The 452,135-nt window shown below is 56.2% G+C and carries 434 protein-coding genes, 2 tRNA genes, 1 other RNA gene, 5 pseudogenes and 1 other annotated feature (2 of these 443 only partly in view); of the genes and pseudogenes, 210 read left to right on the top strand and 232 right to left on the bottom strand.

Annotated features, from left to right (window positions below):
* A protein-coding gene (locus AC27FC_RS06780) for a CTP synthase C-terminal region-related (seleno)protein (RefSeq protein WP_048975694.1) crosses the window boundary here: on the top strand, positions 1–403 show its 3' portion. Its footprint begins 305 nt before the window's first position; only the last 403 of its 708 coding nucleotides appear in the window; its start codon lies beyond the left edge, outside the window; its stop codon occupies positions 401–403.
* A 32-nt stretch (positions 404–435) separates the two neighbouring features.
* On the opposite strand, the gene AC27FC_RS06775 is transcribed toward AC27FC_RS06780, so the two are convergent.
* Positions 436–1,623, bottom strand: coding sequence for a CynX/NimT family MFS transporter (locus AC27FC_RS06775; RefSeq protein ID WP_196354577.1), 1,188 nt, complete (start codon positions 1,621–1,623; stop codon positions 436–438).
* A gap of 99 nt (positions 1,624–1,722) precedes the next feature.
* Here AC27FC_RS06775 and AC27FC_RS06770 point away from each other — a divergent pair, with 99 nt between their 5' ends.
* A complete protein-coding gene (locus tag AC27FC_RS06770) occupies positions 1,723–2,514 on the top strand; it encodes an AraC family transcriptional regulator (RefSeq protein ID WP_143347215.1) in 792 nt (263 codons plus the stop codon).
* Here AC27FC_RS06770 and AC27FC_RS06765 read toward each other — a convergent pair.
* Positions 2,498–2,944, bottom strand: a complete 447-nt coding sequence (locus AC27FC_RS06765; protein WP_024908579.1) for a DUF441 domain-containing protein — start codon at positions 2,942–2,944, stop codon at positions 2,498–2,500. The two genes, AC27FC_RS06770 and AC27FC_RS06765, sit on opposite strands and share 17 nt — an antisense overlap.
* A 145-nt stretch (positions 2,945–3,089) precedes the next feature.
* Between AC27FC_RS06765 and yoaI the strand changes: the two genes are divergently transcribed.
* Positions 3,090–3,194 carry a small membrane protein YoaI gene (gene yoaI, locus AC27FC_RS06760; protein ID WP_087822389.1) on the top strand — a complete coding sequence of 35 codons (105 nt, stop codon included), beginning with the start codon at positions 3,090–3,092 and terminating at the stop codon, positions 3,192–3,194.
* Between the two features lie 21 nt (positions 3,195–3,215).
* On the opposite strand, the gene AC27FC_RS06755 is transcribed toward yoaI, so the two are convergent.
* The 3 genes from AC27FC_RS06755 to yeaG all read right to left on the bottom strand — a co-directional run bounded on the left by AC27FC_RS06755 (position 3,216) and on the right by yeaG (position 7,109).
* Complete coding sequence (locus AC27FC_RS06755; protein WP_023335328.1) at positions 3,216–3,716, bottom strand: YbaK/prolyl-tRNA synthetase associated domain-containing protein; 501 nt, start codon at positions 3,714–3,716, stop codon at positions 3,216–3,218.
* Positions 3,717–3,815: 99 nt separating this feature from the next.
* Positions 3,816–5,099, bottom strand: coding sequence for a YeaH/YhbH family protein (locus tag AC27FC_RS06750; RefSeq protein WP_032651499.1), 1,284 nt, complete (start codon positions 5,097–5,099; stop codon positions 3,816–3,818).
* A gap of 75 nt (positions 5,100–5,174) precedes the next feature.
* Positions 5,175–7,109: a protein kinase YeaG gene (yeaG, locus tag AC27FC_RS06745; RefSeq protein ID WP_008500713.1), complete on the bottom strand. Its 1,935-nt coding sequence runs from the start codon at positions 7,107–7,109 to the stop codon at positions 5,175–5,177.
* 431 nt (positions 7,110–7,540) lie between these two features.
* Between yeaG and AC27FC_RS06740 the strand changes: the two genes are divergently transcribed.
* Positions 7,541–8,287, top strand: coding sequence for a MipA/OmpV family protein (locus tag AC27FC_RS06740; RefSeq protein ID WP_032657936.1), 747 nt, complete (start codon positions 7,541–7,543; stop codon positions 8,285–8,287).
* A gap of 78 nt (positions 8,288–8,365) precedes the next feature.
* Here the strand turns inward: AC27FC_RS06740 and AC27FC_RS06735 are convergent, their stop codons facing one another.
* Both AC27FC_RS06735 and gapA read right to left on the bottom strand, forming a co-directional pair.
* The gene (locus AC27FC_RS06735) at positions 8,366–9,250 is read right to left on the bottom strand and encodes a D-hexose-6-phosphate mutarotase (RefSeq protein WP_196354575.1); all 885 of its coding nucleotides are present in this window, start codon (positions 9,248–9,250) and stop codon (positions 8,366–8,368) included.
* A 74-nt stretch (positions 9,251–9,324) separates the two neighbouring features.
* Positions 9,325–10,320: a glyceraldehyde-3-phosphate dehydrogenase gene (gene gapA, locus AC27FC_RS06730; RefSeq protein ID WP_023311257.1), complete on the bottom strand. Its 996-nt coding sequence runs from the start codon at positions 10,318–10,320 to the stop codon at positions 9,325–9,327.
* Between the two features lie 340 nt (positions 10,321–10,660).
* Between gapA and msrB the strand changes: the two genes are divergently transcribed.
* Positions 10,661–11,074 carry a peptide-methionine (R)-S-oxide reductase MsrB gene (gene msrB, locus AC27FC_RS06725; protein WP_008500710.1) on the top strand — a complete coding sequence of 138 codons (414 nt, stop codon included), beginning with the start codon at positions 10,661–10,663 and terminating at the stop codon, positions 11,072–11,074.
* 56 nt (positions 11,075–11,130) lie between these two features.
* Positions 11,131–11,394, top strand: a complete 264-nt coding sequence (locus AC27FC_RS06720; RefSeq protein ID WP_196238666.1) for a YeaC family protein — start codon at positions 11,131–11,133, stop codon at positions 11,392–11,394.
* Between the two features lie 45 nt (positions 11,395–11,439).
* On the opposite strand, the gene pncA is transcribed toward AC27FC_RS06720, so the two are convergent.
* From pncA to sppA, 3 genes are all read right to left on the bottom strand, one after another.
* Positions 11,440–12,081: a bifunctional nicotinamidase/pyrazinamidase gene (pncA, locus tag AC27FC_RS06715; protein ID WP_058840806.1), complete on the bottom strand. Its 642-nt coding sequence runs from the start codon at positions 12,079–12,081 to the stop codon at positions 11,440–11,442.
* Between the two features lie 9 nt (positions 12,082–12,090).
* Complete coding sequence (ansA, locus tag AC27FC_RS06710; protein WP_008500705.1) at positions 12,091–13,107, bottom strand: asparaginase; 1,017 nt, start codon at positions 13,105–13,107, stop codon at positions 12,091–12,093.
* 63 nt (positions 13,108–13,170) lie between these two features.
* Positions 13,171–15,027, bottom strand: a complete 1,857-nt coding sequence (sppA, locus tag AC27FC_RS06705) for a signal peptide peptidase SppA (RefSeq protein ID WP_048977354.1) — start codon at positions 15,025–15,027, stop codon at positions 13,171–13,173.
* 167 nt (positions 15,028–15,194) lie between these two features.
* Here sppA and AC27FC_RS06700 point away from each other — a divergent pair, with 167 nt between their 5' ends.
* The 3 genes from AC27FC_RS06700 (at position 15,195) to AC27FC_RS06690 (ending at position 18,817) form a co-directional block, all read left to right on the top strand.
* Positions 15,195–15,746, top strand: a complete 552-nt coding sequence (locus tag AC27FC_RS06700) for an NAD(P)H nitroreductase (RefSeq protein ID WP_033145247.1) — start codon at positions 15,195–15,197, stop codon at positions 15,744–15,746.
* Positions 15,747–15,861: 115 nt separating this feature from the next.
* Positions 15,862–16,905, top strand: a complete 1,044-nt coding sequence (gene selD / locus AC27FC_RS06695; protein WP_039262032.1) for a selenide, water dikinase SelD — start codon at positions 15,862–15,864, stop codon at positions 16,903–16,905.
* A 4-nt stretch (positions 16,906–16,909) separates the two neighbouring features.
* On the top strand, positions 16,910–18,817 hold the full coding sequence (locus AC27FC_RS06690) for a DNA topoisomerase III (protein WP_048977359.1): 1,908 nt from the start codon (positions 16,910–16,912) through the stop codon (positions 18,815–18,817).
* A 71-nt stretch (positions 18,818–18,888) separates the two neighbouring features.
* Here the strand turns inward: AC27FC_RS06690 and gdhA are convergent, their stop codons facing one another.
* A complete protein-coding gene (gene gdhA, locus AC27FC_RS06685) occupies positions 18,889–20,232 on the bottom strand; it encodes an NADP-specific glutamate dehydrogenase (protein ID WP_196354571.1) in 1,344 nt (447 codons plus the stop codon).
* A gap of 228 nt (positions 20,233–20,460) precedes the next feature.
* On the opposite strand from gdhA, the gene AC27FC_RS06680 reads away from it, so the two are divergent.
* Positions 20,461–20,739 carry a DUF1496 domain-containing protein gene (locus tag AC27FC_RS06680; RefSeq protein WP_029742006.1) on the top strand — a complete coding sequence of 93 codons (279 nt, stop codon included), beginning with the start codon at positions 20,461–20,463 and terminating at the stop codon, positions 20,737–20,739.
* On the opposite strand, the gene AC27FC_RS06675 is transcribed toward AC27FC_RS06680, so the two are convergent.
* Positions 20,699–21,115 (bottom strand): pyrimidine (deoxy)nucleoside triphosphate diphosphatase, encoded by a 417-nt coding sequence (locus tag AC27FC_RS06675; RefSeq protein WP_269819814.1) that lies wholly within the window; start codon positions 21,113–21,115, stop codon positions 20,699–20,701. The two genes, AC27FC_RS06680 and AC27FC_RS06675, sit on opposite strands and share 41 nt — an antisense overlap.
* Positions 21,116–21,190: 75 nt before the next feature.
* On the opposite strand from AC27FC_RS06675, the gene AC27FC_RS06670 reads away from it, so the two are divergent.
* Both AC27FC_RS06670 and AC27FC_RS06665 read left to right on the top strand, forming a co-directional pair.
* The gene (locus AC27FC_RS06670; RefSeq protein ID WP_196354569.1) at positions 21,191–21,760 is read left to right on the top strand and encodes a carboxymuconolactone decarboxylase family protein; all 570 of its coding nucleotides are present in this window, start codon (positions 21,191–21,193) and stop codon (positions 21,758–21,760) included.
* Positions 21,753–22,370 (top strand): CDP-alcohol phosphatidyltransferase family protein, encoded by a 618-nt coding sequence (locus AC27FC_RS06665; RefSeq protein WP_087822395.1) that lies wholly within the window; start codon positions 21,753–21,755, stop codon positions 22,368–22,370. The genes AC27FC_RS06670 and AC27FC_RS06665 overlap by 8 nt, the downstream gene beginning before the upstream one ends.
* On the opposite strand, the gene AC27FC_RS06660 is transcribed toward AC27FC_RS06665, so the two are convergent.
* The 6 genes from AC27FC_RS06660 to xthA all read right to left on the bottom strand — a co-directional run bounded on the left by AC27FC_RS06660 (position 22,367) and on the right by xthA (position 28,542).
* Positions 22,367–23,674, bottom strand: a complete 1,308-nt coding sequence (locus AC27FC_RS06660) for a sulfurtransferase (RefSeq protein WP_087822396.1) — start codon at positions 23,672–23,674, stop codon at positions 22,367–22,369. The genes AC27FC_RS06665 and AC27FC_RS06660 overlap by 4 nt on opposite strands.
* A 73-nt stretch (positions 23,675–23,747) precedes the next feature.
* Positions 23,748–24,368, bottom strand: a complete 621-nt coding sequence (locus tag AC27FC_RS06655) for an ATP-binding cassette domain-containing protein (RefSeq protein WP_196354567.1) — start codon at positions 24,366–24,368, stop codon at positions 23,748–23,750.
* Positions 24,368–25,897 carry an ABC transporter permease family protein gene (locus AC27FC_RS06650; protein ID WP_087822398.1) on the bottom strand — a complete coding sequence of 510 codons (1,530 nt, stop codon included), beginning with the start codon at positions 25,895–25,897 and terminating at the stop codon, positions 24,368–24,370. Before AC27FC_RS06650 ends, AC27FC_RS06655 begins: the two co-directional genes overlap by 1 nt.
* Positions 25,870–27,030 carry an ABC transporter substrate-binding protein gene (locus AC27FC_RS06645; RefSeq protein WP_049015970.1) on the bottom strand — a complete coding sequence of 387 codons (1,161 nt, stop codon included), beginning with the start codon at positions 27,028–27,030 and terminating at the stop codon, positions 25,870–25,872. Before AC27FC_RS06645 ends, AC27FC_RS06650 begins: the two co-directional genes overlap by 28 nt.
* A 15-nt stretch (positions 27,031–27,045) precedes the next feature.
* Positions 27,046–27,729, bottom strand: a complete 684-nt coding sequence (locus tag AC27FC_RS06640; RefSeq protein WP_232960244.1) for a TVP38/TMEM64 family protein — start codon at positions 27,727–27,729, stop codon at positions 27,046–27,048.
* A gap of 6 nt (positions 27,730–27,735) precedes the next feature.
* Positions 27,736–28,542, bottom strand: coding sequence for an exodeoxyribonuclease III (gene xthA / locus AC27FC_RS06635; RefSeq protein WP_023311273.1), 807 nt, complete (start codon positions 28,540–28,542; stop codon positions 27,736–27,738).
* A 433-nt stretch (positions 28,543–28,975) separates the two neighbouring features.
* Between xthA and astC the strand changes: the two genes are divergently transcribed.
* The 7 genes from astC (at position 28,976) to ves (ending at position 36,687) form a co-directional block, all read left to right on the top strand.
* Positions 28,976–30,196, top strand: coding sequence for a succinylornithine/acetylornithine transaminase (gene astC, locus AC27FC_RS06630; RefSeq protein WP_039262052.1), 1,221 nt, complete (start codon positions 28,976–28,978; stop codon positions 30,194–30,196).
* On the top strand, positions 30,193–31,227 hold the full coding sequence (gene astA / locus AC27FC_RS06625; protein ID WP_196354563.1) for an arginine N-succinyltransferase: 1,035 nt from the start codon (positions 30,193–30,195) through the stop codon (positions 31,225–31,227). Before astC ends, astA begins: the two co-directional genes overlap by 4 nt.
* Entirely contained in the window at positions 31,224–32,711 is a 1,488-nt protein-coding gene (gene astD, locus AC27FC_RS06620; protein WP_232960242.1) for a succinylglutamate-semialdehyde dehydrogenase, read from the top strand. The genes astA and astD overlap by 4 nt, the downstream gene beginning before the upstream one ends.
* Entirely contained in the window at positions 32,698–34,023 is a 1,326-nt protein-coding gene (gene astB, locus AC27FC_RS06615; protein WP_196354559.1) for an N-succinylarginine dihydrolase, read from the top strand. Before astD ends, astB begins: the two co-directional genes overlap by 14 nt.
* A 10-nt stretch (positions 34,024–34,033) precedes the next feature.
* Complete coding sequence (gene astE, locus AC27FC_RS06610; protein WP_094935580.1) at positions 34,034–34,999, top strand: succinylglutamate desuccinylase; 966 nt, start codon at positions 34,034–34,036, stop codon at positions 34,997–34,999.
* 338 nt (positions 35,000–35,337) lie between these two features.
* Positions 35,338–35,832, top strand: coding sequence for an ATP-independent periplasmic protein-refolding chaperone Spy (spy, locus tag AC27FC_RS06605; RefSeq protein WP_023311279.1), 495 nt, complete (start codon positions 35,338–35,340; stop codon positions 35,830–35,832).
* Positions 35,833–36,129: 297 nt separating this feature from the next.
* Positions 36,130–36,687, top strand: a complete 558-nt coding sequence (gene ves, locus AC27FC_RS06600; protein WP_023311280.1) for an environmental stress-induced protein Ves — start codon at positions 36,130–36,132, stop codon at positions 36,685–36,687.
* Here ves and cho read toward each other — a convergent pair.
* Positions 36,665–37,555 (bottom strand): excinuclease Cho, encoded by an 891-nt coding sequence (cho, locus tag AC27FC_RS06595; protein ID WP_182383381.1) that lies wholly within the window; start codon positions 37,553–37,555, stop codon positions 36,665–36,667. The genes ves and cho overlap by 23 nt on opposite strands.
* A 166-nt stretch (positions 37,556–37,721) precedes the next feature.
* On the bottom strand, positions 37,722–38,549 hold the full coding sequence (gene nadE / locus AC27FC_RS06590) for an ammonia-dependent NAD(+) synthetase (RefSeq protein WP_033145265.1): 828 nt from the start codon (positions 38,547–38,549) through the stop codon (positions 37,722–37,724).
* Between the two features lie 232 nt (positions 38,550–38,781).
* On the opposite strand from nadE, the gene osmE reads away from it, so the two are divergent.
* The 7 genes from osmE (at position 38,782) to chbG (ending at position 44,632) form a co-directional block, all read left to right on the top strand.
* Positions 38,782–39,126, top strand: coding sequence for an osmotically-inducible lipoprotein OsmE (gene osmE / locus AC27FC_RS06585; RefSeq protein WP_010430142.1), 345 nt, complete (start codon positions 38,782–38,784; stop codon positions 39,124–39,126).
* Between the two features lie 281 nt (positions 39,127–39,407).
* Positions 39,408–39,725, top strand: a complete 318-nt coding sequence (chbB, locus tag AC27FC_RS06580) for a PTS N,N'-diacetylchitobiose transporter subunit IIB (protein WP_008500676.1) — start codon at positions 39,408–39,410, stop codon at positions 39,723–39,725.
* A gap of 79 nt (positions 39,726–39,804) precedes the next feature.
* A complete protein-coding gene (gene chbC, locus AC27FC_RS06575; protein WP_023311283.1) occupies positions 39,805–41,163 on the top strand; it encodes a PTS N,N'-diacetylchitobiose transporter subunit IIC in 1,359 nt (452 codons plus the stop codon).
* A gap of 47 nt (positions 41,164–41,210) precedes the next feature.
* Positions 41,211–41,558, top strand: a complete 348-nt coding sequence (gene chbA / locus AC27FC_RS06570; RefSeq protein ID WP_023311284.1) for a PTS N,N'-diacetylchitobiose transporter subunit IIA — start codon at positions 41,211–41,213, stop codon at positions 41,556–41,558.
* 5 nt (positions 41,559–41,563) lie between these two features.
* Positions 41,564–42,406 (top strand): transcriptional regulator ChbR, encoded by an 843-nt coding sequence (chbR, locus tag AC27FC_RS06565; RefSeq protein ID WP_071789366.1) that lies wholly within the window; start codon positions 41,564–41,566, stop codon positions 42,404–42,406.
* Between the two features lie 109 nt (positions 42,407–42,515).
* The gene (locus AC27FC_RS06560; RefSeq protein ID WP_112778373.1) at positions 42,516–43,871 is read left to right on the top strand and encodes a 6-phospho-beta-glucosidase; all 1,356 of its coding nucleotides are present in this window, start codon (positions 42,516–42,518) and stop codon (positions 43,869–43,871) included.
* Between the two features lie 11 nt (positions 43,872–43,882).
* On the top strand, positions 43,883–44,632 hold the full coding sequence (gene chbG, locus AC27FC_RS06555) for a chitin disaccharide deacetylase (RefSeq protein ID WP_094935158.1): 750 nt from the start codon (positions 43,883–43,885) through the stop codon (positions 44,630–44,632).
* A 102-nt stretch (positions 44,633–44,734) separates the two neighbouring features.
* Here chbG and katE read toward each other — a convergent pair whose 3' ends face one another.
* On the bottom strand, positions 44,735–46,984 hold the full coding sequence (gene katE, locus AC27FC_RS06550; RefSeq protein ID WP_487159855.1) for a catalase HPII: 2,250 nt from the start codon (positions 46,982–46,984) through the stop codon (positions 44,735–44,737).
* Positions 46,985–47,034: 50 nt separating this feature from the next.
* Here katE and cedA point away from each other — a divergent pair, with 50 nt between their 5' ends.
* Positions 47,035–47,427 carry a cell division activator CedA gene (gene cedA / locus AC27FC_RS06545; protein ID WP_315987703.1) on the top strand — a complete coding sequence of 131 codons (393 nt, stop codon included), beginning with the start codon at positions 47,035–47,037 and terminating at the stop codon, positions 47,425–47,427.
* 48 nt (positions 47,428–47,475) lie between these two features.
* On the opposite strand, the gene tcyP is transcribed toward cedA, so the two are convergent.
* From tcyP to hxpB, 3 genes are all read right to left on the bottom strand, one after another.
* Positions 47,476–48,867 carry a cystine/sulfocysteine:cation symporter gene (tcyP, locus tag AC27FC_RS06540; protein ID WP_008500667.1) on the bottom strand — a complete coding sequence of 464 codons (1,392 nt, stop codon included), beginning with the start codon at positions 48,865–48,867 and terminating at the stop codon, positions 47,476–47,478.
* A 127-nt stretch (positions 48,868–48,994) separates the two neighbouring features.
* The gene (locus AC27FC_RS06535) at positions 48,995–49,585 is read right to left on the bottom strand and encodes a metal-dependent hydrolase (protein WP_014883483.1); all 591 of its coding nucleotides are present in this window, start codon (positions 49,583–49,585) and stop codon (positions 48,995–48,997) included.
* Between the two features lie 101 nt (positions 49,586–49,686).
* The gene (gene hxpB / locus AC27FC_RS06530; protein WP_032657872.1) at positions 49,687–50,358 is read right to left on the bottom strand and encodes a hexitol phosphatase HxpB; all 672 of its coding nucleotides are present in this window, start codon (positions 50,356–50,358) and stop codon (positions 49,687–49,689) included.
* Between the two features lie 148 nt (positions 50,359–50,506).
* Here hxpB and AC27FC_RS06525 point away from each other — a divergent pair, with 148 nt between their 5' ends.
* Positions 50,507–51,043 (top strand): YniB family protein, encoded by a 537-nt coding sequence (locus tag AC27FC_RS06525; protein ID WP_196354556.1) that lies wholly within the window; start codon positions 50,507–50,509, stop codon positions 51,041–51,043.
* 35 nt (positions 51,044–51,078) lie between these two features.
* Here AC27FC_RS06525 and AC27FC_RS06520 read toward each other — a convergent pair whose 3' ends face one another.
* The 3 genes from AC27FC_RS06520 to pfkB form a co-directional block, all read right to left on the bottom strand.
* Positions 51,079–51,939 carry a fructosamine kinase family protein gene (locus AC27FC_RS06520; protein WP_029740438.1) on the bottom strand — a complete coding sequence of 287 codons (861 nt, stop codon included), beginning with the start codon at positions 51,937–51,939 and terminating at the stop codon, positions 51,079–51,081.
* A 105-nt stretch (positions 51,940–52,044) separates the two neighbouring features.
* Positions 52,045–52,335 carry a type V toxin-antitoxin system endoribonuclease antitoxin GhoS gene (ghoS, locus tag AC27FC_RS06515; protein WP_143347198.1) on the bottom strand — a complete coding sequence of 97 codons (291 nt, stop codon included), beginning with the start codon at positions 52,333–52,335 and terminating at the stop codon, positions 52,045–52,047.
* Between the two features lie 106 nt (positions 52,336–52,441).
* A complete protein-coding gene (pfkB, locus tag AC27FC_RS06510) occupies positions 52,442–53,374 on the bottom strand; it encodes a 6-phosphofructokinase II (protein WP_196354803.1) in 933 nt (310 codons plus the stop codon).
* A 295-nt stretch (positions 53,375–53,669) separates the two neighbouring features.
* Between pfkB and AC27FC_RS06505 the strand changes: the two genes are divergently transcribed.
* The gene (locus AC27FC_RS06505; RefSeq protein ID WP_033145273.1) at positions 53,670–54,428 is read left to right on the top strand and encodes a DUF481 domain-containing protein; all 759 of its coding nucleotides are present in this window, start codon (positions 53,670–53,672) and stop codon (positions 54,426–54,428) included.
* A gap of 80 nt (positions 54,429–54,508) precedes the next feature.
* Here AC27FC_RS06505 and yniD read toward each other — a convergent pair whose 3' ends face one another.
* A complete protein-coding gene (yniD, locus tag AC27FC_RS06500; RefSeq protein ID WP_008500658.1) occupies positions 54,509–54,616 on the bottom strand; it encodes a small membrane protein YniD in 108 nt (35 codons plus the stop codon).
* Between the two features lie 98 nt (positions 54,617–54,714).
* Positions 54,715–54,807, bottom strand: a complete 93-nt coding sequence (gene yncL / locus AC27FC_RS06495) for a stress response membrane protein YncL (RefSeq protein ID WP_021241082.1) — start codon at positions 54,805–54,807, stop codon at positions 54,715–54,717.
* Between the two features lie 322 nt (positions 54,808–55,129).
* Between yncL and thrS the strand changes: the two genes are divergently transcribed.
* From thrS to selO, 14 genes are all read left to right on the top strand, one after another.
* Positions 55,130–57,058 (top strand): threonine--tRNA ligase, encoded by a 1,929-nt coding sequence (thrS, locus tag AC27FC_RS06490; protein ID WP_008500657.1) that lies wholly within the window; start codon positions 55,130–55,132, stop codon positions 57,056–57,058.
* Positions 57,059–57,061: 3 nt separating this feature from the next.
* Positions 57,062–57,604, top strand: coding sequence for a translation initiation factor IF-3 (gene infC, locus AC27FC_RS06485; protein WP_014069901.1), 543 nt, complete (start codon positions 57,062–57,064; stop codon positions 57,602–57,604).
* A gap of 97 nt (positions 57,605–57,701) precedes the next feature.
* The gene (rpmI, locus tag AC27FC_RS06480; protein ID WP_003030583.1) at positions 57,702–57,899 is read left to right on the top strand and encodes a 50S ribosomal protein L35; all 198 of its coding nucleotides are present in this window, start codon (positions 57,702–57,704) and stop codon (positions 57,897–57,899) included.
* A 50-nt stretch (positions 57,900–57,949) separates the two neighbouring features.
* Positions 57,950–58,306, top strand: a complete 357-nt coding sequence (rplT, locus tag AC27FC_RS06475) for a 50S ribosomal protein L20 (RefSeq protein ID WP_000124850.1) — start codon at positions 57,950–57,952, stop codon at positions 58,304–58,306.
* A 117-nt stretch (positions 58,307–58,423) separates the two neighbouring features.
* Positions 58,424–58,548, top strand: a sequence feature (Phe leader region).
* Positions 58,429–58,473: a pheST operon leader peptide PheM gene (gene pheM, locus AC27FC_RS06470; protein ID WP_001386830.1), complete on the top strand. Its 45-nt coding sequence runs from the start codon at positions 58,429–58,431 to the stop codon at positions 58,471–58,473. It overlaps the preceding feature by 45 nt.
* 62 nt (positions 58,549–58,610) lie before the next feature.
* A complete protein-coding gene (pheS, locus tag AC27FC_RS06465) occupies positions 58,611–59,594 on the top strand; it encodes a phenylalanine--tRNA ligase subunit alpha (RefSeq protein ID WP_033145275.1) in 984 nt (327 codons plus the stop codon).
* Positions 59,595–59,609: 15 nt separating this feature from the next.
* Entirely contained in the window at positions 59,610–61,997 is a 2,388-nt protein-coding gene (gene pheT / locus AC27FC_RS06460; protein ID WP_094935161.1) for a phenylalanine--tRNA ligase subunit beta, read from the top strand.
* A gap of 4 nt (positions 61,998–62,001) precedes the next feature.
* Positions 62,002–62,301, top strand: a complete 300-nt coding sequence (ihfA, locus tag AC27FC_RS06455) for an integration host factor subunit alpha (RefSeq protein ID WP_003857805.1) — start codon at positions 62,002–62,004, stop codon at positions 62,299–62,301.
* Positions 62,302–62,404: 103 nt separating this feature from the next.
* Positions 62,405–63,385, top strand: a complete 981-nt coding sequence (btuC, locus tag AC27FC_RS06450; RefSeq protein WP_094935162.1) for a vitamin B12 ABC transporter permease BtuC — start codon at positions 62,405–62,407, stop codon at positions 63,383–63,385.
* A gap of 34 nt (positions 63,386–63,419) precedes the next feature.
* Positions 63,420–63,971, top strand: a complete 552-nt coding sequence (locus AC27FC_RS06445) for a glutathione peroxidase (RefSeq protein ID WP_094935163.1) — start codon at positions 63,420–63,422, stop codon at positions 63,969–63,971.
* On the top strand, positions 63,971–64,726 hold the full coding sequence (gene btuD / locus AC27FC_RS06440; RefSeq protein ID WP_087822412.1) for a vitamin B12 ABC transporter ATP-binding protein BtuD: 756 nt from the start codon (positions 63,971–63,973) through the stop codon (positions 64,724–64,726). Before AC27FC_RS06445 ends, btuD begins: the two co-directional genes overlap by 1 nt.
* Before the next feature lie 74 nt (positions 64,727–64,800).
* Positions 64,801–65,265, top strand: a complete 465-nt coding sequence (locus AC27FC_RS06435) for an NlpC/P60 family protein (protein ID WP_047061629.1) — start codon at positions 64,801–64,803, stop codon at positions 65,263–65,265.
* Positions 65,266–65,559: 294 nt separating this feature from the next.
* Positions 65,560–66,276 carry an EAL domain-containing protein gene (locus tag AC27FC_RS06430; RefSeq protein ID WP_032657851.1) on the top strand — a complete coding sequence of 239 codons (717 nt, stop codon included), beginning with the start codon at positions 65,560–65,562 and terminating at the stop codon, positions 66,274–66,276.
* A gap of 61 nt (positions 66,277–66,337) precedes the next feature.
* Positions 66,338–67,780, top strand: a complete 1,443-nt coding sequence (gene selO, locus AC27FC_RS06425; protein WP_196354554.1) for a protein adenylyltransferase SelO — start codon at positions 66,338–66,340, stop codon at positions 67,778–67,780.
* A gap of 40 nt (positions 67,781–67,820) precedes the next feature.
* Here the strand turns inward: selO and AC27FC_RS06420 are convergent, their stop codons facing one another.
* Genes AC27FC_RS06420 through AC27FC_RS06400 form a run of 5 tightly spaced genes read right to left on the bottom strand, consistent with a single transcriptional unit; the run spans position 67,821 to position 72,595 of the window.
* On the bottom strand, positions 67,821–68,591 hold the full coding sequence (locus AC27FC_RS06420; RefSeq protein WP_232960240.1) for a 3-hydroxybutyrate dehydrogenase: 771 nt from the start codon (positions 68,589–68,591) through the stop codon (positions 67,821–67,823).
* 10 nt (positions 68,592–68,601) lie between these two features.
* Complete coding sequence (locus tag AC27FC_RS06415; RefSeq protein WP_094935165.1) at positions 68,602–69,993, bottom strand: GntP family permease; 1,392 nt, start codon at positions 69,991–69,993, stop codon at positions 68,602–68,604.
* A gap of 44 nt (positions 69,994–70,037) precedes the next feature.
* Complete coding sequence (locus AC27FC_RS06410) at positions 70,038–71,219, bottom strand: acetyl-CoA C-acetyltransferase (protein WP_196354551.1); 1,182 nt, start codon at positions 71,217–71,219, stop codon at positions 70,038–70,040.
* Between the two features lie 9 nt (positions 71,220–71,228).
* Positions 71,229–71,885 carry a CoA transferase subunit B gene (locus tag AC27FC_RS06405; RefSeq protein WP_029740425.1) on the bottom strand — a complete coding sequence of 219 codons (657 nt, stop codon included), beginning with the start codon at positions 71,883–71,885 and terminating at the stop codon, positions 71,229–71,231.
* A gap of 2 nt (positions 71,886–71,887) precedes the next feature.
* The gene (locus AC27FC_RS06400; protein ID WP_033145285.1) at positions 71,888–72,595 is read right to left on the bottom strand and encodes a CoA transferase subunit A; all 708 of its coding nucleotides are present in this window, start codon (positions 72,593–72,595) and stop codon (positions 71,888–71,890) included.
* 140 nt (positions 72,596–72,735) lie between these two features.
* Here AC27FC_RS06400 and AC27FC_RS06395 point away from each other — a divergent pair, with 140 nt between their 5' ends.
* The gene (locus tag AC27FC_RS06395; protein WP_033145286.1) at positions 72,736–73,659 is read left to right on the top strand and encodes a LysR family transcriptional regulator; all 924 of its coding nucleotides are present in this window, start codon (positions 72,736–72,738) and stop codon (positions 73,657–73,659) included.
* Here AC27FC_RS06395 and AC27FC_RS06390 read toward each other — a convergent pair.
* The 8 genes from AC27FC_RS06390 to ppsR form a co-directional block, all read right to left on the bottom strand.
* Positions 73,626–74,405, bottom strand: a complete 780-nt coding sequence (locus AC27FC_RS06390) for a heme ABC transporter ATP-binding protein (RefSeq protein WP_196354549.1) — start codon at positions 74,403–74,405, stop codon at positions 73,626–73,628. The two genes, AC27FC_RS06395 and AC27FC_RS06390, sit on opposite strands and share 34 nt — an antisense overlap.
* Positions 74,398–75,390: a FecCD family ABC transporter permease gene (locus tag AC27FC_RS06385; RefSeq protein ID WP_193139072.1), complete on the bottom strand. Its 993-nt coding sequence runs from the start codon at positions 75,388–75,390 to the stop codon at positions 74,398–74,400. The genes AC27FC_RS06390 and AC27FC_RS06385 overlap by 8 nt, the downstream gene beginning before the upstream one ends.
* Positions 75,390–76,211 carry a heme/hemin ABC transporter substrate-binding protein gene (locus tag AC27FC_RS06380; RefSeq protein WP_196354547.1) on the bottom strand — a complete coding sequence of 274 codons (822 nt, stop codon included), beginning with the start codon at positions 76,209–76,211 and terminating at the stop codon, positions 75,390–75,392. The genes AC27FC_RS06385 and AC27FC_RS06380 overlap by 1 nt, the downstream gene beginning before the upstream one ends.
* Positions 76,208–77,236, bottom strand: coding sequence for a hematinate-forming heme oxygenase ChuS (gene chuS, locus AC27FC_RS06375; RefSeq protein WP_048977414.1), 1,029 nt, complete (start codon positions 77,234–77,236; stop codon positions 76,208–76,210). The genes AC27FC_RS06380 and chuS overlap by 4 nt, the downstream gene beginning before the upstream one ends.
* Before the next feature lie 35 nt (positions 77,237–77,271).
* The gene (locus AC27FC_RS06370) at positions 77,272–79,254 is read right to left on the bottom strand and encodes a TonB-dependent hemoglobin/transferrin/lactoferrin family receptor (RefSeq protein WP_126327614.1); all 1,983 of its coding nucleotides are present in this window, start codon (positions 79,252–79,254) and stop codon (positions 77,272–77,274) included.
* 77 nt (positions 79,255–79,331) lie between these two features.
* On the bottom strand, positions 79,332–79,514 hold the full coding sequence (gene hemP, locus AC27FC_RS06365; RefSeq protein WP_094935171.1) for a hemin uptake protein HemP: 183 nt from the start codon (positions 79,512–79,514) through the stop codon (positions 79,332–79,334).
* A 210-nt stretch (positions 79,515–79,724) separates the two neighbouring features.
* Positions 79,725–80,771: a 3-deoxy-7-phosphoheptulonate synthase AroH gene (aroH, locus tag AC27FC_RS06360; RefSeq protein WP_487159854.1), complete on the bottom strand. Its 1,047-nt coding sequence runs from the start codon at positions 80,769–80,771 to the stop codon at positions 79,725–79,727.
* A gap of 152 nt (positions 80,772–80,923) precedes the next feature.
* The gene (ppsR, locus tag AC27FC_RS06355; protein WP_023311315.1) at positions 80,924–81,757 is read right to left on the bottom strand and encodes a posphoenolpyruvate synthetase regulatory kinase/phosphorylase PpsR; all 834 of its coding nucleotides are present in this window, start codon (positions 81,755–81,757) and stop codon (positions 80,924–80,926) included.
* Between the two features lie 335 nt (positions 81,758–82,092).
* Here ppsR and ppsA point away from each other — a divergent pair, with 335 nt between their 5' ends.
* The 3 genes from ppsA (at position 82,093) to AC27FC_RS06340 (ending at position 88,484) form a co-directional block, all read left to right on the top strand.
* Positions 82,093–84,471 (top strand): phosphoenolpyruvate synthase, encoded by a 2,379-nt coding sequence (gene ppsA / locus AC27FC_RS06350; RefSeq protein WP_023311316.1) that lies wholly within the window; start codon positions 82,093–82,095, stop codon positions 84,469–84,471.
* Between the two features lie 233 nt (positions 84,472–84,704).
* A complete protein-coding gene (locus AC27FC_RS06345; protein WP_058840771.1) occupies positions 84,705–86,105 on the top strand; it encodes an MFS transporter in 1,401 nt (466 codons plus the stop codon).
* Positions 86,106–86,108: 3 nt separating this feature from the next.
* Positions 86,109–88,484 (top strand): glycoside hydrolase family 3 N-terminal domain-containing protein, encoded by a 2,376-nt coding sequence (locus AC27FC_RS06340; RefSeq protein ID WP_196354546.1) that lies wholly within the window; start codon positions 86,109–86,111, stop codon positions 88,482–88,484.
* A 5-nt stretch (positions 88,485–88,489) separates the two neighbouring features.
* Here AC27FC_RS06340 and rprA read toward each other — a convergent pair.
* An RNA gene (gene rprA / locus AC27FC_RS06335) (antisense sRNA RprA) lies at positions 88,490–88,597 on the bottom strand.
* 209 nt (positions 88,598–88,806) lie between these two features.
* Positions 88,807–89,922 carry an AI-2E family transporter YdiK gene (ydiK, locus tag AC27FC_RS06330; RefSeq protein WP_033145295.1) on the bottom strand — a complete coding sequence of 372 codons (1,116 nt, stop codon included), beginning with the start codon at positions 89,920–89,922 and terminating at the stop codon, positions 88,807–88,809.
* Between the two features lie 199 nt (positions 89,923–90,121).
* On the opposite strand from ydiK, the gene ydiJ reads away from it, so the two are divergent.
* From ydiJ to AC27FC_RS06315, 3 genes are all read left to right on the top strand, one after another.
* A complete protein-coding gene (gene ydiJ, locus AC27FC_RS06325) occupies positions 90,122–93,178 on the top strand; it encodes a D-2-hydroxyglutarate dehydrogenase YdiJ (protein WP_167819317.1) in 3,057 nt (1,018 codons plus the stop codon).
* Complete coding sequence (gene menI / locus AC27FC_RS06320) at positions 93,175–93,585, top strand: 1,4-dihydroxy-2-naphthoyl-CoA hydrolase (protein ID WP_023311321.1); 411 nt, start codon at positions 93,175–93,177, stop codon at positions 93,583–93,585. Before ydiJ ends, menI begins: the two co-directional genes overlap by 4 nt.
* Before the next feature lie 85 nt (positions 93,586–93,670).
* Positions 93,671–93,865 carry a YdiH family protein gene (locus AC27FC_RS06315; RefSeq protein ID WP_003857766.1) on the top strand — a complete coding sequence of 65 codons (195 nt, stop codon included), beginning with the start codon at positions 93,671–93,673 and terminating at the stop codon, positions 93,863–93,865.
* An 88-nt stretch (positions 93,866–93,953) separates the two neighbouring features.
* On the opposite strand, the gene fdhF is transcribed toward AC27FC_RS06315, so the two are convergent.
* The 4 genes from fdhF to ycgZ form a co-directional block, all read right to left on the bottom strand.
* Positions 93,954–96,104: a formate dehydrogenase subunit alpha gene (gene fdhF, locus AC27FC_RS06310; RefSeq protein WP_196354540.1), complete on the bottom strand. Its 2,151-nt coding sequence runs from the start codon at positions 96,102–96,104 to the stop codon at positions 93,954–93,956.
* A 191-nt stretch (positions 96,105–96,295) separates the two neighbouring features.
* On the bottom strand, positions 96,296–96,574 hold the full coding sequence (locus AC27FC_RS06305; protein WP_048977426.1) for a biofilm/acid-resistance regulator YmgB/AriR: 279 nt from the start codon (positions 96,572–96,574) through the stop codon (positions 96,296–96,298).
* A gap of 29 nt (positions 96,575–96,603) precedes the next feature.
* On the bottom strand, positions 96,604–96,924 hold the full coding sequence (locus tag AC27FC_RS06300; protein ID WP_196354538.1) for a hypothetical protein: 321 nt from the start codon (positions 96,922–96,924) through the stop codon (positions 96,604–96,606).
* A 4-nt stretch (positions 96,925–96,928) separates the two neighbouring features.
* On the bottom strand, positions 96,929–97,168 hold the full coding sequence (ycgZ, locus tag AC27FC_RS06295) for a regulatory protein YcgZ (RefSeq protein WP_023311324.1): 240 nt from the start codon (positions 97,166–97,168) through the stop codon (positions 96,929–96,931).
* A gap of 338 nt (positions 97,169–97,506) precedes the next feature.
* Between ycgZ and AC27FC_RS06290 the strand changes: the two genes are divergently transcribed.
* The 9 genes from AC27FC_RS06290 (at position 97,507) to ldtE (ending at position 106,586) form a co-directional block, all read left to right on the top strand.
* On the top strand, positions 97,507–98,727 hold the full coding sequence (locus AC27FC_RS06290) for a diguanylate phosphodiesterase (RefSeq protein ID WP_094935179.1): 1,221 nt from the start codon (positions 97,507–97,509) through the stop codon (positions 98,725–98,727).
* A 188-nt stretch (positions 98,728–98,915) separates the two neighbouring features.
* Positions 98,916–99,644, top strand: a complete 729-nt coding sequence (locus tag AC27FC_RS06285) for a MerR family transcriptional regulator (RefSeq protein WP_033145300.1) — start codon at positions 98,916–98,918, stop codon at positions 99,642–99,644.
* A gap of 313 nt (positions 99,645–99,957) precedes the next feature.
* Complete coding sequence (gene sufA / locus AC27FC_RS06280; RefSeq protein WP_033145301.1) at positions 99,958–100,326, top strand: Fe-S cluster assembly scaffold SufA; 369 nt, start codon at positions 99,958–99,960, stop codon at positions 100,324–100,326.
* Between the two features lie 8 nt (positions 100,327–100,334).
* Entirely contained in the window at positions 100,335–101,825 is a 1,491-nt protein-coding gene (sufB, locus tag AC27FC_RS06275; RefSeq protein ID WP_039262105.1) for a Fe-S cluster assembly protein SufB, read from the top strand.
* 9 nt (positions 101,826–101,834) lie between these two features.
* A complete protein-coding gene (gene sufC / locus AC27FC_RS06270; RefSeq protein WP_014831592.1) occupies positions 101,835–102,581 on the top strand; it encodes a Fe-S cluster assembly ATPase SufC in 747 nt (248 codons plus the stop codon).
* On the top strand, positions 102,556–103,827 hold the full coding sequence (gene sufD / locus AC27FC_RS06265; RefSeq protein ID WP_033145304.1) for a Fe-S cluster assembly protein SufD: 1,272 nt from the start codon (positions 102,556–102,558) through the stop codon (positions 103,825–103,827). The genes sufC and sufD overlap by 26 nt, the downstream gene beginning before the upstream one ends.
* Positions 103,824–105,044, top strand: a complete 1,221-nt coding sequence (sufS, locus tag AC27FC_RS06260; protein WP_196354535.1) for a cysteine desulfurase SufS — start codon at positions 103,824–103,826, stop codon at positions 105,042–105,044. Before sufD ends, sufS begins: the two co-directional genes overlap by 4 nt.
* Before the next feature lie 14 nt (positions 105,045–105,058).
* Positions 105,059–105,475 (top strand): cysteine desulfuration protein SufE, encoded by a 417-nt coding sequence (gene sufE / locus AC27FC_RS06255; protein ID WP_028012869.1) that lies wholly within the window; start codon positions 105,059–105,061, stop codon positions 105,473–105,475.
* A gap of 97 nt (positions 105,476–105,572) precedes the next feature.
* Positions 105,573–106,586, top strand: a complete 1,014-nt coding sequence (ldtE, locus tag AC27FC_RS06250) for a L,D-transpeptidase LdtE (RefSeq protein ID WP_039262109.1) — start codon at positions 105,573–105,575, stop codon at positions 106,584–106,586.
* 60 nt (positions 106,587–106,646) lie between these two features.
* Here ldtE and lpp read toward each other — a convergent pair whose 3' ends face one another.
* From lpp to AC27FC_RS06225, 5 genes are all read right to left on the bottom strand, one after another.
* Positions 106,647–106,883 carry a murein lipoprotein Lpp gene (gene lpp, locus AC27FC_RS06245; protein WP_010430241.1) on the bottom strand — a complete coding sequence of 79 codons (237 nt, stop codon included), beginning with the start codon at positions 106,881–106,883 and terminating at the stop codon, positions 106,647–106,649.
* Between the two features lie 309 nt (positions 106,884–107,192).
* Positions 107,193–108,614 carry a pyruvate kinase PykF gene (gene pykF, locus AC27FC_RS06240; protein WP_029739779.1) on the bottom strand — a complete coding sequence of 474 codons (1,422 nt, stop codon included), beginning with the start codon at positions 108,612–108,614 and terminating at the stop codon, positions 107,193–107,195.
* Between the two features lie 7 nt (positions 108,615–108,621).
* A complete protein-coding gene (gene ynhH, locus AC27FC_RS06235; RefSeq protein ID WP_418921897.1) occupies positions 108,622–108,918 on the bottom strand; it encodes a protein YnhH in 297 nt (98 codons plus the stop codon).
* Between the two features lie 73 nt (positions 108,919–108,991).
* On the bottom strand, positions 108,992–110,137 hold the full coding sequence (locus tag AC27FC_RS06230) for a trans-sulfuration enzyme family protein (RefSeq protein WP_196354802.1): 1,146 nt from the start codon (positions 110,135–110,137) through the stop codon (positions 108,992–108,994).
* An 11-nt stretch (positions 110,138–110,148) separates the two neighbouring features.
* On the bottom strand, positions 110,149–111,519 hold the full coding sequence (locus tag AC27FC_RS06225) for a pyridoxal-phosphate dependent enzyme (RefSeq protein WP_094935184.1): 1,371 nt from the start codon (positions 111,517–111,519) through the stop codon (positions 110,149–110,151).
* Positions 111,520–111,919: 400 nt separating this feature from the next.
* On the opposite strand from AC27FC_RS06225, the gene AC27FC_RS06220 reads away from it, so the two are divergent.
* From AC27FC_RS06220 to fumD, 4 genes are all read left to right on the top strand, one after another.
* Entirely contained in the window at positions 111,920–112,942 is a 1,023-nt protein-coding gene (locus tag AC27FC_RS06220) for a methionine ABC transporter ATP-binding protein (RefSeq protein WP_048977436.1), read from the top strand.
* The gene (locus tag AC27FC_RS06215) at positions 112,935–113,603 is read left to right on the top strand and encodes a methionine ABC transporter permease (protein ID WP_008500617.1); all 669 of its coding nucleotides are present in this window, start codon (positions 112,935–112,937) and stop codon (positions 113,601–113,603) included. The genes AC27FC_RS06220 and AC27FC_RS06215 overlap by 8 nt, the downstream gene beginning before the upstream one ends.
* A 23-nt stretch (positions 113,604–113,626) precedes the next feature.
* On the top strand, positions 113,627–114,439 hold the full coding sequence (locus AC27FC_RS06210; RefSeq protein ID WP_008500616.1) for a MetQ/NlpA family ABC transporter substrate-binding protein: 813 nt from the start codon (positions 113,627–113,629) through the stop codon (positions 114,437–114,439).
* 110 nt (positions 114,440–114,549) lie between these two features.
* Positions 114,550–114,759, top strand: coding sequence for a fumarate hydratase FumD (gene fumD, locus AC27FC_RS06205; RefSeq protein ID WP_008500615.1), 210 nt, complete (start codon positions 114,550–114,552; stop codon positions 114,757–114,759).
* On the opposite strand, the gene AC27FC_RS06200 is transcribed toward fumD, so the two are convergent.
* From AC27FC_RS06200 to AC27FC_RS06185, 4 genes are read right to left on the bottom strand one after another with little or no spacing between them, the layout of a single operon-like run.
* Complete coding sequence (locus AC27FC_RS06200; RefSeq protein ID WP_032657777.1) at positions 114,740–115,426, bottom strand: amino acid ABC transporter permease; 687 nt, start codon at positions 115,424–115,426, stop codon at positions 114,740–114,742. The genes fumD and AC27FC_RS06200 overlap by 20 nt on opposite strands.
* On the bottom strand, positions 115,410–116,186 hold the full coding sequence (locus AC27FC_RS06195; RefSeq protein ID WP_039262345.1) for an amino acid ABC transporter permease: 777 nt from the start codon (positions 116,184–116,186) through the stop codon (positions 115,410–115,412). The genes AC27FC_RS06200 and AC27FC_RS06195 overlap by 17 nt, the downstream gene beginning before the upstream one ends.
* On the bottom strand, positions 116,186–117,001 hold the full coding sequence (locus tag AC27FC_RS06190) for an amino acid ABC transporter ATP-binding protein (RefSeq protein WP_094935185.1): 816 nt from the start codon (positions 116,999–117,001) through the stop codon (positions 116,186–116,188). Before AC27FC_RS06190 ends, AC27FC_RS06195 begins: the two co-directional genes overlap by 1 nt.
* Before the next feature lie 2 nt (positions 117,002–117,003).
* Positions 117,004–117,834, bottom strand: coding sequence for an ABC transporter substrate-binding protein (locus AC27FC_RS06185; RefSeq protein ID WP_094935186.1), 831 nt, complete (start codon positions 117,832–117,834; stop codon positions 117,004–117,006).
* A gap of 245 nt (positions 117,835–118,079) precedes the next feature.
* Between AC27FC_RS06185 and AC27FC_RS06180 the strand changes: the two genes are divergently transcribed.
* Complete coding sequence (locus AC27FC_RS06180; protein ID WP_014831607.1) at positions 118,080–118,247, top strand: hypothetical protein; 168 nt, start codon at positions 118,080–118,082, stop codon at positions 118,245–118,247.
* 92 nt (positions 118,248–118,339) lie between these two features.
* Here AC27FC_RS06180 and AC27FC_RS06175 read toward each other — a convergent pair whose 3' ends face one another.
* Positions 118,340–118,480: a hypothetical protein gene (locus AC27FC_RS06175; RefSeq protein ID WP_094935187.1), complete on the bottom strand. Its 141-nt coding sequence runs from the start codon at positions 118,478–118,480 to the stop codon at positions 118,340–118,342.
* Positions 118,481–118,605: 125 nt separating this feature from the next.
* Here AC27FC_RS06175 and AC27FC_RS06170 point away from each other — a divergent pair, with 125 nt between their 5' ends.
* Entirely contained in the window at positions 118,606–119,388 is a 783-nt protein-coding gene (locus AC27FC_RS06170) for an MBL fold metallo-hydrolase (protein ID WP_487159853.1), read from the top strand.
* A 72-nt stretch (positions 119,389–119,460) separates the two neighbouring features.
* Positions 119,461–120,096 carry a carbonic anhydrase gene (locus AC27FC_RS06165; protein ID WP_023311344.1) on the top strand — a complete coding sequence of 212 codons (636 nt, stop codon included), beginning with the start codon at positions 119,461–119,463 and terminating at the stop codon, positions 120,094–120,096.
* A 28-nt stretch (positions 120,097–120,124) separates the two neighbouring features.
* Here AC27FC_RS06165 and AC27FC_RS06160 read toward each other — a convergent pair whose 3' ends face one another.
* From AC27FC_RS06160 to mdtK, 4 genes are all read right to left on the bottom strand, one after another.
* Positions 120,125–121,720, bottom strand: coding sequence for an FAD-NAD(P)-binding protein (locus AC27FC_RS06160; RefSeq protein ID WP_487159852.1), 1,596 nt, complete (start codon positions 121,718–121,720; stop codon positions 120,125–120,127).
* Between the two features lie 118 nt (positions 121,721–121,838).
* Positions 121,839–121,915, bottom strand: a tRNA-Val gene (locus AC27FC_RS06155).
* Positions 121,916–121,919: 4 nt separating this feature from the next.
* Positions 121,920–121,996: transfer RNA gene (locus AC27FC_RS06150), tRNA-Val, on the bottom strand.
* Positions 121,997–122,149: 153 nt separating this feature from the next.
* Positions 122,150–123,523, bottom strand: coding sequence for an MdtK family multidrug efflux MATE transporter (gene mdtK / locus AC27FC_RS06145; RefSeq protein ID WP_094935190.1), 1,374 nt, complete (start codon positions 123,521–123,523; stop codon positions 122,150–122,152).
* Between the two features lie 225 nt (positions 123,524–123,748).
* Here mdtK and AC27FC_RS06140 point away from each other — a divergent pair, with 225 nt between their 5' ends.
* Positions 123,749–124,393: a riboflavin synthase gene (locus AC27FC_RS06140; RefSeq protein ID WP_023311347.1), complete on the top strand. Its 645-nt coding sequence runs from the start codon at positions 123,749–123,751 to the stop codon at positions 124,391–124,393.
* A gap of 31 nt (positions 124,394–124,424) precedes the next feature.
* Here AC27FC_RS06140 and cfa read toward each other — a convergent pair whose 3' ends face one another.
* Together cfa and punC are read right to left on the bottom strand one after the other, a co-directional pair.
* A complete protein-coding gene (gene cfa / locus AC27FC_RS06135; RefSeq protein ID WP_023335428.1) occupies positions 124,425–125,573 on the bottom strand; it encodes a cyclopropane fatty acyl phospholipid synthase in 1,149 nt (382 codons plus the stop codon).
* A gap of 298 nt (positions 125,574–125,871) precedes the next feature.
* A complete protein-coding gene (punC, locus tag AC27FC_RS06130) occupies positions 125,872–127,071 on the bottom strand; it encodes a purine nucleoside transporter PunC (RefSeq protein WP_094935192.1) in 1,200 nt (399 codons plus the stop codon).
* A 114-nt stretch (positions 127,072–127,185) separates the two neighbouring features.
* Between punC and punR the strand changes: the two genes are divergently transcribed.
* A complete protein-coding gene (gene punR / locus AC27FC_RS06125; RefSeq protein ID WP_023311350.1) occupies positions 127,186–128,097 on the top strand; it encodes a DNA-binding transcriptional activator PunR in 912 nt (303 codons plus the stop codon).
* Between the two features lie 17 nt (positions 128,098–128,114).
* Here punR and purR read toward each other — a convergent pair whose 3' ends face one another.
* Positions 128,115–129,140, bottom strand: coding sequence for an HTH-type transcriptional repressor PurR (gene purR, locus AC27FC_RS06120; RefSeq protein ID WP_023335431.1), 1,026 nt, complete (start codon positions 129,138–129,140; stop codon positions 128,115–128,117).
* A gap of 297 nt (positions 129,141–129,437) precedes the next feature.
* Here purR and cydH point away from each other — a divergent pair, with 297 nt between their 5' ends.
* Both cydH and AC27FC_RS06110 read left to right on the top strand, forming a co-directional pair.
* Positions 129,438–129,527, top strand: coding sequence for a cytochrome bd-I oxidase subunit CydH (gene cydH / locus AC27FC_RS06115; RefSeq protein ID WP_008500596.1), 90 nt, complete (start codon positions 129,438–129,440; stop codon positions 129,525–129,527).
* 163 nt (positions 129,528–129,690) lie between these two features.
* On the top strand, positions 129,691–130,857 hold the full coding sequence (locus AC27FC_RS06110) for an MFS transporter (protein ID WP_094935193.1): 1,167 nt from the start codon (positions 129,691–129,693) through the stop codon (positions 130,855–130,857).
* Between the two features lie 38 nt (positions 130,858–130,895).
* Here the strand turns inward: AC27FC_RS06110 and sodB are convergent, their stop codons facing one another.
* Positions 130,896–131,477 (bottom strand): superoxide dismutase [Fe], encoded by a 582-nt coding sequence (sodB, locus tag AC27FC_RS06105; protein ID WP_029739795.1) that lies wholly within the window; start codon positions 131,475–131,477, stop codon positions 130,896–130,898.
* A gap of 122 nt (positions 131,478–131,599) precedes the next feature.
* On the bottom strand, positions 131,600–132,373 hold the full coding sequence (locus tag AC27FC_RS06100; RefSeq protein WP_094935194.1) for a C40 family peptidase: 774 nt from the start codon (positions 132,371–132,373) through the stop codon (positions 131,600–131,602).
* 338 nt (positions 132,374–132,711) lie between these two features.
* Between AC27FC_RS06100 and grxD the strand changes: the two genes are divergently transcribed.
* Positions 132,712–133,059 carry a monothiol glutaredoxin 4 gene (gene grxD / locus AC27FC_RS06095; RefSeq protein ID WP_003832760.1) on the top strand — a complete coding sequence of 116 codons (348 nt, stop codon included), beginning with the start codon at positions 132,712–132,714 and terminating at the stop codon, positions 133,057–133,059.
* A gap of 43 nt (positions 133,060–133,102) precedes the next feature.
* On the opposite strand, the gene rnt is transcribed toward grxD, so the two are convergent.
* The 5 genes from rnt to eptA all read right to left on the bottom strand — a co-directional run bounded on the left by rnt (position 133,103) and on the right by eptA (position 137,774).
* A complete protein-coding gene (gene rnt, locus AC27FC_RS06090) occupies positions 133,103–133,753 on the bottom strand; it encodes a ribonuclease T (protein WP_023311355.1) in 651 nt (216 codons plus the stop codon).
* A 95-nt stretch (positions 133,754–133,848) separates the two neighbouring features.
* A complete protein-coding gene (gloA, locus tag AC27FC_RS06085) occupies positions 133,849–134,256 on the bottom strand; it encodes a lactoylglutathione lyase (RefSeq protein ID WP_013096923.1) in 408 nt (135 codons plus the stop codon).
* 100 nt (positions 134,257–134,356) lie between these two features.
* Complete coding sequence (nemA, locus tag AC27FC_RS06080; RefSeq protein ID WP_094935195.1) at positions 134,357–135,454, bottom strand: alkene reductase; 1,098 nt, start codon at positions 135,452–135,454, stop codon at positions 134,357–134,359.
* Positions 135,455–135,507: 53 nt separating this feature from the next.
* Complete coding sequence (locus tag AC27FC_RS06075; RefSeq protein WP_029739798.1) at positions 135,508–136,107, bottom strand: TetR/AcrR family transcriptional regulator; 600 nt, start codon at positions 136,105–136,107, stop codon at positions 135,508–135,510.
* 41 nt (positions 136,108–136,148) lie between these two features.
* Positions 136,149–137,774: a phosphoethanolamine transferase EptA gene (gene eptA, locus AC27FC_RS06070; protein ID WP_094935196.1), complete on the bottom strand. Its 1,626-nt coding sequence runs from the start codon at positions 137,772–137,774 to the stop codon at positions 136,149–136,151.
* Between the two features lie 148 nt (positions 137,775–137,922).
* Here eptA and AC27FC_RS06065 point away from each other — a divergent pair, with 148 nt between their 5' ends.
* The 3 genes from AC27FC_RS06065 (at position 137,923) to sodC (ending at position 139,707) form a co-directional block, all read left to right on the top strand.
* Entirely contained in the window at positions 137,923–138,162 is a 240-nt protein-coding gene (locus AC27FC_RS06065; RefSeq protein ID WP_008500587.1) for a DUF1289 domain-containing protein, read from the top strand.
* A gap of 48 nt (positions 138,163–138,210) precedes the next feature.
* Positions 138,211–139,107 (top strand): aldo/keto reductase, encoded by an 897-nt coding sequence (locus AC27FC_RS06060; protein ID WP_032657749.1) that lies wholly within the window; start codon positions 138,211–138,213, stop codon positions 139,105–139,107.
* An 81-nt stretch (positions 139,108–139,188) separates the two neighbouring features.
* Complete coding sequence (gene sodC / locus AC27FC_RS06055; RefSeq protein WP_045887807.1) at positions 139,189–139,707, top strand: superoxide dismutase [Cu-Zn] SodC; 519 nt, start codon at positions 139,189–139,191, stop codon at positions 139,705–139,707.
* On the opposite strand, the gene AC27FC_RS06050 is transcribed toward sodC, so the two are convergent.
* The 3 genes from AC27FC_RS06050 to AC27FC_RS06040 are packed head-to-tail and all read right to left on the bottom strand — an operon-like array spanning position 139,686 to position 142,818.
* Positions 139,686–141,719, bottom strand: coding sequence for an FUSC family protein (locus tag AC27FC_RS06050; protein WP_094935198.1), 2,034 nt, complete (start codon positions 141,717–141,719; stop codon positions 139,686–139,688). The genes sodC and AC27FC_RS06050 overlap by 22 nt on opposite strands.
* Positions 141,719–142,579 (bottom strand): efflux RND transporter periplasmic adaptor subunit, encoded by an 861-nt coding sequence (locus AC27FC_RS06045; protein WP_058840751.1) that lies wholly within the window; start codon positions 142,577–142,579, stop codon positions 141,719–141,721. The genes AC27FC_RS06050 and AC27FC_RS06045 overlap by 1 nt, the downstream gene beginning before the upstream one ends.
* Positions 142,580–142,581: 2 nt before the next feature.
* Complete coding sequence (locus AC27FC_RS06040; RefSeq protein ID WP_032657739.1) at positions 142,582–142,818, bottom strand: DUF1656 domain-containing protein; 237 nt, start codon at positions 142,816–142,818, stop codon at positions 142,582–142,584.
* 186 nt (positions 142,819–143,004) lie between these two features.
* On the opposite strand from AC27FC_RS06040, the gene slyA reads away from it, so the two are divergent.
* Positions 143,005–143,445: a transcriptional regulator SlyA gene (slyA, locus tag AC27FC_RS06035; RefSeq protein ID WP_033145325.1), complete on the top strand. Its 441-nt coding sequence runs from the start codon at positions 143,005–143,007 to the stop codon at positions 143,443–143,445.
* A 35-nt stretch (positions 143,446–143,480) separates the two neighbouring features.
* Here slyA and AC27FC_RS06030 read toward each other — a convergent pair whose 3' ends face one another.
* On the bottom strand, positions 143,481–144,842 hold the full coding sequence (locus tag AC27FC_RS06030; RefSeq protein ID WP_094935200.1) for a sensor domain-containing diguanylate cyclase: 1,362 nt from the start codon (positions 144,840–144,842) through the stop codon (positions 143,481–143,483).
* Between the two features lie 199 nt (positions 144,843–145,041).
* Positions 145,042–145,509, bottom strand: coding sequence for an outer membrane lipoprotein SlyB (gene slyB, locus AC27FC_RS06025; protein ID WP_023311367.1), 468 nt, complete (start codon positions 145,507–145,509; stop codon positions 145,042–145,044).
* Positions 145,510–145,764: 255 nt separating this feature from the next.
* Here slyB and anmK point away from each other — a divergent pair, with 255 nt between their 5' ends.
* The 5 genes from anmK to pdxY all read left to right on the top strand — a co-directional run bounded on the left by anmK (position 145,765) and on the right by pdxY (position 150,347).
* Positions 145,765–146,889, top strand: coding sequence for an anhydro-N-acetylmuramic acid kinase (anmK, locus tag AC27FC_RS06020; protein ID WP_087822440.1), 1,125 nt, complete (start codon positions 145,765–145,767; stop codon positions 146,887–146,889).
* 93 nt (positions 146,890–146,982) lie between these two features.
* Positions 146,983–147,306: a C-type lysozyme inhibitor gene (mliC, locus tag AC27FC_RS06015; protein ID WP_023335447.1), complete on the top strand. Its 324-nt coding sequence runs from the start codon at positions 146,983–146,985 to the stop codon at positions 147,304–147,306.
* 57 nt (positions 147,307–147,363) lie between these two features.
* On the top strand, positions 147,364–148,020 hold the full coding sequence (pdxH, locus tag AC27FC_RS06010) for a pyridoxamine 5'-phosphate oxidase (RefSeq protein ID WP_024909355.1): 657 nt from the start codon (positions 147,364–147,366) through the stop codon (positions 148,018–148,020).
* A 125-nt stretch (positions 148,021–148,145) separates the two neighbouring features.
* The gene (gene tyrS, locus AC27FC_RS06005) at positions 148,146–149,420 is read left to right on the top strand and encodes a tyrosine--tRNA ligase (protein ID WP_094935201.1); all 1,275 of its coding nucleotides are present in this window, start codon (positions 148,146–148,148) and stop codon (positions 149,418–149,420) included.
* Between the two features lie 66 nt (positions 149,421–149,486).
* Positions 149,487–150,347 carry a pyridoxal kinase PdxY gene (gene pdxY, locus AC27FC_RS06000; RefSeq protein ID WP_094935207.1) on the top strand — a complete coding sequence of 287 codons (861 nt, stop codon included), beginning with the start codon at positions 149,487–149,489 and terminating at the stop codon, positions 150,345–150,347.
* 60 nt (positions 150,348–150,407) lie between these two features.
* On the opposite strand, the gene gstA is transcribed toward pdxY, so the two are convergent.
* The 12 genes from gstA to blr form a co-directional block, all read right to left on the bottom strand.
* Complete coding sequence (gene gstA / locus AC27FC_RS05995; protein ID WP_048977464.1) at positions 150,408–151,013, bottom strand: glutathione transferase GstA; 606 nt, start codon at positions 151,011–151,013, stop codon at positions 150,408–150,410.
* A 105-nt stretch (positions 151,014–151,118) separates the two neighbouring features.
* The gene (dtpA, locus tag AC27FC_RS05990; protein ID WP_033145330.1) at positions 151,119–152,627 is read right to left on the bottom strand and encodes a dipeptide/tripeptide permease DtpA; all 1,509 of its coding nucleotides are present in this window, start codon (positions 152,625–152,627) and stop codon (positions 151,119–151,121) included.
* Positions 152,628–153,218: 591 nt separating this feature from the next.
* Entirely contained in the window at positions 153,219–153,854 is a 636-nt protein-coding gene (nth, locus tag AC27FC_RS05985; RefSeq protein ID WP_008500570.1) for an endonuclease III, read from the bottom strand.
* On the bottom strand, positions 153,851–154,537 hold the full coding sequence (locus AC27FC_RS05980) for an electron transport complex subunit E (RefSeq protein WP_023617347.1): 687 nt from the start codon (positions 154,535–154,537) through the stop codon (positions 153,851–153,853). The genes nth and AC27FC_RS05980 overlap by 4 nt, the downstream gene beginning before the upstream one ends.
* Positions 154,538–154,539: 2 nt before the next feature.
* Entirely contained in the window at positions 154,540–155,160 is a 621-nt protein-coding gene (gene rsxG / locus AC27FC_RS05975; RefSeq protein ID WP_048977465.1) for an electron transport complex subunit RsxG, read from the bottom strand.
* Positions 155,161–155,170: 10 nt separating this feature from the next.
* Positions 155,171–156,223 (bottom strand): electron transport complex subunit RsxD, encoded by a 1,053-nt coding sequence (gene rsxD / locus AC27FC_RS05970; RefSeq protein ID WP_196354530.1) that lies wholly within the window; start codon positions 156,221–156,223, stop codon positions 155,171–155,173.
* Positions 156,224–158,359 (bottom strand): electron transport complex subunit RsxC, encoded by a 2,136-nt coding sequence (gene rsxC, locus AC27FC_RS05965; protein WP_196354528.1) that lies wholly within the window; start codon positions 158,357–158,359, stop codon positions 156,224–156,226.
* The gene (rsxB, locus tag AC27FC_RS05960) at positions 158,352–158,930 is read right to left on the bottom strand and encodes an electron transport complex subunit RsxB (RefSeq protein WP_094935204.1); all 579 of its coding nucleotides are present in this window, start codon (positions 158,928–158,930) and stop codon (positions 158,352–158,354) included. Before rsxB ends, rsxC begins: the two co-directional genes overlap by 8 nt.
* The gene (gene rsxA / locus AC27FC_RS05955) at positions 158,930–159,511 is read right to left on the bottom strand and encodes an electron transport complex subunit RsxA (protein ID WP_014883581.1); all 582 of its coding nucleotides are present in this window, start codon (positions 159,509–159,511) and stop codon (positions 158,930–158,932) included. The genes rsxB and rsxA overlap by 1 nt, the downstream gene beginning before the upstream one ends.
* Positions 159,512–159,587: 76 nt before the next feature.
* Entirely contained in the window at positions 159,588–160,028 is a 441-nt protein-coding gene (locus AC27FC_RS05950; RefSeq protein WP_048977467.1) for a DUF2569 domain-containing protein, read from the bottom strand.
* Positions 160,029–160,114: 86 nt separating this feature from the next.
* A complete protein-coding gene (gene ydgT / locus AC27FC_RS05945) occupies positions 160,115–160,330 on the bottom strand; it encodes a transcription modulator YdgT (RefSeq protein ID WP_013096896.1) in 216 nt (71 codons plus the stop codon).
* A gap of 231 nt (positions 160,331–160,561) precedes the next feature.
* On the bottom strand, positions 160,562–160,687 hold the full coding sequence (blr, locus tag AC27FC_RS05940; RefSeq protein WP_168112406.1) for a division septum protein Blr: 126 nt from the start codon (positions 160,685–160,687) through the stop codon (positions 160,562–160,564).
* A 243-nt stretch (positions 160,688–160,930) separates the two neighbouring features.
* Here blr and AC27FC_RS05935 point away from each other — a divergent pair, with 243 nt between their 5' ends.
* Entirely contained in the window at positions 160,931–161,971 is a 1,041-nt protein-coding gene (locus tag AC27FC_RS05935) for an oxidoreductase (protein ID WP_094935205.1), read from the top strand.
* A 53-nt stretch (positions 161,972–162,024) separates the two neighbouring features.
* On the opposite strand, the gene add is transcribed toward AC27FC_RS05935, so the two are convergent.
* From add to malX, 3 genes are all read right to left on the bottom strand, one after another.
* Complete coding sequence (add, locus tag AC27FC_RS05930) at positions 162,025–163,026, bottom strand: adenosine deaminase (RefSeq protein WP_033145337.1); 1,002 nt, start codon at positions 163,024–163,026, stop codon at positions 162,025–162,027.
* Positions 163,027–163,122: 96 nt separating this feature from the next.
* Positions 163,123–164,295: a MalY/PatB family protein gene (locus AC27FC_RS05925; protein WP_094935206.1), complete on the bottom strand. Its 1,173-nt coding sequence runs from the start codon at positions 164,293–164,295 to the stop codon at positions 163,123–163,125.
* A gap of 48 nt (positions 164,296–164,343) precedes the next feature.
* A complete protein-coding gene (malX, locus tag AC27FC_RS05920; RefSeq protein ID WP_029740306.1) occupies positions 164,344–165,936 on the bottom strand; it encodes a maltose/glucose-specific PTS transporter subunit IIBC in 1,593 nt (530 codons plus the stop codon).
* Between the two features lie 177 nt (positions 165,937–166,113).
* Between malX and AC27FC_RS05915 the strand changes: the two genes are divergently transcribed.
* Complete coding sequence (locus AC27FC_RS05915; RefSeq protein WP_094935370.1) at positions 166,114–167,142, top strand: Mal regulon transcriptional regulator MalI; 1,029 nt, start codon at positions 166,114–166,116, stop codon at positions 167,140–167,142.
* Positions 167,143–167,144: 2 nt separating this feature from the next.
* On the opposite strand, the gene AC27FC_RS05910 is transcribed toward AC27FC_RS05915, so the two are convergent.
* Positions 167,145–168,041: a LysR family transcriptional regulator gene (locus tag AC27FC_RS05910; protein WP_069302711.1), complete on the bottom strand. Its 897-nt coding sequence runs from the start codon at positions 168,039–168,041 to the stop codon at positions 167,145–167,147.
* Between the two features lie 107 nt (positions 168,042–168,148).
* Here AC27FC_RS05910 and AC27FC_RS05905 point away from each other — a divergent pair, with 107 nt between their 5' ends.
* Both AC27FC_RS05905 and AC27FC_RS05900 read left to right on the top strand, forming a co-directional pair.
* Entirely contained in the window at positions 168,149–169,129 is a 981-nt protein-coding gene (locus AC27FC_RS05905) for an MBL fold metallo-hydrolase (RefSeq protein ID WP_094935369.1), read from the top strand.
* Positions 169,130–169,144: 15 nt separating this feature from the next.
* The gene (locus tag AC27FC_RS05900) at positions 169,145–169,999 is read left to right on the top strand and encodes an alpha/beta fold hydrolase (protein WP_196354522.1); all 855 of its coding nucleotides are present in this window, start codon (positions 169,145–169,147) and stop codon (positions 169,997–169,999) included.
* 39 nt (positions 170,000–170,038) lie between these two features.
* Here AC27FC_RS05900 and AC27FC_RS05895 read toward each other — a convergent pair whose 3' ends face one another.
* Positions 170,039–171,571, bottom strand: a complete 1,533-nt coding sequence (locus AC27FC_RS05895) for a YdgA family protein (RefSeq protein ID WP_094935367.1) — start codon at positions 171,569–171,571, stop codon at positions 170,039–170,041.
* 99 nt (positions 171,572–171,670) lie between these two features.
* Positions 171,671–172,846: a mannose-6-phosphate isomerase gene (gene manA / locus AC27FC_RS05890; RefSeq protein ID WP_094935366.1), complete on the bottom strand. Its 1,176-nt coding sequence runs from the start codon at positions 172,844–172,846 to the stop codon at positions 171,671–171,673.
* A 199-nt stretch (positions 172,847–173,045) separates the two neighbouring features.
* Between manA and fumA the strand changes: the two genes are divergently transcribed.
* Positions 173,046–174,692 carry a class I fumarate hydratase FumA gene (fumA, locus tag AC27FC_RS05885; protein ID WP_094935365.1) on the top strand — a complete coding sequence of 549 codons (1,647 nt, stop codon included), beginning with the start codon at positions 173,046–173,048 and terminating at the stop codon, positions 174,690–174,692.
* Positions 174,693–174,874: 182 nt separating this feature from the next.
* Positions 174,875–176,269 (top strand): class II fumarate hydratase, encoded by a 1,395-nt coding sequence (gene fumC / locus AC27FC_RS05880; protein ID WP_094935364.1) that lies wholly within the window; start codon positions 174,875–174,877, stop codon positions 176,267–176,269.
* Here the strand turns inward: fumC and tus are convergent, their stop codons facing one another.
* From tus to AC27FC_RS05855, 5 genes are all read right to left on the bottom strand, one after another.
* On the bottom strand, positions 176,270–177,199 hold the full coding sequence (gene tus, locus AC27FC_RS05875; RefSeq protein WP_094935363.1) for a DNA replication terminus site-binding protein: 930 nt from the start codon (positions 177,197–177,199) through the stop codon (positions 176,270–176,272). It abuts the gene before it with no gap.
* A gap of 73 nt (positions 177,200–177,272) precedes the next feature.
* Positions 177,273–178,571: a two-component system sensor histidine kinase RstB gene (gene rstB / locus AC27FC_RS05870; RefSeq protein WP_033145344.1), complete on the bottom strand. Its 1,299-nt coding sequence runs from the start codon at positions 178,569–178,571 to the stop codon at positions 177,273–177,275.
* A gap of 29 nt (positions 178,572–178,600) precedes the next feature.
* The gene (locus AC27FC_RS05865; protein WP_196354520.1) at positions 178,601–179,881 is read right to left on the bottom strand and encodes a site-specific integrase; all 1,281 of its coding nucleotides are present in this window, start codon (positions 179,879–179,881) and stop codon (positions 178,601–178,603) included.
* Complete coding sequence (gene xisR, locus AC27FC_RS05860; RefSeq protein WP_045143008.1) at positions 179,881–180,096, bottom strand: excisionase family protein; 216 nt, start codon at positions 180,094–180,096, stop codon at positions 179,881–179,883. Before xisR ends, AC27FC_RS05865 begins: the two co-directional genes overlap by 1 nt.
* Positions 180,097–180,160: 64 nt before the next feature.
* Positions 180,161–180,403 (bottom strand): DUF4060 family protein, encoded by a 243-nt coding sequence (locus tag AC27FC_RS05855; protein WP_020882485.1) that lies wholly within the window; start codon positions 180,401–180,403, stop codon positions 180,161–180,163.
* Positions 180,404–180,428: 25 nt separating this feature from the next.
* Between AC27FC_RS05855 and AC27FC_RS05850 the strand changes: the two are divergent.
* The 3 genes and pseudogenes from AC27FC_RS05850 to AC27FC_RS05840 all read left to right on the top strand — a co-directional run.
* Positions 180,429–180,962: pseudogene (locus AC27FC_RS05850) on the top strand (replication protein P); the annotation flags it as partial.
* Between the two features lie 131 nt (positions 180,963–181,093).
* Positions 181,094–181,504, top strand: coding sequence for an ASCH domain-containing protein (locus AC27FC_RS05845; protein WP_048991878.1), 411 nt, complete (start codon positions 181,094–181,096; stop codon positions 181,502–181,504).
* Positions 181,505–181,707: 203 nt separating this feature from the next.
* Positions 181,708–182,607: a hypothetical protein gene (locus AC27FC_RS05840; RefSeq protein ID WP_487159851.1), complete on the top strand. Its 900-nt coding sequence runs from the start codon at positions 181,708–181,710 to the stop codon at positions 182,605–182,607.
* Positions 182,608–182,677: 70 nt separating this feature from the next.
* On the opposite strand, the gene AC27FC_RS05835 is transcribed toward AC27FC_RS05840, so the two are convergent.
* The 3 genes and pseudogenes from AC27FC_RS05835 to AC27FC_RS05825 all read right to left on the bottom strand — a co-directional run.
* A complete protein-coding gene (locus tag AC27FC_RS05835) occupies positions 182,678–183,280 on the bottom strand; it encodes a site-specific integrase (RefSeq protein WP_023320086.1) in 603 nt (200 codons plus the stop codon).
* 86 nt (positions 183,281–183,366) lie between these two features.
* On the bottom strand, positions 183,367–184,899 hold the full coding sequence (locus tag AC27FC_RS05830) for an EAL domain-containing protein (RefSeq protein ID WP_048991857.1): 1,533 nt from the start codon (positions 184,897–184,899) through the stop codon (positions 183,367–183,369).
* Positions 184,900–185,096: 197 nt separating this feature from the next.
* A pseudogene (locus AC27FC_RS05825) lies at positions 185,097–185,401 on the bottom strand (site-specific integrase); the annotation flags it as partial.
* Between the two features lie 1,282 nt (positions 185,402–186,683).
* Between AC27FC_RS05825 and AC27FC_RS05820 the strand changes: the two are divergent.
* The 7 genes and pseudogenes from AC27FC_RS05820 (at position 186,684) to AC27FC_RS05790 (ending at position 191,753) form a co-directional block, all read left to right on the top strand.
* Positions 186,684–186,902, top strand: coding sequence for a hypothetical protein (locus AC27FC_RS05820; protein WP_040022244.1), 219 nt, complete (start codon positions 186,684–186,686; stop codon positions 186,900–186,902).
* A gap of 393 nt (positions 186,903–187,295) precedes the next feature.
* Entirely contained in the window at positions 187,296–187,745 is a 450-nt protein-coding gene (locus AC27FC_RS05815) for a VOC family protein (RefSeq protein ID WP_038985459.1), read from the top strand.
* Positions 187,746–188,111: 366 nt separating this feature from the next.
* Entirely contained in the window at positions 188,112–188,336 is a 225-nt protein-coding gene (locus AC27FC_RS05810; protein WP_059311994.1) for a DinI family protein, read from the top strand.
* Between the two features lie 388 nt (positions 188,337–188,724).
* Positions 188,725–189,069 (top strand): annotated as a pseudogene (locus AC27FC_RS05805) (DUF1367 family protein); the annotation flags it as partial.
* A 59-nt stretch (positions 189,070–189,128) separates the two neighbouring features.
* Positions 189,129–189,863, top strand: a complete 735-nt coding sequence (locus AC27FC_RS05800) for a YnfC family lipoprotein (protein WP_233095340.1) — start codon at positions 189,129–189,131, stop codon at positions 189,861–189,863.
* A gap of 53 nt (positions 189,864–189,916) precedes the next feature.
* Positions 189,917–190,561 (top strand): annotated as a pseudogene (gpJ, locus tag AC27FC_RS05795) (TipJ family phage tail tip protein); the annotation flags it as partial.
* A gap of 100 nt (positions 190,562–190,661) precedes the next feature.
* Complete coding sequence (locus AC27FC_RS05790; RefSeq protein ID WP_487159850.1) at positions 190,662–191,753, top strand: phage tail fiber protein; 1,092 nt, start codon at positions 190,662–190,664, stop codon at positions 191,751–191,753.
* 169 nt (positions 191,754–191,922) lie between these two features.
* Here the strand turns inward: AC27FC_RS05790 and AC27FC_RS05785 are convergent, their stop codons facing one another.
* On the bottom strand, positions 191,923–192,948 hold the full coding sequence (locus AC27FC_RS05785) for an acyltransferase family protein (RefSeq protein WP_126327724.1): 1,026 nt from the start codon (positions 192,946–192,948) through the stop codon (positions 191,923–191,925).
* A 204-nt stretch (positions 192,949–193,152) separates the two neighbouring features.
* On the opposite strand from AC27FC_RS05785, the gene AC27FC_RS05780 reads away from it, so the two are divergent.
* Entirely contained in the window at positions 193,153–193,572 is a 420-nt protein-coding gene (locus AC27FC_RS05780) for a translesion error-prone DNA polymerase V autoproteolytic subunit (RefSeq protein WP_196354516.1), read from the top strand.
* A gap of 2 nt (positions 193,573–193,574) precedes the next feature.
* Positions 193,575–194,843, top strand: coding sequence for a Y-family DNA polymerase (locus tag AC27FC_RS05775; protein WP_048980398.1), 1,269 nt, complete (start codon positions 193,575–193,577; stop codon positions 194,841–194,843).
* A 376-nt stretch (positions 194,844–195,219) separates the two neighbouring features.
* Here AC27FC_RS05775 and AC27FC_RS05770 read toward each other — a convergent pair whose 3' ends face one another.
* Both AC27FC_RS05770 and AC27FC_RS05765 read right to left on the bottom strand, forming a co-directional pair.
* Positions 195,220–195,558 (bottom strand): hypothetical protein, encoded by a 339-nt coding sequence (locus tag AC27FC_RS05770; protein WP_196354515.1) that lies wholly within the window; start codon positions 195,556–195,558, stop codon positions 195,220–195,222.
* A gap of 170 nt (positions 195,559–195,728) precedes the next feature.
* Positions 195,729–195,956 (bottom strand): phage protein, encoded by a 228-nt coding sequence (locus AC27FC_RS05765; protein WP_047652164.1) that lies wholly within the window; start codon positions 195,954–195,956, stop codon positions 195,729–195,731.
* Here AC27FC_RS05765 and AC27FC_RS05760 point away from each other — a divergent pair.
* Entirely contained in the window at positions 195,940–196,269 is a 330-nt protein-coding gene (locus AC27FC_RS05760; RefSeq protein ID WP_306305002.1) for a YnfU family zinc-binding protein, read from the top strand. The two genes, AC27FC_RS05765 and AC27FC_RS05760, sit on opposite strands and share 17 nt — an antisense overlap.
* A gap of 242 nt (positions 196,270–196,511) precedes the next feature.
* Here the strand turns inward: AC27FC_RS05760 and AC27FC_RS05755 are convergent, their stop codons facing one another.
* Positions 196,512–196,730 carry a cold shock domain-containing protein gene (locus tag AC27FC_RS05755; RefSeq protein WP_042719078.1) on the bottom strand — a complete coding sequence of 73 codons (219 nt, stop codon included), beginning with the start codon at positions 196,728–196,730 and terminating at the stop codon, positions 196,512–196,514.
* 287 nt (positions 196,731–197,017) lie between these two features.
* Here AC27FC_RS05755 and cspF point away from each other — a divergent pair, with 287 nt between their 5' ends.
* Positions 197,018–197,230 carry a cold shock-like protein CspF gene (cspF, locus tag AC27FC_RS05750; protein WP_072058474.1) on the top strand — a complete coding sequence of 71 codons (213 nt, stop codon included), beginning with the start codon at positions 197,018–197,020 and terminating at the stop codon, positions 197,228–197,230.
* Between the two features lie 51 nt (positions 197,231–197,281).
* On the opposite strand, the gene AC27FC_RS05745 is transcribed toward cspF, so the two are convergent.
* From AC27FC_RS05745 to rstA, 3 genes are all read right to left on the bottom strand, one after another.
* On the bottom strand, positions 197,282–197,944 hold the full coding sequence (locus AC27FC_RS05745) for an SOS response-associated peptidase (protein ID WP_196354513.1): 663 nt from the start codon (positions 197,942–197,944) through the stop codon (positions 197,282–197,284).
* 408 nt (positions 197,945–198,352) lie between these two features.
* The gene (locus tag AC27FC_RS05740; protein ID WP_033145345.1) at positions 198,353–198,613 is read right to left on the bottom strand and encodes a hypothetical protein; all 261 of its coding nucleotides are present in this window, start codon (positions 198,611–198,613) and stop codon (positions 198,353–198,355) included.
* 252 nt (positions 198,614–198,865) lie between these two features.
* On the bottom strand, positions 198,866–199,582 hold the full coding sequence (gene rstA / locus AC27FC_RS05735; protein WP_021241154.1) for a two-component system response regulator RstA: 717 nt from the start codon (positions 199,580–199,582) through the stop codon (positions 198,866–198,868).
* 128 nt (positions 199,583–199,710) lie between these two features.
* On the opposite strand from rstA, the gene AC27FC_RS05730 reads away from it, so the two are divergent.
* A complete protein-coding gene (locus AC27FC_RS05730) occupies positions 199,711–200,046 on the top strand; it encodes a GlpM family protein (RefSeq protein WP_028017326.1) in 336 nt (111 codons plus the stop codon).
* Here AC27FC_RS05730 and folM read toward each other — a convergent pair.
* From folM to ydgH, 3 genes are all read right to left on the bottom strand, one after another.
* Positions 200,043–200,765, bottom strand: coding sequence for a dihydromonapterin reductase (gene folM, locus AC27FC_RS05725; RefSeq protein ID WP_033145346.1), 723 nt, complete (start codon positions 200,763–200,765; stop codon positions 200,043–200,045). The two genes, AC27FC_RS05730 and folM, sit on opposite strands and share 4 nt — an antisense overlap.
* Positions 200,766–200,804: 39 nt before the next feature.
* Positions 200,805–202,187 carry an amino acid permease gene (locus AC27FC_RS05720; protein WP_094935362.1) on the bottom strand — a complete coding sequence of 461 codons (1,383 nt, stop codon included), beginning with the start codon at positions 202,185–202,187 and terminating at the stop codon, positions 200,805–200,807.
* A gap of 185 nt (positions 202,188–202,372) precedes the next feature.
* The gene (gene ydgH, locus AC27FC_RS05715; protein ID WP_033145347.1) at positions 202,373–203,317 is read right to left on the bottom strand and encodes a DUF1471 family protein YdgH; all 945 of its coding nucleotides are present in this window, start codon (positions 203,315–203,317) and stop codon (positions 202,373–202,375) included.
* Between the two features lie 535 nt (positions 203,318–203,852).
* Between ydgH and pntA the strand changes: the two genes are divergently transcribed.
* Together pntA and pntB are read left to right on the top strand one after the other, a co-directional pair.
* Positions 203,853–205,382 carry a Re/Si-specific NAD(P)(+) transhydrogenase subunit alpha gene (gene pntA, locus AC27FC_RS05710; RefSeq protein WP_023311474.1) on the top strand — a complete coding sequence of 510 codons (1,530 nt, stop codon included), beginning with the start codon at positions 203,853–203,855 and terminating at the stop codon, positions 205,380–205,382.
* 10 nt (positions 205,383–205,392) lie between these two features.
* Positions 205,393–206,781 (top strand): Re/Si-specific NAD(P)(+) transhydrogenase subunit beta, encoded by a 1,389-nt coding sequence (pntB, locus tag AC27FC_RS05705; RefSeq protein ID WP_032668239.1) that lies wholly within the window; start codon positions 205,393–205,395, stop codon positions 206,779–206,781.
* A 120-nt stretch (positions 206,782–206,901) separates the two neighbouring features.
* Here the strand turns inward: pntB and uspE are convergent, their stop codons facing one another.
* From uspE to AC27FC_RS05670, 7 genes are all read right to left on the bottom strand, one after another.
* Positions 206,902–207,852, bottom strand: coding sequence for a universal stress protein UspE (uspE, locus tag AC27FC_RS05700; RefSeq protein WP_023335478.1), 951 nt, complete (start codon positions 207,850–207,852; stop codon positions 206,902–206,904).
* 109 nt (positions 207,853–207,961) lie between these two features.
* Positions 207,962–208,144: a hypothetical protein gene (locus tag AC27FC_RS05695; RefSeq protein ID WP_014883604.1), complete on the bottom strand. Its 183-nt coding sequence runs from the start codon at positions 208,142–208,144 to the stop codon at positions 207,962–207,964.
* Positions 208,145–208,289: 145 nt separating this feature from the next.
* Positions 208,290–209,042: a fumarate/nitrate reduction transcriptional regulator Fnr gene (gene fnr, locus AC27FC_RS05690; protein ID WP_006174991.1), complete on the bottom strand. Its 753-nt coding sequence runs from the start codon at positions 209,040–209,042 to the stop codon at positions 208,290–208,292.
* A gap of 183 nt (positions 209,043–209,225) precedes the next feature.
* A complete protein-coding gene (gene ogt / locus AC27FC_RS05685; protein ID WP_039262722.1) occupies positions 209,226–209,741 on the bottom strand; it encodes a methylated-DNA--[protein]-cysteine S-methyltransferase in 516 nt (171 codons plus the stop codon).
* 10 nt (positions 209,742–209,751) lie between these two features.
* Positions 209,752–211,278 carry a p-aminobenzoyl-glutamate transporter gene (abgT, locus tag AC27FC_RS05680; RefSeq protein ID WP_094935361.1) on the bottom strand — a complete coding sequence of 509 codons (1,527 nt, stop codon included), beginning with the start codon at positions 211,276–211,278 and terminating at the stop codon, positions 209,752–209,754.
* Positions 211,279–211,319: 41 nt separating this feature from the next.
* Positions 211,320–212,765 (bottom strand): M20 family metallopeptidase, encoded by a 1,446-nt coding sequence (locus tag AC27FC_RS05675; protein ID WP_045888968.1) that lies wholly within the window; start codon positions 212,763–212,765, stop codon positions 211,320–211,322.
* Positions 212,765–214,075: a M20 family metallo-hydrolase gene (locus AC27FC_RS05670; protein ID WP_094935360.1), complete on the bottom strand. Its 1,311-nt coding sequence runs from the start codon at positions 214,073–214,075 to the stop codon at positions 212,765–212,767. Before AC27FC_RS05670 ends, AC27FC_RS05675 begins: the two co-directional genes overlap by 1 nt.
* A gap of 175 nt (positions 214,076–214,250) precedes the next feature.
* On the opposite strand from AC27FC_RS05670, the gene AC27FC_RS05665 reads away from it, so the two are divergent.
* Positions 214,251–215,162, top strand: a complete 912-nt coding sequence (locus tag AC27FC_RS05665; RefSeq protein ID WP_069302720.1) for a LysR family transcriptional regulator — start codon at positions 214,251–214,253, stop codon at positions 215,160–215,162.
* Between the two features lie 355 nt (positions 215,163–215,517).
* Positions 215,518–216,081: a DNA endonuclease SmrA gene (gene smrA, locus AC27FC_RS05660; RefSeq protein ID WP_094935359.1), complete on the top strand. Its 564-nt coding sequence runs from the start codon at positions 215,518–215,520 to the stop codon at positions 216,079–216,081.
* Between the two features lie 27 nt (positions 216,082–216,108).
* Here smrA and tcp read toward each other — a convergent pair whose 3' ends face one another.
* The gene (tcp, locus tag AC27FC_RS05655) at positions 216,109–217,770 is read right to left on the bottom strand and encodes a methyl-accepting chemotaxis citrate transducer (RefSeq protein ID WP_069302722.1); all 1,662 of its coding nucleotides are present in this window, start codon (positions 217,768–217,770) and stop codon (positions 216,109–216,111) included.
* Positions 217,771–217,914: 144 nt separating this feature from the next.
* Between tcp and AC27FC_RS05650 the strand changes: the two genes are divergently transcribed.
* Entirely contained in the window at positions 217,915–218,781 is an 867-nt protein-coding gene (locus AC27FC_RS05650) for an aldo/keto reductase family oxidoreductase (RefSeq protein ID WP_094935358.1), read from the top strand.
* A gap of 45 nt (positions 218,782–218,826) precedes the next feature.
* On the opposite strand, the gene AC27FC_RS05645 is transcribed toward AC27FC_RS05650, so the two are convergent.
* On the bottom strand, positions 218,827–219,027 hold the full coding sequence (locus AC27FC_RS05645; RefSeq protein WP_023311485.1) for a hypothetical protein: 201 nt from the start codon (positions 219,025–219,027) through the stop codon (positions 218,827–218,829).
* A 287-nt stretch (positions 219,028–219,314) separates the two neighbouring features.
* Here AC27FC_RS05645 and umuD point away from each other — a divergent pair, with 287 nt between their 5' ends.
* Positions 219,315–219,749 (top strand): translesion error-prone DNA polymerase V autoproteolytic subunit, encoded by a 435-nt coding sequence (umuD, locus tag AC27FC_RS05640; protein ID WP_029740280.1) that lies wholly within the window; start codon positions 219,315–219,317, stop codon positions 219,747–219,749.
* Positions 219,733–220,995: a translesion error-prone DNA polymerase V subunit UmuC gene (umuC, locus tag AC27FC_RS05635; RefSeq protein WP_143347117.1), complete on the top strand. Its 1,263-nt coding sequence runs from the start codon at positions 219,733–219,735 to the stop codon at positions 220,993–220,995. Before umuD ends, umuC begins: the two co-directional genes overlap by 17 nt.
* Positions 220,996–221,007: 12 nt before the next feature.
* On the opposite strand, the gene AC27FC_RS05630 is transcribed toward umuC, so the two are convergent.
* Positions 221,008–221,277, bottom strand: coding sequence for a hypothetical protein (locus tag AC27FC_RS05630; protein WP_033145359.1), 270 nt, complete (start codon positions 221,275–221,277; stop codon positions 221,008–221,010).
* 83 nt (positions 221,278–221,360) lie between these two features.
* Positions 221,361–222,248, bottom strand: a complete 888-nt coding sequence (locus AC27FC_RS05625; protein WP_196354511.1) for a LysR family transcriptional regulator — start codon at positions 222,246–222,248, stop codon at positions 221,361–221,363.
* A 97-nt stretch (positions 222,249–222,345) separates the two neighbouring features.
* Here AC27FC_RS05625 and AC27FC_RS05620 point away from each other — a divergent pair, with 97 nt between their 5' ends.
* Positions 222,346–223,401 (top strand): SDR family oxidoreductase, encoded by a 1,056-nt coding sequence (locus AC27FC_RS05620; protein ID WP_196354510.1) that lies wholly within the window; start codon positions 222,346–222,348, stop codon positions 223,399–223,401.
* Positions 223,402–223,441: 40 nt separating this feature from the next.
* Here the strand turns inward: AC27FC_RS05620 and AC27FC_RS05615 are convergent, their stop codons facing one another.
* A complete protein-coding gene (locus AC27FC_RS05615) occupies positions 223,442–224,422 on the bottom strand; it encodes an NAD(P)H-dependent flavin oxidoreductase (RefSeq protein WP_196354508.1) in 981 nt (326 codons plus the stop codon).
* Positions 224,423–224,557: 135 nt separating this feature from the next.
* Between AC27FC_RS05615 and AC27FC_RS05610 the strand changes: the two genes are divergently transcribed.
* Positions 224,558–225,442: a LysR family transcriptional regulator gene (locus AC27FC_RS05610; protein WP_196354506.1), complete on the top strand. Its 885-nt coding sequence runs from the start codon at positions 224,558–224,560 to the stop codon at positions 225,440–225,442.
* Here the strand turns inward: AC27FC_RS05610 and AC27FC_RS05605 are convergent.
* Positions 225,414–226,868, bottom strand: coding sequence for an aminotransferase-like domain-containing protein (locus AC27FC_RS05605; RefSeq protein ID WP_232960372.1), 1,455 nt, complete (start codon positions 226,866–226,868; stop codon positions 225,414–225,416). The two genes, AC27FC_RS05610 and AC27FC_RS05605, sit on opposite strands and share 29 nt — an antisense overlap.
* 96 nt (positions 226,869–226,964) lie before the next feature.
* On the opposite strand from AC27FC_RS05605, the gene AC27FC_RS05600 reads away from it, so the two are divergent.
* Positions 226,965–227,732: an arylamine N-acetyltransferase family protein gene (locus AC27FC_RS05600; protein WP_196354502.1), complete on the top strand. Its 768-nt coding sequence runs from the start codon at positions 226,965–226,967 to the stop codon at positions 227,730–227,732.
* A 22-nt stretch (positions 227,733–227,754) separates the two neighbouring features.
* Here AC27FC_RS05600 and AC27FC_RS05595 read toward each other — a convergent pair whose 3' ends face one another.
* The 4 genes from AC27FC_RS05595 to AC27FC_RS05580 all read right to left on the bottom strand — a co-directional run bounded on the left by AC27FC_RS05595 (position 227,755) and on the right by AC27FC_RS05580 (position 233,944).
* Positions 227,755–230,832 carry an efflux RND transporter permease subunit gene (locus AC27FC_RS05595; protein WP_196354500.1) on the bottom strand — a complete coding sequence of 1,026 codons (3,078 nt, stop codon included), beginning with the start codon at positions 230,830–230,832 and terminating at the stop codon, positions 227,755–227,757.
* Positions 230,829–231,977, bottom strand: coding sequence for an efflux RND transporter periplasmic adaptor subunit (locus tag AC27FC_RS05590; RefSeq protein WP_094935350.1), 1,149 nt, complete (start codon positions 231,975–231,977; stop codon positions 230,829–230,831). The genes AC27FC_RS05595 and AC27FC_RS05590 overlap by 4 nt, the downstream gene beginning before the upstream one ends.
* Before the next feature lie 78 nt (positions 231,978–232,055).
* Positions 232,056–233,252, bottom strand: a complete 1,197-nt coding sequence (locus AC27FC_RS05585) for a sensor histidine kinase (RefSeq protein WP_196354498.1) — start codon at positions 233,250–233,252, stop codon at positions 232,056–232,058.
* Positions 233,249–233,944 (bottom strand): response regulator, encoded by a 696-nt coding sequence (locus tag AC27FC_RS05580; protein ID WP_029739347.1) that lies wholly within the window; start codon positions 233,942–233,944, stop codon positions 233,249–233,251. Before AC27FC_RS05580 ends, AC27FC_RS05585 begins: the two co-directional genes overlap by 4 nt.
* A gap of 124 nt (positions 233,945–234,068) precedes the next feature.
* On the opposite strand from AC27FC_RS05580, the gene AC27FC_RS05575 reads away from it, so the two are divergent.
* Positions 234,069–234,854, top strand: a complete 786-nt coding sequence (locus AC27FC_RS05575; protein WP_196354496.1) for a MipA/OmpV family protein — start codon at positions 234,069–234,071, stop codon at positions 234,852–234,854.
* 28 nt (positions 234,855–234,882) lie between these two features.
* On the opposite strand, the gene yajD is transcribed toward AC27FC_RS05575, so the two are convergent.
* Together yajD and AC27FC_RS05565 are read right to left on the bottom strand one after the other, a co-directional pair.
* On the bottom strand, positions 234,883–235,230 hold the full coding sequence (yajD, locus tag AC27FC_RS05570) for an HNH nuclease YajD (RefSeq protein WP_003857471.1): 348 nt from the start codon (positions 235,228–235,230) through the stop codon (positions 234,883–234,885).
* 77 nt (positions 235,231–235,307) lie between these two features.
* Entirely contained in the window at positions 235,308–236,201 is an 894-nt protein-coding gene (locus AC27FC_RS05565; protein WP_064672387.1) for a PhzF family phenazine biosynthesis protein, read from the bottom strand.
* Positions 236,202–236,396: 195 nt separating this feature from the next.
* On the opposite strand from AC27FC_RS05565, the gene AC27FC_RS05560 reads away from it, so the two are divergent.
* The gene (locus AC27FC_RS05560) at positions 236,397–237,422 is read left to right on the top strand and encodes an LLM class flavin-dependent oxidoreductase (RefSeq protein ID WP_048980463.1); all 1,026 of its coding nucleotides are present in this window, start codon (positions 236,397–236,399) and stop codon (positions 237,420–237,422) included.
* Between the two features lie 98 nt (positions 237,423–237,520).
* On the opposite strand, the gene AC27FC_RS05555 is transcribed toward AC27FC_RS05560, so the two are convergent.
* The gene (locus tag AC27FC_RS05555) at positions 237,521–238,555 is read right to left on the bottom strand and encodes an AI-2E family transporter (protein WP_039262698.1); all 1,035 of its coding nucleotides are present in this window, start codon (positions 238,553–238,555) and stop codon (positions 237,521–237,523) included.
* Between the two features lie 133 nt (positions 238,556–238,688).
* Between AC27FC_RS05555 and AC27FC_RS05550 the strand changes: the two genes are divergently transcribed.
* From AC27FC_RS05550 to AC27FC_RS05535, 4 genes are all read left to right on the top strand, one after another.
* Positions 238,689–238,859 carry a protein YdgV gene (locus AC27FC_RS05550; protein WP_085930315.1) on the top strand — a complete coding sequence of 57 codons (171 nt, stop codon included), beginning with the start codon at positions 238,689–238,691 and terminating at the stop codon, positions 238,857–238,859.
* Between the two features lie 118 nt (positions 238,860–238,977).
* Positions 238,978–239,340, top strand: a complete 363-nt coding sequence (gene mdtJ / locus AC27FC_RS05545; protein ID WP_029739354.1) for a multidrug/spermidine efflux SMR transporter subunit MdtJ — start codon at positions 238,978–238,980, stop codon at positions 239,338–239,340.
* The gene (gene mdtI / locus AC27FC_RS05540) at positions 239,327–239,656 is read left to right on the top strand and encodes a multidrug/spermidine efflux SMR transporter subunit MdtI (RefSeq protein ID WP_024909144.1); all 330 of its coding nucleotides are present in this window, start codon (positions 239,327–239,329) and stop codon (positions 239,654–239,656) included. Before mdtJ ends, mdtI begins: the two co-directional genes overlap by 14 nt.
* Positions 239,657–239,739: 83 nt before the next feature.
* A complete protein-coding gene (locus tag AC27FC_RS05535; RefSeq protein WP_196354495.1) occupies positions 239,740–241,902 on the top strand; it encodes a bifunctional diguanylate cyclase/phosphodiesterase in 2,163 nt (720 codons plus the stop codon).
* Between the two features lies 1 nt (position 241,903).
* Here the strand turns inward: AC27FC_RS05535 and AC27FC_RS05530 are convergent, their stop codons facing one another.
* From AC27FC_RS05530 to AC27FC_RS05485, 10 genes are all read right to left on the bottom strand, one after another.
* Complete coding sequence (locus AC27FC_RS05530) at positions 241,904–242,725, bottom strand: trypsin-like serine peptidase (protein ID WP_196354493.1); 822 nt, start codon at positions 242,723–242,725, stop codon at positions 241,904–241,906.
* A gap of 102 nt (positions 242,726–242,827) precedes the next feature.
* Positions 242,828–242,911 (bottom strand): small membrane protein YdgU, encoded by an 84-nt coding sequence (ydgU, locus tag AC27FC_RS05525; protein WP_021241182.1) that lies wholly within the window; start codon positions 242,909–242,911, stop codon positions 242,828–242,830.
* Positions 242,912–243,005: 94 nt separating this feature from the next.
* Positions 243,006–243,470, bottom strand: a complete 465-nt coding sequence (gene asr, locus AC27FC_RS05520) for an acid resistance repetitive basic protein Asr (RefSeq protein WP_032657610.1) — start codon at positions 243,468–243,470, stop codon at positions 243,006–243,008.
* A 174-nt stretch (positions 243,471–243,644) separates the two neighbouring features.
* Positions 243,645–244,169: a thioredoxin fold domain-containing protein gene (locus AC27FC_RS05515; RefSeq protein WP_232960369.1), complete on the bottom strand. Its 525-nt coding sequence runs from the start codon at positions 244,167–244,169 to the stop codon at positions 243,645–243,647.
* Between the two features lie 170 nt (positions 244,170–244,339).
* Complete coding sequence (locus tag AC27FC_RS05510) at positions 244,340–245,827, bottom strand: carboxypeptidase M32 (RefSeq protein WP_196354489.1); 1,488 nt, start codon at positions 245,825–245,827, stop codon at positions 244,340–244,342.
* Positions 245,828–246,148: 321 nt separating this feature from the next.
* Positions 246,149–247,072 (bottom strand): hypothetical protein, encoded by a 924-nt coding sequence (locus AC27FC_RS05505; RefSeq protein WP_185857641.1) that lies wholly within the window; start codon positions 247,070–247,072, stop codon positions 246,149–246,151.
* A 181-nt stretch (positions 247,073–247,253) separates the two neighbouring features.
* On the bottom strand, positions 247,254–247,598 hold the full coding sequence (locus AC27FC_RS05500; protein WP_094935340.1) for a DUF1493 family protein: 345 nt from the start codon (positions 247,596–247,598) through the stop codon (positions 247,254–247,256).
* The gene (locus AC27FC_RS05495; protein WP_094935339.1) at positions 247,583–248,032 is read right to left on the bottom strand and encodes an STM2901 family protein; all 450 of its coding nucleotides are present in this window, start codon (positions 248,030–248,032) and stop codon (positions 247,583–247,585) included. The genes AC27FC_RS05500 and AC27FC_RS05495 overlap by 16 nt, the downstream gene beginning before the upstream one ends.
* Positions 248,033–248,045: 13 nt before the next feature.
* Complete coding sequence (locus tag AC27FC_RS05490; protein WP_094935338.1) at positions 248,046–248,528, bottom strand: Hcp family type VI secretion system effector; 483 nt, start codon at positions 248,526–248,528, stop codon at positions 248,046–248,048.
* 173 nt (positions 248,529–248,701) lie between these two features.
* A complete protein-coding gene (locus tag AC27FC_RS05485) occupies positions 248,702–249,955 on the bottom strand; it encodes an MFS transporter (protein WP_094935337.1) in 1,254 nt (417 codons plus the stop codon).
* A gap of 121 nt (positions 249,956–250,076) precedes the next feature.
* On the opposite strand from AC27FC_RS05485, the gene AC27FC_RS05480 reads away from it, so the two are divergent.
* The 3 genes from AC27FC_RS05480 (at position 250,077) to bioD (ending at position 253,150) form a co-directional block, all read left to right on the top strand.
* Positions 250,077–251,009: a LysR family transcriptional regulator gene (locus AC27FC_RS05480; RefSeq protein ID WP_048980481.1), complete on the top strand. Its 933-nt coding sequence runs from the start codon at positions 250,077–250,079 to the stop codon at positions 251,007–251,009.
* 94 nt (positions 251,010–251,103) lie between these two features.
* Positions 251,104–252,324 (top strand): sugar metabolism global transcriptional regulator Mlc, encoded by a 1,221-nt coding sequence (gene mlc, locus AC27FC_RS05475; protein WP_023311510.1) that lies wholly within the window; start codon positions 251,104–251,106, stop codon positions 252,322–252,324.
* A gap of 130 nt (positions 252,325–252,454) precedes the next feature.
* Positions 252,455–253,150, top strand: coding sequence for a dethiobiotin synthase (gene bioD, locus AC27FC_RS05470; protein ID WP_023311511.1), 696 nt, complete (start codon positions 252,455–252,457; stop codon positions 253,148–253,150).
* On the opposite strand, the gene clcB is transcribed toward bioD, so the two are convergent.
* The 7 genes from clcB to AC27FC_RS05435 all read right to left on the bottom strand — a co-directional run bounded on the left by clcB (position 253,085) and on the right by AC27FC_RS05435 (position 259,723).
* Positions 253,085–254,395, bottom strand: a complete 1,311-nt coding sequence (gene clcB / locus AC27FC_RS05465) for a voltage-gated ClC-type chloride channel ClcB (RefSeq protein ID WP_033145380.1) — start codon at positions 254,393–254,395, stop codon at positions 253,085–253,087. The two genes, bioD and clcB, sit on opposite strands and share 66 nt — an antisense overlap.
* Positions 254,396–254,497: 102 nt before the next feature.
* Positions 254,498–255,646 (bottom strand): osmoprotectant ABC transporter ATP-binding protein OsmV, encoded by a 1,149-nt coding sequence (gene osmV / locus AC27FC_RS05460; RefSeq protein ID WP_196354487.1) that lies wholly within the window; start codon positions 255,644–255,646, stop codon positions 254,498–254,500.
* Positions 255,646–256,293, bottom strand: a complete 648-nt coding sequence (gene osmW, locus AC27FC_RS05455) for an osmoprotectant ABC transporter permease OsmW (protein ID WP_006808875.1) — start codon at positions 256,291–256,293, stop codon at positions 255,646–255,648. Before osmW ends, osmV begins: the two co-directional genes overlap by 1 nt.
* 8 nt (positions 256,294–256,301) lie before the next feature.
* Positions 256,302–257,201, bottom strand: a complete 900-nt coding sequence (gene osmX / locus AC27FC_RS05450) for an osmoprotectant ABC transporter substrate-binding protein OsmX (RefSeq protein WP_196354485.1) — start codon at positions 257,199–257,201, stop codon at positions 256,302–256,304.
* 18 nt (positions 257,202–257,219) lie between these two features.
* On the bottom strand, positions 257,220–257,930 hold the full coding sequence (osmY, locus tag AC27FC_RS05445) for an osmoprotectant ABC transporter permease OsmY (protein ID WP_196354484.1): 711 nt from the start codon (positions 257,928–257,930) through the stop codon (positions 257,220–257,222).
* Positions 257,931–258,206: 276 nt separating this feature from the next.
* Positions 258,207–258,944: a YoaK family protein gene (locus tag AC27FC_RS05440; RefSeq protein WP_094935374.1), complete on the bottom strand. Its 738-nt coding sequence runs from the start codon at positions 258,942–258,944 to the stop codon at positions 258,207–258,209.
* Positions 258,945–259,099: 155 nt separating this feature from the next.
* Entirely contained in the window at positions 259,100–259,723 is a 624-nt protein-coding gene (locus AC27FC_RS05435) for a glutathione S-transferase family protein (protein WP_196354481.1), read from the bottom strand.
* Between the two features lie 352 nt (positions 259,724–260,075).
* On the opposite strand from AC27FC_RS05435, the gene AC27FC_RS05430 reads away from it, so the two are divergent.
* Together AC27FC_RS05430 and AC27FC_RS05425 are read left to right on the top strand one after the other, a co-directional pair.
* Positions 260,076–260,705, top strand: a complete 630-nt coding sequence (locus AC27FC_RS05430; RefSeq protein WP_196354479.1) for a helix-turn-helix transcriptional regulator — start codon at positions 260,076–260,078, stop codon at positions 260,703–260,705.
* Between the two features lie 14 nt (positions 260,706–260,719).
* The gene (locus AC27FC_RS05425; protein ID WP_487159849.1) at positions 260,720–261,331 is read left to right on the top strand and encodes a helix-turn-helix domain-containing protein; all 612 of its coding nucleotides are present in this window, start codon (positions 260,720–260,722) and stop codon (positions 261,329–261,331) included.
* 89 nt (positions 261,332–261,420) lie between these two features.
* On the opposite strand, the gene AC27FC_RS05420 is transcribed toward AC27FC_RS05425, so the two are convergent.
* From AC27FC_RS05420 to AC27FC_RS05395, 6 genes are all read right to left on the bottom strand, one after another.
* Complete coding sequence (locus AC27FC_RS05420) at positions 261,421–262,029, bottom strand: helix-turn-helix domain-containing protein (protein ID WP_196354476.1); 609 nt, start codon at positions 262,027–262,029, stop codon at positions 261,421–261,423.
* Positions 262,030–262,255: 226 nt separating this feature from the next.
* The gene (locus AC27FC_RS05415) at positions 262,256–262,900 is read right to left on the bottom strand and encodes a fimbrial biogenesis chaperone (RefSeq protein ID WP_196354474.1); all 645 of its coding nucleotides are present in this window, start codon (positions 262,898–262,900) and stop codon (positions 262,256–262,258) included.
* A gap of 415 nt (positions 262,901–263,315) precedes the next feature.
* Positions 263,316–264,809, bottom strand: a complete 1,494-nt coding sequence (locus AC27FC_RS05410) for an autotransporter outer membrane beta-barrel domain-containing protein (protein ID WP_196354472.1) — start codon at positions 264,807–264,809, stop codon at positions 263,316–263,318.
* A gap of 15 nt (positions 264,810–264,824) precedes the next feature.
* The gene (locus tag AC27FC_RS05405) at positions 264,825–265,997 is read right to left on the bottom strand and encodes a hypothetical protein (protein WP_196354469.1); all 1,173 of its coding nucleotides are present in this window, start codon (positions 265,995–265,997) and stop codon (positions 264,825–264,827) included.
* Positions 265,998–266,856: 859 nt separating this feature from the next.
* Positions 266,857–267,174 (bottom strand): YebG family protein, encoded by a 318-nt coding sequence (locus tag AC27FC_RS05400; protein ID WP_196354467.1) that lies wholly within the window; start codon positions 267,172–267,174, stop codon positions 266,857–266,859.
* Positions 267,175–267,244: 70 nt separating this feature from the next.
* Positions 267,245–267,598, bottom strand: coding sequence for a helix-turn-helix domain-containing protein (locus AC27FC_RS05395; protein WP_196354465.1), 354 nt, complete (start codon positions 267,596–267,598; stop codon positions 267,245–267,247).
* Positions 267,599–267,934: 336 nt separating this feature from the next.
* On the opposite strand from AC27FC_RS05395, the gene oqxA reads away from it, so the two are divergent.
* Both oqxA and oqxB read left to right on the top strand, forming a co-directional pair.
* On the top strand, positions 267,935–269,110 hold the full coding sequence (oqxA, locus tag AC27FC_RS05390) for a multidrug efflux RND transporter periplasmic adaptor subunit OqxA (RefSeq protein WP_094935331.1): 1,176 nt from the start codon (positions 267,935–267,937) through the stop codon (positions 269,108–269,110).
* Between the two features lie 23 nt (positions 269,111–269,133).
* Positions 269,134–272,289 (top strand): multidrug efflux RND transporter permease subunit OqxB, encoded by a 3,156-nt coding sequence (oqxB, locus tag AC27FC_RS05385; protein WP_047061712.1) that lies wholly within the window; start codon positions 269,134–269,136, stop codon positions 272,287–272,289.
* Positions 272,290–272,386: 97 nt separating this feature from the next.
* On the opposite strand, the gene oqxR is transcribed toward oqxB, so the two are convergent.
* The 3 genes from oqxR to AC27FC_RS05370 form a co-directional block, all read right to left on the bottom strand.
* Positions 272,387–272,866: an efflux pump transcriptional repressor OqxR gene (oqxR, locus tag AC27FC_RS05380; protein WP_029739386.1), complete on the bottom strand. Its 480-nt coding sequence runs from the start codon at positions 272,864–272,866 to the stop codon at positions 272,387–272,389.
* A 137-nt stretch (positions 272,867–273,003) separates the two neighbouring features.
* Positions 273,004–274,392, bottom strand: coding sequence for a sensor histidine kinase (locus tag AC27FC_RS05375; RefSeq protein ID WP_232960289.1), 1,389 nt, complete (start codon positions 274,390–274,392; stop codon positions 273,004–273,006).
* Positions 274,392–275,069 carry a response regulator gene (locus AC27FC_RS05370; RefSeq protein ID WP_048980503.1) on the bottom strand — a complete coding sequence of 226 codons (678 nt, stop codon included), beginning with the start codon at positions 275,067–275,069 and terminating at the stop codon, positions 274,392–274,394. The genes AC27FC_RS05375 and AC27FC_RS05370 overlap by 1 nt, the downstream gene beginning before the upstream one ends.
* 203 nt (positions 275,070–275,272) lie before the next feature.
* Here AC27FC_RS05370 and AC27FC_RS05365 point away from each other — a divergent pair, with 203 nt between their 5' ends.
* Entirely contained in the window at positions 275,273–276,109 is an 837-nt protein-coding gene (locus AC27FC_RS05365) for a MipA/OmpV family protein (protein ID WP_094935329.1), read from the top strand.
* Positions 276,110–276,232: 123 nt separating this feature from the next.
* Here AC27FC_RS05365 and AC27FC_RS05360 read toward each other — a convergent pair whose 3' ends face one another.
* Positions 276,233–276,781: a hypothetical protein gene (locus AC27FC_RS05360; protein WP_224435094.1), complete on the bottom strand. Its 549-nt coding sequence runs from the start codon at positions 276,779–276,781 to the stop codon at positions 276,233–276,235.
* 253 nt (positions 276,782–277,034) lie between these two features.
* Here AC27FC_RS05360 and AC27FC_RS05355 point away from each other — a divergent pair.
* Positions 277,035–277,461, top strand: a pseudogene (locus AC27FC_RS05355) (VOC family protein).
* A 169-nt stretch (positions 277,462–277,630) separates the two neighbouring features.
* Entirely contained in the window at positions 277,631–279,346 is a 1,716-nt protein-coding gene (locus tag AC27FC_RS05350; RefSeq protein ID WP_094935887.1) for a SulP family inorganic anion transporter, read from the top strand.
* Between the two features lie 39 nt (positions 279,347–279,385).
* On the opposite strand, the gene dmsD is transcribed toward AC27FC_RS05350, so the two are convergent.
* From dmsD to AC27FC_RS05335, 3 genes are all read right to left on the bottom strand, one after another.
* Positions 279,386–280,000 carry a Tat proofreading chaperone DmsD gene (gene dmsD, locus AC27FC_RS05345; protein ID WP_094935886.1) on the bottom strand — a complete coding sequence of 205 codons (615 nt, stop codon included), beginning with the start codon at positions 279,998–280,000 and terminating at the stop codon, positions 279,386–279,388.
* A gap of 93 nt (positions 280,001–280,093) precedes the next feature.
* A complete protein-coding gene (gene ynfE, locus AC27FC_RS05340) occupies positions 280,094–282,532 on the bottom strand; it encodes a selenate/tellurate reductase subunit YnfE (protein ID WP_126327642.1) in 2,439 nt (812 codons plus the stop codon).
* A gap of 131 nt (positions 282,533–282,663) precedes the next feature.
* The gene (locus AC27FC_RS05335) at positions 282,664–282,930 is read right to left on the bottom strand and encodes a DUF1161 domain-containing protein (protein ID WP_029739394.1); all 267 of its coding nucleotides are present in this window, start codon (positions 282,928–282,930) and stop codon (positions 282,664–282,666) included.
* 104 nt (positions 282,931–283,034) lie between these two features.
* Between AC27FC_RS05335 and AC27FC_RS05330 the strand changes: the two genes are divergently transcribed.
* Complete coding sequence (locus tag AC27FC_RS05330) at positions 283,035–283,745, top strand: YnfC family lipoprotein (RefSeq protein ID WP_033145401.1); 711 nt, start codon at positions 283,035–283,037, stop codon at positions 283,743–283,745.
* A 17-nt stretch (positions 283,746–283,762) separates the two neighbouring features.
* Here the strand turns inward: AC27FC_RS05330 and speG are convergent, their stop codons facing one another.
* Together speG and AC27FC_RS05320 are read right to left on the bottom strand one after the other, a co-directional pair.
* Complete coding sequence (gene speG / locus AC27FC_RS05325) at positions 283,763–284,323, bottom strand: spermidine N1-acetyltransferase (RefSeq protein ID WP_023311549.1); 561 nt, start codon at positions 284,321–284,323, stop codon at positions 283,763–283,765.
* Complete coding sequence (locus tag AC27FC_RS05320; RefSeq protein ID WP_023311550.1) at positions 284,323–284,661, bottom strand: DUF1283 family protein; 339 nt, start codon at positions 284,659–284,661, stop codon at positions 284,323–284,325. The genes speG and AC27FC_RS05320 overlap by 1 nt, the downstream gene beginning before the upstream one ends.
* Before the next feature lie 152 nt (positions 284,662–284,813).
* Here AC27FC_RS05320 and AC27FC_RS05315 point away from each other — a divergent pair, with 152 nt between their 5' ends.
* The 5 genes from AC27FC_RS05315 (at position 284,814) to AC27FC_RS05295 (ending at position 290,623) form a co-directional block, all read left to right on the top strand.
* The gene (locus AC27FC_RS05315) at positions 284,814–285,140 is read left to right on the top strand and encodes a YnfA family protein (RefSeq protein ID WP_021241222.1); all 327 of its coding nucleotides are present in this window, start codon (positions 284,814–284,816) and stop codon (positions 285,138–285,140) included.
* A 110-nt stretch (positions 285,141–285,250) separates the two neighbouring features.
* Positions 285,251–286,465: a D-mannonate dehydratase ManD gene (gene manD, locus AC27FC_RS05310; RefSeq protein ID WP_032657497.1), complete on the top strand. Its 1,215-nt coding sequence runs from the start codon at positions 285,251–285,253 to the stop codon at positions 286,463–286,465.
* 14 nt (positions 286,466–286,479) lie between these two features.
* Positions 286,480–287,499, top strand: a complete 1,020-nt coding sequence (locus AC27FC_RS05305) for a Zn-dependent oxidoreductase (RefSeq protein WP_112778390.1) — start codon at positions 286,480–286,482, stop codon at positions 287,497–287,499.
* Positions 287,500–287,572: 73 nt separating this feature from the next.
* Positions 287,573–288,940: an MFS transporter gene (locus AC27FC_RS05300; RefSeq protein WP_112778391.1), complete on the top strand. Its 1,368-nt coding sequence runs from the start codon at positions 287,573–287,575 to the stop codon at positions 288,938–288,940.
* Positions 288,941–289,159: 219 nt separating this feature from the next.
* On the top strand, positions 289,160–290,623 hold the full coding sequence (locus AC27FC_RS05295) for a mannitol dehydrogenase family protein (RefSeq protein WP_143347082.1): 1,464 nt from the start codon (positions 289,160–289,162) through the stop codon (positions 290,621–290,623).
* 43 nt (positions 290,624–290,666) lie between these two features.
* Here the strand turns inward: AC27FC_RS05295 and ydfZ are convergent, their stop codons facing one another.
* A complete protein-coding gene (ydfZ, locus tag AC27FC_RS05290; RefSeq protein ID WP_014883679.1) occupies positions 290,667–290,870 on the bottom strand; it encodes a putative selenium delivery protein YdfZ in 204 nt (67 codons plus the stop codon).
* Positions 290,871–291,158: 288 nt separating this feature from the next.
* Here ydfZ and AC27FC_RS05285 point away from each other — a divergent pair, with 288 nt between their 5' ends.
* The gene (locus AC27FC_RS05285; protein ID WP_033145406.1) at positions 291,159–291,590 is read left to right on the top strand and encodes a universal stress protein; all 432 of its coding nucleotides are present in this window, start codon (positions 291,159–291,161) and stop codon (positions 291,588–291,590) included.
* 33 nt (positions 291,591–291,623) lie between these two features.
* Here the strand turns inward: AC27FC_RS05285 and AC27FC_RS05280 are convergent, their stop codons facing one another.
* Both AC27FC_RS05280 and ydfG read right to left on the bottom strand, forming a co-directional pair.
* Complete coding sequence (locus AC27FC_RS05280) at positions 291,624–292,310, bottom strand: GntR family transcriptional regulator (protein WP_023311557.1); 687 nt, start codon at positions 292,308–292,310, stop codon at positions 291,624–291,626.
* Between the two features lie 91 nt (positions 292,311–292,401).
* A complete protein-coding gene (gene ydfG / locus AC27FC_RS05275; RefSeq protein WP_094935858.1) occupies positions 292,402–293,148 on the bottom strand; it encodes a bifunctional NADP-dependent 3-hydroxy acid dehydrogenase/3-hydroxypropionate dehydrogenase YdfG in 747 nt (248 codons plus the stop codon).
* Positions 293,149–293,290: 142 nt separating this feature from the next.
* Between ydfG and dcp the strand changes: the two genes are divergently transcribed.
* Both dcp and AC27FC_RS05265 read left to right on the top strand, forming a co-directional pair.
* Positions 293,291–295,324, top strand: coding sequence for a peptidyl-dipeptidase Dcp (dcp, locus tag AC27FC_RS05270; RefSeq protein WP_196354461.1), 2,034 nt, complete (start codon positions 293,291–293,293; stop codon positions 295,322–295,324).
* A gap of 319 nt (positions 295,325–295,643) precedes the next feature.
* The gene (locus AC27FC_RS05265; protein ID WP_196354459.1) at positions 295,644–298,226 is read left to right on the top strand and encodes a bifunctional diguanylate cyclase/phosphodiesterase; all 2,583 of its coding nucleotides are present in this window, start codon (positions 295,644–295,646) and stop codon (positions 298,224–298,226) included.
* A 101-nt stretch (positions 298,227–298,327) separates the two neighbouring features.
* On the opposite strand, the gene uspF is transcribed toward AC27FC_RS05265, so the two are convergent.
* Both uspF and AC27FC_RS05255 read right to left on the bottom strand, forming a co-directional pair.
* The gene (gene uspF, locus AC27FC_RS05260; protein ID WP_023292544.1) at positions 298,328–298,762 is read right to left on the bottom strand and encodes a universal stress protein UspF; all 435 of its coding nucleotides are present in this window, start codon (positions 298,760–298,762) and stop codon (positions 298,328–298,330) included.
* A gap of 244 nt (positions 298,763–299,006) precedes the next feature.
* Positions 299,007–299,678, bottom strand: a complete 672-nt coding sequence (locus AC27FC_RS05255; RefSeq protein ID WP_039262658.1) for an MgtC family protein — start codon at positions 299,676–299,678, stop codon at positions 299,007–299,009.
* 456 nt (positions 299,679–300,134) lie between these two features.
* On the opposite strand from AC27FC_RS05255, the gene AC27FC_RS05250 reads away from it, so the two are divergent.
* On the top strand, positions 300,135–301,343 hold the full coding sequence (locus tag AC27FC_RS05250; protein WP_487159848.1) for an MFS transporter: 1,209 nt from the start codon (positions 300,135–300,137) through the stop codon (positions 301,341–301,343).
* A gap of 19 nt (positions 301,344–301,362) precedes the next feature.
* Here AC27FC_RS05250 and AC27FC_RS05245 read toward each other — a convergent pair whose 3' ends face one another.
* Complete coding sequence (locus AC27FC_RS05245) at positions 301,363–302,352, bottom strand: 2-hydroxyacid dehydrogenase (protein WP_033145411.1); 990 nt, start codon at positions 302,350–302,352, stop codon at positions 301,363–301,365.
* Between the two features lie 326 nt (positions 302,353–302,678).
* Between AC27FC_RS05245 and AC27FC_RS05240 the strand changes: the two genes are divergently transcribed.
* The 4 genes from AC27FC_RS05240 to AC27FC_RS05225 all read left to right on the top strand — a co-directional run bounded on the left by AC27FC_RS05240 (position 302,679) and on the right by AC27FC_RS05225 (position 306,282).
* On the top strand, positions 302,679–303,002 hold the full coding sequence (locus tag AC27FC_RS05240; RefSeq protein ID WP_094935210.1) for a hypothetical protein: 324 nt from the start codon (positions 302,679–302,681) through the stop codon (positions 303,000–303,002).
* Positions 303,003–303,129: 127 nt separating this feature from the next.
* Positions 303,130–305,769 carry a YdbH family protein gene (locus tag AC27FC_RS05235; RefSeq protein ID WP_112778267.1) on the top strand — a complete coding sequence of 880 codons (2,640 nt, stop codon included), beginning with the start codon at positions 303,130–303,132 and terminating at the stop codon, positions 305,767–305,769.
* Complete coding sequence (locus AC27FC_RS05230) at positions 305,766–305,957, top strand: YnbE family lipoprotein (RefSeq protein ID WP_014169918.1); 192 nt, start codon at positions 305,766–305,768, stop codon at positions 305,955–305,957. Before AC27FC_RS05235 ends, AC27FC_RS05230 begins: the two co-directional genes overlap by 4 nt.
* A gap of 7 nt (positions 305,958–305,964) precedes the next feature.
* Positions 305,965–306,282: a YdbL family probable chaperone protein gene (locus tag AC27FC_RS05225; RefSeq protein WP_023311566.1), complete on the top strand. Its 318-nt coding sequence runs from the start codon at positions 305,965–305,967 to the stop codon at positions 306,280–306,282.
* Here the strand turns inward: AC27FC_RS05225 and feaR are convergent, their stop codons facing one another.
* Positions 306,283–307,191 (bottom strand): transcriptional regulator FeaR, encoded by a 909-nt coding sequence (feaR, locus tag AC27FC_RS05220; protein WP_033145415.1) that lies wholly within the window; start codon positions 307,189–307,191, stop codon positions 306,283–306,285.
* 241 nt (positions 307,192–307,432) lie between these two features.
* Between feaR and AC27FC_RS05215 the strand changes: the two genes are divergently transcribed.
* A complete protein-coding gene (locus tag AC27FC_RS05215; protein WP_039262650.1) occupies positions 307,433–308,932 on the top strand; it encodes an aldehyde dehydrogenase family protein in 1,500 nt (499 codons plus the stop codon).
* Between the two features lie 137 nt (positions 308,933–309,069).
* On the opposite strand, the gene AC27FC_RS05210 is transcribed toward AC27FC_RS05215, so the two are convergent.
* From AC27FC_RS05210 to paaZ, 4 genes are all read right to left on the bottom strand, one after another.
* Positions 309,070–310,176, bottom strand: coding sequence for a GGDEF domain-containing protein (locus AC27FC_RS05210; RefSeq protein ID WP_058840684.1), 1,107 nt, complete (start codon positions 310,174–310,176; stop codon positions 309,070–309,072).
* Between the two features lie 73 nt (positions 310,177–310,249).
* A complete protein-coding gene (locus tag AC27FC_RS05205) occupies positions 310,250–312,223 on the bottom strand; it encodes an alkyl/aryl-sulfatase (RefSeq protein WP_196354452.1) in 1,974 nt (657 codons plus the stop codon).
* A 168-nt stretch (positions 312,224–312,391) separates the two neighbouring features.
* Entirely contained in the window at positions 312,392–314,668 is a 2,277-nt protein-coding gene (gene tynA / locus AC27FC_RS05200; protein WP_196354450.1) for a primary-amine oxidase, read from the bottom strand.
* A gap of 471 nt (positions 314,669–315,139) precedes the next feature.
* A complete protein-coding gene (gene paaZ, locus AC27FC_RS05195; RefSeq protein ID WP_094935215.1) occupies positions 315,140–317,182 on the bottom strand; it encodes a phenylacetic acid degradation bifunctional protein PaaZ in 2,043 nt (680 codons plus the stop codon).
* A gap of 285 nt (positions 317,183–317,467) precedes the next feature.
* On the opposite strand from paaZ, the gene paaA reads away from it, so the two are divergent.
* The 15 genes from paaA to AC27FC_RS05120 all read left to right on the top strand — a co-directional run bounded on the left by paaA (position 317,468) and on the right by AC27FC_RS05120 (position 330,194).
* On the top strand, positions 317,468–318,397 hold the full coding sequence (gene paaA / locus AC27FC_RS05190) for a 1,2-phenylacetyl-CoA epoxidase subunit PaaA (protein ID WP_232926339.1): 930 nt from the start codon (positions 317,468–317,470) through the stop codon (positions 318,395–318,397).
* Between the two features lie 12 nt (positions 318,398–318,409).
* The gene (gene paaB, locus AC27FC_RS05185; RefSeq protein WP_196354447.1) at positions 318,410–318,697 is read left to right on the top strand and encodes a 1,2-phenylacetyl-CoA epoxidase subunit PaaB; all 288 of its coding nucleotides are present in this window, start codon (positions 318,410–318,412) and stop codon (positions 318,695–318,697) included.
* An 8-nt stretch (positions 318,698–318,705) separates the two neighbouring features.
* Complete coding sequence (paaC, locus tag AC27FC_RS05180; protein WP_196354445.1) at positions 318,706–319,452, top strand: 1,2-phenylacetyl-CoA epoxidase subunit PaaC; 747 nt, start codon at positions 318,706–318,708, stop codon at positions 319,450–319,452.
* A gap of 11 nt (positions 319,453–319,463) precedes the next feature.
* On the top strand, positions 319,464–319,961 hold the full coding sequence (gene paaD / locus AC27FC_RS05175; RefSeq protein ID WP_039262618.1) for a 1,2-phenylacetyl-CoA epoxidase subunit PaaD: 498 nt from the start codon (positions 319,464–319,466) through the stop codon (positions 319,959–319,961).
* Positions 319,962–319,968: 7 nt separating this feature from the next.
* Positions 319,969–321,039, top strand: coding sequence for a 1,2-phenylacetyl-CoA epoxidase subunit PaaE (gene paaE, locus AC27FC_RS05170; RefSeq protein ID WP_196354443.1), 1,071 nt, complete (start codon positions 319,969–319,971; stop codon positions 321,037–321,039).
* Positions 321,036–321,803: a 2,3-dehydroadipyl-CoA hydratase PaaF gene (paaF, locus tag AC27FC_RS05165; RefSeq protein ID WP_196354441.1), complete on the top strand. Its 768-nt coding sequence runs from the start codon at positions 321,036–321,038 to the stop codon at positions 321,801–321,803. Before paaE ends, paaF begins: the two co-directional genes overlap by 4 nt.
* Positions 321,803–322,591, top strand: a complete 789-nt coding sequence (gene paaG / locus AC27FC_RS05160) for a 2-(1,2-epoxy-1,2-dihydrophenyl)acetyl-CoA isomerase PaaG (protein ID WP_094935220.1) — start codon at positions 321,803–321,805, stop codon at positions 322,589–322,591. Before paaF ends, paaG begins: the two co-directional genes overlap by 1 nt.
* Position 322,592: 1 nt before the next feature.
* Positions 322,593–324,017 (top strand): 3-hydroxyacyl-CoA dehydrogenase PaaH, encoded by a 1,425-nt coding sequence (gene paaH / locus AC27FC_RS05155; RefSeq protein ID WP_196354439.1) that lies wholly within the window; start codon positions 322,593–322,595, stop codon positions 324,015–324,017.
* Entirely contained in the window at positions 324,007–324,429 is a 423-nt protein-coding gene (paaI, locus tag AC27FC_RS05150) for a hydroxyphenylacetyl-CoA thioesterase PaaI (RefSeq protein ID WP_196354437.1), read from the top strand. The genes paaH and paaI overlap by 11 nt, the downstream gene beginning before the upstream one ends.
* Positions 324,429–325,634, top strand: coding sequence for a 3-oxoadipyl-CoA thiolase (gene pcaF, locus AC27FC_RS05145; protein ID WP_126327645.1), 1,206 nt, complete (start codon positions 324,429–324,431; stop codon positions 325,632–325,634). Before paaI ends, pcaF begins: the two co-directional genes overlap by 1 nt.
* Before the next feature lie 27 nt (positions 325,635–325,661).
* Positions 325,662–326,978 carry a phenylacetate--CoA ligase PaaK gene (gene paaK, locus AC27FC_RS05140; protein ID WP_045888536.1) on the top strand — a complete coding sequence of 439 codons (1,317 nt, stop codon included), beginning with the start codon at positions 325,662–325,664 and terminating at the stop codon, positions 326,976–326,978.
* Between the two features lie 229 nt (positions 326,979–327,207).
* The gene (paaX, locus tag AC27FC_RS05135; protein WP_033145431.1) at positions 327,208–328,143 is read left to right on the top strand and encodes a phenylacetic acid degradation operon negative regulatory protein PaaX; all 936 of its coding nucleotides are present in this window, start codon (positions 327,208–327,210) and stop codon (positions 328,141–328,143) included.
* 9 nt (positions 328,144–328,152) lie between these two features.
* The gene (gene paaY, locus AC27FC_RS05130) at positions 328,153–328,749 is read left to right on the top strand and encodes a phenylacetic acid degradation protein PaaY (RefSeq protein WP_023619119.1); all 597 of its coding nucleotides are present in this window, start codon (positions 328,153–328,155) and stop codon (positions 328,747–328,749) included.
* Between the two features lie 73 nt (positions 328,750–328,822).
* On the top strand, positions 328,823–329,194 hold the full coding sequence (locus tag AC27FC_RS05125) for a nuclear transport factor 2 family protein (protein WP_316992822.1): 372 nt from the start codon (positions 328,823–328,825) through the stop codon (positions 329,192–329,194).
* A gap of 256 nt (positions 329,195–329,450) precedes the next feature.
* Positions 329,451–330,194, top strand: a complete 744-nt coding sequence (locus AC27FC_RS05120) for an SDR family oxidoreductase (protein ID WP_087822507.1) — start codon at positions 329,451–329,453, stop codon at positions 330,192–330,194.
* Positions 330,195–330,216: 22 nt separating this feature from the next.
* On the opposite strand, the gene AC27FC_RS05115 is transcribed toward AC27FC_RS05120, so the two are convergent.
* Complete coding sequence (locus AC27FC_RS05115) at positions 330,217–331,449, bottom strand: serine hydrolase domain-containing protein (RefSeq protein WP_094935223.1); 1,233 nt, start codon at positions 331,447–331,449, stop codon at positions 330,217–330,219.
* A gap of 137 nt (positions 331,450–331,586) precedes the next feature.
* Between AC27FC_RS05115 and AC27FC_RS05110 the strand changes: the two genes are divergently transcribed.
* Positions 331,587–332,069, top strand: a complete 483-nt coding sequence (locus AC27FC_RS05110; protein WP_143347068.1) for a glutathione peroxidase — start codon at positions 331,587–331,589, stop codon at positions 332,067–332,069.
* A gap of 166 nt (positions 332,070–332,235) precedes the next feature.
* On the opposite strand, the gene AC27FC_RS05105 is transcribed toward AC27FC_RS05110, so the two are convergent.
* From AC27FC_RS05105 to AC27FC_RS05095, 3 genes are all read right to left on the bottom strand, one after another.
* Positions 332,236–332,742, bottom strand: coding sequence for a P-loop nucleotide/nucleoside kinase family protein (locus AC27FC_RS05105; protein WP_094935225.1), 507 nt, complete (start codon positions 332,740–332,742; stop codon positions 332,236–332,238).
* Positions 332,743–332,985: 243 nt separating this feature from the next.
* On the bottom strand, positions 332,986–333,423 hold the full coding sequence (locus AC27FC_RS05100; RefSeq protein ID WP_112778035.1) for a VOC family protein: 438 nt from the start codon (positions 333,421–333,423) through the stop codon (positions 332,986–332,988).
* 82 nt (positions 333,424–333,505) lie between these two features.
* Positions 333,506–334,666: an MFS transporter gene (locus AC27FC_RS05095; protein WP_094935227.1), complete on the bottom strand. Its 1,161-nt coding sequence runs from the start codon at positions 334,664–334,666 to the stop codon at positions 333,506–333,508.
* A 130-nt stretch (positions 334,667–334,796) separates the two neighbouring features.
* On the opposite strand from AC27FC_RS05095, the gene AC27FC_RS05090 reads away from it, so the two are divergent.
* The gene (locus tag AC27FC_RS05090; RefSeq protein ID WP_033145438.1) at positions 334,797–335,333 is read left to right on the top strand and encodes a MarR family winged helix-turn-helix transcriptional regulator; all 537 of its coding nucleotides are present in this window, start codon (positions 334,797–334,799) and stop codon (positions 335,331–335,333) included.
* A gap of 24 nt (positions 335,334–335,357) precedes the next feature.
* On the top strand, positions 335,358–336,281 hold the full coding sequence (locus AC27FC_RS05085; RefSeq protein ID WP_196354436.1) for a LysR substrate-binding domain-containing protein: 924 nt from the start codon (positions 335,358–335,360) through the stop codon (positions 336,279–336,281).
* A 47-nt stretch (positions 336,282–336,328) separates the two neighbouring features.
* Here AC27FC_RS05085 and AC27FC_RS05080 read toward each other — a convergent pair whose 3' ends face one another.
* Positions 336,329–336,799 (bottom strand): hypothetical protein, encoded by a 471-nt coding sequence (locus tag AC27FC_RS05080; RefSeq protein ID WP_196354435.1) that lies wholly within the window; start codon positions 336,797–336,799, stop codon positions 336,329–336,331.
* Positions 336,800–337,064: 265 nt separating this feature from the next.
* Here AC27FC_RS05080 and AC27FC_RS05075 point away from each other — a divergent pair, with 265 nt between their 5' ends.
* Positions 337,065–337,541: a WbuC family cupin fold metalloprotein gene (locus AC27FC_RS05075; RefSeq protein WP_196354434.1), complete on the top strand. Its 477-nt coding sequence runs from the start codon at positions 337,065–337,067 to the stop codon at positions 337,539–337,541.
* Positions 337,542–337,585: 44 nt separating this feature from the next.
* On the top strand, positions 337,586–337,888 hold the full coding sequence (locus tag AC27FC_RS05070) for a hypothetical protein (protein WP_033145442.1): 303 nt from the start codon (positions 337,586–337,588) through the stop codon (positions 337,886–337,888).
* Between the two features lie 129 nt (positions 337,889–338,017).
* On the opposite strand, the gene AC27FC_RS05065 is transcribed toward AC27FC_RS05070, so the two are convergent.
* From AC27FC_RS05065 to AC27FC_RS05040, 6 genes are all read right to left on the bottom strand, one after another.
* On the bottom strand, positions 338,018–338,617 hold the full coding sequence (locus AC27FC_RS05065; RefSeq protein WP_064672439.1) for an NAD(P)H-dependent oxidoreductase: 600 nt from the start codon (positions 338,615–338,617) through the stop codon (positions 338,018–338,020).
* A 73-nt stretch (positions 338,618–338,690) separates the two neighbouring features.
* Positions 338,691–339,284 carry a TetR/AcrR family transcriptional regulator gene (locus AC27FC_RS05060; RefSeq protein WP_064672440.1) on the bottom strand — a complete coding sequence of 198 codons (594 nt, stop codon included), beginning with the start codon at positions 339,282–339,284 and terminating at the stop codon, positions 338,691–338,693.
* A 34-nt stretch (positions 339,285–339,318) separates the two neighbouring features.
* Positions 339,319–342,408, bottom strand: a complete 3,090-nt coding sequence (locus AC27FC_RS05055) for an efflux RND transporter permease subunit (protein ID WP_196354433.1) — start codon at positions 342,406–342,408, stop codon at positions 339,319–339,321.
* Positions 342,405–343,514 (bottom strand): efflux RND transporter periplasmic adaptor subunit, encoded by a 1,110-nt coding sequence (locus AC27FC_RS05050; RefSeq protein WP_196354432.1) that lies wholly within the window; start codon positions 343,512–343,514, stop codon positions 342,405–342,407. The genes AC27FC_RS05055 and AC27FC_RS05050 overlap by 4 nt, the downstream gene beginning before the upstream one ends.
* Positions 343,515–343,588: 74 nt before the next feature.
* Entirely contained in the window at positions 343,589–344,203 is a 615-nt protein-coding gene (locus AC27FC_RS05045; protein WP_087822516.1) for a TetR/AcrR family transcriptional regulator, read from the bottom strand.
* A 208-nt stretch (positions 344,204–344,411) separates the two neighbouring features.
* The gene (locus AC27FC_RS05040; protein WP_094935232.1) at positions 344,412–345,206 is read right to left on the bottom strand and encodes an SDR family NAD(P)-dependent oxidoreductase; all 795 of its coding nucleotides are present in this window, start codon (positions 345,204–345,206) and stop codon (positions 344,412–344,414) included.
* A 96-nt stretch (positions 345,207–345,302) separates the two neighbouring features.
* On the opposite strand from AC27FC_RS05040, the gene AC27FC_RS05035 reads away from it, so the two are divergent.
* Positions 345,303–345,671, top strand: a complete 369-nt coding sequence (locus tag AC27FC_RS05035; RefSeq protein ID WP_094935233.1) for a MerR family transcriptional regulator — start codon at positions 345,303–345,305, stop codon at positions 345,669–345,671.
* A gap of 44 nt (positions 345,672–345,715) precedes the next feature.
* Here AC27FC_RS05035 and AC27FC_RS05030 read toward each other — a convergent pair whose 3' ends face one another.
* Entirely contained in the window at positions 345,716–346,030 is a 315-nt protein-coding gene (locus AC27FC_RS05030; RefSeq protein WP_094935234.1) for a PTS sugar transporter subunit IIB, read from the bottom strand.
* Positions 346,031–346,143: 113 nt separating this feature from the next.
* The gene (locus AC27FC_RS05025; RefSeq protein WP_196354431.1) at positions 346,144–347,055 is read right to left on the bottom strand and encodes a LysR family transcriptional regulator; all 912 of its coding nucleotides are present in this window, start codon (positions 347,053–347,055) and stop codon (positions 346,144–346,146) included.
* Positions 347,056–347,154: 99 nt separating this feature from the next.
* Here AC27FC_RS05025 and AC27FC_RS05020 point away from each other — a divergent pair, with 99 nt between their 5' ends.
* The 3 genes from AC27FC_RS05020 (at position 347,155) to AC27FC_RS05010 (ending at position 349,589) form a co-directional block, all read left to right on the top strand.
* Positions 347,155–348,270 carry an alkene reductase gene (locus tag AC27FC_RS05020; RefSeq protein ID WP_196354430.1) on the top strand — a complete coding sequence of 372 codons (1,116 nt, stop codon included), beginning with the start codon at positions 347,155–347,157 and terminating at the stop codon, positions 348,268–348,270.
* Positions 348,267–348,986, top strand: a complete 720-nt coding sequence (locus tag AC27FC_RS05015) for an SDR family oxidoreductase (protein ID WP_196354429.1) — start codon at positions 348,267–348,269, stop codon at positions 348,984–348,986. Before AC27FC_RS05020 ends, AC27FC_RS05015 begins: the two co-directional genes overlap by 4 nt.
* Positions 348,987–349,049: 63 nt before the next feature.
* Positions 349,050–349,589 carry an ester cyclase gene (locus AC27FC_RS05010; protein WP_196354428.1) on the top strand — a complete coding sequence of 180 codons (540 nt, stop codon included), beginning with the start codon at positions 349,050–349,052 and terminating at the stop codon, positions 349,587–349,589.
* A 39-nt stretch (positions 349,590–349,628) separates the two neighbouring features.
* Here AC27FC_RS05010 and AC27FC_RS05005 read toward each other — a convergent pair whose 3' ends face one another.
* Positions 349,629–350,096 carry a nuclear transport factor 2 family protein gene (locus tag AC27FC_RS05005; protein ID WP_023311608.1) on the bottom strand — a complete coding sequence of 156 codons (468 nt, stop codon included), beginning with the start codon at positions 350,094–350,096 and terminating at the stop codon, positions 349,629–349,631.
* Positions 350,097–350,199: 103 nt separating this feature from the next.
* On the opposite strand from AC27FC_RS05005, the gene AC27FC_RS05000 reads away from it, so the two are divergent.
* Positions 350,200–350,778, top strand: coding sequence for a TetR/AcrR family transcriptional regulator (locus tag AC27FC_RS05000; RefSeq protein WP_087822522.1), 579 nt, complete (start codon positions 350,200–350,202; stop codon positions 350,776–350,778).
* Between the two features lie 51 nt (positions 350,779–350,829).
* On the opposite strand, the gene AC27FC_RS04995 is transcribed toward AC27FC_RS05000, so the two are convergent.
* Positions 350,830–351,609: an SDR family oxidoreductase gene (locus AC27FC_RS04995; RefSeq protein ID WP_033145455.1), complete on the bottom strand. Its 780-nt coding sequence runs from the start codon at positions 351,607–351,609 to the stop codon at positions 350,830–350,832.
* Between the two features lie 90 nt (positions 351,610–351,699).
* Between AC27FC_RS04995 and AC27FC_RS04990 the strand changes: the two genes are divergently transcribed.
* From AC27FC_RS04990 to AC27FC_RS04980, 3 genes are all read left to right on the top strand, one after another.
* Complete coding sequence (locus tag AC27FC_RS04990) at positions 351,700–352,038, top strand: winged helix-turn-helix transcriptional regulator (RefSeq protein WP_023311611.1); 339 nt, start codon at positions 351,700–351,702, stop codon at positions 352,036–352,038.
* A gap of 68 nt (positions 352,039–352,106) precedes the next feature.
* Entirely contained in the window at positions 352,107–352,511 is a 405-nt protein-coding gene (locus tag AC27FC_RS04985; RefSeq protein ID WP_069302784.1) for a VOC family protein, read from the top strand.
* An 18-nt stretch (positions 352,512–352,529) separates the two neighbouring features.
* Positions 352,530–353,042: a GNAT family N-acetyltransferase gene (locus AC27FC_RS04980; RefSeq protein ID WP_045888566.1), complete on the top strand. Its 513-nt coding sequence runs from the start codon at positions 352,530–352,532 to the stop codon at positions 353,040–353,042.
* Here the strand turns inward: AC27FC_RS04980 and AC27FC_RS04975 are convergent.
* Positions 353,023–353,811 carry a hypothetical protein gene (locus tag AC27FC_RS04975; protein ID WP_196354427.1) on the bottom strand — a complete coding sequence of 263 codons (789 nt, stop codon included), beginning with the start codon at positions 353,809–353,811 and terminating at the stop codon, positions 353,023–353,025. The two genes, AC27FC_RS04980 and AC27FC_RS04975, sit on opposite strands and share 20 nt — an antisense overlap.
* A gap of 1 nt (position 353,812) precedes the next feature.
* On the bottom strand, positions 353,813–354,010 hold the full coding sequence (locus tag AC27FC_RS04970; RefSeq protein ID WP_023311615.1) for a hypothetical protein: 198 nt from the start codon (positions 354,008–354,010) through the stop codon (positions 353,813–353,815).
* A 255-nt stretch (positions 354,011–354,265) separates the two neighbouring features.
* Here AC27FC_RS04970 and AC27FC_RS04965 point away from each other — a divergent pair, with 255 nt between their 5' ends.
* From AC27FC_RS04965 to AC27FC_RS04930, 8 genes are read left to right on the top strand one after another with little or no spacing between them, the layout of a single operon-like run.
* Complete coding sequence (locus tag AC27FC_RS04965; RefSeq protein ID WP_048977880.1) at positions 354,266–354,700, top strand: nuclear transport factor 2 family protein; 435 nt, start codon at positions 354,266–354,268, stop codon at positions 354,698–354,700.
* The gene (locus tag AC27FC_RS04960; RefSeq protein ID WP_196354426.1) at positions 354,697–355,416 is read left to right on the top strand and encodes an SDR family NAD(P)-dependent oxidoreductase; all 720 of its coding nucleotides are present in this window, start codon (positions 354,697–354,699) and stop codon (positions 355,414–355,416) included. Before AC27FC_RS04965 ends, AC27FC_RS04960 begins: the two co-directional genes overlap by 4 nt.
* On the top strand, positions 355,413–356,672 hold the full coding sequence (locus AC27FC_RS04955) for an NAD(P)/FAD-dependent oxidoreductase (protein WP_182071281.1): 1,260 nt from the start codon (positions 355,413–355,415) through the stop codon (positions 356,670–356,672). The genes AC27FC_RS04960 and AC27FC_RS04955 overlap by 4 nt, the downstream gene beginning before the upstream one ends.
* 1 nt (position 356,673) lies before the next feature.
* Complete coding sequence (locus tag AC27FC_RS04950; protein WP_087822525.1) at positions 356,674–357,396, top strand: DUF1365 domain-containing protein; 723 nt, start codon at positions 356,674–356,676, stop codon at positions 357,394–357,396.
* Positions 357,393–358,613 carry an SAM-dependent methyltransferase gene (locus AC27FC_RS04945; protein WP_167819231.1) on the top strand — a complete coding sequence of 407 codons (1,221 nt, stop codon included), beginning with the start codon at positions 357,393–357,395 and terminating at the stop codon, positions 358,611–358,613. Before AC27FC_RS04950 ends, AC27FC_RS04945 begins: the two co-directional genes overlap by 4 nt.
* Positions 358,610–359,095, top strand: coding sequence for a DUF2878 domain-containing protein (locus AC27FC_RS04940; RefSeq protein ID WP_032657304.1), 486 nt, complete (start codon positions 358,610–358,612; stop codon positions 359,093–359,095). Before AC27FC_RS04945 ends, AC27FC_RS04940 begins: the two co-directional genes overlap by 4 nt.
* A complete protein-coding gene (locus tag AC27FC_RS04935) occupies positions 359,092–359,613 on the top strand; it encodes a hypothetical protein (RefSeq protein WP_047061806.1) in 522 nt (173 codons plus the stop codon). The genes AC27FC_RS04940 and AC27FC_RS04935 overlap by 4 nt, the downstream gene beginning before the upstream one ends.
* Complete coding sequence (locus AC27FC_RS04930) at positions 359,610–360,134, top strand: DUF3833 domain-containing protein (protein WP_045888573.1); 525 nt, start codon at positions 359,610–359,612, stop codon at positions 360,132–360,134. The genes AC27FC_RS04935 and AC27FC_RS04930 overlap by 4 nt, the downstream gene beginning before the upstream one ends.
* Before the next feature lie 423 nt (positions 360,135–360,557).
* Here the strand turns inward: AC27FC_RS04930 and AC27FC_RS04925 are convergent, their stop codons facing one another.
* Both AC27FC_RS04925 and AC27FC_RS04920 read right to left on the bottom strand, forming a co-directional pair.
* Positions 360,558–361,016, bottom strand: a complete 459-nt coding sequence (locus AC27FC_RS04925; protein ID WP_196354425.1) for a DMT family transporter — start codon at positions 361,014–361,016, stop codon at positions 360,558–360,560.
* A 4-nt stretch (positions 361,017–361,020) separates the two neighbouring features.
* Positions 361,021–361,455 (bottom strand): DMT family transporter, encoded by a 435-nt coding sequence (locus AC27FC_RS04920; RefSeq protein WP_032657293.1) that lies wholly within the window; start codon positions 361,453–361,455, stop codon positions 361,021–361,023.
* Positions 361,456–361,550: 95 nt separating this feature from the next.
* Here AC27FC_RS04920 and AC27FC_RS04915 point away from each other — a divergent pair, with 95 nt between their 5' ends.
* The gene (locus AC27FC_RS04915; protein WP_196354424.1) at positions 361,551–362,483 is read left to right on the top strand and encodes a LysR family transcriptional regulator; all 933 of its coding nucleotides are present in this window, start codon (positions 361,551–361,553) and stop codon (positions 362,481–362,483) included.
* Between the two features lie 4 nt (positions 362,484–362,487).
* On the opposite strand, the gene AC27FC_RS04910 is transcribed toward AC27FC_RS04915, so the two are convergent.
* From AC27FC_RS04910 to AC27FC_RS04890, 5 genes are all read right to left on the bottom strand, one after another.
* On the bottom strand, positions 362,488–363,516 hold the full coding sequence (locus AC27FC_RS04910) for a methionine synthase (protein WP_023311627.1): 1,029 nt from the start codon (positions 363,514–363,516) through the stop codon (positions 362,488–362,490).
* 23 nt (positions 363,517–363,539) lie between these two features.
* Positions 363,540–364,514, bottom strand: coding sequence for a DUF1852 domain-containing protein (locus AC27FC_RS04905; protein ID WP_045142958.1), 975 nt, complete (start codon positions 364,512–364,514; stop codon positions 363,540–363,542).
* Between the two features lie 175 nt (positions 364,515–364,689).
* Entirely contained in the window at positions 364,690–365,181 is a 492-nt protein-coding gene (locus AC27FC_RS04900) for an Hcp family type VI secretion system effector (protein WP_023311629.1), read from the bottom strand.
* A 3-nt stretch (positions 365,182–365,184) separates the two neighbouring features.
* Positions 365,185–365,460: a hypothetical protein gene (locus AC27FC_RS04895; protein ID WP_072196664.1), complete on the bottom strand. Its 276-nt coding sequence runs from the start codon at positions 365,458–365,460 to the stop codon at positions 365,185–365,187.
* Positions 365,435–365,956, bottom strand: coding sequence for a DUF2778 domain-containing protein (locus AC27FC_RS04890; protein ID WP_033145468.1), 522 nt, complete (start codon positions 365,954–365,956; stop codon positions 365,435–365,437). Before AC27FC_RS04890 ends, AC27FC_RS04895 begins: the two co-directional genes overlap by 26 nt.
* 268 nt (positions 365,957–366,224) lie before the next feature.
* Between AC27FC_RS04890 and AC27FC_RS04885 the strand changes: the two genes are divergently transcribed.
* Entirely contained in the window at positions 366,225–366,764 is a 540-nt protein-coding gene (locus tag AC27FC_RS04885; RefSeq protein ID WP_023311631.1) for a DUF2058 domain-containing protein, read from the top strand.
* Between the two features lie 7 nt (positions 366,765–366,771).
* Here the strand turns inward: AC27FC_RS04885 and AC27FC_RS04880 are convergent, their stop codons facing one another.
* Together AC27FC_RS04880 and azoR are read right to left on the bottom strand one after the other, a co-directional pair.
* Complete coding sequence (locus tag AC27FC_RS04880; RefSeq protein ID WP_196354423.1) at positions 366,772–367,458, bottom strand: RluA family pseudouridine synthase; 687 nt, start codon at positions 367,456–367,458, stop codon at positions 366,772–366,774.
* 89 nt (positions 367,459–367,547) lie between these two features.
* Positions 367,548–368,153, bottom strand: coding sequence for an FMN-dependent NADH-azoreductase (gene azoR / locus AC27FC_RS04875; RefSeq protein ID WP_008502313.1), 606 nt, complete (start codon positions 368,151–368,153; stop codon positions 367,548–367,550).
* A gap of 205 nt (positions 368,154–368,358) precedes the next feature.
* Between azoR and hrpA the strand changes: the two genes are divergently transcribed.
* Positions 368,359–372,261 carry an ATP-dependent RNA helicase HrpA gene (gene hrpA / locus AC27FC_RS04870; protein WP_196354422.1) on the top strand — a complete coding sequence of 1,301 codons (3,903 nt, stop codon included), beginning with the start codon at positions 368,359–368,361 and terminating at the stop codon, positions 372,259–372,261.
* A gap of 70 nt (positions 372,262–372,331) precedes the next feature.
* Here the strand turns inward: hrpA and AC27FC_RS04865 are convergent, their stop codons facing one another.
* The 4 genes from AC27FC_RS04865 to AC27FC_RS04850 all read right to left on the bottom strand — a co-directional run bounded on the left by AC27FC_RS04865 (position 372,332) and on the right by AC27FC_RS04850 (position 377,200).
* On the bottom strand, positions 372,332–372,991 hold the full coding sequence (locus AC27FC_RS04865) for an O-methyltransferase (protein WP_064672460.1): 660 nt from the start codon (positions 372,989–372,991) through the stop codon (positions 372,332–372,334).
* Between the two features lie 75 nt (positions 372,992–373,066).
* Entirely contained in the window at positions 373,067–374,446 is a 1,380-nt protein-coding gene (locus tag AC27FC_RS04860) for an efflux transporter outer membrane subunit (protein ID WP_196354421.1), read from the bottom strand.
* Positions 374,443–375,525 (bottom strand): HlyD family secretion protein, encoded by a 1,083-nt coding sequence (locus AC27FC_RS04855; protein ID WP_069302792.1) that lies wholly within the window; start codon positions 375,523–375,525, stop codon positions 374,443–374,445. The genes AC27FC_RS04860 and AC27FC_RS04855 overlap by 4 nt, the downstream gene beginning before the upstream one ends.
* 22 nt (positions 375,526–375,547) lie before the next feature.
* Entirely contained in the window at positions 375,548–377,200 is a 1,653-nt protein-coding gene (locus AC27FC_RS04850; protein ID WP_047061824.1) for an MFS transporter, read from the bottom strand.
* A gap of 203 nt (positions 377,201–377,403) precedes the next feature.
* Between AC27FC_RS04850 and AC27FC_RS04845 the strand changes: the two genes are divergently transcribed.
* Positions 377,404–378,204 (top strand): YdcF family protein, encoded by an 801-nt coding sequence (locus tag AC27FC_RS04845; RefSeq protein ID WP_196354420.1) that lies wholly within the window; start codon positions 377,404–377,406, stop codon positions 378,202–378,204.
* A gap of 276 nt (positions 378,205–378,480) precedes the next feature.
* On the opposite strand, the gene gap is transcribed toward AC27FC_RS04845, so the two are convergent.
* The gene (gene gap, locus AC27FC_RS04840) at positions 378,481–379,482 is read right to left on the bottom strand and encodes a type I glyceraldehyde-3-phosphate dehydrogenase (RefSeq protein ID WP_029740556.1); all 1,002 of its coding nucleotides are present in this window, start codon (positions 379,480–379,482) and stop codon (positions 378,481–378,483) included.
* A gap of 189 nt (positions 379,483–379,671) precedes the next feature.
* On the opposite strand from gap, the gene cybB reads away from it, so the two are divergent.
* Positions 379,672–380,202, top strand: coding sequence for a cytochrome b561 (gene cybB, locus AC27FC_RS04835; RefSeq protein WP_196354419.1), 531 nt, complete (start codon positions 379,672–379,674; stop codon positions 380,200–380,202).
* Between the two features lie 110 nt (positions 380,203–380,312).
* Here cybB and AC27FC_RS04830 read toward each other — a convergent pair whose 3' ends face one another.
* Both AC27FC_RS04830 and AC27FC_RS04825 read right to left on the bottom strand, forming a co-directional pair.
* Positions 380,313–381,380 (bottom strand): oxidoreductase, encoded by a 1,068-nt coding sequence (locus tag AC27FC_RS04830; RefSeq protein ID WP_196354418.1) that lies wholly within the window; start codon positions 381,378–381,380, stop codon positions 380,313–380,315.
* Positions 381,381–381,393: 13 nt separating this feature from the next.
* The gene (locus AC27FC_RS04825) at positions 381,394–382,137 is read right to left on the bottom strand and encodes a DeoR/GlpR family DNA-binding transcription regulator (protein WP_033145477.1); all 744 of its coding nucleotides are present in this window, start codon (positions 382,135–382,137) and stop codon (positions 381,394–381,396) included.
* Between the two features lie 738 nt (positions 382,138–382,875).
* Between AC27FC_RS04825 and AC27FC_RS04820 the strand changes: the two genes are divergently transcribed.
* From AC27FC_RS04820 to AC27FC_RS04805, 4 genes are all read left to right on the top strand, one after another.
* Entirely contained in the window at positions 382,876–384,213 is a 1,338-nt protein-coding gene (locus tag AC27FC_RS04820) for a TolC family outer membrane protein (protein WP_039262548.1), read from the top strand.
* Positions 384,214–384,334: 121 nt separating this feature from the next.
* A complete protein-coding gene (locus AC27FC_RS04815; RefSeq protein WP_290100237.1) occupies positions 384,335–402,340 on the top strand; it encodes an Ig-like domain-containing protein in 18,006 nt (6,001 codons plus the stop codon).
* 176 nt (positions 402,341–402,516) lie between these two features.
* Positions 402,517–404,697, top strand: coding sequence for a type I secretion system permease/ATPase (locus AC27FC_RS04810; RefSeq protein ID WP_196354416.1), 2,181 nt, complete (start codon positions 402,517–402,519; stop codon positions 404,695–404,697).
* Positions 404,694–405,869 carry an HlyD family type I secretion periplasmic adaptor subunit gene (locus AC27FC_RS04805; protein ID WP_048978818.1) on the top strand — a complete coding sequence of 392 codons (1,176 nt, stop codon included), beginning with the start codon at positions 404,694–404,696 and terminating at the stop codon, positions 405,867–405,869. Before AC27FC_RS04810 ends, AC27FC_RS04805 begins: the two co-directional genes overlap by 4 nt.
* 35 nt (positions 405,870–405,904) lie before the next feature.
* Here AC27FC_RS04805 and AC27FC_RS04800 read toward each other — a convergent pair whose 3' ends face one another.
* On the bottom strand, positions 405,905–406,789 hold the full coding sequence (locus AC27FC_RS04800) for a helix-turn-helix domain-containing protein (RefSeq protein ID WP_033145482.1): 885 nt from the start codon (positions 406,787–406,789) through the stop codon (positions 405,905–405,907).
* A gap of 276 nt (positions 406,790–407,065) precedes the next feature.
* Between AC27FC_RS04800 and AC27FC_RS04795 the strand changes: the two genes are divergently transcribed.
* Positions 407,066–408,529, top strand: coding sequence for an EAL domain-containing protein (locus AC27FC_RS04795; RefSeq protein ID WP_196354415.1), 1,464 nt, complete (start codon positions 407,066–407,068; stop codon positions 408,527–408,529).
* Positions 408,530–408,557: 28 nt separating this feature from the next.
* On the opposite strand, the gene AC27FC_RS04790 is transcribed toward AC27FC_RS04795, so the two are convergent.
* The 3 genes from AC27FC_RS04790 to AC27FC_RS04780 all read right to left on the bottom strand — a co-directional run bounded on the left by AC27FC_RS04790 (position 408,558) and on the right by AC27FC_RS04780 (position 410,219).
* On the bottom strand, positions 408,558–408,830 hold the full coding sequence (locus tag AC27FC_RS04790; protein ID WP_023311651.1) for an ElaB/YgaM/YqjD family protein: 273 nt from the start codon (positions 408,828–408,830) through the stop codon (positions 408,558–408,560).
* Between the two features lie 119 nt (positions 408,831–408,949).
* Positions 408,950–409,618 (bottom strand): epoxyqueuosine reductase QueH, encoded by a 669-nt coding sequence (locus tag AC27FC_RS04785; protein WP_045142955.1) that lies wholly within the window; start codon positions 409,616–409,618, stop codon positions 408,950–408,952.
* A 124-nt stretch (positions 409,619–409,742) separates the two neighbouring features.
* On the bottom strand, positions 409,743–410,219 hold the full coding sequence (locus AC27FC_RS04780; RefSeq protein WP_033145486.1) for a GNAT family N-acetyltransferase: 477 nt from the start codon (positions 410,217–410,219) through the stop codon (positions 409,743–409,745).
* A gap of 93 nt (positions 410,220–410,312) precedes the next feature.
* Here AC27FC_RS04780 and AC27FC_RS04775 point away from each other — a divergent pair, with 93 nt between their 5' ends.
* Complete coding sequence (locus AC27FC_RS04775) at positions 410,313–411,239, top strand: LysR family transcriptional regulator (protein WP_196354414.1); 927 nt, start codon at positions 410,313–410,315, stop codon at positions 411,237–411,239.
* 51 nt (positions 411,240–411,290) lie between these two features.
* Here AC27FC_RS04775 and AC27FC_RS04770 read toward each other — a convergent pair whose 3' ends face one another.
* Complete coding sequence (locus AC27FC_RS04770; protein WP_033145488.1) at positions 411,291–412,157, bottom strand: AraC family transcriptional regulator; 867 nt, start codon at positions 412,155–412,157, stop codon at positions 411,291–411,293.
* A gap of 224 nt (positions 412,158–412,381) precedes the next feature.
* Here AC27FC_RS04770 and AC27FC_RS04765 point away from each other — a divergent pair, with 224 nt between their 5' ends.
* Entirely contained in the window at positions 412,382–412,687 is a 306-nt protein-coding gene (locus AC27FC_RS04765) for a hypothetical protein (RefSeq protein WP_033145489.1), read from the top strand.
* Between the two features lie 120 nt (positions 412,688–412,807).
* Here the strand turns inward: AC27FC_RS04765 and AC27FC_RS04760 are convergent, their stop codons facing one another.
* Positions 412,808–413,722, bottom strand: a complete 915-nt coding sequence (locus tag AC27FC_RS04760; protein WP_196354413.1) for a LysR family transcriptional regulator — start codon at positions 413,720–413,722, stop codon at positions 412,808–412,810.
* 169 nt (positions 413,723–413,891) lie between these two features.
* Here AC27FC_RS04760 and AC27FC_RS04755 point away from each other — a divergent pair, with 169 nt between their 5' ends.
* The 6 genes from AC27FC_RS04755 (at position 413,892) to AC27FC_RS04730 (ending at position 420,685) form a co-directional block, all read left to right on the top strand.
* A complete protein-coding gene (locus AC27FC_RS04755) occupies positions 413,892–415,214 on the top strand; it encodes an amidohydrolase family protein (RefSeq protein ID WP_196354412.1) in 1,323 nt (440 codons plus the stop codon).
* Between the two features lie 66 nt (positions 415,215–415,280).
* Positions 415,281–416,480 carry an arabinose transporter gene (locus AC27FC_RS04750; RefSeq protein ID WP_196354411.1) on the top strand — a complete coding sequence of 400 codons (1,200 nt, stop codon included), beginning with the start codon at positions 415,281–415,283 and terminating at the stop codon, positions 416,478–416,480.
* 55 nt (positions 416,481–416,535) lie between these two features.
* Positions 416,536–417,306 (top strand): SDR family NAD(P)-dependent oxidoreductase, encoded by a 771-nt coding sequence (locus AC27FC_RS04745; protein WP_232959947.1) that lies wholly within the window; start codon positions 416,536–416,538, stop codon positions 417,304–417,306.
* A gap of 101 nt (positions 417,307–417,407) precedes the next feature.
* Positions 417,408–417,683: a metal/formaldehyde-sensitive transcriptional repressor gene (locus AC27FC_RS04740; protein WP_003857256.1), complete on the top strand. Its 276-nt coding sequence runs from the start codon at positions 417,408–417,410 to the stop codon at positions 417,681–417,683.
* Positions 417,684–417,714: 31 nt separating this feature from the next.
* Positions 417,715–418,833: an S-(hydroxymethyl)glutathione dehydrogenase/class III alcohol dehydrogenase gene (locus tag AC27FC_RS04735; RefSeq protein ID WP_167819251.1), complete on the top strand. Its 1,119-nt coding sequence runs from the start codon at positions 417,715–417,717 to the stop codon at positions 418,831–418,833.
* Between the two features lie 160 nt (positions 418,834–418,993).
* On the top strand, positions 418,994–420,685 hold the full coding sequence (locus AC27FC_RS04730; protein WP_033145493.1) for a methyl-accepting chemotaxis protein: 1,692 nt from the start codon (positions 418,994–418,996) through the stop codon (positions 420,683–420,685).
* Positions 420,686–420,732: 47 nt separating this feature from the next.
* On the opposite strand, the gene AC27FC_RS04725 is transcribed toward AC27FC_RS04730, so the two are convergent.
* From AC27FC_RS04725 to AC27FC_RS04710, 4 genes are all read right to left on the bottom strand, one after another.
* Positions 420,733–423,114 (bottom strand): glucose/quinate/shikimate family membrane-bound PQQ-dependent dehydrogenase, encoded by a 2,382-nt coding sequence (locus tag AC27FC_RS04725; protein ID WP_196354410.1) that lies wholly within the window; start codon positions 423,112–423,114, stop codon positions 420,733–420,735.
* 635 nt (positions 423,115–423,749) lie between these two features.
* The gene (locus AC27FC_RS04720; protein ID WP_033145495.1) at positions 423,750–424,673 is read right to left on the bottom strand and encodes a LysR substrate-binding domain-containing protein; all 924 of its coding nucleotides are present in this window, start codon (positions 424,671–424,673) and stop codon (positions 423,750–423,752) included.
* 181 nt (positions 424,674–424,854) lie between these two features.
* The gene (locus AC27FC_RS04715; protein ID WP_033145496.1) at positions 424,855–425,739 is read right to left on the bottom strand and encodes an SDR family oxidoreductase; all 885 of its coding nucleotides are present in this window, start codon (positions 425,737–425,739) and stop codon (positions 424,855–424,857) included.
* Positions 425,740–425,803: 64 nt separating this feature from the next.
* Complete coding sequence (locus AC27FC_RS04710; protein ID WP_039262530.1) at positions 425,804–426,193, bottom strand: YdeI family stress tolerance OB fold protein; 390 nt, start codon at positions 426,191–426,193, stop codon at positions 425,804–425,806.
* Positions 426,194–426,331: 138 nt separating this feature from the next.
* Between AC27FC_RS04710 and AC27FC_RS04705 the strand changes: the two genes are divergently transcribed.
* Genes AC27FC_RS04705 through AC27FC_RS04690 form a run of 4 tightly spaced genes read left to right on the top strand, consistent with a single transcriptional unit; the run spans position 426,332 to position 428,825 of the window.
* The gene (locus AC27FC_RS04705; RefSeq protein ID WP_047061163.1) at positions 426,332–426,835 is read left to right on the top strand and encodes a hypothetical protein; all 504 of its coding nucleotides are present in this window, start codon (positions 426,332–426,334) and stop codon (positions 426,833–426,835) included.
* Positions 426,836–426,844: 9 nt separating this feature from the next.
* A complete protein-coding gene (locus AC27FC_RS04700; protein WP_487159847.1) occupies positions 426,845–427,291 on the top strand; it encodes a DUF421 domain-containing protein in 447 nt (148 codons plus the stop codon).
* An 11-nt stretch (positions 427,292–427,302) separates the two neighbouring features.
* Positions 427,303–427,821, top strand: coding sequence for a 2-oxo-tetronate isomerase (locus AC27FC_RS04695; RefSeq protein WP_032657136.1), 519 nt, complete (start codon positions 427,303–427,305; stop codon positions 427,819–427,821).
* 17 nt (positions 427,822–427,838) lie between these two features.
* A complete protein-coding gene (locus AC27FC_RS04690; RefSeq protein ID WP_196354409.1) occupies positions 427,839–428,825 on the top strand; it encodes an SDR family oxidoreductase in 987 nt (328 codons plus the stop codon).
* Here the strand turns inward: AC27FC_RS04690 and AC27FC_RS04685 are convergent, their stop codons facing one another.
* From AC27FC_RS04685 to AC27FC_RS04650, 8 genes are all read right to left on the bottom strand, one after another.
* Positions 428,826–430,451 carry an alpha-amylase family protein gene (locus AC27FC_RS04685; RefSeq protein ID WP_196354408.1) on the bottom strand — a complete coding sequence of 542 codons (1,626 nt, stop codon included), beginning with the start codon at positions 430,449–430,451 and terminating at the stop codon, positions 428,826–428,828.
* Positions 430,452–430,459: 8 nt separating this feature from the next.
* Positions 430,460–431,470 (bottom strand): cytochrome d ubiquinol oxidase subunit II, encoded by a 1,011-nt coding sequence (gene cydB, locus AC27FC_RS04680; protein WP_033145499.1) that lies wholly within the window; start codon positions 431,468–431,470, stop codon positions 430,460–430,462.
* Positions 431,470–432,873 carry a cytochrome ubiquinol oxidase subunit I gene (locus tag AC27FC_RS04675; RefSeq protein ID WP_033145500.1) on the bottom strand — a complete coding sequence of 468 codons (1,404 nt, stop codon included), beginning with the start codon at positions 432,871–432,873 and terminating at the stop codon, positions 431,470–431,472. Before AC27FC_RS04675 ends, cydB begins: the two co-directional genes overlap by 1 nt.
* Positions 432,874–432,941: 68 nt before the next feature.
* Positions 432,942–433,814 carry a manganese catalase family protein gene (locus AC27FC_RS04670; protein WP_008502274.1) on the bottom strand — a complete coding sequence of 291 codons (873 nt, stop codon included), beginning with the start codon at positions 433,812–433,814 and terminating at the stop codon, positions 432,942–432,944.
* A 15-nt stretch (positions 433,815–433,829) separates the two neighbouring features.
* Entirely contained in the window at positions 433,830–434,336 is a 507-nt protein-coding gene (locus AC27FC_RS04665; protein ID WP_014831871.1) for a ferritin-like domain-containing protein, read from the bottom strand.
* A gap of 25 nt (positions 434,337–434,361) precedes the next feature.
* Positions 434,362–434,565, bottom strand: coding sequence for a hypothetical protein (locus AC27FC_RS04660; RefSeq protein ID WP_063408411.1), 204 nt, complete (start codon positions 434,563–434,565; stop codon positions 434,362–434,364).
* 23 nt (positions 434,566–434,588) lie between these two features.
* Positions 434,589–435,083, bottom strand: a complete 495-nt coding sequence (locus tag AC27FC_RS04655) for a YciE/YciF ferroxidase family protein (RefSeq protein ID WP_008502272.1) — start codon at positions 435,081–435,083, stop codon at positions 434,589–434,591.
* Between the two features lie 94 nt (positions 435,084–435,177).
* Positions 435,178–435,363 (bottom strand): con-10 family general stress protein, encoded by a 186-nt coding sequence (locus AC27FC_RS04650; RefSeq protein ID WP_004150795.1) that lies wholly within the window; start codon positions 435,361–435,363, stop codon positions 435,178–435,180.
* Positions 435,364–435,892: 529 nt separating this feature from the next.
* Here AC27FC_RS04650 and hglS point away from each other — a divergent pair.
* Both hglS and AC27FC_RS04640 read left to right on the top strand, forming a co-directional pair.
* Positions 435,893–437,236 (top strand): 2-oxoadipate dioxygenase/decarboxylase HglS, encoded by a 1,344-nt coding sequence (gene hglS / locus AC27FC_RS04645; protein ID WP_487159846.1) that lies wholly within the window; start codon positions 435,893–435,895, stop codon positions 437,234–437,236.
* 43 nt (positions 437,237–437,279) lie between these two features.
* Positions 437,280–438,785: a carboxylesterase/lipase family protein gene (locus AC27FC_RS04640; RefSeq protein ID WP_232959951.1), complete on the top strand. Its 1,506-nt coding sequence runs from the start codon at positions 437,280–437,282 to the stop codon at positions 438,783–438,785.
* On the opposite strand, the gene AC27FC_RS04635 is transcribed toward AC27FC_RS04640, so the two are convergent.
* Positions 438,772–439,614 carry a LysR family transcriptional regulator gene (locus AC27FC_RS04635; protein WP_196354405.1) on the bottom strand — a complete coding sequence of 281 codons (843 nt, stop codon included), beginning with the start codon at positions 439,612–439,614 and terminating at the stop codon, positions 438,772–438,774. The genes AC27FC_RS04640 and AC27FC_RS04635 overlap by 14 nt on opposite strands.
* Before the next feature lie 115 nt (positions 439,615–439,729).
* Here AC27FC_RS04635 and AC27FC_RS04630 point away from each other — a divergent pair, with 115 nt between their 5' ends.
* From AC27FC_RS04630 to rimL, 4 genes are all read left to right on the top strand, one after another.
* Entirely contained in the window at positions 439,730–440,899 is a 1,170-nt protein-coding gene (locus AC27FC_RS04630; protein ID WP_045399212.1) for a pyridoxal phosphate-dependent aminotransferase, read from the top strand.
* A 10-nt stretch (positions 440,900–440,909) separates the two neighbouring features.
* Positions 440,910–441,683, top strand: a complete 774-nt coding sequence (locus tag AC27FC_RS04625; protein WP_025756391.1) for a transporter substrate-binding domain-containing protein — start codon at positions 440,910–440,912, stop codon at positions 441,681–441,683.
* Between the two features lie 356 nt (positions 441,684–442,039).
* Positions 442,040–443,695, top strand: a complete 1,656-nt coding sequence (locus AC27FC_RS04620; RefSeq protein ID WP_033145508.1) for a glucan biosynthesis protein D — start codon at positions 442,040–442,042, stop codon at positions 443,693–443,695.
* A 45-nt stretch (positions 443,696–443,740) separates the two neighbouring features.
* Positions 443,741–444,289 carry a 50S ribosomal protein L7/L12-serine acetyltransferase gene (gene rimL, locus AC27FC_RS04615; RefSeq protein ID WP_196354404.1) on the top strand — a complete coding sequence of 183 codons (549 nt, stop codon included), beginning with the start codon at positions 443,741–443,743 and terminating at the stop codon, positions 444,287–444,289.
* Here rimL and ydcK read toward each other — a convergent pair.
* Positions 444,284–445,264, bottom strand: coding sequence for a YdcK family protein (gene ydcK / locus AC27FC_RS04610; protein ID WP_196354403.1), 981 nt, complete (start codon positions 445,262–445,264; stop codon positions 444,284–444,286). The two genes, rimL and ydcK, sit on opposite strands and share 6 nt — an antisense overlap.
* Before the next feature lie 132 nt (positions 445,265–445,396).
* Here ydcK and tehB point away from each other — a divergent pair, with 132 nt between their 5' ends.
* Positions 445,397–445,993: a tellurite resistance methyltransferase TehB gene (tehB, locus tag AC27FC_RS04605; protein WP_196354800.1), complete on the top strand. Its 597-nt coding sequence runs from the start codon at positions 445,397–445,399 to the stop codon at positions 445,991–445,993.
* Here tehB and pepT read toward each other — a convergent pair.
* Entirely contained in the window at positions 445,990–447,219 is a 1,230-nt protein-coding gene (gene pepT / locus AC27FC_RS04600) for a peptidase T (RefSeq protein ID WP_221702357.1), read from the bottom strand. The genes tehB and pepT overlap by 4 nt on opposite strands.
* A 111-nt stretch (positions 447,220–447,330) precedes the next feature.
* Here pepT and AC27FC_RS04595 point away from each other — a divergent pair, with 111 nt between their 5' ends.
* Together AC27FC_RS04595 and AC27FC_RS04590 are read left to right on the top strand one after the other, a co-directional pair.
* The gene (locus tag AC27FC_RS04595) at positions 447,331–448,926 is read left to right on the top strand and encodes an ABC transporter substrate-binding protein (protein ID WP_094935475.1); all 1,596 of its coding nucleotides are present in this window, start codon (positions 447,331–447,333) and stop codon (positions 448,924–448,926) included.
* 135 nt (positions 448,927–449,061) lie between these two features.
* Positions 449,062–449,736 (top strand): DUF3313 domain-containing protein, encoded by a 675-nt coding sequence (locus tag AC27FC_RS04590; protein WP_033145514.1) that lies wholly within the window; start codon positions 449,062–449,064, stop codon positions 449,734–449,736.
* A 34-nt stretch (positions 449,737–449,770) separates the two neighbouring features.
* On the opposite strand, the gene AC27FC_RS04585 is transcribed toward AC27FC_RS04590, so the two are convergent.
* Positions 449,771–450,667 (bottom strand): DMT family transporter, encoded by an 897-nt coding sequence (locus AC27FC_RS04585; RefSeq protein ID WP_045888391.1) that lies wholly within the window; start codon positions 450,665–450,667, stop codon positions 449,771–449,773.
* A gap of 173 nt (positions 450,668–450,840) precedes the next feature.
* Between AC27FC_RS04585 and AC27FC_RS04580 the strand changes: the two genes are divergently transcribed.
* Positions 450,841–451,713 carry a helix-turn-helix transcriptional regulator gene (locus AC27FC_RS04580; protein ID WP_487159845.1) on the top strand — a complete coding sequence of 291 codons (873 nt, stop codon included), beginning with the start codon at positions 450,841–450,843 and terminating at the stop codon, positions 451,711–451,713.
* On the opposite strand, the gene AC27FC_RS04575 is transcribed toward AC27FC_RS04580, so the two are convergent.
* A protein-coding gene (locus AC27FC_RS04575; RefSeq protein WP_094935476.1) for a benzoate/H(+) symporter BenE family transporter crosses the window boundary here: on the bottom strand, positions 451,693–452,135 show its 3' end. It continues 724 nt past the right edge of the window; the window shows 443 of its 1,167 coding nt (coding positions 725–1,167); its start codon lies beyond the right edge, outside the window; its stop codon occupies positions 451,693–451,695. The genes AC27FC_RS04580 and AC27FC_RS04575 overlap by 21 nt on opposite strands.

Genomic DNA, 452,135 nt, shown 5'->3' with positions numbered 1-452,135 from the left:
CGCGCTGATTGAGTATGCCCGCAATGTGTTGGGCTGGGCCGATGCGGCACATGCCGAGACGGATACCGAAGGCACCATGGTGATTGCGCCGCTGACCTGCTCGCTGGTGGAAAAAACCGATGCCATTGAGCTGCGCAAAAATACGCTGATCGCGAAAGCCTACGGCAAGCCGGAAATAGAAGAGGGTTATCACTGTAACTATGGTGTGTCGCCGGCGTTTTCCCAGGCGCTGGAAAGCGGTGATATGCATGTTACGGGCTGGGACGAACAGGGGGAAATTCGCGCCGCAGAACTGGTTACGCACCCGTTCTTCGTGATCACCTTATTCCAGCATGAGCGTGCCGCGCTGGAAGGCCGTCCGGTCGTGCTGGTGCAGGCGATGCTGCGCGCGGCGCGCGGGTAGGAAAAGGCAGACCCGATGGTCTGCCACAACATTTAACGGGGCGCGATCTCGCGGTCTCGCCCGGCAAGCACGCCGCAGAGCGCCATTATCACGGCGGCCAGAGCGCAGCCCAGAAGCGGGATTTGCCAGTCTCCCGCGCTATCGTGAATTTTCCCCATCAGCGGAGGGCCGCAGGCGGCGAGCAGATAGCCAATCGACTGCGCCATGCCGGACAGAGCCGCAGCCTGGTGCGCGGAGCTGGCGCGCAGACCGATGAACGTCAGGCCGAGGATCATCGTTGCTCCGGAGCCAAAGCCAAACACCAGCGTCCACATCACCGCCATGTCAGGCATAAACCATAGCCCTGCCGCGCTTACCGCGCACATCAGCGCCACCGCGCCGGCGATACCCCGCTGGTCTTTCAGACGGTGGAGGATCAGCGGAACGGCAAGCCCCGGCACGGCCGTGGCCAGCTGCAACAGTCCGTGCACCGAGCCGGCCTGCGCTTCGCTGTAGCCGTGGCTGAGCAATATCGCCGGCAGCCAGCCGATGATGACGTAGTAAATCAGCGAGTTAATCCCCAAAAAGAGCGTTACCTGCCAGGCGAGGGCCGAGCGCCAGATGGCGCGGTTATGCAGCGCGCCAGCGCCCGTTACCGTCGCAACGTGTTTCTGACGCCACTGCGGCAGCCAGAGCAGCAGCGCGACCAGCGGAAATGCCATCAGCATCAGCAGCGCGCCATGCCAGCCTGCGCTACCCTGCGCCAGGGGAACAATCATCGCTGAGCCAAGCGCCGCCGAGACGCCCATCGTCAGGGAATAGGCCCCGGTGAGTCGGGCTACCTGGCCCGGGAAGTCACGCTTAATTAATCCGGGTAACAGCACGTTCCCGAGCGCAATCCCGCAGCCGATGACCGCGGTTCCGATGAAAAGCAGTGCGGCGTAAGGCAGCGAGCGAAGTGCAATTCCGGCGCAAATCAGCAGCAGGGCGACAAACAGGCTGCGCTCCATGCCGATACGTCGGGCAACGCCTGCGGCAAGCGGTGAGACAAGGGCGAAAGCCAGCAGGGGCAGGGTGGTCAGCAGACCGGTTTGCGCCGTGCTTAAGCCATAATCAAGACGAATAGTGTCGAGCAGCGGGGCTGCGCCGGTAAAGGTGACGCGAAGCGTAGTGGCAATCATCAGGATGCCTGCAATCAACAGCGCGCCGTGTTTTCCTGAGGTGCGAATAGCAGTAGTCATTATGTTCTCATACGTTCAAGCGAGCGCACACAATACCGATTTTCCTGGCGGTTTAAATCAGGCTAAAATGACAGTTTATCGCTAAAATCGGACAAACTGATGATTGGTCTGGGACTGGACGGCTATGATCCCGATAGCCAGCACGACGCGGCCGTCGCATTTCGCATCCGCGTGGTGGCGGAGGAACAGTATATTCCCCGGCATCATCACCGTAAGGGGCAGCTGATTCTGGCCCTCGGCGGCGCGATCACCTGCGAAGTGGAAAATGCCATGCTGATGGTTCCGCCCCAGTACGCCGTCTGGATCCCCGGCCAGATGCTGCACAGCAACAGGGCCACCCCGGGCGCGCAGCTCTGCTTTTTGTTCATTGAACCGGGGGCGGCAAGCTTGCCCGACCGCTGCTGCACCCTGAAAATCTCCCCTCTGGTGCGGGAGCTGATTTTATCCCTGGCGGAAAAATCGCGTGAACAACTCTCTCTTGCGGCCACGTCGCGCCTGGTGGACGTTCTGTTTGACGAGCTGCCGCTCCAGCGTCAGGAGCATCTGCAGCTGCCCGTCTCGCCCCATCCTAAAATTCGGCTGATGAGCGAGAAAATGGCGGAAGAGCCCGCCGCCTGGCAGACGCTGACGCAGTGGGCGAGCCACTTTGCCATGAGCGAACGCAACCTGGCGCGGCTGGTAGTGAAAGAGACCGGTTTAAGCTTTCGCCGCTGGCGTCACCAGCTGCAGCTGATCGTGGCGTTACAGCATTTGATCGGTGGGAAATCGGTACAGCAGGTGGCACAGACACTCGGCTACGACTCTACCACCGCGTTTATCACCATGTTCAGAAAGGGACTGGGCCAGACGCCGGCGCGTTATATGGCCAGCCTGACTACGACTTCCCAATAAACAGAGAGACAAGGCCTGCCGCAATCAGCGGCCCCACCGGAACGCCGCGAAAGAGCGCCACGCCCAGCACGGTGCCCACCAGCAGGCCCGCCACCAGAGAGGGCTGGCTGCTCATCAGCGTAACGCCGCGCCCGCCCAGCCACGAAACAAAAATCCCCACCGCGATCGCCACCAGCGATTTCCAGTTTACAAACGAGTGCAGCAGGGTTGAAGCGGGAAGCGTGCCGCTGGCGATGGGCGCCATTACCCCGATGGTTAAAATGATGATCCCGATGGTGAGGCCCTGTTTTTCTATCCACGGGAAGAAGGTATTTAACGGGGTCACGCGAACAATAATCAGCACCAGAATCGAGATGGCGACCGTGGTGTTATGGCTGACAAAGCCGAGCGCGGCGAGTGCCAGAAGAATGAGCAGAGTAGGGTCAAACATAGGGAATCCTTGCCAAAATAATCAACTTGCTTACTTTACGCGCAAACGCGGCGGAGGACAGTTTTAAAAAGATTTTATTGCTGTCATAACCTTGTCATTTACGCGGATTAAAACGAAGGCAGATATCGCAAAAGGGGTCGCCATCATGAACGATCACATGTTTGTTGAAACGCTGATTATCTCCTCATCGTTTTTCGCTATTGCCATTATTCTCGTCGCCTCCGTGCTATTTCTGGAAAGAAAAGGCTGACAGGGGCGTCAGCCATCGCGGTTACGCTTTGTGGAAGGTCACCAGCTCAGGACGGGCGATGCGCAGGTAATCCTGGGTATCCATAATCACGGATTTCTCCAGTAAACCGGCGTTAAAGGCGATTTCGTCAAAGCGCTCGAACAGCAGCGGGTCGGCAACCAGTGCCAAATCAGGATGGAAGCTAAAGGGCGGGATAGCGCCGAAAACGCAGGCGGTCAGGGTATCGACCTCAGCCGGGCTGGCGAGGGAGGCCTTCAGCCCGCCAAAATGGCTGGCAAGCTGGCTCAGGTCGGCCTGCAGATCGGCGGCGAGGATCGCCAGAACGTGTTTTTTTACGCCGTTTCCCTTCACCTTGCAGACCAGGGCTTTTGCGCCTTGCCGCAGATCGGTCCCGCGAATTTCACTTACCGCTTCGCATTTCCCAACCGCCTCGTGCTCCATGACGCGAAAACGCGCGCCTTGCTCGGTAAGTAAGGTAATGAGCTGCTGGTGGGTTCCTGTTCCAATAACGTCGTCAGTCATAACGATTTTCCCGGTGATAATCCAGTATGCAGCTTTCTACATTAGCACGGGATGAACGGGGTCGAAAGAAAACAGCCAGCGCGTTAGCTGGCTGTTGGATTATGCGTTGCTGGTAGCAGATTGTTTATGGAACAGCTCCCTGAACACCGGATAAATATCATCCTGGTCACGGATATGCTGCATGGCAAAATTATCGAACATTGCTTGCAGATGTTCATACTCCCGCCACAGGGTCTGGTGCGCGCGACGGGTAATTTCGATATAGCTGTAGTAACGCACCACCGGCAGAATTTTCTTCGCCAGAATCTCGTGACACAGCGGTGAGTCGTCGGCCCAGTTGTCGCCATCGGACGCCTGCGCGGCATAAATGTTCCACTGCGCCGGGTCGTAACGCTCTTTCACCACTTCATCCATCAGCTTCAGGGCGCTTGATACGATGGTCCCGCCGGTCTCCTGCGAGTAGAAGAACTCATGTTCATCCACCTCTTTCGCCTGAGTGTGGTGACGAATATAAACCACCTCCACGTTCTTATAGGTTCTGCTCAGGAACAGATAGAGCAGAATATAAAAACGCTTCGCCATATCCTTCGTGGCCTGGTCCATCGAGCCGGAAACGTCCATCAGACAGAACATCACCGCCTGGCTGGAGGGCTCAGGGCGTTTTTCGTAATTCTTGTAGCGCAGGTCGAAGGTGTCTATAAACGGTACCCGTTCGATCTTCGCTCTTAGTTCCGCAATCTCTTTACGCAGACGCTCCTCTTCCAGCAGTTGCGCCGGTTCCGTGTTTTCCACGACCTTCAGGCTGCTCTCCAGCTCGCGCAGTTCGCGCCGTTTGCCCGCCGTCATGGCCGTTCGTCGCGCCAGCGAATTCTGCAACGAACGCACGACGCTGATATTGGCGGGCACGCCGTTGGCGGTATAGCCCGCGCGATGGGTTTTGTATTCATTAAGCTGACGATGCTGATTCTTTTTCAGATTCGGCAGCGCCAGGTCTTCAAACAGCAGGTCGAGATATTCGTCTTTCGAAATCTGGAAGACAAATTCGTCCTGACCTTCACCGTCCTGGCTGGCCTGTCCCTGACCGCTTCCTGAACCACCGCCGCCGCCCTGAGGACGCTCAATTCTGTCGTTCTGAACGAAGTGGTCATTACCTGGGTGTACGCGATGGCGCAGGCCGCCTCGCCCCTGATGAAACATCGGTTCGCTGATGTCATCGGTGGGGATGGAGACAGACTCGCCGCTGTCGACGTCGGTCACCGAGCGTTTGTTGATGGCCTCGGAGATAGACTGTTTAATTTGCGCTTTATAACGACGCAAGAAGCGCTGGCGGTTCACCGTGCTCTTGTTTTTGCCGTTAAGACGCCGGTCAATAAACCAGGTCATATACCCCCCGTACTGCATTTGCCAACTTGCATTTTGTAGGCCCGGTCAGCGCTAACCGCCACCGGGCACTTGTTTTTAAGACGATTTACGCACGCGCAGATACCATTCGCAGAGCAGGCGGACCTGCTTGCGGGTGTAGCCTTTTTCCATCATACGGTCGACAAAGTCGTCGTGCTTTTTCTGCTCATCGGTTGAGGTTTTGGCGTTAAACGAGATCACCGGCAGCAGCTCTTCGGTATTGGAGAACATTTTCTTCTCAATGACCGTGCGCAGTTTCTCGTAGCTGGTCCAGTTCGGATTGCGCCCGTTGTTATGCGCTCTTGCGCGCAGGACAAAGTTGACAATCTCGTTACGGAAGTCTTTCGGGTTGCTGATCCCGGCAGGCTTCTCGATTTTTTCCAGCTCCGCGTTCAGGGATTCACGGTCAAACAGCTGGCCGGTATCCGGGTCCCGGTACTCCTGATCCTGGATCCAGAAGTCAGCATAGGTGACATAACGGTCGAAAATGTTCTGCCCGTATTCTGAATAGGATTCCAGGTAGGCCGTCTGGATCTCTTTGCCAATGAACTCGGCGTATTTCGGGATCAGGTAACCTTTGAGGAACTCAAGGTAGCGTTCAGCCTGCTCCTGCGGGAACTGCTCGCGTTCGATTTGCTGCTCCAGCACGTAGAACAGATGAACCGGGTTGGCCGCCACTTCCGCATGGTCGAAGTTAAAGACGCGGGAGAGGATCTTAAACGCGAAGCGCGTGGACAGACCGTTCATCCCCTCATCAACCCCGGCATAGTCGCGGTATTCCTGATACGACTTCGCTTTCGGGTCGGTATCTTTCAGGCTTTCACCGTCATAGACGCGCATTTTCGAATAGATGCTGGAGTTTTCCGGCTCTTTCAGACGCGAAAGGATGGAGAAGCGCGACAGCGTTTCCAGCGTTCCCGGTGCGCAAGGAGCGTGCACCAGCTCGCTGTGGTTAAGCAGTTTCTCGTAAATTTTGATCTCTTCGGAGATCCGCAGGCAATAAGGCACCTTGACGATGTACACGCGGTCAAGGAAGGCCTCATTGTTTTTGTTATTACGGAAGGTCACCCATTCAGATTCGTTCGAGTGGGCGAGGATAATCCCGTTGAACGGCAGGGCGGAGATACCTTCCGTCCCGTTGTAGTTGCCTTCCTGGGTAGCCGTCAGCAGCGGATGCAGCACTTTAATCGGTGCTTTAAACATCTCGACGAATTCCATAATCCCCTGGTTCGCACGGCACAGCGCGCCTGAGTAACCGTAGGCATCCGGATCGTTTTGCGCGAAGTTTTCCAGCTTGCGGATATCGACTTTACCTACCAGAGCCGAGATATCCTGGTTGTTCTCATCACCGGGTTCTGTTTTGGCGATGGCGATCTGCTCAAGGATAGACGGCCAGACCTTCACCACGCGGAATTTGGTGATGTCGCCACCAAACTCGTGCAGGCGTTTTGCCGCCCACGGCGACATGATGGTACCGAGGTAGCGACGCGGGATGCCATACTCTTTATCCAGAATCTGCGCGTCTTCCTGCGGATTGAACAGGCACAGCGGATGGTCGTTCACCGGGCTGCGTTCACCGTTGGCGCTCAGCACATAGATAGGAACGCGCTGCATCAGCGACTTCAGGCGTTCAGCCAACGAGGATTTACCGCCCCCCACCGGGCCGAGTAAATAGAGGATCTGTTTCTTCTCTTCCAGACCCTGAGCGGCATGCTTCAGATAGGAGACAATCTGTTCGATGGCATCTTCCATACCATAGAACTCTTCAAACGCCGGGTATCGGGCGACCACCCGATTCGAAAAGAGACGGGAAAGCCGAGGCTCCAGGGCAGTGTCAACCATGTTTGGCTCACCAATGGCCATCAATAGCCGTTCTGCCGCATTGGCATAGGCACTGCGATCTTGCCGACAGATGGTAAGAAACTCCTGCAGTGTGAACTCTTCGTCCTTGGCAGCTTCATAGCGCTGGCGATAGTGATCGAATATATTCATGGCATGCCGTCCTTTCGTTTTTTAGCACAGGATAAGAGCCGTTCGTATGAGTAGTGGAGGCTCCCGGAAGAGAATCTCTCGCACCTCACTGCCAGAGCAGCAACCTGTGTGCCAGGTCAGACGCTAAGAACCGCAGGGTGTTCAGGAAAACTCTTCTTAAATTAAAGCGTAGATGGCATTTGCAAAACTTGCATGCCCAGAAAATCTACTTTCAATGACATATCAATAACTCATCCAAAAATTTCCACTGTCGTTATAAGACAAATGCACGTTTTTCATTCAGTGGTCATATAAATGAAAGCGTGTTGTCATCTGAAAAGTTAAAAATAACGGGTTAATCAGACTGATTAGCAGGCAAAAAATTTTGGGATGTACGGGAATGGCGGTTACACTTCATCCGCTGATTATTTGACTACAGGAAAGAATGGATTGTGACCAAACTCAAACTTCTGGCATTAGGCATCCTTGCCGCAACCGCAGTGAACACCGCGCAGGCGGAAAGTCAGTGGACGGTTGGCGCGGGTGTTGGCGTCATTAACAGCCCGTATAAACAGTATGACCGTGATGTTTATCCTGTTCCCGTTATCACCTATGAAGGCGACAACGTCTGGTTCCGCGGGCTCGGCGGCGGCTACTATCTCTGGAACGATAAGGCCGATAAGCTCTCCATCATGGCCTACTACGACCCAACGCACTTCAAGCCGGGTGACAGCGACAGCCATGCGCTTCGCCAGCTCGACAAGCGTAAAAGCACCATGATGGCCGGGCTCTCGTATGTACATAACACCGAGTATGGCTTCCTGCGTACGGCCCTGGCGGGTGACACGCTGGATAACAGCAACGGCTTTATCTGGGATCTGGCGTGGTTGTACCGCTACACCAACGGCGGGCTCACCCTGACGCCGGGTATCGGTGTGCAGTACAACAGCGAGAACTACAACGATTACTACTACGGCGTCTCTAAAAACGAGTCCCGCCGCAGTGGTCTGAAAAGCTACAGTGCAGATGACGGCTGGGATCCTTACCTGGAGCTGACCGCGAGCTACAACTTCCTCGGTGACTGGAGCGTGTACGGTACCGGCCGCTATGAGCGTCTGAGCGATGAAGTGAAGGATAGCCCGATGGTCGATAAGTCCTGGGCAGGCATCTTCTCTGTGGGTGTGAGCTACAAGTTCTGATTGTGCATTAATTTAGTGCAATTTATGCATCAAAACGGGGCGCTTGCGCCCCGTTTGCTTTAGCGTGGTGCAGGGAGTTTATCGCTTAACAATGCGAATCGTCTGCCCTAAACGGGACGGTTTTTCCTCACTCGCTTTTTGCGGGTTGCTCACGCAAGCGGTTTCCACGCAGACAAACGTTTTGTAGCCTTCATCCGTCATATCGGCCATGCTGACGGACAGCGCAGGGCCCGGGTTCCAGCCCACCACGTCGCTGTGATGATGATGGACCACTTCAATGCCGCGGTTCAGGGCGCCGTCGTGGATCACGCTGCACGCTTCCGGGTGCAGGTAAACGCGGTCGGTACGGTCAGGGAATGCCTGAACGCCGTCGCTCAGTTTGCCTTCTTTCGCGTTATCCACTTTGTCGATATAGGCATCGCCCAGGCCGCTCACCTTCACGGCGCTGATATCACCCACGTTGAAATAGGTGTGCAGGGCAGAGGTGGTTTCGAACTCGCCGTGAGCTTCCAGTTCGATTTCACAGGTTTTACCCAGCTTGAAGCGGGCATACAGGGTGAAATCGTGCGGCCAGAGGGCGCGGGTTTCATCATTAGCCTGCAGCTCAAAGGTCAGCACTGCGCCGTTGTCATCTTCGTTATGCGCTTTCAGCGTCCACTGCTGGTTGCGGGCAAAACCGTGAGACGGCAAACCCGGCTGTGCGGACGGGCCGAACCACGGCCAGCAGATCGGTACGCCACCGCGGATTGCGGCCCCTTTTTTGAAGGAGGTCGCATCGCTCAGCCATAAGCCTTCTGCTTCGCCTTCCGGTTTCCAGGAGAGCAGGTGGGCGCCGTTGAGCGCTACGGAGGCTTTAACGCGTGGGTGGTCAACGACGATGACATCAGCACCGTCAATCTGACGGCGGGAGAGCACAGGGGTAAGTTGTTCGACTACCGGAAGTGCAAAAATTTTATTAGTCATTAAGCAATCCTCTGTCTAAAAACAATAAAAAAGGCGACCGAAGTCGCCTTTTTGGATCAAACACTCATCTCAACTTATTTGGAGATGTGAGCGATCAGGTCCAGTACTTTGTTAGAGTAGCCAGTTTCGTTGTCGTACCAGGAAACCAGTTTCACGAAGTTGTCGTTCAGTGCGATACCTGCTTTAGCATCGAATACTGAAGTGCAGATTTCGCCGTTGAAATCGGTAGATACAACGTCGTCTTCGGTGTAGCCCAGAACGCCTTTCATTGCGCCTTCGGAAGCAGCTTTGATCGCTTTCTTAATTTCTTCATAAGAAGCAGCTTTTTCCAGACGAACGGTCAGGTCAACAACGGATACGTTAGGAGTTGGAACGCGGAACGCCATACCAGTCAGTTTGCCATTCAGTTCTGGCAGTACTTTACCTACAGCTTTAGCAGCACCGGTAGAGGATGGGATGATGTTCTGAGCCGCGCCACGGCCGCCGCGCCAGTCTTTGTGAGACGGGCCATCAACGGTTTTCTGAGTAGCGGTAGTCGCGTGAACGGTAGTCATCAGACCTTCGATGATGCCGAAGTTGTCGTTGATAACTTTAGCCAGCGGTGCCAGGCAGTTGGTGGTGCAGGATGCGTTAGACACGATATCCTGGCCAGCGTAAGTTTCGAAGTTTGCACCACGAACGAACATTGGGGTGTTGTCTTTGGAAGGACCAGTCAGAACAACTTTCTTCGCACCAGCGGTGATGTGTTTACGCGCAGTTTCGTCGGTCAGGAAGATACCGGTTGCTTCAGCAACAACGTCAACACCGATTTCGTTCCATTTCAGGTTAGCTGGGTCTTTTTCAGCAGTAACGCGGATGGTTTTGCCATTAACAACCAGGTGGCCGTCTTTCACTTCAACGGTGCCGTCGAAACGACCGTGAGTTGAGTCGTACTTCAGCATGTACGCCATGTATTCAGCGTCCAGGAGATCGTTGATACCAACGATTTCGATGTCAGAACGTTTCTGAGCAGCACGGAAAACAATACGGCCGATACGGCCAAAACCGTTGATACCTACTTTGATAGTCATATATTCCACCAGCTATTTGTTAGTGAATAAAAGGTTGCCTGTAAAATTACAAAAACCTTACGCAGCGTCAAGCGGAATCGTGTCAATCATTGCGACAAATCAATCCTGTGACTAACGTTTGTGCGACTGACTCGCCTCACTTTCCCTTTGAGCTTGCACCCATATGGGGGCTGAGCCGGGATTTTAAAGTCCTCGCAGGATAAAAATGTGAACGTGATCACAATTGCCTGACCGCTTATTCGCGACACATAAGTTTAGATCAAAAGTGCACGCAAGGGTGTTAATGTTTTGTTAGAATCCGGGTTGAAAGATGTCTGTTTCTACAGCGAGATGTAAGCATATGTCGAACCAACGTAACCCTGACGATTTGAAAAAAAACCTCACAGAAATGCAGTTTTACGTGACGCAGAATCACGGAACGGAACCGCCGTTCACCGGGCGTTTACTGCACAACAAGCGAGACGGCGTCTACCACTGCCTGGTCTGCGATGCGCCTCTGTTCAATTCACAAACGAAATTTGATTCTGGCTGCGGCTGGCCGAGTTTCTACGAGCCGGTGAGCGATGAGGCCATCCGCTACCTGACCGACTCGTCGCACGGTATGGTGCGTACGGAAATTCGCTGCGGCAACTGCGATGCGCACCTTGGGCACGTCTTCCCGGATGGCCCCCAGCCTACGGGCGAGCGTTTCTGCGTAAATTCGGCCTCAATGAGCTTCACCGATGATGAAAACGGTGACCAGATTAAGGGTTGAAAAAACGATTCAGCAAATTATTCCTTTGAAAGGGCGCGAGAGTGAATATTGATGACATGATTAGCGGCATGACGCCGGAGATTTATCAGCGTCTGGTGACCGCCGTAGAACTGGGAAAATGGCCCGACGGCGTTGCGCTGACGCCGGAGCAAAAAGAGAACAGTCTTCAGCTGGTGATGCTGTGGCAGGCGCGCAATAACACCGACGCGCAGCACATGACGATCGACACCAAAGGCCAGATGGTCATGAAGAGCAAGCGCGAGCTGAAAGAAGACTTTGGCATCACGCCGAAGCCGATTGCGACGATGAAAATGCAATAACGGTGCAGGTTGATACCCTCTCCCACAGGGAGAGGGCGTAAAAGACTACGCCTGTGTTTCCAGCCAGTCTTCGAGCGTATACAGCGTTGCGCCTTCCGCAGCCATATCCATAAACGCCTGAGCGCTGTCCTGCGGGTGAATGTTTACCCCGCGGCAGCCGTCGGTGATGACGCTGACGGTATACCCCAACTGGAGCGCGTCCAGCACGGTAAACTTCACGCAGTAATCCGTCGCCAGGCCCAGCACGATCAGCTCCGTGATTTCATGGTGGCGTAACCACGCGTCCAGCGCCGTTTTCTGGCGATGCCCGTTATCAAAAAACGCGCTATAGCTGTCGATAGCCGGGTTTTCACCTTTATGGAACACCGCGTCGATGGCTTTCTGGTTCAGGAGCGGATGCAGCTCCGCGCCTTCCGTCTGCTGTACGCAGTGATCCGGCCAGAAGGTTTGCGCCAGCCCGTCGAGTTCTCCCTGAGTGAAAGGCTCGACGTCGTGCTGGCTGGCAAAGCTGCCGTGGTTCGCCGGGTGCCAGTCCTGGCTTGCGACAACCGCTTCACCGCGGGCTTTGCACCAGTCAATCAGCGTGTTTGCCACGTCAACGGTGCTGTCACCTTCGGCGACGGCCAGCGCACCGCCCGCGCAGAAATCATTTTGCAAATCGACCAGTAGCAGGGCGCGTTGCTTCATGAGCACTCCTTATTCGTCCGGGGTCAGCTCGCCGCGCAGGTTTTGCATCATCGCGCTGCGAATGGACTGAATGTCCAGATCCTGACTCAGTAAATAGTGAAGTTTAGTCAGCGTTGCCTCAACGGTCATATCGAAGCCGCTGATAACCCCCGCATGTGCCAGCGCGTTGCCGGTGGCATAGCCGCCCATGTTGACCTTTCCGGACATACACTGGGTCAGGTTCACGACCACAATTCCGCGCTCGCTGGCTTCCTGAAGCTCTTTCAGGAATTCGCCGTTCTGCGGCGCGTTGCCGACGCCATAGGAGCGCAAAATCAGCGCTTTCACCGGCTGGCGCAGGAAGTTACGCACCACGTCGGCGGAGATACCCGGGTAGATAGTGACCACGCCAATCGGCTGCGGAGTGATCGGATGCACGATCAGCTCGCCGGCGGTGTTCGGCGCAGGCGGCGTGCCCAGACGACGGATATGAATCCCGGCCTCCAGCAGCGGCTGCAGGTTAGGGGAGGCGAAGGCGTCAAAACCGTCAGCATGGGCTTTGGTGGTACGGTTGCCGCGATACAGCCGGTTATTGAAGAACAGCGACACTTCGTTGATCGGGTAATTCGCCGCCACGTACAGGGAGTTCAGCAGGTTGATCTGCCCGTCCGAGCGCAGCTCCGCCAGCGGAATTTGCGACCCGGTGACGATAACCGGCTTGCTCAGGTTCTCCAGCATGAAGGAGAGCGCCGAGGCGGTAAACGCCATGGTGTCGGTGCCGTGCAGGATCACAAAGCCGTCGTACTGGTCGTAGTGGGCTTTAATGTCATCCGCGATGTGCTGCCAGTCTTCCGGCGTCATGTCGGAGGAGTCCATCAGCGGCTCGTATTCGTGGATGGTGAAGTCAGGCATTTCCGGACGGTGGAATTCTGGCATCAGCGCAAGCTGACGCTGAAGGTGACCGGAGACAGGGATATAGCCGTTTTCAGAGCGCTGCATACCGATGGTACCGCCAGTGTAGGCTACATAAATCGATTTCTTCTGCATGGTAGTGAGTTCTTGTTCTTCAAAAGAAAAAAATCCCCTCTTCGCGGGAAGAGGGGACGGTTTTTAACGGACGTTAGCGCAGGTCAGGCAAAACGCGTAACGACTCTGTGGATCGTTAAAGGCCGCAAGCTTGTCGCTTTCCGCCTTCATTGCTTTCGCCGCCGTGGCGACCGGCGCAGGCAGGTAAGCCTGCATCGCCTCCGGCAGCATGGCGCGTACCGAGCCGGACATGCTGTCCATGACCATATCGAAGAACGACGGCTCGTCCTGATAATACTCGATATGCCACTGCTTGAGCTTCGCCAGCTCGGCGGCTTTCTTAACCGCGTCATCGAAGTCGCCCAGGCTGTCCACCAGACCGTTGCTCTTCGCATCCTGGCCGGTCCAGACGTGGCCCTGTGCGATCTGGTCGATCTGCTCAGGCGTCTTTTTACGCGAGTCCGCCACCAGGGTGATAAAGCGCTTATAGCCGTTCTCAATGCTGAGCTGCATCATCTCAGAAACCTCCGGCGGCAGGGATTTGGTCACCGACACATCCGCCAGCGGAGAGGTGGCCACGCCATCGGTATGCACGCCCAGAGAATCCAGGCTATTCTCCACGGTGTTGATCACCCCAAAGATGCCAATCGAACCGGTCAGCGTGCTTGGGTTGGCTACGATGTAGTTGGCTGGGGTTGAGATCCAGTAACCCCCGGAGGCGGCCATTCCGCCCATGGATACGACGACCGGCTTGCCGGCGGCACGCGCCGCGGCCAGTTCAGCGCGGATCACCTCGGAGGCGCTGACGCTGCCGCCAGGGCTGTTCACCCGCAGGACGATCGCTTTCACTTTCGGATCCAGGCGAGCATCGCGGATTTGTGACGCGGTAGTATCTCCGCCCACGTTACCCGGGGTCTCCTGACCGTCCATGATGGCGCCGTTGGCAAACACTACCGCGACGCTGTTACCGCTGTCATCCGGCTTTTTCGTCGAGTAATCATACATGCTGATGGCGCTGTAATTTTTATCCTCTTTGCTCCAGCCAAACTGCTTGCTCAGGGATTTTTCAATCTCGGCGCTGGTGCCCAGGGCATCCACCAGTTTGTTATCCAGAGCATATTTCGCGGTATCACCGTCAACCTTACGCAGGCCATCCAGCACGCCTTTCGCGCCGGGGAACGCCTGCTCAGGCGTAATCTGGCGGTTGGCGGCAACGGTGCCGAGATAGTTCTGCCACAGCTCGCCAATCCAGCGGCTGTCCGCTTCACGGGCGGCAGGAGACATGTCGTCGCGGATAAACGGCTCGACGGCTGATTTATACGTGCCGACGCGGAAGACGTGGGTGGTAACCTTCAGCTTGTCGAGCAGGGATTTATAGTACAGGCCGTTGGTGGCAAAACCGTGCAGATCCACCGTCCCCTGCGGGGAGAGCCAGATTTTATTGGCGAAGCTCGCCAGATAATATTGCCCCTGGCTGTAGCTGTCGCCCACGGCAATCACCGGCTTGCCGCTGTCGCGGAATTCACGCAGCGCTTTACCGATGTACTGCATTGAAGGCTGATCGCCTCCGGCGAAATCTTTCAGATCCAGCACGATCCCGGTGATGTTACGGTCGTCTTTGGCCTGACGGATGGTATCGACGATATCGAACAGGGAGTTTTCCTGCAGACGGTCTGATGTCGCGCCAAACAGCTGGCGGCTGATTGCCCCCAGACGGTTGCTGGCGGACGGTTTATCAACGATAACGCCAGTGATATCGAGTAACAGGGCCCCGCGAGTCGAATGCTGCGCCTGATTCGCGTTGCTGATATGCATCCAGATGCCCGCGCAAACCAGAACCAGCAGGATGAAGAAGATGTTCATCACCAGGTTGCGGACGAAGTTGAGCAGTCGCCACGTCCATTTAAAGAAACCGGCAATGATTCGCCAAAGGGTTCGCATGTATTCTCCCTAACCAGAAAATGACTGTTTCCGTCGCCACTGGACGGTAATGTGGGGTTATCGTAATGACCCAACCGCCACTTGTCAGCAGGAATCGCCTGCCAGTCTGTAACAAAATCTGCCGTCGTGTTAATTTTGTGAGTAAATTTCAAGAAAGGAGTTAACCAATGGACGCACTCGAACTGCTTGTTAACCGCCGTAGCGCTTCCCGTCTGGCCGAACCTGCCCCGGCAGGCGAGCAGCTGGAGAACATTCTGCGTGCCGGCATGCGTGCCCCCGATCACGGCACGCTGCAGCCGTGGCACTTCTTTGTGATTGAAGGCGAAGGCCGCGATCGTTTCAGCCAGCTGCTGGAACAGGGCGCGGTTGCCGCCGGGCAGGATGAGAAAGGTATCGACAAGGCGCGCAATGCCCCGTTCCGCGCCCCGATGATTATCGCCGTCGTGGCGAAATGCCAGGCCGGCCATAAGGTGCCGGTCTGGGAGCAGGAAATGTCCGCAGGCTGCGCGGTGATGGCGATGCAAATGGCCGCCGTCGCGCAGGGCTTTAACGGTATCTGGCGTACCGGTGCGCTGACCGAAAGCCCGGCGGTCCGTGACGGTTTTGGCTGCGGTGAGCATGACAAAATTGTCGGTTTCCTCTATCTCGGCACCCCGCAGCTTAAAGCCTCCAGCACCATCAGCATTCCGGACACCACGCCTTTCGTCAGCCATTTCTGATAACGCACCTAAACTGTCTGGATTCTGAGCATCTGCCGCAGAATTCAGACAGTCATACTTACCTCTTTATGGAATGAGCGCTACCATAGCGCGATTGAGATGACAGGAGACGTCCATGAGCGAGCAAACCATTCGTTTAACGCAGTACAGCCACGGAGCCGGTTGCGGTTGTAAAATTTCCCCGAAAGTGCTGGAGACCATCCTGCACAGTGAACAGGCGAAGTTTGTCGACCCGAACCTGCTTGTCGGCAATGAAACGCGTGACGATGCTGCAGTTTATGACTTAGGTAACGGCACCAGCATTATCAGTACTACCGACTTCTTTATGCCGATTGTCGACAACCCGTTCGACTTCGGGCGCATTGCGGCCACCAACGCCATCAGCGATATCTTCGCGATGGGCGGTAAGCCGATCATGGCGATTGCCATTCTGGGCTGGCCGATCAACACCATCCCGCCGGAAGTGGCCCGCGAGGTGATTGATGGCGGACGTTTTGCCTGCCAGCAGGCGGGGATTGCGCTGGCCGGTGGTCACTCTATTGATGCGCCGGAGCCTATCTTTGGCCTGGCCGTTACCGGCGTAGTGCCGACCGAACGCGTGAAGCGCAACAGCACCGCGCAGGCGGGCTGCAAACTGTTCCTCACCAAGCCGCTGGGCATTGGCGTGCTGACCACAGCCGAGAAAAAATCCCTGCTGAAACCGGAGCACAAAGGCCTGGCAACCGAAGTCATGTGCCAGATGAACCTCGCCGGTGCGGCGTTTGCCAATATCGACGGCGTGAAGGCGATGACCGACGTCACCGGTTTTGGTCTGCTGGGGCACCTCTCTGAAGTGTGTCAGGGCGCGGGCGTGCAGGCGCAGGTCTGGTATCAGGACGTGCCGAAGCTGCCGGGCGTGGAGGAGTATATTGCTCAGGGCGCGGTCCCGGGCGGTACCCAGCGCAACTTCGCCAGCTACGGTCACCTGATGGGCGAAATGCCTGAGGAGTGGCGCAGCCTGCTGTGCGATCCGCAAACCTCCGGCGGCCTGCTGCTGGCGGTCACGCCGGAATCCGAAGCCGAGGTTCAGGCCACTGCCGCCGAGTTCGGCATCACCCTGACGGCGATCGGCGAGCTGGTGACCGCGCGCGGTGGCCGACCGATGATTGAGATCCGTTAATTCGATGCGGTTGTTTATTGCCGAAAAGCCGAGCCTGGCCCGTGCTATTGCCGATGTGCTGCCTAAACCGCATCGCAAAGGCGACGGCTTTATCGAATGCGGTAACGGGCAGGTGGTCACCTGGTGTATTGGTCACCTGCTTGAGCAGGCGCAGCCGGATGTCTACGACAGCCGCTACGCCCGCTGGAATTTAAACGATCTGCCCATCGTGCCGGAAAAATGGCGCCTGCAGCCCCGACCTTCGGTCACCAAACAGCTCAACGTGATTAAGCGCTTCCTGCATGACGCCGCTGAAATTGTGCACGCGGGTGACCCGGACAGGGAAGGGCAGCTGCTGGTGGATGAGGTTCTGGACTATCTTGAGCTGGCGCCGGAAAAGCGCCAGCAGGTGCAGCGCTGCCTGATTAACGACCTCAACCCGCAGGCCGTTGAGCGGGCGATCTCTCGCCTGCGCGCCAACAGCGAGTTTATTCCGCTGTGCGTCTCGGCTTTAGCCCGCGCCCGCGCCGACTGGCTGTACGGCATCAACATGACCCGCGCGTACACCATCCTCGGGCGCAACGCGGGCTATCAGGGCGTGCTCTCCGTGGGGCGCGTGCAGACGCCGGTGCTGGGGCTGGTCGTGCGTCGTGACGAAGAGATTGAGAACTTCGTCGCCAAAGATTTCTTTGAGGTGAAAGCGCATATCGTCACGCCTAAAGACGAACGCTTTACCGCCGTCTGGCAGCCTAGCGATGCCTGTGAATCGTATCAGGATGAAGAGGGGCGACTGCTCCATCGTCCGCTGGCGGATCACGTGGTTAACCGCATTACCGGCCAGCCGGCTATCGTCACCAGCTATAACGATAAACGGGAATCAGAACCCGCGCCGCTGCCGTTCTCGCTTTCTGCACTTCAGATTGAGGCGGCCAAAAAGTTTGGCTTAAGCGCGCAGAACGTGCTGGACATCTGCCAGAAGCTCTACGAAACCCACAAGCTCATCACCTATCCGCGTTCGGACAGCCGCTATCTGCCGGAAGAACACTTTGCCGGTCGCCACTCGGTGATGAACGCCATTAGCGTGCACGCGCCGGATCTGCTCCCGCAGCCGGCGGTGAATCCGGACACCCATAACCGCTGCTGGGACGACAAAAAAGTCGATGCTCACCACGCGATTATCCCGACGGCGCGCGCCAGCAACGTCAACCTGACCGAGAACGAAGCGAAGGTCTATAACCTGATCGCCCGTCAGTACCTGATGCAGTTCTGCCCGGACGCGGTATTCCGTAAGTGCGTGATTGAGCTTGAGATTGCCAAAGGCAAGTTTATCGCCAAAGCGCGTTTCCTCGCGGAAGCGGGCTGGCGCACGCTGCTGGGTAACAAAGAGCGCGACGAAGAGAACGACGGCACGCCGCTGCCGGTGGTCGCCAAAGATGACGAACTGCTGTGCGAGAAGGGCGAAGTGGTTGAACGTCAGACCCAGCCGCCGCGCCATTTCACCGATGCGACACTGCTGTCGGCGATGACCGGGATCGCCCGGTTTGTGCAGGATAAAGATCTGAAGAAGATCCTGCGCGCCACCGACGGTCTGGGGACGGAAGCGACGCGAGCGGGGATCATCGAGCTGCTCTTTAAGCGCGGCTTCCTGGAGAAAAAGGGACGCTACATCCACTCAACGGAACCGGGCCGGGCGCTGATTCATTCTCTGCCGGAGCTGGCCGCGAGGCCGGACATGACCGCGCACTGGGAATCGGTGCTGACGCAGATCAGCGAGAAGCAGTGCCGCTATCAGGACTTTATGCAGCCGCTGGTCGGGACGCTTTACCAGCTGATCGATCAGGCGCGCAGCACGCCGGTGAAAACGTTCAGAGGGATGGTTGCGCCCGGTGGCGGCGCGAAGAAACCGTTCAAGAAGAAAAAGAGCGCGGCCTGATACGCCCGGTTTTCTCCCTCTCCCTGTGGGAGAGGGCCGGGGTGAGGGCTCCCGGCCGCACGCGATAAACCTTAAATCACACCCTGACCAATCATCGCATCCGCCACCTTCACGAACCCGGCGATATTCGCCCCGCGCACGTAGTTGGTTTGCGACGCCTCGCCGCCGTACTCCACGCAGGCATGGTGAATATCCAGCATGATGTGGTGCAGGCGCGCATCCACTTTTTCCGCCTTCCAGCCGAGACGCGCGGCGTTTTGCGCCATCTCGAGGCCGGAGGTCGCCACGCCGCCCGCGTTAGCGGCCTTGCCCGGCGCAAACAGCACGCCCGCTTCCAGGAACAGGTCCGTCGCGTCGATGGTGGTCGGCATATTCGCCCCTTCGGCCACCGCTTTTACGCCGTTGCTAATCAGGGTACGTGCGGCGTCCGCATCCAGCTCGTTCTGCGTTGCGCACGGCAGGGCGATATCCACCGGAACGCCCCACGGCTGTTTCCCTTCCAGGTAGGTCAGGCCAAGCTCCCGGGCATAATCCGCCACGCGACCGTCGCGGCTGGCTTTGATTTCACACAGGCGCGCCAGCTTCTCTGCCGTAAAGCCCGCTTCATCCACTACCGTGCCGCTGGAGTCAGAGGCGGTCACCACGCGAGCGCCAAGCTGCATCGCTTTCTCAATCGCGTACTGCGCCACATTACCTGAGCCGGACACCGCGACGCGCATACCTTCAAAGCCTAAACCGTGACGCTTGAGCATCGCCTCGGTGAAGTAAACCAGGCCGTATCCCGTCGCTTCCGGGCGGATCAGGCTCCCGCCAAACGACAGCCCCTTGCCGGTAAAGACGCATGCGCTGTTGTTGGAGAGCTTTTTCATCATCCCGGCCATAAAGCCCACTTCACGTCCGCCCACGCCGATATCACCGGCAGGAACGTCGGTATCCGGGCCGAGGTGACGGTAGAGTTCGGTCATCAGCGCCTGGCAGAAGCGCATGACTTCGCCTTCGCTTTTGCCTTTCGGGTCGAAATCGCTGCCGCCTTTCCCACCGCCCATCGGTAGCGTGGTGAGGGCGTTTTTAAAGGTCTGCTCGAAGCCGAGGAATTTCAGAATCGACAGGTTCACGGACGGATGAAAACGCATGCCGCCCTTAAACGGGCCAATGGCCGAGTTAAACTGAACGCGCCACGCGCGGTTAACCTGTACCTGGTTGCGATCGTCAACCCACGTCACGCGGAACTGGATCACGCGCTCTGGCTCGACCAGGCGTTCAAGCAGAGACATCTGGCGATAACGCGGGTTTTGTTCAAGGAAGGGCCACAGGGTGGTCATAACTTCACGCACGGCCTGCGCGAACTCGCTTTGGTGCGTGTCGCGCTGCTGAACATGGGCAAGGAAACTTTCCAGAGAGCGTGTCTGATCCATAGATATAAGAACCTCTTATCGTATTTTATGTTTATTACTTATGCGATTTGTGTTGTTTTTTTGACTATACCACCCGTACCGCTTTGTGAGGCAAGCAGAAATTTATGACGAAAGGGAAATTAATGAGAGGGCGGGCGTCATAACGAAAAGCGATGAAGAGATAAATTAAAGGTTCGGCTCTGGTTTACCGTTATAGTCATTATCAAGGAACTACTGGAAGATGTGTCTATGAAACGTTATCTACTCACCGCGTTATGTCTGATCTTTACCGCAGGCGTGCAGGCCAACCCCATTCTCCCGGACGTGGAAGTGAATGTGCCGCCGGAAGTGTTTAGCTCCAGCGGCCAGAATCAAACGGTGCAGCCCTGTAATCAGTGCTGTATCTATCAGAATCAGAACTACTCGGAAGGGGCCGTTGTGAAAGCGGACGGCATTCTGCTGCAGTGCCAGCGCGACGAGCGCGCCATCAGCACGAACCCGCTGGTCTGGCGTCGCGTAAAACAATAAAGGCTTCCAGCAGCGGAATATCCGCGGGGGCTAAGGCGTAGCCAAACGCCTCTTCCGGCGTACACCACGCGAGCGCGCTGTGGTAGTGCGCCGTGAGCTCGCCGCGAAAATCAGGAACGTGCCAGGCATGCAGGTTAATCAACCGCTGCGAGACTTCCCGCTGGTGGCTTGCCACGTATTGCCCCGGCAGGGCGTCAATGCCCAACTCTTCACGCAGCTCGCGGATAAGCGCTTCTGGCTGGGTTTCTCCGGCCTCGACTTTACCGCCTGCAAATTCCCACATTCCCGGCTGGTCGGCGTGGGCAGGGCGCTGCGCCAGTAAAATGTTGCCGTCTTTTTCGATGATGGCGGCAACGACATCGAGTGTTTTCAGCATGGTCGTCAATAATTGATAGCGAAAAAAGACATATTATCGTGCCCTTTCTCAGAGTCCATTAAACAGGAGAATCAGGTGAAAGAGTCCACCGCCTGGGTTGCCCCCCTCGAATCCCTTCCCGCCAGCCTAAAACCGATAGCCGCCATGCAGAAAAAGCACTTTGGCGCGGTGCTGAATCCCACCCGCTGGTGGGGGCGAATGCCGCGTCTGTTCTGGCTGGTGGCGCTGTTTGTCGGCTTTCTGGAGCGTCGTCACGCGCGCCTGACGCCCGCGCTGCGTTCGCTGCTCATGACGCGGGTATCCCAGCTCTGTCACTGCGCTTTCTGTATTGATGCCAACAGCCTGCGTCTGGCCGAGCGCTGGGGCGCGCTGGATAAGGTTCAGGCCGTGAGCGACTGGCAGGATTCCGCCTTGTTTACCGAGCAAGAGCGCGCGGCGCTGGCCTACGCCGAGGCGATGACCGCCACGCCGCCCCGGGCGGATGAGGCAGTCAGAACGGCGCTGAAGCGCCACTTCACGGATGATGCCATCACCGAGATGACGGCGCTGATTGCGTTTCAGAATCTCTCCGCCCGCTTTAATGCCGCGCTGGATATTCCGGCGCAGGGGCTGTGCGCCACGTTTAACGAGACTCCTCATGCTTGACCGTCATCTTCATCCGCGGGTAAAGCCCGTTCTGAATCGTCTGGTTTCCGTGCTGGATAAGCCGGGCATCACGCCCGACGGATTGACCCTGACCGGGTTTGCCATCGGCGTGCTGGCGCTGCCGTTTCTGGCCCTCGGCTGGTATCCGGCGGCGCTGGCCGCCATCGTGCTTAACCGCCTGCTGGATGGTCTGGACGGCGCGCTGGCGCGCCGGAGAGGGCTGACCGATGCGGGGGGGTTTCTCGACATCGCGCTCGATTTTCTGTTCTACGCCCTGGTGCCGTTTGGCTTTGCACTCGCGGCTCCGGCAGAGAATGCGCTCGCGGCCGCCTGGCTGCTGTTTGCGTTTATCGGTACCGGCAGCAGCTTTCTGGCGTTTGCGGCCCTGGCCGCAAAGCACGACATCGACAACCCCGGCTATGCGCACAAGTCGTTTTATTACATCGGTGGGTTAACGGAAGGGACGGAGACCATCGCGCTGTTCGTGCTGTGCTGCCTCTTCCCGGCGCACTTTGCGCTGTTCGCGTGGGTATTCGGCGCGCTGTGCTGGCTGACCACCACAACGCGCGTCTGGAGCGGTTATGTAACGCTGAAGTCACTCACCCGTTAGAGAGTACTCTCGGGCCCGCGCTCTCCGGTGGTGACCGGGTTCTGCGGGTGACTGCTCCATTCGTACCAGCCGCCGTCATAGACGGCGACATTCTTCCAGCCCATCGCCCGGGCGTACATAAAGGTTTCTGACGCGCGCCACCCGGTGCCGCAGTAAAACGCGACGTGCTGTTCCGGCAGAATATTCCAGCGCTTCCACTGGGCGGCGATATCGTCCGCGCTGCGCATGGTGCCATCCGGGTTATGGAAATCTTCCATATGGGTCGCGTCGCTGCCCGCATGACCCCAGCGGGCACCGGCTATTTCACCTTTTGGCTTGATGTAGCTGTAGCCGCTGGTTTCGCCGATGAACTCCGGCCACGAACGAATGCTGACCAGGGAGGCATCCTGACGGTGCAGCATCCCCCGCGCCTGTTCCATATCAACCATCAGCTGCGGCTGGCCGGGGATCGGCGCGCCGAAATCGGGTGCTGGCGTCACTTTGCCGGGCGTGCCGCGTTCAACCGGGAGGCCTGCATCCGACCACGCCTTCCAGCCGCCGTCGAGAATGCGCACATCCTTCACGCCCGCATACAGCATGATCTGCGCCACGCGCGCGGCGGCGTAAACGTCACGGCCATACAAAATAACGGTGGTGTCGTGACGGATACCGTGCTTCGCCAGCATCGCTTTCAGCTTGTCGTCGGAGACTTTATTCCACAGCGGCTCGCTCTCCACCTCGTTGGTGTCGATGTAGCCCGCGCCGGGAATGTGGTTCAGCAGGTAAAACTTCGGTGCGCCCCAGGCGGCTTCAATCACTTTCCAGTCACCCGCCGGCGCGGCGGTCACGGGTTTACCCTGCTGGAGGCGGTGGATCCACTGCGGGTAAACCAGCTGTTCAAAGTGGGGCAGGCGCTGAAGGCGGTCGGGCGTCTGCAGCGCGTCGCTGAGCAGCGAGACCTGGCGGTATCCGGCTTTCTCCAGGCGGGACTTCACCGCCAGGTTATCGTTCTCGTCGCCGTACAGGGCGATGGCGGTTGCAGGCGTAAGCTGATGCTGTTTTGCCCAGCTCGCAATCTGCTCGTCGCTCATTGCGCCCAGCCAGGCGGCAGCCAGGTTGAGTGCGGCGGGTTCATGTCCTGAGGGGCCGCTGAGGGTTTGCGGCCAGCCGTTATAGAACGCGCTGGGGCGGGTGTCGACAGGCGTGCCGTGCTGCGCCTGAAGCTGGGAGAGCGTCATCGCGTTGGGCATATCAGCCGCCAGAGAGGAAAAGGACGCGAGGCCGCAGAGCAGGGCCAGCGCGGTCAGTTGAGAAACACGTTTCATCGAATAACCTGACGTCAGTAAAAGAGGGGGGCATTGTCGTCTCTCCCGAAACGGAAAACATTGCGTTAGCACATTATTGCCAGCGAGAAATCTCAATCAGCTCGCCGCCGGGCGGAATATCATCCTCATCGTGCGTGACCAGCACCACCGGGATATTGCGCGCGCGGACGGCGTCAAAAACCCATTCCCGAAACGCTATGCGCAGCGTTTTATCGAGACGACTGAACGGTTCGTCCAGCAGTAGCGCCTGCGGCTCTGCGAGCAGGGCGCGCAGCAGGCTGACCCGGGCACGCTCCCCGCCGGAAAGGGTGGCCGGATCGCTGGCGTAATGACCGCTCAGCCCGGCGGAATCCAGCGCCTGCTCGACCGCTTCCCGACGCGCTCTCCCTACGATGCGCTCAGGCAAGGCCAGCAGCAAATTTTGCCCGACGCTGAACGGTTCAAACAGCAGCGCGTCCTGAAAGAGAATGCCCAGCCCGCGGGATTCGACGGGAAGGCCGTCGCAGCGACGCGCGTCGAGCCACAGTTCGCCCCGCGCCTGGAAATCGTCTGACAGCGCGCCGACCATCCACGCAAAAAGGGTCGATTTGCCGCTGCCGGACGGCCCCATCAGGGTAACGATCTCCCCGCGAGGAACGCAAAAATTGACCTCGCGGAAAAGCGGTTCGATGGTGAGATCTTTTACCTTCAGCATTAACGTAATCCTTGACGGTAGCGGCCCGCGAGTCGGGATAACAGGGCGGCAAGACCGAACACCGTGCCCGTGACCAGCAGTAATCCCAGCGCCCTGCTGGCGAGAACGGGGATGCTGCCCCCGCTGCTGAGCGCGACGGTTTCGGTAGTCAGCGTGGCGAAACGCCCCGCGCCAAGCCAGAGCGTCGGCATGTATTGCGCCATGCTGACGGAAAAGCCGGTGGCAAAGGCCAGCAGCGCAGGGCGCACCAGAAGGGGGCATTTCAGCAGTAAGAATATTTTCGCCCGTCGCCAGCCGAGCGTTCTGGCGGTAAGGATAAGCCGGGGATCGATTCGCCGCCAGGCGGGCTGCAGAACCAGCAGCATCCAGGGTAATACCCACAGCAGATGGCTCCAGAGCACGGCGGCATAGTGCCCGTCGAGTCCCAGACGCAATGCAATAAAGTATTGCCCGGTGACGAGCGGCAGCGCAGGAAGGGCGAGCGGTGACCACACCCACGCTGCGCCGCGCTGCGGTCCCCATTCCAGCCAGAGAAAAATGACGATGAGGGCGATCAGGCTCGACAGCAGGCCGAAGGAAAGGCTGGTCTCCACGGGGCCAACGTCGCCCCCTTGCGCCAGCATCAGCAGTACCGCAGCGCACAGGACGCTGCACGCTGGCAGTAACCCGCTGAATGCCCGCTCAGGCAGGGCGCGCTGAGACCTTCGGCGCGTTCCCGCGAGTTCCGGAATTGTGCGACGCCATGCCTTCCAGAGGCCGTATCCGAGGGCGGCCAGCGCGGCCAGCAGCACAAGGAGAAGCAGGCACAGCAGCATTCCTTTTGCCTGCTGCTGCGCGTCGCCCTGGCTTAGCCACTGAAAGGCCAGCACGGCCAGGGTGGGCGGGTTGCCGGGCCCGAGAACGATCGCCACGTCCACGACCGAGAGCGACCATGCCAGCACCGCCAGCATCACCGCGCCGAGGACAGGCGCGATCGCCGGGAGGATCAGCCAGCTGAGCGTCTGATAACGCCCGTAGCCAAAGGTTTGCAGGACGATCTTCTGCTGCGCGAGCCGTTTTTCCGGCAGCACGGCGTAAATGGCCCACAGTACGAACGCGCTCTCTTTGACCGCGAGCGTCAGGCCCAGCCCGACGCCGTAGCGGTCAAACGGAGCCGTACAGATGGTACAGAGCTGATAAAACAGACCGCCCTCGGCAAACAGCAGCAACGCGCTGGTGGCGAACGCCACATGGGGGATCGCCAGTAGCCACGGCAGGCGGGTTGTGAGGCGTCGCCAGCGTTGACCGGGCCACAAAAGGCAGACGAAGAAAAGGGCAATCAGCAACGCCCCCAGCGTGGCGATGAGCGTTGAGACCAGCGTGGCGACGGTCGCCTGTGGCAGCTGCGGATCGTTCAGCAGCCGCTGCCAGTTTGTCGCAGAAAGCGCCGGTGCGAACAGCATCACGCCTGCGGGCAGGATCGGCAGATAAATCACCGCCATCGCCAGCCAGACAAGCCCGCTCAGCGGGTGCCGTAACGACGCAGCCATTCCTGCTCCAGCGCGTTCACCCAGGCGGACTGCGGCTCTGCAAGCACCTGCGGCAGCCCCTGAGGCGTATGGGCCAGCAGCTGTTTCGCTTCCTCTTCGGGCAGCGCTTTCGCATCCAGGACGCTCGGGTCTCCCCAGATGGCCGGGTCGGCCTTGCGGATTTGCGCCTGCGGTGACAGCAGGAAATTAGCGACCACCTTTGCACCCGCGCTCGCGCTGGCATTGGCCGGGATAGCCACAAAATGGACGTTGCCGAGCATCCCGCTCTCGAAACCAAAGCTGTAGCTGTCGGCGGGCAGTTCGCCGCTCGCCACTTTCTGCTGCGCATGGGACGGGTTAAAGGTCAGCGACAGGTTCAGACTGCCGCTGGCAAGCAGGGCATCCATTCGGGCAGGTGAGGGAGGGAAATCTTTTCCTTCGCGCCACAGCAGCGGGTGCAGCTTATCGAGGTAGGCCCAGAGCGGTGCCGTAACCTCAGCAAACGTTGCATCGGGCGCTTTTTGTAACGCCTCAGGGCGATCGGTGAACGTCAGCAGCAGCTGCTCCAGAAAGGCCGTGCCGGTAAAATCGGGCGGGCGAGGATAGCTGACTTTGCCCGGATGCTGCTGCGCGTACGCCAGTAGCGCCTGGGGATCCACCGGCGGCGTCGGCATGCTGGCTTTGCGGGCGATAAAGGTCAGCTGCGCGCCGCCCCACGGGGATTCCGCCCCGTCGGTTGGAATCGCAAAATCTTCCGTGACGGGTTTGCGGGTATCGACATAGCGCCAGTCTGGCAACGTCTGCGCCCATCCGGTTTGCAGCAGGTTCGCCTCTTTTAACGTGCGGAAGTTTTCGCCGTTGACCCACAGCAGGTCAACCGAGCCGTTGGCCTTACGTCCTGCGGCGGCTTCCGTCTGGATCCGTTTTACCGCATCGGCGGCGTCCGCCAGCGGGACGATTTTTAGGGTAATGGCGTAGTGCGTTTGCATCTCACCGCTGACCCACTCAAGGTAGCGGTTGACCGCCGGATCGCCGCCCCAGGCGTTAAACCAAACGGTCTGGCCTTTGGCCTGCTGTTGGATGGCGTGCCAGCTTTCGGCGGCACACAGGGGGGCTGCCAGCAGCAGACCGGTCAAGAACGCGCAAAAACGCACACGGCGCATAATGCCTCACTTTTTAACAGACGGGAGATAACGGGAAAACAGCCGGCGCGTCGCCAGCGGCAATAACCCCAGTAGTGTAAAGGCGATTAGCATGCCCGGCGACAAAATATCGCGCAGCGACGCCACTTTCCCCAGCTCGCGCCCGGCGTTCAGAAAGACAACCGTCGCGGGCAGCATGGCGACCTGGCTGACCCACCAGTAGCGATATACGCCAATGCGGGTCAGCCCCATCAGCAAATTCACCAGGAAAAACGGGAACAGCGGCATCAGGCGCAGCGCAAAAAGATAGCCCGCGCCGTCATGCGCCATACCGGCGTTCACCGTTTTCATCTGCTGAGCAAACCGCCGCTGGACCCCGTCGCGCAGCAGATAACGGCTGGCGAGCATCGCAAGCGTGGCCCCGAGCGTGGAGGCAAACGAGACCAGCACGGTGCCTTCCCACAGGGGAAATAACGCCCCGCCCAGCAGGGTGAGGATCGCCGCGCCGGGGATCGACAGGGCGGAGACCACCACATAGAGCGCAAAAAAGATCAGCGCGCTTCGCAGCGGCGCGTGGTCAACATGGGAGAGGAGTGCCTGCTGGTGGGTTTTAATCCCTTCCAGGGAGAGCGTGCCTGGAGGAAGCATGACAAACGTCAGAATAAATGCGCCCAGAAGGGCGCACAGGAAAGCGAGTTTTCGAATGTTCACGCGTCATTACAGCTTGAATTTAGCCCACACCGGCGCGTGGTCAGAGGGTTTTTCCATGCTGCGGATCTCGTAGTCGATCCCGGTTTCGATGCAGCGCTCTGCCAGCGGCGAACTGGCGAGCAGCAGGTCGATACGCAGGCCACGGTTGTCGTCAAAGCCTTTTGAGCGGTAGTCAAACCACGAGAAGCGATCCTGCGTGTCCGGGTTGGCGGTACGGAAGGTATCCACCAGCCCCCAGTCCAGCAGGCGCTGCATCCACTCGCGCTCTTCCGGCAGGAAGGAGCATTTGCCGGTACGCAGCCAGCGTTTGCGGCTGTCTTCACCGATGCCAATATCCAGATCGGTCGGGCTGATATTCACATCACCCATGATCAGCACCGGATTGTCTTTATTGAGTTCGGTTGTCAGGTAGTTCTGCAGATCCTGATAAAACTTGGCCTTAGCAGGGAATTTGGTCGGATGGTCGCGGCTCTCGCCCTGGGGAAAGTAACCATTAATCACGGTGATGTTCCCCAGCGGGGAAGGAAGTTCCGCCATGATGATGCGGCGCTGTGCTTCTTCGTCATCGCCGGGAAACCCACGGCGGACTGAAACTGGCGTCTCTTTGGTCAACAGCGCAACGCCGTAATGGCCTTTCTGCCCATGATAGAAGACGTTGTAGCCGAGCTTCGCCACCTCTTCGAGGGGGAACATGTCGTCGTGAACCTTGGTCTCCTGCAGGCCGATCACATCTGGCTGATGTTGTTCAACGATAGCTTCAAGCTGATGGGGGCGGGCGCGCAGGCCGTTGATATTAAAAGAGACAAATTTCATAGTCGCTGCCAGTGCAAGGTGAATAGTGCATGGATGGTAGCAGAATTTGCGTCAACTGTTACCGGGTTCGGCCAATAACTGCGACAGATAATGCCGGTGGTGCAATATTTGCACCATTCTGACGCGCATCGCCCTCAAACAGGGCGTAAATGACCGATAAATTTCGCGAGCGATCACAATTCCAGAATTATATTTGGCCTGTGCATACTCTTTCTGATTTTCATGCGGCAAAGCGCCGCTTGTCGTAAAAATATTCACTTTTTATGCACTAACAGTGAATAACTCCATATTGTAACTTATTGATATTCTGTTACCTCAACCCGTTTATGCAATTTTATCGCTGGCTGGCACGAAGGCTGCAATCTACATTCACAGTGCAAACACCCAATTATTTAACATTCAAATAACTTTTTATTTACCGGATGAGGTCGCTATGTCTCTGTCAATTACGCGTGAAAATTTCGATGAATGGATGATGCCGGTTTACGCTCCGGCGGCTTTTATTCCGGTTCGTGGGGAAGGCTCGCGCCTGTGGGATCAGCAGGGTAAAGAGTATATCGACTTTGCAGGTGGGATTGCGGTCAACGCGCTGGGTCATGCGCACCCTGCGCTGCGTCAGGCGCTGAATGACCAGGCGGCGAAGTTCTGGCATACCGGCAACGGCTTTACTAACGAGCCCGCGCTGCGCCTGGCCAAAAAACTGATCGACGCGACGTTTGCCGAAAAGGTCTTTTTCTGTAACTCGGGGGCTGAAGCCAACGAAGCGGCGCTGAAGCTGGCGCGCAAATATGCGCACGATAAATTTGGTACCCACAAGAGCGGCATCGTGGCGTTTAAAAACGCCTTCCACGGGCGCACGCTCTTTACCGTCAGCGCGGGCGGCCAGCCTTCCTACTCGCAGGATTTCGCACCGCTGCCGCCGGATATCCGTCACGGTGTTTATAACGATCTGCAGTCCGCCAGCGAGCTGATTAACGACACCACCTGCGCGGTGATCGTCGAGCCGATGCAGGGCGAGGGCGGCGTGCTTCCGGCGCAAAAAGCCTTCCTGCAGGGGCTGCGCGAGCTGTGCGATCGCCACAACGCGGTCCTGATTTTCGACGAAGTGCAGACCGGCGTGGGCCGCACCGGCGAGCTGTATGCCTATATGCACTATGGCGTAACGCCGGACGTGCTTTCGACCGCCAAAGCGCTGGGCGGCGGCTTCCCGATTGGCGCGACGCTGACCACCGATAAATTCGCCAGCGTAATGACCGTAGGTACCCATGGCACCACCTACGGCGGCAACCCGCTGGCAACCGCCGTTGCCGGGCAGGTTCTGGACATCATTAACACGCCTGAGGTGCTGAAAGGCGTTAAGCAGCGTCACGACTGGTTTGTCGAGCGCCTGAATGCCATCAACGGCAAAACGGGGCTGTTTAAAGAAATTCGCGGTCTGGGGCTGTTAATCGGCTGCGAGCTCACCGCCGAGTTTGCCGGAAAAGCTAAACTTATTTCACAGGAAGCGGCAAAAGTGGGCGTGATGGTGCTGATTGCCGGTGCCAACGTGGTGCGTTTTGCGCCGGCGCTGATCGTCAGCGAGGAAGAGGTGCAAACCGGTCTGGACCGTTTTGCGCTGGCGTGTGAAAAAGTGAAATCCGGGGTGTCATCATGATGGTCATCCGTCCCGTTGAGCGCGGCGATCTCGCCGGGCTCATGCAGCTTGCCGGTAAGACGGGAGGCGGGCTGACCTCGCTTCCTGCCGATGAAAAAACGCTGTCGGCGCGCATTGAGCGCGCCCTGCAAACCTGGCAGGGGACGTTGCCAAAAAGCGAACAGGGGTATGTGTTCGTGCTGGAAGACACCGACACGGGGACCGTGGCCGGGATCTGCGCCATCGAAGTGGCCGTCGGGCTTAACGACCCGTGGTACAACTACCGCGTCGGCACCATGGTTCACGCCTCGAAAGAGCTGAACGTCTATAACGCGCTGCCCACGCTGTTCCTCTGTAATGACCACACGGGCGCCAGCGAGCTGTGCACGCTGTTCCTCGACCCGGCGTGGCGCAAAGAGGGCAACGGCTACCTGCTCTCCAAATCGCGCTTTATGTTTATGGCCGCCTTCCGCGATCGCTTTAACGAAAAAGTGGTCGCAGAGATGCGCGGCGTGATCGACGACACCGGCTACTCGCCGTTCTGGGAGAGCCTGGGCGAGCGCTTCTTCTCGATGGAGTTCAGCCGGGCGGACCATCTCTGCGGCACCGGCCAGAAAGCCTTTATTGCCGAACTGATGCCGAAGCATCCTATCTATACCCATTTCCTCAGCCCGGAAGCGCAGGCGGTGATTGGCGAAGTCCATCCGCAGACCGCGCCCGCCCGCGCGGTGCTGGAGAAAGAGGGGTTCCGCTACCGGAACTATGTCGACATCTTTGACGGCGGCCCAACGCTTGAGTGCGATATCGACCGCGTGCGCGCGATCCGTAAAAGCCGTCTGGTTGAGGTCTCTGAAGGTCAGCCCGCGCCGGGTGACTGGCCCGCCTGTCTGGTGTCGAACGAAAATTACGCCAACTTCCGCGCCATGCTGGTGCGTACCAACCCGAAATGTGAACGTCTGGTGCTGACGGCTGCAGAACTGGATGCCCTGAAATGTAACGCCGGCGATACGGTTCGCCTGGTGCGTCTCTGCCCTGAGGAGAAAACAGCATGACATTATGGATTAACGGTGACTGGGTCACGGGCGAAGGCGAAGAGCGCGTAAAGACCAATCCGGTTGGAAAAGAGGTGCTCTGGAAGGGGCATGACGCCAGCGCCGCGCAGGTGGAACAAGCCTGCCGTGCCGCGCGCCGCGCGTTTCCTGCGTGGGCAAAACAGCCTTTCGCCGTGCGTCAGGCGATTGTGGAAAAGTTTGCCGGGCTGCTGGAGGCAAACAAGGCCGAACTGACGCGCATCATCGCGTCAGAAACCAGCAAGCCGCGCTGGGAAGCGACAACCGAAGTGACGGCGATGATCAACAAAATCGCCATTTCGGTGAAGGCGTACCACACCCGCACCGGCGAACAGCACACCGACATGCCGGACGGCGCGGCCACGCTGCGCCACCGTCCCCACGGCGTGCTGGCGGTGTTTGGCCCGTATAACTTCCCGGGGCATCTGCCGAATGGCCATATTGTGCCTGCGCTGCTGGCGGGCAATACCGTCATTTTCAAACCGAGCGAGCTCACGCCATTCACCGGCGAGGCGGTGGTTAAGCTGTGGGAACAGGCCGGCCTGCCGCCGGGCGTGCTGAACCTGGTGCAGGGCGGACGGGAAACCGGTCAGGCGCTGAGCGCGCTGAGCGATATCGACGGCCTGCTGTTTACCGGCAGCGCCGGTACGGGCTATCAGCTGCACCGCCAGCTGGCAGGGCAGCCGGAGAAAATCCTGGCGCTGGAGATGGGCGGCAACAACCCGCTGATTGTGGAAGACCCTGACGATATCGACGCCGCGGTGCACCTGACAATTCAGTCCGCCTTTATTACCGCCGGACAGCGCTGCACCTGTTCCCGCCGTCTGCTGGTGAAGCGGGGCGCGCAGGGGGATGCCTTCCTGAAACGTCTGGTTGAAGTGAGCGCGCGTCTGGTGCCTGCCGCGTGGGATGCCGACCCGCAGCCGTTTATCGGCGGGCTGATTTCCGAACAGGCCGCGCTGAACGTGCTGAAGGCCTGGCAGGACCATGTCGCACGCGGCGCGAAAACCCTGCTGGAGCCGAAGCAGGTTCAGCCGGGTAGCTCGCTGCTGACGCCGGGCATTGTAGAGATGAGCGGCGCGAGCAACGTGCCGGATGAAGAGGTCTTTGGCCCGCTGCTGTGCGTCTGGCGTTACGACGATTTCGATGCGGCCATTGCGATGGCGAACAACACCCGCTACGGCCTGTCGAGCGGTCTGATTTCACCGCATCGCGAGAAGTTTGACCAACTGCTGCTGGAAGCGCGCGCCGGGATTGTGAACTGGAATAAACCGCTGACCGGGGCCGCGAGCACCGCGCCGTTCGGCGGCGTGGGCGCGTCGGGCAACCATCGCGCCAGCGCGTGGTATGCCGCCGATTACTGCGCGTGGCCGATGGCGAGCCTGGAAACCCCGGCGCTGACGCTGCCGGAGACGCTTAATCCGGGGCTGGATTTTACCGGAGGGGATCGTCATGAAAGCGCGTGAGGTTAACTTTGACGGGCTGGTGGGGCTGACGCACCACTATGCCGGTCTCTCTTTTGGTAATGAAGCCTCGACGAAGCACCGTTTTCAGGTTTCCAACCCGAAGCTGGCGGCGAAGCAGGGGCTGCTAAAAATGAAGGCGCTGGCGGATGCCGGTTTCCCACAGGCGGTGATCCCGCCGCAGGAACGCCCGAACGTGGCAGTCCTTCGTCAGCTCGGCTTTAGCGGTACCGATGAACAGGTCGTCGAAAAAGCGGGTACGCAGACGCCGCACCTGCTCTCCGCGGCAAGCTCCGCCTCCTCGATGTGGGTGGCAAACGCCGCGACCGTCGCGCCGTCAGCCGATACGCTGGATGGCAAAGTTCATCTGACGGTGGCGAACCTCAACAATAAATTCCACCGCGCCACCGAAGCGGAAACCACCGAGCGCGTGCTGCGCGCCATTTTCAACCATGACGCCCATTTTGAGGTGCATCAGGCCCTGCCGCAGGTGGCGATGTTTGGTGACGAAGGCGCGGCCAACCATAACCGCCTGGGGGGCGACTATGGCGACCCGGGCCTGCAGCTGTTTATCTACGGGCGAGAAGAGGGGGGCCACGCCGCGCCAACCCGTTATCCTGCTCGTCAGACGCTGGCGGCCAGCCAGGCGGTTGCGCGCCTGAACCAGGTCAATCCTTCCCAGGTGGTTTTTGCCCAGCAAAACCCGCATGTGATTGACCAGGGCGTGTTCCATAACGACGTGATTGCCGTTTCTAACCGCCAGGTGCTGTTCTGCCACGAGCAGGCGTTTGCCCATCAGGAGAAGCTGCTCGCCACGCTGCATGAGCGCGTGCGCGGCTTCACGCCAGTCCAGGTGCCCACGGAGGCGGTGAGCGTGCAGGACGCGGTAGAAACCTATCTGTTCAATAGCCAGCTGCTGAGCCGTGACGATGGCAGCATGATGCTGGTCCTGCCGCAGGAGTCCCGGGATCATAAAGGCGTGTGGCGCTACCTGACGGAGCTGGTCAAGGCCGATAACCCGATTGACGAACTGCGCGTGTTTGACCTGCGCGAAAGCATGGCCAACGGCGGTGGTCCCGCCTGTTTACGTCTGCGCGTGGTCCTGACCCAGGACGAAGTGCAGGCGGTGAACCCGGCGGTCATGATGAACGATACGCTCTTTACGCGGCTGAATGACTGGGTCGATCGCTACTATCGCGATCGGCTAACGCAGGCGGATCTGGTTGACCCGCAGCTTCTGCGTGAAGGACGCGAGGCGCTGGACGCGTTATCGACAATCCTGCAGCTGGGATCGGTTTACCCGTTCCAGCGCTAAAGGAGTGGATATGGAAAATTTACTGGCGCTGACCCTGGCCGACGAGACGCCGGAACTGAAAGAGGGGGACGGCCCCTCATTTCGCTGGCGGTGGCTGGGGCGCGGGGTGCTTGAACTGACGCCGACCGTAAAAAGCGATCTCTCGCTGCTGCTTTCAACGGGTATCCACGGGAATGAAACCGCGCCCGTCGAGATTGTTGATCTGCTGCTGCGTGCGCTGTATCGCAATGAGATCGAACTAAAGTGCCGCGTGCTGGTGGTGCTCGGCAATCCTCCTGCGCTGGCGCAAAACAAACGGTATCTGGTGAGCGACATTAACCGCATGTTTGGCGGCCGCTGGTCGCAGTTTCCGCAGAGCGATGAAACGGCGCGGGCTGAGTGGCTGGAGAACGTCGTGACCGCGTTTTTTGCCGTCGCGGGGCCGGGGCGCTGGCATCTGGATCTGCATACGGCAATCCGCGCGTCCTACCACGTTCGCTTCGGCGTTCTGCCGCAGCGCAGTCAGCCGTGGGATGAAGCGTTCCTGAGCTGGCTGGGTGACGCCGGGCTGGAGGCGCTGGTATTTCATCAGTCGCCGGGCGGAACGTTTACCCATTTCACCTGTGAACGTTTCGCTGCGCTGTCCTGCACGCTGGAACTGGGAAAAGCGCTGCCGTTCGGCCAGAACGATCTGACCCGCTTTGCGCCTACGCATCTCGCCCTTCGGGCGCTGCTGGGAGGAACGGCTCCCGAGCACGCGCATCAGCCCGTTGAGCGGTATCGGGTCGTACAGCAGATCACGCGCCGCAGCGATGCCTTCCAGCTCCATATGGCCGCACACACCCTGAACTTCACCCCGTTCCGCAAAGGGGCGCTGCTGGCTGAGGATGGCGAGGAACGTTACGAGGTGCAGAACACCACCGAGTATGTCTTATTCCCTAACCCCACCGTCGCGTTTGGCCTGCGGGCCGGGCTGATGCTGGAAAAAATATCCTGAACCTTTCCCCTCCCATCATCCGGGTGGGGGAAGTAAAAAACTTTTCTTAACGATTAAAGCGCTTGCGCTTGTTTTGCAGAATATTCCTGGTGAATTGCTTTATTATTGATCTTCACTTCGCTATACTTCTGCTTAATCTCTTTAAAATCATCCTGTTAAATATTTTTTGTTGCAACTCTCCACGCTTTATCCTTATTTCCTCCACATTTGGCGAAAATTTGTTTTTTACACTTTCATTGTTTTACCGTTGCTCTGACTAATTGACGATAAACCCCGTAAAGTTAATCTCGTCAACACGGCATAGCGCCGAAGAATAACTGAAAGAAAGGAAATAAATTATGCGTAAGTTTACTGCACTGTTTGTTGCTTCTACCCTGGCTCTGGGCGCTACCAGCATGGCGTTCGCCGCAGATACTGCGACCACTACAACTGCCGCGCCTGCTGAAGGCAAAATGATGATGCATCATAAAGGTCCGGGTATGCACAACGAGATGATGATGTTTAAGGATCTCAACCTGACGGATGCCCAGAAGCAGCAGATCCGCGACATCAGAAAAGGCGAACGCGACCAGATGAAACGTCCTCCGCTTGAAGAGCGTCGTGCGATGCATGACATCATCGCCAGCGACAGCTTCGATAAGGCGAAAGCCGAAGCGCAGATCGACAAAATGGCCGAGCAGCACAAAGCCCGCATGCTGGCTCACATGGAAACCCAGAACAAGATCTACAACATTCTGACCCCGGAACAGAAAAAGCAATTTAATGCGAATTTTGAGAAGCGTCTGACAGAACGTCCGGCGATGGAAGGTAAAATGCCAGCACCAACCGAATAATCGGTTCACACTCTTAAGACCGCCGGGATCCTGTCCACAAAAGCGCAACCGCTGTGGACAGGACCGGCGGTTTTTCTTTCCTGCCCTCTTGCCTGCCGCCGCCAGCGCGGTATCCTCCTGTAGTCGCGTCAGAGAATGTTTGCAGAGTCATGGCGTTAGAATTTTTATTAACGTTCCGCTAAGGCCTGCCCGCTCTGCTGCCGATACTGTTTCTGTGAATACCCAACGATAACAAACAAGACAGCAACGATAGCGATATCCTTGCCCTGGCACGGGTTGTGCCATTCAGGAGTGGTGATGGAGTTCTTTGATATCCGTAAGATGCCGGTCAGCCTCTGGCGCAATGGTGCTGGCGAAACGCGTGAGATTTGCTGCTTCCCTCCCGCGACGCGCGATTTTCACTGGCGTGCCAGTATCGCGACGATTGCCAGCAACGGCGAATTCTCCTCGTTTCCCGGTGTTGACCGGGTGATTACCTTGCTGGAAGGGGGAGAGGTGACGCTGGACGCGGGTCAGGCGTTCTCCCATACCCTCAAGCATCATCAGCCCTACAGTTTTGCCGGCGATCTGCCGGTAAAAGCGCTGCTTTCAGATGGGCGGATGGCGATGGACTTTAACATCATGACCCGGCGCGACTGCTGCCGGGCGAAGGTGCGCGTTGCTGACCGAACCTTCACCACCTTTGGCTCACGCGGGGGCGTGGTGTTCGTGCTAAGCGGGGCGTGGCAGCTGGGCGATAAATTGCTGACGGCCGATCAGGGTGCCAGCTGGGAGGAGGGTACCCATACGCTGCGTCTGCTGGAGGCTCAGGGCACCTTATTGTTCAGCGAAATCACGTGGCTGCCGGGTCATTGAGCACAATGATCTCAAACTTTCCTGTCAGGACCGGTTTACAGAGAATTTTGTAGCCATCGTGGTCAAATCCGGCGGGCGTGCGCAGCAGGGTTGCCGCGTCGTTGATGTCGTCGACAGCGCCCAGCCAGAGCCAGTTGTTGACGATGTGATACTGGGTCATGGCCTCGCCCACTTCTTTTAGCGCAACGGCGCTTTCCCAGGGCCAGCAGTTCACGCTGATGGCCGCCAGACCGGTGAGAAGCCGGGCGTGATGCGCCTCAACGCTCTCTTTCCCGCAGCACGCACCGGCGCAGCGCTTCAGCGCGGATCGAAAACAGGCGCGTCCGCGGGTGGTTGCCTCCAGACCTAAAAGGCTGTAGCAAAGCTGTAAATCGTCCGCCAGCGTCTGCAGCGCCTGGAGCGCGGCGCGTTTATTGGCGAATAGCCCATAGAGATTCGGGGCATGAGAAAAATCGACGTCGCGCGCGTAGACGACCTGCGGCCTGCCATCGTTTATCTGCAGCGAGCAGAGCTGACGGTTGCGGCGCAGGCGCTTATTGAACAACGGCTGTTGTTCTTTTATCAACCGCGCCTCCAGCAACAGCGCGCCCATTTCTCCCGCCGTCTGGAACCAGGAAATGCGTCGCGACTGGCGCAGCATGGCGGCCTCGTCCGGCGTACGGAGATGGGATAACACCCGACTGCGAATGTTAACGCTCTTGCCGATATAGAGCGGCAGGGTATCGCTTTCACCGTGAAAGATGTACACGCCCGGCTGTTTAGGCAGCGCCTCAAGCCAGGGGCGAAGGTGCTCGGGATATTCGTAGATAGCCGCCGCTTCAAATTCAAGACGCGGGGCGGATTGACGCCTGCTCACATACTGCTCCATATACTGTTCAGGCATACAGTGTAACAGGAGTGTGATGGTTAAAAAAGAGCCGGGTGGCGGCTAAGCCTTACCCGGCCAGGACGTGCGGCCTGATGCCCTCACCTCAACCCTCTCCCATGGGAGAGGGCGCAAACATTAAAAGCGGTAACCTGGTTACCGCTTTGCTTTATTTTTTCCAGAAGTCGTCAAACACCGTAATTGGCGTGTGGCGCTTGTGCTCGGTTTTCAGATACCAGCCTTCGATGATTTTCGCGGTCCGTTCATCCAGCTTTTTGCCTTCCAGATAATCATCGATGTTGTCATAGGTGACGCCAAGGGCCGCTTCATCCGGCAGGGAAGGGCGATCGTCTTCAAGGTCCGCTGTCGGCGCTTTCTTATACAGATGCTCAGGACAGCCCAGCGCGGCCAGCAGCTGCTTACCCTGACGCTTGTTGAGACGGAAGATCGGGTTAATGTCGGTGCCGCCGTCGCCGTATTTGGTGAAGAAACCGGTGATCGCTTCTGCCGCATGATCGGTGCCGACCACAACGCCTTTGGTCATCCCGGCGATGCTGTACTGCGCTTTCATGCGCTCGCGGGCCTTCTCGTTGCCGCGAACAAAATCGCTCAGCTCAATGCCCGCTTCGCGAAGCGCCTGCTCGCTTGCCAGCACCGAGCCCTTAATATTTACGGTCAGCACGCGGTCAGGCTGAATGAAGGCAATGGCATCCTGGCAATCCTGCTCGTCCGCCTGTACGCCATAAGGAAGACGCACCGCGATAAACTGTAGTTTCTCATCACCCGTCTCTTCGCGAAGCTCTGAAATCGCCATCTGGCAGAGTTTACCGGTCAGGGTAGAGTCCTGGCCGCCGCTAATGCCCAGCACCAGGGATTTCAGGAAAGCGTTCTTTTTTAAGTACGATTTTAAAAAATCCACGCTGCGGCGGATCTCTTCATGTGCATCTACCGTAGGCTTCGCGCCCAGTGCCTGAATAATCTCTTGTTGCAGAGCCATCACGCCCTCCATATGCAGTACATAAACAGAATGTGTTAGCTGTTAAAACTAACCCTTTGGGCGAGAAACGACAAGGATCACAGTTTCGAGTGCGCTAATTTGCGCCGATTTAGCAGGTTATCGTTGTTTTATTAGAATTTTCCGAAATTCGTCTGGCGTAACTCACAAAGTTGAACAATAGTACTTTTTATCCCATGCTTAGATAACACGCTGATAAACAAGAGGACGGAATATGAACAAGAACGTAGCAGGAATTCTTAGCGCAGCGGCGGTACTGACTATGCTGGCAGGGTGTACGGCTTACGATCGCACTAAGGATCAGTTTACACAGCCCGTAGTAAAAGACGTTAAAAAAGGCATGACCCGTTCGCAGGTGGCTGCGATTGCCGGTAAACCTTCTTCTGAAGTGACCATGATTCATGCGAAAGGGACCTGCCAGACCTATATCCTGGGTCAACGTGATGGTAAGGCAGAAACCTACTTCGTCGCCCTGGATGATACCGGTCATGTGATCAACTCCGGCTATCAGACCTGTGCTGAATACGACACCGATCCGCAGGCACCTAAGGCGCAGTAACCCTGCTTGCCTGAGGATGTTAACAAACCGGCCCATGGGCCGGTTTTTTTATGCATCAGAAAATCTTATTTCTTTGCGCGAATTATTTGCCCGAAATGTGAAGGGAGTCAACAAGTCAGGTCAATGAGAGACAATTTGAGCCTATCCAGAATTATCCCCTGTCTGTACCATTGCGTATACTCACTCCAACGATAAACAACAGTACGCAAGCTACCTGTCTGCCGGGACAGCGAGTCGAGTGATAGCGCGATGGCAGGTAGTTATATAAGAGGGAAATCACGATGGAAAAGAAACATATCTACCTGTTCTGCTCAGCGGGCATGTCAACGTCGCTTCTGGTGTCAAAGATGCGTGCGCAGGCTGAAAAGTATGAAGTCCCTGTGGTGATTGAAGCGTTTCCAGAGACGCTGGCGGGCGAAAAAGGCCAGACAGCCGATGTTGTTTTACTGGGGCCGCAAATTGCCTATATGTTGCCCGAAATTCAACGACTGTTACCGAATAAACCGGTCGAAGTGATCGACTCGGGGCTGTACGGCAAAATTGATGGTTTAGGTGTTCTTAAAGCTGCTGTGGCAGCCATTAAAAAAGCTGCTAATTAATTTTTATTTTTCCCGTCAAAGAGTTATTTCACACACAATACGCCGTAACATGCGTTACGGCATTTAAGGGTATTTTCCTATGAGTAAAGTCATCGCTTCACTTGAAAAGGTACTCCTTCCTTTTGCTGTTAAAATAGGAAAGCAGCCTCACGTTAATGCCATCAAAAACGGCTTTATTAAATTAATGCCGTTGACGCTGGCCGGGGCCATGTTCGTTTTAATTAACAACGTTTTTCTGAGCTTTGGTGAAGGTTCCTTCTTTTATTCATTAGGAATTCGGTTAGACGCTTCCACTATTGAAACCCTTAATGGTTTTAAAGCCATTGGCGGCAACGTCTATAACGGTACGTTAGGGATTATGTCGCTGATGGCGCCTTTCTTTATTGGGATGGCACTGGCAGAAGAGCGTAAAGTGGATCCGCTGGCTGCCGGGTTATTATCCGTCGCCGCCTTTATGACCGTAACGCCTTATAGCGTGGGTGAAGCCTATGCCGTTGGCGCCAACTGGCTGGGCGGGGCCAACATCATCTCCGGTATTGTTATCGGCCTGGTGGTGGCAGAAATGTTCACCTTTATTATCCGCCGCAACTGGGTTATCCGCCTGCCGGATAGCGTACCGGCTTCCGTTTCTCGTTCATTTTCCGCGTTGATTCCAGGCTTCATTATTCTCTCCATCATGGGGATTATCGCCTGGGCGCTCTCCCACTGGGGCACTAACTTCCACCAGATCATCATGGACTCTATCTCTACGCCGCTGGCGTCGATGGGTGGCGTGGTCGGTTGGGCGTATGTGATTTTCACCTCTCTGCTGTGGTTCTTTGGCGTGCATGGTTCACTGGCACTGGCCGCGCTGGACAGCGGGATTATGACCCCCTGGGCACTGGAAAACGTTGCGCTTTACCAGCAGTACGGCTCCGTTGACGCGGCGCTGGCAGCGGGTAAAACCTTCCATGTGTGGGCGAAGCCGATGCTTGACTCCTATATCTTCCTGGGCGGTACCGGGGCGACCTTGGGTCTGATCATCGCGGTCTTTATTGTCTCTCGTCGTGCTGACTACCGTCAGGTCGCGAAGCTGGCGCTGCCATCAGGCATCTTCCAGATTAACGAACCGATTCTGTTCGGTCTGCCAATCATCATGAACCCGGTAATGTTCATTCCGTTCATCCTGATTCAGCCGCTGCTGGCCGCGATCACCCTGACGGCGTATTACATGGGCATCATTCCACCGGTCACCAACATTGCGCCGTGGACCATGCCGGCGGGCCTGGGCGCCTTCTTTAACACCAACGGTAGCGTCGCGGCCTTCCTGCTGGCGATATTCAACCTCGGGATTGCCACCCTGCTGTACATGCCGTTCGTGGCGATTGCCAACAAAGCCGCCACCATTATTGATGAAGAAGAGAGCGAAGAGGATATTGCCCTCTCACTGAAATTCTAAGATTGACCGGCGCGGGGAAGCCCGCGCCAGCCACAAGGAGCTTAAACATGTTAGATTTGGATAGTATTGTCGCAGACGAAGCCGTCGAGAACGATCTCGAAGAAGTGGTGATGGGGCTTATCATCAACTCCGGACAGGCCCGCAGCCTGGCCTATGCCGCACTGAAGCAGGCCAAGCAGGGAGATTTCGCCGCCGCGAAAACCATGATGGACCAGTCCCGCACGGCGCTGAACGAAGCGCACCTGGTGCAGACAAAGCTGATTGAAGGCGATCAGGGCGAAGGGAAGATGAAGGTCAGCCTGGTGCTGGTCCACGCGCAGGATCACCTGATGACCTCGATGCTGGCGCGTGAGCTGGTGGCGGAGCTTATCGAGCTTCACGAGAAAATGCACTGAGTCGGATTTCGCAGCAGGAGGTCAGCACGATGGAAATTAAAACCGCACTTGAACAGCAGCTGTTTAACGGCAAAAATTTTCACGTGGTTATCTACAACAAGACGGAGAGCGCCAGCGGTCTGCACCAGCATGACTACTACGAGTTCACGATTGTTCTGACCGGCCGCTACTACCAGGAGATCAACGGTAAGCGCGTCCTGCTTGAGCGAGGGGATTTTGTCTTCCTGCCGATGGGTTCTTATCACCAGAGCTTTTACGAATTTGGTGCCACCCGTATTCTGAATGTGGGCGTCAGCAGACGCTTCTTTGAGAAGCACTATCTGCCGCTGGTGCCGTTCTGCTTTGTGGCCTCCCAGGTCTATCGGGTCAAAAACGAGTTTATGACCTGGATTGAAACGGTTATCGCCTCGCTTAACTTCCGCGACAATGAATTTGATGAGTTTATTGAAACGGTGACCTTCTACGTGATGAACCGGCTGCGCCATCATCGTGAGGAGCAGCAGGTGACGGATGATATTCCACAGTGGCTGCGCAGCACCGTTGAGCTGATGCATGATAAAGGCCAGTTCAGCGAAAATGCGCTGGAAAATATGGTGTCACTGTCGGGAAAATCCCAGGAATATCTGACCCGCGCGACGCAGCGCTATTATCGTAAAACACCCGTGCAAATTATTAATGAAATCCGCATTAATTTTGCCAAGAAACAGCTGGAAATTACCAACTACTCTGTCACCGATATTGCGTACGAGTCAGGATACAGCAGTCCCAGCCTGTTTATTAAGACCTTTAAAAAATTGACTTCATTCACACCGAACAGTTACCGGAAGAATTTAACGGTAATTAATTAACTTTCGGCGGATTACCCGCCACAAATATTGCTTTAATGGCTTGCCCAAATAGCGGGAAGAGTACGCTATACCTTGCAGGCGATTAACCTGATACGCTAAGGGAGATATTATGCAGAAGAAATTAAAAGTCGTAACCATTGGTGGCGGCAGCAGCTATACCCCGGAATTACTTGAAGGTTTTCTGAAACGTTACCATGAATTACCGGTCAGCGAATTATGGCTGGTGGACGTGGAGGAAGGTCAGGAAAAGCTGAATATTATTTTCGACCTGTGCCAGCGCATGGTGGAGAAAGCCGGCGTGCCTCTGACCGTGCATAAAACCCTGGACCGCCGTCTGGCGCTGAAAGATGCGGATTTCGTCACCACCCAGCTGCGCGTCGGCCAGCTGAAGGCGCGCGAGCTGGACGAACGTATCCCGCTGAGCCACGGCTATCTCGGGCAGGAGACCAACGGCGCGGGCGGCCTGTTCAAAGGCCTGCGTACCATCCCGGTGATTTTCGACATCGTCAAAGACGTACAGGAGATCTGCCCGAACGCGTGGGTGATTAACTTCACCAACCCGGCCGGGATGGTGACCGAGGCGGTCTATCGTCATACCGGTTTCAAACGCTTTATCGGCGTCTGTAATATTCCGATTGGTATGAAGATGTTTATCCGCGACGTGCTGGCGCTGAACGACAGCGACGATCTCTCCATCGACCTGTTCGGCCTGAACCACATGGTATTCATTAAAGACGTGATCGTGAACGGAAAATCGCGCTTTGCCGAGCTGCTCGACGGCGTGGCTTCCGGTCGCCTGACGGCGGCATCGGTGAAAAACATCTTTGACCTGCCGTTCAGCGAAGGGCTGATCCGCTCGCTGAACCTGCTGCCGTGCTCGTACCTGCTTTACTACTTTAAGCAGAAAGAGATGCTGGCTATCGAAATGGGCGAGTACTATAAGGGCGGCGCGCGCGCGCAGATCGTTCAGAAAGTCGAGAAGCAGCTGTTCGATTTGTATAAAGATCCGAACCTGAACGTCAAACCGAAAGAGCTGGAGCAGCGCGGCGGGGCCTACTACTCCGATGCGGCGTGCGAAGTGATTAACGCCATCTACAACGACAAGCAGGCGGAACACTATGTCAACGTGCCGCACCACGGCCATATCGACAATATCCCGGCGGACTGGGCGGTCGAGATGACCTGCATCCTGGGACGCGAAGGTGCTAAACCGCATCCACGCATCACCCACTTCGATGATAAGGTCATGGGCCTGATCCACACCATCAAAGGCTTTGAAGTGGCGGCAAGCAACGCGGCGCTGAGCGGCGAGCTCAATGACGTGCTGCTGGCGCTGAACCTCAGCCCGCTGGTGCATTCCGACCGCGATGCGGAGCAGCTGGCCGGCGAGATGATCCTGGCGCATGAAAAATGGTTGCCGAACTTTGCCGCCACGATCGAGAAGCTGAAGTTCAAACACCACTGAGAGGACGCACAATGGAAAACCTGCTGATCGTTAATGCTGATGATTTTGGCCTCTCGAAAGGCCAGAACTACGGCATTATTGAAGCCTGTCGCCGGGGTGTTGTGACCTCGACCACGGCACTGGTGAATGGTGAGGCGGTTGAACACGCGGCGCAGCTGAGCCGCGAGGTGCCGGAGCTGGGCGTTGGCATGCATTTTGTGCTGACGCTCGGGATGCCGCTTTCGCCCATGCCGGGCCTGACGCGCGATGGCCAGCTGGGCAAATGGATTTGGGAACTGGCGGAACAGGGCGTTCTGCCTCTCGAAGAGATTGCCCGCGAGCTGGAGTGTCAGTTCAACCGCTTTGTTGACGCCTTTGGTAAGGCACCGACGCACATCGACAGCCATCACCACGTGCATATGATCCCGGCGATTTTCCCGATTGTCGCGGAGTTTGCGCAGCGTAAAGGCGTGGCGATGCGCGTGGATCGGGAGGCTCGCGGCGTGCCCGACTGCGCCGTGACCACCACTGAGGGATTCAGCAGCGCATTTTACGGCGATGAGATCGACGAAGCGCTGTTCCTTAAGGTGCTGGATGATTCCAGCGCGCGGGGGGAACGGTCGCTGGAGATCATGGCGCATCCTGCTTTTGTCGATAACATCGTACGTAAGAGCGCCTACTGCTGGCCGCGCCTGGCGGAGCTGAACGTGCTCACATCGGCGTCGCTGAAGTATGCGATTGCCGAGCGCGGGTATCGGTTGGGGACGTTCAGGGATCTTTGAGATACAGCCCGGTGGCGAGGTAAAAGCAAAACGGTAACCTGGGTTACCGTTTTTATTGTTTTCTCCCTCTCCCGTGGGAGAGGGGTGGGGTGAGGGTATTTTTTACGCCGGGATCTGGTCAATCTTACTGCTGCGCGACCAGACGCGGTGCGCGGCAAGCAAATCAAACAGCTTCGTCATAAAGGCATCGTCAACGTTGTCTCCCTCGACAATGCCGTCCTCACCCTGATCGGCCACCTTCAGCTGTGCCTTAAACCGTCGCGCGTCGCCGGACAGCGCGATCGGTTTCAGGTGCTTGTAGGCTTCCAGCAGATAATACACCGCGTCACCGTTGCTCAGCAGGCTGTCTATATCTCCGCACGGCACAATCACCGCATCGACGGTCAGCGATGGCGCCCCGGCAAAGGTCGCCGCCACCGGCAGCACGGAGCCGTCATCGGCGGTCACTTCCCCCATGCGGGAATAAAGCAGCTTCGCATGCACGCCCTGGGTCTTCAGCGCCTGCATAATCCCCAGCACGTCGCTGGCGCGGGTTTTGTCGTTCAGCAGGATGGCAACCACGCGGCCTTTAATCGAGCCACCCGGCACGGCATACAGGCTCAGCGACGGATCTTTCTTCACGCCGTTAACCTCTTTAGGCGGGGCAAGGTTGCGCTGCTCGTCGGTCAGCGTAATGCCCAGGTTATCCGCAACGCTCTGGGCGAGCTGAATATCAATGCGCGCCAGCTGATCGACCACCCGCTCGCGGATGTAGGTACGCACCACTTTGCTCAGCTCAAAGCTGAAGCCGCCGATAATGTGCTGTCGCTCAATCGGCGTCTGGCTGTTCCAGAACAGGCGAGGGTGGGCGTAATATTCGCCGAACGACGGGCTGCGCTCGCGAATTTTGTTGCCGTCGATACGCTCCTGGTACGATTCGAATCCACCGCGTTTCGGCGCCGGAGGCGTTTCGCGCGGCCAGTTATCGTTGATGGAGTTCGGCTCATAGTTCGCCGGATTGGTATCAATATCCTGACGGTGCATCCCGTCGCGCTGGAAATTGTGGTATGGGCAGGTTGGGCGGTTAATCGGAATTTCGTGGAAGTTCGGCCCGCCCAGACGGCTGATCTGCGTATCGGTATACGAGAACAAACGTCCCTGCAGGAGCGGATCGTTGGTGAAGTCCAGCCCCGGCACGATATGCCCCGGGTGGAATGCGGCCTGTTCGTTTTCGGCAAAGAAGTTATCCGGGTTGCGGTTGAGCACCATTTTACCCACCAGCTGAACCGGCACCAGCTCTTCCGGGATCAGCTTCGTCGGGTCAAGCAGGTCGAAATCGAACTTAAATTCGTCCTCTTCCGGAATGAGCTGCAGGCCCAGTTCATACTCCGGGAAGTCGCCCGCTTCAATGGACTCCCACAGCTCGCGGCGATGGAAATCCGGATCGCGACCGGTCAGCTTCTGCGCCTCGTCCCACACCAGGGAGGCTTTACCCGCCACCGGCTTCCAGTGGAAACGGACGAACGTGGCTTTACCCTCGGCGTTGATCAGACGGAAGGTATGGATGCCAAAGCCTTCCATGGTGCGATAGCTGCGCGGAATGCCGCGGTCTGACATCGCCCACATCACGTTGTGTAAGGTTTCAGGCTGCAGGGAGACATAGTCCCAGAAGGTGTCGTGCGCGCTTTGTCCCTGCGGTATGGCCCAGTGGGGCTCCGGTTTTACCGCATGGACAAAGTCAGGAAATTTATGCGCGTCCTGAATGAAGAACACCGGGATGTTATTGCCCACCAGATCGAAAATACCCTCTTCGGTATAAAACTTGGTGGCAAAGCCGCGGATATCCCGGACGGTATCTGCCGAACCCGCGCCGCCCTGTACGGTGGAGAAGCGCACAAATACCGGAGTGATTTTGTCCGGATCGGAGAGGAAATCCGCTTTGGTGATCGCTTTCAGGCTCTTATAGGGCTGGAAGTAGCCGTGCGCAGCGGAACCGCGCGCGTGGACGATGCGTTCCGGTATCCGCTCGTGGTCGAAATGGGTGATTTTTTCCCGCAGGATAAAATCTTCCAGCAGGGTTGGCCCGCGCGCGCCTGCGCGAAGGGAGTTCTGATCGTCAGCAATGCGCACGCCCTGATTGGTGGTCAGCGCAAAACCTTCGCCGCCTTTGCGGTGCGGCTCAAGCGATTTCAGCTTCTCGTTTCCCGTCTCCGGCGATTTCATGCTTCCCGGTGCGGTAGGCTGTTCGCCCGGTGCAGAGGGGCCAGGGGAGGGGCGATGAGAGCCGTCAGCAGGGGCGAGAGAGTCCATACCCGGTTGAGATTCCTCAGTGCCATGAATCGGTGATTGATGTGTTTTATCTTTGTTCGACATTGCACGCTTCTCCTTTATCCATTGCTAAAAACCCTATTAAGGATAGAACAATGTCGCGAGATGGCTCGCGAACTAAGAGTTTTCACATGCCGTCATTGACGAAAGGAGCCTTCTCACCCACTCGGGGCGCGACGGAAGGCAGCAGGATCGGCTATCATAGAATTTTCCTGCTTCAAGAATTTGCTTTAGTGAACCAGTCGCTTATGAAACCTCTTCGTCAACAAAACCGCCAGGTTATTAGCTATGTGCCCCGCGTTGAGCCCGCGCCGCCTGACCATGCCCTGAAAGTGGAGGGTTTTCGCGATGTCTGGCAGCTTCGGGGGAAATACGTGGCCTTCGTGCTGATCGGCGAACATTTCCGCCGCTCGCCCACGTTTACGGTGCCGGAGTCAGCGCAGCGGTGGGCGATGCAGATCCGCCAGGATGAAGAGGTTGAAGAATAACAGCCATAAAAAAACCGCCATCAGGCGGTTTTTTTATTTCTACCGAGTTTAACGGTGCGCCAGCTCGGCGTCGTCTTCACTTTCCAGAATCGCTTTGTCGGTCTGCTTCAGCCACTGGCTGGTCAGCGTACCGGCGGTCATGGAGCCGCTTACGTTCAGCGCGGTACGGCCCATGTCGATCAGCGGCTCAACGGAGATCAGCAGCGCGACCAGCGTCACGGGCAGGCCCAGCGCGGGCAGCACAATCAGCGCGGCGAAGGTTGCGCCACCGCCAACGCCCGCAACGCCTGCGGAGCTTACGGTAACAATCCCGACCAGCGTGGCGATCCAGACCGGATCCAGCGGGTTAATCCCAACGGTAGGGGCGACCATCACGGCCAGCATCGCCGGATACAGACCCGCACAGCCGTTCTGACCAATGGTGGCACCAAAGGAGGCAGAGAAGCTGGCGATGGATTCAGGCACGCCCAGACGGCGGGTTTGCGCTTCAACGTTCAGCGGAATAGACGCGGCGCTGGAACGGCTGGTGAAGGCAAAGGTCAGTACCGGCCAGACTTTACGGAAGTATTTCAGCGGGCTGACGCCGTTTACGCCCAGCAGGATGCCGTGCACCACGAACATAATGCCCAGGCCCAGATAAGAGGCGACAACGAAGCTGCCCAGCTTAATGATGTCCTGCAGGTTAGAGCCGGCAACCACTTTGGTCATCAGCGCCAGCACGCCGTAAGGCGTCAGCTGCATCACCAGACGCACCAGCTTCATCACCCAGCTTTGCAGGGTATCAATCGCGGTCAGCACGCGTTCGCCTTTAGGCGCGTCGTCTTTCAGCAGCTTCAGCGCCGCTACGCCCAGGAACGCGGCGAAAATAACCACGCTGATGATCGAGGTTGGGCTCGCACCGGTCAGGTCAGCAAACGGGTTCTTCGGAATGAAGGAGAGCACCATCTGCGGCACGGTCAGATCAGCCACTTTACCCACGTAGTTGGTTTGAATCGCGGTAAGACGCGCCGTTTCAGCGGTACCCTGAACCAGACCTTCTGCGGTCAGGCCAAACAGGTTGGTGACCAGCACACCCACCAGCGCGGCAATCAGCGTGGTGAACAGCAGCGTACCAATGGTCAGGAAGCTGATTTTTCCCAGCTGAGTGGCGTTATGCAGGCGGGCAACGGCGCTCAGAATAGAGGCGAACACCAGCGGCATAACGATCATCTGCAGCAGCTGGACATAGCCGTTACCGACGATGTTGAACCACTGAATAGAATCTTTCAGAACTGGATTATCGGAGCCATAAATTGCCTGTAATGCCAGACCAAATACGACACCCATGGCCAGACCAACCAGCACTTTTTTCGCCAGGCTCCACTGTTTGTGGCGCGCCTGCGCGAGAAGCAATAGCAATACAACGAACACAACGACGTTCGCGATGAGTGGAAAATTCATCCCCGTTCTCCTGATTTATTATTGGGTCGGTTTTTACCGATCCTGTTGGCGGAAGGTTAGCAGAAGTGTGATGTAGCGCTTATATCCAAATGGAATGGGTTATGACAAATAGGATAATTTTGTTGGTTTACTGTTCAATCTGGTGATGAATAAAGCGATTGAACTGAAATTGCAGCGAATTAATCATCTGGGATGACCAGCGAACTGCACTGTTTTCGGGCAATGTTTGCGGCATCCAGACGGCGTAAGCAAATAGCGCCATGCACAATACGCGCTCAAGCTGGTTTCCTTTCTGCGGTGCGAGGATGGGAAAACGGAAACGCCAGCGGCAGGGCCAAAGCAGCGGCACGCCCGCAGGCGTCAGCATATCGGCGAGAATATGGCTTAAATAGCCCAGCACCATCCCCTGGATGGCATCGGCGGGGACTATCCAGCTTTCGGGCACCTTCAAATAGAAAAGCGTCAGCAGGCCAAACACGGCCAGCAGGCTGTGCGTAAACCCCCGGTGGCCGAACGCGCGGGCGATGGGTTTCGACACCCACTTCAGGCGTTGTCCGAGGAAGGACTTGGGGTGGTCAATGTCGGGCAGCAGACAGGTCAATACGGCGGAAGGGACAATATGCCACCAGTCCCCCTGTGCCAGCACGGGGGTGAGTTCAGCGTTTTTGGCAAATACTGCGCACGCAATAGAAAAAAGCAGGTGGCCTTCCGCCGTCATGATAAAACCCACAAAACTGTCAATTCATACAGTATAGGGTTTTTATACAGTAGGCGGAAGAGGTGACGGTGTAACTGTTTGTCACAAACCGGAGAAGGGCGTTAACCGCCCTGCAGATGATGCACCGTGAGTTCTGCCAGCGAGTTAAGCTTAACGTCGGCGAGGGCAAACCGGGGGTCGTGACGGCCTTCTTCAGCGGGCACCACAATGGAGCGCATCCGTGCAGCCTTCGACGCCACCATACCGTTAACGGAATCTTCCAGCGCAACGCAATTGAGGGGATCCAGGCCCAGCTTTGCGGCGCAGTCCAGATAGACCTGCGGGTGCGGCTTGCTGTAAGGCAATTTTTCAGCGGACGCCAGCGCGTCGAAACTGTCGCGCAGTTCAAACATCGTGAGCACTTTTTCCAGCATATGCAGCGGTGAAGCCGAGGCCAGTCCGACCTTCAGCCCCTGGGCTTTACACAGCGCGACGGCCTCACGTACGCCGGGTAGCAGCGGCCTGTTCTCTTCCACCAGAGAAATGGCGCGGCTGATAATGCGTGCGGTCACCTCATCGCGATTGGGACCTACCCAAGGCTGTTGGGCAAACCACAGGTCAACCACCATATCGATGCGCAGGCCCAGCGTATCGGGAAGTTCATTACGGCGGCTGATATCCACGCCGAGGCTGGCCATAACGTCCAGTTCGGCGCGATCCCACAGCGGTTCGGAATCGATCAGTAATCCATCCATGTCAAAAATTGCGGCAAGAATTTGGCGCGGTGTCGACATCACAACGTCTCCTTATCCAGGGTGTTCGACAGACGATACGTGCTAAGCACACTCTGCAATTTAGCATATTGCTTTTAAAGAGCGGGCGAAATTGATGACCAGCAGGTAGACTTAGGCACAAATAACGCGTCTTTATGAAGAGGAACTGATGACGTATCAACAAGCTGGACGCATTGCGGTCTTAAAACGTATTGCTGGCTGGGTGATTTTTATTCCTGCCGTCATTTCTACGCTGATTTCTGTACTCAAATTTATGTACGACCACAGCGAAAAACAGCCGGGTATCAATGCGGTAATGCTTGATTTCGCTCATGTCATGATTGAGATGATGCGTTTTAATACGCCATTTTTGAATGTCTTCTGGTTTAACTCACCTACCCCGGATTTTCATCAACAGCTGAATATCGGCTTTTGGGTGATATATGCCCTGATCTTTGTCGCGCTGGCATTACAGGCCTCTGGCGCGAGAATGAGTCGCCAGACGCGCTTTTTACGCGAAGGCGTTGAGGATCAGTTGATTCTGGAGCAGGCCAAAGGCCCGAAAGGAATGAGTCGGGAGCAGATTGAATCCCGCATTGTTGTGCCGCGTCACACCATTTTCCTGCAAATTTTCCCGCTCTACATCTTGCCCGTGATTATCATTGTGGCGGGATACTTCTTCTTCTCACTGCTCGGTTTTCTGTAAGCAATAAGGGTGGCGGCAAGGCCACCCTTATCTTCTCAGGCGGCAAGCATACGCTCGAGTGCCCGCTGCGCGTTAACAAGGTGTTCTCCGCCAAAAAGAATGGCACGGTTCATCAGCGTATAAAGCTGATACACCGGCTGGCGGTCGAGGAAACCGGGCGGGAGGGGGGAAACAGACTGGTATCCGTCGTATATTTGCGGCGGCTGCTCAGGATGAAGCGGCAGCATGGCAAGATCGCACTCTCTGTCACCCCAGTAGCAGGCCGGGTCAAAGATGTACGGGCCGTTGGGACCCAGCGCGCAGTTATTGGACCACAAATCGCCGTGCAGCAGAGACGCCTGAGGCTGGTGGGATGCCAGACGCTGTTGAACGTGCTCGACGATGGCGTCGATATTGCCAAACTCCAGCCCTTTCTCGGCGGCCAGCTCAAGCTGCCAGCCAATGCGCTGCTCGGCAAAAAATGTCGACCAACGACGCTGCCAGGCATTGGGCTGTGGCGTGGTGGAGAGATCGTTGTCAAAGTCGAGACCAAACTGCGGCTGGTCGCTCCATTGATGCAGGCGCGCCAACTGTTGGCCAAGGATGAACGCATTATGGGCATCCAGCGGGCGGGCGGGGAGATATTCCATCACCAGGAAGCTGTAGTCGCGGTCGCTCCCCACGGCCAGAACCTGCGGGACCGTGACCGTTTTACTGCGGGACAACAGTTCCAGCTGGTCGGCTTCGGCGGTAAATATTGGAAGCAGCTCTCGTTCATCGCATTTAACGAAGAGATCGCGCCCTGCGTAGCGTAAATGCCACGCGGCGTGGATCTCACCGCCTGGCAGTTCGTTACGCAGTTCAATTTCACCTTCACCCAGCTGCTCACGTAAAAGATGACTGATAGCCTGCCACATGTTGTCTCTCCCATGTTGTCTGCCAGATCATAAAGTTAGCGCATAACTGCGGTAAAAAAATACGAACTAACGCACACCTGAGCGGTTTAAATTCATACAGCGCACTTATTGTTCTTTTTTTCGCCAGCTTTCCCAGGTATCCACGTCAATTTCGGCAGGCTTGTCGGTCACGCTCTCCACCAGACTGGCGGCCAGCGCATGAACCTCTTCCTGGCTCAGGGCGCCAATCAGACCAAATGTCAGGGTGCCTAAATCATGAATGTTGCCCTCGTCATCCGTCAGCGTGAGGAGAAAATTAGCCCGGGTGAAAGCATTGTTGAGCTCATTCAGCTCGGTTAGCGATGCTTCATGAAGGTTGATGGTCACGACGTGGCGTGTGATGTCACCACTGCTCATAATTCACCTCATTGTTATCATGGAAGTTTTCTTAGCATAGTCGATAGTTTGCGTTTGGCGACTCAGAGACGACATTCCCCTCCGTAACGACGAAGGGGAACAGGCGTTAATTTCGGGACAGGTAATCGACGATTTTTTGCGTATCGGCAAGCGAACAGAGACGCGTGCCCTGGTTGATGGTGGCGGCGCTACCCGCCGCCACGCCGTAGCGTGTCATTTCGAGCAGAGAGGCGCCCTGCGCCAGTTTTAGCGTCATCGCACCCACCATGCTATCGCCAGCGCCAACCGTGCTCTGGCTCTTCATCGGCGGTGGGACAACCTGAACGGACGACGATTCATCGACTGCCAGCGCCCCCTGAGGGCCAAGGGAGACGACTACGCGCCTCGCTTTGCCGCCTCGCACCAGCTCCTGCGCGGCGGTGCGCACATCATCAGGCTGCGTCAGTTCGCGGTTGACCAGCGCGCTTAACTCTTTCTGGTTGGGTTTGACCAGCTCAAGATTGCCCGGCACCAGAGCCGCCTGCAGGGCCTCGCCGCTGCTGTCGACAATGCAGCGGATGCCGCGCTGCTGCGCGGCCTGAATCAGCGCCGTTAATTTTTCCGGGCTTACGCCGGGCGGCAGGCTGCCGCTTACCACCAGCAGCGCGCCGCTTTCTATCGTCAGCACTTTCTCTTCAAGCTGACGAAACTCGTCATCGCTGAGTTTCGCGCCCGGCATGACAAAACGGTACTGCTCGCCGCTTGATTCTACGTGGACATGCAGGTTTTGCCGCGTCCAGTCTTTGGCCTCAACGGTTTCAACGGCCACCTGTTCATCGGCCAGCAGAGAGACCAGGTATTCACCGGTAGCACCGCCTGCGGGAAAAATTGCCGTGGCTTTGCCGCCGAGGTGTGTAATGGCGCGCGCCACGTTGATCCCGCCGCCGCCGGGCTCAAAGACCGGGGCGCTGCAGCGCAATTTACCTTCCGGGTAAATCTGCGGCGTCAGGGTGGCGGAATCCAGGGAAGGGGAGAGCGTCAGAGTATAAATAGAAACCATCATTACCTCCTTTTAGCATGGGTTCTTATTAGCCTGGCACCATTTGTCAGGAAGGCAATGTAAATAACAGTATGATTTTAAATATGAATACTGACGAAAAGTGAGGCGGGGGATATATAAAATAAAACGCTTTTTGAGATCGTTCTTATTCAAAAAATGAAATAAGAAAACATTGCTATGTTATTTGCGGCTTTTTATAATTTGTTACCTTTCTCTGGACGCCTTGTCATTGATCCTCAAGAAAGATTCCGGGACCGTGTGGTCTCTTTTTTTGTTGTACGGACTCCTTAATAAAATGAAGCTTTTAAAGACAGTGCCCGCTGCACTGATGCTGGCGGGTGGCGTGTTTGCGGCTATGAACGCGACCGCTGATGATACCGTTTTTACTGTCATGGACGATCCTTCCACCGCGAAAAAACCGTTTGAAGGTAACCTGAACGCCGGATACCTGGCACAATCCGGTAACACGAAAAGCTCTTCTCTGACGGCGGACAGTACGCTCACCTGGTACGGTAATACCACCGCCTGGTCTCTATGGGGTAATGCCAGCAACACTTCTGCTAACGACGAACGTTCTTCCGAGAAGTATGCGGTAGGCGGACGTAGCCGTTACAACATGACCGACTATGACTACCTGTTTGGTCAGGCAAGCTGGTTAACCGACCGTTACAACGGTTATCGCCAGCGCGATGTATTCACCGCCGGTTATGGTCGCCAGTTCCTGAACGGTCCGGTACACAGCTTCCGTTTTGAATTCGGTCCGGGTGTGCGTTACGACGAGTACACCAATGGCGATACCAAAACCCAACCGCTCGGTTACGCTTCCGGTACCTATGCCTGGCAGATGACTGACAACACCAAATTTACCCAGGGTGTTTCTGTATTTGGTGCCGACGATACGACGCTGAACTCTGAGACGGCGCTGAACGTGGCTATCAACGAACACTTTGGCCTGAAAGTCGCCTACAACGTGACCTGGAACTCTTCACCACCAGAATCTGCACCGGATCATACCGACCGCAGAACCACGGTTTCACTGGGTTATAGAATGTAATAAAAGCGGGCCGATGATGATGTCGGCCCGTTTATTGTCTGCGGTCCTTTGACGTCCCTTCTGATGACTTGTCTTCGCCCCTAGCCCCAAATCATTGCCGCCCAACGGAGTAGCAGCATTGCGCCGCAGATGGCAATCAGCACCAGCACCATTTTCCAGTGTTTTACGGCAAATCGTTTAGTTGGCATAACCTAATCCTTGTTGGTTGATATCCCCAGTCTACCAAACAGGGCCGAAATATGCCCCTTCTCAGGATCGATTGGGTTATGCCAGCGCAGGATTCGGCTCAGAACCAGTGGAATCGTTCGGCGAGAATCAACAATAAACCTGTGGCGGAAAGGATGTTCAATATCACAACCGTTCTACTGGATACGTTCATGGTATGCACCTTTGGGTTTAAAGACCTGTTCAAGAGTAGCCCAGCATCTTTGAAATGCGAGCGCAGGGGAGAAGCAACCTGCAAATTCGTACGAAAGCGCCAGCCCATCAATCTGGCCGCAGAGGGTGCAATCTCCTTGCCGTTAGTGTTAACATTACGTCGCTTGCCGTAAATCCGCATTAATCTGAATTCGGCTGGTGAATGATGACGAACCAATTTGACGATTGTTGGTCAGATGGTGTCGTAATCTATTGTCAAATCACGATTATTTTCTTTGTATATGCTCTTATGTGTGGGGCATCACTGCAAATAAGGATATAAAATGCCTGTAATTACTCTTCCTGATGGCAGCCAACGCCATTTCGACCGTGCTGTTAGCCCAATGGATGTTGCCCTGGACATTGGTCCTGGCCTCGCGAAAGCGACTATCGCTGGCCGCGTTAACGGTGAGCTGGTGGATGCTTCCGATCTGATCGAAAACGATGCGACGCTTGCAATCATCACTGCGAAAGACGAAGAAGGTCTGGAGATCATTCGTCACTCCTGCGCGCACCTGTTAGGCCATGCCATCAAACAGCTGTGGCCAAACACCAAAATGGCGATCGGTCCGGTTATCGACAATGGTTTCTACTACGACGTTGACCTTGACCACACCCTGACTCAGGAAGATATCGACGCGCTCGAAAAACGCATGCACGAGCTCGCCGAAACGAACTATGACGTCATCAAGAAGAAAGTCAGCTGGCACGAAGCGCGTGAAACCTTCGTGAAGCGCGGCGAGAGCTACAAGGTCTCTATTCTTGACGAAAACATTTCGCATGATGACAAGCCTGGCTTGTACCATCACGAAGAATACGTCGACATGTGCCGTGGACCGCACGTGCCGAACATGCGCTTCTGTCATCACTTTAAGCTGATGAAGATCGCAGGCGCCTACTGGCGTGGCGACAGCAACAACAAGATGTTGCAGCGTATCTATGGTACCGCGTGGGCCGATAAAAAAGCCCTGAACGCGTACCTGCTGCGCCTGGAAGAGGCGGCGAAGCGTGACCACCGTAAAATCGGTAAGCAGCTTGACCTGTACCACATGCAGGAAGAAGCGCCGGGCATGGTGTTCTGGCATAACGACGGCTGGACCATCTTCCGTGAACTGGAAACTTTCGTACGCTCCAAGCTGAAAGAGTACCAGTATCAGGAAGTGAAAGGCCCGTTCATGATGGACCGTGTGCTGTGGGAAAAAACCGGCCACTGGGACAACTACAAAGATGCGATGTTCACCACCTCGTCTGAGAACCGTGAATACTGCATCAAGCCAATGAACTGCCCGGGCCACGTTCAGATCTTCAACCAGGGTCTGAAGTCCTACCGCGACCTGCCGCTGCGTATGGCGGAGTTCGGTAGCTGCCACCGTAACGAGCCATCAGGTGCGCTGCACGGTCTGATGCGTGTTCGTGGCTTTACTCAGGATGATGCGCATATCTTCTGTACTGAAGATCAGGTCCGTGACGAAGTTAACGCCTGTATTCGTATGGTCTACGATATGTACAGCACCTTTGGCTTCGAGAAGATCGTGGTCAAACTCTCAACGCGTCCGGAAAAACGTATCGGCAGCGATGAGACATGGGATCGCGCAGAAGCGGATCTCGCCGTGGCGCTGGAAGAGAACGGCATTCCGTTCGAATACCAGCTGGGCGAGGGCGCATTCTACGGTCCGAAAATTGAATTTACCCTGTATGACTGCCTCGATCGCGCATGGCAGTGCGGTACTGTACAGCTGGACTTCTCCCTGCCGCAGCGTTTAAGCGCCTCTTATGTTGGCGAAGACAACGAGCGTCAGGTACCGGTAATGATTCACCGTGCAATTCTCGGTTCTCTGGAGCGCTTCATCGGCATCCTGACCGAAGAGTTCGCTGGCTTCTTCCCAACCTGGCTTGCGCCAGTGCAGGTCGTGGTGATGAACATTACCGATTCTCAGGCGGATTACGTTAAAGAATTGACGCAGAAACTACAAAATGCGGGCATTCGCGTAAAAGCAGACTTGAGAAATGAGAAGATTGGCTTTAAAATCCGCGAGCACACTTTACGTCGTGTCCCGTATATGTTGGTCTGTGGTGATAAAGAGGTGGAAGCAGGCAAAGTTGCCGTTCGCACCCGCCGTGGTAAAGACCTGGGCAGCCTGGACGTAAGTGAAGTGATTGAGAAGCTGCAACAAGAGATTCGCAGCCGCAGTCTTCAACAACTGGAGGAATAAGGTATTAAAGGCGGAAAACGAGTTCAAACGGCACGTCCGAATCGTATCAATGGCGAGATTCGCGCCCAGGAAGTTCGCTTAACAGATCTTGAAGGTGAACCACTGGGGATTGTGAGTCTGAGAGAAGCGATCGAAAAAGCTGAAGAAGCTGGAGTAGATTTAGTTGAAATCAGCCCTAACGCCGAACCGCCAGTTTGTCGTATCATGGACTACGGCAAGTTCCTTTATGAAAAGAGTAAGTCTTCTAAGGAACAGAAGAAGAAGCAAAAAGTTATCCAGGTTAAGGAAATCAAATTCCGTCCTGGTACCGACGATGGCGATTATCAGGTAAAACTCCGCAGCCTGATTCGCTTTCTGGAAGATGGCGATAAGGCCAAGATCACACTGCGTTTCCGCGGTCGTGAGATGGCCCACCAACAGATTGGTATGGAAGTGCTTAACCGCGTCCGTGACGATCTGAGTGAACTGGCAGTAGTCGAATCCTTCCCTACGAAGATCGAAGGCCGCCAGATGATCATGGTGCTCGCTCCTAAGAAGAAACAGTAAGGCCTTCAAGCAGCAAAATCTGTGGAGCCTTCGGGTTTCATAGGTTTTGTTCGCCTATGTTTCGTTTATTTAACAATGCGAAGTGGAAGTTATTAAGATGCCAAAAATTAAGACCGTACGCGGTGCTGCTAAGCGCTTCAAAAAAACCGGTGGTGGTGGATTTAAGCGTAAGCACGCAAACCTGCGTCATATTCTGACCAAAAAATCTACTAAGCGTAAACGTCACCTGCGTCCAAAAGGCCTCGTTTCTAAAGGCGATCTGGGTCTGGTTATCGCGTGCCTGCCGTACGCATAAGCCGTTAACGTTTAATTTTTTACTAAGAATATAGATACAGGAGAGCACATATGGCTCGCGTAAAACGTGGTGTAATTGCACGTGCACGTCACAAGAAAATTTTGAAACAAGCTAAAGGCTACTACGGTGCGCGTTCACGCGTATACCGCGTTGCCTTCCAGGCTGTTATCAAAGCAGGTCAGTACGCTTACCGTGACCGTCGTCAGCGTAAGCGTCAGTTCCGTCAACTGTGGATTGCGCGTATCAACGCAGCAGCACGTCAGAACGGTATTTCTTACAGCAAATTCATCAACGGCCTGAAAAAAGCCTCTGTTGAAATCGACCGTAAGATCCTGGCTGACATCGCAGTATTCGACAAAGTAGCGTTCACCGCTCTGGTCGAAAAAGCGAAAGCAGCACTGGCATAAGCCAGTTGAGAGAGGGGGCTTTGCTCCCTCTTTTCATTTAACACCATCAGAAGATTGACATTTATCCGTCCAGGCTTTTCAATAAGGTCTCAACGGTTTTTACCAGACAAGGTAACGCAAGCATGAATGCTGCTATTTTCCGCTTCTTCTTTTACTTTAGCACCTGATTTCAGGAGGCTAGCGCGTGAAAGATGAAACGAAAAACAGCGCCAGATAAGCCTCCCGATGGAGGCTTTTTTTGTGCCTGAATTTGAGAGAATAACTCCACCAAATCGGTGTCTGCACCGACATAATGAGGAAAATCATGTCACATCTCGCAGAGCTGGTTGCCAGTGCAACAGCCGCCATTAATCAGGCCTCAGATGTTGCCGCGTTAGACAATGTCCGCGTCGAATATCTTGGGAAGAAAGGGCACCTGACCCTTCAGATGACAACCCTGCGTGAGCTGCCGGCAGAAGAACGCCCGGCAGCAGGTGCGGTGATTAACGAAGCCAAAGAGCAGGTACAGCAGGCGCTGAACGCGCGTAAAGCCGAGCTGGAAAGCGCGGTGCTGAATGCGCGTCTGGCCGCAGAGACGATCGACGTTTCTCTGCCGGGTCGCCGTATCGAAAACGGTGGTCTGCATCCGGTTACCCGCACCATCGATCGCATTGAAAGTTTCTTCGGTGAGCTCGGCTTTACCGTGGCGACTGGCCCGGAAATCGAAGATGATTACCACAACTTCGACGCCCTGAACATTCCTGGCCATCATCCGGCACGCGCTGACCACGACACTTTCTGGTTCGACGCTACGCGTCTGCTGCGTACTCAGACCTCCGGCGTTCAGATCCGTACCATGAAGGATCAGGAGCCGCCAATCCGCATTATCGCGCCGGGCCGCGTCTATCGTAACGACTACGATCAGACCCACACGCCAATGTTCCACCAGATGGAAGGTCTGATTGTTGATAAAAACATCAGCTTCACCAACCTGAAGGGCACGCTGCACGATTTCCTGAACAACTTCTTTGAGGAAGATCTGCAGGTTCGTTTCCGCCCGTCCTACTTCCCGTTCACCGAACCGTCTGCGGAAGTTGACGTGATGGGTAAAAACGGCAAATGGCTGGAAGTGCTGGGCTGCGGCATGGTGCATCCAAACGTGCTGCGCAACGTGGGTATCGATCCGGAAGTTTACTCCGGCTTTGCTTTCGGCATGGGCATGGAGCGTCTGACCATGCTGCGTTACGGCGTGACCGACTTACGTGCATTCTTCGAAAACGATCTGCGTTTCCTCAAACAGTTTAAATAAGGGCAGGACAGAACAATGAAATTCAGTGAACTGTGGTTACGCGAGTGGGTGAACACCACGCTGGACAGCGACGCGCTTTCTAACCAGATCACCATGGCAGGTCTGGAAGTCGACGGCGTTGAGCCGGTTTCCGGTGCCTTCAACGGCGTGGTCGTTGGCGAAGTGGTCGAGTGCGGCCAGCACCCGAATGCTGACAAACTGCGCGTAACAAAAGTAAACGTGGGCGGTGACCGTCTGCTGGATATCGTCTGCGGTGCGCCAAACTGCCGTCAGGGCCTGAAGGTGGCCGTGGCGACCGTCGGTGCGGTGCTGCCGGGTGATTTCAAAATTAAAGCGGCTAAGCTGCGCGGCGAGCCGTCTGAAGGCATGCTGTGCTCCTTCTCCGAGCTGGGTATTTCCGACGATCACAACGGCATTATTGAGCTGCCGCTGGATGCGCCAATCGGCACCGATATCCGTGAATACCTGAAGCTTGATGACAACACCATCGAAATCAGCGTCACGCCAAACCGTGCCGACTGCTTAGGTATCATCGGCGTGGCGCGCGACGTGGCCGTGCTGAACCAGACCGAACTGAACGCGCCGGACATCGCGCCGGTTGAAGCGACCATCAGTGACGTGCTGCCTATCCAGGTTGACGCTGCGGATGCTTGCCCGCGCTACCTCGGCCGCGTGGTGAAAGGCATCAACGTGAAAGCGCCAACTCCGCTGTGGATGAAAGAGAAGCTGCGCCGCTGCGGTATCCGCTCTATCGACGCCGTGGTTGACGTGACCAACTACGTTCTGCTGGAGCTGGGCCAGCCAATGCACGCGTTCGATAAAGATCGTATCGACGGCGGCATCGTTGTGCGCATGGCGAAAGAGGGCGAAACCCTGGTTCTGCTCGACGGCAGCGAAGCGAAACTGAACGCCGACACCCTGGTGATTGCTGACCACAGCAAAGCGCTGGCAATGGGCGGTATCTTCGGTGGCGAGCACTCAGGCGTGAACGACGAGACGCAAAACGTCCTGCTGGAATGCGCGTTCTTCAGCCCGCTCTCCATCACCGGTCGCGCACGCCGTCACGGCCTGCATACCGATGCCTCTCACCGCTACGAGCGCGGCGTTGACCCGGCGCTGCAGTACAAAGCGATGGAACGTGCGACCCGCCTGCTGATCGACATCTGCGGCGGTGAAGCGGGGCCGGTTATCGACGTCACCAACGAAGCGGCCCTGCCGAAGCGTGCGACCATCACCCTGCGCCGCAGCAAGCTGGATCGCCTGATTGGTCACCACGTTGCCGATGCGCAGGTAACCGACATCCTGAAACGTCTGGGCTGTGAAGTAACCGAAGGCCAGGACGAATGGAAAGCCGTTGCGCCATCATGGCGTTTCGACATGGAAATTGAAGAAGATCTGGTGGAAGAAGTGGCCCGCGTTTACGGCTACAACAACATCCCTGACGAGCCTGTCCAGGCAGGTCTGGTGATGGGCACCCACCGCGAAGCCGACCTGTCTCTGAAGCGTGTGAAAACCATGCTGAACGACAAAGGCTACCAGGAAGTGATCACCTACAGCTTCGTTGATCCAAAGCTGCAGCAGCTGATCCACCCGGGTCAGGAGGCGCTGATCCTGCCAAGCCCAATTTCCAGCGAAATGTCCGCGATGCGTCTGTCTCTGTGGACGGGCCTGCTGGGCACTGTCGTTTATAACCAGAATCGCCAGCAAAACCGCGTGCGAATTTTCGAAAGCGGTTTGCGCTTTGTACCGGATAATCAGGCAAATTTAGGCATCCGTCAGGATCTCATGCTGGCTGGCGCCATCAGCGGCAACCGCTATGAAGAGCACTGGGACCTGGCAAAAGGCACGGTTGATTTCTACGATATGAAGGGCGATCTGGAAGCGATTCTGGATCTGACCGGTAAATTATCTGAAATTGAATTCCGCGCAGAAGCTATCCCGGCCCTGCATCCTGGCCAGAGCGCAGCGATCTATTTAGACGGCAAACGCGTTGGTTTTATTGGGGTTGTTCACCCTGAGCTGGAGCGTAAGCTGGACCTGAACGGCCGTACCATCGTGTTCGAGCTGGAATGGAACCCGGTGGCTGACCGCGTTATTCCTCAGGCTCAGGACGTCTCCCGCTTCCCGGCAAACCGCCGTGATATCGCGGTTGTGGTCGCGGAAAATGTGCCTGCAGCAGATATTTTGGCCGAATGTAAGAAAGTTGGCGTAAATCAGGTAGTTGGCGTAAACTTATTTGACGTGTACCGCGGCAAGGGCGTAGCAGAAGGTTTCAAGAGCCTCGCTATTAGCCTTATCCTTCAGGATACCAGCCGTACACTCGAAGAAGAGGAGATTGCCGCTACCGTCGCCAAATGTGTAGAGGCATTAAAAGAGCGATTCCAGGCATCATTGAGGGATTGAACCTATGGCGCTTACAAAAGCTGAAATGTCAGAATATCTGTTTGATAAGCTTGGGCTTAGCAAACGGGATGCCAAAGAGCTGGTAGAGCTGTTTTTCGAAGAGATCCGTCGTGCTCTGGAAAATGGTGAGCAGGTAAAACTCTCCGGTTTTGGCAATTTTGATTTGCGAGACAAAAACCAACGTCCGGGCCGCAACCCGAAGACGGGGGAAGATATTCCCATTACAGCCCGCCGCGTGGTGACCTTCAGACCCGGCCAGAAGTTAAAAAGCCGTGTCGAAAACGCAACGCCCAAAGCAGAGTAATATGAACTAACTAAAAAGGCCGCCCACGCGGCCTTTTTTCTTTGCGCTCTCCGGCAAACCCGCCGTAAAATCAATTACATCTCTCGCTACTAAAACCGTACCCATGCTTGATTATGCCCATCACCAGCACCGTTCCGATCGGCGTCACCTGCTTTTGCTGGTGCTGATGCTCATTGTCGCCGCGGGCGTGAGCCTCTGCGCGGGCGACAGATGGATCGGGCCTGAAAGCTGGTGGGGGCCTGACGGGCAGCTCTTCGTCTGGCAAATACGCCTGCCGCGCACCGTCGCGGTGGTTCTGGTCGGCGCCGCGCTGGCGCTGTGCGGCACCATAATGCAGGCGTTGTTTGATAACCCTCTGGCGGAGCCCGGGCTGCTCGGCGTGTCAAACGGCGCAGGCGTAGGCCTGATTGCGGCGGTAATGTTCGGCGGAGGAGAACTCTCCGGATGGAGTATTAGCCTGAGCGCTATCCTCGGCGCGCTGCTAATCACCGCGATCCTTCTTCGTTTCGCCAGACGGCACTTATCGACCAGCCGTCTGCTGCTTGCCGGCGTGGCGCTGGGGATCATCTGCAGCGCGCTGATGACCTGGGCGGTCTACTTCTCAACCTCCTTTGACCTGCGTCAGCTGATGTACTGGATGATGGGCGGCTTTGGAGGCGTTGACTGGCACCAGGGCTGGCTGATGGCGCTGCTGGTACCGGTCATCGTCTGGGCTGCCCTGCAGGCGCAGCCGCTGAATATGCTCGCGCTGGGTGAAACCTCTGCCCGCCAGCTCGGCATGCCGATTGGGTTCTGGCGTAATGTGCTGGTAATAGCCATTGGCTGGCTGGTCGGCGTCAGCGTGGCTCTGGCGGGCGCGATCGGCTTTATCGGGCTGGTGATTCCGCACATGCTGCGCCTGTGTGGCCTCACGGACCATCGGACCCTGCTTCCGGCCTCGGCGGTTGCCGGGGCCGCCACGCTGCTGGTGGCCGATATCATCGCCCGGCTTGCCCTGACGGCCGCCGAGCTGCCGATTGGCGTGGTGACCGCCACGCTGGGCGCGCCGGTATTTATCTGGCTACTATTAAAAGCTGGACGTTAAAACAACTAGCCGTAAGACAACCTGAGGGAATGCTATGCAGACTGATATCCTGAATACTGAAGTGACCACCATTGATGGCGTTAACACCACGCTGGAAGGCTACAAAGGCAACGTGCTGCTTATCGTCAACGTGGCATCCAAATGTGGCCTGACGCCGCAGTACGAACAGCTGGAGAACATTCAGAAGGCCTGGGAGAAAGACGGTTTCACCGTGCTGGGCTTCCCGTGCAACCAGTTCCTGGGCCAGGAGCCGGGCAGCGAAGAGGAGATTAAAACCTTCTGCAGCACCACCTATGGCGTGACGTTCCCGATGTTCAGCAAAATCGATGTCAACGGTGAAGACCGCCATCCTCTGTATGCGAAGCTGATCGCTGCCGCGCCGAAGGCCGTTGCGCCGGAAGGAAGCGGTTTTTATGAACGCATGGCCAGCAAAGGCCGCGCGCCGCTTTACCCGGACGATATCCTGTGGAATTTTGAAAAATTCCTGATTGGCCGCGACGGCCAGGTCGTTCAGCGTTTTTCGCCGGATATGACCCCTGAAGATCCGATCGTCATGGAATCGATCAAGCTGGCGCTGGCGAAATAATGTCGTTGCTGATGCAGCTCACGGACGTTGCCGAGCGGGGACGTCTGGAGCCGATAACCGGTACCATCAATGCGGGAGAAATCCTGCATCTTGTCGGGCCAAACGGTGCAGGGAAGAGCACGCTGCTGGCAAGGATGGCAGGCATGACCGTCGGAGAAGGGCAGATAACGCTGCTGGAGCATACGCTCGCCGACTGGTCACCGGTCTCGCTGGCGCATCGGCGCAGTTACCTCGTGCAGCAGCAGGTGCCGCCCTTTGCGATGCCGGTCTGGCACTATCTGATGCTGCATTTGCACGACAAACAACAGACGGCACTGCTGACGGACGTTGCCGCGGCCCTGGGGCTGGAAGATAAACTGTCCCGGCACGCCAGCCAGCTTTCCGGCGGAGAGTGGCAGCGGGTGCGCCTGGCGGCCGTCATTCTTCAGATCCACCCGGCAGGTAATCCTCACGGGAGAATGCTGCTCCTCGATGAACCCATGAGCGGTCTGGACGTGGCGCAGCAGGCGGCACTGGATACGCTGTTAAGCGCCCTGAGCCGAAAAGGTATCGCCGTGGTGATGAGCAGTCATGACCTCAACCACACCCTGCGTCATGCCCACCGGGTGTGGCTGCTGTCGCAGGGAAAGATGATCGCCAGCGGTGCGCGGGATCGGGTTCTTACGCCTCCCCATCTTGCCCGCGCGTACAACATGTCGTTCCGCAGGCTGGATATTGAGGGACATAAGATGCTGATTTCTACCGGGCAGACGTAACCGTTTCTTGCCTCTTAGCACAATTGCACGCTAAATTACGAAAAGAACAAAAAAAGCAGAGGATTCGTCTGAAAATGCGATTCTGGTTTCTCCTGATGGCCGCACTTTTTCTTGCGGGATGCAGTAGCCATCGTGCGCCGCCGCCTAACCCACGGCTTTCAGATTCGATCACCGTCATTGCCAGCCTCAACGATCAGCTGAGCAACTGGCGCGGCACGCCTTATCGCTACGGCGGAATGAGCCGCGGCGGCGTAGATTGTTCCGGCTTCGTTCTGATGACGTTCCGCGACAAGTTTGATTTACAGCTTCCGCGCGAAACGCGCAAGCAGGCCGAAATTGGCACTGAAATTGATAAAGGCGATCTTCTCCCCGGGGACCTGGTTTTCTTCAAAACCGGATCGGGTGAAAGCGGTCTTCATGTGGGCATATATGATACAGACAATCAGTTCATTCACGCCTCGACAAGCCGCGGGGTGATGCGCTCTTCTCTTGATAATGTTTACTGGCGTAAAAATTTCTGGCAGGCACGACGTATATAGTCTTTGTCAGACACTTCTCTTATGACGGCATGGTCTCTAATAAATCATGCCGTTTTTTCTCAAATAAGATGCTTAAAGTTAAATTTATCTAAAATTAGCGAATCCTGCATGTGTCTGTTTTATCTAAAACTGGCTATTATTCGGCAACCAGGATAAAATTATTTTAGATTCAGGGATAAATCTGAAAATAAATACGGAACTAATGAAATTAATCTTATTAAAATCAAGACAGTGGAATTGTGTCGGCAATTGCTCCAGGATGTCCTCTCTCATCTTTAATGCGGAGCGAGTGCAATGATTATTACGCTAGATAATGCTTACCAGTCTGAACTGCTGCTTCTGCCTGCTCGTAATAGCGCAGGGGAGCTTAAAGGTTTAGAGGTTCTGGTTAACTTTACTGGCGTCGGCAGCGATGTGCGGATCCCCACTGAGCTCGTTATCCCTCGGCTTTCAGCAGCTGAAGAGTTAGTGCTGTTTAACGAAAAATTGCAATTGCTTGATACCTGTAAACTGTTTTTTATTCAGCATCAGTTAATTGCATGGATCAATATTACACCTGCAATAGTTGAATTTTTATTAAGTAATGGAAACGCTGTTTCAATCCTTGAACGTTACCCGTTTCTTGAGTTTACTGTTAATGAGAATTATCCAGGTTTAAATAACGGAAAGGACGATCTGCAGCTGGCGAGAATGGCAATCCATTTCCCGTTGGTCCTGGCAAACTTTGGCGCAGGTGCCGCATCGCTCAAAGCGGTCTATGATGGATTATTTAAACGGGTTATTCTCGACAAAGGCTTCATTCAGCAGCGTGCCCCGGAGCTCTCTTTTGAGCCTTTTATGCGCGCCATCCTCTGGCAAATCACACCGCACTGCCAGTCAGTTATCGTCTCGGGCATTGACGACCACGGCCTGTTGCAACGCGTTTTGTCCTTCAATTTTGGCGCCATGCAGGGCGCACTCTGGCCAGCCGTCTCTGCGGAGCACGTTACATCGCTGGTTCAGCAGCGATAACCCTTGCTTTCGCCCGTGTTTAAGTCCGGGTAAACCCTCTACACTAAAAGCAGGAGGACCTATGACCCTGTCTTTTACTGCTCACTGGTATGACGAGTTGCCTGGCTTTTACACCGCACTCAAACCAACACCCTTACAAAATTCACGCCTTATCTGGCATAACGATTTGCTGGCAGAAGAACTGGCCATTCCGCCTGAGCTGTTTCAGCTTTCAGAGGGCGCTGGCGTCTGGGGCGGTGAAACGCTTCTCGCCGGGATGCAACCTCTGGCTCAGGTCTATAGCGGACATCAGTTTGGCGTCTGGGCGGGGCAGCTGGGCGACGGCAGGGGGATCCTGCTCGGCGAACAACGGCTTCCCAACGGGGAGACGGTTGACTGGCACCTGAAAGGGGCGGGTCTTACTCCCTATTCGCGAATGGGCGACGGGCGCGCGGTGCTGCGTTCAACGATTCGCGAGTGCCTGGCGTCCGAAGCGATGCATGCCCTGGGTATTCCCACTACGCGCGCGCTGTCGATTATCACCAGCGATACGCCGGTAGCGCGCGAAACGGTGGAAAAAGGGGCAATGCTGATGCGTATTGCGCAAAGCCATTTGCGCTTCGGCCATTTTGAGCACTTTTACTATCGCCGCGAGCCGGACAAGGTTCGCCAGCTGGCTGATTTTGCCATTCGTCACCACTGGGCGCATTTGCAGGACGAGGCGGATAAATACGTTCTCTGGTTCAGGGATGTGGTTGCCCGTACCGCAAGCCTGATTGCCCGCTGGCAAACGGTGGGCTTTGCGCATGGCGTCATGAATACGGACAACATGTCGATCCTCGGGCTGACCTTTGATTACGGTCCGTTTGGTTTCCTGGACGATTATCAGCCTGGCTATATCTGCAACCATTCCGACTATCAGGGACGTTACAGCTTTGACAATCAGCCCGCGGTTGGCCTGTGGAACCTGCAGCGGCTTGCGCAAACCCTGTCGCCGTTCATCGACGTAGATGCCCTCAATGATGCGCTCGACAGCTATCAGGACATATTGCTGCGAGAATACGGCTCGCTGATGCGCAACAAGCTGGGGCTGATGACGCAGGAGAGGGGCGATAACGACATCCTCAACGGTCTGTTTGCCCTCATGGCGCGCGAGGGCAGCGATTATACCCGTACCTTCCGGATGCTGGGCCAGACGGAGCAGCACAGTGCGGCCTCGCCGCTGCGCGACGAGTTTATTGACAGACAGGCGTTTGACGACTGGTTTGCCACTTACCGCGCGCGGCTGCAGCAGGAGCAGGTGGACGACGCTACCCGCCAGACGCAGATGAACGCGACAAATCCCGCGATGGTGTTGCGCAACTGGCTGGCGCAGCGGGCGATTGAGCAGGCAGAGCAGGGGGAGTATGACGAGCTACACCGTTTGCATCTGGCGTTGCGCACGCCGTTTGCCGAGCGGGATGATGACTACGTCAGCCGCCCGCCTGACTGGGGCAAGCGGCTGGAGGTCAGCTGCTCAAGCTAGAGATTTTGCCGGGTGGCGGCGTCGCCTTACCCGGCAAAAATTACTGCGCAACCCAGCCGCCATCCATATTCCACGCGGCGCCGCGAACGTTCACGGCGCCATCGCTGCACAAAAACAGCGCCAGTTCACCCAGCTGCTCCGGAGTGACAAACTCGCCCGAAGGCTGTTTCTCTGCCAGAAGCCGATCGCGAGCCTGCTCCGGCGGCACGCCCTCAGCGATACGTTTGTCGATTTGCTGTTGCACCAGCGGCGTCAGTACCCAGCCGGGGCAGATGGTATTGGCGGTAATACCGGTGCGGGCGGTTTCCAGCGCCAGCGATTTCGTAAAGCCCACTACGCCATGCTTGGCGGCAACGTAGGCTGACTTCTCTTTTGAGGCGACCAGCCCGTGAACGGAGGCGATATTAATGATGCGCCCCCAGTTTTTCTCGCGCATGGCGGGCAGCGCCAGCCTGCTGGTGTGAAATACCGAGGAGAGGTTGATGGCGATAATGTCGTTCCATTTCTCCACCGGAAACGCGTCAACCGGGGCGACATGCTGTATCCCGGCGTTGTTGACAAGAATGTCCACGCAGCCAAACTGCGATTCGGCGTAGCGCATCATGGCTTCAATTTGCAGCACGTCACGCAGGTCCGCATCGTGATAGCCCGGCTTTTTGCCCAGCTGCGCAATCTCTTCTCTTGCTGATTCGCTGTCGCCGAAACCGTTGAGGATCAGCTGCGCTCCGGCCTTCGCCAGCACGCGGGCGATCCCAAGTCCAATGCCGCTGGTCGAGCCCGTCACCAGCGCGGTCTTACCGTTCAGATTCATCTTTCTCTCCTTACACAATGCCGGTCAGATAGAACACGGCAATGACAAAAAGCACTGCCAGACTTTTAATGATGGTGATAGCGAAAATGCCGCCGTAGGCCTGGCGATGGCTCAGGCCGGTAATCGCCAGCAGGGTAATCACCGCGCCGTTATGGGGCAGCGTATCCATCCCGCCGCTCGCCATAGAGGCCACGCGGTGCAGCACCTCAAGAGGGATATTGGCGGCGTGGGCGGCGGCGATAAACGAGTCGGACATGGCGGCGAGGGCAATGCTCATCCCGCCGGACGCCGAGCCGGTGATCCCCGCAAGCACCGTCACGCTGATGGCCTCATTCAGCAGCGGATTCGGGATGGCCGCCAGCGCTTTGGATAACACCAGGAACCCGGGCAGGGCGGCGATCACCGCGCCGAAACCGTATTCCGAGGCGGTATTCATCGCCGCCAGAATGGCACCGCTCACCGCGGTCCGGCTGCCTTCTGCCAGACGACCCCGGATATTGCGAAAGCCAAAAATCAGCACCAGCACGATACCGGAGATCAGCGCCGCCTCGACGGCCCAGATGGCGGTGATCTTGCCCACCTCGGTGACAATCGGTTTCGCCAGACCGGGCAGAGTCAGCTCGTGGGTCGTGCCGTACCAGCCGGGGATCCAGCGGGTAAACAGCAGGTTCAGTATGCCCACCACCAGCAGCGGGGAGATAGCAATCAGCGGGTGCGGGAGGTTAATGTTATCCGGCGTTTCGGGTTCATTTTTCAGATCCGTGCCGTAGCCTTCGTTGTTATTGAACGCCTTACGACGCTGGCGCTCCAGCCAGAGCAGGCCAAAGACGATAATAAACAGAGAGCCAATAAGCCCAAGCCACGGCGCGGCCCAGGCGTTCGTGCCAAAGAAGCTGGTGGGGATGATATTCTGGATCTGCGGCGTGCCGGGCAGGGCGTCCATGGTAAACGAAAATGCCCCCAGCGCCACGGTGGCCGGGATCAGCCGCTTGGGGATGCCGCTCTGGCGGAACAGTTCCGCGGCAAACGGATACACCGCAAATGCCACCACGAACAGCGACACGCCGCCGTAGGTTAACAGCGCGCACACCAGGACGATCACCGGAATGGCGTGGCGACGACCGAGGATCTGAATCGCGGCCGCGACGATGGATCGTGAGAAACCTGAAAGCTCAATCAGCTTGCCGAAAACGGCCCCCAGCAGGAACACCGGGAAGTAGAGCTTGACGAAGCCCACCATCTTTTCCATAAACAGGCCGGTAAACGTCGGGCCGACGGCACCCGGATCGGTCAGCAGCACGGCGCCGAGCGCCGCAATCGGCGCAAACAAAATAACGCTGTATCCGCGATAGGCCGCCAGCATCAGCAGCGCCAGCGCCGCCAGGGCAATTAACACACTCATTACGACTCCTCACTTTAGTTATTATTCGGATACCAACGAGATGCTTAACGCTCGACGGTCAGAGCAATGCCTTGCCCGCCGCCCACGCACAGGGTGACGAGCCCTTTTTTGACGTCACGGCGCTCCATTTCGTACAGCAGCGTCACGAGGATGCGGCAGCCGGAGGCGCCAATTGGATGACCCAGGGCGATAGCGCCGCCGTTAACGTTCACCCTGCGCTCATCCCAGCCGAGCTGCTTGCCCACCGCCAGCGCCTGGGCGGCAAAGGCTTCATTGGCTTCAATGAGGTCCACGTCATCGAGCGTCCAGCCCGCCCGCGCCAGCGCCGTCCGGCAGGCGCTGACCGGACCGATGCCCATTACCGACGGGTCAACGCCCGTCACGGCGTAGCTCACGATGCGACCGAGGATCGGCAAACCGCTCTCCCGCGCCTTTTCGCCGCTCATCAGCAGCACCGCAGCGGCACCGTCGTTGAGCGTCGACGCATTTCCGGCCGTCACCGTGCCTTCCGCCTGCAAAAAGGCGGGGCGCAGCTGCGCCAGCTGCTCAGCGGTAGTGCCAGGCCGGGGCTGTTCGTCATGGCTGACGATAAGCGGCGGTTTTTTGCCCTGTTTTACCGTCACCGGCGCTATCTCGGCGTCAAACCGACCCGCTTCGATGGCAAAGGCCGCTTTGTGCTGCGACCGGGCGGCGAAGGCGTCCTGCTGCTCGCGGGAAATGGCATTCTCACGAGCGACGTTTTCAGCGGTGATCCCCATGTGGTAATCGTTGAACGCGTCCCACAGCCCGTCGGTAATCATGCTGTCCTGCAGGCCCGTATGGCCAAAACGCAGCCCTGAACGCGCGCCGTCCAGCAGATAGGGGGCGTTGCTCATGCTCTCCTGACCGCCAGCGATGGCCACGTTCGCGTCGCCGCAGCGGATCGCCTGCGCGGCGAGCTGCACCGCTTTTAGGCCCGCGCCGCACACCAGGTTGACCGTTGTCGCCGGCGTGCTGACGGGTAATCCGGAGGCGATGGCCGTCTGGCGCGCAGGGTTTTGCCCGCATCCCGCCGTCAGCACCTGTCCGAAAATCAGTTCATCTACCTGTTCTTCGAGAAGATTGCTGTTCTCCAGCAGTTGCCGCACCGCGACGGCCCCCAGTTCAACCGCCGAAAGGGACGATAGCGAGCCGCGAAAACTGCCTATGGGGGTCCGCGTTGCCCCGACAATCATGACTTCTTTCATTGTGAGTCCTCAGTTGAAGCGCATCTCGCGAACGTCGTCCGCCACAATCATTTTTCCGGCTGTCTTAGCCGCAATTTCGTCGATACTGACGCCGGGAGCGTATTCCCGCAGGATGAACGCGCCGTCCTCGATCTCCAGCAACGCGAGGTCGGTCAAGACCCGACGGATGCAGCCCGCGCCCGTGAGCGGCAGCGTGCAGCGCGGCAGCAGCTTAGACTCACCGCTTTTCGAGGCGTGGGTCATCACCACAATGATGTTCTGCGCCCCGGCGACGAGATCCATTGCGCCGCCCATGCCCTTGACCATCTTTCCGGGGATCATCCACGAGGCGATATTGCCCTCGACGTCCACTTCAAACGCGCCCAGCACGGTCAGGTCGACATGACCGCCGCGGATCATGGCAAACGACTGGGCCGAGTCGAAAATGGCCGCGCCGGTGCGTGCGGTGACGGTCTGTTTACCGGCGTTGATCATGTCGGCGTCAAGGCTCTGCTCGTCAGGAAAAGCCCCCATCCCCAGCAGCCCGTTTTCCGACTGAAGCATAACGTCCATCCCGTCCGGAATGTAGTTCGCCACCAGGGTAGGAATACCGATCCCCAGGTTGACGTAATACCCGTCGCGCAGCTCGCGGGCGACGCGCATGGCCATCTGTTCACGGGTTAACATCGTCAGACTCCTTCCGCGCGCAGGGTGCGCTGTTCAATGCGTTTTTCAAACTGGCCGACAATCAGCCTGTCGACGTAAATTCCCGGGGTATGAATGGCCGACGGGGGCAGCTCGCCCGGTGCAACAATCTCTTCCACCTCAACGACCGTTATCCGGCCCGCCGTTGCCATCAGCGGATTAAAATTTTGCGCGGTATGCCGATAGACAACGTTGCCGTACCAGTCCGCTTTCCAGCCCTTAATGAGCGCGAAATCGCCGGTAATGGCCTCTTCAAGGATGTAGTGCTTCCCCGAAAACTGGCGCACGTCTTTGCCGGCAGCCACGGGCGTGCCGTAGCCGGTGGCCGTGTAAAATGCCGGAATGCCCGCGCCGCCCGCGCGCACCTTTTCCGCCAGCGTGCCCTGAGGCGTGAGTTCAATCTCCAGTTCGCCGCTCAGCACCTGCCGCTCGAACAGGGCGTTCTCGCCGACGTAAGAGGCCACCACTTTGCGAACCTGCCGCGTTTCGAGCAGTATCCCGAGACCGAAACCGTCCACGCCGCAGTTGTTTGATACCACCGTCAGATCTTTCACCTGACGGCGTCTGACCTCTGCAATCAGGTTCTCCGGAATCCCGCACAGGCCGAAGCCGCCCGCCAGCAAGGTCATTCCGTCCGTCAGCCCTTCCAGCGCCTGCGCATAGCTGCCGACGCGCTTGTCCAGTCCCGCCATAGTTATCCCTCCCGTTATCCGTGCCAGTATCATTAGGGGCGGCGACTCATTTGTTAATTTTGAATTTGTGACCCACTCATTTGGTTTTTTTATTAATTTACTGTTAACTAAAATTTTTCAATTAGTTAACAGGATGAAAAATGAGAATGAGTGTCAAACAGTTACGCGCGTTTTTAGCGGTAGCTCACACTCTCAATTTCGCGCACGCCAGCGAACGGCTGAATCTTTCCCAGCCGGCCCTGAGCCTGACGATTAAAGCGCTGGAGGATGCGCTCGGTGGACCGCTGCTGCAGCGGAGCACGCGCAAGGTCGCGCTGACGCAGGAGGGAGAGACGTTTTTGCCGATGGCGCGCCAGCTGCTTGCCGACTGGGATAACGTCGAAGAGGCGATGCACCAGTGCTTTACCCTGCAGCGCGGTAAAATTTCGGTTGCGGCCATGCCGTCGTTTGCCGCGAATGTCCTGCCCGAGGTGCTAAAAGCGTTTCGCGATCGCCATGCCGGGATCAACGTCACCGTGCATGATGTCATTAACGAGCAGGTGATAGAGATGGTGCGGGAAGGGCGGGTCGAGATGGGCATCGCCTTTGAGCCCGCGCCAACGCACAACCTGCTGTTTACCCCGCTGGGCCTCGACAGGTTTGTGGCCATTGTGCCAAAAGATTCCTCGCTGGCAGGCAAGAAGCGCCTGTCATGGGAAGAGCTGCTGACGCTGGATTTCATCACCCTGCAGCGCCCTTCGGCGGTACGTCTGATGATGGAGGAGGAGCTGGCGCGAAGCGGCAGAAAGCTGGACGTGGCGCTGGAGAGTCATCAGCTGGTGACGGTCGGGCGAATGGTCGCGAGCGGGCTGGGCGGCAGCGCCGTTCCGGCGCTCTGCGAGGCGCAGATGACGGCGCTGGGCGCGGTCTGTATTCCGCTGGATAACCCGCCGATAGAAAAGTGCATTGGAGCGATCCATCCAGGACACACGCAGCTCTCTAAAGCGGCGCATGCCCTGCTGGAAACGCTGAAAGATTTTTACCAGCCCAATCAGGGGGCGAGAAACACCTGCGGCGCGGCGTGAGCCGGATGCCTGCCGACGATAACCTGCGCGCCGTACCAGCGCGCCAGCGCGTCGGCCTGCAAAACGGTTTCCGGTGCTCCCTGGGACACGATTCTGCCGTCATGCAGCAGCAGGATGCGGTCCGCCCACAGCGCCGCCAGATTAAGGTCGTGCAGCACCGCGCAAACGTGCAGATGACCCCGACGGGTCAGGGATTTCAGCAGGCGCAGCAGATGCTGCTGGTGATAGAGATCCATCGCAGACGTGGGTTCATCAAGGAACAGCCAGCCGCGCGGCGCGCCGTCGCACCAAAGCTGAGCCAGCGCGCGGGCGAGCTGGATGCGCTGCTGCTCGCCGCCGGAGAGTGCGGCAAACTGCCTGCCCGCCAGCGGTAAACAGCCGGTGACGGCCATGACCTCCTCAATAACCGTCGCTTCAGGCGTGCGGGTCCAGGGCGCTCGCCCCATACCGACGACCGCCTCAACCAGCCAGTCAAATCCGAGCTGCGTGTTCTGGCGCATTACCGCCCGGTAGCGGGAAAGCCTGTTCGGCTGCCAGGCCGCAAGCGGTGTGCCCGCCAGGCTGCACCGTCCGCCCGCAGGTTTAAGGTAGCCGGTCAGCAGCCGCAACAGCGTTGATTTCCCGGCGCCGTTGGGGCCAATCAGCGCCACCAGCTCGCCCTGAGATAAGGTCAGCGACACGTCGTCAATCAGCGTGCGTTGTCCGGCGCGAAAAACAAGGTTTTCAGCACAATAGCGTTCAGCCATGCGCACCTCCGCGATGAAAGATAAGCCACAGAAACCACGGCGCGCCGAGAAGGCTGGTCAGTAAGCCGACCGGCATTTCCGCCGGTGCGACCAGGCTGCGCGCCAGCGTATCGGCAACCAGCAGAAGCAACGCGCCGGCCAGCACCGAGCCGGGGAGCACGGCCCGGTGGTCGGCTCCCAGCCACATGCGCACCAGGTGCGGCACCACCAGGCCGACAAAGCCGATCACGCCGCTGACCGCAACGGCGGCGGCCACCAGCAGGGCGCTGCACAACAGCAGGATCCGCTGCACGGCGGCAACCTCCACGCCGAGGTAATGTGCCTCTTCGTCGCCCAGCTGCAGCAGGTTGAGGGCGCCTGCCAGACGCCAGATCGCGAGCACGGTGGGAACCATCAGCGACGCGACGACCAGCAGCGTTGACCACTGCGCCTGGCCGAGGCTGCCCATTCCCCAGAGCGAAAGCTGGCGAAGCTGGGCATCATTGCTGAGCCATGACAGCACCCCGACGGCCGCGCCGCACAGGGCGTTGATAGCAATTCCCACCAGCAGCAGGCGCGACAGGGAAGCGTCACGCTGACGGCTGAGCAGGAAAATCACGAAGGTGGCGGCCAGCGCGCCGAGAAACGCCGCCAGCATCGGGGCATACAGCATCACCAGTGCAGGCAGCGAGAGCGGAAGAACCACCCACAGCGCAACGGCGAGCGCTGCGCCGCTGCTGATGCCGAGCAGTCCCGGGTCTGCCAGCGGATTTCGAAACAGCCCCTGCATCACGCAACCCGCCAGCGCCAGTGAACCGCCGATCGCCAGCGCCAGCAGCACGCGAGGCAGGCGGATTGTCAGCCAGATTTGACGCAGCGCCTCGTCGGTCCCGTTCCACATCAGGCTGATCGGCAGGTGTAATGCCCCAACCCCGGTCGCTGCGAGCGTCATGATGGTCAGGATCGCGGTCAGCATCCATAACGATAAGGCGATCCGCCGGGACATCAGGGCAGCAGCTCCGCTTTGGCACGCAGCTGCTGGATGGCTTCCGGCGTTCGCATGCTGAAGCCCAGCAGCGCCATATCGTCAATCGCCAGCACCTGCTTGTTCCGTCCCGCCGGGGTTTGCGCCAGGCCGGGCAGCGTCCACAGATTCGCTTCACCGCCCAGGGCGTTGAGACCGTCCTGAGAAATCACCACCAGATCGGGTTGGCTGGCTATCGTGCCTTCCTGAGACAGCGGCTGATAGCGGGTAAACCCCTGCATCGCGTTCTGCAGCCCCGCCGCACGAATGGCAGCATCCGCGCCGGTCTGTTGTCCGGCGGCCATGGCGGTCATCCCGCCGTGGTTGAGAATAAACAGTACCCGCTTATTGAGCGGCGACGCGGGAAGCGCCGACAGTGCCTGGCGCAGCGTGCTGCGCAGGACCTCCCCCTCGACCTCGCGGTGCGTCGCTTCAGCGACGATCCGCACCTTTTCGTCAATGACGTTCAGGTCGTTACTGGCAGGAACAGCGATCACCCTGACGTGGCTTTGCTCAACCTGCTTTAGCGCCAGAGACGGCTGCGCCTGAGCGCTGGCCAGCACCAGCGTGGGGCGCATGGATAAGATCCCTTCCGCATTGAGCTGGCGCAGATAGCCCACGTCAGGCAGCGAATTCGCCGCCTGCGGCCACTGGCTGGTGCTGTCGCGGGCCACCAGCGAGGGCGCCGCGCCGAGAGCGTAGACAATCTCGGTGACGTCGCCGCCGAGGGTAACGATTTTCTCCTGCGCCGCCGCAGACGCCAGCAGGGGCAGGGCGCTAAGCAGGGCAAGCCACCGTTTCATGCGGCCAGCCCTTTCGCCGTTAAGGCGTCAATCTGGCTGCGCCACTGGCTCTGCTCCGGTTCGCCTTCCGTACGCTGGCCGTACAGCTGGGCGATTTGCGTTCCGTCGGCGGCAAACAGCTCCAGGCTGGTGACATGCCCGTCAGCCGTCGGCTTGCGCGTGACCCACGTTTCCGCAATGGATCCTTCAAGCAGATGCAGGGTAAAGGTTGGGTTAAAGACGTTCAGCCAGCCTTTCATTGGCACCAGCTTTTCCACCGCGCCGGTGAAGATCTGCACGCAGCCGCGGTTGCCGACGAAGACCATGATTTCGTTACCGTCCCGACGCGCCGTCTCCAGGAGCTGCGCCAGCGCGGTGTTTTCTACCCGGCAGGCCAGATCGTCACCCACCAGGCGAAACGCCTGCTGGCGGCTGAGGTTATGGCGCTTGAGCAGGCTGAAGAACTGATGAACGTCGGTCATGGCGCGCCACTCGTTATCCACGAGAGCGGCATTTGCGTTTTCTGCATGAGCCGGAGCATCGGCTATCCTCAACGCCAGCGGCGGGTTGTCGGCAAAGATAAAGCGGGTCAGCACGTCGCCCCAGGCGGAAACGTCGGTGTTGTCCGTGGCGTAGACCTTCAGCAGGGCATCGCCCTGGTGATCGAAGAACTGAATGCTCTGCCGCTCGCCGCGTGCGGTGGCTTCACTGATGTGAAACACGCTCGACCACTGGTTGAGGAACAGGCGCAGATCCAGCGCGCGCGGGTTCAGCACCAGCCCGGCGTGGCCGTTCAGGTGCTGGTTGGTAAATCTCCCGACCTGCTCGTGTACGGCGTATTCGTTGCGGCAGATACATTTGGTTTCGCCCACCGCCTCCAGCGCGCCCAGGATCTCGCGGATTTCACCGCGCAGTCGCCAGGCGTCGTGACCTACGCGGGCAAAGGTCAGCTCTGCTTCACTGATGTTCATTAACCCCGCGACGTCGCGCGCGTACATACCCGGATTGGCTTCTTTTAGCTCAAGCCAGCGCGTGTAGTGATTCATTGTCTCTTCCTTCTGAATAGTTGCCCCGAAGGGAATTACCACTGATAGCTTACGAAAATCTTGCCGTTACGACCGTCCTGCGGAATGCCCTGAGGTGACCAGTACGCTTTGTCAAAGGCGTTGCCCAGCACCAGCGTGGTGGTCACGCCTTTGAGCCGCTCCTGGCCTTTGTAGCTCACGTAGAAATCGTTGACCGCATAGCCCGGCTGCTTGCTGTAGCTGCTGCTGATATGCGTTGAGCGATCGACAAAAGTACCGATCCAGCCGACGGAGAACCCGCTTTGCGCCACCGGGATATCCAGTTTGCTGGTGACGGTGTCCGGGTTAATGCTGGAGATGTACTCGCTCGTATCGGTGTCTTTCCCGCGCGTGCGGTTGTAGGCCAGATCGAGGCTGAAGAGATCGGCCGAGTATTTTGCCATCATATCCCAACCCCAGATTTTGGCGTTCGGAACGTTGTACGACATGGTGGTCGCGGCGGCAAAATCGACGGTGGTGGAGATATAGTCTTTGGCTTTGGTGTCGAAATAGCTGGCTTTAAACTCCAGCGCATCATTGGCAAGCATCAGATCGTCAAAGCGCAGGCCAAAACCAAACTCCTGCGTTTCGTTGGTTTCCGGGCGCAGGTTCGGGTTTGGCACCCAGTAGTTGGTATAGAAGCGGCCAATGGAGAAGTGTTTGGCGTCGTTATACATTTCGCCCATGGTCGGCGCGCGGAAGGCCTGCGCGTAAGAGCCAAACAGCATCAGCCAGTCGGTTGGGCTGATGGTTAACCCGGCGCGGGATGACCACTTGTCTGCATCCACATCTTTGTAGCCGTCGCTGCTGCCGCGGTAGCTGTCATAGCGCGTGCCGCCCAGCAGGGTAACAGGCAGATCGCGCAGGGTGATCTCATCCTGCAGCCAGCCGGAGCTGAAGTCGATTTTCGCGTCCGGGAAGCCGGTGGTTGCCCCGCCCGGATGCTGCTCCTCACGATAGTATTCCCCGCCGTAGGTCAGAAGGTGTGCTGCAAAGGTGTCGCTGAACAGACGGGTGCGGTTTTCCACCTTGCCGCCTTTGGTGGTCTGCTTGCGGAACTCACCGCTACCGTCGACGTTCTGGGCATTAATGCGCGCTTCGGACCAGTAGACCTTCGCGTCGGCGTCCAGCCAGTCGTACCCTTCCGGTGAAATGTGGTAGCCGACCTGCGCATCGCGCTGGATGGTGGAGCGGTCGGTCATCGGGTTACTGCTGTCCGCCCCGGTGGTTTGCGGGTTTTTCGGCTCCTGAGCGGCGTTGTTGTAGTAGCGCAGGGAGCCGCTCAGGGTCTGGGCGGGGTCGATTTTCCAGCTGCCTTTCGCCAGCATGTTGTTGATGGATTCGTCGTTAGGCGCGGTTGCACCATCGCTCTGGCGGACATCACCGCGATCCCGGCTGGACCAGGAGACCAGACCGTCAAGCGTATCGGTGCGGCCGTAGGCGCTGGCCCCCATCCCGAGGCTATGATCGCCCGTTGCGCCCGTTCCAAACACGCGGTAGCCGCTGTTTTTACCCGGTTCGAGCAGATCGTTGGCATCGGCGGTGTCATAAGAGATCACGCCGCCCAGCGCGCCGCTGCCGTACAGCAGGGCCGACGGGCCGCGGACCACCTCGATACGTTTGATTAGCGCGGGATCGAGAAAGGTGCTGTTCAGGTGGCCGGTGTCGGTGCCCTGACGCACGCCGTCAACCAGCACCAGCACGCCGCGACGGTCATAGCCGCGCAGGTTGACGTCCTGCCCGTTAGTGCGCCCAGTGCCGTCCAGCGTCAGACCGGGGACGTTACGCAGCAGGTCGGCCGCCGAGCTTGCGGTTTGTTTCTCCGGCGCGCTGGCGTCAATTACGCTTACCATCATGGGCGCTTCAAAGGTGCTGCGGGCGTTGCCCGTGGCGGTGACGGTAATGTCGTCTGTGGCGGCGAACGCGACGCCCGGTAGGGTACTGGCAATCGCCAGCGCCAGAAGTGACGGACGTAAAGATGCGGAAGGCAGGTGTGGCATAGCAACTCTCCATAAGAAGTGAAAAGCGCTGGCTGCCTGGGGATAACCTGGGTGGCTGGCGTATTTTTAGGTGTTGTTTATTTTGTGAGGATCAGTTTTCCGGCATGGGTCTGGCGCAGAAGATAGCGCTGTCCGTCATGCTCGATAATGACCCGTCCCTCATCGCCGAGGAGGGTTTTGCTGTCAATGCGACGCTCGGCGGGGGCTGGCGCTGTGTGTGTTTTTTCTTGCGTTGCCGCGCTGTTATCCGTACGTGACATAATGTTTATAAATGGCAATCAATGTAACAATGATAATCATTATCAATAAAGTACAAATTGACGGCAAGCGTTTTTGTGAAAAAAGGATGAGGGGATCAAATTTGGGGGGGGAGGTGCGGTCTGATGCCCTCACCCCGACCCTCTCCCACAGGGAGAGGGAGAAGGGCACAATCGTAGGTCGGGTAAGCGCAGCGCCACCCGACAATAACATCAGAAGCGAGAATCAACCGCAGCTGCCAGCTTTTCCAGCAGCAGTTCGCTGTCTTCCCAGCTCAGGCACGGGTCGGTGATCGACTGGCCGTAAACCATCTGCTGTCCGGCAACGATTTTCTGCGTGCCTTCTTTGATAAAGCTCTCAGCCATAATCCCTGCAACGGCGGTCGAGCCGCTGCGGATCTGCTGGCAGATCTCATCGCAGACGTCCAGCTGGCGGCGATGCTGCTTCTGGCAGTTGCCGTGGCTGAAATCCACCACCAGATGTTCCGGCAGGTCGAACTCGGCCAGCGTTTCGCAGGCCGCCGCAATATCCTGGGCATGGTAATTGGGTTTCTTCCCGCCGCGCATAATGATATGCCCGTAAGGGTTACCGCTGGTCTGGTAGATGGTCATATGACCACTCTTGTCCGGCGACAGGAACATGTGGCTGGCACGGGCGGCGCGGATGGCATCAACCGCGATACGGGTGTTGCCATCGGTCCCGTTTTTGAAGCCGACCGGGCAGGAGAGGGCGGAGGCCATCTCACGGTGGATCTGGCTTTCGGTGGTGCGCGCGCCAATCGCGCCCCAGCTGATCAGATCGGCGATAAACTGCCCGGTCACCATATCGAGAAACTCGGTCGCCGTCGGAACGCCCAGCTCGTTGACCTGTAAAAGCAGCTTCCGCGCCAGCTCGATACCGTGGTTAACGCGATAGCTGCCGTTGAGGTCAGGGTCGGAAATCAGGCCTTTCCAGCCCACCACGGTGCGCGGTTTTTCAAAGTAGGTGCGCATCACGATCTCAAGGGGATGCTGGTACTTATCCCGCAGTCCCTGGAGTCGTTTTGCATAATCCATCGCGGCATCCAGATCGTGGATGGAGCAAGGCCCAATCACCACCAGAAGACGTTTGTCTTCACCGTTCAGGATTTTTTCAATGCGGCGGCGGGAGGCCGTCACATGTTCCGCGACGGCGGCGGAAACGGGATGCCGCTGTGCCAGTTCAGCCGGCGTGACCAGGCTGTCAATGCGCGCAGTGCGGAGTTCATCGGTTTTATTCATGGAATGTCTCAGAAAATTTTTGCTTCATCGGCAGACTACCGGGAAGTGATGGGCATCACCTTAAACCAATCCCTGCTGATTTCAAGTTCGGGGCGACACCGCCCCGTGGTTGCAGATGATGATACCTGAATCCGAGCTAATGTACTAGCATATTAGTACATGCGGCGATTAAGCCCCATGATGTCGAGAATTTTGGTGGCAATTTCTTCAACTGAATAGTTGGTGCTGTTCAGCCACGGGATCTGGTTTTTGCGGTACAGCGCTTCCACTTCGGAGACCTCCATCCGGCACTGGCGCATGGAGGCGTATCGGCTGTTCTCGCGACGCTCCTCGCGGATGGCCGCAAGGCGTTCAGGGTTGATCGTCAGGCCGAACAGCTTGTGCTGCAGCGGCTTAAGGGCGGCGGGCAGCACCAGGTTATCCATATCGTCGGCGATAAACGGGTAGTTTGCGGCGCGAATGCCAAACTGCATCGCCAGATAAAGGCTGGTCGGGGTTTTGCCGCAGCGCGACACGCCAAGCAGGATCACCTGCGCCTGGTCGAGATTTCTCAGCGAGATACCGTCGTCGTGGGCCAGGGTGTAGTCGATAGCGGCGATACGCGCGTCGTACTTGGTCAGGTTGCCGGGGTTCAGCCCGTGGGTTCGGTGGGCAATCGGGGTCGGGTCGAGCTTAAGCTCGCTCTGCAGCGGCGCCACCAGCGCCTGCACGATATCCTGGCAGAAGCCTTCACTTTGCAGAATGATGGAGCGAATCTCAGGGATCACGATAGAGTAGAACACCAGCGGGCGGACGCCGGTCTGCTGGTAGATGGCGTCAATCTGGTCCTTCACCGCTTTAGCGCGGCTCTCGTTTTCGACAAACGGCAGCGTGATGCTGTTAATCGAGACGGGAAACTGCGACATCACCGCGTGGCCCAGCACCTCGGCGGTGATCGCCGTACCATCAGAAATATAAAAAACGTGGCGATCGACAGCACTATCCATTTTACTCACCCTGAATATCAGACCTAATTGTCTGAAAGCATAAATTAAAAAAGTAAATTACACAGCAAAGAACTTATCCTAATTATGAATGAAACGCTGTTTTTGATTTTCCTGAAAAGTGGATTTCATTTTTCAAATAGCGACTTTATTTTTGGGGTTTCTGGATGAATATAGAGGAATCATCGGGTTAATCGTTGATGGGAAAGTATCCGAAAAGTTGAAATTTTAAATTGCTTACACGATTCACCGTTTTTTTAGCGGAAATAAATATGCCAGTATAAATACGTAGTCAGGTGTTACTTACTCCGATCAAATATCACAAAAGGATTGTTTCGATGTCCAACAATGGCTCGTCACCGCTGGTGCTTTGGTATAACCAACTCGGCATGAATGATGTAGACAGAGTTGGGGGCAAAAATGCCTCCCTGGGTGAAATGATTACAAATCTGTCGGGTATGGGTGTCTCCGTACCGAACGGGTTTGCCACCACCGCCGATGCCTTTAACCTGTTTTTAGACCAGAGCGGTGTTAACCAGCGCATTTACGACCTGCTGGATAAAACGGATATTGATGACGTTACCGAGCTTGCCAAAGCCGGGGCGCAGATCCGCCAGTGGATCATCGACACACCTTTCCAGCCGGAACTGGAAAAAGCCATTCACGACGCGTACAACCAGCTCTCTGCTGACGATGCGCAGGCCTCCTTTGCCGTACGTTCCTCTGCGACCGCAGAAGATATGCCGGACGCCTCGTTTGCCGGACAGCAGGAAACCTTCCTGAACGTCCAGGGTTACGATGCGGTGCTGGTGGCGGTGAAGCACGTGTTTGCTTCCCTGTTCAACGACCGTGCCATCTCCTATCGCGTGCACCAGGGCTACGACCATCGCGGCGTGGCGCTCTCCGCTGGCGTTCAGCGCATGGTGCGCTCGGACGTGGGCTCATCCGGCGTGATGTTCTCCATTGATACCGAATCCGGCTTCGACCAGGTGGTGTTTATCACCTCCGCGTGGGGTCTGGGTGAGATGGTGGTGCAGGGCGCGGTAAACCCTGACGAATTCTACGTCCACAAGCCTACGCTGGCCGCTGGCCGTCCGGCGGTGGTGCGCCGCACCATGGGCTCGAAAAAAATCCGCATGATCTATGCCCCGACCCAGGAGCATGGCAAGCAGGTTAAAATTGAAGATGTACCGCAGGAGCAGCGCGACCGCTTCTCCCTGACCGACGCCGAAGTGCAGGAACTGGCGAAGCAGGCGGTGCAGATCGAAAAACACTACGGCCGTCCGATGGACATCGAATGGGCAAAAGACGGGAACACCGGCAAGCTGTTTATCGTGCAGGCGCGTCCGGAAACCGTCCGCTCTCGCGGTCAGGTGATGGAGCGTTATACGCTGCACGCGCAGGGTAAAATCGTGGCGGAAGGCCGCGCCATCGGTCACCGCATCGGTGCCGGTCCGGTCAAAGTGATCCACGACATCAGCGAGATGAACCGTATTGAGCCAGGCGACGTGCTGGTGACCGACATGACCGACCCGGACTGGGAACCGATCATGAAGAAAGCGGCGGCTATCGTCACCAACCGCGGCGGTCGTACCTGCCACGCGGCGATCATTGCCCGCGAGCTGGGCATTCCCGCGGTTGTCGGCTGCGGTGACGCCACCGAACGCATGAAGGACGGGCAGAACGTGACCGTCTCCTGTGCCGAAGGCGATACCGGCTACGTCTACGCCGATATCCTCGACTTCAGCGTGAAGAGCTCCAGCGTGGATACCATGCCGGACCTGCCGCTGAAGATCATGATGAACGTCGGCAACCCGGACCGCGCGTTTGACTTCGCCTGCCTGCCGAACGAAGGCGTTGGCCTGGCGCGTCTGGAATTTATCATCAACCGTATGATCGGCGTTCACCCGCGCGCGCTGCTGGAGTTTGACGACCAGGATCCGAAGCTGCAGAACGAAATCCGCGAGATGATGAAAGGCTACGACTCGCCGAAAGAGTTCTACGTCGGCCGTCTGACCGAAGGGATCGCGACGCTGGGCGCCGCCTTCTATCCGAAACGCGTGATCGTGCGTCTGTCTGACTTTAAGTCTAACGAATACGCCAACCTGGTAGGCGGCGAGCGCTACGAGCCGGAAGAAGAGAACCCGATGCTGGGCTTCCGCGGGGCCGGACGCTACGTGTCCGACAGCTTCCGCGACTGCTTCGCGCTGGAGTGTGAGGCGGTGAAACGCGTGCGCAACGACATGGGGCTGACCAACGTCGAAATCATGATCCCGTTCGTGCGTACCGTGGATCAGGCGAAAGCGGTGGTGGACGAGCTGGCGCGTCAGGGTCTGAAGCGCGGCGAGAACGGGCTGAAGATCATCATGATGTGCGAAATCCCGTCCAACGCCCTGCTGGCCGAGCAGTTCCTCGAGCACTTCGACGGCTTCTCTATCGGCTCGAACGACATGACGCAGCTGACGCTGGGTCTGGACCGCGACTCCGGCGTGGTCTCCGAGCTGTTCGACGAGCGCAACGAGGCGGTGAAAGCGCTGCTCTCCATGTCCATCCGCGCGGCGAAGAAGCAGGGTAAATACGTCGGGATCTGCGGTCAGGGTCCATCCGACCATGAAGACTTTGCCGCATGGCTGATGGAAGAGGGGATCGATAGCCTGTCCCTGAACCCGGACACCGTGGTGCAAACCTGGCTGAGCCTGGCGGAACTGAACAAGTAACGCCACGCTGACCCGAAAAGGCGAGGATATTATTCCTCGCCTTTTTTATTTCATTTCTTATTTGCTCCCCATCACAAATAAAGTAAAAAACCAAATATCATAATTTGTCTGTCAATTTAGACAATTGTTAGCGCGCAAACCGTTGCTAATACTTGAGCCTTACTGCGCATTTCCCTTAAGAAGATGCGCAACTGGTTGAAATACGTTTTAACCTGATAAAAAGGCAAATAACAATGACTCTCTCCTCTGTATTGCGTACCAAAGATAAAATAGGTTATGGCTTAGGCGATATGGCCAGCGCGCTGGTCTGGCAAACGGCAACCTTATTTCTCGCTTATTTTTATACAGACGTATTTGGGCTGCCCGCCGCGATTATGGGCACCATGTTTTTAGTGGTGCGCGTGGTCGATGCGTTTGTCGACCCGTGCATTGGCGCACTGGTTGACCGCACCCGGACGCGTCACGGACGTTTCCGTCCCTGGCTGCTGTGGTTTGCCATCCCGTTTGGCGTGAGCTGCCTCATTACCTTCTATGTGCCGGACGTTGGGCCGACGGCAAAAATCGTTTACGCCTGCGTGACCTACGCGATTTTAAGCCTGATTTACTCCGCAATTAACGTGCCTTACTGCGCTATGCCCGGCGCGCTGACGCTGGACCCGCGCGAGCGTCATTCTCTGCAGTCGTGGCGCTTTGGGCTGTCGTTTATCGGCGGGCTGATCGTGACGGTTATCGCCCTGCCGCTGGTCTCACTGTTAGGCCAGGGCAACGTGCAGAAAGGCTATTTCTATGCCATGAGCCTGATGGGTCTGCTGGGAATTGTGCTGTTCTTCTGCTGTTTCCTGATGACCCGCGAGCGTTATTCTCCGCGCAATGATACCTCCGGCTCCATGCTCACCGATTTAAAACTGCTGGCCGGGAACAGCCAGTGGCGTATTGTGTTCCTGTTTAATATTTTGCTGTTAACGGCGGTGGTGACGCGCGGTTCCGCCACCATGTATTACGTGAACTATGTGCTGCTGCGCCCGGATCTGGTTTTTGCCTTTATTGTTTCCGGCATGGTGGCCTCCTTAAGCGGCGCATTATTATCTGAACGGCTGCTGGGGAAATTTGACCGCGTGCGCGCCTACCAGTGGACGATTATCTCCTTCGTTATCTTCGGCGCGCTGATTTTCTTCCTGCCTCCTTCACAGGTGTGGCTAATCTTTGGCCTTAACATCGTCTTTAGCTTTATTCAAAACCTCACCACGCCGCTGCAGTGGACCATGTTCTCCGATGTGGTCGACTACGAAGAGCACCGCAGCGGCCGTCGTCTGGACGGGCTGGTCTTCTCCACCGCGCTGTTTGCCATCAAGTTTGGCCTGGCGCTGGGCGGGGCGGTCGTCGGCTGGGTGCTTGGCATGGTGGATTACGCCCCGGGCCAGGCAACCCAGGCGCCAGGCGTTCTCTCGACCATCAACGCGCTGTTCACCCTTATCCCTTGCGCGCTGTTCCTCTGCATGGTCGCGCTGCTTGCCATCTACAAACTCAACAGCCGGCTGGTGGATTCCATCGCCCGGGAGCTGGCCAGCAAGCGTGAAGTCAGACCCGAAGCGGGGCAGCTCAGCCCGGCAACCCCTTCCGCACTACAGGAGTAAAACATGACGACTATCTATAAGGACGCGGGACGTCCCGTGCACGAGCGCGTCGCCGATTTACTGGCGCGCATGACCCCGGAAGAGAAGTTCGCCCAGATGCACGCGTACTGGCTGATCCTCGATGAAAACGGTAACCACCGCGAGCGCAGCGATCTGAGTGACGAATTTGCCGGCGTGAGCGAGCAGGCTGCGCTCAGCGAACGGCTCAAGCTGGGCGTCGGGCAGATCACGCGGCCGCTGGGCACCCACATCGTTGACGCGAAGACCGGCGTGCGCGCGGCGAACCGCCTGCAGCGCATGATGATGGAAGAGACGCGGCTCGGCATCCCGGCGCTATTCCACGAGGAGTGTCTGGTGGGGCTGCTGTGCAAAGACGCCACCCTGTTCCCGTCGTCATTGAACTACGGTTCGACCTGGGATCCGGAGCTGGTGCAGCGGGCGGCAGAGCAGATTGGCAAAGAGGCGCGCTCCGTCGGCTGCCAGCAGGGGCTGGCGCCGGTGCTGGACGTATCCCGCGACGTGCGCTGGGGGCGAACGGAAGAGACCTTCGGGGAGGATCCTTGGCTGGTGGGCGTAATGGCGACCGCCTACGTGAAGGGCTTACAGGGCGATAAGCGCGATCTGCTGGCGACGCTCAAGCATTACGTGGGGCATTCGTTCAGCGAAGGAGCGCGCAACCATGCGCCGGTCCACCTTGGGTTCAGCGAGCTGAACGACACCTTCCTGCTGCCGTTCGAAATGGCGGTCAAGCTGGCAAACGCCGGTTCGGTGATGCCCGCGTACCACGATATTGATAACCAGCCGGGGCACAGCGACAGCTTCCTGTTGACCACCGTCCTGCGAGAGCAGTGGGGGTTCGACGGGATTATTGTCGCGGACTACGGCGGCGTAAGCCTGCTGCACCAGCACCATGGGATTTCCCACGATGCGGCCGAATCTGCTGCGCTGGCGTTCAACGCCGGGCTGGACGTTGAGCTGCCGAAAGACGACTGCGCGCGGCATCTGGCGGAAGCGGTAGAGCGCGGGCTGATCTCTATGGCGAAGGTCGACGAGATCGTGGCGCGTACGCTGACGGAAAAATTCCGCCTTGGCCTGTTTGAAAAGCCGTACGCGGATGAAAACGGTATCGATCTGCAAAACGATATGACCCGCCAGGCCGCGCGGGAGGTGGCGACGAAATCGATCACGCTGCTGGAAAACAACGGCATTTTACCGCTCGGGGGCAAACCCCGCGTGGCGGTAGTGGGGCCGACGGCAGACGATCCGCTGGCGTTACTCAGCGGCTACAGCTTCCCGGTGCATTTGATCATCAGCGATATGGTGGAAGAGACTTCGCAGGTCACGACCCCGCGCGCGGCGCTGGAGCAGTATCTCGGTGCATCGAACGTCCGCTATGCCAAAGGGTGCCACATCATCGAAAAACGGATGGCGGGCGCGCCGGTCTTCCCTGGCGACAGCGGCGGCAAACCGATGCAGCAGTCACCGGTATCGCAAAGTACCGCCCCGATCCCCGAGGCCGTAAACGCCGCGCAGGAGAGTGACGTGGTGGTGGCCTGCGTGGGCGATCTCGCCGGGCTGTTCCAGAGCGGTACCGTGGGGGAAGGTTCCGATACCGACTCCCTGAACCTGCCGGGCGTGCAGCAACAGCTGCTGGAAGCCCTGGTCGCCACCGGTAAACCGGTGATTGTGGTCATGACCGGGGGGCGTCCATACAACCTGCAGGGTCTGGAAGATAAGGTCGCGGCGCTGATGATGGCCTGGGCGCCGGGGCAGGAAGGGGGCTGGGCGATTGCGGACGTGTTAACCGGACACGCGGAGCCGCAGGGTCGCCTGGTGGTGAGCGTGCCGAAAAGCGCCGGGGCAATGCCTTATTACTACAATCACAAGCTCAAAAGCGGCGGTACACCGTTTGCGTTCCATTTCGGCTCACGTTACCCGTTTGGCTTCGGCCTCGGCTGGACGACGTTTAGCTGGGGCGCTGTCCGCGTCGCCGAAAGCAGCGTACCGGTCGACGGTGAGGTGAGGCTGAGCGTGGATATCACCAATACCGGAGAGCGCAGCGGCAGCGAGGTGGTGCAGGTTTACGTCAGGGATAAGGTCGCCACGCAGGTGCGGCCGCTTCAGGAGCTGAAGGCCTTCCAGCGCGTCACGCTCTCGCCGGGAGAAACCGCCACGCTCACCTTCACGCTGCCGGTTGAGATGTTCAACTTCACCCGTCGCGACGGAAAACGCATCGTCGAGCCGGGCGAGTTTGAGCTGCAGGTTGGCGCATCGTCGGCGGATATCCGCGAGACGGTGATGGTCAATGCGACAGGGGAAACGCGGGTGTTGCCGGCTGAGTGGCGGATGCTCAGTACCTGTGAGGTTCAACGCGCGTAGTCAGAATAAAAAAAAGCCCATCGTGGGAGATGGGCAAAGACTACACACAGCAATTCGTTGTTTCACTCAGGGGATTTCCTTGCTTATAAATCAAGGTGTTGATTTATAACCGTGTGCTAATAGTAGGCATTGTGTTATTTAGCGTCGATCGGATTCGTCTCAATAGTTAAAGAGACGTAAAGAATTCTTGAGGTTATTAGCAGACTTATTGCTGAAAAGGCGGGTCTGACCAGTGAGCAACGAATAAATACTTTAGCAGTGTTTAAGTATCATGCGGGAAAGTGTAGGCCGGGTGAGCGTTAACGCCACCCGGCAGCATACCTTAATGCGTGTTCTTCTCTTCCAGCTCTTCCAGTTCGCTCAAAATCACGTCCGGGTCAGTTCCCGGCGGCGGAATTTCATGCACCCAGGCAGAGAACAGACGCCAGGTGACGGCGAGCAGCACCGGGCCGATGAACAGGCCAATCATGCCAAAGGCAATCAATCCGCCAATGACCCCGGAGAGGATCAGGATCAGCGGCAGGTCTGCACCCATGCGAATGAGGATCGGACGAATCACGTTATCCATGGTGCCGACCACGCAGCTCCAGACCAGCAGCACCGTTCCCCACGTGGTATCGCCCGTCCAGTAGAGCCAGATAATGCTGGGAACCAGCACCAGCAGCGGTCCCAGCTGTGCAAGACAGGTCATCAGCATGACAACGGTGAACACGGTGGCGTACGGTACGCCGGAAATCGCCAGACCGATCCCGCCCAGTACCGCCTGCACCAGCGCGGTGACCACCACGCCCAGCGCAACCGCGCGCACGGCCTGCGCGGCCAGCAGCACCGCCGCGTCACCGCGTTTGCCCGCCAGGCGGGTGGCAAAGTGACGAACGCCTAAAGCCACCTGCTCGCCGCGCCAGTAGAGCAGGGCGCTGAAGAGCAGCATCAGGGTACAGTGCATCATAAAGCGGCCGATATGCGCCGCCTGCCCGACAAACCAGGTGGTGGTGGTGCCAATATACGGGCGGACTTTTGCCATCAGCGCGCTGCCGCCCATCTCCAGCAGGCTATGCCAGCCGCTGTAGAGTTTGGCGCCCACCAGCGGAATGCTGTTCAGCCAGGCGAGATCCGGCAGCGTCAGGTCGCCGCTGCTAATGGCGCGAATAACCGGGCCACTCGAATCCACCAGGCTATTTACCAGCAGGGCAATCGGAATGATAAACAGCAGGAACAGCAGGAGCGTCATGACCAGCACGGCGAGCCCGCGACGGCCGAACAGCAGCTTCTGCAAGCGCAGCAGCAAAGGCCACGTGGCCACGACTACGGTCGCAGCCCACGCAAAGCCGAGAATAAAGGGTTGAACAATCCACAGACACGCAATAATCATGAGGGCCAGAAACAGCACCGACAGCAAAATTTGCGCAACATCCCTGGGCTGGCGAAGATTGACCATAAATGAAACTTTCCTTAAAAGAACGCCAGTAAGACTGGCGGGAACGGAAAACCGCGTCTCTTTAATCATTAATGATCTCAGCGGTTTTTAACAGGCGAATTCTGCCTGTAATTCAGCAGAGATTATAAGAAAAAAATGTGATAAAACTTTTAAGATACACGCAAACGATTTCATACAACTCTAATTAGGGTCGACAGTCATGATCCCACAGATTTCTCAGGCACCTGGCGTCGTTCAGCTGGTGCTTAATTTTTTGCAAGCACTGGAGCAACAGGGTTTTACAGGTGATACCGCCACGAACTATGCCGACAGGCTGACGATGGCGACCGATAACAGTATCTACCAGCTTCTTCCCGATGCCGTTGTTTTCCCTCGTTCAACGGCCGACGTCGCGCTTATCGCCCGGCTGGCCACGCAGGAGCGGTTTGCCTCGCTGGTCTTTACGCCGCGCGGCGGCGGCACCGGGACCAACGGTCAGGCGCTAAACCAGGGCATCATTGTTGATATGTCGCGCTATATGAACCGCATCATTGAGATCAACCCGGAAGAGGGGTGGGTGCGGGTCGAAGCGGGCGTCATCAAAGATCAGCTTAATCAGTATCTCAAGCCTTACGGTTACTTTTTTGCCCCTGAGCTCTCCACCAGCAACCGCGCGACCCTTGGCGGGATGATTAACACGGATGCCTCCGGGCAGGGCTCGCTGGTCTACGGTAAAACCTCCGATCACGTGCTGGGCGTGCGTGCGGTGCTGCTGGGTGGCGATATTCTCGATACCCAGCCGATGCCGGTTGAACTGGCGGAAACGCTGGGCAAAGACAACACCGCCAGCGGGCGTATCTATCGCACCGTGCTGGAACGCTGTCGCGACAACCGCCAGCTTATTCTCGATAAATTCCCCAAGCTGAACCGCTTCCTGACCGGTTACGATCTGCGTCACGTCTTCAACGATGACCTGACCCAGTTTGATTTAACCCGCGTGCTGACCGGCTCCGAAGGAACGCTGGCATTTATTACCGAAGCGCGGCTGGATATCACCCGGTTGCCGAAAGTGCGCCGTCTGGTGAACGTCAAATATGACTCCTTCGACTCCGCGCTGCGCAATGCGCCGTTTATGGTGCAAGCGCAGGCGCTGTCGGTGGAGACCGTCGACTCTAAGGTGCTCAATCTTGCCCGGGAAGATATTGTCTGGCACTCCGTAAGCGACCTCATTACCGACGTGCCGGACAAAGAGATGCTCGGTCTTAATATCGTGGAATTTGCCGGCGATGATGCGGAGCTGATTGAGCGTCAGGTCACCACGCTCTGCCAGCGTCTGGACGAGCTGATTGCGCAGGGTGAAGGCGGCGTGATCGGCTGGCAGCTCTGTAACGATCTGGCCGGGATTGAGCGTATCTATGCGATGCGTAAAAAAGCCGTGGGCCTGCTCGGCAATGCGAAAGGGGCGGCGAAGCCCATTCCCTTTGCCGAAGATACCTGCGTGCCGCCCGAGCATCTGGCGGATTATATCGTGGAGTTTCGCGCCCTGCTGGACAGCCACGGCCTGAGCTATGGCATGTTCGGCCACGTCGACGCCGGAGTACTGCACGTGCGTCCGGCTCTGGACATGTGCGACCCGCAGCAGGAGATCCTGATGAAGCAGATCTCCGACGACGTGGTGGCCTTAACCGCCAAATACGGCGGTCTGCTGTGGGGGGAGCACGGGAAAGGGTTCCGCGCGGAGTACAGCCCGGCATTCTTCGGCGAACAGCTCTACGCGGAATTGCGTAAGGTGAAAGCGGCTTTCGATCCGCATAACCGCCTCAACCCGGGTAAAATCTGTCCGCCTGAGGGTGTTGATGCCCCAATGCTGCAGGTGGATGCCGTCAAGCGCGGCACCTACGACAGGCAGATCCCGATTGCGGTGCGCTCGTCCTGGCGCGGCGCGATGGAGTGCAACGGCAACGGCCTGTGCTTTAACTTTGATGTGAAAAGCCCGATGTGCCCGTCGATGAAAATCACCAGCAACCGTATCCACTCGCCGAAAGGGCGGGCGACGCTGGTGCGCGAGTGGCTGCGTCTGCTGGCCGACCGCGGGGTGGATCCGCTCAAGCTGGAGCAGGAGCTGCCGGAAAAACGGGCCAGCCTGCGCTCGCTGATTGAGCGCACCCGCAACAGCTGGCATGCCAACAAGGGCGAGTATGATTTCTCCCATGAGGTGAAAGAGGCGATGTCCGGCTGTCTGGCCTGTAAAGCCTGCTCCACCCAGTGCCCGATTAAAATCGACGTGCCGGAATTCCGCTCGCGTTTCCTGCAGCTTTACCACACCCGATACCTCCGTCCGGTGCGCGACCATCTGGTGGCGACGGTGGAAAGCTACGCGCCGCTGATGGCGCGGGCGCCAAAGACCTTCAACTTCTTTATCAACCAGCCGCTGGTGCGCAAGCTCTCCGAAAAACACATCGGCATGGTCGATCTCCCGCTGTTGTCGGTCCCGTCTCTGCAGCGCCAGCTCGTCGGTCACCGTTCGGCGAACATGACTCTGGAGCAGCTTGAGGCGCTCACTCCGGAGCAAAAAGGCAATATGGTGCTGGTGGTGCAGGATCCGTTCACCAGCTACTACGATGCGCAGGTCGTGGCCGATTTCGTCCGTCTGGCGGAGAAGGTGGGTTACCAGCCGGTTGTGCTGCCGTTCTCTCCCAACGGCAAGGCGCAGCACATTAAAGGTTTCCTGAACCGATTTGCGAAGACCGCGCAGAAAACGTCTGACTTCTTAAACCGCGTGGCGCAACTCGGGATACCGATGGTTGGCGTCGATCCGGCGCTGGTGCTTTGCTATCGCGATGAATACAAGCAGACGCTGGGCGATAAGCGCGGTGATTTCAACGTCATGCTGGTGCACGAGTGGCTTCCGGTGGCGCTGGCAGATAAAGCCGTTCAGGACGTCAGCGGTGAACCGTGGTATCTCTTCGGCCACTGCACGGAAGTGACCGCGCTGCCGGGTGCCCCCGCGCAGTGGGCGTCCGTTTTTGCCCGCTTCGGTGCGAAGCTGGAGAGCGTCAACGTAGGCTGCTGCGGGATGGCCGGAACCTACGGACACGAAGTGAAAAACCACGCCAACTCGCTCGGCATCTATGAGCTGTCCTGGCATCAGGCGATGCAGCGTTTGCCGCGAAACCGCTGTCTGGCGACGGGCTACTCCTGCCGCAGCCAGGTAAAACGGGTAGAAGGTAACGGTGTGCGTCACCCATTGCAGGCTTTACTGGAGATAATTGGATGATCTGGAAACGTGCCGTGACGCTGCAGGCGCTGAACGCCATGGGCGAGGGGAATATGGTGGGGCTGCTGGATATCCAGTTCATCCGCATTGGCGACGATGAGATTGAGGCCACCATGCCGGTCGATAGTCGCACCCACCAGCCGTTTGGTTTATTGCACGGCGGGGCCTCCGTCGTGCTGGCCGAAACGCTGGGCTCGGTGGCGGGCTATCTCTGTACCGAAGGGGAGCAGAAGGTTGTTGGACTCGAGGTGAATGCTAACCACATACGCTCGGTGCGCAGCGGGCGCGTGCGCGGTGTTTGCCGCGCGCTGCACGCCGGAAGCCGCCATCAGGTGTGGCAGATAGATATTCTCGATGAGCAGGATCGCCTGTGCTGCTCGTCGCGGCTGACCACGGCGGTTGTGTAAAGTTTTCAGATGTTTTGCCTTTGGTCAAAAACTAGCCAGTCCGTTGTGATATACTGGTCAGGTTTTGTACATAAGCGAGGACATCATGGATACTGAAATAACCCCAACACAGCTGGCAATTGAATATTTACGTCGCGATAAGAGCAACCTGTCTCCGGCGCAGTACCTGAAAAAGCTGAAACAGCTTGAGCTGGAATTTACAGATTTGCTGGCGCTCTCTTCGAATGAACTGAAAGAAGAGATCTATTTTGCCTGGCGGTTGGGCGTTCACGTCCATTGAGTACATGAGAATAAAAGGGCCGCGAGTGCGGCCTTTTTTGTGTCTGAAATTCAGTATCGGGCGGCGGTGACGCCACCCGATATTTTCCTCAGACATTGACGGCGTTGATCAGCCGCGACTTCATGGACTGATACGCCGACGCCGCAAAATCCTCCGCCCAGCGCTGGTCCTCAATCGCCTCCAGCTGCACCGCGCAATACTTCGTTTCCGGCGTTTTGGAGATGGGATCGAGATTATCCTGGGTCAGCTCGTTGCAGGCGCCAATCCACCACTGATAGGTCATATAGACCGCCCCGGAGTTGATACGCTCGCTAATGCTGGCGCGGGTAATCACTTTGCCGCGACGTGAGCGCACCCAGACCAGCTGGCCCTCCGCGATGCCCAGCTTTTCCGCATCGGCAGGGTTCATTTGCACCCGGCCCGGCTCATCGGCCAGGCTCTGCAGCGCGGCGCAGTTCCCGGTCATCGAGCGGCAGGAGTAGTGTCCCACTTCACGCACCGTGCACAGCACCAGCGGGAAATCTGCGTCCGGGGTTTCCGCCGGCGCGCGCCACGGGGCGGCAAAGAGCTGCCCTTTACCGGTTGGGGTGTCGAACTGATTGTCTTTGTACAGGTACGGCGTTCCCGGATGATCCAGCGTCGGGCACGGCCACTGCACGTGGCCCATCTCGCCCATTTTTTCATACGTCACGCCGTAGAAGAGAGGGCACAGCTCGCGCATCTCGTCCCAGATCTGCTGGTTGGAGTCATAATGCATCGGGTAGCCCATCTCGGTGGCGAGCAGGCTGATAATCTCCCAGTCGCGCTTCACGTTGCCGCTGGCCTCAATGGCTTTGCCAAAACGCTGGAATCCGCGATCGGCACAGGTAAAGACGCCGCCGTGTTCACCCCAGGAGGTGGCAGGAAGCAGAACGTCCGCCACTTCTGCCGTTTTGGTCATAAAGATGTCCTGAACCACCACAAAGTCGAGCGCCTCAAAACCGCTGCGAACGAGACCGAGATCGGCTTCGGTCTGAAGCGGATCTTCCCCCATGATGTAGTAGGCCTTGACCTTGCCTTCCAGCGCCAGATGGGGCACCTCGGTAATGCGCGTCCCGACCCGATCGTCCATTTTATCGGCGTCAATTCCCCAGGCATCGGCAAACTTCTGCCTGACCGCCGGATCGGTCACATCCTGATAGCCGGGGAACATATTTGGCAGAACGCCCATATCGCAGGCGCCCTGAACGTTGTTTTGCCCGCGCACGGGACCGACGCCGACGGCAGGGCGGCCGAGGTTGCCGGTCAGCAGCGCCAGGCTGGAAAGCCCTTTGACCACATCCACGGCCTGACCAAACTGGGTCACGCCCATCCCCCACATCACGGTGGCGGAAGGGGCCGCCGCGAAGGTGCGCATCGCCTGGCGAACGTCGCGGGCGGGAATGCCGGTAAGATGCTCGACCTTCTCCGGCGCATAGTCTTTCACCGTCTGGCGATAGGCCTCAAGCCCCTCGGTAAAGCGCGCCACGTAGCTTTTGTCGTAGAGCTCCTCTTCCAGCAGCACGAAGCCAAAGGCGTTCACCAGCGCCATATTGCTGCCGTTTTTCAGCTGCAGATGCTGGTCGGCGATGCGCGCCGTTTCAATGCGCCGCGGATCGCAGACGATAATTTTTGCGCCGTTTTCCCGCGCTTTCAGCACGCGTCGGGCGACGATAGGGTGGGAGTCCGCGCAGTTATAGCCAAACACCAGCAGGCATTTTGAGTTTTCAATATCGCTGATTGAGTTGCTCATCGCGCCGTTGCCGAGCGTTTCCTGTAAACCGGCCACGGAAGGGCCGTGACAGACGCGCGCGCAGCAGTCCACGTTGTTGGTGTTCAGCACCGCGCGGGCAAATTTTTGCATCACATAGTTTGTTTCATTGCCTGTTCCGCGAGAGGATCCGGTGGTCATGATCGACCGCGGCCCGTGCTGCGCTTTGATGCTGCTGAGCCTGTGGGCGGTGTAGCGGATAGCCTCTTCCCAGGTGACGGGAGTAAATGCCTCGCCTTTATGGTAGCGGATCATCGGCTGGGTCAGGCGCGGGGTGAGCAGACGGGTATCGTTGAGGAAGTCCCAGCCGTAAAAGCCTTTCAGACACAGGGTGCCCTGGTTTGTGACGCCTTCTGCGGCTTCGGCACGGATGATACGGTTATTTTCAACGACAAGGTTTAATTTACAGCCTGCACCGCAGTAGGGGCAGACGCTGGCGATCTTTTTCATCAATAACAGACCTGTTAAGAAATGAAGCAAAGTTGACTGGAAAATCCAGTCCCGTACACGGAGGTAAGCAGGAACCGTGCCAGATTGGCTTTGCTGGTTTTACAGGGTGTTAAGCGGGGAAGGCGCGTGTCATCGTCAGGCTGTTCGTCAGTTTTGACGATGACACGAGAGCAGGATGAGGAGCCGTGAAATTACAGGTCGTCCATGGTGTAGCCCACGACAATTTCCAGCGTCTTGCGAATCACATCCGCCTGGACAACATCGTGGGTCGCTTCCAGCGTCTGAATGAGCCAGAGGATTATCGCTTTGTTGGACAGATGGCCTTCGGAGGCCAGAACACAGCGTACTGCAGTAGAAAAAATAGCGGACTCTTCAGCAAAACGATCGCCTGCATGACGGAAATATTCCGCCAGCGCACTGTCTAAAAAAGCAGAGTGGTATTCGGGTTGAAGCTGAATATTTTGTCTCATTTGTTCTCACCGTAGCTGTTAAATTGCAGTCAATGTATTTTTTTGGGGTCGGACGGTTTTCCACTTCCAAATAACGGCACTACATTGTCTCTGTTATCGTTGAGAGGTCCCTCTCTGTTCGTTCGTCCTTGCGCGGTTCTGCGACGTGTAAAGGCGGTGCTATTTGAGCCGATCTCGGCAATCACCACCGCAAGTGTCTCCCGCCGCCGGGGATCCTTTTCATGTTCTTCCATGACCCGCAGACGCTGCAGCAATCCTTCGGTTGTCACTGGCCCCCGCTCTTTCAAAAGAGAGAGAACGGCTTCACCGATAAGCGTGTCGATCAGTTTGTCTGCGTTACTGCTCTTCATATCCTTACCGTTCGAAGAGCAGACCAAGCAGCTTGTGGTAATGCTCTTCCTCTTCCGGGCCATCGGCCTTTTCGAGGCGGCTGAGCAGTTTGGTACAGAGCGATTTGCGATTCAGATTTCGCCCGTCGCTGAGAATTTCAACAACGACCTGGCCCAGCGTCTCCTGCTGGGTAGGAAGCACGGCTTTTTCGAAGTACTGTGCGATTGCTGCTGCGGAATCTGCGACGTAACCTTTCTGCTGCATGTTTCGCTCCTGTAAAATTTTGTAATCACTAACGTTACAATTAAGGTATACATAATTTCCAAATCTGTACACTCAAAATGTACAGATTTTTAATATTTTTATGATATTTTTTATAAAGTACTTTATTTTCATTTGGTTATGAGTATGTTGTGGACCGGTAATGTTACAGGATATATTGTACAAAAAGTTCGGGCGCTGATAAGTTGTACAGCCTGGAAAAAAGCATCATCAAATGCCGTAAATGGTTGAGATGTAAATTATTTGTCAGGCAATTAATGTGCTATAAATGATCCTTATCCACCTTTTTTGTGGCCAAAACCCTAACCCCCAGGAATAGCATGCTCACAACCATCATTTACCGCAGTCATATCTGCGAGGACGTTCCAGTTAAAGCGCTGGAAGCAATGGTCGCTGCTGCAAATAGTAAAAACCGGCAATCCAACGTCACGGGGATCCTGCTGTTTAACGGCACACATTTTTTTCAGCTGCTTGAAGGGCCAGTGGAACACGTCTCTGCTATCTATGAGCATATCTGCAACGACCCGCGCCACCATAACGTGGTGGAGCTGATGCGCGATCACGGACCTGTCCGGCGTTTTGGCAACGTGGGCATGGAGCTTTTTGATTTGCGCCACTTCGACAGGGACGAAGTGCTGCAGCAGGTGCTCAACAGGGGGACGACACGCTATCAGCTGACGTATAATGACCGCCCGCTGCAGTTTTTCCGCACCTTTGTCGAGGCCACGGAAAAAGCGAACTATTTTGAACTGCCGCCTGCGGATTCCTGGGAGTTCGTTCGCGAGGAAACGCGCCTGTCCGCGCAGCCCGAAGTGGTCGCGAAAGGGGCGGATTGCAGCTTTGCGTTCCAGCCGATAGTCGATCCGTTTATGCAGCAGGTCGTCTCCTGGGAGGCGCTTCTCCGCACGCCTGACGGCGGCGCACCGGGAGATTACTTTGCCAATCTGCCGCGTGACGAGGTGTATGCCTCTGATTTACACAGCAAGCAGGTGGCGCTCTCCATGGCCAGCGCGCTGGGGCTCCAGGACCAGACGTTATCCCTCAATCTGCGGCCCATGACGCTGGTCAACATTCCCAACGCCGTGGATTTCCTACTCACCGCGATTGAAGCCAATGGGTTTGTACCCGAGCAAATTGTGGTGGAGTTCACCGAGAGCGAAGCCATTTCCCGTTTTGATGAATTCACGGATTCGGTCAGGCAGTTAAAAAGCGCGGGTATCAGCGTGACGATCGATCACTTTGGCGCCGGTTTTGCCGGGCTGCAGCTGCTGGCGCAGTTCCAGCCGGACAGAATTAAGATTAATCGCGATCTGGTCGCGAACGTGCATAAAAGTGGCCCCCGACAGGCCATTATTCAGGCGATTATTAAATGCTGCTCCTCGCTTGAGATCCAGTTCTGCGCGGTAGGAGTAGAGAAGGCTGAAGAGTGGATGTGGCTGGAATCCGCCGGGATTTCCCAGTTCCAGGGACATCTTTTTGCCAGCCCGCGACACGGCGGTATTCCCGCGATTGCGTGGCCGGAGAAAAAGTTCGACTTCTGATAAAGCTGTACACATTACGGCAGAGTTAACTGTACGAATGGTAATTTTTATACAACAATGTATTAACAGGTGAAGGGAGGAGTAGCCCATTCACCTGAGCAAAATGCGGTCTTAGTTATACAAATGGTGTGTACAATCTGATAAGGTTGGTGCAGTTAGGTATGGAAGTTCTGAGCGTGAGGGAGTTAATGGCCTATTACAGTATCGGCGAAGTGGCCGAACGATGCGGTATCAACCCCGTTACGCTGCGTGCCTGGCAGCGCCGTTATGGATTGTTGAAGCCGCAGCGCAGCGAAGGAGGTCATCGTCAGTTTGACGATGAAGATATCCTCCGCATAGAAGAGATCAAGCGCCTGATGAAAAGCGGCGTCTCGGTCGGAAAAGTCAAAGCCTTGCTGGAAAACAAAGAAGTATTGACTCAGGGCAACTGGGTCTCGTTTCAGGAAGAAATGATGACCGTTCTGCGTTACGCCAGCCCGGCAAAGCTGCGCGCCAAAATGGGCGAATTCCGCCGCGATCACGCGATAGATGCGCTGATTGACAATATTATTTCTCCCGTTCGTCAGCGCATGAATCAGGATCAAAACACCGTGCGCCACATGGCTAGCCTGTTTGACGGCGTCCTGATCGAATTCGCGATTGCAAGCCTGGCGGAATCCCGCAAAAAAGCCGGTAAAGATGCCCTCCTGATTGGCTGGGAATGCGATGACCGCACCCACCTGTGGCTGGAAGCCGCGCGCTTATCGCAGAAGGGATGGCACATTGACGTCCTGGCGGAACCTATTGATTCGCCGCGTCCTGAACTGTTCCCTGGGCAAAAAATCTTCGTCTGGACGGGGAAATCCCCAACGCCTCGCCAGCAGGAACAGCTCGACCACTGGCGTGAACAGGGGTTTGCTGTCTCATTTCATCACTGATTAACAGAGGCCTTGAGGGCCTTTTTTTGTTTTTGTCATTTTCTGAGCAAAAGCTATCTCAAAAATAGGCATTTCCGATGCATATTTTACTTTTCTCTTCCCTGTCATAAATGCCGCGACGAAATGCATTATTAATCAATGCATTGAACAAATACATCCATCCTGACTGCATCCTCTCACAGGGTCTATGCTTAATAAAAGTAGGCAAAAAGGGCGGTTTAGCCGAATGCCCCTGCTGACAGAGGGTTGAAGTGATAATCGTTATCACTAACATGGTGTTATGCCCTGATGGCTTATCAGATGAGGTGGACCTATGGAACTGCATTCAGAAACCTTTAATCCTGCCGATTTTGCCTGGCGCGGCTTAACGCTCACGCCAGCGGCGGCGGCACATATTCACGATCTGGTGGCGAAAAAGCCCGAGATCCTTGGCGTGCGTTTAGGCGTCAAACAGACCGGCTGCGCGGGTTTCGGCTACGTGCTCGATACCGTCACCGAACCCGAGAAAGATGACCTGGTGTTCGAGACTGACGGCGCGAAGCTGTACGTCGCGCTGCAGGCCATGCCGTTTATTGACGGCACCGAAGTGGACTACGTCCGCGAAGGCTTAAACCAGTTATTCAAATTTCATAACCCGAAAGCCCAGAACGAATGCGGCTGCGGCGAAAGCTTTGGGGTATAGGCGGTACTATGTCTCGTAATACTGAAGCAACGAGTGATGTAAATACCTGGGGCGGTGGGCACCTCAATTATAAAGAGGGGTTCTTCACCCAGCTGCAGACCGATGAGCTGGCGAAAGGCATCAACGAAGATGTCGTGCGGGCGATCTCGGCGAAACGCAACGAGCCCGAGTGGATGCTGGAGTTCCGCCTGAGCGCCTTCCGCGCCTGGCTGGAGATGGAAGAACCGCACTGGCTGAAAGCGCACTACGACAAGCTGAACTATCAGGACTACAGCTACTATTCTGCGCCCTCCTGCGGCAGCTGTGACGATACCTGCGCCTCGCAGCCCGGCGCGGTGCAGCAAACCGGTGCGGAGAACAGTTTCCTCAGCAAAGAGGTGGAAGAAGCCTTTAACCAGCTTGGCGTGCCCGTGCGTGAGGGGAAAGAGGTGGCGGTGGACGCCATTTTCGACTCCGTCTCGGTGGCAACCACCTACCGCGAGAAGCTGGCAGAGCAGGGGATCATTTTCTGCTCCTTCGGCGAAGCGATTCACGATCATCCGGAACTGGTGAAAAAATACATTGGGACCGTGGTGCCTTCTAACGACAACTTCTTTGCGGCGCTCAACGCGGCGGTAGCCTCTGACGGCACCTTTATCTATGTGCCGAAAGGCGTGCGCTGCCCGATGGAGCTGTCCACCTATTTCCGCATCAATGCCGAAAAAACCGGCCAGTTCGAACGCACGATTCTGGTTGCGGATGAAGGCAGCTACGTCAGCTATATCGAAGGGTGCTCCGCCCCGGTCCGCGACAGCTACCAGCTGCACGCGGCGGTGGTGGAGGTCATCATCCACAAAGACGCCGAGGTGAAATACTCCACGGTGCAAAACTGGTTCCCGGGCGACGGCAATACCGGCGGTATCCTGAACTTCGTCACCAAGCGCGCGCTGTGCGAAGGCGAAAACAGCAAGATGTCGTGGACCCAGTCTGAAACCGGCTCTGCCATCACCTGGAAATACCCGAGCTGCATTCTGCGCGGGGATAACTCCATCGGCGAGTTTTACTCGGTGGCGCTGACCAGCGGCCATCAGCAGGCCGATACCGGCACCAAGATGATCCACATAGGTAAAAACACCAAATCAACCATCATCTCGAAAGGGATTTCCGCCGGGCATAGCCAGAACAGCTATCGCGGGCTGGTGAAAATCATGCCGACGGCCACCAATGCGAGAAACTTTACCCAGTGTGACTCGATGCTGATCGGTGCCGACTGCGGGGCGCATACCTTCCCGTACGTCGAGTGCCGTAACAACACGGCCCAGCTTGAGCACGAGGCGACGACGTCGCGGATTGGGGAAGATCAGCTCTTCTACTGCCTGCAGCGCGGGATCAGTGAAGAAGACGCCATCTCGATGATCGTTAACGGCTTCTGTAAGGACGTGTTCTCTGAACTGCCGCTGGAATTTGCCGTTGAAGCCCAGAAACTCCTCGCCATTAGTCTTGAACACAGCGTCGGTTAAGGAAAGCACATGTTAAGCATTAAAGATTTACAGGTTAGCGTAGAAGACAAAGCCATCCTGCGTGGCCTCAATTTTGACGTTAAGCCGGGTGAAGTCCACGCCATCATGGGGCCGAACGGCTCCGGAAAAAGTACGCTGTCTGCGACGCTGGCGGGGCGCGAAGATTATGAGGTAACCCACGGCTCGGTGGAGTTTAACGGCAAAGATCTGCTTGAGATGTCGCCGGAAGACCGCGCGGGAGAGGGCATCTTCATGGCCTTCCAGTACCCGGTCGAAATTCCGGGCGTCAGCAACCAGTTCTTCCTGCAGACGGCGCTGAATGCGGTGCGCAAGTATCGCGGCCTGGAGGCGCTGGACCGCTTTGACTTCCAGGACCTGATGGAAGAGAAGATCAAGCTGCTGAAGATGCCGGAAGATCTGCTGACCCGTTCGGTGAACGTTGGCTTTTCCGGCGGCGAGAAAAAGCGTAACGACATTCTGCAGATGGCGGTGCTGGAGCCCGAGCTGTGCATTCTGGATGAGACCGACTCCGGTCTGGATATCGACGCCCTGAAGATTGTCGCTGACGGCGTGAATTCCCTGCGTGACGGCAAGCGTTCGTTCATTATCGTCACCCACTACCAGCGCATTCTGGACTACATCAAGCCGGATTACGTTCACGTGCTTTACCAGGGGCGTATTGTGAAATCCGGTGATTTCACGCTGGTTAAACAACTGGAGGAGCAGGGCTATGGCTGGCTTACCGAACAGCAGTAATGCGCTCCAGCAGTGGCACCGGCTGTTTGAAGCCCAGGGCGGCACGCGCTCTGAGCAGGCGCAGCAGCATCTGCAGCAGATGCTGCGTCTCGGCCTGCCGACGCGTAAGCATGAGAACTGGAAATACACCCCGCTTGATGGCCTGCTGAACGCCGAGTTCGTGACCCGTCTGGCGGATCTCACCCCGGCGCAGCGTGACGCGCTGGCCGTAAACGTGGATGCCGTGCGCCTGGTGTTTGTCGACGGTGAGTTCCGTCCGGAGCTGAGCGACGCCCTTCAGGGGAGCGGATTTGAGATTGAGATAAACGACGATCGCCAGCCCCTGAGCGCCCCGGTTCAGCCTGAGGTTTTCCTCCACCTGACCGAGAGCCTGGCCCGCAGCGTGACGCATATCCGCGTGAAGCGTAACCAGCGTCCGGCAAAACCGCTGCTGCTGATGCACATCACCCAGGGTCTGGACGGCGACGAAATCAACACCGCGCACTATCGCCACCATCTTGAGCTGGCGGAGGGGGCGGAAGCCACGGTAATCGAACATTACGTCAGCCTCAACGATATCCGGCACTTTACCGGATCGCGTCTGACGATGAACGTTGCCGCCAATGCCCAGCTTCACCACGTCAAGCTGGCGTTTGAGAATGCGCAGAGCCACCACTTTGCCCATAACGACATTGTGCTGGGTCAGGATGCCGCGGCGTACAGCCACAGCTTCCTGCTCGGTGGGTCGGTATTGCGCCACAATACCAGCACGCAGCTTAACGGTGAAAACACCACGCTGCGCATCAACAGCCTGGCGATGCCGGTTAAATCTGAAGTGTGCGACACGCGCACCTGGCTTGAGCACAACAAGGGCTACTGCAACAGCCGCCAGCTGCATAAAACTATCGTGAGTGATAAAGGGCGCGCGGTATTTAACGGACTGATTAACGTGGCGCAGCACGCCATCAAAACTGACGGGCAGATGACCAACAACAATCTGCTGTTAGGTCGCCTGGCGGAAGTGGACACCAAACCGCAGCTGGAGATCTACGCCGACGACGTGAAGTGCAGCCACGGTGCGACGGTCGGGCGCATCGACGACGAGCAGATGTTCTACCTGCGTTCCCGCGGTATCGACCAGCAGGCGGCGCAGAAAATGATTATCTATGCGTTTGCCGCCGAACTGACGGAAGCGCTGAACGATGGTCAGTTGAAACAGCAGGTGCTGGCGCGTATCGGTCAGCGTCTGCCTGGAGGCGAAGCATGAGTTTTCCCGTCGAGAAAGTACGGGCAGATTTTCCGGTTCTGACCCGTGAAGTAAACGGTCTTCCTCTGGCCTATCTGGACAGCGCGGCCAGCGCGCAGAAGCCTAACCCGGTAGTGGATGCGGAAGCCGAGTTTTATCGCCACGGCTACGCCGCCGTGCATCGCGGTATTCATACCCTGAGCGCCGAGGCGACCCAGCGTATGGAAAACGTGCGCACGCAAATTGCCGCCTTCCTCAATGCGAAATCGCCTGAAGAGCTGGTCTTCGTGCGCGGAACCACTGAAGGGATCAACCTTGTCGCTAACAGCTGGGGCAACGCGCAGGTCCACGCGGGGGATAACATCATCATCACCCAGATGGAGCACCACGCCAATATCGTGCCGTGGCAGATGCTCTGCGAGCGCGTTGGCGCGCAATTGCGGGTCATTCCGCTTAACCTTGACGGGACGCTGCAGCTTGAGCAGCTCGACGCACTGCTGGATGACCGCACGCGGCTGGTGGCGGTCACCCAGGTCTCCAACGTGCTGGGGACGGAAAACCCGGTGGCAGAGATTATCGAAAAAGCCCACCAGGCCGGCGCGAAGGTGCTGATTGACGGCGCTCAGGCGGTGATGCACCACGCGGTTGACGTTCAGGCGCTGGACTGCGATTTCTACGTCTTCTCAGGCCACAAGCTCTATGGGCCGACCGGGATTGGCGTGCTCTACGTGAAGGAAGACATCCTGCAGGCGATGCCGCCGTGGGAAGGGGGCGGGTCGATGATCGCCACCGTCAGCCTGACGGAAGGCACCACCTACGCGCGCGCGCCGTGGCGTTTTGAGGCGGGTACGCCCAACACCGGCGGGATTATCGGGCTGGGGGCGGCGGTTTCCTACGTCTCCGCAATCGGCCTTGATAGCATTCAGGAGTACGAACAGCTGCTGATGCACTATGCGCTTGCCGAGCTTGCCAGCGTGCCGGATCTGACCCTCTACGGGCCTGCCGACCGGCAAGGGGTGATCGCGTTCAATCTCGGGAAACATCACGCCTATGACGTGGGCAGTTTCCTCGATAACTACGGCGTGGCGGTCCGTACCGGGCACCACTGCGCCATGCCGCTGATGGCGTTTTACCAGGTGCCGGCAATGTGCCGCGCGTCGCTGGTGATGTACAACACAACGGAAGAGGTCGACAGGCTGGTGGCGGGGCTTAAGCGTATTCACCAGCTGCTGGGCTAACGGAGAGGCGAAAGATGGCAGAACTGCCGGACAGAGACAAATTGCTGCGCAACTTTGGGCGTTGCGCAAACTGGGAAGAGAAGTACCTGTATATCATCGAGCTGGGGCAGCGTCTGCCGCCGCTCGGTGAAGAGGCGCATAACCCGGAAAATATTATTCAGGGCTGTCAGAGCCAGGTGTGGATTGTGATGGAGCAGTCTGACGACGGCACGATAGCACTGCACGGCGATAGCGATGCGGCCATTGTAAAAGGGCTTATTGCGGTCGTCTTTATTCTTTACCACCGGATGTCGGCGCAGGATATTGTCGCGTTTGATGTCCGCCCGTGGTTTGAAAAAATGGCCCTCACACAACACCTCACCCCGTCTCGTTCCCAGGGACTGGAAGCGATGATTCGCGCGATTCGCGCCAAAGCTGCAATCCTTAGCTAGACTTACAGAACAGCATTCATTCTGTTTCGCGAGGTGGTTCCCGCCTCGCTGGTTTTTCAGCTTTCTGGCGTCCTGCCAGTGAATAAGGAATCTCAGCATGAAGCGCGCGTCTCTCATAACTCTATTACTCCTCAGTTCGCTCGGCGCACTTAATTCGGCCCGCGCGATGGACTATCCGTTGCCGCCCGCAGGCAGTCGCCTGATTGGGCAAAATCAAACCTACACGATACAGGAAGGGGATAATAAGCTGCAGACCATCGCCCGCCGGTTTAATACCGCGGCGCAGGTGATTCTGGAAACGAACAATACCATTGCGCCAGTCAACCCGGCGCCGGGAACCGTCATTACCATCCCGTCGCAGATGCTGCTGCCGGACACGCCGCGCGAGGGGATTGTGGTGAACCTCGCTGAGCTGCGGCTCTACTACTTCCCGCCGGGAGAAAACATCGTTCAGGTCTTCCCGCTCGGCATCGGACAGCTGGGGCTGGAAACACCGGTTACGACCACGCGCGTAAGCCAGAAAATCCCGAATCCCACCTGGACGCCCACGCCGGGCATCAGAGCCCGCTCTCTGGAGCAGGGAATCAAATTACCGCCGGTGGTACCTGCCGGGCCAAATAACCCGCTGGGACGCTTCGCATTGCGTTTAGGCGTGGGCAACGGGGAATATCTCATCCACGGCACCAGCGCGCCGGACAGCGTCGGACTGCGCGTCAGCTCAGGTTGTATGCGGATGAACGCCCCGGACATTAAAGCCCTGTTTGAACAGGTGCGGGTTGGCACGCGGGTACAGATTATCAATGAACCCGTGAAGTTCTCCGTGGAGCCGGATGGCAAACGCTATATTGAAGTCCATCGCCCGCTGGCACAGGCTGAGGGAGAAAACCCGCAGGTCTCGCCCATTACCCACTCCGCCGACTTTGCGACCTTTGTTTCTCAGGCGGGAAGCGATAAGGCGCTGATCGAGAAAGCCCTGTCGCGCCGCGCCGGGATCCCGGTTATCGTGTCGTCAGAGAGCGGCCCGTCGGCCAGCAATAGCGTGTTGTCGGTGCAGAACAGTCGGGTGTCCGCTGCGGTAGCGGAAGATGAAGGGGAGAAGGTGACGCAGTAGCCGTTTGACGCAGGCAAAAAAAATGGCGCACAATGTGCGCCATTTTATTAACAGGTACTATTACTTACGGTATTTAGTAGCCTGGTTGTCCAGACGCTGGTTAGCGCGAGCTGCGTCGTCTTTAGCAGCCTGAACGTCGGAACGGATTGCGTTCACGTCGTTGCTCAGCTGGTCAACTTTAGCGTTCAGAGTCTGAACGTCAGAAGACAGCTGATCGATTTTAGCGTTGCTGGAGCAACCAGCCAGCAGAGTAGAACCCAGGATTACCGCGCCCAGTACCAGTTTAGTACGATTCATTATTAATACCCTCTAGATTGAGTTAATCTCCATGTAGCGTTACAAGTATTACACAAAGTTTTTTGGGTTGAGAATATTTTTTTGATGGGAATACACCTATTTTTGATCGTTCGCTCAAAGAAGCATCGAATCGGCCCTTTTTGAGCAAAAATCTATGTAAAAAAAGGCATTTATCATCGGATTCATCTTAGATAATTCGCAATTAAATAGAAAAACCCGATTTGCAATTTGAATGACTTTAGCTAATGCCAGGAATAAAAAAAGCGCCCGGAGGGCGCTTTTTATCAAAATTAATTCGTTCGGGAATTATTACAGCACGTGAACAGATGCGGTATTGGTGGTTCCGCTTGGCACCAGCGCGCCAGAAACCATGACCACAACGTCACCTTTCTGTGCCAGACCACGATCAACCAGCTCCAGAGCGACTTCTTTACCCAGACGGTAGAAATCATCTGTAGACGCGATCTCTTTCACCAGGTGAGGGATCACGCCTTTGCTCAGCACCAGCTGACGAGCCGTGGTTTCGTTGGTGGTCAGCGCCAGGATAGTCGCATCCGGGAAGTATTTACGCACCGCGCGAGCAGATTTACCGCCCTGGGTGGCAACCACGATCAGCGGTGCTTCCAGCTTCTCAGCCGTTTCTACTGCACCACGGCATACCGCTTCGGTGATGCGCAGCTTGCGGCTGTCGTTGTTGTAGTCCAGACGGCTTTTCATTACGCGGTCGGTACGTTCGCAGATGGTGGCCATGATGGACACCGCTTCCAGCGGATATTTACCTTTTGCGGATTCGCCGGACAGCATAACGGCATCAGTACCGTCGAGGATGGCGTTAGCCACGTCGCCTGCTTCTGCGCGGGTTGGGCGTGGGTTTTTGATCATGGAGTCCAGCATCTGCGTTGCGGTGATAACCACTTTACGCGCGCGAACACATTTCTCGATCATCATCTTCTGCGCGAAGATCACTTCTTCAACCGGGATTTCTACGCCCAGGTCGCCACGTGCAACCATGATGCCGTCAGACGCTTCGAGGATTTCGTCGAAGTTGTTCAGGCCTTCCTGGTTTTCAATTTTGGAGATGATCTGGATCTTCTCGCCGCCGTGGGCTTTCAGGTGCTCACGAATTTCAACCACGTCTGAACGCTTACGGATGAAGGAGGCCGCAACAAAGTCAACGCCTTGTTCGCAACCGAAGATCAGGTCCTGTTTGTCTTTTTCAGCCAGTGCTGGCAGTGCGATAGAGACGCCCGGCAGGTTAACGCCTTTGTTTTCGCCCAGGTCGCCGTTGTTCAGCACTTTACAGATAACCTTGTTGCCTTCGATGGCGGTGACTTCCATACCGATCAGACCATCGTCTACCAGCACGGTGTTACCGACGGACAGGTCGTTGGTGAAGCCTTCATAGGTCACTGCAACGATTTCGCTGTTGCCGACAACGGATTTGTCGGTGGTGAAGGTGAAGGTCTGGCCCGCTTTCAGAGAGACGTCGTTACCGCCTTCCAGTTTGATGGTGCGGATTTCTGGACCTTTGGTATCCAGCAGGATCGCAGCTTTTTTACCGGTCTTGCTCATTACGTTGCGCAAGTTCTGGATACGCTGACCGTGTTCAGCGTAATCACCGTGGGAGAAGTTCAGACGCATCACGTTCATGCCGGCGTCCAGCATTTTGGTCAGCATCTCTTCAGATTCGGTTTTCGGGCCGATAGTACAAACAATTTTCGTCTTTTTCATGACAGTCTTAGTCTTTAAGTTGGGAAGGATATGGAAATCTCGCTCCGGGGGCGCACCGCCGCGGAGTCAAACCTGTGTTGCAAAAGAGTATATGACACGCACTAAGGATAGGAGACATCAAATGAGCGTGCAGAAGAAAGTGTGCCTGAGTGACAGCCCAACGAAGGAGAGGAGAAGTTGTACGTTGTTTTTTGTATTCCAAGCGCTGAAACCATTCACCAGGGATTAGGCGCGCATTATACGCTGATTTTAAGATAAAAGGAAAATGGAAACGGTGTTTCAGAAATAATCTGTGCAGTTTCACATAATATTGTTATCAAGGCGTTAAGCCATGATGACAACTTATGGCGGCAGGTGATTGACCTGCCGCGTTTTGCTTATTTTTGCAGCGCCTGGCTGAGGTCGGCAATCAGGTCTTTCGGATCTTCAATCCCGACTGACAGACGGATCAGCTGCGGCACAATGCCGTTTGCCAGGCGTTGCTCCAGCGGAATCGAAGCGTGCGTCATGCTGTAAGGCTGGCTCACCAGACTTTCCACACCGCCGAGGCTTTCCGCGAGGGTGAACAGCTTCAGGTGGCGAATCACCTCGGTGGCGTGTTGCGCATCGCCTTTTACCACCACGGAAATCATCCCGCCGGGCAGGGCCATCTGCGTGCGGGCAAGCTGATATTGCGGATGCGATTCCAGGCCGGGATAGAACACCTTTTCGACCAGAGGATGCTGCTCCAGCCATTGCGCAATCGCCAGCGCGTTGGTGCTGTGCTTTTCTACCCTCAAAGCAAGCGTGCGAATACCGCGCAGCGTCAGGAAGCTGCTGAACGGATCCAATACGCCGCCTACCGCGTTTTGCAGATAGCCCAGCTTATCCGCCAGTTCCCTGTTGTCCCCGACAATCGCCAGCCCGGCCACCACGTCAGAGTGGCCGTTCAGGTATTTGGTGGCGGAGTGCACCACGATATCGAAACCTGACTCCAGCGGACGGTGGATCACCGGCGACGCGAAGGTGTTATCCGCCACGCTGATGACGTTATGGCGGCGGGCGATCGCCGCAATGGCAGCCAGATCCGCCAGCTTCAGCAGCGGGTTGGTTGGCGTTTCGACCCACACCATGCGGGTATCCGGGCGGATGGCGGCCTCGAGACCGGCTAAGTCGTCCGGTTTAACCCAGCTGACCTGCAGGCCGGTGCTGCGCTTGCGCACGTTTTCAATCAGGCGGTACGTCCCACCGTAAACGTCATCGATGGCGACAATATGGCTGTCTTTATCCAGCAGTTCGAGCACCGTGGAGATGGCCGCCAGACCGGAGGCGAAGGCGTAGCCGCGCGTGCCGCCTTCCAGTTCGGCGATGGCGGTTTCCAGCGCATGGCGGGTAGGGTTGCCGCTGCGGGAATATTCATAGCCGGTATGCTCGCCGGGTGACGGTTGCGCAAACGTCGAGGTGGCGTAAATCGGCGGCATGACTGCGCCGTGCTGGTCGTTAAACTCGCCGCTGTGTACGCTCAGGGTAGCCAGGTTTTTCATCATCGATTCCTTTATTGCTGAAGACGGTTGCGCCAGGCGGTCAGAACGTCGCTGCGCGTAATCAGACCGAGAAAACGGTCGTTGTCATTAATGACGGCCACCAGACCGCGGTCGAAGATGGCGTTCAGGGCGCTTTCCGGGGCGTGTTTATCAAGAAACTCCACCTGACGCGTCATGGCTGCCGTCACCGGAAGCGCGAAGCGGTCGCCGTCGCCGCCGATATGCCGCAGGAGATCCCACTCGTCGATAATGCCCACCACCTTGCCGTTCTCCAGCACCGGCAGCTGGGAGATGTCATACAGGCGCATGCGTGCCAGTACGGTGGAAAGCGTGTCGTCCGGGGCGGCGGTAACGGTGGCGCCTTCATCGTGGCGCAGGGCGATGTAGTCAGAGAGATCGCCGGCCTGAGGGCGCGTGATGAGCCCTTGCTGACGCATCCAGTCATCGTTGAACATCTTCGAGAGATACTTATTGCCGCTGTCGCAGGCGAAGGTCACCACGCGCTTCGATGTGGTCTGCGCCTGGCAATATTTCAGCGCGGCCGCCAGCAGCGTGCCGCTGGAAGAGCCCGCCAGAATGCCTTCCGTTTTCAGCAGGTCGCGCGCGGTGGTGAAGGCCTCGCGGTCGGTGATGCGCCAGGCGCGATTCACCCCTTCAATGTGGGCCAGCGGCGGAATAAAGTCTTCGCCAATACCCTCAACCAGCCAGGAGCCCGCGTCGTGGTAGCGTCCGGTTTCCACCTGGTCGGCCAGAACCGATCCTGCCGGGTCTGCCAGGACAAACTCCGTGTGCGGAGAGTGCTCGGCGAACCACGCCTGCAGGCCGCCCAGCGTACCGCCTGAGCCGACGCCCACCACGATGGCGTCGATCCGCCCGTCAAGCTGCTCGTACAGTTCCGGTGCCGTGGTGGTGCGGTGCGCCAGCGGGTTGGCCTCGTTATTGAACTGGTCGATGTAAAACGCGCCGGGCAGCTCGTTGGCCAGGCGCTGGGCGTAATCCTGGTAGTAGGCAGGGTGTCCCTTGTTAACGTCGGAGCGGGTCAGCACCACCTGGGCACCCAGCGCGCGCAGGTGGAAAATCTTCTCGCGGCTCATTTTGTCCGGCACCACCAGGATCAGCGAGTAGCCTTTCTGGGCGGCAATCAGGGCCAGGCCGAGACCGGTATTCCCCGCCGTCGCCTCAATAATCGTGCCGCCCGGCTGCAGCTGGCCGGTACGCTCCGCTTCGTTAATCATCGACAGCGCAACGCGATCCTTAATAGAGCCGCCCGGATTCTGGTTTTCCAGCTTCAGGAACAGCGAGCAGGGACCGGTATCAAGCTTGTGCAGCTGGATAAGCGGGGTACGGCCAATCAGTTCGGTGACGGAATGGTAAATCGTCATGATGTTTTCCTTTCTGGATGTCATGACGGGATGATAGAGCGGCGAAATTTTCGCAATAAAGAACCATTCACTGCTCTTTAGAACAGAAAAGAATATAAATGCCATTTTTGGATGTCAGGACAGCAAGACGTAAAGTTGTCTGGATGTGAGGATGGCTATATCGGCAGGAAATGCTGAAAAAATGAGCGTTTTTAGCGGGCATCTGCCAGCAGATATGCATCCGGCAGATAATCATTGCTGAAATTGATCTAAATGCTTCCCACCCTGTAAATCCGCTGTTTATTTCCGAAAGTTATAACAAATTCTTTTTTGTTCATTTGAAAGCTGATAACGCCTGTTTACTATCGTTTGGACATCCATACTGCTAAACAGCCATGCGCGAAACGGATAAAGAATAAGAATGATCGTACTCAGGAATATTTCGAAGGTTTTTGACAACGGAAAGGTCGCGCTGACTGCCGTTGATAACGTCAATTTGACGATAGAACAGGGACAGATTTACGGAATTATTGGCTACAGCGGAGCCGGGAAAAGCACGCTGATTCGTCTGCTGAACGGTCTGGAAAAACCCAGCGCCGGAAGCGTGACCATTAACGGACAGGATATCTCTGCGGCAAAGGGTGAAGCGTTGCGCCAGGCGCGCCTGAAAATCAGCATGGTATTCCAGCACTTCAACCTGCTGTGGTCGCGCACGGTGAGCGAGAATATCGCTTTCTCGATGCAAATCGCCGGTGTGCCAAAAGCCAGCATCAAGGCGCGCGTCGCCGAGCTGGTGGATCTGGTCGGCCTGAAGGGGCGCGAGAATGCGTACCCGTCCCAGCTGAGCGGCGGGCAAAAGCAGCGCGTGGGTATTGCGCGCGCTTTGGCTAACAGCCCTGACGTGCTGCTCTGCGATGAAGCCACCTCGGCGCTCGACCCGCAGACCACCGATCAGATCCTCGATCTGCTGCTGGATATTAACCGCCGCTTCAGGCTGACCATCGTGCTGATCACCCACGAGATGCACGTAGTCCGCAAAATCTGCGACCGCGTGGCGGTGATGGAGAACGGTAAAGTGGTGGAAGAGGGCGACGTGCTGAGCGTCTTTACCCATCCGCAGCAGCCGATTACGCAGCAGTTTGTCCGCCAGGTGAGCCAGTACGCTGAGGAAGAAACCTTCAATACCGAACTGGCAAACGATCTGGAAGGCACGGTCATCAGGCTGACCTTTACCGGGCACAGCACCCATAAGCCGATCGTGGGTGAACTGACCCTGCGCTACGGCCTGCCGTTTAACATCCTGCACGGGAAAATGACGCAAACCGCCCACGGGGTGTTTGGTCAGCTCTGGGTACATGTCGTGGCATCCGATGAACAACTGAACAATATCCTCGCCGACCTGCAGCACAGCGATATTGAAGGCGAGGTGATTAAACATGGCTGAGAATCTCTTTCCGCATCTCAAGTGGGATCAGCTCTGGGCGGCGACGCTTGAGACGCTGTACATGACCGCGCTGTCCGGCGTGGCGACCTTTGTGCTGGGCATCGTGCTGGGGCTGGCGCTGTTTTTAACCGCGCGCGGCGGGCTGTTCCACAACCGCACGGTCTACAGCGTGATTTCGATTGTGGTGAACGTGTTCCGCTCTATTCCGTTCATCATTTTGATTGTCCTGCTGATCCCGTTCACCAAGACCGTCGTCGGCACCATTCTTGGCGCCAACGCGGCGCTGCCGGCGCTGATTGTGGGCGCTGCACCGTTCTACGCACGCCTGGTGGAGATCGCCCTGCGTGAAGTGGATAAAGGCGTCATCGAAGCAACGCGCTCGATGGGCGCACGACTGAGCACGTTAGTGTTTCGGGTTTTACTGCCGGAATCATCACCCGCACTGGTATCGGGTATTACGGTGACGCTCATTGCGCTGGTGAGCTACAGCGCAATGGCGGGGGTGATTGGCGCCGGTGGTTTGGGAAATCTGGCTTATCTGGAAGGATTCCAGCGCAACCATGGTGACGTCACGCTGGTGGCAACGGTGACCATTCTGATCATCGTTTTCATTATCCAGTTCTGCGGCGATGTCATTACTTCACTGTTAGATAAACGCTAATAAATACACACAGGAACCACATCATGAAAAAAACACTGACACTGATCGCCGCCGCAACCCTGAGCGCCCTGAGCTTCGCTTCCTGGGCTGACACCCTGACCGTGGGCGCATCCAACACGCCGCACGCCGAAATTCTGGAGCAGGCTAAGCCAATTCTGGCGAAGCAGGGTATCGACCTGGAGATCAAACCGTTCCAGGACTACATTCTGCCGAACACCGCGCTGGCGGGTCATGACATCGACGCGAACTATTTCCAGCACATTCCTTACCTGAACAGCGTGCTTAAGGATCATGCGGGCGATAAAGACTACGATTTCGTCAGTGCGGGCGCGATCCACATTGAGCCAATCGGCATCTACTCCAAAAAATACAAGTCGCTGAAAGACCTGCCGGAAGGCGGCAAGATCATCATGCGTGACGCGGTTTCTGAAGAGGGGCGTATTCTCTCCATCTTCGAGAAAGAGGGCGTGATCAAGCTGAAGCCGGGCATCGATAAAGTGACCGCGCGCATCAGCGACATCGTTGAGAACCCGAAAAAGCTGAAGTTCACGCCGAACGTGGAAGCTTCTCTGCTGCCGCAGATGTACAACAACAACGAAGGCGATGCGGTGGTGATTAACGCCAACTACGCAATTGACGCGGGTCTGGATCCGGTTCACGACCCGATTGCGGTAGAGAGCGGTGAAAATAACCCGTACGCCAACATCATTACCGTGCATCGCGGCGACGAGAAGAAGAAAGATATCGTTGCGCTGGTGAACGTGCTGCACTCGAAAGAGATTCAGGACTGGATCCGCACCAAGTACAAAGGCGCGGTCATCCCAGTAAACAACTAATTTACTGATTTTACAGATGAAGCCCGGCGAGTCTCTCGCCGGGCTTCTTTTTTGTATCCGGCAGGAGAATCATTTAAGCTCAACGTTTAAAAGGCAATGGAGTGATGACGATGGGTAACGTGACCAAAGATGAAGCGCTGTACCAGGAGATGTGCCGGGTGGTCGGGAAGGTGGTGCTTGAGATGCGTGATTTAGGGCAGGAGCCAAAGCATATTGTCATTGCCGGAGTCCTGCGTACCGCGCTGGCGAACCAGCGCGTTAAGCGCAGTGAATTGACAACCGAAGCGATGGAAACGGTGGTTAAAGCGCTGGCCGGGTAATGCGCCAGCGCTTCGCAAGCTGTTCGAGCGAGCAGCAGAGCAGGTAGTAGACCACGCCCGTAAAGATAAAAATGGCCGCCGGGTAGATTTGCACCCGGTTGTTGACCTGTCCCGCCACCGTGGTCAGTTCCGGTACGTTCACGATAAACGCCAGCGACGTATCCTTCAGCAGGCTGATAAAAATCCCCACCAGCGACGGCAGAATATTCCTCAGCGCCTGCGGCAGCAGCACGCGCAGGAGGGTTTGCTGCGTGCTGAATCCCTGTGACAGTGCAGCCTCATATTGTCCTGACGGTAGCGCGTTAAGCCCGGCCAGCACCGAGTGCATCACTGTTGCCGCGGTAAACCAGGCCAGAGCCAGCGTGACGGTCAGCGCTCCCGGCAGATCGCCCCCGGTCATAAGCGGCAGGAGATACCACATCCAGAAAATCACGAAGATGAGCGGGATGCCGCGGATCAGCTCTGCCCATAAAAAGAGGGCCTTTCGCACGAGCCCGGTAAAGCGCCAGGCCAGACACGCGAGCACTATCCCACCGGGCAGGGCGATGACGGCGGCCCCGGCCGCCATCATCAACGACAGCAATACGCCCCCCGGTTCACCCGTCGCCGCGCGTCCCCACAGCAGATAGTCGAGGTTATCGGTGATGACGTTAAGTCCGGCAATCATGTTTTTCACTCCCTGTGGTGGCGACGCCTGGGCGTTTACGTTTCGCGTCAGGCCCGATGCGAACCAGCACCAGCCCCATGACCAGGCCGGTCAGCAGATAGAGCGCGGTACCGAGGGTAAACGCCTCCAGCGCGTGCGCGTTATAGCTCTCGATCTGCCTGACCTGATAGGTCAGCTCGGCAAAGCCAATCCCGCTCGCGAGCGAGGAGAGCTTCATCAGATTTAGGTACTGGCCCACGACCGGCTGCCAGGCGTTGGCCAGGCCCTGCGGCAGAAGGATGTAACGAAACAGACGCCACGCGGAGAATCCCTGCGCGAGCGCCGCCTCCCGCTGTCCGGCAGGCACGGAACGTAACCCCGATTCCACCTCTTCGATTAAAAACGCCGAGGTAAAGACGCCCAACCCCCAGGCAGAACATAAAAATTCGGGCGTAAACCACCAGACGTCGCCGGGCAGAATTGACCAGCTGTGATCCGCGTTCACCGCGTCGCGAAACGCCTGCGGTAGTCCGTTCCAGGCGGCAAAATACCAGAACAGCAGCTGCACCAGCAGCGGCGTATTGCGAAACAGCGATACCCAGCTGCTGACGACCGCGTTCCCGGGGCGTCCGCCGGAAAGGCGCAGGAGCATAAAGAGCAGTGCGAGCAGGCTGGCCAGCAGCATCCCGGCAAGCGTGACCCACAGGGTGGTGAGGAATCCGGAGAGTATCCACTGCAGAGGCTGTCCGGTCAGTACCCCCTGCCAGTCGAGCGCGGGCATTACAGATGCTCCTGATGCAGCGGGTTGAGCACCTTCTGCAGGAACCGCTGCGCGCGCGGATGCGACGGCTGGCTGAAAAATTGTGCCGGCGGCGCCGTTTCCAGAATTTGCCCGCCGTCGATAAAGACAATCCGGTCGGCAATTTCCCGGGCAAACTGCATCTCGTGGGTCACCACGATCATCGTGATCCCGCTGTGGGCGAGGGCTTTCATCACGTACAGCACTTCACCAATCATCTCCGGATCCAGCGCAGAGGTGGGTTCATCAAACAGAATGATTTGCGGTGAAGAGGCCAGGGCGCGGGCAATCGCGACGCGCTGCTGCTGTCCACCGGAAAGCTCCGTCGGGAAATGGTGGGCTTTTTCCAGCATCCCGACCTTCTCCAGCAGGGCCAGCGCGCGCTCACGTGCGGGCTGCGGCTTCCAGCCGTGAACGTGCTCCAGCGCCAGGGTAATGTTCTGGCTGGCAGTGAGGTGGGCGTAAAGATTGAACTGCTGGAACACAAACCCCACGCGGCTGCGCAGCTGGCGCAGTCCGCTACCGGAGAGCTTTGCGGTAGGCTTGTTGTCGACCAGAATCTCTCCGCCGCTCAGGGTTTCAAGCTGGTTGATGAGACGAATCAGGGTGGATTTACCGGAACCCGAAGGGCCGAGGATGGCGACCACTTCACCGGGCGTTATGGTGAGGTTAATGTCGTTTAAAACCTCATGGTCACCGTAGCGTTTGTCCACATGACGAAACTCGACGCTGGCCTGTTCCAGATGTGAAAAATCCGCGGCACCGGCCGCGGAGTGTGAAAATAAACCTGAGAGCATAATTATCTGGCTTCTATTTTAAAGGCGCGAGGCTGTGGGGAAGGCGTGTTTGGGCCAAACCAGACATCGTAGATTTTTGCTGCCTGACCGTTCTTCTCGAGATTAATCAGCTCGTCGTTAACGGCCTTCAGCAGCGCCGTTTCACCTTTCTTCACCCCAACGCCAATCTCTTCTTTGCTGAGCAGATCGGGCAGGATTTTAAAGTTCGCTTTATCCGGCGCCTGCGCCAGCAGACCGGCCAGAATGGTGCTGTCCTGGGTGATGGCCTGTACGTTACCGTTGCGCAGCGCCGTCAGCGCCAGCGGAATATCGTCATAAGAGAGCACGCGTGACTGCGGGAAACGCTGGTGCAGCGCCTGCTCGCCCGTCGTTCCTTTGACCGCGCCAATACGCGCCCGGCTGTAGTCATCAAGCTTGTCCGGTGATTTAGCCGGCACCAGGAACTGCTGGCCGGTGACAAAGTAAGGCGTTGAGAAATCAATCACCTGCGCGCGTTCCGGGGTGATGGTTATATCCGCCACGATCAGATCTGCTTTTCCGGACTGCAGCAGCGGAATACGGTTAGCCGGATTGGTGGCAACCAGTTCAAGCTTCACGCCGAGCGATTTTGCCAGCGCTTTGGCGAAGTCCACGTCATAACCCACGATCTCGTGCGTTTTGGCATCAATAGAGCCAAACGGCGGGTTGGCGTCAAACGTGGCCACTTTCACCACCCCTGCGGCCTTAATATCCGCCAGCTGATCGGCCTGTGCCTGCGCTGAAAGCAGGCTCCCCGCCGCCAGTAATCCCAGAACCAGTGTCCCTTTGGTAAACCCTTTCATATTTGCTGCCATAGTCATTCGCCATCCCGTTGTTTTTGTTTTACCCCGCTACGCTCCCATAAGCGAAAGCTATCGACAAATAAGAAATCGTTCTTTGCTATGAGCAAAAAAGCATTAGTGAACAACGTGTTAATGAAGAGTGAAAAGAACGGGATGCTATTTGCAAATCCTGCACATCGACAGTGGATTTTGGTATTTCCCCCGCGCGGCATTGGAGTGCTTAACTGAGATCAGACACGGCGAGAGAGGGTAAGACGATGAAAAAGTGGATCAGCACGTTACGGCGGTTTTTTGCGACCCGACCAGTGAATGCGGAGAACAGCGCGCAACGTGTTCTTGAGTCAATCCTGCCTGTCGCCAGCCTGTATGGCGTCGACGTTGCCAACATTGACCCGGAGTGGTTCCATGATAAAACGTCACGCTGAACTGCGCCGCACGCGCGAAACGTACTGGAACGAGGTGTGCGTGACGTTTAACGAGTGAAATAAAAAAGCACCGGTTTTCCGGTGCTTTTTTATTAGATTTTGCAGGCGTCGCCGCAGTCGTCGTCGCCGACAATCGCCTGCGCTTTTTTGTCTGCATCGTCCAGACGTTCGGCATTACGCTCTTCGGCTTCATCCAGACCGCTAAAGACTAAGTTATCGAGATCAATTTCCATGTGGCACCTGCTCTGTTCAGTTTTTGATACTGGCACAGTATAGGGCAAAAAAAGCCAGCAATGTACCTCGCAGCACATAAGGATAATCCCTGCCATACTCAGTGCTTTATCGCTGAGGAGAGCACATGATTATACTCTGTAAAACCTGTGGAACCGCCTACGATGCCCGGCCGGACAGATGCCCGATTTGCGAGGATGAACGCCAGTACGTGCCCGCCACGGGCCAGGCATGGACCGATTTCGACACCGTCACCGCCACCCATACCAACAAATGGCAGCAGCTGGAGCCGCGGCTGTTCGGGATCAAAACGGTGCCTGCGTTTGCGATCAACCAGCGGGCGCTGCTCCTGCAAACGGCCCACGGCAATATCCTCTGGGACTGCATCGCCAACCTCGACCCCGCAACCAAAGCGCTCATTACCGCCCTCGGCGGCATCAGCGCGATTGCTATTTCACATCCGCACTATTACACCACGATGCAGGAGTGGGCTGCGGCGTTTAATGCGCCGGTTTACCTGCACGCCAGCGACAGAGAGTGGGTCATGCGCGACAGCCCGGCCATTCATTTCTGGGAGGGGGATACGCTGGAGATTTTCCCGTCGGTCACCTTGCTGCGTCTGGGCGGGCATTTTGCCGGTGGAACGGTGCTGCACTGGCAGGAGGGGGGTGGGGTATTGCTGGTGGGCGATATTCTGCAGGTCACGCCGGGTAAAGACGCCGTCTCGTTTATGTGGAGCTACCCGAATTATCTTCCGCTGCCGGCCCGCGCCGTGGCGTCGGTGGTGAATCATCTCGAAGGCAAAACCTTCGAACGTCTTTACGGCGCGTTTGAAGGGCAGAACATCCCGGCCTTCGCGGACGAGATTGTTCAGCGGTCGGGCCAGAAATATATTGCTTGTCTGAAGTAAACCACGATGGGTAAACTTTACGAGTGTGATCTCGATCATGCCTAAACTAAAACAGATAAAAGAGACATTGCTATGCAACATATCATTGAAGGTTTTCTCAGCTTTCAAAAAGAGATTTTCCCGCAACGTAAAGAACTCTTCCGCAGTTTAGCGTCCAGCCAGAATCCCAAAGCGCTGTTCATCTCATGCTCCGACAGCCGTCTGGTTCCGGAACTGGTCACCCAGCAAGAGCCAGGACAACTCTTTGTCATTCGTAATGCTGGCAACATCGTGCCGCCGTTCGGGCCGGAGCCTGGCGGCGTGTCTGCAACCATCGAATACGCCGTGGTGGCGCTGGGCGTCACGGATATCGTGATTTGCGGTCACTCCAACTGTGGCGCGATGAAGGCGATTGCCGATAACGCGAACCTGGAGCCGATGCCTGCTGTGTCACACTGGCTGCGCTATTCTGACGCGGCGAAAGCCGTGGTAGAGAAGAAAACCTGGGATAAGCCGATCGATAAAGTCAATGCGATGGTGCAGGAGAACGTGTTTGCGCAGCTGAGCAACATTAAGACCCACCCGTCCGTCGCGGTGGGCCTGCGTAATAACTCCATCCGACTGCACGGCTGGGTGTACGACATTGAAAGCGGCAAAATTCTTGCCCTGGATAAAGCGACGAAAACCTTCGTTTCGCTGTCTGAAAACCCGGAAGTCTTCTTCGAGTAATCCGCGACAGCAGGGCATGGAAGCCCTGTCAGTTCTCAATATACGGTAATCTGCGCCGCGATCCCGACGCGGGTTTTTCCGCCGCCTTCGCCATTGCTTGTGCAATCTCTGCACACTCCGCCAGCCCCTGAACGAAGGGACGATCGTGCATCAGCCACGGTATCGCGCCGAAGGCAATGCGCCCGCGAACGGCGTCAGGCGCATTTAAGGTGTAATCCTCACCGACGTCCGGTATCTCTTCACCCGTGGCTTCCAGCTGTTTGCGCAGCGTCGGAAAGGGCAGATCTTTCGTTTTGAGCGGCTTTTGCCCGCGCGCATCAATAAACACGTCGAAACGGTAAACGGTCTCTTGTGTGGTGATTACCGTTCGATCGCTGCCAACGTCCAGCGTGTAATCGTCACCGAGCGTCGCCACGCTGATGATGCCGGCTTCGCGAAGCGCGAGCAGCCTGCGGATAGACTGCGGAGGAATGGCCGCATAGTTGTCGATGAATACGCGGGCGAGGCCTTGCTTAAAGCGCTCTCTGTCCCGTTCGCTGAGGTGGGGAACAATCTCCTGAACCACTTCATGCAGCCGAAGCACGGTATAGCGCCAGGCTACGGTGCGCCGCTCGCGTTTGTTCCGCTCCACCTCGTTGAGATTCTCTTCCGCCCAGGTAAACGGGCCATGCCGTTTACGATCCTCAAACCAGGCCTCACGAATGCTGTCCGCATTCTGCTTATGCAGGGATATTTTCTCACACCACGTCGGGTCAGCGAGCTGAAGCTCTTTCACCATCAGGGTAAATATACGGTCGAGCAGGCCATTCGATCCTTTGGCGATCTCGTTTTCAACCACAAATTCGGTTAAGACCGACAGCGGTTCATAAGGAATAGGGCAGTAAAAATCGGCTTCCGGCAGAATACCCGTTCGGGACATCAGGACAATCTTCAACGCGTCGCTGCCTTTATCCAGCACGAATTTATCATCACGAAATTCACCGTGCTGCATCACTACCGCCATGGCCGCGTCGAGACCGCTTAACGATGTCCCCATGATACCGATGCGGCAGGGAGGAATACTGGCATCCATCAGACCGGACCAGGGGCTTGGGAAGAACGTGCGCGTGGCTTCGTCCTCGTCTGGCCAGACGTGGCCGGTGGCGATAACCGCAAGGTCGAAGCGTTCAGGAAAGGCGCTGTCGTTGACGGAAAGCGTGACCCCTTCTTTCGTGGGCACGATATCGGTGACCCGGGCGGATTCATGGACATCAACCTGAAACCCCAGCTTTCTGGCCTCTTTCACGATTGAACGAAAGCTGTCGCGAAAATACTCGCCCAGCAGAAGCCGGGGCAGGAACTGCCGGTCATGCAGGCGGGTTGTATCGACCTTAAAGCGCGCCAGATGAGCTTCGCTCTGATCCTTCAGCCAGTCGAGGTAGGTCATAAAAATGGGCGGGATTTCAATGCTCGCAATGTTCGCCAGCATCAGCCGGGAGTTATCGTCGTCGTTATAGGGCATACCCACGCCAGCTTCATCGGCCTGTTCGAAAACGGAAACGGAGAGCGGCTTACTGTTTTTAAGGAGATGATAAAAAGTATAAATCCCTGTGGGGCCGGAGCCGATAATCGCGATTTTCTTCATCGACGGTCTTCCTGTTTTTTTTCCATAAGAAAAGCGTAGCAGGAGAACAATGATGAAAATAAGGGATTAGGAAAATTCAGGATATCAGAAGAGGATTTGCACCATTTCAGGACTGAAATGGTGCGTCCGAGTGGACTCGAACCACCGACCCCCACCATGTCAAGGTGGTGCTCTAACCAACTGAGCTACGGACGCAGAATGGTGCGTTCAATTGGACTCGAACCAACGACCCCCACCATGTCAAGGTGGTGCTCTAACCAACTGAGCTATGAACGCAACGTGTTGTCGGCGACAACGGGGACGAATATTAGCGGCACAGCACCGAGGTGGCAAGAGGGAAAATGCATTTTTCTCTCTGATTTCACGCGATTGCTTCATTACCGCGCAAAGTGAAGAGAAAGTAGCCGCCGGGCGGCGGCTACCGCGTCGTTAACGTGCCGCGCGTTGCAAAATGACCGTTGATGGCTGGCGCTGCAGGAAGCGCATTCGCATCATCATCATAATCGCCGCCGACGTCAGGCCGATGATAAAGCCCATCCAGAACCCCGCCGGTCCCATGCGATCCACCACCAGATCGGTAAGCGCCAGGATATAGCCACACGGCAGACCCAGCACCCAGTAGGCGATGAAGGTGATAAAGAAGATGGAACGCGTGTCTTTATATCCGCGCAGCACGCCGCTGCCAATCACCTGGATGGAGTCAGAGATCTGGTAAATCGCGGCCAGCAGCATCAGGTGCGATGCCAGCGTGACCACTTCCGGGTTGTCGTTATAGAGCAGGGCAATCTGCTCGCGTAATGCAACGGTAAAGAGCGCCGTACAGACAGCCATGCAGACGCCGACGCCCAGCCCGGTCCGGGCGGCCGTTTGCGCATCCAGCGTTGAGCCCTGGCCCAGGCGGAAGCCGACGCGGATCGTCACCGCCGCCGCCAGCGACATCGGCAGGACGAACATCAGGGAGCTGAAGTTCAGCGCAATCTGGTGTCCGGCCACGTTCACAATGCCCAGCGGGGAGACCAGCAGGGCGACCACGGCAAACAGGGTCACCTCAAAGAACAGGGCGAGGGCAATCGGCAAACCTAACTGCACCAGACGCGTCATGATGTTCCAGTCGGGCGTGCTAAATCTGTTCTCGTTGCGAATATCGCGCATGGAACGGGCGCGTTTTACATAGGTGATCATCGCGAAAAACATCACCCAGTAAACGGCTGCCGTCGCCACGCCGCAGCCGACGCCGCCCAGCTCCGGCATCCCGAAGTGACCGTAAATAAAGATATAGTTCACCGGAATGTTGACCAGCAGGCCGATAAAGCCCATCACCATCCCGGGCTTGGTTTTCGCCAGGCCCTCACACTGGTTACGCGCCACCTGGAAAAAGAGGTAGCCGGGCGCACCCCAGAGCAGGGCGCGCAGATAGCCCACGGCTTTATCAGCCAGTGCCGGGTCAATGTTATGCATAGCGCGAATGATGTGGCCCGCGTTCCAGAGCACGACCATGATCAGCACGGAAACAAGCCCTGCCAGCCAGAAACCCTGACGAACCTGATGGGCAATGCGCTCGCGACGACCCGAGCCATTGAGCTGAGCGATAACCGGCGTGAGCGCGAGCAGCAGACCGTGGCCGAACAGGATGGCCGGAAGCCAGATTGACGTGCCGATAGCAACGGCCGCCATATCGGTGGCGCTATAGCCACCTGCCATTACCGTATCCACAAATCCCATTGCGGTCTGGGCCACTTGCGCGACGATCACTGGTATAGCCAGTGCCAATAGCTGGCGCGCTTCATTCATGTACTTCTGCACGTGAACACCTTTATTTTGTTGTTATTTGAGAGACTAAAAAAGCCGCCGAAACGGGCAGCAAGAAGAAAATGCAGGGGGGTGCCAGCTATTGTAGCGGGCTTTAGCTATTTATCTAGTGAAAAAATCGCCAGAAAATGCGCTCCGCTGGCAACCTCTTTTTCCAACTGTTATTGTGGTGGGATTAAACGGTGTCACCACCGTCCGGAAAAAACAGGAGTTGTAAGCATGTTTACTGGTATTGTGCAGGGCACCGCCAAAGTGGTGTCCATTGATGAAAAACCTAATTTCCGTACTCATGTTGTTGAGCTGCCGGAATATATGCTTGAGGGTATTGAAACCGGCGCGTCGATTGCCCATAACGGCTGCTGCCTGACCGTTACCGAAATTAACGGCAACCAGATTAGCTTTGATTTAATGAAAGAGACGCTGCGCATCACCAACCTTGGCGAGCTGGCGGTGGGAGATACCGTCAACGTTGAGCGGGCAGCGAAGTTCAGCGATGAGATTGGCGGCCACCTGATGTCCGGTCACATCATGACCACCGCTGAAGTGGCAAAAATCGTGACCTCGGAAAATAACCGTCAAATCTGGTTTAAAATGCAGGATCCTTCATTAATGAAATACATCCTCTATAAAGGATTTATTGGCATTGACGGGATTAGCCTGACGGTGGGTGAAGTAACGCCAACGCGTTTTTGCGTGCATTTAATTCCTGAAACGCTGCAGCGCACCACGCTGGGCGCCAAAAAACTGGGGCATCGCGTGAATATTGAAATCGATCCGCAAACCCAGGCGGTGGTGGATACGGTTGAACGCGTGCTGGCAGCAAAAGAAGCGGCAATAATAAAGACCGCCGCAGAAGAAGAATAAAAAAATAACCCCGGGTATCCGGGGTTATTTTTTAGCGTGCGACACGTAATCCGTGTTCAATCCCACGGCTGAATACCACCTGCCAGAGCTGAATATCCCGTGCGCGAAACGCCCCCGCGCAGGCATTCAGATAATAGCTAAACATCCGCCTGAATCGTTCAGAATAGTTGTCCGCAATTTCTGGCCAGGTCTCCTGAAAACGCGCATGCCAGGCCATCAACGTGGTGTCGTAATCCGCGCCAAAGTTATGCCAGTCTTCCATCACGAAATGGGGTTCACTGGCGTTGGCAATCTGGCGGACGGACGGTAAACAGCCATTCGGAAAGATGTATTTGTTGATCCACGGGTCGACGTTATTGTCGGTCCGCTTAGAGCCGATGGTGTGCAGCAGGAAGATACCGTCCGGTTTCAGATTCCGATCCACCACCTCAAAATAGGTAGCGTAGTTTTTCGGCCCGACGTGCTCGAACATGCCGACGGAAACGATCCGGTCAAACTGTTCGTTAAGATCACGGTAATCCTGCAGCCGGATATCCACATCGAGGCCCTGGCAGCGTTCCCGCGCCATTTTTTGCTGTTCCGCTGAAATCGTGACGCCGACGACGCTGACGCCATAGTGCTTCGCCATAAAATACGCCAGCCCACCCCAGCCGCAGCCGATATCCAGCACGCGCATTCCGGGCTGGAGCTGCAGCTTCTCGCTAATCAGACGCAGCTTGGCCTGCTGGGCCTCTTCAAGCGTCGACGCCTCTTTCCAGTAGGCGCAGGAGTACTGCATGAAAGGGTCCAGCATACGGCTGAACAGGTCGTTGCCAAGATCGTAGTGTTCTTTACCAACGATCCACGCGCGTTTTTTACTTTGCAGATTGAACAGTCGGGCAGAGGCGACGCGCAGGGTGTCTTTCAGATTGCGAGGGAGTTGATTTTCAAGACCGGCACGCAGCACGCTGGCGAAAAAGGTATCCAGACGTTCGCACTCCCACCAGCCGTCCATGTAGCTTTCTCCCAGGCCTAACGATCCCTCTCGCAGCACGCGTTTAAAAAAGTCGGGATGTTTAACCTGAGGATCGGATGGCGATGATCCATTGATAGTGATGCCTGCTCGACCTAACAGTTCACTGACGATCCGGGACCAGTTATCGTCCGGAACGCTGACTTCTTCTATACACGATGAACTCATAGCTTCTCCATCACCCTACTGTGATCAGAACCTTAAAACAGCGTAGACGCTTTTTTTGGTTTGTGAGAAATCTCACGGTAAATACCGCGAGGCTAATATCCGACGTAGAACAGAGGAAGGGAGATAACCCTTGCCGAAATGCCTTCCATGGTAAAACGGGAGCACTCCGGCTCCCGTTAACACTTAATATTTATCGTATTTAATCGAACCAAATTTAGTATAGGCCTCAAAATTTGGTGATTCAATAGAAAATTCTTAGCAACCTAATCACTGAAAATTAACATGATTTCTGGCGCAATCAGGCATGTGACGTTTCAACCTGAGCACTCTTTTCCTGCGCACGCTGCGCGGAGGCCTGCATGCGATAGCCCAACACCGCCAGCGCAACGGTCACCAGCATCACGCTGGTGGTGGTCAGGAGCGGCGTGGCAATCAGCGCCGATACAACCAGGCTTGCCAGGAAGCACAGCCCCAGCTGCAGGGTATTCTGCAGCGCGGCGGCGCGGCCTGTTGCCTGCGGGAAGGGACGCAGCGCCTGGGCTACAACGATAGGGTAAATCGCCCCGTTCGCGACGGCCATCACGCAGAAGGGGATCAAAATTTCGGCCAGACCGGCACCCGGAATAAAGCCAACGGCCCAGGTCCCGATAACGCTCAGCGCATACAGCACCAGCAGCCACGGCAGCATCTGCTGACCTTCCCACTTTTGCAGCGCCGCGCGACAGCCGTACCCGCCTACCAGGAATGCGATGGTCTGCGGAACATAGCTCAGGCCGATGGCTGCCGGGCTGTAACCCATATCGTGCAGAATGAACGGCGAGCCGGTGAGCCACGCGAAGAAGCTTGCCGAGCAGGCTGCATAGATCAGGACATTCCCGCGATAGGCTTTGGCGCTGAGCAGGGAAGTGAAGGTAATCGGCTTCGCGTCTGCATGCGCTTCTTTTTTATGCGCTGGCTTAAGGGCGAACGCCGGCAGCATCAATACCAGGGTAATGGCAAACAGCGTGGCGAAAATGGCCTGCCAGTCGAAATGCGCGAGGATCCAGCTGCCCAGCAGGGGAGCGAGGGCAGGTGAGAGGCCCACCAGCGGCATAATGGTAGCGAAAATACGGTTTGTGCGGTTAGCCGGATAGTAGTCGGTGACCAGCGCCTGCCAGGTCACTGCCGCGGCACAGACGCCCACGGCCTGAATAAAACGCAGCACCAGCAGCCAGGTGGCATCGCGTACCCATAACATCCCCAGGCAGCCCACGGCAAAAATGGCCAGGCCCAGCAACAGCACCGGTTTACGACCAAAGCGATCCGAGAGCGGTCCCCAGAGCAGCTGTGCGAAGGCAAAGCCGGCGAGGAATAAGCTCAGGCTGGCGCTGATGGCGGCAGCCGGGGTTTGCAAATCTTCCTGCATGGCGGCAAACGCCGGCAGGTACATATCGGTGGCCAAAAAGCCCAGCACGCTTAAGCCGCCGAGCCAGGCTAAAAAACCGTTCCTGGGTTGCATTATTTTATTCTCCTGAGGAGGCAGGTATACATTGGCGCTGAGTGTAGGGAGTGCAAAGCCGCTTGTGAAACGCTAATATTTGGCGGGTGCATTCAAAAAATTTGCAGGCAGAAAATGTGGTCAGATTATTCTCTTGAAGTGGTCGATGCTGTTGCACGTAACGGCAGCTTCAGCGGTGCGGCGCAGGAGCTGCACCGCGTCCCTTCGGCAATAAGCTACACGGTGCGCCAACTGGAGGAGTGGCTGGCGGTTCCGCTGTTTGAACGGCGGCATCGTGATGTGGAATTAACGCCCGCAGGCGCGTGGTTTTTGAAGGAAGGGCGTTCTGTTATCAAAAAAATGCAGATCACCCGCGAACAGTGTCAGCAGATCGCTAACGGCTGGCGGGGGCATCTTTCCATCGCGGTGGATAACATCGTTAAGCCGGAACGCACCCGGCAGATGATCGTCGATTTCTACCGTCATTTCTCTGACGTCGAGCTGCGGGTCTCGCAGGAGGTGTTCAACGGCGTCTGGGATGCGCTGGCGGACGGCAGGGCAGAGATGGCGATTGGGGCTACGCAGGCGATCCCGGTCGGGGGACGTTACGCTTTTCGCGATATGGGGATGCTGAGCTGGAAATGCGTGGTGGCAAGCGACCATCCGCTGGCGGCGATGGAAGGGCCGCTCAGCGATGACACGCTGCGCAACTGGCCGTCGCTGGTGCTGGAGGATACGTCCCGTTCATTGCCCAAGCGTATCACCTGGCTTCTGGACAACCAGCGGCGGGTGGTGGCCCCTGACTGGGAATCGTCGGCGACGTGCCTCAGCGCCGGGCTGTGCGTCGCGATGGTGCCCGTTCATTTCGCGCGTCCGCGCATCGATACCGGAGAGTGGGTTGAGCTGACGCTGGAGAATCCGTTCCCGGATGCGGCCTGCTGCCTCACATGGCAGCAAAATGACGTCTCGCCTGCGATGGCCTGGCTGCTGGATTATCTGGGAGACAGCGAAACGCTGAACCGGGAATGGTTACGGGAGCCAGCATAGCTGGCCCCGTAAAGCGATTAACGACGGTAGTCGCGGAACGGACCGTCCGCAACGGAACGGCGTTCGATAAGACGCGGGTGAACTTCAATAGACTGCGACTCTTCGCGTTTGTTGACGATCCTGTCCATCAGCATGTTGAAGGCCGTTTCGCCCAGCGAATCTTTCGGCTGGTGAATGGTGGTCAGCGCCGGGGTGAAGAAACGCGCGTTACGCACGTTGTCATACCCGATCACGGAAATATCCTGCGGTACGCGCAGGCCCAGCTCGTCGGCAGCGCATAGCGCGCCCATGGCCATAATGTCGCCCCCGCAGAACACGGCGGTCGGACGGTGCGGCTGGGAGACGATCTGCTGCATCGCGCGGTAGCCCGATTCCGGCTCAAAGTCACCCTGCACAATCCAGTTTTCCGGCACGTTGATCAACGCTTCTTCCATCGCTTTCATAAAACCGGCCAGACGGCCCGCGCCGGTGTTGCGCTCCAGCGGACCGGGGATCACGCCAATCTCGCGGTGGCCGCGTTCGATCAGATAACGACCGGCCATATAGCCGCCTTCAAAGGCGTTATCGATAACGGAATCGGTAAAGTCTGCGCGCGCTTCGCCCCAGTCCATCACCACCATCGGAATATGGCGATACTCTTCCAGCATCGACAGCACGGATTCCGGGTACTCGGAACACATCACCAGCAGGCCATCAACGCGCTTTTGCGCCATCATCGACAGGTAGGCACGCTGTTTTTCAATGCTGTTCCACGCGTTGCCCAGAATCAGGGTATAGCCTTTCTGGAAGCAGTTCTTTTCGACCGCTTCAATGATCTCGGCAAAATAGGCCGCTTCACTGCTGGTCGCCAGCAATCCAATGGATTTGGTGTGATTAACCTTGAGGCTACGCGCAACCGCACTTGGCGAATAGTGCAGCTCTTTGATCGCTGCCCAGACGGCGTTGCGCGTCTCTTCCGCCACAAAGCGGGTTTTGTTAATTACATGTGATACGGTTGTAGTGGAAACGTTTGCGCGTTTTGCTACGTCTTTAATTGTTGCCATTAAATGTCACTCCAGACCATATCCTAAGCTCCTGAAAAACTTGAAGGTAAACGTTTGCCTTCTCTCACCCTTATCTCGCAATCTTGAATTGCGGCACGCCGGGAAAACGACACGGGACGTCAGGAGGGGGTCAATGGCCGGTACGCTAATAAATTTAGCGTGGAATTTTGTCCTATCTTGATGAAAAGGGGAAGAGGTAAAGTGGTTATCAGTATAAATCCAGGAAGATTTTTAACGTAATCTGTGCAAAAATGAGCAAGCTCACTTTTCGTGTGGGGATTAAAAGGAGAAAAATTGATGAGTTCCGATCTTAAGTTTTCGCTGTTCACCACCGTTGTTGTGCTGGCTCTGATTGTTGCGGCCGGTCTGACGGCTGCGCTGCACTGATTTACGCGGAGGGAGAGCCTTCTCCCTCCCGACTCCCCGGATTGTTACTTCTCTGGCAAAAATCTTTTGCCATTTTGTTAACTTCTCATTTTTTGTGATTGATGTCATGCTTTCTGCTTCTTTGTTCTGTGTCACCACATGACACGGCATCCGGAGTTGACGCATGAAAATCAATTATCCCCTGCTGGCCCTGGCGATTGGCGCTTTTGGGATTGGCACCACTGAATTCTCCCCAATGGGGTTACTGCCTGTTATTGCCCGGGGCGTAGATGTCTCTATCCCTGCGGCAGGGATGTTAATCAGCGCCTACGCTATCGGCGTGATGGTAGGGGCGCCGCTGATGACCCTTCTTCTTTCGCACCGCGCGCGCCGCAATGCGCTGATTTTCCTGATGGCGATTTTCACCCTGGGCAACGTGCTTTCGGCCATTTCGCCGGACTACACCACATTGATGCTGTCGCGCATTCTGACCAGCCTTAACCACGGCGCGTTCTTTGGGCTGGGGTCGGTCGTGGCTGCCAGCGTGGTGCCAAAACACAAGCAGGCGAGCGCCGTGGCAACCATGTTTATGGGGCTGACGATTGCCAATATCGGCGGGGTGCCTGCGGCAACCTGGCTGGGAGAAGCGATCGGCTGGCGTATGTCTTTCCTGGCGACGGCCGGGCTGGGCGTGGTTGCAATGGTGGCGCTGTTCTTCTCCCTGCCGAAAGGCAATGCCGGAGAACGTCCGGAAGTGCGTAAAGAGCTGGCGGTGCTGATGCGCCCGCAGGTGCTCTCCGCGCTGCTCACCACCGTGCTGGGGGCAGGGGCGATGTTTACCCTCTACACCTATATTTCACCGGTACTGCACGATATCACCCACGCAACGCCTCTCTTCGTTACCGCGATGCTGGTGCTGATTGGCGTGGGCTTCTCGATTGGCAACTATCTCGGCGGGAAATTTGCCGACCGTTCCGTGAGCGGGACGCTGAAGGGCTTCTTAACCCTGCTGATTGTCATCATGGTTGCCATTCCGTGGCTGGCGCGCAATGAGTTTGGGGCCGCGATTGCGATGGTCGTCTGGGGAGCCGCCACTTTCGCCGTGGTGCCGCCGCTGCAGATGCGCGTGATGCGTGTCGCGCACGAGGCGCCGGGACTTTCATCTTCCGTGAATATCGGTGCGTTTAACCTGGGTAATGCCCTGGGCGCGGCGGCCGGTGGGGCCGTGATTTCAGGTGGTCTGGGGTACAGCTTTGTGCCGGTGATGGGGGCGATTATTGCCGCGCTCGGCCTGCTGCTGGTGATGATGTCGGGTCGTAAACAGCCTGAAGCAGCCTGCGCTGCGGAATAAACCAAAAACGCAGAAGGGCGAACCCTTCTGCGTGTCTCTTACGCGGCGAAGTTCTTCGCGACAAAGTCCCAGTTAACCAGTGCCCAGAAGTGCTCCAGGTAGTTCGGACGCGCGTTGCGGTAGTCAATGTAGTAAGCGTGTTCCCACACGTCCACGGTCATCAGCGGCTTCGCGCTGGTGGTCAGCGGGGTACCCGCATTAGAGGTGGACACGATAGCCAGTTTGCCATCCGCCTCTTTAACCAGCCACGTCCAGCCAGAGCCGAAGTTCTTGATGGCTGCATCGGTAAATTTCGCTTTGAAATCCGCGAAGCTGCCAAATGCGGCATTGATAGCGGTAGCCAGTTCACCGACAGGTTCACCGCCGGCATTCGGTGCCAGGCAGTGCCAGTAAAAGGTGTGGTTCCACACCTGAGCGGCGTTGTTAAATACGCCACCCTCTGAGCTGCGGACGATCTCTTCCAGCGTTTTGCCTTCAAAATCGGTGCCTTTGATCAGATTGTTCAGGTTGGTGACGTACGTCTGGTGATGCTTGCCGTAGTGATATTCCAGGGTTTCCGCAGAAATGTGCGGTGCCAGGGCGTCTTTTGCATACGGTAGTGCAGGTAATTCGAACGACATTGCTTCTCTCCTTATTGTATTTTGTGTTGCCAATAACCACACAGACAACATGGACAGGATAGCAAATTGAAAGGGTATGCAAAAGAGGAACTTACCCTGCCACGGATGCGGCAGGGCAGGGGTTAGCGAATGGTTTTTGGCGTCATCACGCGACGCGCGCCGACGTAGTGACGTACCCAGTAGTCTTCACTGAGAGAAGTGATCTGAATATCCTGGCCGCTACGGGGAGACTGGATGAATTTCCCGTTGCCGACATACACGCCGACGTGGTCAGCCGTGCCGCGACCCTGGGTGCGGAAGAACACCAGATCGCCGTTTTCCAGCTCACCGCGGTCAACCGGTGAGGCATCGCGCAGGTGGTACATCTCATTGGCGGTACGAGGAATGCGGAATTTGACCAGATCTTTATAGGCGTAATAGACGAGGCCGCTGCAGTCAAAGCCGGTACGCGGCGAGCTGCCACCCCAGTGATAAGGTTTGCCAATCTGCCCCATCAGTTTGTTCATCGCGGTTTTCTGCGCTTTTTGTACGCGCACTTTATGCACTTCCGCTATTTTCGTGACCTTCGTGCATTTCGCCTTGTGGCCTTTACGCGTGATGCATTTTTCAGTAACGAGGTTAGCGGCGGTTTGCGAAGCTTTACTTTTGGCGGAGTGGGCAGTGCGGGAAGGTTTTGTTTTCGTCTTGCTGGAAGCGGTCTGTTTCGTCTGAGCCGGTGTTTTTTTCTTGTCGTTCTTAGCGGTGGTTTTATTCTTACGTTCTGTGGCTTTCACAAGATGGTTTTTTTGTACAGCAGAATGCCGCGCCTGCTGAGAGGCGTTTGCCACTGGCGTGAAAGTGAGTGAAGTAAACAGTAAAGCACAGAGCGTGATCGAGATTTTATTTATCCGCGCCACTGGGCAGTCCCCTGATAAATGCAGGTCATCAATAATACCCGCGTGTGATTTACAAAGCCCGTCGATTCTAATCTATAAAAACCCAGAAAGTTAATAGCATTTTTCAATCTACAATCGTGTTTCGTTAGCAAGTGCAAAAAAATTCATCGTTCTGTCGCACATTTGCCCACTCCCTAAGCAAAACCCTGACCGCCGCAGGGGTAAACACCATTTGCAATGCAACTTTTCGTGACTCGGGGTAGAATGTATAAACGTGACAAAAATGTTATTTTCCGATGCCAGTCTGAACCGCTACAATGTCAGACGAATGCCGTAACAGAAGTTAAAGGAAGCAAGACATGAGCACCACTATTGAAAAAATCCAGCGCCAGATCGCTGAAAACCCAATTCTGCTGTATATGAAAGGTTCTCCGAAGCTGCCAAGCTGCGGCTTCTCCGCACAAGCGGTTCAGGCGCTGTCAGCCTGTGGTGAGCGTTTTGCTTACGTTGATATCCTGCAGAACCCGGACATCCGCGCTGAGCTGCCTAAGTACGCTAACTGGCCGACTTTCCCACAGCTGTGGGTAGACGGTGAGCTGGTTGGCGGCTGCGATATCCTGATTGAAATGTATCAGCGCGGCGAACTGCAGCAGCTGATCAAAGAGACGGCGGCGAAGTACAAAACTGAAGAGCCGGACGCAGAGTAATTTTCTGCGCAAATAAAAAAGCGACCTGATAAGGTCGCTTTTTTTATTCTTCGCTGTCGCCCATCGGCAGCGGCCAGCCGCCAAGACGCTTCCAGCGGTTAACGATCTCACAGAACAGCTCTGCGGTGCGCTCCGTGTCGTATAAAGCGGAGTGCGCCTGCGTGCCGTCGAACGGGATGCCGGCCGTAATACAGGCCTTTGATAACACCGTTTGTCCCAGAGCCAGGCCGCTCAGCGCAGCGGTGTCGAAGGTCACAAAAGGATGGAAGGGGTTGCGTTTGAGCGCGGCGCGCTCCGCGGCAGCCATGGTAAAGCTGTGATCGAAGGTGGCGTTATGGGCCACCATGATGGCGCGGCTGCAGTTACTCTCTTTCATGCCTTTACGCACCATTTTAAAAATGGCGTGCAGCGCATCATATTCACTGACTGCGCCACGCAGCGGGTTGTGCGGGTCGATACCGTTAAACGCCAGCGCTTCCGGCTGTAAGTTTGCCCCTTCGAAAGGTTCAACATGGAAATGCAGCGTGGTGTCCGGTGTAAGCCAGCCCTGTTCATCCATCTTCAGCGTGATGGCGGCAATTTCGAGCAGCGCATCGGTTTTAGCGTTAAATCCGGCTGTTTCTACATCAATGACAACGGGATAAAAACCACGAAAACGGTCGCACAGACCGCTAAATTGAGCGTTATCGGACATCAGGGTCTCTTACAAGGGGAAAAAGCAGAGCGCATTATGGCAAATTTTGCAGGGTGATGCAGTAAAACTACGGGCGCATGTTGCGCCCTGAGGGATCAGTTGCCCAGACCGCGACCCGCGTCTTTGGCTTCAATCAGTTCGATTTTGTAACCGTCGGGATCTTCCACGAACGCAATCACGGTGGTGCCACCTTTTACCGGACCCGCTTCGCGCGTAACGTTACCGCCGTTGCTGCGAATGCGTTCACACGCTTCGGCCGCGTTGTCCACTTCCAGCGCGATGTGGCCGTAGGCGGTGCCCAGCTCATAGCTGTCCACGCCCCAGTTGTAGGTCAGCTCAATCACCGCTTCATCCGTTTCCGGGCCGTAACCCACGAACGCCAGCGAGTATTTGTATTCCGGGTTTTCGCTGGTGCGCAGCAGCTTCATGCCCAGGACGTTAGTGTAGAAATCAATGGAACGTTGCAGGTCGCCAACGCGCAGCATGGTGTGAAGTAGGCGCATAATTTCCTCATTAACCAATGGAATAGACTGTCTTTTTGAACAGAAACGATGTTTTAGTATAGCGGCGAAGTATCGCCGCTATCAATGAACAATGGCGAGATTACAGAGAAGGGTAGTCGGTGTAGCCTTCCGCGCCGCCGCCGTAGAAGCTTTCCGGGCGCTGCGGGTTCAGGGCCGCTTTTTTCTGCAGGCGGGCAACCAGATCCGGGTTGGCGATGTAGTCGCGGCCAAACGCGACGGCATCGATCAGCCCTTTGCCGATCAGGTCTTCGGCTTTCTCCGGGGTATAAGCCCCCGCACCGATGATCACCCCTTGGAAACGCTCGCGCACTTTCTGACGGAAAGCGTCCGTGTAAGGCTTACCGCCTGCCCAGTCCGGTTCGGACATGTGCAGATAGGCGATGCCGCGTTTAGCCAGTTCTTCGATCAGGTACAGGGCATCGGCTTCTTCGTTCGGACCGTTGTCGACGTTCTGGAAAGAACCGATTGGGGAGACGCGGATCCCGATACGATCCGGGCTCCACTCCTGGCATACGGCGTCAACCACTTCCAGCACCAGGCGAGCGCGGTTTTCGACGCTGCCGCCGTACTGGTCGGTGCGATGGTTGGACGACGGTGACAGGAACTGGTGCAGCAGGTAGCCATGGGCGGAGTGCAGCTCAATCAGGTCAAAACCGGCTTCACGGGCGTTAGCCACGGCCTGGCGGAAGTCGTTCACGATACCTGGGATCTCGTCCAGCTCAAGCGCGCGTGGCATAGAGGTATCCACGCGGATCGCATTGCCGTTTTCATCACGCAGGGACGTACGGGTATTTGCGCTCAGGGCCGAAGCGGAGACCGGAGCCTGGCCGCCAGGCTGAATGCTGCTGTGAGAGATACGACCGGTATGCCACAGCTGGACCGCAATGCGACCCTCTTCAGCGTGAACGCCCGCGGTGATTTTCTGCCATGCGGCGATCTGCTCCGGGCTGTGAAGACCCGGCGCACCCGCATACCCTTTAGCCTGAGCGGAAATCTGCGTGGCTTCCGTGATGATCAGGCCAGAGCTTGCGCGCTGACGATAGTATTCACCCATCAGTGGGGTTGGGATGTCGCCCGGCTCAATGCTGCGCAGGCGGGTAAGCGGAGCCATAAACACGCGGTTTGGCGCAGTGACGGCACCCACTTTCAGTGGGGTAAATAATTTTTCAGCGGACATAAAGACTCCTGAGTAGACCAGTCGACTAGTAGTTGGGTAAATAAAAACGCCTGTTAAATGCCAGGCGCAGTAATGCTGTTTTTCACATGTGCCAGCGCGCTTTCCAGCGGCACGGCACTGCGCGAAATTTTTGCCTGCAGGTTAGCGCCTAGCCAGAGCGCATATAACACCTGCGCCTGGGTTAACGGCTCGCCGGAAAAGGCCAGCGTTTTTTCATCGCGGCCTTTCTCCAGCGCCTGGGCCAGCAGGGCGATAACGCCGCGGGCACCTTTATCCATCGCCGTGCGCATATCTTCAGAAAGATCGCACACTTCTGCAGACAGCTTAACGGTCAGGCATCCGCTGATAATGCCCTGCTGACAGAACTGGTTCAGCGTTTCCTGATAGTAGTTCAGAACACGATCCCGGTAGTTACCTTCACCCGACGCAAAGTGGGTCGCCAGACGCTGGTGGTAGCCAGCATAATGACGCTCCAGCATCGCTACGCCAAAAGCCTCTTTGGACCGGAAGTAGTGATAAAACGACCCCTTCGGTACCTCAGCGGTTTTTAATAGCTCGCTCAACCCCATACCGGTAAACCCGCGATGCATGCAAAGTCGCTCGCCGGTTGCCAGTAAATGTTCGCGGGTATCGTGTTCAGTATTTCTGCTCATGGCCGCACTCTAATAGACCGTTCGGTCTAATGCAAGCGAGTTTACTGACGACATGCGCTCAGTATATCCAGCTGCGGTTGATAAACCGTTGATTTCACGTCCATCATACCCAATACGGTTGAGAATAAATTGTCCTGGGAAACCGCATTTTTTGCTGCATTGTCGCGCAAACACTGTTCGTTGATACCAAAGTTTTTCGCGTAATCCGGTGACAGCCAGAACATAAACGGAATATGCGTTTGCTGCTCCGGCGCCAGCATGTACGGCGTGCCGTGCAGATAAATACCGCTTTCACCCAGCGATTCACCGTGATCTGAAAGATAAATCAGCGCGGTGTTCATGCTCGACTGGCGCGCTTTCAGCGCATCAATGGTTTTGCTGACCATGCTGTCGGTATAGAGGATAGTGTTGTCATAGGTATTGATCAGCGCCTGATGGTCGCAATCCTGAATTTCATTAGTGTCGCAGGTTGGGGTGAATTTACGGAAGTTGTCCGGGTAACGGCGATAGTATGCCGGACCGTGGCTCCCCATCAGGTGGATAACCAGCACCGTATCTTGCTTCACGCCATCCAGCACGTTGTCCAGACGGTTGAAGTTCACATCGTCGATACAGGATTTGTCTTTGCAGAACTGATCCAGCTGCCACTGCGTCATGTCGGTATGGGGCACGCGATCGCAGGCACCTTTACAGCCGCCGTCGTTGTCGCGCCACATCAGGTTGATACCCGCATGCTTAAGCACGTCGAGCAGCCCTTCGCGATGGTGAGCCAGGTCGGCATCGTATTTGCTGCGCGTCATGCCGGAGAACATGCACGGAACGGAAACCGCGGTTTCGGTACCACATGAGGAGGCCTGCGGGAAGTTAATCACGTCCTGCTTTTTCAGCTCCGGGTTGGTTTCGCGTTCGTAACCGTTCAGGGAGTAGTTTGCCGCGCGAGAGGCTTCGCCGACGACAAGCACCAGAACGGTTTTCTTTTGTTGACCGGTAATCAGTGACCCTTTGTGGGCATCTTCACCAATGCGCACCAGCGTTTGATCGCCGGCAAACCAGCGCATCTTGCTGTACTTCACCACGGCGCTGACATAGTTCGCCGGGGTGACCATTTTGACGATGCTTTTGTTATTGCGGAACAGCGACGCGTAATCTTTATAAAACAGCGCGGCAATCAGGATAATCACCAGCAGGGCGCCGAGCATCGCGGCAACGCGCGTCAGCAGCGCATACCACCATTTTCCGGTACGAATCCGGGTCAACGCCAGCACCACGGAAGGCACGAGGCCGGCTATGACAATCCACAGAATCATCTGCGGGGTCACCAGGGCGGTCGCTTCCTGAGAGTTGGTTTCGAACACGTTCACAATCATGTTCTGATCGATCACCGCGCCGTAGGTATACATGAAATAGGTCGCCGCGGCGCATCCGATCGTCAATACAATCAGCAGCGGCTTGCGGAGATACGGGATGTTAAGCAGGCTAAAGACAATCACCCAGCCGCAAAACAGCACCAGCGGGACGGAGGCGGCAAAGAGGAAGTCATGCAGATGCACTGGGCCGATAATGGCCCAGCTGCGCTGGATAAACAGCCCGTTCAGCAGAGTAAAAAAGAGTGCACAGCCCAGAGTAAATTTAATGTCGTTACATTGTAACTTTCTGATTAACCACATCGATCGGTAAACCCGTTATTGTCATGATGGGCCGAGTATAGAGAGGGAAGATTAGTGAAACCTTAATGCCACAAATCTGTGATACGGCCTTGCACGCGGCGCGATTAACGTCTTCACTGTAGGTGAGAGTAGCTATCGGGAGGTGAGTGTGGCAGAGCAGCTGGAGTTTTTCCCCATCCAGAGCCCGTGCCGGGGTATTTGTCAGGTCGATGAACGCGGATATTGCCGCGGGTGCATGCGTACCCGCGATGAGCGTTTTAACTGGCAAAACTTTAGCGACACGCAAAAGCAGGAGGTGTTACGCCTCTGCCGACAGCGTCTTCTGCGCAAAATACGCGCAAACAAAGCGGGTGAGACTGAAGAACCCCAGCAACCTTCACTTTTTTAACACGGTAATTGCGTATACTCATGACATTACGTCCTTGAGGAAAATGTTATGGTTCAGCGAATTACCCTTGCCCCCCAGGGGCCAGAATTCTCCCGTTTTGTGATGGGCTACTGGCGCCTGATGGACTGGAATATGTCCCCCCTCCAGCTGGCGAGCTTTATTGAAGAGCACCTCGATTTAGGCATCACCACGGTTGATCATGCGGATATTTACGGTGGCTACCAGTGCGAGGCCGCGTTCGGCGAGGCGCTTAAGCTTGTTCCGGCCCTGCGCGACCGCATGGAGATCGTCACGAAGTGTGGGATTGCCACCACGGCAAAACCTGAACATGCCCTCGGTCATTACATCACCGACAGCGCGCATATCATCAAGAGCGCCGAGCAGTCGCTGGTCAATCTGGCGACCGATCGTATCGATCTGCTGTTAATCCACCGCCCCGACCCGCTGATGGATGCCGATGAGGTGGCGGAAGCCTTCCTGAACCTGCACCAGAGTGGGAAAGTGCGTCACTTCGGCGTGTCAAACTTTACCCCGGCACAGTTTGCGCTGCTTCAGTCTCGTCTGCCGTTCACCCTCGCCACCAACCAGGTTGAGATCTCCCCGGTACACCAGCCGCTGCTGCTGGATGGCACGCTCGATCAGCTGCAGCAGCTGCGCATTCGCCCGATGGCGTGGTCCTGCCTGGGGGGCGGACGTTTGTTTAATGATGAGGAATTCCAGCCGCTGCGCAACGAGCTTGAAACCATCGCCCGCGAACTGAACGCGGAGAGCATCGAGCAGGTGGTTTACGCGTGGATCCTTCGCCTGCCGTCAAAACCGCTGCCCATTATCGGCTCCGGCAAAATAGAACGTGTGCGTTCTGCACTGGCTGCTGAAGAGCTGCAGATGACCCGTCAGCAGTGGTTCCGCATCCGTAAGGCCGCGCTGGGTTACGACGTACCATAAAGCGCCTGAAGGTGACTTTCCGGTGAAATCTTTGCCCCTGGTATACACTTAAGGGGCAAAAAATAACCCGCGGAGGTCACTATGAAGCGTTTTGCTCTGGCACTGGTCACGCTGGTTGTTTGCGCAGGGGCGCAGGCAGCCAGTGACGAAGTGGAAATGAATCTCGTCACCCCACAGGGTGTGGGTCAGTCCATCGGAACGGTGAAAATCACTGAAACCGATAAAGGACTGGAGTTTGCCCCCAACCTCAAAGCCCTCCCTCCCGGTGAACATGGTTTCCATGTTCACGCCAAGGGCAGCTGTCAGCCCGCTTTAAAAGAAGGTAAACCGTCTGCGGCGGAAGCGGCAGGAGGGCACCTCGATCCGCAGCATTCCGGCAAGCATGAAGGCCCGGATGGAATGGGGCATTTAGGCGATCTGCCTGTGCTGGTGGTGAATAACGACGGTAAAGCCACCGATCCTGTTGTCGCGCCGCGACTGAAAAAGCTGGATGAGGTGAAAGGCAAGGCGCTGATGATCCATGTCGGCGGCGACAATATGTCCGATCGGCCTAAACCGCTTGGCGGCGGCGGAGCACGCTATGCGTGCGGCGTGATCTGATCCCCAATCGTTCCCGGTGGCGGTGCCTGTTCCAGCTGCGACAGCGAGCAGTGCAGGCGCCAGATTATTGAGGCCAAATCACGGGCTGCGGGCAGATGATGCTGTGCCAGCGTATCGCAGATCCGCTGCAGTTCATTCAGCGTGGCTTCCAGCGGCCTCTGCTGGACACCGCGCTCGCTCATTACATCGCGCAGCAGGGAGATGCAAACATCACGAACCTGCGACAGCGGATCGGAACGCGTTTCCCACGCGCGCAGCTGCCAGACCACGTGCGAGCAGTTCAACAGCACCACGCCCCAGCGCAGCAGCCAGCGCCGGGACAGCGCGTCCTGGCTGTTATTCAGCTGGCTGACGTGATGATAGACCAGCGACTCATATTCGTTTTCGCTCAGATGCGGTTTACGGCTGAGCTGATCGACAAACCCTCTGCGTAGCTCCCGGATATGCCTGCGGCTCTTGCGTGCATCGGAGCCGGGACGTAACACCGCGAAAGCCAGCCACGCCAGCCCCACGCCCAGGATCTTCGCCAGGTTGTCATTGAGAAAATCGGCGTAATCATAAACAGGTGGATTCGTCACGGAGATAAACGAGCCCATAAAGACAATCAGCTGTCCCCAGAGGCCCGCCAGCTTAGGCATTTGCAGCTTCAGAAGCTGCATGGTGGTCAACAAGGGAAACAGGAACAGCAGGAACTGCCACAGATCGCTTATCTGCACCATCAGGCCAAACTTCACCACGAAGCTGAACAGCGACAGCAGCACCAGCGTGCGCAGCAGGAGCGTAAGCGAGTTGAACGGCGAGGCCGCGACGGAATAAAGCACGCAGCTGATGGCGGCAAGCGTCAGGGCCGCCGTACCGGACTCCCACTGCGTGGTAATACTCCACGCCCCCACCAGCATCAGCGCACAGAAGGTGCGAAAACCGCCCCACAGCGCTTCAAGATAGTCGGTATGGCGCGCAAGTGCCGGGCTGCCGGGGACGTTGAACTCCGTCAATGGTGTCGCGTTTTCGACGGCCGTAATCCAGCGGCTGCTGCGCAGGTACAGCCGACAAAAGTAATTCAGGCGCTGCCAGAAGGCGCGATGGCGGTAGTCGTACTCATCAACCGGGGCGAGCGGGGCGATAATCCGCGCTACGGTGTAAATGTCCGCATCCGGGCGCGCAAGGGCCGCGAGCAGCGTTTCAATCACGGCTCGGGTATTTTCAGGCGGCGTCGGCCAGTTGAGCAGCATCCGGCGCAGGCTGGAGATGGCGCTGGTCATGCGCAGCTGCTGGTGCAGCAGATAGTTAAGAAGTGTGTTCTGGCGGCGAAAGCGGTAGTGGCTCCAGAACGCCTGAATGCGCAGCAGATTCATCGTCAGGATCTGCCCGATCACCTTTTCATGCGCGAGGCGGATATCGTCGCTGGTATCCGGTTGCCACAGCAGACTCGCGTGTTCCAGCAACCGGGTGTGCATGGTTTTGAGCGCAGTGATGAGCGCGGTGCCGTCGGATGTGCTGGGAAGGATCATCATCATAAAGCCGCCGCTGAGGATCCCGACAATCACTTCACAGACGCGCGCCTGCGCAATATCCCACAGCTCGGTGGTGTCGAGCACGTTAACCACCGGAAAGGCGATGATGGCGGCGGTATAGCCCGCCAGCTGAAACGCGTAGGCAACGTTATTGGTAAAATGGGCGCAGGCCCAGGTACAGCACCCCAGCCATGCGGCCATGCTCAGCAGGAACAGCCACGGATCGTTCAGCGTATGGCCAGCGATAATTAGCGCCGCGGTGGCGCCGAGCAGGCTGCCTGCGATGCGGCCAAGACTTTTACTGATCACTCCGCCTACTGTCGGAAAACTGACTACCGCCGCAGACGTCATCGCCCAGTAGGGCTCATCCAGGTTAAGGTAATAAGCCACAGTCAGCGCAAGACACATGGCAATGCCGTTACGCAGCGCGTAGCGCCACTGGGGACGCGTTGCTTTCATCCACGGCGTGTTTTGCCAGGAGAGACCCTGCAGCTTCATCACCGGTTTCCGATGGAGACAGTGCAGGTTGTGCCGGACACCAGGGTAATGTCCTCCGGCAAGCGGTCAAACTCCACGCGAACCGGAACGCGCTGGGCCAGACGCACCCAGGGAACGTTCGGCTTTATGTCCGGCACCAGGCCTGAATCCGTTTCAACACTCTGATCGTAAATGGCGCGGCCAATGCTGGACACGTGACCCTGTAACTTTTGAGAGCCGCTGTAAAGCGTTATTGCGGCTGGCGAACCCTCGCGAATATGCCGAAGCTTGGTCTCTTCGAAATAGCCCACGACGTAGAAGGAGTGGCTGTCGACGAGGGCGAATATCGGTTGTCCCGTGGTGGCATAATTCCCCACGCGGGCCGAGAGGTTGGTCACCCATCCATCAACAGGTGCCGTAATCACGGTTTGGGTCAGTTGCCACTGCGCCTGCTTCAGCGTCGCCTCCGCCACGTTGACGCTAGCCTGCATCGCCTTAACGTTGATATTGGCGGTGTCTAAATCTTCCGCTGAGATGTAGTTTTGCGACAGGTGGCGGCGGCGGTTGGCCTCGTTGTTGGCCTTTGCCAGATCCGACTGGGCTTTTGCCAGCTGCGCCTGGGCGTTCAGGATCGCAATGTGGTACGGGGTGTCGTCGATGCGGAATAAAATGTCTCCCTTTTTGACGAACTGGTTATCCTTAACCAACAGGGTCGTAATACTTCCCGATACCTGAGGGGTAATGCTGACCTGCTCGGCGCGGACTTTGCCATCACGCGTCCAGGGCGACTGCATATAAAAATTCCACATCCACCAGCCCGCAACCAGCGCGAGGGCAAGGACCAACAGGGTGGAAAAGTACTTTAGCGTTTTCAGGGACATATTCACCACACAGTCAAAACGGCAAGGCCCAGGCATACAGAAAGGGCAAACAGGGAAAGATCCATCAGCATGGGATGCCAGATTTCGCCGGAGTACATCCAGTCGCGAAGCAGGCGATGCGCGATGAGCCAGAGGATAAAGCCCACCAGAACGGCCTTAAACAGAGGAGGAAAGTAGACTGACGCACCGAAGATCAGGTCCTGAAGGGGTAAACCCTCTGAGCGATGAAAAAACGTCACGGGCAGAAATCCTTTGCAGTGAACAGAATGCCGCGTTGGCTTGTCTTAGTATGATGAAGCATCACAATTCAGTGTAAGTCATACTTTTAAGTTCGATGAATGCAGTATTGCATTTGTTTTGGCAATACAAATGCTGCACACTATTCTAAAATCAGTATAATAACTTAGCAAGCTAATTATAAGGAGATGAAATTGGAATCGCCATTAGGTTCTGATCTGGCAAGGTTGGTACGCGTCTGGCGTGCTCTGATTGACCATCGCCTGAAACCTCTGGAACTCACACAGACGCATTGGGTCACGCTGCACAACATTCATCAGCTGCCGCCCGAACAGTCGCAAATTCAACTGGCAAAAGCGATAGGGATTGAGCAACCGTCGCTGGTGCGCACGCTTGACCAGCTGGAAGAGAAGGGGTTGATCTCGCGGCAAACCTGCGCCAGCGATCGTCGCGCCAAGCGGATTAAACTCACCGAGAAAGCGGCGCCTATCATCACGGAAATGGAAGCCGTGATCACTAAGACGCGCGGTGAAATCCTGTCAGGCGTTTCACCGGCGGAGCTGGAAATGCTCATTAGCCTCATTGGGCGCCTTGAGCAAAACATCCATGAGCTACAGTCGCGCGACTGACAAACAACAAGGCCTTGCAGCAGCAAGGCCTTTTTTTACTTAAAGGCGACCACGCGGTTACGGCCCGTCTCCTTCGCTTCATACATCGCTTTGTCGGCATTTTCCACGCACGTTTCTGCGGCTAATGCGGGTGACGTTGCCGTAAATACCCCCATGCTGATGGTGATTGGCTCCGGTAGTTGACCGCCGCTGCTGGCGTTATCGAAGCTGCTCAGATTTAACCGTATGCGTTCCGCCACCTGATACGCCGCGTCTGATGAGGTGTTGGCCAGCATCAGAACAAACTCCTCACCACCGATACGGGCCGCGATGTCCTGGGGGCGCACGGAATCCATCAGTAGATTAGCAACAAACTGCAGGACCTTGTCGCCCTGAAGATGCCCGTAGGTGTCGTTGATGCGTTTGAAGCGATCGAGATCGCTGACGATGACGGAAACCGGACGGCTGGGTTTGGCGATATCCAGCGCCTGCTTTAATGTTTCATAAAAATAACTGCGGTTATACAGGCGCGTCAGCGGGTCGCGAATGGAGTTCTGGTAAGACTGCTGATACTTAACGTGCGAGTCGCGATACAGCCTGAAAACATCGTAGAGCAGAACAAAAATGATCATCAGCGTGGCGACGGTTTCAAATAAGCGAGCGCGATACCAGGAGACATCTTCAACATGTCCACCCACTAACAGCATTGAGAGCGTGACGATATAGCAGACGCACAGAAAATTACCGCCCACCCAGAATAAGTTGCGTATGCGCGTAATAAACATCAGCGTGGCTAATGTGACCACCCAGAGTGCAATCAATGCAATATTAATAAAGTGGCTCCAGAGAACCATAAACTCACGGGTTTCATTATCCACAAGATCAATGGATAAAAAGGAAGAATGACTGGAATACATCCAGGCCAACCCTACAGTAAAAGCGGTAAAGAGAAACTCGCCGCTCACAATAGCAATATGCGCCAGCCGCGAAAGGGGACAATTGCGCGTGGTATAAAGTATTGCCGAAACGATTATTAGCACCGCCATTAAGAGATGGCGGAACATATAGAAGATCATCGCATCGTTGTAGTTCACCGCGTTGAACTGATAGAGGTCCAGCCAGGCGGGAAAGCTGCACAGCGTTCCGACCATCAGCGATGCCGACCCGGCAAAGGCAAAAGCAAGCGATACCAGATACAACCGTTTTCGGTCACACCAGTATTTCATTGCCATAAAGCAGGCAATAAACAGGTCAAACACCAGTAAAAAAATGGTGAGCGTAGGGAACAAGTGAGACGAAAAGGTAGGAACCCATTCGGCAATTTTTGAAAACAGGGCGTGTAATATGCCGATAACAGCAATACAACCTAGACAGAACGAGATATAACGGCCCTTTACAGAACGGCGATTCGCAAACATATATGGTTTTAATAACTTTATAATGAATTAAGGTGAGGGTATTGCGAAGAGTGTAATCAATTAGCACGCTAAATACTTTGCGCAGAAACAATATATGGCGTGGTTAATTATGGGTAGGGTGAATGTATTTTGTAAATATATTTGTGGGAGTGATAAATAATGTAAATGGATGTGGCCTGATGACCACATCCATTTTTAATTAACGTGGAGAAACGGTCACCTGACTTCCGTTGCTTGCCAGAACAACGCGCTGGCCTGCAGAGAAGCGAGTGCTGCCTTGTTTCTGCACAACCATGATCGTGCTGCCGTCGTCTTTACGAATTTCCAGCTCTACGCCCTGGGTTTTGTTCATCGCACCCTGAACGCCCTGGCCGGCTACGCCACCCGCAACGGCACCTGCGGCCGTTGCCAGAGAACGGCCAGTGCCGCCGCCGACGGTATTACCGAGGAAACCACCCAGCACGGCACCGCCGATTGCGCCCATCACGTTGCTTTCATCACCACCCTGGATCTGTACAGGGCGTGCGTTAACAACGGTACCGTAAGTCACGTTCTGAACCTGTTTCGCTTCAGAAGCGCTGTAAACGTCGCCAGAAAGTGAACTGTCATTCACACAGCCAGCCAGAGTTAAACCAATCAGCGAAACGCCCAGTACACGTAAAATCATTTGAATCTCCTGTTCACCAAAAACGCCCGATTGGGGGCATCCGTTATGGCTAAATTATATGGCATAAGGAGCCATAGTTCATATCTTTGCACTAACAATAAGAAAATTGTACTTGAATTTGACTTAACGAGACATAAACAGGATCCGCCCGTGTTACCCGTCTGACATTGTTAAAAAATATTATCGCCGGATGGCAAAGCTGCGCCGTTTATGGTTGAGTGGATATCCTTAGCCCACGCAACGTAAGGAAAGCGCATGAAATCGGGTCGCTACATTGGTGTGATGTCAGGCACCAGTCTGGATGGGGTAGATGTCGTTCTGGCCGCCATTGACGAAAACATGGTGGCGCAGCAGGCGAGCCTGACCTGGCCAATCCCCATTTCACTGAAAGAGGATATTCTGAGTATCTGTCAGGGGCAGCAGCTGACCCTCTCCCAGCTTGGACAGCTTGATGTTCGCCTGGGGGCGCTGTTTGCGGATGCGGTGCAGGCTTTGATGCAAAAAGAACATCTTCGCCCGCAGGATGTGGTGGCCATCGGCTGTCACGGACAAACGGTCTGGCATGAGCCCGGCGGAGATGCCCCGCATACCCTGCAAATCGGCGATAACAACCAGATTGTGGCGAAAACGGGCGTGACGGTGGTTGGCGATTTCCGTCGTCGCGATATCGCCCTTGGCGGGCAGGGTGCGCCGCTGGTACCCGCGTTCCATCAGGCGTTACTGGCGCACCCTACAGAACGTCGCATGGTGCTCAATATTGGTGGGATTGCCAACCTGTCGATGCTCATCCCGGGACAGCCCGTCCGCGGCTACGATACCGGCCCGGGCAATATGTTAATGGATGCCTGGATCTGGCGGCAGTGCGGACAACCGTATGATAAAAACGCGGAGTGGGCGAGCGGGGGAAAAGTGATTATTCCGCTGCTGCAGTCGATGCTGAGCGATCCTTATTTTGCCCTGCCGGCCCCTAAGAGCACGGGGCGTGAATACTTCAACCTGGGCTGGCTTGAGCGTCAGCTGGCGCCATTCCCGGCGCTCGCGCCGCAGGATGTCCAGGCGACGCTTGCCGAGCTGACGGCCGTGTCGATCTCCGAACAGGTTCTGCTCAGCGGCGGATGTGAACGCCTACTGGTGTGCGGCGGAGGAAGCCGAAACCCGCTGGTGATGGCGCGTCTTGCGGGGCTACTGTCGGGTACCGAAGTGACCACGACCGACGAGGCAGGCATCAGCGGGGATGATATGGAGGCGCTGGCCTTCGCCTGGCTTGCCTGGCGCACCATTGCCGGACTGCCGGGCAACTTGCCGTCGGTGACCGGCGCGCGTGAGGCGAGCGTCCTCGGGGCGATTTTCCCGGCAAATCCTCGTCATAATCAGAGTTAACTGAAATTCAGCGCGGCGCGTCATCGTTAGAATGGAACGAAACAGGAGGGCAGCCATGCCCTTCAGGACCAGGAAAGTCTTCGGAATACGCCCATGAAAAAACTTCTTCTTATTGCCGCGCCTTTATTGCTGTCAGGATGCAGCGTCTATAACCAGCTTCTTGAGCGCATGCAGACCGATACGCTGGAGTATCGCTGCGATGAAAAACCGCTGACCGTCAAGCTGAATAACCCACGCCAGGAAGCCAGTTTTGTTTATGACAATAAACTGCTGACGCTGAAGCAGGGCATGTCGGCCTCCGGCGCGCGTTATACCGACGGTATCTACGTCTTCTGGTCAAAAGGCGACAGCGCCACGGTCTACAAACGCGACCGCATTGTGCTGAACAATTGCCAGCTCGAAAATCCGAAGCGTTGAGATTTTTACAGGGGCGGCGCACAATAGCGCCACCCACTCTCAATGTCAGCTAACGCCATGTCAGATAACGACGAACTGCAGCAAATTGCGCATCTGCGCCGTGAATACACTAAAGGCGGCCTGCGTCGCCAGGATCTTCCCGCTGAGCCCCTCGTGCTTTTTGAACGCTGGCTGAAACAGGCCTGCGAAGCGAAACTCGCCGACCCAACCGCCATGGTTGTCGCGACTGTGGATGAAAACGGTCAACCTTATCAGCGCATCGTATTGCTCAAGCATTATGACGAGAAAGGGCTGGTGTTCTATACCAACCTCGGTAGCCGTAAGGCGCACCATTTAGAAAACAATCCGCGTATCAGCCTGCTGTTTCCCTGGCACATGCTGGAACGTCAGGTAATGGTCACCGGCAAGGCGGAACGTCTCTCGACGCTGGAAGTGGTGAAGTATTTCCACAGCCGCCCGCGCGACAGCCAGATTGGCGCCTGGGTATCAAAACAGTCCAGCCGAATTTCCGCCCGCGGCGTGCTGGAAAGTAAATTCCTGGAGCTGAAACAGAAGTTCCAGCAGGGTGAAATTCCTTTGCCAAGCTTCTGGGGCGGTTTCCGCATCCCGATTGAGCAGATGGAGTTCTGGCAGGGGGGCGAACATCGCCTGCACGACCGCTTTTTATACCAGCGCGAGAATGGCGGCTGGAAAATCGACAGACTGGCACCGTAATCCCCGAAATTTGTTGATTTAAGCGCTAGCGCACACCGCGCTTGCGCTTTATTCTATTGTCCTTTCGCATCAGGCGAAAAGTCGTGTACCGGCAAAGGTGCAGTCGTTTATACATGGAGAATTTGATGGCAAGCAGTAACTTGATTAAACAATTGCAAGAGCGGGGCCTCGTGGCCCAGGTGACGGACGAGGAAGCGTTAGCAGAGCGACTGGCGCAAGGCCCGATCGCGCTCTATTGCGGCTTCGATCCCACCGCTGACAGCTTGCATTTGGGGCATCTTGTTCCATTGTTATGCCTGAAACGCTTCCAGATGGCGGGCCATAAGCCTGTTGCGCTGGTGGGCGGCGCGACCGGTCTGATTGGTGACCCAAGCTTTAAAGCCGCTGAGCGTAAACTGAATACCGAGGATACCGTGCAGGAGTGGGTGGATAAGATCCGCAAACAGGTTGCACCGTTCCTCGACTTCAACACTGGTGATAACTCTGCCATTGCCGCGAACAACTACGACTGGTTTGGCAGCATGAACGTGCTGACCTTCCTGCGCGACATCGGCAAGCACTTCTCCGTTAACCAGATGATTAACAAAGAAGCCGTGAAGCAGCGTCTGAACCGTGACGACCAGGGGATCTCCTTTACCGAGTTCTCCTACAACCTGCTGCAGGGTTATGACTTTGCCTGCCTGAACAAGCTGCACGGCGTTTCCCTGCAGATTGGTGGTTCCGATCAGTGGGGTAACATCACCTCCGGTATCGACCTGACCCGTCGTCTGCACCAGAACCAGGTCTTCGGTCTGACCGTTCCGCTGATCACCAAAGCAGACGGCACCAAATTTGGGAAGACAGAAGGCGGCGCGGTATGGCTCGATCCGAAGAAAACCAGCCCGTACAAATTCTACCAGTTCTGGATCAACACGGCGGATGCCGATGTTTACCGCTTCCTGAAGTTCTTCACCTTTATGGACATCGAAGACATCAACGCGCTGGAAGAAGAAGACAAAAACAGCGGTAAAGCACCGCGCGCCCAGTATGTGCTGGCGGACGAAGTGACCAAACTGGTTCACGGTGAAGAAGGTCTGGCCGCGGCAAAACGTATTACCGCAAGCCTGTTCAACGGTACCCTGAGCGATCTGAGCGAAGCGGACTTCGAACAGCTGGCGCAGGACGGCGTGCCAATGGTTGAGATGGAAAAAGGGGCTGACCTGATGCAGGCGCTGGTGGACTCTGAGCTCCAGCCTTCGCGCGGTCAGGCGCGTAAAACTATCGCCTCTAACGCTATCACCATCAACGGCGAGAAACAGGCTGACCCGGAATACACCTTCGTTGACGGTGACCGTCTGTATGGTCGCTACACGCTGCTGCGTCGCGGTAAGAAAAACTACTGCCTTGTCTGCTGGAAATAATTAACAGTCTCCAGGGGCGTGGGAAACCACGCCCCTTTTGTTTTTTCAGGGTTTGGTAAGAAAAAAATGAAGAACATCCTCGCCATTCAGTCCCACGTTGTTTTTGGACACGCAGGCAATAGCGCCGCGGAATTCCCGATGCGTCGCCTCGGCGTCAACGTCTGGCCCCTTAATACCGTGCAGTTCTCTAACCACACGCAATACGGCAAATGGACCGGCTGCGTAATGCCACCTTCGCACCTCACCGAGGTTGTGCAGGGGATTGCCGATATCGACCAGCTTAAACGCTGTGACGCCGTGCTGAGCGGCTACCTCGGCTCAGCGGAGCAGGGGGAGCATATCCTCGGCATCGTACGTCAGGTGAAAGCCGCAAACCCGGCGGCAAAATACTTCTGCGACCCCGTCATGGGCCATCCGGAGAAAGGCTGTATCGTGGCGCCAGGCGTCGCAGAGTTTCACGTCCGCCACGCGCTGCCCGCCAGCGATATCATTGCGCCAAACCTGGTCGAGCTCGAAATTCTCTGCGAGCGTCCGGTTAACAGCGTAGAAGAGGCGGTAAGCGCGTCTCGCGAACTGATCGCTCAGGGGCCTGAGGTGGTGCTGGTAAAACATCTCTCCCGCGCAGGGCTGAGTCAGGACCGTTTTGAGATGCTTCTGGTGACGAAAGATGACGCCTGGCATATTAGCCGTCCGCTGGTGGATTTCGGCCTGCGCCAGCCGGTTGGGGTCGGAGATGTTACGAGTGGTCTGCTGCTGGTGAAATTACTGCAGGGGGCGACGATACGTGACTCGCTGGAACACGTTACCGCGGCGGTGTACGAAATCATGATTGCGACGAAAGAGATGCAGGAATATGAACTGCAGGTGGTTGCGGCACAGGATCGTATCGCGAAGCCGGAGCACTATTTCAGCGCAACCCGGTTATAGCCGGCCAAAACGTGTAGACCGGGTAAGCGTTAGCGCCACCCGGCAACACAGGCAGCTCGGTTAATTCAACCCTTCCGCTTTCAGCGCCGCAGCCACTGCAGGACGCTCTGCCACGCGTTTCATATACGATGCGATATGGTCTAACCCTTCCAGGTTCAGCTTAACCGCGCGCGCCCAGCGCAGCACGGTAAACAGATACGCATCGGCAATCGTGAAGCGCGAACCACAAATCCACTGTTCGTCTTTCAGCGATTCGTTAACGTACTGCAGCTTTTTCTCAAGAAGCGCACGCAGGGTTGGTTTGAACTCCTCTGGCGTATCCGGGCGGAACAACGGCGTAAATCCTTTGTGCAGCTCGGTTGCAATGTAGTTCAGCCATTCCAGCGTCTTATAGCGAGAAATGGTACTCACCGGTGCCAGCAGCTGGCGATCGGGTACGCTATCGGCCAGGAACTGCATAATCGCGACGCCTTCGGTCAGCAGAGTACCGTCATCCAGCAAGAGCGCCGGAACTTGTCCCTTGGGGTTAATGGCAAGAAAATCATCGCCATTTTCCAGACGCTTTTTCATCAGATCAACGCCATCCAGCGTGAAATCTTTGCCGCTCTCGCGCAGGGTGATATGGGAAGCAAGAGAGCACGCGCCCGGTTTGTAGAACAGTTTCATCGGTAACTCCTTTTTGCTGAGGTTTCAGCTATGTTAGTGCGCCAACGGACAAAAAAAAAGCCGCTAATACATTAGCGGCTTCTGTTCTGTCGTTTCTCAATAATCTTACGCGGTAGCGGTTTTGGTCGCTTCAGCCGTCTTGTCGTCGTCCTGAGTCATACGATTCAGTTTCGGCGCGGTCAGCAGCATCAGAACTGCAATAACCGCAGTCGCGATACCAATCTGCATGAACACGGTACCGTAGACGTTCAGGGAGACCAGTGGGTCAGTGACGTTTTCCGGCACAGCCATCAGGTTCGCAATTTTACCCGCAATGATTGCCGCACCGGCAGTGGTCAGGAACCAGCTACCCATAATGAAGCCCATCAGACGCTGTGGCACCAGCTGTGCAACCATCGCCAGACCCAGACCGGAGATCATCAGTTCACCGATAGACTGCAGCGCGTAGCTCAGGATCAGCCAGTTAACGGACACGATACCCGCGTCGGTGGCAAATTTGGTACCCAGCGGCAGCACCAGGAACGCGCCGGAGCACAGCACCATACCGATAGCAAACTTGTGCGGCATTGGCAGACGGTCGCCCATCTTGTTATAGATAGCGGCCAGAATCGGGCTACCAATCATGATCCAGAACGGGTTCAGCGCCTGATACTGTTCCGGCTCGAACGCGATGCCCAGAATTGAGTGCTCAACGTTACGAATGGCGAAGAAGTTCAGTGAGGTTGGCATCTGGCTGTACAGCACGAAGAAGATAATCGCTTCCAGCATCAGAATGAACGCCACAATCATCTTGCGACGGGCAGCACCCTGCATGGCGAACGCTTCTTTCGCAAAGATAACCACGATACCCAGCGCAACCACGCCCAGAACGGCACGGGCGATACCCTGGTTGTGCAGCAGCCAGGTGGCGATTGCCGCGAGGACAACAACGCCCACGATGGTGGCCAGCAGTTTGCCCATATGCACAGGCTCGAAGTCAGGTTTTGAACCGTAGTCTTTAACCCAGCTGCGGCAGAACAGGAAGTTGACCACGGTGATCAGCATGCCGACGAAGCTCAGCGCAAACGCCACGCTCCAGCCGAACTTCGCCGCAAGCCATGGGGTTGCCAGCATCGAGAAGAACGAACCGATGTTGATGGACATGTAGTACATGGTAAATGCACCGTCCAGGCGCGGATCGTCTTTGTTGTAGCAGGTAGAAAGCAGGGAGGACGGGTTCGCTTTGAACAGACCGTTACCGACGGCAATCGTCGCCATACCCATATACACGACAGCGGCATCATGCCCTGACCATGCAACCAGACCATAGCCAATCGCCAGGACAATGGCGCCCAGCATGATGACACGTTTAGTCCCGAGGACTTTATCACCCAGCCAGCCGCCAATAGCGACCAGACCGTACACCAGAGCACTAAAGGAAGAGAACAGCGTGATGGAATCGGCTTCGGACATACCCAGCTGTTTTACCAGGTAAACCGCCATGATCCCTTGCAGGCCGTAATAACCAAAACGCTCCCATAACTCGATAGAGAAGATGAGATAGAACGCTTTAGGCTGTTTAAAAGCGTTAAGACTCACGCTTTCATCTGTTGGTTTATTGTTTGCAGTAGACACATATACCTCTTTTTTTACATCCCATATTAACGGGGGTGTTCATAGCGCGATGGCCGTAGTCCATACGCCTTATAGTTATATTGGGAGGAGAAACGGCGGGTAATGTTCACTATCCTGCCCCATCTGGCAATACGTTTGTAATAAACTGTTACATATATCTGAAGTGGTATAATCGTCGGTTCATATAAATGTTATTCAGCGTTAAATTTCATACGATGAGTAAAGGTAGTTTTTTCGACTGGCATTAACCCACCCCGACCGGCTTTTGGCGATATGTTCTGCTATTTGCCGCTTAATGCAGTGATATGGGCCATATTCTGAAAAATAGCTGGTCTTATCTTCGGTGATGGACGGAGAGTATCTTGTCAGACAAAGGGTTTAGGCGGATTTTGACAACAAAAATTCAACATGAAGTTATCAGGGTGATCGCGATCACAGATGTATAGAAATTTTTGGCTATGAAAAAAGTATTAACCTGTTTGAGCGTTAAACAACCGAACAAGTGACAGGTCAGAGGGAATGAAATACGGACAAATAACGGCCAAAAGAAGGGTGTCTGGTAGCCCTTCTTTTGGTAAGGGATTGTGACGATCAGGGATACACTTTTTCTTTGTATTCGCAGAGATCTTCAATAATGCAGGAGCCGCAGCGAGGCTTACGGGCAATACAGGTATAGCGGCCGTGCAGAATCAGCCAGTGATGACAGTCAACCTTAAATTCGGCCGGAACCACCTTTAACAGCTTCTCTTCGACCTGCTCAACATTTTTCCCCGGCGCGAAGTTAGTCCTGTTAGAGACGCGGAAAATATGCGTATCCACGGCGATGGTCGGCCAGCCAAACGCGGTGTTGAGCACCACGTTCGCGGTCTTACGCCCCACGCCCGGTAAGGCTTCCAGCGCGGCGCGATCTTCCGGTACTTCGCCTCCGTGCTGTTCCAGCAGGATCCGGCAGGTCTTAATGACGTTCTCGGCTTTGCTGTTAAACAGGCCGATGGTTTTGATATAGGACTTCACGCCTTCCACGCCCAGCTCCAGCATGGCTTTTGGCGTATTGGCGACCGGATAGAGCAGGGCAGTGGCTTTATTGACGCTCACATCGGTCGCCTGTGCAGAGAGCAACACCGCGATCAGCAGCTCAAACGGGGAGGTAAAGTTCAGCTCCGTCGTCGGGTGCGGATTCTCGTCCCGCAGACGGGTCAGGATCGCAATGCGCTTTTCTTTATTCATGAAGCCTTCTCGGGTGTCCCTTCCAGAACGCTACGCTCAGCCGCGCGGCGCTTACGTTTCTCATCAATCAGGTATTTTATCGCCAGCATCATGCCAAGGCCAATAAACGCGCCAGGGGGCAGCATTGCCAGCAGGAACGGCGTATCGGTGTGGAACACTTCAACGCGCAGCGCTTTGGCCCAGCCGCCCAGCAGCGCATCTGCGCCGTCAAACAGCGTACCGTTACCGAGGATCTCGCGCAGCGAGCCCAGCACGAACATGGCGCAGGTGGCGCCCATTCCAATGGAAAAACCATCCAGCGCCGACATGGCAGGGCTGTTTTTCACCGCGAACGCTTCCGCACGGCCAACGACGATACAGTTGGTGACGATAAGGGGAATAAAGATCCCGAGCGACTGGTACAGACCGAACGCGTAGGCGTTAATCAGCATCTGGACGATACTGACTACCGACGCAATGATCATGACGTAAATCGGAATACGAATTTCCGACGGCGTCCAGCGTCGCAGGGCGGAGATGGAGAGGTTGGTCAGCGTCAGCACCAGCGTGGTTGCCAGACCCAGACCGAGCGCGTTGGTGGCGGTGGACGTTACCGCCAGCAGGGGACACATCCCCAGAAGCTGGACCAGCGCGGAGTTGTTCTTCCACAACCCCTGTACAATAACCTCTTTAACCTGGCTCATGATTACTCCTCACAGGCCGGAAGATTGTTGATTTGCGCGGGCAGCGTTTCAGCATACAGCCCGGCTCGTTTTACGGCGTTCACCACGGCGCGCGGCGTGATGGTCGCGCCGGTGAACTGGTCGAACTCGCCGCCATCTTTCTTCACCGCAAACGCGGTATCACCTTCGCCATGGATAACTTTACCGGCGAAGTGCAAAATCCAGTCGCTCAGACGGGTTTCAATTTTATCGCCCAGGCCCGGCGTTTCATGATGTTCCGTCACGCGAGTACCCAGAATAGTGCCGGAGAAATCGCTGCCGACAAGCAGCTGAATGGCGCCGGAATAGCCGTCGGGCGCCGTCGCTTCCATCACCGCGCCTACCGGTCTATTCCCTTTACGGGCGATAAAGAGGCGGTGCGCGCCTTTCCCAAGCTGGGGCGCGTCTACCACAAAGCAGCTTTTTTGTAGATCATTATCGTAGAAATCTGACGGGATGACCTGATCGAACAGCGCCTTTTGCTGCTTTGAAGCCTGCTCTTCGATGGTCGTTTTGGTTAACGTGTTAACCAGGGCCGTCAGCCCGGTCAGGACCGCGGCGAAGACAGCCAGCGTGACGCCGTGCTTTTGCATCGTTTTTAACATGGCGAAACCCTTAGCGATGGCCGTACACGCGCGGACGCGTGTAATAGTCGATGAGCGGAACGGTAATGTTGGCAAGCAGGACGGCAAACGCTACGCCGTCCGGGTAACCGCCAAAGCTGCGGATCAACCATACCAGCAGGCCCGCCAGCGCGCCGAAGATCAGGCGGCCGCGGTTAGTCGTTGACGCCGTAACCGGGTCCGTCAGGATAAAGAAGGCACCCAGCATGGTCGCCCCGGAGAGCAGGTGCATCTGCGGGTTGGCCAGTGATTCAGGAGAGAAGACCCAACCCAGCGTGGCGCAAACCGCCAGCGTCACGAGGAAGCTGACCGGAATATGCCAGCGAATGGCTTTCTGCTGCAGCAGGAACAGGCCGCCCAGCAGATACGCCAGGTTGACCCACTGCCAGCCTGCACCCGCCAGCATGCCGCTGTAAATCGCGGATTTCATGATCTGATCAACGCTGTGCCCGGCATGCAGGGACGTTTTAAAGGTATCGAGAGGCGTCGCCTGGCTGATACCGTCCACGCCCATGCGCAGGGCGTTCATATCAGCGCCGAGCGCCGTATGGCCGGTAAAGATAACGTGCAGGGCATCCATAAAGCCCGGAACCGTGGCCGCAATCTCGTGCGGCGGCAGCCAGCTGGTCATCTGCACCGGGAAGGAGATTAGCAGCACCACGTAGCCAATCATCGCCGGGTTAAACGGGTTATGGCCGAGCCCGCCGTACAGCTGTTTGGCAATGATCACGGCAAACACGGTACCGAGCACGACCATCCACCACGGGGCAAACGGCGGAATACTGATGGCGAGCAGCAGGCCGGTCAGCAGCGCGGAGTTGTCAGCCAGAATGCGTGACACCGCCATCTTACGCAGCTTCAGGACGAGTGCTTCCGCCGCGACGGCGCTGGCGCAGCCCAGGGCTATCTGGAACAGGGTTCCCCAGCCGAAAAACCAGCACTGAACGGCAATGCCAGGCAGCGCGGCCAGGCAGACCAGCATCATAATGCGCGATGTCTGACGCTGGTTGTGGGTGTAAGGGGAACTTGCGATTCTGAAAACCATTTAATCCTCGTTTACGGCTTGCTGTGCGGCTTTCTTCGCCGGAACGCGCGCAATGGCGGCGGCGACGGCGGCCTTGCGCGGGTCATCGTTGGCGGCCTGCGGCTGTTCTTCCTGCTGCGCAGCCTTACGGGCTTTGGCGCGGGCAATCGCTGCTTCGACGGCGGCTTTACGCGGGTCGACCGGTGGTGCTTCTGCCTCTGATACTGCCGCTGGTGCCTGCTGCGCAGCCTTGCGGGCTTTGGCGCGGGCAATCGCTGCTTCGATGGCGGCTTTACGCGGGTCGACCGGTGGTGCTTCTGCTTCTGATACTGCCTCTGGCGCCTGCTGCGCAGCCTTACGGGCTTTGGCGCGAGCAATCGCCGCTTCAACGGCGGCTTTGCGTGGGTCGACCGCTTCTTGCTCGACGACTACCTGCTGCTCTCCAGCTTTGCGGGCCTTGGCCCGGGCTATCGCCGCTTCAACGGCCGCTTTACGCGGGTCGACCTCAGTATCTGCCTGAACCGTTTGCGCTTTTTCCGCCTGACGCGCGCGAGCCGCAGCCTTTCGCGCTTCGCGGGCGGCAATCGCTTCGCTGTTATCCGGTTTTTCCCCGGCCTGGATCACCACCGTCTGGGCGGCATCGGCTTTTTTCTCGCGAACGCGCGCCAGTGCGGCGTTGATCGCATCCTGATCTTTCCCGGCAGGCTGAACGGCGGCCTGCTTATGGCGTTCCTGACGGGCGATTTTTTCGCGCTCCAGTCGCGCCTGACGCGCTTCGAAACGTGCCTTGGCTTCTGCGGCGCGTTTTTCTTCCATGGAGATGGCATAAATCTCGGCCTTCTCCTGACGGAAGTATTGCACCAGCGGAATGTTGCTTGGGCAGACCCAGGCGCAGGCGCCGCATTCAATGCAGTCGGCCAGGTTATGGGATTTTGCCTTGTCGTGCAGCTGGCCTTTACTGTACCAGTAAAGCTGCTGTGGGAGGAGATCCGCCGGGCAAGCATCGGCACAGGCGCTGCAGCGGATGCAACCTTTCTCTTCCTGCTCTTCACCCATTTCGGTGGGGGAAGGGGCGAGCAGACAGTTAGTGATTTTCACTACCGGAACGTCCAGCCACGGCAGCGTAAAGCCCATCAGCGGGCCACCCATGATCACCATCTGGTCGCTGGCCGGGCAAAATTCAGCCTGTTCCAGCAGATGGCGCACCGGCGTACCCAGACGCGCCCAGACGTTGCCCGGACGGGAAACCGACTCGCCGGTCAGCGTCACCACGCGCTCGGTCAACGGCTCGCCGTCAATCACCGCGCGTTTCACCGCATAGGCGGTGCCGACGTTTTGCATCAGCACGCCGATATCCGAAGAGCGTCCGCCGTGCGGGACCTGCTTGCCGGTGAGAATTTGCGTCAGCTGTTTTGCGCCGCCAGAAGGGTACTTGGTCGGGATAACGCGCAGGCTAATATCATGACTGCCCGCCAGCACGGCGCGCAGCATCGAGATGGCCTGCGGTTTATTGTCTTCGATACCAATCAGCACTTCCCGCGGCTTCAGAATGTGCGCCAGGATGCGGATGCCTTCCACCACCTGAGCGGCGCAATCCTGCATCAGACGATCGTCGGCGGTGATATACGGCTCGCACTCGGCGGCGTTGATAATCAACGTCTGGATGTTATCGCCACCGCCGCGCAGCTTGACGCCGGTAGGGAAGCCCGCGCCACCCAGCCCGGCGACGCCGAACTGATGAATTCGCTCGATAAGGGCTTCGCGGCTGTGGGAGCGGTAGTCGCTCCAGCCGTCACGATCGATCCAGCGGTCTTCGCCGTCGGCTTCAATGATCACGCTCAGCTCCGACAGCGCGGACGGATGAGCCACCGTATGAGGGGCAATCGCCACCACTTTACCGGAGGTAGGGGCGTGTATCGGCAGCATACGTCCACGGCCAAAGGTCAGCGGCTGACCGCGAAGAACCGTATCGCCTTCTTTCACGCACAGCTCGCCCTCAGCGCCAATATGCTGTTTGAGCGGCATGACGTAACGCGTCGCCAGCGGAATTTGACGCAGCGGCGTGCCGTTGGACTGGGTTTTCATCTCTGGCGGATGGATACCGCCGTCAAAGTCCCAAATCTTCTCTTTTCTGAAAGCAGAAAATAACTTAAGCATGTTGTTCCACAGGAATGATGCGAACCGGAATGGTTTGAAGATCCCACTTCCAGCTTTCGGTAGTCGTTTCAACCGGGCGCAGCTCGATACATTGCGTCGGGCAGGGGGCCACGCAGAGGTTACAGCCGGTGCAGAGGTCCGCCACGACGGTGTGCATGGCGCGGGTGGCGCCGACAATGGCGTCAACCGGGCAGGCCTGAATACATTTGGTACAGCCGATACAGTTTGCCTCGTCGATCACGGCGAGGGCGCGAACCGGCTCCTGCACCTCCGCATCGCCATCAACGGGCTGCGGATCGACGTTAAGCAGGGTCGCGATTTTCAGCATCACCGCTTCGCCGCCGGGGGCGCAGCGGTTAATTTTTTCACCCTGAATGCCTACCGCTTCGGCGTAGGGACGGCAGCCCGGGTAACCGCACTGCCCGCACTGGCTTTGCGGCAAAAGCTCATCAATTTTCTCAACAACAGGATCGTCCTCTACCGCGAAACGGCGGGAGGCGTAACCCAGGATAAGGCCAAACACCAACCCCAGGACGCTGATAGAGGCGATGGCAATCCAGATAGCATTCATTACAACTTCACCAGACCACTAAAGCCCATAAAGGCCAGAGACATTAAACCCGCGGTCACCAGCGCAATCGCGTTACCGCGGAAGGGCGCAGGGATATCCGCTGCCGCCAGACGCTCGCGAATCGACGCGAACAGGACCATAACAAATGAGAAACCGACGGCGGCGGAAAAACCGTACAGCGCCGACTGCATAAAGTTATGGCCAAGGTTGATGTTCAGCAGCGCAACGCCGAGAACGGCGCAGTTGGTGGTGATCAGCGGCAGGAAGATACCCAGCAGGCGATAGAGGGCCGGGCTGGTTTTACGCACCACCATTTCAGTAAATTGCACAACAACCGCAATGACCAGAATAAAAGCCAGCGTACGAAGATAGATTAACCCCAGCGGGATGAGGATCCAGGTATCAATCAACCACGCGCAGATGGACGCCATCGTCATGACGAAGGTTGTCGCCAGCCCCATGCCCATCGCCGTTTCCAGCTTTTTGGACACGCCCATAAACGGGCACAGGCCAAGGAACTTCACCAGAACGAAGTTGTTAACCAGCACGGTGCCGACAAAGAGCAGTAAGTAATCGGTCATTATTTAGCCTGAAATAAAAAAGCCGCCTATTATCGGACAAACTCACGCAGGCGACAACAGGTTATCTGTAAGGTTATTACGGGTTCACGAAGGTGTTTTTTACCCGCGTCGAACGTTTGAAATAGGGGACCAGCAGCGCGGCCGCCAGTAACGGGAAAAGCAGCTGACGAACGGCCAGAGCGTCTGATACGGGCGAAAAAGCAAAGGCTTTAACCGCCAGCAGAACCGAAATCAGCAGCCAGATAATGTAGTGTTTAGGTACACTTTTGCGGCGCTTAAAGAAGGCGATGGTCAACCACAGGGTGTAGTACCACATACCAATCGCGAAAACGAACGACACAAACCACATCGCAATACTCAGCACGCTTTGCGACATCAGGGTCTGGATGGCGTGAGGGGTAATCAGTGCGGTGGTATACAGCAGCAGCGCAAGTGATGCGCTTAATAAGGCAACCAGCAGCCATGCCAGTGGGGCGATTAACCAGCCTCCAATGCGTTCTCCAGGCGTTGCGGTCATGAACTCTCCCATAATCTGCGCGAAATGTTGTACAGCCAGTTTGCAGGGCGGAGAGTATATAACATTTCGCGCGGATGGCTACTTTCTTATAAAACGTAACGCCATACGGACTTAGGCACTTCACCCACGTTGAACAAACGACCTCCGGAAACCAGCTCCGCACGGCGATGGTCAGCAGCGCGATACATATTAATGATGTCCTGATTATCCGACAGGGTGTAGTTCAGATGGTCAAACAGTTTTTCCAGGCTCTCAAGCGAATTGATCTTGCGAAATTTTAATAAATAGTCCTGAACTGTCATATTAATAAGTTTCCATATAAAAGTGAGTAATACCAGTTAAGGTAATTCGTTCGAATAATAAACGGATTAATAAAGACGTAAACAGCCCACTCAGGTAACGCGACGAAATTAGGAGTTTTCTTTGCTGAAATTCAGGCATCAGACGATGCCTGGAAGAGAAGGTTAACCGTGTTCACCAGGGCTGGCAATAAGTAACTGACATATTATGTCACTCTTTATTGCAGTAACCGGTTACTTAGGTTGGGCGACTGTGACAGGCTCCGGCGGCTGGTAGTTATCGATATGGCTGGCAACGCCCAGCAAAATGACCGAAACCCCAAGGACAATCCATCCCGCTAATTCAATGATTCGATTAATAATTGACGTCATGATTCGTAGTTGTACTTTATCCATAAATACAGGTCGCAAATGTTACAGCGACGTTTCCCCGACGGCAAGCGCTTTGGGAACGGTTCCCTTAAACAAAATCAGTGGGTTAATACTATGTAACAAAAACAACCCCTACAACCTGCTATTTTAAGTCATATGGCACATTATTAATCTGTGGTAATGCCAGGCTAGCCAGTGTGAAATAAGAACGTCATAAAAGAGGACGGCACTATGAGTGATAATATCCGCGTTGGGCTTATCGGCTACGGGTATGCAAGCAAAACGTTTCATGCGCCTCTGATAGCCGGGACGCCGGGGATGACCCTGGCTGCGGTATCCAGCAGCGATGCCGCTAAAGTCCATGCCGACTGGCCTTCCGTGCCGGTTGTCTCTGAGCCAAAACACCTTTTCAACGATCCAAATATTGATTTAATCGTTATCCCCACCCCGAACGACACCCACTTCCCGCTGGCAAAGGCCGCGCTTGAAGCCGGTAAGCACGTGGTAGTCGATAAGCCCTTTACCGTCACGTTGTCTCAGGCTCGCGAGCTGGATGCGCTGGCAAAAAGTCTGGGCAGGCTGCTGTCGGTATTCCATAACCGCCGCTGGGACAGCGACTTTCTGACGGTAAAAAGGCTTCTCAGTGAAGGCACGCTAGGGGAGATCCTCTTTTTTGAATCGCACTTTGACCGCTTCCGTCCGCAGGTACGAAACCGCTGGCGCGAGCAGGCCGGTCCGGGCAGCGGCATCTGGTACGATTTAGCCCCGCATCTGCTGGATCAGGCCGTCAATCTTTTTGGTCTGCCGGTGAGCATGACGGTCGATCTGGCCCAGCTCCGGCCCGGAGCGCAGACGACCGATTACTTCCACGCGGTGCTCAGCTACCCGCAGCGGCGGATTGTGCTGCACGGCACGATGGTCGCGGCCGCGGAATCGGCCCGCTACATCATTCACGGCACGCGCGGGAGCTACGTGAAGTTTGGCCTCGATCCGCAGGAGGACCGGCTGAAAAGCGGTGAACGTTTGCCGCAGGAAGACTGGGGCTATGATATGCGCGACGGCGTGGTCACGCGGGTGGAAGGTGAGGAACTGGTAGAGGAGACCTTGCTGACGATCCCGGGCAACTATCCGGCCTATTATGCGGGCATTCGCGATGCGCTGAACGGCACGGGCGAAAATCCGGTTCCGGCCGGCCAGGCGATTCAGATTATGGAACTGATTGAGCTGGGTATTGAATCTGCCAAACATCGCGCCACGCTCTGTCTGGCATAAGCTTTAAGGGCTGTTGTAGGCCGGGTAAGGCGTAGCCGCTACCCGGCAAATGCTCAACCGCGAGCCACTTTATCTTTAAGCGCCTGTTTCTCTTCAGGCGTCAGGAAGGCGATCTCCAGCCCGTTGATCTGCGCCTGACGGATCTGCTCACGGCTCAGACCCGCCTGCGGTGCGGCGATGTTGTATTCGTGGATGATATCCACGCCCTGAACCGCCGGGTCGTCAGTGTTCAGCGAGGCCAGCACGCCGTGCTCAAGGAACGTTTTCAGCGGATGATGCGCCAGCGTTGCCACGGTGCTGGTCTGAATGTTAGACGTCAGGCAAGACTCAATCCCGATACGCTGCTCCGCCAGGAAATCCATCAGGGCGCGATCTTCTACCGCCTTCACGCCGTGGCCGATACGCTCGGCGCCCAGCTCGCGGATGGCCTGCCAGATGCTTTCCGGGCCAGCCGCTTCACCCGCATGTACGGTAATGTGCCAGCCGGCATCGCGCGCGCGGTTGAAGTGGGAGAGGAACAGACTGCCCGGGAAGCCCAGCTCGTCACCAGCCAGATCGACGGCGGTGATGGCATCGCGATGGGCCAGCAGCGCTTCCAGCTCCTGCAGGCAGGCGGCTTCGCCGAACGTACGGCTCATAATGCCAATCAGACGGGCCTGAACGTCGAAGGTTTTACACCCTTCGCGCACGCCTTCAATCACGGCTTCCACCACGCCTGCAACGGGCAGGCTGTGGGTCATCGCCATATAGCCCGGCGAGAAGCGCAGCTCGACGTAATGCAGGCCATTACGGGCCGCATCTTCAATGTTCTCAAACGCCACGCGGCGGCAGGCATCCAGCGAGGCCAGCATCTTCACGCCCCAGTCGAGTTTGCTCAGGAAGCTGACCAGGTCCGGTTCATTGGAGGTTACCTGTACGTGAGGGATCAGAGACTCAAGCGTCTGAGCAGGAAGCGTTAAATTGAACTGGCGGCCAAGATCGAGGATGGTTTGGGCACGAATGTTACCGTCAAGGTGACGATGAATATCAGTTAAAGGCAGGCGTGTATCAATCATGGTCGCACTCTTTTCTGGTTAAAGTGCGCCATATTATAAAAACAAAACGGGGTAAAAAGCTATTTGCGCAAGGGAATATTCCGTTGCGCAAATTGATTACAGGAGCGTGTTAATCCCGGCAATGAGGCGTTGCACCCCTTGTTCAAGCTTGCTGCGCGGACAGCCGGCGTTCAGGCGAACAAAGCCGTTTCCCTCTTTGCCGTAGGTATATCCCGGCATGATGGCGACTTTTTGCTGCTCGATCAGCACTTTTTGCAGCGCCTGATCGTCAATGTTCAGGGGGCGCAGGTCAATCCAGGCCAAGTAGGTCGCTTCGGGCGGCTGCCAGTTCAGTTTCGGAAAGGCGCGGTTTACTTCCTGCGCGATATACAACAGATTCTCTTCCAGATAGCCCCGCAGGGCATTCAGCCACGGCGATCCCTGCTGATAGGCGGCGATATGCGCCGTCAGCGCCAGCACGGAAGGGGAAGAGAGTCCGTCCCGGCCTTTTAGCGCGCTAAGATAACCGTTACGGCTCTGTTCATCGCCAATCAGGCCGTAAGCGCCCGTCAGCGCTGGAATATTAAAGCTTTTCGAGCCGGAAGTGAGAAGCGCCCATTTGCCGCGCGCCACCGCGTTCCACGGCGTGTGACGATGCTCTCCCCACACCATATCCATATGAATTTCATCGCTGATAACCGCCACGTCATAGCGTGCGCACAGTTCCGCCATCTGCGTCAGCTCGTCCCGCGTCCAGACCTTGCCGGTTGGGTTTTGCGGGCTGCAAAGCAGTAAAATTTTGTTTTCAGGTTTCGCCAGGGCCGCTTCCAGCGCCGCCATATTTCCCTGCCAGCCTGCTGCGTGCTTTTCCATCTCCACGGGCACCACATGACGCGCATTCCCTTCAATGGCTTTGTAAAACGCGTCGTATGCCGGGGTGTGTACCACCACGCCGTCGCCGGGGTGTGACCAGAGACGAATCAGCTCTGACACCATGTAGATAACGGAAGGACCATAAACGACGGTTTCCGTATCAATCTGGCTGTTAAAGCGCTTCTGGAACCAGTGCGCGACGGCGGCGAGAAACTCATCGTTCTTCCAGCGGCTGTAGCCCAGCACGCCGTGATTGATGCGCTGATGCAGCGCGTCGGTAATGCAGGGCGCGGTGGCGAAATCCATATCCGAGATGGTGAAAGGCAGCAGATCGGCCGCGCCAAAGCGGTCGGCGACGTAGTCCCACTGCGTACACCAGGTGCCGTGTCGATCCACGACGGTAGAAAAATCAAACATGACGTGAGTCCTTAAAGTAAAACCCCCTCATGAGAGGGGGCTGAGGCATCAGGCTTCAACTGTTCGCATCAGGGTTGCCAGCTCATCCTTCACCGACTGGACCTGCGGGCCGATAACCACCTGCAAATTGTGCTGATTTAACTGTACCACGCCGATGGCCCGGTTGGCTTTCAGGGCGTTGGTATCCACTTTTGACATATCCGCCACCGACAGACGCAGGCGGGTGATGCAGTTATCCAGCGAGGTGATGTTATCCGCGCCGCCCAGCGCCGCCAGAATGGCCGGTGTGTTATAGCCGGATTTGCCCACGGTCCCGGCAACCGCCTGTTCAACGCTGCTCGCCGTATCGGTATCGCGGCCAGGCGTTTTCAGGTTAAAGCGGGTGATGGCGAAGCGGAAGATGCCGTAGTAAACCGCAAACCAGATAGCCGCCACGACCGGCACCAGGTACCACTTGGTGGACAGGCCGTGCAGGATCCCGAACACCACGAAGTCGATCACGTTGCCGTCGGTGTTGCCGATGGTCACGCCCAGCACCGCCATCACGGTAAAGCCCAGACCGGTCAGCACCGCGTGGATGAGGTACAGCACCGGTGCGACGAACAGGAACAGGAATTCGATTGGTTCGGTGGTACCGCCCACGACGCAGGCGATCACGCCGGAAATCAGCAGGCCTTTAATTTTATGACGGTTTTCCGGGCGAGCGCAGTGGTACATCGCCAGCGCGGCACCCGGCAGGCCGCCGAGGAAGGCAGGCATTTTACCCTGAGACAGGAAGCGGGTGGCGCTTTCGGAGAAGCCGTGGGTGGTCGGGCAGCTCAGCTGCGCCTGGAAGATGGTCAGCGCGCCGCTCACGTCGTGACCGCACACCTCCATCGTACCGCCCGCTTCGGTGAAGCGAATCAGGGCCACCAGGATATGCTGCAGGCCAAACGGCAGCAGCAGCCGCTCGCCGGTGCCGAAGATCATCGGACCGAAATCTCCCGCGCCGTTGATGATGCGGCCAATACCGTTGATGCCCATCGCAAAGACCGGCCAGATCAGCGGAATGATTAAACCGAACAGACCCATCACCACCAGGGTAACAATCGGCACAAAGCGGGTACCGCCGAAGAAGGCCAGGGCATCCGGCAGCCGGATATTATGGAAGCGCTCGTGCAGCATCCAGATAATCACACCCGCGATCACCGCCCCGAGGATCCCGGTATCAATAGACTGGATACCGATCACGCTCTGAATGTTGTTGGCTTTAAGTACGGCAGCGTCGGTGGTCGGCAAAATGCCTTTCGCGGTCAGCCAGAAGTTAACCGCCAGGTTCATCACGGCGTAGCCCACAAACCCGGCAAACGCCGCGACGCCTTTGTTCTCGCGCGCCAGGCCCAGCGGGATAGCGATACAGAACATCACGGGCAGGAAGCTAAACGCAAAGGAGCCGACTTTACTCATCCAGATGAAGATCGCCTGCAGCACCGGGGTACCGAGGAACGGGATCAGCGTGATGACGTCTTTACTGCTCAGCGAGCTGCCGATCCCGAGCATGATCCCGCAGAACGAGAGGAGTGCCACGGGCAGCATAAAGGTTTTACCCAGTTGCTGGAAAAATTCCCACAGCGATATTTTTTGTGCTGCTTTCGCCGTCATAAAACGACTCCTTTATTGTTAAAATCAGTTTGCCTGCTTCAATGCTGCGAGAAGATAAAACGTTTTATCAAATTTTAGTGCGCGCTAAATCACATTCTCAGGCTTTGACTGGTAGTATAAAGATAACGTATTGATAAAACGTTTTACCGATCTCATTTCAGGGAGTCACGCCAACACATGGCTGTAGCGAAAAAAATCACCATCAACGATGTCGCGCTGGCGGCGGGCGTTTCCGTCAGCACCGTTTCTCTGGTGCTAAGCGGAAAAGGGCGCATCTCTCCTGCGACCGGTCAGCGGGTTAACGAGGCGGTTGAGCAGCTGGGTTTTGTGCGTAACCGTCAGGCGTCGGCGCTGCGCGGCGGGCAAAGCGGGGTGATTGGCCTGATTGTCCGCGACCTGACGTCACCTTTCTATGCGGAGCTGACCGCAGGGTTAACCGAAGCGCTTGAAGCGCAGGGGCGGATGGTCTTTCTTCTGCACGGCGGTCGCGAGGCCGATCAGCTTCTCTCCCGGCTCGATATGCTGCTGAATCAGGGGGTGGACGGGGTGATCGTCGCCGGGGCGTCGGGCGTGGGCAGCGAGCTGTGCGAGCGCGCCGCCGAAAAAGGCGTGCCGCTGGTGTTTGCTTCGCGTGCCAGCTATCTGGACGAGGCCGATACGCTGCGACCGGATAACATGCAGGCCGCGCAAATGCTGACCGAACATCTTATTCGTCGCGGACATCAGCGCATTGCCTGGCTGGGTGGGAAAAGCTCGTCCCTGACCCGCGCCGAGCGGGTCGGCGGCTACTGCGCGACGCTGATTAAATACGGCCTGCCGTTCCACAGCGAATGGGTCGTGGAGTGTGAATCCAGCCAGAAGAAAGCGGCGGAAGCGATAGCCGCGCTGCTGCGCAGCAGTCCGACGATCAGCGCCGTGATTTGCTACAACGAGGTGATTGCTATGGGCGCCTGGTTTGGCCTGATCCGCGCCGGGCGTCAGAGCGGCGAGGGCGGGGTGGAAACCTTCTTCGGCCATCAGGTGGCGCTGGGGGCGTTCGCCGACGTCGGTGAAAACGCGCTCGACGATCTGCCGATCGTCTGGGCCACCACCCCTGCGCGAGAGATGGGCTACACGCTGGCGGACAGGATCATGCAGCGCATCGACAACACGGACGTTCAGGCCGGGCACCAGATTGTGGCGGCGCGGTTAGTGACGGTGAAATAATATCAGGTGGGTTGCGTCAGCGGATTGAGCAACAGTTCGGCTTCCAGCGCTTCCACAAATTTTCTTACTTTTGCCGGGATCAGCCGTGAGGTCGGGTAGACCGCCCAAACGGCCAGCGATTCCGGCTGGGCATCCTCAAGAACGATCCGCTCGAGTTTACCCTCACTGAACGCCGGCTCTACGTACCAGCGGGATAAATTGGCGATCCCCAACCCTCCGAGGCAGGCTTCGAAAATTGCCTCAACGGAGTTCGCGGAGAATCGGCCCGACACCTTTTGTTTGTAGCGCTGTTCACCCTGTTCGAATGACCAGTGGACGGTATCTGACGTGGTCAGACAGCTGTGTGCCGCCAGATCGTTAAACGATTTTGGATAGCCATTCGCGGCAAGATACGCCGCGCTGGCGCAGAGATCGCGAGGGTTGTGACACAGGCGATGGGCAACCAGCCGGTTATCGCGCAGCGGCGCAATGCGTAACGCCACGTCTATGCCTTTTCCGACAATATCAACCTGTTCGTCGGTGGCGAGTAAATCGACCTGCAGGGCGGGATGTTGCTGCATGAACCGGGTCAGCATGGGAGCAACGATCTTACGGCCAAACCCCGCTGAGGCGGTAATACGCAGGCGTCCGGAAAGGTGCGTCCCTTCGGGAAACAGATCGGCAAGCGCGTTATTTTTATCTTCCAGCAACGCCTGCGCATGGGGCAAAAAAACGGCCCCATCGCTGGTGGGTGACAGGGAACGCGTGGTGCGGTGCACCAGCCTGACCCCCAGTTCAGCCTCAAGATTATTAAGAGACCGTGACGCCGCCATGGCGCTCACAGAGAGCCGACGCGCGGCGCCCGCCAGACTACCCGCCTTGACGGCTTCGACAAACACTTCAACATCTTCCAGTTTCATTGCATCGATTTTCGTTATGCTGACTTATCAAAGTACATATCTACATTATTTATCGTTACGCTGCCATAGTCTCTTCACAACCTGAAAAATATCAATCTGGAGTGAAGATGAAAAAGTTGAAAACGGTTCTGGCGCTCAGCGGCCTGCTCCTGGCAAGCACATCGTGGGCAGATGCCCCGGCACAGGTGAAACAGCAGGTTCCGGGCTATTATCGTCTGGCGGTCGGGGAATATGAGGTAACGGCGCTGTTCGACGGCTATAACGATCTTTCGCCTGCCTTACTACATGGGCTCTCAGGCGACAAGGTTCGCGAACTGCTGGCTCAACATAAAGTTGATGCCGAACGCATGCCTACCGCCTTCAACGCCTTTCTGGTGAATACCGGTAAACACCTGGTCATGATTGACAGCGGGGGGGGCCACTGCATGGCGGAAACGGCCGGCCAGCTGGTCAGCAATATGAACGCATCAGGGTACCGTCCCGAGCAGGTCGATACCATTTTTCTGACCCACCTGCATCTTGACCACGTGTGCGGCCTGAGCGATGCAGAGGGTAAAGCATTGTTCCCCAATGCCACCGTCTACGTACCGCAGGGTGAGGCCGACTACTGGCTTGACCCCGCAAAAGAAGCGAGCGCGCCGGCTAATGCGAGGGAGTATTTCGCTATCGCCAGGCAAGCGCTGTCTGCGTATAAAGCCGCCGGGCACCTTAAAACCTTCGTCCCGCCAGCTTCGCCTGTCCCGGAAGTCCAGACGGCATATGCCATCGGGCATACGCCTGGCAGTACCGTTTATCGCTTCGCGTCGCAGGGAACGGCTATCAACTTCATTGGGGATTTGATTCATGCTCCTGCCGTCCAGTTCCCGCACCCTGAAGTGTCTATTCGCTTTGATGTCGATCCGAAAAAAGCCATCTCATCCCGGGCGCAGGAATTTAACGCGCTGGCGAAAGACGGTGAGTGGATGGCCGCGGCGCATCTGCCTTTCCCCGGTATCGGTCATATCACCGCCTGGCAGCAGGGCTATAGCTGGAATCCTGTCGATTACGGTCCTTATCAACGTGCGGCCAACGTGCCTCTGCTGAAATAAAGTGAGGTGACGAGCATGAAAAGTTACACCGTAATGGCAAACGGTATCCGTCAGTTTGTGGTTGAAGAGGGTGAAGGCGCACCGGTTATTCTCCTGCATGGTTTTCCTGAAACAAACTATGCCTGGCGCTACCAGATACCCGTACTGTCCCGGCACTACCGCGTGATTGCACCGGATTTACGCGGGTATGGCGAAACGGATAAACCTGCTTCTGGCTATGATAAGCGCAACATGGCGCGGGACATCCGGGAACTGATGCGTGTGCTGGGTTTACAGAAAGTGGTGCTGGTAGGGCACGATCGCGGCGCGCGCGTCGCGACGCGGTTTGCAAAAGATTACCCTGAGCTGGTGGATCGACTGGTGGTGATGGATAACGTGCCAACGCGTATTGTGGCGCGCGATCTAAATGCGTCGATTGCGCGTGCGTACTGGTTCTTCCTGTTTCATCTTGTGCCAGACCTGCCGGAAGCGCTGATTGCGGGTCGGGAGCATATCTGGCTGCGCCACTTTTTCTCGGACTGGACCTACAATCCGTCGACCATCAGCGGCGAGGCGTTTGACACTTATGTTCGGGCGTATCAGGCACCGGGTGCCGTGCGTGGCGCAATGGCTGACTATCGCGCCAACGCAGAGGATGTGGCGCAGGATATGGCTGACGCTGAGGTGAAAATTACTTGCCCGGTAATGTCGCTGTGGGGTAATGATTTTCATGCGGTCGGCAAGCTTTTCGATATGGAAAGCGTCTGGGCCGAAATGGCGGAGAACCTGCGGGCGCAGGGGATTGATGAGTGCGGCCATCTGCCGCAGGAGGAGCAGCCAGAGAAAGTGAACGCGCTTCTGCTGGATTTCCTTGCTGGATGGAAAAGTTAGCGGGCAATAAAAAACCCCTCATGCGAGGGGTTTTGCCGTTTACTGCTGCGGTGCCGCCGGTTCGGCTGGCGCTGCGGGTTCAACCGGTTCCGGCATCCCCAGCGTCGGCATACCAAACATGCCGACGAAGTCTTCCAGCGGCATCTTGTCGCCGTTCAGCGTTACCTGGCCGTTGGCGTACTGCAGGCTGGTGGAAATCGTGTTGTTTTCCACTTTAGTGATGCGGAACATCTGGCCCATTGCCGCCAGACCTTTCACCTGCTGGTTCGCCAGCTTGCCAGCGTCTTCATCGCCGTAGCCTTCCAGCTTCGCAATCTGGGTCATAAACTCGGTCGCCATATCCATCGGGATGGTCAGCTTGCTGTCGAGCGACTTCACGCTGCGATCCACTTCCTGCGCCAGCGTCTGCGGTTCACCCGTTGCGGTTGCCGGATCTTTCAGGAACAGCGACAGGTTAAAGCTGGTTTCGCCTTTGCTGTTTTTCCAGCTCAGCGGCGCAACGGTGATCACCGGCTCGCCTTTCAGCAGGACAGGCAGGTTGTTGAACAGTACCGCCATCGCCTGCTGCTGATACACCTCAGGGTTCTGCTGGAGTGCGGCATCGGTCAGCAGCGCCTGGCTCTCTTTGCTGTATTTCTGGCTAAACTCGTGCCACGCCTGGCCGTCGATATTGCCGATCTTCAGCGATAGCTTGCCGGTGCCCAGATCCTGATTCTGCACCTTCAGGCTCTTCAGCGTGTAATCCAGCTGCGTGTTGATGCTTTTACCGTCTTTGGAAACGTCGGATTTGCCGTTGACGTCCATGCCTTCCAGCACGGCCATCTCTTTTCCTTCAACCGCAATGGCTACCTTGTCGAGAGAGAGTTTCTGATCGCCGATACGCTCCTGGAAATCGGTCATTCGGCTGTTGCCGTCGGCTTTCAGGTTGTTGAAGGTGAGCTGAACCTTTTGGTTATATTCGTTCACGGCATTGACCAGGCCGCTTTCCGCTTCACCCGTCAGGGAGAACACCTTTCCGTCGCGGTCAGCGTCAAGTTTGAAGTGACCGCCGCTGAAGGCGACTTTCTCATTCTCTTTCTCGTAGTTCAGCGCTTTCAGAGCAATATCGGAGCTCGTGTCACCGGCATAGCTGATGCGGGTATTAATATCGAAAGGCGATTCATTCTTCGCCAGGTCAAACAGCGGTTTGGTGACGTCGTTATTCACCAGCACGGTATGAACGGACGCCATCGACGGGATCAGGTTAAAGGACTTCAGCTGCGCCAGCGGCAGCGGACCGTGGCTCACCACCTCGTCCAGCACCACGCTCTGACCCGGTTTCAGCCAGCCGTTTTCAGCACCGGCCACTGGCTTTACCACCAGCTGCATACGGCTGGTAAACACGCCGCGATGATAATTCTGGTAGCTCAGCTCCAGGCCCGCCTCCGGCGCGCTGCGCTTAATCTCTCCGTTAGCCTGCGCCACCATCTCAGCCAGACGGCCTTCCAGCTGTTTCCCGGTAAACCAGGAGGCACCCGTCCAGACCACGCCTAACGCTACAATCACTCCAACCGCTACGACCGATTTTTTCATTGCGACTATCCCTAAAATGAAACCAGGCGGTAAAAACCGCCTGGAGATATTAAGCCTGCATCTAGCTTAGCAAGAGTTGTTAAAAAATTCAGTAAGTGCTTAAAGCTTATTGAAAACGCGCGCCAGGCGACCGGCGCCGCTTACGCTGACCGGTGATTCACTGGCTGCAACGAATGCTGACTCACCGGGCTTAAGCACCAGACGCTGTTCGCCTTTGCGCAGCGTCGCTTCGCCCTCGGCGCAGAACAGAATCGCCGCGCTTTCCTGCGCGATGACGGCTTCGGCCTGGCTCAGGTCGTGCAGGGAAAAAGCAAAATCCTCAACCGGAATTGGGAAGTCCAGCTCTGCGCCGTTTTTCACCGGCTGAGTCAGCAGCTCCGCGGCAGGTTTCGCCACAAACTTCACGTTGGCAACCAGTTCAAGAATATCGATGTATTTCGGCGTCAGGCCTGCGCGCAGCACGTTATCGGAGTTAGCCATTACCTCCAGCGCCACGCCCTGAAGGTAGGCGTGCGGGGTTTCAGCGAACAAGAACATCGCTTCGCCCGGGTTGAGCTTCACCACGTTCAGCAGCAGAGGGGAGAACAGGCCGCTGTCGTCCGGGTAGAATTCGGAGATCAGGCGGATAGTCTCCCAGGGTTCACCCTGCTGGCTGCCCAGAGCCGCTTTCAGCACCGCCAGCGCGTGAGATTTCTCTTCACCCTGCATATTCAGCAGGCTGGCAAACAGCTGGCTCAGCGCGTCCGCGTTCGGGTTTTCAAGGAAGTGGGCGATAGCCTTGTGGGCACCCGCGACCGGTTGCAGCAGAGAAACGATCTCTGAAAACTCGCGGAACGCGTTCATCGCCAGGAACGGGGTCAGCGCAAAGACCAGCTCCGGCTTGTGGTTAGGATCTTTGTAGTTACGCTCGGCGGCGTCTAACGGAATACCCGCCGCGTTCTCTTTCGCAAAGCCGATTTCAGAGGCTTTCTTGTTCGGGTGAACCTGGATGGAGAGCGGCTGGTCGGCGCACAGTACCTTGAACAGGAACGGCAGTTCGCCGAAGCGCTGAGCCACCTTGTCGCCCAGCAGCGCGGCTTTATCGGCGTCAATCACGTCACGCAGGCTGCGAACCTGGCCGCTGGCGTCTTCAATTTTTGAGCTGCTCTTCGGGTGCGCCCCCATCCACAGTTCTGCCATCGGCAGGTTGTTCGGGTTCGCGATACCGTAGAGATCCGTTAACGCAGTTTTACTTCCCCAGGCGTAGTTTTGCACTGAGTTAATGAGTTTTTGCATTATCAAGCCCTGATTCAATTGTGGAATTAACTCCGGGTATTAAAGCAATAAACCTCATGGAAGTAACCTGTGGATGTAAAAAGTCGTACTAGTCTCAGTTTTTGTTAAAAAATTGTGTAGGATAAGCTGACTCGCTTTTAAGCCGGGCAGCGGAACATCTGCCCTGAATAAACAGACCGAAGCAGTAAGTGAGAGACCAATGTCGAATAAACCCTTCCATTATCAGGATCCTTTCCCCCTCAGTAAGGATCGGACCGAGTATTACCTGTTAACCCGCGATCACGTCTCCGTCTCTGAGTTTGAAGGACAAGAGATCCTCAAGGTGGATCCGCAGGCGCTGACGCTGCTGGCGCAGCACGCTTTCCACGACGCCTCGTTTATGCTCCGCCCAGCGCACCAGCAGCAGGTTGCCGATATTCTCAGCGACCCGCAGGCCAGCGAAAACGATAAATACGTTGCCCTGCAGTTCCTGCGTAACTCAGACATCGCCGCGAAAGGTGTTCTGCCTACCTGTCAGGACACCGGCACGGCGATCATCGTCGGTAAAAAAGGCCAGCGCGTCTGGACCGGCGGCGGTGACGAAGCGGCCCTGGCGAACGGCGTCTACAACACGTACACCGAAGATAACCTGCGCTACTCGCAAAACGCGGCGCTGGATATGTACAAAGAGGTCAACACCGGCACCAACCTGCCGGCACAGATCGATCTCTACAGCGTCGACGGTGACGAGTACAAATTCCTCTGTATCGCCAAAGGCGGCGGTTCAGCCAACAAAACCTATCTCTACCAGGAAACGAAGGCGCTGCTCACCCCGGGCAAGCTCAAGAACTACCTGGTTGAGAAGATGCGCACCCTCGGCACCGCGGCGTGCCCGCCGTACCATATCGCGTTTGTGATTGGCGGTACGTCGGCGGAAAGCACGCTGAAAACCGTCAAGCTGGCCTCAACCAAATATTATGACGGCCTGCCTACCGAAGGTAACGAGCACGGCCAGGCGTTCCGCGACGTGCAGCTTGAGCAGGAACTGCTGGAAGAAGCGCGTAACCTGGGCCTCGGCGCGCAGTTTGGCGGCAAATACTTTGCCCACGACGTGCGCGTGATCCGTCTGCCGCGTCACGGTGCCTCCTGTCCGGTCGGGATGGGCGTGTCCTGCTCCGCGGATCGCAACATCAAGGCGAAGATCAACCGCGAAGGCGTGTGGATCGAAAAACTGGAAAACAATCCGGGCAAATACATCCCGGAAGAGCTGCGCAAAGCGGGTGAGGGTGAAGCGGTTCGCGTCGACCTGAACCGTCCGATGAAAGATATTCTGGCGCAGCTTTCGCAGTATCCGGTCTCGACCCGTCTCTCGCTGAACGGCACGATCATCGTGGGCCGCGACATCGCGCACGCGAAGCTGAAAGAGCGTCTGGACAACGGCGAAGGGCTGCCGCAGTACATTAAAGATCATCCGATCTACTACGCAGGCCCGGCAAAAACGCCTGAAGGCTACGCATCCGGCTCGTTAGGCCCAACCACGGCAGGGCGTATGGACTCGTACGTTGACCAGCTGCAGGCCAACGGCGGCAGCATGATCATGCTGGCGAAAGGCAACCGCAGCCAGCAGGTGACGGACGCCTGCCACAAGCACGGCGGCTTCTACCTCGGCAGCATCGGCGGCCCGGCTGCGGTTCTGGCGCAGGGCAGCATCAAGAGCCTGGAGTGCGTGGAATACCCGGAACTGGGTATGGAAGCGATCTGGAAAATTGAAGTGGAAGATTTCCCGGCGTTTATCCTCGTGGATGACAAAGGCAACGACTTCTTCAAGCAGATCCAGTCGTCCCAGTGTTCGGCGTGCGTGAAGTAATTCTGTAAATTGCCGGGTGGCGCTGACGCTTACCCGGCCTATATTCTCGTAGGTCGGGTAAGGCGCAGCCGCAACCCGACACCAAAAAGAGCGCACAAAGCGCCATATCGTTTCCCAGAAGTCATCAATACTTATCCCTTAAGCATGTGAGCAATCCCTCTTTTGTTATCAAGGAGAAAGTAATGACCACGGTACGCCATGAGAAAGACTCGATGGGCGCCATCGACGTCCCGGCCGACAAGCTTTGGGGCGCACAAACCCAGCGTTCGCTGGAGCACTTCCGTATTTCGACCGAAAAAATGCCCGTCTCGCTGATTCAGGCGCTGGCGCTCACCAAACGCGCCGCCGCGAAAGTGAACCAGGATTTAGGCCTGCTGACGGCAGACAAAGCGACCGCCATCATCAACGCCGCCGACGAAGTGCTGGCGGGCAAGCATCCCGACGAATTCCCCCTCGCCATCTGGCAGACCGGTTCCGGCACCCAGAGCAACATGAACATGAATGAAGTGCTGGCAAATCGGGCCAGCGAACTGCTTGGCGGCGTGCGCGGCATGGAGCGTAAGGTCCATCCGAACGATGACGTCAACAAAAGCCAGAGTTCCAACGACGTCTTCCCGACGGCGATGCACGTGGCGGCGGTGATTGCTCTCCGCGAGCAGCTTATCCCGCAGCTTAACGTCCTGAAAGCCACGCTCAACGAGAAAGCGCAGGCCTTCCGCGACATCGTCAAAATTGGCCGTACGCACCTGCAGGACGCCACGCCGCTGACGCTCGGCCAGGAGATTTCCGGCTGGGTGGCGATGCTGGAACATAACCTGAAGCACATTGAATACAGCCTGCCGCACCTGGCGGAGCTGGCGCTCGGCGGAACGGCGGTCGGGACCGGGTTAAACACCCATCCAGAATACGCGGTGCGCGTGGCGGAGGAATTGGCAAACATCACCGGACAGCCGTTCGTCACGGCGCCCAACAAGTTTGAAGCGCTGGCGACCTGCGATGCGCTGGTCCACACCCACGGCGCGCTGAAAGGGCTGGCGGCCTCGCTGATGAAAATCGCCAACGACGTGCGCTGGCTGGCCTCGGGTCCGCGCTGCGGCATCGGTGAAATCAGGATTCCGGAAAACGAGCCGGGTAGCTCCATCATGCCGGGTAAAGTGAACCCGACCCAGTGCGAAGCCATGACCATGCTCTGCTGTCAGGTGTTGGGCAACGACGTGGCCGTCAACCTGGGCGGTGCGTCCGGCAACTTCGAGCTGAACGTCTATCGCCCGATGGTGATCCACAACGTTCTGCAATCGATTCGTCTGTTGGCGGACGGTATGGAGAGCTTTAACGAGCACTGCGCGGTAGGGATTGAGCCGAATCGCGAACGTATCAGCCAGTTGCTCAACGAATCCCTGATGCTGGTGACGGCGCTGAATACCCATATCGGCTACGACAAGGCCGCCGAGATCGCTAAAAAAGCGCACAAAGAGGGGCTGACGCTGAAAGCCTCCGCCCTGGCGCTGGGCTATCTGACGGAGGCGGAGTTCGACGCCTGGGTTCGCCCGGAAGCGATGGTCGGCAGCCTGAAATAGTCATCCCGCCACGTACAGGTGCAGCCGCGGAATAATCAGCTGCAGCGGCTGCGCCTGAGGTTTGTAACGGTGCTGGACATTGTCCGCATCGTAATTCAAAAGCTCACCAATATCCGGCACGATGGCCCCCCGATCGGCATCATAGAGCGCAATCAGCGGCGTAGGGCAGGCATACTGAACCTGTTTTTGCTGGCCGGAATACCAGACGCGGGCGATAGGCTGTACCTTCACCGGACGCTTTATCTTGAGGCGCGCGTCCGCCGGGAGTGAGGCGATGCTGTGGTACTCCTGCTCCAGGCGCTCAATCCACTGCTCACGCGACCACGGCGCGACGGTGCGCGGCGTCTTCAGGCTTTTTTCCAGCTGCGCCAGAATCTCATCCCGGGTGAAGTTTTTAATGATGTGCTTATTCGCCCAGCCGAAGCGCAGCGTGGCGGGATGACGCAGTACCGTCAGCGTGCGATAGGCGTTCAGGGTAATCAGCCCCGGAAGCTGACGGTGCACCCATTCAAACCGGGCGGCAGGGGCGAGGCCGGACTCTTCGGTAACGATCTTTTCAAAGGCCGCTTTCAGGGTGTTGATGTGGGTAATCTGGCTTTCCAGCGCGTCGCGCGTTGTCGCATCGGTTTGCAGGCAGATCACGCCAGGCAGACGCACGGCGGCCTTACTGCTGCGGTTTTCTGACTGCTGCTGGATAAACAGGCGGCGATAGTGCTTCAGCGTCAGCTCAAGGGCGGCGCTGCCGATGTGCTGTTCAACCGCGATGGTGTCCAGCGGGTCGTGCTCGGCCCCTTTGGCCACCTCGGGCAGGGTAAAGACGCGCGCGGCCAGCAGACGGCAGCTCTGCAAACGTTCGGTCAGGGTCAGGAGCTCGTGTTCTATTTCCCGAAACGTGCTGTTCAGCCGTTCGAGGAGATCGTAGGTCGCCATAAGCACTCTCGTTAGTTACAACATACTTATCATATAGCACAGCACGCCGGGTCAGGCCAGCGTGCGGTTGAAGTCAGGCAGGGACGGGAAGGGCGATGTTATGGTATACCGGCCAGCTAAAGCAGAAGCGCGCGCCGCCGAGCTCGCTCTCTTCGCAATGCACCGTGCCGCCCATCGCCTGCGCGATAGAGTAAACAATCGCCAGCCCCAGGCCGCATCCGCCAGTGGCGCGATCGCGGCTGGGGTCGAGGCGGACAAACGGTTCAAACACGGTTTCTCGCGCTTCCGGGGCAATCCCCGGACCGTCATCCTCCACCGTCAGGCTGGCCTGATTGCCCTGCAAATCCAGCCCAATCTGTAGCGTGCTTTCGCTGTAGCGCATGGCGTTGTTCATCAGATTGTCCAGCACGCGCTCCATCAGGCGCATATCGAGCGCGCCGTAATCACCCGGCGTGACGCGCGTTAACAGCGTGCGCTGCGGGTTCACGCTCTGAACGTCATCGATGTGGGTTTGCAGCCAGGCAGGCAGGTCCGGCGTGCTGAGGTTCAGTTCGTTTTGCGGACGATCGAGTCGTGCGTAGGTCAGCAGCTCCTCAATCAGCGCCTCAAGCTGGCCGATATCGCGGTTAAGCGCCTGAGACTCCGCTTCCGTCAGATTCTCGCTCATCTCCAGACGATAGCGCAGGCGAACCAGCGGCGTGCGCAGCTCGTGCGCAATCCCGTCGATCAGCTGCTTTTTACTGGCGATCAGGGCATTGATGTTATCGGCCATCTGGTTAAAGGCCACGCCCAGACGTTCAAAGCTGGAACCGCTGTCGAAGTGAATGCGTTCGGTAAAATGCCCTTCGCCAAAACGCTGCGCGGCGGATTCCAGCTTCAGCATGTCCTGCCAGTGCGGGCGCATCCAGATAAAGACTGGAAACGCGAGCGAAATGGCGATAAAGGCCATCAGCGCCATGTCCAGCAGACGCATCTGGTGCAGGTAATAGAGATAGGGCACCGGCCCGACGGCCAGCACGTAATGGCTGCGCGGAATACGCTGGATAAAGGTGTATTTCTCGTCCAGCGCGACGATGTCCCCGTCGCGCAGACGCTGCATGGCGGGCGGATCCAGCTCAAAATCTTTTAACGGCTCGATGCGTAAATCGAATGACAGGTTCAGATCCAGCTCTTTGAGGGTTTTCGCCCAGTCGTGCGGCGGGATCTCTCTCAGCTCGCTGCGCATCAGATAGAGCGAGCTTTTCATCAGATCGTCCAGCGACTGCCTGCCCGCACGTTCGGCGGTGAATTTATAGACCAGCCCGACCAGCATGGTCATGACCAGGAAACAGACAAACAGCAAAAGATAAAACTGCACAAACAGCTTTTTCATTAAATTTCACCGGGAAATCAAGTAATTAACTACTTTGTTTTTACCTTCAGGGGCACTATAGGGGCATTTGCATATCCGCCAAAGCGCTGATTCAAAAATGATACCTGATCGCTATCGAGAGCATTTATCCACGCAGAGTATACATGGAAGACCATCTCTGCATTCTCATGACCCATCTGATTCGCTATAAAAGCAGGATTAGCACCTGCCGACAACATCCAGCATGCGTATGTATGACGCAGCTGATAGGGGCGTCTGCGGCGAATTCCCGATCGTCTTACCGTAATATCCCATAATGACACAATTGAACTGACTGAATAGTACGCAGCTTGCTTGCCTTTCTGAGGTCGAGGCATAAACACAAAGTGCAGTTTCTGCGTTTCCGTTTTACCGAACTCCCTGTGGTGAAAAGTGATTGGTACCTTAGGGGCACTTCCCGTTAGCTTCTTTTGAGCTCGCAAAGCCTCCAGAGCCGGCTCCAGTAACTTTATCGTCCGGTATCCAGCTTCGGTTTTGGGTGGTCCAAACAATCCTTCCTGAGTTAGATTGCGCGCAATGTTAGCTTCGCCAGAATTAAGATCGATATCTTCCCAGGCAAGAGCACAAAGCTCCCCGGGCCGAACGCCGGTGTAAGCAAAAAATTGCCACATGTTCTTCTGCTGAGCCGGAGCAGTCTCTTTCAACTGCTCAAACTCATGTCTTAGAAGTGGATCTGGTTTTGTTTGCCCTTTGCGAAGCCTTTTTATCCCGACATATGGTTGATATGAAATAACTTTATTTTTAACCGCATAGTCGAGGATTTGTCGCAGGATAGCCAGATAATAATCTACCGTTCTAACGGCGCGTCCGGTTTTATTTCTCCTCTTTTCGGGAGCATAATTAGTCTCGCCAGTCAGTAATTCCTTTCTCCAGCCCAGAATGTCGCTGTTGGTGATGGATGCAACCAGCGTTTCAGGGCCAATTAGTTTTGTTAACGTTCTTACAGCTATCCCATAGCTTCTTGTGGCATTGGGGGAGAGATCGATTTTATGGTTTTCATACCAGGTTGATGCAAGTTCGGAGAACGTCGTAATGTTTTTAGATGTATAAAACTTTGCTGCCACCCTTGACTCCGGGAACACGTCCCGGTAGTCAAAAGTGCCCAGCTGAATCTCGCTTACAATTTTGGCCCTTAGATTCCCGGCTTTTTTGAGATTCGAAGCATTTACGATCCATCCTTTCAATGTTTCTCGGCATCTAACGCCCTGAAACTTGAAACTTATTCGTATCTTATTGTTGTGGATCTCAACACCCGTTGGCATTGCAGCCATTATGCCTCCTTCACAAACCTGTTAATGTTTGGGATGTTGTACCAGACAAGTCCTCGCTCTTCGGAGCTGCTTCCATCCAATGGGATTCTCTTAAAATGAATACCTTCTACCCATGAGGTTTGGCGATAGCTTTTAATCTGACGATCTGTAAGGCCTGTCTTCTCTTTTAGTTTTGAAGCAACGCCCCATTCTGAATCGTAAATTACCTGCGACATGGTTCACCTCAGGTAACCGGCATGAGTATAGATATGCCGGTCTTTAGTCGTTGATATTTCAGTTTCAGTTTGCCTGGCCGGGCAGGGAACGCAGTCGGCGCATGCCGGTCATTGCTGTGGCCACGTAGCTTGCCTTGCAGTTGACCACTTCAACCCAGACCTTCACGCCTTCCACTCTTACCGTATAGGTCTCTTTCATCTTGCTGCGCCCATAATCACCATATCTTTGCTGGTGGGCTGCGAGTGCGATTTCACATGCCTGGCGAGCTAAAGGGGATTGCTTACTGCCTCGATTAATCAGTCGCATTTCTTCTCCTTGAGGGAGGGTTTCCCCTCCCAATCTCGTTAATCGCAGCCAAGAAGACGTGAACGAGATCCGCCGTCAGTGGGTGCTGGCCTTCAAAGAGAACGGGATCACGACCATGGATCAGGTTGAAGCGGGCATGCGCATGGTGCGCCGTCAGGAGCGACCATTCCTGCCTTCGCCAGGCCAGTTCATCAAGTGGTGCAGGGAAGGGCGCAGCGTGCTGGGGATCACCACCGCTGACGTTATGGCTGAATACTGGAAGTGGCGCAAGCTGGTGTTCCGGTATCCGAGCAGTGAGCAGTATCCGTGGCCTAAGCCGGTCTATTATCACATCTGTCTGGAGCTGCGTCGCCGCGGAACTGATGGTCAGTTGTGTCAGAAAGAGCTTGAGCGTGAGGCTGGAGATATACTGGGTATGTGGGAAAAGCGGGTGCTGGCCGGGAAGCCGATTCCGCCAGTTCGTAGAGCGTTGGCAGCACCAGTATCGTCGAAGGGACCGACACCTGCAGAGCGTCTCAAAGCCAAATACGAGCGGATGAAGGCTGAAGGAAGGGCATAGGAAAGAAATGGTCCGCTATGAGCGAAAAACGGACCACACTATCTAAAGAAAGATATCGCTGATAATGTTGGGTCCGCTCATGTTAAAAAGGTATGCCATTTCTTTTCATTGACGATAACGAAGGGATTTTCATGGTTGAGGTTGAGGAAATAAAAAAGAAGTATCCCGGCGCAGATGCCTGGCAAATGGGTGACAGTCCGGAGCTGGCTAACGAGCTTGCTGACCTGATCAAAAAAGGGATCAAAACGGCCTCTTGCGGATCTTTTGCCTCTTACCAGCAGGAAAAATCTGCCCCGAGGATAGGGAGTTATAACATTATTCTTGATGGCCAGAATGTTCCAGTTTGCGTGATCAGACTGGTTTCGATGCAGCTGGTTCGTTTTTGTGATGTCACTGAAGCATTCGCCCGCAAAGAAGGTGAAGGCGATTTAAGCCTTGAATACTGGAAGAGAGAGCATCAGAGATTTTTCAGCTCCGAAGGTCATTTTTCTGAAGATATGGAGTTGATCGCAGAAGAATTTGAAGTGGTGGAGGTGCTGTGAGACAAGGTCTACGGGCTGACGTTTTATCAATCGCCACTGATAACACTGTTCGCTTCTGGCGCGGAGCGGACAAGCTATCGAGCTAAAGGTCCGCATTGAGCAAGGAGCGGACGTGCCAGCTATAATTGGTAATAAAATGAGAGTAGAGCTATTCTGATTTGTTTATAAAGAACATTTTTACATCCAAGGGCGAAATATTTTTTATGCTATCTTACATGCTATCTCAATATGCCAGGCTACCGGTGTCTGAATTTACCCTACGTTCATGGCTAAAACAATGGTTGTCAGAGCAGGAATCGAGGTGTACAGACAGAAGTTTCTCGGCGCGATTTCCCTGGAGAGAAACTGGATTATGTCAGGAATATTTTTTACAACGAAAACTCAAAATTGATGGAAAGCAATTTCTTACTGGCCCCCGTTATCAGGGCGGAAATATTAACAAACCTTTTATTGATATTGTAGGTATGGATTCTGACCTAAATCATACTGCATTAGAACTCATTAGTAAGGAATGGTCACAACTCAGAGCTCAGTATGTTCGCATTCTTGTACCCGGCCAGTCCTTCCCGCAGGGTATTCCCGACCAGTATATATACGCCACCTCTTTTTCTGAACCCCCGGAATTCAATGATAAATCTCTTACTTTGCAAGTGGCGACATACGAAGATTTTGACTGGTGTTGTCAGGCTCTGGGCGATGCCTATAAGCATACATGGCAGACAGTTCGCGAACTGTCTGCAAACAATTTGGTAGCAGTTGATGACGAAGAGTTGTGTGACCATATTTCTGAGAGAGAAGTATATATTATCTATGAAAACTACGTTCGCGCCGGGTTGCTAATATGCCAGAAAGGAAACATCGCTTTTCTGCGAGGATATCGTATTACTGACAAAGTAATACTTCCTGCTTTTCGTGGTCGATCATTGTCAGCCCGAGCGCAACGCCTGCTGTACCGATTATTAACTCATTCCGATTCTGAACTATCTTTGTATATGGGCACAATTATTCCGGAGAACATCCCCTCGATGAAAACTGCAGAAAGAGCGGGACGAACTTGCATCCTAAGTTATCAATTTCTACCCATCTGCAGAACCCACGACTAACAGCAATGCTAATTTATCTTCAGCCTACTTCCGCTTTTGGCACAGGGCTGCTGTTGCAGCCCTGACAACCTTAGACTTCAATCGATTCAGAGATCTCTAACGCATCATCGACTTCGATGCCTAGATAACGGACAGTGCTTTCCAGTTTCTTATGGCCCAACAGAAGTTGGATCACCCGAAGATTCTTGGTTTTCTTGTATATCAGGTAAGGTTTTGTTCTTCTCATGGAATGTGTGCTGTAAAGCGAAGCTTCGAGACCAAGCTTTTCTACCCACCCATGAAAAATTCGGCTGTATTGTCGGGTTGATATGTGCCGGTTAGTTCCGATCCGAGACCGAAACAAGAAGTCTTTACTGTGCAAATTGCCAAGCTTTATCAATGCAGCAACAGCTTCTCTTGTCCCTTTGGTTATCTCAAATTGCACAGGGCTACCGGTTTTCTGTTGCAGCACCGTTGCTCTGCTTGAAACCGAGCTACCATATGCAACATCAGATACTTTGAGGTTCACCAGATCGCAGCCTCGTAGCTTACTGTCTAAGGCCATATTGAACAGAGCTAAATCACGCGTTTTACCTTCCAGTTCAAGCCGGATTCGGATCCCCCAGATATGAGATATCTGAAGTGGTCTTTTTTGGCCTATGATACGGTCTTTATTCCACGGTGACGTGTTCATACTCAAATCTCCTGCAATGTGGGAGATTTGAGTATGGTTGTCTCTTATGAGCGAGGAGCGGACGTTTCTTTTGAACATCCAACTGTTCATTCAACCTTCACTCTCACTTTAGGTTTAGATAACAAAATCATTATTAATTCAGAAAAAGGAACTGGCTTAAAGAAATAATATCCCTGCATAAATAAGATATTGTTCCTGATTAGATAGTCAAGCTGCTCTTGCGTTTCTACACCTTCTGCAACAATGCTTATTGAAAGTTTTCGCGCAAGGTCAAGGACAGAATCCAGTATGAGAGTCGAGTCCTCATGCTCATTAACCCGACTTACAAAAGTTTGATCAATTTTGATGTAATCAATATTGAGATCCTGTAGGTAGGAGAGCCCTGAGTAGCCGGTTCCAAAATCATCAAGTGCAATGGAAAAACCATTTGCATGCAGTTCATTCAGGGTTTGAGCAAGTTTTTCATCGATATTCAGGGGCTCACGCTCGGTTACCTCAATGACAAGTTTCAAATCGTGCCGACTGAAACAATTCTTATATTTCAAACACTCTTCCACAAATGTGGGCGCTGCGATATGAGAAGGGTTGTAGTTAATCCCAACATGGAATCCTTCTGGTATTTTACTGGCAACGGCGTTCAAATTAGACACTACTTGGGCCATAAGGCTTTGCGTTAACGGTACTATCAACCCTGATTTTTCCGCCAGAGGAATAAATGAAGCAGGAGAAATATACCCTCCGTTCGGATTCTTCCATCTGGCCAACACTTCAACACCACGAAGTGTGCCATCTTTGCCATTTACGATAGGCTGATAAAAAGGGACGATATCCCCCTTGGAAATGGCCCGACCAAGCGCTTCTTCAGGGAGAGTAGTTTTAGTAAGATATTTATTAAGGATGTAGGCGGCGAGACAGGACATCAGCAGTAAAAACAGCAGTATCCCCCCAGCCTGACTGATCATATTCTGCAGGTTCTGCATGCTGAAAAACGCAACGTAGTTGTAATCAATACTGAAGGGATATTCTGAGTCCCTAACGTGTGCAGAAAGATGTTGCGTTTCGTTTACCTTAGTGACATCACCGGACATACCTATTACGTTATTCCCTACCCTTAGGGCGTATCCTAGGCCTTTTAATGGGATATCCAGCGCATCCCTGATATGACTATCGCTTACTGTGACTATGATACGGCTGTCAGCGTATTTGGTCTGAACGAGAAGAACAGGAAGACCGTCAACTGTACTGCTGGAAGGCACAAGTAACAGTTGGGAATTCGGCAATGCGTTAATGTTAACCAGTAGTACGCGATTTCCCGGTAGGGATGAACACCAGACTGCTCCCCTCCTGACTATAATGATAGTTCTGAGATGGGGGAGGAGTGCTGCTAAAGTACCAAGCTGATATTGCTCTTCCGGGCCACAGCCTTTTTCGGCAATACCCATCGCCGTCCGGTTAGCAAGGCGGGCTTCATTCAGAATCACTGTCATATTGTTTGATACATACCTTGCCCCAGCAAGACCGTCTGCGCGAGTGGTGTACCAGACCTGTGTATTAAGAATGAATACCCCCAGGATAAACATTGCCACGGCTACGGCGATGGGAAGAATTGCATTGCGCATTTACGTATCCTGGGATGTCTGATTAGACTACTATGGAGCATCGAAGTGCCCAATTCTGTAATTACAAAAAGCATGGTTGATAAGATAAAAATTAACCATGAAAAACATAGAAATATTTTGCACAAAGCGAGCACTTTTCCTGAGACTTCGTTTTCAGATACAGGGATGTGATGCTACCCTGATCGCCTTAGAAATCTTTACTTCCGCTTATGGCGCAAGGTTGCTGTTATAGCCCTGACAATCTTATACTCCATCGACTCAGATATCTCTAACGCATCATCGACTTCAATGCCCAGATAGCGGACTGTGCGTTCCAGTTTGTTATGGCCAAACAGAAGATGGATCCCCTTGAGATTCTTGCTTTTCTTGTATCTCAGTTAAGATTTTGTTCTCCTCACGGAATCAGTGCCTTACAGCGTGTCATCAAGACCAAGCGTTGCTGCCCATCCATGATAATGCGATTGTATTGTCGGGATGAGATATGTTGGTAAGAACTGGCCCGCTATTGGAACATAAAGTCTTAGCTGTGCAGAAAATAGCCTCCCCTTTAATTGATTTTAAAAATTAATAGTTTTCTTGTTATTGTTTTATATATAACACAAAAGAATTACTAGATTGTTAATCATGGCTCGTCGTGTATATTGTATAAAGAAGATAAAGAATATTATCGATGTGAAATTCTTGACGGGATATTCGATGTCGATTATCCCGTTTTTTTTTGAAAAAAATCCTCTAGATTTTTGTATAAAAAAATCGAACAACTGCTTAAGGAAAAATGTTCTTTTATAAAGATACGTTAAGATGTGGTGCCGGGTGCCTCCCGATGTATCTTTACCAGTCCTGAGATACGCGAGCATATTGCATTTTGACTGGTTCGCCCCGCCGCTGAGGGGGATTCACCACTTGATAAAGTTAGAATAAGATCATGTTTTCGTCAATATGCAATTCTTCGAGAGTTAATGGACGCATTTAATATTTTTGTCATCTAACGGTCGTTTGATTTAAAGAAATAACCATCTGCAGATGAGTGTAGAGGTTGCATGAATTTCCGATTTTATTGCAAAAAAAGAATTCTAATATTTCTTTTAAAATTCACACACTAACTTTTTGAGTGCGTGCAAAAAAAACCGTGTGCTTAACACGGTTTCTGAAAATCAGAAAAGGTTGCTTTACCATTCATGTGCTTCATAAGAAGCTTATTCATTATAAGCTACAATCAAAAAGTATGCTGAATTTTTATAATAAATGTAAGTACCGATATCTTTTCTTTTCCCCTCTTAGTAGGCAGCAAGATTGCAGTTAGCCTCAACGAAAGATTATTTGTATTATAGAACAATCGCTTGCTATCTTTTTTGGTGACATCAACGATGTAAGCACAACTCGATAAGGGTTTCGTTCAACTTTAGCGGGCAACAAAAACCATTCACTGCTTTTGAGTTTTTCCCGTATCGATTTTGAATTGTTTGATATTAATCCTCCGCTGCGACCTGCTCTCCTTTAACTAGCAAGGACTTACATTAGGAACGTCTGCTCATGGCACAAAGCTGACATTCCAGCCTTTGTATGACTGTAAAAACTACCTTCACGTGATAAGCCGCTTCGGGTAATGACGAGGCGCTTGTGTGACTTACTGGAAAACCAATTTAGACGTTTACTGAAAGCCTGATTGTCCTCAAGTGAAACGACCCTTAGAAATTTCTATAGCGAAATAATCACATAAGTCTTCTCCACGTGTGTTATAAGCGAGTTTGAAATCGCCACCACTGGCGGTTAAGAGGCATCTCATGAAACTACGCATCACAAGAGCAATCGGCCTCAGCAAGTTCTCGCCACGTTGGGTTAAGGTTATCTGTTTACGGTTGACTAAAAACGACATTGAGCGCTCCCTCAACGCGCTTCTGGCCACAATTGATGAATCTGAACTCACCCCTGAGCAAGTCAAAGCATTAAGGGAATGCATTGACAGAATTAACCTGGCAAGGGGGAAGGGGATACAGGCGTGAGCACGTTTGATAAAAGGTAAGCCAGCACTGTATATGCGCGGCACGTTTGCTGCGCAAGTATCGCTGACTGGTCGATACCAGCTGAGCTTTAAAAGCCAAATATGATTGGATGAAAGCTGGTAGGAGGGTATGGGGATGAACTGTTTCTTTGTGAGCGAAAATGAGACCAACTATTTAAGCCTGCTCCGTTTACCGCATCTCAACTGAGTTCTTTTTTCTTTGAGTAGCAGGCTTAATCTTCATTTTGCTGGAGTTAGCATACGCCGCAACCCTGAACGGCATTGAACAATACGTGCAAGAAATCCAGCAAATCATTGATTGAAAGGCTCTTGACCTCAAGTTAACTTTAGCTTTTAAGATGGGGACACTGGAGATAGTCAAAGGATTAGTCTTATGAAAGAGATTGATGTCGGTTTTACGCACGTTGCGTTTGTTGTTAGAGATTTGGAAAAAAGCATTGATTTCTACAGCCGTTATGCTGGCATGGAAGTCGTACACAGGCGAGAGCCTGACCTTCCGGAGGCACGTAAAGTCGCGTGGTTAAGTGACCGAACTCGCCCTTTTGCACTTGTCCTTGTTCAGGTTGATGCTGTTACTGACACCCCTCTAGGTAATTTCGGTCACTTGGGAGTAGCTTGTTCAAGCATTGAAGAAATCGACAATAAGGTAGCGATGGCCAGAATGGAAGGCATCTTGCGAAAAGAACCGGTTCAGGCAGGCGAACCGGTGGGTTATTATGTCTTCTTCGCTGATCCTGATGGTAACACACTTGAACTTTCTTATGGTCAGAAAGTCGGGATCGAGGCTTTCCGTCAGGATGATAAAGTGCCTGCATCTCAGTAAATTTCGATAACCGGTTGGATTACATTACTCACTGGTAATGTTTCATGTCGTTTTAGAGCTTGCTGACAAATTTGTTGCTTAGTAACAGCAAGCTCCATAATAGCCTTTACGAATTTTCATTTTATAAATCTCATATCGAAACCACAATTTAGTAGCAAAACTGCACAAAACTCCGCTGAAATATATTCAACATAACTATTGTGTAGACCACCAAATCTGAGATCTGTCCCAAATCGCTCTTAAAACAGATACCTGCAAGCCTGGAAGCGCTCCATCCTTCTAACACTCTTTAATCGTTGCAAAAACCGTAAGATACGTTTATAAATATACTGTATATGCATACAGGTGTTCATTGCGGAGGGAAAAATGAAAATCGAGTTAGCCATTGATCGCATGAAGAAACTTCCTGATGGAGCTATACCTGCACTCGAGTCAGAACTGCTCAAAAGGCTCAGTAAACAGTTTGATGAATGCCAGCTTACGATTAAGCGTGCCGGCAATGATGGGTTGACTGTTTTCGGGGGCGACAAGAAAGAGGTCGAACATATCGTACAGGAGACCTGGGAGAGCGCGGACGAGTGGTTTTATTAATCGTGTGAATTTCACTGGAGCAGTTTCAAAGAGTATCGCTGTTCGCGTTCCCCTGGCTGTTCCCGATTACTGTTTACCGCGTCAATAAGTCGCTCTGGGGGAAATAGTGTGTAGTGCAGATGCCTTTAATGCAGATGATCAATGGTACGACGTGGTCAGAAGGGCCGATAAAGCAGTTATCTATAGCTTCTCGGCTGAGGGCAGATATCTGGTTTATCGAGTAAATGGAATAGTTTCATTACGACCGTTACTTGAAGAGGAAGAAATCTTCACTCTCAACGGGTTTATGCAATTTGCAAAACGACTGGGGTACCGAATTACACCACCGTCTGATATTATTCTTTCATAGGCCTGAACAACCTATACCTGATGCGCCACGGAGAGAACCATGGCGCTAGAATTACAACTTATCAAACACCACTCAGGAATACTGATCCCGGCTACGCCCGAGACCAGCGATATCCTGCAATCCAAAACCCGACTCGGCGATGTTCTTGTTGCCGAGTTCAGGCGGGTACGTAACCCTGCATTTCACCGACGCTTTTTCGCACTTCTCAATCTCGGCTTTGAATACTGGGAACCAACCGGCGGGGCTATCTCTAGCAACGAGCGGAAGCTGATCACCGGCTACGCCAAATTCCTGGCTTCTTATGGCGGGAATGAGGGCGCGCTAATCGATGCTGCTGAGCAGTATCTTGAGCAGGTTGCTTATCGGCGCGTCACAAATGGCATTATCTATGTTGAAGATCAGCAGTAAGCATGCTGTAATGGGCTTACTTAATATGGGGTAACTTGAGCTTAGATTCAAAAATGAAAAAAATATCTACTCTTTTCCTTTGTACTTCCTTATTTTCAGGCATGGCTTTAGCTGATAACCATTACATACCTCTCCTCTATAATTTATCTACTATGTTTGATTTCAATCCAGTTAAAGGAGCTGTCAAATCATTAGATACTGATGTTGAAGAAAATGGTAAGGTCACTTATAAAATCGCCATCAGACTAGCTAAGAATGGTTGTGTCGAAAGCTTAGATCTTGATAACGTTTCGTCTGGTCATGAAACAAATCTAAAAAATAGCAATGGAAGTCTTGTTGGCCAGAGAGATGGTAAGCCTTTCTCTATACAGCTCGATGAAAAATGTAATATTTTGAGTAAAAATGAAAATGGTGACGAGTTGCGATATAGTCTTTACTCGAATGGCTTAATTAAAAATACCTATTATTTAGGTAAGAAAATATCTGAGCATTTTTATGATGATAATTCTAATTTGATACGTTCTGAGTTTTATGGTTCTGGAAAGGTCCTCTCTAAAAACGAAATATCTTATGTTGATAAAGACGGGAAGCCTCTTGATTATAAAATTATAAACACATCAGTTTACTCGGAAGGTTATACAGCAACGAATACTTGTCATTATAGCGAAAAGCTTGTTCCTGAAATATGTAAAGTAACAATGCAGAGCGCAGGGAATCCTGTGCCGAAGCCAGTACTAATGACAGCGAATACGAAAGTTGAATTCTACTAGATTAAACACATTTCAATAAGCCACCTCCGGGTGGCTTTTTTTATGGGCGAAATATGGCTATAGCAACCGCTATTAAAGGCCGCAAGGGCGGCAGTTCAAGCTCAAGAACTCCTACAGAACAGCCAGACGATCTGCAGTCAGTAGCCAAGGCAAAAATCCTTCTCGCGCTGGGAGAGGGGGAGTTTGCTGGTGGCCTTACTGCGCGCGATATTTATCTTGATGGCACCGCACTTGAGAACCCAGATGGTTCACAGAACTTCAGCGGTGTAGCGTGGGAGTTTCGTTCTGGAACTCAGGCGCAAAAATACATTCAAGGGATCCCGGGTACCGAAAATGAAATCAATGTAGGTTCCGAAGTTTCCAGCTCAACAGCATGGACGCGCACGTTCACCAATACGCAGCTATCAGCTGTTCGCCTGCGTCTAAAATGGCCTTCTCTCTTCAAACAGGAGGATGATGGCGATCTGGTTGGCTATTCGGTCAACTACGCAATTGACCTGCAGACAGATGGCGGCACCTGGCAGACGGTGCTAAATACCAGCGTGACCGGGAAAACCACCTCTGGTTATGAACGCAGCCACCGTATTGATTTACCTCAGGCGGGCAGCACCTGGACCATCAGGTTGCGCAAAATTACAGCCGATGCCAATAGCGCGAAGATAGGCGACACGATGACGCTGCAAAGCTTCACAGAAGTAAACAGTCGACAGTGGCACGCAGCTCACGCTTGTCAGCAACTTCACCGGGCCAACGCAATCCGGCGCTGCTTGGTCAGCCGTCCCCAGTGTGGCGCTGAATATGGTAACTGCTGCGCTGGTGGCGCAAAGTGCTGAAGCGTTGCGTGGACTAAATTACGACAAACATAACTGGCAAAGCATTTTTTCCGAAACTGGCAATGTAACGGTAACTCTGCCGGATGGAACGACATGGACGGGCCCAGCTTGGAATAGCATTACCACATCTCTTTCAGGCAAGGCGGCAAAAGGGCAAAACAGTGACATTACGTCCCTTACAGGACTTACTACTGCTTTGTCTGTTGAACAGGGTGGGACAGGATCAAAAACCGCTTCAGGTGCACGTACTAACCTTGGACTGGTGATCGGTTCTGAGGCAGACAATATTTATCCACTTAAACAAAAGCTGATTTACCCTGACTTTTCATCTCCGTTTCCGGTAGCTGGAAGTGCAGTTTCAGGATTTAATTTTTTAACTACCATATGGAATGGCTGGTGTACGGCAGCGAGTGACTATACGTTAAATACCGGGGGACCAAATCCTTCACAAAACGGAACAGGGTATGCATATGCTCAAAGTCTGAGTCTTGGTAATCAACAAAATCGCACTCTGTTTTTTGTACCATTCACAATAACTGGTAATTCAGGCAGTTTATGCTGGCAGGGGGTATTTAACGGAACATTAACCCCCATGGTAACAACTCGTGACACCAGAAACACTATAGTTGATAGTAATGGATTTATAAAACAAGCATCACCTGTTATTAAAATTTTTTCCGACGGGGCCTATGAGACAAACGCAGAGTCTGAAGGTTGTTCAGTTACACGATTGGCGATAGGGGAATATATCATCGATGGTTGTATGGGACTTAACTCTGACGGAGTCTGGGGGGGAATCGATGGAGGTTTTGAGATTCCTTCGGACCGAAATAAACAGCCATTAATATGGTTGGATTATGATGTTAACTCCGACGGCTCTGTGCTGGTAAAAACGTATCACCGAACCCATCCATCAGCTCCTGCTTTTGCCAGAAATGATCGTGTAGGATTAGCTGATGGCGACCCCGTTGATATTCCAGCGGATCAGTTTGTGAGTGTTCGTGTAGAAATGGCAAAGAACAGTAGCAAAAATGTATGGGGAACTCGCTCAAATTAATTGTTTAACAAAATTCTTAAAATGAAAATATTTTTTATTGAATCCCTTTGAGCGTATGAATGGATGTGGGCTGGATACAGACAGTACCAGAATCTAATTTATCGAGGCACTCAACAAAACTAATTTATCAAGTGCCTCGTACTACAATCAGTTCAGCAGGATATTTTAGCTATGCCCTTACTGTTCTTTTCAAAAAGAGAGATTTCAAAGCTTTATTACGCTCAATGAAATGCCAGCATGTCGCGGCCATAAAAAGATTTAAGGAAAAAGCTAAAATCCAGCTGATAAAACCGTGAGTTCTTAAAATGGAATCTGGATTTCGATCCAAATACATCAATAGTGGAAGTTGCATCAGGTAAAATGAATAACTTATATCTCCAAGATACACCAAGGTTGATGTAAATATGTTCTTTGTTACTTTTAATTCACCTAGGTAGGATATTATAACAGCAAGTGTGGGGATGATTAGAAAGTTCGTATCCATGTTTACATTAGATAAGCTAGTGGCATAAAAAAATACAATTATCGAAATAAAAAACACACTGTGTTTAATTCTCATGCCGTGGAGGAAATAAAAGGCAGCACAGATACCAATAATAAACTCTGGAAACCTGAATATTGGCGTGGCATAGTAAACAGAACTTACAGTTGGCCCGCCTATTATCAAGGATACGGGGACGAGTGCTGCTGAAAATATGTATGCAAATAGAATTAGAAGATGTACGTTGTTTTTTGTTATTAGTTTCAGAATGGAAGGGAATAAAGAATAAAAGAACATCTCAACTGAAACAGACCATGTCCCACCGAAGTTCCAGAGACTGAATGATTGATATATCCACGCTTGCATACAAACTAAATATAAAGTTATGCACGCGATAATTTGCCCTGTGGTAAGGTTATCTGTAAAAAGAAATGGAAAAGACAGAACCCCACAGCATAGATAAGCAGGATAAATTCGCGCCAGTCTTTTTTTAAAATAATCAACCAATTGGGAATTATAATAATTATAAGTGAGTACAAATCCGGAGAGCATAAAAAACACACTCATTCCGATCGCACCATTTGATATGCTTTTATTTATATGCGAACCAAAATCCAGAGGGCTTCGCATGTTTATATGGAAAATAAACACATAAAACGCAGCAAAGAATCTTAATATAGTGATTCCATCCATTTTATTTTTTGATAAATTCATTTTATGCTCTCAATTTCGCCACAAATCATCATTTTAAACTCTTATTCACAATGAGAGTAGTCTCATCACTAAAATGTGCTTACCCTGGGAGTATATCCAAAACATTATAACACTCAATCACTTATAGAGTCCTCTACAAGAATTACTTGATCTTAGCGATTATCTAATAATGCTGTATATAAATACAGCTGTTGGGTGAGTATCATGGAATTCATTAGGCCTACAGAAATTAGCGAAACTTTCACGCTTCCACTTTTCAGTGACTTAGTTCAATGCGGATTCCCCAGCCCCGCGGCGGATTACGTTGAACAGCGCATTGATCTCAATGAGTTACTTGTCGCTCACCCTAGCTCGACCTATTTCGTCAAAGCAGCGGGTGATTCAATGATCGAAGCCGGGATCAGCGACGGTGATTTGCTGGTGGTGGACAGCTCACGCACTGCTGAGCACGGTGATATTGTCATTGCCGCGGTGGAAGGGGAGTTCACTGTTAAGCGATTGCAGCTGCGCCCGACCGTCCAGCTCATGCCGATGAACAGCGCTTACTCTCCGATCATAGTCGGAAGCGAAGACACGCTCGATGTATTCGGCGTCGTGACTTTCATCGTTAAAGCTGCGAGCTGAATATGTTTGCTCTCTGTGATGTGAATTCGTTCTACGCATCATGCGAGACGGTGTTTCGACCTGATTTGAGGGGGCGGCCGGTGGTCGTGCTCTCGAATAATGATGGCTGCGTAATCGCGCGCAGTGCCGAGGCTAAGGTCGCTGGAATTACCATGGGTGAGCCATTCTTCAAGCAAAAAGAGCTATTCCGGCGCGCTGGTGTTGTTTGTTTCAGCAGTAACTACGAGCTCTACGCTGACATGTCGAACCGGGTAATGACGACGCTGGAGGAGATGAGTCCCAGAGTCGAAATTTACAGCATCGACGAAGCTTTTTGCGACCTGACTGGCGTTCGCAACTGCCGGGACCTGACTGACTTCGGGAAAGAGATCCGCGCAACAGTTCTTAAGCGTACGCACCTGACTGTCGGGGTTGGCATTGCCCAGACAAAGACACTGGCCAAGCTCGCAAACCACGCTGCCAAGAAATGGCAACGCCAGACGGGCGGGGTAGTGGACCTGTCCAATATCGATCGCCAGCGCCGACTGCTTGCTCTGGTTCCGGTGGAGGACGTCTGGGGCGTCGGCAGGCGCATCAGTAAGAAGCTGAACGTCATGGGCATCAAAACGGCTCTCGACCTCTCAGAGCAGAGTACGTGGATTATTCGAAAGCACTTCAATGTCGTCCTGGAGCGAACTGTCCGGGAGCTGCGCGGCGAACCATGTCTGGATCTGGAGGAGTTTGCACCAGCTAAGCAGGAAATCGTCTGCAGCTGGTCATTCGGCGAACGCGTTACTGAGTATGAACAGATGCGCCAGGCTATCTGCAGCTATGCTGCCCGTGGTGCTGAAAAACTGCGGGGTGAACATCAGTACTGCCGCTTTATCTCTGCGTTCGTGAAAACCTCTCCCTTTGCGTTTAACGAGCCGTATTACGGTAACAGTGCGTCCATGAAGCTTCTTACCCCCACTCAGGATTCACGCGACATCATCAACGCCGCTGTAAAGTGCCTGGACAAAATCTGGAAGGATGGCCACCGGTACCAGAAGGCAGGGATCATGCTTGGGGATTTTTTCAGCCAAGGCGTGGCCCAGCTCAACCTGTTCGATGAGAACGCGCCGCGTGCTGGTAGCGAGAGGCTGATGGAAGTTCTGGATTATCTGAACGGGAAAGATGGAAAGGGAACGCTTTATTTTGCCGGGCAGGGCATACAGCAGCAGTGGCAGATGAAACGGGATATGTTATCTCCACGATATACTACGAGGTATTCAGACCTAATAAAAGTTAGATGATCCTTTAAACGGTATATTCATTCGAACCTAATTATCGGCTATGAGTATTAAGATTAATATGCCTACTACTATGCTTTTGTAATGTAAATAAGCCCCTGCAATTATACAGGGGCTTATGGGTATGATGCCGGGTGCCTCCCGGTGAGTCATTGAACTAACCACTCGTGACTCGCTGCTTCAGAAATTCACGATGAGCCGCTGGATATACAAATCATCAGGTTAATTAGCCCTGCCGCTGAGGAGGATTCATCATTAAACCGAATGTAACAGCAATGCTTAGCAAATGATACAATATTTACTGATGTGCCTCATGATTTTCTTTCGCGGTTTTCACGGTCACGGAATTTTCAGATGGTGAAGGTTAAAATATCGATGTTCATTTTTTTACTTTAAGTCTTGACACAAAGGTTAAGGTTTTATCTTCTGGGCAAATCATTAGAAAAATTGCTGTGGGAGATTTTTCTAAACGTGTAATTCCATGCAGCATCTGGTAGAGTCTTTTTTTTAGTTTTTCTGCTCCATCTTTTTCAGACTCCCACTCTAAAACTGCCTGACCCTCTGAACCAATGAATGAATGGGATGGAAGTTTGACACCTCGGTTTGACTTACTTGAATAGTTCCGGTCATGTAAGAGACCCAAGATAAGAGGGTTGATATTATTATCTGAGAATGGGGCTTCAAGAACTATTAATACTGTGTAATGCAGGATTTTCATGGAAGCCTTATGGTTGCCTCAGCAATAAAGTCATATTGCCATGGTGTTGGATGTACATGTCTTAATTATAAATTTTTGTGTGGGGGTAAAAAACCTGCGTTAAGCAGGCTATAATAATTAAACGTAGTTATAATAATGATTTCATGAATGTCGGCGTTGAATCCCTAGCGTCAAAGATACTTCTGCGCCGCATCTAATATTTCCTGAGAGGTAAGTTCTCGATCTGATGCCACATGGACCACTTCATGGTCACCTGTTAAAGAGGGAAAACCTGCTGACATTATCTGAAGGTTTATCACTTCTCCATTAGGATATTCTTCGCGTATTGATGTCACACCTTTAAGCACAGTGATAACTTTACTTGGCTTACCATTAAAAAAAATGATTACTTTTTTCATATATCACCATGTATTTTGCGGGTTTCTAGCCCCTGCAGGTGGTCGAAAGGGTTCTGTTTGTTCATTTTTTTTGCCTCTTTCGAAATTAAAACAAGCATTATACTTTCTTAACGTGTACTGTAACGGTCCATTTGAACTGGAGAAGTCTATGTCTGCACGTAAAAACACTCAATTCCGCCGAAATTATTTAGTAAAATGTCCTTGTCCAAACTGCTCAAAAGATTCCGAACATAGTTACAATCGTGTACAAAAGGGGGCTCAGTTGGTGTGCCCATACTGCTGTGCTTTGTTCAAATCTTCCCAGCGCTTCTAAAAAAATTATTAAAAAAATAAGAAGTGATGCTTTTGGAGGCTGCCTAACCTCTTACGCACTTTAGTATTTTATAAGCAGTTAGCTTCTGCTTTGAGACTGTTCATGCAGCAGTCCTGCATTTCATCACATCGGTCAGCAAACTTGATGGTAAGTAAATATGCTGGCCTGTTGTAATGATGTGAGTAACCGAACATCACCTTTCACTGATAAAGTCATGCTGGCTTAAGCAAACCATCTAAAAATTATCTATCGCAAAGTGTTACATTGGCAGCGATTGGACCTTTAGTTCCAGCTATGATAGCGAATTTGACTTTTTGTCCTTCAAAAAGAGTATTAAATGTTTCTCCCAGCAGGGAAGAAGTGTGAACAAGAACATCTTTACTTCCATCGAGTGGGGAGATAAAGCCAAACCCCTTATCTTCGTTAAACCACTTAACAAGACCTATGATTTTAGATGACATACAAACTCCGTTTGAACATTTCAAACTGACAAGCAAGCTCATGATAAGAAACGTATGCTGGTATATGTATGGACTCAAGAGGAGGGATATCAGAGATAACACCTAGTTATGAGAACGGCTTTTGGAAAAGTTAGATTCATCATCGCACCGAATCAGCCAAACCATTAAGGCACGTGTTGAATGATTAAGCAAATTTTATCTTAGCCTTCTAGAAGGCCGTTAAAATAGTGTTAGCTATTATTAACTGATCCTGTATAGTGAAATCTGGATTACCATTAGGAAAATATTTGTCTCGTAAAATGACAGGAATTGTCAAAAGTTTTGACTTCAAGAGCGGAAAGGGATTGATTATCCCATCAGATGGCAGAAAAGATGTTTTTTTGCATGTTTCTGCATTAAGTAATAGTGAAAGCCAAACGTTAAAGCCAGGTGTTCGTGTTGAATTTTATCGTATAAATGGACTTAGTGGTCCGATGGCTGCAAATATATTTCTTTCTTAAAGTAAGATAATATTGAACCAAATATAAAGTGCGCATCAAAAGCACTGCAGATTATATATCTGTTTGTTCTATCAATTTTCTCCCCTGATTTTTTCCATTTCCAACATCACGGGCCACAGCATGCCAGATAAACTTGTCGGTTGGTACAGCGCCGTCGGCCGCTATCTCTTGAGTTTCTTTCCCTCCAGCGTCCTGACGCATCCATTCCCTTGCTGCTACTGCTGACAAAACCAGTGGCCGGCGGTCATGAATATCCACCAGGTCTTTGTCAGCTGCAGATGTCACTATCAGGAAACCTTCCGATTCATCGCCGCGCTCGAACGGCGTGCTGCCGATTGCAGCCATGAAAATAGGCTGACCGTCTGCCCGGTGAATGAAGTAGGGCTGTTTCTTGTCGCCTTCTTTCTTCCATTCAAACCACCCATCGGCAAAGCAGATCGCTCGGCCATGTTCCCACAAAAGTTTAAGCATTCGACTTGTGGCCGCAGTTTCGACGCGCGCGGGCTTATCCCACCACCCGGGCGCATAGCCCCAGAATACCGGATCGAGGTGTAATTGCTCGTCGCGTTCGCTCAGCAGCAGGACTTTAGTACCTGGCGCCACGTTGTACCGGCCAATAGGTTCCGGGTCATAGGCAATGTCACGATCGGCTTCGTCGGCCAGGTAAGCCAGATATTCTTCACGTGTTTGTGCTTGTGCAAAACGTCCACACATAGAAACCTCCAGTTAGTCAATAGGGCAGGGAGAAAAAGTAGCGCGCTGGTTAAGTCTTACAAACGTATTCGGGGCGATTCTCCTGAAGAGAATGGAGTTCGTACAGCGGTGTGTTACGAAACTGGAAGGAGCTATGCAAAATAGGGGGATTTTGGGGGCAAATTTGGGGGCATTTTGAAGGAGGGACACCAAAAGGGGCACAAAAAAGACCGTGAATGTCCGTATATGTCCGTTAAACGTTTCGGGCTAACTTATTGAAAACATAATAAGTATATCCATTTCAATGAGTTGGGTTTTTTCTGCACACTAAAACTGCACAAACAGCTTTTTCATTGGATCTCACCGAAGAAACGCTTTGTGCAGAATATACATGAAAACCCGTCGATATTTTCATGTCTGTGGAGCGCGTTACATGGCAATTGCGCTGTTTTTTACCTTGGCGATGAGTGTTTCCGTTACGGCCAGTCCTTCCGCAATGTGCATATCAATCACATCGGTACCGAATTCGTTAATTAAATCCAGAAGTATTTCGTAAGTCTGGATGAGCTCAAGGAGATCAAAGAGCGCTTTTTGATCGGCGCGTGAGGGGGAGGAATGGCTAAGCGCAGCCTGATTAACAATCCATTCAAGATTGGTTTTGATGGCCTCTACCTGACTGTAGCTATACATATTTCATGGGCTTAAATCCTCATTTCAAGATTTTATGGGAGAGGTATCGTGAGAGCTTCACGGTGAAAAAGAGTCTGCATGTCGCCGGGGCAGTGCTGGCTGTAGAAAGGATGGCTGAAGATTTAATTATGGGATAGTTCGCGTGCTTAGCAAGTTAATTGTTGCGCAAACGTAAAAATAAACGCGCGAAAGGGAGGACATCGCGGTGTAATGCCTTCATTTCGCGCACGTTATGCTAGCCAGATAACGGAATCAGGTTTCCCAGGCGTGCGGGGCAAACAGATAACCCTTGTTACGCACGGTTTTAATGCGGTAGGGCTCGGTAGCGTTATCCTGCAGCTTTTTGCGCAGACGCGAAATCGCCACGTCAACGCTGCGGTCCATTCCGTCATAGCTCACGCCACGCAGGTTTTTCAGCAGCGCGTCGCGGTCCATGATTTGCCCGGCGTGCGTTGCCAGCTCCCACAGCAGGTCAAAGTCTGCGGTGGAGAGGGCGATAAGCTCGCCGGAGAGCAGCACCTGGCGGTTAATGGGGTCAATAGACAGCGTACCGAAGCGCATCGCTTTGTGCGGCGTCAGAGACGGCGCGGGCGCTTCGCGTTCGATGCTGGCGTGCTGGCGCAAATGCAGGCGCAGGCGGGCAAGCAGGACGGCAGGCGGTGTGGTTTTCAGAATGTAGTCATTGGCGCCCATCTCCAGCGACAAAATGTGGTTCATATCGCTGTCCAGTGAGGTGAGCAGGACGATAGGACCCTCCCACCGGGCGCGCAGGTCACGGCAGAGCGTCATGCCGTCTTTGCCTGGCAACATAATATCCAGCAGTACCAGATCCGGGTTTTCACGGACGACCACCTCTTCGGCACGATCGCCGCGAGGTTCAACAATGACGTCCATATCATGTTTACCCAGATAGGCGGCGATCAGTTGCCCGACCTCGGGTTCGTCTTCAACATAAACAATCTTATTCATACAGCGTCTGTTTTCGTGAAAAAAGCCAACATACACCGCGGAACCTTAACCTTCCATTAATCTTTCAAAATTAACGCCGGTTCCGTTATTCTGGCTCTTATTGTGAGTTGATTATTCCAGGGAAAAGTATGGGGCTGGTGATCAAAGCCGCACTGGGCGCGCTGGTGGTGTTACTGATTGGCATTCTGGCAAAAACGAAAAACTACTACATTGCCGGGCTAATCCCGCTGTTTCCGACCTTTGCGCTAATTGCTCACTATATTGTGGCTTCTGAGCGGGGTACGGAAGCGTTACGCACGACCATCGTGTTTGGCATGTGGTCTATCATTCCGTATTTTCTCTACCTGCTTTCGCTGTGGTATTTCACCGGTTTTCTGCGTCTTCCCCTGGCGCTGAGCGGGGCGGTGGTCTGCTGGGGACTCAGCGCCTGGGTGCTAATTTTCTTCTGGAGCCGCTTTCACTAGCGCAGCGGGCGCCCGCCGTCCACGGCAAAGGTTCTGCCCGTGACGTAGCAGCTGGTGAGCAGGTAATCCACGAGGTCGATCACCTCTTTCTCGCCCGGCGCGATTTTCATGAGCGACTTATTCAGCGCCTGCTGGCGATACTCCGCATCATCGTTTTCGTTAAACAAAATCATCGCCGGGGCGATGGCGTTTACCTTCACCTCGGGCGCGAGCTTGCGGGCGAACGAGCGCGTCATATTATCCAGTGCGGCTTTACTGGCCGCGTAGGCGATGTGCTTGTCGCTGCCGCGCTCCACCACATAATCGGTGAAGTGAATAATATCGCCGGCCGCGTGCCCATGGCCGCGCAGCAGATCCTGCAGAGCGTGGTTAAGCAGGTAAGGCGCATTGACGTGGATCTGCAGCATGGCGGAGAGCGTTTCGCTGAGTGACGTACCGGGTTTTTCGGCTCGCCATGCGCTGGCGTTATGGATCACGGCGCGCAGTCCCGTCGTGGTGGCTTTTACCTTTTCCGCGAAAGCCAGAATGCCTTCATCGGTCGAAAAATCAGCCTGAATGCAGACCGCCCCGGCTTTGCGTAACCCTTCAATCGACGGGTATTCCGTACGGTAGCTGACAATGACCGGATGGCGAAGGTTGAGAAAGTGATGGGCGAGGGCGAGGCCGATACGGCGGCCTCCACCGGTAATCAGTATTGGGCGAAGCGGTGCATTTCCCATCGTATTCTCCTTTACAGTTCAACAATGGGAAAGGCGATGCTATCCCATTAACATCCAGGTTGCCGGTAGGGCAGCAACCAGTAACAATCCAATTAAGGCCATCTCACGGCGCTTCAGCGCGTTCTCCAGCTGATGCGTGCGGCGGGCGTAGATAAACACCAGCAGACCCGGTGCGTACAGCACTACCGACAGCAGCAGATGCATAGGCCCGGAAGCATACAACAACCACAGGCCGTAAATACAGGCTCCGACACCCACGACATAATGCGCCGGGCGTGTGGCAATTTTTAACAGATACGCACCTACTAGGAAATAGGGTACCAGAATCATCTCCGAGGCGATGGTCAGCAGGGTGTTATAGTCTGAACCTGTGAGCCAGATCAGCACCAGACAGACCTGAACGCTGATGTTGGTTAGCCAGAGTGAGGCCGACGGCGCGCTGTTTTGGTTTTGACGGGCGAACAGGCGTGGAAACGCCTTGTGCGTCGCGGCCAGGAACGGCACTTCAGCCGCCATGATGGTCCAGCTCAGGTAAGCGCCGCAGACGGAGACAATCAGCCCTGCGGCAATCACCACGTCGCCCCAGGGGCCGAGCATTTTCACCATCAGGCCCGCCATTGACGGGTTACGCATTTCAGCCAGCTCAGGACGTGCCACCACGCCCAGCGACAGCAGCGTGACCAGCAGATAGACCCCCAGCGCGGCCAGAACTGCCAGCAGCGTGGCGCGGCCCACATCGCGTTTATTCCTGGCCCGGGCAGAAACCACGACCGCGCCTTCAACGCCGATGAACACCCACAGGGTAATCAGCATCGTGTTTTTCACCTGCTCCCAGACGGGCACGCCCAGCGCAACGCCGCTGAAATCAAGCTTGAAAACGTCCATACGGAACGCAATAAAGGCCAGAACGATAAACAGGCCGAGCGGAACCAGTTTCGCCAGCGTCGCCACCAGGTTGATGCTGGCGGCCGTTTGTACGCCACGCAACACCAGCCAGTGGACGAACCACAGCAACACCGAGGCGCCCACAATAGACTGCCAGGTATTTCCATCGCCAAAGAGGCCCAGCTCAGGCGTATCGGTAAAGAAACTGAGCGCCGAGAAGACGATCACCAGGTAGGAGACGTTGGCGATAACGGCACATAGCCAGTATCCCCACGCGGAACAGAAGCCAATCAGCTCGCCGAAACCTTCACGCGCATAGGTGAAAATGCCGCCGTCAAGATCCGGACGAATGCGGGTGAGCAGCAGCATGGCGAAGGCCAGCAGCAGTATGCCGACACCCGTAATGCCCCAGCCAATGATGAGCGCGGATGGGCTGGCAACGGCCGCCATATTTTGCGGCAAACTGAATACGCCTGCACCCAGCATTGAGCTTAAAACGAGTGCAGTCAGAGCACTCAGGCCAAGTTTCTTTTCCATTGGCTTCCTGTTATGAAAGGTCAAAATCCAGAATAATTATTTCGCTCAGGCGCATAAAAATGGTGGATCACACTAAGGCGCGGAATTTTACGGAGTGTAACGAATGCATGCAATGACGTGAGGCAGAAATTCAAAAAAAGTAACAAAAAAAGGCGGCATTGCGCCGCCTTTCGTCAACGATGTTGTTACTTGTACAGATCGGCGCTGATGGTCACGTTGTTACCACGTTCCTGCCACTGGCGGGTGATGTGGTAGTACTTCGCCCCTTTCTTCGCCGCACGCTTCGCGACCTGGTAAGAGACTTCCGTCATGTTGCCGTAGTTGCCGGTAAACTTGATGCTGTCGAACGGCACCATCTGCGCTGCAGTGGCGTTGTTCAGCTCTTCAATTTTGGTACCGTCAGGCAGCGTAACGGAGTAACGGCCACCTTTCGTGGACTGCGTTTCGAAGAAACGTCCCACTTCAGCGCTTGGGGCAGCCGTCGTTGCTACGCCTGGAATTTCAACTTTCTTCGCTGCTTCGCCGCCTTTCGCTATCGCCGCGCGACCTGCTTCTGAATTCGCCGGGATGGCATCCGGGCTCTGCAGAACACGTTTTTTCGCATCTTTTTTATAGATGAACGCGGTAATACGCTGGTTGCCACCCTGGTTAGCATCGACCTGACGCACGATGAAGAAAGAGTAGGCCCCTTTCTCTTTCGCGGCTTTGGTGATGGCATCGTTCACTTCAGGCTGGCTGCGATAGAAGCCCTGAACGGTGACGGTGTCGTATGGTTCCAGCTCAATCGCCTGATCTTTCGGCAGTTCAACAACACCGTTGATCACGCGGTTTTTCGGTGCGTCAGCTTTTGGCGCATTGTCTTTGAACAGCGCGATGGTCACGCGCAGGTTACCGCTGTTGCCGTAATCGGACTGGTCAACGACATAAAACGAGGCCGCCCCGTTTTTATCAGCGGCTTTTGATGCAGCGGCGACAGCGTCGCCAATAGAATTATAACGACCCACAATGACCGTATGGTCAAAAGGTTTTAACGCTGCCGCTTGCTCCGGCGTTAACTCTGTTGCGGCATTCGCAGACAGGGCGGTCGCGGAAAGAAGTGCGGACGCCAGGAGTGTGTTCTTAAGCTTCATAAAAATGATCCTTCGCCTTGCGCAAACCATGTACTGGTATTGTTGTTAATTTGAGACGGTCCCGATTATTGCATTTAAAACCCGTCGCTGTCTGCGCCATTTTTCACTGCCTGTGCTTACTGAATCACCGAATTCGATAACATTTAGTGATATGTTGAAAAAACACGCGTTTGACAAGTAAAACTGATAAAGCATATGACTTTTACAAGTTAATTTAATGTTAATAAGTTGTTCTGTCATGGCGCTATATCATGTTTTTACCGCTTCGCTTGCGCGATTTATCGGTTCTGGCAGTGAATTTAAGGTAAATATCACTGTCAGTGACGCCGATCGCTTATTTTTCACAGATAAAGTAAGAAATAGTGTTTTCTGGCGGTAGATCACGGGCGCTATTTTCAGTAGGTTATAGACAGTTTGTTACTGTTTTATTTTCCGGGGTTAATCATCTCTCGTCGCTCGCGCGATGGCGAAAATTGATACAAACCGCGGGCATTTATCGATAAACCATCATCAAAAACCGATGGAAGGGAAAACTATGCGTATTGGGGTACCAAAAGAACGGTTAGCCAATGAAACCCGCGTAGCGGCAACACCGAAAACGGTGGAGCAACTGCTTAAACTGGGTTTTACGGTCGCGGTTGAAAGCGGCGCGGGCAAACTGGCGAGTTTCGATGACGAGGCCTTTATCCAGGCTGGCGCGGAAGTGGTCGACGGTGCTGACGTCTGGCAGTCGCCGGTGATTCTGAAGGTCAACGCACCGGAAGAGAGTGAGATTGCGTTGCTGAATCCGGGAACAACCCTGGTGAGCTTCATCTGGCCTGCGCAAAACCCGGAGCTGATGGAGAAGCTGGCGGCCCGCGGCGTGACCGTGATGGCAATGGACTCCGTGCCGCGCATTTCGCGCGCGCAGTCGCTGGATGCCTTAAGCTCCATGGCAAACATTGCCGGCTACCGCGCCATTGTTGAAGCGGCCCACGAGTTTGGTCGCTTCTTTACCGGTCAAATCACCGCCGCGGGTAAAGTCCCTCCGGCGAAAGTGATGGTGATTGGCGCAGGCGTGGCGGGCCTTGCCGCAATCGGTGCGGCAAACAGCCTGGGCGCTATCGTACGCGCTTTTGACACCCGTCCTGAAGTAAAGGAACAGGTCCAGAGTATGGGCGCCGAATTCCTTGAGCTGGACTTCAAGGAAGAAGCAGGCAGCGGCGATGGTTACGCGAAGGTAATGTCCGAAGCCTTCATCAAAGCCGAAATGGAACTCTTCGCCGCTCAGGCGAAAGATGTCGACATTATTGTCACCACCGCGCTTATCCCGGGTAAACCGGCGCCGAAGCTGATCACCCGTGAGATGGTTGACTCCATGAAGCCGGGCAGCGTGATTGTCGACCTGGCCGCCCAAAACGGCGGTAACTGTGAATATACCGTTCCAAATCAGGTAACCACGACCGCTAACGGCGTGAAGGTGATCGGCTATACCGATCTGCCGGGCCGTCTGCCAACGCAGTCTTCTCAGCTCTACGGCACTAACCTCGTTAACCTGCTGAAGCTGCTTTGCAAAGAGAAAGACGGCAACGTCACGGTTGATTTCGACGATGTGGTGGTGCGCGGCGTCACGGTGGTCCGTGAAGGTGAAATTACCTGGCCTGCGCCGCCTATTCAGGTTTCTGCTCAGCCTCAGGCGGCAACGAAAGCGGCACCTGAGCCAAAAGAACCCGCCAAACCCGCTTCTCCATGGCGCAAATACGCGATCATGGCGCTGGTGATTATTCTGTTCGGCTGGCTGGCTGACGTCGCACCAAAAGAGTTCCTCGGCCACTTTACCGTCTTCGCGCTCTCCTGCGTCGTGGGCTACTACGTGGTGTGGAACGTCTCCCATGCGCTGCATACGCCGCTGATGTCGGTAACTAACGCCATCTCCGGGATCATCGTGGTGGGGGCGTTACTGCAGATTGGTCACGGCGGCTGGATCAGCTTCCTGAGCTTTATCGCGGTGCTGATCGCCAGTATCAATATTTTCGGTGGTTTCACCGTGACTCAGCGCATGCTGAAAATGTTTCGTAAAGGCTAAGGGGTAGCATATGTCTGGAGGATTAGTGACAGCTGCATATATTGTTGCTGCAATCCTGTTTATTTTCAGTCTGGCGGGGCTTTCCAAACACGAAACGTCTCAGCAGGGGAATAACTTTGGTATCGCCGGGATGGCGATTGCGCTGATTGCCACCATCTTCGGGCCGGATACCGGCAACGTGGCGTGGATCCTGGTAGCGATGATCATCGGCGGCGCGATTGGTATTCGCCTGGCAAAACGCGTTGAAATGACCGAGATGCCGGAGCTGGTTGCCATTCTGCACAGCTTCGTGGGTCTGGCTGCAGTGCTGGTGGGCTTCAACAGCTACCTGTATCACGAACCGGGTCTGGAACCGATTCTGGTGAACATCCACCTGACGGAAGTGTTCCTCGGTATCTTCATCGGTGCGGTGACCTTCACCGGCTCCATTGTGGCGTTCGGCAAGCTGCGCGGGAAGATCTCCTCTAAACCGCTGATGCTGCCAAACCGTCATAAGCTGAATCTGGCGGCGCTGGTGGTGTCGTTTGTATTGCTGGTGGTCTTCGTGCGTACCGAAAGCGTCGGCCTGCAGGTACTGGCGTTGCTGGTAATGACCATCATCGCGCTGGCGTTTGGCTGGCACCTGGTGGCGTCCATCGGCGGTGCGGATATGCCGGTGGTTGTCTCGATGCTGAACTCCTACTCCGGTTGGGCGGCAGCGGCGGCAGGCTTTATGCTGAGCAACGACCTGCTGATCGTCACCGGTGCGCTGGTGGGTTCTTCCGGTGCGATCCTGTCTTACATCATGTGTAAGGCGATGAACCGCTCGTTCATCAGCGTCATCGCCGGTGGTTTCGGGACCGATGGATCTTCTTCCAGTGCGGATGAAGAAGTGGGTGAGCACCGTGAAATTTCTGCGGAAGATACCGCAGACATGCTGAAAAACTCGCATTCCGTGATCATCACTCCGGGCTACGGCATGGCGGTGGCGCAGGCGCAGTATCCGGTTGCGGAAATCACCGAGAAGCTGCGCGCGCGTGGCATCAAGGTTCGCTTTGGTATTCACCCGGTGGCAGGGCGCCTGCCTGGCCACATGAACGTGCTGCTGGCGGAAGCGAAAGTGCCTTACGACATCGTGCTGGAAATGGATGAGATCAACGATGATTTCGCCGACACCGACACCGTGCTGGTTATTGGTGCTAACGATACCGTTAACCCTGCGGCGCAGGACGATCCGGGTAGCCCAATCGCAGGTATGCCTGTTCTCGAAGTGTGGAAGGCGCAGAACGTGATCGTCTTCAAACGCTCCATGAATACCGGCTATGCCGGGGTTCAGAACCCGCTGTTCTTCAAAGAGAACACCCACATGCTGTTTGGCGATGCCAAAGCCAGCGTGGATGCGATTCTGAAAGCGCTGTAAGTTGCGTTGAAACGAAAAAACCGCCGAATTCGGCGGTTTTTTTATTGCCGGGTGGCGCTGACGCTTACCCGGCCTACGGTTTTGTTGGCCCGGCAAGCCTGCGCCGCCTGGCGTCAGGCGTTAATCGTCTTCAGGATCGTCCAGCTCAACCGGCGTCTGATACTCATCCGGCTTAATGACCAGCAGGTCGCAGCGCAGATGGTCGATCACCTGTTCGGCGGTATTGCCGAGGAAGGCGGCAGAAATACCGGTTCGGCCAATGGTGCCCAGCACCACAATCCCCGCCTGCAGGTGTTCCGCCAGGTCCGGGATCACCTCTTCAGGCAGCCCTTTTTCCACGTGAGTCATTTTCTCATCGATGCTGAATTTCTGGCGCAGCGCTTTCATGGCCAGCAGATGCTGACCGCGGATCGCGTCGTTGTACACGCTCGGGTCAAATTCAGGGAGCTCAATAGCAATGTTAATCGGGGTGACCGGATAGGCGCCAACCAGATGCACTTCGGTATGATTCACCTGATCGGCAAGCTGGATGGTCTCCTTCACCAGCTTCTCGTTCAGCGAATTGTGGTAATCCTCTTCGCTCGCGAGGTTTACCGCCACAACGGCTTTCCCGCCTTCAGGCCACGGCTGGTCTTTCACCATCCAGACCGGGCAAGGGCATTTGCGCAGCAAGTGCCAGTCGGTCGGAGTGAAGATCACGGATTCCAGCTTGTCGTGCTGGTGCGCCATCTTCAGCAGCAGGTCGTGCCCACCGGCGACAATTTCCTGGATGATGGCTTCGAAAGGTCGGTTATGCCAGACCACTTTAATATCAATGGGCACGCCCGCTTCCAGGTAATACTTCGCCTGTTCACGGATCCACGCGGTACGCTGGCTGATGACGCCCTGACGCATAGCGGTGCGCTCGTCAGGCGACAGAAGGGTGGTCATCTCATACGAGAAGTCATAGATCGGCAAAAACGCTTTGATTTTGCCACCAATCCGTTGATGTAAATACACAGCACGTCGTAATGCCGGCTGATCGTCCTGATTCGGATCGATAGCTACCAGCATGTTTTGATACTTGGCCATACAGGTCTCCTTACTACTGTCACCACAGTCTGTAATTAAAAGAGTAACCTATATATCCTGAATGAAACAGAGGGGAGGTTTTGCCAGATCAATAATTCATGAAAATTTATCAGAGGAAAAGTACCGTCGTCGTCACCGCGATAAACGCAATAAACAGCAGCACCATCACCGCTATCGCAAAGGTCGTGGAATCCTGGACGTAGGTTTTTTCTTCCCCCTTCATCGGGCCGACAAGCATGATCCAGATGAAGATAAAGGTCACAGAGGCAATCACGACTGAAACGAAAAACAAACTTTCTCTCAATTCATAACCTCAACGAGAACCTTTCGGGCGCTGTGTGGGGACGTGCTACGGTGAAAATTTCTTGAAACGGAAGTGATTACACCAGACCAATAAATCACAAGAATTTATGGTCTGGTCATCAACATGCGGAGAGTTACGCCACGTTGCGGGCGTGCCCGGCAAGAACGGCAAGCGCTTCACCGTTTTCGATAGTGATGTATTTACCTTTAACGGCCAGCATCCCGCTTTTCTGGAAACGGCCCAGCAGACGGCTGATGGTTTCCACGGTCAGACCCAGGTAGTTGCCGATATCGCCACGCGTCATCGTCAGACGGAATTCACGCGGCGAGAAGCCACGCTCGGCGAAGCGGCGGGAGAGGTTGTAGATAAACGCGGCCAGGCGCTCTTCTGCGTTCTTTTTAGAAAGCAGCAGAATCATGTCCTGATCGCCTTTGATCTCACCGCTCATCAGACGCATCATCTGCTGACGCAGGTTAGGCATCTTACCGGACAGATCGTCCAGGGTTTCAAACGGGATTTCGCAAACCATTGAGGTTTCGAGTGCCTGAGCAAAGCTCGGGTGATGGCCCGTGCCGATGGCATCAAAGCCCACCAGGTCACCCGCCAGATGGAAGCCGGTGATCTGCTCATCACCCTGTTCGGTGATGGTGTAGCTTTTGATGGTGCCAGAACGGATAGCATAGAGCGATTTCAGTTCGTCTCCCGCTTTAAACAGCGTCTGCCCTTTCTGAATAGGCTTTTTGCGCTCGATGATATTATCAAGCTGATCGAGTTCATGCTCATTCAGGGTAAACGGGATACAGAGCTGGCTGATGCTGCAATCCTGGCAATGGATAGCACAACCGCCAGACTGAATGCGTCGTATAATTCGCTTTTCCGGGATCATAGGTTTGCTCAAGCCTTAATTGATATTGGTCAATTTTAACATCTTTTTGGTAAGTACGTAAGCCTGACAAACCCTCAATAAGGACAAGAGACGGCAACGTGTCGCCATCTTCTTGAAATTCCACAGCTTGATTATGGATTTTTAGCCTAACCGGTAGAAAATTAAGCACAAAAAGCCTGGGAGCTAGAGCAGGAGATACCCTTCGTGACGCAGTAACCACTCTTTGCGCTGCACGCCGCCGGCATAGCCTGTCATGGTACCGTTGCGGCCAATGACGCGATGGCAGGGCACCACGATGCTGACCGGGTTAGAGCCGTTGGCGGCACCCACCGCGCGTGCGGCCCCCGCGCGGCCTAGCTGTTCCGCGAGCTGGCCGTAATGCATCACCTGCCCGCACGGAATCGACCGCAGCGCCTGCCACACCTCGCGCTGAAAAGGCGTGCCTGCCGTGGCGGTCGGCAGAGTATCAATGATGCTGAGATCGCCTTCGAAATAGGCCGCAAGCTTGTCGCTCAGCCCGCCCGGGTTGGTGGCGCGGATACGTTCATACCCCTGCGAGCGGTAGTGAACATTGAGCAGTTCTTCCATCCGGTCGCTGTGCTCTTCCCATTCGACGGCGCGCAGGCAGAACTGCTCGTCCGCGATCACCCACAGCGGCCCGAGCGGCGTCGCAATCTTATCTTCGAGTAATCTCAGCATCCTCATTCCTTTAGTTCAGCCTCGGGTAAATCCCCGGCCCAATCGGCAGGCCGACAAGATACCATGCCACCAGCATCACCAGCCATACCCCTAAAAAGATAAGCGGGTAGGGTAAAACCAGCGAATAGTAGGTACCCAGTTTGGCCTCGGGTTTATAGCGCTGCAGGAAGCCTAAAAACAGCGGAACAAACGGCGAAACCGGCGCCAGCGGAATCACCGAGGAGTCCGCGATGCGGAACAGGATCTGGGCAAACGCAGGATGAAAACCCAGCATCATAAACATCGGTACGAAGATCGGGGCCAGAATCGACCAGATGGCGGAGCCGCTGGCGATAAACATGCACAGCAGGGATGACAGCAGCGCCAGGCCGACAAACGCCGGTACGCCGCTTAGCCCGGCCGCCTCCAGCGCGTCGGTCAGGCCCACGGCCATAAACTTGCCCATATTGCTCCAGTTAAACATCGCCACAAACTGCGCCAGCGGGAACACCATCACGATAAAGCCCGCCATCTCCTTCATCGGCTCGATCATCAGCTGCGGCAGATCGCCCTGACGGCGGATCTTACCGGTCGCGATACCGTAGGCGAGCGAAACGACAAAGAAGAAGAGGATAATCAGCGGCACGATGCCCTGAATAAACGGCGACGGCAGGATGGTATGTTTAACCGGATCGCGCAATATACCGTTTTCCGGCACCACCATCAGCGCCACCAGCGCGATAAAGGCCAGCGAGACAACGCCCGCCACGCGCAGGCCGAAGCGCTGCTCTTTGCTCAGGGTTTCCAGCTTTTCATCGCTACGGCCTTCCCATTTACCCAGCCGCGGCTCGATGATTTTATCGGTAATCAGCCCGCCGACAATCGTCAGGACAATCACTGAGCTCGCCATAAAGTACCAGTTGTCGATCACGCTGACGTGCATGGCCGTATCAATGGTCTTCGCCGCCTCCGTGCTGATGCCAGAGAGCAGCACGTCGGTGGTGACGATCAGCAGGTTAGCGGTAAATCCGCAGCCCACGCCCGCAATCGCCGACAGCAGGCCTGCCACGGGATGACGCCCGACGGCGAGGAAAATCAGCGCCCCCATCGGCGGCATGATCACCAGCGCGGCGTCGGAGGAGATATGGCTGAAGAAGGCGATAAACAGCACCATATAGCTCGCGTAACGCGCGCTGACGTGAGAAGCCATCTTCACCATTAATGCGGGCAGCAAGCCCACGCGTTCAGCCAGCCCGGCGCCCAAAACCAGCGCCAGAATGGCGCCCAGCGGGGCGAAGCCGCTGAAGTTTTTGATGACGTTGGGTAAAAACCAGTGCAGCCCGTCAACGCTGAGCAGGTTTTTCACCGCCACCAGGCTGCCGTCAGCCGGGCTGCGCACGCTCACGTCAAAGGCGGAGAGCACGGCGGTGGCGACCATTAAAATCACAATCAGATAGATAAACAGCAGGAAAGGGTGCGGCACTTTATTGCCGATCCTTTCAACCCAGCCATAGAGCTTACCGGATGGGGAATGCGAAGGTATGGATGACATACTCATGGGCGTTCCTCGGGAGTGTTGTGTTGTTGTGTTGTGTTTTTTTATTTTAAAGGTGACGGTGTCACGCCCTGTGGGATCGGACACACGTACGGTTTTTCTTGTATTTGTTGTTCGAACTCTTCACGGCATTTTTTCAGCAGCGCCGCGTCCTGCAGCAGATTGAGCGCGGTTGCGCCCATCACTTTTCCGGCCAGCAGCATGCCTTTGTGGGCAATGGAGGTACGGCCCTGCGCCACCAGCTGCCAGGTGTGCAGCGGCGTGCCGACGGTAAAGCAAGGGCTGAAGCACTGGGCGACCGGCATTTTCCAGCTGACGTCGCCCACGTCGGTTGAACCCGCCAGCACGTTGTCGGTGATGGCATAGGGCGCGACTTCATCCACCAGCAGCGTCTCCTGATGGCGCCGGGCAAAGGCTTTACCCGCGTCACCGCCCGTCGCGGCAATATTTTTCAGGCTGTTTTGCAGATCGTTGGGCGTCAGGGTGGCGCGGATCTCGCGGGCGAAGGCGCGTTCCTCCTCCGTCCAGAGCGGCGTGCCGTAGTGCTGCAACGCGCGATACATCGCCGCTTCAAGCGTGCGGTTCGGCAGGTAGCTGGAGCAGGCTTTATCAAAGCGGCACTCGACGGTGGTTTCGGTCATCATCGCCGCGCCCTGGGCGATTTTTTCGATGCGTTCGTAGATCTGCTGCGCATCGGCCATCTCCGGGGCGCGGATCAGGTACAGCACCTCCGCCTGCGCCTGCACCACGTTGGGCGAAATCCCGCCGGTGTCGGTGATGGCGTAATGGACGCGCGCTTTCTCAATGATGTGTTCGTTGAGGAAGTTTGTGCCGGTGGTCATCAGCGTCACGGCGTCAAGCGCGCTGCGTCCCAGATGGGGGGAGTTGGCCGCGTGTGCCGCCACGCCGTGAAAACGCCAGGCGGCCTGAATATTCGCCAGCGTGCTGACGTTAAACATCCCGGCGAAGGCTTCCGGATGCCAGGTGACGGCGGCATCGACGTCATCAAACAGGCCTTCGCGCACCATAAAGGTTTTCCCGGAGCCACCTTCCTCGCCGGGACAGCCATAAAAACGCACCGTTCCGCTGCCGCCGTGCTGCTCCAGCCAGCTTTTCACCGCCACCGCGCCCGCAAGCGCCGCGGTGCCTAAGAGGTTATGCCCGCAGCCGTGGCCGTTGGCTCCCGGCGTGGCGGATTGCGCCGTCGCGCAGTGCGCCTGCTGGCTTAGCCCGGCCAGCGCGTCGTATTCGCCCAGCAGGGCGATGACCGGTTTCCCGCTGCCGAAGCTGGCGATAAAGGCATTTGGAATACCGCCGGCCTCGCGCGTCAGCGTGAAGCCCTCGGCCTCAAGCTCGCTGGCGAGCCGCTCGGCGGACCAGAACTCTTCAAAGCGGGTTTCAGGACGATCCCAGATCGCGTCGGCAATATCGGTTAACGTCCGACATCGCGTGTCGATCGCATCGGCAATAAAAGCGTAGTTCTCCTGCATTACACACCTCGCGTCCACGGGAAATTGAGCGCAGTTCGCGCCAGCGTTTCAATGGCAATCGCCATGACCTGCTCATCGAAGTCGAATTTTTCGTTGTGATGTCCGGCGCTCAAATCCGTGCCGAACACCATATAGGACGCCATGCCGCCGTTCTCCTGCACGCGGGCCATCATCAGCGTGGCGTCTTCGGAACCCGCTGGCGCTTTCACCTTGTCGATGGCGTGAATAACCCCGGAAACCTGGCTCGCCTGTTCGCGCAGATAATCCACCCACGCCGGTGTCGGCGCGCTGGACGTCGCGGCCCCCATCAGGCGCATCTCAGCGCGCACGCCGTAGAGCGCCGCTGCGCCGGTAATGACCGCCTGCGCGCGTTCAAAGACGTACTGATTAATCGCTTCGCTTTCACCGCGGGTTTCAACCTTTATCAGAGCATTCGCGGGCACCACGTTGCGTCCGCTGCCCGCCTGCATCACCCCGACGTTCACCCGGGAGGCGCCGTCGCTGTGCGGGGCGATGCTGTGCAGGGCGAGGGCGGCCTGCGCGGCGGCGAGCAGGGCGTTACGTCCGTCCTCCGGCTTACCGCCCGCGTGTGCGGCAACGCCGGTAAAGTTCACGTCGAACTTGGTGGTGGCCATAAAGTTATCGCTGCCGCAAATCACCGTTCCGGCAGGGACGCCGGTACCAATATGGATGGCCGTAAAATAGTCCACGTCGTCCAGCGCCCCGGCGGCAACCATGGCGCGCGCCCCGCGGGTGCCTTCTTCGGCTGGCTGGAAGATCAGCTTGATGGTGCCGTTGAGCTGTGCGTCATTCTGCTTAAGCACCTGCGCCAGCCCCAGACCAATAGCGGTGTGGCCGTCGTGCGCGCAGGCGTGCATCATGCCCGCGTTGCAGGAGGCAAACCCGTCGCGGAACGGGCGATGGCTTTCATCCAGCGCTTCGCTTAAGTCAAGGGCATCCATGTCGACGCGAAACGCCAGGGTCGGTCCAGGGCGGCCGGTATTGAGGGTCGCCACAATGCCGGTAAACCCGCCTTCAAACGGCGCCAGCCATTTCTCAGGCGCGCCCTGCGCCCGCGCGCGGGCAAACTCTTGCGCCAGGGTAGCGGCATCGGGCAGCCCCATCCGGCTTTCGGCATCGACGACGTCGCGGCCCATCGCCAGTTCGTAGCCCAGCGAGTCGAGGATTTCCGCGACTTTCGCGGCCGTTCGAAACTCTACCCAGCCGGATTCCGCAAAATGGTGAAAATCGCGACGCCATGCGCTCAGCTGCGGGGATAGTGTCTGGATGTACTGCGCCAGTGTGTCCATATCTGTTCCTGTCATCATTAAAATATGTGAACTGCTTCACGCTGTGATAGATTTTACTTATCACTAACCGATTTTTCACAGTTTTAACCGTTCAGGAATTACCCTCGCACATCCCTTTCCATTAAAGTAGATGACAGTTTCTTTACTCTGATAAACAACGGTTATCGGTCGGGCTATGACATTCCAGATTAAATTTCATCAAATCCGGGCGTTTGTTGAGGTAGCGCGTCAGGGCAGCATTCGCGGTGCCAGCAGGACGCTGAATCTTTCCCAGCCGGCGCTGACCAAATCCATCAAAGAGCTGGAGGAGGGCATGGCGGCGCAGCTTTTCGTGCGCAGGAGTAAGGGCGTCGCGTTGACCGAATGCGGTGAGGGTTTTTACCAGCGTGCCAGGTTGATTCTGGAAGAGCTGCGCGCGGCGCAGGATGACATCCGTCAGCGGCAGGGTGAGCTGGCCGGGCAGATCAACATCGGGATGGGGGCCAGCGTTTCACGCACGCTGATGCCCGCCGTTATCACCCGCTTTCATGCGCAGCATCCGCAGGTCAAGGTGCGGATTATGGAAGGGCAGCTGGTATCGATGATCAATGAATTACGCCAGGGCGAGCTGGACTTCACCATCAACACCTATTATCAGGGACCTTACGACCAGGAATTTACGTTTGAAAAGCTCTTCGAAAAACCGTTTGCGGTATTTTGTCGGGAGGGGCATCCGGCAATGGGGGCAACGTCAATTAATGAGCTCCTGCATTATAACTGGACAATGCCGACGCCGCGGGGAAGTTATTATAAGCAATTAGAGGAGGTATTTAGTCATCGTTCGCAAATACCGCGAATTGGTGTGGTTTGCGAAACATTTTCTTCCTGTATTAGCCTGGTCGCGCAAAGTGATTTTTTAAGCATATTGCCGCAGGAGCTAGGCTGTGACCCGCTGCTGGCACACCGTCTGGTCATGCTGCCGGTTGTCGAATCGCTTCCTAAAGCAACCTATTATTTAATTCAGCGCCGTGATTCACGTCAGACGCCCCTTGCTGAGTCATTAATTACGCAGTTCAGAAGGGAAGCGAGAAAAATAATCGTCGCGTGAAATGCAGATTAAAAAAAACAGGATCTGCCCGACATCAGACAGACCCTATAGTACACACAGCAGTGCGTCCTTTCGCCAATCCTGGGTATTATTTCCATGAGGCAGGTATATTTAGGTATAACACCTTTTCTGAAAAATGAAAGGCGGGCGAGTGATTGATTTCACGAAATTTTAACATAAATCACGTATTTTACCTTTGCTGAAATTTTAGTTAAGTCTGATTTAAATCTATTTAATAATTACTATATATATTCATCAGGTTAATATTATTACCGCGCATTGCCCCGTAACGGTGATTGAGGCCGGTCTCTGGCGCAGGTATAGTACAGCCCTCGGATGTAGCCGGAGGATGTCCATGAACCCTGACGACAAATCATTTTTTCTTGACGCCATGGAAGATGTCCAGCCCCTGAAGCGCTGCGCGGATATTCACTGGCAGCCCAGCCGCAATACGCGGACGCGCGAGGAGGTGGATAGCGAACAGCTGGATAACTTCCTGACGCTGGATTTTCTTGACATGCTTCCCCTGGAAGAACCGCTGGCGTTCCAGCGCGAAGGGGTACAGCAGGGCGTTATCGATAAGCTGCGCTCGGGGAAATATGCCCGCCAGGCCAGCTTAAACCTCCTGCGCCAGCCCGCCGAACGCTGCCGTCAGATGCTCTATTCTTTTATTCGCCAGGCCGGACGCGACGGGTTACGCAATCTGATTATCATTCACGGGAAAGGGCGCGAGCAGAACTCGCATCCCAATGTGGTGCGCAGCTATCTGGCGCGCTGGTTAACCGAGTTCGAGGAAGTGCAGGCCTTCTGCGCGGCGCTGCCGCATCACGGCGGCAGCGGGGCATGTTATGTTTCACTGCGAAAATCGGATGAGGCAAAACGGGAAAACTGGGAGCGGCACGCCAAGCGCAGCCGCTAGCGGGCGATCTCCTCGCCCGCCGGTGACTCAGAACGTTTCCCAGTTGCTGTCGGTGGAGGCGGTTGTCGTTGCCGGGCGCAGCAGCTGTGGCGTTTTCAGACTGGCCGGGCGCGGGGCGACCGCTTTTTCTTTGCCGTTCAGGCGAAACGCGGCTACCGCCTGGCGCAGCTGCTCGGACTGATCTTCCAGTGCCGCAGCCGCCGTGGCGGACTCCTGCACCAGCGCGGCGTTTTGCTGCGTCACGCTGTCCATCTGCGAAACGGCCAGGCTCACCTGCTCAATACCGCGGCTCTGCTCGTCAGAGGCTGATGAAATCTCACCCATAATATCGGTCACGCGGGTGACGGCGGCGACAATTTCCTTCATGGTGGTGCCAGCCTCGCTAACCTGCTCAGAACCGGTATTCACCCGGCTGACGGAGTTCTCGATAAGCCCTTTGATCTCTTTCGCCGCCTGCGCGCTGCGGCTCGCCAGCGTACGGACTTCACCTGCAACAACCGCAAAACCACGGCCCTGTTCCCCGGCGCGTGCTGCTTCCACCGCGGCGTTAAGCGCCAGAATGTTGGTCTGGAACGCGATGCTGTCGATCACGCCGGTAATATGCGCAATTTGCTGCGAACTGTCGGCGATTTCGTTCATGGTGCGAACCACGTTATCCACGACGTGACCGCCGCGCGCGGCCGTTTCAGAGGCGTTTTTCGCCAGCAGCGTGGCCTGACGGGCGTTATCGGAGTTCTGCTTAACCGTCGCGGTCAGCTCTTCCATGCTGGCGGCGGTCTCTTCGAGCGAGGCGGCCTGCTGCTCGGTGCGGGCGGAAAGATCGTTGCTTCCTGCGGCAATTTCGCCTGCGCCGGTGTAGATGGAATCCGTACTTCCCCGTACGGCGCTGACGGTGGTCACCAGCGACTGCTGCATCTCATGCAGGCCCGCGGCCAGCTGGCCCATCTCATTGCGACCGGAGATAGCGATCTCCTGCGTCAGGTCACCCCCTGCAATGGCGCGAATATGGTTCATAATGGAGTGGAGGGGTTTTAACAGCAGGTGTTGTAAACCCTGCCAGATGACCACCAGAACCGCGATAACGGCCAGCAGAATCGCCGCCAGCGTCCACTGCATCTGCGTGAAGCTGCTCTGGTTCTCTTCGGTTGCGGCCTTCAGCAGGGTGTTGTTTTCGGCGCGCCAGCGGTTATAAACCGCCTCCATCTCGTCCTGCGCCTGCTGGGCGTCCAGATCGCCATAGGCCTGATAGTTGTCGGCACGCAGATACTCAATCGATAGGCGCATCACTTCGTGCATCTGGTTCCAGGACTTCTGCATCTCGTCGGTTAATGCCGCCTCCTGGCCGTTAACCTGCGGCAGCTTCTGCCACTCTTTGTTATAGGTTTCGGCTTTTGCCAGCGAGTCGGCTGCGGTGCCAAGCAGTTTATTGATCGCCGCAAGGGAAGCCGGATCGCGCTGGTTTTTCAGGTAGCGGATCGCCACCCGGGTGACGGTGACGCGCGTTTTCACCAGCGTGTTCACGCTGTCGCTCAGGCTTTCCTGCTGGGCATTGAGCACGCCGGAATTCTGGAAGTTATGGCGATCGTTGCTGACGGCAGAGTAGAACAACCCTCCCGTGACAACTTGCAACAGACAGAATATGGTGAGGGCAAAGATAATACCGGTAATCACGTGCAAATTTTTCAGCATAGCGGTCGTCCGTTAGAAAGGATGCAGAGGTACACCAATACTATCGTCGTATAGAATTTAAACTTTAATTTAACTCGCGCTTAACTAAGGGCTCCGGTGAGGAACCTGTTGTAAATCCGGATCATTTTTATGAGGAAGGTTAACATGAGCAGCATTGATAAAAGCGGGACGTACGCGCTCGGGACGCGGACGGTAAAACGACTGGGCTACGGTGCGATGCAGCTCGCCGGGCCGGGCGTCTTTGGTCCACCGAAGGATAAGCAGGCCGCGCTGGACGTGCTGCGCGAAGCGGCGGCGGCGGGGGTGAACCACATTGATACCAGTGATTTTTATGGTCCTCATGTCACTAACCAGCTGATCCGTGAGGCGCTTCACCCTTATCGGGACGATCTAACGCTCGTCACCAAGATTGGCGCCCGTCGCAACGACAAAGGTGCCTGGCTACCGGCCTTTTCCGCGCAGGAACTGACCCAGGCGGTGCATGACAACCTGCGTAATCTGCAGCTGGACGTGCTGGACGTGGTGAATCTCAGAATCATGTTTAGCGCGCACGGGCCGGCGGAAGGGTCAATTGCTGAACCGCTCTCCACCCTGGCCGAATTACAGCAGCAGGGGCTGGTGCGTCATATTGGCCTGAGCAACGTCACGGCCACCCAGGTTGCGGAAGCCCAGAAAATGGTTCCGGTGGTGTGCGTGCAGAACATGTACAACATTGTGAACCGGGGTGACGACGCGCTGGTGGATCTGCTGGCGCAGCAGGGGATCGCGTATGTGCCGTTCTTCCCATTGGGAGGCTTTACGCCACTGCAATCTTCCGGGCTGAAGGCCGTCGCGGATTCACTGGGCGCCACGCCAATGCAGGTTGCGCTGGCATGGCTGCTGCAGCGTTCCCCGAATATTCTGCTGATCCCAGGCACCTCTTCCGTAGCGCATCTGCGGCAAAACCTCGCGGCGGGGGAGCTGCGTTTGCCGCCTGAAGCACTGGAAACGCTGAATTCGCTGAGGGATTAAAAGTGACACGCGCAAAGCCTGGAGGGTGCTTCCGGCTTTGCGCGCTTAGGCTCCTGTCTGACTTTTCTGCCTGTGAAGCGCTAACGCTTCCGCCACAATCTCCTGCTTGCTCTTACGCGTCTCAAAGGCGGTGGTTCTGATGTACTCCATCAGATCGGGATCGATGCGGGCGCTCAGCATCCTGAGATCGGCCTCCTTTGCCAGACCGCGTGCAACACGCTTGTCTGGATAGTCACGGGCTGGCATTGAAAATATTCTCCAGTAAGTCTTGTTAATTCGTGCCGTAAAATATGCTTTTATCTGACTTAAAAGTCAACATGTAGTTATTGCATAGTGATGTTATTTTTTATAAGTCATAAACTAGATGACTTTTATATGACTTGTGCTGTCAGGCCTGTTAACGGCGGGCAACGTTGCTAAATTAAAACCGCTCAAACTTCAACGCGTTTGGGTTCGCCTTTGGAAATGACCTTGATCCTTGTCCATAATCCGTAATACTGTATTTATATACAGTACCTGGCGAGAAAGGCATTATGGACACTCTCTTTTCTTATCACCCAAAACAAGACATTGAATTACCTTTGTTTTTAGAACGCGTTGCCTGTGGTTTCCCCAGCCCGGCGCAGGATTATGTGGAGGATCGTCTCGATCTTAACCGGCTGGCAGTCAGACACCCCAGTGCGACCTATTTTATCAAGGTGAGTGGAGACTCCATGATTGGGGCGGGGATCGGCGACGGCGATCTGCTGGTGGTCGATCGTTCGTTAAATGCCGAACACGGGGATATCGTCGTGGCGTCGGTCGCCGGTGAGTTTACGGTGAAAGAGCTACAGACCCGTCCGGTTCTGAGACTTCTGCCGCATAATGCCCGCTATCAGCCGATTACCTTTCAGTCTGAAGAGGAGCTGCAGATCTTCGGCGTCGTCACCCACACGCTCAAAACGCATAAACATGTTCGCGCTGGTTGATGTGAATAGCTTTTACGCCTCCTGCGAGCGGGTCTTCCGCCCCGATCTGCAGGGGAAACCCATCGTGGTGGTGTCCAATAACGACGGCTGCATCATTTCGCTGTCGCGGGAGGCAAAGCAGTTCGGCATAAAAATGGGTGAGCCGTATTTTAAATTCAAAGAAAAGCTATATCCGTCAAAAGTTTACGTCTTTAGCTCGAACTATGCGCTGTATGCCGATCTCAGCAGTCGGGTCATGCAGACGCTGACCGATCTCGCCCCGGCAATAGAGATTTACTCCATCGATGAAGCGTTCGTGAACGTTTCAGGGGTCAGCCACTGCCTGTCGCTGGAAGCGTTCGGTCACCAGATGCGCACAGAGGTCTTTAAAAATACGGGCCTAACCGTTGGCGTCGGTATTGCCCCGACCAAAACCCTTGCAAAGCTGGCCAACTATGCGGCGAAACGCTGGGCCAGCACGGGCGGCGTGGTCGATCTCTCAGGCCGCGAGCGGCAGCGTAAGCTGCTGGAAAAGGTTCCGGTAGAGGAGGTGTGGGGCGTAGGGCGGCGCATCACGAAAAAGCTCAACGCTATGGGCATTACCACGGCGCTGGAGCTGGCGGAAGCGTCGTCCTGGGTCATCCGCAAACATTTCAACGTGGTACTGGAGCGGACGGCCCGCGAGCTGCGCGGTGAGCCCTGTCTTGATCTGGAGGAGTTCACCCCCACCAAGCAGCAAATCATCTGTAGCCGTTCGTTTGGACACCGTATTACCCAATATGAAGAGATGCACCAGGCCATTTGCGCCTACGCGGAACGCGCTGCGGAAAAACTGCGCGGCGAGCATCAATACTGTTGTTTTATCAGCGTGTTTGTGCGCACCAGCCCGCACGCGGATAACGAAATTTATTACGGCAATCAGGCTTCCGTCACCCTGATGACGCCTACCAATGACTCACGGGATATCATCCGCGCCGCCACGGAGGCGCTGGGGCGTATATGGCTCGACGGCTATCGCTATATGAAAGCCGGGGTCATGCTTGCGGACTTTTTCAGCAGCGGCGTCGCCCAGCTTAACTTGTTTGACGATAATCGCCTGCGCGCCAACAGCGCGGCGCTGATGGAAACGATCGACAGCCTGAATCATTCCGGCAAAGGGAAGATATGGTTTGCCGGGCAGGGTATTGAGAAATCCTGGGCGATGAAGCGTGAGATGCTGTCACCGGCCTATACGACGCGGTACGCCGATTTGCCGGTGGCGAAGTAGAAGATGGTTGCGTTATTTCTTTTGCGTCAACCAGGTTGCCGCAGCCGTCAGCACGCCAATCCACGGCATTTGGCCCGCTCCGGCCAGGAAGTTATGGCGATCGATCTCGTTATTTTTACGGATATCGGCAAGGCGGGTAAGCGCCTCTTTTTCATCCGCGGCGCCAATCTCCTCAAACTGTTTTTCAAACCCCTGAGCGATGAGCTGAGCGGCCGCATCGGTGTTTGCGCTCTCGATCGCAATGAGGTTCGGGCCTTTTTGGAAAAAACGGTAATCCGGCATAAGTGCTCCAGAAAGAGGAGGATACGGTAAAAACACTCTATTCCTGGCGGTTAAAAAATGCACGTGATTTACGGCGGAAATAATCAATTTTTCTTTATTATTTCAGGCAGTAACTGCTCGATTACGCTGACGACCTTTCTGACGCGCTGCGGAATAAAGCGGGCGTCAGGGTAGACGGCATAGAGGAAGCGATCGGGTAACCGCCAGTCGGGCAGCACCGGTACCAGCGTGCCCGCCTGCAGCGCCCTGTCCACGAGCGGTCGCTGCATGCCGCCGATACCCATGCCGGATTCCAGCGCCTGCAGCAGCGCGTCGCTGGTGTTGGCTCGGAAAACAGTATTCACGTTGATCTCGACCGTTTCCTCGTCGGACATCAGGCGCAGGGGGGCATCCAGCGGAATACCGCTGAACCGTACGTGTGGCAGCGTCGCCAGCTCGCTGACGGCGTGTACCACCTGAAAACCGGGAGCGGCAAACAGCGCGGCTTCAATACGCGCCAGCACGCGAGCCGCGTGCGCCTGCGGAGGCTCACTGCCCAGCCGTATCGCGACATCCACGCCCTCCGTCACCAGATCGGCAAGGCGGTCATCCAGGGAAAGCATCAGCTGCAGTTCGGGATGCAGGTGCTGCAGCGCCTGCAGATGCGGCAAAAAAATCTGCCCCAGGCCGCTCGGCAACTGGACATGGACGCGTCCCTGAACGCGATGGTCGGCAGGATGTAAACGCCTCTCCGCTTCCCCCATGGCGTCCAGCACAAGCTGCATATCACGCCGGTAACGTTCACCCTGTTCGGTCAGCTTCATCGTACGCGTCGTACGGTGCAGCAGCACCACGCCAAGCTCATCCTCAAGCGCCGCGATCTGTTGACTGACGGCGGACTGCTTAATGCCGGTCTGACGGGCGGCCGCTGAAAACGAGCCCGCTTCAGCGACGCGTAGAAAGGTAGAAATGGCGGTGAGCTTATTATTCATTTAATGATTCTGCTTATAAGTGCCATCGGTTTCAGGGGATATCTCCAGAAAAAATAATAGATCACACTGCGTCTGTCACCCTTTGCGGAGAAACACCATGAATAAGATGCAGCAACACAACGTCGCCCTGGTCGCGGGGGCCAGCGGCATTGTCGGCAGACAGCTGGTCAACACGCTCCTGCACCATCAGTGGGAAGTGATCGGCCTCAGTCGCCGCGAGGTAACCCATCCGGACGGCATTCCCATGGTGAACGTTGATTTACTGGATGCGCAGGACACCGCAAGGGCGCTGCACGCCCTGAACGGTATTACCCACATCTTTTACAGCGCCTGGGCGAACGCGGCGAACTGGACGGACATGGTTGAGCCGAACGTCACCATGCTGCGCAATCTGGTCAGCACCCTCGAAAAAACGGCACCTTTGCAGACGGTCAGCCTGATGCAGGGGTACAAAGTCTATGGTGCGCATCTGGGGCCGTTTAAAACCCCGGCGCGGGAAAGCGATCCCGGCGTGCCGGGTGCCGAATTTAACGCCGCGCAGCTCGCGTGGCTCAGCCAGTTTCAGCGGGGGAAAGACTGGCACTGGAATGCCATCAGGCCGGGCGTGGTGGGGAGCCCGGTACCGGGCAATGCCATGAACCTTGCGCTGAGCATCGCCCTGTACGCCTCCCTGTGCAGGGCGCAGGGTTTACCGCTGCGTTTTCCCGGTTCGGAACAGGCCTGGCACAGCATCGTTGACCATACCGACGCCGGGCTGCTGGCCGAGGCCACGCTGTGGGCCGCCGCGTCACCTGCGGCACAGAATCAGGCGTTCAACGTAAACAATGGCGATATCTGGCGCTGGAGCGAGCTGTGGCCGCGTATTGCGCGCTGGTTTGAACTGGACTCTGCGCCGCCGGTGAGGCTGTCATTTCATCAGCTGTTTAACGACTATCGCGGCGTATGGCGCGAGCTTGCCGAAGAGGGGCTGGCGGAAGCGGATATTTTGCAGCTGAGCGACGGCCATTTTGCCGATTTTGTCTTTGGCTGGAATTACGACATGTTTGGTGACGGGAGCAAGCTGCGCAGGGCGGGCTTTACGCAAATGCAGGCGACCGATGAGATGTTTTTCAGCCTGTTCGCGCAGATGAGAGCCGCGCGGATTATTCCCTGATGAGCCTGGGCGTCCTGGGGCAGCCCAGGACGCCGGGTGCTTACTCAACCGTTAACGCATTCACAACTTCGGCCACGCTTTTCACGCTGCGGATGTTCCCAATCCCCGTGCCGAGCGCGATATAGCCTTCATCGGTATTATCTTCCAGCATGCCCAGGCGCAGGCCCCGTAATCCTCCCATCGCCTTGCCCAGCGCGTCGTTGCTTGCGCCAGCTTTATCCATCGCCGCCAGTTTTTCCGCCAGCTTGCCGGGAAGAGCGCGGTAGTAATGGGGCACGGTGCGGAAAAGCAGCAAATCGAGACCGTTGGCGGCAACGATTTTCTCTTTGACCCCCTGCGGCACGCGGCTTTCTTCCGTGCTGATAAAGACCGACCCGGCAAACACGCCTTCCGCGCCCAATGCATGCGCCGCTCTGGCGGTGCGGTTATCGGTAATGCCGCCCGCGGCCATCACCGGAATGTGCTTCACGGCATCGGCAATCAGCGGCACGATGGAAAAGGTGCCAAGCGCCGTTGCGGGTAACGTTCCACCCTCATCAAAACCGGTGGCGACGATAATGTCAGCCCCCATTTCTTCTGCGAGGCGGGTGTTCTCCGGCGTTGGGTTGATGTCGCGGTAGATAATGGCGATACCCGCCTCTTTTAACTCGCGGAACAGGGCGGGAATAATGCTGCCTTCCCCGTAGCCCGTATACACCACGACCCTGACGCCTTCGTCTTTCACCACCTGAAGAATAGGCCCAGTCCAGACGTCATTAACGGCCGTGGGGATCAGGTTCACGCCAAACGGTTTCTCGGTCAGCCGTTTGGTTTTACGAATTTCTTCGCGCATTTTTTCGGCGGTCTCTTCCGGCGTGGAGACCGCGGTGTCGGCGGTTAAACCGGCATTGGGCCCCAGCACGCCGAGCCCTCCGGCATTGCTGACCGCAGCAACTAAACGGGCATCCGTGAGCCAGGATAACGGCCCCTGAATAACAGGTTTTTCGATGCCCAGGATCTGACAAATACGGTTATTTTTCATAGCAGACTCTCCCTCACGTTTGAATGGGGAAGAGTGTAGGGCGGAGGATTGTTAGGAAAAATAGCCAAAAAGATTCATCACTGTTATAAAATTAATAACAATCACATTATTCTGCTCGCGGCAAAAGCATTCCTTATGCAAATAAACCTCTTTGAAGCTCTTCGAATTTTTATTGAAATTGTCGAGTCAGGCAGTCTTAGCCAGGCGGCGGAGAATCTGCAGATCCATCGTCCGGCAGTCACCAAAGCGTTACAGCTTCTGGAGCAGCACAGCGGCACGCGGCTACTGCAGCGCACAACGCGTCGGATTAGCCTGACCCCGGATGGGGAAGCGTTTTATCGCCGGAGCAAACCCCTGCTGGCGCAGGCGGACGAATTGCTGGAGTCGTTTGGTACGGACCGGGCAATACACGGCCAGCTGCGTGTGGATATGCCGGTCTCTTTTGCCACGCTGCGGGTGATACCCAATCTGCCTGATTTTTATCGTCAGCATCCTGAGATCGACATCATTCTGAGCAGCTCTGACCGCCGTCGGGATATGCTGCGGGATGGCCTGGACTGCGTGCTGCGGGTGGGAGAGCTGGAGGACGGCGAGTATATCGCGCGTAAAATCGGGAACATCAAAATCACGACCTGCGCCAGCCCGGCCTGGCTGGCAAAGCACGGTACGCCAGAAACGCCGGATGATTTATACAAACATCAGGCCATCAACTGGATTAATAACCGCAGCCGACAAATTCATCCGTGGACGTTTACCACGCCAGAAGGCATCGCGGAGATTACCCTGCCCGGTAAGCTTGTCGTGGATAACTCCGAGGCCTACATCGCGGCAGGTCTGGCCGGACTGGGGTTAATGCAGGGGATGAATCTCTTTCTCCAGCCTTACATTGACCGCGGTCTTCTGGTTGAAGTCCTGCCGGACTATCGCTCGCCGGACCGCAAGCTGTCACTGCTCTATCCACACCGCCACCTCTCCCGCAAGGTGCGGGTCTTTACCGAGTGGCTGGAGAGTCTGGTGTGAAAGCGGCCAGCTCGTGACACAGCGCGCCAATCTGTTCTACGGCGTTCAGCAGGCGGGGCGTGGGTTCGTTTGCGCAGTTCAGCCGCAGAAAGTGCGTTAACTCTGCGGCAGGTGAAAACAGAGGGCCAGGGCTGACGCCAATGCCCAGCGCCAGCGCGCGACGATGCACCTCCAGCGCGTTGACCCGCTGAGGCAGTTCAACCCACAGCAGGAAACCGGCAGCGGGCACGTTAACGCGCGTACCGGGCGGAAAGCTCGCCTTGACCTGCGCCACGACGGCGCGAACGCCCTCTGCGATCCGGCGCTTCAGCCGCCGCAGATGGCGATCGTAGTCGCCGCTCGCCAGAACCTCGCTCGTCGCCGCTTCCAGCAGCGGGGCGCCAGCCCATTCTCCGGCCATGCGGGCCTGTAAGACCTGCGGGGTGTAGCGTCCGGCGGCGATCCAGCCGATTCGCCATCCGGGCGCAAGCGTTTTAGACAGGGAACTGCAGTAGATCACATTCCCGCTCTGGTCGAACGCCTTGCAGGCCGGAGGGCGTTGCCCCTCGCCGACCAGGTCACCGTAAACATCGTCCTCAATCAAAGGAATTTCAGCCTCTTCAAGCAGGGCAACCAGTTCCTGCTTGCGCGCGACGGGCATGCTGGCACCCAAAGGGTTTTGCACGGTGGGCGAGGCCAGAACGGCCGCAGGGCGGTGGCAGCGAATGGCGTCCGCCAGCGGTTCCAGCAGCAGGCCTTCCACAGGGTCGGTGGGGATCGCTAAAGCCTTCAGGCCTAAATCCTCCAGCAGCAGGAGCGTGCCAAAGTAGGCGGGCTGCTCAATCGCCACGACATCGCCCGGCTGGCACACGGCCCGAAGGGCCAGGCGCAGCGCCTGCGTCGCGCCTGCGGTAATAATGAGATCGTCCGCGCCGAACCGGGCTCCCCACTGGGCAGAACGCGCGGCAATCCTGCTTCGCAAATCCCGCCTTCCCGGAGGCAGGCTGTAGCTCTGTCCATGCGCGTCCAGGCGACGGCCCGCAGAGTGCAACGCCCGCTGCAGGGCATCTCCCGGCAGCCACGCGGGATCGGGCAGGGCGGCGCCCAGCGGGATCAGCCGGGCTTCTGCACTGCTGAACAGCGACCGGGCCACGGCGGACATTGTGACGGGGACCGGGCCCGGCGTGGAACGCGCGGGCTCCGTGCGCGGAGGCTGGCTGGTCTGACGGATGTAATAGCCTGAACGCGGGCGCGCAACGATCAGCCCTTCAGCCTCCAGGCAGCGAAGGGCCTCCAGCGCCGTCGGAAGGCTAACGCGCTCGCGTTCGGCCAGTTTGCGCGCGGAGATCATCCTGTCACCGGCGCGCAGCGCGCCGGACGTAATGGTAAGACGCAGCATATCCGCAATACGGCGATAGTGAGGAGAGGACTGGGACGGGGCAGACATGGGTAACTGTTCAGGCTAATTTTCGATAAAACTGACTATACAGCCAATGATGCGCGCCATCTATAGTGTCCGGCATGTTCAGGACAAGGAGGCATTATGCACAGCGATAACTTCAACATTTCCACCTATTTCAAACGCATAAACTACACCGGACCGGCGGGTGCCGATACGGCCACCCTGCATGCGCTGATGCGTCATCAGCTCTTTTCCGTTCCCTTTGAAAATCTGGACGTGCAGGCGGGCAAAGTTGTCTCGCTGGCGCCAGACGATATCGCCGATAAGGTGTTAACGCAGGGGCGCGGCGGCTACTGCTATGAGGTAAACGGGCTTTTTGCCATGGCGCTGGCGGCGTTAGGGATCTCTTACCGCTTCGTGGCGGCGCGCCCGATGTTCTACCCCGTGCGGCGGCCGAAAACCCACATGGCGATCGTCGCTGAGGTAGATAGCCGACAGTGGCTTTGCGATCTCGGGTTCGGCAGCTACGGCATTCGTGCGCCGATGGCGCTGGACACGCTTGATGTGGATATCATGCAGGATTTCGACACGTTTCGGCTAAGCCGCGGCGCGGAGGGTGAGTATCTGCTTGAGGCGAAGGTTGAGGGAGAGTGGGCCCGGCAGTACGGCTTTGATCTCACCCCTCAGGAATGGATTGACTTCGTTCCGGCCAACTACCTTAACTCCACGCACCCGGATGCCATCTTTGTGCAGAAGCGGGTGGTGGTGCAACACAGCCCGGAGGGACGCCAGATTTTGCTGGGCGATATGCTGAAAACCATCACGGCGAACGGCACTGAAACGCGGAAACTGGCGGAGGATGAAATCCGCCATGTCCTGAAAGACCGTTTTGCGCTGACCGCCGCGTAATCTGCCGGGAAACGGTGGAGCCTCAGCGCAGTCCGTCTTCTGTGGCGTTGCGCTGAGCTCCCCACTGTAACAGCAGGCTAAACGACGCGGGTAATACGGTCAGCGTCACCAGCGTCGCGACCAGCAGCCCGCCGATAATCGCATAGGCCATTGGCCCCCAGAAGACCTGATGAGAGATCGGGATCATGCCCAGAATGGCGGCGCAGGCGGTCAGGCAGATGGGCCTGGCCCGGTGCTCCGCGGCCGCCATAATCGCGGCATCGTTTGCCATCCCCTGAGCAAGATTGCTGTCAACTTCGCTAATCAGTATCACCGCGTTGCGCACGATCATTCCCGCCAGAGCGATGACGCCCAGCAGCGCGACAAACCCCATCGGCGTGCCGCCGGGCAGCATAGCCAGCACGATCCCCGGCAGGCCAAACGGGGCCATCAGGAGGGCCAGCAGCATCCGGGAATAACGCCGCAGCTGAAGCATCAGCAGCAACAGCATGATGACCAGCGTTACCGGAAGAACGGTAAAGACGGAGCTGTTCCCCTTGTCCGATTCGGCAACCGCGCCGCCCTCTTCAATGCTGTAACCTGCGGGCAGGCTCGCGCGCAGCTTGTCGACCGCCGGACGAAGCGCCGCGGATACCGCTTCAGCCTTCAGCCCCGGGGCAAGGTCCGTTTGCACCGTGATGAAGGGCACGCGCTGCCGACGCCAGACGACCGGATCGTCCACGCCCCAGACCGGCGTCGCGACGGCGCTGAGCGGAATTTTTTTACCTTCATTCCCCTGAATCGTGAGCGAGGAGAGGGTGGAGGTGCTGTGACGTGCATCGTCCGTGGCCCGCAGCACCACGTCGACAAGGCGGTCGTTATCCCTGATGGAGGTAACAACGCTGCCGGACCAGACGGTGTTCAGCGTGCGGGCGAGGCTTTCTGACGATACTCCCGCCGCTCTGGCCGCCGTCTGATTCACCTTAAGGGTGATGACCCTCTCCGGCTCTCCGGCCGTCTGGTTAACGTCGCGTGAGAACGGGGACTGTCCAATCGCGTCCGTGAGACGGTTCGCCAACGCCCGGACCTGCAGATAATCTGGCCCGCTCACCCGGTATTTGATGGGCCAGCCGACGGGCGGCCCCAGCTCAAGGGGCGACACGCGCGTGATGATGTCGCTAAACTGCGTCGCCAGGATCCTGTTGAGCTGAGCATGCAGACGATCCCGCGCCTCAAGATCCTTAGCCACCACGACCATCTGGGCGATATTTTCATTTTCCAGCAGCACGTCCATCGGCAGGTAAAAACGGATGGCGCCCGACCCGACGTACGTCGAATAGCGATCGATGTTGCCGTTGCCTGCCAGCGCCTTTTCCAGCTTTTCCACCTCTCTTAACGTTTCCGGCTGCGACGCGTTGGCCGGAAGCGTCAGGCTGACCAGCAGCTCTGGCCGGTCCGAAGCGGGGAAAAACTCGCCCTGCATAAACGTTGTGCCGTACGCTGACAGCCCCAGCGCGGCAAGCGCAATCAGCACGGTAGCGAGCCGGTGGCGCAGTGCCAGGCGTAAAAGCCGTCCGTACCCGCGCGCGATCCTGCCGGGGCCTGCCGCGTGATGTCTGACTTTTTCCGGCAGCAGCCACGTGCCCGTCAGCGGCGAAAACAGGATCGCGACAGCCCAGGAGCAGAGCAGGGCAATGAGCACCACCGCAAACAGGGAAAAACAGTATTCACCGGCGCTGGAGGCCGCAAAACCAACGGGAATAAAGCCGGCAATCATCACCAGAGTACCGGTGAGCATCGGGAAGGCCGTCGTTTTGAACGCATGCGTGGCCGCGTGCCGACGGGAATCCCCCGCTTCCAGCCGGGAGACCATCGTTTCGACGGCGATCATGGCGTCATCCACCAGCAGGCCCAGGGCAATGATCAGCGCCCCGAGCGAGATACGCTGAAGGCCGATGCCGGCGAGCATCATGCCGGCAAACGTCATGGCGAGCACCAGCGGAATGGCCGTCGCCACCACCAGTCCGGCCCGTAACCCCAGCGAGACAAATGAAACCGCCAGCACGATAACAACGGCTTCGATAAGCACCCGGATAAACCCGCTTACCGCGTCACTGACCACCGCTGACTGATCGGCAACTTTCACCATCTCGATACCGTGCGGCAGCCCGGCGCTGAGGGCCGCCATTCTGGCATTCAGCGCAGCGCCGAAACGCAGCATGTTGCCCGTTGGCGCCATCGACACCGCCAGCCCGATAGCCGGTTTGCCGTTCACCCGGTAGGCCGGGGCCGGTGGCTCGGCGATTTCCCGGGTGACGGTGGCAATGTCGGTCAGCGGAATATAGCGATTGTTCACGTGCAGCGTGACGGCGCGTAAGCTCTCCTCGGTCGTGAGCGCTCCGCTGACCTTGATCGCCATGTTCTCTTTTTCGGTACGCATTGTTCCTGCCGGGACAACGGCGTTTTGCGCCCGGAGGGCGTCGGCGACCGCCTGAATATCGAGCCCCATCCCGGCCAGGCGCGCCGGAGAAAAGGCGAGAACCCACTGCTCCTGCTGTTCGCCCAGCAGGGTGGTTTTGCCTATATCCGGCAGGGACATGAGCTCGCGCCGTATTGTCTCTGCGCGATCCCGCACCTCCCGCAGGGTAAAACCTTCGGGAATAAAGGCGTAAATTGTGCCGAACGTGTCGTCAAACTCGTCGTCCACGGCAGGACCTTGCACCCCTTCGGGCAGGGACGGCGCGATGTCCTGCATTTTTTTGCGAACCTGATACCAGATATCCGGCACGCGTTGCGGGGGCGTATCGTCACGGAGGTTGACGTGGATAACGGTGCGTCCGGCCCGGGTTTCACTTTCGAGATAGTCCAGCCAGGGCGTTTCCTGCAGCTTTTTTTCAAGCGTATCGGTCAGCAGGCGGGTGGTATCCGCCACGGAGGCTCCCGGCCACTGCGCGGAGACGACGGCCGTTTTAATGGTAAAAGCCGGATCTTCGTTACGCGGCAGCTTCTCATAGCAGAACACGCCCATCGCAATCACCAGCAGCATGAAAAAGCTGACCATCTGCTGGTTCTTCAGCGCCCAGGCGGAGAGGTTAAATTTGGCTTCCGGTACTGTGTTCATGGCTGAACCTCTCCGGCAACCACCGGCTCGCCGGATCGTAATGTGCTCACGCCCGCCGTAATCACCCTGTCGCCCGGCTCAAGGCCGGAGGCAATCATGACGGAGGTGGCCGTATAGCTCGCGGGCACCACCGCGCGCAGCTGCGCCCGCGACTGCGGGGTAATCACAAAAACGGCCGGTTTGTCGCCGATGCGGGTCAGCGCCGAGGCGGGAAGGGTGTAGCCGCGCGGGGCAGACGATGGCAACGTGACGGTTACGCTGGCGCCCAGCGCCATGGCCGCCGGCGGGTTTTGCAGGGTGGCCCTGACGCGCCAGGTGCGGGTCTGAGGATCGGCCTGCGGCGTGATATCCCGCAGCACGGCAGACGCCTGCACCGACGGGTCGCTGAGGAGGGAAACCCGCAACTCCGCCTTATCCAGAGGCGGGATCGCATCCGGAGTGGCAATATCAAACGCCACGTCGCGGGCTTCACTCGTTGCCAGCGTCAGCACGGACTGACCGTCGCTGACAACCTGCCCCGCAGAAGCGTTCACGGCGGTGATGACGCCCGCCTGCGGCGCGATCAGGCGCGTCCAGCCGAGGCTTTCGCGGGCATTTCGCCACGCGGCCTCGCTGCTTTTTAAGCGCGCGCGGGCGACAAGCCAGTCCGCACGGGCGCTGTCGAGCTGCGTGCGGGCTATCGCGCCCGTTGGCATGAGCTTTTGCATTCGACTGACGTTAAGCGCGGCGACCTGCGCCGAGGCTTTAGCACCTTCATAGTCGGCCGCCGCGCTGTCGAGCTGGTTTTGCCCGGTCGTGTTGTCAAGCGTGGCCAGCAGCTGTCCGGCAGTGACCCGGTCGCCAATATCAACGCTGCGCGTCAGTATCCGACCCCCGGTCCGAAAGCTCAGGGTCGTTTCATCGCGGGCATGGATCTCACCGGTTCTTTCCAGCGCGGGAAGGGTTTGGGCGGTGCCAACGACGACGTAGCGTACCGCTCGCGCAGGATCGGGCTTATTTTCGTGTTTATCACCGCAGCCGGTCAGCGGAAAAATCGCCAGCGCAAGCAGGGCCAGGGGAAGAAAATGCAGCCAGGAAAGGGTGCGCGCCACGCCGTACAAATGATGCAGGCAGTGGCGGAGGGAGAGAAAAAATTCGTCTGACATAACGCCGCTCCATAAAGGGAATGGCGTTATTAAATGCGCGCTACGTCGAGAAAGATTCGATGTTCTGTCAAGGCTTTATCAAGAGTGAAGATTTTCATTACCGGACGGATGCCAGGGCAATAAAATGCGCACGGCGAGGCCGCCGGTTTCCGGTAATGACGCGCTAATCTCCCCCCCATGCGCCTCGCAAATCGCCCGGGCGATGGATAAACCGAGGCCGCTGCCGCCGGAATGCCGCGCGCGGGACTGCTCCTCGCGGCTAAAGCGTTTAAACATTTCCGGTAAGAACTGGGGCGACACGCCCGGCCCGTCATCGGTAAATTCGAGGGTGTAGCGCCCGCTGGCGTAGTGCAGCGCCACCTCAAGGTGGCCGCCATCGCGCCCGTAACGAAGCGCATTTTCCATGAGGATGGTAACGACCTGTCCAAGACGGAACGCATCGCCTCTGAAGGGGCTGGTGCGCGGGTTGCGAAGCGTTATCCGAAAATGATGCGCGTCAGCCTCGGGCATGATCCAGGCAGCCCGCTCCTGAATCAGCTCATCCAGACAGAACGGCTGGTCCTCCAGCACGAGGTTACCCGCGTCGGCGAGCGAGAGAAGGTGAAGCTCATCGGTGAGGCGGTTGAGGTGCTGGAGCTGTTTCATCACCATGCCGAGCTGCGCCGGGCTGGCGTCAAACACGCCGTCTAACATGCCCTGCAGACGCCCGATGGCGGCCGTCAGGGGCGAGCGCAGCTCGTGCGCCATCGCAACGTGCGAGGCGCGGAGCTCTTTTTCATAGCGGGCGAGCTGTCCCGTCATGGAGTTAAAGTCGGTCGCAAAGCTGACCATTTCAGCCGGCGCATCCTTGATAAGTTCCGCCTGGCGGCCAAACTGCCCGTCGGCAACATCCTTTGCCGCATCGCGAAGGCGGCTGAACTGCAGCGCCAGCGGCCGGGCGTGTTTGAGCCCCATCACCACGATAAACGGGATCATCACCAGCACCAGCAGGGCCACCGTGGCCCAGTCGGCTGAGGCGATAGATGGCGTGGAATAGCTCAGTCCCCACCAGGTGTCCACAATCGAGTGGAAGCGGGCCGGATTGGCCTGCGGGTTCTGGCTGAGCGTCAGAAACTCCTGCCGGACCGCCGCTGGCATTTTGCCCATTATCCAGTAGTTCTGTACCGCATAGCGCAGCCACATGCAGGTGGCAATGACGATCACGCTGCCGATAGCCAGCGCTAAAATGCGCGCGCAAATCCAGCGCCACAGAGAGGAGTGCTGATTTTTAATCATGGCTGTCTGAACCTGTAACCCACGCCGCGAACGTTGATCAGCACGCCGGAGATCCCCGCCGCTTCGAGTTTTTTACGCAGGTTATAAATATGGGTGTCCACCACGCGCTCCAGCGCCTCGCTTTCCGGCAGACAGTGCTCCAGTAAATACTGGCGGGAGAACGGGTGCGCCGGAGAACGCAGCAGCGTTGCCAGAAGCGAGAATTCCGTTGGCGTAAGATCGAGCATCACGGGCGCGTCGCCGCCGTTATCCACGCTCGCCACAATGGCGGCAACGTCCACCTCGAGCGTTTGCCAGCGAAGGATCGCTTCGTCCGTCTCTTTTTTACTGCTGCGCCGCAGCACCGCCTGCACCCGAGCCACCACTTCGCCCGGATGATAAGGCTTCACAACGTAATCATCGGCACCGTACCGCAGGGCACCAATGCGGTCCGGGGTATCCCCCATGGCCGTGACCATGATCACCGGCACATCGCTTTTACGACGCAGGCCAGCCAGCACCTCGGTGCCGTTAAGCCCCGGCAGCATCACGTCCAGCAGGATGAGGTCGGGCTTCCACCGCTGCGCCATATCCAGCCCGGAATGACCGTCTCCGGTAATGGTCACGTCGTAATTTTCCCGCCGTAAATAGGCCTCGAGCACGCCGGCCGCATCGGCGTCATCTTCAATAATCAGCACTCTTCTGGACAACATCCGTTCACCTTGACCATTTCTTAACACTATCCCGACGATTCATTGATTCAGCCAAATCATACTGCGCCAACGTTGTGTGGCCGCCCCCGTATCAGGAGGCGCCAGCGTCCGTATGGAGAGCAGTATGATAGCGATAAAAAAAGTCCTGTATATGTCCGTCCCGCTTCTGATGGCCGTGGCTTCCGGCGCGCAGGCGGATGATGGCTCCGCGTCCGATTCCTTAACCGTCGGGCTGGGGGGACAGTATGCCCCACGTTACTCAGGCTCAGACAAGCAGGTGTGGCAGGTGGTTCCGGTGCTGCAGGGTCGTAAAGGCGCTTTCTTTATTGATGCGCAAAAAGGGGTGGGATATGACCTGCAAAACGACAGCGGCTGGTATTTTGAACACACGCTGGGCTACGACTTCGGAAGGGCTGATAAAAATTCTGGCTGGCGTGAGGGCGCAAACAATCTGAAAGGGATGGGGGACATTGATGCCACCCTGAATACCGGCCTTGCCGTCGGCTGGCAGGCCGCGCCATGGCTGAGTATGGAAGGCAAAGCGACGCTGCCGTTAACGGACAGCCAGGGGGGAAGCTATCAGGCTTCCGTTACGCTAATCCCGGTACAAAATAATCAGGACACGGTCGCCTTTCAGTCTGCGGCCCTGTTTGGCGACAGCCGTTATCTGAATACCTGGTATGGGGTCAGCGAGCAGCAGAGCCGCCGCACCGGCTATCGCCGCTATGCTGCGCCGGGTGGATTCTATGGCGTCGACACCAGCCTGACCTGGAGCCATCAGTTCGATGCCCACTGGGGAACGGTTCTGAGCGCGGACTATACCTGGCTTGGCGATCGTGCGAATAACAGCCCGATCGTGATGCGGCGCAATGAGGGAGCTGCAACCGCCGCTATCACCTGGACATTTTAAATTCGAGAAGCACGAGGGGACGAGAGGATTATTTCTTCTTATCCATCATCGCTTTTAAATCGGCAAACGGGTTAAACGTGGCGACGCCTACGTCTTTTTGCGCGTCTTCCCCGGCGACCACGGTGGTGCCGTACTGATCCGCTTCGGTGTATTTCGAATGTTCGTGGTCGTGGCAAAACAGGCACAACAGCTCCCAGTTGCTGCCATCTTCCGGGTTGTTGGTATGGTCGTGATCGATATGATGAACCGTGAGTTCACGCAGATTGGAATAGACAAACTCGCGCGAGCAGCGTCCGCAGACCCAGGGATAGATTTTTAATGCTTTTTCGCGATAGCCGCTTTCCAGCCGCGCGTAGTTTTTGGGGATCAAAGCCATTGCCGGTTTTACCTGTGATAAAAATAGTGTGCCAATATAGCCCATCGGGTGCCGTAAAGGTAAACGCCATTGCTCCGTTAGAGTGAAAATGCGCCTTCAAGCGTAATCACACATTTTCCCCCTACGCGAACCACCGCCTTTCCTGACGAGGCATCGTATCCCGCGAACAGCACGCTTGCTCGCCCCATATCAACGCCCTGACTGACGTTAAGGTTAAGCGTCGTTTTATTGCGGTGCAACGCCAGCAGCGCCGTTGTAGCGGCGGTCGCGCTACCTGTTGCAGGATCTTCTGTCATGCGGGGAGTAAACATGCGGGCCTGCATATCGTGAGGTTCATCGGGATCCGTATCCAGGGTATAGGCATAGAGGGAAACCGCGCCATCCAGCGGTAACGTTGCGCGAAAACCCTGTAAATTCGGCACGCACCGACGAAGCGCCTCGCGAGAAGCCAGCTCGGCTATCAGGAAGGGCAGACCTACCGACGCGACAACAGGCATATGTACCGCGGTACGGATATCTTCTGCGTTCAGGGATAAGCAGGCAGCCACGCTTTCCGGGCTTACTTCAGAGCGGCAGGAGAGTGCCTCAGGCACCAGGAGTTCTGCGCCAGTCACGGTATCGTTGTCACGCAGCAGGCGTACTGGCACCAGACCGGCTATTTCCTCGAAGTGCAGCGTTTCAGGCAGGGGCTGATGATTCATCGCGGCGTGATAGGCCAGCACGTACGCAGTTCCAACATTCGGGTGCCCGGCGAAGGGGATCTCGCGCGAGGGCGTAAAAATTCGCACGCGTGCCGTACTGGAGGGATTGTCTGGCGGCAGAACGAACGTGGTTTCGCTGTAGCCAAATTCAACGGCGACCTGCTGCATTTGTGCTTTGCTCATACCCTCCGCATCGAGTACGACGGCGACAGGGTTACCCTGAAACGGGGTGTCAGTAAAAACATCCGCAACAACATAGCGTCTCTTCATTTTCTGTCCGGTGTAAAAATCCTGACATAGAGTAGTAACGTTAAATCAAACCGATAACCAGCCATTTTTTACCTGACGGACCCGAAAAAAATTCAGTCAATTTATTTGATGCTTTCCGTTAAATAAACGGCATTTATTCTTACCGGGTAATGCGTAAAGTGTATAGGACGCAAAGCATTCTCAGGACACATGGTTATGAAAAAGATCGGGTTTTTATCCTTTGGTCACTGGACGCCTTCACCGCAGTCCGGCACGCGCTCGGCGGCAGACACGCTGCTGCAGTCCATTGATTTAGCCGTGGCGGCTGAAGAGCTGGGGGCTGACGGCGCCTATTTCCGCGTGCACCACTTTGCCCGACAGCTTAGCTCGCCATTCCCTCTGCTGGCGGCCATTGGCGCAAAAACGAAAACCATCGAAATCGGTACCGGCGTAATTGACATGCGCTATGAAAACCCGATGTACATGGCCGAAGACGCGGGCGCGGCGGATCTGATTTCCGGCGGTCGTTTGCAGCTTGGCATCAGCCGCGGTTCGCCGGAGCAGGTCATTGATGGCTGGCGCCATTTCGGCTATGTCCCGCAGGAAGGGGAAAACGAATCGGATATGGCGCGCCGTCATACCGAGGTGCTGCTTGAGGTGCTGCGCGGTGAAGGGTTTGCCAAACCCAATCCGCAGCCTATGTTCCCGAATCCGCCGGGGCTGCTGCGTCTGGAGCCGTATTCTGAAGGGCTACGCGAGCGTATCTGGTGGGGCGCCGGTTCCAATGCGACGGCCGTATGGGCCGCAAAGCTGGGAATGAACCTGCAAAGTTCAACCCTGAAGGACGATGAAACCGGCGAGCCGTTCCATATTCAGCAGGCAAAACAGATCCGCGCGTACCGTCAGGCCTGGAAAGAGGCAGGGCATACGCGCCAGCCGCGGGTGTCGGTCAGCCGCAGCATTTTTGCGCTAATGGACGACCGCGACCGGATGTATTTCGGTGCCAGCCGCAACGACAGCGATAGCGTGGGCTACCTTGATGAGAAAACGCGCGCGATCTTCGGGCGCAGCTATGCGGCGGAGCCGGACAAGCTGATTGAACAGCTGAAAAAGGACGACGCGATTGCCGAAGCCGATACGTTATTACTGACCGTGCCGAACCAGCTCGGTGTGGATTACAATGCGCACGTAATTGAATCCATTCTCAAACACGTCGCACCGGCAATGGGCTGGCGCGAGTAGTTGGCACGCAAGGATAGCGCGTGGCGTGATTCTCAATCTGTAACTATCCGGGCGCTTATCGCGAAGACAGGAGGGGCAATACGTCCCTCCTGTCAGCGCTATTTGTGGCTCATATCGCTCAGCAGCACGGCGATAGTTTGCCCGCCCGCCGTCTGTTCCAGGGCAATCTTGACGATAATGGTCAGCGGGACGGAGAGCAGCATCCCAACGGGCCCGAGAAGCCAGCCCCAGAAAATCAGGGACAAAAAGACCACCAGCGTGGAGAGTCCCAGCCCCCGACCCATCATGCGTGGCTCAAGAATATTACCGAACACCAGGTTGATGACCAGATAGCCGGCCAGCAGGATCAGCGCGTCATAAAGCCCGCTGAAAACCAGCACCTGAAGGATAGGGGGGATCGCCGCCAGCACGGAGCCGATGTTGGGAATGTAGTTAAGCGCAAACGCCAGTAACCCCCAGACAAACGCAAAGCGAACGTCCAGCGCAAGAAGCATTCCCCAGACAACACCGCCCGTGACCAGGCTAATCGCCGTTTTCAGCACCAGATAGCGGGAGACGCTGTCCAGCGCGCGTTGAATCGCTCCCATTCCTTCAACCGGACGGACCATCATCTGCTGCAGCTTTGCCGGCAGCTGCGGCACCTCCAGCAGCATAAACACCACCGTTAAAAACAGCAGGAAAATGGAGGTCATGGCATTGGAAAGCTGCGCCAGCAGGCTGGTGACGATCGTCATGGCCGCATTGGGGTCGATATATTTCAGGAGTTCCTCAACCGAGACTTCGATGCCCGCGCGCTGCAGCCAGGGTTCCAGCTGCAGCAGCGGTATCGCCAGCGAAGAGCGGTACTTCGGCAGCGTTCGCGCCAGTTCATTGAGCGAGGTCCCCAGATACGCCACCAGCAAGACCATCGCCACAATGATGATGCTGATAAGCAGCGTAATCGCCAGCACGCGCGGGATGCGTAGCCGCGTCATGCGCTGCACCAGCGGGTTAAGGATCACCGCAACAAACAGGGCCAGAATAAAAGGCACAATAATGTCGGCGGCAAAACGAACGCCCGTCAGTATGATCACCAGCATGCCCAGCATGATGACAATTTTTAACCCGTTCAGGGTAATAATGGGTTTAGCCATGGTGACTCCGAATTTTTCTTTATATTTATAATAAAGGTGAAAGGCGTTGCAATAAACTAACCAAAATCAAACGGTATGGGTAAAGAATTGCAAAGACTTTGAGTAAAATCCTGGCTTATGGTACAAATCTGGTGTGTTTAACTACCGAGGACAATTTTCATCCGCAAAGACGAGAAGCAACAACGCGGATAATTGTAATTTTATGGACAATATGTTCAGGACGTACTCTTCAAACAATACCGCTGTCTACTCCACTTCTTTCTGCCTGCTTTCTGGTGAGCAACACTGGCGCACCGCACTATAGTCACGTCTTCTGCCTGAGCTGGCGTTAAGCGCTTAGCTATCTGATTTCAATTCGTATTTTTTTGGTTTGCTGCACGCAGCGAGCCATGATGGATTATATTCTCAAGCAGGAGAAAAACATGTTTTACTGGATCCTATTAGCGCTGGCTATCATCGCTGAAATTACCGGCACGCTGTCTATGAAATGGGCAAGCGTCAGCGATGGCAATACCGGTTTTATTTTGATGCTGGTGATGATTTCGCTTTCTTATATTTTCCTCTCGTTTGCGGTGAAAAAAATTGCGCTGGGCGTCGCGTATGCACTGTGGGAAGGGATCGGTATTTTGTTGATTACGCTGTTCAGCGTGCTGATATTTGACGAAACATTAACAACAATGAAGGTCGCCGGATTAACGACGCTGGTCGCGGGTATTGTGCTGATTAAATCGGGTACCCGTAAGCCTGGCAAACAGCAGAAGGAGCAGAACCATGCAACAGTTTGAGTGGGTTCATGCGGCATGGCTGGGGCTCGCCATCGTGCTGGAGATCCTGGCGAACGTTCTGCTGAAATTCTCGGATGGTTTTCGCCGTAAACTCTACGGCCTGATGTCGATTGCCGCGGTTCTGGGGGCGTTCAGCGCGCTGTCCCAGGCGGTAAAAGGGATCGATCTTTCGGTGGCCTATGCGCTGTGGGGCGGTTTTGGTATCGCCGCTACCCTGGCCGCTGGCTGGGTACTCTTCGGCCAGCGCTTAAACAACAAGGGCTGGATGGGGCTCATCTTGCTGCTTGCCGGCATGATCATGATAAAACTCGCCTGACAGACCTCTCGCCATGATTTACAGGCAGCGAAATTCGCTGCCTGTATTACGCTTAGAAAAGCAAAACATGAAGAGGATGGCTGATGTATCGCACATTAAGCTGGCGCAATATTCCCAATGCGAGAACGTTGTTTGCCCTGGTCTTCATGGCGGGCATCGGCTTAATCATCTCCATCGTCGCACTGCTCTATCTATCCCTACATCTTATCAGCACCAAAACCAATGAAATTGATGAACACCGCACGGCGCTTTCCGTGCAGGGGTCTATTCAGACATCGGTTAACCGCGTCTCCTCTCTGGTGCTTGATAACGCCGTCTGGGACGATGCGGTGCGGGAGGCCTACCGTCCCACGCTTGATACCGACTGGCTGTACAACACCTGGGGTACGGGCTTTAAAATCAATAACCTCTATGACGGCACCTTCATGCTGGATGAGCATTTCAACGTCCTCTGGGGATCGTTTCAAAGCCGGCCCTTTAACGAAAAAAACCTCGACTTCTTTGGTAAAGGCCTCAAAGCGCTTATCGACCAGCACGGGCGCGAGCTTGCGGGCGAAAAAAATATCTATGCGGGGATCAGCCAGACGCGCAACGGCGTGGCCTTTGTCGGCATTGGGCTGATTCGCCCGATGGTCGGCAGCTTACAGGTCCACGACGGAACGCGCCGCTATCTGGTGATTACCCGCCATCTGAACGCCAGAATATTATCCGACCTGGGCGGCACCTTTCAGATCGATAACCTCCATTTTACCCCTGGCAAAATCAACGATCGCAGTATGCCGCTGCACAGTGCGGCAGGGGAGTTAGTCGGATATCTGAACTGGCAGGCGCGGCTCCCGGGCGCACAGGCCGCCCGGGCGGCATCGTCTGATATCAGGCAGATTGTGGTGCTGGTGTCGGGGCTGATTCTGCTCTTCATTCTGGTGAGTAGCGTGGGGCTGTACAAACTCGCGCGCGGCGAAAGCCAGGCGCGTCTGGTTGCAAGAACGGACTGGCTAAGCCATCTGCCGAACCGACGCGCGCTTATAGAAACGCTTGATCGGGTGCGTTTACGCGGCGATACCGACGTCAAAAGCGTGGTGTTTATCGATCTGGACGGTTTTAAAGATGTGAATGACATCTACGGCCACAGCGTGGGGGACGACCTCATCGTGGCGATAGCGAAAACGCTGAATGAACGCGTGCCGCCGGGCGGGATGCTGGCGCGCATGGGCGGGGATGAGTTTGCCATGACCATCGGCGGAGATGATGCAGAGGCGCAGGCTACCGCCTTTGCCGTTTCCGTGCTGGATTTTCTCACCACCCCGGTTCAGCTGGGGGAACGCACCATCCATATCGGTGCCAGCATCGGCATCGCCAGCGGAACTCTGACGGAATGCAACAGTTCCGAACTGTTTCGCCGTGCCGATATTGCCATGTATCACGCCAAAATGAGCGGGAAAGGGCGTATTACCCACTACGACGCGGAGCTGAACAGCGTCCGGGAACGCAAGCTGGCGATTGAAAATCAGATCCGCAGCGGTCTGGAGCGCGATGAGTTTGAGGTCTGGTATCAGCCGATCGTTGACGCCCGCAGTCAGACAATGAGCAGCGTCGAAGCGCTGGTCCGCTGGCCACGTCGCCCGGAGGGGCCGCTGGGTCCGGATACCTTTATCGCCATTGCGGAGACCAGCGGTCTGATTTACAAGCTGGGTCAGTTCGTATTGCAGCGAGCATGTGAGGATCTGCAGCCGTACGGTGAATTAAAGCTCTCCGTGAATATCTCCCCCGCGCAATTTCGCGATCCTGCCTTCGAAGAAAAAGTGGCCAGCGTGCTGGAGAGCACCCGTTTCCCGGCCAACCGGCTGCAGCTTGAGGTTACGGAGTCGTATGTACTGGAAAATCCGGAGCGAGCCCGCATGGCGATAGCGAATCTTAAAGCGCTGGGTACGGCGGTGGCGCTGGATGACTTTGGCACCGGCTATTCCAGCATTGGCTATTTGCGGCGTTTTAACTTCGACGCCATCAAGATTGATAAATCCCTGGCCGGGCTGGTGGATAACGATGAACAGGCGGCCGCGCTGGTGAGCGGTACGGTGCGGATCGCCAATGCGCTGGGCATGGCGGTGGTGGCAGAAGGGGTGGAAACCGAGAAGCAAATGAAACTGCTGCGGCTGGCTGGCTGCGATCAACTGCAGGGTTTTTGGTTCAGCCAGCCGATGCCAATTGAGTCAATCAAAGCGTTACGTAAGGTCAGACGCTGCTGATTTATTGCTGCGCCAGCGCTTCCAGCTGGTCGCGGAAACCGGTAACGGACAAGGCGCGGTTGTCGGCGCGCCACCGGTCTTTTGCCGCCGGGGCAGAGCTCTGGACACCAATCAACTGCCAGCCCTTGTCGGTTTTCAGCATCAGCGGTGAACCACTGTCACCCGGCAACGTATCGCACTGATGCGAGAGTACGCTGGTTTGCGCCCAGCCCGTCACAATACAGTCGGTGTGCGTATAAAGCGTATCCAGATGATCGACAGGATAGCCTGACTGCGTCACCTTTCGGTCGGCGGCTTTCAGCGCGGCGGTGAGGGCGGCCTTGTCGCCGTCAAATAACGGCAGCGGCGTAATGCCCGAAGGCGGGTAGCGTAAAACGATCAGGCCAAAATCCCACGAGGCGGCCGCCGGTGGGACTATCCAGCCGTCGCCATCCGGCTTCAGGCGTTTGCCGAGAGACGGATCAACCCGTCCCTCAATGCCGTGGATTTCATAGCGCCAGGCCCCTTTTTGCGACACAAACCGCAAGGCAACCGCTTTATCCGGCTTGCCGTTTGGCGGCGTTAACAGGCAGTGGCCTGCCGTCAGGGCAAGCTGCGGGGTGATCAGCGTCGCAGTACATAAGTTACCGCTGGCGGTTTCCAGCTGGCCTATAGCATCCCAGGGTGCCTGGGTGGGATCGGCGACGCGCGAACGATCGTCATGACCGAAAAAAAGCGTCTTTAGCTCTTTCGCGCTAATGGTGTCATCACCGCCATCATCCGCATGTGAGAATCCAGAAAAAAGACCAAACGTTCCCAGTAACAACACAACAGATTTACGCATATCACACTCTGGTGGGGGTAATTATGATTATTAAAAGTGAACCCTATGAAAATACTATAGACGGGACAGCGCTAAAGTGGGAGTAAAATCAGCGTGCTACAATCAGGAAAGATAAAAATGGCTGGCGATGAGCGCGCATAAAATAAGCAGGATCAGAATCAGCTCAAACCGATAGCGTCGCAGCATACGCCCTCCGGAAATAAAAAAACGGCGCGGAACCTGTTCCGGTTCAGCGCCGGTTTACCAACGTGCCCCGAAGGGCACGGTTAAGCTTGTACTCTTACGCAGCTGGCTGTGCAGCTGGTTTAGCAGCTTCGTGTTTTACTGCTTTTTTGTGATGCTTTTTAGCAGCCTGAGCTTTCTGTTCTACAGCTGGTTTGGTTGCTTTTTTGTGGTGCTTTTTAGCAGCCTGCGCTTTCTGTTCTACAGCCGGTTTGGTCGCTTTTTTGTGGTGCTTTTTAGCAGCCTGCGCTTTCTGCTCTACAGCCGGTTTAGCGGCTTTTTTGTGGTGCTTTTTAGCAGCCTGAGCTTTCTGCTCGGTTGGTGCTGCTGTTGCTGGTGCAGCGGCTTCTTTTTTCGCTGCAGCTTTGTGATGTTTCTTATGGTGAACCGCTTTTGCTGGCGCAGCGGTGGTGGTTGCAGCAGGCGCGGCAGCCGGTGCGGCAGTTGCGGTAGTGTCAGCAGCAAATGCAGCAGAAGACAGACCCATAGCAGCGGCAACAACCAGAGCTAATACTTTATTCATTCTCATACCCTCGAATTTGGTTTTTCATTTAACCCCACTGCGGGGCCGTTGAAATAACTATATCCCTGTAAATTCGAGGTTTCCGTGAGTGATTGGTATCAGCGTGTAACGGAATGTACAGAGGGGAGGAAAGTGTACGAACAGGCCAAACGCCGCTGCTCGTACGGGCCTCTGTTATTTGTTCAGTGTGGCCAGAATAGCCGCCGGAGACTGACTGCCTATAATCGTCCGTGATTCAGGCTCGATCACCACCATTACCGGGGTGATGCTAATGCCCAAACGTTCTGCCAGGGCAGATTGCCGCGCGATCAGATCGGAGCAGGCTGTGGTGGTGTCGTTATCCGGTAAAAATCCTGCCATCGCTTGTTGCAGGCTTTTGACCTTATCGGTTGAACACCAGACGCGCCCCATATCTTCAATTACCGAGTCGCGAATGGCGTTGGGCGCAACGGTCAGAAACGACATCGTCAAACCGGCATCCGTATATTGCTTAACGCTTTTCACTACGTTGCTGCAGTAAATGCACTGGTTATCAATAAACACCAGCAGCTTATATTTTTCAGCAGGAGCCTGAAACGTGATGGGCTGGAGGTCTGCAAGAGAGCGGGTAATATCGTTGAACGCGTCTTGCGGGGTATTATCCGTGGCTGCGAAAGTACTTAAACTGGTCGCACACAGAATGGCTAACATCGTTTTCATTATGCCTTTCATCATTCATCCCTTTTTTTTTTAATCCTGACCTGATGGCAGTCTAATTGTGTCGGAAGGACACGCATTCATACACCCGACGCAATCATGACAACATGTGCTAAATCATATTCTTATTGAAAAGGGTGAGAAGAGTGCCGGAGCAGGCTCCGGCAGAGGGATTAAAGATAACGGGAGGTCAGATGTTCGCGGAAGTAACGGATATTCAGATCTTCACCCGTCGCCTGGGTGATTAATTGCGACGTGCTGAAACGGCTGCCGTGCTGCCAGATGTTCTGATGCAGCCACTCAAAGAGTGCGGAAAAATCGCCTTCAGCGATGGAGGTCTGCAGACCCGGCAGTGCGGTTCGGGCGGCATGGAACAGCTGCGCGGCGTACATAGCGCCAAGGGTGTATGACGGGAAGTAACCAAAACCGCCGTCGGTCCAGTGGATGTCCTGCATACAGCCGTTGCGGTAGTTGTCTTTGGTGGATAATCCGAGCCAGGCCTGCATTTTCTCGTCCCACAGGGCGGGAATATCGTCCACCTCGATCTCGCCGTTGATCAGCGCACGCTCAATCTCATAGCGCAGCACCACGTGTGCCGGGTAGCTCACTTCGTCCGCATCGACGCGGATGTAGCCTGGCTTCACGCGCTGGTTCCAGGCAATAAAGTTCTCTTCGCTGAACGCCGCCTGGCTACCAAAGCGGGCGTGTACCGCAGGGAGAAGATGCCTGAGGAAGGCTTCACTACGCCCCAGCTGCATTTCAAAGAACAGGCTCTGTGACTCATGGATCGCGGTTGAGCGCGCCAGGGCAACCGGCTGCCCTGCCCACGCGCGCGGCAGGTTTTGTTCATAGCGGGCGTGTCCGGTTTCGTGGATCACGCCAAACAGCGCGCTGAGCAGCTCATCTTCGTCATAGCGCGTGGTGATGCGCACGTCTTCCGGGACGCCGCCGCAGAACGGGTGCGCGCTCACGTCCAGGCGACCGCCGTTAAAATCGAAGCCAAGCATCTTCATGGCTTCAAGGCCCAGTTCACGCTGTGTTGCCGTCGGGAAGGGGCCTTGCGGCGGAATAAACGACCGTTGAGCCTGTTTTTCGACCACGTTTGCCAGCAGGTCCGGGAGCCAGGACTTCATATCGCCGAACAGAACGTCCAGACGCGCGCTGGTCATGTCGGGTTCAAAAATGTCCAGCAGCGCGTCGTACGGCGTACAGCCTTTGGCTTCGGCCCGCAGGCGAGCCTCTTCGCGGCTGAGTTTGACCACCTCTTTCAGGTTGGCGGAAAAACCCTGCCAGTCGTTAGCGGGGCGCTGAGTACGCCAGGCGTGTTCACATTTGCTGCCTGCCAGGGATTTCGCTTCCACCAGCGATTCCGGCAGCAGAGTGGCCTGCTGGTAGTGGCGCGTCATTTCGCGCAGGTTGGCCTGTTCGACATCATTCAGATCTTCACCTGCCGCCGCCGCTAACAGGTCGCCGACTTTTTTATCGGTCAGGATCTGATGTTGCAGGACGCTCATCTCCGCGAGTGCTTCACCGCGCGCGGCGCTGCCGCCCGGCGGCATCATGGTGAACATGTCCCAGCTGGCGATGGAGGAGAGGTGCGAGAAGCGGGAGAGACGCTGGAATACTTTTACAAGTTGTTGGTATTGCGGGGTTTTTTCCATTCTACATCGTCCTTCTAAGTGGGAGTGTTCTAAGGAGCATTCGTGAATAGTAACAAACATTCAACACAATCCCTGCACATTTCCTTCACTGAAAGAGATGGGTATGTATGGAGGAAAAGACACTCTAAACAGATGCAGTGGGTACCGGATTCAGTTCGATATCACATACTCAGTCATGCGCACACCACCACGTCAGATCGTGTGTATAAGACCAGACAGCCGTTGAAACAGATGCTTCTGGCGTTAAATAAGGCCACAGTGATGTCTAGACAAGTCCAGTAAGGAAGGAGGGGGGGCGAAACTCCCCCCGCTGTGCTTTAGTTATCTCTCGTAATTATATTTTTTCAAAACAGTTGCCTCTGTCATGCCTGTGTATTCAGACATCGTTATATAGTTAGGCTTCACTATTGGTTTCAAACAGTTTAAAAATGCTTGTTGCTTATTGTGATAGGTAGGAAGGTGTCCCCACTCTTTGATTTTACTCAGTTCAATGTTGCTCTCAGCAATCTTCGGAAACTCCAAGAGAAATTGATGTAATTCATCAAGGACATAATCAGTTAAAGAAATTGCTGATTCTGTTATATCTACAAATCCACCGCAGAGTTCATCACCAAGCATTTTTCGTACTAAATTCACGTCCCTGTATTCCAAGATACCAACCTGAGACATAACCTCTTTAACCCTTTCATTGATATGGTTTCTTTTACGCAGAAGCTCCATAACTTGATTGTAGTTTTCAAACATCGCGCCAATCTTGACAACATTTCTCCAGGATTTACGCAACTCATCTATTGAAGGTTGCTTAATTTTTCTTCTTAAAATGCGATGAAGGAATGTCCATTTTATCTTTTGCCAAAGACTCTTATTTGCTGTGGGTCTAGTCCTAATGAAAAAAAGCTCATGAGCATTGAATTTAACATCTTCGAGCTTGGTGACTATTGTGGGGAATTCTCCCGCCCTTACCAGCGGGACGTCTGATGAGATGTGCTCGTAATTTGACTTGATTGCTACCAGCTTTGCCAGACATCCATGTGCTAATACAAAAACTTGGTTTGCTGCTACAAAATTGTCTCTGGCAATGTTTTTTAACTCTTGACGTTTGCTTATGCGAACAGCGGAAAGACCACCCAGTAGTGCACCAAAAAGAGCAATCACAAAAGGAAGAACATAGTCCTTAAGATAATCGGGTTTTGGTTGAAGTGCTGATATAGCCTTGGCAATAAGCTCTGCATCATGACTCATCACTTTGATTCCTCATTCTGCATACGTTTCATCCATTCAGCATGGCATGTCATGAGTTGTTGATAAGCTGATGTTTTTTCCATTCTTGTTCTTCCTTATCGTTTTGGGAGTATTGAGGGAGTGTATCGTGAATTATGGAGGATTAGTGCACTTTTGATGCAAGGGGCGCGAAGCCCCTTATTAGTCAGTCGTAGAGCCACTTTCCTGCTTTTGCCGACTCTGCAAACATTCTTACGGTCAACGGTATGCGGGTTGCTTCAACTTCTTCCCGCTTCAGCTTAAACCAGCGATCTAACAATGGGGTGTTCTGCCAGGGAAAATAATGAGACCAGTCCACACCCGATAAATCGACGTTAAACTCTTTCTCGTAACGGGTTAATGCATCATGAAGGTCATCGCCCGGTGAATCGAATAAATCAGAATCCAGTTCCAGAGGGACTTCTTTCCACTGGTTATCCAGATAGCCAGGAATTTCATCCCGAAACATACATAACACGTCGTCTACGATGCTCATCAGAAAGATGTCCACGCTATGCGGTCTTTTGGTCGTGCAATCAAATTGTATTTTTCTTGCGTACGCGTTGAAACTCGATGAAGAGTCAGTGCAAGTGAGGCCCACCCCAGCCAGGGGATATAACGACCAATTACCGCTGCGAGTTTGTTAGTTGGCTGCATCCTGACGCCTACGGGAGTGGGAATTTTAATCCCGAAGGGGAGACGTGCGTCCCGTAAAATTATTCGCGCGTACTTTGAAACAACGCTTGTTCCCAGGGTAGCGCCTTCAGGTTTTGCCCGAGTCCTTAGCCACGGTTGTCCGCCCAAAATAGCCGCGCCTGAAACGGCATCTATCCCCAACTCCATACAAAACTCCTCAAGAAAAATGATCTCAAGTAACTCGCCCGGAGTGACGTTTGAATGACCTCTGTAGAAGTAGGTTCCGTTAATTTCTTCCGTAGTATCCATACCAGTACCCCAGTTACGCTGTCGCCCGTTCATTCCATGCGTCAGAGAAAATGATATTGCCGTCGTTATGTTTCCACGTAATTTTCTCATAGCGCAATTCAACCGTTTCGAGGTGGTTGTTATTGGTGTCGCCCGGCGAGGCCATTGCAGGTGATACTGAAACAATCCGCACGCCTTCCAGAAGAATATTGAAATACTCCGCTTCAAGACCTGCGTCATTAATCTTGTAGAATTTAAGTTCGGCTTTTTGCAGAGCCTGACCTGTCGCGACCGCTTTGTAGAGATAGGGTGATGAGTAATCAAATTCCTTTACGATCATCATTGGGGAGTGGATGCGTTTACCCGTAGGTTTACCCGTCAGGTTATCGGTTGGCGTCGAAAGATTGTGGTGAAATCCTTTGAACTCAATGCTGTATTCCCTGTGCTGCACATCACAACCGCCTTTGATAAGCGCACCACCGTCATCGAACAACCACATATTGCCTGGAATGGCCATTTTAAAATCCCTCTTTTCATACGATGAAGTCGATGAGCTTACAGAGAGAGGGAAGAGAGCTGAATGCACAAAATGGTTATAAAGAATTCGTTTTACTTAATACTGAATTAAGTTTAGCTAACATGAGAAACGCGCCCCCGTACATTAGCTGATATGCGGGGGATAGCGTTTGTTTATTTCAAACGCTGATGCAGGCTTCTCCCCACCAGCAGCGCCGCGCACAGCATCAGCGCGATAAACCCGCCCACGCCGTTCCAGCCGTAGTTATGCCAGAACACGCCGCCGAGGGTCCCGGCGATGCTGGAGCCCAGGTAATAGCTGAACAGATACAGCGATGATGCCTGGCCTTTGGCGCGACGCGCGCGCGGGCCAATCCAGCTGCTGGCGACCGAGTGGGCGGCGAAGAACCCGGCGGAGAAGAGCAGCATCCCGGCAAAGATGAACCACAGCGAGGATAATAGCGTCAGCAGCAGGCCGAGTAACATCACGCCCGTGAAGACCAGCAGTACCGGCCCGCGTCCATAGCGTGCGGTCATCGCCCCGGCTTTTGGCGAGCTCCATGTGCCGGTGAGATAGGCCACAGAAAGCAAACCGACAACGGCCTGATTCAGATGCCATGGCGAGAGCATCAGGCGGTAGCCTATATAGTTAAACAGCGTGACGAAGGCACCCATCAGCAGGAATCCCATCAGAAACAGTCGCGGCAAACCTTTGTCGCGCCAGTGCAGGCGGAAGTTGATAAACAGCGTTTTCGGGCGCAGCGATGTCGGGCGGAAATGACGCGATTCCGGCAGAATTTTCCAGAACATCAGCGCTGATGCCAGCGCAAAACATCCGATTACCGCCAGCGCAATACGCCAGTTAAAGAAGTCCGTAAACACCCCGCTCAGCAGGCGGCCACTCATTCCGCCAATCGAGTTCCCGCTGATGTAAAGCCCCATAGAGAAAGCAACAAAGCTCGGGTGGATCTCCTCGCTGAGGTAGGTCATCCCGACCGCCGCCACGCCGCTGAGCGAGAGCCCAATCAGCGCGCGCATCACCAGAATACCGTGCCAGCTGGTCATCATGGTCGAGAGTAACGTACAGACCGACGCCAGCATCAGCGCGGTTACCATCACCGGTTTACGGCCAATGGCGTCGGACAGCGGCCCGGTAAAGAGCAGCCCAATCGCCAGCATGCCGGTAGAAACAGAGAGCGAAACGCTGCTGCTGGCAGGCGATACGCCAAACTCATGAGAGAGAACGGGCAGGATCGGCTGAACGCAATAGAGCAGGGCGAAGGTCGCCAGACCGGCGGAAAAGAGCGCCAGCGTGACGCGCATAAATTGGGGGGTACCACGTTTAATGAACTGGACCGGCTGCGGTGCTGCGGGTAAATCATCGATATCTCTTGCCGGATCGATATCAATAGTCGTTGTACGGCTCACACAATTTCCTTGCTTAAACATCCCCGTGATTTCTGGTGACGGGTATGACCACCTGTTCAGGGTAGGAAAATGTAAATATTCTGTCTAATATATTAATAATCTCAAATGATACTTTAAAAATATGAATATCGAGCTGCGTCATCTTCGCTACTTTGTCGCCGTCGCCGAGGAGCTGCATTTTGGCCGTGCGGCGGCACGCCTGAATATCTCTCAGCCACCGTTAAGCCAGCAGATTCAAATCCTGGAGCAGCAGGTCGGGGCGCGCCTTCTGGCCCGCACCAACCGCAGCGTGAGCCTGACGGCGGCGGGTAAACAGTTCCTGATCGACAGCCGACAAATTCTGAGCATGGTTGATGACGCCGCCGCCCGTGCAGAGCGGCTCTATCTCGGGGAAGCCGGAGAGCTTCGGATCGGGTTTACCTCGTCCGCGCCGTTTATCAGCGCCGTCTCGGAGACCCTATCGTCATTTCGTCGCCACTTTCCGGATGTTCACATTCAGACGCGCGAAATCAACACCCGCGAGCAGATTGCACCGCTGAATGAGGGAGCGCTGGATCTGGGGCTGATGCGTAACACCCAGCTGCCGGACACGCTGGCGTGGGAGGTTATCCTGCGCGAACCGCTGATGGCTATGATCCCGCACGATCACCCGCTGGCGTCGCGTCCGGAGGTCTCGCTGGCAGAGCTGGCAAAAGAGCCGTTTGTCTTTTTTGATCCGCAGGTCGGGACGGGTCTGTATGACGATATCCTGGGGCTGATGCGCCGCTACGATCTTGCCCCGGTCATCACTCAGGAGGTAGGGGAAGCGATGACCATTATCGGCCTGGTCGCGGCCGGTCTGGGCGTATCTATTCTTCCGGCCTCCTTTAAGCGGGTGCAGCTGCGCGAAATGCGCTGGGTGACCATCGCCGAAGAGGATGCCGTTTCCGAAATGTGGCTGGTGTGGTCAAAACACCGTGAACAGAGCCATGCCGCACAGCGCTTCAAACAGCAGCTAATGAGCGCCTCTGCCGGGCGGCATTTTCACGCAAAAGAGGGTAAAAATGTGCGGTAAATCACATGGCTAAGTAAATATTTGACGACGGCCATGCAAGTGCTTCACCATAGCAAACAGTTTATTTCGAAGCTCGAAAATAAGGGAGTACGAGGTGGTTGCTGATAGTCAGCCAGGGCATATCGATCAGATTAAGCAGACCAACGCTGGCGCGGTGTATCGCCTGATTGATCAGCTTGGTCCGGTTTCGCGTATCGATCTTTCGCGCCTGGCACAACTGGCACCTGCCAGTATCACCAAGATTGTCCGCGAGATGCTGGAAGCGCACCTGGTTCAGGAGACGGAAATTCAGGAGCCGGGCAGCCGCGGTCGTCCGGCAGTCGGGCTGGTGGTTGAAACGGAAGCGTGGCACTACCTGTCACTGCGCATCAGCCGGGGGGAGATCTTCCTTGCGCTGCGCGACCTGAGCAGCAAGCTGGTGGTGGAAGACCGGCTTGAACTGCCGCTCAACGCGGAGGAACCGCTCCTCGACGCGATTGTCTCGCATATCGATCACTTCTTTATCCGCCATCAGCAGCGGCTGGAACGCTTAACCGCGATTGCCATCACCATGCCGGGCATTATTGATACCGAAAACGGTATTGTTCACCGCATGCCGTTTTACGACGATGTCAAAGAGATGCCGCTGGGCGAGGTGCTGAAAAATCATACCGGCGTGCCGGTCTATATTCAGCATGACATCAGCGCCTGGACAATGGCGGAAGCGCTGTTTGGCGCGTCGCGCGGCGCGCGGGATGTGATTCAGGTGGTCATCGACCATAACGTCGGGGCGGGCGTGATTACCGACGGACGTCTTCTCCACGCCGGGAGCAGTAGCCTGGTGGAAATCGGTCATACCCAGGTCGACCCGTACGGCAAGCGCTGCTACTGCGGAAATCACGGCTGTCTGGAGACCATTGCCAGCGTGGAAAGCGTGCTGGAGCTGGCGCAGGTCAGGCTCAGCCAGTCCATGAGCTCTTCGCTGCACGGACAACCCCTGACGGTGGATTCCCTCTGCGCCGCCGCGCGCCAGGGCGATCTGCTGGCGAAGGACATTATTACCGGCGTGGGGAATAACGTTGGCCGCATTCTGGCCATTATGGTGAACCTCTTCAACCCGCAAAAAATCCTTATTGGCTCACCGCTGAGCCAGGCGGCGGAGATCCTCTTCCCGGCGATTTCGGCCTGTATCCATCAGCAGTCGCTTCCCGCCTACAGCAAAAATATTGCGGTAGAAAGCACCCAGTTTTCCAACCAGGGAACCATGGCCGGCGCGGCGCTGGTCAAAGATGCCATGTATAACGGCTCGCTGTTGATCCGCCTGCTGCAGGGTTAACTCTTTTCCGCAGATGTAAGAAAAATTGCGCTATCTCAAGCCGGGTAGCGCACGCATCCCGTAGACTTCCTCCACTGAATTATTTACCTGGTTTATATTTTCGAAGCATACCCAAGAGGTGGAGTGAGTCATGCTTAAGCGTTTCTTTGTTACTGGTACAGATACCTCTGTCGGCAAGACCGTCGTATCCCGCGCATTGCTGCAGGCGCTGGCAGCAAGCGGTAAACGCGTGGCAGGGTACAAACCGGTCGCAAAAGGCAGTAAAGAGACGCCAGAGGGATTGCGTAATAAAGACGCCCTGGTGCTGCAAAGCGTCTCGTCGCTGGAACTGCCTTATCACGCGGTCAATCCCATTGCGTTAAGCGAAGAGGAGAGCAGCGTAGCGCACAGCGGCCTGATTAATTATCCCCTGTTGTCCGACGGCCTGGCGAACCTGAGCGAAAAGGTGGACCACGTGGTGGTGGAAGGGACGGGCGGCTGGCGCAGCCTGATGAATGATTTGCGCCCGCTGTCTGAATGGGTCGTACAGGAACAGCTTCCGGTGGTAATGGTGGTGGGTATCCAGGAAGGGTGCATCAACCACGCGCTGCTGACGGCGCAGGCGATCGCCAATGATGGCCTGCCGCTGATTGGCTGGGTGGCAAACCGCATTAACCCGGGCCTGGCGCACTACGCCGAGATCATCGACGTGCTGAGCAAAAAGCTGCCCGGGCCGCTGGTGGGTGAACTGCCTTATCTGCCCCGCGCCGAGCAGCGCGAGCTAGCGCAGTACATCGATCTCTCTGCCCTCGGTGGCGTGTTGACCGTAGACCGAGTCGTGGCGTAACGTCCGCGACAGCACGGACGCCACCACGCAGGCGACCAGCAGGCCGGGCAGTAAAAAATACTGTCCGGTCATTTCACAGACCATCAGCGCCGACATAATGGGCGCATGCGTGGTCGCGGCAAGTAGCGTTGCCATTCCCGCCAGCCCCAGCAAAATCGCCGTCTCAGAGCCCGGTAGCCACAGCGCGAAAAGCTGCGCGAACAGCATTCCTGTTGCCATACCGACAAACAGCGTGGGCGTAAACACCCCTCCGGGCGCACCCGATCCGCTGCTCGCCAGTACCGCCAGCAGTTTACAGATGAACACCCCGGCAATCACCGACAGCAGCGGCGGGGCGAGCAGAAAAGCCTGAACCACGCTGTAGCCATTCCCCCACACCTTCGGCGTGAGAAGAGACAGCAGCCCGACGATCGCACCGCCCAGCGCTAATTGCCACGGCGGCGAAAGCTTGAGGCGCAGGAAAAGCCCGTGGCTGACGTCCATCAGCCACATCAGCAGCGGTCCGCAGAGGCCCGCGACCAGCCCCATCGCGACGAGAAGAGCATAATCGGCCGCGGTGAGGATGCCGCTCAGATGGACCGCGTAGAGCGTACCTGCGCCCGGTGCCAGGAGCTGCGTCGTAAGAAGCGCCACCACCGCCGCAATCACCACGGGGCCGAGCGAGGCCAGCATCAGCGTGCCAAACAGAATTTCCGCGATGAACAGGCTTCCTGCTAAGGGCGCGTGATAGGCGCTGGCCATCCCGGCGGCGGCACCGCAGGCTATCCATAATTTCCATTCGGATTTGGGCGTAAAGCGCCGGGCGAAAAGGGAGGCGGCGAGGGCGGCGAGCAGGATCATCGCCCCTTCACGCCCGATGGCGCTTCCGCTGGCCACGACCAGCAGCGAGGCAAGGGATTTCACAAGGCTGGCGCCGTAGTCAAACTGGCCGTCTCCGGTCTCCAGCGCTTCCATGTAATCGGTGGGGGCATGAGGCCGCTGCGCGGTCAGACGCTGCCATCCCCAGAGCAGCAGTCCGGCAGCCAGCCCACCCAGCGCTGGCGTCAATGCGCGTCGCCAGGGCGAGAGCGACGCGGCCGCATTCACCAGGCTGCCGCTGTCGTTGCTGAGAAGCAGCCACTCCAGCAGGTACATGCTGTGGCGGAATACCGCAACGGCGAGCGCGGCCAGCACGCCGGTGACGGTGGCAATCAGCAGGCGACGAAACATCGCGCGGATATCGGGGTAGGTATGAAGACGTTGCATGGGTCGCGTTTTAACGGGGACGATACGATATTGTGGCGGGAAATCGCGGGGTTAGCAAAAGGTCTGCGTGCGAAAAAGCCGGGCGATGCCCGGCCAGAAAGGTTAGCTGTCGCTATGAATATTCAGCGCCCGACGCGTGCGCCCGGAGCTCAGGTACTCGGCAATATAGTCCTGCGAAATCTCGCCGTTGTAACGACCGTCCTCATCCACGATCGGCATCCAGCTGGTATTACTCTCATACAGACGTGAAAGCACCACGCGCAGGTTGTCTTCCGCCTTGCCGGTCATGCGGAACGGATGCAGGATGTCGGCGCAGGTACCGCTGGCGTTACGCGCTTCGCGACGCTTCACAAAGCCCAGCGGTTTGCCGTGCTCGTCAACCACCGTAACGGCCCGAATGTCATTATCATCCATGGTCGCAAAGGCGTCGGGAAGCGGAGTAGAGCCCCGCACCGTAATGGTCGGCTGCTGGTCGGTGACGTCGCCCGCCGATACCAGCAGCAGACGCTTCAGGGTGCGGTCCTGACCGACAAACGAGCCGACAAACTCGTTCGCCGGTTTCGCCAGCAGTTCATCCGGGCTGGCGCACTGCACGATTTTTCCCTGACGGAACACCGCAATACGGTCGCCGAGCTTCAGGGCTTCGTCGATATCGTGGCTGACCAGCATGACGGTTTTTTTCAGCTTGCGCTGCATCTCCAGGAACTGGTTTTGGATCACCTCGCGGTTGATCGGGTCCACCGCGCCGAAGGGTTCATCCATCAGCAGTACCGGAGGATCCGCCGCCAGGGCGCGGATGACGCCGATACGCTGCTGCTGGCCGCCGGACATCTCGCGCGGGTAGCGGTTGAGGAACTTATGCGGATCCATCGCCACCATATCCATCAGCTCTTCGGCGCGGGTTTTGCAGCGCGCTTTATCCCAGCCCAGCATGCGCGGCACGACGGTGATGTTCTCTTCGATGGTCATGTTCGGGAACAGGCCAATCTGCTGGATAACGTAGCCAATGTTGCGGCGCAGGGTGACGGTGTCCATCCCGCTGGTGTCTTCACCGTTGATCAGGATCGTCCCGCTGCTTGGGGTAATGAGGCGGTTAATCATCTTCAGGGTGGTGGTCTTCCCGCAGCCGGAGGGGCCGAGCAGGACGCACATTTCCCCTTCGGGCACGGTCAGGTTGACGTTGTCGACGGCCTTAAAGGTCTGGCCGTTCTTCTGGGAAAATTGTTTGGTGAGGTTTTCCAGTTTTATCATTATCGAATCCCCTTTGGAGTCAGAACCACCTGCAGACGGTGCAGCAGCCAGTCGAGCACAATTGCTAAAAGACAAATCATCAGCGCGCCCGCAATCAACATGCGAATATCGCTTCCGCCAATGCCGTTGAGCAGCAGCAGGCCCAGACCGCCCGCGCCGATCACGGCGGCAATCGCCATCACGCCGATATTCATCACCACGGCGGTGCGGATCCCGCCGAAAATCACCGGCAGCGCCATCGGGATCTCGACCCAGCGCAGACGCTGCCAGAAGGTCATGCCGATGCCGCGTCCGGCTTCGCGCAGCCCCGGCGGCAGGCTGTCGAGCGCCGTATGGGTATTACGCACAATCGGCAGCAGCGAGTAGAGAAACACCGCCGTAATTGCGGGCAGGGCGCCAATACCCTGACCGATCAGCGAAAACAGCGGGATCATCAGGCCAAACAGGGCGATGGACGGAATAGTCAGCACGATGGTAGCAATCCCCAGCACCGGCGTTGCCAGCCACTTATGGCGGACAATCAGAATCCCCAGCGGTACGCCGATGATGATGGCTAAACCTACGGCCAGCGCCACCAGCCACAGGTGCTGAAGGGTGAGGGTTAAGAGGTAATCCCAGTTGTCCAGAATGTAGTGAATCGTCTCCATAGCGCCTCCTACAGCAGCTGTTTGCTACGCAGGAAATCGCGGGCGACCTGCTGCGGTGACTGATGGTCGATATCCACCTTCTTGTTCAGCTCGGTGATAACGTCGTTGTTGAGCTGCGCCGAGAGGGTGTTGAGCGCCTCTTCCAGACCGGGGTTGGCCTCCAGCGTGTCCTTACGCACCACCGGCGTCACCGCGTAGCTCGGGAAGAAGCCTTTATCGTCTTCCAGCACCTTGAGGTCGAAGCCTTTCACGCGCCCGTCGGTGGTGTAAATCAGACCGGCGTCAACGAAGCCGTCGCGCACCGCGTTATAGACCAGACCGGGGTCCATCTGACGGATTTGCGGGCGGTCCAGATCCATCTTGTAGGCCGCCTGCAGCGGCTTCATGCCGTCGCTGCGTCCGGCAAATTCCAGGTCCAGGCCCAGCAGCCAGTTTTTGTCCGGGTTGGTTTTACGGACCTGCTCAATCTTCGCCACCATCTCCGACATGGTGTTGATGTGTTCCGCCTCGGCGCGCTTGCGCTGCATGGCGAAAGCGTAGGTGTTGTTCATGTCGGCGGGCTTGAGCCAGACCAGACCGTGCTTTGCGTCCAGGCGTTTCACCGTCTCATAAGACTCCTGCGGCGACATGCGCTGGTTGATATGGTTAAAGATGATCAAGGACGTGCCGGTGTACTCCCAGGTCATGTCAATCTGCTTGTTGATCATCGCGTTGCGGGAGATCACCGTGGCAATGTTGGTTTGCGGCTGGACCTGAAAACCTTTCTTTTGCAGGTACTGCACGGTCATCGCCGAGAGAATATGCTGCTCGGTAAAGCTCTTGGTCGCCAGAATCAGCGGGGCCGCCATCGCCTGGCTGGTGAACAGCGCCGCGGCACACAGCGCCGTCAGGCCGGAAAACAGTCTCATAAAAGCTCCTTGTTATAGTTATCGAGCGAGATGGGGACTCATTACGCGACCCAGCGCCGCCAGCAGGGTATCGAGGATCAGGGCGAACAGGGCGGTGGCTGCCGCGCCGAGGATCAGGGTCGGGAAATCGTTCAGGTAGATACCGGGGAAAATTAGCTCGCCGTAGCTGCTGGCGCCAATCAGGAACGCCAGCGGCGCGGTACCGACGTTAATGGCGGTGGCGATGCGGATCCCCGAGAGCATGACCGGCCAGGCGGCTGGCAGCTCAACCTGACGCAGACGCTGCCATTTGGTCATCCCGATGCCGTTTGCCGCTTCCAGCAGCGACGGCGGTACCGAGCACAGTCCGGCATAGGTATTGCGCACGATCGGCAGCAGCGAGGCGAGGAACAGGGCGATGATGGCGGGCGTATCGCCAATGCCAATCATCACCATCGCCAGCGCCAGCACGGCCAGCGGGGGCAGGGTGTTGCCGACGTTGAAGATTTGCATCACATATTCGGCGATCCCCCGCGCGGCCGGGCGGCTCAGCAGAATACCGGCCGGAATACCGACCAGCAGGGCAAAAAACATCGAAGAGAAAACCAGAATCATGTGCTGTTGCCCGAGATAGACCAGGTCAACCTGGCGCGCCCCGATCGTCTCCAGCCCGATGCCCCAGACGAGAAGGGCGAGGACCACGATAATGGCGCCGACAAACAGCAGCGAACGTTTGAGTAATGGGTGCATTGCGGTGTGTCTCCCTGTGCGCATGCGTTATAGCAACCACCGGTTGCCTGTTGTTATGCCATGTTTCGGCAGGGGTATTTCACCTATAGCAAGCGTTTGGGAAGGGTTCCAGCGAAGGGGTAAAATCAGTAACCCTATGAAAACAGTGACAACCTTGGGTTAAGCCTTATGGCATAAGGGCTGATTGAGGGTCAGGCAGAATAGTCCTAAAGCGAATTTTTAGATGTGACGGTGTCACATTTAAAGAGCTCATACGCCGGATATCGGTCATTAACTTCAAAGAGAGGCACGAACCCGTCGAACCCGCGTCGAGACGGTGATAATTGAAACGATAGCGACCACGGCGAGCATCAACCCGAGCGCCAGCATGGCGTTAAACCCGATCCATCTGAACAGCAGCAGCCCCGCGATACCGCCCGAAATAAACGAGAAAAGGGTGGTTAAGTGGGTTGTCAGCTGGCTTTTTTGCGCCGCCGTATCTTTGGAGTAGTCCCTGCGCAGCATCGCCACCAGTACCGAGGCCAGGGATATCCCCGCGTCCGTCAGCGTGCCGGTAATGTGCGTCGATCTCACCCGCCCGCCGGAAAGCTGCGTGGAGGTGGAGTTATGAATGCCCATTAGTCCGCACAGAAAAAGAATAATCACGCGGTTGCTGGTGAGGGCATGAAAATACATCTCGTAGAAGGAGACGCCGGTCAGTAATAACCCTTCGACAAACAGGATCTGGCAAAAAACCAGCCTGACGTTATGGATAATTCCCCATATCACAATCATGCGCGCAACAATGGCGCCTGCGACAAAAGAGAGAATAATCGAGCCGAAGAAAATCATATCGCTCAGATCGGTGGAAGAGACTTCGCTCGATAACTGGGAGGTGTTGCCGGTCATGTGTGAGGGGAAAAAACCAAATGCCCCGAGAGCGATGGCATTCAGCAAACCTGCCGAGGTCGCCAGCCAGAGAGCAAGCCGGCGATCCTCCTTATGCGTTCGTTCTTTCTTGAGTCTAATCAGCAAGAATACCTCCAGATTGAGCTTTGCCTGAATATTCAGGCTAGCAAAGCGGCGCAACGGGCTGTCCAGGATATGGCTTAATTATTATTCCCTCTGACGACTTTCAGGGTTTAGTAATTAATTAAAATATCCTTACTCAAAATGGGGTCGAGAATACTTTAAATCATGCCGTTATTTCCGTGACGCAAAAACGCCGGTCGCTGGTTAAGGCGTTCAAACCAGGCCTCAATCGCGGGCACGTCGGGCTTATCAAAGGGCGTCATTTTCCAGCGATTCACCGACAGCCCAAGCACCACGTCCGCAAGGGTAAACGTCTCGCCTGCCGCAAAGGTGCCGGTGCGCTGCAGCTGGTTTTCCAGAATGGTGATGCAGTGGTTCCACTCTTTTATTCCCGCCGCAATACGTTCTGGATCGTTAAAGTCCGGGTTTTTACGCCCCAGCGCCGGGAAGACATAGCGCCAGGCGTTGTTAAATTCGGTCGCCTGCCAGTCCATCCAGCGCTCGACGTTGGCCCAGGCCTGCGGTTCTGCGGGCAGCAGATCGTGACGTCCGGCCATGCGCGCCAGGTATCGGCAAATGGCGTTGGATTCCCACAGCACGAAGTCGTCATCGATCAGCACCGGCACCATGGCGTTGGGGTTCAGCGCGCGGAAGGCATCCGTTTCCGTTGAGGCAAAACCGCTGCAGTAATCTTCCTGTTGATATTCGTGGCCTGCTTCTTCGCAGGTCCAGAGCACTTTACGAACGTTAATGGAGGTGGTTTTGCCGAGGATGGTGATCATTGCGCAGGTGTCCTTTAGAGGAATGAATTGTCTAAAAACAATACACCAGTTGCGCGGGGAAGGTTGGGGCAAAATTTAGTGGGATGTACTGTCTTGCCCAATCGACCACTTCCGGCGGGTGCCGATCTTTTGGCCGTCGCTGACAACTGCCCCGCGCTCGTACCGCGGAGTTGTCGATGGTACAAAGGCAGCAGCCATCGCTTTCCTGCCAAAAAATATAAATCCCGCGCAGGGAATTCCAAAAAATGATTTCTGTGCAATTGACATCCTTTATTGGACACGAAACCACTCCAATACTGCAGCGTCTTTATCTAATATTAATCTATATTGACTTATATTTATAAATAATACGATGTTACAGCAAAAATTAACAGAAATTATACTTTATGAACCTCGGCCACTGTTTCGCAATGCGGTCAAAAACAGCATCCAGGCCGTCAATGGCTCTCTGTTAGTGATTGAACCAGACGCGCTAATAGAGGAGGTACCCCCTTTTAATGATCAAACGTCTTTATTCGCTGCAGGCGTTAGTGGTGCCGGTGAAGAAATATATTCTCTATTACGGATAATTCATCATCTGATAATGCAGGGAAAAGAAATTATCGTCTGGGTCGCAAAACGGGATGACCTGCTTATCAGACTGATGTACGAGCTTGGTGTACAGACGCTACTCTGCGAAAATTATTTGGAAGAAGAACTCGCTCAGCGCATGTTATCCAAAAATTTCAGTTCAGGATATTTACCTTTACGCTCCCCGCTAATAAATAACATGAATAGAAAAAATAGGCTCACACACTCTGAACTGAATATTCTTATCGACTGCGCCCGAGGTCTGAGTGCCTATGAGATCGCCAGTCTGCGCCATATGGGATATAAAACGGTCTTCACCCATAAACAAAACATCCGGTTACGTCTGAGCCTGCAAAAGTCAGCCAGTTGGCTGGATCTGCTTAACCGTTTGGATCAGATTTATTCAGTCTGAACATCTGGAGAACTATGTTTACTTTTACTGTTTGTTCCCGTGTGGTTCATCCGACTATACTGAACGGGTTTATATCCAGCCTGAAGGCTTTTCGCGAACAAAACCCTGACTGGAAATATGAACTTACACGGCAGGATAACGCGCATCTGACTTTGCTTGATTTCACCGCATATGACACGCTTACTGATATCTCCTCCGCGGAGTACGAAAGTCTCTGCCGGTCAGGTGAAGGAACTGCTCTGGTTATGCTCTCTGCATGTCAGGAGAAGCTGGCGCATCAGCTCATGAGGTCATACCGGTGTTCACTGCTTTGTGTGGATGAACGTCTGCTGGAACTGCGTGAGTTAATAAAACACAGTATGAAAAAACAACGTTATATCAGTGCTCACTTCCTGCGACTGCAGGAGCAGGAGAATAATATAACCGACGGTATGATTTTTACCGATGCAGAAAAAAAAGTACTTATTGGCCTCAAAAGCGGTAAAACCGGGATTGAATTATCACGCGAAATGTTTCGAAGTCAGAAAACGATCAGTACACATAAGCGAAAGATTATGTTTAAGCTGGGGGTCAAGAATGATCTGGAACTACGCAAAGTGATACAGAAGCTCCAGCCGCCGCTGTGATGCGGCAGCTGTTCTTACGTCAGGTAATTTATCCCCCGGTATTGTTTGTCGGATATAACGGACCTGTGTTAATTATCCGTTAAAAGCGTTTAATATTTTTCAGGCAATTTATTAATTTTTATCAGAATACCTCGATTGATCTCAATATAACCACCGATACGCAAATCGCCCAGTATTTTCATAACACGACTGCGTGAAAGTCGGGTTTTTTCGAGAATATAATCACTGACGTTGACATGACCACTCAGCGCTTCATCTTCATTCATCAGGGCAATCAAATTCAGTCGTATCAACTCATAGGTGGAGAGCCCGACGGATGAGTAGTGGGCGACCAGCAATTGCCGGACGGCATACATATAACAGTATGCGGCCTCTTTCCATAATCCCTTCGTACTGATGACGTCAAGCATCTCTTTTGTGGGCAGGATCTCATAGCTAACATTTCTGTAGGCCTTTATAAAAATGTCGGCGTTGGTGTCAATTAATTCGTTCATGCCAGTAATCATTGGGGCTTTGATGTATTTGATTAGAAGCCGATCGCTGCTTCGGTATATCGCAACAACTCCCTTATGCAGGATAAACGTTACTGGCTCGGTTTTCTTCTCCAGCGAAATGAGCTGGCGTGGCTTACCACTCTGGATCCGCCTGGTGTCAGAGGCTGCCTCGATCAGGGTATTGAAATGTGTTTCAGGTTTCATACTTATGGCTACCAAAAAAATTATAATTGTTAATGTATGATAGAAGAGTTTGTTGAAAAGATGATAAAAATTCCGAATCAGAACGTATCGATACAATCAGTCAGGAGGTTGATAAGGCTCTGAACAGAATAGGGGGTTGGAGGATTAGCTTCATCTGGACATCCTTGTGAGAAAAAACAAACATGAAACCGCCTTCCGATAGCGGTTTTGCGTACGCAGCTCGTCCTCAGTTGTATGCAAATGACATGGTAATAACAGGACTGATTTTACCGGGTATGTTACCAGAGGCCATACTCAAAGTATGTGTATGAATTTTAAACGTCGGCGTGCCAACTGCTGAGGCAGTATCGATAATCCCTGTTTTCCCGCCGCTGTAGGCCTCATAAGAAAGTCCTTCAAACCGCTCGTCTGTAACATGCCACTTGAGTTTATCGCTCTGTTTTTCAACGTGGGCATCTTTTAGCGCGTCAGGGTGATAGATGTGTTTGATACTGGTCGCGGCGGCAATCTGTAGCGTCTTATTTTCCTTAGACGCAAACGGAATCGCCTTGACGCGAAGCCTGTACATCGACTCTTTATCCTGGGAAAGCGTGCCTGCAATAACAAGGCGCTTTAGGTTCTCTTTACCGCCTTCCTGGTGACAGAAGGGAAGAATGATGAGGTGGGGGGATTTGTGCACGTCGTTGTTAAGATTTTTCACTACCGCCTCAATTAAATACGGTGCACTGAACGGGTTGCGCACGATTACTGAAACTTCTTTTTTTGCTGCTTTATCTAAAAAACGGGTGCCGCGAAAATTGACAGTGTCGGAAGTATTATAAAAGAGGGCAATTGCAAAGCAGCCAGTTAATATAGGTAATGTGGCTTTCAATCCTGACTCCACAATAATTAATTGAAACAAGCTCCGTAATATTATTATCTGGAGCTCCTTGCAGATCTTAAAAGATGATACTGGCGAAGATAAAAAAAGTCTTTTTTTGTAAGTCCTTAAAAGGATTGTGTTCTGATTGCTACATCAGACAAAATTTCTTTATTTGTCCACTATTATCATAAAACCGTGTTTATGAACCAACCTGATGTATCTGCAGGCAGGGCTCTTTGGTTGCTCACCTGCGATGGGTTTCTGAGGTGAGGGGAGTAGAGGCGGAGGAGAATGCTGGCTGCGCAGAAACGCGTTACCTTTTGTGCCATGCTAAAGCCTTTGTAATATGAAGTTATCCTTGCAGGCTTTTCGTAAAAAAAAACCGGGCATAACATTATGCCCGGTTTTCGCTCCTGTCATTAAATTACCAGGTGTAGCTGACACCGGCATTCAGCTGCCATGGAGACTCGTAGTGATCCTGACCTTTGGCATAGTTCGCCCCGGCCCATCCGCTCAGGTTTTTGCTGAGTTTCACATCCGCGCCCAGGCCAACGATGCCGCGTGAACCGTCGGTGCTGTCGTTGATTTTTTCGCCGTTGATGTCCATGGTGTTGCTGTTCTCGGTTTCACCCGCAACGGCCAGATGCACATACGGACGGACCTCGGTGCCATTGTTCAGCGCCATCGCCATACCGGCATTCACACCGCCTTCCAGACCCAGTGACGTGCTGCCGTCATCTTTCGTGTGCAGGCCATTTTTCAGCTTGTAGTCGACGCTGTTATAGCGTGCATATGAAATCTGGGCATAAGGTTCGATATACCAGGCATTAAACTGCTTGTGGTAGCCCGTTTTGAAAGCCCCGCCGAAGCCATTGTTGTTATAGTCGCCGGTAGTATGACCGCCGTCCAGAGACGTCACGCTGATGTCGTTTTTCAGGTGCGTACCCTTGATGCTGGCATCAAAGAACAGACCGTTGTTCAGGCGCAGTGAGGTATACAGTGAGGCGCCGTAGCTGTCGACATCTGTGCCTGCACTGCCGCCGTCATGCATGTTCACATCCGAATACCCGCGGGTGGCGGCAAAACCGAACAGCAGGTTGCCCGGGGCGATATCGACACGCTTGTCAGCACCTAACATAAAGCCGTTGTTGGTCTGATCGTAGGCAGTACTGGTCTGCTCCATCTGCTGACGGTGGTAGCCGCCGTAGTAGCTGCCCCAGGCGTTCACCGTGCCGTCGCTGCTGCCGGTGAGGCGCTCGTGATCCAGACGGCGGTTCAGCGCATCCTGTTCGTCGCTCCAGATGCTCATCGCTGCCGCACGGGTATTCACCGCAGCCTGCGCGGCGGTCGAGAGCGTGCGCGAATTCGGGTTCGGGTTTGGGTTCGGGTTCGGGCCAGGCGTCGGTTCTGGCGTCGGTTCTGGCGTAAAGTTATCGAGGATCACGCTGGTTGACCCGTCAGCGTTAGCCACGCTGTGTGATTCGTAACGGTAAACCCCGACATCGTTCTGCATGGAGTTGAAGGTCGCACCGGAACCGTCCGTCACCTGAACAATGGTGTTGCCGGTCATATCGCCCGCTGCACCGCTGGAGTTGGAGGTCACGCCGGCATTGAAGCTGCCGGTGGCCTTGTCGGCCGTGAGCACGTAGGCGGAACCGGTTTCCGCGTTGTACGTGGAGTAAATAGTTGACGCCGTCGGGCTGGCCGCTAGCAGCGTGGTCGGTGCGCTGTCGGAAAGACTTGCGGTGTGGATATTCCCGCCGTCCATGACGATGTTGCTGGCACCGGTTAGGCTGATGGCATTAACATCCGTGGCCGCGTTGTTGACCCAGGTTGAGCCGTTGCTGATATTCAGCGCCAGTGCGCCGGTACCAGTTTTCCCGGCGCTACCGTTCCAGGCTGAGCTGTCGATGTTCACCGACTGGTCAGCACCTTAAGAGCTGGTGATGGCGCCGGAAAGGGTGGAGCCACTGAAACCGACCGTATTCACCGCACTGGTACCGGAAATCTTCAGCAAATTGGTTTTGCCGGTGACGGTCGAATCTTTCACGTTGATGGTGCTGCCAGTGGTATCCCCTTTAAGGATGATGGCTTTATCACCTTCGATCGTTGACCCGGCGCTAGAATTTAACGTGAAACCGCCGCCCAGTGAAATACCATTGCCGGTCGAGGAACGTACCGTGGAGCCATCAATATTGATAATATTATTTTCATTATTAGAATCCTCAGTGGCTATCCCATTTTTAGCCCCGAATACAGTGGTGCCATTAGACAGCGTTACATTGGTATTTTTATTACCGGATGCTGTATAATAAACACCTGTATCATCGCCATTTATAGTTGTGTTAGAAATGTTATAAGCGCTTCCGTTATTTTGTGTTAATCTTAAGCCAGACTGAGCTGAAATAGTGGAGTCCGTGATATCCATTATACCGGAATAACCACCATTGGACGAGATGCCGCGATCGTCCGATTTAATCGTGCTGTTAGTGATATGGACAACACTACTCCCTTCGCTCATAAATACGGCCGCGTCGCCATAACCGCCACCGCTGGCCTCTATCAGGGAATTAGAAATATCTATATTGCTGCCACTTTTTCCCGTTGCTTCCCAAACATACACTCCGTTTTTCCCACCCTTGATTGTTGAGTTTTCAACCTTCAGGTTCGCGTTAGCCTGACCATTAACATTATTACGGACGAATAAACCGGTTTCCACGCCTTCAACATACGCGTTATCCGTGACGTTAACCGCAGCCCCTGTGGAGCTGGCAACATCTATACCAATTTTTCCACCAGAAATAGTGGTCCCTGTACCGCTGACATTCAGTGTTGCGCCTTTCGTAGGATCTGTAAGATTAATGGTTACACTATCTTTATCAGGGGCATTACTTATTTTGCTACCGCCATTGATATTGGCAGTGACACCAGCAGTGTCTATCAGCACGCCATCAGTAACATTTTTACCTGTAACATCGGTATCGGCACTGATGGTTTGTGCAGATGCGCAGGAACCCCAGGAATAAAGGGCGCCTAAAATAACAATATTAATTGCCTTGATTTTTGGTTTAAAACTATTTGGAGACTGCTGTTTTGCGTTTGCCATAATGCACCATAGATAATAATTTCGCCATAAAAATGGCACCGATATATTGCGGCGAGCAATATTAATTGCGGCCGACTAAAAAGTTGGCAAATTTTACTTACAATTAAAAAGAAACACTCAGAAAAAAAAGTCCACTTTAGTACTTTTTCCCCTAAAAGGTCAGATGATTGTTACAAGCGACTGATAGGGTTGTCGTTTTTTTGACGTTATTACCCTGGGTTTATCCAGGTAACAGGATTGCACTCTAATGCGAAAATGATGTTAAATTTTCTTTAATAAAACGAAAATAAAAAGAAAAATTCCGTTCAGAATAAACTGAACGGCATCTATTATTACGGGACGCATTACAGGTTCTATTATTAACCCGGAAAGGTGCGATAGAGCTGATTCGGCACCGAACGCGCTAAACGCCGGGCGACCTCATTAAGCATTTGAACTCACGGTACAAAGCGCACTGCAGCAGAAAAAATGTCTGCTTTGAACGAAAAGTTGACGTGTAAGCTGGCGTCCTGTCCTCTCGGGAGAAACGGGATACAGAGCGCGTCGTCATGGCCTGTGGTAGAAGAATTCCCGCCCTGACCGAGCGGGGGGATTCATATTCCGGTTTTGTCCTCACCTGCCATCCCCCATTAGCGTGTTACAGGGCTGAGACGAGGTTGCTGAAGAGGCAATATTTGAATCACAGATCCTGATGATTTTCGCCTTCATTTCCTGGCGCACGTCATCTCCTTATTTATGTTCTAAATCTGAAACAATGACATTGTTACCATCAACCGGCAGTGGATCCCAACAGACAGCAAAAAAGCCGTAAGCAGTTATCTGCTTACAGCGCCGGGATCTGTAATGATTTTTCTGGCAATCAGGCCGCTTTCACGGCCCTGATTTTTTTCGTGTCAGCCGCATCGGATTCTGTTTTATCCGTTGCAGCTTGAGCATTGAGATCGGGAAGCTTGCTGGTACGCAGAATATGCTGCACGGTCTCTTTTTGCTCGGCGAGATACAGGCCAAGATTTTCAGCCTGCGCTTCATCCATTTGCATTCCGCTTTGCAACAGCCAGTCGGTGAACGCGTCTGCCATATCGAGCAGCTTGTCGTGAGCGTCAGCCTCTTTCTTACTGGCAAATGTCATTTTCTCTTCACCTTTTCTAACGACAACAAATTTTGTTTCAACAGCCATCGTGCACCTCGTTATACTGTATTTATATACAGCATAACAGCTCCCGATAGAAGTTGCAGCAAAATATGCATTACTGGCAAATCTGCTGCGATTCCGGGCCACCCATACTCCGCCGCCACGCCCCGGGCGCCTGACCATACTGACGCTTAAAGCTGCGGTTGAAGGACTGCTGGGAATCGAAGCCCAGCGCGATCGCCACGTTCAGAATCGGCTCATCGCTGCGGGTTAAGCGCTCAACCGATTTTTGCAGCTTTTGTGCGCGAATATACCCGGCGAGGGGATAGCCCGTATGCTCTTTAAACAGGCGCTGGAGATGCCATTTTGAGTAGCCGGATCGCCTGGCAACGGACTCAATGTCCAGACGGCTATCCAGGTTGTTGTCGATCCAGTCGAGTAAATCATGCATAAATGCGCCAGTGTTCATCGGGTTACTCCCACGCTGCCTGTTAAAAAGTATCTTTGTCTGTTGCATTAAAAGGTGGCGCGTTTTTGTATTAATTGCAAGTTTTATTGTTGCATTTAAATCCCTGACCGAAACGGGTCTTTTCACATACGCTCAAATAGCACATAAAGTGCAACAATTATTCTTGCACTTAGTTAAGCGCCTTCCTACAATCGCCGCGATAGTGTATTCGTAACTGTTACAGTTTTGTGGCGATGAACGACACAAATGGCCTTGAGACAGCCACCGGACAAAGGAAGTGGCGCAGTGCCTCCTGCTGCGTCTTGCCCGGCGGCGACAATTACCGGAATAAAAATAATGAGCCTGCAAAAAAACTGGGGTAACTTTCATCTGAACGCGCTGGGGATCATGTTGCTCTCCGTGCTGCTCGTCGGATGCGACAACAGCGTCGCGCAAAACGCCGCGCCGCCTGCGCCCGCCGTCAGCGCTGCTGACGTGGTGGTGAAATCCATTAGCCAGTGGGATAGCTTTAACGGCCGGATTGAAGCGGTGGAGAGCGTTCAGCTCCGTCCGCGCGTGTCCGGCTACATTGATAAAGTGAATTACACCGACGGCCAGGAAGTGAAGAAGGGCGAGGTGCTGTTCACGATTGATGACCGAACCTATCGCGCGGCGCTGGAACAGGCGCAGGCGAACCTGGCGAGAGCTAAAACGCAGGCCAGCCTGGCGCAGAGTGAGGCTAACCGTACCGATAAGCTGGTCAATACCAACGTTGTCTCCCGTGAAGAGTGGGAGCAGCGTCGTTCGGCCGCCACTCAGGCGCAGGCCGATATTCGTGCCGCGCAGGCGGCAGTTGACGCGGCGCAGCTCAACCTGGACTTCACAAAAGTCACCGCGCCTATCGACGGTCGCGCCAGCCGGGCGCTGATCACCAGCGGCAACCTGGTGACCGCGGGCGACACCGCCAGCGTTCTCACCACGCTGGTCTCGCAGAAGACGGTTTACGTCTACTTTGACGTGGACGAGTCGACCTACCTTCACTACCAGAATCTGGCCCGCAGCGGGCAGGGGGCGTCCAGCAATCACACGGCGCTTCCGGTTGAGATTGGCCTGACGGGCGAGGAGGGTTATCCCCACCAGGGCAAAGTGGACTTCCTTGATAATCAGCTGACGCCGAGTACCGGCACCATCCGCATGCGCGCGCTGCTGGATAACGCCCAGCGTCAGTTCACGCCGGGACTTTTTGCCCGCGTCCGCCTGCCGGGCAGCGCGGAGTTCAAAGCCACGCTTATCGACGACAAAGCGGTGCTGACCGATCAGGATCGTAAGTACGTTTATATCGTCGATAAAGAGGGGAAAGCGCAGCGCCGCGACATTACGCCGGGCCGTCTGGCAGACGGTTTACGCATCGTGCGGCAGGGGCTGAACCCTGGCGATAAAGTCATCGTCGAGGGTTTACAAAAAGTGTTTATGCCGGGGATGCCGGTTAACGCGAAAACCGTTGCCATGACCGCCACCAGCGCCCTCAACTGATCCCTTGACCTGAGAATCCATCCATGGACTTTTCCCGCTTTTTCATCGACAGGCCGATTTTTGCCGCGGTGCTGTCGATTCTGATTTTTATCACAGGGTTAATTGCCATCCCGCTGCTGCCGGTGAGCGAATATCCTGACGTCGTGCCGCCAAGCGTGCAGGTGCGCGCGGAGTATCCGGGCGCCAACCCGAAAGTGATTGCCGAGACGGTGGCGACGCCGCTGGAAGAGGCGATCAACGGCGTTGAGAACATGATGTACATGAAGTCCGTCGCGGGCTCCGACGGCGTGCTGGTCACCACCGTCACCTTCCGTCCGGGAACCGACCCGGATCAGGCGCAAGTGCAGGTGCAAAACCGCGTCGCGCAGGCCGAAGCGCGTCTGCCGGAAGACGTGCGGCGCCTGGGCATTACCACCCAGAAACAGTCCCCGACGCTGACGCTGGTGGTGCATCTGTTTTCGCCCAACGGTAAGTATGATTCCCTGTATATGCGTAACTACGCCACGCTGAAGGTGAAGGACGAGCTGGCGCGCCTGCCCGGCGTCGGCCAGATCCAGATTTTCGGCTCGGGTGAATACGCGATGCGCGTCTGGCTGGATCCCAACAAGGTGGCGGCCCGCGGGCTGACCGCGTCGGACGTGGTCACGGCGATGCAGGAGCAGAACGTACAGGTGTCCGCCGGGCAGCTTGGCGCCGAGCCGCTGCCGAAAGAGAGCGATTTCCTGATCTCCATTAACGCCCAGGGCCGTCTGCATACCGAAGAAGAGTTCGGCAATATTGTCCTGAAAACGACGCAGGACGGTACGGTCGTCCGCCTGCGCGACGTGGCGCGTATCGAAATGGGGTCCGGCAGCTATGCGCTGCGTTCCCAGCTGAACAATAAAGACGCGGTCGGGATTGGTATCTTCCAGTCGCCGGGGGCGAACGCCATTGATTTGTCTAACGCGGTGCGCGCGAAAATGGACGAACTGTCCACGCGCTTCCCTGCGGACATGAAGTGGGCGGCACCTTACGATCCGACCGTTTTCGTGCGCGACTCCATCCGTGCGGTGGTGCAAACGCTGCTGGAAGCGGTGGTGCTGGTGGTGCTGGTGGTGATCCTGTTCCTGCAAACCTGGCGTGCGTCGATCATTCCGCTGATCGCGGTGCCGGTTTCGGTGGTGGGTACCTTCAGCATTCTCTACCTGCTCGGCTTCTCGCTGAATACCCTGAGTTTGTTCGGGCTGGTGCTGGCCATCGGCATCGTGGTGGACGACGCCATCGTGGTGGTGGAAAACGTCGAGCGAAACATAGAAGAGGGGCTTGCTCCGCTTGCGGCGGCGCATCAGGCGATGCGCGAAGTGTCCGGGCCGATTATCGCGATTGCGCTGGTGCTGTGCGCGGTGTTTGTGCCGATGGCGTTTCTCTCGGGCGTTACCGGTCAGTTCTACAAGCAGTTTGCGGTGACGATCGCGATTTCCACGGTCATCTCCGCCATTAACTCGCTGACGCTCTCTCCGGCGCTGGCGGCACTGCTGTTAAAACCGCACGGCGCGCCGAAAGATTTCCCGACCCGGCTTATCGATCGTCTGTTCGGCTGGATTTTCCGTCCGTTTAACCGCTTTTTCCACCGCAGCTCGAACGGCTATCAGGGGCTGGTGGGCAAAACGCTGGGACGACGCGGCTCGGTATTTGTGGTGTATCTGCTGCTGCTCTGTGCCGCTGGCGTGATGTTTAAAGCGGTGCCCGGCGGGTTTATTCCGACGCAGGATAAGCTGTACCTGATTGGCGGCGTGAAAATGCCGGAAGGTTCTTCGCTGGCGCGCACCGACGCGGTGATCCGCAAAATGAGCGAAATCGGGATGAATACCGAAGGGGTGGATTACGCGGTTGCATTCCCGGGGCTGAACGCGCTGCAGTTCACCAATACGCCGAATACCGGGACGGTCTTCTTTGGCCTGAAGCCGTTCGACCAGCGCAAACATACTGCGGCGGAAATAAACGCGGAGATTAACGCGAAAATCGCGCAAATTCAGGAAGGTTTTGGCTTCTCCATCCTGCCGCCGCCGATTTTAGGGCTGGGTCAGGGGTCGGGCTATTCTCTGTACATCCAGGACCGCGGCGGTCTGGGGTATGGCGCGCTGCAAAACGCGGTGAACACCATGTCCGGCGCGATTATGCAGACCCCGGGAATGCACTTCCCGATTTCAACCTACCAGGCTAACGTTCCGCAGCTGGACGTGCAGGTCGACCGTGACAAGGCGAAAGCGCAGGGCGTGTCGCTGACCGATCTTTTCGGAACGCTGCAAACCTATCTGGGCTCGTCGTACGTGAATGACTTCAACCAGTTCGGCCGTACCTGGCGCGTGATGGCGCAGGCCGACGGGCAGTTCCGCGACAGCGTTGAAGATATTGCGAATTTACGCACCCGTAATAGTCAGGGCGAAATGGTGCCGATTGGCAGTATGGTGAAAATCACGACCACCTACGGGCCGGATCCGGTGATCCGCTACAATGGCTACCCGGCGGCGGATCTGATTGGCGATGCCGACCCGCGCGTGCTCTCGTCCTCGCAGGCGATGACGCAGCTGGACGCCATGTCTAAGCAGATCCTGCCAAACGGGATGAACATTGAATGGACGGACCTGAGCTTCCAGCAGGCGACGCAGGGCAACACGGCGCTGATCGTCTTCCCGGTCGCGGTGCTGCTGGCCTTCCTGGTCCTGGCGGCACTGTATGAAAGCTGGACGCTGCCGCTGGCGGTGATCCTCATCGTGCCGATGACCATGCTCTCCGCGCTGTTTGGCGTCTGGCTGACCGGTGGCGATAACAACGTCTTCGTGCAGGTGGGGCTGGTGGTGCTGATGGGGCTGGCGTGTAAAAACGCGATTCTTATCGTGGAGTTTGCCCGCGAGCTGGAAATTCAGGGCAAAGGCATTATGGAAGCCGCGCTGGAGGCGTGCCGCCTGCGTTTACGTCCGATTGTGATGACCTCCATCGCCTTTATTGCCGGGACTATTCCGCTGATCCTCGGCCACGGCGCGGGCGCAGAAGTGCGCGGCGTCACCGGGATCACGGTCTTCTCCGGGATGCTGGGCGTGACGCTGTTTGGTCTATTCCTGACGCCGGTGTTTTACGTGACGCTGCGTAAGTTCGTGACGCGCGGGAAAAAAGAGGAAAGGGACGTTCTGCCCGCGTAAGAACGCTGCAGATAATAAAAAACCGCCTTCATTGTGAAGGCGGTTTTTTTACATCTGAATGTAGACCGGGTTAGCGCAGCGCCACCCGGCAAGATCGTTAAGACGTTTTTTGATACTGGGCAATAAGGTCCGGGAGGGGATCCCATCCGCTGCTATCGGCGTTTTTGACCGCTTCAAGGGCGCTTGCCACGGTATGGCGGGCCAGTACCGCTAACGAAGCCTCCTCGGCTTCTTCGGATATCGATTTGAAGTACCAGCAGGCGTTAGCGCTGACAACGCAGCGGGCCGGCACGTCAGGGCGCGACGCCCACAGCTTTTTATCTTCGATGACCGAAAGGTAGATGTCGCGCAGGGTGATCTCTTCCGGCGGGCGACCAAGATGAATTGAGCCGTTACGGCCAAGCGTTGAGACGATAATGCCGTCACGCGTCAGCGGAACCATTAATTTGCGGATGAAGCTCGGGTTCGCTTCCAGGCCGTAGGCCAGAATCGCACTCGTGGAACGTTCACCCAATTGCTCCGCCATCGCTACGCTGAGAACCATCTGCAAAGCTGTCGGGAAGCGGTAATCTAACATTTCTCTGTCCTGGGTTGCGGTGAATCTTGTTCTTTTTGGCACCGCAGAGGTGAATAAGCAATAAACAACAATATAACAAATACGGTAATTATTTTGAAGCAATCTGCGGCATTTGCGATCGAACTCCCTGTTCTGATTTAGCAAAACGTGCGGTTCGGGAAGTCAACCGTCGCCATCAGGCCACCTTCAGCGGAAGAACTCAGGTTTACGCTGCTGTTGTGTTGCTGCGCCACCGCTTTGACGATGGCAAGCCCCAGCCCGCTCCCGCTTTGCACCTGATTGGGGTCGCGGAAAAACCGGTCGAACACGCGCTCGCGCAGTTCAACCGGAATACCGGGCCCTGCATCTGAAACGCGAAGCCGCGCGAAGCCATCTGCTATGCAGACATCGACCTGAATCCGCCCGCCCTCGGGACTGTACTTCACGGCGTTCTCAATGAGGTTATCAATAAGCGATACCAGGCGTTCCCTGACGCCGGGGATCCAGATGTCATCCTCGGCGAAGAATTCCAGCTCAATCCTGCGCGCAGACGCCAGCGGTTCCAGCTCGGCCATTCGCTCCTGGATGAGCGTCGTCAGCGGCACGGTCTCCATTTCCGTATCAATCCGCGCTTCGCTGTGCATCATCAGCAGCAGCTGGTTGACGAGACGCGCTGCCCGACTGTTGCTGCGAATCACCCCCGCAAGCAGCTCCTGCTGACTCTCGCTAATGACCCAGGACTGCAGCGCTTCCACGTTGATGCGCATCGCCGCAAGGGGCGTACGCAGCTCGTGCGCGGCATCCGCAATGAAAACCCGTTCCCTTTCCGCGCTTTCACGCACCCTGGCAAGGAAGTCATTGATCGCATCCACCATCTGGCGAAGCTCCCTGTGTCCGGGAACGGCTTTTAAAGGGGAAAGATCGTCAGGCGTGCGTAGCGTAATTTCATTGACCACCTTGTTCCAGGGGCGCATCGCAATGCGGATTGACAGCCACGCGGGAAACAGAAGAAAAGGGAAGCAGACCAGCAGCGGCATGATGTAGTAGCCGCGCGAGTTAAGGTAGATAAAGAAGTTCCAGCCGCCGGCCGGGGTGAAAAGGGTAACCTCCACGTCGGAATGAGCGGATTTAAGGGTTCGGCTGGTCCAGGTACGACCATCGCTCTGAACACGCTGCATTTCCCCAAACCGGGTGTTGGTTACCCCCGTTGGCGCATCAGGCGATGAAAAAATAATCGCGTTATTTTTGCGCACGATGAAGTTGATTGACAGCGCGGGATCTTCGCCGCCGCCATAGCCCTCACGCAGCGCTTTGCTAAAGGCTTCCAGCACCGCGGTGCGATCCTGCGGGTGTTCGTCCATCCGCTCGACCAGGGTAAAAAGGGTGTCGTAGGTATGACTGCCCGTAAGGATGGGAGGGCTGCGCAGATCCTCCCACAGAATAAAGGTTAAAAATAGACACCACAGCAGGGTAAGCAGCAGCAACTGGGCGATAATAATTCGCCGTACCAGCGTTGGGCGTCTCAGGTGGTACCAGACGTTTTGCATTACCCTGTCACCTTCTGGACTGAAACGGTATCAATGACATACCCGACGCCCCGCACCGTTCGCACATAGCCATCGCCGATTTTTCGCCGCAAATTTCCCATATGCACGTCGAGCGCATTGCTGAGGTTCTCTTTGTTGCCGAATATCCGTTCTTCCAGAAACCGTCGCGTAATGACGCGGTCAGCGCGCAGCATCAGCGTTTCCAGCAGCGCATATTCACTCGCCGTCAGGTCTACGTGGCGCGCGCTCACCGTCACGCGGCGCGTTGGAACATGAAGCGATAAGCCTCGGATTTCTATCGCCTCATTTTCGAAACCGTAGCTGCGCCGCGCCAGGGCTCTCACCCGCGCCAGCAGCTCGGCGAGAATAAATGGCTTGACGAGATAGTCGTCCGCACCGGCATCCAGCCCGCACAGCCGGTCCTGCAGCGTACCTCGCGCCGTCAGAATGATGACCGGGATCCCCTTGAGCTGCTGACGCAAACGCGCCATCAGGCTCATGCCGTCGCCGTCGGGCAGCCCCAGGTCGAGCAAAATAAGTTCCGGCACGCAGACGTCCAGCTGATGCAGCGCATCCTCTTTGCGGCGAACCCATATGACGTCAAACCCTTGATCGGAGAGGGCGATACGTACGCCGTTGCCGAGATCCAGGTCGTCTTCGATTAGTAGAATTTTCACACTGGCAACTGTATCAACCGTGAATGAAGAACTTCTTAAGAAAAAAACGGTATCAGGAAACCTGCCCGGTTTACAGCGTCTGCTCGCGCTTCAGTGTTTCTTCATGTTCGGCTCATAAGAACCTTAGGGTCGGTATTCAAAATGGGCGTTCTGGCGGTTAACCGCATGCATCGTCATCATTTGAATCCAGAAGGGCTTCTTTAATGAGAAACATCGAACTGCGTCATACGTTTCCCCATTTACTTCCGGGCCGCAGCCTGAAAAACCTCGTGCCGGGCGTCGTTCTGGCGTTACTGGCTACGCCCGTACTGGCGGCAGAACAGAGCCAGGGTAACGTCTTAACCCTGGGGGGCGGCGTGGACGTCGCGCCGCGCTACTCGGGTTCCGATAAAACCCGCGTTTCCGCAGCTCAGGTGGTGGAGTACGCCATGGCAAACGGCTTCTTTATCGGCACCACGCGAGGGATCGGTTACGGCAACAACTTTGGCAATCTTGATTACAGCGCCGCGCTGAGCTATCGAGTTGGGCGTAAAGATAAAGACGTGAGCAGCGATTCCATCAGCTCCGGCAGCGACGAGCTGCGGGGAATGGGCGAGATAAAAGGCTCGGCAATCGTTGTGCCCGGGCTTGAGTACAGGGTGACCGACTGGCTTCACCTGCAGCTGCAGGCAGAGGTTCCGGTTTCTGAGAGGGACAACGGTGAAGCGGTGCATTTCGGCATTTCCAGCCCGTTCTATACCTCACCCAAAAATGAGGTGACGCTGGCGCTGACCGGCAGCTGGGGATCCGACAAGTACATGCAGACCTACTATGGGGTCAGCGCCGCTCAGTCGAGCGCATCGGGTTTTGCCCGACATGACGCCGGGGCCGGGATTTATAGCTACTCGATGAATCTGGACTGGACCCACAGGCTCACCTCGCGCTGGAGCGTCCTTGCCTCAGCGGGCGTTACGCAGCTGACGGGGGATGCGGGTGATAGTCCCATTGTGCAACGCAAAACATCGCCCACGGGGAGTTTGAAGGTGACGTACAGTTTTTGATTGTGGGCCGCGGTGGCTTAACGTTTTGAGCACGCACTTGCGGTAATTAAAGCCGCTCCGGTTGAGATGGCGGGGCGGTTCCCTTTGCAGACAGTTACAGCACTGCACACGTGGTTGACGGATTTATCTAAAGCTCCATTGTGCCGTAATGACAAACACGGAAGGTATGATAATGCCCACATCCATTCCAAAATAAGACGTAAAATTATACTGGAGCCCATGATATATATAGGGCGAAAATCCTATCCCTGTTGCTTTTTTAAAATCATGGTATGAACCATGGTCACCACAATCATCGAAAGTATCAAAGAAAAATTCACCTACATATCCATAGATTCCTTTAAAAACCCAACCGTTATCCCATCCAGCCCAGTCTCTTCTTACGCCGGCTGCCAGGCATCTGTCATTAAAGCTGTTTTTCATTGTCCCTAGCACAAGACTGTATTTCGACGTATCCGATAATTTCCTCTCCACGGATATGAACTTATTTTCAAAGTTCTCCGTGTATTGTCCTCGATTATGCGTCAGATGATAAACGTATGAGCCGGTGTTTATTGAATACAGATTTATTTCATCTGCAGAGCAATACAACGTAAAAAGATAAAAACTTCCGCACCACAGCCATGTGGGGCATCTTTTCCGAACTGTCTGCTTATGTGGAATATTATCCATATTCGCTCACTTTGGCTAACGTACTGAAATTATAAGGACTGTTTTCGGTCTTCAGCTGGATAAATTTTAGCATACATACCAAAACTCGAGATATTCACGTCACGGATTGGGGGCTGAAATTACGATAGGACATGTTCTGAGAACCCTTACCCCACGCGCTTACAGGAGTGAAAATCAGCCTTTTACCGCCGCTAAAATCATAGACTCTGAGGTATAATCGCTGTTCAGAAAACGGCAAAGAGGAGGTGGCAAGATGCTGACTTATATCACCATAGGTACAAATGATCTTCAGCGCGCCGTGGCGTTTTATGACGCGATTTTTAACGTGCTTGGCTATTCACGTTTGCCTGCCTGGACCGAGGACTGGGCAATGTGGGGAGATGAAAATAATCCGGATGAGGGGGTTTAGCTTCTGTATTTGTCCTCCATTTGACCGACAACCCGCAACGGCGGGAAACGGGACAATGTTCGCATTCCGTGCAGCTAACGCGGAGCTTGTCAGACGTTTCCATGCGGCAGGCCTTCTTGCGGGAGGGAGGAGTGAAGGCATGCCAGGGACACGAACCGCATACGGCCCCGATTTTTATGTTGCCTATCTGCGCGATCCTGGCGGGCATAAGCTGGCATGCGTTTGTCAGCATTATTCTCCTGAAGCAGATACGTTCCCAGACGAAGAATAGTCACAAGCGGTCGTTTTTGAACTATGTTTAATACCAGTCAGAATAATAAATAGTTCAACTGTTATTAGATTCTGAACAGTGGCGCCTTAATCCGGAGCATTTGAAAGCCAGAACCTCACTGAGAAGTGTGCCAGCATGACGTGGCTAATATCCCTATCCGGAGAACAACGTGTTCGGAAAACAATTGCTAAACTTCATGCCAGGTTTACAAACTTTGTTAGCCTACGATAAAAGCTGGCTAAAACATGATATTAAAGCCGGGTTATCCGTTGCGGCTGTCGCGCTACCCGTGGCTATTGCTTATGCTGAATTGGCGGGTGTTGGGGCAATAGTGGGGCTCTATTCCTGCGTTTTACCGATGATAGCGTATGCACTCTTTGGTTCTTCACGTCAGCTTATTGTGGGCCCTGATGCCACGACCTGCGCGGTGATTGCTGCCGTCGTGTTTCCTCTTTCTGCAGGTAATTCCGAACTGCACTGGCAGCTGACCATTATCATGACGTTGATGATGGGCGGGTGGTGCCTGCTTGCCAGTAAATTCCGCCTGGGCGCACTTGCCGATCTGCTTTCACATCCCATCCTTACGGGTTTGCTTAATGGCGTTGCCGTGACGATTATTGTCGGGCAATTAGGCAAGGTGTTGGGGATAAAACTCGACGAAGCGCAGGTTATTGAGAAAATAATGGCCTTGCCAGGCCGTCTTTCAGAAAGCCATTTATTAACCGTTGGCATATCGCTTTTAACGTTAATTATTTTAATGGCGATCAAAACGTATCGCAGCCACTGGCCGGCACCGTTGATTGCCATTGTGATGACAACGCTACTGGTATGGGCGACATCTGCGCAACAGTACGGTATTGCCACTATTGGGGGTGAAGGCTTCCAGCCTGGTTTACCCGGCGTTGACTGGGGCGCTTTCCAGCCCGGTCCGATGCGTGATTTAGTGATCCCGGCACTGAACCTGGCGTTGGTCAGTTTTGTCAGCCTGATGCTGACCGCCCGCAGTTTCGCCGCGAAAAATGGCTATGAAATTAATGCTGATGCAGAGTTCAGAGCGCTGGGTATTGCGAACATTATGTCTGGGTTATCTCAGGGGTTTGCTATCAGTGGAGCCGATTCCCGGACAGCGGTTAATGATTCAGTGGGTGGGAAAAGCCAGCTGGTTTCCATCGTCGCAGCCTTACTTATCGGTATCGTAGTGGTGTTTTTCACTCAGCCATTACAATTTATTCCGGTATCTGCATTAGGTATTGTTCTGATGTACGCATCCTGGTCATTAATTGATCTGCGCGGGTTATGGAATCTGAGGCGAAGAAATAAACAGGCATTTCGCCTGGCCTTCTTCACGTTTGGCTGTGTGTTAATTATCGGCGTCATCCAGGGGATCGGCCTTGCGGTGTTGCTTGGCCTGTTACAGTTCCTGCGTACGGTGTTTCGTCCCTCCGAGCATTTACTGGGAACTGACGAAAATGGAATGATTCACTCATTAGGGAATACAACCGATATTAAAATGGTCCCGGGCGTGCTGATGTATCGATTTAACTCCCCGTTGACCTATTTTAACGTGGCTTATTTTAAACGTCGGGTATTGAACCTGGTTGATGGTGCAGCAGTACAGCCTAAATGGGTGGTCATTGATGCCGTTGCATGCTTCACCTATTCAGATATCAGCGTTCTGGCAACCATAAATGAGTTAAAGCGCGATCTGAAAGGTCGAGAGATTATGTTAATCCTTGCGGGCAGAAAAACGGAATTAACGCGCTGGTTTAAAGATAGCCGGCCAACAATGAATGATGATGACATGATTCTGGCGCCAGACCTCTATCTGGCACTTCGGTTCATTCAAAGCAAAGAGAGTGCGAGTGAATCAGGTGGCGAGGTATAAGCTAAAGGCTTGCCCGCCGACCGCGAGCAAGCCACACCCTTAGCGATACAGCGTTTTTTCCGCAACCGGAATAAGCAGCCCAGATCGCCAGTCCGCGAGCGTCAGCTGCGCAAGCCTGCCCAGCGCGGTATAAAACGGATGCCCGGCGTTGTCGACAAACACCGACAGGAAGCGGGTGCTCCACGGCAGCAGGTGCCACGCCAGAAGCCGATCGCACTCCGCTTCGCGGCCGTTCTCGGCCAGCCACGCTGCGAGCAGCAGCAAAGTACCGAAATGATCTTCCGGCTCATTTTGCTGCATCTCAAACGCGATATTGTTCTCACGCATCCACTGGCGCAGCGCGAGGGTCGAGTCGCCAAACAATACGGATTCACGGTCCAGCCAGACGGAACCCCACGGCGGAGCGGGCAGGGCATACGGACCAATAAACAGCCGTTGCCAGGCGTCCGTCAGCGGCTCATCGGAAGATGAAGCAAACGTATCGGCAACGGGCTGCAGCGTTTCCGAAGGCAGGGGCCAGTCCTGAACCCATTCGCCAGCGGTGAGCGCTTTCACCAGCGGCGCGGCCTGCTCGCTGTCGGGAGCGAAATAAAACAGCGCGCCCAGCACCCGGGCGCTGAACGCGAACGATTCACGATGTGAGACGTCTTTCATTAAACTTTCCTTGCTCGCGCGGATGACGCCCGCGCGACTGTGTTAACCGATAATACTGACCATAGAATAAACCAGGGTCTCGCGTTTCACCCTCTACACCTTCTCAATCTGCACCAGATTGGTGTGCTGCGGGTTGCCTTTTGCCAGCGGAGAAGGTCGATGGGTCGTCAGCGTGTTGATGCATGAACCGTGATCGATACGATCGCCATTCATATTGGCATCATGCCACGCTCCCTGGCCCATGGCGCTCACGCCGGGCATGATGCGTGGCGTGACTTTCGCTTCAATTCGCACCTCGCCGCGATCGTTAAATACGCGCACCGTATCGCCGTTCTTAATGCCGCGTTTTGCTGCATCGACAGGATTAAGCCACACCTCCTGGCGACAGGCCGCTTTCAGCACGTCGACGTTACCGTAGCTCGAGTGGGTACGGGCCTTGAAGTGGAAGCCGAACAGCTGCAGCGGGAACTGCGCGCGCTCGGGCGCATCCCAGCCGTCAAAGGTCGACGCGTAGACGGGCAGAGGGCTGATGGTCTCATCTTTTGCCAGCTCCCAGGTAGCCGCAATCTCCGCCAGCTTGCTGGAGTAAATCTCAATCTTGCCCGATGGCGTTTTAAGCGGATGGGCTTCCGGGTTCTCGCGGAATTTTTTATAGGCCACAAAGTGTCCGTTCGGATCTTTACGCTTATAAATACCCATTTTTTTCAGCTCGTCATAGGAAGGAAGCTGAGGATCTTTCTCGAGCATTTTGGCATACAGGAACTGCAACCACTGTTCCTGCGTGCGTCCTTCGGTGAATTTCTGAAGGATATCCGGCCCGAGGCGTTTCGCCACTTCGCTCATGATCCAGTAGATCGGCTTACGCTCGAACTTCGGCGCGGTCACGGGCTGGAGGAAAATCAGGTAGCCCATGTTCCCGGCGTAATCGTTAGGAATAATGTCTTCCTGCTCGACGGTCATCAGGTCCGGCAACACGATATCGGCGTACTTCGCTGACGAGGTCATGAAGTTGTCGATGACGACAATCATTTCGCACTTGCTTTCATCCTGTAGGATCTCGTGAGTTTTATTGATATCAGAGTGCTGGTTGATGATGGTGTTGCCCGCATAGTTCCAGATGAACTTAATCGGCACGTCCAGCTTATCCTTACCACGCACGCCGTCGCGTAAGGCGGTCATCTCCGGCCCGCGGGCGATGGCGTCCGTCCAGCTGAAGCAGGAGATTTGCGTTTTGACCGGGTTATCCGGTATCGGCATACGTTCGATGGTAATGGTGTAGGTCGACTCGCGCGCGCCGCTGTTACCGCCGTTGATGCCGACGTTTCCGGTGAGGATCGGCAGCATGGCGATGGCGCGAGACGTCAGCTCGCCGTTCGCCTGGCGCTGTGGTCCCCAGCCCTGGCAGATATAGGCCGGTTTCGCGGAGCCGATTTCACGAGCAAGTTTGATGATGCGATCCGCAGGAATGCCGGTGATGCGTGAGGCCCACTCCGGCGTTTTCGCCGTGTTGTCATCGCCCTGGCCGAGAATGTATGCTTTGTAGTGGCCGTTAGCGGGCGCGCCTTCCGGCAGCGTTTTTTCGTCATAGCCCACGCAGTATTTATCCAGAAACGGCTGGTCGACCAGGTTTTCGTCGATCAATACCCACGCGATTCCCGCCACCAGCGCGGCATCGGTACCCGGACGGATCGGGATCCATTCATCTTCGCGTCCGGCTGCCGTATCGGTATAGCGCGGGTCGATAACGATCATGCGCGCATTGGATCGCTCGCGGGCCTGCTCCAGATAATAGGTAATCCCGCCGCCGCTCATGCGGGTTTCCGCCGGGTTATTGCCGAACATCACCACCAGTTTGCTGTTTTCAATATCCGAGGTGCTGTTGCCATCGTTGCTGCCGTAGGTGTAGGGCATCGCGCAGGCGATTTGCGCCGTGCTGTAGGTGCCGTAGTGGCTCAGGAAACCGCCGTAGCAGTTCATCAGGCGCGCCACCAGCGAAGCGTAAGGTGAGGAGCGGGTGATATTGCCGCCGACGATGCCGGAAGAGTAGTTGATGTAAACCGCTTCGTTGCCGTATTTGCTAACCACCTCTTTCAGGCTGGCGGTGATGGCGTCAAGCGCTTCATCCCACGTGATGCGCTCGAACTTGCCTTCTCCGCGTTTGCCCACGCGTTTCATAGGGTAGTTGAGACGATCGGGATGATTGATCCGACGGCGAATAGAACGACCGCGCAGGCAGGCGCGCACCTGATGGTTACCGTAAATATCTTCACCGGTGTTATCGGTTTCGACCCAGTACACTTCGTCGTCGCGGACGTGCAGACGCAGCGCGCAGCGGCTGCCGCAGTTGACCGAGCAGGCGCCCCATACCACTTTATCTTCAGCAGGCTGAACGGCGTTCTTCACCGCCGCGGCGGCGCTTTTTAAGCCGAAAGGAAGTGAGATCCCACCGGCGGCCAGCGCCAGAGACCCTATTGCCGTAGATTTCACGAGAGTTCGACGGCTAATTCCGCCGTGATGTTCAGTATCGGACATGGCTCACCCCATCATTATAATTACGTATTATTTTTCCCGAAATGATAACCGGGCTAATGATGGGGTGAGTGTTACTGATTTGGGGGTATTAAATCTTAATCCTCATCAAGTCAAAGGGGATTGAGGGTAAATTACTGCGCTTCAGCAGCCCCGTTGCCTGTGCGGGTGTACAAAATTTTAAAGGTGTCGTTGGCGCAGTGGCCTACCACCTGCGTGCCCGCCTGGTCAGCCTGGTCGTTCGGCACAATGCTCAGCGTAAAACCTGATTCAGGCACGCCGTTGTTGATAATTTTCTGCTGAATGTCGCTTTTCACGCGCTCGCAGGAATCCGGTGCCGCCAGCGCGGCCGTTGAGGCACTCATTAACAGCAGGGCGGTAATCCAGGGTAACCGTTTCATCTCTAGCTCCTTTTCTCTGTGTAGAGATTAATTTTAGCAGGCTTCGTGTAAACAACTGTATTTGCTAATATGATTGGGAATAATCTCCCTGTACGGTAATAAATGTGAAGAAATACGCAGCGATAACGCTACTGGCAGCAACACTGGTGGGGTGCGACAACAGCTCCGCGCCGCTGTCGTTTACGCCCGAGATGGCGAGTTTCTCGAACGAATTTGATTTTGATCCGCTGCGCGGCCCGGTGAAAGACTTCACCCAGACGCTGCTCAACGAGAAGGGCGAAGTGTCCAAACGGGTGACCGGCACCGTGTCGGCGGAAGGGTGTTTCGATACCCTGGAACTGCACGACCTGGAGGCCAATACCGGCGTGGCGCTGGTGCTGGATGCCAATTACTACCTTGATGCGGAAACCCAGCAGCGAAAAGTGAAGCTGCAGGGGAAATGCCAGCTGGCCGAACTGCCGTCAGCCGGGATAACGTGGGATACCGACGACAACGGTTTTGTGGTGGCGGCGCACGGCAAAGAGATGGAAGTGAAGTATCGTTACGATGCGGATGGCTACCCGCTGGGCAAAACCACCGTCTCGGGGGATCAGCACCTGTCCGTGCAGTCGACGCCGTCTAAAGACGTTCGCAAAAGAATGGATTACTCGGCAGTGAGCATGTTGAATGACAAGCCGCTGGGTAACGTGAAGCAGAGCTGCGATTACGATCGACACAATAATCCGGTGAGCTGCGATCTGACGATCACCGACGATAGCGTCAAACCTGCCGTTGAGCACAAATACACCATCAAAAACACGATTGAATACTACTGAGAATAAAACCGCGCAGGTTACTGCGCGGTCGGTTTCAGCAGGCTGGCGCCTGACGGCTTGTGTCCGGCCAGGTGCTGATGCTGGAAGATGCACATGCGAATGGTATTGCGGTATTCGCCGTTGATAAAGAACTCGTGAATCAGCTCGCCTTCCACCATAAAGCCCAGCTTGCGGTAGATATGGATCGCTTTCTCGTTCTCTTTATCCACAATCAGGTAAAGCTTGTAGAGATTCAGAACGTTGAATCCGTAATCCATTGCCAGCTTCGCTGCCCGTGAGGCAAGGCCTTTTCCCTGATGCTCAGGGGAAATAATGATCTGAAACTCCGCCCGACGGTGAACATGGTTGATTTCAACCAGCTCCACAAGACCGGCTTTTTCGCCTTCACACTCCACCACAAAACGACGTTCACTCTGATCGTGAATGTGCTTATCGTAGAGATCGGACAGCTCAACAAAGGCCTCGTACGGCTCTTCGAACCAGTAGCGCATTACGCTGGCGTTATTGTCCAGCTGGTGGACGAAGCGCAGGTCTTCGCGCTCCAGCGGGCGAAGCTTAACGTCGCAGGGCGCCGACATTACGGGGCTACCGTGCGGCCAGTGCGGCGATCCAGGCAGCGCAGGGTGTTTGGCTCCCAGTAGGCGTTGACGTTTGCACTTTGCTGACACTTATCGCGCGCGTCAAAAGCGACATCTTCTTTGTCCCACTCTTTCTCAGCACGTTTGTTGACCTTGTGACGAAGGCTGCGGGTGTCATTCCATTGTTCTTTGTCCATGGCGGCGTTCTGGCGGCTTTGCGCGCTGTCACCAGACTCAATAATGAGCTTGCTGGTTTCCGCTGTCGCAGAGGCGGCAAAGGCGAACGATGACAGCGCCAGCAGGGCTGTCAGACAAAGGCGTTTGCTTAATGTGGTCATAGCGTTTCCTTTTAAACGGGTGCAGATAATCAAGTTACCCCGAACAGATTCTACACCAAAGCGAAAAGACGGCATACCCGCGGTGCAAGTATGGAAAAGTAAAGGATATCATCAGGTATGATGTCTAAATAGATCCTCACCTGACGTGAAATATGCTCAAAACGACGCTGCTTTTTTTTGCCACCGCGCTATGCGAAATCATCGGCTGCTTCCTGCCCTGGCTCTGGCTGAAGAAGGGGGGATCCGTATTGCTTCTCATCCCGGCAAGCGTCGCGCTGGCTCTGTTTGTCTGGCTGTTAACGCTGCATCCGGCCGCGAGCGGCCGCGTCTACGCTGCTTACGGTGGTGTCTATGTCTGTACCGCGCTGCTGTGGCTACGCGTGGTGGACGGCGTCAAGCTCAGCGCGTACGACTGGGCAGGCGCGCTGATTGCCCTGTGCGGAATGCTGATTATTGTGGCGGGATGGGGGCGGGCCTGAGCCCCCGGTTTTGTGATCGTTAGCGGATTTTATGATCATTATACTTGTATGGTAGTCTGGTTAGTGGGTAAGTTTCCAGCATCACAACGAATGATGTAAGGAAAGGAATTATGAAGATTGTCGCGGCTGACGTGTTTGTTACCTGCCCGGGGCGGAACTTTGTCACCCTTAAAATCACCACCGACGAGGGGATTGTCGGCCTCGGTGACGCTACGCTGAACGGGCGTGAACTCTCCGTGGCTTCCTACCTGAAAGACCATCTCTGCCCGCAGCTGATTGGCCGCGATGCGCACCGCATCGAAGACATCTGGCAGTTTTTCTATAAGGGCGCCTACTGGCGTCGCGGCCCGGTCACCATGTCGGCCATCTCCGCCGTGGACATGGCGCTGTGGGACATCAAAGCCAAAGCGGCCAACATGCCGCTCTACCAGCTGTTGGGCGGCGCATCCCGCGAAGGCGTGATGGTTTACTGCCACACGACCGGTCACACCATTGACGACGTGCTGGAAGATTACGCCCGCCATAAAGAGATGGGCTTCAAGGCGATCCGCGTTCAGTGCGGGGTGCCGGGCATGAAAACCACCTACGGCATGGCCAAAGGGAAAGGGCTGGCCTACGAGCCTGCGACCAAAGGCGACTGGCCGGAAGAGCAGCTCTGGTCCACCGAAAAATACCTCGATTTCACACCAAAGCTGTTCGACGCGGTGCGCAGTAAATTCGGCTTCAATGAGCATCTTCTGCATGACATGCACCACCGCCTGACGCCAATCGAAGCGGCGCGATTCGGCAAGAGCATCGAGGAATTCCGCATGTTCTGGATGGAAGATCCAACGCCTGCGGAAAACCAGGCCTGCTTCCGCCTCATTCGCCAGCACACCGTCACGCCAATTGCCGTGGGCGAAGTGTTTAACAGCATCTGGGACTGCAAGCAGCTCATCGAAGAGCAGCTCATCGACTATATCCGCACCACCATTACCCACGCGGGCGGGATCACCGGGATGCGTCGCATCGCGGACTTCGCCTCGCTCTATCAGGTGCGAACCGGCTCGCACGGCCCGTCGGATCTCTCGCCGGTATGCCACGCCGCCGCGCTGCATTTCGACCTGTGGGTGCCAAACTTTGGCGTCCAGGAATATATGGGCTATTCCGAACAGATGCTGGAAGTCTTCCCGCACAGCTGGCGTTTTGATAACGGCTATATGCATCCGGGCGACAGGCCGGGGCTGGGCATCGAGTTTGATGAAAAGCTGGCGGCGAAATACCCGTACGATCCGGCCTATCTGCCGGTGGCCCGTCTTGAGGACGGCACGCTGTGGAACTGGTAAACGAGGAGCGAACGATGAAAAGCGTAGTGATTCAACAGCCGAACGAACTGGTGATTGAAGAGCGGCCACTCCCGGCGCCAGGTGCAGGTGAAGTTCGCGTCAAAATCACGCTGGCGGGGATCTGCGGCTCGGACAGCCACATCTATCGCGGCCATAACCCGTTTGCGAAATATCCACGCACGATCGGCCACGAGTTCTTTGGCGTGATTGACGCCGTAGGCGAGGGTGTCGACAGTGCCCGTCTGGGCCAGCGCGTCTCGGTCGATCCGGTGATCAGCTGCGGACACTGCTATCCGTGTTCCGTCGGAAAACCGAACGTCTGCACCTCGCTGGTGGTGCTGGGCGTACACCGCGACGGGGGCTTCAGTGAATACGCGGCGGTACCCGCTAAAAATGCCTGGCCTATTCCGGATGACATTCCTGATAAACACGCCGTCATGGTGGAGCCTTTCACCATCGCCGCCAACGTGACGGGGCAGGCCAACCCCATCGAGCAGGACGTCGCGCTGGTTTACGGCGCAGGGCCGATGGGGCTGGTCACCGTGCAGGCGCTGAAGGGCGTCTATAAGGTGAAGCAGGTTATCGTGGTTGATCGCATCGACGAACGCCTGAAAATGGCCCAGCGCAGCGGCGCGGACTGGGTGTTGAATAACGGCGAGCAGTCGCTACAGGCCGCGCTGGACGAAAGGGGGATCAAACCGACGTTAATCATTGATGCCGCCTGTCATCCGTCGATATTGCAGGAGGCGATTACCCTGGCCTCTCCGGCGGCGCGTATCGTGCTGATGGGCTTCTCCAGCGAGCCGAGCCAGATTGTCCAGCAGGGCATCACCGGCAAAGAGCTGGCGATCTTCTCCTCGCGCCTCAATGCCAACAAATTCCCGGTCGTCATCGACTGGCTGAAAAAAGGGCTGATCGACCCGGAAAAACTGATCACTCATGCCTTTGACTATCACCATGTAACAGACGCCATTGAACTGTTTGAGAAAGACCAGCGGCAGTGCTGCAAAGTCTTGCTCACGTTCGGGCAATAATCCTTTACGCGGTTAAGAGCCTGCGCAGACAGGCTCTATGTGGTACGCATCTTACCCTTCAGAGATAGCCATTATGACGCAAGCACAACCTCAAAGAACTACCTCCGATCTGGTGAAGGCCGCCGTTTCCGGCTGGCTGGGCACCGCCCTGGAGTTTATGGACTTTCAGCTTTACTCGCTGGGGGCTGCCCTGGTCTTTCACGAGATCTTCTTCCCGGAACAGTCAGCCGCGATGGCGCTGATCCTCGCGATGGGGACCTACGGCGCAGGCTATATCGCACGCATTGTCGGCGCCTTTATCTTTGGCAGAATGGGCGACAGCATTGGTCGTAAGAAGGTGCTGTTTATCACCATCACCATGATGGGGATCTGCACCACGCTGATTGGCGTCCTGCCGACCTACGCGCAGATCGGGATTTTTGCTCCCGTTCTGCTGGTAACGCTGCGTATCATCCAGGGCCTGGGGGCCGGGGCGGAGATTTCCGGGGCCGGGACCATGCTGGCGGAGTACGCGCCGAAAGGGAAACGCGGCATTATCTCCTCGCTGGTGGCGATGGGCACTAACTGCGGGACGCTGAGCGCCACGGCGATCTGGGCAGTGATGTTCTTAGCCCTCGACCGTGAAGAGCTGATTGCCTGGGGCTGGCGCGTGCCGTTCCTCGCCAGCGTCGTGGTGATGATTTTCGCCATCTGGCTGCGAATGAACCTGAAAGAGAGCCCGGTCTTTGAGAAAGTGAACGATGCCCAAACCGTACAGCCGGACACCTCGCTGGGTTCAATGGTGAAAAGTAAATCCTTCTGGCTTGCGACCGGGCTGCGTTTCGGTCAGGCGGGCAACTCGGGGCTGATCCAGACGTTCCTCGCCGGGTATCTGGTCCAGACGCTGCTGTTCGATAAAGCCATCCCGACCGATGCGCTGATGGTAAGCTCCATTCTCGGGTTTATCTCCATTCCGCTGCTGGGCTGGCTTTCCGATAAAGTAGGGCGCCGTCTGCCGTACATTATCCTCAATGTCTCCGCCATTCTTCTCGCCTACCCGATGCTGTCGATCATCGTCGATAAGAGCTATGCGCCGGGGACAATCATGCTCTCTATCATCGTTATCCATAACTTCGCCGTGCTGGGGCTGTTTGCGCTGGAAAATATCACCATGGCGGAGATGTTTGGCTCGCGAAATCGCTTTACCCGCATGGCTATCTCGAAAGAGGCGGGCGGTCTGGTGGCGGTGGGCTTTGGTCCGGTGCTGGCGGGGATCTTCTGCAACATGACCGGCTCCTGGTGGCCGATTGTCGCCATGCTGGTGGCCTATTCCGTGATTGGGCTGGTCTCGGCGATCCTGATGCCGGAAGTGCGCGACCGTGATTTGAGCGCGGCGCACGACGCAGCGGAATCCGCGCCAGAAGAGAGCGTGGGTTACGGCGCGTTCTCCTCGCGGCGCTAGTGGTTCATAACTTACGTGGCCTGTCACACAACTCTGACTTTATGTCACACCACATGAGCAAAAGTTAATATAAATCAAAATCTCAAACGGCAGTATCAGTATGGTTGATGGCAGTTATTTTTTTACCCCGGCTGCCATTCTAGTTGGTGTAGTCAGCAGGCGCCGCCGCTTCAGAGGAGCGGCAGCGGTCCACGACTTTCTAATTAACGAGTCTTAATCATGGAAAACACCTTATTACAGGCCAACGCGACGCTGCCTCAGTACGATCGCGACAGCCTTCAACCACGCATTGTTCATCTGGGTTTTGGCGCCTTTCACCGGGCGCACCAGGCGGTGTACGCCGACATTCTCGCCGCCGGGCACGGCAGCGACTGGGGCTACTGTGAGGTTAACCTGATTGGCGGTGAGCAGCAGATTGCCGATCTGAACGCGCAGGATAACCTCTACACCGTGGCGGAGATGTCTGCCGATGCATGGACATCCCGCGTAGTTGGCGTGGTTAAAAAAGCGCTGCATGCGCAGGTTGACGGGCTGGAAAGCGTGCTGGCGGCGATGTGCGAACCGCAGGTGGCGATTGTCTCGCTGACCATCACCGAGAAAGGGTACTGCCATTCACCGGCGACAGGACAACTGATGCTCGATCACCCGTTTATCGTCGCCGACCTGCAAAACCCGCACCAGCCGAAATCCGCGCCGGGCGTGGTGGTGGAAGCGCTGGCGCGTCGCAAAGCGGCGGGTCTGCCCGCGTTTAGCGTGATGTCCTGCGACAACATGCCGGAGAACGGACACGTGATGCGCAATGTGACCTGCGCGTACGCCCGGGCCGTAGACGGCGAGCTGGCGGACTGGATCGAGGCTAACGTCACCTTCCCGTCAACCATGGTGGATCGTATCGTGCCGGCGGTCACGCCCGATACGCTGGATAAAATTGAGCAGCTGACCGGCGTGCGTGACCCGGCGGCAGTCGCCTGTGAACCGTTTCGCCAGTGGGTGATCGAAGATAACTTTGTGGCAGGACGTCCAGAGTGGGAAAAGGCCGGAGCCGAGCTGGTGTCAGACGTGATCCCGTTTGAAGAGATGAAGCTGCGCATGCTCAACGGCAGCCACTCGTTCCTGGCGTACCTGGGCTATCTGGCCGGCTACCCGCATATCAACGACTGTATGGAAGACGAGAACTACCGCCTCGCCGCGCACGCGCTGATGCTTAACGAGCAGGCGCCCACGCTGAAAGTGAAGGGCGTTGATTTAGGCCGCTATGCCGATCTCCTGATTGCCCGCTACAGCAACCCGGCCCTGCGCCATCGGACATGGCAAATCGCGATGGACGGCAGCCAGAAGCTCCCGCAGCGTATGCTGGACTCCGTGCGCTGGCACCTGGTGCACCAGACGCCTTTCCCGCTGCTGGCGCTGGGGGTGGCTGGCTGGATGCGTTATGTCGGCGGCATTGACGAGCAGGGTAACGCCATCGACGTGAGCGATCCGCAGCTGGCGGTTATTCAGGCGGCGGTGAACGAAAGTGCGGAAGGCGAAAGCCGGGTCAATGCGCTGCTCGGCATTGAGGCCATCTTTGGTAACGAGTTACCGCAGGAGCCGCGCTTTGTGGCTGCGGTGATGGCCGCGTACCGGTCGTTGCTGCAACAGGGCGCGAAAGCGACCGTCGCGCAGTACGCGTCTCAACGGTAGTTCAGCACATGCCGCCGTGCGCGGCGGCATGGCTGCGCACAGCTTAGTGCATCCCCAGGCGAATCAGCTCAATCGGTTCGAACTTACCTTCGCATCCTTCCACTTCAACCGTTTTGCTGCGGCGCACCTGCGCGGCATCCAGCCCGTCGCTGTGGATCGCTTTAATCACGCCAGTTTTGCCCGTGCCGCTAATCATGACGCGGCTGCCGGTGGTGATTGCATTGCGGTTACGGTCGTATGTCATCATGGTATTTTCTCCTCTCTAACCTGTTCGTTACGGCGCTATTTCGGGTTATGCCGTTCACGGGGCATATAAATACGCCTGTCCGCGCTTCATGTTTTTGTTTTTGATCAAACTCACACTTTTTTCTTTATTTCGTCGGGCGCTGACGGTTCAGGACGGTAATTTACAAAGTGGACCGTTATTTTCATTAATTGATAGTTTCGACAGGGAAGCGTTGAGGGTTGGTTTATATTCCTGATGTCATCCTGTGTGCAGGAAATAACCCTTTCATCGGAATAAGGAGTCAGGCTTATGTATAAGAACATTTTGATGCCTGTAGACGTGTTTGAAATGGATTTGAGCGACAAAGCGGTTCGCCACGCGGCAAGCCTTGCGAAGGCTGAGGGCGCGTCGATTACCCTGGTCAATATTCTGCCTGCCAGCAGCCGGTCTCTGCTGCGCGGTTTCAACGCCGATATAAAAAAGTTTGAAGAGTATATGACCGCAGAATCCGGGAAGAAAATGAACGAGTTAAAAAGACTGTTCGATATTGCCCCTGAGAATATTCACAGCATGGTGCGTTTTGGCAACGTCCGGGATGAAATTATCAAGCTGAGCAAGGAGGGGAAATATGATGCGATTGTCATCGGGTCGAAAAATCCGAGCATCTCCACGCATCTGCTGGGTTCAAATGCGGAATCTATTCTGCGCTACGCCACGATCCCGGTGTTAGTCGTTCGCTAATCACCTCGCCGCACCCGAAAGGGGCGGCGCATATTACTCTTCGCTAAACCACTCGCTATTTTCCTGACGAATAAGCTGCACGGATTCGCTAATTTCCTGCAGATGTAGCGTCATCGCTTTTTCCACACCGTCCGGGTCGCGTTTTTCCAGCGCGCTGAAAATATCATGATGCTGTCGGAGCAGCATTTCCGGCGGGGAGACGTGATCGAGGCTCATATAGCGCACGCGGTCAATGGTGGCCTTGATGTTCTCGATGGTGTCCCAGGCCAGCTGACAATCCGCGATCTGCGCCAGCTTCTGGTGGAATTCATCATCAAGCTGGAAGAAATCATTGAGCTGCTTACGGTCAATCGCAATACGCTGCTGGTGCAGGTTCTGCTCCAGCTGGTAACACTGGTTGTCGTTGATAAGCGTTGCGGCACGGCGCGCCACCGCGCATTCAATGGCCTGGCGAACGAAACAGCCGTTGCGTACCTGAGAGAGTGAAATTTTGTTCACGTAGCTGCCGCGCTGCGGGCGGATCTGAATCAGTCCGTTTTCAGCAAGCTTAATAAACGCTTCACGTACCGGCTGACGGGAAACGTCAAAACGCACGGACACCTCTTTTTCAGAAAGCGGCGTTCCCGGTGGGATCAGGCAATGGACAATATCACGTCGCAAAATGCGATAGATTTGCTGGTTAACGGGCTGGGTGGGATTGAGTTGCGATTCAGCGGCCATGAGTTGTCATTTCTCAGAGAGTTAGCCTGAACATACTACCATTCTTTTATAACCCGAAACAGACCCGGCCCGCAGGCCGGGAAGGGCAGAGTTAGCCACGATGGACGCTAAGTCCGGCAAAACTCTGGCTGACGGGCATCATTTCCACGGTATTGATGTTGACGTGTTTTGGCAGCGTCGCCACCCACCAGACCGTTTCGGTCACATCTTCCGGCGTCAGCGCGTTCGCATTTTCGTAGGTTTTGCCCGCTTTCGCGTCATCGCCTTTGAAACGCACGTTGGAAAACTCGGTGCCGCCCACCAGGCCCGGCTCGATATCGGTAACGCGAATGGCGGTGCCGTGCAGATCGGTACGCAGGTTAAGGCTGAACTGGCGCACAAACGCCTTCGTTGCGCCATAGACGTTGCCGCCCGCGTAAGGCCAGCTTCCTGCGGTGGAGCCGATGTTGATAATGTGGCCGCGGTTGCGCTCGACCATGCCCGGCAGCACCGCGCGGGTCATATAGACCAGCCCTTTGTTGTTGGTGTCGATCATGTTTTCCCAGTCTTCCACGCTGGCTTTGTGGGCGGGCTCCATGCCCAGCGCCAGACCGGCATTGTTAACCAGCACGTCGATGGCGCGCCACTCGGCGGGCAGGTTGGCAATCATCTCTTCAATGGCCGCGCGGTTACGCACGTCCAGCTGCGCGGTCAGGATGCTGTCGCCTGATTCGTCCTTCAGCTCCTGCAGGCGCTCCTGACGACGGCCCGTGGCAATAACCTTGTGCCCGTTGGCGACGAAGCGACGCGTGATGCTTTCACCAAAACCTGCCGTTGCCCCGGTAACTAAAATAATCATCTCACTGTTCCTCAACGCTTTTTGTGTTGTACTAACATAGCACGGCCGCAGAGGGTGCGTTAAGGCAACATTTGTATGACGGCGTTGCAGGGGATGGCGGCCTGACCTACTCTGGGAGGATACCCGTACTCAGGAGCGAAAGATGACGGCCACGAATCCCTTTTTTGACATCAGCCTGCTGCCTTACCAGGCCCCCCATTTTGATGAAATCAACGATAGCCACTATCGCCCGGCCTTCGATGAAGCGCTTCGCCAGAAGCGGGCGGACGTAGACGCCATTGTGTCCCAAACCGCTGCGCCGGACTTCACCAACACCGTGCTGGCGCTGGAGAAAAGCGGCGCTTTGCTCTCGCGCGTCAGCAGCGTGTTCTTCGCTATGACCTCCGCACACACCAATGCGTATCTGCAGGAGCTTGAGGAGCAGTTCTCCACCGAGCTTGCCGCGCTGGCAAACGACATCTGGCTGAATGACACCCTTTTCGCCCGCGCGGAGAGCGTCTGGCAGGACCGTGCCGCGCTGGACGCCGAATCCCGTCGGCTGGTCGAGGAGACGTATCAGCAGTTTATTCTGGCCGGCGCGCGTCTGAATGAAAAGGAAAAAGCCGAGCTGAAGGCGCTGAATACCGAGGCGGCGACCCTGACCAGCCAGTTTAATCAGCGTCTGCTGGCTGCCGATAAGACGGGCGGGCTGGTGGTGGATTACGCGCACCAGCTTGATGGGCTCAGCGCCAGCGAGATTGCCGACGCGGCGCAGGCTGCCGCGGAGCGAGGGTTAAACGACCGCTGGCTGATCCCGCTTCTGAACACGACTCAGCAGCCCGCGCTTTCCGCGCTGCGCAATCGTCAGACCCGCGAAAACCTGTTCAACGCAGGCTGGACGCGCACCCAGAAAGGGGATGAAAACGACACTCGCGAGCTGATCCTCCGCCTTACGGCGCTGCGCGCCCGGCAGGCCCGCCTGCTGGGATTTGACGATTACGCCAGCTGGAGTATCGCCGACCAGATGGCGAAAACCCCGGACGCCGCGCTGGAATTTATGCGCGGCATTGTGCCCGCCGCCCGAGCCCGGGCAGAGCGCGAGCAGGCCGATATTCAGAAAGTGATTGATGACGAGCAGGGCGGTTTCACCGTACAGGCCTGGGACTGGGCCTTTTATGCCGAGCGCGTGCGTCAGGCAAAATATGCCCTCGATGAATCGCAAATCAAACCCTATTTTGCGCTCAATACCGTATTGCACGATGGCGTATTCTGGGCCGCAAGCCAGCTGTTTGGCATCCGCTTTGTGGAGCGCTTCGATATTCCGGTGTATCACCCGGACGTCCGCGTCTGGGAAATTTTCGACCACACCGGTGAGGGCATGGCGCTGTTTTACGGCGACTTTTTTGCCCGCTATTCCAAGCAGGGCGGGGCCTGGATGGGGAATTTCGTCGAGCAATCCTTCGAGCTTGCCGCCCGTCCGGTGATCTACAACGTCTGTAATTACCAAAAACCGGCTAACGGCGGCGTCGCGCTTCTCTCCTGGGATGACGTGATCACCCTGTTCCACGAGTTTGGCCATACGCTGCACGGTCTGTTTGCCAGCCAGCGTTTCGCCACGCTCTCCGGGACCAATACGCCGCGTGATTTCGTTGAATTCCCGTCGCAGATCAACGAACACTGGGCCAGCCATCCGCAGGTGTTTACCCACTACGCCCGCCATTACGAAACCGGTGAACCGATGCCGGACGCGCTGCGGGAAAGCATGCTCAACGCGACCCATTTCAACAAGGGTTATGACATGACGGAGCTGCTGGCTGCCGCGCTGCTGGACATGAACTGGCACGGGATTAGCGAAGCCGTTTCGAGCGTAGACGCGTTTGAAGCGGCAGCACTGAAAAAAGAGGGGCTGGATCTGCCCGCCGTACCGCCGCGCTATCGCAGCAGCTATTTTGCCCATATTTTCGGCGGCGGCTACGCGGCGGGATATTACGCCTACCTGTGGACGCAAATGCTGGCGGACGATGGCTATCAGTGGTTTGTCGAACAGGGCGGCCTGACTCGTGAAAACGGACAAAAATTCCGCGAGGCGATTTTGTCCCGTGGTAACAGCACGGATCTGGCTGAACTGTATCGCAACTGGCGCGGGCACGATCCGAAGATTGAACCGATGCTGGAAAATCGCGGGTTGAGCGAATAGAGCCAGTCTCGTCAGAAAAAAGAACCGGGCTTTACGCCCGGTTTTTTTATAGGCTCCAACGTGCTTGTAACGTCTTCTGCAAAAACAGTTTTAATATATTTTCTTTATAAATAAAACAGGTGAGATTAAAACTTACTTCGAACAGTATATTTAATTAGCCAAGATTAGGCTTTAAATGAATTAATGGTTAATAGTTTGTTCTGGATTGTAAAAATAAAAACCTTTAGCTTCGGATTTTTAGCTATAAATTTTTGTTATTTTGTGCCGATAAATGAAAGTGGCATAAAAATCGACGCAGTAGCAGTTAAGAAGGCGAAAGATGACCCTACCTCTGAACAATCCGAGCTTCACGGATACCGAGCCTTCTAAAGGCCTGATAAATAAAACCTTTACTTATATTGTAACGTTGTTGATAAGTATTTTTATTGCGGCAATAATTTCCCTGCTAATAATAAAAGATAATGTGAATGAAATCAGCGACAAGCACGATGAATTTTTGTTAAGGAAAGCCCTGGAGACCCGCCAGGAGAGCATGCGAAGTCATTTGAAAGACAATGCCGAGTGGGGAGATGCCTACAAACATCTTCATCTGAACAATGACGTTCACTGGGCATGGGATAAGCAGAACCTGGGTAAGTCCCTGTATGACAACTTTGGCTACGAAGGGGTGTTTGTTCTCTCTCCGGAAGGGAGCACGCGATACAGCGTGGTTGACGGGAAGCTGAAGCTTCAGGAGCTGGAGCGCTGGTTAGACAAATCAACCAAAGACCGTTTACTCCATGAGTTGAGTATAAAAAAGGGAGTGCCGGTTTCTGTGCTAGCGCTTATCGATTCCGTGCCGGCCATTGTTTCTGCGCAATGGATAACGACGGGCGATGATACGAGCGTGCAAACCATGCCCGGAAAACCGTCGACAATGGTGTTTATAGACAAGTTGACGGCTAAAAAACTCCTCACGATTGGTCAGGATGACGGCATCCAGAACGTTCGGACTTCATCTGATCCAGCCACTTCTCAAATAAATAATCAGACGGAATTTACCTTAAGCACCCAAAACGGGGATGTGCAAATTATCTGGGACGGTGAAAATCCCGGCCAGGCGTTAATAATTTATTTTTTGCCATTGCTCATTCTTTCCGTCGTTCTGACGGTATCGATGACGGTGATATTAATGCGCCATATTATGCACAAGGCGAGAATGCTTGACGAAAATACGTTTCTCCTTGAGCAGGCGCGGTTGAATCTTATTACGAGTGAAAAAAGATTCCGGGACGTCAGTGAAACAACCAGCGACTGGTTCTGGGAAACAGATTTATCGTTAAGGATAACGTGGCTATCGGGTCGTTTTTCTACAATAACGGGATATGAAAATAGCAAATGGATAGGCCGTAGGTTGGATGAACTCTTTCCGGCGACAGGCGGATTATCACATGACTGCGCCGGGCAGCGGGATTTAACCGAACGCTTTGAATTTAAAAACTGTCCTTATACTCATGCGCAAAAAAACACGTCATATTGCACGCTTCTGGCAAAGTTTTCTGCTCAGCCTGATGGAACGGTGGTGTTGCGAGGCGCGGCAACCGACGTCTCTCAGGAAGTTGAAGCAACAAAACGCGTGGAGTTCCTGTCACGCCATGATGAATTAACCGGTCTGCCGAACCGGTATCATATTAAGGAATTTCTGGCTGGCCAGTTGGCGAAAGAAGACCTCAACCGTTATCCGTTTGCCATGATTTGCCTTGATTTAGACAAGTTTAAACCCGTCAATGATATTTTCGGGCACTCCACCGGCGATGCCCTGCTTGGCGAGGTCGCTTCACGTCTTAAAAATTGCGTACGTCGAGGTGATTTTGTCGCACGGCAGGGAGGGGATGAATTTATGCTTCTCCTCGGCAACACCAGCCAGCAAGACCAGATTGAGGAGGTGTGTCGTCGTATCGTGCACGAACTTAACCGTCCTTTCGCCATTGAGGGCAATGATGTGGCGATAGGCGTAAGCATGGGCATTGCGCTGGCTCCCCGGGATAGCAGCAGCGCAAACGATCTTCTACGCTACGCGGATATTGCGCTGTATCAGGCGAAACAATCCGGCAGAAACCGATGGGTCTATTATCGCCCGGATATGTCGGAAAAGTTGACTGAACGCAGGAAACTGGAATTAGAACTCAAGACCGCGATTCGCGAAGAACAGCTCTACCTGGTTTACCAGCCGCGTTATAACCTCCGGTATTCTAAAATTGAGGCCGTCGAAGCGCTGGTGCGCTGGCAGCACCCGGCTCGGGGGACCATAATGCCCGATCAGTTTATCCCGCTGGCAGAAGAAACCGGGCTGATTATTAGCCTGACCAACTGGGTCATACGCAAAGCCTGTACGGAGACGAAAGACAAATTGCCGGGATTATCGGTCTCCGTCAATATTTCTGCTATCGAATTCCAGGCAAGCGATCTTGCCGAAAGAATAAAAGAGATCCTTCACGAAACGGGGCTTGAATCCAACCGGCTGGAAATTGAAGTCACTGAAAACGTTACGCTTTCCGACCCGGAAAAAACATTGCAGACCATGAAGTCTCTCAAAAGAATGGGCGTCCGCATTCTGATTGACGATTTCGGTACCGGCTATGCCTCTCTGAGCTATCTGCGGAAGTTTCAGTTTGACGGGCTTAAGCTCGACAAGAGCTTTATTTTTACCCTCGGTGACTCGCCGCAGAACCAGTCAGTCGTGGAGAAAATTATCGACCTGGGGAAAGCCTATTCCATGGCGGTAACCGCAGAAGGGGTGGAGACCGTCGAACAGCTGTCTTTTCTGAAAAAAAATAAATGTGATGAAGTTCAGGGCTACCTGCTTGGAAAACCGGCCGCCATTGCGGACTTAAATTTAAACGCCAACAGAGTAAATCTCTAAATCGCGTTTTCACTCAGGAAAGCGTAAATGAAAAACCGGGCTTCTCGCCCGGTTTTTGTTATCCGCTCTCCGTTCGTATCCACGATCGTAAACGCCGCTTTCTATCTTACGACCAGGACAGGGCATTTCGCATGCCGAACCACTGCCGCAGCGTTCGAACCCAACAGATACGTAGATATGTCAGGTTTGTGGGAAGCGATGATAATCAGGTCGGCATCGATCGTGTCAGCGAGCTTAAGGATTTGATCCTTTGGAGATCCCGTCACGGCGTGAGTCTGTATCTTGTCTGGAGGAATTTTGAATTGCTTAACGATTTCATCCAGCTTCGCTAAGGCCGCGTGCTGGAACTCTTTCAGCTTCGGCATTTCAACCGAATAGGCCAAACCTAATGATGAATAATACGGAAGCGATGGAATGACGGTAAGAAAGTGAACTTTAGCTGTGTTAAGTGCTGTATGTGCCTGAACGAAGGGGATAACCATGTGCGTCAGGCTATCCTCCGAAATGTCAATTGGAACCAAAATTGAGTTATACATTTGTCCCTCCTGAGTGTTTTTCACACAATTCAGGGTAGACCGTTAATTTCAGGAAAACAGAGAGCAAGCTGTCATAACGGGGACAAATTTCGGTTATGTGATAGGCGTACAGTCGAACCAGCCCTGATCTCGTTAACGTGGCGTGACAACGAACAGGGGCATTCGGGGATGAATCTCTCCGCGTCACGGTCCGTTTTCTGCAAAACGCCAAAGCCTCAACCGGGCGCAATGCCCGGTACCTTGTTCATATTGCGTGACAGCTGACGGACGCGATAATTTTATTCCCGCCCATATTCCCCATAATCAGATCGAGTAATTTTCGGTATTCCTCCCGGGTCATCACCTCCGCCCGAATTTCGGTTTTACCTTCTGCTTGCGCCGTAGCGGAATAAATCGCTTTCAGACTTAACGTCAACTCTTTCGCCATATTTACGACGCTCTGCCGCACCGCATCTTCATGCTCATCATTGCAGATGATTTTAAGGACATAGCATTTTTCGCCTTCATGGAGCACGGGCAGTTGATTAATTCGCTGCGCGGCTTCGCGAAGCAATATGTTAGCGCAGAGAATAATTAGGCTGGCCATGGCGGCATTCCAGAACTGGCCTAATCCGCACAGTACGCCAATTCCGGCCGAGCACCACAGCGTTGCGGCGGTGTTTAAACCACGAATATTCATTCCTTCACGCATAATGACGCCAGCGCCAAGAAAGCCGATTCCGGAGACGATCTGCGCTGCGATACGCCCCGGGCTATCAGGAGAAGTCGATACCGAACTTAAAATGAACACTGCCGCACCCGTGGCAACCAGTGCATTGGTACGAAGTCCGGCCATACGCTGGCGCCACTGTCTTTCCGCGCCAATAATTGCGCCCAGCAGCATCGCTGCGAGCAGATGAGAGATATAAGGGAACATCAGCCTGTCGCCTGTTAACGTTATTAAATAATAAGCGTCAGTGCTTTGCTAAGCACATCATAACGCCGTTTAAATGCTAAACGTGTCAGGACGACGGTGGCGGAAAGAGTGAATGTGTAAACATGAACATGCGATGCCCCACAAATTGAGTGGTTTTACTATTTCGGGATACAATCGCTTAAAGAGGATTGCTGCCCACCGTTTCAGGTAAGCAGCGAGGAAATCGCGCTAGCTTACCTTCGTATCAACAATAAAATAACTTTCCAACGAAGGACTCCTGTGAAAATTTATTGCCAGTATAGTCAGGGTCGATAATGAGTAAAGCGAAAAAACAGCCTCCGTTATGAATTGTTTAAGTTCGCAAGGCATATTTTTTAAGACGTCATCTGATTTTAAAAAATACCCGCTATACTACATTTCCTTTTTTACAGGCGATAACAGACAAAGGCAGGAAGTATGTCTCTTCGTTCGCTGCGGGCATTATGCCTGACAAGTTTTTTCATCGCGGATGTCCGCGATGGCCTCGGTCCTTTTCTCGGTATTTTTCTGACCGAACGCCACTGGGCTCCCGATGATATCGGCATCCTGATGACGGCCGGTGGGATGGCGGGACTACTGGCCACGCTCCCGGCGGGATTCATCACCGACACCTCACGCAGCAAGCGGACCGTGCTGGCGTTGGTGTGCCTGCTTATCACTCTTAGCACGCTGCTGCTCTGGTTTAGCCAGCAGAGCGCTGTTGTCGCCGTTTCGCAAATTGTCTCCGGCATCTGTGCGGCGTTTGTCGGGCCGCTGATCGCCGGGATTACCCTGGGGCTGACCGGCCAGAGCGGGTTCAGCGCGCAGATGGGCAAAAATGAGGCGTTCAATCACGGCGGCAACTTTGTTACCGCACTGATTGCAGGGGGCATTGCGTGGTACTGGGGCGTCGGCGGGATTTTCCTGCTGATGACCTGTACCACGCTGTTAACGCTCTGTGCGCTGCTTGCCATTCGCAACGGGGATATCGATAACGACGCGGCGAGGGGGCTCTCTTCTTCAGCGAGCCTGCCGGTTCCCGGCTTTGCCGTGCTGATTAAAAACCGGGCGCTGTTAGTGACCGGACTGACGCTGCTGCTGTTTCACCTGGCGAACGCCGCGCTGCTGCCGATGCTGAGCATGAGGGTGGCCGCCGCGCCCGCCTCGATCAACCCCGGTTTGTACGCGGCGGGCACCGTTATCATCTCTCAGGCCGTGATGATCCCCGTCGCCATCTGGGTCGCCCACCGAATAGACCGCTACGGCTACTGGCGCTTGATTATGCTGGCGCTGCTGGCGATGCCGGTGCGCGCCGCGCTGGCGGCGTCGACGGACGCGCCGCTCATGATGATCCCGGTACAAATTCTCGACGGGCTCGCCGCAGGGATCCTGGGCGTCGCGGTGCCGTCGTTTATCGTGGTGCTGTTGCGCGGGAGCGGGCACGTCAATGCGGGGCAGAGTGTGGTGATGCTGATGCAGGGGGTTGGGGCATCCATGAGCCCGGCGTTAACCGGCACGATTGCCGGTCATTACTCATTTGCCACGGCATTCAGTGTTCTGAGCGCGATTGCGCTGGTGGCCGTACTACTATGGTGGTACTTTGCGCACCGGACCTGGGAAACTGACAGTACGCCGGGTGGGGCATAGCCGCCACCCGGCGTCACGCTTACGCCAGTTCGTTAGGGCACGCTTCGCCCTTTTCCAGCTGCTGCAGGTTACCCAGCGTGGTTTCTGAAATGCTGATCAGCGCTTCGGCAGTCAGAAACGCCTGGTGTCCGGTAAACAGCACGTTATGACAGGCTGACAGGCGGCGGAACACGTCGTCCTGGATCACATCATTCGACTTGTCTTCAAAGAACAGATCGCGTTCGTTCTCGTACACGTCCATTCCCAGCGCGCCAATTTTCTGGGTTTTCAGCGCTTCGATAGCGGCCTGAGAGTCAACCAGCCCGCCGCGGCTGGTGTTGATGATCATCACGCCATCTTTCATCTGGTCAAACGCCGCCTGGTTAAGCAGGTGGTAGTTCTCCGGCGTCAGCGGGCAGTGCAGGGAGATCACGTCAGACTGGGAGAACAGGGTCTGCAGGTCGACGTATTCCACGCCCAGCTCCAGCGCAGCGGCGCTCGGGTATGGATCGAACGCCAGCAGACGCATGCCGAAGCCTTTCAGAATGCGCAGGGCGGCGACGCCAATTTTACCGGTGCCGATCACGCCCGCGGTTTTGCCGTACATGGTAAAGCCGGTCAGCCCTTCCAGAGAGAAGTTGGCATCACGGGTGCGCTGATAAGCGCGGTGAATACGACGGTTGAGCGACATCATCATGCCAATTGCATGTTCCGCGACCGCTTCCGGGGAGTAAGCCGGGACGCGCACCACCCTCAGACCCAGCTCTTTCGCCGCGTCGAGGTCCACGTTATTAAAGCCCGCGCAGCGCAGGGCGATATATTTCACGCCCTGTTTTTTCAACTCTTCCAGCACCGGACGACTGCCGTCGTCGTTAACAAAAATGCAGACGCCTTCACAGCCGTGCGCCGTTTTGGCGGTTTTTTCGGACAGCAGAAAGTCGAAAAATTCAAGCTCAAACCCGTAAGCCTCGTTAACATGTTGCAGATACTTTTTGTCGTACTGCTTTGTGCTATATACCGCGAGTTTCATAAGACTTTCTCCAGTGATTTTGCATTCACGTTAGCATGATTAAAATTATCTTACAATTTCTAAAATATTATTGAATTCAATAAGTTCTATCAATTATTCTAGAGCATATGTACACCCTAACTCCATGATATTCTTACTACGAGAAATCTTCGGCGCGGATCTGAACAGGGCATGTAGCGGATAATGGAGTGGGTAGAGGATGTGAGAAACGCCTGTCTGGATTAGGTTAAAGAATGGCAAGAGGGCATGAAAACTGCAATGCCTACGTATGAGATGGAAAGATATTAGGAACCAGGTGAGTTTCTGACAAATATGGAGAATGATGCATGTCGCAACAATTGGAGTTGTCCTTATCTCCGCCGATGCTGCCCGCCTTGTACTATTTTGTTGTATCTATTGCGGTTTTATTCTTACTGTTGATGGGGAAACTCAAGGTCGACAGGCTGCGTAAATATCCTCTGTTCATTGCCTATACGCTATTTGTGATAGCCATCGCAGCCATTCAAATTAACGTTTTTGCCAACGGCTATGAGTTTGTTAGCGGTTTTTTACATATTGATTTTGATCCCTGGCGGTACGACTCGGTGTATTGGGGGTCATTGATATTCGCCATGCTTTACCTGCTGGCAATGCCACGGAACCGGCCCTAGTTTCGCAACTTAACGTTACAGCATCTATCCTTAAACCTGGCTTTGACTTCAACTGACTGGCTAAACATGCGACAATGATCGGCACTGCCGGCTTAATTCTTTCGCTAAATCAGGATATTAACTGCCCATGAAGGGTAAATACAAAGCCGCTCTTGCGCTTTTACTGCTGTTCATATTGTTGCCGCTGACGCTGCTGATGACGCTCGCCCAGTGGGTACCGACGCTCGCCGGGATCTGGCTGCCCGTCGGGACGCGCATCGCTTTTGAAGAGAGTCCGAAACTGACCCGCCACGCGCTGGTGATCCCCGATCTTCGCTATCTGGTTGAAGACTGCGAAATTGCCCGCATCGATAACGTGACGCTGTCACACCCGAGCCGCTGGAAGCTGGATATCGGCGCGCTGGATCTTAACTCCGTCTGTCTGAGCAAAATTCCCCAGTCTGCGCCCTCAACGGTCGCCCCCAAAACGCTGGCACAGTGGCAGGCGGTGTTACCCAATACCTGGATCACGGTTCACCGTCTGACGCTGTCGCCCTGGCAGGAGTGGCAGGGCGAGCTGCATGCGTCGCTGACGCCGTCCATTCAGGAGATCGCCTATAAAGGCGAGCAGGTCAGCATTAAAGGCACGCTTCGCGGTCAGACGCTCTCGGTCAGCCAGTTCGATGTCCAGCTCCCGGACCAGCCGCAGCCGATTAAGCTGGTGGGCGAGTTTACCTTGCCGCTGGTACCGGATGGCGTGCCGGTGAAGGGCCACGCGGTCGCGACCTTTAACGTGCCACAGTTGACGTCTCTGGTCGATGCCGATCTGGACTGGGAAGACAATCAGGGACAGCTGGTGGTGATGGCGCGGGATAATCCCGATCCGCTGCTCGACCTGCCGTGGCAGATCACCGCGCAGCAGCTGAACATCAGCGACGGGCGCTGGAACTGGGATCTCTCGGGTATGCCGCTGAGCGGGCGGGTATCCCTTCGCGCCGACAACTGGCAGCAGGGGCTGGATAACACCACCCTGACCGGACGGCTGAATGTGCTTACCCAGGGTGATGCGGGGAAAGGCAACGCGGTACTGAACATTGGGCCCGGCAGGCTCAGCATGGAAAACAGCGACATGCCCCTACATCTGAGCGGCGAGGCGAAGCAAAACGATCTCATTCTTTACGCAAAATTGCCCGCCACGCTGACCGGCAGCCTGTATGAACCGCAGCTGGCCTTTGAGCCGGGCGCGCTGCTCCGCTCGCGCGGGCGCATCATTGACTCACTCGATATCGATGAAATCCGCTGGCCGCTGGCGGGTGTGAAGCTGACGCAGAAGGGCGTGGACGGTCGTTTACAGGCGATTCTGCGCGCTCATGAAAACGAGATGGGCGATTTTGAACTCCATCTGGACGGCCAGGCCAACGACTTTTTACCTGATAACGGCCTGTGGCAGTGGCGCTACTGGGGGAAAGGCGGTTTTACGCCGATGCATGCCCGCTGGGATGTCGCCGGGAAAGGCGAGTGGCGCGACAATCTTATTGAGCTGACGGCGCTCTCCACCGGTTTTGACAAGCTCCAGTACGGCACGATGGAGGTCAGCAAGCCGCGTCTGGTGCTGGATCAACCGGTGCGCTGGCTGCGTGACCCCGAAAAACCGGCCTTCAGCGGCGCGCTGTCGCTCAACGCCGGGCAAACCCGTTTCTCCGGCGGCAGCGCGTTGCCGCCCTCGGTCCTGACCTTCAGCGTCGACGGCACCGACCCGACCATTTTTCAGTTCAAGGGCGACCTCCATGCGGACAAAATCGGCCCGGTACAGGTGAACGGACGCTGGGATGGCGTGCGCCTTCGCGGGCAGGCCTGGTGGCCAAAACAGTCGCTCACCGTCTTCCAGCCGCTGATCCCGCCGGACTGGAAAATGACGCTGCGCGACGGGGAGCTTTACGCGCAGGTCGCCTTCTCGGCGGCGGCCGATCAGGGCTTTGAGGCGGGCGGGCACGGCGTGCTGAAATCCGGCAGCGCCTGGATGCCGGATAACCAGATTAACGGCGTCGATTTTGTGCTGCCGTTCCGCTTCAGCGAGGGTACCTGGTCTCTCGGCACGCGCGGTCCGGTCACGTTGCGCATAGGCGAAGTGGAAAACCTGGTGACCGCGCGCAACATTACCGCCGATCTACAGGGGGATTATCCCTGGACGGAGGACAATCCGCTGCTCCTCACCAACGTGAAGGTGGAAACCCTCGGCGGGAAAATCACCATGCAGCAGCTGCGGATGCCGCAGCACGATCCGGCCCTGCTGCGCGTGGACAATATCTCTTCGAGCGAGCTGATTAGCGCCGTTAATCCGAAACAGTTTGCCATGTCAGGGCCGGTGAGCGGGGCGCTGCCGTTCTGGCTGGACAATGAAAAATGGATCATTAAAGATGGCTGGCTGACCAACCCGGGGCCAATGACGCTGCGCATCGACAAAGATACGGCAGACGCCATCGTGAAAGATAATATGGTGGCGGGCGCCGCGATTAACTGGCTCCGCTATATGGAAATTTCGCGTTCGTGGACGAGAATCAATTTAGATAATCTGGGTGAATTAACCATGCAGGCGACCATCAAGGGGACCAGCCGGGTGGATGGCAAAAGCAGCTCCGTCAACCTGAACTATACCCATGATGAGAATGTCTTTACCCTCTGGCGCAGCCTGCGCTTTGGGGACAATCTGCAAACCTGGTTTGAGCAACATGCGGCGATACCTGCTCCCCGCAGTTCGACTGGCAAGGAAAGTGAGGAACAACAATGAAAAAGATGGCTGGTGTGCTCACCGTTGCCGTTGCCGCGCTACTGACCGGCTGTACGCCGCGCATTGAAGTCGCTGCGCCAAAGGAGCCGATTACAATTAATATGAATGTCAAAATCGAACATGAGATCCACATTAAGGTCGATAAAGACGTTGAAACCCTGCTGAAATCGCGCAGCGATCTGTTCTGAGGATGCCATGAAACGATTAGCTCTCATTTTACTGGCGCTGGGGATGAACGTGCAGGCGGCTGCGCTGACCTTAAACGATGCCCGGGCGCAGGGGCGCGTGGGGGAAACCCTCAGCGGCTATCTTGCCCCGATTCAACAGGACGCGGAAACGCTGGCGCTGGTCAATCGTATCAATGCCGCGCGCGCGGAAAACTACCAGAAGCTGGCCGACAGCAATAATTTGCCGGTTGATGAAGTGGCTAAAATGGCCGGTCAGAAACTGGTTGCCCGCGCGCAGCCGGGCGAATACGTGAAGGGCATTAACGGAAAATGGCTCAAAAAGTAGTTAGCGGTAGCGCCTGCGGTATTCACCCGGCGAGACGCCAAAACGCTGCTTAAACGCCGTTGAAAAATGGCTATGGTCGGTAAAGCCCCAGCTGTAGCCAATGCCCGCCAGCTTTTCATCATCACCGGTAGATTGCAGTGCCTGCGCGCAGAGATCCAGACGACGGTTTTTGATGTACTGCGCCACCACCAGCCCCTTCTCGGCAAACATGCGGTAAAGGCTGCGCACGGACATGCCGCTCTCGGCGGCAATCCATTCCGGGCGCAGCGATTCAGACTGAATATGATCGTCAATCAGCGCCACCACATGCTGGAACTGGCGCTCCTTGCGCGGCTGAATGATTTCACGCTGCTGGAAAGCGGGGCGCAGCAGGCAGATCATCGCCTCGAGCGCCGCTTCGCTTTCACGGTCACTCAGGTCTGCATTGCTCATGCTCTCCATCAGCAGGCGATGGCTCAGCTGTACCGTGGGCAAGGTGCGGGAAAGGGCGGTCGCGCAGCTTATTTCCTGGAAGCGACACTGCTGCTCAATAATCTGACGGGGAACCAGCAGCGAAATCTGGCGGGATTTTTCCCGCCAGTTGATCGAGCAGGGACGCGACGCGTCAATCAGCGTGATATCACCGGTTCTGAGCAGCGCGCGACGGTCATCCTGCTCAATTTCCGCGCTGCCTTCGAGCTGGAACACGGTATAGAACCAGGCATCATTACTCTGAGCGATCTCCTGACGGGAGCGGAACAGGTTGACGCCGCCTGCGGTCACGGTGCTGAGCTTCAGGCTGCGCGCATAGCTGGTCTCCAGCTCGCCGAAGAATTTCCCCCCGGTGGGCTGCGCGTTAAAACGCCCGCAAACCTGGTTAATTTGCGCCAGCCACTGCTGATACTGTTCCTGCTCGCTTGCACACGCCATCGTTTCTCTCACTGCACCGTCAACGTTTTCGCATTGTTGCATTTGTGTTGCATTTTGTCAGAGCTATGAGGCTGACTATAGGAAAGAACACTCACCGGTAACAGCGATATAAGCGGCAATTATCGCGATTTGCGGAGCCTGTCACAGGTGGCAAAGCGAATGTCACAGAGACAAAAGCGCGAACGCAAAACCCCACTTAGACTGGATGGACACCCTGCGAAGAATAACGAAGGAGTATCCTATGTCTGAATCACAGGTGGCCATTCAGCCTGCCGTACAACAATTTTTAGACCGACAGCATGGCCTGTGGATTGAAGGGCGTCAGGCCGCGTCGGACAGTGAAAAACGGCTGAACGTCTTCAACCCGGCCACGGGCGAGGTCATTGCCTCAACTGCCGATGCCAGCGTCGACGACGTTGACCGTGCTGTTATGTCCGGCTGGCGCGCGTTTGTCGCCCGCAGCTGGGCCGGAAAACTGCCGGCGGAGCGCGAGCGGATCCTGCTTCATTTCGCCGATCTGGTCGAACAGCACAGCGAAGAGCTGGCCCAGCTTGAAACGCTGGAGCAGGGCAAATCCATCAATATTTCCCGTATGTTTGAAGTCGGCTGCACCCTGAACTGGATGCGCTATACCGCCGGGCTGACCACCAAAATTTCGGGTAAGACCCTCGACCTTTCCATCCCGCTGCCGCAGGGCGCCCGCTATCAGGCGTGGACGCGTAAGGAGCCGGTTGGCGTGGTGGCCGGGATTGTGCCCTGGAACTTCCCGCTGATGATCGGGATGTGGAAAGTGATGCCTGCGCTTGCCGCGGGCTGCTCTATTGTCATCAAGCCGTCAGAGACCACGCCGCTGACCATGCTGCGCGTGGCGGAACTGGCAAGCGAAGCGGGCATTCCGGACGGAGTGTTCAACGTGGTGACCGGGAGCGGCGCGGTGTGCGGCGCAGCGCTGACCTCGCATCCGCATATTGCAAAGGTGAGCTTTACCGGCTCAACGGCGACGGGTAAGCAAATTGCCCGCACGGCGGCGGACACGCTAACAGGGGTGACTCTGGAGCTGGGCGGGAAAAACCCGGCCATCGTACTAAAAGACGCAGACCCGGCGTGGGTGATCGAAGGCCTGATGACCGGCAGCTTCCTGAACCAGGGGCAGGTGTGCGCGGCGAGCTCGCGCATCTATATTGAAGCGCCGCTGTTTGACACGCTGGTCAGCGGGTTTGAGCAGGCGGTGAAATCCCTGAGCGTCGGGCCGGGCATGTCGCCGGAGGCGTTTATCAACCCGCTGGTGTCGCGCGCGCACTGCGACAAGGTGCAGACCTTCCTTGATGAAGCGAAGTCGCGCAACGCGGAGCTGATCGTCGGTAACCGGGGGCCGGAAGGCAAAGGCTATTACGTTTCGCCTACGCTGGTGGTGAACCCGGATGCCTCACTGCGCCTGACCCGTGAAGAGGTGTTTGGCCCGGTGGTCAACCTGGTACGCGTCGCCGACGGAGAAGAGGCGCTCCAGCTGGCAAACGACAGCGAGTATGGCCTGACGGCCAGCGTCTGGACGCAGAATATCAGCAAGGCGCTGGAATATACCGACCGGCTGCAGGCGGGCACCGTCTGGGTGAACAGCCATACGCTGATTGACGCCAACCTGCCGTTCGGCGGCATGAAGCAGTCCGGCACCGGACGTGACTTTGGTCCGGACTGGCTGGACGGCTGGTGTGAAACCAAATCGGTGTGCGTGCGCTACTAGTAAAAGCAAAAGGCAACCTGGAGGTTGCCTTTTTTGTGTTTGTTCCCTCTCCCGTGGGAGAGGGTCAGGGTGAGGGCATCAGGCTGCACCGGGCGAATTTTGTAGGTCGGGTAAGCCGTAGCCGCCACCCGACATGTTTACAGCGACCACCGATCCCGCCCGGCCTCTTTCGCCCGATACAGCGCCGCATCGGCGCGGGCGATGATCTCGGTGCCTGCTAACCCCTCCGCCATGCTCGCAATCCCCATGCTCACGGTGACACGATCGCTAACGGTTGACGCACTGTGCGGTATAGCTTCTGTACGCAGGCCGTCCTGAATGCGTAAGGCCACCTTTTCCGCAATGTTTTCCGGACAGTTAAACAGGATCACCACGAACTCCTCGCCGCCGTAGCGTGACACCACATCGTCAGGCGTGCGCACCGACTGCTTCAGCACCCGCGCCACGCGGGTCAGGCAGTCGTCACCCGCCTGGTGCCCGTAGGTGTCGTTGTAGCGTTTGAAATAGTCGATATCCAGCATAATCACCGAGAAGGTTTTTTTCTGCTCAACCGCGTTCTCCAGCACCACTTCCATTTTCCGGCGATTGGCGGTTTTGGTTAACGGATCCTGATGCGCCAGCGCATCCAGCCTGGAGATCAATAGCTGATTTTGCTGGTTACGTCGCCAGGCCTCGTCAAACCAGCTCAGCAGGATGAAACGTCCGCAAATCAGGATCAGCGTAAAGACGCTCCAGATAACAATGAAGTGAAGGTTGAGGCCATCGTTCCGTATCCAGCTTGCTACCGGCAGGGTGATCCAGAGCGGGAGCACAAAGGCGAGTAGCCCTTCAGGATAAAAATAGAGCGCCGTTAAGCCGGCGAGTAATAAAATGACGCACAGCGGCCAGACGTGCGGGAGCAGCAGCTGGGTGATAAACCAGAAGCAGGAGACCGACCAGATGGCGCTGCAGATAAACAACACCACGCTGATGCCGGCGATGCGCCGCCAGGCCATCAGGATCAGCGCAGCGGAGAGGATGATAATGCCGAGCATGGAGGCATCAACTATTCTCGTCAGCTGCGGCGAATGGGGATACAGGGGATCGCTGGTATTAAGCAAAACGTGTCGCAGCAGAATCATCACCGCGAAGCTGATATTCACGAAGGCCAGCCACGGCAGGTTCATCGCCAGCCCGTGCATGACCATAGCATGGCGCGTTGGCCAGGTTGCCCGTTCAAGTGTCGGTTTTTTTCTTTTTTCCATTGACGCTTTTTACCCTTTCTGGCTAACACGTGAAGCAGGAAAGGGCGGACGAACCGCCCTTTTGCGTGCACCGTTACGGTGTCACAATGTTAAACCAGAAATCAAACTTGTCCATATAGCTAAGCATGGCATCAAGTTTCGCGCTGTCGCCAGTAATTTTAATATTTCCGCTGTCCTGGGCCTGTTTCAGCGTCACCTCCTTGAGGATGATTTTATTCAGGGTGTCACGGTTAAGCGTCAGCGTCGCGTCCGCCTCTTTTGCTTCCGCGTTCGCCGTGTGGTTCAGCACGCCGTTTTCCAGCTCGAGTTTGTACTTCCCGCCATCGCTGCCCAGATCGATGTTAAACACCGATTTGGCGTCACCCGCTTTTTGTCCGTTGATATGGACAGCCAGATAGTCAAAGAACATCTCTGGCGTCATCGCGCGCACCGTATCCGGGCTGGCGGTATTCGGCGTTGGCCCTTTCACCACGCCGTTACGCAGCTCCTGCGCACCGGTCAGGTAAAAGTTACGCCACGGACCGGATTCAGCCTGGTAGCCAAGCTGTTCCAGCGCATCCGCTTCCAGGTTGCGTGCCGCCTGGTTATTCGGATCGGCAAAGACCACTTTGCTCACCACCTGCGCCACCCAGCGGTAGTTACCCTGGTCGAAGTCGGTTTTCGCCTTGCTCAGGATGGCATCCGCGCCGCCCATATACTCCACGAATTTCTTCGCGCCTTCTTCAGGCGGCAGTTCATCCAGCGTCGCCGGGTTACCGTCAAACCAGCCCAGATACAGCACATAGGTGGCTTTTACGTCATGGCTCACCGAACCGTAATAGCCGCGGTTGGCCCAGGTATGCGCCAGTGAATCCGGGAGCTTGAAGTTCGCTGCGATTTCGTCGCGCGTCAGCCCTTCGTTGGCCATACGCAGCGTCTGGTCGTTGATGTAACGATAGAGATCGCGCTGGCTTTTCAGCAGCTTGACGACGTTTTCGTTGCCCCAGGTCGGCCAGTGGTGCTGCGCCATGATGATTTCAGCTTTGTCACCCCAGCGCACAATCGCCTGGTTGATGTACTTCGACCACGGCAGCGGCTCGCGGATTTTGGCCCCGCGCAGCGAGTAGGTGTTGTGCAGGGTATGGGTCACGTCCTCAGCGGATTCAATCAGTTTTTTCTCTTCGATATACCAGAGCATTTCCGATGGCGCTTCGGATCCCGGTGCGAGCATAAAATCATAGGTCAGGCCGTCGATAACCTCTTTTTGCCCGTCTTTCTCAATGATATTGGTCGGGGCAATCAGCGTGACCGTCCCGGCGGAGGTCGTTGTCCCAAGACCGGCACCCACCTGGCCCTTGGCATCGGGCTTCAGCAGGTTGCCATACATATAGCTGGCGCGGCGGCTCATCACGTTGCCCGCCATGATATTCTCGGCAACGGCCGCTTCCATAAACCCGGCTGGCGCGTAGACCTTCACTTTGCCGGACTTCACGTCGGCTTCATCCACCACGCCGCGCACGCCGCCATAGTGGTCAACGTGGCTGTGGGTATAAATAATGGCGACGACAGGCTTCTTGCCGCGATTTTTAAAATAGAGATCCATCCCGACCTTCGCCGTTTCTTCCGACACCAGCGGGTCAACCACGGTAATACCTTCTTTCCCTTCAATGATGGTCATATTTGACAGGTCAAGATTTCGGATCTGATATACGCCATCGGTCACTTCAAACAGGCCGCTAATATTAATCAGCTGAGATTGACGCCATAAGCTGGGATTAACGGAGTCCGGTGCTTTATCGCCTTCTTTAATAAATGAATATTGCTGTGGATCCCAGATGACATTCCCTTGTTCCCCTTTGATAATTTCCTGAGGAATCGGTGCAATAAAGCCTTTATGGGCGTTCGTAAAATCGGTGTTGTCGGAGAAAGGAAGCTGATTAAACAGGGCGTTATTGGCTTGTTGCGTTGCAGTCGTGGCATCCTTCGGGGCGTCTGCGGCATACGCGGAACTGACGGAAATAACAAGTCCTGCCAGAGCAAGACTCCTGACGATCAAATTGAATTTCATCCTAAACCTCTCAGTGATGTATTACGTCGCTTGTGGAAAATTCGCGTCCTGGCTAAAAGTGGTTCAAGAAATGCAATGGAAATATATGAGGTAGAAATAACTATAATCGGGGAGTGGTATTCAGCAAGTAAATGGATGAAAAACCGGGCATTGCGCCCGGTACGTTATTTATTTCTGTTCCTCTTTCTTTTTCCCTAGCGTTGGCGTCTCGTCGAAGAAGTTCCACGGTTTAAGCAGGGTATGCACCCATTCCGTCGGCATGATCGGCCACTCTTCCGCGCGGGCGACGTGGGTGGTGCCGGTGGTCATCCAGACCACGTCATCCCGATCGTTGAGCGACTCGTTATCCTTGCTGTACTGCCCCAGGCCCGTGTCGTGTACGGAACGGTTCGGGAATTTTCCTTCCGGGTAGAGCTCATCTGGATGGTAACGGGTTACCCACAGCTGTTTGTCCATAAAGCTCAGGCGATGGTAGATCCACTCGTCCGGGGCAAATTTCGCGCCGGTCGCCACCGGGTGCGTACCGCCCGCGTAAGGGATAATCTGGTACGAGACCGGGTTGCCCATGCGGTTCTCTTTACTGGTGTTGCTCAGCAGCCGAATGGTGCCCGGGTCGAATTTCTGCGCCGCCTGCTGCTCGGTATCAATATCATACTGATTGATCTGCATGGTGCTGGTGCGCGGGCCCCCGGCGGTATTCGGCTTCACTTCTGGATCCATCGCCACCAGCTTGTTGTTGATGCCGTCCACGTCCATATCGAGACGGAAGTTGTAGATGTGCTGGTGCGTGGTGCCCACGATGTTATGGTCGATCAGCGTGCCGTATTTGGTGTCGTCTTTGGCGGTGGCGTCGTGCATGGTTTTCGCCTGAACGCCTTTCACCGCTTCGATACCCGTCGCGCCAGCATCAATGCCGATGGTGCCATTTTCATGGAACACCCAGTCGAAGATGTAATCGTAGTTGCCCACGGTACTCACCCAGCGCACCACCAGCTCGCGGCGCTCGGTGCTGACGTTTGGCTGACCCATCTCCTGGTGTTTATATTCCGGCCCGGCGTAGCGTTCGAAAATGGCGATCGCGCGCGGGATCTCCATCGGCGCGCCGGTGTAATCCGGAATGGTTTCATTGAGCATCACGGCGTTGGACGGCACGTCTTTACCGCGCACCAGCGGTGAGGTCAGGGTGCCCATACCGTAGTCGCCGGAGTCGAGGTAGGCTTTAAAGTACCAGCCCACGTCCGGATCGCCATAAGGGACGATCATGCCGCCGAGTGACCCCTGATACATCACCTGGCGCTTTTTGCCGTTGTCGTTATAGGTGACGGTTGAAATCATCGGGCCGACGCGGGAGTCCAGGCTCAGGTGGAAATCCCAGTTCTGCCAGTGCACCATATCCCCGGTGATGGTGTAGTTCTTGCCTTCCGGCTCGACGATCTCCAGGGGTTTCTTCACCGTTTCTACGCGGTCGCGGCCATCATAGGGACGCGGGGTCATGGGAACCGGAACAACGGCGCCTTCTTCAATCTTCTGGATCTTTTTCTGCTCAAGATCGACAACCGCGACCAGGTTTTCAATCGGGTGCGCCCAGTAGTTGCCGTCGCCCACGTCCAGATAGCTCACCACCTTCAGCAGGCGATCTTCCTGCTTCAGGCCGTCTTTACCGTCGAAATAGCCGACGGTCAGCGGCGTGGTAATCACTTTTTTCGGGTCGGTGATGCCGTGTTTTTTAAGCACCTCGGCGAACTCGGTACTTTCGTTGATGATCTGCTGAACCGCGGTGAAATCGTCCAGCAGCACCATGCCGTGCGCGTCTTTTACCGGTTCCCAGCGCAGGATTTTTTTATCCTTCAGGTCCACCACGCTTTCGATAACGTGCTTGCCATCAAGCATGACGATCTTCGCCTGACGCGGGGCATCCACTGCCGTACCGTTAAGCACAAAGTCCCACACTTTGGCTTTCTCGGGCTCTGCCAGGGCGATCTGGGTAAAGCGGGTATTCGGCTTAAAGTCCGCCGAGGCTTTTACAATCTCAACGGCCTGCTTAATTTCGTCCGCCGTTAGCGCGTTTAACGGGTGAGGGCGTTTTTCAACCTGGAAGGTCTGGTCAAGGCCGGACTGGAAAACATCGTTGATGAAGGTATCTGAAATAAAGGCTTTCTTGCCTTTCATCACCACCGGCACCTGAAGCCTGAGGGTTTTACCGTTGACGATGGCGGTTTTTGCGCCCGGCTTGACCTTCACAAAGGCACCGTCTTTCGCAATGGTGAACATCTGTGCGTAATCATCCCACTGAACGTCCGCACCAAAGTCCTGCAGCGTTTTGTCCATCGGGACCATATGCGCCTCACTGCCGTGGGCGAAAACAGGGGATTGCCAGGCGCAACACAGCGCAACGGCCATGGCCAGCGCCGTTCTACGGGCAGAAAAAGAAGAATTGCTTCCCATCGTAGACCTCATCTTGTTGTGTTTATACCCGTCATACTTCAAGTTGCAGGTGCGTTGGCTGCACTCACTCACCCCAGTCACGTACTTATGTACGCTCCGGGGGATTCGTTCCCTTGCCGCCTTCCTGCAACTCGAATTATTTAGGGGATATTGTGTTGTGACAGCCTTATCCTGACAGGCGCCCGAGAAAAGCGTTTGCCTGCATCTGCCAGATTATTTGTCAGCCTTGCCAGGTTAAAAAAAGAGCGGGGATAAATCACAGGCCGGGCCATTTCCTCTCCCCACAAATGATGTCAGCACAGACGGCCCCCTCTCCCTTGAGGGAGAGGGCTGGGGTGAGGGGGAACATACGGCTGTGGAGGTTATTCCGTTCACTTTATGTTGAGGGCCTTGCTGAAGGCCCCCAGTGAATCTGTAAGCAGCGTCAAATTACCGGGAGCCACCAGCCATTGTGGTAAAGGGGAAGGGACGTTAGCTGAATTCGCCCTGCTGGCGCGCCACCAGCGTCAGGATGGAGTAGAGCGCCACGGCCTGCTGGTGCTGGTTGAAGATCTCAACCGCCCATTCCACCACGCCGGTTGGTTTTTCCTCGGCGGTACGCTGTTTCTTCAGCGTTTTACGTTTGCAGGTCAGACGCACCTGAATGGTATCGCCCGGCTTAACCGGCTCGATAAAGCGCAGGTTTTCCATGCCGTAATTGGCAATAACCGGCCCGACGCCCGCATCAACAAACAGTCCCGCCGCGGCGGAGATCAGGAAGTAGCCGTGCACCACGCGCTCGCCAAAGATCGACTCTGCCGCGCCTATCTTGTCCATATGGGCGTAGAAATGGTCCCCGCTCAGGCAGGCAAAGTTCACGATGTCCGCTTCCGTGAGGGTGCGGCGCGGCGTCAGCAGGCTATCGCCCGGCTGCAGCTCCTCAAAGTATTTGCGGAACGGATGAACGCGATCTTCCTGCACCGTTGCGCCACGCACCCACTGTTTGCCAATGGCGGCCAGCATCGTCGGGCTGCCCTGAATCGCGGTGCGCTGCAGATAGTGCTTCACCGCGCGCAGGCCGCCCAGCTCTTCGCCGCCGCCCGCGCGGCCCGGGCCGCCGTGCACCAGCTGAGGCAGCGGGGAGCCGTGGCCGGTAGACTCTTTTGATGATTCCTCGTTAAGGATCTGAATGCGTCCGTGGGCGCGCGCCGCGCCGGCAATAAACTCGCGGGCAATGGCCTGGTCTGCGGTGACCAGCGTACCCGCCAGGCTGCCGCCGCCCGCGCGGGCAAGCTGCATCGCGTGGCGTGCGTTGCGATACGGCATCAGCGTCGCAACCGGGCCGAAGGCTTCGGTTGAGTGCACCGCCGGGGTTTCGTCCGGCTGCGGGCAGAACAGCAGGGTCGGTGGGAAGAACGCGCCCGCGGCCTGCAGATCCGCTTTGCCGCCCAGACGGATCTGGCAGCCAGCGGCGATCAGTTGCTCCACTTTCTCCTGCACGTCCGCGCGCTGTTCGGCGTTGACCAGCGCACCCATCTTCACCCCTTCCTGCGCCGGGTCGCCCACCACCACTTTTTCCAGGCGGGCAATCAGCGCCTTGCTCACCGCGTCAATCTGGTTTTGCGGGACGATAATCCGGCGAATGGCCGTACATTTTTGCCCGGCTTTAGCGGTCATCTCGCGGACCACTTCCCGGACGAACAGCGCAAACTCCGGCTGTTCCGGCGTGACGTCTTCCCCCAGCACGCAGCAGTTCAGGGAGTCGGCTTCCATGGTGAACGGAATCGAATTCGCCACAATATTCGGGTGCACGCGCAGGCTTTGCCCGGTGCTGGCGGAGCCGGTAAAGGTCACCACGTCCTGGCTGTCGAGCTGGTCGAGGAGATCCCCCGTGCCGCCGCAGATCAGGCTGATGGCGCCGTCCGGCACCAGTCCGCTGTCGACGATGGATTTCACCATCGCCTGCGTCACCTGCGCGGTCGCGGTAGCGGGTTTGATGATGGCGGGCATGCCGGCAAGCCAGGTCGGCGCCAGCTTTTCCAGCATCCCCCAGCAGGGGAAGTTAAAGGCGTTGATGTGCACCGCCACGCCGGATTTGGAGGTGAGGACGTGGCGCGCCGCAAAGCCGCCTTCTTTCGACAGTGGGATTAACTCGTCTTCCGGCCACAGCGTGTCATCCGGCAGCTCGCGGCTGCCCAGGCTGGCGTAAGTGAAGAGGGTGCCGATGCCGCCTTCAATATCCACCCAGCTGTCCGCCTTCGTTGCGCCCGTCTGAGCTGACAGGGCATAGAACGCCTCTTTTTCGCTGAGCAGGTGCTTTGCCACCGCCTTCAGCATGGCAGCACGTTCGATAAAGGTCATCTCGTGAAGCGCTTCCCCGCCGCGCTCAATCGCATAGCGACGGGCGGCCACCATGTCCAGCCCTTCGCTGGTCACGCTCCACAGGGCTTCGCCACTGATGGCGTGATGAATAGTGCGCTCGCGGCCCCGGCCAGACTGCCAGGTACCGGATAAGAAGCTGGCTAACTGCTGCATCGCTTATCTCCAAATGTTACGTGATTTACTCATTAATAGTTTGATCGTGAATCATAAAAATCAAGCTGAGTTTTTAATGAATTGTTAACGTTGTGATCTGGCTGGATGAATCGCATCGCTTGAAGACGCTTTCTGAAAGGCCTGATGCAAAAGCCTTGCGAGCAGCATCACAAAACCAGGAAACAATTCTTGGGGTTATATTTAACCTATGTGTAACTTCTAAAAAACAAAGTGATTCAACATTACGCCTTAATTTGCAAACTAACGAATCATAAAGGTGATGACGTGACGCAAGAACAACGGTTTGAGCAGCGCATAGCGCAGGAGACGGCGATTGAGCCTCAGGACTGGATGCCTGACGCCTACCGTAAGACGTTGATCCGTCAGATTGGTCAGCATGCGCACTCCGAAATTGTCGGCATGCTGCCGGAAGGGAACTGGATCGCCCGCGCGCCGACGCTGCGCCGAAAAGCGATCCTGCTGGCGAAAGTTCAGGACGAAGCCGGGCACGGACTCTATCTCTACAGCGCGGCGGAAACGCTGGGCTGCGCGCGGGAAGACATCTACCAGAAAATGCTCGACGGCAGGATGAAATACTCCTCCATCTTCAACTATCCGACCCTGAGCTGGGCCGATATCGGCGTGATCGGCTGGCTGGTGGACGGTGCCGCTATCGTCAACCAGGTGGCGCTGTGCCGGACCTCCTACGGTCCGTATGCCCGCGCGATGGTGAAAATCTGTAAAGAAGAGAGCTTCCACCAGCGCCAGGGCTTTGAGGCCTGCATGGCGCTGGCGCAGGGCAGCGAGGCCCAGCGTCAGATGCTGCAGGACGCCATCAACCGCTTCTGGTGGCCAGCGCTGATGATGTTCGGGCCGAACGACGACAACTCACCGAACAGCGCCCGCAGCCTGGCGTGGAAAATCAAACGCTTCGGCAATGACGAACTTCGCCAGCGCTTTGTCGACAACACGGTGCCGCAGGTGGAGATGCTGGGCATGACGGTGCCGGATCCCGACCTGCGTCTGGATGAAGAGAGCGGTCATTATCGCTTCGGCGAGATCGACTGGCATGAGTTTGACGAGGTCATCAGCGGGCGCGGCATCTGCAACCACGAGCGCCTGGCCGCCAAACGTAAAGCCTGGGAAGAGGGGGCGTGGGTGCGCGAAGCCGCACTGGCGCACGCGGAAAAACAGCGCGCCCGTCAGGCCGCATAAGAGGAAATAACCATGAGCAACGTCTACTGGCCGCTGTACGAAGTGTTCGTACGCAGCAAACAAGGGTTATCCCACCGTCACGTGGGCAGTCTGCATGCCGCCGACGATCGCATGGCGCTGGAAAATGCGCGTGATGCCTACACCCGCCGCAGCGAAGGGTGTTCTGTCTGGGTGGTTAAGGCGAGCGAGATTGTCGCCTCCCAGCCGGAAGAGCGCGGTGAGTTCTTCGACCCGGCGGAAAGCAAGGTCTACCGCCACCCGACGTTCTACACCATCCCCGACGGCATCGAGCATATGTGAGGCAAAGAATGAATTCAGTGACTGCCTATGCCCTGCGTCTGGGCGACAACGGTCTGGTGCTTTCCCAGCGTCTCGGCGCCTGGTGCGGCCACGCGCCGGAGCTGGAAATCGACCTCGCGCTCGCCAATATCGGTCTCGACCTGCTGGGCCAGGCGCGCAATTTCCTGACCTATGCCGCGGAGCGGGAAGGCCGGGGCGATGAAGACACGCTGGCGTTTGGCCGCGACGAGCGCCAGTTCCGCAACGTCCTGCTGGTGGAGCAGCCGAACGGCAGCTTCGCCGACACCATTGCCCGCCAGTACCTGATGGATGCCTGGAACGTGGCGCTGTACGAACGGCTGACCCAAAGCAGCGACGGCCAGCTTGCGGCCATCGCCGCCAAAGCGATTAAAGAGGCGCGCTACCACCTGCGCTTCAGCCGCGGCTGGCTGGTGCGTCTGGGCGACGGGACCGAAACGTCCGCGCAAAAAATGCAGCAGGCCATCGACAACCTGTGGCGTTTTACGGCGGAGCTGTTTGAAGCCGATGACGTCGAGCTGGCCCTGATTGACTCGGGCGTGGCGGTTGACCCGCGCGTCCTGCGCCAGCCGTGGGAAAGCGAAGTCTTTGCCGGTCTCAATGAGGCCTGCCTGCAGGTTCCCGCAGAGGTGGCGTACCGCACCGGGGGCAAGAGGGGGCTGCATACCGAACATCTGGGCCCGATGCTGGCGGAAATGCAGTACCTCCAGCGCGCGTATCCCGGTCAGCAGTGGTAAAGGAGAACGCTATGCAACGCCTCGTCGACATCGCGCCCGCGCAAATCCCGCAGATCTGGGCGCTGTTAAGCCAGATCCCCGATCCGGAAGTGCCGGTATTAACCATCACCGATTTAGGCATGGTGCGCAGCGTGAAGGCGCAGGGGGAAGGCTGGGTCATTGGCTTCACGCCAACCTACTCGGGCTGCCCGGCAACGGAGCACCTGCTGGGGGCGATCCGCGACGCGATGACCGCGAACGGCTTTACCCCGGTACACATTGTGCTCCAGCTTGAACCCGCCTGGACCACCGACTGGATGACCGCCGACGCGCGCGAGCGCCTGCGGGCGTACGGCATCAGCCCGCCCGTGGGGCATAGCTGCCACGCGCACGCGCCTGTGGAGGTGACCTGCCCGCGCTGCGCCAGCACCGACACCTCGCTTATCAGTGAATTTGGCTCGACGGCCTGCAAAGCGCTCTACCGCTGCAACACCTGCCGTGAGCCCTTCGACTATTTCAAATGCATTTGAGGCTGCCATGACAACGTTTCATTCATTAACAGTGGCAAAAGTGGAACCCGAAACCCGCGACGCGGTGACCATCACGTTCGCGGTGCCACAGGCGTTGCAGGACGCCTACCGCTTCCGCCCCGGCCAGCACCTGACGTTAAAAACGAAGCTTGGCGGGGACGAGCTGCGCCGCTGCTACTCCATCTGCCGGAGTACCGCCCCGGGCGAAATCAGCGTGGCGGTCAAAGCCATCGACGGCGGGCGCTTTTCCCGCTATGCGCGGGATGAGATCAAAGCGGGCATGGCCCTGGAGGTGATGGTGCCTCAGGGACAGTTTGGCTACCAGCCGCGGGCTGAACGTGAAGGCCACTATCTGGCGATTGCGGCAGGCTCCGGGATCACCCCGATGCTGGCGATTATCTCCGCGACGCTGGCGACCGAACCCAACAGCCAGTTCACCCTGATCTACGGCAACCGCAGCAGCGAGAGCATGATGTTCCGCCAGGCGCTGGCGGACCTGAAGGACAAGTACACGCAGCGGCTGCAGCTGGTCTCCATCTTCAGCCAGGAGCGGCTGGACAGCGATCTGCTTTATGGCCGCATCGACGGGGAAAAGCTGCAGGCGCTGGCGAAAACCCTGATTAACTTCCGCCAGTACGACGAGGCGTTTATCTGCGGCCCGTCGGCGATGATGGACGACGCCGAAGCGACGCTGAAGGCGCTGGGGATGCCGGACAACTCCATTCACCTTGAGCGCTTTAACACCCCGGGAACCACCGCAAAACGCGCGGTGCATGTCCAGGCGGAAGGACAGAAAGTGACCGTGCGCCAGGACGGGCGCGACCGCGAAATCACCCTGACGGCGGACGACGTAAGCATCCTGGATGCCGCCCTGCGTCAGGGGGCGGATCTTCCGTATGCCTGCAAGGGCGGCGTGTGCGCCACCTGTAAATGCAAAGTGCTGCGAGGAAAGGTGGACATGGCGACCAACTACAGCCTGGAGCCGGACGAGCTGGCCGCCGGATACGTGCTGAGCTGCCAGTCGCTGCCGTTAACCGCCGACGTGATTGTCGACTTCGACGCGAAGGGGATGGCATGAGCGAACTGATTGTTACCCGTCATGGCCGCGTGCTGCAGCTGACGTTAAACCGTCCGGCGGCGCGCAACGCCCTCAATAACGCGCTGTTAACCCAGATTGCCGAGCAGCTTGAGTCCGCCGCAGCAGATGCCGACATCGCCGTCTGCGTGATTTACGGCAGCGAGCGCTGCTTTGCCGCCGGGGCCGATCTCAACGAAATGGCGGAGAAAGATCTGCCCGCCACGCTGAACGATATCCGCCCGCAGCTGTGGGCGCGCATTAACGCTTTTCATAAACCGCTGATTGCCGCCGTGAACGGCTTCGCGCTGGGCGCAGGCTGCGAGCTGGCGCTGCTGTGCGACGCGATCGTTGCTGGCGATAACGCCCGTTTCGGCCTGCCGGAAATTACGCTGGGCATCATGCCCGGCGCGGGCGGCACCCAGCGTCTTATCCGCAGCGTCGGTAAATCCCTTGCCAGCAAAATGGTGCTGACCGGCGAGAGTATCTCCGCGCAGCAGGCGCTGAGCGCCGGGCTGGTGAGCGACGTTTTCCCGCCAGCGCTGACGCTGGAGTATGCCCTGAAGCAGGCGGCGCTGATGGCGCGCCACTCTCCGCTGGCGCTGCAGGCGGCGAAACAGGCGCTGCGCCAGTCTCAGGAGGTGCCGCTCCAGGCCGGACTCGCGCAGGAGCGTCAGCTGTTTACGCTGCTTTCTGCCACCGAGGATCGCCGGGAAGGCATCGACGCCTTCTTACAAAAACGCACCCCCGACTTTAAAGGACGCTAATTGTGGAATTTATTCTCAGTCATGTTGAGCAGGGCGTAATGACCATTACGCTGAACCGTCCGGAGCGTCTGAACAGCTTTAACGACGTGATGCACCAGCAGCTTGCCGAGTGCCTGAAACAGGCCGAGCGTGATGACACCGTTCGCTGCCTGCTGATCACCGGGGCGGGTCGCGGCTTTTGCGCCGGTCAGGATCTGAACGACCGCAACGTCGACCCCAACGGCCCGGCGCCGGATCTGGGGATGTCCGTTGAAACCTTCTATAACCCGCTGGTGCGCCGCCTGGCAAAGCTGCCGAAACCGGTGATTTGCGCGGTTAACGGCGTAGCAGCGGGGGCGGGTGCGACGCTGGCGCTGGGGTGCGATATGGTGATCGCCGCCCGTTCCGCCAACTTCGTGATGGCCTTCAGCAAGCTCGGCCTGGTGCCGGACTGCGGCGGCACCTGGCTGCTGCCGCGCGTGGCCGGACGCGCCCGCGCTATGGGGCTGGCGCTGCTCGGCGACAAGCTCAGCGCCGAACAGGCGCAGGCCTGGGGGATGATCTGGCAGGTGGTGGATGACGAACAGCTCTCCGCTACGGCGCAGCAGATGGCACTGCACTTTGCGTCTCAACCGACCTTCGGGCTGGGGCTGATCAAGCAGGCGATCAATGCCGCGGAAACCAACACCCTGGACGCCCAGCTCGATCTGGAGCGCGACTACCAGCGCCTGGCCGGGCGCAGCGACGACTACCGCGAGGGCGTCAGCGCCTTCCTGGCGAAGCGCGCGCCGAACTTTACGGGGAAATAAGATGCTGAACATACGGACTGTCGCCGTGATTGGCAGCGGCACGATGGGCGCAGGGATTGCCGAAGTCGCGGCCAGCCATGGGCATCAGGTGCTGATCTACGACATCTCCAGCGACGCGATATCGCGGGCCATCGACGGGATCCGCCAGCGTCTGGCCTCCCGGGTGACGCGCGGAAAACTCTCCGCCGATGCCGGGAGCCAGATCCTCGCCCGGCTGCTTCCGGTCACCGATATCGAGGCGCTCGCCGCGGCCGATCTGATTATAGAAGCGGCCTCCGAGCGTCTGGAGGTGAAAAAGGCGCTGTTTGCTCAGTTGGCTGAGATCTGCCCGCCGCAAACGGTGCTGACCAGCAATACCTCATCCATCTCCGTTACGGCGATTGCGGCGGACGTCCACCACCCGGAGCGGGTCGCCGGACTGCACTTCTTCAACCCGGCACCGGTGATGAAGCTGGTGGAGGTGGTCAGCGGGCTGGCGACCTCTCCGGAAGTAGCCGACGCGCTGTGCGAGCTGGCGCTGAACTGGGGCAAACAGCCCGTTCGCTGCCAGTCAACGCCGGGGTTCATCGTCAACCGCGTCGCGCGTCCGTTTTATTCCGAAGCCTGGCGCGCGCTGGAAGAGCAGGTCGCGCCGCCGGAGGTGATTGATGCCGCCCTGCGCGACGGCGGCGGTTTCCCGATGGGGCCGCTGGAGCTGACCGACATGATTGGTCAGGACGTGAATTTCGCGGTGACCTGCTCGGTATTTAACGCCTTCTGGCAGGAGCGTCGTTTTCTGCCTTCGCTGGTGCAGCAGGAGCTGGTGCTGGCAGGAAGGCTGGGCAAAAAGAGCGGGAAGGGCGTCTACGACTGGCAGGGTGACAAACCCGACGTGCAGTGGGTGCCGGCCGTGAACGACAGCTACAGCCCGATGCGCGTGGAAAGAAGACGTGACGGTGTCACCGAAATTGATGAAGTGTACCTGATTGAAACGCAGGGCGAAACCGCTCAGGCGCTGGCGCTGCGGCTCAACGGCGCGGTGGTGGTGGTGGACCGCATTGAGCGCGACGTGGCGGTGATTGCGGCGGCGGCCAGCAACCCGCACACCGCGACGCAAAAGGCCATCCGCTACCTGCAGCAGCAGGGTAACCGGGTGGTGCAAATTGCCGATTATCCCGGCCTGCTGGTCTGGCGCACGCTGGCAATGATTGCCAACGAAGCGCTGGATGCCCTGCAAAAAGGGGTCGCCAGCGAGAAGGACATCGATACCGCCATGCGCCTGGGCGTGAACTACCCGAGCGGGCCGATCGCCTGGGGCGAGCGGCTGGGCTGGCAGCGCCTGCTGACGCTGCTGGAGAACCTGCAGCGTCATTACGGCGAAGAGCGCTATCGCCCCTGTTCACTGCTGCGCCAGCGCGCGCTTCTGGAGAGTAGCTATGAGTCATAACGCCTGGCATAACGCCCGCGCGATGTACGAACGGGACGCCTGCGCGCAGGCGATGGGGATGGACATTGTCGCCATGGACGAGGGCTACGCGGTGGTGACCATGACCATCACCCCGCAGATGCTTAACGGCCATAAAACCTGCCACGGCGGACAGCTTTTTTCGCTGGCAGACACCGCCTTTGCCTACGCCTGCAACAGCCAGGGGCTGGCGGCGGTAGCCTCAGGCTGCTCGATTGATTTTCTGCGTCCGGGCTTTGCCGGGGACACGCTCACCGCCACCGCGCGGGTGATGCATCAGGGCAAGCTGACCGGCGTGTACGACATTGAAATCCAGAACCAGCAACAGAAAACCGTCGCCCTTTTTCGCGGGAAATCTCACCGCATCGGCGGCAGCGTGACAGGAGAGGCCTGATGCGTGACGCATTTATTTGTGATGGCGTTCGAACCCCGGTGGGTCGCTACGGCGGCGCGCTTGCCGCAGTCCGGACCGACGATCTCGGTGCCGTGCCGCTGCGCGCGCTGCTGGCCCGCTATCCCCAACTCGACCTCGAGCGGATCGACGATGTGATTTTCGGCTGCGCTAACCAGGCGGGGGAAGATAACCGCAACGTAGCGCGCATGTCGTCCCTGCTGGCCGGGCTGCCGCAGACGGTGTCCGGAACCACCATTAACCGCCTGTGCGGGTCGGGTCTGGACGCGATTGGGTTTGCTGCCCGCGCCATTAAGGCGGGCGATGGCGAGCTGCTGATTGCGGGCGGCGTGGAGTCCATGTCCCGCGCGCCGTTTGTGATGGGTAAAGCCACCGCCGCGTTTCAGCGTCAGGCGGAAATCTTTGATACCACCATCGGCTGGCGATTTGTGAATCCGCTCATGCATCAGCAATTCGGAACTGACAGTATGCCGGAAACGGCAGAGAATGTAGCTGAATTGTTAAATATCAGCCGTGCCGATCAGGACGCATTCGCGCTGCGCAGCCAGCAGCGTACCGCGCAGGCTCAGCAGAACGGCATTCTGGCGCAGGAGATTGTGTCGGTACCGGTGCCGGGAAAAAAAGGGACGGTCACTGAGTTCAGCGTGGATGAACATCCGCGCGCGGACACCACGCTCGAACAGCTCGCCGGGCTAAAAACGCCGTTTCGTAAGAACGGGGTGGTCACGGCGGGGAATGCCTCCGGCGTCAACGACGGCGCTGCGGCGCTGATCGTCGCCAGCGAGAAGATGGCGCTGGCGCAGGGATTGGTCCCGCGCACGCGGATCGTGGCGATGGCGACGGCGGGCGTGGAGCCTCGTCTGATGGGGCTCGGCCCGGTCCCGGCCACCCGCAAGGCGCTGGAGCGCGCCGGACTCAGCATTAACGATATGGACGTTGTCGAGCTTAACGAAGCTTTCGCCTCGCAGGCGCTGGGCGTGCTGCGCCAGTTAGGCCTGCCGGATGATGCCGCGCACGTCAACCCGAACGGTGGCGCGATTGCGCTGGGCCACCCGCTGGGCATGAGCGGTGCCAGACTGGCGCTGGCCGCGAGCAACGAACTGCACCGACGCGGCGGGCGCTACGCGCTGTGTACGATGTGCATCGGTGTGGGTCAGGGCATTGCCATGATCCTTGAGCGTGTTTGAGCATAAAAACAATGTGAGTACCCTACAATGACAAATACAACAAAGCTTGATCCGATTGAAACGGCCTCCCTTGACGAGCTACAGGCTCTGCAGACCGAGCGTCTGAAATGGACGCTGCATCACGCCTACAACAACGTGCCGATGTACAAACGCAAGTTTGACGCGGCGGGCGTTCACCCTGACGATTTCAACGAGCTGGCGGATATCCGTAAATTCCCGTGCACCACCAAGCAGGACCTGCGGGATAACTATCCGTTCGATACCTTTGCCGTGCCGATGGAGCAGGTGGTGCGTATTCACGCCTCATCCGGCACCACCGGCAAACCGACCGTTGTCGGCTACACGCAGGGCGACATCGACAACTGGGCCAATCTGGTGGCCCGCTCCCTGCGCGCCGCGGGCGGCAGCGCGAAGGACAAAATTCACGTGGCGTATGGCTACGGCCTGTTTACCGGCGGGCTGGGGGCGCACTACGGCGCCGAGCGTTTAGGCGCGACGGTGATCCCGATGTCCGGCGGCCAGACGGAGAAACAGGCGCAGCTGATCCGTGATTTCCAGCCGGATATGATCATGGTGACGCCGTCCTACTGCCTCAACCTGATTGAGGAGCTGGAGCGCCAGATGGGCGGCGATGCCAGCGGCTGTTCCCTGCGCGTGGGCGTCTTCGGCGCCGAGCCGTGGACGCAGGCCATGCGTCGCGAAATCGAAAAACGCTTGGGCATTACCGCGCTGGATATCTATGGCCTCTCCGAAGTGATGGGGCCGGGCGTGGCGATGGAGTGTATCGAAACCGTCGACGGCCCGACCATCTGGGAAGATCACTTCTACCCGGAGATCGTCAACCCGAACGACGGCACGCCGCTGGATGACGGCCAGCAGGGCGAACTGCTGTTCACCACGCTGACCAAAGAGGCGCTGCCGGTGATCCGCTACCGCACCCGCGATCTAACGCGTCTGCTCCCGGCCACCGCGCGCAGCATGCGCCGCATGGACCGCATCAGCGGGCGCAGTGACGATATGCTGATCATCCGCGGCGTCAACGTCTTCCCGTCGCAGCTGGAAGAGGAGATCGTCAAGTTCGAACACCTTTCTCCGCACTATCAGCTGGAGGTGAACCGTCGCGGGCATCTTGATTCACTTTCCGTGAAGGTCGAGCTGAAAGAGAGTAGCCTCACGCTGACCCATGAGCAGCGTTGCCAGGTGTGCCACCAGCTTCGCCACCGCATTAAGTCGATGGTGGGGATTTCCACCGACGTAATGATTGTTAACTGCGGCAGCATCCCGCGCTCGGAGGGCAAAGCCTGCCGGGTGTTTGACCTGCGTAAAGCTGCGGCCAACGGCTAAGTTTTCCCTCACCCCGGCCCTCTCCCAAAGGGAGAGGGTGTAAACAGTTCCTTCTCCCAAAAGGAGAGGGTGTAAACAGTTCCCTCTCCCAAAAGGAGAGGGTGTAAACAGTTCCCTCTCCCAAAAGGAGAGGGTGTAAAAGTTCCCTCTCCCTTTGGGAAAGGGTTAGGGTGAGGGGCTATCCCAGAATCCTATGCTATGATTCATCCAGGACAAAAATAACAACAGAATGAATCACATGAATAAACTCGACGCCTTTATCCAGCACGCGGTCAGCTCCGTTCCCGTCAGCGGGACCTCGCTTATCTCCTCGTTATACGGTGACGCGCTTTCCCATCGCGGCGGTGAGATTTGGCTCGGTAGCCTGGCCGCCCTGCTGGAAGGCATGGGGTTTGGCGAGCGCTTCGTGCGCACCGCGCTGTTTCGCCTCAACAAAGAGGGCTGGCTGGACGTTTCCCGCATCGGACGTCGCAGCTTTTACCGCCTGAGCGATAAGGGGCTTCGCCTGACGCGTCGCGCGGAGAATAAGATTTACCGTGCGGAACTGCCCGCATGGGACGGCAAATGGCTGTTGCTGCTCTCCGAAGGTCTGGATAAAACCACCCTTGCCGACGTCAAAAAACAGCTGATCTGGCAGGGGTTTGGCACGCTGGCGCCGAGCCTGATGGCCTCGCCGTCGCAGCATCTGGCGGACGTGCAGTCCCTGCTTCACGATGCCGGCGTGGCGGAAAACGTGATTTTCTTTGAAGCCCACTCGCCGCTGGCGCTCTCCCGTGCCGCGCTGCGTTCGCGGGTGGAGGAGTGCTGGCAGCTAACCGAGCAAAACGCGATGTACGAGACGTTCATCGATTCATTCCGCCCGCTGCTGCCGCTGTTGAAAGAGGCCGCGCCGGAGGAGCTGACGCCGGAACGCTGTTTCCAGATCCAGCTGCTGCTGATTCACTTTTATCGTCGCGTGGTGCTGAAAGATCCGCTGCTGCCGGAAGAGTTGCTGCCCGCGCACTGGGCGGGGCAAAGCGCCCGACAGCTCTGCATTAACATCTATCAGCGTGTCGCGCCGGGGGCGCTGGCGTTTGTCAGCGAGAAGGGCGAAACCTCCGTGGGCGAGCTGCCCGTGCCCGGCACGCTCTACTATCAACGCTTTGGTGGTCTTACAAGCGCATAAGGAGCGAAGATGCCAGTTTATCAAATTGACGGTCTGACGCCGGTCGTACCGGACGAGAGCTATGTTCACCCGACGGCGGTGCTGATTGGCGACGTGATTCTGGGCAAAGGCGTTTACGTCGGTCCTAACGCCAGCCTGCGCGGTGATTTTGGCCGTATCGTGGTGAAAGACGGTGCCAACATTCAGGATAACTGCGTGATGCACGGCTTCCCGGAGCAGGACACGGTGGTGGAAGAGGACGGGCATATCGGCCACAGCGCCATTCTCCACGGCTGCGTGATCCGCCGTAATGCGCTGGTGGGCATGAACGCGGTGGTGATGGACGGCGCGGTCATCGGTGAAAACAGCATCGTCGGCGCGGCGGCGTTCGTGAAGGCGAAAGCGGAGATGCCCGCCAACCATTTGATTATCGGCAGCCCGGCCAAAGCGATTCGCGAGCTGAGCGAGCAGGAGCTGGCGTGGAAGCAGCAGGGCACGCGGGAGTATCAGGTGCTGGTGGAGCGCTGCAAGCTCACTATGCACCAGGTGGAGCCGCTGCGCGAGGCTGAGCCTGACCGGAAACGGCTGACGTTTGATGAGAACTTAAGGCCGAAGTCGGCGGTGTAGGGGGAAGGTCCGCTTCATGGCAGGAGCGGCCATTGCCTTAGATCGATTATCGTTTTATAAACACTGACATGTAATGAGGGCAATCACTATGCTCCTTGAGAAGCTTATTAGACTTGAATGTTCTCTACATGGCGACATGCGAAAAGACAGGGAGTGGCTTGAACAAATACTTCATAAAGAATTTAGAGAAATAACACGTACAGGCGTGTTAGTCACTCGTACAGAGACAATAGAATGCCTTTCTGCTGAAATAAATGCGCCAACTATTCTCAGTCGCGATTATCAACTCATCAACGTAAGCGATAATTTCGCTATATTACATTACAGGACGTTTAATCCAGATGGCAGTCGTACTTCTCTTCGTTCTTCATGTTGGGAGCGTTTTGATAATGACCAGTGGAAACTGGTTTTTCATCAGGGGACTCCCGAGTCGAAAGAGAGTTAAATATAAAATCGGAGAATGGCGCAGTATAGATTATTAATCAAAGTTAAATTCAAGAATAAATAAACCATTATCCGAGTCCAGTAAACCAGGCGTTGGCAGCTTGTGCCGAAGAAAGAGGTAGCTAATTCTCTGGGGAAATATAAAAGACGCTCAAGCGCTCTTTCCCGCTGTAAATGGCACTAACGGGAAGATGTTACCCGCCTCATCATGCTATTAATTCTCGATACAGACTCATCACGACAGAGGACGCAGAGTTATGCTGAGGGGTAAAAGAGCTGTTATCACGGGTGGCGGCGGGGGATTTGGTCAGGCGCTGTGCGTCTGGCTTGCCCGAGAGGGCGTTGAAGTGGATTTTAGCGCCCGTCGGGCGGTGGATATTCAAAAAACCTGCAGCCTCATCGCGGCTGAAGGTGGTGAGGCGAAAGGGTATCTCTGTGATTTAGCCCTGCCGGAATCCATTTCTCAGTTTTCTTCGCAGGTCTTACATTCAGACAGGCCAATCGATATTTTAATTCTGAATGCTGCTCAGTGGTTGTCCGGGACAATAGACGAACATTCGAGCACAGAAATCTTCAATACCGTCAGTTCAGGCCTGACAGGTTCAATCCTGCTAACCCAGGCAATGCTTCCGGGTTTAAGACGCTCAGACAGTGCAGACATCATTGCAGTTATCTCTGCGTGCGGTATTCCGAACTTTACAGATTCGATTGCCCATCCCGCTTTTTTTGCCAGCAAACACGGGCTCAGCGGCTTTACAACGAAACTGTCAGAACACTTATCCAAAGAAAACATTCGGGTAACCGGATTATATCCGCCTGATTTTGAACTGACCGGTTTAGATGCGCATGTCGATAATCAATCAAGAATGGGGGAGCGTCTGGTGAATGGATGGTCAATCTGGGAAACGATTCGTTTTGTACTGACTCAGCCTCGAAGTTGCCATATTAGTACTATCTACTTTCAGGGGCCGACTCGCGAAGATCTTGCGCATCAGGCCTGAATCTGACGGCGGGCGTTCACTACTATTGCTGATAAACGCGTTTTGGAATCTCATTAATCGCAAAGCGGCTGCCAGGGCTCTGGCTGTCTTTTTTCGCCATATCCATTAATAGCGCGATGCCAATGTAATTACTCCAGTTAAAGGTATTTTGCAGCACCACCACCGCATTGCCTTTTTCTTTGTCATAGCCGATAAAGCTGGAGTAACCGCCGATATAGCCGACCTGATAGGTGATTTTTTCCAGACCGATAAAGTCGGTGGTCCAGGCAATACCCTGCACTCCGTCAGGGCGTTGAATATCGGTATTTCTCACTTCGGCAAAGACATTGTCCAGCAGGGGATTGTGGGTCGTTGAGACGTGATAGCGGGCATAGGCCGCCAGATCTTCGGCGTTGCTGTACAAGCTCGCTGCCGCCACCATGTTGTTGGAAAAATGCCAGTCCGGGGTGAGCTGCCCGCGCGGGATGAATTTCGGCTGATCGCCCGCGTGGCCGAGCGCCCGCTGCGGGTAGCCTTTGAGCTGCTGGGGAATAAAGCTGCTGTTAGCCATTTGCAGCGGACGGAAAATATAGCGTGAGGCTAAACTCTGGATATCTTCGCCGGTCTTGTGCTTCAGGATATAGCCGATCAGGGCGTAGCCGGTATTGGAATATTGCGGCACTTTATTCTTTGGCGCCCGCCAGTCGGCGAGGTAGCGCAGCACGTTATCGCTGTCCAGCTCGCTATAAAAATTTTCGCCCGTGCTTAAATAGCCGATGAATTTCCCAAGCATCGGAACATCCATATTCTGACGCGGCAGGCCGGAGGTGTGGGTTACCAGTTCAAGCAGGGTGATTTTTTGTGCATCCGCGCTAAGCGGCGTCCCCGGCGGTAGCAATGTCGCCAGGTTATCGTTCCAGTTCAGTTGCCCTTCATTCACCAGACAAGCCACCACTTCCGCCGTGATCCCTTTGCTGAGCGAGCCGAGCGCAAACAGGGTGTCGGACCTGACCGGATAGCGATTGACCGCATCGGTTACGCCCCATGTGTAAAACTGCGGCGAGCCGTGATTATGGATCACCGCGACCGTCATCCCGGGAACGGATTTTTGCGCCATATAGTGACGCACCACGCTGTCAACGTCGCCATCCAGCGAATCATGGGTGAGAAGTTCCTGAGTACCTTCCGGGGAGGACATCTGTGAGAGCGTGCCACAACCGCTGAGGAGTGGGAGAGTAAGCAGAAGCCAGCGAATTTTTTTTGTTATGTTCTGCATACCTGATAGCGAGTGTGGTGGTCATTGGCGCGCCAGGAATGTATCACAAATAGCCTGCCTGAATGTAAACTTTCTAAACGGCGGCGGCCCTGTTGATGGTCACCGTGACTTTTCGGCCAGCCTTGAGGGATTTCAGTATGACTCGCTTTTATCAACTTACCGCCACCCGCCTAGATGGCCGCCTTATCTCAATGGCCGACTATGCGGGAAAGGTGGTTTTGGTCGTCAATACCGCCAGCCAGTGTGGCTTTACGCCGCAATATGCGGGCCTTGAAGCGCTATACAAGAAATACGCCGATCAAGGACTAGTGGTGCTGGGCTTCCCCTGCAACCAGTTCGGTAAACAGGAACCCGGCGGCGCCGACGAAATCTCGAAAACCTGTCACATCAACTACGGCGTGAGCTTCCCGATGTTTGAGAAGGTAGAAGTTAACGGTAACGCAGCGCACCCGCTGTTTCGTTATCTGAAAAACGAATTGCCCGGCGTGCTGGGAGGGCGGATCAAGTGGAACTTTACTAAGTTTCTGATCGGCCGCGACGGTAAACCACTCAAGCGTTTTGCTCCGGTGACCACGCCAGAGAAAATGGAGAGGGTGATTGTCGAGGCTTTGGGGAGGTGAGAGTTTTGGTGAATGGAATTAACCATGAGTCGGGCACTTCCGGAATACCCGATGTCCGCTTTGTGCCAGGAGCGGACTTTTAGTTCGCTGTAGTACCCTTTTATAAGCGTATGAGATGGAAAATAAAGAAGCCGCCAACTGGCGGCTTTTGTGCAGGAAGGTAAATTTAGCAGTATTCGATAATATCAAACCCTTCATCAGCCGTTGGCTCTTCGAAATAGCGCGTTATGATGTCAAATTGTTGGTCTGAGGCAGAAAATTCATGCACGCCTTCTGCATTACGGGCGCGCAAGCGGGATTTACATACTTCATCAGAAACTTTCAGATAGTGCAGCTGATTACTGGCACCTGACTCCTTAATAATGCTCATCATCCATTCACGATTTGTTTGTGTGTTTGCCGGGAAATCAAGAACTACTGATAAACCAGCTTTGAGTAGTGAAACCCGATGAGGCTTCATGGCATTTCTTAGTCTTAATGAATACTGTACATAATCAGATATGGATTGCATTTCATTGGTAAAGAGGGCAGCCAGCCAGCGATCCTCGCTGACAATTACAGTCCCAGGTGATGATCCTAATTTTGCTGACAATGTGGATTTTCCGGATGCAATTTTTCCACATAACAAGTGCAAGACAGGTTTTTCAGGCGTCGTTACTGCATTTGAGTCCATTCTTTACCTCACTGAATTGTTACCGGTAAGGCCCGCCTTACCGGCGGGAAAATGGCGAACGTTATCCCACCTGAGTCAGACAGGTGATAATAATCATTGAATAGGTTAGGACTGAGTGTGTTTTCATCGTCATTCAACTTAACAGAAAAAGACTCACACCGTTGGTGTAAATAGCATAAGGGTACGCCCACTGTTCGCTCAAAGCAGGCGTTTCCCCCTACTATGCTGCTTTCCAAAAACCATTTATCCCCGCAGCCACGGCGTAATCGTCAGCCCGGTAAGCAAGCCTTCCGGGCTGAGCAGGCGAGTGACGGTTTGCCCCCACGGTTCCAAACGGTTAGCTACCAGCAGCCGATAGCCTTTTTCACTTAGAACGCGGGTAGCCGAGTCCAGATCCTGAACCTCATACTCAACCCATCCCTGCGGTATCGGGTGCTCAACTGGCCACTTTTCCTCTCCAAAACAGGATGCAGCCGCCTGTGCGAGCGGCCAGACGGCGAAATGCTTCACGCCTTCCAGCTGATCCTCCTCAGTGAGCAGATAATCGGTATTCCCCTCCATCGGCTTCAGCGGAAGGCCGAGTGTCTGAACATAAAACGCGCTGCTGGACTCCGTATCCCGCGAAATGGGTCCGAACCCGGCGACGAACAAGACATCAATTTCCGGTAACGTCTGCGGCATATCCACTCCTGAATGAGGTGAAATTCACCCTGAATTTATCTTACGAACGGCGGAAATACGACCCTTAATTCTGGTATCGCATTCACCGTGCCTGCACGTCCACGACGGGTTTAAAATTCAGCGCGATAACGATCAGCAGCACGACTCCCGCACTCATGATCAGCCATGCGCTGGTCAGCGAGACCGAACTGTCGCGAACGATCCCCGCAATTAACGGCATAAGCGCGGCGATCGTGTATCCGCCTCCCTGAACTTTAGACAGCAACTTCCCGGCCTGCGCGGGCGTTCGCGCATGATCGAACGTGACGATGAGCGACAGCGGGAAGAGGGCGCCGATCCCGGTGCCAAGCAGCAACGTGGATAATACAGGCGTCGTACCCGGCGCAAAGACCAGACACAGTAATCCTGCCAGCAGCAACAGCAAAACGGCAATCAGCGGTACGCGACGATCGGGGAATTTACCGATCAGCGCGGAGACGGCAAACCCGGCGACAACCTCGGTCAACGTCAGCCAGGCCAGCATGTAGCCGCTGCTGCGTGCGGACCATCCCGCCTGAATATAGAGCGGGGGCAGCCAGGCCAATACCAGCGTGTAGGCGCCCGTTCCCACGCCGAAAAAGAGCAACAGTAGCCCTGTGCGAGAGGACGAGAGCGTAACGGTTTCGCGTGCTGTTTTTTCCCCTTGAGGATGCTTAACCAGGGTTAACCACAGTATCAGCGCCAGCAGCGCTAACAGCCCGGCCATTGCCAGCGTGGGCTTCAGCGTCAGCCATGAAAATAACGGCTCGGCGCTGGCGGCGGCGACTGCCGCACCGGCCATAATGCCCGTGCTGAAAAGCGACATTACCGTGCTGGACGTTTGCGTATATTCCTTTTTAATCAGGGCAGGCATTAACGCCTGGATCGTGCCTATGCTGGCCCCGCCCAGTAGCGCGGTGCCCATAAGACTCTCCGGCGAGGCGCTAAAACCGCGCAGCAAACAGGCCGCAAGCAGGATAAAGAGCCCAAACATAATTCCCCGTACGGCGCCGACTCGGGCTAAAAGCCCGGGGCCACACAGGGCGGCAAGCCCCATCATCGCGACCGGCAGGGTGGTTAGCAGGCTGAATTGCGTAGCGGTCAGCCCTGCTTCGCGCTGCAGCACGGAAAACAGCGGTCCGACAGAAGCCAGAATGGGGCGCAGGTTCAGCCCGACGATAAAAGCGATAACGGCGAAGAGTAAAGGCGACGTGCGTTTCAACATGGAGTCCTTTTCGGTTGTGAATGGCCCGGACAAATTGCCACGAGCATTTATCTTAACGTTAAGATAAAATATGTTTTTGCGTAAGATGTACCGCACAACAGGATAAATTCGCACGCCATCAGGGGTGAAAATGCAAGATCACGTAGACTTCGTTGTCGGCCAGTGGAGCCGCGCCATGCCGGAGCTGGACGCCTCGTCGATGAAAATTTTTGGCCGAATGCTCCGGCTGATGAAGCATCTGGGAAAAGAATGGGCGCAGGCGATGGCGCAGTTTGGCTTTCGCGAGGGCGAGTTTGACGTGCTCGCCACGCTGCGTCGCGCCGGTGAGCCGTACTGCCTTTCCCCCACGCAGCTCTATAAATCGCTGTTGGTAACCTCAGGGGCGATGACGAACCGGCTCAGCCATCTCGAACAGCTTGGGCTTATCAGGCGAATTGCCGATCCGGATGACAAGCGCAGCACCCTCGTAAGCCTGACACCGCACGGGCAGGAGCGCATCGAACAGGCGCTGATCGTCCATACACAAACGCAAAATGCGCTGCTGAGCAACTTATCTGACGCGCAGCGCGCGCAGCTTGAGTCCCTGCTCAGGGAGCTGCTGATGACGTTCCCGTCTGAGGACCTGAGCGACAAGTCACCGAGTGCCGATAATACAAAAACTGCATAGCTAAACCTCACAGAAAGGGAATGTATGTCTTTACCACCACTGTATGCGCTGCGCGCTTTTGAAGTTGCCGCGCGGCTGAACTCCTTCAGCAAAGCGGCTGAAGCACTGAATATCACGCCGGGCGCGGTCAGCAGGCATGTCCGGACGCTTGAACAGTGGTTCGACTGTGAGCTCTTTAAACGCCAGGGGCCGAAAGTGGAGGTCAGTGATGCCGGACGTATTCTGGCCGGACAGCTCAGCGAAAGTTTCTCGAATATTGAGTGGGCCTGTCGCGCATTCAGAAGCGAAAACCACCTTCTGCGCCTCAAAGCCCCCAGCACCCTGACGATGCGGTGGCTGCTGAATGTGCTTAAATCCTTTCGCGAGAACCACGCTAAGCCAAAAATTGAAATTGCCAGCGTCTGGATGGACTTCGACACCGTTGACTTCAGCCGTGAGCCCTACGATTGTGCGATCCTGCTCGGTAATGGCTATTTCGGCGAGTCTACGGAAAGCCGGCTGCTCTTCAGTGAATGGCTCATTCCGGTTTGTACCCCGTCGCTGCTTGAGTCTGCCCGGCATCAGCTCCCAGAGTGCGATCTTATCCATCCCTCTCCGGACAGACGGGACTGGAAGCGATGGCTGAAAAGAACCGGGTCATTCCCCGGGCTCGACGTGAGTCGTGGAATAGTGTTCGACACCCTGGAGCAGGGAAGCCTGGCCGCCATGCACGGTCACGGCGTGGCGATGGCCGACCTCCGCCTCACGCTCGACGCGCTGAAAAGCGGCCTGCTCGCGCTGCCCTTCAGGGAAGCTATCGCAACCGGCGATGGCTACTACCTCGTCTGGCCGAAAAATTCGCTCAGAAGACAGAGTATTGAACGGTTGCTGGCGTGGCTTAACCTTAATGCGCCGGTACTGCCTTCGTTGGATATCGTCTGTCTTGATTACAACGAAAAGCGGGTTTAGTAAATAGCGGAATATTTAGTGAAGGATATTCCGCATATAGAACATATTTATGCGTAGGGAATATTTGCCATATCTTTATATCGCTCCGGCAGGGCGCTGTTCAGGTTGAGTAATTTATCCAGAATATAAAGCGCAGGCGTTCCCTTTGCTCGCTCGGCGTCGATCAGCGCAGTGCGTAACAGATTGGCAGCCGAGGTCATGTCACGGAAATACTCCTGCGATTCACGCGTCTGAGCTTCGCCTGACGTGGCGTAACGCACCTTTGGCCAGTCCGCAAAGTCCAGCAGCGGAAGGATCCCACCCTCTTTTGGTAAATGCGCTGAGAGCAACTCTTCGGCGTTACCCGGATTGCCTTGGGCGAAAGCCAAAAGATGCAGTCGATGGATGAAGGGCGATAGCGCTTCTGAGCTTTCCTTTTCTGCTGAAAGTAACATTATCAACTCATGCACATTTGTTTGGGCGCTAAATTTATGAGGCGAGATAATATTCAATACAGGGAATAAAACATCGAGTGTCATAGGTGCTCCATACAGGCTTAGTATTATTTATTTTTCTATCCCAGGGGTGAATGGATGGTATTTCAGGTGCGTCACTTTTTAAAAACGATAAATAGTGGGAATCAATGTGAGTTTTACTCAACGTTGCGCTTTGGGGGCGATCGCGCGCATCCTCACGCTGCAGCGATTTGTTTCACAAATGCCATCGCTCATCGACCGTCCAGAATGGTATAACGTCGTGCGGCTAAAGGGTTGCCGTCCGCTGACTCCATTCACAAAGGTGTATATGAAACAAATTACGTTCAGTGACCTGCAGCAACAAAGCGAGCAGGCTGCCAATTCTCCTCGCTTACGCGCGCACCGCAATTTACATCCCGAGCTGAGCGACCCGGTGCAGCGCCTGACTATCGCGATGGAGCCTGGGACCTATGTTCGCCCTCATCGCCACCCGCACACGTTTGAACTGCTGACGGCTCTGAGCGGTCGCTTTCTGGTGTTGAATTTTGATGACGGCGGTAACGTGACCCAGCGCGTGGTGTTAGGTGAAGACTGCAAAGTGCTGGAGATGGATGCCGGTACCTGGCATGCCGTGCTGTCGCTGGATAAAGGCGGCGTCATTTTCGAGGTAAAACACGGCGGCTATCAGCCTGTTCCGGAGCACGATACCGCCCAATGGTCACCGGCTGAGAACGCGCCCGGTTGCGCGGAGCTGATGAAATGGTACGCCCAGGCGCAGGTGGGTGACGGGGGTTTTACCCTGTAAACCGGTGAATTTTGATAAAAATAATCACAAAAAAGGATGTGCGTATGTTGAAAAGATTAGTCGCGGGGCAGATGAGCTTACCGATGACTTTCTGGGGATGGGGATTCTGCGGAGGTTTTCTGCTGGGTCTCATTGGGCTTGCTGGAGTGCATACCGGTCACCCGGCAATGGTTCCGCTTTCCTATATCCTTAAAGCCATTCTGTTCAGTGCTGTACTTTCCGGCATTACTTTCATTCTGCGTCGAAAAATCACAGTCTTGGGTGGGGTCGCTTTTTTTATTATTCTGATTCAGGTGATTATGAGCGTAGTGATGGCGATTGGCCTTTTCTCGTTATTTTTTGAATAATCGCTGGAAAGAGAGTTCCGGTTAGCCAGCAGGATTAAAAGATCGCCCCTGACGGTGGTAGGTGATAACGAGACACGCGCTTCCTTCTGGCGAAGGAGGCGCGCCTTTGCTGTGACTGGATAGCCGGGATTATTTAAGACTCTCTAGCCCCTGCAGGAAATCCTCAACCTGCTCAGGCGTCGCCGCGTCTGCCTGGTAAAGGATATCGAGCTTAACGTTCTTCAACCCGCAGAAGCCAAACACGCCTTCGATTATCTGGGTCTGAATCGCCGTCGAATAGCCGTGTTTGTCGAATCCGGTGAGATCGCTGCCGCCGGTGGCAATCAGGCGGACGGGAACGTCGCGTAAGCTGCCCACAATCCGGCCGTCGTCGGCCACCTTATACGCCCAGTTCAGGGTTAATACGCGATCGAACCAGCCTTTCAACAGCGCGGGGACCGACCACCAGTACACGGGGAAGACAAACACCAGCATATCCGCTCGCTCGACGCGCTGCTGCTCGCGCAGAATATCGTCGGGAAGGGCGCTCGGATCGCCGTGATACAAATCGAGATCGGCGCGGGTCATCGCCGGATTAAACCCTTCAGCATGCAGATCGGCAATCTCAACCTGCGTACCTTGCTCGCGTAATTTTCCGGCAATACGGGCTGCCAGCGAATGGGATAACGAATTGTCGACAGGATGAGCCGTCACGATCAGTGCGTTATTAATGGCATTTGTAGCAGACATAGCGACCTCGAATGGGTGAGAACTGACGCCTATATTACTATTGGTAACTTAGGTGTCAATCCGCCCCCAGCGATCATTTTGTGCTATTCACGTAGGTCTCCAGCACGCCGGTCATGGCGCCGCTGAGCGTATTTTCCGCCACGTTCCGGGCGAGCACGCCGTTGCCCGCGGCGGTGCTGAGCGCGTCCGCCGCGCCAATGATGGCCGTCAGTACCGCTTCTCCCTGAACGCCTTTCAGCGCGACGAACGGGGAAAGCGCGGTACGCAGGCAGTCGGCGCAGTCGGCCACGCATGCCTCACGAAACGTCTGCAGCGCGTGGGATCCGGACAGCGCTGCAGCGATTGGCCCGGTTTCAGGCCCGGCACTAATGGCGCAGTCGATATAGGCGGCGCTGAAAAAGCGGATCGTCTTCTCCAGCGTTTTGCTGTCGACGGCAAGCGTCTCGCGGAACTTCGCCAGCTGCCGGTCGCTATAATCCTGGTACAGCGCCATCAGCAGACCTTCACGATCGCCAAAGTGATCGTAGGGGATAGGCTTGGTCACGTTGGCCCGCTCGGCCAGGTAGCCAAGGGTCAGCGCCTCCGTGCCTTGCTGACGAACGATTCCGCGCGCAACCTCCAGCAGCTGCACGCGGCGGTCCTCTTTTCTTAAGCGCTTAACAACCATGCTTTCCTCAGAAGTGTTATCTACTCATGGTAGTTTACACGTTTTCTGCAGGGTGCTGCACGCGTTGTTCCGCAGGGCGGATCCGGAACCAGATCGCATACATCGCGGGCAGGAAGACGAGCGTGACGATCGTCCCGCCCAGCGTTCCGCCTATCAGCGTGTAAGCCAGCGTGCCCCAGAACACCGAATGCGTCAGGGGAATAAACGCCAGCACGGCGGCCATGGCGGTCAGCAAGACCGGGCGTGCGCGCTGGACCGTCGCTTCAACCACCGCCTGGAACGGCTCGAGGCCCTGCTTCTGGTTATGATCGATTTGACCGATCAGGATCAGCGTATTGCGCATCAGAATGCCGGAAAGGGCGATCAAGCCGACCAGCGCGTTGATGCCAAACGGCTGATTGAAAATCAACAGCACGGGCACCACGCCAATCAGCCCCAGCGGCGCGGTTAAGAACACCATTACCATCGCCGAGATTGAGCGCACCTGCAAAATGATGATCAGCAGCGTCAGGGCAATCATGATCGGAAACAGCGGGATCATGGCCTGCGTGGCTTTGCCCGATTCCTCAATCGAACCCGCCATGTCGATACGGTACCCGGCCGGCAGCGCGTCAACAATCGGCTGGAGCTGCTTCATGATAGCGACCGACACATCCGGTGGCTGAAGATGGTTAGCGATATCGCCCCGCACGGTAATCGTCGGGGTGCGATCGCGGCGGCGCAGGATCGGATCTTCCATACCGATCTCGATCTTGCCGATTTGAGACAGCGGAACGCGCTGTCCCGCATTGCCGACAAGGGTGAAACCCTCGATTTTTGCCGGATCGAGACGTATGTCTCCCGCCGCGCGGCCAATAACCTCTACCGAGCGAATATCCTCCCGCACGGAGGTGACGGGCACGCCTGAGAGCAGAAACTGGAGCTGATCGGCAACGGCACTGGAGGTCAAGCCGGTCGCCTGCAGGCGGTTTTGATCGAGGGTGAAATGCAGGACGGGAACGCGTGAGCCCCAGTCGGTGTTGACGGTTCTCATCATCGGGCTCGCCTGGAGCACGGCTTTCACCCTGTCAGCGATGTCATGCACCTGTTCGACATCCGGCCCCGACACGCGCCAGGCAACCGGGAAGGGCGAGTACGGGCCAAACACCAGCTGTGTCACCCTCACGCGCGCTTCGGGGGCAAGGCCGTTGGCGACCGCTTCTCTCAGCCGGAGCTTGAGCGCCTCGCGTGACGTCTCGCTGTCCGTCAGGATCACGATTTTCGCAAAAGACGGGTCGGGCAGTTCTGGCGCCATCGCCAGATAAAAACGGGGTGAACCCTGACCAATATAGGCCGTGACAATTTTGGCTTCGGGCTGCTGGCCCAGCCACGCTTCGATTTTTGCGGTTGCGGCGCTGGTTTGCTCAATCGAGGTACCGTAGGGCATCTGCACCTCAACCAGCACTTCCGGGCGATCGGAGGTCGGGAAGAATTGTTTTTTAACCAGCCCCATGCCGAGCACGGCCAGGATTAAAATGGCGACCACCAACCCGGCCACCCGCCATTTTCTGGCGATAACGCGGGCCAGCAGCTGGCGAAAACGGTTATAGCGAGGCGTGTTATAGATGGCGGCATGACCCCCGTCGACTTTCGGGATCGCCGGCAGGATCTTCACCCCAAGATAGGGCGTGAACACCACCGCGACAAACCACGAGGCAATCAGGGCGAGGCCGACGATCCAGAACATATTGCTGGTGTATTCCCCGGCGGTCGACTGGGCAAAACCATTCGGCATAAATCCAATGGCCGTCACCAGGGTACCGGCCAGCATGGGCGCGGCGGTATGGCTCCAGGCGAAGGCCGAGGCTTTGATTCTGTCGTAACCTTCCTCCATTTTTACCACCATCATTTCGATGGCGATAATGGCATCATCAACCAGCAGGCCGAGGGCGAGGATCAGGGAGCCCAGCGTAACGCGGTCAAAGTTTATCCCCGCGGCTTCCATCACCACGAAAACGACCGCCAGCGTAAGCGGTACCGCCGCCGCAACGACAACACCCACGCGCCAGCCCATGCTGACAAAACACACCACCATGACCACAAGCAGGGCGACGAAGAATTTGATCATGAACTCATCGACCGACGAGCGAATATTCACGGACTGGTCGGTCACTTTGGTCAGGGACATGCCAAGCGGCAGGCTATCATTTATTTTTGCCGTTTCCGCATCCAGCGCTTTCCCCAGCGCCAGACCGTTCCAGCCTTCACGCATCACGATGCCCAGCAGAAGGGCGGGCTCATGCTGATTGCGTATCAGCATCGTCGGGGGATCTTCGTAGCCTCGCTCAACCGTTGCCACATCGGACAGCTTGAGCGTTTTGCCCTGAGCAATAAAAGGCGTATCGCGGATTTTCTGCAGTTCATCGAACGCGCCGTCCAGGCGGATAAAAATCTGCGCGCCTCGGGTCTCAATGGAGCCCGCCGCGGCTAAAGCGTTCTGGCTGTTGAGGGCGTTGAAAATGTCCTGGGGTGAGAGCCCTATCGTCGCCAGACGGTCGTGGGAGAAGGAGATGTAAATCCGCTCGGCCTGTTCGCCGATAATGTTCACTTTCTTCACGCCGGGAACGTGCAGGAGCTGCTGGCGCAGGCCTTCGGCATCGCGTACCAGCTGCCGCTGCGGTTCGCCTTTCGCTTTCAGCGCAAAGAGGGCAAAGGTGACATCCGAGAATTCGTCATTGATCATCGGGCCGATGACGCCCGCCGGAAGACGCTGAGATTCATCTCCGAGCTTCTTACGCGCCTGATAGAACTCCTCCTGCACTTCGGCTGGCGGGGTCTTGTCCTGCAATGACAACGTGATAAACGCCATGCCGGGACGGGTATAGGTTTCGGTACGGTCATACCATTTGAGTTCCTGCAGGCGCTTTTCCAGCGGCTCGGCGACCTGATCCTGAATTTCCTGCGCGGTCGCGCCCGGCCAGACGGTTATCACCGTCATTTGCTTTACCGTGAAGGGCGGATCTTCCGCGCGCCCGAGCCCAAAGAAGGCGTAAATTCCGGCAATCGTGACCAGAACGATCAGAAACAGCGTGATGGAACGTTCGCGGACGGCCAGCGCCGACAGGTTGAAGCGGCTTCCGCTCATGGCGTGTTCTCCGCCAGGGCGGCATTGCGCTGCTTAGCAAGCCTGACGACCTCACCTTCGTGCAGAAGATGGGCGCCTAACGCAACAATCTTCTCACCGGGCTTCACGCCGCCCGTGACCTGCGCCGCATCTTCACCCACGCTCAGCACCCTGACGGGCGTCCATGCAACCTTTGCCGGCTGGGCGGAAATACGCCAGACGCCGGGACCTTTTCCTGCATCATAGAGTGAAGCCAGCGGGACCTGCATGACCTGACCTTCCGCTTTGTTGTCCTGAACGTTCAGCGTGACGGTCGCCCCCAGCGGCGCGTTCGCCAGCAGGCCATCCAGCACGTAGCGGGCTTCATACGTGCGGGTCGCGGCATCGGCCGAATCAGACAGCAGGCGCAGCGTTGCGGTGACCGGATGTTTTTCATTGCCATACAGCGTGGCCTGCGCTTCGCTGCCGACGGCAGGGCGCAGCGTTTCCGGAAGCTGGACGAGCGCTTCACGCTGTCCCGCTCTGGCGAGCCTGATCGCCACCTGTCCGGCGCTGACGACCTGACCCGGCTCGGCGAGCGTCTCCATGACCACGCCGTCCGAATCCGCCAGCAGCACGGCATAGCCCGTGGCGTTTTGCGCCACGCTGGCCTGCGCCCGGGCGGCGCTGAGATCGGCCCTGGCCGTATCGGCCGCCGCTTTGATCTGGTCATACTCCGAGGCAGACACCGCGCCGGACGCCACAAGACCGCGATAGCGCGCCTCATCGCTGGTGGCTTTTCGCGCGCGCGCCTGGGCCGCATCCACCGCGCGCTGCTGCGCCTGAGCCTGTAACTTCAGGTCAACCGGATCCAGGCGCAGCAGGGGCTGGCCCTGTTTGACGGTCTGGCCCGTATCGACCAGCCGCTCAAGGATTTTTCCCTGAACCCTGAAACCTAAATCGCTTTGCGTTCTTGCGACCACCACGCCCGTGAAGGCGCGGGCGTTATTGTTCGCAAGCTCGACGGAGGCGGATCTGACGAGCGGTGGCTTGGTGCGCGGATCGTCACTCGCGGAAATATCGCCGCACGCCACCAGGGCAAACGGCAGGAGACAAACGGCAACGCGGGCTGAAGTGAGCCTGAGCATGGGAAACCTTTTTGACGTAACAGGACGGTATCCGCATTCTCTGACTAGTGACCAAAATTGTCAATGGTCACAAGTTAGGGGGCCAGGCTTCTTAAAATCAGTGAAGAGAGTAGCACTGCCGCCGTGGGGGCCATTTCGAGGTTGTACTGTAGCTGAACGGGGTTAATGTAAGGGCACATCACCATGTAGACGGCACAGGTGACTTCATCCAGCGGCGTTTTTCTTTCAAACTCGCCGGCCTGCCTGCCTTCGATAATGATGCTTTCAATCAGCTTCATCAGGCTTTCACTGTACTTTTGCGTGGAAGGCCACTGCTCCTGCGCGGCGACGGCGGCGATGTCGTATAGCTTACGGTCGTGGAAAAACAGCTCGCTTCCCGCCTCGGTGAGCGCTTTGAAAAGGCGGCGTAATTTTTCGCTTGCTGACGGCGCATCCTCGATGGCGGAAAGCACTGCCGCCATGATCAGCTCCAGGCGGTTAGCGCAGATCACCTCGCCGATAGCCTGTTTGGAATCGAAAAACTTATAAATGTAGGACTTTGAAAAACCAATGGATTTAGCCAGTTCGGCGACGGTGGTTTTTTCATAGCCGTAGTGGCCGAAGTGCTCAAAAGCCGCTTCGACGATTTGCTCTCTGACAGCGTGGTCAAGGGGACCACGTGATGATGGGGGATTCATATTTTTAGTCATTATTTAAGCTTAGCGTGACAGGCTACGATTAACAACGAGTGACCATTTTGATATTTGGTTACCGTCATTCATCATGCGCCGTTCAGACGGGACGATCAACCAGGTGGGGTAAGTGTATCACTGTTTTTCGTGCACTATGGCATCTATCTGCCTGCGATAAGCGAGGATTTCAGCGCAACTCCCTTGCGCTGAACGGAGCCGTTTTTGCTCAGGCCGAGCGCGGACGCAATATTTTTTCAACGATAAGCACCAGACGCCTGCGCGTCACGAACCGGTGTAGCTGCCCCAGAAGCCAGTTACCGCATCCGGTAATCAGGTAGTTACGGTTACTCTCCACGGCCTTCAACGCCAGGGTGACCACCTTGTCAGCGGGCATTCGTTTACCGACCGAGGCTTCCTCAGCATTCACCACATCAAAAAAGGCCGTATCCGTTGCGCCGGGGCAAAGCGCCAGGACGCGGATGCCCCTGGAGCGATACTCTCCCCACAGCGCGTTCGAAAACGAGAGCAGGAAGGCTTTGGTTGCGCCATAAATCGCCATATAGGGATCCGGTTGCATCGCGGCCGTTGAGGCAACGTTAATAATTACCCCGGAGCCCTGCTGCAGCATTCCCGGCAGCAAGGCGTGAGTCAGCTCCACGGGGGCCATGCAGTTTACGTTTATCTCATCACGCTGCCTGTCGATGGACAGCTTTTCGAATGGCCCGTAGGTGGCGAAGCCGGCGCAATTGATCAGAATGTCGGGGACGCGTCTTAAGGTTTCAAGCCGTTCCACAATGTGGGGAATGGCTTCCGGCTTCACTAAATCCTGCACGATAATCGTGATGGAGACGCCGTGCTTTCTGACTAACTCTACGGCAAGCGCCTGCAGCCTTGGCTCGGAGCGGGCGACCAGGATCAAGGCCACGCCGCGGGCGGCGAGCTGCCGGGCAAAATCACGGCCTATGCCTGACGACGCTCCGGTAATCAGCGCTGTTTTTCCGGTATAATCAAAAGAATTCATATGTTTAATCCCGTTTCCCTAATGTATGCTGCACAGCATAAACCGTGCACTTAGGTACACGGTCAAGCGTGATTTTTACAAGGTGAGGGCGACGCGATGCGAATTGGTGAACTGTGTGCGAAAACGGGATTGTCGAAAGAAACGGTGCGTTACTATGAGCGACAGGGGCTGTTAGAGAATATCCCGCAACCCAATCGCAGCAATAACTATAAAGTCTATTCCGCCGTCGATTTACAGCGTTTAAACATGATCAAGCATGCCAAAATGCTGGGTTTTACCTTAGCTGAAATTTCAGAGGTTTTGGCTGTCTGGGTTGACGACAAATTTACCGCTGAGCAAAAACAGGCGTCTCTGCGCCGCAAGCTGCAGCAGCTTGAAGAGAAAGAAGCGGCGTTAATTGAACTCAGAGCCAGGTTGAAAAACGCCCTTAATGAGGTCGGCCAGCCTTGTGTCGACACGTTTTGATCGCCGGGTGAGAGGAGGCCGCAAAACCGATGCGGCCTTATCTGTCAGGCAGCCAGTTCAGGCATCTGCTCCTTCACGAAATTCAATACTTTCCTCGCGTCGAGAGAGGCATAGGGCAGGCTCTCAATAATGGCGAGTGAACGCGTATTGCCCACCGTTTCTTTTATCTCATCGAGTTTGTACTGAATGTGCGGCGCGATGAGGAAACCATCGAAAGCGGGAGCGACGCTGGCGAAGTTATCCAGCCCAACAGCGCTAATCATCAGCGGATAGCCTTCGCGTTCTGCCAGAGACTGCATTTTTTTGGCGAGAGAGTTTGCGGTATTACCAAACAAACAACAGATCAGAAGCTTTTTCATATTTTGTACCTCCTGAAAACCGCACACAGAGTAGTCCTGAGGTTGTCACCGAAATGCGCGCCATCTCTTATTTTGGCGAGAAATTAACCGCAGATGCCTGACGCGATTTAATTTTACTGTTTTTTTAGCCAGTCGAGAAAAAACTGGCTAAACGCCGTGACCTGAAGCGGCTGCAGTTTGCGCTGGGGGTAAACAAGCTGCAGGCCGACATCTTTGCGATCGTATCGGCTAAAGCCGGTGAAGCTGTCGGCAAACAGTACCGTGAGCCTTCCGGTTTCAACATCGTCTTTGACGTCCCACCACGATTTCCCCGCGATGCCAGCCCCGCTGAGAGCCCACTGACGAAGCAAAGCCCCGTCGTCGCACACCATGGCTGGCTCTACGCGAACGACGCTTTCATCGCCATCTTTTTCAAAGCGCCATTCGTTCATCACCACGCCCTGAGACTCAAGCGCCAGGCACCGGTGCTGAGCTAAATCGGCAAACGTGGCGGGGATGCCGCGTTCGTTAAGATACTCCCTGGAGGCGACCAGCACCCGATGGTTCGGGCGGATATTTCTGACGACAAGGCTGCTGTCCGGCAGGTTGCCGAAACGCACGCTCATATCCAGTCGGTTAGCGACCAGATCCTCAACGTGTTCTCTTAGCGAGATGAAAAATTTAACGTCGGGATGGCGTCGGGAGAATTCCACGACGGCGGGGCTAAGATACTGCCTGCCAAAGTCCGAGGGCGCAGAAAGGCGAATGTTGCCGCTGAGCACGCCTTCCTTTTGCGTCAGTAACGACTCGGCGTGATGCACCTCTTCCAGCACGCGCAGCGCGGCATGGTAAAACTCTTCCCCGGCGCGGGTCAGCGTGATGGATCGCGTTGAGCGGTGAAACAGGCGCGTCTGGTAACGCTCCTCAATCGCCTTCAGCCTGGCCGTCATGGTGGCGGGGGAAAGCGACAGGCGTCGCCCGGCGGCAGAAAGACCGCCAGCCTCGGCAACTTCCACCAGTAAAGCCATGTCTTCGAGTTTACCCATTATTCATATTTTCCGAAAAGTGAATCTTATTTTAGCGTAATTATCAAAATCAGATGCCAACTGTAAAGTGATTTCATCCAAACCATAAGGGATGAAAACATGCAACGTACCTCACTTTTTGAACGTTACAGGCTGGGTCAGCAAGACCTGAAGAACCGTATCGTCATGGCGCCGATGACCCGCGCGCGCTCCCTTCAGCCGGGAAATATTCCCTCGGCGCTGATGGCGGAGTATTACCGGCAGCGGGCCAGCGCCGGATTAATCATCACGGAAGCCACCCAGATTTCGCCTCAGGGCCAGGGATACTCCTGGACGCCCGGCATCCATTCGCCTGAGCAGGTTTCAGGATGGCAGCTCACCACGGGCGCCGTGCATCAGGCGGGCGGGGTGATTTTTTCGCAGCTCTGGCACGTCGGGCGAATGTCGCACGCCAGCTTTCATCAGGATGGTCAGCCGGTCGCCCCGTCAGCACTGGCGCCGGACGCGCAGGTGTGGGTGGTGAATGAAAAGGGGGAAGGCCAAATGGTTGACTGCCCGCAGCCGAGAACCCTTTCGCGCAAGGACATCCTCAGCATCATCGCGGACTATCGTCAGGCGGCACTGAATGCCGTTCAGGCCGGGTTTGACGGCGTGGAGGTTCACGGCGGAAACGGCTATCTGATCGACCAGTTTCTTCGTCAAACCTCCAACAAACGCACGGATGAGTACGGCGGCACGCTGGCGAACCGGATCCGCTTTGCTCAGGAGGTGTTAAGCGCCATTGCCGAGGCCATTGGCCGCGAGCGTACGGGCATTCGCCTTTCCCCGTTTATTACCCAGCGCGGGATGAACGATCCGCAGGTGACGGAAGCCATACTCGCTCTCGCGGCCTGGTGTGAACAAGAAGGGATTGCGTTCATCCACCTGGCGGAGGCCGACTGGGACGATGCGCCGCAGGTGCCTGAGCCGTTCCGTCAATCGCTACGCGAGACCTTTAGTGGAACCCTTATCGTCGCGGGGAACTATGACCTTCAAAAAGCGGAAAAGATCCTCGCTGCCGGCTATGCCGATTTGATTGCCTTCGGACGGACGTTTATTGCCAACCCGGATTTACCCCACCGGCTGGCGCACCAGCTGCCTCTGGCTCAGATGCGCGATCCCGCCACGCTGTTTGGCGGCACCGCGACGGGATATACCGATTACCCCATTTACACCCTGCAGGAGAAGACGTTATGACCCGTAAAACCTTAATTATCGGCGGCGCTTCCGGCATCGGTTTCGCCGTGGGCAGCCTGCTTGCCGGGCGCGGCGAGGAGATTATTCTCGCGGGCCGCGACGGCGCGAAGCTGGACGCTGCGCGGCAACGGCTGAGCGCCCACGCCGCGTCTGTTCATACCCTCGTGCTGGATATCAGTCGTGAGGCAGAGCTTGTCGCACTCGGTGAAACGCTGGGTGAGGTCAATAATATCGTCGTTACGGCGGGTTCACAGGCACCGGGAGGGCTTCTTTCCGGGCTGGATCTCCGCGCGGCAAGGCTGGCTTTTGATACGAAATTCTGGGGAAGCATCAATGTCGCCCGCTATCTCAGCGGGAACATCGCCCCCGGCGGTACGCTGACGTTCACCAGCGGGTTCGTGGCGCGTCGCACCGTGGCGGGGGCCATTGTTAAAACGACGATGAATGCCGCCATCGAGGCCGCGACAAAAGTTCTGGCGAAAGAGCTTTCACCGCTGCGCGTCAACGTCGTGAGTCCGGGGCTGACCGACACGGAAGCGTATGCGGGCATGGACGCCGCAGCGCGGGAAAAAATGCTCGCTGGCGCGGCGGAAACCCTGCCAGCCAAAGCCTGGGGAAGGGCGGAGAACGTCGCGCAAGGGTATCTTTTCGCCATTGAAAATCCCTTTGTCACGGGATCGGTCATTGATATTGAGGGCGGGGCGTTAATTAACTGACCCTTTCTGATTTGAACCGCAGGAAATCGTCTGCGGGAATGTAATACTCTATTGAGAGATATCATGAAATATACGACGTATTTTCATTCGGCTGTAGCGATGGTTATTTTTGCAGGTCTGTCGGGCAATGCGATTTCCGCGCAGGGGGAATGGCTTCAGCCGAAACAGCTTATAGTGGACAACAGCCTGCCGCAGGCGCAATTAAAGGCGAGTGAAGCCGCCGCCAGAGAATATGCTTCATTCTGGAACACGGGTAATGAAAACCTGGCGCGTGATGCCCTGGCGGCAGGTTTTATTGATAAAACGCCTCCGGAAGGGCGTAGGCAGGGGCCGGAAGGCGCTATTTTAGCGTCCCGCGCGTTTCGTGCAGCCGTGCCTGATTTGCGCTGTGACGTTGAGCAAATGATTATTTCAGGCGATCGCGTGGTTTCGCATTTACATTTTCACGGCACGTTCACCGGAACATTTGGCAAGCTGAAAGGACAGGGGCAGAAAATAGATTTCATCGCCACGGATCTTTATAAGATTGCTGACGGTAAAATTGTGGCTAACTGGCATATTGAGGACAACCTGACGCTGATGAAACAGCTGGGCGCGCTGTAAATTCATCACTCCGGGGCGGCCCGGAGTGATGCAAAAATCCTATAAGCCAAGATCGCTCAGCGAAGGGTGATCGTCCGGACGTCTGCCCAGCGGCCAGTGGAACAGACGCTCAGAGGCTTTGATTGGCATATCGTTTACGCAGGCAAAGCGGCGCTTCATCAGTCCGTCCGGCTCAAACTCCCAGTTTTCATTGCCGTAAGAGCGGAACCAGTTGCCGGAATCATCATGCCATTCATAGGCATAGCGCACCGCGATCCGGTTCTCCGTAAATGCCCAGAGCTCTTTAATCAGACGATAGTCCAGCTCTTTTTTCCATTTCCGCTCCAGAAACGCCTGGGCTTCTTCACGGTTGGTGGCGAACTCTGCGCGGTTACGCCATTGGGTATCCAGCGTATAGGCAAGCGCGACTTTCGCCGGGTCGCGGCTGTTCCAGCCATCTTCTGCCAGTCTGACTTTTTCGATGGCGCTTTCACGAGTGAAGGGCGGTAAAGGAGGACGTGTGTTCATGGCGATTACCTCAGTGTTATATTATGTAGACAGGTCTGTCTACTTGCGGTAATCTATGCCTGTAAAATAACGCTGTCAACATTATTTTAGAGGCTACCCAAAAGTGAAAACAGAACCCGCAGGCAACGATACAAAAATCAGCGTCAGAGATAAGATATTACTCACGGCGCACGATCTGTTTTATTCCACGGGCTTCAGGGCGACGGGGGTGGATACGCTGATTAAAGCGTCTAAAGTGACCAAGGTGACTTTCTATCGCCATTTCCCGAGTAAGAGCTTGCTTATTCTTGCCTATTTGAACTACCGGCATGAAATATGGATTAACTGGTTTGAGACCACGCTGCGTCGACATCTCGATGAAGGCGAAATACCTGCTGATGCGATATCCGCAACGCTTTACGAATGGTTTATTTCGCCCGAGTTCCACGGCTGCGCGTTTATTAACGCCAGCGCAGAGGCGAAATCGGAAGATATTGAAAACGAAATAAAAGAGATATGCCGCAGTCATAAGTCAGAAACAAAGAAAATTATTGCCTTGCTGACGAAGAGTGCTGATGAGCGCGTCGTCAATGAAATCATGCTGCTCATTGACGGCGCAATTATTCATGCACAGATGGGCATGGATTCAGAAATGGTAAGACATGCGTTAAAAAAGGGCCTGGAGAAACTGTCCGAACAGTGATATTCCCTGGTGCTTAATCAACTCTCGCACCGAGCCGATTAAGCACCCGCGTTACACTGTCGGAATGGTGCCGCCATCAATCACAAATTCAGTACCTGTGATACTCGCAGCATGCGATGAAGCGAGGAAGACGATGAGGTTGGCCACCTCAATCGGTCTGGCAGGGCGTCCGAGCGGTATTCCACCTAGCGCCTTCATAATAATCTGCTTGCCGCCTTCGTAGTCTGTACCTGCCTGCTTTGCCAGCCTCTCCGCCAGTGCAACCGCCGCTTCAGTTTCGATCCAGCCGGGCGCAACGCGCACCACCCGAACGCCCTTCGGTGAGACTTCCTTTGAAAGGCTTTTACTGTAGGTTGAGAGGGCTGCTTTAGCCGCCGCATAACCCGTTGTTGATTCCGGTAACGGCAGCTCGCGCTGAATAGACGTCACGTGAATAATCACCCCATTTCCCTGCGCGAGCATTCCGGGAAGCAGGGCGCGATCTAAGCGTACTGCAGGCAACAAATTAAGATTGAGCTCCTGCTGCCACTCTTCTTCGCCAAGCGCAGCAAAACCGCCACCGGGTGAGGTTGAACCGCCCGCAACATGGATAATCACGTCGACGCCTCCCATCTGCTCCTGAACCGCAGATGCGACAGCGGCACATCCAGCGACCGTCGTAAGGTCAGCGGCGACGAAAGTATCTGCGACATCTACGTCCGGCTCGTGGCGCGCAGTGGTGAATACCGTTGCACCGAGCTGTTTTAAAAGTCCGACGACCGCTTTTCCGAGCCCTTTCGTGCCAGCGGTAACAAGCACGCGTTTGCCTTTAAAATCAATATCTAATGACATGACCTTGCACTCCCGTTATTTACAGTACAGGTATATTCAACATAGACTGAGAAATTGACAAGTACGCACGAAAAAGTGAGCTACTGAATTATGAGTAAGTTATATAGTCCGGAATCTGCCGCGAGCGGCGTGGAGCAAGTGTTACGGCTGCTGGAAGGCCGCTGGAAATTAATTATTCTTTTTCATCTTTTCGACGGAAAAGTGCAGCGCTACTCTGATTTCGAAAAACTGATCCCCGGTATTTCCCAGAAGATGCTGGCGCAGCAGCTCAGGCAACTTGAATCCGATGGTATTGTTTCGCGGATGGTCTACCCGCAAGTGCCACCGAAAGTGGAATATCGCCTCACCGATTGGGGGCAGGCATTATGTCCGGCGCTTGATGCCATGCTGAAATGGGCAGAAAAGCGCGAGGCTTACGCAAGCCAGTAAATCCGGCGGCCAGCACGCTGCAATGGAATAGCGTTGCCCGTAACCCATTTATGCAAAGGAAACGAAAAATGAGAACACAGAAGCGATGCCTTGGCTGCGTGGCTATTGTGGTTGATGACTACGATCGCGCCATTGAATACTACACAGATAAGCTGGGTTTTACCCTCGTAGAGGATACGCCTCAACCGGGTAAACGCTGGGTGGTCGTCTCACCCAACCCGGAAAGTAACTGCAACATTTTGCTGGCTCGCGCTTCTAACGAGAGGCAGGAAAGCTTTATCGGCAATCAATGCGGCGGCAGAGTTTTCCTCTTCCTCCAGACGGACGATTTTTGGCGCGATTACCGTGCCATGAAAGACAAAGGCGTTCATTTCTGTGAAGAGCCTCGTGAGGAAGAGTACGGTACGGTAGTGGTGTTTGAAGATATTTACGGCAACCGCTGGGATCTCTACCAAAATGCCCAACGCGGGTGATTACCAGGGAGACTTTCCATGACGCTTCAAATTCGACAGGCCACCCGTGCCGATGCCGCGCTCTTAAGCGAGCTGGGATACCGAATCTATCCCGCCCATTTTCAGCATCTGTGGGTGTCAGACGCAGAGATGAAGGATTTTCTGGACGGCGAGTACGCGCTTTCCGTACTTGAACAGAGCCTGAAAGATAACGCTGTTTCCTGGTATGTTGCTGAGACCGATCGGCCAGTGGGATTTATGAAAGTGACCTGGGAAGCCCTTCTCCCGGAAACGGACATGAAGGGCGTTCTCCTCAACAAGCTCTACCTCGATCCCGCCGAGACCGGCAAGAACTATGGCCAGGTGATGTTCAACAGCATCACCGACATGGCCCGGAGCAGGGCGAAAGACTATCTCTGGCTGGAAGTGCTTGAGCAGAACGCGGGAGCGTACCGGTTCTACCAGAAGCAGGGCATGCTCTGCGTTAAGAACGTCCTTTTCGAAACCGCTTCACAGCAGAGCATTCTCAGAATTATGGGGATGTCTCTTTAGGGCGAGAGCTCTCGTCGCGCTGTGCCAGCGATAGCGCGCTGGCGCTGGCGGGATCGAACAGCGAGAGGCTCTCAATCTGATTGAGTAAAATCACCTTCCGGAATGACATGGCGCTGCGGGGCTCGGAGTCGAGCGTGATGTCATGCTCCGCATACCACTTGCTGTAGTTATTCTCGATGCGAAAGTTCATCGTCTTCGCATCTCTGTACCCGCTTAACATCGGGATCAGCACGATATTGGCCGTTTTTTCATATTCCAGCGTCGCGGTGTGGATCATGCCGACGTAAATCCGCCTCGACCGCAGCGTGACCTGCGCCAGTTCCCCTTGCTCCATACACTGATACAGCAGCTGTTCAATACCGCTCGACTGCGCCAGACGTTTATAGAGCTTTTTCCGGCTTTCGCCGTCCAGCCTGGCGCTGCCTGCCCAGTTAGAGCGGTAGAGGCAAAACAGGATGGCAAACCCCAGCATCACGACCACCGGCGCCTGAATGCCTAAAAAGCTCCAGTTCATAAAGTCGATTTGCCAGTCGGTATATTTCGGCGAGGCAAAGTGAAAAGCGTTGTTGGCTGCAGAAAGAGCGAGCAGGAGCAGCCAGAGCAGACCGGTGGCAATCACGCCCTGCAGAACGAAAATACAGCCGTACAGCGCCACAAGAAAATAGACGTCCCAGCCAAAGGAGCGCTTGATTTTAAAGCGTGTCGACAGGTCGCGGCTGGTGTACCAGTACCCGCATACCATCAGCACCATAAATATCGCCGTTCCCATATCAGGCCCTCTTCAGCATGTTGACGTGACGCAGAAAATCCTGCCGCACCTCGTTGCTTTTGTAGTTCACCGAGGCGTTCCCGTCCTGGTCGATAATGATGCGATCGCCATCTTCGACGGCTTCAATGATTTCCTGCTGGCTCATCACCTGCAGTAAGGATTCCGGGCTGGAGAAAAGGGAGAGAAAGAAACGTTTCATGCGGGCATCCTTATGAATAAAAAGGATAAGCCTGGAAGAAGACCGGCGAGTTTGCCTTAAGGATATCCTGAAAGTTAAAGCCGGGTGGCGGCTACGCGTTACCCGGCCTGAAAAATCACTCTTTTGCGCAACTTTAAGTTATTGATATATAGCCAGAATAAAAAATAAATCTCCACAAACTTGGACAAATAACGTTAATTGTGTAAGTTTTAAGTATGCGATTACGCCACGTTGTTTACAGCCAGGATGTGACCCATGAGCACTTTGCCCTCTGTCGTGAGTCGGTTTGTTGAGTACTACGCCGCACTGGATAGCCAGCCGCCGTCCGCGCTGGTGGGGCTTTACCATTCGAATGCCACGCTTATCGATCCGTTTGGCGAGCATGACGGGATTTTCGCGCTTCAGCGCTATTTCACCCATCTGCTGGCCAACGTCGAGCATTGCCGTTTTACCATCGATACGCCGCTGTGCAGCGGGAACCGGTTTGCTGTGACCTGGGTAATGCACTGGTCGCATCCGCGCATTGCCGGTGGAGAGCCGCTCGAACTGCCGGGGTGTTCGGTGGTGGACACGGAAAACGATCTCATCACGCACCAGCGCGACTACTACGATGCGGGAGAGATGATCTACGAACACCTTCCTCTGCTGGGCTGGGCGGTACGCGGCGTGAAGCGGAGGGTCAAATCATGAAAACGGTGCTGATCACCGGAGCAAGCTCGGGCATTGGCGCCGGGCTGGCGAAATCCTTTGCCGCAGACGGCTACCACGTGATTGCCTGCGGACGCGATCCGGCGCGCCTCGAAGCGCTGCATCAGACCTGCCCCAATCTCACCGTTCGCCTGTTCGATATGACAGACAGGGATGCCTGTCGCCAGGCGCTGACCGGCAGCTACGCCGATCTGATTATTCTCTGCGCCGGTACCTGCGAATATCTCGATGGAGGCGTGGTGGATGCGGCGCTGGTGGAGCGGGTTATGGCGACAAATTTCCTCGGCCCGGTGAACTGTCTTGACGCGCTGCAGCCCCAGCTGACGGCTGGCAACCGCGTAGTGCTGGTGAGTTCCATGGCCCACTGGCTGCCTTTCCCACGGGCAGAAGCCTACGGCGCGTCCAAAGCGGCCCTGAGCTGGTTTGCCGAGAGTTTGCGCCTGGACTGGGAGCCAAAAGGAATTGCCGTCACGGTGGTCTCGCCGGGCTTTGTTGATACGCCGCTGACGCGCAAAAACGACTTTGCCATGCCGGGCAGGGTGAGCGTCGACGAGGCGGTCAAGGCGATCCGTACCGGGCTGGCGGCAGGGAAAATGCATATCGCGTTTCCTAACGGGGTTGGCTTTATTTTGCGGTTGCTCTCCGGGCTGCCTGCGTTTCTTCAGCGCGCGCTGCTGCGCAGGATGGTGCGTTCATGAACATTGCGATTATCGGCAGCGGCATCGCCGGGCTGACCTGCGCCTGGCGCCTGGCCGGGCACCATCAGGTGACCCTGTTTGAAGCGGGCGCCACGCCCGGCGGCCATACCGCAACGGTTGACGTGACGACGCCACAGGGCACATACGCGATCGATACCGGGTTTATCGTCTACAACGATCGCACCTATCCGCGCTTTATGGGCCTCCTCAGCGAGCTGGGCATCAGCGGGCAAAAAACGCAGATGAGCTTTTCGGTGCACAACCCGGCGACGGGGCTGGAGTACAACGGACACACCCTGACGTCGCTGTTTGCCCAGCGCCGAAACCTGGTGAATCCGGCATTCTGGCGGCTGCTCGGGGAGATCGTCCGCTTCAATCGTCTGGCGAAACAGGCGCTGGACGGGGAGGTGGACCCGAACGCCACGCTGCAAACGTTTCTGGAAAAGCACGGCTTCACGCCGTTTTTTGCGCGCCACTACATTCTGCCGATGGGGGCCGCCATCTGGTCCTCGTCGCTGCAGGAGATGAAGCGTTTCCCGCTGCCGCTTTTCTTACGTTTCTTCCAGAACCACGGGCTGCTGGATATCACCCAGCGCCCGCAGTGGTACGTGGTGCCGGGCGGCTCGCGGGAGTATATCCGCGCCATGCTCGACAAGCTGGGCGACCGTCTGAATCTGCATCTGAATTCTCCGGTGCAGCGGGTGAGCCGCCACGAGCACGGGGTTACGCTTCAGCTAGAAAACGGTAGCCATACCTTCGATCGGGTGATTTTTGCCTGCCACTCCGCCAGCGCTCTGGCGATGCTTGATGACCCGACGCCCGCAGAGCGCGAGGTGCTGGGCGATATCGGCTGGCAGCGCAACGAGGTCGTTTTACACAGCGATCCGCGCTGGCTGCCGGAGCGGCGGCGCGCGTGGGCCAGCTGGAACTACCGCCTGAGCGCTCACGAGCAGGCCAGCGCCTGCGTCACCTACAACATGAACATCCTGCAGGGGCTGCCTGCGGGCAGTCCGCTATTCTGCGTTACCCTCAACCCGGACGCGCCGGTGGATGAACGCTTCGTTCTGCAACGCTTTGTCTATGAACATCCGCTGTTTAACCCGCAAAGCTGGCGGGCGCAGGCGCGGCGCGGCGAGATCAACGGTCATAACCGGAGCTGGTACTGCGGTGCCTGGTGGTACAACGGCTTTCATGAAGATGGCGTGCGCAGCGCGCTGGACGTGGTCAACGCGATAGCGGCCGGAGAGGGGAATTGAGATGAACAGCTGCCTCTACCACGGCGTATTACGCCACCGCCGCCTTCAGCCGAAAACCCATGAATTCAGCTACAGCGTCTTCATGGCCTGGCTGGATCTCGATGAACTGCCGCTGCTGCCGTCAGTCGGCGTGCGGCGCAATCGCTTTGCCGGCGCATCGTTCCACGACGCTGACTATCCGCTCGGCACGCCGCTTAAAGAGAACGTGCTCAGCAGGCTGGAGAGCCTGACCGGGGAACGTCCGGACGGGCGGGTGATGCTCCTGACGCAGCTGCGCTATTTCGGCTTTCATTTCAATCCGGTCAACTTTTACTACTGCTACGACGGGAAGGGAACGCTGCGCTGGGTTCTGGCGGAGGTCCGCAACACGCCGTGGAATGAACGTCATTACTATGCCGTCAACGGACAGGATGCGCAGCCGACGGAAAAAGCGTTTCACGTTTCCCCCTTCAACCCGATGGACATGATCTACCACTGGCGCTTTAACGACCCGGATAACACGCTGCATATGCACATTGAAAATCATCAGGAAGCGAAGGTTTTTGACGCCACGCTGGCGCTGCGCCGGGAGCCTTTGACGCGCCCCGCGCTGCGCTCGCTGTTGCTGCGCATTCCGCTCATGACCCTGAAAACCGTTTTTGCCATTTACTGGCAGGCGCTGCGCCTGTGGCTCAAGCGCGTGCCGCTGTATAACCATCCCGTCAGCAGGAGTGAACGCTCATGACCGATCCCGTCTTTGCGTTAGAACCCGATATTCCGCGCAACGTCCGCATCGCACGATGGCTGCTGTTTCGTCTGTTAAGCGGTATCCGCGGCGGCTCGCTCACGCTGCGTGAAGGGGCGCAGACCTTCCATTTTGGCGAGTCATCCTCCGCGCTGCATGCCGACGTGCAGATCCTCACGCCCGGCGTCTACTGGCGCGTGTTAACAGGCGGGAGCCTTGCTGCGGCAGAAGCCTGGATGGACGGCGAATGGGAAACTGCACACCTCACGCCGCTTCTGGAACTGCTCGCGATAAACGGCGAGGTGCTTGGGCGTCTGGAAAACGGGTTCCGTCTGCTCGGCAGGCCGCTGGAGCGGATACGCCACTGGACGCGGCGTAACTCCCGCATGCAGGCGCGCGAAAATATTGCCGCCCATTACGATCTGGGCAATACCTTTTACGCCCATTTTCTGGATCAAGAGCTGCTCTATTCCAGCGCGCTATTTACCGCTGACGAGCAGGATCTGACGGCGGCCCAGCAGGCCAAAATGGCGCGCCTGTGTGACCAGCTGGCGCTAAGCCCGGGTGACCACCTGCTGGAAATTGGCACCGGCTGGGGCGCGATGGCGGAATACGCGGCCCGTCATTACGGCTGTCGGGTGACCACCACCACGCTGTCGCAGGAACAATATAGCTGGGCAACCGAGCGGATCGCCCGCGCCGGGTTGCAGGATCGCGTTGAGGTACTGCTCTGCGACTATCGCGACCTCACCGGACAGTACGACAAGCTGGTCTCAATCGAGATGATTGAGGCCGTCGGGCAACGCTATCTGCCCACGTTCTTCCGCACCTGCCAGGCGCGGCTGCGCCCCGGAGGACGGATGGCGATTCAGGCCATTACCATTCAGGACCAGCGCTATCGCGACTACAGCAAAAGCGTCGATTTTATCCAGCGCTACATTTTCCCGGGCGGATTCTTGCCGAGCATCACCGCGATGAACGAGCTGATGACGCGCCACACCGATTTCGTGGTGCGCAATCTTTTCGACATGGGCCCCGACTACGCCCGCACGCTGGCCCACTGGCGGCAGCGGTTTGTCCATGCCTGGCAGGAGATTGAAAAGCTCGGCTTCGATGAACGGTTCCGCCGCATGTGGCTGTACTACTTTGGCTACTGTGAGGCCGGGTTTAACGCTCGCACCATCAGCGTGGTGCAGCTGACCGCCGAGCGCGTATGAGACGTTACCTTCAGGTCTTCCTGCTCGCCGTCGCGTTCGACCTCTACTGGGCGCTGGTGGTGCTCTTTCGCGAACAGGGCCTGATTATCTGGCTCGCGCTGGCGATCCTGGCGTGCCTGCTCTTGCCGCCTGCTTACCGGTTTTACGCCATTGGGCTGGCCGCGGCGGGCAGTCTGCTGGACGCACTCTGGGCCCTGACCGGGCTGATTGCCTTTACGGGCGAGTCCCTGATGCCGTTATGGATGGTGGCACTGTGGCTGATGTTCGCCACGGTCTGGACGCAGCTGACGCGCACCACCACGCTACCCGGCTGGCTGCTGACCCTGCTGGCCGCCGTGGGCGGACCGGTGGCCTACCTGTTCGGCGAGCGGCTGGGGGGCATCACGTTTCTGGAGCCGACCTTTATCGTCGTGAGCTGGATGGCGCCGGGCTGGCTGGTACTGATGCTGTTTTTCCACCTGCTGATGGGGAGACAAAAATGAGATCTGTGGTTTTGCTGCTTTGGCTGACGCTGGTTGTTCCGGTTGCCCAGGCCGCCGACTGGCTTGCCTGGCGGAAGGTGGGTGACGCCACGCTCACCTGGGGACCTTTCACCGTCTACACCTCCCAGCTGCGCACCCCGGACGGCCGTTACAGCCGGGACCAGGATCAGGCGCTCATTATTACCTATGCGCGCGACATCGATCGCGATGAACTGGTTGAGGCGACCCGCGACCAGTGGCAGGCGCAGGGGATCCTGGCCCAGGAGCCGCAAAGCGAAGCCTGGCTGCGGATGCTCCAGTCCCTTTGGCCGGATGTCCGCCCGGGCTCACAGCTGGCGTTTGTTCTCAACGATAAGCAGGGGCAGTTCTGGTATCGCGCGTCAGCGGCGCAAACATCCTTTATTCCACTCGGAGCGCGCCAGTCGGAAGCGTTCAGCACCCGTTTTCTGGCCATCTGGCTCGATCCCCGCACGCAATATCCTGAGCTGCGTCAGCAGTTAATCGGAGGCCAAAAATGAAACGTATCCTGATGATGGCGCTGGCATTCACGATGCTGCTGGCGGGCTGTAGCACTGAGGTGGCCGAGTATCGCCAGCAGCAGCCGCGGCTTGATATCTTCCACTACTTCCAGGGCAAAACCGAAGCGTGGGGGATGGTGCAGGATCGCAGCGGCAAGCAGATCCGCCGTTTTCACGTTGAGATTGCCGGAGACGTTATCGGCGATACGCTGACGCTCAACGAGCACTTCGTCTACGACGATGGCGAGAAGCAGCAGCGGGTCTGGCACATCCGGCGCGTGGGGAACGACCGCTACGAGGGAACGGCAGGGGATATTGAAGGGGTTGCCACGGGGCAGGCTGCAGGCAACGCCTTTAACTGGCATTACAGCATGAACGTGAAGGCCAACGGCAGCACCTGGCTACTGAACTTCGACGACTGGATGTATTTGCAGGATGAGACGCATCTGTTTAACAAAACCGAGATTAAGAAATTTGGCGTCACCGTCGCCACGGTGACGCTGTTCTTTACCAAGGGATAAGGAATCCCACTCAATTCTTAATCAGAAGCGATTCAGGTTTTTTAAAATGACATGATTATTTTGCAGCGATGACCTGGTCCGGCTGTAAATCGCTGAGGCGTTTCCTGCAGGCCGGGGCGAGGCGCATGGATGCGCCGAGAGGGCGGGCTTTACAGGGACGTTACCTCCGCCCGTCCCCGATAAGCCGGAAGGAATAAGCCGAAGGGACCGCGAAGCGGCGATTTACCGCCGGGAGCCCGGGTCGCCAGGGTGGTGGCGACTGAGCCACCCTGGCACGTTCACAGGTTATGTCGTAACAGAGTAGCAAGAAACATAAAGTGAACGGAATCACCACTACAGCCTTATGTTCCCCTCACCCTAACCCTCTCCCCAAAGGGGCGAGGGAACTGTTTCGTGTCTACGCTGTGTCCGCAAGGTGTGGTGTCATGTCCCGGCAGAACGGGTTTTACTACCCGAGTAAATAAAGACAAGCGCTATCCCCAGGCAGACAATCGCCCCCAGACGACTCGTCGAGAACGGAATGGCCGCATTCCCCAGCCAGCCAAAGTTATCAATCAACATACTCATGGCGAGCTGGCCGAAGATCACCGCCACCGTGGCGACGGCGGTACCGATGCGCTGCACCGCCACGACCATGATCACAATGTAGGGCACGCCGAACATTGCCCCGATGAGCTGCCATTTCGGCACGTCCAGCAGCGTGACCGCCTGCTTAGGCTCAAAGAAGAAAATGAGCAGGGCGGTCACCAGCGCGCCGACGGAAAACGTCAGAAACGCGCTTTTGAAAACGCCCACGCTGCTGCCGAGCTGCCCGTTAATCGCGGCCTGAACGCTCAGCGTTGCGCCGCCGCAGACGGCCAGAAGAATCATTATCAGCGTCATATCATCACCCCTGTGCGACCAGAACCAGTGCCGCAATAATAAAAACCAGCGCCACGATACGTTTTGCGTTTATCTTCCTGTGCGGCGTACCCAGCAGGCCAAAGTGGTCAATGATCAGGCTTTTAAAAACCTGACCAGCCAGAATGCCAATCATCGTCAGAGCGATGCCGATGGTCGGCGTGGCGATCGTCAGAATGACCACGTAAACAGGGCCAAGCACGCCGCCGAGCAGCTGCCAGCCGGGCTGGGCGAAAAACGACGGGCTGTTACGCGGGCTGAAAAACAGCATCAGCAGAAACGTCAGCGCGGCGCCGACGCCAAAAATGCTGAACGTCGCCCATAAATCGCCCACTTCTCCCCCTAATGGCCCCAATAGCCCCGCCTCGACGGAGAGGCCCATCCCGCCGGCAATCACCAGTAAAATCAAAACAAACTGCATTACGCTTCCTCCGTTTTCAGGCGAAGAAGATTACGTCGGTAGACCAGTGAGAAAAATGCCATAATGCAGGAAACACCTTTGCAGGAAATGCATTAATGTCAGATGCCGGAAGCATGAACCTTCGCTCACTGCTGCTGTTTATTGCCGTCTATGAAACGCAGAACTTTTCCGTCGTCGCGCGACGAGAGGGAATCTCTGCCTCGCAGGTGTCGCGCATTGTTCATCAGCTTGAGGACGCGCTCGGCCAGCAGCTGTTCTATCGCAATACCCGGGCGGTGATCCCCACGGAAAGCGGGCATATGTTTATCCGCTATGCCCGGGCGATGGTCGATAACTTCGAAGAGGCGCGTCGTGAGCTGGATGAACGTTCGACCGAACCCTCCGGCACGGTCCGCATAAACGGGCCGGTATTTTTTGGACAGAGACACGTTGCGCCCGGACTGGCAGGTCTGGCCGAGCGTTATCCACGGTTAACCATTGAGCTGACGCTGACCGATGACTTTATCGACCCGCACCGGGATGCCGCCGATCTCATCTTCCGCATCGGCACTCTGACGGATTCGACGTTCCACGCCCGTGTTTTTGGGCAGCAGCGCTACCACCTCGCCGCGTCGCCCGCGTATCTGCGTCAGCACGGCGTCCCGGCCGACCCGACCGAACTGAGCCAGCACAAATGTCTGGTCTATCGCGGTTCGTCCGGGCCTAACCGCTGGCTCGTGCGGCGCAAAGGGGAGAATTGGGTGCATTATCCCGTCGCGCCGCTGATGACGTCCAATAATGCGGAGTCGCTGCTTATTGCCGCGCTGGGTGGGATGGGGATCGTCCTGTTTCCGGACTGGCTGATTGGCGACAGGCTGAAGCGGGGCGAGCTGATCGCCCTTTTGCCGGAAATGGCGTGCGCCATCAACACGGAGCAACTCAGTATTGCGGCGATCTATCCTAACGCACGTCATCCGCCCCTGAACGTCAGGGCGGTGATTGATTATTACGTGGCGTTTTTCGGTACGCCGCTCTACTGGCAAACGTAAGGGATTACGCGCCGAGCTCCTTGCGGATAATCTCTGCGCCGGCGCTGAGCGCTTTCAGCTTGCCGTTAGCCACCTGCCGTGAAAGCGGGGCCATGCCGCAGTTGGTTGACGGGTAAAGCTTGTCGGCATCGACGAACTGCAGCGCTTTACGCAGCGTATCGGCGACTTCCTCCGGCGTTTCAACGGCGTTGGTTGCCACATCAATCGCGCCGACCATCACCTTTTTACCGCGGATCAGCTCCAGCAGATCCATCGGCACGCGGGAGTTGTGGCACTCCAGGGAGATAATGTCGATATTAGAGGTCTGCAGCTTAGGGAAGGCCTCTTCGTACTGGCGCCACTCTGAGCCGAGCGTCTTTTTCCAGTCGGTATTGGCTTTGATGCCGTAGCCGTAGCAGATGTGTACCGCGGTTTCGCACTTCAGCCCTTCAATGGCGCGCTCCAGCGCGGCGATACCCCAGTCGTTCACCTCGTCAAAAAAGACGTTAAATGCCGGTTCATCAAACTGGATAATATCCACGCCCGCGGCCTCTAACTCACGCGCTTCCTGATTGAGGATTTTGGCGAATTCCCAGGCCAGCTTTTCGCGGCTTTTATAGTGCGCGTCGTAAAGGGTGTCGATCATGGTCATCGGCCCGGGCAGGGCCCATTTGATCGGCTTGTCCGTGAGCTGACGCAGGTATTTCGCATCGTCCACGAATACCGGTTTCTGACGCGCAACTGCTGAAACCACGGTCGGCACGCTGGCGTCGTAGCGGTTACGAATGCGCACCGTCTGGCGATTTTCAAAATCCACGCCGCTCAGGTGTTCAATAAAGGTGGTGACGAAGTGCTGGCGGGTCTGTTCTCCGTCGCTGACGATATCGATACCCGCGCGGATCTGCTCATCCAGGGACAGGCGCAGCGCGTCCTGTTTACCCGCCAGGAGTTCCTGATCCTGTAATTTCCAGGGTGACCACAGCGTTTCAGGTTGTGCAAGCCAGGTCGGCTTAGGCAGGCTGCCAGCCGTAGAAGTCGGGAGCAATGTTTTCATAATAAAAGACCTTTTTTGATGAATTAAAGCGTGTAGTTATCAGACCACTGCTCAAGAATGTGTTGGTAAGGCTTAATAAAGTACGCTTCGGTAAAGCGACCCTGTTCAATCGCCAGTCGGCTACGCTCTTCCCGGTCATAAACAATTTTGGTTAAGGAGTGATCCTGCTGGTTCAGATCCGGTCGGTAGCACAGTCCCGCCGCCGAGTTTGCGTTATAAATTTCCGGGCGATAGATTTTCTGGAACGTCTCCATCGTGCTGATGGTGGCAATCAGCTCCAGATCGGTGTAGTCACTCAGCAAATCCCCGGTAAAGAAGAACGCGAAAGGCGCCACGCTGTTTTCCGGCATGAAATAGCGAACCTGCAGGCCCATCTTCGCGAAGTACTGTTCCGTTAGCGACTCGCCATCCGGCTGATATTCAATGCCCAGTACCGGGTGCTGGTTACCGTTGCGGCGATAGGTGTCTTTGCTGGAGACGCTCAGGCAGATCACCGGACCCTTGCTGAAGTTTTCTTTGTATTCCGGCGAATTGACAAAGTGGCGGAAAATATTGCCGTGCAGTTCGCCAAACTTTTCCGGAATGCTGAAGTGCTGCTGGTTCTTGTTGTGTTCCAGCAGGCGCACGCTGAAATCATAATCCCGCACGTAAGAAGAGAAGTTATTCCCGACGATGCCAGGGATACGCAGGTTATTTTTTTTGTCGACAATCGTGGTTTGCAATATCTCAATGGCCGGGAACGGTTTTTCCGCGCCAATGTTCAAGTCGACAGAGATGATTTCCAGCTCAACCGCGTAGCGATCGGCGTTTGGGTTATCCCAGCGCGCCAGGGCGTTAAAGCGGTTGTTGATCATCACCAGCGTATTGCGCAGGTTTTCCTGACGCTTTTCCCCGCGCGCCAGGTTGGCAAAGTTGGTGGTCGTACGCGTATTTTCTGACGGGTTGTAATTCTCATCGAAGCAACTGCGCTTAAGGGTATATGTGAAAGCTTTGCTCATTGTGGTTATGCATCCTAAGTTCATGTTGCTAAGAAGTTACCGATGCATAATTTATGCCTGAGCCCGCGGCGCAGGGGAAGTGACTTAATTTCAATGCAACATGAGCGAAGTTCATGAACAGTGTTGCGCACACATGCTGGGATAGGAAGAGTAAGGGGCATCGCGCCCCTTAGCGTTATGCTGTAGGACGTTCGTTCCAGGCGTCACTGTGCATGATGTTGCCGTCGACAATGCGCCAGGTGATTTTTTCGTACTGCAGACTTACGCTTTCAACATGGTTCATTTTATTGTTGGCAGCGATCTTCACGTTCGGCACGCTGCAGTTAACACCCGTAACCTTTACGTTCTCCATCAAGACGGTGTAATAACAGACTTCCTGTCCGGCATCATTGATATGATAGAACTTGATTTCAGCGCTTTTAAGCGCCTGACCGGTAGAGGCTGCTTTATAGAGATACGGCGTGGAGCTATCAACTTCCTTTTCAATCCGCATGGATGAGTGTTGACGCGTGCCGGTGATCTTGCCGTTAGCGCTGTCTACCGGTAGGTTAAGGCCATGACTCAGCCCTATGATTTCAATGCTACCTTCACGGTCCTGAACATCAACGGAACCTTTAATATCTGCTCCACCATCGTCTTTTAGCCACATGTAGGGAGGAATTGGCATTCTTTATTTCCTTATTTTCTTGAGTAGCAGTGTTGTTAAGCGATAAATAACCGTGGCGAGGGTCAGTACGATTAAAATATCGATATTGGTATATGTGTCATATATTGTTTCAGCATTCACGTCGCCATAAATAAAATCACATATAGATGAGGCCACATCATGATCAAGATAGCGTTCAGCGGGTCCCAATATGCGGCCTACTATAATGCTGATGCATAGAAACCAAACCGTTTTGAATAGCCTGATGCCCCATTTACGGACAAGTGTTGGTGTAGCCACTTTCAATCACCTCAACCCAGCCGCGTGCCATCAGTGAACGCATACAGGGAACCTGAATAAGTTCCGTACTCATCAGAGCATTGCGGATCAATGCGTAATCAGAATCATGGGCAATCGTGATACATCCCTCAGATAGCGTACCCGGATGCAGCCGAAACAAACCCCGATAGACGTTATCAATCCAGGTGCCATCATCGATACCCCAGTCATCCTTGTATAAAGCAAACCACTCATCGCGGCCAAATTCTGCCCCGGATCTAACCTTGTTCCACCGATCCTGAACCTTCGCTTTTAAACCTGAAAAGAAACCTCCAGTCCCTCTGTCAACAATCCAGTATTTCCCAGGGGGAATTGGACCTGAGCCTTTAACAGCACCACATAATCCATTGTTTCTGTAAATTCCCTGCCCGGAATGGGCCATAAACACACCAACGCCGTGCAGGTTAAAAGGCGCATAGTCAGCATCGTTAAGCAGCATTGTTCCTTTTAAGGCCATATTTTCTCCTTACTCTTTTAATAAGAGAAAAGCAGCCTACGCCTGAAGCCGGTACAGATATTCAACTCACATCATATTTATGAGTTGCTGATTTTTTTTAAGAAAATGACCTGACAATTTTTAATCACTCTTGCGGCTGTAACGTTAGTAAACGCTGAATAAATAATAAACAAGGCCCATGCGACAAAGCGCCATGCCTACTTCTCTGGCACACGCTCCGCAATTCCCGCTATAATCCCCAAAATTTCCAACCGGTTTAGAAACAATCATGACAAAACTCACCTTACAAGAGCAGATGCTGAAAGCGGGCCTGGTCAGCAGCAAAAAAGCGGCAAAAGTGCAGCGCACGGCAAAGAAATCACGCGTTCAGGCGCGTGAAGCTCGGGAAGCGGTAGAAGAGAACAAGAAAGCGCAGATCGAGCGCGACAAGCTGCTGAGCGAACAGCAGAAGCAGGCCGTGCTGGCGAAAGAGTTTAAAGCACAGGTGAAGCAGCTGATTGAGATGAACCGCATCACCGTGGCGAAAGGTAACATCACCTTTAACTTCACCGACGGCAATCTGATCAAAAAAATCGACGTCGACAAGCAAACCCAGGCTCAGCTGATCAACGGCCGTCTGGCGATTGCCCGTCTGGTCATTAACGCCAGCGGCGACTGTGAATACGCGATTATTCCGGCGGTGGTGGCCGATAAAATTGCCCAGCGCGATGCCGACAGCATCGTGTTAAACAGCGCGCTAAGTCAGGAAGAGCAGGACGAAGACGATCCGTACGCGGACTTCAAAATCCCTGACGATTTGATGTGGTAAACCGCATTCAGAACGGGGCGGCGTGACGGGCGTTAACCGGCTCTCCGCTCACGGGATGAATAAAATTCAGTTCGCTTGCATGCAGCATCAGCCGGGGCGTTTCCTCCGCCCCCGGCGCTTCAAGACCGCCATACAGATCGCAGCCCAGAATCGGGTGCCCCAGCTGCTGACAGTGAATACGCAGCTGATGGGTTCGCCCGGTCTCCGGCGTAAGTATCACCCGCGTTAACGGCAGTCCCGTACTCTGATAAAACCGTTCCACCACCCGATAGCGGGAGCGGGCGGGTTTTCCGTTGATGGCGCAAATTGACATCAGCGGAAACAGCGCCGGGTCTTTGGCAATCGGCGCGTCTATTATTCCCTCGTCGTTTTCCACATGGCCGCAAAGCAGGGCGCTGTAGACCTTCTCCACGCTGCGCTGGCTGAACTGCTGGCACAGCGCCGCGTTGATGGCCTTATTGCGCGCAACCACCATCAGCCCGGACGTGCCGAAATCCAGACGGTGTACCAGCGTGCAGCCGGGGAACGTCTGGACCAGACGATAATGGACGGAATCAAGGTTTTGCGGATTTTTGCCCGAGAGGCTGAGCAGACCGGAAGGCTTATCGATCAGCAGCAGATGTTCATCCTGCCAGAGGATCTGAATGTCGTCGTGACACGGTGGGGCAATAAAAGAATCAATAATCGCAGACATCAGGCCGCCCGGCTGGAGAGTGGGAGCGGATGATAACGAAATGCGGGGAAAAGAAAAACCCTCCCACCAGGCGGTGAGAGGGTGAAGTCTTAGGCTGCTACCAGGCTGTCGATGGCGGCTTTCGCATCGGTCTGCGCTTTGGTCGCCACTTCCGGACCGTAAGCGATACCTTCAGCAAACACGAAGTTCACGTCAGTGATGCCGATGAAGCCCAGGAACAGGCTCAGGTACGGTGCAACCAGGTCGGTTGGGGTGTCTTTATGGATACCGCCACGGCTGGTAAGTACGATCGCACGTTTACCTTTCACCAGACCTTCAGGGCCGTTCTCGGTGTAACGGAAGGTTACGCCAGCGCGCGCCACCAGGTCGAAGTAGTTCTTCAGCTGGGTAGGGATGTTGAAGTTGTACATTGGGGCGTTGATGACGATAACGTCGTGCGCCTGCAGCTCGGCAATCAGCTCGTCGGACAGGGCCAGGGCTTCCTGCTGACGTGGAGACAGCGGTGCATCGCTTGGGCGCAGCGCGCCAACCAGCTCGCCGTCCAGCACAGGAATTGGGTTTGCAGCCAGGTCACGCACGGTGATTTCGTCAGCGGAATGCTGTTCACGCCACTGTTCAACGAAGTAATCAGACAGCTGACCAGACTGAGAGTACCCTGCCAGAATACTGGATTTCAAAACTAATACTTTGCTCATGGGTGATTCCTGTTGTTGCATTTGATTGAAGGGGGTTGCCCCGTTGCTTGTTGACACTCTATTCACAATCCTGCCACAGAGATAGCGCAATATATCGAAGCCTATGTTCGAATTTTTTGAATAAGGCGCGAAAGGCGTCGATGTGGTACTCTATAGCAATCATTAAAAAGAGAGTTTATCAGGGCGTGTACTGCCCTTTAACGCTATGACAGAACAACAAAAATTAACCTTCCCGATGCTCCTGCAACAGCTTGATTCTCTGATGCTGCGCGATAAACAGCGCTTTGCCCGCCGTCTGCACGGCGTGAAGAAGGTTAAAAATCCTGATGCACAACAGGCCATTTACCAGGAGATGGCGAAAGAGATTGAACAGGCGGCAGGGAAAGTTGTGCTGCGCGAAGCCGCACGTCCGGCAATTACCTACCCGGAAAACCTGCCCGTCAGCCAGAAAAAACAGGACATCCTTGAGGCCGTCCGCGACCACCAGGTGGTGATTGTTGCGGGGGAAACCGGCTCGGGGAAAACCACCCAGCTGCCGAAAATCTGTATGGAGCTGGGACGCGGGCTAAAAGGGCTGATAGGCCACACCCAGCCGCGTCGACTGGCTGCGCGCACCGTGGCGAACCGTATTGCCGAAGAGCTGCAGACGGAGCCGGGCGGCTGCATCGGTTACAAGGTGCGATTCAGCGACCACGTTAGCGATAACACCATGGTCAAGCTGATGACCGACGGTATTCTGCTGGCGGAAATCCAGCAGGATCGTCTGCTGATGCAGTACGACACCATCATCATTGACGAAGCGCACGAGCGCAGCCTGAACATCGACTTCCTGCTCGGCTACCTGAAAGAGCTGCTGCCGCGTCGCCCGGATCTGAAAATCATCATCACCTCCGCGACCATCGACCCTGAGCGCTTCTCGAAGCATTTCAACAATGCGCCGATTATCGAGGTGTCAGGACGCACGTATCCGGTGGAAGTGCGCTATCGCCCGATTGTGGAAGAGGCGGACGATACCGAGCGCGACCAGCTGCAGGCCATCTTCGACGCCGTTGACGAGCTGGGCAACGAAAGCGCGGGCGACATTCTGATCTTCATGAGCGGCGAGCGCGAAATCCGCGACACCGCCGATGCGCTCAGCAAGCGCGACCTGCGCCACACGGAGATCCTGCCGCTTTACGCGCGCCTGTCAAACAGCGAGCAGAACCGCGTATTCCAGCCGCACGGCGGGCGACGCATCGTGCTGGCGACCAACGTGGCGGAAACCTCGCTGACCGTGCCGGGGATTAAATACGTTATCGACCCGGGCACGGCGCGCATCAGCCGCTACAGCTACCGCACGAAGGTCCAGCGGCTGCCGATTGAGCCGGTCTCCCAGGCGTCCGCTAACCAGCGTAAAGGCCGCTGCGGCCGCGTCTCGGAAGGGATCTGTATTCGTCTCTATTCCGAAGATGATTTCCTGTCGCGCCCGGAGTTTACCGACCCGGAAATTCTGCGTACCAACCTGGCGTCCGTTATCCTGCAGATGACCGCGCTGGGGCTGGGCGACATCGCGGCGTTCCCGTTCGTCGAAGCGCCGGATAAACGCAACATTCAGGACGGCGTGCGTCTGCTGGAAGAGCTCGGGGCGATCACCACCGACGAGCAGGCCACGGTCTACAAGCTGACGCCGCTCGGCCGCCAGCTCAGCCAGCTGCCGGTGGATCCGCGCCTGGCCCGTATGGTGCTGGAAGCGCAAAAGCACGGCTGCGTGCGCGAGGCGATGATCATTACCTCGGCGCTCTCCATTCAGGATCCGCGCGAGCGTCCGATGGACAAGCAGCAGGCGTCTGACGAAAAGCACCGTCGCTTCCACGACAAAGAGTCCGACTTCCTCACCTTCGTAAACCTGTGGAACTATCTCGGCGAGCAGCAGAAAGCGCTCTCCTCGAACCAGTTCCGCCGCCAGTGCCGCGTGGATTTCCTCAACTACCTGCGCGTGCGCGAGTGGCAGGATATCTACACCCAGCTGCGCCAGGTGGTGAAAGAGCTGGGCATTCCGGTCAACAGCGAGCCGGCGGAGTACCGCGAGATTCATATCGCGCTGCTGACCGGCCTGCTGTCCCACATTGGGATGAAGGACGCCGAAAAGCAGGAGTATACCGGCGCGCGTAACGCCCGTTTCTCCATCTTCCCCGGTTCCGGCCTGTTCAAGAAGCCGCCGAAGTGGACCATGGTCGCGGAGCTGGTGGAAACCAGCCGCCTGTGGGGACGCATTGCCGCGCGTATCGATCCGGAATGGGTGGAGCCGGTGGCTCAGCACCTGCTGAAACGATCGTACAGCGAACCGCACTGGGAGCGCGCGCAGGGCGCGGTAATGGCGACCGAAAAAGTGACTGTTTACGGCCTGCCGGTGGTCGCCGCACGTAAGGTCAACTACAGCCAGATTGATCCGGCGCTCAGCCGCGAGCTGTTTATCCGTCACGCGCTGGTGGAGGGTGACTGGCAGACGCGCCACGCCTTCTTCCGCGAAAACCTGAAGCTGCGCGCGGAAGTGGAGGAGCTTGAGCACAAGTCCCGCCGCCGCGACATTCTGGTGGACGACGAGGCGCTGTTTGAGTTTTACGACCAGCGCATCAGCCACGATGTTATCTCCGCCCGCCACTTCGACAGCTGGTGGAAGAAGGCCAGCAAAGAGACGCCGGACCTGCTCAACTTTGAAAAGAGCATGCTGATTAAAGAGGGGGCGGAGTCGGTCAGCAAGCTCGACTACCCGAACTTCTGGCATCAGGGCAACCTCAAGCTGCGTCTGACGTATCAGTTTGAACCGGGTGCCGACGCGGACGGCGTGACCGTTCATATTCCGCTACCGCTGCTAAACCAGGTCGATGAGGGCGGTTTTGAATGGCAAATTCCCGGCCTGCGCCGCGAGCTGGTGATTGCGCTGATCAAATCCCTGCCGAAACCGGTGCGCCGCAACTTTGTGCCTGCGCCAAACTATGCGGAAGCGTTTTTAGGCCGCGTCACGCCGCTGGAGCTGCCGCTGCTGGACGCGCTCGAGCGCGAGTTCCGACGCATGACCGGCACCACCATCGACCGCGAAGACTGGAACTGGGATCAGGTGCCCGATCACCTGAAAATCAGCTTCCGCGTGGTGGATGATAAAAACAAAAAGCTGCTGGAAGGACGTTCGCTGAGCGAGCTGAAAGAGTCGCTGAAAGGGAAAGTTCAGGAGACGCTTTCTGCGGTGGCGGACGACGGTATCGAGCAGAGCGGGCTGCACATCTGGAGCTTTGGTCAGCTTCCGGAAAGCTACGAACAGAAGCGCGGTAACTATAAGGTCAAAGCCTGGCCTGCGCTGGTGGACGAGCGCGACAGCGTGGCGATCAAACTGTTTGATAATCCTCAGGAACAGCAGCAGATGATGTGGCGCGGGCTGCGTCGCCTACTGCTGCTCAACATCCCGTCGCCGATCAAGTATCTGCACGAGAAGCTGCCGAACAAAGCCAAGCTCGGGCTGTACTTTAACCCGTACGGCAAGGTGCTGGATCTGATTGACGACTGCATCTCCTGCGGCGTGGACAAGCTGATCCACGAGGCGGGCGGTCCGGTCTGGACGGAAGAGGGCTTTGCTCAGCTTCATGAAAAGGTGCGCGCCGAGCTGAACGACACCGTGGTGGAGATAGCCAAACAGGTCGAGCAGATCCTCACCGCCGTGTTCAATATCAACAAGCGCCTGAAGGGGCGCGTGGATATGACCATGGCGCTGGGGCTCTCGGACGTGAAGGCGCAGATGGCGGGGCTGGTCTATCGCGGCTTTGTCACCGGCAACGGCTTTAAGCGTCTGGGCGATACGCTTCGCTATCTTCAGGCGATTGAAAAACGTCTGGAAAAAATGGCTATCGACCCGCACCGCGATCGCGCGCAGATGCTGAAAGTGGAGAGCGTGCAGCAGGCGTGGCAGCAGTGGCTAAACAAGCTGCCGCCGGCGCGCCGCGACGATGAAGACGTTCAGGCGATCCGCTGGATGATAGAGGAGCTGCGCGTCAGCTTCTTTGCCCAGCAGCTCGGTACGCCGTATCCGATTTCGGATAAGCGTATTCTGCAGGCGATGGAGCAGATTTCCGCTTAAAACCCTTGCCCGGTTTTCTCCCTCTCCCTGTGGGAGAGGGTCGGGGTGAGGGCATCAGGCCGCACAATTTTCACCCGTTCACGATTGCCAGCGTAAACCCATCCCATCCCTTAACCCCCACCGTTTGCAGCGCGGTGGCGGTCAGGCGCGGGTTATCCCCAATCATTTCGATAAAACGCCGCACCCCCAGCACGCGCGCGTCGTCGCTTTGCCCGTTAATCACTTCGCCGTCGCGCACCACGTTATCGCCAATGATTATCGTGCCGGGACGTGAATAGTGCAGCGCCCACTCCAGATAGCCGGGATTGTTTGGCTTATCGGCATCAATAAAGATCAGGTCGAACGGCGGAACGTCACCGAAATTCTCCAGTGAGCTCAGCGCCGGGCCTTCAATCAGTTCAATGCGATCGTTCAGCCCCGCGAGGTGAATATTCTGGCGGGCCACATCGGCATGCGTCGGGTCAGCCTCGAGCGTAATCAGCTTTCCGTCCGGCGGCAGGGCGCGCGCCATCCAGATTGAGCTATAGGCGCCCAGCGTACCAATCTCAAGGATGCGTCTTGCCTGGGTCATGCGCACGAACAGCGCCAGCAGTTGCCCCTGATTGGCCGCAACATCGTGTTCGGGTAGCCCGGCGCGTTTATTGTTTTCCAGTACCTGATGAAGCACGTCATCGTCAGGGATTAGCGAAGAAATCATGTAATTATCTACTGCAGACCATTGTTGATGCATAGATTGACTCCTTGGGTTTTTCTCCCTCTCCCTGTGGGAGAGGGTCGGGGTGAGGGCATCAGCGCGCAAGGGGGTTCACGCGCTCTTCCAGCCGCCGCCCAGCGCCCTGTACAAATCGATCTGCGCCAGCAGCAGGTTATTTTTCACCTGCACTACGCTGGTCTGAACCGAGTACAGCGTGCGCTGCGCGTCCAGCACGTCCAGATAGGAAGAGTAGCCGTTGCGATTGCGGTTCTGCGCAATGCGCAGCGTCTCCTGCGCCACCTCCTGCTGGGCAAGCAGCTCGGTCAGCTGTTCCTGATAGCGCGTAATAGCATCAAGGCTGTTATTCACTTCGGCAAACGCGTTACGCACGGTTTTTTCATAGGCGTACAGCGCCTGGTTACGCTGGGACTGGGAAATATCCACCTGCGCATTCAGCGCCTGGCGGTTCAGCAGCGGGGCGAGAATACTGCCCCCGACGCTCCAGAGCTGAAGCGGGTTGTCCAGCAGGCCGGACAGGGTGCGATCCTGTATCGATCCGGTTGCGGTCAGGTTGATCGACGGCAGCAGGCTCGCGCGCGACGCGGCAAGCGAGGCGTCGGCCGCAACCAGCTGGCGTTCGGCCTGAACGATATCCGGGCGACGGTTCAGGAGCGTAGAAGGCAGCTGTGACGGCAGCCTCAGCGGCGTTAGCGCCTCAAAGCTTTCGCTGCGCGCTAACGCGCCGGGATTGCTTCCCAGCAGCAGGCTGAGGGCGTTCTCCTGCTGTGCAATCTGATGCTGCAGCACGGGAACCTGCGCTCGCGTTGAGCGGAGTTCGGAATCCGACTGCATCAGCTCCAGACGCGAGCTGTAGCCCGTCTCAAACTGACGTTTCGCGAGGTTAAATGCCTCTTCGCGCGATTTCAGCGTGGATTCGGTCACCCGCAGCTGTTCGTCAAGCGAGAGCAGGGTGACATACCCGGATGCAACGGAAGACGCGACGGTCAAATCCGCGGCGGCAGCGGCGGCTTTTTGCGCCGCCAGCGAGGCTTCGGCGGCACTGGCCGTGCTGCGGTTGACGCCCCAGATATCCACGTCGTAGCTCGCAGTCAGGCTACCTCTGTACAGCGTGCCGTAGACCGGCAGCCCGGTCGCGGCGGATTGCGAACGGGCGCGGGTCCCCGTTACTCCTGCATCAAGCGACGGAAACAGGCTGCCGTCGGCCGCAAAGACCCGCGCCTGATACTCGTTAATCCGTTCGCGGGCGATCAACACGTCGCTGTTATTCTTTAGCGCCCGATCCACGTAGCGGTTGAGGTTGTTGTCATGAAAATTGCGCCACCAGAGCTGCTCCGCCGGGCTGGCAGGACCGGCGTCAGCACGCCACTGGGCGGGGATTTGCAGCGTTGGCTGCGCCGGTTTTACGTCGACGGACTGGCATCCGGTGAGCATTACCGCCAGCACCAGACCGGCTATCGGGCGAAGGGTCATTGTTTGCCCTCCCGCGTATCAATGGTCACCTGCACCGACATGCCCGGACGCAGCAGGGCGGACTCCTCAGGCTTGCCGAGCACCTCGATGCGCACCGGAATACGCTGGGCGATTTTGACAAAGTTGCCGGTGGCGTTGTCCGGCGTGATGGCGCTGAATTCAACCCCGGTTGCCGGCGAGATGCTCTCCACGCGGCCCTGATAGGCTTTGTCGTTCAGCGCATCGACGGTGAATTTGACAGGCTGGCCGACGCGCAGCTCTGCGAGCTGCGTCTCTTTAATATTGGCGATCACCCAGTGCTGCGGCGGAACCAGCGTGGTGAGGTGGGTCCCGGCGGTCACGTACGCCCCGAGACGCACGGCAATCTGGCCGAGCTGGCCGTCGCGCGGGGCGATGATGCGGGTGTTTTGCAGGTCTATCTGCGCCAGCTCCAGCGCCGCTTTGGCGTTTTCGACATCCGCCTCCAGCGCGCCGCGGTTCACAATTACCGTCTGCAGATCCTGACGCGACATCTCAAGCAAGGCTTTAGCCTGCTCGATGTCGGCGCTGCCCTGGGCCGCGCTGGCCAGCGCCGCGTCGCGCTCGCGAATGGAAAGCGAGCCGTCCGCCGTCAAATCCTTCACGCGCTTTAAATCCGCCTGGGTTTTCAGGCTCTGGGCGCGGGCATTTTTCAGCGCCGCGTCGTTTTTGGCGATCGTCGCTTCGGCGCTTTTACGCTGCTGCAGGTTGTTATTAAGCGCGGCAATTTTCATCGCCAGCTGTGCCTCGGCCTGATGCACGCGCTGACGATAGATACGGTCATCAATCTGCAGCAGCAGGTCGCCTTTTTTAACCTGCACAAAGTCCTGAACCTTCACCTCGGTGATATAGCCATTCACCTGGGGGCTGATGAACGTCGTCTGACCGCGCACGTAGGCGTTGTCGGTAAACTGCGCGTGGCGGGTGAACGGCGGAAGCTGCCACGCGTAAAGGATCACCAGCACGCCGACAATACCGATGGCAGCGGCTGTGAAAACGGAAACAATGCGCACATTTTTGCGGGTGTTGGCCTGCTCTTTAGCGGCATCCTGCTGACTCATAAACTCTCCAGAAATATTTCAATTATTTGTTGCCGGTGGCGTTCTTAAGTGCCATACGGGCAGTGATGCGCAGGCGCAGCAAGCGCCATAAAATCCAGACCAGCGTGGCGGCAGCGATGCCCGCCGTCAGCAGATAAGTATCGTTGTAAGCCAGAATATTCGCCTCAAGCGTCGTCACCGTTTGCAGCTGCGTGATCGCCTGCGTTCCCAGCAGCGAACTGTCGCCAATCAGGCTCCGGTACATCTGGGTGTAAATCTGGATACGCTCGTTGACCAGCGGATTGAGCGTGGTGAGCTGGTCCGCCAGCAGGCTGGAGTGGTACTTCTCGCGCCATGTCTGGAAGGTTCCGAGGATCGCGGAACCCAGCAGGCCGCCGAGGTTCTGACTCATGCCGAACATCACCGAGAAGCTGACCAGGTTGCGCGGGTCGGCGATCACCCCGCCAATGGCAGCCAGCATGGCGGGCGCCAGGAAGAAGGCGCTGCCGAAGCCCAGCAGAAACTGGCTTAGCATCAGCTGATCCGGCCGGGTCAGGTTGTTGGACTGGCTGTCCAGCAGCGAGGCAACAATCATCAGCGCCAGGGAGGTGATAATCGGCCACGCCAGTTTGGTCGGCTTAATCGTGAGGCAGCTGGTGACAATCCCGCAGACGATCCCGGCGAAAATGGACCACGCCAGGTGGGTCATCTGCTCGTTCTGTAACCCCACGTACTGCAGCCAGCCGATGACCCCGGTGTTTTGCTCTGCCAGCACGATACGGATCAGCAGCATGATTAGCCCCAGACGGACGATGCTGCCGCTCGACAGCCAGCGGGTGTTCAGCAGCGGGTTGGCGCGGTTATGTTCAAAGACGATGGCGGCCACAATTAATACAAGCGACAGCGCCAGCGACCAGCCGATCCACGGCGCCTCGAACCACCAGTCAAGGCGGCCCAACGAGAGCACGGCGCAGAGCAGGGCCATTCCGGGGGCCATTAAAAAGAAGGTGATGAAGTCTTTTTTCTCAAAAACCTTGCGCCTGTCGCCCGGGGGCAGTTTTAAGGCTATCACGCAGGCCAGGGAGATCAGCGCCAGCCCGAGCTCGAAGAAATAGAGCCCGCGCCATTCGTCCAGCTGCAGCAGTTCGGTGGAAAACAGGCGGGCCAGAGGAATAGCGAGTGATGACCCGGTAATCCCGATGGTGAGCGCCTTCAGGCGGTGCTTCGCAGGCCAGGCCTGGATCTGGTAGTAAATCCCCAGCGAGCTGAGCGCGGCGGCCACCATCCCGTGCGCGGCGCGCACCATCAGCGCCGAGCTGAGATCGTTAACGAACAGGTGGAAAAAGGTCACCAGCACGTACAGCACCAGAAAACCTTCCGTGAAGGCGCGCAGACCGTACTGCTGGCGGAACTTGACCAGCAGCAGGTTGATGGAGATGTTGGTCATGACGTAGACCGCGGGAAGCCAGGCGATTTCGGTCGACCAGGCCCCGAAGGTTCCCTGCAGGTTTTGCAGGTTGGCGGTCACCACCGCATTTCCCAGCGCTCCCGTCAGGCACACCAGCAGGCCAACGACGCCGTAGGCAATGCGTTTTGGCGTACTGTGCTCGGGTGTGGAAGGCGAACCCAGCAGGGCGGGTTTCTCATGTGGCTGCCACTCGCGAGGAGCATAAGGGTCGCGTTCGGGCAGGCGCATAACGTCGTTTACCTTAGAAATAATTGAATAATTAGCGGGCTAGCGATTCTACGTCTGCCGCAAATGATAATTCAAGTGAATATGATTTACGCATGTTAATCAAATGTAGAAGGGAAGTTTAAGGAAAAAGAGCGGCCCGATGTCGCCGTTGTGTTGAGAACCTGAAGTCGCTACCCTGAAGGGATAGAGAGAAGGAGTTCATCATGGAACAGCCCCATTTTCCCATCCTGCCGGATGCCACGCTGGCGGCCATCAATACTGTCGGTGAATGGCTGGCGCAGGACGACCTGAGCGGCAGCCGCCAGCCCCCGGACGTCGATGCGGTCATCCTGGCAGGAAACGCGGTGATCCCGACCATTGAGGCGGCCTGCCGTATTGCCGCGCAGAGAGATATCCCGCTCCTGATTAGCGGCGGTATTGGTCATTCAACCGCGTTTTTATATGCCGCTATCGGCAGTCATCCGCGTTATCACACCTTGCCCGTCGAAGGGCGGGCGGAAGCGAGCATTCTTGCCGACATTGCGCGGGAGTTCTGGCAGATCCCCGAGACGCGCCTGTGGATTGAGGATCAATCCACCAACTGCGGTGAGAACGCGCGTTTTAGCTGGAACATGCTGAAACAGCATCAGCGAGCGACCGGGCGGGTGCTGGTGGTACAGGACCCGACGATGCAGCGCCGTACGATGGCGACGTTTGCCCGCGTTTGTCGGGATGAGCCCGTGTCACCGCAGTGGATAAGCCATCCCGGGTTTACGCCAACGCTGCACAATGGCAAAGAGGGCGTGGAGTTTAGCGCGGGCAATAGCGGACTGTGGCCCGTTGACCGCTACCTGTCACTGGTTCTGGGGGAGCTGCCGCGTTTGTACGATGACGTTAACGGCTATGGTCCGGCCGGGCGGGATTTTATCGCGCACGTTGAATTCCCGGATGCTGTGATTGCCGCATGGGAACAGTTACAGCAGGACCCGGTTCTCGCGGATGCGTTGTCCAGGCGCTCGATTTAAGGGTGTAATCAGAAGCGATAACAACCGCTTCAGAATAACCTTTGGCTTACACAGCAATGTCCTGGTCCGGCTGTATATCGCCGGGAGCCCGGGTTGCCAGGGTGGCGGCGATTGAGCCACCCTGGCACGTTCACCGGTTATGTCGTTAAAGAGTAGCAAGGAACATAAAGTGAACGGAATGACCACCACACCCGTATGTTCCCCTCACCCTAACCCTCTCCCACAGGGAGAGGGGATGCTTCACTGCTCATATTAGCCCTGAATAAAGGCATAGAATCACAGCGCCGCAAACTTATCCAGCGTCCGCACCAGCTGCGTCACGAAACCGTACTCGTTGTCATACCAGGCTACCGCTTTCACCAGCTGCAGCTCTCCCGCTTCTGACACCTCCGTCTGCGTGGCGTCAAACACCGAACCATAATGCGAGCCAATCACATCGGACGACACAATCTCTTCGTCGGTATACCCGAACGATTTATTGCCCTGCGTCGCCTTTTTCAGCGCGGCGTTGATCTCCTCAACGGTCACTTTCTTGCCCAGAATCGCCACCAGCTCGGTGACTGAACCCGTCTTTACCGGCACGCGCTGCGCGTGGCCCTTCAGCTTGCCGCTGAGCGCAGGGATCACCAGACCGATGGCCTTTGCCGCACCGGTGGTGTGGGGAATGATATTCTCTGCCGCCGCCCGCGAGGCGCGAAGGTCTTTTCCGCGCGGGCCATCCACCAGCGCCTGCGTACCGGTATAGGCATGAATGGTGGTCATGGTGCCCACTTTTATTTCAAACGCATCGTTCAGGGCTTTCGCCAGCGGGGCGAGGCAGTTGGTGGTGCAGGATGCGACGGAAATAATGGTGTCACTGGCGTCAATGGTGTCGTCATTCACGCTGTAGACGATGGTTTTCATCTCGCCCGCAGGCGCAGAGATCAGCACTTTCTTCGCGCCGGCGTCCAGGTGCGCCCGTGATTTCTCTTCAGAGGTATAAAAGCCGGTGCACTCCACGACGATATCCACGCCTGCGGCTTTCCACGGAATGTGCTTCGCCTCTTTTTCGGCGTACACCGCAATGGTTTTACCGTCGACAATCAGCGCATCCTCGGTGAAATCGACGCTCCACGGGAAGCCACCGTAGTTGGAATCATGCCTGAGCAGGTAGGCCAGCACTTTCGGTGAGGTGAGGTCGTTGATGGCGACGACGGTATTGCTGTCCTGGGTTTCAAGCAGGCGACGCAGTACAAGGCGCCCAATGCGTCCAAAGCCGTTAATGCCAATTTTACTCATGGTGTTCTCCTGTAAACGTGTCGATGCGACAGTTTGAACTCATCCAGGCTTAGACCATCACGGGCAGGGCGGCAATTGAAGATGCTTCATGCGGGAGGAAGTATTTGAAAAACCATACAGAAAAGTTAATGAATTTTTAAGGAAAGGAGATTATGTTGGCGCGGTAACTGTTTTTAATCGGGAAATCACATGCGCACTAAATATACAAGCCTGCAAATCGGCATCCACTGGCTGGTGTTTCTGTTAATCATCGTCGCCTACTGCGCCATGGAGTTCAGAGGTTTCTTCCCGCGCACCGCGCGTCCAGCGATCAATATGATCCACGTCTCGTGCGGTATCAGTATCCTGGTGCTGATGGTGACGCGTCTGCTGGTTCGCCTGAAATTCCGCGCACCGCCGATTCAGCCGAAGCCAAAAGCGATGGTGACGGGGATGTCCCATCTGGGGCACCTGGTGGTGTATCTGCTGTTTATTGCGCTGCCGCTGATTGGCATTGTGATGATGTACAACCGGGGCAGCGACTGGTTTGCTTTCGGCCTGGCGATGCCGCATGCGGCGGAGTCCAATTTCGACCTGGTTGATATGTTGAAAGAGTGGCACGAGACGCTGGCGAACCTGGGCTACTTTGTGATTGGCCTGCACGCGGCGGCGGCGCTAATGCATCACTATTTCTGGAAAGATAATACTCTTCTGCGCATGATGCCGAAAAAGCGTCAGTAGTGCTGAAACATTGTCGCCGCCTTTCTTGCCCGGCGGCGCTTCGCTTGCACGGGCCTACAAACGGCTTTGAATCGTAGGCCGGGTAAGCGCAGCGCCACCCGGCTTGTTTTTTAACCCAGCAGCGCACGCTCTTCGGCAGTTAACGCCAGCGCCTGCGTTGACCCCGTCTCCGACGACTTCACCGCCGCTTCCAGCACGGCCATGACCGCCAGTGCCTCAACAGGGTGGACAGGGTTGGTGATTTTCCCGAGCAGCGCATCACGTACGTTGACGTAATACTGGCGCTGATCGCCTTTCGGGGTTGGGATCGTCTGCGGTGCGCCGTCGGCGCCAAAGAAGACCATGCTGTCGCCGTCTTCGCCCCAGGTTTCACTGCCGGGGATCACCCCTGCGAGCAGCTGCGCTTCCTGCTGGTCGATTCTGGCTTTCACCACGCTGCCCTTGTCCCCGTGGACGGTAAAGCGCGCCGTACCGCCAGCAACCAGCATGCTGGCGTGCAGAATGACCTTATGCTCCGGGTAGTTTAAGACCACGTGCGCCCAGTCGTTAATTTCTGCGCCGTCGCGCAGCGTCGCGATATTCCCCTGAACCGACTCCGGCAGTCCAAAGAGCTGTAGCGTCTGGTCAATCAGGTGAGGGCCCAGATCAAACCACAAACCGCTCCCGGGGACGTTCTGCTCGCGCCAGCGCACGCGCACTTCCGGGCGGAAGCGGTCGATGTGCGATTCCAGGTGTTTAACCTTGCCGAGCGTGCCTTGCTCAATAATCTGCTTAATGCCGAGGAAATCGCTGTCCCAGCGGCGGTTGTGGAAGACGGAGAGCAGCAGCTGCTTTTCATCCGCCAGCGCAATCAGGTCGCGGGCTTCCTGCATGTCGAGGGTAAAAGGCTTATCGACGACCACGTGTTTACCCGAGTTCAGGGCCAGCGTCGCCAGCGGGGCGTGCGTGGCGTTGGGGGAGGCAATCACCACCAGATCGATATCAGGATGCTGAATGGCCTCTTCCGGTGTCGCTACCACCTGTACGTCCGGCAGATCGCGTTTAACCTTCTCTTCATCACGAGAAGAGACCACGGCCAGCTTAATCCCGTCCACCGACTGGATCAGCGGGGCATGGAAGGTTTTACCGACAAATCCATACCCGATCAGCGCAATGTTGATTGTTTGAACTTTATTCATGACCTTCTCCACGTTAATTCGCGCACACCGTAACCTGCAGTGCGCTATGGTCCCCAAGCTCAGGCCAGGGACGATCTAAAAAGAGTTGTTGAATGCTGGATAACCCGGAAACCAGATACGGTTCGCAGCGGTTAATTTTCAGATGGTCGGCGACAATCCAGTGCGCATGGCTTGCGTCCAGCATCGCGCGTTTCACCTCGGCATCCGCTTCTTTACCGGCGCTCAAACCGAGTTCGGCATGAATGGCGCACGCCCCAAGAATGGCGATATCTGCCCGATAACGGGACAGCAAAGACAGCGTGGCGCTGCCGGCAAACAGTCGCTGCTTGTGGTCCCATTTCCCGCCGAGCAGGATCAGCTCAATGTCTTCCCGGTCGCTAAAATGCTGGGCGATATCCAGCGAGGGGGTAATAACGGTGAGCGGCCCCTGAAGAAAGGTGGCGACGGCCATCACCGTGCTTCCGGCATCAAGAAACAGGGTGGAGCCCGGTGGAACCTGCTGTGCGACCTGTTTACCCAGGCGCTGTTTGGTCTCCGGCAGCAGCGTATTGCGGCCCTGACGGTTCATGGCGGAGAGGTTGAGCGCGATGGCGCCGCCGTGGTTCTTCTGCGCAAGGCCCTGGTTTTCCAGGTCGGTCAGATCCCGACGAATGGTATCCGCCGAAACCTGCAGTTTTTCAGCCAGGTCGGTGATGCTGGCCTGGCCTTGCTCGCTGAGGATATCCAGGACGTAGCGTTGACGAGCGGTTTTGTGCATGGGGTACATTCCTGCAAAATGTCGCAATATCTTGCATAATACAGCATTTTGACGCAGAGAGAAGGGGAATGTCCTCAGGACGATGTGCAGCGGTGTGATAATTCAGATGGGTGATTATTGAAATTTTATTAAGGGGGTATAAGGAAGCCGTTTTGAATGTTAATCACAATGTTATTGTTATGTTTTATTTAACGATTTGGGTTATGTAACCAGCGTAACGCCATTGAGTGGTGTTAAATGCTGTTTAATAGAAATTACGCAGGGTTTAATTGCTTTAATTAGTTTTTTAAGAGTTTTTAATTTTAAATATATCCCTTTGGCTACGTAAACTGACACTTCTTTGAAAATCTTTGTGTCTGACTCGCTCTGAAATTAACGCAAAAATGTGCACGGAGGGAATTAAGAATTTTCCTTAGATAACAGAGAGTTTATATGTTTCATCTGAAAGGATACTTTTAGAGTTTTGTCCAGAAACCCCATATTTTTTCTTGCTTGTAACACCACATTAACATTGTGGCTGTAGTGGGCTATAACACATTTTGTTATGCTGCTAACCAGTTTAAGAAATAAGTAAATTCTTAATTGAAATAAGATGCGGGCAGATCTCATCTCCGATGGAAATGGGTATGGGGAGTATTACCTGAAATTCAGCAAGGTAGCTAAATAAGATATTTGTCTAATTATCTGTACCTCTTTTTGGGTATTTGCTTGAGTATCACTCAGAGTCAGGGAGATAACATGACGATATTACGAAAGCCTATGTTACGCCGATTTACAGCAGCACTGGCATTCATTTCATTAGCCATAAATATGGCTTTCGCCAATAGTAATCAGGTGGGTATTGCCCCGGTGGCAACCACAACCTTAAAAGAAAGTATTCTTTTTGCGATCGATCGCGATCCGTCAATTAGCCAGCAGGCCGCGCAATTAGGTATTGGCCAGGCACAAATAGATGAAGCGCGCAGCGGCTGGATGCCGCAAATATCGTTGAACGGAAGTACGGGGCACAGCCAGACCACCGATTCCAGCGGGTCGCTGAAGAATTCAGCCGCCTGGGGGCTGAGCCTGACGCAGCTGCTGTACGATTTTGGCAAGACCAATAACAGTATCAGCCAGTCCTCCGCCCAGCGCGATAGCTACCGCTATCAGCTGATGGGCACGCTTTCGGACGTGGCGGAAAAAACGGCGCTGAGCTACGTCGAGGTCAAACGCTATTCCGATCTGCTGCAGGCGGCAATAGATAACGTGCAGGCGCTCAAGAACGTCGAGCAGCTGGCAAAGCTTCGCGCAGACGCGGGCGTGAGTTCGACCTCCGATGAGCTTCAGACCCGCACGCGCATTGCCGGCATGCAGGCGACGGTCGCGCAGTATCGCGCCGCCTTAAACAGCGCGCGCGCCAGGCTTGCGGTATTAACCGGCATGCAGGCAGAGGCCTATTCGCCGGTGCCCGCGAATCTTGCCGTGGAGCCGGACTCGCTCAACCGCATCGATTATTCCCTGATACCGGCGGTGATGGCCGCGCAGAACATGGAACGTTCGGCTCAGTATGGCGTGGAAACGGCGAAGTCCCAGCACTGGCCGACGTTAAGCCTGAAGGGGGGGCGCACCCGTTATGAATCGGACAACCGTTCCTACTGGGACGACCAGATACAGCTCAATATCGACGCGCCGCTGTATCAGGGGGGCGCGGTTTCCGCGCGCGTTCGGCAGGCGGAAGGCGCACGGGCCATGGCCTCCTCTCAGGTCGATCAGGCGCGTTTCGATGTCCTGCAAAAGGCCTCCGTCGCGCAGGCTGACTGGACCGGCGCGCGGGGACGAATGGAGGCGGGGAAGCAACAGCTGGAAAATGCGCTGCGGGCCCGCGATGTTTATAAAAATGAATACACCCTGAGCAAGCGGAGCATTAACGATCTGCTCAGCGTTGAGCAGGATGTCTGGCAGGCCACCTCAGCGAAAATAATCGCCGAGTATGACGGCTGGAGTTCGGCAATTAATTATGCTTCCGCGGTTGATAATTTAATGCCGCTTATTGGAATAGAGAAAAACGCTGCCGCAAAATTACCCGACTTGAGTTAATAAAAGACGCGCAGTGTTGCGCAAAGTAAGACTGAAAATAATGGGTGTTTTTTCCCAGGGATAGCTACATCCGTCTGGTGGACATATCCACAGGAATCCGTACACCTGCAAGGAGAAGAATATGAGTAACATGAAAGTTGTTGATGTCATCATTCGCAAAACGGCGGAGAAAACGAAATTAACCGGCGAAGGAAATCTGTCGGTCTCTATTTCATCGCCGAGCGTGATTGAAATCCAGGGCTCTGCTCAGGATGTGGCGCGTTATGTCCGCCAGGGTAAAGATCTCCTCATTTATATGAAAGATGGCAGCGTTATTCGCTGCAATAACTATTTTGTCGAAGATCCAGAAACGCATAATCAGTCAGAGCTGGTGTTCAACGACCGTCAGGAACTGACGCATATTTCTTTTGCCGATGCCGGGGAAGCGTCAGGCGTTGCGGTGACCGAGTTAACCGCGCAGGCCACACCGATTAGCAGCATTCAACCTTTCCTCGAGCAGGAAAGTGTTTTAAGCGACGCGCCGTGGGGCTGGATTGCGGGGGCTGCGTTAGGCGGCGGTGCCATCGGGGCACTGCTGGCAAACGGCGGTGACGGCGAAACTAAAACAAAAGTCATTGATAATACAAAAGAAGTTGAAAGCGCCACGCCGACCTTCTTGCTGTCGGATAAAGCGGGTGACAAGCAGGGCGTGCTGAGCGCAAACGAGATCACGGACGACAGCAACCCAACCTTTAGCGGCACCGGTCAGCCGGGCGCGACCATCCAGATCAAAGACAGCAGCGGCAGCACCATTGCCAGCGCCATGGTCGGTAAAGACGGCACCTGGACGGTAATATTACCGACCCAGACGGACGGGGAGCACACCTGGTCAGTCGTGCAGATCGACGGCAGTAAAACCACCTCTGCGGGCAGTATCACCGTGACGGTCTCTACCGCCGACGCCGCCATTACGCTGGCCACCACGGCGGGCGATAACGTGCTGAACGCCAGCGAGCAATCCGCGGGCTTTACGCTTTCCGGTGCCAGCAAAAACCTGGCGCAGGGTACCGCACTCACCGTGACGCTGAACGGCAAAACCTACGCGGCTGAAGTCGGGGCAGACGGCGCGTGGAGTGTTAACGTGCCTGCGGCAGACGCGCAGGCGCTGGGCGACGGTACCTGGACGGTCAACGTGAGCGGTAAAGACGCGGCGGGTAACACCGTCAGCGGAAGCCAGACGATTGGGGTGGATACCACCGCGCCAACCCTCTCTGTCGATACCCTCGCGCAGGACAACATCATTAATGCGGCTGAGCACAGCCAGCCGCTGACCCTGACCGGTAAAACGAATGCGGAAGCCGGTCAGATCGTCACGGTCACGCTGAACGGTAAAAACTATAACGCCACGGTGGGCAGCGACGGCACCTGGTCCGTCACGCTTGATGTGAACGACGTGCAGGCGCTGAGTGAGGGTAATCACACCCTGACGGTTAACGTTAGCGACAAAGCGGGCAACGGCTCGTCCGTGACGGCAGATTTCACGGTGGATACCGCCGCGCCGATCGTCACCATCCATACCGTGGCGGGCGACGATATCCTCAATATCAGCGAGCAGGGCCAGGCGCACATTATTTCCGGCCTGGCGAGCGGTGCCGCCGCGGGCGATGTGGTCACCGTGACGCTTGGCGGCCAGACCTTCACCGGCGTGGTGCTGGCGGACGGCAGCTGGAGCGTGGGCGTTCCGGCGTCCGTGCTGGGCGCGCTGGGTGAAGGCAACCACACGCTTTCGGTTTCCGTCACTGACGCGGCAGGCAACACCGGCAGCGCCACGCACGGCATTACGCTGAGCGGACACCCGCCGGAATTTACGATTGACGCCATCAGCCAGGATAACGTCCTTAATGCCCAGGAGGCGATGCAGTCGCTGAGCCTGACCGGCACCAGCAACCTGCCGGACGGCTCCACCGTCACCGTGACGCTGAACAACGTCAGCTATCAGGCCACCGTCGAAAACGGTATCTGGGCTGTCCAGGTGCCGGTTTCCGACGTCCTGAATCTGGCGAACACGCTTTATACCGTCAGCGTCAGCGGGACCGACAGCGTGGGTAACAGCGGTTCTGCCGAAGCGAATCTGCTGGTGGATACCGTTCTTCCGCAGGTCATTATCAATACGTTTGCGGGCGACAACCTGGTCAATAACGCCGAAGCGGGCGTCGATCAAACCCTCAGCGGTCGCGTTACCGGCGCGGCGGCGGGCGATACCGTCTCCATCACCGCAGGCGGCAAGAGCTACACCGCAACGGTTGGCAGCGACCTGACCTGGAGCGTGAAAATCCCGTCAGCGGATCTTCAGGCGTTCGGCGACGGGGATTTGACCTTCACCGCGTCCGTCACCAACGGGCACGGCAATACCGGCACCGGCGAGCGTGATATCAACATCAACGCGGAGCTGCCGGGTCTGCGCGTGAACACCATTTCCGGCGATGACGTGATCAACGCCATCGAACAGCAGCAGGATCTGAGCGTCACCGGCTCCAGCACTCATCTGGCCGCGGGCACGCAGATTGTCGTCACCATCAACAATGTGGAGTACGTCACCGCAGTTAACGCCAGCGGCAGCTGGCAGATCGGCGTTCCGGCGGCGGACCTGCAGGCCTGGACGGCGGGCGGCATGACGGTTAGCGTCAGCGCGGTAGATGCCTGGGGCAATCCCGTTGCGGCTGAACACCCAATTGAACTCGATCTGAACGCCGTGGCGGTCACCATTGATACCGTCTCCGGCGATGACCTGCTGAATGCGGCAGAAAAAGGCAGTGATTTAACCCTTTCCGGCCAGACGCAGGGCGTGGAGGCGGGGCAGACCGTGGTGGTGAAATTCGCCGACCAGACCTTCACCGCGCTGGTGCAGCAGGATGGCTCCTGGAGCCTGACCGTACCCGCCAGCGCCATGGAAACCCTGATCGACGGGCGCGCGCAGGTGAGCGTCAGCGTCACTAACGTCAGCGGCAACAGCGCCGACGCCGCGCGTGTGGTCACGGTGGATACGCAGCCACCGGCGATTACGCTCGATAACCTGACCGCCGACAACATCATCAATGCCGCTGAAGCGCAGCAGGATTTACTGTTAAGCGGCAGCAGCAGTGCGGAACCGGGCCAGACGGTCACCGTGACGCTGAACGGCAAAACGTATCAGACCACGGTCCAGACGGACGGTACCTGGCAGCTGAGCGTCCCGGCGGCAGATGTGGGTGCCCTGACGGACGGCATTGTGACCGTGACGGCCACCGTCAGCGACGTGGCGGGCAACGCCAGCAGCGCCGAGCGCGTGGGTCTGGTGGACGCCACCGTACCGCAGGTGACCATTAACGACTTTGTCACCGACACCAACACCGTTAACCAGCTCGCCCATTCACAGGCGCAGATCCTGAGCGGCTCCGTCACCGGTGCGGCAGCGGGCGACCTGGTCACCATCACCATTAACAGCGTTGATTACACCACCGTGGTGGATGCGGCGGGGAACTGGAGCCTTGGCCTGCCGGCGTCCGTCGTGCAGGGGCTGACTGACGGCACCTGGACCATCGACGTCTCCGTGACCGACCGATCCGGCAACACCGGAAGCAGTTCGCTGGATGTGGTGGTGAATACCGTGACGCCTGTCCTCGCTATCAACACGCTGGCGGCGGACGACGTGATCAACGCGACCGAGAAGGGCGAAGATCTGCTGCTCTCCGGCACCAGCAACCAGCCGGAAGGCACGACCATTACGGTGACCCTGAACGGGATTCAGTACACCGCCACCGCTGACGCCAGCGGAAACTGGAGCGTGACCGTACCGGCCTCGGCCGTAAGCGCGCTGGGAGAAGCCCATTACACCGTGACGGCGAGCGTCACGGATAGCGCAGGCAATAGCGCCTCAACCTCGCATGATGTGCTGGTGGACAGCTCGCTGCCGGTAGTAACGATCGACACCCTGGCGGGCGACAATATCGTTAACGCAGCGGAAGTGGCGGCAGGGCAAACCCTGACCGGTAAGGTGACGAACGCATCTTCAGGTGACACTGTCACTATTATCCTTGGCGGCCAGACGTACACGGCTACCGTGCAGGACGATCTGACCTGGAGCCTGCCGTTAAGCGAGAGCCAGTTAACCGCGCTCGGCAACGGCGACCTCACCGTATCCGCCAGCGTGACCAACGCGCACGGCAATACCGGCTCTTCTTCTCACGACTTCACCATCGACGCCCAGCTCCCGGGACTGCGTATTGATACCGTGGCGGGTGACGACGTAATTAACGTGATTGAACACGCTCAGAACCTGATTGTGTCCGGTACCAGCACCGATCTGGCGGCGGGCAGCACCGTGACCGTGACCATCAACGGCAAAACCTATTCGGCAACGGTACTGGCGGACGGCACCTGGCAGGCGGCGGTACCGGCGGCCGATGTCTCCCAGTGGGCGGACGGTTCGCTGGATATCAAGGCAAGCGCGCAGGATGCTTCCGGCAACCCGGTGACTATCGGCACCGTCGTGGACGTCGATCTCGCGCCTGTCGCCATCACCATCAGCAGCGTGACCGACGATAACGTGCTCAACGCGGCGGAAAAAGGCCAGGACCTGCTGCTTTCCGGCACGACTTCCAACGTGGAAGCGGGTCAGACCGTAACCATCACCTTTGCGGGTAAAACCTATACCACGACGGTGGATGCTAACGGCGACTGGACCTGGACCGTTCCGGCAGCCGATTTGAGCGGCCTGAAAGACGGTGACGCCAGCGTGCAGGTAACCGTCACCAGCGTGAACGGCAACGCGGCGTCTTCGGCGCAGGAATTCAGCGTCGACACTACCGCGCCGACGGTGACCATCAACACCATCAGCCATGACAATATGCTGAACGCGGCAGAGGCGGCGCAGGATCTGACCCTGAGCGGCACCTCTACTGCCGAAGCAGGCCAGACGGTCACCGTGACCTTCAACGGCAATCAGTACACCGCGCAGGTGCAGGCGGACGGCAGCTGGACGCTCGACGTTCCGGCGGCGGATATGGCAGGCATCGCCGACGGCAGCGCGGCGGTGACGGCGATCGTGTCCGACAAAGCAGGCAACCCCGCCAGCGCGGGCTCCGCGGTGCTGGTCGACACCACTGTACCGCAGATTTCGTTCAACATCGTCGCGGGCGACGACGTAGTGAATATTGCCGAGCACGGCCAGGCGCTGATTGTCTCCGGTAAGGTCACGGGCGCGCAGGCGGGTGACGTGATTACCGTGACCCTGAACGGCAAAGACTACACCGCCATGCTGGACGCGTCAGGCAGCTGGAGCGTGGGCGTTCCGGCTGCGGACGTGGGCGCGCTGATTAACGGCGAACAGACCATCTCCGCGACACTTACCGATAAAGCCGGTAACAGCACCACCGCGACGCACGAGTTTGACGTTTCCCTGACCGCGCCGGTGGTTGCCATCAATACCCTGGCGGCTGACGACGTGATCAACGCGACCGAGAAAGGCCAGGATCTGCTGGTGTCCGGCACCAGCAACCAGCCGGACGGAACCACCATTACGGTGACCCTGAACGGTATCAGCTATACGGCCACCACCGACGCCAGCGGGAACTGGAGCATCACCGTTCCGGCGGCAAACGTCTCCGCGCTGGGCGAAGCAAGCTACGTCGTGACGGCGAGCGTAACCGACGCGGCGGGCAACAGCGCAAGCACCGGCCACAGCGTGCTGGTTGACAGCGCGCTGCCGCAGGTCACCATCAACCCTGTCGCCACGGACGATGTCATTAACGCAGCGGAAGTGGCTGCCGGGCAGACCCTGAGCGGCAAAGTGAGCGGCGCGGCGAGCGGTGACACTGTCACGATTTCAATCGGCGGCAATACCTGGACCGCGATGGTTCAGGACGATCTGAGCTGGTCGGTCAACGTGCCGTCCACGGTCTTAACCGCCATCGGGAACGGCGATCTGACCGTGTCAGCCAGCGTCACCAACGGCCACGGCAACAGCGGAACCGGCGAGCGCGAAATCGTTATTGACGCTAACCTGCCTGGCCTGCGGGTCGGCACCGTGGCGGGCGACGATGTCATCAACAGCATTGAGCACGCTCAGAACCTGATTATCACCGGCTCCAGCGAAGGCCTGGCAACGGGCGCGGCGTTAACGGTGACCGTCAACGGCAAAACCTACGCCGCAACCGTGCTTGCAGACGGCACCTGGACGGCGGCCATTCCGGCAGCTGACGTCAGCGCGCTGAATGCGGGCACGATTGCCGTGACCGTGGAAGGCCAGAGCGCGGCGGGCAATCCGGTTTCCATCAGCCACGACGTGAAGGTGGATCTGGCGGCAGTCGCCATCAGCATTGACCCGATTGCCTCGGACGACGTAATCAACGCGGCCGAGAAAGGCGCGGACCTGGTGCTGTCCGGCTCGACCTCCAACGTGGAAGAAAACCAGACCGTCACCATCACCTTCGGCGGCAAGTCGTACACCGCGACGGTCGATGCCAGCGGCAACTGGACGGCGACCGTACCGTCCGCCGATTTGGGCAGCCTGAAAGACGGCGATGCCAGCGTGCAGGTGAGCGTCACCAACGTGAACGGCAACAGCGCGTCGGCGGGCCGCGAGTACAGCGTGGACGCCACCGCGCCGACGGTATCTATCGAGATCGTCAGCGACAACAACATCATCAACGCCGCCGAAGCGCAGCAGGATCTGGTCGTTAACGGCGTAACCAACGCCGAAGCGGGCCAGACCGTCACCGTGACGCTGAACGGCGTGGACTACACCACCACCGTGCAGGCAAACGGCAGCTGGAGCGTGACCGTGCCGTCCGCGGATCTGAGCGGCATTACCGACGGCAACTACACCATCAGCGCCGCCGTGTCTGATAAGGCGGGCAACCCGGCCTCAGCGGATCGCGACGTGCTGGTAGATACCACCGTCCCGCAGCTGACCATCCACACCGTTTCCGACGACGACGTGATCAACAGCGCCGAGCATGCGCAGGCACTGATTGTCACGGGTTCCGTGACCGGTGCGGCGGCCGGTGATGTGGTCACCGTCACGCTCAACGGCAAATCGTACACCGCCACCCTGGATGCCTCAGGCAACTGGAGCGTGGGCGTGCCTGCGGCAGACGTAACCGCCCTGGCCGCCGGGGATCACACTATTACCGCGGCGCTGACCGATAAAGCGGGCAACAGCAACAGCGCCACGCACGGCGTAGAGGTGAACCTGACCGCGCCGGTGCTGACCATTGACACCGTTTCCGGTGACGATGCGATCAACAACGCCGAGAAAACCCAGGATCTGACGATCTCCGGTACGGCTTCCGGCCTGGCGGCAGGCGCGGTGGTGACCGTGATGCTGAACGGCAAAGCGTACAGCGCGCAGGTGGACGATAACGGAAAATGGACGACTACCGTTCCGGCGAACGAGGTCGGTCAGCTGGGCGAGGCGCTTTATACCGTCACCGCCTCAGCAACGGACAGCGTCGGCAACAATACCAGCGCGTCGCACACCGTGAACGTGGAATCCGTTCTGCCGGGCGTGATCGTCAACACCATTGCAGGTGACGACGTCATTAACGCGGCGGAGCTGGCAGCCGGGCAGACCATCAGCGGTAAGGTGGTGAATGCCGAAGCGGGCAACACCGTGACCGTGACCATTGGCGGCAACAGCTACACCGCCACGGTGCAGAGCGATCTCACCTGGTCCGTGAACGTGCCGGAATCAGTGCTGACCGCGCTGGGCAACGGTGATTTGACGGTGTCAGCCAGCGTCACGAACGGTGTGGGCAATAGCGGAACGGGCGAGCGCGAAATCGTGATAGACGCTAACCTGCCGGGCCTGCGCGTGGATACCGTGGCGGGTGACGACGTGATCAACAGCATCGAACACGGGCAGAATCTGATTATCACCGGCTCCAGCGACGGGCTGGCGGCTGGCGCGGCGCTGACCGTGACCGTAAACGGCAAAACCTATCCGGCAACCGTGCTGGCGGACGGCACCTGGAGCGCGGCGATCCCGGCGGCGGACGTGGGTGCGCTGGCCGCAGGCACGGTTACCGTGACCGTTGCGGGCCAGAGCAGCGCCGGTAACCCGGTTTCCATCAGCCACGATGTGACGGTGGATCTGGCGAGCGTTGCCATCAGCATTGATGCCATCGCCACCGATGACGTGATTAACGCGGCCGAGAAGGGCGCGGATCTGGTGCTCTCCGGCACCACCTCGAACGTGGAAGCAAACCAGACCGTTACCATTACCTTTGGCGGCAAGAGCTACACCGCCACGGTGGACGCCGACGGCAAATGGACAGCTACCGTACCGTCTGCGGATCTGGCGGGTCTGAAAGACGGCGACGCCAGCGTGCAGGTGAGCGTCACCAACGTGAACGGCAACAGCGCCTCGGCGGGCCGCGAGTACAGCGTGGATGCGACCGCGCCGTCCGTGACCATTAATACCCTCGCGACAGATGATATTCTGAATGCCGCCGAAGCGAAGAGCGATCTGACCGTATCCGGCACCACCACCGCCGAAGCGGGCCAGACGGTCACCGTATCGCTGAACGGCAAAGACTACACCACAACCGCAGGCGCGGACGGCAGCTGGACGCTGAACGTTCCGGAGGCTGATCTGGCAGGACTCACCGACGGCAGCGTGATCGTCACCGCATCGGTCAGCGATAAAGCGGGTAACCCGGCGTCCGTGGATCACAACCTGGCGGTAGATATCACCGCGCCTGCGGTGACCATCAATACCGTTGCGGGCGACGATGTCATTAACCTCGCAGAACACGGCCAGGCGCAAATCATCAGCGGCACCGCCACCGGCGCGGCAGCGGGCGATAAGGTGACCGTCACCATCGGCGGCCAGACCTACACCACCGTGCTGGACGCGGCGGGGAACTGGAGCGTGGGCGTACCGGCGAGCGTGATTTCCGGCCTTAGCGACGGCACCGTAACCGTAACGGCGTCAGTCACCGACGCGGCGGGCAACACCGGCACCGGCACGCATAACGTGACCGTCGATACCGGTCTGCCATCGGTGGCCTTCAACGCCATCAGCGATGACAACGTACTGAACGCCGTTGAAAAAGGTCAGGATCTGAGCGTCAGCGGCACCAGCGCCAACCTGGCGGAAGGCACCGTGGTGACCGTGACCCTCAACGGCAAAAACTATACGGCCACGACGGCGGCGGACGGCACCTGGAGCCTGACCATCCCGGCAGCGGATCTGGCCGGTCTCGGCCAGGCCAACTATATCCTGAACGCGACCGCCACCAACGGCGTGGGCAACAGCGTCAGCAATACGGCGGCCCTGCTGGTCGATACCGCGCTGCCGACCGTCACCATCAACACCGTGGCGGGCGACAACGTCATCAACGCGGCGGAAGTGGCGGCAGGCCAGACTCTGAGCGGCACCGTGGCGAACGCCGAAGCGGGCAACACGGTAACCGTGACTATCGGCGGCAACAGCTACACCGCAACGGTGCAGAACGACCTCACCTGGTCCGTGAACGTGCCGTCTGACGTGCTGACCGCGCTGGGCAACGGCAGCCTGAGCGTAACGGCGACCGTCACCAACGGCCACGGCAACACCGGCACCGGCGAGCGCGAAATCGCTATCGACGCTAACCTGCCGGGCCTGCGCGTCGGCACCGTCGCGGGTGATGACGTGATCAACACCATCGAACACGCGCAGAACCTGATCGTCACCGGCTCCAGCGACGGGCTGGCGGCAGGCACCGCGCTGACCGTCACCGTCAACGGCAAAGACTATGCGGCCACGGTGCTGGCGGACGGCACCTGGAGCGCGGCGATCCCGTCCACCGACGTGAGCGCGTGGCCGGAAGGCACCGTCAAAATCAGCGTGACCGGCGACAGCTCTGCGGGCAACCCGATTACCATCAGCCACGACGTGACGGTAGATCTGGCGACCGTTGCCATCAGCATCAACGCCATCGCCACCGACGACGTGATTAACGCGGCGGAGAAGGGCGCGGATCTGGTGCTGTCCGGTGCGACCACCAACGTGGACGCCGGGCAGACCGTGACCATCAGCCTGAACGGCAAAATCTACACAACTACCGTGGACGACAGCGGTAACTGGACCTACACCGTACCCTCTGCGGATCTGGCACACCTTAAGGACGGTGATGCCAGCGTGCAGGTGAGCGTCACCAACGTGAACGGCAACAGCGCTTCGGCAGGCCGCGAGTACAGCGTGGATGCAACCGCGCCGTCCGTGACCATTCATACCCTGGCGGCTGACGATATTCTGAATGCCGCAGAAGCGCAGTCCGATTTGACCGTATCCGGCACCACCACCGCCGAAGCAGGCCAGACCGTGACCGTGACGCTGAACGGCAAAGACTACACCACAACCGCAGACGCGGACGGCAGCTGGACGCTGAGCGTTCCGGCGGCGGATCTGGCATCGCTCGGCGACGGCAGCGTCACCGTGACGGCGAGCGTCAGCGACAAGGCGGGCAACCCGGCGTCGGCGGATCGCAATCTGACGGTGGACGTGACCGTGCCTGCGGTGACCATCAACACCGTGGCGGGCGATGACGTCATTAACCTCGCAGAACACAGCCAGGCGCACATCATCAGCGGCACCGCCACCGGCGCGGCAGCGGGCGATAAGGTCACCGTGACCATCGGCGGCCAGACCTACACCACCGTGCTGGACGCGGCGGGGAACTGGAGCGTGGGCGTACCGGCCAGCGTGATTTCCGGCCTCAGCGACGGCACCGTGACCGTCACTGCGTCAGTCACCGACGCGGCGGGCAACACAGGTAGCGGCAGCCATAACGTGACCGTCGATACCGGCCTGCCGTCCGTGGCCTTCAACGCTATCAGCGGCGATAACGTGCTGAACGCCGTTGAAAAAGGTCAGGATCTGAGCGTCAGCGGCACCAGCGCCAACCTGGCGGAAGGCACCGTGGTGACCGTAACCCTCAACGGTAAAAACTACGCGGCCACGACGGCGGCGGACGGCACCTGGAGCCTGACGGTTCCGGCAGCGGATCTGGCGGGATTGGGTGAAGCGAATTACACCCTGAGCGCGACCGCCACCAACGGCGTGGGCAACAGCGTCAGCAATACGGCGGCCCTGCTGGTCGACACCGCGCTGCCGACCGTCACCATCAATACCGTGGCGGGCGATAACGTCATCAACGCGGCGGAAGTGGCCGCGGGCCAGACCATCAGCGGTAAGGTAGCGAACGCGGAAGCGGGCAACACGGTAACCGTGACTATCGGCGGCAACAGCTACACCGCGACGGTGCAGAGCGATCTCACCTGGTCCGTTAACGTGCCGGAATCCGTCCTGACCGCGCTGGGCAACGGCGATTTGACCGTGTCGGCGACCGTCACCAACGGCCACGGCAATACCGGCGCGGGCGAGCGCGAAATCGTGATAGACGCCAGCCTGCCGGGTCTGCGCATTGATACCGTGGCGGGCGACGATGTGATCAACAGCATCGAGCACGAGCAGAACCTGATCGTTACCGGCTCCAGCGACGGGCTGGCGGCAGGCACCACGCTCACCGTGACCGTCAATGGCAAAACCTATGCGGCCTCCGTGCTGGCAGACGGCACCTGGAGCGCGGCGATCCCGGCGGCGGACGTTAGCGCGCTGAATGCTGGCACGGTCACCGTGACCGCAGCAGGCCAGAGCGCGGCGGGCAACCCGGTGACCATCAGTCATGACGTGACCGTCGATCTGTCAGCGGTGGCTATCAGCATCGATGCGATTGCCACCGACGACGTGATTAACGCGGCGGAGAAAGGCGCGGATCTGGTGCTGTCCGGCAGCACCTCGAACGTGGAGGAAAACCAGACCGTTACCATCACCTTCGGCGGCAAGACGTACACCGCGAAAGTCGATGCCGACGGTAACTGGACGGCCACCGTGCCGTCTGCGGATCTCGCGGGCATGAAGGACGGTGATGCCAGCGTGCAGGTGAGCGTCACCAACGCGCACGGCAACAGCGCCTCGGCGGGCCGCGAGTACAGCGTGGACGCCACCGCGCCAACCGTGACCATCGATACGGTCGCAGGCGATAACGTGATTAACGCCAGCGAAGCGTCTGCGGGCGTGGCCATTTCCGGCACCACCACGGCGGAAGTCGGTCAGACGATCACCGTGACGCTGGGCGGTAAGAGCTATACCGCGCAGGTGCAGCAGGGCGGCATCTGGAGCGTGAACGTGCCGGGCTCCGACCTGTCCGCACTGGCGGATAACGGCTACACCGTGCAGGTCAGCGTGAGCGACGCCGCGGGTAACCCGGGCAGCGCGGGCAAAGCGATTACGCTTGATACCACGCCGCCGACCGTCAGCTTTAACGCCGTCGCGGGCGATGACGTCATCAACAGCGTGGAGCACGGGCAGGCGCAGATCGTCAGCGGCACGGCAACCGGCGCGAGCGTCGGCGATAAGCTGGTCATCACCATCGGTTCGAACCAGTACACCACCACCGTTGACGCCAGCGGTAACTGGAGCGTGGGCGTGCCGGCCAGCGTGATTTCCGCGCTGACCGACGGCACCGTGACCCTCAGCGCGACGATTACCGACAGCGCGGGCAACAGCAGCACCCAGACCCACGACGTGGTAGTGAACACGGCCTCCGTGGCGCTGACCATCAATACCCTCAGCGGCGATGACGTCATCAACGCGGCTGAAGCCGGTTCGCCACTGGTGATTAACGGCTCCAGCGCCCAGTTCGCCAGCGGGACGCAGGTCACCGTGACGCTGAACGGCAAGAGCTATACGGCCACCATCCAGAGCGACGGCAGCTGGACGACCACCGTACCGGCCGCCGACGTGGGCGCCCTGGCCGATGGCGCGAGCTACCAGGTGTCCGTCTCGGCACAGGACAGCGCGGGCAACAGCGCGTCGGCGACCCACGGCATCAGCGTGGATACCACCGCGCCGGTCGTGAGCATTGCGACGCTGTCGGGTGACGACATGCTGAACGCGCTTGAAGCGCAGCAGCCGCTGACCGTGCACGGATCTTCCAGCGCGGAGGCGGGCCAGACCGTCACCGTGACGCTGGGCGGCAAAACCTACACTGCCACCGTCGCGAACGACGGGACGTGGACGCTGGATGTTCCTGCAGCCGATCTGGCCGCGCTGAGCCAGGGCGCGCTGACGGTGACCGCCTCGGTCGACGATAAAGCGGGTAATAACGGCCAGACCACGCACACCTTAACGGTCGATACCGTCGCGCCAACCGTGACCATCAGCACCGTGGCCGATGACGATATCGTCAACAACGCGGAGCAGCTGGCGGGCCAGACCATCAGCGGCACCACCACGGCGGAACAGGGCCAGACGGTGACCGTCTCCTTCAACGGGCACAGCTATCAGGCGACCGTCGGGGCGGACGGTTCGTGGTCGGTCTTCGTGCCGGGCCGTGATTTCCTCGGCCTGAGCGACGGGGATTACACCATTACCGCTTCGGTAAGCGACAGGGCGGGCAACCCGGGCAGCGCGACGCACGACGTGACGCTGAACGGCGATGTCCCAACCATCACCATCAACACCTTTGCGCAGGACGATATCGTCAACGCCGCCGAGCACGGCACGCCGCTGGTCGTCAGCGGCACCACCGACGCCCCGGCGGGCCAGACGGTGACCATCACGCTGAACGGTAAAACCTACACGGCGACCGTCCAGAATGACGGCAGCTGGAGCTATACGGTGGGCAGCGCAGACGTGACCGCGCTGGCGGACGGCGGTTCGTACGTCATTAACGCGCAGGTCAGCAACACCATCGGCAACAGCGGCAGCGATAACCACACCGTCACCGTGGATCTCACCGCGCCGTCGATGGGCATCAGCATTGATTCGCTGCAAAACGACACCGGCCTGAGCGCGAGTGATTTCATCACCAACGACGCTCAGGTGGTGGTCAACGGCTCGCTGACCGCGCAGCTCGGCAATAACGAGAAGGCGCAGATCAGCCTCGACGGCGGCACCACCTGGATTGACCTGACCGTGACCGGCACCACCTGGCGCTACACCGATGGCCGCACCCTGACGGACGGTACGTATCAGTACCAGGTGCGCGTTATCGACAACGCGGGCAACGTGGGGGCGACGGACAGCCAGGACGTGGTTATCGATCAGACGAAGCCTGCGGCGACGACCATTACTGTGGATTCCATCACCCAGGATACGGGTCTGTCCGGCAGCGACTTTATCACCAGCGACAGCCAGATCAGCCTGAAAGGGACGCTCGGCGCGGCGCTGGGCAGCGGCGACCACGCGCAGATCAGCCTCGACGGCGGCGTTACCTGGACAGACGTCAGCGTCAGCGGCCTGAGCTGGACCTATGTCGATGGCCGCACGCTGGCCGACGGGGATTACAACTACCAGCTGCGCGTGATTGACGACGCGGGCAATATCAGCGCCACCGCCAGCCAGGTGGTGACAATTGATACGGTTGCGCCGGACGCCAGCAAAACCATCGCCATCGACAGCATCAGCGACGATACCGGCCTGAGCAGCAGCGACTTTATCACCAACGATACGTCCCTGACGCTGCACGGCTCGCTCGGCGCGACGCTGGCCGACGGCGAATATGCCCAGATCAGCATCGACGGCGGCGTCACCTGGCAGAACGTGATTGTCACCGGCAACAGCTGGTACTACGTCGATAGCCGCACGCTGGGTAACCAGACCTATGACTACTACGTTCGCGTGGTGGATGCGGCGGGCAACGTGGGGGCCAGCGCCCATCAGCAGGTGACCGTCGATACGGTCGCCCCGGATGCGGCGATTACGGTAACCGTGGATAACATTACCGTGGATACCGGCTTCGACAATAATGACTTCCTGACCAGTTCGACCTCGTACACGCTGCACGGAACGCTCGGCGCAGAGCTTGGCGTGGGTGAATTCGTGCAGGTGAGCATGGACGGCGGCAGCACCTGGGTGTACGCCACCGTCAGCGGTACGCAGTGGAGCTACAGCGACACCCGTACCCTGACCGACGGCAGCCATAACTACCAGGTGCGGGTCGTCGACCAGGCGGGGAATGTCGGGGCAACCACCTCGCAGGCGGTGACGGTGGATACGCAGGCGCCGCAGTACGGCATCACCATCGACAGCATCAGCGAAGATACCGGCCAGTCCGGGAGTGATTTCATCACCATGGACACCACGCTGACCATCAACGGTTCACTGGGCAGCGCGCTGGCAAACGACGAGCGCGTACAGATCAGTCTGGACGGCGGGAACACCTGGTCAGACGCCACGGTCACCAACCAGCGCTGGAGCTACACCGATACCCGCGATCTGGCTGACGGGGACTACACCTACCAGGTGCGGATTATCGACCAGGCGGGCAACGTCGGCTCCACCTCCTCTCAGGTTGTGACGGTGGACACCACGCCGCCAACCACGGTGGGAACCGTAGTGAGCTATACCGACGGCGAAGGCGAGCGTCAGGGGACCTTTGGCAGCGCGGTGGCAACGGACGATAACTCGCCGCTGATCAACGGCACGCTTAACCGCGCCCCGGACGACGGTGAAATTGTGCAGCTCTACCGTGACGGGGTCCTGCTCGGCCAGGTGACCATGAACGGCAGCGCAAGCTGGTCCTTCCAGGACAACGGCCTGAGCGACGGCAACCACACCTACATTGTGCGCGTCACCGATAAGGCCGGTAACTACACGGAATCCGACGGCTTTGTGCTGAACGTTGATACCAGCATCCCGACCACCACGGCGGCGATTACCGCGCAGACCACATCGGACACCACGCCGATTGTCAGCGGTACCGTCTCCGCTGACCTGGTGAACGGTGAATACCTGGTGGTAACGGTGAACGGAAAAACCTACACCTCCCAGACCGGCGGTGCGTTGGTGGTCGATCCGGATCACAACACCTGGTATCTGCAGATCCCGGACGGCGATGCGCTGAGCGTGTCGAGCTACAGCGTGACGGCGCAGGTGAAGAGCAGCGCGGGTAACGGTAATACCACCGGTACGGCGACCGGCAGCCTGGTGATTGATACCACCTCGGTGAATACCGACTGGGCAACCACGGCGGGGAACAGCAACAACTCCACCATGACCCTCGGCATGAACAGCAGCGGTCTGTGGAATATCATTGCTAACGGCCAGTCATACTCCAGCAGCGATAGCTCGACCTATGCCGGAAATGCGCTGACCAACACCCGCGGCTATTACGTGGTGAGCCAGACCGCCGCCGACTTTGACCGTAACGGCACGCAGGATATTTTCGCGACGGAAAATACCTACGCCGGGTCAACGCAGGTGATGTGGACCTACGATGGCAGCACCTATAACGCCAGCCAGCTGGCGATGGGCACCACTATCTGGTACGGCGGCGTGATTGCCTACGATAAAACCGGCGATGGCTATCTGGATCTGGCGTACGGCGATGCCGGCATGGACTCACTGACCTACCTGGTGAACAACAACGGCGTTCTGTCGCCGGACGGCACCGGTGGCGAAGGCGGTTTCTACGGTCAGTTCGATTCCGGGCGTGAAATCTCCGGCGTCGACCTGAACAACGACGGCACGGTGGATATCGTTCAGCACACCAACCGCAGCGGCGCGTACTCGTTAACCGTGATCAACAACAACGGCAACGGCACGCTCTCTATCGGTCAGAACCTGACCAACGTGTTTGTGGCAAACGCCTCGAATACCACCACGGCGGCGTCCATGACGTGGGCGGACTTCAACGGCGATGGCTACATGGATCTGTACCTGGGCAGCAGCTACAACAACAACGGCGGGGTGATCTACTACAACGACGGTACCGGGAAGCTCTCTGCCACCAAGAGCGCGGTGGAAGCCTCTAACGCCACGGCGGGGTATCTGTCGGTGGCGGTGGACTGGAACGGTGACGGGCAGATGGACATCATCAAGCTCAGCACCTACGGCGGCTCGCAGACGGCAACGCTGTTCACCAACAACGGTTACGGTTCCACCTGGACCTCCAGCCAGCTGGCGTCCGGTATTGCCTACGCGACCGGCGTGGCGGCGGTGGACTACAACTGGGACGGCGCGCAGGATCTGCTGGTCTCTCAGCAGAACGGCAAGGTGGTGCTGGTGCAAAACAGCAAAACCATTGCTGACGGCACCGCGATGCACCTGCACATTGTCGACAGCGAGGGCATCAACGCCTACTACGGCAACACGGTCAATCTGTACAACGCCGCGGGCGTGCTGGTGGCCTCGCAGATCATCAACGCCCAGTCCGGTATCGGGTCGAACGATACCTCTGCGCTGGTGAGCTTCTACGGGCTGGATCCGAATGAAACCTATTCGGCCGAGATCCTGAAGATCACCAACGGCGTGTCGGATAACGTCACCTGGAGCGGTCTGGAGGCGGGCAACGGCAAAGAGGGCTACGTCCTGACGGCCGAAGCGGCCACCGGCGGCCACAGCGGGACCATAACCGGGACCGGGTATAACGACACCTTTATCGCAGAGAACGGCACCTATACCTACAACGGCTCCGGCGGCTGGAATACCCATTCCGACTACGACACCTGGAGCAACACCGGCGGGATGGACGTGGTGGATTACCGGAATGCGACCTCCGGCGTGACCGTTGATTTGCGCCTCTCTACCGCGCAGGACACCGGGTTCGGAACGTCACGACTGCTCAACATTGAGGGGATCAACGGCTCGGACTTCGACGACGTCATTACCGGCAACAGCGGTGATAACCAGTTCGAAGGCCGCGGCGGGAACGACACCTTCAACATCGGCAGCGGCGGTCACGATACGTTGCTCTACAAGCTGATCAACGCCTCGGATGCAACGGGCGGTAACGGCCACGATGTGGTGAACGGCTTTACGGTCGGCACCTGGGAAGGGACCGCGGACACGGATCGCATTGATCTGCGCGATCTGCTCTCCGGCAGCGGCTATACCGGCACGGGCTCGGCGAGCTACGTGAACGGCGTCGCCATCCTGGACAGCAGCGCGGGCAATATCAGCGATTACATCCGCGTGGTGCAGAACGGCAGCAATACCGAGATCCAGGTTGACCTGGACGGCACGGGAGGTCAGTTCTCGCCAACCACGCTGGTGACCCTGAACGGCGTGCAGACGGATCTGGCGACGCTGCTGGCGAACCATCAGCTGTTAATTGCGTAAACCAACGCCGCGGGGAGCGATCCCCGCGGCCTTTTGCGTTTCTTTACATGAATAGCGATAACCCTATATTTCACATGATTATTTTGCGGGCTCGTTTAGAAAGTGTTCGATTTTTAATCATTCCGTAAGGGTATCATTTCAGTGCGAAATTACCGCTCTGGACAGGACGTAGCATTATGAAGACACATCCACAGTACGAACCCTGGCTGCAGGGCATGCTCATCATCGCGAGGCACTACCGGCTGGATTTCTCAGCGGAGCATGTTCGGGTCACGATTAACCATGAAAGCCAGTCTCCGCGCCAGCTGGTGCTGGAGGAGATGGCGCGCCAGCTTGGGCTGGGGATGCGTATGGTGGCGGCTGAAGCGGTATCCCTCGATCCGTGGCGCCTGCCGCTGCTGGCGGAATTCACCGGCGGACAGATTGCGGTCATTAACCGCATGGACAGCGAAGGCAACGTCAGCCTGCAGTTTAGCGGCGACGCGGGGCTGGAGACGACGCTGACGCGTGATGAGCTCGGGGCGCGGTTAAAAGGGCTGATGGTGTTGCGCCCGCTTGAATCCACGCCGGATGCCCGCGTGGACGACTACATCAAACCCTATGAGAAAAACTGGTTCTGGCAGCTGGCGCTGAAGGACTGGCGACGCTACAGCGACATTATGCTGGTGGCGCTGGTCGCCAACGTGCTGGCGCTCTCCGGCATGGTCTTCTCCATGCAGGTGTACGACAGGGTGGTACCGTCGCAGTCGGAAGCCACGCTGTGGGTCCTGTTTGGCGGCGTGATGATCGCCATCGTGTTCGAATTCATCATGCGCATGCTGCGCGTGCATATTTCTGACGTGGTGGGGAAGCGCGCCGACCTGCGTATCTCTGAACGCGTGTTTGCCCACGCGCTGCGGATTAAAAACGGCGCGCGCTCCAAATCAACCGGATCCTTTATCGCCCAGATCCGCGAGCTGGAGTCGGTGCGCGAGCTCATTACCTCGACCACCATTGCGGCGATTTCCGATCTGCCGTTCTTCCTGCTGTTCGTCTTTATTCTGTGGATGATTGGCGGCCCGCTGGTGCTGGTGGTCCTGCTCGCCGTGCCGCTGCTGCTCATCCCCGGCCTGCTGGTGCAGCGCCCGCTGGGGAAACTCTCCAGCGAAGGGATGCGTGAATCCGCCATCCGTAACGCCACGCTGGTGGAAGCGGTGCAGGGCATTGAAGACATCAAGCTGATGCGCGCCGAGCAGCGTTTCCAGAACCAGTGGAATAATACCAACGACGTTGCCGCCAGCGTCGGCATGAAGCAGCGCTGGCTGACGGGCCTGCTGCTCACCTGGACTCAGGAAGTGCAGTCCATCGTCTACGCGGTGGTGCTGCTGGTGGGCTGTTACCTGGTCATCAGCGGCGACATGACTACCGGTGCGCTGGTGGGAACCTCGATTCTGGCGTCGCGCACCATCGCGCCGCTGTCGCAGATCTCAGGCGTGCTTTCGCGCTGGCAGTCGGCAAAGGTGGCCCGCAAGGGGCTGGACGACCTGATGCAGCGCCCGATTGACGATCCGCAGCACGGCAAGAAGGTGCACAAAGCCCACCTGCGCGGCGACTATGCGCTTGAGGACGTCGGGTTTTATTACGACGAGGAAGAAAAACTCACCGTGCTCAACATCAGCAAGCTGCAAATCCGCGCCGGAGAGCGCGTGGCGGTGCTCGGGCGCAACGGCTCCGGTAAAAGCACGCTGCTGCAGCTGCTGGCGGGCATGCAGGAGCCGCAGCAGGGCAGCATCCTGCTCGACGATATTGCCCTCAATCATCTGGACCCGGCCGACGTGCGCCGCGACATGCAGCTGCTCAGCCAGCAGGCCCGGCTGTTCTTTGGCTCCGTGCGGGACAACATCCTGATGGGGAACCCGTTAGCCACCGACGATGAGATTCATCAGGCGCTGGTTAACAGCGGCGCGCTGGAGTTTGTGCGCAAGCAGAAAATGGGGCTGAACTACATCATCAACGAGGGCGGGGCGGGCCTCTCCGGCGGCCAGCGTCAGGCGCTGCTGCTGGCGCGAGCCCTGATTACCTCGCCGAATATTCTGCTGCTGGACGAGCCTACCGCCTGGCTGGACGAAATGAGCGAGAAGCAGTTTATTCAGCATCTTCACAAATGGCTGGGCAAACGCCGGACGCTGGTCGTGGCGACGCATCGCCTGCCGATTCTGGACCTGGTCGACCGCATTATCGTGCTGGAAAACGGTAAGGTGGTGATGGACGGCCCGCGCGATGCGATCCTGCATCAGCACGGCATGGCGCCGCAGAAAGCCGCGCAGCGCACCGTGACCATGAAGCCAGCGGCGGTTGCAGAGGAGGGCGCGGCATGAATGATTTCTCTCGTTTCAATAGCCGACTGAAGGAGCCACGCCTGCCGCGCTCGTCGCTGGTGGCATGGTCCCTGTTCGCCCTGCTGGCGGTGTTTATCGCCTGGGCAAGCCTGTTCCATCTGGATGAAGTGACGACCGGCAGCGGCAAGGTCATACCGTCTTCGCATGAGCAGGTCATCCAGTCTCTGGAAGGCGGCATCATTCACAGCCTGATGGTGCGCGAAGGCGATATCGTGGAACGCGGGCAGCAGCTCGCGCAGCTTGACCGGACAAAAACCGAGTCGAGCGTGCTGGAGAGCGAGTCTCGCCTGAATGCGGCGCTGGCGACCGCTGCGCGCCTGAAGGCCGAGGTGAACGACACGGAGCTCGCGTTTCCGGACGAGCTGGATGACGACGTTGAGCTGGTCAAACAGGAAACGGCGCTCTACCAGTCCCGTCGTGAAAGCCTCGAAAAAGGGCTGGCCGGGTTGCGTCAGGGCGCCGAGCTGGTGCAGCGCGAGCTGTCGTTAACTCGTCCTCTGGTGACCCAGGGAGCGGCCAGCAAGGTTGAGGTGTTACGTCTTGAGCGTCAAAAAAATGAGCTTGAGAATAAAATCACCGAGATGAAAAACCAGTATTACGTTCGCGCCCGTGAAGAGCTGGCAAAAGCCAATGCGGAGATTGAGGCCCAGCGTTCGGTGATGAAAGGGCGTGAGGACTCCCTGACCCGACTGACCTTCAATGCCCCGGTTCGCGGGATCGTGAAGGATATTGACGTCACGACCGTGGGAGGCGTTATCCCGCCGAACGGCAAGCTAATGAGCCTTGTCCCGCTTGACGATCAGATGGTGGTCGAAGCGAAAATCTCGCCGCGCGATGTGGCGTTTATCCATCCCGGCCAGAAAGCGCTGGTGAAAATTACGGCCTATGACTACTCCATTTACGGCGGGCTGGAAGGGGAAGTGACGATGATTTCGCCGGACACCCTGCAGGATGAGGTGAAAAGGGATGTCTACTACTATCGCGTCTATATCCGTACCGACAGTAACCATCTGACCAATAAGCAGGGTCAGGAATTTCCGGTCTTTCCGGGCATGATTGCCACCGTTGATATTAAAACCGGCAGCAAAACCATTCTGGATTATCTGTTGAAACCTCTGAACAAGGCAAAAGAGGCGCTGCGGGAACGATAGGGGAATGGCGTTCGGAACTCCGAACGCCTGCTGGATTATACGGTTGACGTCACGTTGTGAGCGTGGCGTCGCTCTTTAGGCACAACGTTGATGTAATGCGTAACATACGCAAAATATAAACCGGCATAATTTTCGACAAGGTCGATAAACGCCGGGTATATCGACATCCGACCATCACCACGATCTTTAAGATAACCCGCCTCTTGTGCCGATTTGACAATTCGGTTGACATGGATGCGCGAAACAAAAAATTCCTTTGCGAGCGTGCTGGCTGAATAGTCAATGACCGCACCGTGAGCGGATTTATTTTTCATGGCCTGCAGATAGATATAAAGCATAATCATGCGGCCGCCATCTTTATCAATAAATAACCCCACCTCAGGTAACACCTTTCTGAACGTTAATCCCCGAAAAAGATATTCAGCCGCGCGGCGGAAAAAGTTGTTTCTCAAAATATCATTATCCAGCAGGTTAACATTAATATTAAATGCCGGATAAAGAATGCTGACGGGCAAAAAAGCGCCGGACATATAGCGCTTAAGTTCATTGAGTCCTTTTTCGGTTGGCGCGATTCTCGTTTTGCGTCGGTCATCCGTGCAGCGCCAGGTCCTGATGCGCCCGGTGGTTCTCAGTATCGTAATGATCGCAATCACGCTGTTGGGGCTGGCTATTTTATAGCGAGAGCATAACTCTTTAATCTCTGAAACTGACTCGGCCTGATTTCCAAAAATAAAACAACACATGGAGAGGATAATGTTAAACCGTGATTCCTGCAGCATTGTCTTATAGAACAAAGGTTGTTTTTTGTAGATGGTGTCATTAATTGTGTAGTGCTCTAATATTGCCTCACCGAATCGCGGATTGTTCTTTATAACATCCCTTCGATGTAGCAAGGCCCTGGATGAGATGTGATTATCCATAGCATTTTTCTCGTATTTGAATGAGCCGATAGATGAAGTGTCCACTCTTCTTTTTCGGAATTTTCATTATACCCTGAGAATAAGATATTTGCCGTTGTTATTTGCAAAGAAAAGTATATTTAAACGACGGTGATTAACGCAAAGATGTTCCTGTGAGTTCAGCGGATAACTGTTTCTTACCCTGAGGCTGTACTGTAAAATTAATGTTTATAACAGGTGCGTTAAATTTTACGTATTCACAAATGGAAATGGCGCCTCAGTGCCCAGGAGCAGTTTATGACCCACACAATTTCTCTCAGAAATGAGGCGTGCGATGAACATAAATTTGTCATCTCCGCCTGCGGTTTTACGTTCCAGGGATATCGTCTGATCCTTAACCAGTACGGAATACAGGCTTCGCATATTCACTTTGACGGGGATGAGGTATCCCAACAGGATCTTGAAAATATCCTTATAAATCAGAGTGCTCATATTGTGGTGTTTCTCGGAAAAGGTATCGTCAGTCTCCTGGAGAGCCTGAAGAGACTGGCGTCCGTACTCAATGCACTTCCCGTTATTCGACGCGTCACCCTGTATGGCGACCTGCCGGATAGCTGGCTATATCGCACCCTGGGCACTCTTTTAAATAATAGCTATCAATTATCATTGATTCGACTGGCCCGCGTTTCAGATGTCATAACCTGTATTCATACACACCATCATGTTTTTAAAGATCGTTCGTACGTATTACGCGATCGCTACAAGGATAATTCTTCGCAAGAAACCGTAAAGTGGCTAACAAAAAGAGAAATTGACGTTTTATTAAATTTCTACCGCGGCATGTCCGTAAAAGAAATGTGCGACGAAATGGGGCTTTCTAATAAAACGGTTTATACCCACCGTAAGGAAGGCGTGCTGAAATTACGCTTAATTAAGCGGTGGCTAAACGATTCGCACAATTTCAGCGCGGAAAGACGTATCAAGCGGCGGAGCCAACATACGGATTTTACGGATAAAGAATCAGAAATTTTTAATGCATTATATAAAAAAGAGATCTTCCCCGCTTATCAGATCATTACCGATCGTGACAAAAAGGGCGTAGGCTTTGAGATACTGATCCGCTGGAATAAAAACGGTAAAATTGTCAAGCCGGCCAGTTTTCTCACGGATATTTCAAATCATGAGATATGGTTGAAAATAACGGCGTTAGTCATCCATGCCGCCGTGTCAGGGATTAATAAGTATAATGGAAAATACTATTTTTCTGTAAATATTCCGCCTCGTCTGGCTTCCGGAAATGCATTGCCTGATATGGCAAAGAAAGCTATCGACATGCTGCTCAAGCCGCAGTGGGCCGAAAAGCTGGTCTTTGAATTTGCTGAAGATATTGACGTGACGAAGGACAAAAGGATCCCTGAAACCATGCGGCATTTGCGTAATACGGGGTGTCGATTATTTCTGGATGACTGCTTCTCTAACCATCAAACCATGTTCCCGGTGCGGCAGGTGCATTTTGATGGACTCAAGCTGGATCGCGACATCGTTGAGCATTTTGTGGCAAACGACAATGACTATAACCTGATTAAAGCGATACAGATTTATAGCGACATGACCGGAACGGACTGTATTGCCGAGGGGGTTGATAGTGAAGAAAAGTTTGAAAAATTAGTCGCGCTGGGCGTCAAAAATTTTCAGGGGTATTATTTATCGCGCGCAGTGAAAGAGGAAGATTTAGACCGCATGGTCAGAATGTTTAGCTAAGAAAAATAAAGCCCCGAAGGGCCTTTTATTATTTTCGACCGAGCAGCAGGCCGAGAACAATACCGACCGCACCCGCTGCGACGAGGCCGGTAAGGGGATTATTTCTGACAGCTTCAGTAACGTCGGAAACGGCATCGCTGGCCTGCGCGGCATATTTTTTGGCCGCACCTTTTACCTGATGCTTTGGTGAATCAACGAATTCACCAAACTGCTGCTGCGCGGAACCTGCAAGCTCGTCAAATTTATTTTTAGCTTTATCTTCAGCAAACTGGGTGTTTTTATCAGTACCGAAATCAGACATTTTTGCCTCCTTTTGTTGATTATTAAAGGATAGCCGCTCTTTGTGGATGTGGGAGACGTTAGGCTAAATTCGGTACATATCAGGGCTGTTTTCGGATATATCTCTATACCGGGAACCCGTTATTTCTCATTGTCATCCTGACCGTAATACAGTTTCCCGATGCGAATCAGCGGGCGGCCCTGAGACTTACGATGCAGGTTACTGTCCCTGAGCGAATAAACGCACCCGCAGTATTCCTGCTGGTAAAACTGCTCCCGCTTGCTGATCTCAATCATGCGAGAGGAGCCGCCCTGTTTACGCCAGTTATAGTCCCAGTAAACCATACCCGGATAGCGCGCGGCAGCACGCTGGCCGCAGTCATTTATCTGCTGCATGTTTTTCCAGCGTGAGATCCCCAGCGAGCTGCTGATGACGCGGAATCCATTTTCTGCCGCATAGAGCGCCGTACGCTCGAAACGCATATCGAAGCACATGGTGCAGCGGACGCCGCGCTCGGGTTCCCATTCCATGCCTTTCGCGCGCTCAAACCAGTTATCGGTATCGTAATCGGCATCAACAAACGGCACGCCGTGTTTTTCCGCAAAGCGAATATTCTCCTCCTTACGAATGAGGTATTCCTTTTGTGGATGGATATTGGGGTTGTAGAAGAAAATCGTGTAGTCAATCCCCGAAGCCTGGATAGCCTCCATCACTTCACCCGAGCAGGGGGCGCAGCAGGAGTGCAACAGCAGCCTGTCGGCACCGTCTGGCAGGGAAAGTTGTGGTCGGATAAAAGGGGCTGTCGTCATGGCGTTCTGCAATATGTTTATGAAATTTATGGAAGGGTAGCATAAATTCATCATCTGTTGAGACGGGATCAAGGCAGGACAGAGCGACCCCGCGGGGCGGGATCATCTCGGGTACCACGTGTCGTTATTCGGCAAATTTCAGCAGCGCGTCGCCATCAAGACGATAGCGAACCCATTCGGACTGCGGCAGCGCGCCTATGCTCAGGTAAAAATCAATCGCGGGCTGGTTCCAGTCCAGCACGCTCCATTCAAGGCGGCCGCACTGACGTTTTACCGCGAGCTGCGCGATATGTTTCAGCAGCGCTCTTCCCGCGCCTTTACCGCGATACTCCGGGGATACGTACAGGTCTTCCATGTAAATCCCGTTGCGTCCGAGCCAGGTCGAATAGCTGGTGAAGAACACGGCATAGCCGGCAGTCTTGCCTTCACACTCCGCGATCAACGCTTCGGTTTTTGTGCCTGCGCCAAAGAGCGTTTCGCGGATCTCCTCCGGCGTGGTAACCACTTCTTCCGGCGCTTTTTCATACACCGCCAGCTCGTAGATCATGGCGTATATCGCCGCCGCATCTTCGGGGCGGGCCTGACGAATGGTGATGCTCATTATTTTCCCTGTGTTTTAGCCTGTGTTTCGATTGATGGCGTTAAGCATACGGAGTATTGTCCGAAGAATTAAGTGCAATGAAATCAACAAAAGATGAATATTATGCATCCGGTACTGAGGCGTCTTGATTTAAACCTGCTGCCCGTTTTCGACGCGATTTACCGCCATCGTTCCGTTCGGCTGGCCGCTGATGAGCTGGCGATGAGCACATCGGCACTGAGCCATGCGCTGTCGCGTTTGCGCATCACCCTTAATGACCCGCTCTTTTTTCGCGAAGGGCATCGCATGTCCCCCAGCGTGTATGCCAATCAGCTTGCGCCTTCCATTGCTTCCGCATTGTCGTTCCTCAACCATGAGCTGACCCCGCAGCCGGAGTTTGACCCGGCCAGCAGTACCGAAAGCCTACAAATTGGGATTACGGACTTTACCGCGCTGTGCATTTTCCCGGCGCTGATGCACAAACTGCAGCTTGCGGCCCCGGGTTTGCGTTTCGAATTGCGCTATCTGCCGCACAGCCTGGCGCTGACGGAACTGCTGGCGGGCGAAGTGGATCTCGCGCTGGGGTTCAGCACTCAGGATGATATCCGGCACCCGGAGCTGGAAGAGATCGACTGGTTTGAAGATGAGTATGTGGTCATCGGCAACGCGCGGCGGACGCGTCTGACGCTGGAGGATTATCTCGCGGCCCGACATCTGGTGGTGACGCCATGGAATGAGAAGCAGGGCGTTCTGGACGTGCGGCTCGAACAGCTGGGCTATACCCGACAAATTGCGATCAAAACGCCGTCGATGCTCAGCGCGCCGTTTATCGTTGCGGAAAGCGACCTGCTGATGGCGATCCCCCGTTTTGCCGCTGAGAAGCTGGCTGCGGCAGCGGACCTGAGGATTTTTCCTTTACCGTTTTCGATACGCACGTTTGAAGTGAAAATTTACTCGCATAAACGCAGCGGCCAGCGGGGGGCGACCCGCTGGCTTAAGGAGGAGCTGCAAACGCTGGCGCAGGCTGGCAGGGAACCGTAGGCCGGGCAAGCGCTGTGCCGCCCGGCAGAAATGGCGGTCAATAAGAGATAGTCACTTTAACGGCAGGTAGATATCGGTTTGCAGCGCATGTTCCGGCACTTCGTGAATAAAGTTGAGGTAGTGGAAAAATACCGGGGCATCGCGCAGCGTTTCGCCGCTGGCCGGTAGCCAGTCGCGAAACATCGCCCACACCGTGGCGGAAATGGTATCCAGAGACCCCGTGTGACGGCCAACAGCGTAACGTCCGCCGTCGATTTCGCCACTGCAAACCCCGAATTCATTTTCTGGTATCGCTTCAGAGATACTGCCGCAGATATCGAAACGAAAGGCGTCTGCGGGTGTGGTTGCCGGGTCATCCCAGGCAATGCCAAACGTGCTGCTTTCGTGTACTGGCGATAAGCCCGTGGTTTTACGCCATGCAATAAATTTCGCCGCGCTGTCATTAACCCGATCCGGGCTACCACGGTGCTGCAGCATTGCCACTTGGATCTGTGGGAAATCAACAATTTTAATTTCCATCGTTTTTTGCTCCTGGAAGGTCATTTTCGGTACGCGCTGGTGCCAGTTCAGCCAGTCCGGCTGCTGCCGAAACTGACGCGGGCTTTTTCCAAACGCGTTTCTGAAGGCGCGACTGAACGATTCAGGGCTCTGGAACCCGGCATCGAGCGCAATATCAATCACCTTATCCTGAGGATTAAACGCCAGTCGCCAGGACGCATGACGCAGGCGCAACCACTGAATATAGCGATACAAAGGCTGGCCGCTAAACGCCAGGAACTGCCGGTGAAAATGATAAGGCGAACAGCAGGCTAACGCGCTGAGCAACTCCAGCGTAAGCGGTTCATCGAGATGTTGGGCGATATAGTCGCACACCGTCGTGAAGCGCTCGCGGTAAGCCGTTTTGATTGCATCGTTCATTGCATCCTCCTGATGACCTACTTTGCCTCACCGAACGGCCAAAATCCTGACCGATCTTGCTGATTATGGAGAGGGTAGACTGGCGGTATATCATTGTGCGGCATTAATCGTTCCGTCGTACCTATGATACTGCTGAATGATGAATGAAGACTCACTTCCTATACTTATATTAGGTTTGTCATAATCCAAATTTTCTAAGCTACAAAAATTTATGAGAGGTAATAATGGAAAAGGACTTAAAGCCAGAACAAATCGAAATCATAAACCGTATTGTATTTGAGCAAATCGACAAGATGCAGGCCAGAGTAGCCGAAATAGTTGCTGAAACAGAGAGATCTACGCACCAGCAGCTGCAGGATAGCGGGATTGATATGACCGAATTTTATCCGGCTAATAAGGATTATTTGATGATGACTCTTGTTCAACACTTAATAGATCAGGTACATGGCGGCAATATGGTTCTTGCCCAAAAAATGATATCCATGGAAGCAAAACGGCTGAATATCAGCGTACATGTTGAGGCAGAGTAAATAATATCGAATAAGGAATAAATGAATGGGGTCATGTTTGTGAACAGACAAATTTCGTGAGTATCGCTGAGGCTATCAGCTGCTCGCCGCTAAAGTACGTCCAACAGCTGATAGTTTTTTTCAGTTCGCTTCATGATTTGCGCAAATTTCAGCGCAAAATTCCATAAAGGCTTCGACAGCAGCGGGGGGCAGTCGACGAGATGGCCGCGTGATATACAGCGGATAGGTTTCGCCTGGCCATTCCGGAAAAAGTTCGACCAGCATTCCGTCAGCGATCAATTGCGTGACGCTGAGTGAAAGTACCTGGGCAATACCAACACCACTTACGCAGGATTGCACCATCAGATCTACATCGGTTGTCGTCAAATGACCATGAGTATCAATAGCCAGTACTTCGCGATCGCGACGGAATTCCCACTCAAACGGTTTCCCGCGGCGAGGATCGATATACTGGATGCACTCATGCGTGACTAGTTCTTCAGGATGCGCAGGTCGACCATGCCGTTTCAGATATGCCGGTGATGCCACAGTGAGTACGCGCGTCTGAAAGAGCAATTTCGAAGAAATAGTTGAGGGGAGCTGTGGTCCGAAACGCACCGCAACATCTATACCCTCTGTCACAAGATCCCCTACGTCAGGCTGCTGCACTACTGTAAGTTCCAGTTCCGGGTGACGTTCGCGCAAAAGAGGTAGTTTCGGGGCCAAAATATAGCGAGCGAAGATTGGATTAACGCTGACCCGTAATGATCCTCGTACAGCAACGGCGGCACCGGATACGTAGCTTGCCGCAACTTCAATACCTTCAAGGTGTGGCGAGGCGCGCTCATACAAAGCCCGGCCTTCGTTCGTCAGGTTCATCGTACGCGTCGTACGGTTTAGCAAGCGCACTCCGAGCCTCTCTTCAAGACGATCTATCGATCTGCTCACGCCAGAAGCGGACAGTCCCAGCACCTCGCCAGCGCGGCTGAAACTACCCGCCTCGACAACTGCGGCCAACACGCTCAATCCTGACAGTAGCCTTCCGTCAAAACTCATAGAGACTCACCTTTGAATTTATTCAAATATAATTTGCATAAAACTACCTTTATCAAAAATGGTGCGCAACCTATTGTGTCAGCCAATTCGTTGCCGGGCGCTATTTTACCTGTCTCCGGCTGGGCGAACCTCGCAACGAACGGCATCACTTAACCCTGAGGAATACGAAATGACAACGACGCGCACTCTTTTTAAAGGCGGCATCATCCTTACTCTGGATGCCAATATTCCCAACCTCTCCGTGGGCGATGTTCTCGTCCATGGCGACCGTATCGCAGCAGTGGGTCCGGAACTGCAGGCGGATGATGCCCAGGTAATCGATGCATCTGGCCATATTGTTATGCCCGGCCTGGTGGATGCTCACCACCATATGTGGCTTGGCGTAATGCGCCGCATGATGCCAAATGTCGACGATCTTTTTGCTTACATCGATGTGGTCGCAGAGAAACTGGGCAAACATTATCGTCCCCTGGACATGTACCTAAGTACCAGGCTCACGGCACTTGCCTCACTGGACGCTGGTATAACTACAATCATTGATGCCTGCCACAACTCGCGCAGCCCCGAGCATACTGATGCAGCATTAGATGCTCTAAAGGAAAGCGGCATCCGTGCGTTACATATGGTCGGTGCAGCAATGGATAAAGAAGCTTCGTCGGCGCATTTGCCTGCCGAATTGGAGCGGCTGTCGCGAAGCTGGAATAGAAGTGACAGCCTGGTGCACGTTGGTCTGTTTGGTCAGCTCAATCTTGACTGGTGGAAGGTCGCTCGCAAACTCGACATGCGCATTCTGACCGAATTCATCGGCGATCTTGCCAATCTCGGCCCTGAGTTTGCCATGCCTGGCGTACTGGGCACACATAACATCTTCAATCACTGTTCGAGGGTTCCTCAGGATACGTGGAAGCTCCTGGCCGATTCAGGAGTGAACATCACGGTCAATCCACGGTCGGATGCGCTATTTGGCTTCGACGATGAAAGTTTTGCCTACCAGCAGGCTGTCGATCGCGGCTTGACCCCGGCACTGGGCATTGACCTTGATACTGCCTTTGGCAGCGATATGTTCGGGGAAATGCACGCTCTGTTCGGGCAACAGCGATCGGCTATGCGCTACCGTCGCTTCCGTGGTGAGGACAATGTGCCGTCACCCATCACGGCCGAGGACGTACTGAAAGCGGCAACTGTTAATGGCGCGCGTGCGGCCGGTTTGGAGGACCAGATTGGCACCCTTACGCCAGGCAAGCAGGCCGACATTATCATGGTTCGCACCAGCGGAGCCGCTGTTTTCCCGGTATCCAACGTAATTGCTACCGTCGTGCAGGCGATAGAGCGGTCTGATGTGGATACCGTGATGGTGGCCGGCCAGCTTCGTAAACGTGCGGGCAAGTTGGTGGATATTGATCTGGCGGCGCTCAGTACAGAGATAACCGTTTCTCGTGATTACCTGCTCAACGCCAGCGGCTATCAAATCGATCTTTTTAAAGCATCCTGATGACAGAGCGGCCTGATACACCGGGCCGTTCAACCCTCTTAATCATATTTCATAAAGGATAATGACATGGGAGCCCTCGCCATTAAGCGGTTTGCGGAGGATAACACCCCGCGCGTCCTGCTTCCCCGCCCGGCAACGGGCGTTATTGCCGCACTTTTCTTTGGCTATCTGGCAGTCGGACTGCCGCTGCCGGTGATTCCATTGTTCATCCATGGCCATCTCGGCTTCAGTAACCTCGTGGTGGGACTGGTGATCGGCATCCAGTTTCTGGCCACCGTCCTGACCCGCGGCTATGCCGGACGGGTTACAGACCAGCAGGGCGGTAAACGTTCTGCTCTTCAGGGAGCAATCCTTTCAGCGGTAGCAGGGGCGCTGTATCTGGTGGCTTCGGTAACTGATTTATCGCCTGCTGCAACCCTTTGCATTGTTATCGCAGGTCGTCTGATGGCCAGTTTTGGCGAAAGTCAGTTCGTGACGGGATGTGTGTCCTGGGCCATTGCCTCAGTTGGCCCTCAGCGCGCCGGTATGTCCATGTCCTGGACCGGCATCGCGATGTTCGCGGCGCTGTCGATTGGTGCTCCTGTTGGCATGGCGTTATATCAGCATTACAGCCTCACAATGGCGATGATTGCCTGTATTGCTGCACCGATGTTGGCCGCTCTGGTTGCATTTTGTACCCCATCATATATATCGCCAGGAGGTCCGCGACTGCCATTCCATCGCGTAGTAGGGCGCATCTGGCGCGAAGGGCTGGGATTAATGCTTCAGGGCGTTGGGTTGTCAGGACTAACCGCTTTTGCCTCGCTGTACTTTGCGGCACATCACTGGCAGAACGCCGGCCTGGTGATGACTGCGTTTGGACTGGGTTTTATTTTCGTTCGCCTCTCCCTGGGGCATCTGCCAGACCAAATAGGCGGCTATCGCGTTGCGGTTTGGTCACTGGTGGTTGAAGCGCTAGGCCAGGCAATGTTGTGGTTGGGTTCAAACGAGTGGATGGCACTTGCAGGTGCTCTGGTTACCGGACTGGGCTGTGCGCTGGTTTTCCCCGCACTGGGCGTCGAAGCCTTAAGACGTGTTCCACAAGCCAACCGCGGCAGTGCAATGGGCGCATTCGTTGCATTTCTGGATGTCGCTTATGGAATCGCCGGGCCGGTAGCTGGCCTGATCGCCGGTCAGTTTAGTTATGCCGCTGTATATCTGTCTGGCGCGGTCTGTGCGCTGCTGGGGGCACTGATTGCGAGCGCGTCCCGCATGCAGCAATCCTGAATAAACATTCGAGCCGGCAGCCTTTGCTGTCGGTTTACTAATCTGGAGAAATTATATGTCACGCATTTTCATCTCCGGTTCGTCCACAGGCCTGGGTCTGATGGCAGCCGAACTGCTGGTTCAACAAGGACATCAGGTTGTGTTGCACGCGCGTAATGCGAACCGTGCAGAAGATGCGCAACGCTCCTTACCCCAGGCTGAAGCCGTCGTTGTCGGTGACCTGGAGACAATGGAAGGTGCCAGGCAAACGGCATTGCGTGTCAACGCCCTGGGACCCTTCGATGCCGTCATCCACAATGCTGCCGTTGGCTACAATGAAGCGTATCGCGTGACCCGCGACGGGCTGCCGCACGTTTTCGCGATCAACACGCTCTCGGCTTACATCCTCACCGCGTTGATTGAACGTCCACAGCGCCTCGTCTATCTGAGTTCGGGTATGCATCATCATGCCCGGGCAAACCTGGATGATATTCTCTGGCGCAAACGTCGCTGGAGTGGGTCCGACGCCTATGCGGAGAGTAAATTGCACGACGCTATGCTGGCTTTTGCTCTGGCGCGTCGCTGGCGTGATGTGCGTAGTAACAGCCTCGAGCCTGGCTGGGTGCCGACAAAGATGGGGGGGCCGCATGCCCCGGACGATATGGACCAGGCGCACCTGACCCAGGCCTGGCTTGCCTCCAGCCGTGATTTTGAGGCTGACGTAACGGGGAAATATTTCTACCACATGAAGCGCATGACGGCTAATCCGCAGGCGCACGACGTCGCATTGCAGGATCGTCTCATTAATATTTGTACTGAGATTTCAGGGATAGCGCTGCCGGAGTAATACGTAACGTTAACGAAATGCGCATTAACCATAAAAAACAGAGTGTTTACATTTCAAGGATAAAATAGGTACCATACCCCCCTATAGTATCAGGAGGGCGTATGCCGCATTCACCCGAAGATAAAAAACGTATTCTTACTCGCGTCCGCCGCATTCGGGGTCAGGTTGATGCCCTTGAACGCGCGCTGGAGTCGGGCGACCCCTGTCTGGCCATCCTGCAGCAAATCGCCGCCGTGCGCGGGGCTGCCAATGGCCTGATGGGCGAAATGGTTGAAATTCACCTCAAAGATGAGCTGGTGACGGGGGAAACCACGCCGGATCAGCGAGCCGTACGCATGGCAGAAGTCGGCCATTTGCTGCGCTCTTATCTAAAATAAACCCACACACCTGACAAAAAGGGAAGACATGATGAAATCTCGCGCTGCAGTTGCATTTGGTCCCGGCCAGCCGCTGAAAATCGTTGAAATCGACGTGGCACCGCCGAAGAAAGGCGAAGTGCTGATCAAAATCACCCATACCGGCGTGTGCCATACCGATGCGTTTACGCTCTCCGGTGACGATCCGGAAGGCGTCTTCCCGGCGGTGCTGGGTCATGAAGGCGGCGGGATTGTGGTGGAAGTGGGCGAGGGCGTGACCAGCCTGAAGCCTGGCGATCACGTTATCCCGCTGTACACCGCGGAGTGCGGCGAGTGTAAGTTCTGTAAATCCGGTAAAACCAACCTCTGCCAGGCGGTTCGCGCCACTCAGGGGAAAGGGCTGATGCCGGACGGTACCACCCGTTTCTCCTATAACGGCGAGCCTGTTTACCACTACATGGGCACCAGCACCTTCAGCGAGTACACCGTTTGCGCGGAAATTTCCCTGGCGAAGGTGAACCCGCAGGCGCCGCTGGATAAAGTCTGCCTGCTGGGCTGCGGCGTGACCACCGGTATTGGCGCGGTGCATAACACGGCAAAAGTCAAAGAGGGCGACACCGTGGCGGTGTTCGGTCTCGGCGGCATTGGTCTGGCGGTGATTCAGGGCGCGGTGCAGGCGAAGGCCGGGCGTATCATCGCGGTCGACACCAACCCGGAGAAATTCAGGCTGGCGGGTGAAATGGGCGCGACCGATTTCGTTAACCCGAAAGATCACGATAAACCGATTCAGGACGTCATCGTTGAGATGACCGACGGCGGCGTTGACTTCAGCTTCGAATGTATCGGCAACGTGAACGTGATGCGTTCCGCGCTGGAATGCTGCCACAAAGGCTGGGGCGAGAGCATCATCATTGGCGTGGCCGGCGCGGGCCAGGAGATTAAAACCCGTCCGTTCCAGCTGGTCACCGGTCGCGTATGGCGCGGTTCCGCGTTTGGCGGCGTGAAGGGCCGTACCCAGCTTCCGGGTATGGTTGAAGATGCTATGGTCGGCAAGATTCAGCTCGATCCGTTCATTACCCACCGTTTGCCGCTGGAGCAGATCAACGACGCGTTCGATCTGATGCACGAAGGAAAATCCATCCGTACCGTCATTCATTTCGGCGACAAGTAACTCTTCTGCCAGCGGTTTTTCACCGCTGGCGTTTCTTTAATAATCTTCTCTAAAGTGTGACCAGTGCGGCGTTTTTAGCCGTAATCTAAATCTCTGCCGTGCCGATGACTATTTAACAGGCGTGTTTTTACGCATCTTACCTACAAGAGAGTCGACGGTCATGGACAACACTACTTCGATGCAGGCGCAGCGCAAGCTGAGCTTCTTGCATCACATCAGGCTGGTTCCGCTGTTTTCCTCCATTCTCGGTGGCATTATTCTTCTGTTCGCCTTGAGCTCGGGTCTGGCGGGGTATTTCCTGCTGCAGGCCGATAACGATCAGCAGGATGTCACATCCGAAATTCAGGTGCGTATGGGGCTGTCGAACAGCTCAAACCATCTGCGTACCGCGCGTATTAATCTGATCCACGCCGGTGCGGCAAGCCGCATCGCGGAGATGGATGCGATGAAGCAGAACATCAGCGAGGCGGAAACGCGCATTAAGCAGTCCCAGGAGAGCTTTACCGCCTATATGAATCGTGCCGTGCGTACCGCTGAGGGTGCAGCGCTGGATGAGGATCTCAAGGCGCGGTACGACGCCTATATCGCGGGCATGCAGCCGATGGTGAAATTCGCCAAAAACGGCATGTTCGAAGCGATTATTAACCACGAAAACGAAACGGCGCGTCCGCTGGATGACGCTTACAACGCCGTGCTGCTGAAGGCGATCAAGATCCGCACCGAGCGTGCCAATGCGCTGACGGCGCAGGCGCACAGCCGCACGCAGCTGGGCCTGATGTTTATGGTGGGCGCGTTTGCGCTGGCGCTGGTGCTGACGGCGATGACCTTTGTCGTTCTGCGCCGTACGGTCATTAATCCTTTGCAGCGTGCAGCGAAACGTATCGAGAATATCGCCAAAGGCGACCTGACGATGCCGGACGACGTGGCCGGGCGCAGCGAAATTGGCCGCCTGACGCGCGATCTGCAAACCATGCAGCACTCGCTTGAAAACACGGTGGGCACCGTACGTCAGGGGGCGGAAGAGATCTACCGCGGCACGAGCGAGATTTCCGCCGGTAACACCGATCTCTCTTCGCGTACCGAACAGCAGGCTGCGGCCATTGAGCAAACCGCCGCAAGCATGGAACAGCTTACCGCGACGGTGAAACAGAACGCCGATAACGCCCATCATGCCAGCAAGCTTGCGGAAGATGCCTCCGGGAAAGCCAGCCGCGGCGGCCAGATGGTCTCAGGCGTGGTCAAAACCATGGGCAATATCTCCACCAGTTCGAAAAAAATCTCCGAGATCACCGCCGTCATCAACAGCATTGCGTTCCAGACCAATATCCTGGCGCTTAACGCGGCGGTAGAAGCGGCGCGGGCGGGCGAGCAGGGGCGCGGTTTTGCCGTGGTGGCAAGCGAAGTCCGAACCCTTGCAAGCCGCAGTGCGAATGCCGCAAAAGAGATCGAAAGCCTGATTAACGAATCGGTGTCGCTGATCGACCAGGGCTCCGGTGAGGTTGTGGCTGCCGGTAACACCATGAATGAAATCGTCGAAGCGGTTAAACGCGTGACCGACATCATGCTGGAGATTGCCGCCGCGTCCGATGAGCAGAGCCGCGGTATCGTGCAGGTGAGCCAGGCGATTTCTGAGATGGATAAAGTGACCCAGCAGAACGCCTCGCTGGTGGAAGAAGCCTCTGCGGCCGCCGCGTCTCTGGAAGAACAGGGCGCGCGTTTGACCGAGGCGGTCGGCGCGTTTCGTCTGAGCAGTACAAAGCCAGGCCGCGCGGTGATGTCTGCGCCAGTATCGAAGAACGCGCCGTTGCGTCCGGCGGCGACGGTTTCCGGGGATAACTGGGAGACGTTCTGAGTCGCCACCGGGCAAAAAAAGGGACCTTTCGGTCCCTTTTTCACATCTTATTGCTTATCGGGTAACGCGTACGCGATAACGTAATCCCCGCGATCCGGCGACTGTCGGGCGCCCCCGGCGTTGATGATGATGTACTGCTTACCGGTTTTCGGCGACACGTAGGTCATCGGGCCGGACTGGCTGCCGATCGGCAGACGGTCTTTCCAGATCTCTTTCCCGGTGGCGGTATCAAACGCGCGCAGGTAGAAATCCTGCGTGCCGGCGAAGAACAGCAGGCCGGACTGGGTAGAGAGTGATGCGCCCAGCGTCGGCATGCCGATTGGGATTGGCATGTGCATACGAATGCCCAGCGGCCCGGTATCTTCCACCGTGCCAACAGGCACCTGCCACACCAGCTTGCCGGTTTTCAGGTCAACGGCCGACATGGTGCCAAACGGCGGCTTCTGGCACGGAATGCCCAGCGGCGACAGGAAGCGTTCGCGCATCGCGCCGAACGGTGTGCCGTCCATCGGTACGATGCCCATCTCGATGCCGCTGGCGTTTTTCGCCACGTTAGCGCGCGGCACCATGTAGTTTGCCAGGCCCAGGCGCATATCGTTGACGAACATCAGGCTGTTGTTCGGGTCAACGGAGACGCTACCCCAGTTCATCCCGCCGAGTGAGCCAGGGAACTGCAGGGAACGGTCGAGACCCGGCGGGGTGAAGACGCCCTGATGACGCATCTCTTTAAACTGAATGCGGCACAGCAGCAGGTCGACAGGCGTCGCCCCCCACATGTCGGATTCGGTCAGCGTCTGGTTGCCAATCATCGGCATGCCAACGGAATACGGCTGGGTCGGCGAGTAGCGTTCACCCTCAACGTTACCCGCCGGAACGGGACGTTCTTCTACCTTCGCCACCGGCTTGCCGGTTTCGCGGTTAAGCATGAAGATCATGCCCTGCTTGCTGGTCTGCACCAGCACGGGCGTGGTGCCGCCCTTACCGTCGGGCAGGTCGTACAGCAGCGGCTGGGAAGGCAGGTCAAAGTCCCACAGGTCGTGATGGGTCGTCTGGAAATGCCAGCGCACCTGACCGGTGGTCGCGTCGACGGCGACGATGGAGGAACTGTACTTATCGTCCAGCGCGGTACGTTCGCCCGCCCAGAAGTCCGGGGTGGCGTTGCCGGTTGGCAGGTAGATCAGGTTCAGCTTAGCGTCGTAGGACATTGCTGACCAGACGTTCGGCGTGCCGCGGGTGTAGGTCTGGCCTTCCGGCGGCAGGCCGGTCAGTTTTGGATTACCCGGATCCCACGCCCACGCCAGTTTACCGGTGTGAACGTCGTAGGCGCGCACCACGCCCGGCGGTTCGCCGGTGGAGTAGTTATCCGCGACGCGACCGCCGACGACAACAACATTGCCTGCGACCAGCGGCGTGGAGGTCTGCTGATAATACCCGGGCTTGATCTCGCCCATGCCGACGCTCAGATCCACGGTGCCATGGTCACCGAAGTCTTCGCAGACCTTGCCGGTATCCGCGTTGATGGCAATCAGGCGGGCGTCGGTGGTCGGCAGGAACAGGCGGCGAGGGCATGCCGCAGGCGGTGTCTCTGCCTGTGACGTTGTCACGCTGGAATGGTCTTCAAAATAGCCCAGACCGCGGCAGCGCTGCCAGTTAGGCGCCGTGGCTTTGGAATCGTAGCGCCATTTTTCTTTGCCGGAATCCACGTCCAGCGCCAGCACTTTACTGTACGGGGTACAGACGTACAGCGTGTCGCCAATCTGCAATGGCGTGTTCTGATCTTCCGCGCCGGAGCCGTTGCTCTGCGGAATATCGCCGGTGTGCGCAACCCACGCGACTTTCAGATCGCGGACGTTTTGCTTGTTAATCTGGTCCAGCGCGGCAAAACGGTCGCCGTGGGTGGTATTACCCCAGTGCGCCCAGTTCTTTTGCTGCTCGCCGGGGGCGACGGGTTTCACCGGAACGGGCTCGTTCGCTGCCACGAGGGTCTGCGGCTTAAACATCCAGCCCAGGCTGACCAGCATCGCCACCGCGAGCACGGCCGCGACGCCAAAAGCGGGCGCCTTGTTCGCAACGCTGTGGTTTGCCGCGCGCAGGAAAGGCCAGACGATGGCGCAGAGGAAGGCCAGTACGGCAAAGGTAAACAGGCGAGAGAAGAGCGGCCAGAAATCCCAGCCCGCATCGCCTACCGCCCAGAACAGCGAGGCAATAAAGGCGATGGCGTAAAGCACGATCCCGCTGCTGCGATTGAGGAAAATCAGGATCGCGGCAATCACCATCACCATGCCCATTATCAGGAAGTATCCACTTCCGCCTACGGTGACGAGCTTAAAGCCCAGCCCGCCGACTGCCAGACCGATGAGCAACATCAGTCCGGCAAGGAGCCACTGCAGGATACGCGGTATCCCACGTGGCGCGCTGCCAAATGCCATTTCTGTCTCCTTAAGATCCCCCCGTCGCTGGGTGTGTACCAGTTGGGTAATAAATGCGGAGGGAAGAATGATTAATACGGGTGAATTCGGGGTTGTAAAATTATTTACGAACCATTTGGTGAATTCGTCGCTATGATAAAACTGTTAAATTGTTTTACGCAATTGTTAATGAATGATTTCGCATTAATTGATTAGCGCGCAAGACGGCCCCTCTCCCTTGAGGGAGAGGGCTGGGGTGAGGGGGAACATACGGCTGTGGTGGTCATTCCGTTCACTTTATGTTTCTTGCTACTCTGTAACGACATGGCCTGTGAACGTGCCAGGGCGGCTCAATCGCCACCGCCCTGGCAACCCGGGCTCCCGGCGGTAAATCGCCGCTTCGCGGTGCCCTCAGCTTATTTCTTCAGGCTATCGGGTCGGGCATGAGCCTGCATCCCTGCAGGCCACGCCCTCTCGGCGCATCCCTGCGCCTCGCCCCGGCCTTGCGGAAACGCTTCGGCGATTTACAGCCGGACCAGAGCGTCGCTGTAAGTTCTTCATTTTCCTGAGGCAATATTTATCGCTTCGGGTGGAAAAATGGCTGGTGAACCCTCGCCCCGTTGGGGAGAGGGTTAGGATGAGGAGGGCGAAAGTTGTCAGACCGGCATTGATTTACGGATAGCGCTCAGCAGCGTCTGCGCGCCCGTTGAAAGCGGCGTGTCTACGCGGGTCAAAATGCCGATAGGTTCACCGGGGCCGGGGGAGGTAATCGGCAGGGCGATCAGCGTTCCCTGGCGTAAATCGTCTTTCACCGCACCGGAGGGGACGAACCAGACGTAGTCATAATCCAGCGTAAGCTGGCGCGAAAGCGAGGCCGACAGCGTTTCGATACACCCTGAGGGCAGCGTACACCCCTGCATTTGCAGCAAGGTTTCGGCGGTCTGGCGGGGAACGGTTCCTTTTGGGCAGACCACTACCGGCCACTCCATCACGCGGCTTAACGTTACCGTGTCCTGCAGCAGGGGGTGATCGGGACGAACCACCAGCTTCAGAGACTCCAGGAACAGCAGTTCATAGTTGAGGCCGCCCATCAGCTCAGGGTCGGACATGCGGCCGATTCCGAGATCCAGTTCGCCGGATTTCAGCCCCGCGAGCAGCATGGTGTTATTCATGGTGGCGACCTGAATCGTGGTATGCCGCTGCTGCTTGTGGAACTGGCCGATAACGGGCGGAAGAATGCCCAGCGCCGCGGTAGGCAGAGCGCCCACGCGCACCACCTCACTGGATTGCTCTTCTTTTCGGTGCAGGGACTGGCCAGCGGTATTGAGCGCATCCAGCACTTTAACGGCGTGCGTGAGGAACTGTTCGCCCACGATGGTAAGCTGCGCCCCCAGCCGGCCGCGGTCAAAAAGACGGGCACCGGTCAGCTGTTCCAGCTCGTTGAGGGTTTTTGAGAGCGCAGGCTGGCTCAGGTTGAGAGTTTCAGCCGCACGCCCCAGCGTTCCCTGTTGAGCGACGGCCACAAATGTATGCAAATGGCGCAAGCGTATGCGCTGACTGAACAGACCATTTTTTTCCATAGGCGATGTTAAAAACAGAGCGATGCGGGTGACAAGTTAAGTTGTTTAATTTTGATAACCTGATAGCAAAATATTTTTAACATTTGATCTGTTTGAGTTACAACATGTTTTTTGGCGGGGGAATAAAAGCGAACATCCTTGTTCGTTTATTGCTCACTGCGGAGGGGTATCGTCTACCGGTTTAGATCACGCCGTCGCCGCCATCGGAGCACCACACCTGGCCGGACGTAAATGAACATTCATCCGAGGCCAGCGTGACGTACAGCGGGGCAATCTCGACGGGCTGGCCCGGACGTCCCAGCGGGGTGTCGCCACCGAACTCCTTCACTTTTTCCATCGGCTGCCCGCCGCTGGACTGCAGAACCGTCCAGTAAGGGCCAGGAGCAACCGCGTTGACGCGAATGCCTTTCGGACCCAGCTGCTTGGCTAAGGATTTGGTAAACACCGCCAGACAGGCTTTCGTCTGGGCATAGTCCAGCAGCACGGGGCTGGGCTTCACCGCCTGAACGGAGGAGGTATTAATGATAACGGACGACGCTTTCAGGTGGCGCAGCGCCGCCTTGGTGATCCAGAACGGAGCGTAAACGTTGGTTTTAAACGTTGCGTCAAAATCTTCCGTGGTCAGTTCCTCAAGCGATTCACGGAACTGCTGACGGCCGGCGTTGTTGACCAGAATGTCCAGCCCGCCCAGTTTCGACACGGCTTCTTCGACCAGATTCTGACAGAAGGTTTCGTCCCGGACGTCACCCGGCAACGCGATGGCCTTGCGGCCTTCCGCTTCGATCAGCTCGATGACCTCAGCGGCGTCTTTTTCCTCTTCAGGCAGGTAGTTAATGGCAACGTCAGCGCCTTCACGCGCATAGGCGATAGCGACCGCGCGACCAATCCCGGAGTCTCCGCCGGTAATTAGCGCTTTTTTGCCGGCAAGGCGGCCATGTCCTTTATAGCTTTGTTCCCCATGGTCGGGTACGGGCTGCATTTCGGATGCCAGTCCCGGCGGCGTCTGCGGCTGTTCCGGGAACGGGGGCTGCGGGTAAGCGTTCGTACGTTGTTTAGTATCACTCATAGCTGACTCCTTAAGCCAAGGGGTGAGATTTGATGGATAACTGCAGCGTTAACGCTTCGCTGAATTATTTCTGCAAACGATCAACACGTACGACGGCAGGAGATGATTTTTTATCAAGCGAACCGTTGATACTAATCATCTGGTCGGGTTTTACCGTTCTGCCGTCGAAGACTGCCTGGGGAATAATAACGTCGATTTTTCCGGTTTTATCCTGAAATACAAACTTATCGCCGCTACCGTCAATAAGATTGCCGCGTAATGAAATTGTCGCACCATCGTGCAATTCTTTTGCCTGCCTGATGGTCATAATACGCGCGTCGTCGGTTCCGCGATATCCGCTATCAAGCGCGTGGGGAGGCGGTGGCGCTTCGCCTTTTTGTAAACCCCCGTTATTATCTGCCCATGCGGCCGGAACCAGAAATATCAATAAAGCGGAAATAAGTGATAATTTCATCCGATATCCTTCATTTTGCGTGTCTTGACTTATTAAGTATTGTTGCTATTCCTTTATGTGGCAAATGTGATAAGTCCTAAAAACATTCGCGTTAGAAATCAAAATTATCGGATAATAAGCGAAACGGTGACGATGGCCATGAAGCGTGAAAATGAAAAGTTACCCGGGATAGATGAGAGTTATCGTTTGCTGACGTTTGAATACGCGTTTCGTCAGGTGGGTTTTATTGTTCTGCTGGGTATTATCGTCGCGGCGATTGCCGGTCTGTTTTCAAGCGGAATGGTTAGCGACACGGTCAAAACGAATTCCGCTAAATCACTCACCATAGACTATGAACGCTTTGGACGACGGGAGACAGAGACGCGGATGGCGCTCGCGTTTCCGGTGCAGGACGAGGGGAAGTATGTCCTCAGCATGACCAGCGAGAGCAGCGATGCGTATGAGCCAGGCAGCGTCTGGCCGCAGCCGGACGCTATGTTCAGCCGCGGGAAGACTCTCTATTTTGTCTATAACAACCTGAAAAAAACAGACAGCTTCTCCGTGTTGCTCTTCACGACACCTTCCAGAGCCGGTAAATGGAACACCGTCATCCGCGTCAACAGCGAGCCGGAAATTAACATCTGGCAATTTATTTACCCCTAGGAGGCTGATATGGATATGGTCTTTCGCGCGCTGACTATTTATCTGTTTCTGGTGGTGGTATTTAAAGTGGCCGGGCGTCGCGCGCTGCTGCAGATGACCAGCTTCGATCTCATTCTGCTCCTTATAATTAGTGAAGCCACGCAGCAGGCGCTTCTCGGACAGGATTTTTCCGTTACCGGTGCGATGATTACCATTACCACGCTGGTGGTGGTGGATATTATTTTCGGACTAATGAAGAAGTATTTTTCGCCGGTGGAGAATATTCTGGATGGCACTCCTGTTATTCTGGTGGAGAACGGCGTGCCGTTAGCCGATAAACTGAAAAAAGTCGACGTGTCCTGTGATGATATTCTGGTGTCAGCGCGCCAAAATAATGGCATTACGGAAATAAGCGACATTAAATATGCCATACTTGAGCGCAATGGCCATATTTCAATCATTCCTTTCGAGAAATAAGAGGCGGCAAGATGAGCAATCTTTTTCACGACAGCAATAATACCGTGGGTGAACTGACGAAAAAGCTGGCGAGCAAATTAACCGATCTCGGGCTTCGCTTAACCACCGCGGAATCCTGCACGGGCGGAAAGCTCTCGGTGGCGCTTTGCGCAGAGGAAAACACCGCCGAATTTTATGATGTTGGGCTTGTCGTGTTCAGCGATGAAGCTAAAGCGCGGATCCTCGGCGTGCGTCCCGAGACGCTGGAGCGGTTTACGGCCGTGAGCGAGCAGACGGTAACCGAAATGGCCGCCAGTATCCGCGACATCGCCCAGGCGGATATCAGCATCGCCATCAGCGGCTACGCGGGCCCGGAAGGGGGCGACGACGGCACGGCGGCGGGGACGGTCTGCTTTGCGTGGAACATACGCGGCGAGACGAAGACCCGCACCGTGCTTTTCTCCGGTGACTGTCAGGACGTGGTCGAAAAAGCGGTGCATTACTCGCTGGCTGAACTGGTGACAACCTTGTCGGACGGGAATAACGGATAAACTCAGGTGGAGGTTCTATGGCTGTCATAGTGATTACCGGCGGGACGGCGGGCGTGGGAAAAGCCACGGCGCTGCACTTTGCAAAGGCGGGTTACGACGTGGGGCTCATTGCCCGCGATGAAGCCAGCCTGCACTCTACCCAGGAGGAGCTACGGCGCTTTGGCGTTAATGCCCACGCCGTGCAGGCGGACGTCGCCGACAGCCAGGCGGTAGTGGATGCCGCTAACGAAATTGAGTATCGCCTCGGCGCGATTGATATCTGGGTGAACAACGCGATGGGGGCCGTGCTGGCACCGTTTCGTACCCTCACGCCGGACGAGTTTCGGCGCGTGACTGAGGTGACGTACCTCGGCTACGTCAACGGCACCCGCGCCGCGCTCGAGCTTATGGTTCCGCGCGACAGGGGGGTGATTATCCAGGTAGGTTCCGCGCTGGCCTACCGTTCCATTCCGCTGCAGTCAGCCTACTGCGGGGCAAAAGCGGCGATCCGTGGGTTCACCGATGCGGTGCGTACCGAGCTGATGCATGAGAACAGCCGGGTTCAGCTTTCGATGGTCCAGATGCCGGGGCTCAATACCCCGCAGTTCGAATGGGCGAGGAATAAGTTCGCCTGGGCGATGCGCCCGGTGCCGCCGGTCTTTGAGCCTGAGGTGGCCGCCAGCGCCATCTTCAGGGTGGCGCAAAAGCCGGTGCGCGAGCTGTGGGTAGGCAGCAGCACCATCCAGTCCATCGTCGGGCAATTTTTCTTCCCCGGTTTTCTTGACCGGCTGATGGTGAAAAAGGCGTGGGAAGGCCAGATGACCGACGATCTCAACGCGCCGGATCGCCGGGACTACCTCGACCAGCCGGTTAACGATCTGCATAAAATCCATGGCCGCTTTACTGACGAGGCGAAAACCCGCGCGCCGTCCGTCACCTCCGGCATGCCGGGGAAAGTGGCCCTTGGCGCCCTCGCGGTGGCGGGAATAGTGCTGACGCGTCTGATAACTCGCCGGAAACCGTAGTCAGCGCAGCGCGCTACGGTGCGTCCAAAACCAGCGATAGCCGTAGCCGCCAAGGCTGAGCTGAACGGTTTTACCGCAAATCAGCGCGTCATCGTAGCGCTTGTCCTCGAGACAGGCGGTCCAGGTGGCGTTGCGGATCCCTTTGGCGGTGAAATGCACCGGCTGGTCGCTGAAGTTGACGAAGGTCAGGATGCTGCGCTCGTCGGTCTCGTAATAAAGCCCCAGTACCGCGTCATCATCGATTGCGATCAGGCGAAAGGGCGCAACGGCTATTTCGGGGAACTCCGAGCGGGTAGTGGCAATATCGATGATCCGGTGCAGAAGCGAGTTGTGGTGAAGCAGCGAATCGGAGACGTTGACTTTCTGATAGCGGTAAGGGCCATGGTCGATAATCGGCGCGATAAATTTTTCCGGGTCGGCTGCAGAGAAACCGCCTCCTTGCGATCCTGCCCACTGCATCGGGGTGCGGACGGCGTAGCGCTCCTCCAGATCCAGGTCATCACCCATGCCTATCTCGTCGCCGTAGCGCATCACCGGGACACCCGGCAGGGAAAACAGCACCGCGTGGCAGAACGCCAGCCGCTTCCGATCGCCGTTGAGCATCGGGGCCAGGCGGCGGCGGATCCCGCGCTGATAGACGTTCATCTCCTCATCAGGGGCGAAGGTATCGAGGACAAACTGTTTGTCTTTCTGACTGATGCCTTCCAGATCCAGCTCGTCGTGATTGCGCAGCCAGTTGGCAAAACAGCAGGCATCAGGCGGGACGATCATCTTCTTCACCGCATTGCGCAGCGGGCGGGCGCTTTTGCGGGCCAGGCTGACGTAGAAATACTTGTTGAGCCAGAAATTGAGTACCAGATTCAGACGGTCGTTATTGCCGAAGTAGTCTTTATAGGCCTCAACGTCTACGTCAACTTCGCCCAGCAGGATCGCGTCCGGATTGCGCTCTTCGATAAGACGCCGCATATGTTCGAGGATCCACAGACCCTTTTTTTCATCGCCGTTTCCCGCCTGCGTGGTGAGGTGGGACGCGGCGTCGAGGCGAAATCCCGACACGCCCAGCTTGAGCCAGAAGAGGATGATGTTCTCAATCTCTTTAAGCACCGCGGGCGAGGTGAGGTTCAGATCCGGCTCGTGGCGATAAAACATGTGCCGGTAGTATTGTCCCGCCTCGTCGTCCCAGCTCCAGATGCTCTTTTCCACGCCGGGAAACATGGGGGGCGTATCGTCCTCGTCGTTATCCGACCAGAGGTAGTAATCACGATAGGGTGACGCCGGGTTGCGGCGGGCCTGCTGGAACCAGGGATGCGCGTCCGACGTGTGCTGGATCAGCAGCTCGATAATGACCTGCATGCCCAGCTCGCGGGCCTGCTCGATAAAGGCGATGATATCGGCCAGCTTTCCGAAGCGGGGATCCACCTGAAGGTGGTCGCTGACGTCGTAGCCTTCATCGAGAAAGGGCGTGAGGTAAAACGGGGTGATCCAGATGACCGTCGCCCCCATGCGGCGTATATAGCGCAGCTTGGCCGCGATCCCGGCGATGTCCCCGCAGCCATCGCCGTTCAAATCATAAAATAGCGCGGTATCAATCTGATAAATAATGGCTCGTGTATGCCAGTCGGTCATAGCGTTCCTCAGTGATAGCCTTCAGTATCCGACACTTTGCCCCGGAAGACGTAGTAGCTCCAGGCGGTGTACACCAGGATCACCGGAATAATCAGCAACGTGCCTACCAGCATAAACAGCTGGCTGGCAGGCGGGGCCGCGGCTTCCCACAGGGTGATGCGCGGCGGAATAATGTTCGGCCAGAGGCTGATGCCGAGCCCGCTAAACCCGAGGAAAATAAGCCCCAGCGTCAGCAGGAAGGGGCGAGCGTGGCTGGCCGGGTTGCGGGTCAGGCGCCAGATCAGCACGCTGAAAAGCGCAACCAGCAGAGGCACCGGCAGGAACCAGAAGAAGTTGGGCAGGGTAAACCAGCGGTCGGCTACGTACTGCCAGCCGAGCGGCGTCCAGATGCTCACTACCGCAATCACCACGACCAGCGCCAGCAGCACGTGGCGGGTCAGCTCGCGCATGCGGGCCTGCAGCGCGCCTTCGCTTTTCATGATGAGCCAGGTGGTGCCCAGCAGCGTGTAGGCCACAACCAGCCCGATGCCGCAGAAGAGGTTAAAGGGGGTGAGCCAGTCAAGCGCGGAGCCGACGAAACGCCGCCCCTCAACGTCGAAGCCGTTAATCACGGCGCCCACCACCACGCCCTGGCTGAAGGTGGCGAGCAGAGAGCCGCCGGCAAAGGAGTAGTCCCAGAATTTGCGGTGCGACGGCGTGGCTTTGAAGCGGAACTCAAAGGCGACGCCGCGGAAGATGAGGCCGATCAGCATCGCGGTGAGAGGAATGGTGAGCGCATCAATAATGACCGCATAGGCCAGCGGAAACGCGCCGAACAGGCCCGCGCCGCCGAGCACCAGCCAGGTCTCGTTGCCGTCCCAGACCGGCGCCACGCTGTTGACCATCACATCGCGCTCCTTCGCATCGCCCACGAAGTTAAACAGCAGGCCGATGCCCAAATCAAAGCCATCCATGATGATGTACATCAGCGTGGCAAAGACGATGATGGCAAACCAGATAACTGAGATATCGACGCCCATCAGTTTCTCTCCTGTTCAGGAACAGACTCAGCGGCAGACAGCGGACGGGCGGGTGTGCCCGAGGTGTTTGACGTCAGCGTATCGACAGGCTGCGGTCCTTTCTTAATCAGCCGGATGAGGTAAACATAGCCCACCCCAAACACCGACGAGTAGACGACGAAGAACGCCAGCAGGCTGATGCTCATCTGCAGGGTGCTGTGCAGCGATACCGCGTCGATGGTGCGCAGATAGCCGTAGACCACCCACGGCTGACGGCCCACCTCGGTGGTGACCCAGCCGGCGAGCAGCGCCAGCAGCCCGGCAGGCCCCATGCAGAGGGCAAACCAGTGGAACGGGCGAGAGTGGAAAAGTCGATGACGATAGCGCAGCCAGACGCTAATCAGCCCGAGGGTAATCATCAGCAGCCCCATCCCCACCATGACGCGGAACGACCAGAAGACGATGGTCGAATTAGGGCGATCTTCTTTCGGAAAATCCTTCAGCGCCGGGACCTGCTTATCCAGACTGTGGGTCAGGATAAGGCTGCCAAGCGCGGGGATCTCCAGACCGTATTTGGTGCGCTCCTCCTCCATATCCGGCAGGCCAAACAGCAGCAGCGGGGTGGCCTCGCCCGGCGGATTTTCCCAGTGTCCCTCAATGGCGGCAATTTTGGCCGGCTGATGCTCTAGCGTGTTCAGGCCGTGCATATCGCCCACGACCGCCTGGATGGGAGCGACCAGCAGCGCCATCCACATCGCCATGGAAAACATGGTGCGGACGGCGGGGGTATCGTTACCGCGCAGCAGGTGCCATGCGCCCGACGCGCCGACAAACAGCGCGCTGCTCAGAAACGCGGCGATAGCCATATGAATCAGGCGGTAAGGGAAGGAGGGATTAAAGACGATCGCCAGCCAGTCCTGCGGAATAACCTGTCCGTTCTCGATAGTGAAGCCCTGCGGCGTATGCATCCAGCTGTTGGACGCGAGGATCCAGAAGGTCGACATCAGCGTGCCGAGCGCCACCATGCAGGTTGAAAAGAAGTGCAGGCCCGGGCCGACCTTATTCCAGCCGAACATCATGACGCCAAGGAAACCGGCTTCAAGGAAGAAGGCGGTTAAGACTTCATAGGTCAGAAGAGGGCCGGTAATACTGCCCGCGAACTGTGAGAACCCGCTCCAGTTGGTGCCAAACTGGTACGCCATGACCAGGCCGGAAACGACACCCATCCCGAAGTTAACGGCAAATATCTTGAGCCAGAAATGGTACAACGATCGCCAGACGTCGTTTTTTGTACGCAGCCACATGCCCTCCAGCACCACCAGATAGCTGGCGAGGCCGATGGTGATCGCAGGAAAAAGGATATGAAACGAGACGGTAAAAGCGAACTGAATTCTGGCCAGATGGAACGCGTCGAGTTCGAACATGGTCCGTACCTCTGAAACGATGGGGCACGAGAATTGCCGGGCAGTTTATGGCTGCCCGGCAAAACCGATTACGGTTTAGTCTTACCGGCACCCAGCTCGGCACCGGTCAGCGGGTCAGAATGTGGATCGGACTTCGTGCGGGCAGACATCGCCTTGACCAGGGTTGCCTGTTCGGTCGTGAGCGTGACGCTTGCGCTGCCATCGCCGCCGTCAACCGCAGGCTGGGGGGACTCAACGTAATCGAAATGTTTATCGCTGTTCCAGCTTCCGCGAACCTCTCCACCTTCAGACATATTGTAGTACTTGTTGGTGAATTCCTCGATTGGCGGCAATTTTCCCGGTGGGAAATTATTACGGATGGACTGCAGCGCCTTCTCAAAGGAGAGCTGGTGCGCCGCCTCGCGCGTCATCAGAAACGCCAGGGCATCCTTTACGCCGGGATCGTCGGTCACGTTGATCAGCCGTTCATAGATGATTTTCGCTCTGGCCTCTGCTGCCACGTTTGAGCGCAGGTCCGCCGTCGGTTCGCCGATGGTGTCGACGTAGGCCGCCGTCCAGGGCACGCCCGCCGAGTTAGTGAGCGGGGTGCCGCCACCGTAGAGCAGGGAGGTGATGTGGCTGTCATTGCCGTTTTCGGTCATGGAGCGATACAGCTCGGCCTCGTTTTCCACCCCTTCCGCCAGCGCGCCTTTGGCACCTTTATTCAGCATGCCGACCAGGGTACCGATGATTTCGAGGTGGCTTAGCTCCTCGGTCGCGATATCCATCAGCATATCTTTACGGCCCGGATCGTCATCGCTCAATCCTTGCGTAAAGTACCGGCAGGCGGCAGCCAGTTCGCCCTGAGGCCCACCGAACTGTTCCAGTAAAAGGTTGGCGAGGCCTGGGTTCGGTTCGGCAACGCGAACCGTGTATTGCAGCTGTTTGACGTGTCGGAACATGGCGATTCTCCCTGATTATTTTTTTGCTTCGACGCCCGATGCGTCTGAACGCAGCAGGAACTGTTCCGTGGTCTGCGGAATATGGCGAATCAGCCAGTCGGCCATTTCGCGTTCTTCCGCCAGAATCGTCTCGATGGCAGGTACCGAGGCCGTGTCGCCTGCTTTCTTCGCCGCCGCGAGCAGGGAGGTATAACAGGCTATTTCAAACTGTTCGAAAACATAGCCGCTGATCGAACCCTTCACGATCTCATCAGACGGGAACATGCCGCCGATGGACTGGCCGAGCGCCGCCATTTTGCTCATCGAATCTTTTAAAACCGAACGAGAAATATCATTACGGTCGAGGATTTCTTCCAGCAATGTAATTTGCCGTTTTGTCTCATTAATATGCTGCTCAATTCGGGCGCGAACATCAGGATAATTATCGATACGGCTGGCCATGGATTCCAGCATAGATTCGGCTTGCTTTTCCATCGCATGGGCATCGCGTAGCCAGTCATGGTAGTGTTCTACGTGATTCATCATTGTATCCTCATTAGGGGTTCGCTTATTTGGTCTCACTTTCAGCAGCCTGATCGGCACGCGCGGCACTGTAGCCGGATAAATGGCCGACAATATTGGCGTAAATGCTGATGATAATGACCCATAGCACGCTGTTCTTCCACCATATTACGGAAGGGGTGGCGAGAATGAACCATATTATGGCTGCCGCTAAATGGCACCGTTTAATTGTCCTGGGACTGATGCTCATTTTATTTAACCTGTATTATTGCGTCATTTCTGCGCTTTTTGGTTAATATTTCCTACGGCCAGGTCGGTGAGTTTAAGGTCGGTCTCTTTTTCTTCTTCCAGCGTTTCGGCAAGAAGCTTAACGGCTTTTTTATAGCCCAGTTGTTCAGCTAGTGTTGCAAGGGTACCGTAGCTGGCAATTTCGTAATGTTCGACTTTTTGCGCGGCGGCAATAAGTGCGGCATCACGTACTTCATTTTTTTCCGTGCTTTCGATGACTTCGTTGGCTTCTTCAATTAAGCCTTCCATCGCCACGCACTTCATGCGCTTAAGCTTGATACCGTCTTCCTGCTCGACGATCTGGTCGATACGTTCGATCTGACCCTGCGTCTCCTCAAGGTGTGCGGTAAAAGCGGCGCTCAGCTTCTCGCTGGAGGCGGCGCGGGCAAGTTTGCTTAACGCACGGGTAAGCTGCTTTTCTGCGCTGTAGGTATCCGAGAGAAGATGAATAAAGACATCCTCGACGCTTTTCATATTCATAATAATTACGCTCCGGTAAAATAAGGAAAGGGTACTGCGAGCTTTTCAGCCCGCAGCATGCTCTCTGGTTTTATTAAAAGAGTATTAAATAAGATCAGGAGTTATCAGATTTACGGCCTCCGCCGTGACTGTTCTGTCCTCCTTTCTTACCCGCTTCAGAAGCGCGTTGAGGATCGTTTTTAAAGTTCCCACCGCTATGCTGGCCACCTTTACGTCCAGCTTCTGATGCTTTTTCACGGTCTTCAGCGAAATTACCGGAACCACCACGATGCTCTGCCATATTAAACCTCATAGTCATATATTGGTTATGTCAGTACGATACGAAAATATTCCGTATCACTCGTCGTTCGAGTAATAACTCTAGTCGCTGTGCGTCATCCGTCAAATGCGTTTTGCTATTTGCGGTTGCGTTATTTTTAAATATTTGTAAATTTGCGCTTCGCTTAAAAAGGAAATATGGATAGACAGGAAGGACTTGTAAACAACCATTCAGATTAATCCTAACTTCGAGCTAAAAATTTGAAAGAAGAGGATAAAAATAATGGCGTACTCGAATTGGTTAATTTGCATTCAGAAGAGAGCCCAAAAATACTCCTTTATAGATAGAAAGCGGAACCCTAAATAATTATAAGGAAAATCCTGGATAAAAGCGTTCAGGCTGAAAGGGCGGTTCCGTTCGGCGCTGTTCAGGGGCCTGATAGCACACGGTTTGACCACTGTCGTCTTAAGATCACAATTCAGAAATTCTTCCCCCCGGAAGGAACGGGTTTCTCTACACTCCAGGTAATATTCACTGGAGGCATGACATCATGGCGAACACCATCACGGCTGATGACATTCGGGAACACTTTTCGCAGGCTATGTCGGCGATGTACCAGCAGGAAGTTCCGCAGTACGGCACCTTGCTTGAACTGGTTGCGGACGTAAACCTGGCGGTTCTGGAAAATAATCCACTATTACATGAACAACTGGCTAACGCCGATGAGCTTGCGCGCCTGAACGTGGAGCGTCACGGGGCGATCCGCGTGGGCACGGCACAGGAACTTTCAACCCTGCGCCGTATGTTTGCCATTATGGGTATGTACCCGGTCAGCTATTACGATCTCTCTCAGGCGGGGGTGCCCGTCCACTCAACGGCGTTTCGTCCGATAGAGGATGCGGCGCTGTGCCGGAATCCGTTTCGTATCTTTACCTCGCTGCTGCGTCTTGAGCTGATTGAAAACGTCGTGCTGCGCGAGCGGGCCGCGGAGATCCTGTCTCACCGCAACATCTTCACCCCGCGCTGCCTGGAACTGCTCGACCTCCACGAGTCGGAAGGGCAGTTTACTGACGCACAGGCGCACGAATTTGTGCAGGAAGCGTTAGAAACCTTCCGCTGGCACCGCCATGCGACGGTCGATCAGGAAACCTATCTGGCGCTGCACAACGAGCACCGTCTGATTGCCGACGTGGTCTGCTTCCCGGGCTGCCACATTAACCACCTCACGCCGCGCACGCTGGACATTGACCGGGTGCAGGAGCTGATGCCGAAGTACGGCATCGAGCCAAAAATTCTGATCGAAGGTCCGCCGCGTCGCGAGGTGCCCGTCTTATTGCGTCAAACCAGCTTCAAGGCGCTGGAAGAGCCGGTGCTGTTTGCCGGTGAACATAAAGGCACCCACACCGCGCGCTTCGGTGAGATTGAACAGCGCGGCGTGGCGCTGACCCCGAAAGGCCGTGAACTGTACGATAGCCTCCTCGCCCAAGCCGGTACCGGTAAAGATAACCTGACCCATCAGCTGCATCTGCGGGAGATCTTTAGCGCCTTCCCGGACAGCGAAATGCTCATGCGCCGTCAGGAGCTGGCTTATTTCCGCTACCGCCTGACGCCAGCCGGGGATGCGCATCGTCATGCGTTTCGTCCCGGAGACGATCCGCAGCCGCTGATCGAGCGCGGATGGGTGGTTGCCCAGCCGATCACCTACGAAGATTTCCTCCCGGTCAGCGCCGCGGGGATTTTCCAGTCCAACCTCGGGAACGAAACCCAGGCCCGCAGCCACGGTAACGCCAGCCGCGATGCGTTTGAAGACGCGCTGGGATGCCCGGTGTATGACGAGTTTATGCTCTACCAGGAGGCTGAAACGCGCAGTAAACAGCGTTGCGGTTTGCTCTGAAATCGTTACTCTGCTGGGGTGTGATGGAAAAATTAAGGTCGTTATGCAAAATCCTTCCGCCCCTGTGGTTGAAACGCGCCAGGGCGCACTTTCTGGTTTAACCGATGAAAACGTCCACGTCTGGTGCGGTATTCCCTACGCCGCGCCGCCCGTGGGGGAGTGGCGCTGGCGCTCGCCCCGGCCGCCTGAACGCTGGGATGGGCTGCGCGAGGCCACGGCCTTCTCGCCCTCAAGCTGGCAAAGCAGCGAGTACTGCCAGGAGCTAGGCGGCGGCGATCCGGGGCAGTTTTCCGAAGATTGCCTCTACCTTAACGTCTGGTCTCCCGCAGAGCGCGCCGAGCCGCTTCCGGTTATGGTCTGGCTGCACGGAGGCGGGTTTACGATTGGTGCCGGAGGCCTGCCGCCGTATAACGGCAAAGCGCTGGCCACGCGCGGCGTGGTTGTGGTCACGATCAACTACCGTCTCGGCCATCTCGGCTTTTTCGCCCATCCCGCGCTGGAAGGCGAGGAAGGGCGCGTGGTGCATAATTTTGCCCTGCTGGATCAGATCGCCGCGCTCGAATGGGTGCGGGATAACATCGCCGGGTTTGGCGGCGATCCCGCTAATGTGACCCTGTTTGGCGAATCCGCTGGCGCGCGCAGCGTGCTCTCGCTGCTGGCCTCTCCGCTGGCAGCAGGATTATTCCACAAGGCGATTGTGCAAAGCGGATACACCTTACCGGACACGCCGCGCGAGCAGGCGCTGCAAAAAGGGGAAGCGCTGGCCGCCCATTTCGGGCTGGAAAATGCGACCGCCGGGCAGCTGCGCGCCATTCCGCCCGAGGCGTTCTGGCCGCTCACCGCGCCGCTGAACGTCGCTCCGGCGCCTATCGCTGGAGACTGTGTTCTGCCGGAAGCCATGCTTGACGTCTTTTTCGCCGCGCGTCAGCATCCGGTGCCGGTAATGATTGGCTCCAACAGCGATGAAGCCAGCGTGATGGCGGTGTTTGGCATCGATCTCGCCGGACAAATTCAGAAGCTTCGCAGGGAGCGCCGCTTCGGGCTGGGGCTGATTAAGCTGCTCTACCCGGGCGTGAAGGGCGATGAAGAGCTGGGCAGGCAGGTGTGTCGCGACATGGCGTTTACCACGATGGGCTACGTGGTGATGCAGGCCCAGCAGCGCGTCGGCGGATTGTGCTGGCGTTACTGGTTTGACTATGTCGCAGAGGCGGAACATGCCACGTACATCAACGGTGCCTGGCACGGCAACGAAGTTCCCTACGTCTTCGATACGCTCGGTCAGGTGGAGCCTTCACGTCAGTACGTCAATGAGCGAGATCTGCAGTTTGCTGCCCAGGTGGCGGATTACTGGGTGAGCTTTGCGCGTGACGCGGGTCGTCGCGACATCCTGCCCGGGCCGACGCACTGGCCCGCGTGCCGTAAAGGGCGGGAGGTTCTGTTACGCATTGGCGTGAATAAACATGCAGCTTTCAGGCTTGAAAACCGCTTTATGCGCGCCCGCATGAGCCTCTTCAAACGGGTGATGAAGCACCACGTCAGCCTCGATTAAGCAAACAGGCGCGAAACGCCGCCAGTCCATTTTCCTCGCCTGGCGTTTCGCGCAGCACCAGCCGGTAGCTTGCGCCGGTTTTTATGCTTGTCTCATAGGGCCGTACCAGCCTTCCCGCGTGAATATCTTCTGCCACCAGCGTTTCGTCGGCGATGGCGACGCCGAGCCCCTGAATGGCGGCCGTAATGGCGAGATCCATCGTATCGAAGTGTTGATTTTTATGCATGGCAAAGCCCGGACCTTCCTGTTTCGTCAGCCACAGCGACCAGTCTGTCTTGTCCCTTGTCGGGTGCAGAAACGTCAGCGAACCCAGCGCAGCACCCGCCCGCACCGGGCTTATCACCGGGGTGAGCGCCTCTTCGAACAGCAGATCGCCTGCGCTCATGTGCGTGCCGAACACGATGGCCGCGTCGTAAGATTCGGTTTTGAAATTGACGTTGTGATCGGTGGTGGTGGTCAGCGCGATCTGCAGATCCGGATGCTCGCGCTCCACCTCCAGCAGGCGCGGCACCAGCCAGCGCATGGCGCAGGTGGGGGCCTTCAGACGGATCACGGTGTGCTGGCTGCGGGCCTGGTCGGCCACGGACAGCAGCTGCTCGAAAGCGGACTGCAGCTCCGGAAGCAGGGCGCTACCCTGCGGTGAGAGGCGCAGCCCGCGCGCGTGGCGTTCAAAAAGCGGAAAGCCAAACCACGCCTCAAGGGAGGCAATCTTGCGGCTCACGGCCCCCTGCGTCAGACACAGTTCCGCCGCGGCATGGGTAAGATTGAGGTGACGCGCGGTGACTAAAAATGCGTCGATGGCATTAAGGGGGAACGAACGGCGTGACATAGAAAACACCTCAGCTATGCATTTTTCTCATGGCTATTATGACAACAATTCGATTGTGCCGACAGCACAGATGTTGTTTGAATAGTTATGCAATGTCCATGAGAAGGGAAAGAGGATGACTTTACGAACGCCTGTGCAAACGCGCTCCAAACTGCCGGATGTGGGAACCACCATTTTTACCGTTATCGGCCAGCTCTCGGCGCAGCATAACGCGATTAACCTTTCTCAGGGCGCACCGAATTTTTCCTGCGACCCGAAGCTGATTGCGGGCGTCACCCGCGCAATGGAGGCGGGGCATAACCAGTACGCGTCGATGACCGGTCTGCAGCCGCTCAAGGAACGTATTGCCGATAAAATTGCCACGCTCTACGGCACGCAGTACGACCCTGCCAGCGAGGTGCTGGTGACCGCCAGCGCCAGCGAAGGGCTCTATTCGGCGATTAGCGGGCTGGTGCATCCGGGCGATGAGGTGATCTACTTTGAGCCGTCCTTTGACAGCTACGCGCCGATTGTCCGTCTGCAGGGGGCAACCCCGATTGCCATCAAGCTCACCGTGCCGGATTTTGCCGTCAACTGGGATGAGGTTCGCGCTGCGATCACCCCGCGAACGCGCATGATCATCATCAACACGCCGCACAACCCGAGCGGTCAGGTCTTCTCCGCCAGTGACCTGCAGCAGCTGGCGGCGCTGACGCGCAATACCGACATCATTATTTTGTCTGACGAAGTGTACGAACACGTCGTTTTTGACGGCGAGCCGCATCACGGGATGGCCACGCACCCGCAGCTGGCGGAGCGCAGCGTGATTATTTCCTCTTTCGGAAAAACCTATCACGTCACCGGGTGGCGCGTGGGTTACTGTGTTGCACCGGCGGTACTGATGGACGAGATTTGTAAAGTGCATCAATTTTTAATGTTTTCTGCCGATACGCCAATGCAGCACGCGTTTGCTGAGCATATGGTCGACCCGCAAACCTGGCTGTCTCTGTCGGCGTTTTACCAGCGCAAGCGCGATCTGCTGCACAGCCTGCTGGCCGATTCGCCGTTTACCCTGCTGCCGAGCGCCGGATCGTTCTTCATGCTGGCGGACTACAGCCAGTTCAGCGACGAGCGCGACAGCGAGCTGGTGAAACGGCTGATCGTTGAGTACGGCGTTGCCACCATTCCGCTGTCGGCGTTTTATGCGGACGGTACGGATAATAAATTGATTCGTCTCTCTTTTGCGAAAGATGAGGCGACGTTACGGGCAGGTGCCCAGGCCCTGTGTCGGGTTAAACCACGCTGAGGAGTATGAGATGAAATTACGCGCGTTAGTTGTCGGCATGGGATTGCTGTGTACTTTTTCTTCCTTCGCGGCCACCGAGCTGCGTTACGGTCTGGAAGCGGAATATCCGCCGTTTGAGAGCCGCAATGCGGCGGGCGAACTGGAAGGGTTTGACGTTGAGCTGGGGAATGCCATCTGCAAAGCGGCAGCGCTGAAGTGCAGCTGGGTTGAAACCTCCTTTGATGCGCTGATCCCGGGCCTGGTGGCGAAGAAATTTGACGCCATCAACTCGGCGATGAACATCACCGAGCAGCGCCGCAAGAGCATTGATTTTACCCAACCGATCTACCGTATTCCGTCGCAGCTGGTCGGCAAGGCCGGCACGGCGGTTGAGGCAACCCCAGAAGGGCTGAAGGGCAAAACCATCGGCGTGCTGCAGGGATCCATCCAGGAAACCTATGCCAAAGAGCACTGGGAAAAGCAGGGTGTCACCGTGGTGTCTTATAAAGATCAGAATATGGCCTGGGGCGATCTGCTGAATGGCCGTATCGACGCCTCGCTGGTCATGTCCGCGGCCGGGCAGGCAGGTTTCCTCAGCAAGCCGCAGGGTAAAGGGTTTGGCTTCATCGGCAAACCGGTGTCTGACGACACTATCCTCGGCAGTGGGATCGGTTTTGGGTTGCGTAAGGGCGACGAGGCCACCAAAAAGCAGCTTGATGCCGCGATTGATAAAGTACGTGCCGACGGCACGATCGCTAAACTCGCTGATAAGTACTTCCCGGGTATCGATGTCAGCGTAAAATAACCGCCTCATTAGCCCCGGCGAACGATGTCGCGCCGGGGCATTTTTAATACACTTCATCCTTCAAGCTGCCTCTGCGTTGGCTACGTCTGTTCACCCCAGTCACTTACTTAAGTAAGCTCCTGGGGATTCTCAGACTTGCCGCCTTGATCCAGCATGAATGATTTTGTGTATTTACTGTTTTTTACACCACTTTCGGGCCGTTCTGGTCGACAGAAAATATTTCTCACTTTGTTCATATAATCACCGGCCAACAATTGGATTCTTAACCATTTTTGTTTAGGCTGTGCGTTCTTTCTTGCCGTCATTTCGCCGAGAGCGAAACACATTCACACGACCATAAGGACGTTTTTCCAGGCATGAATCGCAGACGTTTTCTAAAAGGCTCGCTGGCAGTGGCAGCCCTGAGCGGCACATCTGGCCTTGCTTCCCTGTTTTCCAAAGCGGCATACGCTGCCGACTCTGACATTGCTGACGGACAGAGCCGTCGTTTCGACTTCTCCGTACTGCAATCCATGGCGCATGACCTGGCGAAAACCCCGTGGGGTGGCGCGCCGCGTCCGCTGCCGGACACGCTGGCAACCATGACGCCGCAGGCGTACAACGCCATCCGCTACGATGAAAAACAGTCACTGTGGAACAACATTGAAGGGCGTCAGCTGGACGTGCAGTTCTTCCATATGGGGATGGGGTTCCGCCGCCGCGTGCGGATGTTCTCGCTGGACCAGTCGACCTCTATGGCGCGCGAGATCCACTTCCGTCCGGAGCTGTTCAGCTACGGCGAAACGGGTGTGGATACCAAGCAGCTTGAAGGGCAAAGCGATCTCGGCTTTGCGGGATTCCGCGCCTTTAAGGCGCCTGAGCTGGCGCGTCGCGATATTGTCTCTTTCCTGGGCGCGAGCTATTTCCGCGCGGTAGATGACACCTACCAGTACGGCCTTTCCGCGCGCGGTCTGGCGGTAGACACCTTTACCGACACGCCGGAAGAGTTCCCGGACTTTACCGCCTTCTGGTTTGAAACCGTCAAGCCCGGCGACACGACTTTTACCGTCTACACGCTGCTGGACAGCCCGAGCATCACCGGTGCCTATAAATTCGTGATCCACTGCGAGAAGAGCCAGGTGATTATGGAGGTGGAAAACCATCTCTATGCGCGGAAGGACATCAAGCAGCTCGGCATCGCGCCGATGACCAGCATGTTCAGCTGCGGCAATAACGAACGCCGCATGTGTGACACCATTCACCCGCAAATTCATGACTCCGACCGCCTGGCAATGTGGCGCGGCAACGGGGAGTGGATCTGTCGTCCGCTGAACAACCCGCAGAAGCTGCAGTTTAACGCCTATATGGACAAAAACCCGAAAGGGTTCGGCCTGCTGCAGCTCGACCGCGATTTCTCGCACTATCAGGACGTGATGGGCTGGTATAACAAACGCCCGAGCCTGTGGGTTGAACCGCGTAACGACTGGGGTAAAGGCGCGGTTGGCCTGATGGAGATCCCGACCACCGGCGAAACGCTGGATAACGTGGTCTGCTTCTGGCAGCCGGAAAAAGCGGTGAAGGCGGGCGACGAGCTGGACTTTAAATATCGTCTGTACTGGAGCGCCATGCCGCCGGTGCGTTCTCCGCTGGCCAACGTCTTCGCCACCCGTACCGGCATGGGCGGCTTCCCGGAAGGCTGGGCACCGGGCGAAAATTACCCGAAAGTGTGGGCCCGTCGCTTTGCTATCGACTTCGTCGGTGGCGACCTCAAGGCCGCTGCGCCAAAAGGCATCGAGCCGGTGATTACGCTCTCCAGCGGTGAAGCGAAGCAGGTTGAGATCCTCTACGTTGAGCCGTTTGACGGCTATCGCATCCTGTTTGACTGGTACCCAACCTCGGATTCGACGGAGCCGGTGGATATGCGCCTGTTCCTGCGCTGCCAGGGCGATGCCATCAGTGAAACCTGGCTGTACCAGTATTTCCCGCCAGCGCCGGATAAACGTAACTACGTTGACGACCGGATAATGCGTTAACGATCGATTCCCTCTCCCTTTGGGAGAGGGTTAGGGTGAGGGGCAATGACCGCAGCAAAATCCGAAATTATCCCGGTATCTGACGCTCTCGAGCTTCGCGCCGTCGAAGAGCGCTACACCGCCGATCTGCATAATCTCGTCGTCCAAAACAAAGCCTTTCTGCAAACCGCCTTTGACTGGGCGCAGCACGTGGGCAGCGAGGACGATACCCGCCGCAACGTGCAAAGTAACCAGATGCTGCACCAGCGCGGCTACGCCAAAATGTTTTTGATATTCAAGAGTGATGAACTGGTCGGCGTGCTGTCGTTCAATACGATTGAACCAGCCAACAAGGCCGGGTACATCGGCTACTGGCTGGATGAATCCCACCAGGGGCAGGGCATTCTCTCCCGGTCACTGCAGGCGTTTATGCGCTACTACGTCGAACGCGGGGAGATCCGCCGTTTTGTGATCAAGTGTCGGGTGGCGAATCAGCACAGCAACAGCGTTGCCGTGCGTAACGGTTTTACGCTGGAAGGATGCCTGCGGGAAGCGGAATACCTGAATGGCCGCTTTGACGATGTGAATATCTACGGGAAGATCTACGCCCTATAACGCTCCCAGCAGCGGGGTGCGGGTGATGCGCTGGTCGCCGTTAATCACCTTTTCGCCGCGCAGGTGAATGCTCTCCCCGGCAAAGGCTTCAATGACCGCATCATCGGTGATTTCAACCCGGTGCTCGATGAGCACATCTCCGCTGATCCGCGCGCGTCCCTGGATCACCACCTTATCGTCCAGCATGATCGGCCCGCCGCGCAGCCATGCCTGACCGCCAATCAGAACGTGGTGCTTGATGACGCAGTTTCCCTCCACCACGGCATTCTCCGCAATCTGCGAGCTGTAGCGCACCGTCGGAATAGCATCCTCGTCATAACCGGCAATCACGCGGGCGTTGCCATAGACCTTTGCGCAGTCGCAGACCCAGACGTTATTTAAGTCGTTACCTTCGAGGATGGCGTTGTCGAATATTTCGGCGCGGTGCTCAACAAAGGCAAAATTCACCATCGCCTCGCCGTAGATTTGCGCCTGATGCACAATGCGCGACTGGCTGACGGTCGCCTTATCGTAGATTTGCAGGATCTGGTCATGGTCCGGCGTCAGACCTTTGGCGGCGATGATAACGCTGTTGTGCAGAATGCGGGCATCGCCGTAGAGATGGCATTCGCCCCGCACGCAGGAGTGCTGAATGGTGACGTTGTCACTTATTCGCGCCCCGTGGCTGACCTCCGCGCCGTCCAGCCAGCAGCTGCCGCTGATATGCGCATCGTGGCTAACGATGCACGGCAGGGTAAGGCGCGCGTTGCCGGACACGACGGCACCGGCTAACACCACGCTGTTTTCGTCGTAGATCCAACAGTCGCCGTCCTGCGCGAGGGCGCGCTCATCGTCAACCCAGCCGCCTTTCGTGCCGACCGTCACGTCGTTAAAATCCACTGTCGCGATAATCTGCCGCAGCGTGACGGAGCGGGTAGTTTCGCCGTTTTTCCATTGCCAGAGGCGGGTTTCGTCGCTAAGGCGATATTTTTTCATCTTTTGGTCTCTGATAAGCGTCTCAACTAAACGTAGCAAATTTTTCGGTTTTCGAGCGGCTGGCAACCAGACGGTAAACGCCTTAAAATGGCATTCAGGATGCACTTTAAACTTATGCAGGCTCAGGAAAAAATAATGACCGTTGATGAGAATTACTTCACAGAGAAATATGGCTTAACCCGCACCCATACAGAGGTGCTGTTCAGTGCGGCACAGATTAAACCGGGCAAAACGCTGGATCTGGGCTGCGGCAACGGCCGCAACAGCCTTTATCTGGCGGCCAACGGTTACGAGGTGACCGCATGGGACAAGAACCCGATGAGCATCGAGAATATCGAGCGAATTAAGGCGGAAGAAGGGATCGATAACCTCCACACGGCGATTAAAGATCTCAACAACCTGAGTTTTGACGGCGAGTACGATTTCATTCTCTCCACCGTGGTGCTGATGTTCCTGGAGTCAAAAACCATCCCGGGACTTATCGCCAACATGCAGCGCTGCACCAGGCCCGGCGGCTACAACCTGATTGTTGCCGCGATGGACACGGCGGATTACCCGTGCACCGTCGGCTTCCCGTTTGCGTTCAAAAGCGGTGAGCTGAGCAACTACTACGAAGGCTGGGAGTTGCTCAAATACAACGAAGACGTTGGCGAACTGCACCGCACCGACGAAAACGGCAACCGCATCAAGCTGCGCTTTGCCACGATGCTGGCGCGCAAGCCCGCTTAGCGGGCAGCAAGCAGGCAGATCTGCAGGGCGGTGTTGTAAGACGCCTCGAACGACGACAGCGGCAGGAATTCAAACTTCGAGTGGAAGTTATGCGCGCCGGTGAAGAAGTTCGGCGTGAGCAGCCCTTTTGCCGAGAGCGCCGCGCCGTCGGTACCGCCGCGCATGGGCGTCGGCTTCGGCGTGATGCCGAGTGATTCCATTGCCTCGAACATCAGATCGATGGCGCGCCTGTCTTCACCAATCGCATTGCTGATATTGCTGTAGGTATCTTCAATGCGATAGTCCACCCTGGCCGTTGGATACTGGGCGGCAATCAGCGCGGCAACGTCGGCAATCTGCTGCTTGCGGGCAGCAAAGTTGTCCTTGTCAAAGTCGCGGATATTGGCCTTAAGAATGGCCTCGTTCTGGCCGGCCTGAATGCCGTTAAACCAGATATAGCCCTCACGCCCCTCGGTGCACTCCGGCGTTTGCTGGCGGTCAAAATGGTTGATGTAGTCAGTCGCCATCAGCAGGGGATTCACCAGCACGCCTTTGGCGGACATCGGGTGCGCCGTTACGCCGGTAAAGCGGATCTCAGCGGCTGCCGCATTAAAGTTCTCGTAGACAATTTCCCCCAGCTCGCAGCAGTCGATGGTCCAGGCGAAGTCGACGTCAAAGCGCTTAAGGTCCAGCGCTTTTGCACCGTTCAGGCCGATCTCTTCGTCAGGCACAAACGCCACGACGATATCCCCGTGCTGATGTTCCGCCGTCAGGTTTTCCAGCACCGTCATGACCACCGTGACCGCCGATTTATTATCCGCGCCCAATACGCTGGTTCCGTCGCTGAAAATAATCTCCTCATTCGGATACGCCAGAATTTCAGGGTGCTCGTTAACCCGCAGCCAGATGTCTTTCTCTTTATTCAGGCAGAGATCTTCACCGGTAAACGTTAATATTTGTGGATGAATATCCGGTGATAATCCTACGTCCACGGTATCAATATGGGTAATAAAGCCGATGCGCGGCGCGCCGGGCACGTTGCCTTTTTTGACCGCCGTTACCGTGGCGAATTCATCAATCACAATATCGTCTAACCCCAGCTGTGCCAGCTCCTGCGCCAGCTCCCGCGCCATGTCGTGCTGGCCCGGCGTTGAGGGCAGGGTTTTGACCTTGGGGTCGCTCTGGCTGGTGATCGCGAGATAGCGGAAAAAACGGTGCGTTAATTGTCTGGAAAGCGGCGAGCCCATAGTGATTTATTCCTTATTTATTTTTCAGGTGTTTGCCACATCACTTTAATGTTATTTATGAAATGGCAAAAGAATTAATTAGCCGTCGAATTAAAAAGACAGGAATAAATGATGAAAAGCAAACTCACAACTATAACGCTGGCGCTTGCTGTACTCACGGTCAGTTCCACCGTCGCCGCGAAAACGCTGGTGTATTGCTCCGAAGGATCGCCGGAAAACTTTAATCCTCAGCTATACACCTCGGGAACCAGCGTGGACGCCAGCGCCGTGCCGGTCTATAACCGGCTAGTTGATTTCAAACCCGGCACCACGGAGCTGGTGCCAAGCCTGGCGGAGCGCTGGGAGGTGAGCGACGACGGCAAGGTTTACACCTTCCATCTGCGTAAGGGCGTCAAGTTCCAGAGCAATAAATCCTTCACGCCGACCCGGGACTTTAACGCCGACGACGTGATTTTCTCGTTTATGCGCCAGAAAGACGTGAATCATCCGTATCACAACGTCTCTAACGGCAGCTATTCCAACTTCGAAAGTCTGGAGTTTGGCAGCCTGATTACCGGCATTGATAAAGTTGATGACCACACCGTGCGCTTTACCCTGGCGCACCCGGAAGCGCCGTTTGTCGCCGATCTGGCATGGTATTTTGCCTCTATCCTGTCCGCGGAATATGCCGACGCGATGCTCAAAGCGGGCACGCCGGAGAAGGTGGATATGGAGCCTATAGGTACCGGGCCGTTTAAGCTGGCGCAGTATCAGAAGGATTCGCGGATCCTGTTTACGGCGTTTGCCGACTACTGGCAGGGGAAATCGAAGCTGGATCGGCTGGTGTTTAGCATCACGCCGGATGCCTCCGTGCGGTTTGCCAAAATTGAGAAGAACGAATGTCAGGTGATGCCGTTCCCGAACCCGGCGGACCTGCCGCGCATGAAGGCGAACAAAGACATCAACCTGATGAGCAAAGCCGGACTGAATACCGGCTTTCTGGCGTTCAATACCCAAAAGCCGCCGCTGGATAACGTAAAAGTCCGTCAGGCGCTGGCGATGGCCATCAATAAACCGGCCATTATTGATGCGGTTTTCCACGGCACCGGCACTGCGGCAAAGAACCTGCTGCCGCCGGGCGTCTGGAGCGCAGACAGCGAGCTTAAGGATTACGATTACGATCCTGAAAAGGCGAAAGCGCTGCTGAAAGAGGCCGGTTTTGCCAACGGCGTGAGCGTCGACCTGTGGGCGATGCCGGTGCAGCGTCCGTACAATCCGAATGCAAAACGCATGGCGGAGATGATTCAGGCCGACTGGGCGAAAATCGGCGTACAGACCAAAATCGTCACCTACGAGTGGGGCGAATACCTTAAGCGCGTGAAGGGCGGGGAACACCAGGCCGCGCTGATGGGCTGGACGACCGCAACGGGCGATCCCGACAACTTCTTTGGTCCGCTATTTACCTGTACCTCGGCAAACGGTGGCTCAAATTCGGCGAAATGGTGCTATAAGCCCTTCGATAAAATTATTGCGGAAGCAAAATCAACCACCGATCGCGATAAACGCGTGGCGTTGTATAAAGAGGCTCAGCAAATGATGCATGATCAAATGCCGGCGGTGATGATTGCGCATTCAACCATTTTCGAACCGGTGCGCAAGGAGGTGACGGGCTATGAAATTGACCCGTTTGGCAAACATCTGTTCTGGCAACTGGATATAAATCAGTAATTTTTCACTGCCCGGCACGCTTGCGGGCAGTCTTTTCGCAATTTGTGCTCCCCGCATCATTTTTTGTCACAACAAACCCGCCGGTCTTTTGCTATAACTTCAAATGCATACTTGCAGATAACATGGAAAACTATCATGCGTACTCAAACTTTTTTTAAAGTTGCAGTGCTTACTGGTCTGTTGGCGTTGGCGGGCTGTTCTTCAAAAGTCGCGGCTCCCGAACAATATTCTGGCTTTTTAAAAGACTATTCAGGCTTGCAGCAGACGACGTCTGCGACGGGTAAACCAACGCTGCGTTGGGTTGATCCTTCTTATAACGAAGCTAATTACGACAGTATTCTCTGGACGCCGATTACTTATTATCCTGCGCCTAAACCGACCACTCAAATTGGTCAAAAAACGCTTGATGAGCTGTTGAATTACACCAATAACAAAATGAAAACCGCTATTGGTACCCGTAAGCCAGTCGTGACCACGCCGGGTAAACACAGCCTGATTTTCCGCGGTGCAATTACCGGGGTGAGTTCGCAGAAAGAAGGTCTGCAGTTCTATGAAGTGGTGCCGGTCGCGCTGGTTGTAGCAGGTACGCAGATGGCAACCGGGCATCGCACCATGGATACGCATCTCTTCTTTGAAGGCGAACTGATCGATGCGGCCACCAACAAACCGGTCATGAAGGTGGTGCGTAAAGGCGAAGGTAAAGATCTGAACAACGAAAGTACGCCGATGACCTTTGCGACGCTGAAGCAGGTAGTTGATGACATGGCGACGGACGCCACCATGTTTGATGTGAAAAAGACCGCGAAATAAAATAAAACGGCCTGCTTAATGCAGGCCTTTTTATTTACGCCATTCGTAAGCGTCTGAACCAGGTTTCTGGTTTGGTAAACATCACCATATTTCCCCCCAGAATCAGCAATAACCCCACGATACCGTTGATATGCCAGACGTAGCCTTCATACACCGTTGAGATCGTCAGCGCCACCAGCGGGAAGAGCAGCGTACTGTAGGCCGCTTTGCCCGGACCGATACGTCCCACCAGCGTGAAGTAGGCACCAAAGGCAATCACCGAACCAAACACGGCCAGATAGAGCAGCGCGCCAATGTAGCTGATGGTCCACTCTGGCGCGAAGCTGTCGCCTCTGAACAGGGCAATGCAGCCCATTACCAGCGTGCCGTAGAGCATCGCCCAGGCGTTGGTGGTCATGGTTTCAAGGCCTTTTCGCTGGTGACGCATGCTGATCATGTTGCCCAGCGAGAAGCCGTAGGTGCCGAGCGCGGAGAGACCAATCCCGGTCAGGAGCGACGCGCTCCAGCCGCTGGCCAGCAGATCGTCCCAGAAGAGGGTGACGATCCCAGTCAGGCCCAGTGCCGCCGCCGTCCAGAAACGCGCGGGCGGGCGCTGCCCGAAGAAAATAAAGCTGTTAATAGCGTTATAGAGTACGGCCATGGAAAAGATCACCGATTCCAGCCCGGTGTTGATGTGCGAGGCTGCGGCGTAAAAACACCAGAAGTTAAAGCAGAAAACGCAGCATCCCTGGAGCATACAAAATAGGTGATCCCGCAGCGCCAGCTTGCGCAGGCGGCGCAGGGCGATTAACACCACCATCATCGTGAGGCTGGCGACGGCGAAACGCCAGAAAATCGAGACGGGCGCCGCTACGGGCCCCTGCTGCAGGAAAATCGCAATCCAGGTGGTTCCCCAGATGACCACCACCAGTCCGTATAATAATGCGTTCATATTTTTCTCTTCTCAAACCACGGAAGCCCGCAGTATGCCGCTGAGATCGGTCAGGGGCTTTCACCGGCTTGCGGTCGACTTGCAAAATCTTGCGCTTTTTTCTTACCCGGGGGCTGGCAACGGGAGACAACTCTTCTTAGACTGATATTCCAGTCAATCACGCGCTTACGGTCATGTCTCACGCTTACGATACCTTTGAAACGCTTTGCCAACAGAATGCGGTCCTGCGGGAAACCGTCTCGCTGAATTCGGGCATTCAGCTGGCAGCGTGGTACAACAAGCACGATACGATAACGGTAAAAAGTAACCACCATACCCTGAGCCTGTACGTGGCGGACGGCTACGAAAGCTACCAAAAAACGCCGGGCGGCTGGAAGAACGGCGGGGGGCCGGACCGTTTCTGCTTGATGCCAAAAGAGAGCGAATCGACGTGGGATATCCGTGATGACCTGTCGTTTGTGCATCTCTACTGCACCGATGAACACCTGCGCGACGTGGGGGAAAAGATCTGGGACAAGCGCCCGCTTTCGCTGACGCTCGACGAGCGCATTTTTGGTAGCGATCCGAAAATCACCGCGCTGTATCGCCAGTTTTTGCTCGACTGCGACTGGCAGCAGCACGCTAACCAGCTCACCCTGAGCACGGCCTCTACGCTGCTCCTGACCCATCTGCTGCAAAACTACTCTAACGTTCAGTGGAAGCTGCCGGTCGTCACCGGCGGGCTATCGCCATTCGTACTGCGTAACGTGCTGGCCTTTATCGAAGAGAACCTCGGGCAACCCCTGACGCTGGCTGAACTGGCGGCGCAGGCCGCCCTCAGCGAATACCATTTTGCCCGCATGTTCCGCCAGTCGACGGGGCTGGCGCCGCATCAGTACGTGATGCAGAGGCGAATGGAAAAAGCGAAGGCCCTTGTGCAGAACACGGCGACGCCGCTAACGGACATCGCCCTTGCCTGCGGGTTTAACTCCGCCAGCCACTTCAGCAACCGCTTTCGCAGCGCGACGGGCATGACGCCTTCGCAGCTACGCGCGGCGAGCGCGTGAAAACAGGGCATAGCACACGCCGCCCAGCACCAGCCCCCAGAATGCCGAACCGATGCCCAGGATTGTCACGCCGCTTGCGGTCATCAGAAATGTGACGATGGCCGCGTCGCGCTCCGCCTCGTGGCTCAGTGCCTGATATAAACTCCCGCTGATAGTTCCCAGCAGCGCCAGACCTGCGAGCGTCTGGATCCAGCTGAGCGGCAGAGCGGCCATCAGCCCGGTAATCGAGCCGCCGAAAATCCCCGCCAGCAGATAAAATCCTCCGGCTGCGGTGGCCGCCAGCCAGCGTTTACCGGCATCCGGATGCGCATCCGGGCTTTGACAAATGGCGGCAGTAATGGCCGCGATACAGATAGAAAAGACACCAAAAGGGGAAAACAGCAGCGCCAGCGCTCCCGTAAAGATGATAAGCGGCGAGACCG

This window comes from Enterobacter sp. C3_dUdeg, from assembly GCF_057536195.1.
The sequence above is the reverse complement of the archived record's forward strand: the minus strand, read 5'-3'. Positions and strand labels throughout refer to the sequence as shown.

What these genes read in the sequence shown, in the direction of transcription:
- AC27FC_RS06775 (WP_196354577.1), bottom strand. Translation starts at nt 1,623, where the DNA reads ATGACTACTGCTATTCGCACCTCAGGAAAACACGGCGCGCTGTTGATT.
- AC27FC_RS06770 (WP_143347215.1), top strand. Translation starts at nt 1,723, where the DNA reads ATGATTGGTCTGGGACTGGACGGCTATGATCCCGATAGCCAGCACGAC.
- AC27FC_RS06765 (WP_024908579.1), bottom strand. Translation starts at nt 2,944, where the DNA reads ATGTTTGACCCTACTCTGCTCATTCTTCTGGCACTCGCCGCGCTCGGC.
- yoaI (WP_087822389.1), top strand. Translation starts at nt 3,090, where the DNA reads ATGAACGATCACATGTTTGTTGAAACGCTGATTATCTCCTCATCGTTT.
- AC27FC_RS06755 (WP_023335328.1), bottom strand. Translation starts at nt 3,716, where the DNA reads ATGACTGACGACGTTATTGGAACAGGAACCCACCAGCAGCTCATTACC.
- AC27FC_RS06750 (WP_032651499.1), bottom strand. Translation starts at nt 5,099, where the DNA reads ATGACCTGGTTTATTGACCGGCGTCTTAACGGCAAAAACAAGAGCACG.
- yeaG (WP_008500713.1), bottom strand. Translation starts at nt 7,109, where the DNA reads ATGAATATATTCGATCACTATCGCCAGCGCTATGAAGCTGCCAAGGAC.
- AC27FC_RS06735 (WP_196354575.1), bottom strand. Translation starts at nt 9,250, where the DNA reads ATGACTAATAAAATTTTTGCACTTCCGGTAGTCGAACAACTTACCCCT.
- gapA (WP_023311257.1), bottom strand. Translation starts at nt 10,320, where the DNA reads ATGACTATCAAAGTAGGTATCAACGGTTTTGGCCGTATCGGCCGTATT.
- msrB (WP_008500710.1), top strand. Translation starts at nt 10,661, where the DNA reads ATGTCGAACCAACGTAACCCTGACGATTTGAAAAAAAACCTCACAGAA.
- AC27FC_RS06720 (WP_196238666.1), top strand. Translation starts at nt 11,131, where the DNA reads ATGATTAGCGGCATGACGCCGGAGATTTATCAGCGTCTGGTGACCGCC.
- pncA (WP_058840806.1), bottom strand. Translation starts at nt 12,081, where the DNA reads ATGAAGCAACGCGCCCTGCTACTGGTCGATTTGCAAAATGATTTCTGC.
- ansA (WP_008500705.1), bottom strand. Translation starts at nt 13,107, where the DNA reads ATGCAGAAGAAATCGATTTATGTAGCCTACACTGGCGGTACCATCGGT.
- sppA (WP_048977354.1), bottom strand. Translation starts at nt 15,027, where the DNA reads ATGCGAACCCTTTGGCGAATCATTGCCGGTTTCTTTAAATGGACGTGG.
- AC27FC_RS06700 (WP_033145247.1), top strand. Translation starts at nt 15,195, where the DNA reads ATGGACGCACTCGAACTGCTTGTTAACCGCCGTAGCGCTTCCCGTCTG.
- selD (WP_039262032.1), top strand. Translation starts at nt 15,862, where the DNA reads ATGAGCGAGCAAACCATTCGTTTAACGCAGTACAGCCACGGAGCCGGT.
- AC27FC_RS06690 (WP_048977359.1), top strand. Translation starts at nt 16,910, where the DNA reads ATGCGGTTGTTTATTGCCGAAAAGCCGAGCCTGGCCCGTGCTATTGCC.
- gdhA (WP_196354571.1), bottom strand. Translation starts at nt 20,232, where the DNA reads ATGGATCAGACACGCTCTCTGGAAAGTTTCCTTGCCCATGTTCAGCAG.
- AC27FC_RS06680 (WP_029742006.1), top strand. Translation starts at nt 20,461, where the DNA reads ATGAAACGTTATCTACTCACCGCGTTATGTCTGATCTTTACCGCAGGC.
- AC27FC_RS06675 (WP_269819814.1), bottom strand. Translation starts at nt 21,115, where the DNA reads ATGCTGAAAACACTCGATGTCGTTGCCGCCATCATCGAAAAAGACGGC.
- AC27FC_RS06665 (WP_087822395.1), top strand. Translation starts at nt 21,753, where the DNA reads ATGCTTGACCGTCATCTTCATCCGCGGGTAAAGCCCGTTCTGAATCGT.
- AC27FC_RS06660 (WP_087822396.1), bottom strand. Translation starts at nt 23,674, where the DNA reads ATGAAACGTGTTTCTCAACTGACCGCGCTGGCCCTGCTCTGCGGCCTC.
- AC27FC_RS06655 (WP_196354567.1), bottom strand. Translation starts at nt 24,368, where the DNA reads ATGCTGAAGGTAAAAGATCTCACCATCGAACCGCTTTTCCGCGAGGTC.
- AC27FC_RS06650 (WP_087822398.1), bottom strand. Translation starts at nt 25,897, where the DNA reads ATGGCTGCGTCGTTACGGCACCCGCTGAGCGGGCTTGTCTGGCTGGCG.
- xthA (WP_023311273.1), bottom strand. Translation starts at nt 28,542, where the DNA reads ATGAAATTTGTCTCTTTTAATATCAACGGCCTGCGCGCCCGCCCCCAT.
- astC (WP_039262052.1), top strand. Translation starts at nt 28,976, where the DNA reads ATGTCTCTGTCAATTACGCGTGAAAATTTCGATGAATGGATGATGCCG.
- astA (WP_196354563.1), top strand. Translation starts at nt 30,193, where the DNA reads ATGATGGTCATCCGTCCCGTTGAGCGCGGCGATCTCGCCGGGCTCATG.
- astD (WP_232960242.1), top strand. Translation starts at nt 31,224, where the DNA reads ATGACATTATGGATTAACGGTGACTGGGTCACGGGCGAAGGCGAAGAG.
- astB (WP_196354559.1), top strand. Translation starts at nt 32,698, where the DNA reads ATGAAAGCGCGTGAGGTTAACTTTGACGGGCTGGTGGGGCTGACGCAC.
- astE (WP_094935580.1), top strand. Translation starts at nt 34,034, where the DNA reads ATGGAAAATTTACTGGCGCTGACCCTGGCCGACGAGACGCCGGAACTG.
- spy (WP_023311279.1), top strand. Translation starts at nt 35,338, where the DNA reads ATGCGTAAGTTTACTGCACTGTTTGTTGCTTCTACCCTGGCTCTGGGC.
- ves (WP_023311280.1), top strand. Translation starts at nt 36,130, where the DNA reads ATGGAGTTCTTTGATATCCGTAAGATGCCGGTCAGCCTCTGGCGCAAT.
- cho (WP_182383381.1), bottom strand. Translation starts at nt 37,555, where the DNA reads ATGGAGCAGTATGTGAGCAGGCGTCAATCCGCCCCGCGTCTTGAATTT.
- nadE (WP_033145265.1), bottom strand. Translation starts at nt 38,549, where the DNA reads ATGGCTCTGCAACAAGAGATTATTCAGGCACTGGGCGCGAAGCCTACG.
- osmE (WP_010430142.1), top strand. Translation starts at nt 38,782, where the DNA reads ATGAACAAGAACGTAGCAGGAATTCTTAGCGCAGCGGCGGTACTGACT.
- chbB (WP_008500676.1), top strand. Translation starts at nt 39,408, where the DNA reads ATGGAAAAGAAACATATCTACCTGTTCTGCTCAGCGGGCATGTCAACG.
- chbC (WP_023311283.1), top strand. Translation starts at nt 39,805, where the DNA reads ATGAGTAAAGTCATCGCTTCACTTGAAAAGGTACTCCTTCCTTTTGCT.
- chbA (WP_023311284.1), top strand. Translation starts at nt 41,211, where the DNA reads ATGTTAGATTTGGATAGTATTGTCGCAGACGAAGCCGTCGAGAACGAT.
- AC27FC_RS06560 (WP_112778373.1), top strand. Translation starts at nt 42,516, where the DNA reads ATGCAGAAGAAATTAAAAGTCGTAACCATTGGTGGCGGCAGCAGCTAT.
- chbG (WP_094935158.1), top strand. Translation starts at nt 43,883, where the DNA reads ATGGAAAACCTGCTGATCGTTAATGCTGATGATTTTGGCCTCTCGAAA.
- katE (WP_487159855.1), bottom strand. Translation starts at nt 46,984, where the DNA reads ATGTCGAACAAAGATAAAACACATCAATCACCGATTCATGGCACTGAG.
- cedA (WP_315987703.1), top strand. Translation starts at nt 47,035, where the DNA reads ATGTCGCGAGATGGCTCGCGAACTAAGAGTTTTCACATGCCGTCATTG.
- tcyP (WP_008500667.1), bottom strand. Translation starts at nt 48,867, where the DNA reads ATGAATTTTCCACTCATCGCGAACGTCGTTGTGTTCGTTGTATTGCTA.
- AC27FC_RS06535 (WP_014883483.1), bottom strand. Translation starts at nt 49,585, where the DNA reads ATGACGGCGGAAGGCCACCTGCTTTTTTCTATTGCGTGCGCAGTATTT.
- hxpB (WP_032657872.1), bottom strand. Translation starts at nt 50,358, where the DNA reads ATGTCGACACCGCGCCAAATTCTTGCCGCAATTTTTGACATGGATGGA.
- AC27FC_RS06525 (WP_196354556.1), top strand. Translation starts at nt 50,507, where the DNA reads ATGACGTATCAACAAGCTGGACGCATTGCGGTCTTAAAACGTATTGCT.
- AC27FC_RS06520 (WP_029740438.1), bottom strand. Translation starts at nt 51,939, where the DNA reads ATGTGGCAGGCTATCAGTCATCTTTTACGTGAGCAGCTGGGTGAAGGT.
- ghoS (WP_143347198.1), bottom strand. Translation starts at nt 52,335, where the DNA reads ATGAGCAGTGGTGACATCACACGCCACGTCGTGACCATCAACCTTCAT.
- pfkB (WP_196354803.1), bottom strand. Translation starts at nt 53,374, where the DNA reads ATGGTTTCTATTTATACTCTGACGCTCTCCCCTTCCCTGGATTCCGCC.
- AC27FC_RS06505 (WP_033145273.1), top strand. Translation starts at nt 53,670, where the DNA reads ATGAAGCTTTTAAAGACAGTGCCCGCTGCACTGATGCTGGCGGGTGGC.
- yniD (WP_008500658.1), bottom strand. Translation starts at nt 54,616, where the DNA reads ATGCCAACTAAACGATTTGCCGTAAAACACTGGAAAATGGTGCTGGTG.
- yncL (WP_021241082.1), bottom strand. Translation starts at nt 54,807, where the DNA reads ATGAACGTATCCAGTAGAACGGTTGTGATATTGAACATCCTTTCCGCC.
- thrS (WP_008500657.1), top strand. Translation starts at nt 55,130, where the DNA reads ATGCCTGTAATTACTCTTCCTGATGGCAGCCAACGCCATTTCGACCGT.
- rpmI (WP_003030583.1), top strand. Translation starts at nt 57,702, where the DNA reads ATGCCAAAAATTAAGACCGTACGCGGTGCTGCTAAGCGCTTCAAAAAA.
- rplT (WP_000124850.1), top strand. Translation starts at nt 57,950, where the DNA reads ATGGCTCGCGTAAAACGTGGTGTAATTGCACGTGCACGTCACAAGAAA.
- pheS (WP_033145275.1), top strand. Translation starts at nt 58,611, where the DNA reads ATGTCACATCTCGCAGAGCTGGTTGCCAGTGCAACAGCCGCCATTAAT.
- pheT (WP_094935161.1), top strand. Translation starts at nt 59,610, where the DNA reads ATGAAATTCAGTGAACTGTGGTTACGCGAGTGGGTGAACACCACGCTG.
- ihfA (WP_003857805.1), top strand. Translation starts at nt 62,002, where the DNA reads ATGGCGCTTACAAAAGCTGAAATGTCAGAATATCTGTTTGATAAGCTT.
- btuC (WP_094935162.1), top strand. Translation starts at nt 62,405, where the DNA reads ATGCTTGATTATGCCCATCACCAGCACCGTTCCGATCGGCGTCACCTG.
- AC27FC_RS06445 (WP_094935163.1), top strand. Translation starts at nt 63,420, where the DNA reads ATGCAGACTGATATCCTGAATACTGAAGTGACCACCATTGATGGCGTT.
- btuD (WP_087822412.1), top strand. Translation starts at nt 63,971, where the DNA reads ATGTCGTTGCTGATGCAGCTCACGGACGTTGCCGAGCGGGGACGTCTG.
- AC27FC_RS06435 (WP_047061629.1), top strand. Translation starts at nt 64,801, where the DNA reads ATGCGATTCTGGTTTCTCCTGATGGCCGCACTTTTTCTTGCGGGATGC.
- AC27FC_RS06430 (WP_032657851.1), top strand. Translation starts at nt 65,560, where the DNA reads ATGATTATTACGCTAGATAATGCTTACCAGTCTGAACTGCTGCTTCTG.
- selO (WP_196354554.1), top strand. Translation starts at nt 66,338, where the DNA reads ATGACCCTGTCTTTTACTGCTCACTGGTATGACGAGTTGCCTGGCTTT.
- AC27FC_RS06420 (WP_232960240.1), bottom strand. Translation starts at nt 68,591, where the DNA reads ATGAATCTGAACGGTAAGACCGCGCTGGTGACGGGCTCGACCAGCGGC.
- AC27FC_RS06415 (WP_094935165.1), bottom strand. Translation starts at nt 69,993, where the DNA reads ATGAGTGTGTTAATTGCCCTGGCGGCGCTGGCGCTGCTGATGCTGGCG.
- AC27FC_RS06410 (WP_196354551.1), bottom strand. Translation starts at nt 71,219, where the DNA reads ATGAAAGAAGTCATGATTGTCGGGGCAACGCGGACCCCCATAGGCAGT.
- AC27FC_RS06405 (WP_029740425.1), bottom strand. Translation starts at nt 71,885, where the DNA reads ATGTTAACCCGTGAACAGATGGCCATGCGCGTCGCCCGCGAGCTGCGC.
- AC27FC_RS06400 (WP_033145285.1), bottom strand. Translation starts at nt 72,595, where the DNA reads ATGGCGGGACTGGACAAGCGCGTCGGCAGCTATGCGCAGGCGCTGGAA.
- AC27FC_RS06395 (WP_033145286.1), top strand. Translation starts at nt 72,736, where the DNA reads ATGAGAATGAGTGTCAAACAGTTACGCGCGTTTTTAGCGGTAGCTCAC.
- AC27FC_RS06390 (WP_196354549.1), bottom strand. Translation starts at nt 74,405, where the DNA reads ATGGCTGAACGCTATTGTGCTGAAAACCTTGTTTTTCGCGCCGGACAA.
- AC27FC_RS06385 (WP_193139072.1), bottom strand. Translation starts at nt 75,390, where the DNA reads ATGTCCCGGCGGATCGCCTTATCGTTATGGATGCTGACCGCGATCCTG.
- AC27FC_RS06380 (WP_196354547.1), bottom strand. Translation starts at nt 76,211, where the DNA reads ATGAAACGGTGGCTTGCCCTGCTTAGCGCCCTGCCCCTGCTGGCGTCT.
- chuS (WP_048977414.1), bottom strand. Translation starts at nt 77,236, where the DNA reads ATGAATCACTACACGCGCTGGCTTGAGCTAAAAGAAGCCAATCCGGGT.
- AC27FC_RS06370 (WP_126327614.1), bottom strand. Translation starts at nt 79,254, where the DNA reads ATGCCACACCTGCCTTCCGCATCTTTACGTCCGTCACTTCTGGCGCTG.
- hemP (WP_094935171.1), bottom strand. Translation starts at nt 79,514, where the DNA reads ATGTCACGTACGGATAACAGCGCGGCAACGCAAGAAAAAACACACACA.
- aroH (WP_487159854.1), bottom strand. Translation starts at nt 80,771, where the DNA reads ATGAATAAAACCGATGAACTCCGCACTGCGCGCATTGACAGCCTGGTC.
- ppsR (WP_023311315.1), bottom strand. Translation starts at nt 81,757, where the DNA reads ATGGATAGTGCTGTCGATCGCCACGTTTTTTATATTTCTGATGGTACG.
- ppsA (WP_023311316.1), top strand. Translation starts at nt 82,093, where the DNA reads ATGTCCAACAATGGCTCGTCACCGCTGGTGCTTTGGTATAACCAACTC.
- AC27FC_RS06345 (WP_058840771.1), top strand. Translation starts at nt 84,705, where the DNA reads ATGACTCTCTCCTCTGTATTGCGTACCAAAGATAAAATAGGTTATGGC.
- AC27FC_RS06340 (WP_196354546.1), top strand. Translation starts at nt 86,109, where the DNA reads ATGACGACTATCTATAAGGACGCGGGACGTCCCGTGCACGAGCGCGTC.
- ydiK (WP_033145295.1), bottom strand. Translation starts at nt 89,922, where the DNA reads ATGGTCAATCTTCGCCAGCCCAGGGATGTTGCGCAAATTTTGCTGTCG.
- ydiJ (WP_167819317.1), top strand. Translation starts at nt 90,122, where the DNA reads ATGATCCCACAGATTTCTCAGGCACCTGGCGTCGTTCAGCTGGTGCTT.
- menI (WP_023311321.1), top strand. Translation starts at nt 93,175, where the DNA reads ATGATCTGGAAACGTGCCGTGACGCTGCAGGCGCTGAACGCCATGGGC.
- AC27FC_RS06315 (WP_003857766.1), top strand. Translation starts at nt 93,671, where the DNA reads ATGGATACTGAAATAACCCCAACACAGCTGGCAATTGAATATTTACGT.
- fdhF (WP_196354540.1), bottom strand. Translation starts at nt 96,104, where the DNA reads ATGAAAAAGATCGCCAGCGTCTGCCCCTACTGCGGTGCAGGCTGTAAA.
- AC27FC_RS06305 (WP_048977426.1), bottom strand. Translation starts at nt 96,574, where the DNA reads ATGAGACAAAATATTCAGCTTCAACCCGAATACCACTCTGCTTTTTTA.
- AC27FC_RS06300 (WP_196354538.1), bottom strand. Translation starts at nt 96,924, where the DNA reads ATGAAGAGCAGTAACGCAGACAAACTGATCGACACGCTTATCGGTGAA.
- ycgZ (WP_023311324.1), bottom strand. Translation starts at nt 97,168, where the DNA reads ATGCAGCAGAAAGGTTACGTCGCAGATTCCGCAGCAGCAATCGCACAG.
- AC27FC_RS06290 (WP_094935179.1), top strand. Translation starts at nt 97,507, where the DNA reads ATGCTCACAACCATCATTTACCGCAGTCATATCTGCGAGGACGTTCCA.
- AC27FC_RS06285 (WP_033145300.1), top strand. Translation starts at nt 98,916, where the DNA reads ATGGCCTATTACAGTATCGGCGAAGTGGCCGAACGATGCGGTATCAAC.
- sufA (WP_033145301.1), top strand. Translation starts at nt 99,958, where the DNA reads ATGGAACTGCATTCAGAAACCTTTAATCCTGCCGATTTTGCCTGGCGC.
- sufB (WP_039262105.1), top strand. Translation starts at nt 100,335, where the DNA reads ATGTCTCGTAATACTGAAGCAACGAGTGATGTAAATACCTGGGGCGGT.
- sufC (WP_014831592.1), top strand. Translation starts at nt 101,835, where the DNA reads ATGTTAAGCATTAAAGATTTACAGGTTAGCGTAGAAGACAAAGCCATC.
- sufD (WP_033145304.1), top strand. Translation starts at nt 102,556, where the DNA reads ATGGCTGGCTTACCGAACAGCAGTAATGCGCTCCAGCAGTGGCACCGG.
- sufS (WP_196354535.1), top strand. Translation starts at nt 103,824, where the DNA reads ATGAGTTTTCCCGTCGAGAAAGTACGGGCAGATTTTCCGGTTCTGACC.
- sufE (WP_028012869.1), top strand. Translation starts at nt 105,059, where the DNA reads ATGGCAGAACTGCCGGACAGAGACAAATTGCTGCGCAACTTTGGGCGT.
- ldtE (WP_039262109.1), top strand. Translation starts at nt 105,573, where the DNA reads ATGAAGCGCGCGTCTCTCATAACTCTATTACTCCTCAGTTCGCTCGGC.
- lpp (WP_010430241.1), bottom strand. Translation starts at nt 106,883, where the DNA reads ATGAATCGTACTAAACTGGTACTGGGCGCGGTAATCCTGGGTTCTACT.
- pykF (WP_029739779.1), bottom strand. Translation starts at nt 108,614, where the DNA reads ATGAAAAAGACGAAAATTGTTTGTACTATCGGCCCGAAAACCGAATCT.
- AC27FC_RS06230 (WP_196354802.1), bottom strand. Translation starts at nt 110,137, where the DNA reads ATGAAAAACCTGGCTACCCTGAGCGTACACAGCGGCGAGTTTAACGAC.
- AC27FC_RS06225 (WP_094935184.1), bottom strand. Translation starts at nt 111,519, where the DNA reads ATGACGATTTACCATTCCGTCACCGAACTGATTGGCCGTACCCCGCTT.
- AC27FC_RS06220 (WP_048977436.1), top strand. Translation starts at nt 111,920, where the DNA reads ATGATCGTACTCAGGAATATTTCGAAGGTTTTTGACAACGGAAAGGTC.
- AC27FC_RS06215 (WP_008500617.1), top strand. Translation starts at nt 112,935, where the DNA reads ATGGCTGAGAATCTCTTTCCGCATCTCAAGTGGGATCAGCTCTGGGCG.
- AC27FC_RS06210 (WP_008500616.1), top strand. Translation starts at nt 113,627, where the DNA reads ATGAAAAAAACACTGACACTGATCGCCGCCGCAACCCTGAGCGCCCTG.
- fumD (WP_008500615.1), top strand. Translation starts at nt 114,550, where the DNA reads ATGGGTAACGTGACCAAAGATGAAGCGCTGTACCAGGAGATGTGCCGG.
- AC27FC_RS06200 (WP_032657777.1), bottom strand. Translation starts at nt 115,426, where the DNA reads ATGATTGCCGGACTTAACGTCATCACCGATAACCTCGACTATCTGCTG.
- AC27FC_RS06195 (WP_039262345.1), bottom strand. Translation starts at nt 116,186, where the DNA reads ATGCCCGCGCTCGACTGGCAGGGGGTACTGACCGGACAGCCTCTGCAG.
- AC27FC_RS06190 (WP_094935185.1), bottom strand. Translation starts at nt 117,001, where the DNA reads ATGCTCTCAGGTTTATTTTCACACTCCGCGGCCGGTGCCGCGGATTTT.
- AC27FC_RS06185 (WP_094935186.1), bottom strand. Translation starts at nt 117,834, where the DNA reads ATGGCAGCAAATATGAAAGGGTTTACCAAAGGGACACTGGTTCTGGGA.
- AC27FC_RS06180 (WP_014831607.1), top strand. Translation starts at nt 118,080, where the DNA reads ATGAAAAAGTGGATCAGCACGTTACGGCGGTTTTTTGCGACCCGACCA.
- AC27FC_RS06175 (WP_094935187.1), bottom strand. Translation starts at nt 118,480, where the DNA reads ATGGAAATTGATCTCGATAACTTAGTCTTTAGCGGTCTGGATGAAGCC.
- AC27FC_RS06170 (WP_487159853.1), top strand. Translation starts at nt 118,606, where the DNA reads ATGATTATACTCTGTAAAACCTGTGGAACCGCCTACGATGCCCGGCCG.
- AC27FC_RS06165 (WP_023311344.1), top strand. Translation starts at nt 119,461, where the DNA reads ATGCAACATATCATTGAAGGTTTTCTCAGCTTTCAAAAAGAGATTTTC.
- AC27FC_RS06160 (WP_487159852.1), bottom strand. Translation starts at nt 121,720, where the DNA reads ATGAAGAAAATCGCGATTATCGGCTCCGGCCCCACAGGGATTTATACT.
- AC27FC_RS06140 (WP_023311347.1), top strand. Translation starts at nt 123,749, where the DNA reads ATGTTTACTGGTATTGTGCAGGGCACCGCCAAAGTGGTGTCCATTGAT.
- cfa (WP_023335428.1), bottom strand. Translation starts at nt 125,573, where the DNA reads ATGAGTTCATCGTGTATAGAAGAAGTCAGCGTTCCGGACGATAACTGG.
- punC (WP_094935192.1), bottom strand. Translation starts at nt 127,071, where the DNA reads ATGCAACCCAGGAACGGTTTTTTAGCCTGGCTCGGCGGCTTAAGCGTG.
- punR (WP_023311350.1), top strand. Translation starts at nt 127,186, where the DNA reads ATGTGGTCAGATTATTCTCTTGAAGTGGTCGATGCTGTTGCACGTAAC.
- purR (WP_023335431.1), bottom strand. Translation starts at nt 129,140, where the DNA reads ATGGCAACAATTAAAGACGTAGCAAAACGCGCAAACGTTTCCACTACA.
- cydH (WP_008500596.1), top strand. Translation starts at nt 129,438, where the DNA reads ATGAGTTCCGATCTTAAGTTTTCGCTGTTCACCACCGTTGTTGTGCTG.
- AC27FC_RS06110 (WP_094935193.1), top strand. Translation starts at nt 129,691, where the DNA reads ATGAAAATCAATTATCCCCTGCTGGCCCTGGCGATTGGCGCTTTTGGG.
- sodB (WP_029739795.1), bottom strand. Translation starts at nt 131,477, where the DNA reads ATGTCGTTCGAATTACCTGCACTACCGTATGCAAAAGACGCCCTGGCA.
- grxD (WP_003832760.1), top strand. Translation starts at nt 132,712, where the DNA reads ATGAGCACCACTATTGAAAAAATCCAGCGCCAGATCGCTGAAAACCCA.
- rnt (WP_023311355.1), bottom strand. Translation starts at nt 133,753, where the DNA reads ATGTCCGATAACGCTCAATTTAGCGGTCTGTGCGACCGTTTTCGTGGT.
- gloA (WP_013096923.1), bottom strand. Translation starts at nt 134,256, where the DNA reads ATGCGCCTACTTCACACCATGCTGCGCGTTGGCGACCTGCAACGTTCC.
- nemA (WP_094935195.1), bottom strand. Translation starts at nt 135,454, where the DNA reads ATGTCCGCTGAAAAATTATTTACCCCACTGAAAGTGGGTGCCGTCACT.
- AC27FC_RS06075 (WP_029739798.1), bottom strand. Translation starts at nt 136,107, where the DNA reads ATGAGCAGAAATACTGAACACGATACCCGCGAACATTTACTGGCAACC.
- eptA (WP_094935196.1), bottom strand. Translation starts at nt 137,774, where the DNA reads ATGTGGTTAATCAGAAAGTTACAATGTAACGACATTAAATTTACTCTG.
- AC27FC_RS06060 (WP_032657749.1), top strand. Translation starts at nt 138,211, where the DNA reads ATGGTTCAGCGAATTACCCTTGCCCCCCAGGGGCCAGAATTCTCCCGT.
- sodC (WP_045887807.1), top strand. Translation starts at nt 139,189, where the DNA reads ATGAAGCGTTTTGCTCTGGCACTGGTCACGCTGGTTGTTTGCGCAGGG.
- AC27FC_RS06050 (WP_094935198.1), bottom strand. Translation starts at nt 141,719, where the DNA reads ATGAAGCTGCAGGGTCTCTCCTGGCAAAACACGCCGTGGATGAAAGCA.
- AC27FC_RS06045 (WP_058840751.1), bottom strand. Translation starts at nt 142,579, where the DNA reads ATGTCCCTGAAAACGCTAAAGTACTTTTCCACCCTGTTGGTCCTTGCC.
- slyA (WP_033145325.1), top strand. Translation starts at nt 143,005, where the DNA reads ATGAAATTGGAATCGCCATTAGGTTCTGATCTGGCAAGGTTGGTACGC.
- AC27FC_RS06030 (WP_094935200.1), bottom strand. Translation starts at nt 144,842, where the DNA reads ATGTTTGCGAATCGCCGTTCTGTAAAGGGCCGTTATATCTCGTTCTGT.
- slyB (WP_023311367.1), bottom strand. Translation starts at nt 145,509, where the DNA reads ATGATTTTACGTGTACTGGGCGTTTCGCTGATTGGTTTAACTCTGGCT.
- anmK (WP_087822440.1), top strand. Translation starts at nt 145,765, where the DNA reads ATGAAATCGGGTCGCTACATTGGTGTGATGTCAGGCACCAGTCTGGAT.
- mliC (WP_023335447.1), top strand. Translation starts at nt 146,983, where the DNA reads ATGAAAAAACTTCTTCTTATTGCCGCGCCTTTATTGCTGTCAGGATGC.
- pdxH (WP_024909355.1), top strand. Translation starts at nt 147,364, where the DNA reads ATGTCAGATAACGACGAACTGCAGCAAATTGCGCATCTGCGCCGTGAA.
- tyrS (WP_094935201.1), top strand. Translation starts at nt 148,146, where the DNA reads ATGGCAAGCAGTAACTTGATTAAACAATTGCAAGAGCGGGGCCTCGTG.
- pdxY (WP_094935207.1), top strand. Translation starts at nt 149,487, where the DNA reads ATGAAGAACATCCTCGCCATTCAGTCCCACGTTGTTTTTGGACACGCA.
- gstA (WP_048977464.1), bottom strand. Translation starts at nt 151,013, where the DNA reads ATGAAACTGTTCTACAAACCGGGCGCGTGCTCTCTTGCTTCCCATATC.
- nth (WP_008500570.1), bottom strand. Translation starts at nt 153,854, where the DNA reads ATGAATAAAGAAAAGCGCATTGCGATCCTGACCCGTCTGCGGGACGAG.
- AC27FC_RS05980 (WP_023617347.1), bottom strand. Translation starts at nt 154,537, where the DNA reads ATGAGCCAGGTTAAAGAGGTTATTGTACAGGGGTTGTGGAAGAACAAC.
- rsxG (WP_048977465.1), bottom strand. Translation starts at nt 155,160, where the DNA reads ATGTTAAAAACGATGCAAAAGCACGGCGTCACGCTGGCTGTCTTCGCC.
- rsxD (WP_196354530.1), bottom strand. Translation starts at nt 156,223, where the DNA reads ATGGTTTTCAGAATCGCAAGTTCCCCTTACACCCACAACCAGCGTCAG.
- rsxC (WP_196354528.1), bottom strand. Translation starts at nt 158,359, where the DNA reads ATGCTTAAGTTATTTTCTGCTTTCAGAAAAGAGAAGATTTGGGACTTT.
- rsxB (WP_094935204.1), bottom strand. Translation starts at nt 158,930, where the DNA reads ATGAATGCTATCTGGATTGCCATCGCCTCTATCAGCGTCCTGGGGTTG.
- rsxA (WP_014883581.1), bottom strand. Translation starts at nt 159,511, where the DNA reads ATGACCGATTACTTACTGCTCTTTGTCGGCACCGTGCTGGTTAACAAC.
- AC27FC_RS05950 (WP_048977467.1), bottom strand. Translation starts at nt 160,028, where the DNA reads ATGACCGCAACGCCTGGAGAACGCATTGGAGGCTGGTTAATCGCCCCA.
- ydgT (WP_013096896.1), bottom strand. Translation starts at nt 160,330, where the DNA reads ATGACAGTTCAGGACTATTTATTAAAATTTCGCAAGATCAATTCGCTT.
- AC27FC_RS05935 (WP_094935205.1), top strand. Translation starts at nt 160,931, where the DNA reads ATGAGTGATAATATCCGCGTTGGGCTTATCGGCTACGGGTATGCAAGC.
- add (WP_033145337.1), bottom strand. Translation starts at nt 163,026, where the DNA reads ATGATTGATACACGCCTGCCTTTAACTGATATTCATCGTCACCTTGAC.
- AC27FC_RS05925 (WP_094935206.1), bottom strand. Translation starts at nt 164,295, where the DNA reads ATGTTTGATTTTTCTACCGTCGTGGATCGACACGGCACCTGGTGTACG.
- malX (WP_029740306.1), bottom strand. Translation starts at nt 165,936, where the DNA reads ATGACGGCGAAAGCAGCACAAAAAATATCGCTGTGGGAATTTTTCCAG.
- AC27FC_RS05915 (WP_094935370.1), top strand. Translation starts at nt 166,114, where the DNA reads ATGGCTGTAGCGAAAAAAATCACCATCAACGATGTCGCGCTGGCGGCG.
- AC27FC_RS05910 (WP_069302711.1), bottom strand. Translation starts at nt 168,041, where the DNA reads ATGAAACTGGAAGATGTTGAAGTGTTTGTCGAAGCCGTCAAGGCGGGT.
- AC27FC_RS05905 (WP_094935369.1), top strand. Translation starts at nt 168,149, where the DNA reads ATGAAAAAGTTGAAAACGGTTCTGGCGCTCAGCGGCCTGCTCCTGGCA.
- AC27FC_RS05900 (WP_196354522.1), top strand. Translation starts at nt 169,145, where the DNA reads ATGAAAAGTTACACCGTAATGGCAAACGGTATCCGTCAGTTTGTGGTT.
- AC27FC_RS05895 (WP_094935367.1), bottom strand. Translation starts at nt 171,571, where the DNA reads ATGAAAAAATCGGTCGTAGCGGTTGGAGTGATTGTAGCGTTAGGCGTG.
- manA (WP_094935366.1), bottom strand. Translation starts at nt 172,846, where the DNA reads ATGCAAAAACTCATTAACTCAGTGCAAAACTACGCCTGGGGAAGTAAA.
- fumA (WP_094935365.1), top strand. Translation starts at nt 173,046, where the DNA reads ATGTCGAATAAACCCTTCCATTATCAGGATCCTTTCCCCCTCAGTAAG.
- fumC (WP_094935364.1), top strand. Translation starts at nt 174,875, where the DNA reads ATGACCACGGTACGCCATGAGAAAGACTCGATGGGCGCCATCGACGTC.
- tus (WP_094935363.1), bottom strand. Translation starts at nt 177,199, where the DNA reads ATGGCGACCTACGATCTCCTCGAACGGCTGAACAGCACGTTTCGGGAA.
- rstB (WP_033145344.1), bottom strand. Translation starts at nt 178,571, where the DNA reads ATGAAAAAGCTGTTTGTGCAGTTTTATCTTTTGCTGTTTGTCTGTTTC.
- AC27FC_RS05865 (WP_196354520.1), bottom strand. Translation starts at nt 179,881, where the DNA reads ATGGCTGCAATGCCAACGGGTGTTGAGATCCACAACAATAAGATACGA.
- xisR (WP_045143008.1), bottom strand. Translation starts at nt 180,096, where the DNA reads ATGTCGCAGGTAATTTACGATTCAGAATGGGGCGTTGCTTCAAAACTA.
- AC27FC_RS05855 (WP_020882485.1), bottom strand. Translation starts at nt 180,403, where the DNA reads ATGCGACTGATTAATCGAGGCAGTAAGCAATCCCCTTTAGCTCGCCAG.
- AC27FC_RS05845 (WP_048991878.1), top strand. Translation starts at nt 181,094, where the DNA reads ATGGTTGAGGTTGAGGAAATAAAAAAGAAGTATCCCGGCGCAGATGCC.
- AC27FC_RS05840 (WP_487159851.1), top strand. Translation starts at nt 181,708, where the DNA reads ATGCTATCTTACATGCTATCTCAATATGCCAGGCTACCGGTGTCTGAA.
- AC27FC_RS05835 (WP_023320086.1), bottom strand. Translation starts at nt 183,280, where the DNA reads ATGAACACGTCACCGTGGAATAAAGACCGTATCATAGGCCAAAAAAGA.
- AC27FC_RS05830 (WP_048991857.1), bottom strand. Translation starts at nt 184,899, where the DNA reads ATGCGCAATGCAATTCTTCCCATCGCCGTAGCCGTGGCAATGTTTATC.
- AC27FC_RS05820 (WP_040022244.1), top strand. Translation starts at nt 186,684, where the DNA reads ATGAAACTACGCATCACAAGAGCAATCGGCCTCAGCAAGTTCTCGCCA.
- AC27FC_RS05815 (WP_038985459.1), top strand. Translation starts at nt 187,296, where the DNA reads ATGAAAGAGATTGATGTCGGTTTTACGCACGTTGCGTTTGTTGTTAGA.
- AC27FC_RS05810 (WP_059311994.1), top strand. Translation starts at nt 188,112, where the DNA reads ATGAAAATCGAGTTAGCCATTGATCGCATGAAGAAACTTCCTGATGGA.
- AC27FC_RS05790 (WP_487159850.1), top strand. Translation starts at nt 190,662, where the DNA reads ATGGTAACTGCTGCGCTGGTGGCGCAAAGTGCTGAAGCGTTGCGTGGA.
- AC27FC_RS05785 (WP_126327724.1), bottom strand. Translation starts at nt 192,948, where the DNA reads ATGAATTTATCAAAAAATAAAATGGATGGAATCACTATATTAAGATTC.
- AC27FC_RS05780 (WP_196354516.1), top strand. Translation starts at nt 193,153, where the DNA reads ATGGAATTCATTAGGCCTACAGAAATTAGCGAAACTTTCACGCTTCCA.
- AC27FC_RS05775 (WP_048980398.1), top strand. Translation starts at nt 193,575, where the DNA reads ATGTTTGCTCTCTGTGATGTGAATTCGTTCTACGCATCATGCGAGACG.
- AC27FC_RS05770 (WP_196354515.1), bottom strand. Translation starts at nt 195,558, where the DNA reads ATGAAAATCCTGCATTACACAGTATTAATAGTTCTTGAAGCCCCATTC.
- AC27FC_RS05760 (WP_306305002.1), top strand. Translation starts at nt 195,940, where the DNA reads ATGATTACTTTTTTCATATATCACCATGTATTTTGCGGGTTTCTAGCC.
- AC27FC_RS05765 (WP_047652164.1), bottom strand. Translation starts at nt 195,956, where the DNA reads ATGAAAAAAGTAATCATTTTTTTTAATGGTAAGCCAAGTAAAGTTATC.
- AC27FC_RS05755 (WP_042719078.1), bottom strand. Translation starts at nt 196,730, where the DNA reads ATGTCATCTAAAATCATAGGTCTTGTTAAGTGGTTTAACGAAGATAAG.
- AC27FC_RS05745 (WP_196354513.1), bottom strand. Translation starts at nt 197,944, where the DNA reads ATGTGTGGACGTTTTGCACAAGCACAAACACGTGAAGAATATCTGGCT.
- AC27FC_RS05740 (WP_033145345.1), bottom strand. Translation starts at nt 198,613, where the DNA reads ATGTATAGCTACAGTCAGGTAGAGGCCATCAAAACCAATCTTGAATGG.
- rstA (WP_021241154.1), bottom strand. Translation starts at nt 199,582, where the DNA reads ATGAATAAGATTGTTTATGTTGAAGACGAACCCGAGGTCGGGCAACTG.
- AC27FC_RS05730 (WP_028017326.1), top strand. Translation starts at nt 199,711, where the DNA reads ATGGGGCTGGTGATCAAAGCCGCACTGGGCGCGCTGGTGGTGTTACTG.
- folM (WP_033145346.1), bottom strand. Translation starts at nt 200,765, where the DNA reads ATGGGAAATGCACCGCTTCGCCCAATACTGATTACCGGTGGAGGCCGC.
- AC27FC_RS05720 (WP_094935362.1), bottom strand. Translation starts at nt 202,187, where the DNA reads ATGGAAAAGAAACTTGGCCTGAGTGCTCTGACTGCACTCGTTTTAAGC.
- ydgH (WP_033145347.1), bottom strand. Translation starts at nt 203,317, where the DNA reads ATGAAGCTTAAGAACACACTCCTGGCGTCCGCACTTCTTTCCGCGACC.
- pntA (WP_023311474.1), top strand. Translation starts at nt 203,853, where the DNA reads ATGCGTATTGGGGTACCAAAAGAACGGTTAGCCAATGAAACCCGCGTA.
- pntB (WP_032668239.1), top strand. Translation starts at nt 205,393, where the DNA reads ATGTCTGGAGGATTAGTGACAGCTGCATATATTGTTGCTGCAATCCTG.
- uspE (WP_023335478.1), bottom strand. Translation starts at nt 207,852, where the DNA reads ATGGCCAAGTATCAAAACATGCTGGTAGCTATCGATCCGAATCAGGAC.
- fnr (WP_006174991.1), bottom strand. Translation starts at nt 209,042, where the DNA reads ATGATCCCGGAAAAGCGAATTATACGACGCATTCAGTCTGGCGGTTGT.
- ogt (WP_039262722.1), bottom strand. Translation starts at nt 209,741, where the DNA reads ATGCTGAGATTACTCGAAGATAAGATTGCGACGCCGCTCGGGCCGCTG.
- abgT (WP_094935361.1), bottom strand. Translation starts at nt 211,278, where the DNA reads ATGAGTATGTCATCCATACCTTCGCATTCCCCATCCGGTAAGCTCTAT.
- AC27FC_RS05675 (WP_045888968.1), bottom strand. Translation starts at nt 212,765, where the DNA reads ATGCAGGAGAACTACGCTTTTATTGCCGATGCGATCGACACGCGATGT.
- AC27FC_RS05670 (WP_094935360.1), bottom strand. Translation starts at nt 214,075, where the DNA reads ATGGACACACTGGCGCAGTACATCCAGACACTATCCCCGCAGCTGAGC.
- AC27FC_RS05665 (WP_069302720.1), top strand. Translation starts at nt 214,251, where the DNA reads ATGACATTCCAGATTAAATTTCATCAAATCCGGGCGTTTGTTGAGGTA.
- smrA (WP_094935359.1), top strand. Translation starts at nt 215,518, where the DNA reads ATGAACCCTGACGACAAATCATTTTTTCTTGACGCCATGGAAGATGTC.
- tcp (WP_069302722.1), bottom strand. Translation starts at nt 217,770, where the DNA reads ATGCTGAAAAATTTGCACGTGATTACCGGTATTATCTTTGCCCTCACC.
- AC27FC_RS05650 (WP_094935358.1), top strand. Translation starts at nt 217,915, where the DNA reads ATGAGCAGCATTGATAAAAGCGGGACGTACGCGCTCGGGACGCGGACG.
- AC27FC_RS05645 (WP_023311485.1), bottom strand. Translation starts at nt 219,027, where the DNA reads ATGCCAGCCCGTGACTATCCAGACAAGCGTGTTGCACGCGGTCTGGCA.
- umuD (WP_029740280.1), top strand. Translation starts at nt 219,315, where the DNA reads ATGGACACTCTCTTTTCTTATCACCCAAAACAAGACATTGAATTACCT.
- umuC (WP_143347117.1), top strand. Translation starts at nt 219,733, where the DNA reads ATGTTCGCGCTGGTTGATGTGAATAGCTTTTACGCCTCCTGCGAGCGG.
- AC27FC_RS05630 (WP_033145359.1), bottom strand. Translation starts at nt 221,277, where the DNA reads ATGCCGGATTACCGTTTTTTCCAAAAAGGCCCGAACCTCATTGCGATC.
- AC27FC_RS05625 (WP_196354511.1), bottom strand. Translation starts at nt 222,248, where the DNA reads ATGAATAATAAGCTCACCGCCATTTCTACCTTTCTACGCGTCGCTGAA.
- AC27FC_RS05620 (WP_196354510.1), top strand. Translation starts at nt 222,346, where the DNA reads ATGAATAAGATGCAGCAACACAACGTCGCCCTGGTCGCGGGGGCCAGC.
- AC27FC_RS05615 (WP_196354508.1), bottom strand. Translation starts at nt 224,422, where the DNA reads ATGAAAAATAACCGTATTTGTCAGATCCTGGGCATCGAAAAACCTGTT.
- AC27FC_RS05610 (WP_196354506.1), top strand. Translation starts at nt 224,558, where the DNA reads ATGCAAATAAACCTCTTTGAAGCTCTTCGAATTTTTATTGAAATTGTC.
- AC27FC_RS05605 (WP_232960372.1), bottom strand. Translation starts at nt 226,868, where the DNA reads ATGTCTGCCCCGTCCCAGTCCTCTCCTCACTATCGCCGTATTGCGGAT.
- AC27FC_RS05600 (WP_196354502.1), top strand. Translation starts at nt 226,965, where the DNA reads ATGCACAGCGATAACTTCAACATTTCCACCTATTTCAAACGCATAAAC.
- AC27FC_RS05595 (WP_196354500.1), bottom strand. Translation starts at nt 230,832, where the DNA reads ATGAACACAGTACCGGAAGCCAAATTTAACCTCTCCGCCTGGGCGCTG.
- AC27FC_RS05590 (WP_094935350.1), bottom strand. Translation starts at nt 231,977, where the DNA reads ATGTCAGACGAATTTTTTCTCTCCCTCCGCCACTGCCTGCATCATTTG.
- AC27FC_RS05585 (WP_196354498.1), bottom strand. Translation starts at nt 233,252, where the DNA reads ATGATTAAAAATCAGCACTCCTCTCTGTGGCGCTGGATTTGCGCGCGC.
- AC27FC_RS05580 (WP_029739347.1), bottom strand. Translation starts at nt 233,944, where the DNA reads ATGTTGTCCAGAAGAGTGCTGATTATTGAAGATGACGCCGATGCGGCC.
- AC27FC_RS05575 (WP_196354496.1), top strand. Translation starts at nt 234,069, where the DNA reads ATGATAGCGATAAAAAAAGTCCTGTATATGTCCGTCCCGCTTCTGATG.
- yajD (WP_003857471.1), bottom strand. Translation starts at nt 235,230, where the DNA reads ATGGCTTTGATCCCCAAAAACTACGCGCGGCTGGAAAGCGGCTATCGC.
- AC27FC_RS05565 (WP_064672387.1), bottom strand. Translation starts at nt 236,201, where the DNA reads ATGAAGAGACGCTATGTTGTTGCGGATGTTTTTACTGACACCCCGTTT.
- AC27FC_RS05560 (WP_048980463.1), top strand. Translation starts at nt 236,397, where the DNA reads ATGAAAAAGATCGGGTTTTTATCCTTTGGTCACTGGACGCCTTCACCG.
- AC27FC_RS05555 (WP_039262698.1), bottom strand. Translation starts at nt 238,555, where the DNA reads ATGGCTAAACCCATTATTACCCTGAACGGGTTAAAAATTGTCATCATG.
- mdtJ (WP_029739354.1), top strand. Translation starts at nt 238,978, where the DNA reads ATGTTTTACTGGATCCTATTAGCGCTGGCTATCATCGCTGAAATTACC.
- mdtI (WP_024909144.1), top strand. Translation starts at nt 239,327, where the DNA reads ATGCAACAGTTTGAGTGGGTTCATGCGGCATGGCTGGGGCTCGCCATC.
- AC27FC_RS05535 (WP_196354495.1), top strand. Translation starts at nt 239,740, where the DNA reads ATGTATCGCACATTAAGCTGGCGCAATATTCCCAATGCGAGAACGTTG.
- AC27FC_RS05530 (WP_196354493.1), bottom strand. Translation starts at nt 242,725, where the DNA reads ATGCGTAAATCTGTTGTGTTGTTACTGGGAACGTTTGGTCTTTTTTCT.
- ydgU (WP_021241182.1), bottom strand. Translation starts at nt 242,911, where the DNA reads ATGCTGCGACGCTATCGGTTTGAGCTGATTCTGATCCTGCTTATTTTA.
- asr (WP_032657610.1), bottom strand. Translation starts at nt 243,470, where the DNA reads ATGAATAAAGTATTAGCTCTGGTTGTTGCCGCTGCTATGGGTCTGTCT.
- AC27FC_RS05515 (WP_232960369.1), bottom strand. Translation starts at nt 244,169, where the DNA reads ATGAAAACGATGTTAGCCATTCTGTGTGCGACCAGTTTAAGTACTTTC.
- AC27FC_RS05510 (WP_196354489.1), bottom strand. Translation starts at nt 245,827, where the DNA reads ATGGAAAAAACCCCGCAATACCAACAACTTGTAAAAGTATTCCAGCGT.
- AC27FC_RS05495 (WP_094935339.1), bottom strand. Translation starts at nt 248,032, where the DNA reads ATGGATACTACGGAAGAAATTAACGGAACCTACTTCTACAGAGGTCAT.
- AC27FC_RS05490 (WP_094935338.1), bottom strand. Translation starts at nt 248,528, where the DNA reads ATGGCCATTCCAGGCAATATGTGGTTGTTCGATGACGGTGGTGCGCTT.
- AC27FC_RS05480 (WP_048980481.1), top strand. Translation starts at nt 250,077, where the DNA reads ATGAATATCGAGCTGCGTCATCTTCGCTACTTTGTCGCCGTCGCCGAG.
- bioD (WP_023311511.1), top strand. Translation starts at nt 252,455, where the DNA reads ATGCTTAAGCGTTTCTTTGTTACTGGTACAGATACCTCTGTCGGCAAG.
- clcB (WP_033145380.1), bottom strand. Translation starts at nt 254,395, where the DNA reads ATGCAACGTCTTCATACCTACCCCGATATCCGCGCGATGTTTCGTCGC.
- osmV (WP_196354487.1), bottom strand. Translation starts at nt 255,646, where the DNA reads ATGATAAAACTGGAAAACCTCACCAAACAATTTTCCCAGAAGAACGGC.
- osmW (WP_006808875.1), bottom strand. Translation starts at nt 256,293, where the DNA reads ATGGAGACGATTCACTACATTCTGGACAACTGGGATTACCTCTTAACC.
- osmX (WP_196354485.1), bottom strand. Translation starts at nt 257,201, where the DNA reads ATGAGACTGTTTTCCGGCCTGACGGCGCTGTGTGCCGCGGCGCTGTTC.
- osmY (WP_196354484.1), bottom strand. Translation starts at nt 257,930, where the DNA reads ATGCACCCATTACTCAAACGTTCGCTGCTGTTTGTCGGCGCCATTATC.
- AC27FC_RS05435 (WP_196354481.1), bottom strand. Translation starts at nt 259,723, where the DNA reads ATGATCACCATCCTCGGCAAAACCACCTCCATTAACGTTCGTAAAGTG.
- AC27FC_RS05430 (WP_196354479.1), top strand. Translation starts at nt 260,076, where the DNA reads ATGTTACAGCAAAAATTAACAGAAATTATACTTTATGAACCTCGGCCA.
- AC27FC_RS05425 (WP_487159849.1), top strand. Translation starts at nt 260,720, where the DNA reads ATGTTTACTTTTACTGTTTGTTCCCGTGTGGTTCATCCGACTATACTG.
- AC27FC_RS05420 (WP_196354476.1), bottom strand. Translation starts at nt 262,029, where the DNA reads ATGAAACCTGAAACACATTTCAATACCCTGATCGAGGCAGCCTCTGAC.
- AC27FC_RS05405 (WP_196354469.1), bottom strand. Translation starts at nt 265,997, where the DNA reads ATGGCAAACGCAAAACAGCAGTCTCCAAATAGTTTTAAACCAAAAATC.
- AC27FC_RS05400 (WP_196354467.1), bottom strand. Translation starts at nt 267,174, where the DNA reads ATGGCTGTTGAAACAAAATTTGTTGTCGTTAGAAAAGGTGAAGAGAAA.
- AC27FC_RS05395 (WP_196354465.1), bottom strand. Translation starts at nt 267,598, where the DNA reads ATGAACACTGGCGCATTTATGCATGATTTACTCGACTGGATCGACAAC.
- oqxA (WP_094935331.1), top strand. Translation starts at nt 267,935, where the DNA reads ATGAGCCTGCAAAAAAACTGGGGTAACTTTCATCTGAACGCGCTGGGG.
- oqxB (WP_047061712.1), top strand. Translation starts at nt 269,134, where the DNA reads ATGGACTTTTCCCGCTTTTTCATCGACAGGCCGATTTTTGCCGCGGTG.
- oqxR (WP_029739386.1), bottom strand. Translation starts at nt 272,866, where the DNA reads ATGTTAGATTACCGCTTCCCGACAGCTTTGCAGATGGTTCTCAGCGTA.
- AC27FC_RS05375 (WP_232960289.1), bottom strand. Translation starts at nt 274,392, where the DNA reads ATGCAAAACGTCTGGTACCACCTGAGACGCCCAACGCTGGTACGGCGA.
- AC27FC_RS05365 (WP_094935329.1), top strand. Translation starts at nt 275,273, where the DNA reads ATGAGAAACATCGAACTGCGTCATACGTTTCCCCATTTACTTCCGGGC.
- AC27FC_RS05360 (WP_224435094.1), bottom strand. Translation starts at nt 276,781, where the DNA reads ATGGATAATATTCCACATAAGCAGACAGTTCGGAAAAGATGCCCCACA.
- dmsD (WP_094935886.1), bottom strand. Translation starts at nt 280,000, where the DNA reads ATGAAAGACGTCTCACATCGTGAATCGTTCGCGTTCAGCGCCCGGGTG.
- ynfE (WP_126327642.1), bottom strand. Translation starts at nt 282,532, where the DNA reads ATGTCCGATACTGAACATCACGGCGGAATTAGCCGTCGAACTCTCGTG.
- AC27FC_RS05335 (WP_029739394.1), bottom strand. Translation starts at nt 282,930, where the DNA reads ATGAAACGGTTACCCTGGATTACCGCCCTGCTGTTAATGAGTGCCTCA.
- speG (WP_023311549.1), bottom strand. Translation starts at nt 284,323, where the DNA reads ATGTCGGCGCCCTGCGACGTTAAGCTTCGCCCGCTGGAGCGCGAAGAC.
- AC27FC_RS05320 (WP_023311550.1), bottom strand. Translation starts at nt 284,661, where the DNA reads ATGACCACATTAAGCAAACGCCTTTGTCTGACAGCCCTGCTGGCGCTG.
- AC27FC_RS05315 (WP_021241222.1), top strand. Translation starts at nt 284,814, where the DNA reads ATGCTCAAAACGACGCTGCTTTTTTTTGCCACCGCGCTATGCGAAATC.
- manD (WP_032657497.1), top strand. Translation starts at nt 285,251, where the DNA reads ATGAAGATTGTCGCGGCTGACGTGTTTGTTACCTGCCCGGGGCGGAAC.
- AC27FC_RS05305 (WP_112778390.1), top strand. Translation starts at nt 286,480, where the DNA reads ATGAAAAGCGTAGTGATTCAACAGCCGAACGAACTGGTGATTGAAGAG.
- AC27FC_RS05300 (WP_112778391.1), top strand. Translation starts at nt 287,573, where the DNA reads ATGACGCAAGCACAACCTCAAAGAACTACCTCCGATCTGGTGAAGGCC.
- AC27FC_RS05295 (WP_143347082.1), top strand. Translation starts at nt 289,160, where the DNA reads ATGGAAAACACCTTATTACAGGCCAACGCGACGCTGCCTCAGTACGAT.
- ydfZ (WP_014883679.1), bottom strand. Translation starts at nt 290,870, where the DNA reads ATGATGACATACGACCGTAACCGCAATGCAATCACCACCGGCAGCCGC.
- AC27FC_RS05285 (WP_033145406.1), top strand. Translation starts at nt 291,159, where the DNA reads ATGTATAAGAACATTTTGATGCCTGTAGACGTGTTTGAAATGGATTTG.
- AC27FC_RS05280 (WP_023311557.1), bottom strand. Translation starts at nt 292,310, where the DNA reads ATGGCCGCTGAATCGCAACTCAATCCCACCCAGCCCGTTAACCAGCAA.
- ydfG (WP_094935858.1), bottom strand. Translation starts at nt 293,148, where the DNA reads ATGATTATTTTAGTTACCGGGGCAACGGCAGGTTTTGGTGAAAGCATC.
- dcp (WP_196354461.1), top strand. Translation starts at nt 293,291, where the DNA reads ATGACGGCCACGAATCCCTTTTTTGACATCAGCCTGCTGCCTTACCAG.
- AC27FC_RS05265 (WP_196354459.1), top strand. Translation starts at nt 295,644, where the DNA reads ATGACCCTACCTCTGAACAATCCGAGCTTCACGGATACCGAGCCTTCT.
- uspF (WP_023292544.1), bottom strand. Translation starts at nt 298,762, where the DNA reads ATGTATAACTCAATTTTGGTTCCAATTGACATTTCGGAGGATAGCCTG.
- AC27FC_RS05255 (WP_039262658.1), bottom strand. Translation starts at nt 299,678, where the DNA reads ATGTTCCCTTATATCTCTCATCTGCTCGCAGCGATGCTGCTGGGCGCA.
- AC27FC_RS05250 (WP_487159848.1), top strand. Translation starts at nt 300,135, where the DNA reads ATGTCTCTTCGTTCGCTGCGGGCATTATGCCTGACAAGTTTTTTCATC.
- AC27FC_RS05245 (WP_033145411.1), bottom strand. Translation starts at nt 302,352, where the DNA reads ATGAAACTCGCGGTATATAGCACAAAGCAGTACGACAAAAAGTATCTG.
- AC27FC_RS05240 (WP_094935210.1), top strand. Translation starts at nt 302,679, where the DNA reads ATGTCGCAACAATTGGAGTTGTCCTTATCTCCGCCGATGCTGCCCGCC.
- AC27FC_RS05235 (WP_112778267.1), top strand. Translation starts at nt 303,130, where the DNA reads ATGAAGGGTAAATACAAAGCCGCTCTTGCGCTTTTACTGCTGTTCATA.
- AC27FC_RS05230 (WP_014169918.1), top strand. Translation starts at nt 305,766, where the DNA reads ATGAAAAAGATGGCTGGTGTGCTCACCGTTGCCGTTGCCGCGCTACTG.
- AC27FC_RS05225 (WP_023311566.1), top strand. Translation starts at nt 305,965, where the DNA reads ATGAAACGATTAGCTCTCATTTTACTGGCGCTGGGGATGAACGTGCAG.
- feaR (WP_033145415.1), bottom strand. Translation starts at nt 307,191, where the DNA reads ATGGCGTGTGCAAGCGAGCAGGAACAGTATCAGCAGTGGCTGGCGCAA.
- AC27FC_RS05215 (WP_039262650.1), top strand. Translation starts at nt 307,433, where the DNA reads ATGTCTGAATCACAGGTGGCCATTCAGCCTGCCGTACAACAATTTTTA.
- AC27FC_RS05210 (WP_058840684.1), bottom strand. Translation starts at nt 310,176, where the DNA reads ATGGAAAAAAGAAAAAAACCGACACTTGAACGGGCAACCTGGCCAACG.
- AC27FC_RS05205 (WP_196354452.1), bottom strand. Translation starts at nt 312,223, where the DNA reads ATGAAATTCAATTTGATCGTCAGGAGTCTTGCTCTGGCAGGACTTGTT.
- tynA (WP_196354450.1), bottom strand. Translation starts at nt 314,668, where the DNA reads ATGGGAAGCAATTCTTCTTTTTCTGCCCGTAGAACGGCGCTGGCCATG.
- paaZ (WP_094935215.1), bottom strand. Translation starts at nt 317,182, where the DNA reads ATGCAGCAGTTAGCCAGCTTCTTATCCGGTACCTGGCAGTCTGGCCGG.
- paaB (WP_196354447.1), top strand. Translation starts at nt 318,410, where the DNA reads ATGAGCAACGTCTACTGGCCGCTGTACGAAGTGTTCGTACGCAGCAAA.
- paaC (WP_196354445.1), top strand. Translation starts at nt 318,706, where the DNA reads ATGAATTCAGTGACTGCCTATGCCCTGCGTCTGGGCGACAACGGTCTG.
- paaD (WP_039262618.1), top strand. Translation starts at nt 319,464, where the DNA reads ATGCAACGCCTCGTCGACATCGCGCCCGCGCAAATCCCGCAGATCTGG.
- paaE (WP_196354443.1), top strand. Translation starts at nt 319,969, where the DNA reads ATGACAACGTTTCATTCATTAACAGTGGCAAAAGTGGAACCCGAAACC.
- paaF (WP_196354441.1), top strand. Translation starts at nt 321,036, where the DNA reads ATGAGCGAACTGATTGTTACCCGTCATGGCCGCGTGCTGCAGCTGACG.
- paaH (WP_196354439.1), top strand. Translation starts at nt 322,593, where the DNA reads ATGCTGAACATACGGACTGTCGCCGTGATTGGCAGCGGCACGATGGGC.
- paaI (WP_196354437.1), top strand. Translation starts at nt 324,007, where the DNA reads ATGAGTCATAACGCCTGGCATAACGCCCGCGCGATGTACGAACGGGAC.
- pcaF (WP_126327645.1), top strand. Translation starts at nt 324,429, where the DNA reads ATGCGTGACGCATTTATTTGTGATGGCGTTCGAACCCCGGTGGGTCGC.
- paaK (WP_045888536.1), top strand. Translation starts at nt 325,662, where the DNA reads ATGACAAATACAACAAAGCTTGATCCGATTGAAACGGCCTCCCTTGAC.
- paaX (WP_033145431.1), top strand. Translation starts at nt 327,208, where the DNA reads ATGAATCACATGAATAAACTCGACGCCTTTATCCAGCACGCGGTCAGC.
- paaY (WP_023619119.1), top strand. Translation starts at nt 328,153, where the DNA reads ATGCCAGTTTATCAAATTGACGGTCTGACGCCGGTCGTACCGGACGAG.
- AC27FC_RS05125 (WP_316992822.1), top strand. Translation starts at nt 328,823, where the DNA reads ATGAGGGCAATCACTATGCTCCTTGAGAAGCTTATTAGACTTGAATGT.
- AC27FC_RS05120 (WP_087822507.1), top strand. Translation starts at nt 329,451, where the DNA reads ATGCTGAGGGGTAAAAGAGCTGTTATCACGGGTGGCGGCGGGGGATTT.
- AC27FC_RS05115 (WP_094935223.1), bottom strand. Translation starts at nt 331,449, where the DNA reads ATGCAGAACATAACAAAAAAAATTCGCTGGCTTCTGCTTACTCTCCCA.
- AC27FC_RS05110 (WP_143347068.1), top strand. Translation starts at nt 331,587, where the DNA reads ATGACTCGCTTTTATCAACTTACCGCCACCCGCCTAGATGGCCGCCTT.
- AC27FC_RS05105 (WP_094935225.1), bottom strand. Translation starts at nt 332,742, where the DNA reads ATGGACTCAAATGCAGTAACGACGCCTGAAAAACCTGTCTTGCACTTG.
- AC27FC_RS05100 (WP_112778035.1), bottom strand. Translation starts at nt 333,423, where the DNA reads ATGCCGCAGACGTTACCGGAAATTGATGTCTTGTTCGTCGCCGGGTTC.
- AC27FC_RS05095 (WP_094935227.1), bottom strand. Translation starts at nt 334,666, where the DNA reads ATGTTGAAACGCACGTCGCCTTTACTCTTCGCCGTTATCGCTTTTATC.
- AC27FC_RS05090 (WP_033145438.1), top strand. Translation starts at nt 334,797, where the DNA reads ATGCAAGATCACGTAGACTTCGTTGTCGGCCAGTGGAGCCGCGCCATG.
- AC27FC_RS05085 (WP_196354436.1), top strand. Translation starts at nt 335,358, where the DNA reads ATGTCTTTACCACCACTGTATGCGCTGCGCGCTTTTGAAGTTGCCGCG.
- AC27FC_RS05080 (WP_196354435.1), bottom strand. Translation starts at nt 336,799, where the DNA reads ATGACACTCGATGTTTTATTCCCTGTATTGAATATTATCTCGCCTCAT.
- AC27FC_RS05075 (WP_196354434.1), top strand. Translation starts at nt 337,065, where the DNA reads ATGAAACAAATTACGTTCAGTGACCTGCAGCAACAAAGCGAGCAGGCT.
- AC27FC_RS05070 (WP_033145442.1), top strand. Translation starts at nt 337,586, where the DNA reads ATGTTGAAAAGATTAGTCGCGGGGCAGATGAGCTTACCGATGACTTTC.
- AC27FC_RS05065 (WP_064672439.1), bottom strand. Translation starts at nt 338,617, where the DNA reads ATGTCTGCTACAAATGCCATTAATAACGCACTGATCGTGACGGCTCAT.
- AC27FC_RS05060 (WP_064672440.1), bottom strand. Translation starts at nt 339,284, where the DNA reads ATGGTTGTTAAGCGCTTAAGAAAAGAGGACCGCCGCGTGCAGCTGCTG.
- AC27FC_RS05055 (WP_196354433.1), bottom strand. Translation starts at nt 342,408, where the DNA reads ATGAGCGGAAGCCGCTTCAACCTGTCGGCGCTGGCCGTCCGCGAACGT.
- AC27FC_RS05050 (WP_196354432.1), bottom strand. Translation starts at nt 343,514, where the DNA reads ATGCTCAGGCTCACTTCAGCCCGCGTTGCCGTTTGTCTCCTGCCGTTT.
- AC27FC_RS05045 (WP_087822516.1), bottom strand. Translation starts at nt 344,203, where the DNA reads ATGACTAAAAATATGAATCCCCCATCATCACGTGGTCCCCTTGACCAC.
- AC27FC_RS05040 (WP_094935232.1), bottom strand. Translation starts at nt 345,206, where the DNA reads ATGAATTCTTTTGATTATACCGGAAAAACAGCGCTGATTACCGGAGCG.
- AC27FC_RS05035 (WP_094935233.1), top strand. Translation starts at nt 345,303, where the DNA reads ATGCGAATTGGTGAACTGTGTGCGAAAACGGGATTGTCGAAAGAAACG.
- AC27FC_RS05030 (WP_094935234.1), bottom strand. Translation starts at nt 346,030, where the DNA reads ATGAAAAAGCTTCTGATCTGTTGTTTGTTTGGTAATACCGCAAACTCT.
- AC27FC_RS05025 (WP_196354431.1), bottom strand. Translation starts at nt 347,055, where the DNA reads ATGGGTAAACTCGAAGACATGGCTTTACTGGTGGAAGTTGCCGAGGCT.
- AC27FC_RS05020 (WP_196354430.1), top strand. Translation starts at nt 347,155, where the DNA reads ATGCAACGTACCTCACTTTTTGAACGTTACAGGCTGGGTCAGCAAGAC.
- AC27FC_RS05015 (WP_196354429.1), top strand. Translation starts at nt 348,267, where the DNA reads ATGACCCGTAAAACCTTAATTATCGGCGGCGCTTCCGGCATCGGTTTC.
- AC27FC_RS05010 (WP_196354428.1), top strand. Translation starts at nt 349,050, where the DNA reads ATGAAATATACGACGTATTTTCATTCGGCTGTAGCGATGGTTATTTTT.
- AC27FC_RS05005 (WP_023311608.1), bottom strand. Translation starts at nt 350,096, where the DNA reads ATGAACACACGTCCTCCTTTACCGCCCTTCACTCGTGAAAGCGCCATC.
- AC27FC_RS04995 (WP_033145455.1), bottom strand. Translation starts at nt 351,609, where the DNA reads ATGTCATTAGATATTGATTTTAAAGGCAAACGCGTGCTTGTTACCGCT.
- AC27FC_RS04990 (WP_023311611.1), top strand. Translation starts at nt 351,700, where the DNA reads ATGAGTAAGTTATATAGTCCGGAATCTGCCGCGAGCGGCGTGGAGCAA.
- AC27FC_RS04985 (WP_069302784.1), top strand. Translation starts at nt 352,107, where the DNA reads ATGAGAACACAGAAGCGATGCCTTGGCTGCGTGGCTATTGTGGTTGAT.
- AC27FC_RS04980 (WP_045888566.1), top strand. Translation starts at nt 352,530, where the DNA reads ATGACGCTTCAAATTCGACAGGCCACCCGTGCCGATGCCGCGCTCTTA.
- AC27FC_RS04975 (WP_196354427.1), bottom strand. Translation starts at nt 353,811, where the DNA reads ATGGGAACGGCGATATTTATGGTGCTGATGGTATGCGGGTACTGGTAC.
- AC27FC_RS04970 (WP_023311615.1), bottom strand. Translation starts at nt 354,010, where the DNA reads ATGAAACGTTTCTTTCTCTCCCTTTTCTCCAGCCCGGAATCCTTACTG.
- AC27FC_RS04965 (WP_048977880.1), top strand. Translation starts at nt 354,266, where the DNA reads ATGAGCACTTTGCCCTCTGTCGTGAGTCGGTTTGTTGAGTACTACGCC.
- AC27FC_RS04960 (WP_196354426.1), top strand. Translation starts at nt 354,697, where the DNA reads ATGAAAACGGTGCTGATCACCGGAGCAAGCTCGGGCATTGGCGCCGGG.
- AC27FC_RS04955 (WP_182071281.1), top strand. Translation starts at nt 355,413, where the DNA reads ATGAACATTGCGATTATCGGCAGCGGCATCGCCGGGCTGACCTGCGCC.
- AC27FC_RS04950 (WP_087822525.1), top strand. Translation starts at nt 356,674, where the DNA reads ATGAACAGCTGCCTCTACCACGGCGTATTACGCCACCGCCGCCTTCAG.
- AC27FC_RS04945 (WP_167819231.1), top strand. Translation starts at nt 357,393, where the DNA reads ATGACCGATCCCGTCTTTGCGTTAGAACCCGATATTCCGCGCAACGTC.
- AC27FC_RS04940 (WP_032657304.1), top strand. Translation starts at nt 358,610, where the DNA reads ATGAGACGTTACCTTCAGGTCTTCCTGCTCGCCGTCGCGTTCGACCTC.
- AC27FC_RS04935 (WP_047061806.1), top strand. Translation starts at nt 359,092, where the DNA reads ATGAGATCTGTGGTTTTGCTGCTTTGGCTGACGCTGGTTGTTCCGGTT.
- AC27FC_RS04930 (WP_045888573.1), top strand. Translation starts at nt 359,610, where the DNA reads ATGAAACGTATCCTGATGATGGCGCTGGCATTCACGATGCTGCTGGCG.
- AC27FC_RS04925 (WP_196354425.1), bottom strand. Translation starts at nt 361,016, where the DNA reads ATGACGCTGATAATGATTCTTCTGGCCGTCTGCGGCGGCGCAACGCTG.
- AC27FC_RS04920 (WP_032657293.1), bottom strand. Translation starts at nt 361,455, where the DNA reads ATGCAGTTTGTTTTGATTTTACTGGTGATTGCCGGCGGGATGGGCCTC.
- AC27FC_RS04915 (WP_196354424.1), top strand. Translation starts at nt 361,551, where the DNA reads ATGTCAGATGCCGGAAGCATGAACCTTCGCTCACTGCTGCTGTTTATT.
- AC27FC_RS04910 (WP_023311627.1), bottom strand. Translation starts at nt 363,516, where the DNA reads ATGAAAACATTGCTCCCGACTTCTACGGCTGGCAGCCTGCCTAAGCCG.
- AC27FC_RS04905 (WP_045142958.1), bottom strand. Translation starts at nt 364,514, where the DNA reads ATGAGCAAAGCTTTCACATATACCCTTAAGCGCAGTTGCTTCGATGAG.
- AC27FC_RS04900 (WP_023311629.1), bottom strand. Translation starts at nt 365,181, where the DNA reads ATGCCAATTCCTCCCTACATGTGGCTAAAAGACGATGGTGGAGCAGAT.
- AC27FC_RS04890 (WP_033145468.1), bottom strand. Translation starts at nt 365,956, where the DNA reads ATGGCCTTAAAAGGAACAATGCTGCTTAACGATGCTGACTATGCGCCT.
- AC27FC_RS04885 (WP_023311631.1), top strand. Translation starts at nt 366,225, where the DNA reads ATGACAAAACTCACCTTACAAGAGCAGATGCTGAAAGCGGGCCTGGTC.
- AC27FC_RS04880 (WP_196354423.1), bottom strand. Translation starts at nt 367,458, where the DNA reads ATGTCTGCGATTATTGATTCTTTTATTGCCCCACCGTGTCACGACGAC.
- azoR (WP_008502313.1), bottom strand. Translation starts at nt 368,153, where the DNA reads ATGAGCAAAGTATTAGTTTTGAAATCCAGTATTCTGGCAGGGTACTCT.
- hrpA (WP_196354422.1), top strand. Translation starts at nt 368,359, where the DNA reads ATGACAGAACAACAAAAATTAACCTTCCCGATGCTCCTGCAACAGCTT.
- AC27FC_RS04865 (WP_064672460.1), bottom strand. Translation starts at nt 372,991, where the DNA reads ATGCATCAACAATGGTCTGCAGTAGATAATTACATGATTTCTTCGCTA.
- AC27FC_RS04860 (WP_196354421.1), bottom strand. Translation starts at nt 374,446, where the DNA reads ATGACCCTTCGCCCGATAGCCGGTCTGGTGCTGGCGGTAATGCTCACC.
- AC27FC_RS04855 (WP_069302792.1), bottom strand. Translation starts at nt 375,525, where the DNA reads ATGAGTCAGCAGGATGCCGCTAAAGAGCAGGCCAACACCCGCAAAAAT.
- AC27FC_RS04850 (WP_047061824.1), bottom strand. Translation starts at nt 377,200, where the DNA reads ATGCGCCTGCCCGAACGCGACCCTTATGCTCCTCGCGAGTGGCAGCCA.
- AC27FC_RS04845 (WP_196354420.1), top strand. Translation starts at nt 377,404, where the DNA reads ATGGAACAGCCCCATTTTCCCATCCTGCCGGATGCCACGCTGGCGGCC.
- gap (WP_029740556.1), bottom strand. Translation starts at nt 379,482, where the DNA reads ATGAGTAAAATTGGCATTAACGGCTTTGGACGCATTGGGCGCCTTGTA.
- cybB (WP_196354419.1), top strand. Translation starts at nt 379,672, where the DNA reads ATGCGCACTAAATATACAAGCCTGCAAATCGGCATCCACTGGCTGGTG.
- AC27FC_RS04830 (WP_196354418.1), bottom strand. Translation starts at nt 381,380, where the DNA reads ATGAATAAAGTTCAAACAATCAACATTGCGCTGATCGGGTATGGATTT.
- AC27FC_RS04825 (WP_033145477.1), bottom strand. Translation starts at nt 382,137, where the DNA reads ATGCACAAAACCGCTCGTCAACGCTACGTCCTGGATATCCTCAGCGAG.
- AC27FC_RS04820 (WP_039262548.1), top strand. Translation starts at nt 382,876, where the DNA reads ATGACGATATTACGAAAGCCTATGTTACGCCGATTTACAGCAGCACTG.
- AC27FC_RS04815 (WP_290100237.1), top strand. Translation starts at nt 384,335, where the DNA reads ATGAGTAACATGAAAGTTGTTGATGTCATCATTCGCAAAACGGCGGAG.
- AC27FC_RS04810 (WP_196354416.1), top strand. Translation starts at nt 402,517, where the DNA reads ATGAAGACACATCCACAGTACGAACCCTGGCTGCAGGGCATGCTCATC.
- AC27FC_RS04805 (WP_048978818.1), top strand. Translation starts at nt 404,694, where the DNA reads ATGAATGATTTCTCTCGTTTCAATAGCCGACTGAAGGAGCCACGCCTG.
- AC27FC_RS04800 (WP_033145482.1), bottom strand. Translation starts at nt 406,789, where the DNA reads ATGGATAATCACATCTCATCCAGGGCCTTGCTACATCGAAGGGATGTT.
- AC27FC_RS04795 (WP_196354415.1), top strand. Translation starts at nt 407,066, where the DNA reads ATGACCCACACAATTTCTCTCAGAAATGAGGCGTGCGATGAACATAAA.
- AC27FC_RS04790 (WP_023311651.1), bottom strand. Translation starts at nt 408,830, where the DNA reads ATGTCTGATTTCGGTACTGATAAAAACACCCAGTTTGCTGAAGATAAA.
- AC27FC_RS04785 (WP_045142955.1), bottom strand. Translation starts at nt 409,618, where the DNA reads ATGACGACAGCCCCTTTTATCCGACCACAACTTTCCCTGCCAGACGGT.
- AC27FC_RS04780 (WP_033145486.1), bottom strand. Translation starts at nt 410,219, where the DNA reads ATGAGCATCACCATTCGTCAGGCCCGCCCCGAAGATGCGGCGGCGATA.
- AC27FC_RS04775 (WP_196354414.1), top strand. Translation starts at nt 410,313, where the DNA reads ATGAATATTATGCATCCGGTACTGAGGCGTCTTGATTTAAACCTGCTG.
- AC27FC_RS04770 (WP_033145488.1), bottom strand. Translation starts at nt 412,157, where the DNA reads ATGAACGATGCAATCAAAACGGCTTACCGCGAGCGCTTCACGACGGTG.
- AC27FC_RS04765 (WP_033145489.1), top strand. Translation starts at nt 412,382, where the DNA reads ATGGAAAAGGACTTAAAGCCAGAACAAATCGAAATCATAAACCGTATT.
- AC27FC_RS04760 (WP_196354413.1), bottom strand. Translation starts at nt 413,722, where the DNA reads ATGAGTTTTGACGGAAGGCTACTGTCAGGATTGAGCGTGTTGGCCGCA.
- AC27FC_RS04755 (WP_196354412.1), top strand. Translation starts at nt 413,892, where the DNA reads ATGACAACGACGCGCACTCTTTTTAAAGGCGGCATCATCCTTACTCTG.
- AC27FC_RS04750 (WP_196354411.1), top strand. Translation starts at nt 415,281, where the DNA reads ATGGGAGCCCTCGCCATTAAGCGGTTTGCGGAGGATAACACCCCGCGC.
- AC27FC_RS04745 (WP_232959947.1), top strand. Translation starts at nt 416,536, where the DNA reads ATGTCACGCATTTTCATCTCCGGTTCGTCCACAGGCCTGGGTCTGATG.
- AC27FC_RS04740 (WP_003857256.1), top strand. Translation starts at nt 417,408, where the DNA reads ATGCCGCATTCACCCGAAGATAAAAAACGTATTCTTACTCGCGTCCGC.
- AC27FC_RS04735 (WP_167819251.1), top strand. Translation starts at nt 417,715, where the DNA reads ATGAAATCTCGCGCTGCAGTTGCATTTGGTCCCGGCCAGCCGCTGAAA.
- AC27FC_RS04730 (WP_033145493.1), top strand. Translation starts at nt 418,994, where the DNA reads ATGGACAACACTACTTCGATGCAGGCGCAGCGCAAGCTGAGCTTCTTG.
- AC27FC_RS04725 (WP_196354410.1), bottom strand. Translation starts at nt 423,114, where the DNA reads ATGGCATTTGGCAGCGCGCCACGTGGGATACCGCGTATCCTGCAGTGG.
- AC27FC_RS04720 (WP_033145495.1), bottom strand. Translation starts at nt 424,673, where the DNA reads ATGGAAAAAAATGGTCTGTTCAGTCAGCGCATACGCTTGCGCCATTTG.
- AC27FC_RS04715 (WP_033145496.1), bottom strand. Translation starts at nt 425,739, where the DNA reads ATGAGTGATACTAAACAACGTACGAACGCTTACCCGCAGCCCCCGTTC.
- AC27FC_RS04710 (WP_039262530.1), bottom strand. Translation starts at nt 426,193, where the DNA reads ATGAAATTATCACTTATTTCCGCTTTATTGATATTTCTGGTTCCGGCC.
- AC27FC_RS04705 (WP_047061163.1), top strand. Translation starts at nt 426,332, where the DNA reads ATGAAGCGTGAAAATGAAAAGTTACCCGGGATAGATGAGAGTTATCGT.
- AC27FC_RS04700 (WP_487159847.1), top strand. Translation starts at nt 426,845, where the DNA reads ATGGATATGGTCTTTCGCGCGCTGACTATTTATCTGTTTCTGGTGGTG.
- AC27FC_RS04695 (WP_032657136.1), top strand. Translation starts at nt 427,303, where the DNA reads ATGAGCAATCTTTTTCACGACAGCAATAATACCGTGGGTGAACTGACG.
- AC27FC_RS04690 (WP_196354409.1), top strand. Translation starts at nt 427,839, where the DNA reads ATGGCTGTCATAGTGATTACCGGCGGGACGGCGGGCGTGGGAAAAGCC.
- AC27FC_RS04685 (WP_196354408.1), bottom strand. Translation starts at nt 430,451, where the DNA reads ATGACCGACTGGCATACACGAGCCATTATTTATCAGATTGATACCGCG.
- cydB (WP_033145499.1), bottom strand. Translation starts at nt 431,470, where the DNA reads ATGGGCGTCGATATCTCAGTTATCTGGTTTGCCATCATCGTCTTTGCC.
- AC27FC_RS04675 (WP_033145500.1), bottom strand. Translation starts at nt 432,873, where the DNA reads ATGTTCGAACTCGACGCGTTCCATCTGGCCAGAATTCAGTTCGCTTTT.
- AC27FC_RS04670 (WP_008502274.1), bottom strand. Translation starts at nt 433,814, where the DNA reads ATGTTCCGACACGTCAAACAGCTGCAATACACGGTTCGCGTTGCCGAA.
- AC27FC_RS04665 (WP_014831871.1), bottom strand. Translation starts at nt 434,336, where the DNA reads ATGAATCACGTAGAACACTACCATGACTGGCTACGCGATGCCCATGCG.
- AC27FC_RS04660 (WP_063408411.1), bottom strand. Translation starts at nt 434,565, where the DNA reads ATGAGCATCAGTCCCAGGACAATTAAACGGTGCCATTTAGCGGCAGCC.
- AC27FC_RS04655 (WP_008502272.1), bottom strand. Translation starts at nt 435,083, where the DNA reads ATGAATATGAAAAGCGTCGAGGATGTCTTTATTCATCTTCTCTCGGAT.
- AC27FC_RS04650 (WP_004150795.1), bottom strand. Translation starts at nt 435,363, where the DNA reads ATGGCAGAGCATCGTGGTGGTTCCGGTAATTTCGCTGAAGACCGTGAA.
- hglS (WP_487159846.1), top strand. Translation starts at nt 435,893, where the DNA reads ATGGCGAACACCATCACGGCTGATGACATTCGGGAACACTTTTCGCAG.
- AC27FC_RS04640 (WP_232959951.1), top strand. Translation starts at nt 437,280, where the DNA reads ATGCAAAATCCTTCCGCCCCTGTGGTTGAAACGCGCCAGGGCGCACTT.
- AC27FC_RS04635 (WP_196354405.1), bottom strand. Translation starts at nt 439,614, where the DNA reads ATGTCACGCCGTTCGTTCCCCCTTAATGCCATCGACGCATTTTTAGTC.
- AC27FC_RS04630 (WP_045399212.1), top strand. Translation starts at nt 439,730, where the DNA reads ATGACTTTACGAACGCCTGTGCAAACGCGCTCCAAACTGCCGGATGTG.
- AC27FC_RS04625 (WP_025756391.1), top strand. Translation starts at nt 440,910, where the DNA reads ATGAAATTACGCGCGTTAGTTGTCGGCATGGGATTGCTGTGTACTTTT.
- AC27FC_RS04620 (WP_033145508.1), top strand. Translation starts at nt 442,040, where the DNA reads ATGAATCGCAGACGTTTTCTAAAAGGCTCGCTGGCAGTGGCAGCCCTG.
- rimL (WP_196354404.1), top strand. Translation starts at nt 443,741, where the DNA reads ATGACCGCAGCAAAATCCGAAATTATCCCGGTATCTGACGCTCTCGAG.
- ydcK (WP_196354403.1), bottom strand. Translation starts at nt 445,264, where the DNA reads ATGAAAAAATATCGCCTTAGCGACGAAACCCGCCTCTGGCAATGGAAA.
- pepT (WP_221702357.1), bottom strand. Translation starts at nt 447,219, where the DNA reads ATGGGCTCGCCGCTTTCCAGACAATTAACGCACCGTTTTTTCCGCTAT.
- AC27FC_RS04595 (WP_094935475.1), top strand. Translation starts at nt 447,331, where the DNA reads ATGAAAAGCAAACTCACAACTATAACGCTGGCGCTTGCTGTACTCACG.
- AC27FC_RS04590 (WP_033145514.1), top strand. Translation starts at nt 449,062, where the DNA reads ATGCGTACTCAAACTTTTTTTAAAGTTGCAGTGCTTACTGGTCTGTTG.
- AC27FC_RS04585 (WP_045888391.1), bottom strand. Translation starts at nt 450,667, where the DNA reads ATGAACGCATTATTATACGGACTGGTGGTGGTCATCTGGGGAACCACC.
- AC27FC_RS04580 (WP_487159845.1), top strand. Translation starts at nt 450,841, where the DNA reads ATGTCTCACGCTTACGATACCTTTGAAACGCTTTGCCAACAGAATGCG.